Source organism: Kordiimonas sp. SCSIO 12603 (assembly GCF_024398035.1).
Classification (GTDB): domain Bacteria; phylum Pseudomonadota; class Alphaproteobacteria; order Sphingomonadales; family Kordiimonadaceae; genus Kordiimonas.
Map to the genome: position 1 here is coordinate 3,078,015 of NZ_CP073748.1, position 461,373 is coordinate 3,539,387.

The following is a 461,373-nucleotide window of genomic DNA, read 5'->3' on the forward strand; positions in this document are numbered from 1 at the left end:
GCAGGCCGCCTTCTTACCTCTGCCCTGCGTAAAGGGCTTCGCGTTAAGATTATCGACGAAGGCTTTAAGAAAGACGGTAAAGATTATCCTGCTGGTACATTGATCTTTGATGTCTCTAAAAACACAGAGACACTGGGCCCAGACCTTAAAGCAATCGCAGAAGCTACAGGAGCTGAAGTTGTTGGTGTCAATTCAAGCTGGGTTGATAACGGGCAAGATTTAGGTAGCCGTTCAGTGAACGAACTGGTTGCCCCTAAAGTTGCCATCGCATGGGATGAACCAACCAGCCAATATTCCGCAGGAAACACACGCTTTGTGGTCGAACGCCAATTTGGTTACCCAGTAACAGCTATTCGTCCTGCCCAGCTTTCTCGTGCTGATCTATCGCGTTATCAGGTTATCATTCTGCCATCCTCTTGGGGTGGTTACCAATCCGCTCTCGGAAAACGCGGTGCCTCGAATCTGAAAGACTGGGTGCGTAAAGGCGGGGTCCTCATCGGTACGGGCACTGCCGTTCGCTATCTCTCAGATAAAGATGTAGGCATGCTTTCAATTCAACGTGAAGCGCAGGTAAAAGAAAAAGACGCTGGCAAAGAAAAGAAACTTAAAAACGGCCGTGTAGAAGGAACTATTTTCAATAGCCTGGAAGAAATGCAGGCAGCAGTTGAACCGACAAACGAAAGCCCAGATAGTGTCCCTGGTGTATTGGTACGTGCATCTGTTGATAAAGACCACTGGCTGTCATCTGGCCTGCCAGATACCTTAAATGTTCTTATTCGCGGGAGTGACATCTATACGCCAGCACAACTTAATAGCGGTCGAAATGTCGCTTGGTTTGAAGGGTCCGACGCCCTTCTCGCCAGTGGACACCTTTGGGAAGAAAACCGCAAGCAATATGCCTATAAACCATTTGTTGTTAGCGAACGCATGGGGCGCGGCCATGTTATTGGATTTACACAAGATCCAACAGTACGTGCCTATCTTGATGGCCTGAACATGGTGTTCTTTAACGCCATCTTCCACGGTGCCGCACAATCAAGCCCGCTACGTTAGGAGAGTAAAATGAAAAAATTCCTTATCGGCCTCACACTCTTGGGAGGCCTTAGCCTCCCGAGTATCGCAGATGATTACTGGGTAACGCAGTTAAGGGCTGCACCGGGTAAGTTCCCTGCCCTCCTAGAGTTAATTAAAAAGACAGATTGGCAAGCTATTGACGGCTCCACCCCTCTTATGATGCGCCACAGTCAGGGCAACCACTGGGATGTTATGCTTCTTGGCAAGCACGAAGAAAACTGTGCTACAGCGTGCATTGAGGCAACTGCAACATTTGAAAAGCAGGTACGGAACCTTGCAGATTCTGAAGTGAGTTTCTTAGCAACATCTGAAACCAATTGGGATGACTTGCAAAAAGAAGCCTCAGGTAAAGGCCTCTACCATATTGAAATGTTCAATGCCGCAGCCGGTAAACATGAAGCGCTTTTGCGCCAACGCAAGATTGAAAACAAATATCTAGGCCTCACCGGTCAAGTAGAGAATGCCATCTTCCAGGTTACATTTGGGACGGACGTAGATATTTTCACCATTGGTTTCCATGATAGCCTCAGCAGTTTTGCTGCAGGTGGCCCCGAAAGCCCAAAAGCTGGCGAAAAGGCAGCCGTTGACGCAGGCTTTAAAAACCGTGCTGATATCAGTTTCCACCTCCGCGAACTTATTGTTAGCCACCACGACACATTAGCCGGGCCTGTAAAATAATGCGTATTCTGTTTTATCTTGACGATTACCCTCATGAAATCTGGCGAGATGCGTTACTTGCTGAAAACCCTGATCTGGAGTTCAGAAGCTACCCAGATTGGGGCTCACCTGAGGACGGCCCAGCCTATGCTCTTGTATGGGAACCAAAACCGGGTCTACTGAAAGATTATCCAAACATTCAGGCTATTTTTTCAATGGGAGCCGGGATTGATCATCTTACACGTGACCCTCAGCTACCTAAAGATACCCCTATCATCCGCATGGGTGATGATGGCCTTAAAGAAGGCATGGCAGAATTTATGGCAATGAGTGTACTTATGCATCACAGACAAATGCCTTATCTTCTGGAACAGCAAAAGGCGAAAAACTGGGCTCGTGTGTTTGCCCCTGCCGCCAAAGATGTTCAGGTGGGTATCATGGGATATGGCGCACTTGGCAAAGCAGCTGCAGAGAAGCTCAAGCCTTTTGGCTATAATCTGGTTTCATGGTCGAGAACGGCCAAAACACCTGAAGAAGGTATCAAACATTATTCCGGCACTGAAACCATTGATGAATTTCTTTCTGGCTCCAACATCCTTGTATGTCTACTGCCTGAAACTAAAGAAACAATCAATCTACTCAACAAAGAACGCCTTCTAAAGCTTCCGCAAGGTGCTTCCATCATCAATGGCGGTCGAGGCGGTCTCATTGACCTTGATGCTCTCGAAGAAGTGATGACTAGTGGTCATATAGAAAGTGCAACCCTAGATGTATTCCCCAAAGAACCTCTAAACACCGATCATCCACTTTGGCATCAGGAAAAACTTATTATTACACCTCATGTTGCGGCTATTACACGCCCAGATACGGCAGCTAACTATGTAGTTAGAAACATAAAAAGGCTGGAAAATGGGGAAGAACCAGAAAATAAGTTAGACCTAAATCGCGGATACTGACTTTCTTTTCTAGAAACGAATACCTATATAAACCTTTAAGACTGCATTTTTATGCAAGATATAGATTAAGGATTAGAGAGCCGTATGGCCTATATTGAAGTTGTTGCTGGTTTAGTATTGCTTGTTGTAGCCGGCGATCTTCTCGTGCGAGGTGCTGTATCAATTGCCCAAAACGCCGGGATTTCAAAACTTATAATTGGTTTGACCATCGTTGCTTTCGGCACCAGTGCGCCTGAACTCTTTGTTGGCGTAGATGCTGTGCTTGGCGGCTCGCCCTCTCTTGCTCTTGGTAATGTTGTTGGTTCCAATATCGCGAACGTGCTTCTTGTTGTTGGTCTTCCTGCAATGATTGCCCCTATGACATGTGATGCACCACGCCTTGGCCGTAACCTAAGCATTATGCTATTAGCTACAGCCTTGTTTATGGGTGTAGCCTTCACCGGTGAGATTGCATGGCCACAAGGAATTATCCTTATTGCTGGCCTTACAGCATTTCTTGTTTACTCAGGGATGCGGGCTCGCCATGGCTGCGAAGCAGAGTCTGGCTTCGACGGCATGGAAGAGTTAAACGAAGAACCAGAAAGCTACGGAAAATCCTTCCTTCTTGTAGTAGCGGGTCTGTTTGGATTGGCTTTTGGTGCCGACCTACTCGTTGCCGGATCTGTTGATATCGCTCGTGACTTTGGCGTTTCAGAAGCAGTGATTGGGCTTACACTCGTTGCTCTTGGAACTAGCTTACCTGAGCTAGTAACAGCTCTTGTAGCAGCAGTTCGTGGTCACTGCGATGTAGCTGTCGGTAATGTTATTGGGTCTAACATTTTCAACCTTCTTGGCATCATGGGTGTTACTTCACTCTTTGGTACTGTGCCTGTTCCTGATAGCTTTATGGAAGTTGATTTATGGGTGATGCTAGGTGCAAGCATGTTGCTTATCCCATTTTGCCGGATGCGTTCCCGAGTTGGAAGGTTCTCCGGTATGATCATGGTAATTATGTATATTGGGTATATGGTATATCTGGCGAATAACGGTGACAGTGCATCAGTAATGGGCCTTCACTTTGAGTAAATCACCGTACAGTGCCGCTCTTGTCACAGGTGCCAGTCATAGAATTGGTAAACATATAGCCCTGTCGCTCGCTGAACTTGGCTATGACGTTGCTGTACACTATCATGGTTCAGAAGAAGCAGCAGCTGAAGTTGCTGATGCTATCTGTGATATGGGTAGAAAAGCAGTAACCGTTAGAGCTGACCTCGCTGATGAAATAGCGACAGGGTCTTTGCTTGCACGCGCAAGTGATATGCTCGGCACACCAATCGATATTTTAGTGAATAACGCATCGCTTTTTGAAAAAGATGATATCCGTTCTTTCACCACAGAAAGCTGGAATGCACATCATGCAGTGAATTTGTTAGCCCCAGTATTACTTATACAAAAACTGGCGCAAACACTGCCAGCAAAGCAAAAAGCAGCTGTTATCAATTTAATTGATCAACGAGTTTTAAAACTGAACCCACAGTATTATTCCTATACGTCATCAAAAGCAGCGCTTTGGAACGCAACCCGCACTGGGGCACAGGCTCTGGCACCGAATATTCGTGTGAATGCCATCAGCCCGGGTCCAACACTTGCTAACACTAGGCAATCAAAAGAAGAATTCGCACAGGAAGCTGCAAAAGTGTTACTACAGCAAGGCCCTGCCCTGGATGAAATTTCAAATGCTGTGCGTTTTTTACTTGAGACTCCGTCAATGACAGGGCAGATGGTTACCCTAGATGGCGGCCAGCATTTGGCTTGGCGTACAGAAGATATTCTTGAGGACTGACCATGGCACATGATGATGTAAAACCAGCAGCATCACTTTCACATTTACCTTATGCGGATGCTACACGATCTGTTCGCCATGTTTTTGTGCGTGACTATGTAACAGATGCCGAAATTGGTGTTTGGGAACACGAAAAAGATACGCGCCAGAAAGTCCGTATTAACGTCGATCTTTCTGTTCTTGAAAATAATGATCACCATGGTGACCAATTAGATAAAGTTGTCTGCTACAACGACATCGTTCTTAATATTCAGAAGATCATTTCACAAGGGCACATTAATCTTGTTGAAACTCTAGCTGAAGAAATCGCAACAATGACGCTGGTTGATAATCGAGTTATCGGCACACGCGTACGTGTGGAAAAACTTGAAGCGGTTGAAGGCGCTGCAAGCGTAGGTGTAGAGATTGAACGCCATAGATATAGTTAACCAATTAGTAACAATTGGTTTTTTCTAAGCGTTTCCTTATTCATAGCCAGAAAAGTTGTGCACAACGAATCATTCGCTGCCACACCCCCTATATGCATACAAGATGACAAATTTATTTTTGATGCAATAATGTGTTTTTTATTTCTTGACCCCTTTAAAAACAACAACTTAGCAAAATTGCCTAAAAAATAGGCAATTTATTAGAAGCCAAGTGTTACAGCCATGTTGCATTACATACCCATATCTTTCCCACAAGGTTATCCACAGCTGAAGTGGAAATCTTTCAAGTTATTCACAAAGCTTAATTCGTTCATTGATTCTCGAGGACGATTCCGTCAAAAATGAAACCTAAATCTGTGCAAGGTAAACCAAAGTGACCCAAACCAATCTATCTGCTGGGATTTCTGTAATCCGAGAACAAGTGAAGACAGCGCCGACAGCGCCTGGGGTTTACCGGATGCTGAGTGAGCACGGTGATGTACTTTACGTGGGTAAAGCAAAAAGCATTAAAAAAAGAATTGTTTCCTACACTCAGGTTAACAGGCTTACCATCAGGTTGCAGCGTATGGTCGCTCAAACAGCGTCTATGGTGTTTGTAACCACTCGCACAGAGGGAGAAGCCCTTCTCCTTGAGGCATCTCTGATCAAACGATACAAACCGCAGTTCAATGTGCTTTTGAAAGATGATAAATCTTTCCCATACATTCTTTTGCGGGAAGACCATGAATGGCCTCAGATTTCCAAACATAGAGGTGCCAGAAAGCATAAAGGCCAATATTACGGGCCATTTGCCAATGTAAGTTCAGTAAATCGCACTCTCAATACCCTTCAAAAAGTTTTCCAGCTTCGAAGCTGTAGCGACAACACATTGGAAACCAGAAGCCGAGTATGCATGCTCTATCAGATCAAACGCTGTTCAGGCCCATGTGTTGATAAAGTTAGTAAAAAAGACTATGGCGATATGGTTGCTGAAACCCGCGCGTTTCTGGAAGGCAAATCATCCGAAATCCAAAAGAAGTTCGCCGCCTCCATGCAAGAAGCCAGCAAAGCAATGGAATATGAAGTTGCAGCTGTATACCGCGACCGCCTGAATGCTCTTACTCAAATTCAAAGCCACCAATCAATCGTCAATGCGATGGTTGAAGAAGCTGATGTTATCGCAGCTGAAGAAGTAGCAGGCCGTATCGCTATTCAGGTATTCTTTTTCCGCGCAGGGCAAAACTGGGGTCACCGGGCTTATTTCCCCAAGCATGACAAAAGCGATGATATAGAAACTGTCCTCTCCGCTTTTATCTCGCAGTTCTACGATAACAAGCCTGCCCCCAAGCTTATTCTTACCTCTCATAAGTTACCTGATACAAAACTTCTATCAGAAGCACTGTCGGAACGCATGGAACGCAAGGTAGAGATAACGGTACCAGCTAGAGGGAAAAAAGCTGAGGTGATAGCTGAAGCACGCCGTAATGCCAAAGAAGCTCTTGAGCGTCATATGGCAGAAAGTGCGAGCCAGGCCAAACTGCTCGAAGGTGTTGCCGAAGCGTTTGATATGGATGAAGCCCCTCAGCGTATTGAAGTGTATGATAACAGCCATATTCAAGGAACCAACGCAGTTGGTGGTATGATTGTCGCTGGTCCCGATGGCTTTATGAAAAACAGTTACCGCAAGTTTAACATCAAGGACGAAGATCTTACGCCTGGGGATGACTTTGGCATGATGCGGGAGGTGATGCGGCGGCGTTTCTCTCGTCTTCTCAAAGAAGATGCGACCCGGGAACGAGGTCATTGGCCAGATCTTCTATTGATTGATGGTGGTAAAGGTCAACTTTCATCCGTTATGGAGATCATCGAAGAACTTGGCGTAACCGATGTTACTATTGTTGCCATCTCCAAAGGGCCGGACAGAAATGCTGGACGTGAGCAATTCCATATGCCGGGTAAAGAAACCTTCATGATGCCACATACAGATGCAGTACTTTATTATCTTCAACGCCTGCGCGACGAAGCTCATAGATTTGCCATCGGGAGCCATAGAGCCCGTAGAAAGAGTGATATTAAAAAATCGCCACTTGATGAAATTCCAGGTGTTGGCCCAAAGCGCAAAAAGGCTCTCCTCCATCACTTTGGTTCAGCAAAAGCGGTGATTGATGCAGACGTAAAAGATTTGACGAACGTGGACGGTGTTTCAAAAGCCATGGCCCAGCAGATTTATGATCATTTTCATGATTAAGTTTGCCGGATGATTGACCTTAGCGCTTTAATCGCTATGGTGTGCGAAAGACAGTAAAGCATTAGGAATACCCGCGCTTATGTGGAATTTGCCAAACATTTTAACAATGTCACGGATCGTTGTGATCCCTGTTCTTGTGGCTTCATTTTTTATGGAGCAACCGCTAGGCAGCCACGTCGCGTTTGTTACCTTTGCCCTAGCAGGCATCACTGACTTTTTTGACGGCTATCTTGCACGCGCCACTGGCAGTGTTTCAAAGATCGGCCAATTCCTTGACCCAATCGCTGACAAACTCATGGTCGGTGCAGTCATTATCATGCTCGTTTTTGCAGGCTGGGTAGACGGCATTCATGTTGTGGCGGCTGTGATTATAATGTGCCGGGAATTACTTGTATCTGGCCTTAGGGAATTCCTCGCAGGCATTCAGGTGAGCGTACCCGTAACCATGCTCGCTAAATGGAAAACAACCGTACAAATGCTGGCCCTTGGTTCACTTACATGGTCCAAAGGTGCTATCGCATTTGGAATTCCTGCACAGGAAATTGGTATCGTTGCCCTCTGGATTGCAGCAGTTCTAACACTATATACAGGTCTTGATTATCTTCGGGTTGGCCTAAAACATATGGTGTAAGAATGCAGATCCTCTATTTCGCGAGCATCCGTGAGCAAATTGGCAAAAGTGAAGAAACTATCAGCAAGCCTGATGGCGTAGAAACGATTGCTGATCTGGTTGCACATTTGAGAAGCTTCAGCGAAGGTCACCACAACGCTCTTGAAAGCATGATGTTTGTTCGGATTGCAGTAAACCAAGTACATGCGCAGGCTGATCATCCCGTAAGCGATACTGATGAGATCGCCTTCTTTCCTCCGGTTACAGGCGGCTGATATGCAGCCCCAAATCTCAGTACAGCTAGACGATTTTGATATCGGAAATGAGATTAATCAACTAAAAGCAGATAATCACGATATCGGCGCTGTTGTCAGCTTTGTTGGTACAGTACGCGATTTAGCGGATGGTCTTACATCCATGACGCTCGAACATTATCCCGCAATGACCGAAGCCGAACTCAATCGAATTGCAAAAGAAGCTAAAGAGCGCTGGCCACTTGAAGGCTGCCGTATCATTCACAGGTTCGGCGAATTATTCCCCGGCGACAATATCGTTCTGGTGATTACAGCTTCCGCACACAGGCAAGCAGCGTTCGACGCAGCTAACTTTATTATGGACTTTCTTAAAACCAACGCACCATTTTGGAAGAAAGAAACCACATCTAAAGGTGCTAAATGGGTGGATGCCAAAGACGCAGATGATAAAGCGCTCGAGCGCTGGCAAAAATAGTTTCTTCTATAGCGAATGCCAGGTTTGCTTAAGGCCAATTAAATGTATAAGGCCAAAGACTAATACGATCAGTGAACTCCATGTCCAGAAAGCTGGGCTAGGCAACTGTTCCTCAGGCCTAAAAACTGGAATTAGAGCTAAAGCACGTAAGAGGAAAATAGCGGTAATCCCAGCGAGCGCATACTTCACCAAGGGTAACTTTATATTCACACCAGCACCCGCAAGGGCATAAAGCCCGAAGGCAGATAGCACACCCGCAATGAATAGAGTGATAAAAGTAGGATAGTTGCTCCCTTCCTCGGCGAGCTTTGCCATCTGTTCACCTGCACCAAAAAAGCGGTACCAAGGTGCACCAAAATAGATAATTAGCAAATGGGTAAAAGCCGCGCTGAAATTAAGGGCAGCCGCAATCAATAAGTATCTGTTCATATGTATCCCTCACATCACCTACACACTTTATCAGGTTCATTTGAAATGATCACTGCGGCATATGGACATAAAAAAAGCCGGATAAGAAATCCGGCTTTTCGATTAACTTTCAGCTCAGTTTAATTTTGCTGACGGCGCAAGAAACTAGGGATTTCTAGCTGATCCTTATCCGCTGTTTTAGGGGCGGAACGATCTTCTTCAGTTACCCCACCAAGAGAAGAAGTTGTTTCAACGGCTTCTGGCTCCGTATTTACACGCTCAGATGCGCTTACTTCTGTGTTTCCGCCTCTTAGACCAGCAGTCATCACCTGAAACAGGCTACGCTTCTGTGGTGTAGAAGGTTCTGGCTTAGGTTCTTCTTCAACCTTAGGCTCAGCCGTATATGCATCCACAAGAGGTGCTTCTGCCTGTCCCGCAGGCGGAGCAAGTGTCTCTTTTGGCATCATAGGTGCCTCTGCAACAAAAGCATCCGCTTGCTCAGCTTTCGCTAGCGCCTTTTCCTCCAGGTCTTCAGCTTCCCTTGGCATTTCTGGCTGCTCAGATACAGCTTGCTCAGCACGGTCATCTAAAGATGCCTGTACCTCGCCTAGAATATCAGCAACGGATTTCTCTTCTTCCATAGGAATAGCATCATGCTCTTCCACTGTTTCAGCAACCTCGGCAGCCTCTTCTGCCTCTTCAGCAGCAGTTTCTTCTACGATTGGTTCTGGCGCCGGCTCAGGCTTGCGCACGGGCACTGGAATTTCAATATTCTGTGCTCCGCCCTCAATACCTGTAGCGACAACAGAGACACGAAGTTTACCTTCAAGGTCTTGGTTAAAAGCAGAACCGAATACGATAAGCGCATCTGGGTCCACCTGCTCACGCACCATATTTACGGCTTCATCAACTTCATACAGCGTCATATCCATCCCGCCTGTAACGTTGATGATCACACCTTTAGCACCCTTTAAGGAAGCTTCCTCAAGAAGTGGATTAGAAATAGCTGCGGCGGCGGCATCCTGTGCACGGGTTTCACCTTCCGCTTCCCCCGTACCCATCATGGCTTTGCCCATTTCAGACATAACTGTACGAACGTCAGCAAAATCAAGGTTGATCAAACCGGGCATAACCATAAGGTCTGTAATACCACGAACACCGGAATGTAGCACTTCATCAGCCATATTAAAGGCATCTGCGAAAGTCGTACGCTCGTTCGCTACACGGAACAGATTTTGGTTCGGGATAATAATCAGCGTATCAACATTCTGGGCAAGTTCAGCGATACCACTGTCTGCAATCTTTGCACGGCGGCCACCTTCAAACTGGAACGGTCGTGTCACAACGCCGACTGTAAGGATACCTTTTTCACGAGCACGACGAGCAATAACCGGCGCAGCACCTGTGCCCGTACCGCCGCCCATACCGGCCGTTACAAACGCCATATGGCAACCATTTAAGGTTTCATCAATTGAATCAACTGCCTCTTCCGCCGCTGCAGCACCAATTTTAGGCTGCGCGCCAGCACCAAGACCTTGAGTGATCTCTATACCCAGCTGGATACGGTTATCAGCAGCAGATGCAGCAAGTGACTGCGCGTCTGTATTTGCAACGACAAAATCAACGCCTTGTAACTGCGCTGAAATCATATTATTTACGGCGTTACAGCCCGCACCACCAACACCCACAACCGCAATGCGCGGTGTAATTTCTGTTAGCTCTGTATTTCCAAATTCAATCGACATTGCCCGAATACCTCCGTTGATTTCTTTCTAACCTGCTACGCGTGGCAATGCCAGTGTTTGCAGCACGTATTTCATCAGAAACTTTCTTTTATCCAGCGCATTACCCGGCTAAACGCGCCGCCTTGGGGAATATCGCCTGCTTGTTTGTCTTGTTTAAAAATTTGCTGAGGTGTTTTAGCCGCATATTCCAGCAAACCAACAGCCACTGCAAAGTTAGGGGATTGCCCGGCCACAGGAAGCCCTGAAACCTTTTGAGGACGGCCAATACGCACATGACGCCCGAGGATACGGCATGCAAGATCCCGGACAGCTTCACACTGCGCTGAACCACCAGTGATAACTACCCGCCGTCCTGCAACACCCGAAAAACCTGACTGATCAAGACGATCAGCAATTGTTGTAAAAAGAAGCTCAAGTTCTTTCTCAACAACAGATGTAAGCGCGCTACGTTTCATGCGCACAACACGGTCAGATCCCACTTCACCAACTTGCGGTACTTCAATCTCAATATGCTCGTCCGTTGCGTCAACTCGCGCGCAGCCATGAAATGTTTTGAGCCGTTCCGCTTCATCAAATGGTGTTAACAGATTCCGAGCAACTTGCTCAGTAATCTGAGCGCCACCAATGGGCAGAATTTCAGAATGGACCAGAGCCCCTTGGGCATAGACAGAAATACCCGTGGTGCCCCCGCCTAGATCAATACAGGCAGCACCCATTTTCATTTCATCATCAACAAGTGAGGAAAGTCCCGCAGCATAAGGGGCAAGCACCACACTCCGAACATTCAGATGAGCCCTGCGCACACAGGCCTCCAGATTTTTAAGAGGGCCTGCTGATACAGTTACTGCCAGGACGGCCAGCCCCAGCTTTTTACCGTACATCCCAACTGGAGGCTTGGTACCATAATTACCATCCACCGCGTAAGCCGCAGGAAAGGCATGTAACAATCCATCCTCGTCAAAATCTATTTGCTCTTTAGCCTCTGCAATTGCTTGATCAACATCAGCCTGTGTCACGGCATGACCAGCAACATCTACCTCAACTTCAATTACTCTCGTTTGCGGTTCACCACCAGAGAAGCTGAGAATTACGTCGCTTACCGTCGTACCTGCCATTTTCTCTGCTTGATCAACAGAGGCACGGATCGCTTTCTCAGTAAGTTCCATATCAACTATGGCACCACCAACAACACCGCCGTTACAGGCCCGGTTACCAACGCCACGTACCACATAAGATCCATCAGGGGAAAAATCAGCAATCAGGCACGCTACTTTACTTGATCCAACATCAAGTGCAGCGATTGTTCCTTCCATTACGTCATCTAATATCTTCATAGATCCATCACTCTATACAATCAGGTTGCCCACTCTTTACCGTCCATCATACGGCGGCCCGTTGGGGTTACGCGCACTACTACACGATCAGCAACACGCATATCTAATACGCTAATCTCCCGTGCAAGGAAATTGTGAGCAGCCTCCAGCCTTACAAACTTATCCCATGCGGCATCACCGTTATAATCCGTCAGAAATTCCTCAGGGAGTTTCAAACGAATACCATTATCAAAAATAATATCCCAGCGTCGTTCACCAACGAATACAGCTGTTTTCACCCTATCCGATAAATCACCTGCTGTTTCCAACTTCGAGAACAACGTTTCGATATGCGCAGGTGCTGCTTCCCCCACAACAAGAGGTAGATGACTAAACTCGTGCAGGCCGCGAGCAGTAATAACTACGCCGTCTGGGTCAATCAACCTAACAACACCCTCTTGTTGCCACAGGGCAAACGCTTCACGTTCGGTGATAGAAACCTTAATCTCTCCTGGGAAAATACGGCTCACTTTAGCTTGTTTAACCCAAGGCAGAGTCTCAATGCGTTCTTTAATCATAACGAGATCAACTGACAGGATCGGCACACCATCATCAATATCAAGAACAGCGAGCACATCGTTGTAAGCCGTACGCTCAGCACCACTCACCGAAAGCTGAGATAATTCAAAACCTGCCTGACGGGTGGTTTCGTAGAACCAGCTTTCCGTTACAGATCTTGCAAACAGCATTACTGACGCAACCAGCAAAATAAAGGTAAAAAGCGACAATCCATAACGATGCTGTTTAACAAAAGCTGTCATTAGTTCGCCTCCCCAATTCGCTGGATTTCCCAGTGAAGATCAACGCCTGAATTGGCTTTCACACGCGTGCGCACTGTCTCCCCAAGTTCCTCAATCTCAGCAGCTGTAGCTCCGCCGTGATTAATAAGGAAGTTACAGTGTTTTTCTGAAACCTGGGCGTCGCCGATTTGAAGCCCTCGGCAGCCAGCTTCGTCAATAAGCTTCCATGCATGGGTGCCCTCTGGGTTTTTAAACGTACTACCGCCAGTACGAGTACCGATGGGCTGGCTCTCTGAGCGCGCATTTGTGATCTCGTCCATACGCTTCTGTATCTCAGCAGGATCACCATCCTTTACTTGAAACGATGCTCCTAAAAAGATCAAGTCTGCTGGCAAAGCTGTTTTGCGGTAACTGAAGTCAAAATCATCCAATTTGAACTCGTGCATATGCCCATACCGATCAACGGCATGAGAATGCAACAGAACATCCTTGATCTCACGGCCGTAAGCACCTGCATTCATTCGTAATGCACCGCCGACTGTTCCTGGTACCCCCACCATGAATTCAAGTCCTGTTTTACCCGCTTTCTGTGCTTCTCGCGCAACATGTACATCCATTGTTCCAGCAAGAGCTTTCAGTACATTTCCTTGAATAAGGGTGCCTGAAAAGCCTCTGCCCAGCCGGATAACAATCCCCCTAACACCACCATCTCGTACAAGTAAATTAGAGCCAACACCTACCACGGTAATTGGTATTTCACTGGGCACATGGCGTAGAAAGGTTTGTAAATCTGCTTCATCCGCGGGTTCAAATAAAATATCAGCCGGCCCACCGGTTCTGAACCAGCTGAGACGCGCAAGATCGGCGCCTTCCTTGAGGCGTCCTTTCAAATGCGGCATATCTTCCAAGAATGAATAAGCAGTTGTCATGATTTAGGACCCTAACTGCTCAGGCAAATCATGAGCCCATTTGGTGATAGACCCGGCACCAAGACAAATAACAGCATCACCAGCTTCGGCATATTTGCCGACCACTGCAGCCAAATCGTCAGGCCCATTTACTACGTCAACAAGCCTATGACCATGAGTACGGATGCCTTCAGCAAGGCTATCACGATTAATGCCCTCTATTGGTTGTTCACCTGCTTCATATACAGGTGCAACAAGCACTACATCTGCATCATTAAAACAGGTACAGAACTCTTCGAATAAACTTTCAAGACGCGTATATCTATGAGGCTGTGCAACTGCAATAACCTTACCTTCAAAACTCTCGCGCGCAGCTTTCAGTACAGCGCCAATCTCTACCGGGTGATGACCATAGTCATCGATCACTGTCACACCGTTCGCCTCGCCAGTTTTAGTAAACCTGCGTTTTACACCACCAAAGCTTTCAAATGCTTTGCGGAGTGTTTCATCTTCCACATACATCTCAAGGCCAACACAAATAGCCGCGAGTGCATTTTGAATATTATGATCCCCTGGCATTGGAAGCTTAATACCTTGAATAACCCGGCCATCTGCATTCGCCGTTTCTCTCAAACGCACATCGAAAGTAACAGCGCCGGAGGATGGTCTAATATTTACCGCTTGCACATCAGCTTGGGCGCTCAATCCGTAAGTGATGAACTTCCGGTCTTGGATATTTGCGATTAACCCTTGCACCTCTGGGTGATCAACACACAGTACCGCTGCACCATAAAATGGGACACGTTCGAGAAATGTTTTAAAGGCTTCCTTTTCCGCTTCAAACGTGCCGTAGAAATCTAGATGTTCAGCATCCAGATTGGTAACAACAGCAATTGTTGCAGGAAGCTTCACGAAAGTACCGTCACTTTCGTCGGCTTCTACAACCATCCAATCCCCTTCACCAAGGCGAGCATTTGTACCGTAGCTGTTGATAATACCGCCATTGATCACAGTCGGGTCGATACCAGCAGCTTCAAGAACGGTTGCGACCATGGATGTGGTTGTTGTTTTACCGTGAGTACCGGCAACTGATACACACCACTTAAGGCGCATAAGCTCGGCAAGCATTTCAGCACGACGTACGACCGGGATAGAGCGAATTCGAGCTTCAATCACTTCAGGATTGTCAGCTTTAATAGCGGTAGATACCACCAGCACCTGTGCATCTGCAACATTCTCAGCCTTCTGGCCGACCATCACCCTTATTCCCAGCTTCTGTAGACGTTCAACATTGGGATTAGCACTTATATCTGAACCTTGAACGTTATAGCCAAGGTTATGCATTACCTCTGCAATACCAGACATGCCAATACCACCAATACCCACAAAATGGACTGTGCCTATATCAAAGGGAATGCCCTTCACGCAGATACTCCTTCACCTTCACAAATATTAACTACGATATCCGCAAGTCTGTCTGCCGCGTCGAGGCGCGCTATTGAACGCATACCGTCAGACCCGTTCCTAAGGTCACCCATGTCTTCAAACATTCTATTGAGCTTTTCAGTGACAGCTTCAGGCGTAAATTCTTCTTCAGGCATCATCCAACCGCCGCCAGCTTCTTCAACAATGCGTGCATTTGCGGTTTGATGATCATCAGCAGCAATTTTAAGCGGCACCAAAATAGCCGGACGCCCCATGGCTGTAAGCTCAGAGAGTGTTGATGCGCCGGAACGGCAGATTACCAATTGTGTACGAAGCAGGATTCCACCTACATCGTCAAAATATGGTTTTACTTCCGCCGCTATATTAGCTTCTGCATATGCAATTTTTACACGGTCAACATCTTCAGGACGTGCCTGATGCACAATATCTAATCTGCTTTTATGCTCTTCCGGTAAAGCTGTTAGGGCACTAGGTATCACATCAGAAAGGATACGGGCACCTTGACTACCACCAATAACGAAAATACGGATTGCACCGAGACCGAATGGCACCGAATATGCAATATTGGCGAGCTTGGCGATTAGCCTTCGTACCGGATTACCTGTTACCATGGTTTTTACGCCGTAAGGCACACGTTCAGTATTCTCCACACTAAGTGCGATCAGCTCCGCATCTTTCGACATCATACGGTTAACACGACCAAGAACAGCATTTTGTTCATGGAGCACAAAGGGAATTCCTAAACTACGAGCCGCCATCACAGCTGGAAGCGAGGGGTACCCGCCAAAACCAACAACGATAGATGGAATGTCTTTCTTAAATTGTTTGCGTACTTTCAAAGTACTTGAAGCAAGGCTGATTGCAGATTTGATCTTCCCTAAAAAGCCGCCACCCATATGGCTAGAAGCACTCAAGATCGTTTTATCGAGATCAGCCATAATGTTGCCAAGCGCTATACCGCGCTTATCAGTAATTAATGAGACCTTATAGCCTTCCTCGGTTAATTTATCCGCCACAGCCTCCGCAGGCATCATATGCCCCCCGGTACCACCGGCCGCGAGAATTATCTTGGGTGCGCGTAATGGCATTCTCTGTTCCATCATTCTGCGGCTCTCCACCCTACAGGGTCAAAACCCGGCTGGATAAATCTGTTCCGCCGGGTGAAAGCAAGTGTCATCCCCATCCCAATGGCAAGCGCTACCATTGATGACCCACCAGAAGATACGAACGGCAATGTCATACCCTTGGAAGGCAAAATCGCGAGGTTCACCCCCACATTGATTAATGTTTGAAGCCCGAACTGCATAATTAAACCCGCCGCAGCAAGCAGGCGGAATGGATTTTCCTCATTAACCAAATGAGCCAAACCACGCACAACAATACCGGCAAATAAAAGAAGCAGCATTACCCCTGCAATTGCGCCAAACTCTTCCCCAATAACCGCAAAGATATAATCTGTGTGTGCATCAGGCAGACCAAGTTTCACAACTCCCTCACCCGGCCCTTTGCCAAACAAACCGCCGGAGCCAAAAGCTTCCATAGCCTTGTCTGTTTGGTAGGTATCGCCGCTAGCTGGATTAATGAAACGGTCAATCCGGCTAGCTACGTGAGGCAGCAATGCATATGCAAGCCCGGCCCCTAGCAAACCAAGACCACCAGCAATCATCAACCAAGTCATGGGCAGTCCAGCAAGGGCCATCTGTCCCATCCATACAGTGCTCACAAGCACGGTCTGACCAAAATCTGGTTGAGAAATCAGGAAGGCAACCACAATTAAATACAGTGCAAAACTGATCTGTTTTGCAGGAATTTTTTCACCGTTCAGGTCAGCAGATAAAATCCAAGCCGTCGTTACAATAAAAACAGGCTTCAAGAACTCACTGGGCTGCAAGGTAAAACTACCAAGCGGCAACCAGCGAGTTGCTCCCTTAATTTCCGGCGCGATCAACAGCGTAAGTGCCATTAAAGCCAAAGTGATGGGAAACCCAATTATCGCCAGCCTGCGGACCAGATCAGTACTCATCATGGAAACAATTAAGACTGCGCCCAAGGAAACACCGAGGAAAAGTCCCTGTTTTTTAACGAAATACATGCTATCGAGGCCAAGCCGCTCTGCAACCGCAGGGCTTGCAGTAAGAGCAAGCCAAAGGCCTAGCACGATAAGCGCTAAGACAAGCACGAGCATCAGGCGATCAACTGTCCACCACCAACGAGAGAGAACCGAGTTGTCATTGCGAGAAAGGGCAATCATGCCGCTGCTCCTTTCTCTTCACGAACAAGGGCTTTGAAGGCCTCACCGCGCTCTTCAAAATTCGAAAACTCATCAAAAGCTGTGCATGCCGGCGACAACAACACCACATCGCCGGGCTTCGCTGCGCTACAAGCAGCTACTACAGCCTCAGCCATAGACACGAAACATTCTGCTTCAAGACTTTCACCAAGATCTTTGTATAGAGAACTTGCAACCTCACCCGCAAAATAACCTTTTTTCACGTGTGTAATGGCGGTCTTCATATGAGTGAAATCTGTCTCTTTTGCTCTGCCGCAAGCAATCCAGTGAATATCCTCAAAAGAAGAAAGCGCTCTAATGGCGGCATCACTGTTCGTCGCTTTAGAATCGTTGATGTAAGTTACACCATCAAACATACCCACAAGCTCTTGCCTGTGCTCTAGCCCTGGGAAGGTTTCAAAGCTGGCAAGAATGTCTGCATCAGCAAACCCTAGCGCTTTGCCAATCGCAAACGCACAAGCTGCATTTTGGTGATTATGCGCACCTCGCAAACGATTGAGATCAGATAAATCTGATACTTTTTCTTCATCTGCCATCAACAAACCATTCGAAACCGAATAATCCGCCACGACACCTTTCGTAGAAACCGTCACATTGTCGGACAAACCGTCTGCGATTTCTTGCGAAGACCTATCATCAACACCTAAAATGGCCGTTTGCCCATTTGACTGCATTTCAAATAATCTGCGTTTCGCCGCAACATAGCCAGCCATGTCGCCGTGTCGGTCCAAATGGTCAGGTGACATATTCAAAAGGACAGCGACATCCGCATCAAATGCCTTTGTTAAATCCAACTGAAAAGAAGACATTTCAAATACATACACACCACCTGCAGGCAATGCATCGAGGGCCAATACACCGGTACCAATATTACCGCCCACAACGACAGGTTTTCCACATTCAGCAATCATATGTGCCACCAACATTGTTGTGGTGGACTTACCATTAGTGCCAGTGATAGCCACAACCTTATGCGCAGGCATTCCTGTTCGGGCTGCTTCAAAGACGTCAAAATCACTGATGATTTTCACATCATTCGCAGCAGCTTTCAGCGCCAACTCATGAGGTTCAGGGTGTGTAAGCGGCACTCCCGGTGCCAACAACAACTCATCAAGATATGAGAAATCCAGCTCATAAAGGTTTGATACATGCTCCGCCACTTCGTTCCTGCGGTCAGCATTATCATCGTAGGCAAAAACCTTAGCACCAGACGCAGCTAAGGCTTTGACCGCGGCAACACCTGTGCGTGCCAGACCAAAAACTCCAACTGATTTACCATCATATGCTGGTGCCGTAATCAAAGCTGTTTACCTCAACTTCAATGTTGCGAGGCCAATCATCGCGAGGATAAAGGCGATAATCCAAAACCGAATAACAATGGTCGGTTCCGCCCAACCTTTTTGTTCATAGTGGTGATGAAGCGGAGCCATGCGAAACACACGTTTACCGGTGAGCTTAAAGGAGGCTACCTGTACAATTACAGAAATTGTTTCAAGCCAGAACAAACCACCAATGATACCGAGAACAATCTCATGCTTAATCACTACAGCCATAGCGCCGATTGCGCCGCCAAGTGCTAACGACCCCGTATCGCCCATAAAGATGGCAGCCGGCGGTGCATTAAACCAAAGGAAACCCAAGCCAGCGCCAATGATCGCACCACATAGAATGGCAAGTTCACCGGCTCCTGCCACATATGGCACGCCTAAATATTCAGTATAAACTGTGCTGCCCACCACATATGCAATAAAACCAAGAGCACCTACAGCGATAATAACGGGAACCGTTGCAAGGCCATCAAGACCATCCGTTAAGTTCACAGCATTCCCGGCCCAAACCATCACAAGCATAGCAAACGGAATGTAGAACACACCGAGGTTCACCAAAAAATTCTTTGCAAATGGCAACGACAGATCTGTACCGTTCATTGTTGTGAGAAACCAAGCCACACCGCCCGCGATTGCAAACTCTAGCGCTAAACGAAGTTTTCCAGGAAACCCTGCCGATGATCGTTTCGTTACCTTCAGATAGTCATCCACAAAACCGATTGCACCAAAACCCAGAGTAACTGTCATGACGGCCCACACATATGGGTTTGAGAGGTCAGCCCACAGAAAAGTGGAGATACCAAGCCCCAACAAAATCATAAACCCACCCATGGTAGGCGTACCTTGCTTTGTCAGGATATGGCTTTCAGGGCCATCTTCCCTGATTGGCTGGCCTTTTTTCTGCTTGGACTTTAACCACCGGATAATAGCAGGGCCAAACACGAAACAAATAATCATTGCAGTAAAAATCGCACCACCGGTTCGAAACGTCAGATACCGGAACAGGTTAAATATACCGCCTTGATCTGCTAATAAATATAGCACGCGTTCACTCCTACCTAAAACCCATGAGCACGCTGCAAGCCACTTTCAGGCGCAAGCGTGTCACATTTACTTAAATCCAACATGTTATTCACAAGCGCAGATAAACCCGCACTGTTAGCTCCTTTTACCATCACAACATCGCCATCCCCCAGTCGCTGCATCAACTGCTCAGCAGATGCATCTGGATTGTGCCATCGTTCCGTTGGCAAGCCCGAAGCTTCGCCAACAGCAGCCATCTGGTCACCAAAGGCTATAACCTTCGACACACCGAATTTTTTGAGATCCGCGATAAGTGAGAAGTGAATTTCTTCACTGCGAGAGCCAAGTTCCTGCATATCAGCAAGAACAGCAATTCTCTTACCATGTTTACCTGTTTTCGCAAGGCTTAAACGCCGCAGAGCAGCGCGGATGCTAAGGATATTGGCGTTATAACTATCATCAATCAGCTTTGCCTCACCAAATCCCAACTGCAGGCTGTATTCTCGGCCTCGCCCCTGTTCTGCTTCAAGCGATGCAAGCGCTAAAGCCGCATGTCCCAGATCAGCACCAATCGCTTTCACTGCGGCGAGAATAAGTAAGCTATTCAATACCCACTCTCGACCTGGCTGTGCCACTTTATAGGTAATGAGCGTTCCCATTACATTTGCTGTAAGACAGGTACAGTTGTGGTGTTCAGTCATCCGTACTGGATAAACATCCGCGTTATCTGTCACGGAAACACTAACAGCCTTGGCACCATACTTTTCCGCGGCCTTTTGAAGATCATCTTTATAGGGATGGTCGATACCATAGATAGCAAAACCACCTTGTTTCAACGCCCCAAAAATAGAAGCCTTTTCTTCTGCAATATCAGATACATTCGCAAATGAAGCTTGATGCGCTGATCCAACTGTAGTGACAATTGCTACATCAGGCTGAACCTTGGTAGCCTCCCGAATAATTTCACCTGGCTTATTCATTCCAAGCTCAAAAACTCCAAACCTGCTTTCTCTTGGCATTCGCGCTAGGGAAAGCGGGACCCCAACGTGATTATTGAAGCTCTTTATACTTGAATGAGTGTCACCAACTAACGCCAAACACTGACGAAGAGCCTGTACCACACTGGTTTTGCCCGCACTCCCAGTGACACCTATTATACCAGCAGGCGCACGACCACGGGCATGATGTGCCATACGAACAAGCGCATAAGAAGTATCATCAACAAAGACGAGACGATTATCGCCTTCTTTTACATCCTTTGGCGTTTCTGAAACAATGGCCGCGACAGCGCCCTTTTCAAATGCTTTGGCAACAAAATCGTGGCCATTAAGCGCTTCACCTTTCAGTGCAACAAATAAGTCACCTGGTAAGATGTCCCTGCTATCAACTTGCAAGCCATCAGCGTACCAGGGCCGGGCGGTTAACGCACCACATGTGGCGTTGATTTCAGCAGCGGTCCAAAGTGGCGTACCAATCTCCATGTTACACCCTCTTCCCAAGTACAGATTTCACAGCATCAACATCTGAGAATGGCAAAACTTCATTCCCTACAATCTGTCCGGTTTCATGGCCTTTACCGGCTACAATCAACATGTCGCCACTGCCCATACTCTCTATTGCTCTCGCGATAGCTTCAGCCCGGTCGCCAATTTCCACTGCTCCCTGGGCTGCGATCATAATCTGTTCACGAATTACAGATGCATCTTCACTACGTGGGTTATCATCAGTCACATAAACCGTATCTGCGAGTTTGCTGGCAATTTCTCCCATTTGAGGGCGCTTACCTGCGTCACGGTCTCCACCACACCCGAAAACCACATGAAGCTTATTCGGCTTATGTGCACGTGCCGCCTTCAGAACTGTACGAAGGCCATCCGGTGTATGCGCATAATCAACGAACACAGCGCCACCTTTAGAGGTCAAGCCAATCAATTCCATGCGTCCAGGCACACCATTCAGCCGCTCCATAGCGCCGACACTGGCAGAAACTTTTCCACCACATGCATGTACCAAACCAAGCGCCATCAAAACGTTATGAGCCTGAAAAGCACCGATCAGAGGCAACTTCACTTCATAACGTCCACCATCAATGGTAAATTCAATGATCTGTCCATCAGCCACAACACGCTGCTCAACAAGATGGATAGAAGCACCTTCCCGTTTACCAACAGTTATACGGCTTAGATTTCGCGCCCACGCCACATCATCGAGCGTAGCGCCCCAGTGATCATCTACATTAATTACCGCACCATCACCTGGCATTAAAAGCTCTGCAAACATACGAGCTTTCGCGTAAAAATAGCCAAATTCAGTTTGGTGGTAATCTAAATGATCCCGCGTAAGGTTTGTAAAACCGGCTGCACTTAAATTCAGTCCATCTAAGCGGTTTTGATCCAAACCATGGCTCGAGGCTTCTACTGCAACATGCTGAACACCCTTTTCAGCAAGTTGAGCCATAGCACCGTACAAATCAACCGGGTCTGGTGTTGTTAAACCGCCATCTATTTGCACCGCCCCTGACTTAACACCAAGAGTTCCAATGCTTGCTGCTTCAACGCCGTTCAATTGCCAAAGCTGCCGAACAAAATCAGCTACAGATGTTTTCCCGTTAGTTCCTGTAATAGCCACCTGCACTTCTGGTTGGGTACCACAAAACCGCGCGGCTAACTCGGCATAGCGTTTACGTGGGTTTTTATCTTCAACAAAAGCGACATGATCAGGAACTACAGCGTCTGGTGTAGACAAAATAGACGTTGCACCGGACCGAATAGCATCCTCAATAAACTTGCGGCCATCCGTATGGCTACCAGGCAGAGCAACAAACATATTTCCCGGCTTCACTGCGCGGCTATCCACGGTAAGGCCAGACACAATTGTATCGCCCTTTACCCTATTTCCGCCAAGCAGCTCTGCAAGCTTATATGTCATACTAGCTTTGCCCCTATTTTTTCTTCTTGTCTTCAATCAACAACGCCACATCCTGATATAGCCCTGCATCTTCCTGTTTGGGTGACACACCAAGCAGTGGTGCCGACCTCAAGATCACATTTCGAACAACTGGCGCAGCTACCCAGCCGCCAGACCGATATCCGAATGTTTCTTTCGTCCCTTTAGGCTCATCCAACAGTGCAAAAACTGCATACTGAGGATCATCCATCGGGAACACGCCCATGAAAGAAGAAATCAACTTCTTCCGGGCGTAGCCTCCAGCAATTGCCTTCTCCGCCGTACCTGTCTTGCCACCGACACGATAACCAACAGCATCTGCACGCCCACCAGTACCTTTGGTAACTGCCATCCTTAGAAGCTGGCGAATTTTCCGGCTGGTATCTGGAGAGATTACCTGCTTGCCGCTCTGCCAGTTTTCTGGATTGTGAACGAGTGTTGGTGTCATCAAACGCCCACCATTCACCATCGCAGAAATACCTGATGCAAGCTGAAGTGGGCTAACAGCTAACCCATGCCCATATGAAATGGTCATTGTGGAAGATTTACGCCAAACTGGTGGCACAAGCGGGGCACCTACCTCTGTAAGTTCAACATTCGCTGGCTGTAGCAGGCCCAACTCGCCAAGAAACTCCTGCTGCCGTTCAGTCCCAATATCAAGAGCCATCTGTGCTGTACCGATATTTGAAGAGAATGTAAAAATCTCAGGGACCGTCAGATAACGCTCTTTAGGATGATCATCTCTAATAAGAAAACGGGAGATGCGAAGCGGCTTTGTGGCATCATAACCATCTTCCATTGATACAACACCATCATCCAGCGCATTCGCAAAAGTAAAGGTTTTAAACGTGGAACCTAGTTCATAAACGCCTTTGGTTGCTCGGTTAAACTTCTCGGTATCAGCAACACCACGTACATTGTTTGGGTCATAATCAGGAAGTGAAACCATTGCGATCACTTCACCAGTTGAAACATCCATAACAAGACCAGCGCCGCCAATTGCCTGATAAGCACGCATCGCAGCCTGCAGTTCATCTGCAAGCGCATACTGAACGCGAATATCCAGTGAAAGCTGAAGTTGTTCAGACGTACGAGACTTATCGCCAAGCTTTGCATCAAAGAAATGTTCAACACCACCTAGCCCATTACCGTCCACGTCTACATAGCCAAGCACATGCGCTGCTAAACGACCATGTGGATAAATCCGTTCTTCCTCACGCTCAAACTGAAAAGCCGGTTCGCCAATCGCGTTCACTTCCCATTTTTGGCGCGGAGTTAGTTTGCGCTTAAGCCACACAAACTTCTTGCCAGATGAAAGCTTAGCTTCAACATCAGCGTATGAGAGCTCCGGCAGTATGGAAACTAATTGACGTGCAGCTTCTTGGGGATCTTTGATATCTTTTGGTACTGCGTAAAGAGATGCTGTTTCAAGGTTTGTAGCAAGAATTTCGCCGTTACGATCAACAATATCAGCTCGAGCGACCTGAACTTCTGGTACAGTTACTACCTGACGAGCTGCCGTTACACGAGGCTTAGGCGCACTAACACCAAGCTCGATAGTACGGCCAATCATAATCAGGAATGCAAAGCAGAACAGAACAACACCAATCATCAAACGATTGCGAGCAATCTCAATCGCTGAACGACGGTGAGTTTCAGTAGTCATATTATGATATGCAGATACTGTGTTCACAGGGTTTGCCCTTCTGTTTGCTTAGTTTTCTTTCCCTTGTTTGATTTCAATTCCTTTTGCGCAGCGGGTAGAAGCACACCCTCGCCTGCCTCGACCTCCAATCCTTTCGGCCGGAATGGGATTAAAGAAGGTTCTGCAATAATTTGCTTAGCCCGCGGCGGCATTAACGCCAAAAAACGAATGGAACGGTCCTGCAACACCTGTGGTGTAGTGAGATATGCCCACTCAGCTTCAAGCACCCTAATTGCCTCACGGTCCTGCTTAATCTGCCGGGCAATCTCTTTCACATTATCTACTTTGTTCTGAACTGTGATTTTGAGCTGAAGAACAGCTGCACCTGATGCGATAGCAGTCGCAGCCGCGAAGATTGTGAGCGTTTTACGCATGCCACGCCCCCTTTGCTGATGCCCCTGTGCGCTCCGCAACACGCAACCGCGAAGACCGAGCCCTAGGGTTCACATCAAGCTCGTCGTCAGAGGGCTTAACAGCCCCCTTCTTGATTTGACGAAAAGATGGCTCTGGCCCCATATCAATGGGTCCCGGCATATGACGGGAACCACCGGATGAACGGCCAGAGCGCTCTGCCATAAACTGCTTTACAATTCGATCTTCAAGCGAGTGGAATGACACCACAACAAGACGGCCATCTTCGGCAATAATTTCTTCTGCCCCAGCAAGACCACGGCGCAATTCACCCAGCTCGTCGTTCACATGAATACGGAGTGCCTGGAACGTGCGTGTCGCAGGGTGAACTTGTTTCTGCCCTTTCTTACGCTGGCCAAACCCTAGAATTCTCTCAATAAGGCCCGCCAGCTGCCGAGTGGTGGTGAAAGGCTCTTCCTCGCGGTCTTTAACAATAGCTGCGGCAATTTTACGGGACTGACGTTCTTCACCATAGTCATAAATGATATTCGCAAGTGTATCCTGCTCATAGGTATTAACTACATCCGCCGCTGTTTCACCATCTTGCGCCATGCGCATATCAAGCGGGCCATCTTCCCTGAAAGAGAAACCACGCTCTGCTTCATCAAGCTGGAAGGAAGAAACACCTATATCCAGCATCACACCGTCTACTTTATTGATGCCCACTGCAGGCAACAGCGCAGCCATATCGCCGAAGCATCCTTCGACAATCTGGAAACGCCCGGGGAATTCTTTGGCAAACTCTTCAGCACGCCTGATTGCATCTGGATCACGGTCAATAGCAATCACTTTGCAATCTGCTGTCTCCAACACGGCGCGGCAATAGCCGCCTGCGCCGAACGTACCATCAACATACACTTCGCCGTCTACAGGTTTTAGTGCATGAACAACTTCATTCAGGAGAACTGGAATATGCTTACCGCCTTTTGCGCGTGCGTTATCCATCACTTTTGTGGCCCTCCCCCAAAAGCTGGAAGAGTCGGTGCTTTTTGCGCCGCAAGTGTCATTTGCTCTTCTCTATGAAGTTTATAGGCATCTGGCGCCCAAATCTGAAACTTACGGCCAATACCCACAAAAGTCGCTTGACCATCAATCCCTGCAAACTCCTTAAGTTCCGCAGGCAACATCACACGTCCTTCAGGGTCGAACGAAAGCTGGGAAGCGCCGGCAAGAATGGCGGTGGCGACGGACATTTGATCAGGGTCGAAAGGACCAAAGTCGCCGTAGAGCCGGTCAGAAAGTTGTTCAAGGAAAGAGATATCAGCGCCTTCGATGCAAGGCATATTAAAAGGTTGGTAAACGACAACACCAGCGAAGAGGCTCTGGGATACGGCGTTACGAAACGGTGCAGGAATGGACACACGCCCCTTCTTGTCGACCTTATTCGTAAATGTGGACAGGAAAAATGCCATTGTCCGCTCGCCCCTCTAATTCCCCCTCGCCATTCGCCGCCAAACGAAAAGCAAGCACATAGATCGTCATCTATGCCCTTATGGGATATCATGGGATTTAATAGTGGGTCAATGGGACTTTATGGGAATAAATGTATTTTTCTTGGGAAGTCTTGATTCCTCATTTTTAAGTTAATTCAGTAAAAACATATCATTACCACCACATGTTCTTTATATGTTCTCTAAATCAGAAAGTTCTATTTTTTGCAGCCGAAAATTCAGCAACGTGTAAATGCTATAAAAAAAGAGGGCGAAAACGCCCTCTTTTCCAATTTATCCCATGTTTTCCCATAGCCGAGCTTACTTGATGATCTGATTCCCATAAAAAACCAGATCATCCCAAAGCATTTGCGTTAATTAAACTCTACAGGCTCACAGTGCCAACATGCCTCAGCTTCCCCAGAACCAATTGGGCTACCCGGCGGCACATCAGGATTACCAGGGCTTTTAACAGCCGGTGTCTTAGCTCTCGCTAACGCATTCTCAATTCGCACCGCCATAGCACTGCCTGCTGAGCTATAACCGCGGCGCCAATCGATAAAGCGAAGCCTAAGATCCTTAAGCGCCTTCATTACCTCGGAACGCACCACCACTGAAGTCGCTGGGTGATCATTCAAAGCGATTAGCTGTTCCATCAGCCTTGAAGCCACAACGGCGCGAAGAGTAATTACATTTGTATCGTCAGCGCGAGCAGTACCCGTTGTAAAATCAACAGTACGAGCAAGTACAAAGGCCAAATCATTACCACGCTCCGAAAGGTTTTGTTCAGCCAAACGTGCAAGACGTGCGGGATGCAGAAGTGCATCAAATGTAAGGTCCGCGGCTACCGCAGCCGCTTCAGCTTCACTGAATACAGGCCTTGCTACCGCATCAAAGATTTCACGGTTCCATTGTGGATCACCATTTGAACGACCAACAGGTGACAGAACGGTGAGAGTTACATCACTGATATCAAGCGTTTCGGGTGCAACCGTTTTTAAAAGCCCCTCAAGCGCAGCTTGTTGCGTTTCCCAAGCAACTCGTACAGGTGCGCTCCGGCCATCACCTTCATGGCGATACTCAAATTCATATCCACCCAAAGACTTAGCCGCAGCCTGTAACTGATAACGGTGATACAGATAAAGAGGTACAAATTTAGTTTGTAGCGCCTCATATGTTTCACCTTTACGGAGGTTACGCTCACCAAAATTGTTCATGGCAATTTCGCGCACCTTTAGAACATTATCTAATTCTGCAACTAGATCAGTTCCATTATCCCAGAGGGCCCCTTTAACGTGGCCTGTTCCAATACTCCGACTATCCGGATCTGACACATAAAGAAGGCCAGCTTCATCAGCTTCTTTCACCAGCTTTGCTTGCGCTACTTTTTCTTCATCGTCATATTCAGAATAAAGGAATTTGGTCGCCCAATTATCCCAGCCACCAACACCAACGCCATAAGTACGCGAGAAATCAAGCTGATCATCACCAACTGCACGCACATCTGGCGCGGGATAATCCATTACGCTGGCACGACCCCCATATGAACTCCCAGCCATATTGTGAGAAAAGCCAAGAGAATGACCAATTTCGTGCGCTGAAAGCTGCCTGATACGCTGAAGCGCCAACTCTACCGGATCATCTTTCTCGCCCGTACCCGTTTTCGATGCCCCAGAAAGAGCTTCAAATATCTTGATATCCTGACGAACACGCAGAGAACCCAACAATACGACACCACGCAAAGTTTCACCTGTACGTGGATCATGAAGCGCAGAACCATAAGACCAACCCCGTGTAGCACGGTGCACCCAGTTCACGACATTATATCGAGCATCTAGCGGATGAACGCCTTCAGGCAGAATTTCAGCCCGATATCCACCCGGGAAACCAGCTTTTTCAAAGGCCTCTGCCCACCAATTCGCACCTTCAAGAAGAGCAGAACGAATAGGTTCCGGAGCACCATTATCAATATAGAAAACGATCGGTTTAATCACATCACCGTTTTCATCTTTTTGAAGCCGGAAACGTCTAGCCAATTGCACCACTGTGTTACCATCTAGCGGTGCTGACATATCCACATATGAAGAAGAAATAATACCAGCACGCTCATCAGAATGGCGTACTTCATAGCCATCATCCGGCATTTTCATAAAAGTAGTATGAGCAATAAGCGTTACAGAGTTCGCATCCGGCGTTGTTGCATAAATTTCATCACCAGGGTTAGTACCTGCAAAAGTGAGGTGTGCATCAAACTCCAAGTTAATTGGGAAAACATGGGCATCTTCTGTATCAACATAAGAACGCTTCCCATCAATGCGGTAATTCCCCTGATTTCTCCGCTTTAATCTGGCAGCAACGCCCACGGCATCTCGCTTAAGAAAACCGCTCAGATCAATCAGTGCTTTACCTGTTTTTTCATCAAATTCAACAATCGGCGTAGACCAGATAACAGATTCCGAAAAACTGGTTCTGACAGCCTTTTTCTCTGCAGGGTTATCTGCAGATGCCCTAAAGCTTAGGTTTTCAATAACAGCCAACATGTTTTTGCCAGCGCGGCGGAAGGTTAAAATCTCCGTTCCCCCAGGCAAACTACGGTCAAGCCCAAGAGGATTAGACCCCAAACCACCTGTTAAATAGTATGCATAAATATAGCGACCAAAGGTATTATCACTGGCTTTATCAAGCGCCAGCAGAACTTTGGCTTCGTCACGATCAACATACGTGGTGATCAATCCATCTTTCTTTTCCAGATCTTTCGTTTTTTCCGCAAAATCTGCAAAGGCAACTGAACTTAATAAAGCCGCCGCACACAAGCCTGAAATCAGGTTCCCAACCCTAAACATATATTCTCCCCAAATTGGTTTGATTTCACTCTAAATCAGAAGAAAGCAATTACAAGAGGGACAAACTTATTGTGAGCATAAGAAAAGATAGCAGCAGATGGCGTGTAAGCCGGGTTCTGTCCTGACATGCGCCAGTGATGATCATTCCTCTAGGCTTATTGTTGCCAACAAGCTCAAGCAACCTACCACAATGATAGCTCGGAAACAGAGCCTGCCCCAAAAGGGCTATCATTCAAATTGGTTTTGCTTCCGGTGGGGTTTACCCTGCCGCCTTTGTTACCAGAGGCGCGGTGCGCTCTTACCGCACCCTTTCACCCTTACCCATGCAAGCACAGGCGGTTTGCTTTCTGTGGCACTTTCCCTGAGGTCGCCCTCGCCGGCCGTTAACCGGCACCGTGTTTCCGTGAAGCCCGGACTTTCCTCCCCTCAGCATACACCAAGCGGCGATCATCCAGCCATCTGCTGCATGCACATAGCCATTTTAAGGGAATAACGTCAAGCCTGTTGCATACCGGCCTTATTTCGGGCACAGTCCGCGCTTAAGAGGTACTTGTGACACAGCAAGAGTTTTTATAATGAAAAAGTTACTAGCAATTGCAGCCCTATTCAGTCTTTCGGCATGTAGCCTTTTTGAAGGCAAGGGCGAAGAAATTATTTTTGATACAACACTGGGTCCTAAGACCGAAGACCAGATCAAGACACTGCCTTCCAACCTTCAAGGAGATGCAGGCAATGCAAATTATCTTGGTACTGAGCGTAAGGGCCCACAGTTAGAATCAGAAGACGGTTCAAAATAATTTCTGTACATATCAGATTTCAAAAGGCGCACTGATTTTCAGAGCGCCTTTTATTTTACCTTGTAAAGCCCCAAAAGCACTTCAACTGTATCATCAATGTTTTCCTGTATCATCTGCTCTGTCACTTCAGAGATCAGACCGATAGACCATTTAAACTGCAACTTGCCTTTTAAAAGAGTTGTCAACAAAGCTGCCGCCTTGTTGTAATTATCTATTTTCAGCTCACCCTTATCAGCCCAAGAACGAAGGAAATCCTTGATACCTTCCTGCATAATCTTTGGCCCTGATTCCCAGAAAATTTGCGCAAGCTCAGGCCCTTTAACAGCTTCGTCAGCCAAAAGACGCTCCATCGACATTGCTTCAGGGCTTATCAAAAGCCGTGCGTAACTGTCACAAATAATACGCAGGTCGCTTTCAAGGGAATGTGTCTCCAGATTTTCCAAAACATTGGCAGGACTATGCCGTTCAATCACCATTGAAATAGCGCGAGCGAATAAAACCTCTTTAGATTCGAAATGACTGTAAACGGTTTGTTTTGAAACACCTGCCCGTTTAGCAATCTTATCCATATTGGTGCCTTGAAAGCCCAGCTCCATGAAAAGTTCACTAGCGGCTTCGGTTATCGCAATATTCTTACCTTCATCACGCGGCCGTCCACGTGAAGGCTTAGGCTTTTTTTCGCTCAAGACACTTTTGTCAACCATCTTCAATCCAGAACAGGTTCTATAATCGTACATATTTCAGCAAACATTTAGCGCAACTGAAATAAATCTGCCACCTATAACTATTATTTTTTAGACTAATAAGTCCAGATATTACCTTAACTTTTCAAAAACCCTACGGCTTTCTTAGATTTCGAGCATATCACATTTCAAAATAATTACTAGACTAATAAGTCCAGTAATACTATATATCCGTAAAACCGTTTTTAAATATTTCGGGTTACGATGGCATGAAAAAGCAACTCCCCAGCTCCTCCCCCCGCTTGTTAAAAGCTGGAGCAATCATTATTTCTGCTGGTCTTTTGGCCAGTGCCCTTGGCTTACGTTTAACGGCCCAAGAAGATGTCTCAAAAAAAATATCTGCCCTTCCAATCAAAACTACCACTGTAAAGATTGAAGACAGTTATGTATCACGCCGCACCTTTACGGGCCGTGCTGTAGCAGGCCGCATCAGCCCTTTGGCGTTTGAGCTCGGCGGAACAGTTTCAGAGATATCTACTGATTTAGGTCAGCAGGTTACCAAAGGCGATATAATTGCCCGCCTTGACACGTCCCGCCTTGAAGCCAGCAAAAGCCAGCTGATTGCTGAGCAAGAAGAAGTAACTGCATCTCTTAAACTTGCAGAACGAACCTTAAAACGTGCTGAAGAGACATTTAAAAGCGGCCATGCATCGGCACAGCGACTTGATGAGGCCGAAGCGAATGCAATCACGTTAAAAGCCCGCCTGAAGCGCCTGGACGCTTCCTTGCGTACACTTGATGTAGATATCAGACGCTCTTCAATAAAAGCGCCGTTCAGCGGCACCATTACACAGCGCATGGTGGATGAAGGCACCGTTGTTGGTTCAGGCACATCCGTTCTAGAAATTACAGAAGATAGCCGCATGGAAGCCCATATCGGCATGCCGCCCAAGCATGCAAACAGTATCGCAATCGGTGCTTCCGTAGAACTGAGAGACGGTAAAAGACAAATTATCAAAGGAGCAACGGTTCGCTCTATTGTTCCCATCATCACCGGCCAGACCCGGACAATGATGGTAACGTTTGATCTGCCGGAAAATCGCACCACACGAGGCGAGCTAATCAACGCTGTTGTAAACGATGAACAAGATGCACACGGTGCATGGCTCCCTATTCGCGCCCTGTCATCTGATGTACGCGGTCTGTGGCGTGTTTATAAAGTACATCAGGAAGGTAGTGACCAAAGAGTACGCTTTGAGAACGTGCAGATCCTCTATACCGAGGGCAACCGCGTATTCGTAACAGGTACTATCTCAGATGGTGATATTCTGGTTGCGGACGGTATGAACAGGCTTGCGCCTGGCCAGCTCGTACGTGCAACGCAGTAAAGGGAGACTATAGATGAAAGGCTCTCTTTATAATCACCCCCGGGTCGTCTGGCTACTCCTACTCCTAATTGTCATTTCGGGTACTAACGCCTTCTTCACCATGCCTCGTCTTGAAGACCCACACATGGAAAGCCGCGTAATCCAGGTAACGACATTCTATCCTGGAGCAGACGCCGAACGCGTGGAAGCTGAGGTAACTGAAAAACTTGAACGTAAAATTCGTGAAATCCCTGAGGTGGAAAAAGTACGCAGTACATCACGTCCTGGTAATTCCCTGATCACGGTTACACTGGAAGACCGCATCACTGATGCAAAGCCTATTACTGCACGCCTCCGAGATAAAGTCGCTGAAGTAACTGATTTACCGGAAGGCGCTACGGCACCAGATTTTTCAGATACACGCATTTATGCCCACTCTGCTATTCTTTCACTCACATGGCATTCAGATAGCCCAATCAATTATGCAATATTGGGAAGGCATGCACGTGAAGTTGAAAGCCGCCTTAGAAACCTCTCCGGAACAGATTTCGTAGATGTACTCGGCCTTCCACAAGAAGAAATCCGTATCACCGTTGATGATAGCAGGCTGGCAGCACATGGTTTAACCATGGCAGAAGTCGCTAATATGATCCGAGGTTCTGATGCACGCGGTGCAGCAGGTGTTGTTGCAGGCACCGAAAACCGCATGGTGGTTCAGGTAACTGGCGCTATTGATAATATCGCCCGTATCCAGCGCATTCCAATAGGGCAAGATGCCTTTGGCGCCAGCCTGCGTATTGGTGATGTGGCAACAGTAACTCGCACCTTTGAAGACCCACCATCGCGCCTGACATATCTTGATGGTCATTACGGTGTGGTAGTTGCTGCAAGAATGTTCGAAGATTCCCGTATCGATCAGTGGTCTGACCAGATCGCCACTCTGATGGCCGATATTGAACAGACACTGCCTGCCAGTATTCATCTGGACCGTATATTTGATCAGCGTGAATATGCAGATGAACGTCTTGATGATTTGATGGGCAATCTTGCCGTTGGTGCCCTGGTAGTGCTTGGAGTTCTATTAGTATCTCTTGGCTGGAGAGCATCCCTTGTTTCGGCGTCTATTCTGCCCCTTACCCTTCTCGCCGCACTCGCCATCACCAACATGTTTGGGCTCCGCATTCAGCAGGTTCTTGTAACAGGCTTAATCGTAGCCCTTGGCATTATGGTAGATAATGCCATCGTAATTACAGATGAAATCCAACACCTGCGCCTACAAGGTGAACGACGTGCCACCGCAGTTGCTAAAACGGTACGGAAGTTATGGGTCCCCCTTCTAGGCAGTACTATGACTACGGTGATTGCCTTCATGCCACTTGTGCTCATGCCGGGCAATGCCGGAGACTTTCTTCTTGGCGTACCCGCTGCAGTGATTGCCTCCCTTGTAGCTTCATACATTATCGCCTTTACGATTATTTCCGCAGTAGCTGGCCGCATGCTTGAAGGCCGCCTCCCTGACGAAGTACTAAAGGGCCCAGTGAAACGGATATGGTGGCGTGACGGCATTGATGGCGGCATGCTCGCTCGCGCTTTTGAAGCCAGCCTTCGGTGGTCAGTAAAACGTCCACTACGATCCATTATTGTGGCGACAGCAATTCCGCTTGCAGGCTTTGCACTCGCAGGCCAGTTAACAGAACAGTTCTTTCCGGTAAGCGACCGCAACCAATTCCGCATTCAAGTTTACATGCCTGCTCAGGCTTCTATTGAAGAAACCCGTAAGGCAACAGAATTTGTGAATGGGCACTTGAACAAAATTGAAGAAATCGAAAGTGTTCACTGGTTCATAGGTACACGCCCTGCCAAATTCTATTACAGCATGATCGCGGCAAACGACGGTGTTGTAAGCATCTCTGAAGCTGCCGTAACAGTAGGTACATTTGAGCAGATAACAACACTTATCCCCCGCCTTCAGGAAGAACTGACCGAGCTCTTACCTGAAGCGATGATTCTTGTTCGGGAATTAGGCAGTGGCCCACCCATTCAGGCCCCTATCGAACTTCGTATCCTCGGGCCTGACCTTGAAGTTCTTGAAGAACTTGGTGAACAAGCCCGCAGCATTCTCGCCGAGGTACCTAACGTTACCTATACCCGAACGAGCCTGAAAGCTGGCCGGCCTATGGTTTCCGTAGAAGCTAGAGAAGATGATGTTTCCGTGACGGGGCTATCCCTCAAACAAGTGGAACAACAACTACAGGGCTTAACCAGCGGCATCATCGCGACATATGTAATTGAGCAAACCCAACAAGTACCTGTGCGCCTGATAGCTGATCGCGCCAGCCGTATGAATATTGAATCAATCGCAAACATGAGCCTGATGGGCGGCGAACGCGCTAGAGAAATTGATCAATCATTTGCTGATCTCCCTGTTTCTGCAGTAGCCGATGTAAAACTCGCTACTAAGGTAGGCGCGGTAGAACACTGGAACGGTGAGCGCATGAACAAAGTGCAAGCCTTTCTCCGGTTCGGTATTTTACCTGAAGATGCCTTCAAAGAAGTGCAAGTTGCTCTTGCGGAAGCCAATCTGCAAGCGCCTCCCGGTTATACCATACAGTTTGGTGGAGAATCTGAAGAACGCGATGAAGCTGTTGGCCAGCTTTTCGGGACGGCTGGTATGCTGGTAGTTCTTATGCTGCTTGCAATCGTACTCACCTTTAACAGCTTCCGATTAGCTTTTGTAACACTAGCCGCAGCAGTTCAGGCTGCAGGGCTTGGCCTGTTTTCCATGTGGTTCTTTAACTATCCTCTCAGCTTTGTGGTGATCTTTGGCCTCATGGGCCTTGTAGGGCTAGCTATCAATGCCGCCATTGTAATTCTCTCTGAGCTACGCGGCAGAGAAGATGCTCGTAACGGCGATGCTGAAGCTGTTGTGAAAGGCGTGATGAGCACAGGACGCCACATTCTTTCGACAACAATCACCACGGTTAGCGGGTTTATGCCCCTTATTCTTGCTGGAGGCCCATTCTGGCCACCGTTCGCAGTAGCTATTGCAGGCGGAGCATTCCTATCCATGGTTGTTAGCTTCTACTTTGCTCCAGCAGCCTTCCTGTTTCTAACCCGGCGTAGAAGAGTAAGCGCACCTGGCGAGTTGCCGAAGCCGAAAAACCCAGAACCAATCCTACCTATAACTCAATAAAAAAAGGGCTGGCAAACACCAGCCCTTTTTACATTCAAAAATATATAACGTTAATTAACGAGTGGGGCCAATAGTGCCAGAGCAAAGGCTTGGTTATCATCATCTTCAACGGCAGCAACAATCTTCTTTGCTGATACTAAATCCTGATTTGAGATAGCAGCTTCCATTAGATCAAGACGAATAACATCACGCTCATAGGCGCCATCCATTGCAGCGATCTCATCCAGTGTTGCATTGTAAGCCGTTTGCAACTCTTCTGCAGGCTGCCCTACTTTCAGATGCTTCAAGTAACGTACCTTTTCTTTCACATCATCATAATAGGCAAGTCGGCCGATAGCTCTATTTAAATGACCGCTAGCAGCCTCAACGGAACCAATTTTATCTGCAAATGTTACGTGGGGCCCTTTTGCACGCAACCGGCCAGCATATCCAATTGCCTTCGCATAACTGTCTTCTGCTTGAGTATTGAGACCCGCCTCCAACATTGCTCGCGCACGATCAGCCGCGATAAATGCTTTCATATTTTGCCCAAGAATGGTCTGGAAAAACTCATCCGCCTCAAGCAGATATTTTGCCGCCAAATCAGTTTCCCCCATCTTCTCAGCCATAATAGCGAGTATAATAAAACCACGGTACTTTAACTCAGCTGCTTCTTCTGTTCTTACAATCTCTTCAACAGTTATCCGGTCCGCGGCACCAATTGTTTCTTTATCAGCACGAGAGAATAAGCTGATCTCTCTCCAAAAAGCACGCTTAGGGTTACTCAACTGCGCCAGAGCTACTCTAGCGTCTGCGAACGTTCCAGCAGCCGCAGCCTCTTCAGCAATCCTCAGCAAGGTAATGTCTTTCACGGTCTTATGAGAAAGTTCTTGCACAAGCGCGAGTGCCCCGGCTGTATCACCTGCTTTGGCCAGCAGTGGTGCAATTTCACTGATTTTTTCTGATGTTACCAATGATAAATTTACTGACCGTGCTTCATCCAATGCCAACATAAGTGTTTGTTGCGCGTCCTGAGTATTACCCGTAGCGATCATCGACCGCGCTACACCGATGAGTATCTTTGCGCGCTGAATACCAAAATCTTCTTCAATCACTGTTTGAAGAGCAGCCTTAATTGCGCAATCTCGGTTCAATTGAGCCAAACAATTCAATGTATGAGTATTTGGTCTGTCAGAACTGCTCACTTCCTGAGCATAACCAGAATATGACGCCGACATCATCAACGCCGCTATAACAAGTTTTTTCACTTTATGTCCTCATCTCTCGCTATTTGCCCTGCTATATCCTGCAGGATAATGGCTGTACCTTGATCATAAACACCCGTCACAGCCCTTTGCCGCCAATGCATCTGAAATGCTCTTAAGGCATCTTCACTTTCTTGAGTGAAGGTTCTTATTTCTGTTATATTATAACCAACAATTTTTAGAAGACTATTCATTTTTTCAACAGCCTTTCCATTATCATCCCTCTTTAGAAGCTGAATGGTGCTTTCACCAGTTTCTTGAGAAAAAAGTCCAAAACCATTGGCGTTTAAATACCCCCAAGGGAATAATTCCCCAGGATCACTTTTCCTATCTGGTGCTATATCACTATGTCCAATGACATTCGCGGGTACTATATCATGCCGCTGATGAATATCTTTTAGAAGCTTCAGCAACATTGCAATCTGCTTTTCAGGAAAACCTCGATACCCGAATTCATGGCCTGGGTTCACTAACTCAATTCCAATGGAATTGTGATTTAGATTATTCATACCACGCCAATAAGAAATACCAGCATGCCAAGCACGTTTATCTTCCTTCACCAATTGAAAAAGACTTCCATCTTCTTCAATAAGATAATGAGCCGAAACTTGAGCATCTTCATCACACAGGCGTTCTAGTGCGGCCTTCCCACTTTTCATACCTGTATAATGAATAATCACCGTATCAATCACTGTGCTTGTGGGGCGTTCATTCCAATTTGGTGATGGATGTGCAATCAATTTATTCATCAATACTGGTAGCTATATTGGAGTGCTTTTGCTTGTTCCGGAGCGTTACGATCAACACGCCAAGTACAGTTAACATACCGCCCATGAGCATTCTCGATGTAATTTCTTCATCCAGAATTATAACTCCAGCCAAGATAGCAAAGAGTGGCATCAAGAGGAAATAAGGAGATACTACAGAGACTTCATATTTGGTAAATAAGTAATTCGCCAGACCGTGACCAACAATCGATGAACCGATCGCACTATAAATTACTCCACCCCATGCAAGCGATGTTGCTTCAGTAACTGCCGCCACCTGATTACTTTCGAAAAGTAACGACAAAACAATAGAACCAACCGTTCCAGCTAATCCCACCCACGCTTGAGTAGTCATCGCAGGAACATCTTTCAGAAAACGCATAAAAATGGCAGAAACCGCATATAAAAACGCTGATCCGATAACCACAAGCAAGCCATCAATATAACTGAAAACAGCAGGATCAAAACCAAGAACCATAACGCCACCGAAACTGATAGCAATACCCGCTATTCGTTTCCATCCTACAGCTTCCTTCAGGAAAATAATGGCTAACAGTGTGGAAAACGGCACGGCCAACTGTGAAGCAATAGCTACAGCTCCAACACCGCCGGAAAGTTTCATACCCCAAAATACAAAACCGAAATGTAGCACTCCAAGAGTAATAGCTGCAGCCAGTAATATCTTCATACGCCCTTTAACTATTTTAAAGAACGGCGCAAAAAAGCAAAACACGATAAGAAAACGAATAGCATTTGCAGTAAGTGGGGGGAAATCAACCACTGCCCATTTCACAGCAACGAAGTTAAGCCCCCAAACTAATGTTACCAGTACCGCTAGAAGAATATGCTTAAACTGCACCGGCAGGTTCCTTTTCCCGTTGCCGCACAATTTTATCGTACGCAGCATTAATTTCTGCAGCCCGGCGCGTTGCAACCGCGATCAAATCACTTGGCACACCTGCCGCAATCAATTTATCAGGATGGTTATCCCTCACTAACTGACGGTAATGTTTTTTCAATTCAGCATCCGTAGCTGTTGGTTTAATTCCTAAAACAGCGTATGGGCAATCAGGGTCAGCACCATGATAGCGATATACCAACTCATCAATTTCTTGTTGGGTATAGCCAAAAATTTTCGCAACCGCCCGGATAAAATTGAGTTCATTGGGGTGAACATGCCCGTCAGATTGTGCTATGAAGAAAAGTGCATCAAGCACATCAGAAAGCGCCCGACGGTTATCATGCATTAAATCAGCAATCTGTTTTGCATAAGCATCAAAACCAGCCGTATGCTGTCTTGCAGTATCGAATACACGACCCACATTTGCCATTTCATGCTGTGGCACTTTAAATACCTGTTTGAAGGCATCCACTTCTTCTCGAGTTACACGCCCATCCGCTTTCGCCATCTTTGCCGAAAGCGCAATTACACCAATAGTAAATGTAATATGCTTAGTCGCCTCAGAAGGTGGTTGAGATGCGTTTACACCCGCATCTACCGCCGCTCCTACAGCCAAACCTGCAAGAGCACCAATAGGCCCACCTAACGCGAAGCCTGCAGTACCGCCAATAATTTTACCCCAAATAGACATGTGTGTTTTCTAGCACAGCCCCTCTCCCTATCCTACAGGAAACTAAGGATATTTTTGTTTCCTCACAATCAGGTGAATGAACTGTTGGCGGAATGGCGAAAAGGCAGTATATCTGTGCGCCAATGTAACACGCTTGAAATATTTCGAGCCTTCGAGTTTGAGGGAATATGGAACATGGTTGATGTAGTTATTTCAGGTACAGGTGTATTTGTACCGGAAAATAAAATAACGAACGAAGAATTGGTTGCCGCTTTTAACGACCATGTTGACCAGTTTAATGCAGAAAATGCCGCAGATATTGAAGCAGGCCTCGTAACTGCCAAACAACACTCAAGCGCGGCTTTCATTGAAAAAGCATCAGGCATTAAATCCCGCCACATGATTGAAGTTGAAGGCGTGATGGATTTGAACCGTATGATGTCCAAGCTTCCTGAAGAAGCTCACGGCGATCAAGACAAACCGTGTATTCAAGCTGAAATGGGTATTGCTGCCGCTAAAATGGCTATTGAAGCTGCGGGTATTGATGCTGGTGACATTGATCATCTTATCTGTTCATCAGCTGTTATGCAGCGCGCCTTCCCGGCAATCGGCATCGAAGTGCAACACCATCTAGGCACTGGTGGTTCAGCCCTTGATATGGTTATGGGCTGTTCAAGTGCCACATATGGTCTGCTTGCTGGTGTTAATGCCATTAAATCAGGAATGGCTGACCGGGTTCTCATGGTGAACCCAGAGATTTTCTCAACCATGGTGAATTACCGGGATCGTGACAGCCATTTCATCTTTGGTGATATCGCTACTGCGGTTGTTCTGGAGCGCGCCGATCTTGCTAAAGGGAACGACCAGTGGAAAATCACTGGCACAAAAGCTGAAACACAGTTCTCCAGCAACATTCGCTCTCATTATGGCCCACTAACACGTATTGATGATAACAGCATGCTACGCAAAGACATGTTCTTTGTTCAGGAAGGCCGCAAAGTATTCAAAGAGCTTTTACCGCTTGTAACAGAATTTATCTCGACACAGTTGGAAGCCGAGGGCCTGAAGGTTTCAGACCTGAACCGCATGTGGCTACACCAAGCCAATATCAACATGAATATGTTTGCTGCTAAAAAACTGCTAGGCCGCGAACCAGAAACTGATGAAGCCCCAACCGTACTCGATGAATACGGTAATACAGCTGGCGCTGGCTCAATTGTGGCTTTCCATAAAAACCGCGCTGATCTAAAGTCTGGCGATAAAGGTATTATCTGCTCTTTCGGTGCAGGCTATTCAATCGGTAGCTTGCTCGTTGAAAAACTTTAAAAACAAGCAAGGCTAAAAAGCCAATAAAAGGGACATATTATGGGTGGGGTTGTTATTAGCGGCACCGGCGTGTTTACGCCGCCAAATGTTGTATCCAACGAACAGCTGGTTGAAAGTTATAATGCTTACGCAGAAAACTGGAACGCAGATAACGCCGAAGCGATTGCTTCTGGTGACGCGGTAGAAAAACAGCCCTCCTCAGTACCTTTCATTGAAAAAGCGTCCGGCATTAAGAGCCGTTACATGATGGAAGGTAAAGGTGCTATCGACGTTAGCCGCATGCACCCTAATCTCTCTGAACAAGCGCCTGAAAATCCGGTTGATACACCTGCCCAGGTTAAGATGGCATTCGCGGCTGCTGAAAAAGCGCTTAAGGAAGCCAAGTTAAAAGGTGAAGAGATTGATATGGTTATCATCTCTGCCTCTGTTTGGGAACGCTTCCTACCTTCCATGGCTTGTGAGCTACAATCAATGATCGGCGCAAAAGGCTTCGCTTTTGATATGGGCATGGCCTGTTCCAGCGCCACATTTGGCATCTCTACCGCATGCGATGCACTGCAATCAGGCATGGCTAATAAAGCACTTGTTGTAACAGCGGAATACCTCACGCCGGTAATGGATTATGAAGACCGTGATAGCCATTTCATTTTCGGTGATTGTGCTGTCGCGATTGTTCTTGAACGAGAAACCGAAACAAAATCAGAAACAGCTTTCCGTATTAATGATCGCAAGTTGTTTACGGAATACTCCCCAAACATTCAGGTAACGTTTGGTACTCGTAATCTTCTGGTGCCGGAAGATATTTCTGATCCAAAATACCGTTTTAAGCAGAACGGCCGCGTCGTTTTCCGGGAACTATTGCCAAAGGTAATTGACCTGGTAAATGGGTATTTAGAGAAGAACGAACGCACAGTTGAAGACTACAAGCGCTTCTGGCTCCATCAGGCGAATATCAACATGAATATCTTTGCGACCAAGAAACTACTGGGCAAAGAACCAAGCCAGGATGAAGCACCAATTATTCTCGATGAATATGCAAATACCGCTGGGGCTGGCTGCATGATTGCTTTTGATAAATACAAGAGTGATTTTAAAACAGGTGACTTGGGCTTGATTTGCTCGTTTGGTGCCAGTTATTCAATAGGCTGCTTTGAGGTGGAGCGGCTCTAATTCAGCCACCCACGCTTTCTACACTATCAAAATGTAATTGTTGGGCATGGTGCATTCTTCTATCTACCATATCCAACATACCGTCCACCTCAAGGTCATCACCACGAGCAGTAACAGTGCCAACACTTACTGTTAAACTCACTGGAATACCTTTTGGTGTAGAGAACGCTGCGGCAGCTATCTTATGGCGTATCCGTTCAGCGACCATCTTCACACCTTCTTCTTTGGTGTGTGGCATCATCAAAATGAACTCTTCACCACTGAAGCGGCAGATCACATCTTGTGCACGACGCTTTTGCATAATGAGTGAGGTCAGATCTCTCAGCAGTTGATCTCCTGCCGCGCGGCCATGTTCCAAATTAACGCGTTTGAACCGATCGATATCCAGCATTATAATAGAAACAGGTTCGCTATAACGCTTTGCTCTTGCAACGGTGGCCCGCATAACCTCCAGAAAACAACTTCTGTTTAAAGCACCTGTTAACGGGTCTATCATTTGCTGAGTGCGTAACTGCCCTTGCAACTTCTCAGCCGTGATTATTATCATTATCAAAGCATAAGAAATGGAAAAGAGAATTAGCTCTATCCGAGTGATGACGGAGAAATTATAGGCCTGCAAAAGCGCCTCTTGCCCTATAAAATTAACGACACCGACACCAAACATATAAGTACCGTGAGCAGTAAATAATAAAATAACCAGAACAGCGCCAATGGCCGTTCTTCTTATCATCCCTTTATATACCATTTTTAGGCCACCCAAGGCCCTGACTGTTACTAACACGGTTGCTAATGCAAATAGTGCTGTCAACCAATAGATGGTGTATAAATCCTCACCTGCCTTATTAGGGTCAAGGATACTTTTGGCTAAAACAGACGCACCAAGAGCAATAAAAATATAGAGAAGTCTCCTTCTGCTTCTACACCCCTTTTTCCAGAAGGCAGCAGTGCCCAGCCAGATAGCACCAAATCCAGTCATAACAAGCAGTTGGCCAGTAAAGGATAATAATTCTGATGCAGGGAGCGAAGCAAAAACAAGAAGAGGAACGCCAATAGCGGCTAACAACATACCTAAAGCAGCTCCCCCAAGCCCTTCGATATGTTTATTGACCAACCAATGCGCACACAAGATAAACGCTGACAATGCCATAACTATAGTTACAGCAAAAGATAACGTAGGTAGATCCAACGTCATTCCAGTCCCTCTCTTTTCCCCATGGGTACCTTATTGAAGAAATCAGCTATTTCAAGTATTTAATCGGTCTACAACGATGAATACCAGCGCTTCATCTCTGAATAGAAATTTTACGCTTGCCTTACTACTACACCTGTAGTATCTATTCTCCTACACATGTAGTAGTGGAGAAATAAAGTGGCAGGTAACATTAAGCTAAGCGAGCAGCAGTATCAGGTTGTACAAGCTCTCTGGAGTATGGGAGAAGGCTCAGCCCGAGATGTACAGGCGAAGTTGTCAAATCTAGGCTTGGCACACACCACGATTGGTACAATCCTGTCGAGACTAGAGAAGCGTGAAGTACTCTCCTCACGTACTGAGGGACGCCAAAGGGTATATAAAGCTCTAATCACCGATGGGGATGTAAAACGTTCAATGGTCTCTAACCTGATTTCCACACTCTTCAAAGGCGATAGCAAAGCCTTATTAGCTCATCTGGTGAGCGAAGGTGACATTCATAAATCTGAACTAGATGATATAAAATCACTGTTAGATGGGGGTAAAAAAGATGCTTGATTTCTTTATGGACTTTCCACTGTTTGATCTGCTTGTCAAATTCATGATCGCAAGCTCTACTCTTTTACTTCTAGTTTGGGTGATGGAAAAAATCAGGCTCATCAACACACCGGATCTAGCGGAGAGAGCCTGGAAAGCAGCTATTGCCGGTTCGTTTATTGCTGTTTTACCTTTTACAAATCTAATTTCTCCAGAAGTCGTTATCAACGACAGAAACATGGTGGAAATCGCGGGCGACATTGCGGAACGTCGTCCTCTTCTAGAAATTTCTACAATGCAATCTTCTGGTATTGGAGCATTAGAGGAAAAGCAGACAGCACAAGAAAAACTGGACGCTACAATCCTGGAGGAGCAGCGTAACTTGTTCCCTGCTCCTACAAAACCTATTCAAGATACACCGCCTATTCAGGAAGCAGCTCCAGAAGAAATCCGTACATCTTTTTATGAATTGAGAACGATTGATTTAGCGGCCGTGACCTGGATTGTGCTTGGCTTACTTGCTGTAATGGGCCTTCTGCTTGGGTACCGCAGTGCCATTCACAATCTGGGTAGCCGCGTTCGTGTGGGCGCTGAAGAGAATGCCAATCTTGTTCTTCGTGAAATCTGCGAAGAAGCTGACATCAAACACGTTCCTTATCTAAGCAAATCAAGTGATATTAACAGTCCGGTATGCCTACCAAAGCGTGAAATTTGCTTGCCTGACTGGGCTTTTGAAACAATGCCACGAGATGAGTTTAAAAGTCTTTTAGCACACGAAATTGGGCATATGCTGAGAAAAGATCCGCAAATGCTGATCGCCCTTCAGCTTTTAACCCGCTTCTTTTTCTTTCAACCGCTATTTTTACTGGCGCGCAAGCGGTTGACAGATATTGCAGAACTAGCCGCAGATGAATGGGCAGCAAGCCGTATTCAAAGCAGCCGTTCAGTAGCAAACGCACTATATACATGCGCCACAAAAATACATGAGACACGACACATAGAATGGGGATTAGCAATGGCTGGAAACAAGTCAATCCTGAGGCACCGAGTGGAGCGTCTTCTGAAAGCAGAAGACACTCCATTCAAAACAAGCGCTAAATCTGCAAAAGCGTTTGTAAGCGTAGGCGTAATTGGTCTGAGCTTGGGGATACCAAGCATCCAATTCGCAGGCGCAGGCAATAGTGAGTTCAATACGTTTGAACCACTAGAGCCAAACTACCTATTAACACGCGATAATCCAGAACCTAATCTGGGCGAACTGAAAACCTTTGAGATCAAGGCTCCTGAAATTGCTGTAGCAACTGCTAACGCTGGTGACATCTCAGCTATTAGCCTTGAAGGTGGCAAACGCGGCATCACCTTTGATCGCAAACGCGATTCAGGTAATATGAATTGGCATGATGGTAAAGACCGCATCAATGTACAGTGGAAAAAAGGATTTTCCATTGATCATAAAGACAACACTATTTCTGTTGTTAACGGTGGTCAATTCACCCTGAAATCGGAAGATAAAAACGGTGATGAAAGAAAAATCCGCATCAAGAACGTCGGGGGCGATCGCTCGGTAACATACTGGGTTGATGGCGACAAAACCAAGTTTGATGCAAAGGGCCAAAAATGGCTAAACACCAGCCTGGAAAAACTATATTCATATGGTTTTGAAGCAAAAGAACGCATCAAATATCTGGTGAAAGCCAAAGGCGCCAAAGCCGTTATTAAGGAAATCAATGGTTTTGAAACTGACTATGTGCGCCGTCTTTACATCTCTGGCCTTGCAGCAACAGCGAAACTGAAATCAGGTGAAGTTTCTGATCTCATTAAGGCCACTTCAAAGATAGAGAGCGATTATGAAATGCGCCTTGCTTTCTCTGGCTTACTTCGTTCCGAGAATAACATTCCATCAAGCATGCTGCCAAAAATCATTAAGGCCGCTAAGGCGATTGATAGCGACTATGAAAAACGCTTGCTAGCAGATACTTTTATCAAGCGTTTTGACATGGATGATAAAAATATCCGCAATCTCATTGATTTAGCATCTGACATCGACAGCGACTATGAACTTCGTTTGATGCTGGCACAAGTTCTGGATAGCCAAACCGTTAATAAAGATAACATTGAAAAACTTATCGAGGTTGCCGCAAAACAGATTGATAGCGACTATGAAATGCGCCTTCTTCTCTCTGAGGCTCTCAAAAACGGTAGCCTAACTTCTAAGGGTATAAACCTTACTTTGGAGGCAGCTTTTGAGACCATGGACAGTGATTACGAGAAACGCCTTCTTCTAAGCACTCTCATTCAGCATAACAAATTGGGCGTAAACGATTGGCTCAAGGTGATTGAAGCAGCTGCACTAATCGATAGTGATTACGAAAAACGTCTGATCTTAAGCAAAATCAAGCGCCAAATGCCGTCTTCGCGCCAGCTAAGTGAAGCCATGGAAGAAGCTATCGACACCATTGGTAGCGACCATGAGAGACGTTTGGTTGCAGGAAAGGCTGATAAAGAAAGAGCCGTACGCGCCGCTCGTGCCGCGAATAATGAATGGCGCACCCAACTTCGTGAATTACGTGATGTTCAACGCCAACTGGTCAGAGAACAAAGAGAAGTCGAGCGGGAAATGAACCGCGTTATGAAGGAAGCTGAACGGCTCAAGAAAGAACTCGATAAAGGGCAGTTAAATCGTTCAAAAAATGAAAAAGAACTTGAAAAGTTCTTGGCCGAACAAGAAGAAAAGTTCCTGGAATATGATCGTCTTCTTAATGAACAGTCCGGCCTAAGAGATCACATTGGCAACTTAGCAGGTGCGCTTGCTGAACTAGAAGTAAGTATGAACCAAATACAATTATCCAAGAAGCCAGTACAGGCTCCTCGTCCGGCGGTTCAACCACGCAGTTCAGTACGCCCTGCACCTGCACCAAGGACACCGGAAACCAATACTAATTAATCAGGAATTTATACTTCTGTAACCAACTTGGGGGCTTTCAGCCCCCTTTTTTCTTGCCGCGTATAAAAAGTACCATACAGTTACAGGTAACAAATCGGGGGATAGATCATGAAGCTGCTGAAAAAACTATCGATAGGTCTAGTTGTTATTTTACTGCTAGCATATGGTGCTGGTCGTATCTTTGGACCAAAAGCAATTGATAGTAAACTCAACCCCTTCCTTGAGTATAATGCACCCCCGATATCAGCAGAGGCCCAAGCATTTCATGATGGTCTTACGGTCATGGATTGGCATGCAGATAGCCTGCTCTGGAACAGAAATTTCCTGAAGCGGAATGACTATGGATTGGTAGATTTACCGCGTCTGAAAGAAGGTAACATCAGCATACAAATGCTTACGACAGTTACTAAGTCTCCGTCTGGCCAGAATGTGCATTCCAACAATGCCGATACCTTTGACAATATCACCATGTTAGCCGCTGTTCAGGGCTGGCCTCTATCAACTATCAACAGTCTTCTGGAACGCGCATTATATCAATCTGATAAGTTGACTGATTATGTTGTTGAGTCAGAGGGGCAGCTTAAGTGGATTCGCAACCAAAAAGATTTCAAAACTTACCTGAACAGTAACGGTGGCGGTGTTGCGGTATTGCTTGGTACCGAAGGTTCTCACCCCCTAGAGAACAACATCAACAATATAGACCGCATGTATAATGCTGGCTTCCGCATGTTTGGGCTTACTCATTTTTTTGATAATGCTCTGGGCGGCTCGCTCCACGGTACCAGCAAAGCGGGATTAACCGATTTTGGAAAAGCGGCCGTTAAGCGCTTTGATGAACTGGAAATTATCATTGATCTAGCCCATGCCTCAGAGCAAATGGCATATGATGTACTCTCCCTTTCCAGTAGGCCGCCCGTTGTATCTCATACTGGCCTCAAAGGCGCATGCGATACCCCTCGTAATTTTTCTGATGATCTGATGAAAGCTATTGCCGCCAAAGGAGGCTTGATCGCCATCGGTTTCTGGGAAACGGCAGTATGTGATCCAACACCCGCTGGCATTGCTAAAACCATCAAATACGGCATTGAGCTTGTAGGCGCAGATCATATTGCATTGGGTTCTGACTGGGATGGTTCTGTACAAGCGATCCCAAGTAATATGGTTCCCCATATCACCGCAGAACTTCTAAAACTTAATGTCAGCAAAGAAGATATCCGCAAGGTAATGGGAGGCAATAGTATTGCCTTCCTCCAAACATGGTTACCTAAAGACTAAGTTTATTTTTTTGTGCGAAGTGAACCTACAATTGGCCGCACATTCGCTTCAATATGATCAATAATTTTCGCTGCCACATCCTTTTTGGAAGCTTTCTCTATCCCTTCCAGACCGGGAGAACTATTCACCTCAAGAACAGCTGGACCAGAGTTCGTTCGCAACAGATCGACCCCTGCTACTTCCAATCCCATCACACGAGCTGCTTTCACAGCAATTTCCCGTTCAGCTTTAGAGATTCTCACCGATTTTGCGCTACCTCCCCGGTGTAGATTAGAACGGTAATCCCCGTCTTCACTTTTACGGATCATGCTAGCCACAACGCGCTTACCAACAACAAAACATCTCAGGTCCTGCCCCGCGGCTTCTTTCACAAACTCCTGAACCAGAAAATTGGCGTCAAGGCCTTGAAAAGCACTAATTACCGCTTCCCCTGCCTTCTTTGTTTCAGCAAGAACAACGCCACGCCCTTGTGTACTTTGTAGAAGCTTAACCACCAGAGGTGATCCACCAACCAAATCAATAAGGCTATCAGTATCTTTCGGGGAACTTGCAAAAGCTGTTGTTGGCATAGGAATTTTATGACGCGCCAAAAGTTGATGTGCTTGAAGCTTATCTCTTGATGCACCAATGGCTGCAGCACTATTCAAACAATAGGCCCCCATAGCCTCAAACTGTCTGACAACCGCCATACCGTAAAATGTAAGCGAAGCTCCAATCCTAGGGACCACCGCGTCAAATGCTGGTAGCGGCACACCGTCATAGTGCACCTCTGGCGCATGGCTCTTGATATCAAGGTAACAACGCCTTGTATCGACCAAAGCAACAGTATGCCCGCGAGCTTCCGCTTCTTCTTTCACGCGTTGGCTTGAATAATTGTTTGGCTCCCGCGTTAACACAGCGATATGCAGAGGCCGCTTGATAGGTTTCGCTTTTCTTAATCCTTTATAGAGATCATACGAAAGCTCACCTTGCAGACATGACATATCAGGCTTAACGGCAACAACACCGCCTGCTACACCCTCTTCTAACGCTTGGCGCCCCAACAACATGCGGTAAGCCATGTTTTCCCGGTTCGCGAGAGTGATTTGAATTGGAAATTCTTTATCTCCAATCCTGATAGGTGTTTCAATTACATATCGCAGTTCTGCCTGACCATTAGAAGATGTCACTTCACGACGATCAACAAGTTCAGCAGAGCAATAAACTTCAATATCCGGCCGATCTGGAATTGGATGAATACCAAAGCGAACCTTAGGTTTTTCATCGCTACCAAATGGCTGAATTGTAAACGCATGGAGTGAAGATGTTCTTGCCCCTGTATCAACCTTCGCCTTAAGCGCCGGCAAACCTAAATTAGGTAACGCCAACCATTCTTCCCAACCAACCTCAAAACCTGACATAAGCTTTCACCTAGCAATAAAAAGATTGCGCCCGTTAATCTCATTTTTTTTGCAGATCAATAGGAATTAACAACCCCAATGATTAAAACTGTGTGAACGTATTAATTTCTGCGCCCTCACATTAAAAATAATTAAATTTTTATGCAAATCTATACAGCGCACCCAACATTTGGCAAAAGAGTAAAAAATAAGAATCACATGCTTTTAGAGTAGATTATGGTAAATACTGTTTCTTCAAATGCTGGAATCCAAGCACGCCCCGCATCCATCAACCTTGATGTAACACCGCAAAGAAAACCCAAGCTAGATATCCAAACCGTGCCAGAGAGCAAAGTGCGTGTTGAACCAGCCCCAGGTGGATCGGCTGGTCAGGGAAAAGGCCTGAAAATCGATATCAGTGCTTAATGTTGTTTTCGCAGCTGTTCTTGCGCCCAACTTTCAAGGGCACTTAAAAATCTGGAACGATCTTTCCCGGTAAAGCTAGCGTTATACCCTTTATCTTCCCCCATATCACGAAGCTGAGACTTCAGCTCTCTCATGGCAATTGCCATGCCGATATTATCCTCGGTGAAAGGTTTACCACCGTGCCCGATAACAGTAGCGCCTTTTTCGAGACAGCGAGAAGCCAGTAGAATATCACCTGTTATGCAGATATCACCGTCACCAGCTTTTTCTGCAATCCAATCATCCGCTGCATCAAAACCTTCAGAAACCACCACCTTGTTGATTTTCGGACCGACAGGAAGCCTAAGCCACTGGTTGCTTACCAAATGCACAACCAGATCATGCCTATAAGCAACCTTTAAAACCTCTTCCTTCACAGGACAGGCATCCGCATCAACAAAAATTTCCAGCATTCATAGGCCTTTATTTTTTTCTAATTATTCGTCAAACTCGCTACAGATTATTAAATGGGATCGCAATGAAAAACTTTATCTTTATCAGCATTCTGGCAACTCTAATTACGATTACCACGTTAAATAGCCCTCTCGGTGCGCAAGAAGCTCCATCACAACCTGCACAGCCAGATCAGCAAGCTCAAATCAAAAAATCCATCAACCATATGCTAGCTCGAGCACAGCTCGTTCGGTCCTTAGCAGCTGAGCATCACCTTTACATTCTTGCAAATAGAGAAGATCAGATCATAAGGCTTATCGAAGATGCCTCGCAAGTAATGGCTTATAATCTTATCTGCGAAGATGAAACCATGGATAATCAGGCGCTGAATGACATCGCTACCGATGTCACATTCAAAATTGCTGTTATGGCTGGAAAATCAACCATCGCAAAACAGCTAGAGGGCATCAGTCAGCAAATTACTATGGAATCACGTATGGAACTGGTAGGCGATATGGCAACCACTGTACTAATGTTTGAGGTAGGCAGGCGTCGCGGCCTCTTTGATGCACTCCTAACAGATTTCGGTAACAAGCGCTTCTGCGCAGGCTTACAAGCGGATGTAAGAAACCGCTATAATGAACTCATTTCCGAGATGGAATAAAAAAGGCCGGAAAACCGGCCTTTTACTTAGGATGTTGCGAATTTATACTCGCTTGGCTTCACCTTCTTCATTTCTTTTCGGAAATTCACAGTCCCTCTCGGCCACAGTGTGAAGATGCGGCCGTCCTCATCTTTGTACCAGCTTTTACAGCTGCCGTGCCACACGGTACCTTTAAGGTCGTCAAGCAATTTATTGTCAAAAGCTTTTGCAGCTTCTTCTGTTGGCTCAATCGTTGTGCAGTTTTTCTTCTTCAGCTCATCAAGGCATTTCACAATGTATTTGGCCTGTGCCTCAATGATGAGAATAATACTGTTATGTCCCAGCCCACTATTGGGCCCAAGCATGGTGAAATAATTTGGAAAACCCGGCATTGTAAGTGTGCGGTGTGCACGGATACCATCCTTGAAATATTCACTTAGCTTCAAACCGTCTCGCCCAATTACTTCCTGACTATCGAACAAACTGAAAGGCTTGAAACCAGTGGCATAAATAATGGTATCCACCTTGCGGCTTTTTCCTTCTGTCGAGGTAATGCCTTTGGGTGTTATCTTAGCCACGCCTTCGGTAATCAGTTCCACATTATCTCGCTGAAGTGCTGGATAAAAAGTATTAGAAGCAAGAATACGTTTACAGCCCACTGGGAAATCTGGCGTTAGCTTCGCACGTAATTCAGGGTCTGGTACTTGCTCTTCCAGATGCTTCATTGCCATTTTCTTCGAATAATTCGCAATCCATTTATTGCCCCGGAACATCGGGAAACGCATTTCAAAAAGCGAATAGATAAACAAGCGGTGCAATTTTGCTCTGAGCGGAGATTTTTTAAACTGCTCTTTTTTCTCTTCAGGATATTCCATATCTTCCCGCGGCATCACCCAGTTTGGTGTGCGCTGGTAAACATCCAGATGTTTCACCTTATCTACGATTTTCGGGATAATCTGCAAAGCACTCGCTGCGGTACCGATAATAGCAACATTTTTGCCAGTCAGATCATGGTCATGGTTCCATGCAGCAGAATGGTAGCTTACCCCGTCAAATTTCTCATGCCCCGGGATATCCGGATAATTGGGAATATGAAGGCCACCAATACAGCTAACAACAAAATCAAATGTTTCTTTGTTGCCGTTTTTAAATTCCAGATGCCATGCGCCTTCCTTGAATTCTGAATGGACCAGTTCATGCCCCGGCACGAAATAATCATAAAGGCCATATTCTTTTGCAACACCAAGGCAATATTCTTGAATTTCACCACCTGGCGAGAAAACTTTGCTCCAGTCAGCTTTTGGGGCAAAGCTGTAACTGTATAGGTGTGAAGGAACATCACAGGCTACACCGGGATAGGTATTGTCGCGCCATGTACCACCAATTTCATCGGCTTTATCGAACATTTTAATGTTCGTGTACCCAGCTTCTTTCAGCTTGATAGCCATACACATGCCAGAAAAACCAGCACCTATAATCGCAACCCTTGGCGATGCATTTCTGTTTTGCATGTTTTACTCCCCGGAAACGCTGCAAAGCATTTTAATTGATTCCATTAAATTTATAAAGCCTATTATAAACATTAATGTCAATAAGAGATTTCCAATACTGACACTTTCCGTCAGCTGAACTGAATGCAGGTTATTTACATATGCCTGTACAGCCCCCTAAACTTCCTCTTCAAACAAACTAATGCATATTTACGTAACGTAAAGTGATTGAAGGGGGATTTTATGTTTGATCATTTAAGTACCTATGCAACTGACTATGAGAAAACCAAGGCTTTTTATGAAACTGCTTTCAAGGCACTTGGCCATAGCATCCAAACAGAAATGAAAGCTGATTGGGATCAGGATTTTCCCGGGCGCCGTATGTGTGCTTTCGGACCGGAAGGTAAACCTGCATACTGGATTATAGAGGTGAAGGAGCCTGTCTCTCCCCGTCATATCGCCTTTTCAGCCAACAATCGCTCGAGCGTATCCTCGTTTTATGAAGCTGCCTTATCTGCTGGAGGCAAAGATAACGGTGCACCTGGACCTCGTCCCATGTATCACGAGCACTATTTTGGCGCTTTCGTGTTTGACCCAGACGGCAACAATATCGAAGCGGTATGCCATATACCTGAATAAGATAATTTCAGATTAAACTACCTATACAAAAAACTTGAAGCCTATCCGATTAATCTGCACTATCAGAATCATTCTCAGGTTAATCGGATCAGAAATGTTGCTCAGTTATTTTAAAGCAATTTCTCAAATCGTGCTTATCGCCTTCCTAAGCTTCCAGTCTTATAGATTGGATGCTCAGGAAGCCACGCATGCTATCCGAGTAGTGTCCGGCGGTTATGAAGCCATAGAAGCCGATAGAACCCAGAAACCCATAGCTGGCCCAAGAACTGATGCAGTTAAAAGCTTCCTTAAATCAAAAGGGCTGGATCTGGATATTGAAACCATGCTCTGGAGCCGAGCTTATAATCTTACTGAAAACACAGAAGATGTCTTAATCTATCCCTTAACCAGAACCACTCCTCGGGAAGATCAATTTATCTGGATTAAGAAAATTGATGAACACCGCTTCAACTTACTCGGCCACGTTGGGGCCAACCCAAACCAACTCAGTAAAGCCGAGATTACTTCTGGCAAATATTTTGCGGTGTGCGAGACCAACACCAGCAATTGCCAGATGCTGCTGGAATTTGGCTTTAAAGAAGAAAACATCTTTAGAGTAAGCGGCATTGAAGTTGACCGTGTGGTTCAACTACTCGCGGAAGGACGTGCCAGTTTCATGATGGAAAACTGGGGTATCGTGAAGAGAATTATGGACCGATCACCGGAGCTGCAAGGCATGATCGTTCGAGTTCACGACATTGAAGTAGTTCAGGGTGATTATCTAGCTGCAAAGCAGCTATCTGTCGGCGCTAAGGAAAAACTGGATTTAGAATAATATCTAACCAAAAGCTGGTACATCGCGCTTCATATCAGGCTCTTCATGAATGAAGGTTATCGCAATCGTGCCTTTTATTTCTTTGCCCTTCGGTAACGGTACTTCAGCGATATGAGGTGTAAAATCACATCCTTCCAATTTAGATAGAAAACTCGTCAGGCCTTCGTAAGGGATCTCAAATGCGATTGACGCTGCAACATTAGAAAAAAGCTGGTGTCCAGAAACCCATCCATCAGAACTATTTACAGCATCCACCAGATCGCTAATTGCCTGATTTCGCTCACGCTTAGTATATATCTCTATCTTCAGAAGGCTCATACATATCCTTTAGATCAGCATAAGATAAACTCTTTAACAGCCAGCAATTTCTAGCTTCTCCAACTCTATATTGTTTGTTAACTCTTAGCTAGGGAACTTGGAGGACAAAATATATGAACGTGAAGCAGTGGCAGTTTTGGGTGGATCGCGGCGGTACTTTTACAGATGTGGTAGCACACCACCCGGAAGGTCAGCTTACAAGCCATAAATATCTTTCCGAAAATCCGGAACGCTATGAAGATGCTGCCGTGTTTGCCATGCGCGAAATTATGAAAGTTCCTGAAGAAACCCCTTTTCCTTCCGATCAGGTTGCCTGCATTAAAATGGGCACAACTGTTGCCACCAACGCACTGCTGGAGCGTGAAGGCGAGCCCACACTGCTTTTGATCACCAAGGGCTTCAAGGATGCCCTGCTGATTGGACAGCAACACCGGGCAGATTTATTCGCTCTAAACCCTACACGCCCACAGCCGCTTTATTCTCATGTCATAGAAACTGAAGAAAGAGTTGACGCACACGGTGAAATCATCACGGAGCTGGACGAGACCTCTGTTCGCGTCTCGCTACAGGCTGCATATTCAAAAGGCATACGAAGCGTCGCTATTGTTTTCATGCATGGATACCGCTTCCCCGGTCACGAAAAAGCAGCGGCAAAAATCGCATCAGATATGGGTTTCACTCAGGTGTCTACAAGCCACCAAGTAAGCCAACTGATGAAACTTGTCTCTCGTGGTGACACTACCGTGGCTGACGCTTACCTGTCCCCCATTCTCCGCCATTATGTAAGCAAAGTGAAAAAAGCTGTTGGCGATACGCCACTCTATTTCATGCAATCAAATGGTGGCCTGGCTTCTGCGGATAGTTTTGAAGGAAAAGACGCCGTTCTTTCAGGCCCAGCGGGCGGCATAGTCGGTGCCGCAAAATCTGGCGAACGTGCCAATGAAAAGCATCTGCTTGGTTTTGACATGGGCGGCACATCTACAGATGTAAGCCATTATGCTGGCGAGTATGAACGTGTTCTGGATACCGTTGTTGCCGGCGTTCGCATGACAGTTCCCATGATGGATATCCATACGGTTGCCGCAGGCGGTGGCTCTATTTGCCAATTCTCTCAAGGCCGTTTCCTTGTTGGTCCTGCTTCAGCTGGCGCTAATCCCGGTCCTGCAGCATATGGCAGAGGCGGCCCAGTAACAGTTACAGACTGTAACGTTGCTATCGGCAAACTTCAGCCAGACTTATTTCCAAATGTATTTGGTGAAGACGGTAAACAACCTTTGGATACTGCAGCCGCGCGTTCTGGCCTAAAGGCAATCGCTCAGCAGATCAAAGCTGAAACTGGCCAAGAACTGACAATAGAAAATGTAGCCGAAGGCTTCTTGGCTGTTGCCGTCGAACATATGGCACGTGCAATCAAAAAGGTATCCGTGGAACGCGGACACGATATCAAAAACCACGCCCTTCTATCCTTTGGCGGTGCTGGCGGGCAGCACGCATGCTTAGTTGCCAGCGCGCTAGGGATTGATACAGTCGTGATACCACCCTTCTCCGGCGTGCTTTCAGCACTAGGTATGGGGCTCGCTTCTCAAACCACGATCACTGAAAGAGCGCTAGAATGCCTTCTGACGGAAGAAGCCACCCTTAATTTCGCTGTAGAAGAACTAACTGAAGCCGTATCAAATAAACTAGCTGATCAAGGTGTTCTGAAGAAAACCCAAAGCCACAGGCTAACCATTCATGCCAAATATGAAGGAAGCGACAGCACGTTAGCGGTTCCTTTTGGAAACCATAGTGATATGCAAACAGCGTTTGAAACCGCTCATAAACAGCAATTTGGCTTCCTTGATAAAGACCGTGCTATTATCGCTCAAGCTCTTGAAGCTGAAGCATCCGGCGGTGAAAGCACATCTGCGCTCAACATTCGTGCTTCAGGAAATTGCACCACCGCACTCGATGAGAGGCAGGTTTACATGAGCGGAAAGGAACGTGAGACCAGCATTTTTCATAAGGAAAGCCTTCAACCGAACCATCCTGTTTCTGGGCCTGCAATCATTCTCGAAAATGGTGGCACAACTATTGTGGAACCTAACTGGACTGCTACGCTTGAGGAAAATGATACTCTGAAGCTCACTAAAACAGGGGAAAGCAAAAAACAACATCAGGTCAGCGATACGCCAGATCCAATTCTTCTGGAGATTTTCAACAACCTCTTCATGTCGGTTGCCGAAGAAATGGGTGGTGTGCTCGCAAAGACTGCTCAATCGGTAAATGTGAAAGAACGCTTGGATTTCTCCTGTGCCGTATTTGATAAAACTGGCAACTTGATCGCCAATGCACCTCATATGCCCGTGCACTTAGGCAGTATGGGAGAAAGCGTAATCGCTATTCTGAGGGCCCGTGCAGGTACCATCAAACCCGGTGATGTTTTCATGGTTAATGATCCATATGCTGGCGGCACCCATCTGCCCGACATCACAGTTATTACACCTGTGTTCCTTGATGAAACCCGTAAGCACCCATCATTCTTTGTAGCGTCTCGTGGCCACCATGCAGATATTGGCGGTATCAGCCCTGGTTCTATGCCACCAAACTCACAAACCATTCAGGAAGAAGGCATTCGGTTCACAAACTTCGAACTCGTGAAAGAAGGTGAGTTTCAAGAAGCGACTACGAAAGAAGCCCTTGCATCGGGACCCTATCCAGCACGTAATATTGAACAAAACCTTGCCGACCTGAAAGCCCAGATTGCCGCTAACACCAAAGGCATGTCGCAGGTTATAGCTCTTGTGAAAAACTTTGGTGAAGATGTAGTTGATAACTATATGGGCCACGTTCAAAATAACGCGGAAGAAGCCGTCAGACGTGTAATCGCTGACCTTAAAGACGGCAGTTACAGCTACCCAATGGATTGTGGTGGTACCATCAAGGTTTCAATTACAGCCGATAAATCCACCCGTTCCGCCATCGTTGACTTTACTGGCACCAGCAAACAGTTGGATGGCAATTTCAATGCCCCTCTTGCCGTTACCAAAGCGGCAGTACTTTATGTTTTCCGCACACTCACTGGTGCTGATATTCCGCTAAACGCAGGCTGCCTGAAGCCAATTAAACTAATCGTTCCACAAGGCTCTATGTTGAACCCTATTTACCCAGCCGCTGTTGTCGCAGGCAACGTAGAGACAAGCCAAGCAGTTACTAATGCCTTGTTCCTAGCAACAAATGCTGTCGCAGCCTCTCAAGGAACCATGAATAATTTCACCTTTGGAAATGATACCTATCAATATTATGAAACAATCGCTGGCGGCACAGGCGCTGGACAAGGCTTTGGCGGCACCGCAGCGATCCAAAGCCATATGACCAACAGCCGCTTAACTGATCCTGAAGTATTGGAATGGCGGTACCCAGTAAGACTCCTTGAATTTTCAGTAAGAGAAAACAGCGGCGGCAAAGGTAAATTCACAGGAGGGAACGGCGCCAGACGTATCATAGAATTTATGGAACCAATGGAAGCTTCCATGCTTTCAAGCCACCGCATTAAAGGAGCCCCCGGCCTAAACGGAGGTGACCCCGGCGAAATTGGCTCCACCATAGTTCACCGTAGAGATGGCACCACAGTGACATTTAATGCATCCGATAGTGCAGCACTAGAAGCCGGTGATATTATTGAAATCAATACACCTGGTGGAGGCGGTTACGGCTCTTATTGATAAAACAATCAATAAGATTGACTCCCCCAATTTGCAGCGATACTCTTTTCACTTGGAAGGGTAAAATTTCTGTTCTGGGGGAGCCTATGTCACAGACAGCTCATATAGACGACACCACAAAAACTGCACGCCTTGAAGATATTCCAGGCGATGAGGGTATGCCGTTTTTCGGCCACACCTTCTGGCTTCTCAGGGACCCTGAAGGTTTCGGGAACACCATGCGTGAAAGGTTCGGCGATACATACCGCACCAATACATTCTTCAAACGTTCAGTAAATTTCTTTGGCGCAGACGCCAACCAATTTGTTTTGATGGATAAAGGGCACAACTTTTCCAGTGAAAAAGGATGGGGGCGTTTTCTGGAAAGGCTGTTTCCACGTGGGTTGATGTTGTTGGACTTTGATGAACACAAAGCCCACAGGCATATTATGGCAGCGGCTTTTAAAACCGGCCCTATGAAAGGATATCTGGAACGCCTAAACGCAGATATGCCCGCGCGCATCGCCAAATGGGGAAAGAAAGAAAGCTTCCATTTCTACCCTGCCATCAAACAGCTTTCCCTTGATATGGCTACCACTGTTTTCTTCGGGCTTGAACCCGGCAAGCAAACAGAAAAGGTCAATAAAGCACTTACAGATATGGTTTCCGCTTCAATAGGTTTGGTCCGTGTACCTATCCCTGGCACAGCTATGTGGGCTGGCGTTCAGGGGCGGAAATATATGATCCAATTCTTGAAAGACCTCATCCCCTCCCGCAGAAACTCTGACGCGTCGGATCTGTTTACACAGCTCTGTAAAGCCGAAGACGAAAACGGGAATACCTTCACTGATCAGGAAATCATCGATCATATGATTTTTTTATGGATGGCCGCACACGATACCATCACAAGCAGCGTCACAACGATGGTCTATCAGTTGGGTAAAAACCCGGACTGGCAAGAGAAATTGAGAAACGAGATTTCTGAGCTAGGCATCAATGACGGTACTTTACCATACGCACTTATGAACAAGTTGGTTCTGAATGAATATGCCTTCAAGGAAGCATTACGGATGAATCCTCCTGTACCGGGAATACCTAGAGAAACTGTTCGAGAAGTTGAATGGCAAGGTCATAAAATCCCAGTTGGCACACCAATTGGTATAAGCCCGACAGCCACCCATAGAGACCCTGCGATATGGCCTGAACCTAACAAGTTTGACCCAATGCGCTTTTCACCAGAAGGTGGCGTAAAAGAACGGCACAAATTCGCCTGGGTACCATTTGGCGGTGGTGCTCATATGTGCGTTGGACTCCACTTTGCCTACATGCAGGCCAAAGTGATTATGACCCATCTGTTGCCAAACTATGAAATCGTATTAGCTGATGATTATACAACTGAGTTCCAAGTAATGCCGCTTATGAAACCAGTAGACGGCCTGCCAGTTAAATTAAAAGCGATTAAATAATATGAGTGAAAAGACATTTGATTATATCGTCATCGGTGCAGGTTCTGCGGGATGCGCGATGGCCTCACGCCTTACTGAAAACCCGAATATCAGTGTATTACTACTTGAAGCAGGCGAGCGTGATAACACGATGAAAATCGATATGCCTGCCATGATCATCGATGTAGTACCACCTAATAAATATAACTGGTCTTATTTCACCGAGCCTCAGCCCAAATTGAATAACCGGGAAATGTACTGGCCGCGCGGTAAAGTTCTGGGCGGATCATCAGCGATTAATGGGCTTCTTTATGTTCGAGGCCATGCTCGTGATTATGATGAATGGGCCCAACTTGGCTGTACTGGTTGGTCTTTTGATGACGTCCTACCCTACTTTAAAAAATCTGAAGGTAGCGACCGGGCTGACGATGGTTTACACAACAGTTCAGGCCCTCTTCTCACGTCTCAACATACCTCCACTAATCCACTGAACCTTGCTTTCCTGAAGGCAGCAGAGGAAATGGGCCTGCCCTATACGGATGATTTCAACGGCCCTCAGCAAGAAGGCGTGGGATGGTATGACCAAACTATCAGAGATGGCCGCAGACAATCAGCGGCACGAGCTTACATCCACCAAGCCCTTGACCGCCCCAACCTCACCGTTCTTACTGGCGCACAAGCACGTAAAATTATTCTGGAAGGCAAAAAAGCCGTTGGTGTTGAGGTAAGCCGCAAAGGTAAAATCGAAAGCTGGAAGGCAGGCAGAGAAGTAATATGCTCAGGTGGTGCCATCAACAGCCCTCAACTTTTACAACTTTCGGGTATCGGTGATCCTGCCGATATTCAAGACGTTGGCTTACCGGTACATCATGAACTCAAGGGCGTAGGTAAAAACATGCAGGATCATCTTGATCTGACTGTATATGCCAAAATCAATGAACCGATTTCCGCCATCAAATACAAAGCGCCTCATCGCGCTATTTTCGAGATGGCAAAATGGTTTATGAAAAAACCGGGTGTGCTTTCTGATTGCGTAACGCCTGTTGGCGCATTCCTGAAAACCGATAAAGCACTCGAACGCCCAGACATCCAATTCCATATCATGCTGGCCATGGCTTCAAAACCGCACGGGTTTGAACAGCCAACCGAACACGGTATGGGCATTCATGTTTGCCAGCTTCGTCCACACAGCCGAGGCACTATCAGCCTTAAATCTGATGATCCGCTCGCTCCAGCGAAGATCGACCCCAATTACCTGGAGGCAGAAGAAGATTTACGCGTGATGAGAGAAGGCGTAAAAACTGTTCGCCGCTTTATGCGCCAACCTGCACTCGCACGTTATATCACTGAAGAGCAAGCGCCCTGGAACAGTGTAGATATTGATGATGATGAAGGAACGAATGCTGTTGTTCGTGAAAAGGCAGAGACCATTTACCACCCCGTTGGCACATGCGCCATGGGCCCAACAGATAATGTAAACAGCGTTGTAGACCCCAAAACCTTGAAAGTGATTGGCATGGAAGGTTTGCGTGTGGTTGATGCGTCAATTATGCCCAGATTAATTGGTGGCAATACCAACGCACCTACTATTATGATCGCTGAGAAGTGCGCAGATATGATTAAGGCAGAGCTTGTCCCTGCCTAATAGGTAGGGAGTTAGCCCTGTGAAAACCAAATATATATTAGCTTTAGCAGGCTTAAACGGGATAACAGCGACAGCGCTTGCTGCTATTGGCTCCCATGCAATCAAGTTTGAGGGCAAGGGGCAATCGCTCTTTGATCAGGCAATCAATTTCCATTTTTGGCATGCTCTCGCAATGATCGGTGCAATTTTACTAAGCCAATGGGAACAAAAGAAAACCGCTTCTGCAGCTACTATCTGTTTCATGCTCGGCATTCTATTCTTTTCTGGCAGCCTATATTGGCGCGCTATTATGGGCCCCGGCAGTTTAGGTAGTTTCCACTGGATTACACCAATTGGTGGCCTAAGCTTTATGGCCGGATGGTTACTACTGATCATCGGAGCCCTTAAAGCAAAAACTGAATAGTTATTTACAAGGTAGTTTTAATGTTGCCTGCAAGCCGCCCATTTCTGAGTGGGCGAGCCTTGCCTGACCACCATAAAGCTCTGCAATATCCCGTACGATGGCCAGGCCCAGTCCTGTGCCCGGCACATGCTCATCAAGCCTCCTGCCCCGTTCAAATAGCGTATCAATCTGCTCATCAGGCACGCCCGGGCCATCATCTTCTACATGGATTTCCATAAAGGGCCTGCGAGGACTATCCGCTAAACGTTCAACCGAAACCATCACTCGGCCAGTTGCCCATTTACCTGCGTTATCAATGAGGTTACCGATAATCTCATCAAAATCTTCTTTTTCACCATCAAAACGCAACTCGTCTGGACAATCCAGATCGTAAAGAACACCTTTTTCCCGTGTCATGACACTTACGGCATTAATTAGCTTTTCAAGGCGTTCTTTGATTGGAAGGCCCGCGCCAGATCCTCCACCAGCGATACGTGCGCGTTTCAGATGATGATCAATATGCTCACGCATCAGCTGAACCTGCTTAGCGATACGCATAGACACTTCATCACCTTTGCCTTCCACGTCATTTTTAACGACAGAAAGCGGTGTTTTCAGCGCATGAGCCAAATTCCCAACATGGGTCCTAGCGCGGTCAACCAATTGCTCATTTTGATCAAGAAGAGCATTTGTTTCTTGCGCCACAGGCTGCAAATCAGGAGGCCAACTTCCTTCAATACGTATTTCTTTACCTGCACGAATTTCCGAAATGTTTTTACCAAGCTGCCGAAGAGGCCGCAGTCCATAACGTACCTGAAGAACAAGCGCCATGGACACCGTGAACATGATGATGGAAAGCGCAATGAACAGAAGGTAGTTAAACTGGTTGATTGCCGCAGTGATTTCTGCCGTATCTGTTGCTACCTGATAATGAAAAATCCTGTCAGCTTCAGGCAAGATAATATCTTTTTCTGCCACCCTAAGCGCTTGGCCATCTGGGCCTACCACTTTGGAAAATTTAAGAGAAAAACTGTTATGCTCAAAATTCGTAGGCAGCTCAAAATCCCACAGTGAACGAGCACGAAATGGTTCCTGTCCTTTTTCTGATATTTGCCAATACTGGCCAGAATAAGGAGTAGTAAAACGTTGATCAAACAGTGGCCGATTAAACCTCAAAACCCCTTCAGGCGAAATCTCACTGATACCCACCATAGTATCAATGAGCGATTCAAGCTTTCTGTCCACGTCATTCAATACATACGTGCGGAAAACGAAGGAAAGCGCAAAACCACCCACTGTAAGCGCTGCGATTGACCATATCACTGCCGACAGGAACAATCGTCCCGGGATCGTAACCAGAAAGAGCTTTAAGCGTGATAACACTAAGCAGCCTCATCCCATTCAAGACGGTAACCAAGACCACGTACTGTATGAATAATACTGGTATCTAGTTTCTTCCTGATACGGTTTACGAACACCTCAATAGTGTTGCTGTCTCTATCAAAGTCCTGATCATAAATATGTTCGGTAAGCTCTGTACGGGAAATCACCTTGCCTTCATGATGCATAAGATATGAAAGAAGTTTAAATTCCTGTGCTGTTAGCTTGATCGGGCGACCATCAACCGTTACCCGGCCATTTCGTGTATCAAGAAGTACAGGGCCACATTCTAACTGTGGATTAGTTTGCCCAGCAGAGCGGCGAATAAGGGCCCGCAAGCGTGCAAGAAGTTCTTCAACAATAAACGGCTTCGTCAAATAATCATCGGCGCCCGCATCAAGGCCTTCGACCTTATCAGTCCAACCATCACGGGCTGTCAGCACAAGAACAGGCATTTTCTTATCTTCAGCGCGCCAACGTTTCAGAACACTCTTACCATCAAGAATCGGCAAGCCCAGATCAAGGATAACGGCATCATAAGGTTCCGTATCTCCAAGAAAATGCCCCTCTTCTCCATCATGGGCCATATCAACTGCATAACCTGCGTCAAGCAGGCACTGCTGGATCTGCCCAGCCAAACTAAGATCATCTTCAACAACTAGTATACGCATAACAGCCTCCCAGGTTATCTGGTGCTAAGAATTTTTCCATTGCGAGCATCAACAACAGCAGCAACAACCCTGCCATTATTTTTACTTACCCGCATAAAATATTGCCATCCACGGTTTGTGCGGCGTAGCTGAATATTCACTACGCGACCTTTAAGTTTGGATTGCACAATTTTTCTGATTTGCGAGTAGGACATAATGTCCCCACGCTTAATGGCTTTTAGGGCTTCATCATGCTCATCTGCAGCAACAGCTGTACTCACAAATTGTGGCAGTGCTGAAACAACAGCTGTAGCTCCCAAAAACAGGGCACTCAGTAATACCAATTTTCGCAAAACATACATCATGGGTTATACTCTGCTATGATAACGCTGAACCGTTGATGAATTCCGTACATCTATTTGGGTTCATCATACAGTATTTCTGCCAGTTATAAGAGAGAATGACACAAATAACCAAGAAGAAATAAGGAGATATCACATGAAATCCGTCCTATTGCCGCTTACAGCCCATGTAGACTTGGCTCCTGTTTCTGAATTCACCGCACGCTTCAGCAAAAAACACAGTGCCACCATAACCGCACTTTACGTGGAACCAGACCCCCGCACAGCTATCCCCTTTGTAGGAGAAGGCCTTTCCGCCGATATCATTCAAAGCGTTCAGGAAGCCGCCGAGCAGGAAAACGATGAACACGAAAAATTCTGTAAAGAGCAATTTGCAGAAATCATGAAAAGCCACTCAATTGCAAAAAAGAACGGCGATGATATTTTGCCAAACTCACATTACCGCTGGAAAACACTGGTTGGCGAAATCTCGGATCATATTGGCAGAAAAGCTCGCACAGCTGATGTATCTATCTGCATGCAACCTTCTGATAAACATGAATGCTACAAGCATCTTTTTAATGATCTGATTTACCGTTCCGGCAGGCCAGTATTGATGATACCGACAGAGGGTAACTTTGAAGTTGGCACCAATATCCTGATTGCCTGGAATGGCAGAGCAGAAGTTGCCCGTTCTATCGCAAATGCTCTTCCTATTCTCCGGACCGCCGGGAAGATATCGATCGTTCAAGTAGATGAAATAGATGAAGACAGACCGTCGCTCTATGAAGCTGCCGAATATCTGGAAGACCATGGATTAACCGTATCCATCATTGAACAGCCACAATCAAACGCAGGCATCTCGGATACCATCCTGGCAACCGCACAAGATATTCAGGCGGATCTAATCGTCATCGGTGCTTACTCCCATGCCCGGTGGCATGAAATAATACTGGGCAGCATCACTACCCAGATTGTTGCAAATACAAAGCTTCCAGTTTTCATGAGCCATTAAAGGCCAAATACCCTCTTCGCGTTTCCGCTGAGGAAAAGTTCTTTTGCCTCGTCATCAAGGCCTAAGCTATCCAACGCTTCAAGGGCTTTACCCGGCGTTATCATCGGGTAATTGGTACCAAACAACACTTTCCTGCGCCCATGCCTGCGCATAAATTCCACAAGCTGTGCCGGATAGCGAGCGGCTGTATACGCTGATGTATCAATGAATACATTTTCGTGTTTGGTAGCAACCGCTATGGCTTCATCTGTCCAAGGATACCCAATATGGCCGCCAACAATTTTAAGCTCTGGAAAATCAAGCGCTACTTGGTCAATATAAATTGGGCGCCCCACCTCAGATGGCATTAACGGACCAGTATGCCCAATCTGCGTACAGAAAGGCACACCAAGTTCACAACAAGCGGTGTAAACGGGATAGAAACGGCGGTCTGTCGGCGGCACTTCCCAAAGCCACGGAAGAACCCGTATAGCTTTGAAGCCCAATTCATTTACACAGCGACGGATTTCCCGCACCGCTTCCATTGGTTTTGAAATATCAACAGACCCAACCCCGACAAACCTGTCTGGATATTTACTGACAAACGCCGCGACTTCATCATTGGAGATCATAATATTTCGAGGTGCATACCAAGCTGAAATCAAACTCTTGGAGACACCAACAGCGTCCATGGCTCCAACGGTAATTTCCAGCGATAGTTCTTCTGTTGGTGTTTCTGTTTTATTCCACCGCCGGAGCGATTCAAAAACCGGGTCTTGGCTATGCCGTAAAGTGGGGTGCTGTGCCCAAGCATCAATGATCATTATTTTTATTCCTTATACCGATTGCTTCTTTATTAGTATCACCTATAACGATTAACTCGTTATTCAAGAAAATAAGGCAATTTTCAGCTAAGGCTTGATTCCAATAGGATTTTCAGCCCTAATGTCAGCGAATGAAAGATGGAGTAGCCCAGTGTCCGTAAACAAACGTGTTCTACATGTTTTTTCCTCGTTTGAGGTTGGAGGATCACAGCGGCGTTTTGCTACTTATATCTCTCACACAAACACCAATTGTGAGCATATGGTGTACGCCATGGATGGCTGTTATGATGCCGCCAAGTTGGTTCAAAATTCTAAATTATCAATTGCTGACAATATCAACATCACTAAGGGCAATACCCGTCAAGCCATCAAACAAATCAAACAGTATTTGAAAACCGAAACACCCGACCTTTTGGTAACCTATAATTGGGGCGCTACTGAATGGGTCATGGCGAATGTCTTTTCAAAGATATGTCCTGTTATCCATGTTCAGGACGGTTTTGGCGAAGATGAACAAAATACCGAAAAGCTCACCCGCAGATTGATGCGAATGTTTGCTTACCGCCAATGTAATACTGTCGTTGTGCCTTCAAAAACACTGGAACGTATTGCACGCCGCAACTGGTTTTTACCCGAGGGTGAAGTGAGTTATATTCCAAACGGCATTGATATAGACCGTTTTATCTGCCCTGAAGACATCGGTTTTGCACGGTCAATTGGGATTGATCCTGATAAACCCGTGATAGGTATTGTTGCGGCCCTCAGGCCTGAGAAAAACGTTGGCCGTTTGATTGAAGCTTTTAGCAAGGTAGAAGATGAGATAGATGGAGCTCAGCTAGTTATTGTAGGCAGCGGCATTGGCACTTCCGCCATGAAAATGCTGGCTGAACGGGTGTGCAAACCGGGCCGCGTTATCTTTGCTGGCAATATGGAAAACCCGGAAAAACTGCTGCCTTCCTTTGACGTCTTCGCCCTCTCGTCTGATACAGAACAGATGCCTCTGTCCGTTATCGAAGCCATGGCCTGCGCCCTTCCAATAGTCAGCACTGATGTGGGAGATATTTCCCACATGGTTTCAGGGCAAAATGCTCCTTATATTAGCGGAAATAACGCTGAATCGCTTGCCGATAACCTTATCCAAATGCTCGGCAGCCATGAAGTATCAATTCGAATTGGCGCTGCTAACCAAGCCAAGGCAAAAGAACAATTCTCACTTAAAACAATGATTGATGCCTACGACAGCTTATTCACTCATCATGGAAAGCTGGCGCAAGACTAGTTTGTGGTTCAGGGAATTCTCTTTCCAAAAAGCCCGGCACCATCTTATGCACGAGATCGCGTATCTCACCCAGATGTGGCTGACTTAAACTACGGTCCAGCAACCTTAGAACATGAGGGATATGTTTCAGATACACATGTTTATCGTCTCGCTCTGAAAGGCGAATAAAGATACCAGCAACTTTTGCATGGCGCTGTGCACCAAGCGTTGCGATATCATTGAGGAATTGAATTCGGTCCAGTTCAGGGAAAGCCGCGAAATATTTTGCGAGTACAGCACGACGTGTTTCAGCAGATACTCCTCTACGCGCATCTTCAATCAATGAAACCAAATCATAAACGGGGCTACCTAAAAGTGCATCCTGAAAATCAAGAAGACCGCAAGCAGTAACCCCCTTGCCTTCAAGTCGCATCGCGTTATCCACATGGAAGTCCCGGTACACAAATACTGCCTGATCTTTAGCAATATTTGCCAATGCCTTTTGCCATACCAAATTCCAGGCATCCCGCTCTGCTTCAGTGATACTTTCCCCCCGTACATAAGGTACAAACCACTCAGTGAACAAGTTAACCTCACGCATCAATGCCACCATATCATATGGTTGAAGCTGGATACCTTCTGGCTTTCCTTGCTGTTTAGTATGGATTAGAACATCCGCGGCCAAGTCATAAAGCTCAGCCTCAGGCCAACCATCAGCCAACAATTTAGTGAAAGTATCGGCCCCGAAATCTTCGATGAGCGCCATACCCAGCTCAAGATCTTCCGCGTAAATTTCCGGTACGCGCAAACCGACTGAAGCCAGATAACGGTTTGTATCCAGATAGGCTTTTAAGTTTTCAGTTTCTGGTGGTGCGTCCATTAACAGACATTTACGGGAACCATCGATCAGACGTGTATAGGTGCGGTTTGAAGCATCTGCTTTTAATGGGAACAGGTCTGCCTCTTCCCATCCATTCTTTTTCACAAATGCTTCTTGTTGCTCTAACCGAGTATCCACAGCCCATATACCTCCAAACTTGTTTATCTTTGGGTGGCACAGGATTGTGGTAATAGCAATATGATTATTTAGCCAAAATTAGGCGCACGCTTTTGCATAAACGCCATGATGGCCTCCATTACCTCGGGTGATTTAAGCTGCTGGCCAAAATAGATATTCTCTTCCTGCATCTTCGCACCTAGCACTTCTTTATCACCCCTCATTAAACGCTTGGTCATGCGGATTGCCTGTGGCGCTTTTGAAGCCAGGGCAGCGGCAGCTTTTTCAGCTGTTGGCAGCAAGTCTTCTTGTGAACACTTACCATTAGCCAAACCGATAGATACCGCTTCGTCTGCACCAACCTTTTTACCCAACATGAAAATTTCAGCCGCTTTTACGTGACCTGTAAGGCGCGGTAACAGCATGGAAGACGCGGCCTCTGGCACTAATGCAAGGTCAACAAACGGCGCTTGAATAGTGGCTTCTTCAGCAACATAAACAATATCACAATGAAGAAGCATCGTAAGACCAATACCAACCGCAACGCCGTTCACCGCGGCAACATATGGTTTTTCAGCGTTTACAAACGCACGCAACACTCGAGCTACCGGTAGCTCCGACACTTCTGAACCATCATGGGAACCTGCTTGCTGGAAATCAATGAGATCATTCCCTGCCGTAAAAGCTTCAGCGCTGGATTTAAAGAGCACAGCACGAACATCATCATTTGTTTCAGCATCTTCAAGCGCATCCGCAATTTTCGCATACATCGCATGCGTCAGTGCATTCTTTTTATCAGGTCGGTTGAAAGTAATGGTTAAAATACGGTCTTTGATTTCCGTTAGCACATGATCAGTCATGCGGTTTTCCCCTTTGCATGTAGGTATGCGTTATTCGCTCGTTCAATTGTTGTTTCAAGAAATTTAGAGATCAACGCCTGCTCTTCTTCACTATAGCCATCAAGGAGTTGACTATTGGCTTCGGCAATCATGCTTTTGCTTTCTTGCACGATAGATTTGCCTGCCTCTTTCAAGCAAACAATGAAAGAACGCCTGTCCTCATCTGCTCGTTTTCGTTCAAGAAGGTCTTTCTGTTCCATGCGGTCAACCAGACCTGACGTAGCAGCTGCCTTAAGGCCAATCACTGTTGCGAGTTCACCAATAGGCAAACCATCCTTTTCATTAAGCGCCAACAGCACAACATGCTGCGTTGAAGAAATACCATATTTTTCTTCAAGCATCTTATCGGCCAGCCTGAAAATCGCCCGGTGGCTTTTATGTAGTAAATGGAACAGTCTCATATGATCAAATCGCGATCTCAAATTAATATTTCGTATACGAAGTAATTCAAAAAAGCGATTGGTCAACTAATTAATTTTTCAGCGACCGAAGATACGGTGCAAATGCTGCTCTAGCGAGGTTTGGAAATCCACACGGAACACGGCCATATCATCTCTGGCAAGTACATCGGCCATGGTTCCTCGCGGGTGCGCCATTAACCACGCACCAATCACAGCCTGCTGCGCATGAATAAGCATGGGATAAAGAACTTCTGGATCAGTTTCTTCAAACCAGATAGAGAAAACCTCTAAGAAATCCGCAGCGATATCCTTCATCTTCAGCTTAAACTCAAGTGCCTCATCATATGTAAGGTCACGTTCAAGTACTGAATGCAGAATAGCTGACAAGCGACAAAACAGTGGACGTTCTGCATACACCTCAGCCATGGCCCTGCTAAGTTCTTCAGGTTTTGCTCTATTCCTGAAATCTTCAATAATCCGAGCTATTTCCTGTTCATAAAGCGCAAGAAACAACACTTCCTTACCTCGGAAATAGCGATATAGAGCTGGCTTAGTGATACCAACGTGTCTGGCAAGCACAGAGAGCTTCACATCTTCATATTGCTCACGCGCAAACATTTCGCCAGCAGCATCCAATATCTGCTGACGCCTGAGGGCTTTTTGCTCAGGGCTGATTGCACGTTTTCTAATTGAAACCATAAAGTTCTCTACTATTTATGTGAAATACCTAGCACGCGAAATTCATATTGCAAAGTTATGAAGCTTGATGAAGAATGCGTGCAGCTCAACACGATGTTTGAGCCGTTTACGCCCAACTGGTGGAAGGAACCTTGCCAATGATCAAAGCTCTGTAACCAAAACAGTAAGCCCCAAAGCTGCTGTTCCTTATTCTGGTACTTTTTATAAAGCGAGCTTTGTTATGCAAGATTCTATTCAAATCCCAAATCCGGATACTGTTCACCCGCTTGAACATACAGACCGTGTTATCTTTCTTAAAACTGTTGTACGGGGAGATAATATCACTGTTGGTGATTATACCTATTACGACAGCCCCAATAGTCCTGAAAACTTTCAGGAAGAGAATGTGCTCTATCATTATGATTTTGTAGGGGACAAACTTACTATTGGTAAATTCTGCGCACTGGGCACCGGCACCAAATTCATTATGAACGGCGCCAATCACCGTATGGATGGGCCTTCCACGTTTCCTTTCCCTATTTTTGGCGGCAGCTGGGCAGACCATATGGATCTGCTTGGTGGCTTACCTTCGAAAGGAGATACTACAGTAGGCCATGATGTTTGGTTTGGTTACAACAGCCTCATTATGCCCGGCGTTAAAATAGGCCACGGTGCCATCATCGCATCTGGTTCTGTAGTTACAGAAGATGTGCCTGATTTTGCTATCGTCGGCGGCAATCCCGCGAAAGTCATCAAAAAACGTTTCGATGACGCAACTATTGAAAAATTACTGGGTATCGCCTGGTGGGACTGGTCAATGGAGAAAATCACGAAGAACATCAGAGCAATCATGGCGGGCGATGTTTGTGAACTTCAAAATATAGCTAACAAAATGTAAAAAACTTCGCGGGTTTGACTATCGTCAAATCCTTATCCTGCATACATGGTAATTTGATCTTGCTTCCGGCGCAGAGGCGGCAACACCTCACAGCAGCCTTTCAGATGCACTCTGCTTCCCTTGTCATCTGATTCACGGCATCGCCAAATCTTTGCCGGAGGCGCCTATCTTTGATATTTCAATCATTACAGTACCTTGGCACGCATCCTACCCGATGCGTGCTTTCTTTTACTTTTACGTGTACACTATCCTCTTTTTGGGGAGATATATTATGTTTGACACGCGTAATTCACTTGTTCTTTCTGGCGGTAATGTAAAAGGCTCTTATCAAGCGGGGGCGCTCAAAGCGCTTTTCAATCACACCTTCCCTGATGGCAGCAAATTTAAACCCGGTGCTATATACGGCGTTTCCGTTGGGGCTATGAACGGCGGTTTCATTGCTGACCGCGCTGGTCAAGCAGCCCTTAAAGGCCAAGAGCCAGATTGGCCTGAAATCGGTAATGAACTTGAAGCCTTTTGGCGAAACAACATCACCAGCTTTGCCTCTATCGGCAAAAAACGCAGTGCCTTTTCACTCGCCCTGAAAATAATTGGCGGCAAATTCAATGGCCTTACGAAAATGGATGGGGCCGCAGAACTAGCCCGTGCCAACATTCGTTATGAAAACTTAAAGGCCAGTAAAACTTATTATGCCTGCGGCGTAACCAACATGCGCACCGGTGATTATTTTGACGCGGATGTTGGCACCTTTGGGGAAGATATTTTGGATTATGTCATAGCGTCCACCCGTGAACCTGTGAACATGCCGATCATGTGGGTAAAAGACCAGCCTCTTGTGGATGGTGGTGTCAGGAACATTGCCCCTCTTGCTCCGGCGATTAAGCGCGGTGCAGAAAAAATGGCAATCATAGCCATGAAACCTGATCATATGTCTGTAGTGGAATCCAAGAAAGAATTCGGCAATATGCTGAAGCTTCTCAAACGTACACTTGGGACTCTCACCAACGAGATTATGAATAATGATCTGGAGAAAGTGCGCGATATCAACGCAGCCTGCCAAAAGGAACTGGACGCGGGCGGGCAAGTTCATACTGCTGGGAAACGGATCATTGAATTCGTTGAAGTCCGACCACAGGAGCGCCTTGCCATTGATTCAACGGATTTCACATCTGATGATATAAAGCGCCTTATCAAACAAGGTGAAGAAGAAGCAAAAGAACAACTCGCCAAAGGTTGGCTCACCGGCAACGAATAATAAAGCGATTTTTATGTTTCCAGTATCAGGCTTAACATTTACGGAGCACGGAGCAGAACTCATTGATGATTTTCTGTCTCCAGCTTCGCTCAAATCTCTACAAACGGCTACCGACACATTAACGCTCCCCACTATTAAAGGCGGCTTAAGGAATGCGGAAACAAAAATCCCATTAATTAGCAAAACAATTGAAATTGAAGCGATTCAAGAACGCCTTGAGGCTTATTTGGCACCTCCCCTATCCCTTGTGAGAGCTATCTATTTTGATAAAACTATAGATCAAAATTGGTTAGTTCCTTGGCATCAGGATTTAACTATTGCGGTTGATCGTTTTTTTGAATGCGAGGGCTGGGAAAATTGGACTCAAAAAGATGGTATCTGGCATGTCCAAGCGCCACTCGCGGTGTTGGAGAATATGATCACGCTACGCATTCATTTAGATGATACGGATCAAAGAAATGGATGTCTGAATATAGTACCTTCCAGTCACGCCTTAGGTCGTATACCACATAGAACTATCACAAGCATCACAGCACAATCAGGCCACACTGCGTGTGTGGCTAACGCTGGCTCGGCACTTATCATGAGACCTCATATTATACATTCTTCAAAAAAAGGCACAAAGCCATCAAGGCGTCGAATTATTCATCTGGAGTTCTCCAGTTTTCAATTACCTGAAGACGTTAATTGGGCTTGATGTCAGTAATTAGTCGGTAAACCTGCTGACCGCTCTCATGGTATTTTTTCTCAAAAGGTGTGAGATATTCTTCTGGTTCAAATCCCTCTAACTCTGAAACATGCCCAGCTAGTTTCAAAGCAATCTGAAACTCTTCCAGATACAGCTTCCAGTTTGACCTCATTTCAAACTGGCCACCAAGTTTCAACATATAGGGAAATACAGGTGCTCCGTGCCAACGACGCCCTAAATGGGCCGATTTCGGCCAAGGATTAGGATAAAGCACAAAATGCTTTTCCACCTGCCAACCTGCTGTCACCATCAAACGGTAAAAATCATTTAAATCTGCCCGCCGAAGGATCATGTTTTCAGGGTCGACCTGCAATCTTTCGCGGGTTACCCGGCTTGCTGATTTATCAATACCAATTACCAAATGATCAGGATGATCTCTCGCGATCAATCGCGTGCTATCCCCAACACCGCAGCAACTATCGAAAACTACCGAACCCGCATGTTTACTCACAAGCTTATTCACTTCGTCAAAAACACGCTGGGTATGATCCGCAATCGGCTTTTTAAAATCAGCCTTCAAATGCTTAAGCACAGTCGCTTCAAGCCGTTCATGCGGGCCTGTTTGGTTACTTTCAATTGTTCTGGATTTCTGCTGCATGGCAGAGGCTATAACCCAAGCGCTAATCGCAGGTCAATTAAATCACATAAAGGTAGATCGCAAAGAAATGACTAGCACTGCCCAAAAGCACAAATACATGCCAAACAGCATGGAAATAAGCGACAGATTTGATCGCATAGAAAATTGCGCCAATAGTGAAAAAAGCCCCACCAGCGAATAACCAATAGAGTGCTTCTTTAGGCAAACTTTCAGCGAGAGGCCCAACCATCAACACCCCAGCCCACCCCATGGCCAAATAAATGGCAAGCGAGATATAATTCATCTTCTTACCGCTTTTGCGAAGAAAAGCGATCAGCTTGAATAGCGTACCTGAAAGCGCTGCCCCCCAAACACCAACCATAACCCAAATACCAGTTGAAGCAGGAAGTGTAATCAGAGCAAATGGCGTGTAACTGCCAGCAATTTTAAAATAGATAGCTGAGTGATCCAGCATCTTAAAAAACGGCTGCAACTTGCTTTTAAACATGCTGTGGTAAAGCGTGGAACAGCCATACATTAAAATCATACAGCCTGCGTAAATGGAAACGGCAGTGATGGATAAAACGCCTTGATCACTGGCTTTAAGAAGTAAAAACACCATAGCAATTGCCGCCAGAACAATTCCTACCCCGTGAGTACCAGCGTGGACGATTTCTTCCATAACGCTATAGGGGCGGATGCTCTTTTCTGCAGTTGCCATTTTATGCTTCCCTTGGTTATGCCCCCGGGATATCCGTTGGCGTTGGGCGCGTAATCATATAGACGCCTATGATCAAGAGTAGCGCACCACTGGCTTTTTGCCAATTAATAGGCTGAGCTTCATTCATAATTCCGTAGTGATCAAGGAAAAGTGAAGCAACGACCTGCCCACCAATAACCAGGGCAACCATACTCGCGGCCCCTAATACCGGAGCTGTCATTGTAGCGGTCGCAACAAAATAAGCGCCAAGCAAGCCGCCAATCCAAGCCCACCAGGGCAAAGAAGCTAGTTGAGCTGTATTGAAGTTTGGCATTTTGGTAACGGCTAGAAAAATCATCAGGCCAAGAGTGCCTACAGCAAACGAAATCGCAGACGCTGAACTAGCTCCGCCAACCGCAGTTCCTAAGCGGGCATTAATCAATGCCTGAAGCGGCAAAACTGCTCCGGCAAACAATGCCGCGAACATATAAATGGACTTACCTGTCACAAACAAAACCTTTTACTCAATACTCTAAACAAGCGGCGTATGTAATGGATGAGGCTTCAGCTTTCAACAGACAATCTGTCACGCCAGCTATGCACCGAACGATTATTTAAAAATATCGCCGATTTCCGAAAAATTGAATAAATTTCAAAATCAGTAAGACCAATGTATTTATTGTTTCTAACAATACGCTCACTGAATCAGTTGGGTATGGAGAATAGAAATGCAAACGCCGCTTTTCATCGCGGAACATAGCTGTCATGCACGCGGTTTTATAGGAAGCATGATTGCTAAATGGATGGCGTTTGCAACCGCTGGGGCAAATGAAAAAGCCGTTTCACTGCTAGACATCCAGAATGGTGAAAAAGTGCTTGATTTTGGGACCGGACACGGTCGTACTCTTGGTCTTATCCATAACAGAACGCCAGACGGGCTTACGGTTGGGCTGGATAACAGCCCTATTATGATTAAAGAAGCTATCCGACGAAACAAAAGCCATATCGAAAACAACACTATGGAAATATACCAATCCCATGGTGCCTCGCTTAAATTCTCTGATGGATATTTCGACAAAGCCCTAATGGTGCACAGCTGTTACTTTCTTCATCCACTCGAAGAATATTTTGCTGAGATGAAACGTGCCTTGAAAAAAGACGGTGTTTTTGTTGTTTGCTTTCAACGCCGGAGACAACATAGACCGAATACACTGCCTGACGAAGTTTACCGACTGAGAACAGCTGAAGAAATGAAGGTTCTGCTCTGGGATGCAGGCTTTACTCTTACCGAAGAAGCAGTGCTTGAAAAAGGTAACAAGCCACTCGTCTGGCTGAAGGTGCAAGCGTAATAAATAGAAAAGCCTCGCCAACTGTGCAGGAACAGTGGCGAGGCACCTGAGATTGGCCTTTAGACAAGGAATAGGGAGCCAATCGCCAGAATAGAAAACCATGAAACTAAATAAACTGGTGTACGCAAGAATGGCACACCGAGAATGTAAACCACGGCGTGGATAACTCGTGCAAAAAAGAATACTTCAGCCCACATCGCAACTGCAGCACCCGCACCAGCGTCTAGAAGAAAACCCGCCGCCAAGACAACTGCGATAAAAGCAGGCATTGTCTCTACCATGTTAAGATGCGCGCGCTGTGCTCTAGAAGCCCACAAAGGCTGCTCTGGTGTTACCGCAGGAAAGTTTTCAGGATAGTTATTGAGGAATGTAGGAATACCCCAACCAACCATTCTTGCCACAATATAAGGTGCCCATAGAAGTACTGTTAGTACGCCACTCAGGCCTAGATAATAATATGCTGTTTCCATCGTATTTCTCCGTTTTAATCTGAAGAAAAGGTACGATTTCCTTCCATACAATCAATGCTCTGTCGTACGGTATATATGCTCATTCGTTCTACTTACCTTGATATCAACAAAAAGCCCTGATTTAGTAGGCAGTAGATTGACCCCCTAAGGATTGTGCGATGGATGTTTTTAGCGACATTTTAGATTTAGTAAAATTTCAAGGTTGTCTCTATTTCACTACCTGTTTCACCAATACTTGGGGTGTTGAAGTACCAACTTTTAAAAAGGTCGCTCGATTTCACTATATTGAAGAAGGCGAGTGCTGGGTAAGCGTCGGTGGAGCTGAACCTGTACAGTTACTCCCGGGTGACTTTATTATCATTCCAAACGGCAGCATGCACCTCCTGAGGAATCATCCTTCTTCAAAGGTTTACCCTCTCACAGAGGTCCTTGAAGACGGTAGTTTCGATGAAACAGGTAGGTTAACTTACAGTAACACCTCAAGTGCCAGCTCACCTCAACCTGCTACCCGATTAATTTGTGGTCATCTTGAATTTGATGATGGGTATGACCATCCCCTTTTTGCGCAGCTGCCATCTTTCATTCTTATAAAAGGCAAGGAAGCCAAAAACTTTTCCTGGTTTGATCAGGCACTGAAAATGATGACGCTTGAGACAAATACAAAACGCCCCGGTCATGACGCTATTGAAAAAAGGCTTTCGGAGATCTTATTTCTTCATGCTATCAGAGTTTGGATTGAAACTTCTGGCGGGCCAAAGGGATTTGCAGCAGCTGTTCTCAACCCACAGATTGGACGCAGCCTAAGCGCCGTTCATAACAACCCCGAACAGAAATGGACGGTTGAGAGCATGGCACATCAGGCAGGTATGTCACGCACTGTATTTTCATGCCGCTTTTCGGAGATTATGGGCCTCACCCCTATGCAATATTTAACACAGTGGCGGGTCTTAAAAGCACAGAGATTACTCGCAGAAAACAACGTTTCAGTTGAATGGGTTGCTGCCAAAGTCGGTTACGAGTCTGTAGCGGCCTTCAGCAGAGTGTTCAAACGCTATACAGGCAAAGGCCCAGGAGCTCATAGAAAAGCAGCCAAAGAAGTTGAAGCCGCAGCTTAATGAGATTGTGCTTCACAATACTGTTTAACGGCATCCATATCAGCACATACAGCTTTCCGAACCATACCCTTCATCAATGGGTTAAGAATTTTTGGGATTAATCGGTATGCCCGAGCTTCCATAACCATCACCAGCTTCGTGTGGTTACCCTCTTCCCGTTTTACCGTTTCAACAGTAAAAATCGTATCCCATATTGTACCATGGCTATCAGCAACCGCACGAAAATGGTCATTTTCTGAATATTCACGCACTTCAATTTCGGTAGATGCTTCACCACCATTCATTTCGCGCGTTTCAATAAACCGGGTGCCGGTTCCCACTTTTTGTTCAGTTAAAAACTCTACATTTTTGATATGCGGAATCGCCTGCGAGAAATTCCTGATATCAGAAATACAGGAAAACACAGTTTCTATTGGCGCATCAATATAGCGAACTATAGTGGTTTTTGTCATACCTTACCCCAGTCTACGGTAACAAAAACCATAATAAGGGCGTGCCCCATTGTAAAGCTTCAGAACTTCACAACAAAGACCTCTTGAAACATAAGCGACATTTCATACGTAAGTAACTCACAACAATAAACTATCTACATATAATAAACGACAGAGAGGATATCTTATGGGAAGAATTGGAAAGTTGGCTTTGCTAGCAGCAAGTAGCCTTGCATTAACTTTATCTCCCGTGGCAACTAAGGCATACTCAGCCGAAGAAGGAACGGCTATTCAGGCAACTAATCCCCCGCTCAACAAAATCATTCAAACCATCACGAATAACAACAACTTCCACGGCACAATTCTAGTCGCAGACAACGGAAAAATCACCCATAAGGCTGGATACGGCTTTGCGAACATGGAATGGGAAATCCCCAATTCTAGTGACAGCAATTTCTATATTGCTTCCCTTTCCAAAAGTATTGTCGCAGCCCTAATGGTAAAAATGGCCGAGGCAGGAGAGCTAAAACTCGATGATACTATCACAGATCATTTGCCAGGTTTCCCAGCTGATTATGCGAAAGATGTAACACTGCAGCACCTATTAACGCATACATCAGGCATACCGAATTATATCGAATTCGAGGGTTGGTTTACAGGTAAATTCAGAGGTGCAATAAGCAAAGAAGAATTCCATAAAACTATTGCCTCTTACCCACTGAAGTTTCCAATTGGTACCGATAAACACTATTCCAATTCCAACTATTATATTCTTGGCTCTATCATTGAAGAGGTTACAGGCAAGTCTTTCTCAGCGGTTATGCAAGAACGTGTCTTTGAACCACTGGACATGGTAAATAGCGGCATACACACCCAAGGCAGAGTAATACCTCGACTGGCCCTACCATACGAATCCACTGGTGAAGGCTCTTATTGCTCCTATAAAGTAGATGACTACTGCGCTAGCGGTTACACGAATATGAACCTGTTCCGAGGTGGTGCCGCAATTCACACGACCGCCGAAGACTTGTTAAAATTTGACCAAGCTTTCTATGGCACTGATTTCTTGTCTGACAGTGCTAAAGACACAATTCTTGGAGGCAAAATCCCGTTCGGCTGGAACATTCATCAAGTACCCTTTAAAGAAGGTGATGCCCCTACAAAAGTGATTAGTTATAATGGCGGTATAAACGGCTATACATCGCTGATGCTCCGCTTCCCTAATGAACACCGTACAATTATCATTCTGAACAATAGTGGCAATGGTTACAGAGGTCTGGTTAACATCGGAATGGAAATCGCGAGCCAGCTTTACAAATAACGCTGTAAGCAGAAAATAATAAAGGCCTAGCTCTCAGGAGCTAAGCCTTTGGAATTTGGTAGCCGAGGAGGGACTCGAACCCCCGACACGCGGATTATGATTCCGCTGCTCTAACCAACTGAGCTACTCGGCCATATTGTAGTGCTTCAACGCGTTTACGCCCAAGAGCATACGGCCGCTGAAAGCTGCGCTGGTATATCCCTCTGCTTCGCCCTCGTCAACCAGATTTTTTCATAAACTCGTAAAAATTTCCACCCGCAAACGGAAGTTCCGTTTTTCTCGCTTATTCGGCATATATAGCAATTTGTTTAAACCCGATTTCCGGCCTATATTGTAGAAACACAATTGGGGAATAGACATGACCGAATGGCGCGAACATAATTATAAATCCAGTATCATATGGACGGGTGCTGGCACACAAGGCACGAAAAGTTACCTAAGTTATGAGCGCGATTATGAAATTCATATAGAAGGGAAACCTTCTATAAAAGGCTCTTCTGATCCCATGTTCAGGGGAAATCCCGATGTACACAACCCGGAAGATATGTTTCTAGCATCCGTATCAGCCTGTCATATGCTTTGGTTTCTTCATATCTGTTCTACGAACCGAATTTTGGTGAGTGCTTATAACGACCATGCAGAAGGCACGATGCATGAAGGAGAAGATGGAGCGGGCCAATTCACCAGCGTCACCCTGCATCCACATGCAACAATCACACGTAAAGCTGACCTCCGCAAAGCACACGATGCGCATATCGAAGCTAATAAAAAATGCTTTATTGCCAACTCACTGAATTTTCCAGTGCATCATCATGCAACATTTGATTGCCTCGGTGATTAAGAACGCCCGTACGCTAACACCACTTGAATAGTATGATCGGTGAAACGTTCAATTTTCTCTTCCGGTTCACCGTCTAGTTTCATCAGTGCAAGTGTATGACTTGCCGAAAGCAAAATACGCGCATCATCTCGGTTTTCTTTGCTGATGCTATCCTCACAAGCCCACAAGATTTCACTTACCTTGCTTAGGATTTGTTCCTGCACCGCCATAAACCGCGACCTAAGTTCGAGATCAAATCTTGTGCTCCAGCCTAACCAGACCTTCATATAGCTTGGTTTTTCATCCAGCACGAACAACGCCCTAGCGGATAGCGCTTTTAGAATAGCAGGCGCACCTACCGTATGTGGTTCCACATCGTTAAAAAAGGTCAGGAAATAGCGCCCTACTTCATCAACTACTTCCTCAAGAAGCGCTTCACGAGTTGGGAAATACACAAAGGTCGCGGCTGTCGAAATTCCCACACGTCGGGCAATATCAGCATGCTTTGCTTCCCCGATTCCCTTTTCCGCAAACAGATCAATAGCTGCTTCAAGAAGCTGCTGTTTTCTTTTTTCAGGGCTTAGGCGCTTACGAGTAGTTGATTGAGACACATTCTATCCTATTGGCTTCACAGCTATTTTTTAGCCCTATTCCGCCTCTTAACTCAAGCTATTCCCACCTTTACTCTAAAGAATATATAGTTTTTCTTGTTATTGATAAAACTATCATTAATAATCATAAAACGCCTTAATCAATACCTTTGGGGAGAGGAACATGGCAGATACTGCGGCGACAGATTATGTGGACGGCAAAAAATGGTTTTGGCCGCTCGCTACCATTCTTGGTTTTTTGCCCGTGGCCTCCATGTGGGTTTATTTGCAAACAGGGAGCGAGGCTTGGCTCTGGTCATCACCTCTATTCTTCTATGTTCTGGTACCAATTATTGAGACCTTCTTTGGTGAAGATGAAAACAACCCTCCGCGAGAAGCTATTCCTGCCCTAAGGGATGATCCATTTTACCGGTGGGCTGCTTTTTCAGCCCTTCCTGTATCTTATCTTAACTGGATTGTTGGAGCGTGGTTTATCGCTACACAGGACCTTAGCCTTAACGGTTATATTGCCATTTTGGTTGCCAACGGTCTGATGGGTGCGGGAGCTCTCAATACAGCACACGAAGTTGGCCACCGCCGGGATAAAATGTCCCTTTTTGTAGCACGTTACCTTCTTTGCCTGTGTGGTATGGGGCACTTCAGGATTGAACATAACCTTGGCCACCATGTGCAAGTAGCAACACCCGAAGATAGCGCTACAGCCATGATGGGAGAAACATTCTATGCATTTGTTCTGCATGAACTACCAGGCGGTTACAAACGCGCATGGGGTATTGAAAAGAAACGCCTAGCTAAGAAAGGAAAATCAGCATTCTCACTGGAAAACGAAGTTCTTCAGAATACCCTTATCACTATCTTTTTCTATACAGCACTCACAGCTTATTTTGGATGGGCCATTCTCCCCTACCTGCTTGGCGGCGCGTTACTCTCTAACCTGATGTTATCCAGTGCCAACTATGTAGAACATTATGGCCTGATGCGTGCGAAACGGGATGATGGCCGTTATGAGCGCGTTCAACCACATCATAGTTGGAATGCAAACCACATCGTTTCAAACATTATGATGTTCCACCTACAACGACATTCTGATCACCATGCCCATGCAGAACGCCCATATCAATGTTTGAGGCACTTTGACACGTCTCCTCAACTACCAGCAGGATACTTCACTATGTTTATGGCTGCGTGGAATCCACCAATCTGGTTCAAAATCATGGACCCTCTGGTCGCAGAACAAATGGAAGGTGACATGACCAAGGCCTATATTAAACCTTCAAAGCGAGAGAAGATATTTGCCAAATATCACAAGCCTGAAAGTTCACTTCAGGCAGCCGAATAGCTAAAGTAAACGCTAAAGCATTATAGTATTTGGTGCTTTAGCTATTCCCATCCCCTTCTATTCCCTTATAGTAGCATACGAGATAAAGCCTAAGGCGCAGGAGATCATATGCTTACAGGGACAGGCACCAGCGAGCAGCAAAAAAACACACAGGTACTAAACCTTATTAAAGAAAGCCGCACAGCATTAGCTGGCGGAGACTTAAAAGGTGGACTTGCAAATCTCTTAACCGCTTTTGAAATAAAGCCTGAAGATGAAATCGTACAAACGGTTCTGTTCGACCTTCTTTCCTGTACACAAGGCTATGTTTTACCGAGAACCACCACCGATAAACTGGCTTACATAGCCCTTCAGGATAATCAAAACATCCAAGCTTTAGCCATGGTACTACGTAATCAGCTTGCACAAGATATAGACGCTAAAAAATTGGTTTCACGATTAACCACGGAGCCGTCTATTGATTTCTTCACGGACGAGACCTTAGACCTCATTGATACAGTTTTCTCAGATCATCTGCTGCAACTAGTTGCAGCAAAAACCACATGCATATCCGAAGTGCTAGAAGATATGATCACAGGACTAAGGAAACATTCACTAGCTCTTTACTATAGTGAAAATCCACACAAGCAGGCCATTCTGGAAAGACTACAGGTTTACCTCTCAATAACAGCGTGCCAGTGTTTCAATACAGAGTATGTCTTTTCATTTGATGACAGTGAACTCACTCTGATTTCCAGACTTCTCGAAGACTGTTCAAGCGCTCACGAACAAGCTGGTAATTTTGAGATTATTCTTCTGGCAAACTATTCCCCTATCCTTAGTACGATTTTATCCTGGGACAGCTCTCATATTGAAACGCTGATAACAGAAGCTAAATCCATTTCAAATTGGACCTTGCTTCTTTGGCAAACCATATACTCTGAACCAGTAAAAGAGCAGGTTTCCATTCAATCTATTCCTGTATTGGATGAGATATCAAATGAACATTCCGTAGGAATAGCAGATCAATATAACAGCTTTCCGTACCCCCGTTGGCAGACCACGAAAACTGTAACACCTGCAAGCCTTAAAGCGCTCATTACCGAGTTATATGGCAGTGATGCCCCCGCAGACTTTCCGGCAGCCAATCTTAGCACACTTTATGCAGGCTGCGGAACGGGTGAACAGGTTCTAAAAACAGAGAGTATGGTAACTTCTGAAAAAGCACTGGCTGTAGATTTAAGTAAGGCAAGCCTAGCATATGCTCAACGCGTCACCCAAGATCACAAACTTGAAAATGTACATTACGCCTGTGGTGATATTCTCAACGCCCCAAGCTGGGATGCTTCCTTTGATTTAATCGTCTGCACAGGAGTTCTTCACCATATGAAGGACCCATTGGCTGGCCTTCAATCTCTTAAATCAGTTAGCAAACCACACTCACTGTTCCATCTGGCATTATACAGCACCAGAGCCCGAGAAAATGTAAGAGAAATCCGAGAATATATAAACGCTCACAATATTCCCGGGAACCATGCAGGCATTCGCGCCATCCGGGAAATGATCAAAGACCTTCCAACAGACCATAAATTGAAATCCCTACAAGAAACTCGTGAATTTTATTCAATCAGTGGCTTTCATGACTATATCTTCAACATTCACGAAATTACATATACGCCGCTGGAAGTAAAAGATTTGCTAGCATCTGCCAACCTTAAACTGCTTGGTATTGATGGGGATAAATCTGGCGTAAAAAATAGATATTTAACTGCTTTCCCAGATGATCCATATATGAAAAACTTGGATAACTGGGAAGAATTTGAAAAACAAAACCCTGATTGTTTTTCTGGCATGATGCACTTTTGGGCCTGTCACGCATGACAGGCCTAAGAACTGGTTTATGCTGCCAAACGAGGATCAGCGCTTACAGTTTTTTCGATCCAACCACCACCTAGCACACGGTCACCATGGTAAAATACGGCGGCCTGCCCTGGAGAAACCCCTGCCTCGGTTTCATTGAGTTGAATACGGGCTTTACCATCCTGTTCAAGGAACAACCGCGCTGGAACACCAGGCCGGGTAGACCTGATCTTGGCGATCACGTCCAAGCCATCATCAGGAACATTTTCCCCAATCCAGCTAACTTCTTTAACACCAATTTCTCTGGTAAGAAGCGCTTCCTTCGGACCAACGATTACCTGTTTATCTAGCGGGTTAAGTTTCACCACATAGAGAGGCTCACTTACACCACCAATACCAATACCTCGACGCTGCCCAATGGTATATTTAACAATACCATCGTGCTGGCCAAGCACATTACCATCTAGATCCACAATATCACCTGGTTCCATAGCGCCCGGACGCAAACGTTCAATAACGCTTACGTATTTACCTTCAGGTACGAAGCAGATATCTTGGCTATCGGGTTTATCCGCAACAATAAGCCCAAAGCGTTCGGCCTGTTTCCGTGTTTCATCCTTGTCCATATGCCCAAGAGGAAAGCGAAGGAAATCAATCTGCTCCTGCGTCGTTGCAAACAAGAAGTAGCTTTGATCTTTGCCGCTATCCACACCACGCACAAGCTGTGCTTTTCCGTCTTCCCCCAGTAAACGCTGAACATAATGACCAGTTGCCATACAATCCGCTCCAAGATCACGAGCAGTATCCAACAAATCCTTGAACTTTACTGTCTGGTTACACTTCACACACGGGATTGGCGTTTCGCCTTTAATATAGCTATCAGCGAAATCTTCCATTACCTGTTCTTTAAAGCGGCTCTCGTAATCCAATACATAATGTGGAATACCAAGCATCTCAGATACTCTTCTAGCATCATGAATATCTTGCCCAGCACAGCAGCTACCCTTTTTCTGCACTGCCACGCCATGATCATAGAGCTGCAGTGTAATGCCAACCACATCATAGCCTTCTTCCTTAAGAAGCGCCGCTGTTACACTGCTATCCACGCCACCTGACATTGCCACCACTACCCGAGTGTCTGCCGGAGCTTTTGCAAAGCCCATACTATTAATCTGTGCGCTCGTCATTGCGTTACTCTTTATCATTACCAGTTTGGTCAGCATTCCAATTAGCCGCTGCATATAGGAATTATAGCTGAAAGAGGCAAGGGATTCCGAGCATTTTTAAAGTTTCGCCTAATTTTGCCGGGTAAAAACAACAAAACAAGCCAAGACTTTAATCCAATACAGCTAGATACAAATTGCGACTCATTGCAAAACCATCCTTTTTCGCATCCATTTAAAAACTGGCCCGCCGTTTGCTTATATCAGGCCGAATATTAACCCGCATCCTATTAAGATTGGGTGCAAACTTTGGCAAATGATATGACTGCTATAGACCAGTTATTACAATCTTTCGGCGCATCGCCTGCTCAGGCATTAGGCGCATTGTTAGGTACTAATCCGGCAGAAGGCACTGAAGGTACTGGCGAATTTGCAGCAGCACTGCAAGCGATTAAACCCAGCAATCTGACAGGACAAGTGTCAGACGTAGATTCAGAAAATAGCGCAATTTATTCCGTCACTGCGGCAGATGGTGTTAGTTCTGTAGAAGAGATTATTGCCCAGCATCAGGCAGAAGCTACCCCTTTAACTGGTGATGACCTTTCACAATCAGCTGCATCTGGCAAACCATCACTCATTGTTGCAGAGGGGCGATCAAAGGAATTTCTGGAAGGCATACCAGGCCTACAGCTAACAAAGCTCTCAACGGATCAGCTTACCAAAATCATCGAAAGTACTCAGATTGTTCAGGAAGCAACTGATGCACCAGTAGATGAACCTGAGCTTTTTGTCTTCACTGGCACACCGAACGATACCGGCGAAGAATCCTTCCATTTTCTATCGATTGCGGATCTAGAGAATCTACTGACTGACCAGCCAGTAACGGTAACACCTGAACAGGCCCAACAGGAAACAACTGCGCCCCCAAGTGAAAACAGTGCAGAAGCATTGGCTGAAGAAACAGCCACCGTAATTCAACAGAGCGTTATTGACGGTAGCGCTCAAACAGAAGCAGACACAGAAGAAGTAGCAGTTGCTATCAAACAAAGATCTGCAGCAACACCAGCCCCTTCAACACCAACTTCTCAGCCTAATCCTGAAAGCAAAACTCTAGAAGATGCGGCAATCATTGCTGCGGCTAAAGAAACTGCGCAAAAAACTGCTAAGGGAGAGGCTGTTCAAGTTAGAGCCGATGAAAAGGCTGCAGAGGGGCACGGTGTGCAATCCCAACAGGCACAGCAAACCGCTGGTGCTACAGCTCAGGCCGCCACGAATAAACAAGCGAATACAAACGGTAAAGCTGCTAGTAATGGCGCGCAAAACAAGCCATCACTAGCAACCGATTCTGCTCAAACTAAAGCCACACCTGAAACTACTGATACAATTTCTCAAAAAACAACTGAGAACCCAACTACCAGATCAGCGCCTGTAGCACAGGCACAACCTACAAATACCCAACCAAACCAACCGCCGTTAACACCTGAACGAATAGCAGGTTTCAATGGAGCCACAGCAACTGAAACTTTTGCTTCTGGCCTAAGCGGTCTCAAGGGTGAAGGCAACTTCGCATCTACATTCAGCCTGTTAGGCGGTAAACCATCGCCAGCTCTTGGAGCTCATGTTGCGAAACAAGTGAACCTTCAAGTATCGAGAGCTGTACGCTCTGGTCAAAACGAGTTCACTGTTCGCCTGGACCCTGCTGAATTGGGCCGCGTGCAAGTCAAGATGAGCTTTATAGATGGTAAAGTTACTACAAAGATCATAGCTGAACGCCCCGAGACACTTGAGTTAATGCAACGCGAAGCACGAGGTCTTGAACGTGCGATGGAAACTGGTGGGCATAAAGCCTCAACTGATGGCATTAGCTTTAGCCTAGATACAGGTGACGGACAAAGCGCTGGCAAATCATTTGCGGAAGCTGTTCAAAAAGAACGTCTGGATGATCAAATCAAAAACGGCACGACAACCGCTGAAACTAACGCCCTGGAAAACGATGACTATCTTCCAGAAACGGATTTGGCAGCCCTCGAAGAAATTTTATCTCGGGTAACCCCTGAAACTGGCCTTGATGTCAGAATTTAAGAGCCAGAGAGAAGGATAATATTATGGCATTTCTATCTAATACCGCTGGTGTAACTCAAACAGTTGCCTCTCAATTGGGAACAGCATCCCGTGACAGTGCGACCCTTGCGGGTGACTTCGATGATTTCCTGTCTCTACTAACAACACAGCTACAGAATCAGGACCCAACAGACCCTCTCGATAGCTCAGAATTTACTAATCAGTTGGTACAGTTCACTGGTGTAGAACAACAAATTCGTTTGAACCAGAATGTGGAAAGTCTTACTCAAGTTACACTACTTGGAAACATTGGCAGCGTTGCTTCTTATTTGAATAATGAAGCCCTTATTGAGGCTCCATTCGGTGATCACAGCACCGATGGTATTCAGTGGCAATATAGCCACCGGGTTGGCGTTGAAACTGCTAACCTCACGGTCGAAGATGAAGACGGCAATGTGATTTTTGAGGCCCCTGCTGAAACAGGCCAAGGAGTTCATGACTTCCGCTGGGATGGCAGAGACAACGAAGGTAATCTGGTAGAGCCTGGCAATTACGGCCTCCGGGTTACAGCTGCAAATGATGATGGTAACGAAACCGTTGTTGGGATCGCTGTAAGAGACCAAATCACGGGGGTTGACACAACGGGCCTAGAGCCAGTCTTCCAAGTTGGTCCAAACTTTGTACCACAAACACAAATTCTAAGGCTTTTCGGAGCCTAATCTCCGAAAGGTAATCTGGCTTGATAAAAATCAGGTCAAGCTTTTGGCAACAAAAGCATTTTGAGCAGAAAGCCCAAGCAAAGTGAAAAGCAAAAGAGTTTAGGAGAAGTAACAATGGCATTCACAGCTTTGGCCGCAGGCGTTTCCGGCCTGCAAGCCTTCACAGAAGGCGTTGGTGTTATTGCCGATAACATCACAAACGTTAATACAATCGGCTACAAAGAAACACGTTCACGTTTTTCTACACTAGTAACTGAAACTGCGTCACTATCATCATATTCACCAGGTGGTGTACGCGCATTCTCTGAAACACTTGTTTCTCGTCAGGGTCTGCTACAGCCTTCAGCATCTGCAACTGATCTATCGGTGGACGGTGCGGGCTTTTTCGTGGTTCGTGATGGTACTGGCGCACAAGATACAGACGGCGAAGTTCTATACACGCGAGCTGGTGCGTTTACACAGGATTCCGAAGGTTTCCTTCAGAACACAGCGGGTCTTTATCTTCTTGGTTGGCCTGTAGATTCCCAAGGGAACATTACAAACAACCAGCAGGATCCTGCTGAACTTCGTCCGATTAACCTGAGCGCGCTAAACAGCTTTGGTGCTCCAACTCAGAATGTATCTTTCCGGGCTAACTTACAGAATACAACAGCACCGACACCAACCTCTACGTATGATCCTGCGACTTCAAGCGCAACGACAGGTGTAGGCTCACTAGCGGCAGGCAACGTTACAGCGTCGTTTGAAACAAATATTCAGATTTTTGATAGTCAGGGCCGAGAACACACAGTTGTGCTTGCAGCGGTGAAAGATGCAACTACGCCAAACCAGTGGAACTACGAGCTCTATTTTGATGATGCAGCACAATTGGACAGTGCAACTCATACCGATGGTCTGATTGGTAGCGGTAGCTTACGCTTCAACCCCAATGGTTCTATCGATCTCGACAATACCACATTGAATAATGCGGGTGGTACGGCTGTAGATTTATCAAACAACGAAGCTCTTACTTTTGAATATGCTGCAGGCGGTCCGGACAACGTGGAAGTTGCAGACGGCGCTATCCGCTTTGATTTTGGTACAAACGATGGCACAGACGGTTTCTCGCAATTTGATAACGAATCTACACTGATTAGTTCTGCTGTAGATGGCGCGAACTTCCAGAACGTTAATGGTGTATCAATCGGCCAGGATGGTACGGTAACTGCACTTTTCGATAACGGTCTTGAATTGACAATCTTCCAATTGCCTGTTGCAACATTCTCCAACGCGGATGGGCTTACCCGCCGCCAAGGTAATGCATTTGGTCTTTCTGATCTTTCAGGTATTGCGACATTCCAGCAGGCTGGACAAGGTGGCGCGGGTAAAATTGCTCCGAACTCCCTTGAGCAGTCAACCGTTGATCTGGCGAATGAATTTTCAGAGCTGATTAAAGTTCAACGAGCTTTCTCAGCCTCAACTCGGATTATCACTACGTCCGATGAAATCCTTGAAGAACTGACCCGAATCTAACGTCGGTTTTTACTTCTCTCTTTTGCTTATGCCGGGTAGCCAAATGGTTACCCGGCTGTCAGCGTTTAAACACCGACCAAATTAGTTAACAGCCTATTAACCCTACCTGTTAGGCCTTTATTAAAATCAGATTGTTAGATTTCTACTTGCAAGTGGCAACGAGGTTTTCGGTAATGCAATCTGATAATCAGCAAAAGCAAAATCAGGTTATTGGACCACTGGGTCGCCCTTTGACTCTGGATGATTTGCCAAACACAAATACCAAAAGATGGGTTATCAGACGTAAGGCAGAAGTAGTTGCCGCTGTCCAAGGTGGTTTGCTCACGCTCGAAGACGCATGTAAACGTTATTCATTGTCTGTCGAAGAATTCTTATCCTGGCAACAGGCAATCAATCAAAATGGCCTCGCGGGCCTCAGAACTACCCGTATTCAGAAATACCGTAGTCAAGAAGTTGATAATCGTTAAGTCCTTACAAAGGTTGACATTTTGTAGCTTCAAAAACTTTTTTTTCCAGTTAACGAAGATTTTGCTTTACATTTATAGGCAAAAATTGCCTAGATTTAACTATCTGTTTACTATCAGATCGTAATTTGGGGTAAGTTTTTATAAGTATATCCTCTGCTAAGAGGTATGGGTAAGGCAGCAATAGCAGCCGATAGTCGAGGTAGGCGTGGACGGTTTAATTCAAACACTCAAAAACATGGGCATGACCAGATTGGCCATGATCGGTGTAGCAGGGACTTTAACAGTCGCCTTTTTTTGGGCAGTTATGAGTGGTGTATCCAGTTCACCAATGGTCATTTTATACGCTGATCTTGACCCAGCTTCTGCATCTTCTATCGCCGCACAGCTTGAAGCCGAAAACATTCCAATTTCTTCTGATCCAACTGGCCGCACAATTAAAGTACCAAGAGCTCATGTTGATAGACTACGCCTAAGGTTCGCAGGGGAAGGCTTGACTGGCGGCGTTGTTGGAAAAGAAATTTTCGATGCTGACAGCGGTTTTGGTCGCACTAGTTTTGAGCTCAACGTTAATTACGTTCGAGCCATTGAAGGCGAACTTGCCAGAACCATAAAGTATTTCCCGTCGGTTCGTGAAGCGCGTGTCCATGTTGTTATCCCAGAAAGACGCCCTTTCCAGCGTGAAGAGAGCCAGCCATCAGCATCTATTATGCTTAAAACAGCGGGTTCGGTTAGCCAATCGCAAGCACAAGCGATTCAGGCGCTCGTTGCTTCTGCAGTTCCAAGCCTTTCACCAGACTACGTAACAATTACCGACACAAGTGGTCGCCTTCTTGTTGATGGTGGTGGTTCTGATGATCTCGCAAGCTTTTCAAATCTGGATGAAAGCCGTAGAGCAAAAGAAAGAGAATATCGTAGTAAAATTGAAGAACTAATTGGTAGTGTTGTTGGCGTTGGCCGAGTAAGAGCCGAAGTGGCTATTCAAATGAACATGAGCCGCACAACAACCAGCGAAACCTCTTTTGACCCGGAAGGCCAGGTAGTCATTTCTTCTAACGTGCGAGAAGAAAGTTCTTCAGAGCCACTACCAGGTGGTCAGGTTACAGTAGGCAATAACCAGCCCAACGCTGCCAACGGTTCCCAAAACAACAATAGCGCTGATACAAACAAAACCGAAGAAGCGACTAACTTTGAAAACTCTAAAACAGAAACAGTAACAGTTAGAGAACCGGGCGAAATAACAGGCATTCAGGTATCTGTTCTTGTTGATTATAATCGCCAATTGGACGAGCTCGGTAATACAGTTGGTGATCCAACACCACGTGATCAAACGGAAATTGATCAAATTCGCAATCTCGTTATTACAGCCATTCCTGCCATTCGAGATGCGGCCACTGGTGATATCATCCCACATGATGACAACGTAACCGTGGCAGCAATGCGCTTTGTTGACCCAGAACCGTTTGAAGCAACGGCCCCATCCTTCAACTTGCTAGGCCTCAACAAATCTGACTTGCTCGAGCTTGTTACTTATGGTGGCACCATTCTGGTTGCTCTTGTTTTCCTTCTCTTGATTGTACGCCCTCTGGTTATCCGTATTATTGATTCCATTCCGGAACAACCAACTCCAGAAGAGCTAGCTCAACAGCAACAACTAGAGGATATGGCCTCAGAAACACCTGCCATTGCAGGCCCTGGAGGTATCACTGGGCCAATTTCCGCTGATTTGGTAGCGGCAGCGGCGGCTGGTGATGAAAATGCCGCAGCTGCAGTCATGGCTGCACGGCAAACAGGCCAGCTAGCACTGGATGAAATGCGAACGGATAGCCAGATTGACATGGCTCAAATTGAAAACCGTATTCAGGAGACAGCTATTCAAAAGGTTTCCGATATCATTAAAGCAAATCCAGCAGAGTCAGTCGCGATTATCCGTGGCTGGCTATATGCAGAGTAGGATGAGTTAGTTTTATGGACGAAAACGCTATTGCGCTTGAAAAAATGACTGGTTCCCAAAAAGCCGCTGCTTTTATGCTGGCTATTGGTGAGGAACACGGGAAAGACATTTGGAATCAACTCTCTGAAGATGAGGTAAAAGAGCTTTCACAGCACATGTCCTTGCTTGGGCAGGTTGAAGCTGCAGCCGTTGAAGCCCTGTTTGTCGAGTTTGCCTCAAAGGTATCAACGGTTGGCAGTTTGAATGGTTCCTTTGATAGTACCGAACGTCTTCTCGGTAAAATGCTACCATCTGACCGTGTTCAACAAATTATGGATGAAATCCGCGGCCCTGCGGGACGTACTATGTGGGATAAACTGGGCAATGTGAACGAAATGGTTCTCGCCAGTTACCTCAAAAATGAATACCCACAAACAGTGGCAGTAGTGCTGCAGAAGATTAAAGCCGAACATGCTGCCCGCGTGCTTGCTGTGCTTCCTGAAGATTTTTCTATGGAAGTTATCATGCGGATGCTCCGCATGGAATCAGTGCAAAAAGATATTCTAGACAAGGTAGAACAAACACTCCGCGTAGAGTTCATGAATAACCTTGCGCGTACAAGCCGCAAAGATAGTCACGAAACAATCGCTGAGATTTTCAACTATCTAGATCGTAGTGCCGAGGCGCGTTTCCTTGCTTCACTTGAAGATAGAAACCGCGATAGCGCAGAACGCATTAGAGCTTTGATGTTCACATTTGAGGACCTTTCAAATCTCGATCCAAGCGGTGTTCAAACTCTTCTGAGAAATGTCGACAAAGATAAGCTTGCGCTCGCTATGAAAGGTGCATCTGATACGCTGAGAGATCTCTTCTTCTCTAACATGTCCGAACGTGCTGCAAAGATCCTGCGGGAGGATATGGAAGCGATGGGCCCTGTACGCCTCAGGGATGTAGATGAAGCACAAATGGAAATGGTGAATAAAGCGAAAGAACTTGCTGAAGCTGGCGAAATTCTCCTGTCTGATAACAAAGGCGAGGATGAGCTGATCTACTAGATCACGCGAGATAAAATCATGGCAGACCCTATTAAATTCACCTTTGACCAAGCTTTCGATGGCGGCGCTAAAAGTCGGTATGATCTTGAAATCGAAAGGTTAGAACAAGAAAATCAGGCAGCGCAAGCTTCGGCACTTACACAAGGGCAAGAGCAAGGTCGTCAACAAGCACTCACAGAGATTGAAGCTGCTACACAAGAAGCAATGTCACAAGTTGCTCAAGCGGCTCATGCACTTTTCTCGCAACAAGCTCAACTTGAAGCAAGCCTTAAACAACAAATGGTACAGCTTGCTTACGCTATTGCCTCCAAACTATCCCCTGCTCTTATCCGCAACCAACCATTGGCGGAAATTGAAGCATTGATAGAAGACTGTCTGGCAACTGCAAACAAAGAACCACGGCTAATCGTAAGGGTTTCTGAAACGCTATCTGAAGCCATTAGCGAACGTCTGGAAGATATGAAAACTAAAACTAACTTTCCTGGTGATATCGTTTTGATCGGTGAACAATCCTTCGGCCCTCAAGATTGCCGCGTAGAGTGGCCTGATGGAGGGACAGAACGCCGATTTGTTGATATTCAAAGGGAAATTGAAGATGCCGTTCAACGTTTTGTGATGTCTGGTTCTGATCTCACTGAATCTGTTGCAACAAATACTGAAGAACAAACTGCGCCTCCAGCGCAGCCTGTATAGGAATAAGGGAATCACATGGCTGGAGAAGACGAAAATAATGTTGGCCTTCAGGAACTGTCTTCTGGTGAAGGTAAAGCTCCTGATCTAGCTCAAAAAGAAGATGGGCAAGTTCGTTCTGCACAAGAACTTGAACCAGTTTTTGATGTACCTGTTCAGGTACAGGCAGTACTGGGGCGTTCATCTCTTGAGGTAAATCAGCTGCTAAAACTGGGACCAGGAGCTGTTATTGAGCTAGACCGTAAAGTTGGCGAAGCCATTGATATTTATGTGAATAACAGGCTTGTTGCCCGTGGTGAGGTGGTACTTGTAGAAGACCATCTCGGTGTAACAATGACTGAAATCATTAAGCTGGACGGTAACGCTACAGCTTAAAGAAACGCACACAGGCGGGGAGACAAACATTTATGAGCACCCTTTTCGGAATGTTAACGGCATTCTTGCTGGTCATTGGTGCCATATTGATAGGTGGTTCTGCGAATGCCTTCATTAACCTTCAGGGTATCCTGATCGTTGTGATTGGCACATTTGCAGTAACAGCCATCAGTTTTCGCCTGAATGAAATGATGGCGTTGCCAAGAAATATTTGGGTTTTACTGAGGCATAGCCAGCGTGAGCCTAGCGAGGAAGCAATCAAAATTATGAAAATCGCTGTAGAAGCAAGAAAACACAATGATGTGCTTATGCTTGAGCGGTTAATTCCTCGGCTTAAAGACACACCTTTCCTTGCACAGGCTATACAGTTGGTTGTTGATGGCTCACAGCCAGATGAAATTGAACAAATGATGAGACGTGAGGCTAGTACTGCTTCTGCACGGCATATGCGTTCTGTAGATTTTCTAAGACGAGCTGGCGACGTTGCCCCTGCTATGGGCCTTATTGGTACACTAATTGGCTTAGTGCGCATGCTTGGTAACCTAGAAGACCCATCATCACTAGGCCCTGCAATGGCTGTAGCACTACTCACAACATTTTATGGTGCTGTTATGGCGCATCTGATTTTTATCCCACTTGCTGCCAAAACAGAACACTGCACAGAAGAAGAAGCCCTTGTAAACAATTTGTATGCGATGGGAGCAACATCTATCCGGCGGAACGAAAATCCTCGACGGTTGGAAATGTTGCTCAACACCATTTTGCCGCCGGCACAACGCATCACTTATTACAAGTAACAAGGCACAGAATTAGAAACCAATCCGCAGGAGCGCGGAGAGGTAAAACGGAGACTAAAAATGCGATTGCTGATTATTGGGACATTGGAAGGCCAGCTAGGAGCTGCCAGCAAAATTGCAATGGACCGAGGTGCACACGTAACACACGCACCTGATATTGAAACAGCTATGGCTTTGTTGCGTAGTAAAGGCGCCGATCTTCTTATGGTGGAAGTAAGCCACGATATCCCTGGGCTTATCCCTCAGTTAAGAGCCGAGCATTTCTCAATTCCAGTGATTGCTTGTGGAATTGGAACGGACCCTAAAGTAGCAGCAGCTGCTATCCGTGGCGGGGCAAAGGAATATATTCCACTCCCCCCAGACGCTGAACTTATCGCTGCTGTCCTGCAAGCTGTGTCTGAAGACAGCCAATCTTTCATTTACCGCGATCCGGTTATGAAAAACGTTGCAAGCCTCGCGGAACAAGTAGCACCATCTGAAGCCAGTATTATGGTAACTGGCGAAAGTGGTACTGGTAAAGAAGTGATGGCGCGTTTCGTGCACGAAAAAAGCCGTCGTGCTAACAAACCATTCGTTGCTGTAAACTGTGCCGCTATTCCTGAAAACCTTCTTGAGTCAGAATTGTTCGGGCACGAAAAAGGGGCTTTCACCGGCGCTGTCGCCCGCAGGATTGGTAAGTTTGAAGAAGCTGATGGCGGCACCTTACTTCTGGACGAGATTTCGGAGATGGACGTACGCCTGCAAGCCAAACTCTTACGTGCTATTCAAGAACGTCAAATCGACCGCGTTGGTGGTGCGAAACCAGTGAATGTGGATATCCGTATTATCGCAACATCCAACCGCAACCTTCAAGATGAAGTGAAGGAAGGAAATTTCCGTGAGGATTTATTCTTCCGCCTAAATGTTGTGAACCTGCGCGTGCCGCCACTGCGTGAGCGGCCAGCAGATATTCAGGTGCTCGCGAAGCACTTTGCGCATAAATATGCCGAAGTAAATCACGTTGATGATCGTGAGCTATCTGATTCTGCAATTAAAGTTCTAACAGCGCACAACTGGCCAGGAAACGTACGTGAACTGGAAAACACCATGCACCGTGCGATACTTCTTGCTACAGGCACTGAGATCGGCCCAGAAGCTATTATGCTACCCGATGCAAGCGGTAACCTAACACTAGGAGGCAACGCAACAGACGGTGCTGTAGCATCTGCACCTGCCGCGGCCTCATCAACACCTATTGGCCAAACAGATACCGCTGATGAAAATGCAATGGTTGCAGGCCTTGTAGGCCGTACTGTTGCAGAGGTAGAGCGTGATCTAATTATTGATACCCTCAAGCACTGCTTAGGGAACCGTACACACGCGGCTAATATTCTGGGAATTTCTATTCGGACACTCAGAAATAAGCTTAACCAGTATAATTCAGAAGGCGTTTCGGTTCCTCAGCCTGGGGATTCTGGTGCCCGGTCACCAGTTTAAGCACTTGTATTGAGTAGATGAAAAGTTGGCAGATTTAAATGAGTGATGCAGCTCCAAGTAATAGCCCAGAACCAAGCGGCGGTAATCCGCTTCTGGGCAGTCTACTGAATGGGATGAAAAGTTCCGACATCGCTTTCGCAGGCGGTGTAGTTGCTATTCTGCTCATGCTCATTATGCCAATGCCAAGTTGGCTTCTCGATATTGCCCTTGCGGCCTCCATGACTTTTTCCGTCATGGTTCTTATGACAGTATTGTTCCTTGAAAAACCGCTCCAGTTTAACAGTTTTCCAACTGTACTACTGGTAGCGACCATGCTCCGACTATCGCTGAATTTGGCTTCAACCAGACTTATTCTGTCTGAAGGTCATACCGGTACCGATGCAGCTGGTAGTGTTATTGAGGCCTTTGGCGAGTTCCTTATGGGCGGTCAAGTGGTCATCGGGATCATCGTTTTTGCCATTCTGGTCATTGTAAACTTTATTGTAATTACCAAAGGTTCTGGCCGTATTGCCGAGGTTGCAGCCCGCTTCAGTTTGGATGCGATGCCCGGTAAACAAATGGCCATTGATGCCGATCTATCCTCTGGCCTTATTGATGAAAAAGAAGCCATAACCCGCCGTAAAGAACTGGAAATGGAGAGTACCTTTTTTGGCTCCATGGATGGTGCCGCGAAATTCGTGCGTGGCGATGCCATTGCAGGCCTGTTGATCACGGTGATCAATATCGTAGGCGGGATTATCATTGGTGTAGTCATCAATGACCTCAGTTTTGCTGATGCCAGCAGCCGCTATACTATTTTGACGATCGGTGATGGCTTGGTTTCCCAAATTCCTGCGCTGATCGTATCAACAGCTGCTGGTATGCTTGTATCCAAAGCTGGTATGCAGGGCCAAACAGACAAAGCTTTATTTGGCCAGATGGCAGCAAGACCTCGCGCTCTTGGTGTTGCAAGTACTCTGCTTTTCGGTATGGGCATCATGCCAGGTATCCCATTCCTGCCATTTGCGCTATTTGGCGGTACTTTAGCCTATTTGGCATATGCCCTTGGACAGCGAAATGAAAGAGTAGCTGAAGAGGAAGCTGCGGCTATTCAAGAAGAACAGGCTGCACCACCTGCCGAAGAACCTATTTCGTCGGCGCTTGCAATTGATCAGCTTCGTCTTGAGCTTGGTTACGGTCTTCTTGCACTTATTAACGATGACAGTGGCTTCCGCCTAACGGATCAGATCAAAGCCCTACGCCGCCAAATCGCGAGCGAAATGGGCTTTGTAATGCCTTCTGTACGTATTCTTGATAACATGCAGTTACCTGCTAACAGTTATGTACTTCGTGTTAAAGAAACTGAAGTCGGCAGAGGTGATATTCGCCCGGGCATGCTTCTCGTCATGGACCCTGAAGGTCAGCCTGTTCAGATACCAGGTGAAGCTACAACCGAGCCAGCGTTTGGTCTGCCCGCAACATGGGTAGATATGTCAGCGCGAGAAGAGGCAAACTTCCGAGGCTATACTGTTGTTGATGCTGCCACCGTTATTACGACACACCTTACCGAGGTGATTAAAGATAACATGGCTGATCTTCTTTCTTACGCTGAAACACAGAAACTGATGGAAGACCTCTCAACAGAACATCAGAAACTGGTTACCGACATTGTTCCAAACCAGATCACCAACTCTGGTATTCAGCGCGTATTACAAACTCTGCTTATCGAGCGTGTCTCTATTCGGGATCTATCGACTATTTTGGAAGGTATCGCCGAGGCAACAGGCTTCACTCAGAATATTGTATCGATCACCGAACATGTTCGTACGCGACTTGGAAGGCAACTTTGCGCCGCCTACGCAACACCGGATGGCCTTGTGCCACTGATTACCCTATCGCCAGAATGGGAACAGGCATTTGCTGAAAGCTTGGTAGGCCAAGGCGAAGAAAAACAGCTAGCAATGGCTCCTACCCGTCTACAAGAGTTTATCAACGCTGTTCGAATGGTATATGATCAGCAGGCAGACCGGGGCGAGCAACCTGTACTATTGACGAGCCCGCTCGTTAGACCGTATGTACGCTCCATTATTGAGCGGTTCCGTCCGGCAACTGTGGTAATGAGCCAGAATGAAATACATCCACAGGCAAAAATCCGTACACTCGGGCAGATTTAATAAGGGGCACCGGGCTGTTAAGGCCTGATTGGGGAATAGACTAACCAATGCGTTTAAAAACCTTTCACGCAAAATCCATGTTTGAAGCGATGGAGCAAGTGCGCAATAGCTTGGGCGCTGATGCGATCATCATCCAAACAGAAGAATCCGCTTCCGGTGTTCGTATCACTGCGGCCGTTGAGGCGGGTATGACACCTCCTGCTCCGCAGGAAGCGCCTGAGCCGGTTCAAACACCGCTGGCATTTGAAGCATCTCATCCGTTCCCATCAGAACCGGAATTTGATCAAGCCGATATTCGTGCTGTTCTTAATCACCACGGCCTACCGTTTGAAACAGCTGAAAACATTAACCAGGCAGCGCTTTCCTTCAATGCTATTTCTTTATCTGAAGCAATTGGTAACGCACTTGAAGCAACAATCCGTTTCAGCCCCCTCACAGATTCGCACGCCCGCCCAATAATGCTAGTCGGCCCTCCGGGCGCTGGTAAAACCATCTGCACTGCCAAGCTGCTTGCGGATGCTTTATTACATGAACGTGCTGTTCACCTTATTTCTACAGATACAGTGAAGGCAGCGGGCATTCAGCAGCTTGATCATTTTGCTCAGCTTATGAAACAAACTGTTTCCACAGCAGATACGCCAGATGAGCTAGCTGCCGTTGTCAAACAAAAACCAAATTTCAATGGACTAACGCTCATTGACACGCCCGGCACCAACGCTTTTGATATGCAGGAACTAGAAGCCCTGCTTAAATTCATCAAAGCAATCGACGCGGAACCAGTACTGGTAATGCCAGCTGGTCTTGACCCACTGGATGGGCAAGAGATTGCAGGTGTATTCGCTCGAATGGGGTGCCAGCGTTTTATTGCAACAAGACTAGATGCAGCCCGACGCTACGCAAGTGTCGTGATGGCAGCTCGCCCAGGATACTTATCTCTTGCAGCAATCAGTAGAAGCCCTTTTGTTGCAGATGGTTTGGAAACTGCAAATCCTCGTGAATTTGCACGCGTTTTATCTGCACTACCAAAAACAAATAATAATTCTTTCAGCACGGATCAGTAACATGACCAACGAAACACAAACCCCAGATATCAAAGCACTCGAGAAACGCTTTATTACCGTTGCATCTGGTAAAGGTGGCGTTGGTAAAACATGGCTATCCGTTACCCTTGCCCACGCTCTTTCGCATCTCAATAAAAAGGTGGCTCTTTTTGATGGCGACCTTGGGCTAGCAAATGTAGATATTCAGCTTGGTATCGTACCAGAGATGGACTTGGGCCATGTTATTTCGGGGCAGTCCAATTTTGCGGGGATTGCCCAGCCTTACCGTGATAAAGATGGCAGCAGCTTTGATGTGTTACCCGGCAAATCAGGCTCTGGTTCATTGGGTGCACTTTCTCAGCAGGCGCTGAATACTATCCGCATGGGGCTGACCAAACTTACAGTTAACTATGATCATATCCTGTTAGATCTAGCCGCAGGTATCGATCCTTCTGTAACGACTCTTTCAAACCATGCTGGTAAGATTATTGTTGTAATGACTGCCGATCCTACATCGCTCACAGATGCATACGCTTTTATTAAGGTTACAGCAATGCGCAACCCAAAAGCCGATATCGCTGTTGTTGTAAACAACGTTGGATCAAAGAAAGAAGGCGAACGCGCCTTTGGAGCCATCAAAAAAGCCTGTGAAGGATTTTTGAAGATTTCCCCCCCACTTATCGGTATTATTAGAAAAGACGATAAAGTAGTGGACGCTATTCGCTCGCAGGTTCCTATCCTTGTCAGACACCCGCAATCAGATGCGGCATCTGATGTGAAGGCTCTGGCTGCGGCTCTTACCAGAAGCTGATACTACCCGGTGCAATCTTAAGCGTGGGGGACGTTTATGAGCGATATCAGCGGCCCTCCGGCCCCAAAGCCCATTCAATCCGTTACACACGGAGCCGAGAAGGCTGCCGCTACTTCTAAAGACCCTAAACACACTGGCAACCCAACAGCAGATGAAAAAGGCGAACAACGAGCCCATCAAGATAACCGCCATGCCTTAGAGGCCCGCGACCCAGCCGTTTCTATCGCGGCTACGGCAGCCCACATCAGAGTGGGTGATGAACTAAAAGCACCAGTACTTCAACAGGACCCTGAAGGTCGCCCTATCATCGAAACGCCTACGGCCACCTTTGCTCTCAAACCAAGTGCTGGTTTGAAACCCGGGGACGACGCAGTTCTAAAAATCACCGAAACTGGAAAGCAAGTTACAGCGGGCTTGTTAGCCCGTAACAACATCCCAGTTAATCCGCCCATTAATGTGCAGCTAATTGTGATTTCCGTGCATAATACGGGAGGCACTGAAGCAGTTGAAACACAGCAGCACCAAACTCAACAACTACCTGTTGATGTGAGAGTTAATAGCGTTCCATACAGACCTACGGCTGTTGTCAAAAACGCTCCCTTACCTGATACTACGAGCCTTCTTACTCAGGGACAAACCCAAAACCAAATTCGGCCAGAGATAACCGACCATACATCTTTCAAACCACCTGCTGATAATCCGGATCAAGCTATTATCAGAGCAAGCAGCCAAGATTTAGCGACGCTCCTCTCTGCGCAGCAGGAAAAAACCATAGCAGACACGCAGAAATTATCTGACCAAATAGCAGCACAAACCCAGAAGGCTACGTCGCCTGTTTCTGCGTCACCAGATGGTTTAGGGCCTATTATTACAGCAACAACGTTCTCAGGGGCTTCTGTAAATCTGCAGATACTTGACCCTGCCATTAGTCAAGTATCGCCAAAGGAAGTAGCACAGGTATTGTCCCAAACCCCCGTTACCGCAAATGATGTAAAGTCTCTACCGGTTTCGCTGTTAACCGCGTCCGCAACAAGCGAACTTGTGAAACTGGAAACTGATAAAGGTGATTTTATTGTCCCTGCGAAAGAAACAGCGAACTTCAAAGGTGAGCTCGTCAGAGTTTCCGAAGCTGCGCGAACTCAGCAAGCTCAAACACTCCAAAATAACCTTCCAACCTATGAAGCAAAACTAACAGCACCAGAAAGTGCCCATACCCGAACGGTTACCGTGCAGTTCCCGGAAGCAGGCTCCAACAATGTTTCTCAGTTAACTACTGAGGTACAGGCCGTGCACACATTACGGGCTTTTCTTGCCCCATCAGGCCCCAGAAGCGACATTAGATTAGAAACCCCTCTAGGCGATGTAAAAATCACGCTGGATAATACTATCAGGCCAAACGCAGGCGATCCCATAACCATTATTCCACAGCAACCAGCAACTGCGACCATACCAACCGAGGTAACGCAGCAACTTGCACCGCTTGTTGCCAGCACGACAGGCACATGGCCTAGTTTACAGGAAGCTTTTTCCGTACTTGCTCAATCTAATCCCGATGCGGCAAATGCACTCGCTGCAAAGACAGCATCAACAGGCGGCAAGGTAACCAATAGCCTACTTTTCCTCATGTCAGCATTAAAGGGGGGAGGACCAGATACATGGCTTGGTAACAAAGTGGAAAATGCTCTACATCAGGCAAACACAAACCTACTTGAAGCACTAAAATCAGATGTAGCTCGCCTACTCAACAGTGCCGGTGAAACTATTGGCGATTGGCGAACATTTGTAATCCCTACCGATCCGCGGGGAGATATGCCACTTATCGCACTGTTATTTGGACAACCAGTACATGTTAACCCCGACGACCATCGAGATAATTCAGGATCAGACGAACAAGACGGTAACAACGCAGAACGCTTCATTCTGGAGATATTATTTTCGGTATTAGGTACTGTCCAACTGGATGGCTATATTCGCGAACGAAAATTTGACCTTACTGTCCGTACGGAAAGAGCGCTACCTCTGACGCTTGAACACGATACCCGAACGATCTTTTCTGATGCTTTGCTTGCCAATAACTTCAGCGGTAGCCTGAGCTTCATTGCGGGTGAAGAATTTCCCGTTAGTGCGGCTGCACTACTGGCAAATAAATCATAAAGATTGCCTTGTCCGAAAGCTCAATCCTCTTTTCTTGACAGTTCTTCATAGCGTGATACCCCTCTCCTCTTAGAAGGGAAGAAGTGTATGCGTGTTGTTCTAGCTTTTGCAGCCTGTGTTCTTATTTGGGGCTCCACTTGGTATGGTATTGAGTGGCAACTCGGCTATGTGGCCAAAGAGTGGTCGCTTACCTACCGTTTTGGCTTGGCTTCAGCATTATTATTTGCTTGGTGCTACTATAAAAAACTACCGCTTTCTTTCTCGAAATCAGCACATCTTTATATGCTGGGAACGGGTTTTTTCTTATTCTCCGCTAACTATAACATGATGTACCTTGGTACTATTCATCTTACGTCAGGACTGGTAGCCGTTGCTTTCTCACTGCTATCCTTTTTGAATATAGTGAATGGGAAGTTATTCCTTAAAACTGATGTACAATTTTCAACTTTTGCGGCCGCAATGCTGGGTGTTTTTGGGTTGGTTTTAATCTTTAAACCAGAAATACAGAGCTTTGACCTAGGGGATATGACCACCTACGGACTTGCAGCTTGTGTTTTTGGGACGCTACTAGCTTCATTCGGCAACACCATTGTTGGTACAAAAAAGGTAAAATCCTTACCACTTCTCCCTTTCAATGCCTGGGGCATGGCGTATGGCACCGCCTTTAATCTGCTAGCCGCACTCATTACTGCTGGCGCTCCTACTCTTGACCCAAGGCCTGAATATTATGGCGCTCTACTTTATCTCTCCGTGATGGGGACTGTAGTTGCCTTCTCTCTATATCTCTGGCTTATCGATGAAATTGGCGTAGCTAAGGCAGCCTATATGTCGGTAATGATGCCGCTTGTCGCGCTCTTTATCTCTACCTTCCTTGAAGGCTTTACTTGGACATTATATGCGGCAGCGGGGCTTTCTCTGGTTGTCCTCGGCAATATCCTTATGATCAAAAGCAAAACGCCAGCAAAACCTGAATAGTTTGCTGGCGCTTCAAATATTAGTTTTATTACGGTCTATTACATTGCCTGTAGCTTGCCATAAATTTCAGTAAGAGCTTCCTGAAGAATTGCTATAGCAAAATCAATTTCCTGATGGTTAATGACAAGTGGCGGACACATCACCAACACATTACCTGTTGGCCGGAGAACGACCCCGCGCATCAAACATGCCTGAGAAACCGCATCACATACATTTCCTTCAAGGGGGTATTGTTCTCTTGTTTCTTTATTCTTGGTAAGCTCAATCCCCGCCATCAAGCCGCTACAACGCACTTCCCCTACAAGCGGATGAGCTTCAAGTTCTTTCAAGCGTTTGGCGAAATAAGGCCCGGTATCGCTATGGGTTCTTTCAATCAAGCCTTCTTCTTTTAGAATATCAATATTACGAAGAGCAACTGCACACATCACCGGGTGCGATGATGTCGTGAAACCGTGTTGGAAGATATCATCACCGCTTTCTAGAACTTCAGAAATGCTGTCATGAATAACAGCGGCAGAAATTGGTACGTAAGAAGAAGCCATACCTTTCGCAAGTGTCATGATATCTGCTTTGAAACCAAAGGTTTCCTGTGCAAACCAATTACCGGTACGGCCAAACCCAGTCACAACTTCATCAGCTACCAGAAGGATATCATTTTTCCTGCATACTGCTTCTACTGCTGGCATGTATCCTTCCGGGGGCACGACAGCGCCCATAGTTCCCTGAATTGGTTCAACAAACATGGCGGCTATGTTTTCAGCACCTTTTTCCTGAATGGCAGCTTCAAGAGCTTCGATCATTTCCTGACCATGTTCTTCTGGTGTTTTATCGCCACCTTTACGGTACCAATATGGCGCTGGCACCTTACAGACATTCTCACCCGGCTCCAGCCCAAACACTTCATGCATGGCTTCATTGCCATTGAGGGCCGTTGTCGCCATTGTGCTACCGTGATAGGCATAATCACGAGTAATGATAATCTTCTTCTGTGGCTGGTTTTTCTTACGCCAATACATGGCAATAATCTTAAGAATAGTCTCATTCGCTTCCGAACCAGAGTTCGCGAAGAAAACCTTGTTCATACCTGCTGGTGTGATCTCTGCAATTCTACCTGCCAGAGCAGCTGCAGTTGGATTAGAGACTGCTGAAAAGCTATGATAGTAGCTAAGTTGATCCATGGCTTTAGCACATGTTTCAGAGAGCTCCTTGCGGCCGTACCCCACATTTACTCCGCCGAGACCAGCCATCATATCCAGAAGCTGAATTCCCTGGCCACCAATCAGGCAACCTTTAGCGTTTTCAATTAGAAACGGTGGTGCTTGTTTTAAAGATGCGGGCGCTGTGAAAGGATGCATATGGTGCGCCCGATCATATTCCTGAAGTGTTTCTCTAGTCGCACCAGCTTTCGTATCAATGCTCATTCAGCTAACTCCCTGCCCTATATACTCTTTCTGTAGCAGAAACTAAGGGAGAGGTGAATTAACTTCTGTCAAACGCCTTACTGAGCGCTATCAAACATATCATCTTTCTGGAAATATCGCTGTAACCCTTGCTCATCGAGCATATCCTGCTCAAACTTAGCAAGTTTTTGTGCTTTCTTCTTTTGTTGTTGCTCCAGAGCAATCTCATACGTTTTTAATTCTCGAAAGCTTTCAGCAACCTTATCCTGCTGCTCTTCTATAACAGTATCTTTCTGCACAATCTGGTCATAGATGATTTTTTGCTGTTTCCGAGAACCTTCCATATATGCCCCCAAGGATGTCGCAAATACTTCCAATTCAGAGTTTTTAGATTGGTCTGCCATCTCGGCATCAATCGCTTCAATACGACGCACCATCTCATCGCGTTCCTCAAGCATTTCAGCGAGAACACGCCGGGCTTCATCAAGCTCCCACTTCCTTAAACGTATAAGATTTTGAAGGCTTTCAATCATCTATGAAAATATACCCTATTGTTGTCCGGAAAGCACTGCAGCAGCAGGCCCCATTTCCATAATCTGGCGTAATCTCGCATATCCATCCAACAGCGATGTTTGATCATCTTTCCACTGTCCAAGGAACTCTTCAATATGAGGATTATATCCAATGGCTGCATCTACATCTGGGTTACTACCCTGCCGGTAAGCACCAAGCCTTATCATCTCTTCCATATCCGTGTAGGTGGACATATAACGTTTGGCCTCCCGCACCAGAATATTTTCATCATCCGTATTACAGCGCGGCATGGTTCTAGATACTGACTTCAACACGTTGATGGCAGGGTATCTGCCTCGCTCGGCAATAGCTCGTTCCATCACAATATGGCCATCCAAAATACCGCGCACTGCATCTGCCACAGGCTCGTTATGGTCATCACCCTCTACAAGAACGGTGAAAAGGCCCGTTATGTTACCAGCACCACGTGGCCCAGGCCCAGCACGCTCCAACAACCTTGGTAACTCAGTAAATACAGTCGGCGTATAGCCTTTGCTGGTTGGCGGTTCACCGCCTGCAAGCCCGATTTCGCGCTGTGCCATAGCAAAACGTGTTACGCTATCCATCAAACACATTACATCAGCACCTTCGTCGCGGAAATGTTCTGCAAGCGTAAGGGTCATGTATGCTGCTTGTCGGCGCATCAGAGCGCTTTCATCAGAAGTCGCAACAACTACGACAGATTTAGCAAGCCCATCAGGTCCGAGATCATCTTCAATAAACTCCTGAACCTCTCTGCCCCGCTCACCAATCAGACCAATAACACTGATATTGGCATCAGAATGACGTGCAATCATGGAAAGGAGAACCGACTTACCAACACCTGAACCGGCAAAAATACCCATCCGCTGTCCCTGACAGCAGCTCACAAATGTGTTAAGTGCCCGGACACCAAGATCAATTTTTTGTCCTACTCTCTGGCGGTTATGAGCTGGTGGCGGCCCTGCACGCAAAAGGCGAGGTTTCGTACCGTGCACTATCGGGCCCTTACCATCAACAGGTTCTCCAAAGGCATTAACCACCCGCCCGAGCCAACCGTTGGAAGGAAAAACGACAGGGTCTGATTGAGTAAGAACGGCCTTACAGCCGACCCCAACACCTTCAAGCTGAGCATAAGGCATAGCAAGCGCGGTATCGTGGCGAAAGCCAATAATCTCAATAGGTACACGGCGAAAATCACGTGTTTCCACCTCGAGACGAGACCCAATAGAAACATGCTGGCCAATGCCAGACACTTCAACAAGCAAACCACGAACACCGGCTACACGACCGTAGCGACGTTCAGTTCTTATTCGCTCAACTTCCTGAATAAGACTGTGCAATTACCACACCCCAAAAAACGCAAGACAACGTAAAATTATTGATACCCAGAGCTCATATAATCTTACAAACGGTTTAAATAATAGTAAAAACAGTAAGGTTAATAATCAAATCAATCTCAGCAATTTAATTTTTATTGGACATATCGTTAACCTTCGTTAACAATAATAAAGCAAGCACGCGTTACTGCTGGCCAAATAAAAGCATAGGGAAGATAAAGAATAGACAACTTGAGGAACGTTTTGTCTATCTTTGTCGCAAACCTTTAGGGGAAATAATATGCGTGTTCTATTGATTGAAGACGATCCTACGATGACCCGCAGCATTGAATTGATGCTGAACTCAGAAGGTTTTAACGTATATAGCACTGATCTCGGAGAAGAAGGCCTCGATCTGGGCAAGTTATACGATTACGATATTATTTTACTGGATTTAAACCTTCCAGATATGCACGGGTATGATGTTCTTAAGAAGCTTCGCACAGCGAAGGTGAATACTCCTATTCTCATTTTGTCAGGCCTGACAGAAATGGAAAATAAGGTGAAAGGTCTTGGCTTCGGTGCCGATGACTATATGACTAAACCTTTCCATAAAGAGGAATTAGTTGCACGTATCCATGCGATTGTACGCCGCTCTAAAGGTCATTCACAGTCTATTATCAAGACAGGCAAGTTAGCTGTTAACCTTGATACTAAGACGGTGGAAATTGGCTCCCAGCGCGTCCATCTTACTGGTAAAGAATACGCGATGCTTGAGCTCCTCTCCTTGAGAAAGGGCAGCACGTTAACCAAAGAGATGTTCTTAAACCATCTTTATGGCGGCATTGACGAGCCTGAGCTGAAAATTATTGATGTATTCATCTGTAAGCTCCGTAAAAAGCTAGCGGCAGCTTCTGAAGGCGACAACTATATTGAAACCGTTTGGGGGCGTGGATATGTTCTTCGTAATCCTGAAAATGAAGTAGATGCAGCCGCTGGATAAGGCCTGCAAATACAGGTAAAAGAAAAGCGGCCTTCAAGCCGCTTTTTTTTGTATCTATTCCTAAAAAGGTTGGATTTTCTAACCCAACCCCATCAACTGTTCCGCAGTACCATCTGACGGAACATACATTCCTCGCTGGCCTTTAACAGGTTTGAAAGAATCTGTAATACCCAGAACGGTTTCTGCAGCACCAAGGAACAAGGTTCCATCACTCGCCAAAACTTTACGCATACGGTCAAGCACTTGGCCTTTAGTTTTCTGATCAAAATAAATCAATACGTTACGACAATAAATCACATCAAACGTACCCAGTGCCGCAAAGTTATCAAGCAAGTTAAATGGGCGGAATTTTACCATATTGCGAATATCATCGCTTAACTGCCAAACATCGCCTTCCTGCGTGAAATATTTGATAAGTAGCTGAATTGGCAGACCACGCTGTACTTCGAACTGGCTATATTTGCCGGCCTTAGCCTTTTCAAGAACCTGCGTACAAATATCTGTGCCAACAATTTCAATATTCCAATTGCTATACTTAATACCTGCCTCTTTCAACAAAATCGCAAGCGAATACGGCTCCTGCCCTGTTGAAGCAGCTGCACACCAAATGCGTAAACGTTTCTGTGTACCACGTGCCTTTTCCATTGCTGGCAACACATGATTTTTGAAAAGATCAAACGGTGTGTTGTCACGGAAGAAGAACGACTCATTTGTAGTCATCGCTTCCGTCACATCTTTCAACAACGTCTGATCTGTCTTCATCCGTAATTTCTGGACCAGTGCATCAAGTGTATCCAGGCCTCGTTTCCGTGCAAGTGGCGTCAGCCTACTTTCAAGGAGATACACCTTGTCCGGTGTCAGCATCAGGCCTGACCGCTCTTTCAGAGTCCCTGCGAGAAAGTCAAAATCAGCTGTATTCACTAGTGTCCTCCTTGCAACCGCTTCACAGTCGCGTCGCCCAAATCATCAATAGACAGCACCTCAGTACAAAGCCCTGCTGTCGCTACGGCGCCTGGCATACCCCACACCACGCTGGACGCTTCATCTTGTGCCAAGAGCGTACCCCCCGCTCTCACCAAATCTCTGGCCCCTTTTAGACCATCGTGCCCCATGCCGGTTAAAATAACGGCAAGTGTAGCACCACCATATAGTTTACTCGCACTTCTAAAGAGTGGATCAACCGCTGGCTTGCAGAAATTTTCTGGTGGATCATCCGTTAACCGAACAATTTTTTTACCATTTTCTTCTGCCACTTCCATGTGCTTACCGCCCGGAGCAACATAAATATTACCGCCTATCAGCTCTAAACCATCAACCGCTTCCTGCGAAGGCCATCCAGTTGTCTGCCCGAGGTGATCTGCAAGAATGGCCGTAAAAGTTGCTGGCATATGCTGGGTAATCAGGATAGGTACCTTTGGTTGCTTATCTTTAAATTGCCCAAAAAACTTCATCAGCGCCTGTGGTCCACCCGTTGAAGATCCAACAAGAAGAGCTTGTGGTTTCTTCGGAATACCCATCTGCTTACGCAGTGTAAACGCTGTGCCACCAGTTTGCGGCGCAACGGCTGCTTCAGGCTTTACAGCGCGTGTCACCACAGGAGTAGGCTTTGGTCTAGTTGGCGCTGCTACAAAGCCAGCAGGTTTTGCTTTTGCTTCAGGTTTCGCGAAAGCTACGCTTTCACGAGCTGTTGCAGGCCCTGTCGCTGCTTTTGCAGACACAGGCAATGCCTCACCACGCTTGGAACGCCTACGCCCCGCCCATGCTTTAACTTTATCCACCAATTCACGGCGAAAATCGATATTAGCATTCACTGAACGTGCTGTTTCCGGCTTTGGAACATAATCCACCGCGCCCATCTGTAAAGCACGCAAACTAATCTCAGCATTCTTACGCGTAAGCGTAGATGCCATAACAACTTTAATGTCCGGCACCTTCTCAATTAATTTTGGAAGCGCCGTCATCCCATCCATCTCAGGCATTTCAATATCAAGCACAACCGCTTCGAGATCGTGCTTTTCAATCTGCCGTAGTGCAACAGCGCCATTATTAGCTGTTGTTACCACTTCGATATCTGGGTCTTCTGATAAATACCTACAAAGAAATCCACGAATAATGGCACTATCGTCCACCACCATAACACGGTATGGACCCGGCTCTTTTAAGCTTTCAGATGCCTTGCTCACAATAGAGTGCACTCAATTATCCTGATTAAATCAAACCAACTTGCGAGAATTTAGCCTCGATGATTTCACGATCAAACGGCTTCATAATATACTCGTTGGCACCCGCCTCAATTGCTGTGCGAATGTGTGACATATCGTTCTCTGTTGTACAGAAAACAACAACTGGCTGTTCAATACCATCTTTGGCACGCAGCGTTTTTAAAAACTGCAAACCGTCCATAACCGGCATATTCCAATCAAGAAGAACCACATCAGGCAGGTTACGATCACACGCATCGAGCGCGTCCTGTCCATCAACAGCTTCTTCAATCTCGAAGTTCAGTTCTTCCAGAATGCGCCTTGCGACTTTTCTAATCACTCTGGAATCATCGACAACAAGACAGAGTTTCATATTCAGTATCTCCCAAAATATCCTTTGAAAAGGGGAAACCGCTTCACCTTAGTTTAAGCAGCTTTTCCTTGAGTTTCAAAGGCAAGAAGTTTGTCTACATCCAGAATCGGTAACAATTCCCCCTCCAAACGGTAAATACCACGGCTCACTTCTCTCCAACGAGGGTCAAGCGTCACCGGATTACGTTCGAAAAGCTGATCATCGAGAGATAATACTTCTCCCACAGAATCAATCTGCAAACTATATGGTTCTTCGTTATGCTCTACTACAACTGACATGCTTTGCTTATCGCCTTCAAGCGGATCAAGCCCCAAGCGGTTACGCAGGTCAATGGCGGTTACAATTCTACCACGCAGGTTCAACACACCAGAAACCCATTTAGGGGCCAGCGGGATCTTGGTAATTTTCTGGGCATTTAGCACATCATGCACAGCAAGAACCGGGATACCCAATGTCTGGCCAGCAAGTTTGATGGTTACAAAATCCTGACTACCAGTGCCGACAGCTACAACACTTAAATCATCACGCACTACGAGATCATTCATGCTGCATCTCCTTTGATTTTAAGTTGCTGTGCCAGACTTCTCAGCAGCGTATCCTTATCGAATTTCGCTACATAATCATCAAAGCCAGCCTCATACCCTCTGTTGATATCTTTCTCTTTCGCAAGAGACGACAAAGCAACGATTGGAGTACTCGCCCAGCGATCATCAGCCTTAGCTGCCGCAACGAATTCATATCCATTCATATCCGGCATTTCGATGTCAGAGATAATCAAATCAAACATCTGACCGTCTTCCATCATCTGAAGTGCACCAGCAGCGCTCGAAACAGTAGCAACACTATAACCCGCTACTGTTAGAACCGGTTTCACCATATTACGGAAGAAATCACTATCATCGACAAGAAGCAGTTGCAGGCCACGATTATCCAAACCTTCTTCAACCATCTCACCAGAACGCATCCAATCTGAGAATGCCAGGTTCAAATAATAAGATACATCAATAACTTCGGAAGCTTTTCCTGCAATTACCGCAGAACCAACAACACCAGCCTGATTAGAAGCCAGTTTTACATCAAGCTTCTCTTCTACAATATCTTTAATCTCATCAACCGCGAGGCCCATTGTGTATTCACGGTCAGTGAACACAAGAACTGGCTGCCTGCCTTCTTCCAACAACTCCATATCCGGGTTTGCTTTAATGAGAGGCATGAGGTTACCACGATATTGAACCATATGGCGACCGTCTGAAATCTCAACATCAGCAGTATCGATTTCCTCTAGTCGAGCAATAAGAGCTAACGGTACAGCTTTAGGATTACCACCACCAGCGGTGAACACAAGCATGCTCTCTGTTTCGTCGTATCTAGCTCGTTGCACGGCTTCTTGCTCACCATCAGCATCTTGCTGTTGATCCTGAACACCATTATTCGCAAGAGATGCAATACCGTTTGGATCAAGGATCATAATTACACTACCATCACCGAGGATAGTATTACCTGAGTAAATATCCAAATCCTTCAGGATAGGTGCAACAGGTTTCACAACGATCTCTTCGGTATCGAACACCTGATCCACAACGATACCAAAAGTGAATGGACCTACCTGTGTTACAACAATGAAATCATCAGCTTCTTCACGTGCATCAATTTCTTCGCGTGTCATAAAGCCAAGCACTTCATTTAGATACACAAGCGGCAACAAACGGTTCCTCAAACGAAGAACAGGCGCGTTGTTAATGGTCTCAATCTTATGTTCTGAATTATTGCTTGAATTCGCTGAAGCACGCACCAGCTCAAGTACGCTGATTTGAGGAATTGCATAACGCTCTTCCTGTGCCTTAACGATAAGGCCAGCAACAATTGCTAGTGTCAGTGGGATCTTGATATCAAACGTTGTGCCCTTGCCCTCAACCGAGGTCATGTCGATGGTGCCACCGATTTTCTCGATATTTGAACGCACAACGTCCATCCCTACACCACGGCCGGAAACACTTGTTACCTGCTCCGCTGTAGAGAAACCTGGGTGGAAAATGAATTTCTGGATTTGATTATCTGACATTTCAGCAAGTTCTGCTTCCGTCGCCAGACCTTTTTCCAAAATTTTCTTCGCAAGCTTAGCAACCGGAATACCTGCACCATCATCTTTAATTTCAATGATGATGTGACCGCCTTCATGGAAAGCATTCAAAGTAATCGTACCTTGCTCAGGCTTACCATTTGCCATCCGCACTGCAGGTGTCTCAATACCGTGATCGGCAGAGTTACGAACCATGTGAGTAAGCGGGTCTTTGATAAGCTCAAGAACCTGACGATCCAGTTCTGTGTCAGCACCGATCATCTCAAGTTCAATTTTCTTATCAAGTTCGACTGTCAAGTCACGTACAATACGCGGCAGTTTTGCCCAAGCGTTACCGATTGGCTGCATCCGCGTTTTCATCACGTTTTCCTGCAACTCAGTAGTACACTGGCTAAGGCGCTGAAGCGGTACTGCAAGCTCTGTATTATCCAGATTACGTGTAATCTGCAGAAGCTGGTTACGGGTCAGAACAAGTTCTGAAACCATATTCATCAAATCTTCAAGCAGTTCCACGTTCACACGAATAGACTGCGATACCTTCTTCGTCTCTTTTGCAGGACCTGAAGCACCAGCGGCCGGGCCTGCTTTCTGCTCGGTACCTGCTTTATTTGGGGTGGATTTTGCAACTTCCTTCGAAGCATTCACAACAGCTTCGCGAATAAGTTCAAATGTCATCACCGCTTCATCGGCATCATCACTTGATACCTGACATTCAACGAGAGCTTCTTTGACAAGTTTAAGCATCTTATCAAAGTGCCCATCACCAAAGCCTGTAACCGTTACCAGTTGACGACCAATGGTGTCCGCCGCATCAATATCATCCTTAAAGAGAGCCATCATCAGGCCAAGGAACTTCGATTTACGAAGATCAATCGCGACAGCTTCAAAAAACTTCTTAAGCTGATCATCATTTGCGATACGTGTCGCAATCAAATGCGCGGCCACCGCCACACTATCTTCACCACCAACACGGTCGTAAAGAGAACCACCAGATGAAGCCGGGGCTGCTGCTTCAGGTTCAGGTACCGTGTCATCCGCCGTATCTTCAGGGCCCGGTGCATTTGCAAATGCAGCTTCAAGCTCTTCCAGAGATACTTCACCAGGCTTCAGTGCACGCCCAAGTGTTGTATCAACAATCTCGCCATCAACGGTGTCAGGCTCATCTTCAACAGGCGCCGCGTCTGCACCCTCAGCAATCGCGTCCAGACGATTGATCAGATCACTATCATCACCATCAGGCTCTTCTTCCGTTGCCTCAAGGCCAGCGAGAATTTCTTTAATACGGTCCAAACTCTCGAGAATCACCGTTACCGAATGCTCGGAAACTTCAAGTTCACCATCTCGGAATTTGCCAAGTACGTTTTCAGATGCATGCGCTACTGATTCAAGCCTTGGTAGCCCAAGGAAGCCACATGTACCTTTAATTGTGTGCACTAGGCGGAAGATATTATCCAATACTTCCTTGTTGTTAGGATCTTGTTCGAGCTTCACAAGCTCAATATCAACAACATCAATGCTTTCCGCTGTTTCGGTTAGGAATTCATTTAACAGATCATCCATCTCGGTCGCCCCTGCATGGAAAAATACTAAAGTCAGGAATTATGAGGCTGGTTACCAAACAATTCACCATTGCCCCAAATTTGACGAAAAAGGTTAAGAACGTGTAAAATATTACACATTATTTCAGAATTAATTATCTGAAATTATTACGGCTTTCACTTCTAACGTCTCGCCATCAATATCATTGATTGTAATTTGCCCATCACATTCCCCTATTATTGTTGCCGCCAGAAAAGCCGGAGCTGTTCTAGGTTCTACTTCTTCTTCAGAAACTTCCCCTAATAAAGCTGCCTTAACACCTTCCTGTAGAATGATCCGGTTCCCCACCCCAGTCATCTTCAGCGTGTATTGATTACTATCCTCGGATACTTCAACACGCAAGCTTCCGCCGCGGATTAATGTTTCAAACGTAGTAAGGCCTAAATTTAACAGCAACTTTACGACGTTTTTCGACAAGCTACGCACAGAAGACTGCCATTCCAATTCTACACGGCTACCGCTGAGCAACGCACGCATAGCTTTTTCAGCCTCAGATACATCCAAGTGCTCAGAAAAACCGCCCGCAGCTCCAAAAGCGAGTCTAAAAAACTGCAGTTTATTTGCTGTTTGTTGAGTGGATTTGGAAATCAAATCAAGAACAGCATCCCGCATACTTGCATCCTGCTCTTCCTCAAGAATTTCAAGCCCATTATTAATTGCCCCCACTGGACTTACCAGATCATGGCAAAGCCGCGAGCACAATAAGGCTGCGAAATCCATTTTAGGCATAAATTATCTCCTGCAGTCGAATAGTATGCATTACTTGTGGCGTTTTAAAAATTGTGCCACTAAATCCACAAATGGCCTTATCTAATAACTCTATAGAAGGATTATTACAGGGCCAAGGGAATATGTCACATAAGAAATATTTGAAGGTCATCCTACATGGAAATGAACGCCTTAATTGAACCTATTCTAACCACTATTCTTCAAGCTGGCGATGTGGTGATGGATGTATATCACTCGGACTTCAAGGTTTACGGAAAGGCCGATCAATCTCCCGTTACTGAGGCAGACCGCAAAGGCGAAGAAATAATAACCGCGGCTCTGCAGACGATGGCTCCTGACATTCCTATTGTTGGTGAGGAAGCAAAATCTGAAGGGCAATGCCCTGACATTTCGGGCGGCACCTTCTGGTTGGTAGACCCGTTGGACGGTACAAAAGAGTTCATTAAAAAGGGATCAGATTTTACTGTTAACATCGGATTGATTAAAGACGGCACTCCCATCATGGGCTTTGTATTGGCACCTGCTATGAACAAATGTTACTGGGGCCTTGTAGGTGAAGGTGCGTGGATCGCCGATGTCGCAGATGGCAAACTTGTGAATAAACAAGTAATTTCGACCCGCGCCGCAGATAAAGACAACCTCGTTATTGTTGCCAGTAAATCCCATAGATCTCCAGAATTAGAAGCATATCTGAAACATTTCCCCGGTGCAGAAAATGTTTCCATTGGATCGAGCTTGAAATTATGCCTCCTGGCGACAGGTGAAGCGGATTTATATCCACGCCTTGGGCCAACATGCGAATGGGATACGGCGGCTGCTCATGCTGTACTTTTGGCAGCAGGCGGACATGTTGAAATTTCAGACGGATCACCCCTTACCTACGCGAAAGACCTCAAAACCTTCCTTAATCCTTGGTTTTTATGTCGTGGCGATATTAAATTTCCAGTTCCCAAACTCAAATAACGATAGCTAAAAGAAACAGGAAACTTTGTTAACCATTCTATAGAATAATATTTATGAATATTTTCACGTTTGGGTTTGAAGATGAGTTTCCTGTTATCACTCGCCAGTGCCGCTCTTTTGCAAGCGACACCTATATCGATAGATGAGCAACTTCATTTAATTACTGAAGAAAATTATCCCTTCACACATACGGATCAAACAACAGGCAAAGTAACAGGGACTGTTTCTGAAATCATTTTCTCTCTTATGAGGAAGGCTGATATCCAATACACCCTCGCTGTGATGCCCCATAAACGAGGTAAAAGAGAAGCCTTAAAGAAAAACCACTGCATCTTTGCCTTTAACGAAACGCCAGAACGGTTACCGCGTTACACATGGGTTGGCCCAATTCTTATCGGTGGCTGGGCTTTTTATAAAAGATCAGAAAGCTTGATCACGGCAAAGTCTCTTGACGATCTTCGCCAATATAAAATCGCTGCCACAGATGGTACCGCCAATACATCTAAACTAAAGGAACTGGGTGGCTTCGATATGGTACTCACACCCACCGACGATGTAGCGCTTAACATGCTGATTAAAGGACGTGTTGATATCATGTCTGGCGGCGTGATTGATGTAACCAGTACAGTGAGAAAACAGGAACTCCCTGAGCCTAAAATGATTTACTACTGGCGCAAAGCTATACTTAGCATGGGCTGCGGCAAAGAAACCGATCCCGCAATCATTAAACGGCTGAATACACTTAACTCTCAAAGAATAGATTATCAACCGAGAGACTAGTTTCCTGTTGACCAAATACACATCTAACGTCACTCTTTACCAAAGGCTTATTATATAGGGGTGAGTATGTCTTTTGTTTCCTTAATCTCAGCTGGACTAATGTTATTAACTGACAACATTCACCCTACTCTTCAGCTAGTAACAGAAGAAAATCATCCGTACAGTTATACAGATAAAGAAACAGGTGAGTTAGTTGGTGCGTCTGTCGAGATGATTCAGCTTCTCATGAAAAACGCAAATGTTAGTTACAGCCTGATGGTTCTTCCAAGAAAACGCGGCTTAAGGCTCGCGGAAGAAAACCCGAATGTTTGCATGTTTTCGGTAAATAAAACACCAGCCCGATTAAACCGTTTTGAATGGGTAGGCCCACTCGTTGAAGGTGGTTGGGGCTTCTTTTCAAAACCCGGAACCACATACAATATTAAATCCCTTCAAGATTTAAAGAATTATACAGTAACGGGGACAGACGGCACCGCCAGTATAGAAATGCTCCGCAACAATAGTGATGCCAAGATCATCACTTCGAATTCAGATGAAGGCGCCATCGCCATGCTTTACCACGGCAGAGCTGATTTTCTGCTAACGGGTGTTATTGAAATCAAACCCACCACTAAGTCTCTGGGCTATGAAGAGCCTCAATTAAGCTACCTTTGGCGTAAATCACATCTGGCTCTTGCGTGTGCCAAAGGAACAGATAAAACAATCATCAAACGGTTAAATGATGAAAACACCAAAATAGCAAAAGAGCGCTTCAATATTCTTCAAAAACATTTGCAATAAAAAACGGCGCTCAAGGCGCCGTTTCCTTTATCTACCACGCTGTGTTACTGGCAGTGGTGGAGACCATGCAGGGTCGCTAGAATCGTAAGGTGTGTTTACCCTGCGCTCATTATGCCCGGTAAGGTCTACCGACCACAAGCTCGGTTTACCGCCTTCTGGAGTACCGTCAAACGGTGTTGTACGGAAGAACATCAACACACGGCCATTTGGCGACCAAGTCGGTCCTTCATCCTGGTATGCATCTGTCAACAACCGCTCAGCATTACCGTCCGGGCGCATCACGCCAATACGAAACTTACGCTGGCCAATTTTTGTGAACGCGATCAAATCACCACGCGGCGACCACACAGGTGTAGAATAACGACCGTTACCGAACGAGATACGGTGCACATTAGAACCATCAGCATCCATTACATAAAGCTGCTGGCTACCACCACGGTCAGAGTTAAATACGATTTTGCGACCATCCGGCGAATACGAAGGCGATGTATCAATGCCAGGATTATCTGTAAGACGTGTTACTTTACGGGTACGTAAATCCATCACATAAATGTCTGAATTACCGTTCCGCGCAAGGGTCATAATCACCTTATTGCCATCCGGTGAAAAGCGAGGTGCAAATGTCATTCCAGGAAAATCACCCAGCACCTCGAACCGATTTGAGAGAATGTTAAACAGATAAACCCGTGGGTTATCATTATAGTAACTCAGGAACGTAATTTCCTGACGGTTCGGGCTAAAACGCGGTGTAAGAACCAGATAACTACCATCAGTAAGAAGCTGTTGGTTTGCACCATCTTGGTCCATGATAGCCAAACGCTTTTTACGCTCAGTAGCACCACCTTGTTCAGCGATATAAACAATACGCGTATCAAAATAACCGTCTTCTCCAGTAAGGCGCGTATATATACGGTCAGAAATCACATGTGCAATCCGGCGCCAATTAGAGACAGGTGTATTATAACCAACACCCTCCATTTGAAGTTCGGCCACAACATCCCAAAGACGGAATTCGACACGAAGATTACCATTTGGAAGGATTTCGATACGCCCAGTTACCAAACCTTGAACTGCAAGCGGGCGCCAAGATGCAAAACTGGGAAGCTCTCGCGCCGCAGTAATTCTTTCAATGAAAGCACTTTCAGGTACAGCCCTGAATAGGCCAGTAGATACAAGATTGTTCGTAATAACCTCGCTAATACTTGCACCAATTTCTGATAAACGACCAGCTGGCGTTTCAACATCAGTTACCGGAGCGAAGTCGGGTACTGCAATCGGCACAGGATCGCGAGTGGCGCCGGTTACATCAACTTGCAACTGGGCATGTGCCGCGACAGTACCGAGCACGGCAATCACGAATAAACCGATAATCTTACGAACGGCAGCAAGTGGCATGATACTTGTTATCCCCCGGCGAACTCAGCGCCATCAAAATTAAAATCAATTGTGTTTTCGCCCAAATCGAACAGTGACTTGGCAACATCCGAATATGGTGCACAGTTAAGCACAGCACGGCGAGCGCTTTCAACAAACACGCGGTAAAAACCTTGGCTCATATCGCCCGATTGAACAATCTCGGGTTGACGACGCAGATTTCCATCTTCACGAAGTGAAATACGCACCTTCACCTGAAATGTTTCAGCATTTTTAGCACCTGTTGGAAAGTTCCAGCAACCCGCCAACTTTTGGCTAAGCGCATCACGGATAGAAGCTGTTGCAAGACGCCCTGCAAGGCCCGCTAAAGCACTAGGCTTTTTCTTAGGCTCATCCGCCTTTTTCTTCTCTTCCTTCGGCTTATCAGATTTCTTCGTTACTTCATTCTGCTCTTTGGCGGCTTTATCAAGTAGCGCGCGCTGAAGTTGAGAAACCTTAAGCCTTGACGGTGGCTTAGGCTTAGACCTCGGGCGAATAGCACTGGCAAGTTTTCTGGCTTCAGAAAGCTGAGGTTTTGGTTTCGGCTTAGGCTTTGGAACAACTTTAGGGGTTTGCTTTTCTGGCAGTGGCACAGCATCTGCCAAATCTGCTTCCTGCACTGCAGACGCAGCAAACTTGCTACGTTCCTGCTCTTGTTCTTGTTCCTGCTGCTTTTCCTGTTCAGGGATTACCTGCTGCGTTTTGGCAGCAATTTTAACAAATTCGATAGCAACAGGTGGTGGAGGCGCGGGTGTAGGCCGGGTAAGATACGGCAAACCCACAAAGGCAAAAGCCACAACACCTACATGCAGCAGAACTGAGACAACCCAGCCAAAAGCCAATCCTGTTGAAGTGTTTGATTTCACGCTTTCTGCCTCGAAACCCTAGTTCTGTTCTGCCACCAATGCCACTCGGGTAAAGCCGCCAGCATTAATAGCACCGATAACCTGCATTACCTGCCCGTAATCAAGCTTGGTATCTCCACGCACATAAATGCGCGTTTCCTTGTTATTACCAGCAATCGCAGTAAGACGAGGAACCAGCTCATTCAGGCCGATTTCAGTCTCGACAAGAAATATGGCACCTTCATGATTAATGGTAATTTCAAGAGGTTTATTATCTTGTGGCAGCGGCTTGGCTTGCGCCTTCGGCAGGTCGACTTGAACACCAGCAGTAAGGAGCGGTGCCGCCACCATGAAAACAATCAGCAGAACAAGCATAACATCCACAAACGGTGTTACGTTAATCTCAGCAAGGGGCCGATAACGCCCTCTCCTGCCTCCACCATTGCGGCCTCCGCCGCCTGTAACAGTCGCGCCCATTCTAGTGCCCTCTTTCGTCTAGCTGACGCGAGAGGATTGCAGCAAACTCATCCGAGAAACCTTCAACACGGCTTGCATAACGGCCAAGGTCTGTAGAGAGCTTATTGTATGCAATAACAGAAGGGATCGCAGCCACAAGACCAAGAGCAGTCGCCAAAAGCGCTTCAGCAATACCGGGGGCCACCGTTGCGAGCGAGGTATCGGAAGCCTGCGCAATCGCTGTAAAGCTGTTCATAATACCCCAAACCGTACCAAAAAGGCCTACGAATGGTGCAGCAGAGCCAATGGTTGCCAGGTAACCAACCTGGCCTTCAAGGCGGTCCATCTCACGACCAGTAGTAACATGCATTACCTTTGAAATTCGGTCCTGCACCGTAATTTTATCCACACCACTGTGAGGCGCGCTTAAGCTGCGCTGCCATTCGCGCATCGCTGCTACAAACACCGCTGCAAGCGGATGTGTTGGTGCAGCTTTCATGCGTGCATATAGCTCATCAAGGCTACTGCCCGACCAGAAAGTTTCTTCAAAACTATCTGCTTTCGCACGAGCTTCTTTTACACGCTTCCAGGTATTGAAAATGATCGACCATCCCCAAATACTTGATGTAACAAGCAAGATCATCACAGTCTGAACGATAAAATCGGCCTGAAGAAACATACCGATAATGGAAAAATCTGGTGCATTACCACCCAGTTGAACCGCTTCGACGGCTTCATTCTGCATCATACTCTCCCTACACCAGGTTGGTGCAAACTAATCTCTTTAAACATGTCCAGCAGCTTTTGCTGCATCATACCAATCTTTCCAGCAAGCACGTGCTTCCGGGTGCCAGCGTTTGGGGCGCCCATCTTCTCCAATAACAGCAACAAGTACTTCTGCTTCCGCAATCACTTCGTCACCACGTTTGATCCACTGCTTCACTTCAATAGCAGCAGCGCGTACTTTTGTGACCATACTATGACCAATAAGCAGATCATTTAATTTTGATTGAGATTTGTAGCTTATATTGAGGTTGCTCACCACATACGTAAGAGGACCACCTTCTTCATCAGGAATACCAAAAAGGAAATCAACATCAGCCTTCGTACCGCGAATACTTTCTGAACGCACTCGCTCAAAAAAACTCACGTAACGACCATGATAAGCCATGCCGCCAACATCAGTATCTTCGTAGTAAACTCTGATTGGGAAGTGAAAAACACCTTCTTTCCACATGCCTTCTGCTGGCACTACCGCATCACTCATCACTTTCCTCCAAGCAGATCAAACTGGCTGCCGCCTTCTTTTGTCGGAGGCGGTGTTAACCCCATATGACGCCAGCCATCAGGCGAGAGCATACGGCCACGCGGTGTACGCTGCACGAGGCCAATCTGCATCAAATAAGGTTCAATAATATCTTCAATTGCATCTCGAGGTTCCGAGAGCGCTGCAGCCAGTGTTTCAACACCAACCGGTCCGCCCATATATGTCTCGCCGATACAAGAAAGATATCTTCGGTCCATTGTATCAAGGCCGATATTGTCCACTTGAAGGCGGGTAAGAGCCGCATCTGCAGCAACAGCATCCACCTCTTCTCTTTCCGCAACAAGGGCGAAGTCGCGCACTCGACGTAATAAACGCCCGGCAATACGCGGCGTACCACGAGAACGTGCGGCTACCTCACGCGCACCGTCTTTTGTCATCTTCAAATCAAGAAGCCTTGCACCGCGTGTTACCACTTCAGTCAGCTCTTCAACTTTATAGAATTCAAGCCGTGTTGGAATGCCGAAACGGTCCCGGAGCGGTTTGGTTATAAGACCAGAACGCGTTGTAGCACCCACAAGAGTGAAACGCGGCAGATCGATTTTCACGGAACGAGCAGCAGGGCCCTCACCAATAATCAGGTCAAGCTGGAAATCCTCCATCGCGGGATAGAGCACCTCTTCAACAGCAGGGTTTAATCGGTGGATCTCATCAATAAATAGAACGTCACGTTCCTGCATATTAGTAAGAAGTGCCGCCAAGTCACCTGCTTTTGAAATCACAGGTCCTGACGTGGCACGGAAATTTACACCGAGTTCGCGAGCAACAATTTGAGCCAGTGTGGTTTTACCAAGACCAGGAGGGCCAAAGAACAGCACATGATCCATGGCTTCACCACGTGCACGGGCCGCCTCAATAAATACAGAAAGGTTTTCTCGCGCTTCTTTCTGACCAATAAAATCATCAAGTGCTTGTGGGCGAAGACCAGCATCAATAACATCTCCGCCGCTCTCTGCACCGCTTACTATTCTATCCTGTTCGTCGGTCATAGAATGCTACTCAATTCTTTAAGGGCCGCAGGCACAAGCGTTCCAACATCAGCATCTTCGCCAAGTTCATTTATAACACGTGCAACGGCACCGTGAGCATCCGTTGGTTTGTAGCCAAGATTAACAAGCGCTGACACAGCATCTTCAAGCGCACCAGCATTTGCGGGGGCTGCTGGCGTACTGCCTGCAGGCATTTGAACGCCCGGTTTCTGGAACACGAGACCTGTAACTTTATCTTTCAGCTCTGTCACGATACGCGTTGCTACCTTGGGGCCAACACCTTTGGCACGTGCAACAGCAGTTTTATCCTGTGCGGCAATCGCATTCTGAAGCTCATTTGGTTGAAGAGCAGAAAGAATAGCGAGGCCTACCTTAGCGCCAACCCCTTGCACGCTTGTGAGAAGTCGGAACATATCGCGCTCGGCAACATCAACGAAGCCAAAGAGCGTAATGGCATCTTCCCGTACCACTGTTTCAATATGCAGGCCGCAAGCTTCGCCAGCGCGCGGCATTTCATTCAGGGTACGCGTACTTGCGTGCACCAAATAGCCAACGCCGTTTACATCAATGATGGCCCAATCTTCACCAGCGCTATCAACAAAGCCTTTTAATTTCGCGATCACCGACCCAATACTCCCATATTCTGCATACTTACCATATGATGCGCATGGCAGATTGCAACTGCCAAAGCATCGGCCGCATCAGGGCCATTAATGGTTATCCCGGGCAAAAGAACCTGTACCATGGCATCCACCTGCTCTTTAGCGGCATGCCCAACACCCACAACAGATTTTTTTACGTGGTTTGGTGTATATTCGGCCACGCTAATACCAGCCATGGAAGGCACGAGAAGTGCGATACCACGAGCTTGGCCCAGCTTCAGCGTACTGGTCGGGTTTTTATTAACAAAGGTTTCTTCCACCGCGCAGCTTGCTGGTTGCCACTCAGTAATCACTTCTGTGATACCGTCATGAAGTTCCACAAGTCGTTCTGCGAGGGATTTTTTTGGAGAAGATTTCACCACACCGTTCGCGATGTGCGTGAGGCGGGTACCGCGGCTTTCCACAATACCCCACCCTGTTTTTTGCAAGCCTGGATCAAGCCCTAAAAGACGCATGAATTTAGCGCTCCTCCCCAGAGCTTATTTCAAGTGATTAACCTGCGAGTTCTTCAAGAACCTCAGCTGGAATATCATAGTTACCGAACACAACCTGAACATCATCATTATCTTCTAGGTTATCAATCAGGCGCATTAGCTTCTCTGCACCGTCCTTATCCAGTGTCATTGGCTCTTTTGGTTTCCAGATAAGCTTCGCGCCTTCTGGCTCTTTGCCAAGAGCTTCGGTAAGAGCGGCTACTACTGCATGAAGATCTGATGCTTCTGTATAGATCGCGTGACCATCATCATCTGATTCGACTTCATCCGCGCCAGCTTCAAGCGCGGCTTCAAACATGTCATCCGCTTCAGCGGCATCTGCCGGGAAGTTAATTTCCCCAACACGATCAAACATAAAACCAACAGAACCACTTTCACCAAGATTACCACCAGCTTTACCAAAGATTGTACGAACATCTGATGCTGTACGGTTACGGTTATCTGTTAGTGTTTCAACGATAACACCAACACCGCCTGGTCCGTAACCTTCATAACGCATTTCTTCGTAGTTCTCAGCATCGCCACCAGCAGCTTTTTGAATAGCGCGCTCAATGTTATCTTTTGGCATAGACTGTCCGCGTGCTGTTGCAACAGCAAGACGAAGACGGGGATTACTATCCATTTCAGGGCCACCCATTTTGGCAGCCACTGTGATTTCACGGCTCAGCTTGGAGAAAACTTTTGAACGCTTTTTATCCTGAGCGCCCTTGCGGTGCATGATGTTTTTAAATTTGGAATGGCCAGCCATGGTTATCCTCTGTACCTAAATTCTGTAGAATTTCTTGCGCCGCACAGCAGAAGGCGGCGGCAGTTGGCCCTTTATTACCATTTTTTCCGCGCTTGAACAGGGCAAATATTAGCCTTGAGCATTCATGAAAGCCTGATTAAGCTGATTTCCATAAAAAACAGGTTAGGAAGTACCTTATGGCAACGATGATTGGTGGCTGTTACTGCGGTAACATTACCGTAAAGCTGGAAACAGAAACACCAGCATCTGAAATGATCCCACGCGCATGTGATTGTGATTTTTGCACAATCCACGGTGCTGAATGGATTTCAACACCAGAAGCTAACCTTGAAATTGAAGTACAAAACGAAGCGGCTATTAACCTGTTCTCCCAAGGTAGTGAAAGTGCACGCTTCTGGCTATGCCAGCGTTGTGGCGTTGTGCCGGCTGTTACCTGCGATATGGGTGACCACAGAATTGGTGCGCTCAACAAACGCACTATGCTGGACCTTAAAAAATTCCCGGCCACTGAACCCGCTAGCCCCAAAAACCTGCCACCAGAGGAAAAGAAAGCCCGCTGGGAAGGCCGGTGGATACAGAATGTGACTGTGAAAGATTGCTGGGATGTCGGTCTTTAATCCCACCTAAAATTGAGATAAGTCAAAGAAACCTCACCTATACTCCATTACCCAGATATTGGGAGTCGAGCTAGCATAGTGAGGTATGCCAGTGAAATCACGTTGGGTAGCGTTTATCATAACACTTAGCCTGTTATCCGGCGCGGTGAATAGTTCCGATAAAGCTGAAAAACTATACAGACACTGCCTGAACTGTCATGAATCAAATGATCCTCGACAATATGCAACCGCCCCTTCTCTGGAAGGTATAATCGGCCGAGATATCGCAAGTATTAAGGGGTTTGACTATAGCGAGCGTCTGTTATCCGAAGAAGGTGTATGGACAGCGGAGAAACTGAATGTATTCCTCACTCGCCCTAGTAAAGCACAGCCAGGTACGAAAATGCATTTTCGTGGTTTCAGAAACCCTCGTGACCGGGAGGTTCTTATCGCATGGCTCGCAGGAGAAGAGATTTCTGATCTGGAAAACCCAGAAGCTTTATCTGAGGTAGAACTCTTCAGGCCATGTAAAGTTTGCCATAGCTATCAACCTAACGTACCCGCCAAGATTGCGCCCAATCTATATGGCATATACGGGAGGAAAATCGCCTCCTTCCCGAACTTCCAATATAGCGAACAACTTCTAGCTTGGGATGATATTTGGAACGACAACACTCTCAACGCTTTCTTCGTAGAGTTTAAAGGGCTGCGCCAAGGTAGTCACGCAGCCTTCAGGGCTTTAACCAAAGAAGAAGACCGATTAAGACTTATCGGCTTCCTTAAAAGTATTTCGCCTCAGGTATTGGAGCAAAATCAGGAAGATTACTTACAGCCTGACATCATGGAAACTGCACCAGAAACACGCTGACCTTTATAAAGACCGCCAATGGTAAGCCAGTCATCTTGCCAGCGAACTAGACCACGGTGATCCATAGTTGGTGTAACTTTATCTTCAAGCGCCACCCAATTACCCTCGTTAAAATCCCAAGCAAATACATGTGCTTTCGGAGTAGCAGGCGTGCCGTCATATCCAATACCTGAATAATTATAGGCTGTGGGTGTACCACCAGCGAACAAGATACGGTTACCTTCTACATCGCCTTCTCCAGCCATGCGGTAATGCCCTCGGCCTGGAAGTTGCGGCAGGCGCCTATATGTAATTTTTGCTGGATTAGCAGGATCAATGGTTCCCATCCAACCTTCATTCACAGTATCAAATTTGCGACGCCCGTTTTCATCCTTGCCAACAACGGCGACACCATCCGCAATCACGAACTGATTTCCAACAATACCGCCCGCATGCCCGAACACTGGCGTACCCGGATAATCCGTTGCTTTGAACCAGCGCTTATCCAGTGTGTCATACACTTGCACATCACGGATATTGCCCACGTCGTGCCAACCAGAAACTAAGTATATATAACGGTTCTGATAAACGAAGCTTACCGCATCATCTGTTGGCACCGGCATATCTGGAATACGGGTATATGTACGGTCATAGGGATTATATTCAAAATTCTCAGGCGTGGACTTTTCACTACCATCTTCGGCGACCGTATAACCGCCAAAATAGTAGATACGCTCATTCACGAGCTCAGCAGTAGCAGCGAGACGCCCCTCTTCAACAGGTAAATCCGGCAAGCGCTCCCAGCCCTTGCGGCCTTCTACAAACATATATGCTTCTGTAGAGGTATCTTGCCAAGTTTTGCCAGATTTTAGCCCAGCAAAAGAGAACAAATGGATTTTACTGTGCATCACTCCAGCTGCTACCGCATTATTAGCGTGCGGTACCGGCATCGGTGGTAAACACTTTTGCTCTGCCTGATCTATTTCGGCAGCAGTTAACATCGCCATTCCTGTAATCAATGCAAGCATTACTGCCCTCCTACAAATCCATACCAAAAACGATCATATCTCTGCACTCAATCCCGTTTTCTATAATAATATCCGGGTAATTCAGTGTGAAGAAATTCTTGGCTATGCGCTGCATACGGAAACCAGCTTTCTGGTAAAAAGCAATTTGATCAATGCTTGAATTCCCGGTTCCCACCTCAAGATATGTACCGCCTTCGGATTTCACGGCTTCGATGGCACCTTCAATCAGTGCTTTCCCTACACCTTTGCCCTGCCATTCTTCTGAAACAGCAATGTTTTTAAGTTCCCAGTCATTCTCACCGAGCGGTACAATAACAAAGACGCCTACTACAGTTTCCTCCCATGCCGCAGCGAAGAGTTTCCCGTCTGCTAAATACTCTTCAATCATAGAACGTGATGGATCTGCGAGCAGAAGCAAATCCCAGTATGGCTCAGGGCTATTTACCGCACGAATATCAAGATCAATAATGGGAACTATCCTTCCAAAAATTAAGATCACCTTTTGGAAAGCAACCTTAATTTCAAAGCTTTGATCTTTCCAGAAAAGAATAGCTAAGCGAGCTGTTCTGATGGCTGATGTCGGTCAAGGGCTTCAATAAAGTTAGTCCAAAACTCTTTATCTCGCTGATATTGGCCCTCTGGTAACTGTCCCTTAATATGCTCGTTCCATTCAAGCCGACCAAGCGCATGCTCTCGGTAATCGTAAGCTGGGTTGCTGTAAGGATTATTCCACCCTTCATCACCTGGCCAATTGACCTGAGTTTTCCCGCTATCAATATTTACAGAAAGAACACTGATGAGAAAACGCCCTTCAGCGAGCATCTTTTCCCCATTTGACATATCTTTTGTCAAATCTTCCCAGGCATCCTTTACATGCTGAGGCGTGTGGTTACTCGGAAATCTAAAAGTATCAGCTCGACCAATTTGATATAGGCCATCACCATCCCAATCTCCTTGCACACCGGGGGGAAGAAAGAAATTTAGGGCAGCTTCTTCTGTAAACGCTTCAAGGGCTTTATCACTTACAGGATCAGCGTGCCCTTGAACGATACGCAGAAAATCCCTGTCTTCAGATGAGAGCGACTTCAGAAATGTTTTAGGGTCAGAGAACCCTCCTTCTGCTTCCGCACGTTCAATGATATTGGCGAATTTTGCCTTCATCTCGTCCACACTTAAGCCAAGCTTTTTTGCTGAATATTCAGTTCCCGTTTCAAATCTCTCCGGCCACCAATTAACCGAAAGGTTTGGCGAACCTGTGGTTCCACCTTTTCCTTTCGCATAACCTTGCAGGTTTTCGGCATTAAACTGGCGTAACATGGAAAGAAACCCTTCTTTACCTGAAGTTTCCTTCCTCTCGCCACTTACCAACAAATAGGATGAAGTAGGTGATATCTGTTCAATAGGCATATTCGTCCCCAATCAATTGCCCGGCATCAAATACCAAGCAACAGAGAGGCCAAAAATAAATAAGTACATCTAAATTAGGTTAAACTTGCGACAGGATGTTATGGTTTCACTTCAGCAAGTAAATTATTCGAGCGGAACATTGTTATGAGAAAAATTTTACTCACCTCACTCGCGCTGTGCGCAAGTATTCACTCTTTCGCAGAAGAAAAAAAGCCAGCAATTTCTGCCGAACCTCTCTTAAAGTCAGCGATCACTGGGATTGATAACCATGAAGTTTTAATGGCGAGAGTAACAGTTGCTGCAAACTCAGAAGCAGCACGTCATTACCATCCTACCGAGGAATATCTCTATGTGCTTTCTGGCAGCACAATTCTGAGGATTGATGATCAAGAGGATGTTTTACTGAAAGCAGGCATGCACGCTCGCATACCTGCAAAAATGATTCATACCGCCATTACAAAAGAAGAACCCACTGAGCTTATTGTTTTTCGAGTTCACCCAAAAGGCCAGCCGATCAGAAAGCTGGCACCAAATTAATCGCTGGCAACTTCCGATTTTCGAATAATTTCTATCAGTTCATTAGGCACATCAAGCTCTACCGTACTGTTAGCCAGCCAGTAAGCTGCAACTAGAGGCACAAACATGATTGATACATAATAGATGGAATACCCCTCAACGAGGAAATACCCACCAACAGCAAGTGCTATCACATTCAGAAAAACAACAAGGTGCAGCTTTGGGTGGCGAATTTTATGCCGCTTTACCAGCTCATCTTTCTTGCTGTGTTTATCAACACCAGGAAGGCTGCCTGTAAGGTTCACAGCATGATACATTGGAAAAACCAGGCACATCAGAAATGCGATAACACTCACTGGGATCAACACGTATAGCAGAATGCCAAAATCAAGCATGATCGAAGCACCAATCAAGGCTGCCAGCGCGAGAACCATAATTCCAAAACTCGCAAATAACTCAACAATAACATTTTGCTCAAACGTATATTTTTCAGTCATAATTCCCCCTTAAGACCGAATTAAACATACTCAAAACTAACCGTTACAATTTTCTTCCATAGGCTTTTGAATAGTAGTTAGCAAGACGCCACTGATAATCATCAATAAAAACCAGGAACCAAATTTGCTAACTGGCACCAGTTGCCACCCATCTATCTGGTTTGGGTAAAGCCATATATTGCTATAGGTTGCAATATTTTCAGCAAACCAGATAAAAAATGCCCCAAGGAAAATAGCGAGCAGTACTGGCATCCGATACCGTGTTGCCCGTACAGAAAAATAAATCCACGTACTGCGAAACATCAGCACTACTGACAGCATCAATATATGCCTAAAGTCCCAGACATAATGATGACTGAAAAAATTGACATATATCCCCATGCCCACCACCAGCGTCTGCCAGAAAGGAGGGTAATTCTTATAGCGAAAATCGAACTCGCGCCAGACGCGGGCCAAAAAACTTCCCACCGCTGAATACATAAAGCCTGAAAAAAGCGGCACACCATAGAGCCGGATATAATTTTCTTCCGGATAGCTCCATGAACCCACATGGGTTTTAAACAGTTCCATCACCGTACCAACGATGTGAAAAATAAGGATAACCTTGGCTTCTTCCCATGTTTCCAACTTCAAGAGCAGAAAACTGGCCTGAATAACGACTGCATAAATAAAGAGAAAATCATAGCGTGGAAGCAAAGCATCATCTGGCCAGAAAAAATGGCTCAGCAATATGCCAAACAACAAGAGCCCACCAAACATACATGCCCATGCCTGCTTGAGACCAAACCACCATAAATCAACAAACAGCTTCGCCATATAATCCTGTCTTTAATTATTCAGGCTATCCTTCAGTTCTTCAAGCTCAAGCCAGCGCATTTCTTTTTCATCAAGCAGTTCTCGTTTCGCTTCTAGTTCCTTGCTGATCTGGCTGAATTTTGCCGGGTCTTTCGCATAGAGATTGGGGTCCGCGAGCTGTGCTTCCATTTCGGCAATTTGGAAAGACATGCTTTCCACTTCCGCAGGTAAGTTATCCAATTCTCTTTGATCTTTATACGACAGTTTTGTGGCCTTTTTCTTTGGCGCTGCCTTGATAGAAACCACATTTGACTTCAGTTTTTGAGGTTCTTCCTTTGGCTTCTCAGTTAGCGCCTTCTGGGCTTTATAATCAGTATATCCACCTGCATATTCTGTGATGCTTCCATCACCCTCAAGCACAATGGAGCTAGTTACCACGCGGTCAAGAAAATCTCGGTCGTGCGATACAAGGATAATGGTTCCTTTATAATCCGCCAACACTTCCTGTAGCAGATCAAGGGTATCCATATCCAAATCATTTGTTGGCTCATCAAGCACCAACAGGTTTGATTGCTTCGCGAAATTGAGCGCAATTAACAGTCGGTTTCGTTCTCCGCCAGAAAGAGCAGATACCGGCATTTTGGCAACACTCGGATCAAACAGAAACTCTTTCAAGTAGGTCATTACATGACGATCTTCCTCGCCAATTTTGATCCACTCACCACGGCCACCTGTGAGCACATCCATAATGGTCATATCTTCTTTAAGGTCAGCACGTTTCTGGTCGATAATTCTAGTTTCCAGATTAGTCCCCAGTTTAACCGTTCCAGTATCAGGCTCTAACTCGCCCATCAAAATTTTTAGTAGCGTGGATTTACCAACCCCGTTCGGCCCAATAATGCCCACCCGGTCACCACGATTAATACGTACGGTAAAATCTTCAAACAGGGAACGGTCACCAAACTTTTTGGAGATGTCTTTGGCTTCGATCACACGCTTGCCAGACTGCTCACCACCAGCCATGGTAATGGTAACACTGCCTTCTGCCTTAATCATATTCTTGCGCTGATCACGGAGATCATAAAGGCGTCGAAGACGCCCTTGGTTACGAGTACGACGTGCACTGATCCCTTCTACAGACCAGCGTGTTTCCTCTTTGATAAGCTTATTCAGTTTCTTAAGGTTTTCCGCTTCTTCTTCGAAAACTTTTTCCTGCCAGCCTTCAAACTTTTCAAACTTATCATCCATCCGCCGGACTTTACCGCGATCAAGCCATAGAGTTGCGCTCGTCAGGTTATTCAGGAATGCTCGGTCGTGGCTAATAAGCATAATCGCCCCACGCCATGCCTTAAGGTATCCTTCAAGCCACTCGATAGTACCGACATCCATATGGTTGGTGGGCTCATCAAGCAGTAGCAGATCAGGTTCACTTACTAGCGTACGAGCAAGTGCAGCACGGCGCAGTTCACCACCAGAAGCGCTTGATGGGCTTGCATCGGCCTTGATATTGAGATCCTCCACCAGTACATCCACACGGTATGTTTCATGATCCTGCTCAGGATCAAGCCCACCAGCGATATAGGCATAAAGGTTATCATAACCACTGGCATCAGGTTCCTGCGGCAGATAAGCGATACGGCTACCTGGTTGTACCCAACGCTCACCATCGTCCGCCTGAATAATGCCTGCGATCAACTTCATCAGCGTTGATTTACCCGCACCATTTCGACCAACAAGGCACAGCCTGTCAGTTTCACCGATATGCATTTCTAGCTTATCCAGCACAGGATCAGCCCCCCAATGGAGATCAATATTACGCAAACTCAAAATCGGTGGTGCCATGAGGCATACTTCCTTCACATACTTGTATAACTCGAGCCTTATACCCATTTAACATTACTTGAGACAAGCGAGGAAAATATGGTTAGAAAATTAACCGCGCAGCCAACAGGCGCGTTCTAGCCAACCATATGTAGGGGGAATACATATGTCAGATACTGTTTTTGAAAATAATGTGGTACTTGAAAACACCGTACCGCCCGTAGAAGAACTTGATTTTGCACCACTGGCATCAACCTATGCCCGCACGTTAATTATTGAATCTTCTATCTTCTTCACCATTCTGGCGATTATACCAGCAGTGATAAATTGGTTCGTCGCCGATGGCTGGTTGCTCACTCAGTGGTGGTTCTATGTGCTCTGGTTATTGCTGACATTATCACCATTTATTTGGGCACCAATGGTGGCTAAATCTCGGGGCTTCAGCATGCGGGAAAAAGATATTCATTATCGTTCGGGTTTGATCTGGAAAAAAACCGTATCTCTCCCTTATAACCGCATCCAACATGTGGAAATTGAAAGTGGTCCACTCGAACGTATATTCAAATTAACCACACTGAAGTTTTTCACTGCTGGCGGTGCCATGTCCGACATGAAAATCCCTGCACTTGAATTTGAACGGTCGAGTAAGTTACGTGCCTTTGTAATGGAAAAAGCTGGTGTAAGCGAGGCAGAGGCTAAAGATGCCAACTGATACTGTGGTAACCACAAAGCTTGATGCCGGCAAATGGCAGCGCCTGTCGCCGTACGCCGTTATTTATTATATTGTAAAGTTCATTTCTGCTTTTGTGAAGCAAGGGGTGCAAAGTTTAGCGCCTTTAGCTGCCGTTATTTTTACCGCCGGTGAAAATCGCTGGCTAATTATTGGCTTTATCGCTGCAGGCGCCGTTGTCTTTCTGTTAGCAGGCGCCGTACTCAGCTATTTGAAGTTCCGTTTTCGTATTGCAAATGACACCTTCCTTATTCAGCGGGGGGTGTTTAAACGTAAACGACTAACTCTCACATTTGACCGTATTCAAAATGTGGCATTCAAAGAACCCATCTATTTTAGGCCTTTTGGTTTAGTGGTGCTTTCCATTGAAAGCGCAGGATCATCTTCCGAAGAGGTAGGATTAGGTGGCATCCCTCGTTCATTGGCCGAGGAAATACGCAAAAACGTTTTAAAGGTAAAAAGCAAAGTTCATTCGGAAACAGGTACCGTAGCTGAAGATACTTTAACTGCGGCACCAGACTCTGATGATGCACAGACCATTATTAAACAACCAGCTTCGGAGCTGGTGCGTTATGGCCTTTCCAACAATAATATTTGGGTATTCGCGGGTATCATTGGTGGTTCATTGGCACAGGTAGATTGGGACGAATATACTTTCGCACAAGAAACCGAAAATTTAATTGTCTCTCTTATCGGCACGAGCGGCGCTGCTCTCACCGCTTTTTTCATCAGCGTTCTATTTTTCATTGCTTTTATCTTATTGATGCTCTCAGCAATTGGCGCTGTGGTTTCAAACTATAACTATCACCTTACTCGCCATCATGGGCGCTTTCACCGCACGAAAGGTTTATTCGAACGACAAGAGAAAAGCCTGCTGGAAAGCAAAATTCAATGCCTGCAAATTGATCAACCGTGGGCAGCTCGGCTTTTATCTCGCTTTCACCTTTACCCAAAACAGGTTGGCTTCGCCAAACTGGGTCAGGAAGGCGGCGAGAATGACATGACGGGAGCCCCACGTTTTCTGATTCCTAGTGTTACGAAAAGCTTTGCGGTAGATTTTTCCAAGCTTCTTTATCCCGACTTCCACTGGGAAAAGGCTACGCTGAAACCGATTGACCGAATGTATACCAGAAAGATGCTGGCGTGGGTTTTTGCTCCTATTACCGTCCTACCTGCTACAAGCCTTTCTATAGTCTTTAGCCCTTGGTTCATGCTTATCTTGCTGTTTCCGGTGTTGGCAATGCCCTTCGTGATGTTAAGGCGTTCCAAGTTTGGTTACGCCTCGGACGGCATCCACGGCATTATACGCTCCGGATTCTTTGGGCAAAAGCTGACGGTATTCCCTTTCTTCAAGGTACAAACGGTACAGCTTACTCAATCCCCTGCACAGCGGAAAAAAGGGTTAGCTAATCTGGTCATTAAAATGGCTGGTACATCGCTTCAAATACCTTTCATGCCCCTGCAGGATGCCAAGTCATGGCGAGATCGCATTTTGTACGAAGTGGAAAGCAATAACTCCTCTTGGATGTAAGTACATTAAAACAGCATGCTATGCGCTGACTGCAACCCAGCTTAACACCATCCATTTTTGTTTCATAAAGGTGTGATCATTTCGCAACGATCACACCTTATAAAAGTTTCCAGACAACAACCCCACAGCACAGTCTGGAGCCCACCATGTCTATTTTGAAAAACACTGTATTCGCCACAGTAATTACAATGTCTGCCGCTCTTCCTGCAATCTCATCTGAAACAACAAAGAATTGGCAAGATGCGTTTCGCAGCAAACTTGCCAATGCCAATCAATATCCAAACAATGCGTTAAACCGCAATATTGAAGGCACTGTTAAAATCCGAGTTAAGTTTGACAAAGATGGCTCAGTAAAAGGAGCCGAAGTCTTTCAATCTTCAGGTCATAAAGTACTTGATAAAGAAGCACTTCAGTCTGTGATTGCTGTAAAATCTCTTCCTTCTCTTCCTGACAATCACAAAGAAATGTCCGTGATCGTACCTGTAGTATTCCAAATTCAGGATCGTGCAATTGCTCGGTCTACATCCAGTGTGCGCGTGTTCGCATCTGCACATCAATAGGTAAAAAGACTGTGCCTGGAACTATAGTTTATTAATAGTTCCAGGCTATCCATATTTAAGAATATCATGAAATACTTTTCTCTTTACATCGCGTTTCATAAACCTAGTTTTTAACCTTTTCTAAATAGTCACAATTAGGCCACATTTTAACTGTTGCTCATATACAACATTTATATTTTCGTTACCTCAACACCCTAAAATATGCTCAGCACAATTCTTGTGATTTACCAGGTCAATCCATACATACCGGCTCCTATTTAAAACTTTGTGTTAGGAGTTAAATTATGAAAAATACAATTATTGCAATCGCTTCTGCAGCATTTCTTTCTTCAGTAGCTGTTGCTGACGATACGAAGAAATTCGATGGTGCATTCGCTGGTGTTGAAGCTGGTTATGCAGACTTCGGCGCAGCAGATGCATTCATTTATGGTGCAGAAGCCGGTTACCGCAAGCAATTCAACAACAACGTTGTAGTTGGTATTGAAGGTACATTCACGGGCGTTGATCTAAATGGCGTTGACTTCCTTTGGTCAACAACACTGACAGCTGGTCGCACATTTGGCACAAACAATGACCATCTTCTTTTCCTTGGTGCTGGCCTTGCTCAAATCAACACGGATTTTGGTTCAAGCGAAGCGTTCAAAACAGATCTCGGTTATGAATACGCGTTAGAAAACGGTTTTAGCGTTCGCGTTAAAGCAACTACATACGATTTCGACGATTTCCAAACAACTGCGGGTATTTCTTACCGCTTCTAACGTGCCAGTTACCCACATATAAAAAAGGCGGGGTAAAACCCCGCCTTTCACTAAATCTAAAATAGTTATTACCGTTCAAACTTGCGGTATTTAATACGGTGTGGCTGTGTTGCCTCTGCACCCAAGCGGCGCTTCTTATCTTCTTCATACGCTTCGAAGTTACCTTCAAACCATTCAACATGGCTGTTACCTTCAAAAGCAAGAATATGTGTTGCGATACGGTCAAGGAAGAAGCGGTCGTGACTGATAACCACAGCACAACCAGCGAAGTTTTCAATCGCTTCCTCAAGCGCAGCTAGTGTTTCTGTATCAAGGTCATTTGTCGGTTCATCGAACAGTAGCACGTTGCCGCCTTCTTTCAGCATCTTCGCCATATGAACACGGTTACGTTCACCACCAGAAAGCAGACCTAGTTTCTTCTGCTGATCACCACCCTTAAAGTTAAAGGCACCACAGTAAGCACGGGTGCTGATCTCTGTTTTACCGAAGTAGAAGATGTCATGACCGTCAGAAATTTCTTCCCAAACGTTCTTATTGTCATCTAGTGAATCTCGGCTCTGATCCACATAACCAAGCTCAACGGTATCACCAATCTCAATTGAGCCAGCATCTGGCTGTTCCTGACCAGTAATAAGTTTAAAGAGAGTTGATTTACCAGCACCGTTTGCACCAATCACACCAACGATGCCACCCGGTGGCAGGCTGAAGGATAGATTTTCAAATAGTAGCTTATCACCAAATGCCTTTGTAAGACCTTCAGCTTCAATTACCTTACCACCGAGGCGTGCTGGTGGCTGAATTTTAATCTGTGCTGGGCCGGATACACGCTCTTGCTGCTGCTGAAGCATTTCATCATATGCCTTGATACGGGCTTTTGATTTTGCCTGGCGTGCTTTCGGGCTCTGTCTGATCCACTCAAGCTCGGCATTCATTGCTTTTTCGCGTGATTTATCAGCGCGTTCTTCCTGCGCCATACGCTTGGTCTTCATTTCAAGCCAAGCGCTATAGTTACCTTCGAACGGGATACCACGCCCACGGTCAAGCTCAAGAACCCACTCAACAACATTATCAAGGAAGTAACGGTCGTGCGTCACGAGAATTACACAGCCTTTATACTGCTGTAGATACTGCTCAAGCCACGCTACAGATTCAGCGTCAAGGTGGTTTGTTGGCTCATCGAGAAGCAGGATATTTGGCTTTTCTAGAAGCAGCTTACAAAGAGCTACACGGCGTTTCTCACCACCAGAAAGCTTATCAACAGACCAATCATTTGGTGGGCAGCAAAGTGCGTCCATCGCCACTTCCGCCTGAGACTGAAGGTCCCACGCATCAGCTGCATCAATTTGCTCCTGAAGTTCACCCATACGGTTCAGAAGATCCATATTCTCAGGATCCATACCGTAATCACCAGCAACTTGGTTAAACTCGTCTACGAGGGACTGAGTTTCAGCTAGGCCAAGCATTACGTTACCTAGAACATCAAGGTTTTCATCAAGCTGTGGTTCCTGCGGAAGGTAACCAACCTTGATACCGTCAGCCGCCCAGGCTTCACCCTGGAATTCTGTATCCATACCAGCCATGATTTTCATGAGCGTGGATTTACCGGCACCGTTCTGACCAATGATGGAAATCTTTGCATCAGGCAGGAAGTTAAGAGAGATATTGTTCAGAACCTGCTTACCACCTGGATATGTTTTCGACAGGCGGTGCATCTGATACACGTATTGATAAGAAGCCATTCTTTACTGGTCCTTGAAGTCTGAAAAATTAAATTAGTCTGCTGTTACCTTAGTTAGCACCAAAGAACAAGCGCGAACGCACGCTTTAACGTGCATTCCGAGGGAAAGTTTCAAACGTGATCAAGCCATCATCCAGATGCACCCACGGCATACGAGTACGTACATAAGCATGCCCCTCAGGCTTGAATTCCGAGGCGTTTTCAAAAAGTGCTACATGCAGATGAATTTCATCCGGCCACGCTTCACCTTCAAAAGCAATACTACTGCCGCAGGTACCACAGAAACTCCGCTTCACACTCGCACTGGATTTAAAGATTTTTGGAGTATCTCCGCTGAAACGCACATGCTCTGCCGCAAACCCCGCATATGTTGCAAAACCTGCGCTCGTCGCTTTTTGGCAACTCGGGCAATGGCAATGCCCCACCCAGCGTTCCTTACCGTACACCTCAACATGCACAGCCCCGCAAAGACATTTACCAGTATAGAGTGGTTCACACGTCATAATAATCCCCATATCTTGATAGAAAATATGGGGAAAAGGCAAAGTTATTTCAACAGCATAATAAAACGATCAGGAAAGCTGATGTTGAATAAGGGTAGCGCACACTGCCAACATGATAATGGCAATAAGGGAATCTAGAATACGCCACGTTATTTTCTTTCGGAACAAAGGAGCAGCCTTCTTTGCGCCATATGCCAAACCATAAAACCAGATGGCTGACGCCGTCCAGGCACCAATCATAAAGGCATTCCGAAGCGCATCAGTTTCATATTTAATGCTTACGCCACCGATTAGCACCATCGTGTCTACATAAACCCATGGATTCAAAAATGTGAAAGCAAGTGTGTGCAGGATAGCGATTTTCACACCCTGTCCGGCCGCATCACCAGCAGATGCATCAATATCATCCTGAGTAATAGCTTCTGGCTTTAAGGCAGACTTAGCGCTTTTTAAAGCAAACCAAAGCAGGAAAACAGCTCCTCCCCACCCCATCCAAGTGGAAAGCGCTTCATTTTCTGCGATGATTTTTCCCGTCCCGAAAACACCCAGACCAATTAGCAAGATATCAGACAAAAAGCATACGGTGGCCACAGGTAGTACATGGCGCTGCCTCAAACCTTGCCTAAGCAAATATGCATTCTGCGGGCCGATAGCGACAATCAACCCAAATGAAATCATAAAGCCTTCTATAAATATCGGCATTGTCGTCACCGCAGAATCCCTATTTCAGAACTTTCATCTGCAATATCACACTGTGCTCATATTCAATAGATCAAGCTCCTGATGCAAAGATGAAAAGAACTTAAGTACCTTACTGAAAAACTTAATCGCATATTTTCTGCTATAGTCGGGTTCTTACTCAAGTGATTGGAGGTCTATAGCCCTTAGGAACGTTAATAGGAAAAATGGCCAACAGGAGAGAAAATATGAAAGATACTTTTGAGAAATTTAGTGGCATGACCGTGGCACTACACTGGCTTGTCGGCTTGTCTATTATTGGGCTAATTGCTGTTGGTATCTATATGGAAGAAAACGAAGTTTATGCACTTTATGATATTCACAAGGCGTTTGGGGTGTCGATCTTTGCCTTCATTCTCTACAGGGTTTTCTGGCGTATTAAAAACGGCTGGCCAACACCAGTTGGTGACTACAGTAAAATCGAACATCTATCAGCAAAAGTGATCCATTATGTGCTCATAATTGGCACTCTGCTTTTCCCTATTTCCGGGATGATCTATTCCGGTTTCGGTGGTTACGGCATTGATGTGTTTGGCCTTCAGCTTGTCGCAGAAAATCTAGACCCAAATAATGCTGAGGAATTCATTGCGCACAACGAAACCATAGCAAGCCTTGGAAAAGAAATTCATGGCATACTCGGTGATGTCATGATCATTGCGATCCTGCTTCATATTGCGGGCGCCCTGAAACACCACGTGATGGATAAAGACGGTACTTTGAAACGGATGCTGGGCAAAAGTATTTAACGAACCAGCAAACAACAAACACCGCAAAGCCTCATTCATTTGATGAGGCTTTTGCATATTTAAAACATAACGCTGTAGCTTGGTTTAGAAATATTCACGTATCCATCTATGAATAGCTGTATTTACTTCTTCTGAACGTTCCTGCTGGCTCCAATGTCCACATCCTTTCAGATCATGTCTGGTATAGGGCTTACAGAGGTCTTCCATACCATCCGCCAAATTAGGCGGGCACGCGCGGTCCATTTCCGCGGTGATCATCAGGCATGGCTTTTCCACCTTTGGAAGCTGTCCCCCCACAAGGAACTGTTTCTGCGCTTCCCAGTTCTCAGCCATATTACGGTACCAGTGCAAAGGCCCAGTGAAACCACTTTCTGTATATGCCTCTACATAATATTCAAGCTCTTCCTCTGGCATCAAAAGCTCACCGCCCCAAGCATCTTCACCCGCTTGTAGAAGACTGATAAGATCAAGACTTTCCACCTCAAAAGCAAAACTGGTTTTGCCGCTGCTCTTACCGTTCCCCGGCTTACGAAGGAAAAACTTAAACGTTTCACGAAGGTCTTTTTCGAGGATCGGCTCACAAGCCCCCTCTTCCTGGAACCGAACAATATACATTTGCTCGCCAAGACGTTCTCTGAAGATAGTAATCGGATCGATAGGGAAATGGCGCAGAAGAGGCACATTTAACCCTGCACACCCCATAACACGTTCGCCGATATAAAAAGGCAATTGCCATAAAACTATAGCGCCCCAGTCGTGGCCAACAAAGATAGCTTTTTCAATACCATAGTGATCCAGTAAACCAGCCAGATCACCACTCAAGTGTTTCATGGTGTAGTTTTCTTTGCCCTGCGGCTTTGATGATCTTCCGTAACCACGTTGATCAGGCGCGATAACAGGATACCCAGCTTCAGAAAAATACTCCAACTGTGCTCGCCAACTATATGCGATTTCTGGAAAACCGTGGAGAAACACGATAGCTGGTTTATCAGTTTCACTAAAATCAGGGCCAGCGCGGTACACTGGCAGTGTTACACCATTTGTTTCCACAAACTCCGGATTAGTGAAATCAACCACGTTAGCTTCCCCTCTTTACTCTTTAGTGCCCGCCTCCAAAGATCGCTGTCAGGAACAAGGCAATGATCGCAATCGGCACCAGATATTTAAGCGCCCCATACCAAATGCTAAATAGCGCGCCATTTTCCATGGGCAAGGCAGCGCGCACATCTTCGCGCTTCAAGCCCCATCCCACCATAAGAGCAAATGCGAGGCCGCCCAGCGGCAACACTACATTGTTTACACCTTCACGGATCAGGTCAAACGGTGTCATACCCTCAAATCCAAGGAATGCGAGAGGATAAAAATCTGCCCACGAACTGAAAGATAGCGTTGTTGCGAGGCTAAGAATAAAAGCACCTAATCCCATAACCCAGGCCGATTTAGCTCTACTCCAGCCAGCTTCCTCAAGCCGTGCTGTAGGAGGTGATAAGAGGCTAATTGCGGATGTAATAGCTGCAAATGTCAGCAACAGGAAAAATACAAACGCAAGAATGGCACCGCCCGGGATACCGGAGAAAGCAAGTGGCAGCGTGATAAACACAAGTCCCGGCCCTGCCGCAGGGTCAATATTCGCAGAGAAAAGAATTGGAAAAATTGCGAGACCCGCCAGCAGCGCAACCGAGAGGTCCATCAACACAATCCAGAGGGACGCCTTAGGCAAGTTTACATCATCCCCCATATAGGAACCGTACAGCATAATACCGCCCACCCCGACAGAAAGGGTAAAGAACGCCTGTCCAACCGCTTCCATCAGGATTTTCGGTGATAGCTGCATCTCGTTGAAGCCAAACAGGAAATTAAATGCCGCGCCAAAATCAGCCCGTAGTACTGCAAAGATCACCAAGCCTATAAGCATTACAAACAAAACTGGCATCATCAGCCTGCTGGCACGTTCAAGGCCTTTACGGATATCAAGAGATACAATAGCCGCCGTTGCTACCAGAAACAGGATGGACCAGAAAATCGGTACACTTGGATCCGCCTTGAAAGCTTTATCAAGCGCAATGATCTGATCTTTTTCCCAACCTGCGAAACCACCTTGTAGTGCTTCCCAGCCATAAGCCATTACCTGCCCTGATATCACCGCATAGAAACTGAGCACCAATATAGTTGCTACAAGCCCTATCCACGCGGGCAGCGCCCAAGGCAGTTTTGAGCCTGCACTAGTTTGAAGTTTTTTTAGAGATGTTGGGGTACTTGCTTTGCCTAGTCGCCCAAGAAGCATTTCCGCCATGAAAACCGGGGTAGCAATAAAAGCAAGAGTAAGCAGGTAGATAAGAACAAATCCGCCGCCGCCATTTTTTCCGGCAACATAGGTAAAACTCCAAACGTTCCCAAGCCCAACAGCCGCACCAGCTGTAACCAGAATAAAACCAATTCTGCTTGAGAAAGACGGATGCTCCCGCTTGCTCATACATGCCTCCCCTTAATCCCACACAATGCTTTTACTTGCGCCCAATACTTTATTTTTTCATGCTGTGTAAAAGCTTTGGAAGAAACCATAGTTGGGGAAAATAGGGAGCACAACCACCTTGTGTTCACGATGCCTAGGGGAGGCCCGTCATGAAACTTAACAAACTCAAATTGTTAGCAACTATCAGTGCATTTGCATTTGGTGCCATAACACTTCAGGCACAAGATAAAACATTACCGGGTGATGAGAACGAGCTACGTGTTAAAAAAGCAGGGCTTGAGTTTCCACTTGAAGCTACCGCCCGCACAAAAGAAAACAGCCACGGCCCCTACAAACGATTAGTTATTCGGGGGGCAACCATGGTGGACGGCACTGGCGCACCACCGATTGGTCCTGTGGATATTGTAATCGAAGGCGACCGGATCACTGGTGTCCACACTGTCGGCAATCCCGGCGTTCCTATCAATGAAGCATATCGCCCGGAAAAAGGGGATTATGAAATTGATGCTCACGGCGCTTATGTATTGCCCGGTTTTGTAGATAGCCACAGCCATGTGGGGAATGCACTTTGGGGGCTAACCGGCCCTATGCCTTCAATGGATTATGTCTTCAAACTATGGATGGCCCACGGTATAACCACAAGCCGCACAGTTGCGTGCGGCCTTGGTGCTGATTATACACTTCGCCATAAAGAACGATCAGATGCGAATGAAATTGTTGCACCGCGCTTGCTTGCATACTGTTCATTCCCAACCCAGTTTTCACAGCCGAAGCAGGCAGTTGACTGGGTGAAAGGTTTTAAAAAGCGCGGCGGTGACGGCATTAAATTCTTTGGTGGCAACCCTACTGTTCTTGAAACAGCGATCAAGGAAGCGAAGAAACAAAACCTTGGCACAGCTTTCCACCATGCACAGGTTTCCGTAACTCGCGTGAATGTACTTGATAGCGCCCGTTGGGGCCTTGATAGCATGGAACACTGGTACGGTCTTCCAGAGGCTTTGTTTACAGACCGTGTGGTGCAGGATTACCCGCTTGATTATAATTACCAGAATGAACAGCACCGATTTGGGGAAGCAGGGAAGTTATGGCAGCAAGCTGCAAAACCGGGCAGCAAGAAGTGGAATGAAGTAATGGAAGAGCTTTTAGAGCTCGATTTTACTCTCAGCCCCACCTTCACAATCTATGAAGCCAACAGGGATGTGATGCGTGCCAAGAATGCAGATTGGCACCCTGATTATACCCTTCCCTCAGTCACGCGCTTTTTCACACCAAACCGTATTCTGCACGGCAGCTATCATTTTGACTGGACCACACAGGATGAGATTAACTGGAAAGAAAATTTCCGCCTATGGATGCAGTTTGTGAACGACTATAAAAATCGTGGGGGCCGCGTAACCACGGGCTCAGATAGCGGTTTTATCTATAAGCTTTTTGGCTTTGATTATATCCGAGAATTTGAACTGCTGCAGGAAGCAGGTTTTCACCCACTGGAAGTTATTAAGTCTGCGACCCTAAACGGCGCTGAGCTTATTGGACGCGAGAAGGACATCGGCAGTATCGAAGTGGGCAAACTGGCAGACCTTGTGATTGTCGAGGAAAATCCTATCCAAAACTTTAAGGTGCTATACGGCACGGGCCATATGCGCATGAATGATAATACTGGCAAAGTGGAACAAGTAGGCGGTGTTCGCTGGACCATTAAAGATGGCATTATCTATGACGCCAAACAGCTCCGGAAGGAAGTGCGAGATATGGTAAAAGCCGCAAAAGAAAATGAAGCCGAACAAGCTTCAAATTAATCTGTCACAAAGAAGTTAGTGAATGTCATGACAAGAATTTTAATACTCACCCTATCTATCTGTGTAGGAATGTTTTTCGGAAGCGCACTGAACGCTTCTTATGCACAGGATAATATTATGGATATCAAAAGCTCACACTCCTTCAGCGATACCGTTGAAAGGCTGGAGAACGCAATTACCTCTCGCGACCTAAAGGTCATCGCCAAGGTTGAACACAGTAAAGGTGCCGCAGCCACAGGCCTCGAACTTCGCCCTACTGTGCTCGTTCTATTTGGTCATCCAAAAGCTGGTACACCACTTATGCAGCAGGACCAACGTGTTGGGCTCGATCTGCCGCTTCGTATTGTTGTGTGGGAAAATGCTGAAGGCGAAACCGTGCTTACATACCGAGAGCCATCATTTGTAAGTGATGCATGGGAACTTGACCCCACACCACCACAGATTGGCGGCATGACAAAGGCTATTGAAGCCATCACAGCAGAAGCCGCTGGCAACTAAACATAAAAAAAGAGGCTGAAATCAGCCTCTTTTTTAGGATCGAAATCTTAAGTTAAAGCAGTGCTTCAATAGCTCCGCGGATGGCTTCCGGTTTTGCAGTCGGTGCAAAACGCTTCACTACTTCGCCATCCTTGTTCACAAGAAATTTCGTGAAATTCCATTTGATTTTCTGTGTACCTAGGAAGCCTTTTTTCTCAGCCTTCAAGTGCTCGTAAAGCGGTGCAGTATCAGGGCCATTCACATCAATCTTGGCAAACATTGGAAAACTTACACCGTAATTGATCTGGCAAAATTCACCAATTTCGTCAGCAGAACCCGGGTCCTGATTAGCGAACTGGTTACACGGGAACCCCAGTATAACCAGCCCTTTGTCTTTTAGATCTTTGTACAGTTTCTCAAGACCTTCAAACTGCGGTGTAAGGCCACATTTTGAAGCTGTGTTCACAATCAACATTACTTTGCCTTTAAATTCAGACAGGTCTTGTTCCTTGCCTGTAAGGCGATCCATTTTAAAATCATGAACACTTGTCATGGTCTCTGCTCCCAAAGCGGTTTAGCTGTTTTTACCCAACTTAGCGCTTAAACCAGCAATGACAAGCTCCAGACGCTTAATTTCCCGTGCAGTAAAAGCCCGGTTCATTTCCATCCAAGACCACTGCTTGAGAGCAATTTGCATCATCATCAGCCCCACTGAACAGAAACCCCAATAGATATAGGATTCTCCAGCCGTAAAAAAATTATAGATGCTCCAGACCATAAAACCGGTAACAATAAGTGTAAGCGGCCACACAAGGAACATCCAGCGACGCAAGCCCCCTTTAAAAGAGGCGGAGATCATATCCGGCAACCCGCCTTCGCTGGCAAGCAGGGCATCTATTTCCTTTGTATCCTGTTCAAGTGCGGTTTTAATACGGTCATCAATACTGGTCATTATTCTTCTCCTTCTGTTTGCTGTCGTAATCGGGCGCGAGCCGCGTGCAAGCGGGATTTTACAGTTCCCGGTTTTGTTTCCATCACTACCGCAATTTCAGCGATACTGAGTTCTTCAAGATAGAAGAGATACACGGTGTGCTTTTCCGCAGGTGGTAATCTATTGATCAGTGCATTGATCTGCCCAGATGTAGCAACTTTGCTTTCATTTTCATTATCAACTGCTGCTTCATCAGAAAGCTCCTCATGAGAATTATCTCGCTTCCTGAGCAAATCAAAAGCACGCCAGCGAACTGCACGAAAAGCGCGGGCACGAAACATGGAAGTATGCTTAAGTTCAGACAAAGTCCTTGCCAGCATTATCCATGCATCCTGCATAGCATCCTGTGCAAGATCAGCATCACCGAGTATCTTAAAAGCAAATCTGAGGAGAGAAGGTTGGTATAATTTATAAAGAAGCTCGAATGCTTCCTTTGATCCGGCTTGCGCCTTCAATACCAATAATTCTTCTTTTGTGCGTGTACCTGTCACAGGTAAGCTCCTCTTGCTTTACCTTAAAGACGCACGCACAAAAGAAAAGGTTCGAAAATATTTTCGATTTTTTTAAGCCTTAGCCCAGGCCTTGATCGTATCCTGATCTTTCGGAGCGAAGCCAAGCTGATATTCACCAGCTTTTTCCCATACTGGGCGTTTGATAATAGCATCATGGGCAACCATGAGTGCTTTAGCTTTATCGGCATCCACATCAGCTTTATCTGCATCATCCAGCTTTCGCCATGTGGTACCACGAGTATTAAGAAGCGCTTCCCAACCAAGACCAGTCTCAAAGCTCTCTACCATATCCGTCGTCAAACCATCCTTACGGAAATCATGGAAGGTATGCTCTACACCTTCCTCTTTAAGCCACTTAAGTGCTTTCTTAACTGTGTCGCAGTTTTTGATGCCATAAATAGTAAGCATAAATACCTCTTAATTTTCCGCACTTGAAGGCGGGTCAATATGAATAAGAATTTCAGCCTGAGGATATTGAGAACTTAATGCGAGTTCAACCTGCTCAGCTATTGAGTGCCCTTCCCTCACCGTAATATTACCATCAACCTCTATATGCATTTGAATAAATAGATCTCGGCCAGATGCACGCGTTTTAAGATGATGCATACCCTGAACATCCGGCACCGCTGCAACAATGGCGATGATGCGCTCTTCATCCTCAGTTCCCATCTCTTTATCCATCAACATGTCAATAGCTGGAATTGCGACATCCCATGCACCATGAAGAATATAAACAGTAATCAAAGCGGCAAAGACGGCATCTGCATATATATACCCGTATCCAGCCGCAATAGCAGAAGCAATAACACCAATATTGAGCAGAAGATCACCCGTATAATGAAGCTGGTCACCAGCAATAGCGATGGAACCAGATTTCTTCACTACATACGACTGAAACATTACCAAACCAAATGATAGCACCACGGCCAATAACGAAACGCCGATAACATAATCAGGTGCTTGATATGCTTGGGGGGTCAGGAAATGCTCGACTGCCTCTACCGCCAATAAAACTGATAGAACCACCATCACCGCCGCCTGAAATAGCCCAGCTAGAGCCTCTGCTTTGCCGTGACCAAAACGGTGATCATCATCGGCGGGGATAAGAGCTGCTTTCACAGCGAAGAGCGTAACAACTGAGGATGCCATATCTAGAAAAGAGTCAGACAGTGATCCAAGCATTGCAACAGAGCCAGACATCCACCATGCGATTGCTTTGGTCATTACCAACACCAAAGCAACTGATACAGCGGCCCATGTGGCATAGCGCATTAAGTGGCCTGTATTTTCTCTGTCCATATACTGCGTCCTTTTTCACATAATAAAAAACGCCCTACCATTTTGGTAGAGCGTTTTTAAATCATTACACGATGCTTATAGAAGCTTAGTGGAGTTTTGTTTCCACATCTTCGATTGCAGCGTTAGCAAGCTCTTTGCCAGCTTTGCCTTTAAGCGTATCAGCAAGAACAGCTGTTGCAGCATTTACCGCTACGTCCACAGCAGTAGCCTGCACTTCCTTAACAGCAGAAGCCTCAGCCTGCGCGATCTTCTCTTCAGCAGCTTTGGTGCGGCGCTCAACCATGTTAGCGATATCGCCTTTAGCAGCTTCAGTCATGATCTTCGCATCTTCTTCAGCACGGGCCAGGATTTCAGCAGCTTCTTTTTCTGCATCACGCTGTTTGCGCTGATAGTCATGAAGCATTTGCTCTGCTTCATCACGAAGGTTCTTTGCTTCTTCGATTTGCGAACGGATTTCCTCTGCACGCGCATCCAGCATTTCGCCAAGGAGTTTAGGAACACCTTTCCAAAGCAAAATACCAACGAATACAAGGAAGGAGCCTGCTACCCAGAAGGTTGGATCTGAAAAGTCCATGTTACGCCCCCTTCGCTGTATCGAGTGCAGCTTTCACCGCATCAGCAACAGTTTTCTCTTTTGCTTCAACACCAGCAAGCTTAGCAACCATCTCAGAAGCTACTTCAGCGGCAACAGTATCGATGCCTGCAAGTGCTTCATCACGTGCTTTCATAATGCGTGCTTCAGCTTCTTCTGCTTTAGCGCCAAGAGTTGCATCCAACTCTGACTGTGCTTTAGCAATATCAGCTTGAATTGTGTCTTTTGCACCCAGAACGATTTCCTGAGCTTTTTTGCGGGCATCAGCAACAGCTGCTTCATAAGCTGCTTTTACTTCTTCCGCTTCATTTTTAAGACGCTCAGCAGTATCAAGATTGTTTGCTACGTTTTCTTCACGCTCTCCGAGAACTTTGGTTACACGCGGAAGAACGATGCGTGAAACAACAAAGAACAAGAAGAGGAAAGTAAGAAGCAACCAAGCGATCTGGTTGGTATAAGTACCATCCGCAATCACGTTAAGCTGCGGCAAACCACCTTGGTCCTGAGCTACTTCTGTATTGGCGTTGGCCATCACATGCCTCTATGGCTGAATGTTCGAACTTTGGAGCTTGGCTCCACTGCTAATGATATAGCAGTTAAACAGCATAGAGCGCGACCAATAAGAACGGCCGCGCTATGCTTTAGCAGTCAAGATCTTCTTAAGTGAAGAGGATCAGGAATGCAATCACAAGTGCGAACAGACCAGTCGCCTCTGTAAGAGCGAAGCCGATAAGTAGGTTTGTGAACTGCTTAGGAGCAGCAGATGGGTTGCGAAGAGCACCTGAAAGGTAGCTACCGAAGATGTTACCCAGACCAATACCGATACCAGCAAGAGCAAGAGTAGCGATACCAGCGCCAATCATTTTTGCAGCTTCGAGTTCCATGTTAATTTCCTTTTCTCATGTATAAGGTAAATAAGTTTTAATTCAGGGCTGACTTGTTCTTAGTGTGAAGGATGCATCGCATCATTCAGGTAGATGCAAGTCAAAATAGTGAATACGTATGCCTGCAAGCAAGCTACGAGAATTTCGAGGCCTGTCAGCAACACATTAATCGCGAAAGGAGCAATCGCACCAAGCATGCCCGCAGCGCCTGCTGCAGCCATTGATACGATGAAGCCCGCGAATACTTTCATCATGATGTGACCAGCCAGCATGTTTGCGAACAAACGTACTGAAAGACTAATTGGGCGTGTGCAGTATGAGATTACCTCAATCGCAACGATAAGCGGCAATAGCCAGCCTGGAACACCAGATGGTGCAAAAAGCTTAAGGTAGCCAGCGCCGTTTTTAATGAAACCAATCAGGGTTACACCAAGGAAAATGAAGATAGCCATCGCGAAGTTTACTGCGATGTGGCTTGTAACTGTGAAGCTGTATGGCAACATACCAGCAAGGTTCAAACCAAGGATAAACACGAATAGTGTAAAGATGAATGGGAAATACTGTTTCCCTTCTTTACCTACGTTATCCTTAATCATGCCTGCGATGAAGCTGTACATTAATTCTACCATCACCTGCATGCGGCCAGGTACGGTAGCGTTTTTGCGTGTGCCCCAGATCAGGAAGAAGCTCATGAAAGCTACTACCAGCACCATCCACAAAGAACTGTTTGTAAAGGAAACATCGATTCCTGCGATCTCGAAATGAGCGATGGGTTTAACGTCAAATTGCTCAATAGGACTATGGGCCACGTCAATAATCTCTTTTTTATGCCGCGTAATCAAACGCAGCGATCAAATTCCATATCGCTTTTTAGCGGCCTTGACCTTCCTCTTCTTCAGCTTCCTGCTGCATCTGCATCGCGGTACGGATCACATTCCGAATACCGGTTACAAAGCCCAAGATTAGCAACCCAATAAAAAACAGTGGTGCAGTACCAAACCATTTATCGAACCAGTATCCCATAAAGCCACCAACAGCGACCGCAACAACCAGTTCTGTACCCATCTGAAAGGCTTTTCCTAGAGGAGAAACTTCGGGGCGATCAGGCCCTTCATCTTCCTTCACCTTCATTTGGGCTTGGTTCAAACGCTCTTCAAAGGATTTTTGCTTTGGGTTTTTTTGGTCATTACCCACTACAAATCACCTCTTTTTGTGCGTCTACACCAGGGTTGCTCTAAACTGAATCAGAGCTATGCCAAAGGCGGTTGCAACATAGGGATTAGCCCCACCTATGTCAAGGTCCAATAAACACTAGATAAGTCATTGAAAAATAACGATTTTCAAAAATAGTTTAAACTAAACAGCTTCCTTAAGCTGTTCTGCATCTTCAAGGTCTACGGAAACGAGAGTAGAGATTCCTCTTTCCGCCATCGTTACACCAAAGAGCCTGTTCATGCGTGACATAGACACTGCGTTGTGAGTTACGATCAAGAAGCGAGTATCCGTACGTTTGATCATACTATCTAGTAGATTACAGAAGCGCTCGACATTCGCATCATCAAGAGGTGCATCCACCTCATCAAGCACACAAATTGGTGCCGGATTGGTAATGAATACTGCAAAGATTAGCGAGAGGGCTGTAAGTGCTTGCTCACCACCTGACAGCAAAGAAAGAGCCTGCAACTTCTTACCCGGTGGACTTGCGTAAATCTCAAGCCCCGCATTAAGCGGATCATCGGATTCGGTAAGTTCCAAATGCGCTTCACCACCACCGAATAGTGTCTTAAACAGCTCACCAAAATGGTTATTCACAACATCAAAAGCAGCAAGTAGGCGCTCGCGTCCTTCCCGGTTCAGGTTGGCAATTGCATGCCTTAATCTGGAGATAGCTTCCTCAAGGTCGCTACGCTCTTTCACCAGATGGTCCATCTGTTCAACTATATCGTTGAGCTCTTCATCCGCTCGTAGATTGACCGCCCCTAGACGGTCTCGTTCACGTTTTAACTGCTCTAATTTGCTCTCCAGAACCATTGCTTCCGGTAGGTTTTCGCTAGATGCGACTTCTACTTTTTCAAGAAGATGTGTAGGAGCACATTCAAAACGTTCACCAATTTGAGTAGCGATAGCCTTCCGGCGGTCAGCAGCGTTTTCAACGGCGGCCTCGGCTCGAATAAGCTTTTCTCTGCGCTGGTTCAGATCACCTTCAACCTCTTTAAGAGCTCTTACTTTCTCAGCAAGCTTGGCTTCAGCAACAGCCAATGTATCGCTTGTTTTCTTTCGCTCTTCTCCAGCCTCTTCAAGCTTAGCCAGAAGTGCCAACTTCCTATTTTCCAAATCTTCAGGGCTCGCTTCTGCCGCTTCTAACTGAGCTTTAGCGGACGTTTCTCTTTCATTTAGAGATTGAACCTGTTTATCAGCACTAGATACACGCAGTTGCCATGCGCTCGATTCGGTTTCAATAGCATTCAGTCGGTCCTGACGTGTCTGAGCTTCGCGGCGCAAACTGTCGTGCGTTGCTCTGGCAGCGCTTAGTGCTGTACGCACCTGCTCTACCTGAACCCGCTTTTCCGAGAGCTCGGCTTCCAGTTTCTGATTTTCTGGAAGTTCTGCGATACGCGCTTCAATATCTTTGATACGCTCTACTACTTCACCAAATTCACGCTTCACACGTTCAAGAGTATCTTCAAGAACACGAACTCGGCTTGCACGCTTATTAGCTTCCTGTTCCGCGGCCATATGTACACGGCGAGCATCGGCAACAGCTCGTTCTGCTTGCTGACGTTCATTACGTTTGACCTGCTCGGTCTCTCTTGCTTTTTGGTGACTTTCAAACGCAGCAGTAGCTGCCGATTCAGCTTTTTCAGCGTTTACAGAAACTTCCGATAGCCTACTTAACAAATCAGCCAGTCTGTTCTTTTGTTCGAGCCGAATAGCAGCCTGTGTTGGGGCTCCTGCTTTTTGGACAAAACCATCCCATCTCCAGAAGTTACCAGTTTGGTCCACAACAATTTGCCCAGGCTTTAGATCAGCAATAACCGTATTGATATCAACTCCGCTAGATATGAGCCCCGTATAAGCAAGCCGTTTCTGAAGTACTTTCGGAACCGTAACGTAACTACTCAACCCTTCAACACCTTTAGGCCATCCCGGGGCCTCACTTGCGGGAAGCTCTTGCCAATATCGGCTGGCATCCTCATTAACTCCAGCTTCAACAGCGTCACCGAGAGCTGCCCCTACGGCAACTTCATACCCTTTTTGAGCACTGAGTTGATCTGCAACAGGATTATTCTGATTATCGTCAGCATTCAATAAACGCTCAAGGCTGGAAATTTCACCAGATAAAGCTTTTGCCTGCCCTTGCCATTCAGATTTAGCAGTGTCAGCCTCATTGCGTACAGTTCGTGCAGCCACCGTTGCCGCTTCAGCTTCTTGCAAAGCTTTTGTTGAGCCTGATAGGCTTTCTTCAGCTTCCTTGATTGCTCGCTCGGCTTCTTTCAGTGCCTTCGCAATCTCATCTTCCGCAGTTACTGATGTAATTTCCTGAGAAATTCTGTTTTCCTCAATCCCAAGCTGATCTTTCCTGCGATTGATAGCAAGCTTATCGCTCTCTAAGCTCGAACGCTGAGCACGTGCCTGTGCCGCTGTCTCACTTAGTTTATCAAACTCCGTTTCAGCAACTGTTGCAGCCTTTGCTGCGGCATCCAGCATTTCACGAGCTTCAACTTCAGCAGACTTTTCTTTTTGCTGAGCCGTCACAAGACGTTCTTTTTCGGTAAGCAACCGATCCAGGGCAGACTTGGCATCTTTAGCAATTTCTGCTTCACGCTCTCTATCAGACGCTATCTGCTCTAGCTGAGCACGTAGCGAAAGTGCAGTCTGCTTACGGCGCTCTGTTTCCGCCTCCAGATTTTCTTTTTCAATGGTTAGACGCTGCAATTTCGCTGCGGCCTCGGCGTCCCTTTCTCGAAGTGGTGGTAATAACTCTTCTGTCTCGGTTTGCTCTCCAGCGAACTTAGTTGCTTTTGCCGTTATTTCGGCAACCTCTCGCTCAATCTCGCGCTGCTTCCGCTCAAGCTCAATCACTTCCTCGGCTGCCGTCTTCCACTTTATGAACAGAAGGCTTGCTTCCGCTTGCCGAATTTCACCAGAAACAGAGCGATATCTAACAGCCTGTTTTGCCTGCCGTTTTAAGCTACCGATCTGGCCTTCCATCGCCTGCACTACGTCTTGCACACGAACGAGGTTACTTTCCGCACTACGAAGGCGGCTTTCAGCTTCTTTCCTACGAGTGTGAAGGCCAGAGATACCTGCAGCTTCTTCAAGTATCTGTCTGCGGTCCTGCGGTTTAGCGTTAATCATTGCGCCGATACGGCCTTGACTTACAAGTGCCGGAGAGTGCGCACCGGTTGCTGCGTCAGCAAAAAGAAGCTGTACATCCTTTTGCCGAACGTCCTTGCCGTTAATACGGTAGGCAGAACCACTGTCACGCTCAATACGCCGTGTTACCTCAATGGTATCTTCATCGTTATATTCTGCTGGGGCATTACGGTCGATGTTATCAATGACCAGTGTCACCTCAGCCATGTTACGTGCAGGCCTTCGGTCAGTACCTGCAAAAATCACATCGTCCATACCTGAACCACGAAGTGATTTCGCCCGGTTTTCACCCATTACCCAACGGATAGCTTCAAGTAAATTGGATTTGCCACATCCGTTAGGCCCAACAACACCAGTAAGGCCGCGTTCGATATGCAGCTCTGTTGGATCAACAAAGGATTTAAAACCAGATAGTCGTAACCGTGAAAAACGCATACCTGCGCATTTCCCCCTCTATTAGACAAAGCGGCAAAGCGCCCCTACGCACCAACCGCTTTGATAAATTTTATAAAACTCGGAACTAGGTAATCAGTTGATTAAGAAGCAGATTTAATAGCTTCTTCCATCGCAACATCAAGTTCTTCGAATGTCCGGAAATCCAGCTTTTTACCGTTTACGATAAAACTAGGCGTACCTGTAACATCATAAGACTCATTGCCGATTTTTGTCATCTGCACCAAATTTTTCTGCATATCCGAATTAGCAAGACACTTGTCAAATTTCACTCGGCTCATATTGACAGCGCGGCGAGCCAGGGATGCCAAAGCGCTTTCCGGGCTTTCTGAGCGAAGCCATTCCCCTTGACGGTTAAAAAACAGTTTAGTTAATTTTTTAGCTTCATCTTCAGTACCACAACGGGCAATCGCCGAAGCAACCATGTCAAGACGGCCAAGTAAATAGTTACGAAATACGAACTTGATCTGACCTGTTTCAATATATTCTTTAGAGAACTCAGGAAACACGTTATTTGCATAATTTGCACAGTAACCACATACAAGTGAGGCATATTCCACCACGGTGATTGGAGCATCCGGGTTACCATAGACAATATCGCCCCATGTACCCTCTTGTCCCTCACCGTAATTCACAACTTCAATCTCTGCGCTCGAAGCCGAAGAATTAGCTGACGTTGTATCACCGCTATCGCCGCACGCAGCTAAAGCTAATACACTTACAGCGACACTTGCTGAACGAAACCAAGATTGCAATGTTTTGTTATTCATAACGTCCTCACCCACTACATGTTGTGTGTAACCTGAATCTCGCAGAAATACGAGTCATTTTTCCCTAGTCGCTAAAACGCTTATTGAGCAGTAGCCATAAGCTTGAGCTTATCTTTTAGCTCTTCATAGTTAGCATATTGAACTTTTGCCCCATTCACTACGATTGTAGGAATAGATTTAATTTCATACTTTTCATGCCCGGCCTTCATGTCATCAATAATACGCTGCATCATTACTTTATCGGCCTGGCATTCATTTAATTCACTTGTTGGCACACCGCCTGTTAACGCGATTGATGTAATAGCAATCGGAGGGTTTTGAGCTGTCACCCATTCACGTTGACGCGTAAAAAAAGCTGTTTTGAGGCGCTTAGCTTGCTCTAAATCACTCGTACAGCGCGTGGCGAGAGCAACGGCCATATCCAGTCTATCCCGAACGAAGTTGCGGAAAACAAACTTTACTTTCCCTGTGGAAATCAACTCTTCCTTCAGAAACGGCAATACTTCTGCTTCAAAGGATGCACAATGCGGGCAAGTGAAAGATCCATATTCTATCACTTCAATTGGGGCATCAGCATTTCCGTACACAATATCACCAGCGATACGATTTTCAGCTACCGGAATGGGTGTTGATTTATCCTGTGCAAATACTCCCGCTGATGCCACTGCAGCAATCGCGATAGCTGTACCAACAATAAAATTTCTAACCATACCGTTTCCCAATCTTACTTCTTGTTTGAAAGAACTGTTTCGCCAAGGCTTTTGATAGCTTCCTGAAGCGGTGATAGCTCTTTATTACCAACAAGGTTATCCAGCTTTTCTTTCTGTTTAGCAGTGAGCGGCTTTTTATCAAGCGGAATTGTACGCTTTACCTTAGGCAAAGGACCTTGTTTCACCTCCACCTTAGCCACCGCACCATATCCAAAGAAGCTATTAACCATCTGGATAATACGTTCACTTTTATGAACCACCAGTGGCGCAAAGGCAGATTCGCACCGAATGACAAGCTTTGCCCCCATTTTTTCACCACGCGGGAACATAAGCTTTACCGGTACAGTAGCCACTGCAAGCTCATGGCCAACAATCTGCGACCACTTGGTTATCACCTCCGCCTGAGCGAAACCCTTACGGCGAATAGCAGGCGTAACCAACGCCGAAGCCAAGCTTGAAGCCTTTGAGGCCTTAAAGCGCCTGAATGGCTTTTTCTTAGCTTCTACTGATTTCGCAGTTTTTTTATGTGGCGGCATTGCCATTTAACTTGCCCCTTGCGGCATTCTCACTATGGTCTGTGCTACCTGATGCACCGTATAGGCACAAGTATTATTAGCTCTATTTCAAAGCGATGTGATGACTAGTTTTTCCGATAACATGCTCGAATGGTATGACCGTAACCGCCGCGACCTCCCTTGGAGAGCAGCACCAGGTATTACGCCAACCCCATATCATGTCTGGATGTCTGAAATTATGTTGCAGCAAACAACCGTTGCAACGGTAAAGGCATATTTTGAAAAATTTCTCGATCGGTGGCCTACCGTGCAAGATATGGCCGCGGTCCCACAAGAAGAAATTCTGAAAGAATGGGCCGGCCTTGGCTATTATGCACGAGCACGTAATCTCCATAAATGTGCAACTGTGGTTACAGAAGAGTTTGGTGGAATTTTCCCCAAAACAGAAGCTACCCTCAGAGCACTTCCGGGTGTGGGCGATTACACTGCCGCTGCAATAGCCTCTATCGCATTTGGTGAACCCGCGGCCGTAGTTGACGGTAACATAGAGCGTATCATCACTCGCGTGTTCCGTATTCAGGAACAAATCCCTAAAGCACGGAAGATAATCAAAGAACATGTAGCAGAAGTAACACCCGCAAAACGCCCAGGTGATTTTGCTCAGGCGATGATGGATTTGGGGGCTAGCCACTGTAGCCCAAAAAAACCAAGCTGCCTTCTTTGTCCTATCTCATCACTATGTGAGGCTCAAAAACACGGTGACATGGAAACGTATCCTCGCAAGGCACCAAAGAAGGTAAAACCAACGAGACGAGCCTATTCTTTCTGGCTGGAGCATGATGGCCACGTACTATTGCAGCGCCGGCCAGACAGTGGCCTTTTAGGCGGCATGCCTGGTTTTTATTCTACAACATGGGAAGAACGCTCAGACTTCCCAAAGAAGGAAGAATGGCTACAGCATAGGCCGTCCGAAGATTATTGGAAACCCTTTGAAGAGATTGCCAAACACACGTTTACGCACTTCCACTTGGAAACAAGGCTGCTAAAAGCCAAAGCCCATGAAAAATATAACGTGGAAGATGGATTTTGGCATCCGATAGACCAGTTGGCAGACATAGGCCTGCCAACCGTTTTTAAAAAAATAGCAGATTTAGCAGCTACTTAACTGGCAGAGGCAATATATCATCAAAGATATGACTAACCTCAACTCCCTGCTTTGCCGCAGCCTGGTTCACACTGATACTATGACACATAAAACATCCCGCATCCGCCTGTTGTGGGCTTGATGCAAATACCTGATGGTAAGTTTCCATTGTAGCATTCGCCAAACCGAGCGAACCCTTCTGTGTAAATTTACCATTATCCCCAGAATTGTAGGTAGGAATATTACCGTGCTGGGTCCAAACGGCGCCAACGAGGAAATAATTTTTACGGGTATCACCTGAAGGCAACATGCTCATCACATCGTTATTTACCGAAATGATCTGTGCATTATTGTCTGGATCCTGAATATACTTTTTACCAGCATCACTTGTTGCACTTCCCCAAGGATTCATACGCACCGTAAGGCTCGGGGAAATAACACCATCCATGTAGGCAACTATATCACCTGGATTACAAGTTTGCTGTTTACATACTGGTAATTTATCACTTGGTCCTGAATACACTCTCGCAGTTTCAGCATTCCACTGAATGCCTCTATCTGTTTTGCCAGAAAATTCCCAACCAGTAGAGTTCTGTGTCGGCAGATTAGTCGTTCCCCCAGTGTTATTGTTATAGGAAAACGCCGCATCAGGGGCATTACTGATATGTTCGTAAGTAGCCCAAACCATTTCAGGGTGATCTTGTACCGTACCAACAATATGCATACCGACAAGGGCAAGCTGCTTTGGCTCTGTTCCTGCCACAGGCCAAACCTTATTACCTCGGCGCTCATATCTTGGCACCTCGGCATTGATGACCAGATAATCCTTAGGATTAGAGACGGTTGTAACGTCAACCCACGATGTTTTCAATTCCATCGTAAGCGCATCAGCATCAGAAAGAGTTGTGCCCTGACTTTTCGCGAAATCTACCACCGCTTTCAGCTGATCAGGCGTATTCGGGAAATCATGGAATGTAATACTGCCCGATTTAACGCCCGTTAAATAATAGGCATAAACATCATTCACATGAATACCATAATATACGATGGACCCGTTCTGCGAAATTAGCACACCGCCACCACCAGCTTGGCCGGTTTCGCCGATCACTTCATCCATTTTTGTAGAACGAACGGCATAGGCACCACCTTCAGTACCCGGTGTATTTGGAATAAGTTTACGAACGGTTTGACCACCCTGTTGCATCTCGGGTGACACGTCAAAGAACTCAACAGAATCGAAAACATAGTTTTCTCCCTCTGGGGAAGTGAGCCAAAGGAACATCTGTGCAGACCATTTATAAAAATCACAGATACTATTATCTATCGGAAAATCCACGCTATCCGCCGCGTTCGCTGGCGCACCAGGCGTTGTAGGCTGTTTCCCACCGAACCAACCATTAAATGTCTGCTGATCTACAGAACATTGTGATTTATCCACATTTTGCGGGAAATATGTTTCCCCTTCAACAGCTTGCACACCATCATCCGTTGGCACACACGCTATTAACAGCGCGCTTATGGCACCTGCGCTCAGAACGCTCGACAGAAATTTCGCCATGATATCAACCCCTTTTCCTAACACGACAATATTATCGCATAGGTAATGTATCACTATTCCTATAGTTTATTTGTGACGCCCATCACGGGTATATTTCAGGCATAAAAAAAGCGCCCCTATAAGGAGCGCTTAAGATATTCAATGTATTGGAATTTTAATGCATTTCAGCACGAACCTGCTGGCGGAACACATCAATGGATGTTAGCTCCCCCTTATTTTCTACATGCCAGAATGTCCAGCCATTACAAGCTGGTGCACCTTGCACTCGAGCGCCAATTTGGTGGATAGACCCCTTGTCCGCATCAGAAACCAACGTGCCGTCTGTACGCACCTTTGCTTTGAATTTACGCTTGCTATCATAAAGAACAGTACCTGGTTCAATAAGACCGCGTTCAACAATAGAGCCAAATGCAACGCGCGGCGCGGCGCGCTTGCTTTCAGTGTAACCAAGGCTTTCATCATCAAGCTCTGTCACAGCATTGATACGCTTCTGAGCAACTTTGATATAATCTGTTTCGCGCTCGATACCAATAAAGTTACGGCCAAGCTTTTTCGCTACAGCGCCTGTTGTACCTGTACCAAAGAATGGATCAAGAACCACATCGCCTTTCTTGGTCGATGACATAAGAACACGGTAAAGCAGTGCTTCCGGCTTCTGTGTCGCATGAGCTTTCTTATCGCCTGATTTCAACCGCTCTTTGCCTGAACAAATCGGGATAGTCCAATCAGACCGCATTTGCGTATCGTCGTTCATAGCTTTCATGGCGTTATAGTTAAATGTATAACCACCTTTATCCGCTGACTTTGCAGCCCAGATAAGTGTTTCATGCGCGTTAGTGAAGCGTGTACCACGGAAGTTCGGCATAGGGTTAGATTTACGCCAAATCACATCGTTAAGTACCCAGAAATCAAGATTCTGGAGCGCGCTACCTACGCGGAAGATATTGTGATAACTGCCAATCACCCAGATCGTGCCCGTATCTTTAAGCACACGACGCGCCGCTTTCATCCAGCGATTTGTAAAATCATCATATGCCTGAAAACTTGAGAACTTATCCCAAGCATCATGAACACCATCTACCTTGCTGTTATCAGGGCGAGATAGCGTGTCTTTAAGCTGCATATTGTATGGGGGATCTGCAAAAATTACGTCTACAGACTTTTCAGGCAACGCATTCATTGCGTCGATACAATCACCTTGCACGATTTTGTTAAGCGGCAAGGTATCAAGGCCACCACACACACGTGTGGCGTTCTTTTCTTTAACCATTTCTTTTTCTCCGTCCCATTCCGTCGGAAATGGCGCCCAATTTTTTGGGTCAATTATCCGAAAATTCCGACAAATGTGACGGTAATCATGAGTCGAAAACGACTCGAGGTCAAGCGATTCTTTTAATGGATTCAATGATTTGGAGAGTTTTTTTGTTCCAATATCACTCGAATCGGCGCAAAAGATTTACGGTGAAATGGTGTAACACCCACAAGCTTTAGTGCCGCCATATGTTTGGGCACACCATATCCTGCGTTTTGCTCCCAACCATAGTCAGGATATTTTTCCGCCAGTTTTTTCATCATCCGATCACGAAAAACTTTCGCGATAATACTAGCTGCTGCAATCGACAGTGAGCGACCATCTCCTTTAACGAGTGTATTTGTCGGCATGTTAAGCCCCGGATCTTTATTGCCGTCGACCAGAGCTGACCCTGCACTAACTTCAAGCCCTTCTACCGCTCTACGCATGGCAAGAAGGCTGGCCTGAAGGATGTTAATCTCGTCAACTTCTTCTACTGTGGCTTCCGCAACAGACACAGCGATAGCCCGCTCGTAGATCGAATCAAACAGCGCTTCTCTTTTTTTCTCTGAGAGTTTTTTACTATCATTCAAACCCTTAGGGATATTTTCAGCATCCAGTATCACCGCCGCAGCAACAACAGGGCCCGCGAGTGGTCCGCGCCCTACCTCGTCAACACCACATACATACCCAGAATGTTCTTTCAGCATGGTTTCTTCCGAAGACCAATCAGGGCCTTTTTTCAGATCAACGCCTGCCGCCTTAAAAATATCCATACCAACCTCTTTTCACTCTATCCTTCTTAGCCGGAAGAGCGGTCAGCGCAATAAAAAAGCGCCTCGCTTGGGAGAACGAGACGCTAGGGTTAGGGTAGTTAGTTTGGGAAAAACAGAGCTTCTGGGAAAAGCTCTACAACTCTATACTAAAAGAGTATTTGGCCGGACCGCGTGCTGTCTTAGGGCTAATGTTCAGGGGTATTATTTAAACATCACCGGGCCGGCCTAGCCGAAGGATTAAGTTCTTTCAGGGAACAAAGGAGCAAGTAATCCAACGGCCAAATTCTTTATGCCGCCAGGAGATTACCCCCGTTAGCACGCTGAGCGCGACGCATACGGCGGCCTACACGTGTAGATGCAATTGGCCTGAAAACATCGCTGTTTAGGGGAGCCTGGCGCTGGCCAGTTTTTTGCAAGATGCTTGTAAACATTTTTCTATCCTCGTTAGCGCCCTTATGGGCATTCTTAACTTTATTGCTTTGCTGTCGTGTAGCTTGCGTAGTTCTATTTTTTTCAGTGAACTATCGTTCTCGCTACACCCTTAATTTAGGTAAGTTTATCAAAAGGTTCAATAGCACCCATCTCATTTTCTGCACGCTTTACCGCAAACGATGAAATAATTCTGAAAAAGAAAGGGCCCACATCGCTGTGAGCCCCAATCTTCAATCACCTTTAAGCAGGCCGTATATCTCATCCTTGAGCAACATCCTGCGCTTTCTTAAATCCTCCTCATCAAGGCTTGAAAGATGGTCCTCCCCAATCTCGGCTCGGTGGATTTGGCGGTTAATGGTGTGATATTCTTCTGAGATACGGTGAAAATGAGCATCCGACACTTTCAGCTCATGAATACGGTCAACCAACTCTGGGAACTCTTCTCTCAACTCGTGTGGTGTATGGCTCATATACTGTTCTCCTTGCTTGCTGAAATCAGCTTTTCACAGCAAACAGAGGCAGCAATTGATAATCATCAAAAAATTGTATGTTCTATACAAAAAAGGGAATCCTAAACTTCCCTCACTACTATGCAACTTCTACTATCTGACAAATTCGATTACGTAACCAAACGCGTTCCCGTTTCAGATCGACACTAGAAAACAAACATTCAGGATGCTCCAGCGTTTCGCCGATAGTTTCATATGCTTTAAGCAAACGTGTAATTTCATGGTTCGTAGAAGCAAGCTCTTCCAGCTTATGCTGTGCTCCAAAACACTCCTCTACAATATCCGATGGTATATGACTCATAACTACCTCCAATTCGTGCAGCTATAAACATACCCTCCTGAAGAATACCCGCATTGACATTGATCAAACTACTTTAGAGGCTTACCCCTAGCCTTCTATCAATTTATCCGCTGCTTCTTCGTCAATCTCTTCCACAGTTTTAAGTGCACGCATCATCATGTTCTTACGTGTCTCAAGCTTTTCGATATGCTTTTCCATAGCGCCAACATTCTTGCTCATTGCAGTGATCTGTTCACCATAACGGGTAAATTCTTTCTTCACTGCACCAAGTACTTTCCAAACCTCTGCGGCTTGTTCTTGCATAACAGCCTGCTGGTATCCCATCCGGAAAGTACTCAAGAGAACTTGAAAATTCGTAGGCCCAGTTACTGTCACTGAGAAATCGCGCTGCAGGCTTTCAATCAGCCCTGGCGTACGTAGCACCTCAGCATAAAGCCCCTCTGTTGGCACGAAAAGAAGCGCCTCCGATGTTGTATGAGGCGGATTGATATATTTCTGTGAGATATCTTTAGCAAAACTTTTGATCCGGCGCACAAGTGCATCGCTCGCTGTACTCATCGCTTCTTTATCGCCAGCCTCTACCGCAAGCAGCAGGCGTTCATAATCTTCTGTCGGGAACTTTGCATCAACTGGCAAATAGCGTTCTTCACCACCCGGCATGCGGATACCAAACTCCACACGTTTTGTGCCTGCCTTATGCCCACAATCATAGTTTGCGATATACTGATCAGCTGTAAGAAAATCATCGATCAACAGCTCAAGCTGCACTTCACCAAAGGTACCGCGAGATTTCACGTTAGTAAGAACCCGCTTCAGGTCCCCTACTCCAGATGCAAGGTTTTGCATCTCACCAAGGCCCTTTTGCACAGCCTCCAAACGCTCAGACACAGTTTTAAAACTTTCCGATAAACGCTTTTCTAATGTGGACTGTAGTTTCTCATCCACGGTCTTCCGCATTTCATCCAATTTTTGGCTGTTTTCGTCCCGAAGCTCTTTCATTTTTTCATCAAGCTTATCGCGGAACTGCTGCTGTTGATTTGATTGGTCAGCTCCAAGCTTACGTACTGTTTCATTCAGGTATTTAAGCGCTTCACCAATTTCATCTCTAAACTTGTTCTGCTCGGCGGTTTGATCAACCCCAATCTTACGCACTGTTTCCCCAAGTGCACCCACAGATTTTGCTGTTTCTTCCCGGTTTGCTCTGAACTCATCCCGCATTGCAGTCTCGCGCTGCAACGCCTGCTGGGCCACATCTGTCACCCGCGCGCCAATCTGGTGCAATAGCGCTTGTTCATCATCAGCGGCTACTTGGCTTTTCAAATCACCAATCTGTTTGAAAAGAAATATGACCAACAAAATAAGAAGTGCTATGCCGCCAAGGGCAATCAAACCAATAAGGTCCACAGGCTTTTCCTCCAAGAGCAAGTTCACCATTAGCCCTACAGGAGGAAAAACACCCACGCAAGGCTTGACGGCATATAGTTGCATATGATTGTCTCTCGCCTGCGGTGATGGCCTAAATTAATCTCCGTGAGACAGGTGTCTAATCGGCGGGCCAAAGCCACATAGGAGCTTAAAATGATACCTCGTTTTGAGGCACGTGAGTTTTCCGGTATTACACCACAAATGCAGGAAGCTTATGAACGCGATGGCGTTCTGGTACTTGATAACCTTATCAGCGGTGAAGACTGCGACCTTCTTAAAAAGCGTATGGAAGAAATGATCGATGGCTTCGATGTTGAAGCCCATACATCTGTTTTTTCTTCTAAGAATAAAACCCATGACCAAGATGATTATTTTATCGAATCTGGCCATGAGACGCGTTTCTTTTTTGAAGAGGAGGCGTTCGGTGAAGATGGTAAGCTAACAAAACCATTACCTCTCGCTATTAATAAGGTTGGGCATGCCATGCACGATCTGGATGATACGTTTGATACGTTCTCCAGAAGGAAAGCTTTTGAGCAAATCACCAAAGGTCTAGGGCATAAAAACCCACTCCTTCTGCAGACTATGTATATCTTCAAGCAACCCCATATTGGTGGCGAAGTTATCTGCCACCAGGATGCAACATACCTGCGCACCGAACCAGAAACCTGTATGGGCATTTGGGTTGCGCTTGAAGATGCAACAGAAGAAAATGGCTGTCTGTTCGGCATTCCAGGTGGTCATAAAACAAGTGGTCTAAAAATGGTGATGCGCCGCGACCTTGATGGTGACGGCACGGTAACAGAGACACTCGATGACACACCATTTGAAGAAGAGAAAAAGGTACCGCTTGCAGCACCTAAAGGCACAGTACTGGTTTTCGGAGGTTTGTTCCCGCATATGTCATGCGCCAACCGTTCAGATAAATCCCGGCACGCCTTCACACTACATGTAATTGATGGTGCTGCTAATTACCCGGCAGATAACTGGCTCAGACGACCTGACCACCTCCCACTTAAAGGATTTTAATATGACTCATATCGTTATCATTGGTGGCGGCCATGCGGCTGCACAAGCCGTTACCTCGCTTAGGCAGAAGAAGTTTGACGGCGAGGTCACCTTGATAACGGATGAGGGTATGATCCCTTATCAGCGCCCACCGCTTTCAAAAATGTATCTATCTGGTGAGATAACAGTAGACCGCCTGCCTATTCTCCGGGATAGCGCATATGAAGGCATGGGTGTTGATGTGAAGCTCAACACAAGAGCTATACAAGTGGACAAAAAAGCTAAAACTGTTTCCCTCGATAGCGGGGAAACAGTGCCTTATGACAAATTGGTTTTGGCAACTGGCGGACGTGCACGAAAACTGACCTGCGAGGGCTCTGATCTGGCGGGTATTCATTATGTACGCACCATTGCGGATACGGATAAACTCAAACCTGAATTTGAAGCAGCCCAGAACATACTGGTGATTGGGGGTGGATATATCGGCCTTGAAGCAGCGGCAGTTGCCCGCAAATTTGGCAAGACAGTAACAGTGCTGGAAGCTGAAGGCCGTATTCTTCAGCGCGTGGTTGCTCCTGAAGTTTCAGCTTTCTATACCCAGATACACACAGAAGAAGGCGCGCAAATTCTGACTAACCAAATGGTTACTTCTATTGAAGGTACAGATCGCGTTTCTGCCGTCCATACAAAAGATGGTAGCCGTTTTGAGTGTGATCTGATTATCGCGGGCATCGGCCTCATCGCAAATTCCGAAATTGCGGAGAAAGCAGGGCTTGAAACACATCCAGCAGGCATCTACATTAATGAATTTTGCCAAACATCTGATGAGGATATTTATGCGGTTGGCGATGTAGCTTGGTTTGAACACCCAATCTATAAGCGTGAGATGCGCATTGAATCAGTTCAAAATGCAGTTGATCAGGCGAAAACTGCTATCCTCCATATCCTCGGCGAAGAAAAACCATATGCTGAACTACCTTGGTTCTGGTCGGATCAGTATGGGCTGAAACTACAGATCGCAGGGCTATCCGAAGGCTATGATGACCTTATCACTCGCGGTGACACTTCCGAACGTTCAGCGGCCTTCTTCTATATGAAAGAAGATAAAATCATCGCAGTAGATTGTGTGGGGCGTATCGCTGAGTTCATGCAATCTAAGAAGCTAATTCCTGCTGGCATCGCAGTAGACCGTGCAGTGCTGGAAGATGACAGCAAACCTTTTAAAGAAATCGCCGCAGAACTGCTTGCGTAACACGTGAATAAAAAAGGCGGCGCAAATGGCACCGCCTTTTCCTGTCAACTATCTTAGACTTACTCAGACAGTGTTTTCTCAACCGCATCGATAAGCGTGTCAGAGTCTGGTGTTACATCACTTTTAAAGTAAGCAACCGGCTGACCTTCTGGAGAAATCAAATACTTATGGAAATTCCATTTCGGGCGGCTTTCATCACCCATTTTTGCCGCAAGCCAGTTGTATAATTCAGAATTCTTTTCCCCACCTTTAACAACCATTTTTTTGGTCATCGGGAAATCAACCTGAAAATTCACCTGACAGAATTTCTTAATATTGCCTTCATCACCAGGCTCCTGATCACCAAAATCGTTGGCCGGAACGCCGAGAACAACAAGTCCTTTATCTTTATAATCTGACCACAACTTCTGCAGGCCTTCATATTGTGGTGTATAACCGCAGAAAGATGCTGTGTTAACCAGAAGAACTGCTTTACCTTTATATTGGCTAAGCGGCATTTCTGTATAATCAATGGATTTAACTGTAAAATCATGCAGGGATTCTTTTTCACCCGCAAACGCACCAGCAGAGATAAACAACAATGCTACTGCAAAAAGTTTCTGAAACATGCCCAAGCTCCTTAATTCAGTGATCACAAACTACGCCTGCCTTCTCAGTCTCGCAACCCGCCTTACAAAAACTTGATAATTACCAAGCAGCTTGATTTCCGTTACGCCTGCACTACTTCTACTCACTAACCAATCATTTGGATGATAAAAGGCGCAGTTTCGCCGCAAAAGTAAGGATACATGATGAGCAACAGCATTTTGTTCAAACCTTTTGAAAGTGAAAATCTTTCTCTCGATAACCGTATCGTAATGGCGCCTATGACACGGTCCTTCTCCCCGGGCAACGTGCCAAATGATCTGAACGTGGAATATTACCGCAAACGTGCAGCCGGTGGTGTTGGCTTGATTATCACAGAAGGTACATGTGTTGGACATAAAGCTGCAAACGGCTACCCGAACATTCCTTTCATTCACGGCGATGAAGCGCTTGCAGGCTGGAAAAAAGTGGTTGATGCCGTGCACGCTGAAGGCGGCAAAATCATGCCTCAGCTTTGGCATGTGGGCTCTGTACGCCGCCCAGGCACAGAGCCAGATGAAACTGTGCCGGGCTACGGCCCTTCAGGCATGGTGATGCCAGGCAAACAAAAATGCCATGTAATGACAGAAGAAGACATCGCGGATGTGATCGCTGCCTTTGCTAGAGCAGCAGCAGATGCAAAAGCTATCGGTTTCGACGGCGTTGAAGTGCACGGTGCTCATGGTTACCTCGTAGATCAGTTCTTCTGGGGCGGCGTAAATGTTCGTGATGACCAGTGGGGCGGCAACCTTGTGAAACGCACACGTTTTGCTGCTGAGATTATCAAAGCTATCCGCGCTGAAGTTGGCCCAAATTATCCAGTAATCCTTCGCTGGTCTCAGTGGAAACAGCAAGATTACAGCGTAAAATTGGTAGATAACTCGTCTGAGATGGAGCAGTTCTTGGCACCACTTACTGATGCTGGTGTGGATATCTTCCACTGTTCTACCCGCCGTTTCTGGGAGCCAGAGTTTGAAGGAAGTGATCTCAATCTAGCTGGTTGGACTCGTAAAATCACGGGCAAACCAACAATCACCGTTGGCAGCGTTGGCCTTGATAGCGCCTTCACTGAAGAAGGTCAGAAAACATTCTCAGAAGGTAATATCGTAAACCTTGATAAACTCACTGAACGTATGGAACGCGATGAGTTTGATCTGGCGGCAGTTGGCCGGGCTCTTATCGCCAATCCAGATTGGGTGGAAAAAGTTCGCAGTGACGCTATGGAGGATTTGTCTCCATACACAAAAGAGATGCTGATGAAACTGGCATAAGCAATTTCAGAAGGGGTGGCGTTATGTCACCCCATTCTCTCTATTTCCCGACTCACAAAAAATCCCACCTCAAATCTACCGTTCCCCTAACGGCATTTGGCATAATCTTGTGAAAAACTGCTGTAAAAAAGCTTTTAATTTCAAAGTAAGCCAAACTTATTCATCCGAAATACGAATCTGTCTTTTCAGCCGCTATATTTAAGTTTAAGGGGGATTTAACTCTGCATAAAATAACGCAGGGAAATGGGTAACCTGAAGGGGAAGGGACAATAATGACAAACCTTCGGATTTCGCCAGCAGCTGCCCCGAATAAAGCCTCGGCTTTAGCTGCCATGCGCGAAGCATATGAGTTGGACGAAACAAAAGCCGTTCAGCGCATTTTGGAAAATTTCCCGCTTGATGATTCAAGCCGTAAAGATATTGCCGTAAGTGCTGCTGCAATTGTTGCGCAGTCACGCGCTATGAAAGAACAACAAGGCAGCTTAGATGCTTTCCTTGCTGAATTCGGCCTTTCAAATCAAGAAGGTGTAGCGCTGATGTGTTTGGCGGAGGCCCTCCTCCGCGTACCAGACACTGCAACACAGGATAAATTGATTGCTGAGAAAATTCAGTCTGGTGACTGGTCTTCTCACAAAGGGCAATCTGACAGCACCTTTGTGAACGCCTCCACTTGGGCACTTATGCTGACAGGCGGTGTGATTGATCTTGATAAATCTATCACGAAGAACCCTGGTTCATGGGTGAAATCCCTTATTGGCCGTACGGGTGAGCCAGTAATCCGTGCTGCGGTTAACCAAGCCATGAAAATCATGGGCAAACAGTTTGTATTTGGCCGTACCATTGGCGAAGGACTGACACGTCAGGGCAAACAGGCACCTGAGCATAAGATGATGAGCTTTGACATGCTGGGTGAAGGTGCCCGTACCATGGAAACAGCCCATCGTTATTATGACCTTTACAAAGCATCAATCGATGCTGTTGGTTCAGCAACAAAAGCTGATGGTGACAATCCGCATGACCGCTCTAGCGTTTCTATCAAGCTTTCAGCACTTCATCCCTGTTATAATGAAGCTAACGAAGGTCGTGTAATGGCTGAAATGCTGCCAATGGTGAAAGACCTGGCAGTAAAAGCAAAATCTTACGACATTCAGATGACAATTGACGCCGAAGAAGCGGACCGTCTGGATATCTCCTTGCGCCTGTTCGAAAAACTTGCCCAAGACCCTGACCTCGCTGGTTGGGAAGGTCTTGGCCTCGCAGTTCAAGCTTACCAGAAACGCGCGCCATATGTGATTGACTGGTTAATCCATCTTGCCCGCGAGAATGGCCGTAAGTTTGCCGTACGTCTTGTTAAAGGCGCGTACTGGGATACGGAAATCAAGCACGCGCAGGAACTTGGACTTGATGATTATCCTGTATTCACACGCAAGCCTTCAACAGATTGCTGTTATCTTTATACAGCTGCACGCATGCTTGACGCGCAGGATGCTATTTATCCGCAGTTTGCAACACATAACGCGCACACAATTGCGGCGATCTCTGCCATGGCAGAAGATAAGTATTATGAATTCCAGCGCCTTCACGGCATGGGTGAACTCCTCTACACAGCAGCAAGCAAGGTGGTTGGTCGTACCATCCGCACACGCACTTACGCGCCAGTAGGCCTTCATGAAGACCTATTGCCGTACCTTGTACGTCGCCTCCTTGAAAATGGCGCCAACTCAAGCTTCGTAAACCGCTTTATGGATGCTGAAGTACCTGTTGAAGAAGTTGCTGGTGATCCAATTGAATCACTGAAGGAAGCACCCGCACTTCGCCATACACTTATTCCTACACCGCTCGGCATATACGGCGAAGAGCGTTTAAATTCCAAAGGATGTAACCTTATGGACCGCAATCATTTTGAACCGCTTCTCAAAGCACTGGATGAGCGCAAGAGCCACACATATGCCGCGATGAATATCGTTGGCGGTATGGAAGTTGGTGGCAAAACAACTGACGTACGAAGCCCTGTAAACACTAATGAAATTGTTGGAACGTTCGCAGAAGCACGTATTGAAGATATCGAAACAGCTGCTCACCGCGCGGCAGAAGCACAACATGATTGGGACGCACTTGGCGGCAAAGCCCGTGCAGATATCCTCCGCAAAGCTGCTGATCTTCTTGAAGAAGACCGTGATATCGTTGCAGATATGCTTGTGCGTGAAGCTGGCAAAACACTGGGCGATATCATCGCTGAAGTGCGTGAAGCTGTTGATTTCTTCCGCTATTATGCTGTGCAAGCCGAAAAACAGTTTGGTGAACCTATTCGCCTACCTGGTCCAACCGGTGAGCAAAATGAACTGCACATGGGTGGCCGTGGTACATTCCTATGTATTGCACCGTGGAACTTCCCGCTTGCGATTTTTGTTGGCCAGATTGCGGCTGCTCTTGCGGCAGGTAACTCTGTTATTGCTAAACCAGCTGAACAAACACCAATTATTGCGTGGCATGCTGTAAAGCTAATGCACAAAGCAGGCGTACCTGCTGACGTACTGCACCTTCTTTTAGGTGACGGCGCAACAGTTGGTGCGAAACTCGTTGCTGATGAACGCATCGCTGGTGTTGCGTTTACTGGCTCCACTGAAACAGCAAAGATCATCAACCGCACACTAGCGGACCGTGACGGCGCCATTGTACCACTGATTGCAGAAACCGGTGGCCAAAACGCGATGATCGTTGATTCGACAGCCCTGCCTGAACAGGTTGCGGATGATGTAATCCTCTCTGCTTTCGGTTCTGCAGGCCAGCGCTGCTCAGCCCTTCGTGTTCTCTTTGTTCAGGATAGCGTTGCTGACAAGGTGATTGACATGATCAAAGGCGCTCTTAAAGAGCGCGTGATTGGTAATCCTGCTAATCTGGATACTGATATCGGCCCAATCATTGATGAAGAAGCCCGAGCTAATCTCGCTAAACATTGCGCCAAGATGGAAAAAGAAGCCACACTTGTTGCGAAAGCAGAGATGGCAGATGACACTAAGGATGGTACATTCTTCGCACCGCATATCTTCGAACTCTCTGGCCTAGACCAGCTGGAGCGTGAAGTGTTTGGCCCGGTTCTTCATATCATTCGCTTTAAATCATCAGAGATGGAGGATGTGCTGAAACAAATTCTTGATACAGGGTACGGCCTTACATTCGGTGTACATTCACGTCTCGAAGGTCGCTGGCAGGAACTGTTCGCAAAAACCCGTGTCGGTAATACCTACATTAACCGCAACATGACTGGTGCTGTTGTTGGCGTGCAGCCATTTGGCGGCGAAGGTCTATCAGGCACCGGCCCTAAAGCAGGTGGCCCGAACTATCTGATCCGTTTTGCGGCTGAGCGCACGCTTACCATCAATACCGCGGCCGTCGGCGGTAATGCTGAGCTTTTCAGCATGGATGAAGGCGCTTAAAAGCTTATCCAATAGAACCCTAGAAGGCCGGGATTTATTCTCGGCCTTTTTTTTACGTACCTGAATAATAATCCATTAAATCGATTACTAAATAAGCTATTATCAATTTAGATCGATTACAACTCTGCCATATCATTTTCTCAGTAACGTTTTGATTGCTGTCTGATCAACACTTAGGAGAATAGGGTATGTTTCGTAATACAGTTTCTGCAGTAGCCCTCGCTGCTGTTTTGAGCCTTGTCCCAAACACCACTGCATTTGCAGAGGGCCACGGCAAACCACACGCAAAATATAACAAAGAGCAAAAGGTAGAGATCAACAACGATTATTGGTGGCCAAACCGCCTTGATCTTTCAGCTCTCCGTCTGAACGCAGCTAAATCAGACCCAATGGACGCAGGTTTCAACTATGCTGCCGAGTTCGCCAAACTGGACCTTGAAGAACTTAGAAGAGATGTCGTCGAAGCCATGACAACATCACAGGATTGGTGGCCAGCAGATTACGGGCACTATGGTCCATTTTTCATCCGTATGGCATGGCACAGCGCTGGTACATACCGTACTACTGATGGCCGCGGTGGTTCTGATGGCGGCATGCAGCGTTTTGCGCCACTAAACAGCTGGCCTGATAACGTAAACCTCGATAAAGCACGCCGTCTTCTTTGGCCAATCAAACAAAAGTACGGTAAAAAAATCTCATGGGGCGATCTCATGGTATTCGCTGGTACAATCGCCATGGAAGACATGGGTTTCAAAACTCTTGGCTTTGCCGGTGGCCGTATCGATGGTTGGCAACCAGAAGAAGTTTACTGGGGCTCTGAAGGTGAATGGCTTGGCCGTGACCGCGACACACCAAATGGTCTTGAAAACCCACTTGCAGCGGTTCGTATGGGACTTATCTACGTAAATCCTGAAGGCCCGAACGGTGTTCCGGAGCCACTGCTCGCCGCAAAAGAAATCCGCGAAACTTTTGCACGCATGGCAATGAATGATGAAGAAACAGCCGCTCTTATCGCTGGTGGTCACACATTCGGTAAAGCACACGGTGCCCGCAGCCCTGAAAAGTGCGTAGGCCCAGACGCCGAAGCCGCCCCAATTGAAAACCAAGGCCTTGGCTGGAAAAACAAATGCGGTACTGGTAAAGGCGCAGACACGATCACAAGTGGCCTTGAAGGCGCTTGGACCGCTGCCCCAACACAGTGGACAACTCTCTTCCTACAAAACCTGTATCAGTATGACTGGAAGAAAACCAAAAGCCCTGCAGGTGCAACACAGTGGACACCGACAGATGAAAGCGCTTCTGAAACAGTTCCTGATGCACACATTGAAGGTAAATTCCACGCACCTATTATGTTCACAACTGATTTGGCGCTTCGTTTCGACCCTGAATACCAAAAGATCACAACACGCTGGCTTGAAAATCCGGAAGAGTTTGAGCAAGCATTCGCTCGCGCCTGGTTTAAGCTAACTCACCGTGATCTTGGTCCGCGCTCTCGCTACCTTGGTGCTTTTGCCCCGAAAGATGAGATGATCTGGCAGGATCCAATCCCCGCGGTTGATTATGATATGATCAGCGCAAGAGACGCTGCGAAACTGAAGAAACAGATTCTAGCTTCTGGCCTTTCTGTTTCCGAGCTTGTGCGTGCCGCATGGTCATCAGCTTCATCATTCCGCAACACCGACATGCGCGGTGGTGCAAATGGTGCTCGTGTTCGCCTTGCCCCTCAAAAAGACTGGGCAGCAAACACACCTGTTGAACTTGATAAAGTGATCACAAAGCTTGAAGCCATTCAAACATCATTCAATTCCAAGAACCGCAAAAAGCAAGTTTCTCTTGCTGACCTTGTGGTACTCGGCGGTGCAGCGGCACTAGAGAAAGCCGCAGCAGATGCTGGTGTTGAAGTTTCTGTACCGTTCACACCGGGCCGTGCGGATGCTACACAGGCAAAAACTGATGTTCACTCTTTCAGTTTCCTTAAACCTAAAGCAGACGGTTTCCGCAACTACTTCGCAGAAGGCAACAAACGTTCACCTGCTGAAATGCTTGTAGAGAAATCAGCAGTACTGAACCTCTCTGTTCCAGAGATGACAGTTCTTGTGGGCGGCATGCGTGCTCTTGATGCAAACACAGACGGTGCTAAGCACGGTGTGTTTACAGATAAGCCAGGTACGCTGAATAATGATTTCTTCGTAAATCTCCTCAGCATGGATACAGAGTGGAAAAAAGCCAAAGGCAAAGACGGCATCTTCAATGGTTATGATCGTGCCAGCGGCCAAATGAAATGGACAGCTACACCAGTTGACCTAATCTTCGGTTCCAATTCTGAACTACGTGCTATCGCTGAAGTATATGCGTTTGATGAAAACAAAGAAAAGTTTGTGAATGATTTCATCAAAGCATGGGTGAAAGTGATGAACAACGACCGCAGCTAACAAGCGGTTTATAAGATAAAGAAATGGCGGCCCATACGGTCGCCATTTTTATTTGAGCGCATCTAATAAACTATATTGGCTTCCCTTAAGGATAGGCCGTTGGAAAGTTTCTGTCACCAACTTGAAAGTATCTTCTCGCTTATTAAGTTTATGTTTTCTGCAAAGAGCCGCAAACCTAACCCGCATCAGATCAGCTTCCGCTCCCTTCCCCGTCATACGGTGTTTAAAACGCGGATCATTGGTTTTACCACCCCGCATTGCTTTCAAACGGTTCATTACCCGATCTTTCCGGTTTGGAAAATTGGCCTTGAGCCATTCTTCAAACAAGCTAGTTAATTCAAGTGGTAGCCGCATCAATATATACCCCACATCCTTAGCTCCTGCATGTGCGACAGCCGCAATCACTTGCTCCATCTCATGATCATTAAGGGCCGGGATAACAGGCGCAAACATAGCAATCGTTGGCACACCGGCATCTGAAAGTAACCTTATGGCATCAAGCCGACGCTGCGGCATCGAAGCACGTGGTTCCATTGTGCGAGAGAGTTTCCGGTCAAGCGTGGTGACCGATAAGCCAGCCTTCACAAGGCCTTTTTTTGCCATAGGGGCTAGAATATCCAAATCCCTCACTATAAGTCTCGATTTAGTAAGGATGGTACATGGATGGTTATATTTGTTGAGTACCTCAAGAATGCTTCGGGTAATTTCTCTTTCACGCTCAATTGGTTGGTACGGATCAGTATTCGTACCCATGGCTATGGGTTTCGGTTCATAGCCTTCCCGAGCAATCTCTTTTTCCAATAATTCGGCAGCATTTGGTTTCGCAAATAGCTTACTTTCAAAATCTAATCCAGCTGATAACCCCATATATGTATGAGTTGGTCGGGCAAAACAGTAAATGCAGCCATGCTCACACCCCCTGTATGCATTGATCGACCGGTCGAAAGGTACATCAGGCGAAGTATTTTTAGTGATGATATGACGAGCATTTTCCTCAAACACCTCTGTTCTCAGAGGTGTTTCATCCTCTGCCATATCCCATCCATCATCATGGCGTTCATAGCCATACTGTTCAAAGCGGCCTGAACCGTTTGAAGTAGCCGCGCGACCGCGGACATTTAATGCACCTTTCAAGGTCGCTGATTTCTGTCCATACTCATTCATAGACTTATCATAACAGAAGTGGAACAAATAGTGAACAAAAGAAATATTAGACAAAATTCCAATTATAGACTATTAATCCATATATAGATTCTTTGTACAAGGAGTAGACAGATGCAAATTGAAGAATTCACACTGGAACGTATTCAGTCTCTTTATGAAAACACAGTAGACTTTAATCTGTCTGACAGTGGTGTACATCCATACACCCTGAAAGAACTCCTGACACCTGAGCAAAACACCAAGCTACTTGAATTGGAAATCGGCTACGGCTGGACTAACGGCGCTACCGAACTCAGACAGTCTGTTGCAAACCTCTATAAAGACCGTACACCGGACGAAGTGATCATCACTAATGGCTCAGCTGAAGCAAACTTCCTGATGGTAATGTCTCTCCTCAACCCCGGAGATGAACTGATTGTTTTTGTACCAAACTATCTGCAAATCTGGGGGTGGGCACGTGCACTTGGCATCAAGGTAAAAGAAGTTGCTCTTAAGGAAGAGTTAGGCTGGCAGCCTGATCTGGATGATCTTAAATCACTGGTATCTGACAAAACCAAGATGATCACTATCTGCCACCCGAATAACCCGACAGGCAGCACGCTTCCTCTTGATAGCATGAACCAGCTTGTAGAATTCGCACGTGAACGCGGCTTATATCTGCATGCTGATGAAGTTTACAAGGGCTCTGAACTGAACGGAGAAGAAAGCCCGAGCTTCGCCGATCTATACGAAAAGGCAATCATCACATCTGGCCTCTCGAAAGCAATGGCGCTTCCAGGCCTCCGTATCGGTTGGCTCGTTGGCCCAGAGGCTGATATCTATAAAGCTTGGCAGCGCAAAGATTATACATCCATCACCACAAGTGCTGTAAGCGAATATGTAGCCGACATCGTAGTCCAGCCAACCAAGCGCGCTGAAATCCTTGAACGAAGTCGCCGTATTCTCAGAGAAAACGTAGCGCTTCTCTCAGGCTGGCTTGATAACAATGCCAATATTTTCTCAAGCATTCTGCCTCAAGCAGGCGGCATGGCCTTTGTGCGCTATAATATGGATATAAACTCCACTAAGCTTGTCCATAAGCTCCGCGAAGAACGCAGCATTATGCTTCTACCGGGCGATGTGTACGGCATGGACCAATATATCCGCCTGGGGATTGGAGCACCAAAACACCATATTGAAGAAGGCCTTAAACATCTGGCTGATTACGCACGAACTAATTTCTAGGTAACGAGTTTATGCTGAACAAATATCATGACATTGCAGATGGTATCGCCCTCCTGTTTCATCCGTATGTAGAAGTTGTTATCCATGATCTGGCAACGGAGCAGGTTGCCTACATCGCCAACAATTTCTCACAACGAGAGATAGGCGAACCTTCGCTTTTGCATGAGATTGATTTCAAACCCAGTGACCGCCTTATCGGCCCTTATGAAAAAACGAACTGGGATGGTAAACGTATAAAATCCATCAGCAGCGTGATCCGTGATGATAGTGAAAAAGCCATTGGAATTCTGTGTATTAACGCCGACATGTCCCACTTCCATATGGCGCAACAGGCTTTATCCGCCCTGCTCTCCATACCGCAAGAAACGGAAAAGCCTGAGGCATTGTTCAAAGAGGATTGGCACGAGAAGATCAATCAGTTTGTGACGGACTGGACCAACAAGCACGGCACCCCAGTTGCTCAACTTTCCCAGAAGCAAAAGAAAGCACTAATCTTCGACCTAGCAGAAAGCGGCGGCTTTGAAGGCAAGCAGGCGGCGGCCTATGTATGCCGCATTCTAGGTGTTGCCCGCGCTACTCTTTATAACTACCTCAAACAGCAGCGTGGTGAGTAATGCGTATTGTTAAAAAAGCTGAAATCGAAGAAGCACTGAAATCAGCAGATGTGTTTAGCGCAATCAAAAACGCCTTCATTCAGTTTTCAGCCGGAGACGTTACTACACCGCCTGTAGGGTACCTATCCTTCCCGGAAGCAAATGGTGATTTGCACATCAAGTACGGTCATACCAAAGGGGACGAAGTATTTGTTATAAAACTGTCCACAGGTTTCTACGACAACCCCTCGAAAGGCCTACCTAGCAGTAACGGATTGATGATGATCCTATCGGCAACTACCGGGGAACCACTCGCGCTCTTGGAAGATGGCGGCATACTTACAGATATTCGTACCGCGGTCGCTGGTGCCCTTGCCTCAGATTTACTAAAACCTAACTCCTCCCCAAGAGTTGGTGTTATCGGCACAGGTATTCAGGCGCGCCTGCAAGTTAAGTATCTTTCCAAACTGCTACCCGAAGCCACTTACAGTGTTTGGGGCAGAGATAAAGATAAAACAGCTACTTATATCGCTGATATGGCGAAATCCGGATTGTATGTTGAAATAATGCCTTCACCGGAAGATTTATGTCGAAGTGCAGACATCATCATTTCAACAACTCCCAGCACCTCACCTATCATCAAAGCTGAGTGGATTAAGGCAGGCACACATATCACAGCTGTGGGTGCAGATGCTCCGGGCAAACAAGAGCTGGATGACGGCATATTCGAAAAAGCCGCTTTCACACTATTCGATTCAAAAGAACAGTGCTTACATCATGGAGAAGCATCTCACAGCCCGGTAGAGTTTAAGAAACGAAACTCTGCCGAACTAGGAACAGTTTTCAAAGAACCGGATATTTTCACCAGGAAAAAAAGTGACATAACTATTGCAGATTTAACAGGAATCGCTGCCCAGGATACCGCAATTGCAAAAGCTGTCTGGAGCCGACTAGCTTCTTAATTCAGGCCTTCAATCTTCTCGACACCATCTTTATAATCTTCAATCCAGATAAGGAATTCATCTGGAGCCATCGGCTTGGCAATATGGTATCCCTGCCCCACATCAGCCTTAAGACTTTTCACCATTTCAAGCTGGGCAGCATCTTCAATCCCTTCGCAAGAACAACGAAGTTCCAGCTTATGGGAAAGATCAATCGCAGATTCGAGAATAGTACGAGCGATTTTATCTTCTGCTGCACGACCAATGAACTCACGGTCCACAACAAGTTCATCAAACGGAATAGAATGCAACCTGATAAGAGAGGCAAAGCCTGTACCGAAATCATCAAGTGTTAGGCCAAAACCTCTAAGGTGAAGCCGAGAAAGCACTTCAAGCGGCACACGTTCATCTACCTGAAACTCTGACTCAGCAAGTTCAAGGCGTACCTTCTTAGGATCAACACCAAACTGGTCCGCAAGGCCTGAAACTACATCAGCAAAATCCTCTTTACGGAGGTTTTCACTGGAAACGTTGATGGACAATTGGATGTCCTGCCCTTCTCTGGCCCACTTGCCTTGCTGTTCCATTGCAAGCTCAAGCATACGGTATGTAAGCACATCCATATACCCCTTTTCACGAGCAACACGTACAACAGCATTCGCTCCTAACAGACCTCCGCCTGGGGCACGCCAGCGAGCAAACACTTCAGCACCCTCAACCTCACCAGTGGCAAGATTAACTTTCGGCTGGAAAACAGGTGCAAGGCCGTCCGTCATCAAACCACGCATAAACTCTGTTTCAGCAAGTACTGTCTCTGTTCCCTGCCGCGCGGAGGAACGAGTCTTTGCTACATCATTCAAAGTAAGAAGGAGCTGCTCTTTATCAATTGGTTTCGTGAGCGTACCCAGAAGGTTCACGCTATACGCCATTGCAAGTTCACGCGCACTATGAAGCGTTCGCTGATCATGCTGTGTAAAGAGAATTACCGCCGGGTCCCAATCTAGTTCCGAAATAGATCGAATAAGTGCAAAACCATCAAGTTCCGGCATTTCAAGATCGGTTACGATCACATCAAATCGTTCGGTTTTAAGGATATCAAGAGCTTGTGCGCCGCTTGTTGCACAGGCGACCAGATAGTCACCCGCCTGCAAATATTGGGAAAGCATGTCCCGCATTGTAGCAGAATCATCAACGACCAATATACGTTTGCTCACAACCCCTCCTCTAGCTTGGTCTGGCCAAACTAGCACTACAGGCGTAAAGGTTAAAGTCCTCTTTACGCCTGCATAATTTTTGTTACTTCCTTAAGCGGAAGGTGGAGTGTAACGAAGTACTGGCTTACGCGCTGCCTGCGTTTCATCCAAGCGCTTACGCGGCGCATAATAAGGTGCACCTTCAAAGCGTTTCGTTTCACCTGCTTTCGCTGCTTCCGCAAGGCCGCGCATAGAGCGAATAAACTGATCAAGATTGAACTTGGATTCAGTTTCTGTCGGCTCCACAAGCATCGCGCCGTGCACCACCAGTGGGAAATACATCGTCATTGGGTGATAGCCCTCATCGATCATTGCTTTTGCAAAATCAAGAGTGGTTACACCTGTATCCTTAAGGAAACGGTCATCAAACAGCGCTTCATGCATGCACGGTCCTTCATAAGAAGCACTCATTACATCTTCAAGCGATGCCAGAATATAATTCGCATTCAGCACTGCATCTTCTGACGCCTGTTTAAGACCATCACCGCCGTGGCTAAGCATATAAGATAGCGCACGTACATACATACCCATCTGTCCGTGGAAAGCGGTAAGTCGACCAAGAGACTTATCGCCTTCACCACCTTTCCATTCATGAAGTTTCAAGCTGCCATCAGCTTCTTTCACGACATATGGAAGTGGGGCAAAATCTTTAAGTGCATCCGAAAGAACAACAGGGCCAGAACCCGGGCCACCACCGCCGTGTGGTGTAGAGAATGTTTTATGCAGGTTAAAGTGCATCGCATCTACACCAAGATCACCTGGACACGCTTTACCCATAATGGCGTTGAAGTTCGCACCATCACAGTAGAAGAAAGCCCCTGCCGCATGAACGGCATCAGCAATCTCACGTACTTCCTGTTCGAACAGGCCACATGTGTTCGGGTTTGTAATCATCACAGCAGCAACTGTATCGTCTAGCGCTTCCTTAAGCGCCTCAACGTCAACACGGCCGTTATCTTTACCCGGGATGGACTTCACTTTGTATCCACAGAAAGCAGCGGTTGCAGGGTTTGTACCGTGCGCACTTTCAGGGCACAGAATAACCTCACGAGCATCGCCACGTGCTTCAAGTGCAGCACGAATAGCCATCACACCACAAAGCTCACCATGTGCACCAGCCTTCGGGGAAAGAGCCACCGCAGGCATGTTTGTGATAGTCATAAGCCAATGCGACAGCTCTTCCATCAGCTCCAGCGCACCTTGCACGGTGGATTGAGGCTGAAGTGGATGAATATCACCAATACCTGGCAAACGTGCCATTTTTTCATTCAGACGCGGGTTATGCTTCATTGTGCATGAACCAAGCGGAAAAACGCCCATATCGATACCGTAATTCAAGCGGCTAAGGCGTGTATAGTGACGAACTACATCTGGCTCAGCCAAGCCGGCACAACCGATTTCCGTAGTACGTTCCAGCCCACCGATTTCCATATCGAAATCATCGAAATCTTCAATATCAACGCCTGTTGTCTGAGTATTGCCTAGCTCATAAATGAGCGGCTCAGCAAGACGAAGGCCCTTATGGCCCGAGAAACCTTCAAACATTTCTGCTGGCGCTTCCACGTCCGTTGCAGCAGTTGGGCGTCCTTGGTTATTCATGCTCATGCTACTGCTCCTTTAAGTGCAGAAACCAGTTCTTCGATATCACCATCAGTCACTGTTTCAGTGGCTGCAATAAGCAACACATCATCATGCCCCGCATTTGGATCAAGACGGCTGAATGGTACGCCTGCCAGAACACCATCAGACGCAAGCTTTTCAACAACATCAGCAGCATTCTTCGGAAGTCTCACGGCGAACTCGTTAAAGAAGGAAGAATTGAGCACTTCAACACCATCAATGGCAGCAATTGCGTTTTTCACATCAACTGCTTTTTTGTGGTTCAGCTTCGAAAGCTTACGTAGGCCTTTTTCACCAAGCAGTGACATGTGAATTGTAAATGCAAGTGAGCAAAGACCAGAGTTAGTACAAATGTTCGATGTCGCTTTTTCGCGGCGGATATGCTGTTCACGTGTAGAAAGCGTAAGCACAAAACCACGAGTACCATCACTATCAACCGTTTCCCCACACAAACGGCCTGGCATCTGGCGAACATACTTCTGATTGGTTGCAAACATACCAAGGTATGGGCCACCAAAATTGAGACCATTACCAATAGACTGCGCTTCACCAACAACGATATCAGCGCCCATTTCACCAGGACTTGTGATAAGACCAAGTGACATAACCTCAGTTACAACAACAATGAGAAGCGCTTTATTCGCGTGTGCCTTTTCAGCAAGCGGCGTCAAGTCAAGCACGTTGCCGCAAACACCCGGATTTTGGAAAACAACACAACTTGTTGTTTCGTCAATCGCATCAATAGCTGCCTGCAGTTCTGCCTGTGCATCAGCTGGTTGAGCATCCAGAGCCACAACCTCATCATCCGTATACTGTGTGGTTGTTTCTACCACCGCACGATAATGTGGGTGCACACAGCCAGCGATAACAGCGCGTTTCTTACGTGTTACACGGCGTGCCATCATCACAGCTTCCGCTGTTGCTGTTGAACCATCATACATGCTGGCGTTTGCCACATCCATGCCAGTCAACTGGGCAATCTGTGTCTGAAACTCAAAGATATACTGAAGCGTGCCTTGCGCGATTTCCGGCTGATACGGTGTATAAGCCGTTAAAAATTCACCACGCTGGATAATATGATCCACTGTAGATGGTACATGGTGTTTATAAGCACCTGCGCCAACGAAAAATGGAACACTGCCAGCCGCTGTGTTTTTCGATGCCATACGAGAGAGATGACGTTCCACCTCAAGCTCTGTTTTATGGCGCGGCAGGTCGATTTCAGGGTTTAGAAATTCACTAGGAATATCTTTGAAAAGATCATCAACATGACGAACACCAATTTTCCCAAGCATTGCTTGGCGATCATCACTGGTTAATGGCAAGTAGCGCATGCGCTTACTCCTCAACAAAAAGCAAAAGCTTAAAACTCAGGCCCAAATGAAAAGCGCCAGCCAAAGGCCAGCGCTCAATCGTTTTATTCTAGGCCAGCAAGAAATTCTTTGTAGGCTGCTTCATCCATCGCAGCTTCAACTTCAGACATATCAGCAGGTTTCATTTTGAAGAACCAGCCACCATCCATTGGCGCGCTGTTCACTGTACCCGGCTCGCCTTCAAGATCTTCGTTCACTGCAACGATTTCACCAGCGATTGGTGCATATACTTCACTAGCAGCTTTCACAGATTCAACAACAGCCGCATCATCGCCTTTTTCAAAGGTTGCGCCCACTTCTGGCAGCTCAACAAATACGATATCGCCAAGCGCTTCCTGAGCGTGATCTGTAATACCAACAGTTACTGTATCGCCCTCAACGAGCATCCATTCGTGGTCTTCAGTAAATTTAAGCATCTGATTTCTCCCCTACCTGACTTAGGAAACTTTTTTGCGCTTATAGCGCTGTTCGATAAATGGTGTTTGTGCAACTTTCGCCGCAAGCATCTTGCCGCGAACGATTAACTGAATATCTGTACCTGCCTCTGCAAGTTCCGAAGGAACATAGCCCATTGCAACTGGGCCGCCCACTGTTGGGCCAAAACCGCCAGAAGTAACTTTACCAATTACGTTTCCGCCCATATCAGCGATTTCTACGCCTTCACGCGCTGGTGCACGGCCTGATGGCAGGATACCTACAAGGCGCTTCGATGTACCTTCGGCAAGTTCTTTAAGAATACGTTCGCCGCCAATGAAATCACCTTCTTCACGGCGTTTTTTACCCAGTGCGAAATTAAGGCTCGCTTCAACAGGGCTAGTTTCATCATTAAAATCATGACCTGAAAGGCAGAGACCACTTTCAAGGCGCAGGCTATCACGTGCACCAAGACCAATCCATTCCACATCATCGCTCTTCAACAGGCGTGCCGCCAACGCTGGCGCTTCCTCTTTCGGAACAGAAATTTCAAAACCATCTTCACCTGTGTAGCCACAGCGTGCTACCCAGCACACAACGCCTTCAAGCGTTACCATTGTGCCTTCCATGAACACCATGTCGCGTACTCTAGGGTCAAGTTCCGCAAGAACATCTTCAGCCTTTGGTCCTTGAAGGGCAAGTAGTGCGTGATCTTCAAGCGGCTCTAGCGCAAGGCGACCTGCGAAGCGTTCTTCCAAAATGCCGTAGTCTTTTTCTTTACATGCAGCGTTTACAACAATGTAAAGTGATCCTTCCGGGTCAAACGTGCGAGTAACCATAAGATCATCTTCAATACCGCCGTTATCATTTAGAAGAAGTGTGTAACGCATCTTGCCCGGCTTCAACACAGCCAGTGCAGAAGGCATAATTTCTTCAAGTACTTTAGCAGGGTCACTACCATCCACAGAACGCACATAAGCCTGCCCCATGTGCGACACATCAAAAAGACCAGCTTTATCACGAGTATGAAGGTGTTCCTTCATAATACCCAACGGGTACTGAACAGGCATGGAATAACCAGCAAACGGTACCATTTTACCGCCTGCTTCCACATGCAAATCATACAAAGGGGTTTTTAGAAGATTTTCGTCGGCCATCTGACACTCTCCGCGCGCAAAGCAATTTCCCGGTATAACCGGATTAATGCCTCCTCTGTCACGGAACCTGAGAGATTTGACCTTGATATCAAGGCTTACCCCGTCGGTGAGGAACAAATGCTCCTGCTTTCCAGAGTGTCACTATTCGCGCGGTCCTTTTGCCTGAGAGTTTCCGAGGCGGTTGCTCCTTCGGCGTCAGCATGTTGGCTGAGCTCTCCCGCACGAACATTGTAAAAGTTACCTTTTACCTGACGTGATCGTGGGCAGGATCATAGGCAGAAACGCCTAAGAGTCAATTAAAGAAACACGTTTCCAAGCAGGTAATATTATTGCGCAAAATATATCGAATTTTTGCTTATTTTCTGAGAGCTTGTATGGGCGAGACATTCATAGCCCGCCCACTAAATTTCAAAAACAAGATTATTACACGTATTTTATTGTTTTTGCTTTATTATCCATTCAGCCATCACTGCCATTGCATCCTCAGACATATCTTCAGGCAACGTAGCATATTCGGATATTTGACCAGTAACAGCTGTCTGAAATAGGTGATTCATTTTAGGTAACACCCTAACGGCAACCTGATCATTATTTACAGCATCTGTAACTTTCTGAGCCACATCAAAGTTTAGCTCATCGGAAACCTGCATATCCAACTCTCCGTAAAGCATCAAAAAAGGGATATTTATATTCTTCAGATATTCAGCAGGATCAATTCGAAGAAAAGTATGCATCCAATTTGATGTCAACTCTCCCGCCTTTGCCATCGCCGCTGATGCTGGCATTCCCACACCTTCCAAGATTTTAGCTGCCTCTTTTTGAGCTACTAAAGGGTCATCGTGCTCAACCGCTTTGGCAACAAGCTGTTTTTGGATGGTAAGAGCAGTTTCAATTTGCGCGGGTGCAGCTCCTTGTGCGTGCATGATGGAAGTAATTTGGTCCAGAACCAGCTCACCATACCTTATCGCCGGGCTACCCAGCAGAATAGCGTGATCAATACATTGACACTCATTGACGACAATAGACGTTACAATCCCACCTTCACTATGGCCAATCATTCCAACAGACGAAAACCTGTTTAGAGTACGTGCATATTTCACAGCTCCCAATGCATCCTTGGAGAAATCAAATGTGGAGGCAGAAGCAAAATCACCTGTAGAGGAAGCGACACCACGATCATCATACCTCAGTGTGGCTATGCCGCGCCTTCCCAGATATTCCGCTAAGGCTTTGAAGGGTTTTTTACCGAGAAGCTGCTCATCCCGATCTTGTGGCCCAGAACCTGTTACCAGTATATAGAGTGGTGGCTTAATAACATTCACCGGTTTCAGCAGTGTAGCTGCAAGCTTCACTCCCGGGCTTACACTATCGAATTCAACCTCTTGGGATACAAACACTTTATCATCTGCAGCTATTAAACCATTTGTCAGCATCAGGCCTATTCCCAACACCCCCACTTTAAAAAAAGTATTCAGTCGCATCATCACTATCCGTATCTATTATTTCGTTATTTCGGAAAATACCAAAATAATAGATACGCGTTATATGAAGCCTTTGCAAGTCGAGAATCAAAAATCGCCCTTCCCTGAACAGGAAAGAGCGATTTAAATACACTCAAAATGGTGCCTAAGTTAGTGCAACGTTTAACGCACTATATTGAATACAGCATCTTTTGGATCTAGCTGAAAGCCAAGCAGAAGTTCATAGTTATAACGGCGCGCCTGCTCAATTGTAGGAACAAGCTGTGTAAGAACTTCGTTCGATACTGCATTTCCTTCGGAATCGAAACGAAGAGTTACGTCATAAATTCGCTTAGTGACAATCTGACTGTTATCTTTCAGCACGGCTGCAAAATACGGTACTGTAACAACAGAATCAGCCAACGCCGGTCCGCCTTGAGCACCAATAGTGAACGTCACTTCAGATTCTACGCTGTTCCCTTCTTCACAGCTAGACTGAACGTCGCGGATAGAAGCCGTAAATTCCACATCTTCTGTTGTACGCCCTGAACCACTAAACTTTGTAAGCGTTCCAACATCGCCAACTACAGCCACAGCCAAACAGCGGGAAATAGTTACCTCAAGCGGGTTTCTATTGCAGGCTGCTACAAAAAGCATCAAAGCCGAAGCTAACACAAGACGGATGGACATAAGTACCCTTTCACCATTCAACATATCAGCAACGCTGATTTGGCGGCGATCATAAAAAGAACACCATAAAAGCGCAACCCAAGTTGCAGCAATATTTTCAATAGGCTTTATTAGTGGACCATGACAAAAGTATGGCACCTTTCTTGTTCACCTTGACCCGCCGCCAGTCTAGGGGTAGCAAAGGGCTTATATATTCTTTGGAGGCACCCCCATGGCATCTTCTGATACACCTCAATTACGTATCTTACTCGCGAACCCTCGAGGTTTCTGCGCAGGCGTTGATAGAGCTATCAAGATTGTTGAACTTGCGATCAAAAAATTTGGCGCGCCAGTATACGTACGCCATGAGATCGTTCATAACCGCTATGTTGTTGAAGGACTGGAAGCCAAAGGCGCTGTATTTGTAGACGAACTTGATGAAGTTCCTGAAGGCGTGCCTGTCGTATTTTCTGCACACGGTGTACCTAAATCCGTACCTGCTGAAGCGGAACGCCGGGAAATGATCTATGTAGATGCTACATGTCCACTTGTATCCAAAGTTCACCGGCAGGTGGAACGCCATAAGGATCGCGGCAATCACATTCTTATGATTGGTCATGAAGGTCACCCCGAGGTGATTGGCACGATGGGCCAAGTCGATGAAGGCTCCATGACATTGATCGAAACTGTTGAGGACGTAGATAATCTATCCCCTGAAAATCCGGCTAAGCTTTCCTACGTTACACAAACCACTCTTTCAGTAGATGACACTTCAGACATCGTAGAACGTCTAGAAGAACGCTTCCCAGAACTGAAAAGCCCAAAGAAAGAAGACATTTGTTACGCGACAACCAACAGACAAATTGCCGTTAAAGCAATTGCCAAGGAAAGTGACCGCGTTGTTGTGATTGGTGCCCCCAACTCTTCCAACAGCCGAAGACTTGTTGAAGTAAGCGAAAAATCTGGTTGCCCAGCAGTTTTGGTACAGCGGGCTACTGATCTAGACTTTGAATGGCTTAAAGGTGCCAAAACCATTGGTATCTCAGCAGGTGCCAGTGCTCCAGAAATTTTGGTAGAAGAGGTTATCAGCGCTATCTTTGCACGATATGAAGGTTATCTCGAAATTTTCACCACGGCGGAAGAAGATGTAACCTTCAAAGTTCCTCCTATCCTGAAAGATATTGCTTAATGGCTGTCTACACTAAGGTTGATGATCAGACACTAAATCAGTTTCTGGATAGATATGACGCCGGGAAAGCGACAAGTTTCAAAGGCATTGCTGAAGGTGTGGAAAATTCCAACTATCTGCTTTCTACAACCAAAGCCCAGTATATTCTCACACTTTATGAAAAACGCGCAAACCCGGAAGACCTGCCGTATTTCCTAAATATGATGGAACATATCGCTGATAAAGGCCTTCCTTCACCGCGGCCAATTAGAGATAGCGAAGGTAAGGCGCTTCAAATCCTTTCAGGAAAGCCTGCCTGCCTTATCAGCTTTCTTTCAGGGGTAAGCGTTGATGAAACAAGTGATGCTCACTGTGCAGCTGTTGGAGAAGCTCTTGCGTTGATGCACAATGCGCTTGCTGACTTCAAAGAAAATCGGCCTAATGACTTGTCTCTTGATGGCTGGGAAAAACTAATCGCTGATACGGCAGATACCGCAGATAGCGTAAGCAGCGGATTATCTTCTTTCATCACAGAAGAGTTTGAATTTCTCAAAGCCCACTGGCCAACAAACTTGCCAAGCGGCACTATTCATGCCGACCTGTTCCCGGACAATGTTCTTTTTACAGGACACAAAGTAACCGGGATTATTGACTTTTATTTTGGCTGCACCGATGCACTCGCGTACGATCTGGCTATATGCATCAACGCTTGGTGTTTTGATGGAAATCATGAATTTGTACCAAGCAGGGCGAAGCGTCTTATAGAGATGTACGATACACACCGTAGTCTCGTCCCTGCTGAACTTGAAATATTTCCCGTTCTGTGTCGTGGCGCCGCTCTAAGGTTTCTACTCACGCGTCTCTATGACTGGTTAAACCCGGTTGAAGGTGCTGTTGTGAATCCCAAAAACCCGCTCGATTATAAAAAACGCATCGAATTCCACCGCACAGTGAAAGATACTGCTTCCTATGTCGTCTAACGATCAAACTGTTTTAATTTATACTGATGGCGCTTGTTCAGGGAATCCCGGCCCAGGTGGTTGGGGGGCGCTGTTAATCTACGGCGAAAATGAAAAAGAAATCACCGGTGGTGAATTCAATACAACTAACAACCGCATGGAGCTAACAGCCGCGATTGAAGCCCTGAGGTTACTGAAACGTCGCTGCAAGGTAGAACTCTACACTGATAGCACCTACGTGCGCGACGGCATTACCAAATGGATTGACGGCTGGAAGGCCAAGGGTTGGAAAACGGCTGCAAAAAAACCTGTGAAGAATGAAGACCTATGGCGTGCCCTGGATGAAACCAGTAATCAGCATGATATTGTTTGGAAATGGGTTAAAGGTCATGCAGGTCATCCAGAAAACGAACGAGCAGATGCCTTAGCTAATCAAGGAATGGCTCTTTATAAAGGTGACTAATTATATTTCTTATAAATAGCCTCCAGTTGACCACTTCTTCTCATTTCAGAGATAATATGATCAACCTCGGGCATTAAGGAAATATATGGAGACCTTTTTCCCATTAGAATATGAGCACTGATACTTTCGAGATTGACGCCCGTGTCGAAAATATCTTTTTCGATAGCTTCTGTAACCATAACATTTTTATAAACTGACGGTGCAGTAATCACCAAGTCGGTCCTGCGGTCTGATAATAACCTGAAAGAATTCCGAGGATCAGGTACCAAATTTGCGTCGACCCCTCTAGAGAGCAGTTTCTCTTTGAACCATCCATCACCAATGACTGCTGCCATTTTCAGGCGAGCATCGATAACATCCTGAACACTTCTCATTGTGAGTATTTCATCAAGGCGAGGATGACCAGGATAAGTATATAGGCGTCGTTGTAACTGATAGACTGGCAAAACACTAGGCACGACATAACGCAGCCGTTCAGTTGTTGGTACAGTCACAATGATATCGGCCCTACCCATTTTTACATCGATTTGGGCTCGCTTCCATGGGCGGTTTTCAAACTTAAGCTGTATTCCCAGTTCGTCCTCAAACACTGCACGCAAAACCTCTGCATAAACCCCTTGGGCCCGTTGGTTTTCTGGATAAATAAGAGGTTTATTGGTTGCGTAAGAGACCGTGAGACTCTTTTCCGTTTCCAGTCCGCTGATAGCGTTCGACAAAAAAAGAACACACAACAAAAAGAAACAAACAGAATGTTTAAATTTCAAAATCATGTACTCTTCAACCACACAAAAGGAATGTGGATTATATTAAAACAATTACTTATCAAAGCAATCTTTGATTTTATATTCCAGATATCTTCAGACATAAAAAAAGGGATGCAAAACTGCACCCCTTTATTACTTTATATTCTAGATATTACTTACCGAATGTTTCACCGAAGAAATCACCTTCATTCCAAGAAGGGCGCTCATCTTCATTCGCGATCGCTTTAATAATTAGATAATTTACATGTGCAAACTTAGCACCTGCATCATAATCAATATCAAGCGTGATCTGGTCTGCTGGAGAATGATACTCATGACCTAAGAAATTCCTGAAGATCTCACCACCAACTTTACCAGACGGATCCGTTTCAAAACCTGTCACAAGAAATACAGAAGGAATACCTTGCTGAACAAAACGGTAGTGGTCACTACGCGTAAACAGACCTTGTTCAGGCATCGGGTCTGGGCTTAGTTTAAGGCCAATTTCAGCCACAGCCTTTTCAGTAATTGGACCAAGTGTTGAACGTTCTGCGCCGAATGCAATCACATCCTGAAAATCATAAAGAATAAGCGGCATATCAAGGTTTACATTCGCAACCATTGTTGGCTTATCCACTGTTGGGAAGTTTGCAAAATAGCCCGCTCCAAGTAGGCCTTTTTCTTCCGCCGTTACAGCTGTGAACAGAATAGAACGACGTGGCTTCTCACCATTCGCATAGGCACGAGCTACTTCGAGCATGGTGGAAACACCAGCAGCATTATCTAGCGCACCATTATTGATCTTATCTTCGCCTTCAGCATTTTCAGAAACACCAATATGATCAAGGTGTGCAGAAATTACTACATACTCATTCTTCAGTTTCGGGTCAGACCCTTCAATAACACCAACAACGTTAGGGCTGGTGAATTCACCGGAAAGAATACTATCTTTCACAAGAGATGCAGAAGCTTTCAACTCCACAGGCTTTGCATTACCTTCGAGTGTTGCTTTTAGAGCGTCTTCAAAAGAAGTAGCAGCACCTGCAAAAAGTTCCTTAGCAACAGCGTGACTGACAGCAGCACTCGCTCCCACGGTTTTACCACCCACTTCTTTACCGTCAGGGGTTTGCCAATCCATACGATCACGGTCAATAAAGCGCTTATAGAAAGTAAATGGACGCTGCTCCTCACTCGCAAATACGCTGATCACACCAGTAGCACCAAGCTCCGCTGCGGCACGTGATTTAGTTGCAGTTGAACGGTAATGCGCTCGCACTTCTGTATTCATATCTGAAGGAGCACCGCTTACAAGAACAACGACTTTACCCTTCACATCAAGACCAGCATAGTCGTCATGACCAGCTTCTGGGGCGTGGATACCATAACCCACAAAAACAAGATCGCCAGCGGCAGTGCCTTTACTGTCACGCACACTACCAGACATCAAATATTCATCACCGAACGCCAATTCTTTGGTTTCACCATTAACTGTAACAGCAACCTTTGACACATCTTTATTGATGCGAGCGTTCTGGAAAGGAACTTCCTGGAAGTAAGTTCCGTTATCCCCCATTGGTTTCACACCCAGGCGAGCAAACTCTGCTGCTACATATTTCGCAGCGACACGGTGCCCTTCACTACCTGTATCACGACCCTTTAAAAGGTCATCCGACAGAAAAGCAATATCCGCCTTGATGCGCTCAGCACTAAATTCAGGAGCCTTATTTGTTGAACCAGCACGGTCGTTTGTTGAAACGGTCGCACATGCAGAAACAGCCAGCATCGCTGCAGCTGAAATACCAAGCTTCATAAACTTGGTAGAAATTACAGATGTTTTCCCCATGATGTCCTCAGGTTATGTTTATCTTTGTTACAGTGTACACTTAGTGATCTAGCCAACTTTACATCTTTCGTAAAGCTAAGATAAACCAAAGATATAGATCAGTTCAAAAGCTTAAGACCGCCAAACTATCATTCATTTTTTAGGATTTCTGCGATAGCCCACAAACGATCTTGTCCCCACAAGGTTTCATTCGCCACCCTGAATGTTGGCACGCCCCAACTGCCATAAACCAACATCTCGTTCATATTTTTTTCTGCCTTTTCAAACCATACTTCTTCGGGCAAGGCATGCCCTAGCGTATTGGCAGGCAGTCCTGCATTTGCAATGATCTTCAACAGGCCTTCATCTGTGGTACCATCAATACCCTCTGCCCATACACCACGGGTGAAAGCGCTGAAAAATCTCAACATGCTTTCGTCATCAGGCAATGAAAAGCCAATAGCCATTGCCCGCTTCACAGCAAGGCCAAGTGGGTCAACAATCTTACCAAACGGAATATCTTCAAGCCGAGCTTCTCTTGCAGCATCAGCAAGAATGTAACGCCCCTTGGTGGGAGGCACCTTCATTCCGCGCATCAACATAGGCATGACAGGCTTGAGTTTCAGCTTAACACCCGAAAGCTCGGCAAATTCACCAACTTGTTGCAAAGACAAATGGCTGTATGGGCTTCGAACAGAAAAGAAAAACTCTACAGTTCTTCCTGCAACAGACTTATCCAGTGTTTCCAATCTATGTCGCCAAATACGCGTCAGATCAAAATGGCATTCACCATCACCTAACCCCAATCTGTTCAAACGGCGTTCAAGGTGATCGATCCGATCCACTCCCACATAGAATTCGCCCTCATAATAAAGGGACGCACTTGAATATTGGCCAAGTTCACGTAACCGCCGCTCATTGTTAGATAGCATTTGCTCATCGATATCAGCGACAACACAGAGCTTTCTTACTGTTAAGAGATCTTCCCGCCATAGAGCGGCACCAACTTCCTGTGCGATTGAGAAAAACTTGGGATCATCCTGTATGCTGGCAAGATAACGATTAGCCATCCCCACGCTAAGACGATCTGGAACACTGGCAGCTGCAGGAAAACCCAATCCATACAGTTTGGCAAGACGAGCAGCATCAATGATACTATAGCCCTCGAACCGTGCTGGATCTGGGTACATATTAGCAGGGAGTTTTTCCACAACGAGTGGCGTGATTTTTACATCAAAACGGTAAGCAATTTCAGGCAAAACCTGAACCATCAACTGGCAATAAGGGTCATCAGCGCGGTGAAAATAGAGAATTTCATGAGGTCTACGCGCTAAACGCCGCACAAATTCTGCACGGCGTCTTTTTCCATTTAATCTGGCTTCACTTGTCAACCACGCGGCAACGCGTGATCTCAATATCGCTTTAAAGTTCATATGGCTATCTTTGCTGCTATTCGGCAGCAGGTTCAACCATTAAAACCGTTCCTTCTACAGAAATTACGCGAACTTTATCACCAACCGCAGCATCTGAGCCTTCCGCAAGCCACAAGCTGTCTCTTACAGAAACCTGGCCACGGCCGTTCTCAATCGCTTTAGCGACAGTGTAAATATTACCCACATGATCTTGACCTGCCGTGTTCACTTCCTGATCAGGCTGCTGGTCACCTGCAGAGTAAAAATACTTATTCCCAACATATATCGAAATAGCACCAACAGCTGCAAAAAACAGTCCATGCCCTTCAAACCCTATATCAGGCATCAGCCATGCAACCATGCCAGTAGCCAATCCTGCAAGACCTATCCAGAGCAGATAAACACCCGGGATTAACATCTCGCCTACCAGCAGTAACACACCCGCAGATAACCACAGCCAATAGGCATTTTCACTCATCCATGCAAAATCAAACATAGCTTACTCCACATTAGGAATACCGCTGGCGCTCGTTGGTTTGGTTTTCTTCACTTCACTGAAAAGCTCAGAAATACCACCGATAGAACCAATAACACTTGAAGCTTCCATTGGCATAAATACCAGTTTCTCGTTTGGCGAATTTGCAAAACTACCAAGCGCTTCGACATATTTCTGCGCCACAAAATAGTTGATCGCCTGCTTATCACCAGCCGCAATCGCATTAGATACCATTTCTGTAGCTTTCGCCTCAGCTTCCGCTTCACGCTCACGGGCTTCAGCATCTCTAAAGGCTGCTTCTTTACGCCCTTCTGCCTCTAGTACGGCAGCTTTCTTTTCACCTTCCGCACGAAGAATTTCGGCCTCTCTCATGCCCTGAGCTTCAAGAATAGACGCACGTTTATCACGCTCTGCCTTCATCTGGCGCGCCATAGCATCAACAATATCTCTTGGTGGTGCGATATCCTTGATTTCAATACGTGTGATTTTCACACCCCAAGGCTGCGTTGCTTCATCCACCACATTCATCAGGCGTGCATTAATATCATCTCGCTTAGAAAGCAGTTCATCAAGATCCATCGACCCCATCACTGTACGAAGATTGGTCATCGTAAGATTCAAAATGGCTAGTGTCAGATTGTTTACTTCATAGCTTGAGCGCGCAGCGTCCAGAACTTGAAAGAACACTACGCCATCAGCAGCTACCATCGCATTATCTTTGGTAATCACTTCCTGCGTAGGAATATCAAGCACCTGTTCCATCATATTCATCTTGCTACCGATACGTTCAATAAACGGCACAATGATATGAAGGCCCGGCTTCAAGGTTTTTGTATATTTACCCAATCTTTCAACGGTATATTCAAAGCCCTGCCCCACTGTAACAACCGCGGAAAAGACAAAAATAACCGCCAGCAAACCTACTAGCCCGACAACGATTTCCGACATCTCAAACATATAATTCCCCCTAATTGGAAGGTTATCCCTAAAACCTATATATGTATTTTCAAGGCAAATAAAAAGGGGCAGCCAAAGCCACCCCTTAAAAAACAATTACTTTATAACAACTTACAGCTGCCCAAGCGCATGCTCTGCACTAGATACTTGGAACGCACCCGGCTCTTCCACGTTCAACTCGGTCACCGTACCGTTTTCAACAATCATGGAGAAACGAACCGACCGAAGTCCCATACCGAAACCAGAAGCGTCCATCTCTAGACCAATAGCTTTCGTAAAATCGCCATTCCCGTCTGCGAGCATTGTCACTTTATCACCAGCGCCTGTGTTTTCGCCCCATGCATGCATTACAAATACGTCATTCACAGCATAACAGGCAATTTCATCAACACCTTTTGCTTTGATTGCATCTGCCTGCTCAATAAAGCCTGGTAGGTGCTTAGCGGAACATGTTGGTGTAAACGCGCCCGGCACAGAAAAGATTACAACCTTCTTGCCTGCAAAATATTCTTCTGTCGCGATTGGCGCTGGTCCATCTGCTGTCATTGTTGTTAGCATTGCTGCAGGAATTTTATCGCCAACTTGAATAGTCATAATCACCCCTTACCGTTTCAGGATTAAAATTTCAGGGGACAGAGTAAAAGATTATTCCCCTGATGAACATAATTAAGATGTTACAGATCAATAAACCGTTCGATGGATGCACCACGACCGTTAGTAAAACTCAAACGAACTTGCTTACCTTTGAGATCAATCTTCTTATTTCCCGTTTGAGCTGAGAGAACAAAACGAACCGTCTTTCCATCAGGCAACATACGTTTCTTCGGCTTCCCAAAGTGAGCAACAGTGCCTATTTCCGCAAGCATATCTGCGTTTGTTAGGTTACCGGAACCTGTTGCATCGACGACAACTTTTTGATGCCCCATTTTACCGACCAATTTAGCAGATAAAACTTCTAAGCCTGCACCATCATCACCTACGCGTGCTGGTACTTTATCCATCCAACTGGACACGCGAATATCATGAATAGAATCGTCTGCACCGGATGTATCAACCATATAGTCTATATTAAATGGCACACAGATATCCTTGCAGACCATAAAGTCTACCTTCACAGGTACCTCAGCAGATTGTGCATCAACATAGAACGGCATAATAACCTGTTTGCCGTATCCATATGTCTCAAGTCCAAAAAGTTCGAAGCGTTCTGGGAATGGATATAATACTTCAATCTGTTCACCACTCGAAGATATCTTCACAGGTAAGCCTGCTTCACCCGGAGAACGCCAATAAGTTTTCCAACCTGGGGCTAACTTCGCTTCCCATGCCAGCAACTTCTTACCCGCATCATCAGACATACTTGTCGCCACAACACGTGTTTGAAGCATTCCGTCATGATCATGCCATTTGGTTTCCGAGGCATAACTCTTCACTGACAGAATTGCACTCACCAATAGTACTACAAACAATCGCACATTTATTCTCCGGCAAATTTTCCTTTTATATAAGCGAGCACCCTTACATTCTCCAATCGCCTTTTATCACAAACTCGTCAGATTAAAGGAACTAAACAGAATAAACACCTCATTTGCTTCATTGCTTCACCTACCTTGAGAGAGTAAACTATGCATAAATAACAAAAGGACACGACGTTGACGTCAGCGAATTTCTTAGACAGTAAACTTCTTCTCGCAATGCCAAGCATGACGGATGAAAGGTTCGACAGAACAGTCATTTATTTATGTACCCATGACGAATCTGGCGCTATGGGACTGGTTATTAACCAACAGGCAGAAAACCTTAACTTCGAAGAACTACTCACACAGTTAAACATTGAAACGCATCCGAATACGCCAGACATTCCAGTTCATCGTGGCGGCCCTGTGGAACCGGGTAGAGGATTTGTTCTACATTCCGCAGATTTTGTTCAGGACAGCACGCTTGTTGTTAGTGAAACATTGGCACTTACTGCAACCGTCGATATCCTGAGCGCTATGGCTGAAGGCAAGGGACCAATACACAACCTGTTAGCTCTTGGTTATGCAGGCTGGGGCCCTGGTCAGTTGGAAGACGAAATCATTGCTAACAGCTGGCTTACTGCAGAGGCTGATGAAGAGATTATTTTCAACACTGATTTTGAGCAAAAATGGCCACGTGCAATGGCAAAGTTGGGCGTGAATATATCTATGCTTTCCACAGATGCAGGTCACGCCTGATTAATGATGCTGAAAACTTGTATCAATATTAGCTAAACTTAGTGATGGGATTGCAGTGTAAAGCTGATGCTGGCCTTTACGATCAATCTCAATCACTTTAGGCAAATCTATTGCCCGTAAAGTTACCTTCAGGTTATCCAGCAAATCTTTTACACGTTTAGACAAATGCTCTTCCATAAGCGCTCTAGGTGACGGCACCACAAGCAATTGTTGCAAGCTCTGTTCGAACCCTCCCCACTTATCAATAAAGCCTTGATTATTCACTTCGAATGGTCGAACCACACCAACCATAATAACACCACCCATCGCTCGTTCTTCAATGAATGGGAGTGATAGAACTTCCAAATCAAAATTGGAGTCAGCTTCAATTTGAAAGGTACCTGTTCTTAGAATACCACATCCTTGGACAAGCGCTGTTGCGTACATCTCTTCCATAACAGAGCCCTGTTCTGTTTCAGAGAAAACACTACTGTAGGTTCTGCCAGCCATACCACGGCCCATGGCACTTTCCAGTGCCGAACCAGCAAGGCGGTATCTAAGCGCACCATCAGGTGCCATTTCTAAAATAAACATCCAAGGTAAAATACTTGTAAGTTCTCGCAGGTCTAATTGCCCTCTTTGCGGAACGCTGTTACCTTTACACAAGGAATACCAATAGCCTAAAAACAGGCATATCTCAGGACACAACAATTAATTTTCTCCCCAAACGTTGTGGGGATACTACCATTTGCACCAACCCCGAGCAATCAGGGAAACCTAGTACAGTTATTAATTCAACTGATTAAATGTTCAGAAAAAGCAAATGTAAAAGAAACAATTAAAAACTAATTGTATCAAAGTTTCCGTTACCTACCACTGCAATAGAAGTTTGGTTCTGATCAATGATTGTTGTGCCAATATTTCTTACTTGCTCCACAGATACAGATTCTACGTTTGCAATCATTTCTTCAACAGGGATTACGCGATCAAAAACAAGTAATTGTCGCCCAAGTTGTTCCATTCTCGATGTTGTCGATTCGAGCGCCATCATCAAACTTGCCTTCAATTGCGCGATTGCGACATTAAATTCCTGCTCTTCAGGCCCATCAGCTAGCGCCGCCATTTCAGCCTGAATTACAGGGATCATTTCATCAACCATATCAGGGCCTGTACCTGCATAAAGGCCAAACAACCCTGTATCCTGATGACTGCTTGTAAAACTGTAAACCGAATAAGCCAGGCCTCTACGCTCTCGCACTTCCTGGAACAAACGAGAGGACATGCCCCCTCCTAGGATTGTGGAATAAACCTGTGCCGCATAATAATTTTCATCATGAAAAGAAGTGCCTGGCCAAGCCGCAGCAATGTGAACTTGTTCAAGGTCACGTTTTTCTATTTTTCGACCACCAGTATAGACCGCCTGCTCTGCACGTTGCTTTACACCAGTCGGCATATGGCCCATTCTCTCTTCAACCGCCTTAACAACCGCATCATGGTCCAAATATCCAACAGCTGAAACAACAGTGTTGGCGCCAACATAATTTGTTGAAAGATAGCTTAACAAATCATTTTGCGTGAAAGAGCGAATTGTTTGTTCAGTGCCCAGTATCGGGCGCCCAATTGCCTGATTACCGTATGAAATACCTTGGAGATGATCAAAGATTACATCATCTGGAGTATCAAGAGATTGCCCTACTTCCTGCAGGATTACTTCTTTTTCCCGATCCAGTTCTTTCTGATCGCATACACTGTTCATAACAATATCGGATAGCACATCAAGTGCCATGGAAAGATCGTCTTTCAGAACACGGGCGTAGTAGGTGGTATTATCACGAGTGGTATATGCATTAATATGGCCACCCACACTTTCGATACCCAATACAATATCTTTAGCAGACCGGGTCTTGGTGCCTTTAAACAGCATATGTTCAAGACAATGCGTAATACCATTCAGAGCCTCAGGCTCATGCCTTGCTCCAACATCTGTCCAGATACCAATAGATACGGTTTCCAAACTTGCACGGTGTTCTGTAATAACCCGAAGGCCATTTGATAAGGTGGTAACCTGAACGGTCAAGAGCCGTTTCCTTCCAAGATTCTTCGCTGCAACGTCTTTTTATCATTTGGCAGCACTTCGAAGCGTTCTTCACGCTCATAAAGATCAGCCATATGCTGAGGAAGATTTGGAACAACACCACACGCCTCCTCTACCGCAGCACCGAACTTAACAGGGTGCGCAGTGGAGAGTGTTATATTCGGAACTGCAGAAGAATCAAGGCTTGTACGCGCCACTTCAATGCCTACAGCAGTATGAGGGTCTGAAATATAACCATTTTCTTCAAAAATACGCTTCATAACCGCTTTTGTCGTGGCGTCGTCTACCCGGTCTGCAACAAAGTTATCTTTAAGAATCGCATGATGGTCAGGTGACAAACTGAAGGATTTATCCTTCACAAAGCTATCCATATAACTCTGCACCATATCGCCATCACGTCCAGTAAGGTCAAAAATCAGGCGTTCAAAATTGCTTGAAACCTGAATATCCATGCTCGGAGAAAGCGTCGCATGCGTTTCACCAGAAGCATATGTGCCGGTATTAAGTGTACGAGCAAGAATATCATTGCTGTTCGTAGCAATCGCTAATGTCTCGATTGGCAGGCCCATATTCTTTGCTATGTAACCTGCGAAAATATCCCCAAAGTTCCCCGTGGGAACACTGTAAGAAACTTTTCTATCTGGCGCACCTAGCGCTACAGCAGATGTAAAATAATATACGATCTGGGCCATCACCCGGGCCCAGTTAATCGAATTCACTGCCGTCAAACCAACCTTATCGCGGAATGCAAGATCATTAAAACACGCTTTCACAAGTGCCTGACAGTCATCAAAGGTACCCTCAACAGCAATATTCACCACATTCGGTTCAAGTACTGTTGTCATTTGCTTGCGCTGCACATCAGAAACACGATCTTTGGGATGAAGCATATATATGCGCACGTTGTCACGCCCACGACAGCCTTCAATCGCTGCAGAACCAGTATCTCCAGACGTAGCGCCAAGAATAGTCAGTTGCTCATCACGCTTTTCCGTAAAGTGGTCGAAAAAGCGCCCTAGAAGCTGTAGCGCAAAATCCTTGAACGCCAATGTTGGACCATGGAACAGCTCTAAAAGCCAATCATTGGGGGAAAGCTGCACTATCGGGGCAACAGCATTATGCCGAAATGCATCGCCGTATGTTGCATCCAGCATTTTTTTCAGGTCAACATCAGAAACGGAACCCGCAACAAATGGCTGAATGACTTTGAAAGCGACATCAGCATAAGAAAGGCCTCGCATCGACCGAATATCTTCTGCCGTAAAGCTGGGAATTTCCTCAGGTACATAGAGGCCGCCATCACGGGCAAGGCCTGTAAGTGTTACACCTTCAAAATCTAAAACATCGGCCTTGCCGCGCGTGGAAATATATTTCACGATTAATACTCTCAGCTTTACAATTATTGCGCAGAGCTAGTCATAATTTGTGATGCGTCAAAGCGCAAGCCTCAACTATTCCCACGACCTCTTTTCAGGCCAAAAAGTATATAGATGGCCAGAAGTGTAGCAGCTAAACCAAACCAAGTGATCGTATATTGAAGATGATTGTTTGGGATATCTACCCGTACCTGTCCACCAAGAGGCAAACCTCCCTTGGCACCTACCTGATCAGAAAATACCCGGAAGTGATAATATTCTTTGGTTCGCAGACCAAAAGCATCTGCCATTTCGTGTACGTTGGCTACATACCATGCATTACCAATTGGATCATTTGCAGGAGTAAAACTTGAAGCTTCGGCACTTGTCCGCAGCACGCCTGTAATACTCACATCACCCACAGGCAGTTCTGGTAGAATATCTTCGGTCATGGGTATCCAACCCCAGTTAACCAACACTGCCATTCCGAACGTAGTTTTAACAGGGCTATACAGATAGTAACCCGGCTTTCCATCAACATTGGTGCCGAATAGCTTAAGCGGTTCTGAGGAACCATGTGTGCCCGAGAAGTAAACTTTGCGGTAATTTAGTTGAGCTGGGTCATCCACATGTACGGGCAGCTTGATTGGCTCAGCAGTTAACCCTTCTTCAATCTGCGCAAGCATAGCTGTTTTCGGGCCAACTTTACGCGCCTGCCATGTACCAAGACTGCTTAGGATAATAAGCGAGATAACGGTTGCAATAGTAAGACCTGTACCCGGCTGAAAACGTTTCCTCTCTGCCATAACTCTTAACCTTCGTCTGTTAACTGGCCTTCATGAGCATCATGATGGAATTGCAACGCTACTAAAGTTGCTTTGATAACTCGAAGAAGCCAGATGGTACCACCAATGATCATAGCAATCAGAAAGATCATAATAGCCCACATGGGTAACCCGATCGCTGCATAGAGATATGCTCCGATAATAGCACAGAGCGCCCCAAGGATCATGATCACGAATATCTGAGCCCCATCACCCGCATCTGCTTTACTTAGATCAAATCCGCAATTCTCACAGACATCTCGAAGTTCCAAAAGACCGTTATAGATAGGTGCGTCACCACAGTTCGGGCATTTGCAGGAAAGCCCGGCCTTATACGGAGAAACCGACCGAGATTGCTCTCGATCGGTTTCTTCAACTTGATCTGATTGTTGGTCAGCCACGGATTATTGGCCGCCCCAGATGTATACGCAGATGAACAGGAATAGCCATACAACATCTACAAAGTGCCAGTACCAAGCAGCTGCTTCGAAACCGAAGTGATGATCAGTTTTGAAGTGGCCTTTGTATAGACGGCCCAAACATACTGCCAAGAAGATTGTACCAACGAATACGTGGAAGCCGTGGAAACCTGTCGCCATATAGAATGTAGCGCCATAAATGTTGCCAGAGAAACCAAACGCAGCGTGGCTATATTCATAACCCTGAACTACAGAGAAGATCAGGCCAAGAGCAACTGTCAGCCAAAGCGCCTGTTTCGCCGCTTCACGGTTGCCTTCAACAATAGCGTGGTGCGCCCATGTTACTGTTGTACCAGATAGTAGAAGAATGAGTGTGTTGATCAAAGGCAAGTGGAACGGATCAAATGTCTCAATACCTTTTGGTGGCCATACAGCTTCCTGACCAAGGGATGAGAATAGATCAGCCGGATCTACGGGCAGTGCTGGATATAGTGAAGCGTTAAAGAACGCCCAGAACCAAGCAACAAAGAACATTACCTCAGAAGCAATGAACAGGATCATGCCGTAGCGCAGACCAATTTGAACTACAGGTGTATGATCACCTGTTTCACCTTCGTGAATTACGTCTTTCCACCAAGCGATAGAACCGTAAACCGTACCTAGAAAGCCGATAATTAGAGCATAACTACCCCAACCGCTTGCGCCAAAAAGCTCAGCTTCTGGCTTCATTGCGAACACAGCACCCACCATCATGATCAATACAAAGAATGATACAAATGCAGGCCATGGGCTTGGGTTTACCAGATGGTAGTCGTGTTTAACTTCGCCCGCCATAAAATTTCTCCTGACAAAATACCGGAAAATCCGGCATTCCTAGTTCCCTAAATCAATCAGCGACCAGCAAGCACTTCCGCCATTTCTTCGTCATCCAGTACGAAGAATGTATATGAAAGTGTTACTTCGGTAACTTCATCCAAATTCAGATCCTCATCAATCGAAGGATCAATATAATAGACTACAGGCATCTGAACCCGTTCGCCTGGTTTCAAAATCTGCTCGGTAAAGCAGAAACAATCTACTTTCGCAAAATAACTGCCCGCTTTATGTGGTGCCACATTATATGTAGCACGCCCAACTAGTGTTTTATCAGTTGGATTATAAGCTTCATAATAAGCAAGCCCCTGCTCGCCTACCTTCAGTGTTTGCGAAATCTGCATTGGGGCAAAATCCCAAGGCATATCTCTGTGGGTATTCGCGATAAAACGAACACGCATATCCCGGTTAATAGTATTTACAGATGCCAGTTCTTCAGACCTTTGCGTCGTACCACCGTAACCTGTTACTTTACAGAACAGATCATAAAGCGGCACAGCGGCATAAGCCATACCCAGCATTGCAACCACAACACCACCAGCCATCAGAGCTACTTTTTTATTTTTGCTCTCAGCACTCATTATGGTGTCAGGCCCTTAATACGGAAATAGCTGATCACAGCAAGAGAGATAACAAAGATAAACAGGCTCGCACCGAGAACGCGGTTACGCTTTTTCATCTTGGTGTGAAGTTCTGAATATTTATCATCGCCTGACATTAGATCAGCCCCATAACAACACGTTCTGCAGCAAGTACTGCAAAAACAGTAAACAAATATAAAATCGAAAACAGGAACAGCTTCTTGTAGGCTTTTTCATTGCCGCGCCATACATAGAAGGCGAGCACAAGGAACCAAGCGCTAAGTACCGATGTAACCACACCGTATACAGGGCCAGCGAAGCCCATAAAGTAAGGCGCTATAGCACAAGGCACCATCAAAAGGCTGTATAGAAGAATTTGCTTTCTGGTTTCCTTTTCCCCAGCCACGACCGGTAACATAGGCACCCCCACCTTCTCATAATCCTTGTGGATAAAGAGAGAGAGCGCCCAGAAGTGAGGCGGTGTCCAGAGGAAAATAATACCGAAAAGCACAATGCTTTCGATTGTTACGCTATCAGTTACAGCAGCCCAACCAATCATCGGAGGGAATGCACCTGCAGCACCACCAATCACAATATTCTGTGGGGTACGGCGCTTCAGCCACATTGTGTAAATAACAGCATAAAAGAAAATCGTAAGCGCAAGAAGAATGGCGGATGTTACATTAACAAGCAGCCCCAGAAGAATTACTGAAGCCACTGAAAGTGTAAGACCAAACCCAAGGGCATCACCCGGGGTTACTCTTCCTGCAGGGATTGGGCGCTTAGCTGTCCTATCCATCACCGCATCAATATCGGCATCATACCACATATTGAGGGCGCCAGAGGCTCCCGCACCAATGGCAATCAGCACAATAGCAGCGATTGCGATAACCGGGTTCATAGAACCAGGAGCCGCAATCAATCCTACAAATGCGGTGAAGATCACAAGTGACATAACACGAGGCTTCAACAATGCGATGAAGTCCCCTGCTTCCGCTTCCTGCCCTGAGGCAGGAAGATCACTTTTAATCGTGGATGTTAGACTATCAGCCAACGTTCCAATTCCTACTCAACTTACTTGATTTTTGGTAGTTCGTTGAACTGGTGGAATGGAGGAGGTGAAGATAGTGTCCACTCAAGCGTAGTAGCACCTTCGCCCCACTGGTTATCCGCCACAGTCTTCTTACGAGACAGTGTGATACCCATAACAACCATGAACAATACAACACCAGCAAGCGTTACCAGATAACCGATAGACGAAATGTAGTTCCAGTATGCATACGCATCTGGATAATCAACATAACGGCGTGGCATACCCTGCAGACCTAGGAAGTGCTGCGGGAAGAAGATCAGGTTCACACCTACGAATGTTACCCAGAACTGAAGCTTCGCAAGGAAGTTCGGGTATTCACGACCAGACATTTTACCAACCCAGTAATAGAGGCCAGCGAAGATCGCAAACACTGCACCAAGCGATAGTACATAGTGGAAGTGAGCAACCACATAGTAAGTATCGTGAAGAACAATATCAGCACCAGCGTTTGAAAGTACAACGCCTGTCACACCACCAACTGTAAACAGAAGGATGAAGGCAATAGCGTACATCATTGGTACTTCGAAGGTGATGGAACCACCCCACATTGTTGCAATCCAAGAGAAGATTTTCACACCTGTCGGAACCGCAATAACCATTGTCGCAGCTACGAAGTAAGCTTTTGTATCTACATCAAGGCCAACTGTGTACATGTGGTGCGCCCACACTACGAAGCCGATGAAACCGATCGCTGCCATCGCATACGCCATTCCAAGGTAACCGAAAATCGGCTTACGAGAGAATGTAGAAATGATGTGGCTCACGATTCCAAATGCAGGCAGGATCATGATGTATACTTCAGGGTGACCAAAGAACCAGAACAGGTGCTGGAACAGAATTGGATCACCGCCACCAGCAGGATCAAAGAATGTTGTGCCGAAGTTACGGTCAGTCAGCAACATTGTGATCGCGCCTGCTAGTACAGGCAGAGACAGAAGAAGCAAGAATGCAGTGATCAGTACTGACCAAGCAAACAGCGGCATCTTGTGAATTGTCATGCCCGGAGCACGCATATTGAAAATAGTTGTGATGTAGTTAATCGCACCCATAATCGAAGAAGCACCAGCCACGTGAAGCGAGAAGATCGCTAAGTCCATTGAAGGACCAGGGTGACCAGTTGTTGATAGTGGTGCATATGCGGTCCAGCCGCCACCGAAACCAGCAGCACCCGGCGCACCTTCTACAACAGTAGAAAGAAGCAGCAGAATAAACGCTGGAGGCATAAGCCAGAAAGAAATGTTATTCATGCGAGGAAACGCCATATCTGGCGCACCAATCATTAGCGGTACGAAATAGTTACCAAAGCCACCAATCAGAGCAGGCATAACCATGAAGAATACCATGATAAGGCCGTGACCAGTTGTCAGCACGTTAAACATGTGACGCGCTTCTTCTTCAGAGATGCCTAGAACGCTAGGAAGGAACTGAACGCCCGGCTCCATAAGCTCCATACGCATCAGACCGGACATAGCAAAGCCGATCACGCCCGCAAAAAATGCGAACCATAGATACATCACACCGATGTCTTTGTGGTTGGTGGAAAGTACCCACCGCTTCCACCCAGTTGGGTCTGCGTGTGCCATTACTTTCTCTCCTTAGCGACCAAGCTGTGTAGTAGCAGCGTCAGCATAGTTTAGCTTCGCTAGCTCTACCCACTTGGCAAAATCTTCTTTTGAAACAACTTCTACTGCGATCGGCATGTAAGCGTGGTCTTTACCACATAGCTCTGAACACTGACCGTAGTATGTACCAACATGGTCTACTTCGAACCAAGTTTCGTTCAAACGGCCTGGTACAGCATCAAGCTTCACACCAAACGCTGGAACAGTCCAAGCGTGGATCACATCAGAACCGGTAAGCTGAACCTTGATCTTCGTATTCACAGGAACAACCAGACGGTTATCTGTATCAAGAAGACGTGCGTTCAGTTTTGCTGGACGGCCTAGGAATGCAGAAAGATCTCGTTCGTATGTTGCGCGCTCATCAGCATTTTTAAATGCACTGTCAGGCACAAGTAGAGATGTGAACTCAATATCGCCATGATCCGGGTAAGAATAAGTCCAGTTCCACTGGTTACCTGTCACCTTGATCGCAAACTCTGTCTCAGGAACAACGTCCTGATAATAAAGAAGCGGTAGTGAAGTTGCACCGATCACCGCAAGGATAATGATTGGAACGCCAGTCCAGATAATTTCAATCACTGTGTTGTGACTTACTTTAGATGGATTTGGGTTCGCTTTCGCACGGTAACGGAACATTACATAGAACATCAGCGCAAACACAAAGATTGTGATTACAGTGATGATCCAAAGAAGTTCCATGTTAAACGCACCAACCTTAGCGGCCTGCTCGTTTGCAGCTTCCTGAAGCCACAGCCCCTTCTCGTGAGGTTGACCAAGCGGCCCCTCAGCCAAGGCGCTAACCGTAAAACCGATCATAGCTGTGAATGCAGCCATCAAACCGGCGGTAAGCCTTTTAACGCTCATAGTTCTGCTTTCCTTTTATTTCCTACCCCTAACACGGGCACCCTGCAGACAACCTACCCTGAAGTCTACCGGGGACCAGCTGCTCTGACAAAACCCCTAAAGGTCCTCACAGCTGGCATAATGAACCGTCGTTATAACGACACGTTGTCGCAGGCTCAAGCCTGAGAGCACTGTTACGGACATTTTTCTGCCAAAAATGTTAAAATTTCTATTCAAACGCTTGTTTTGTATGCGCAAGAGTACCATGCTTACGTATAGATAACAGCTTGGTTTGCGTCTTTTTGTCGCACAAAAGCTTGTAAAAAGATCACGGAGTACAGCCATGACCGATGCCCCTGCATCGCTTAATTTCTTTTTTGAGCAATCAGAACTTGATGAAAAACGTACAGAATCTCTCGTTTCTGAAGCTTTATCCGGTATGGATGACGGGGAAATTTATCTCGAATCCACTCAATCAGAATCATTTTCATACGATGATGGGCGCCTGAAGGCGGCTTCTTTTGATTCGAGTCAAGGATTTGGGCTTAGGGCCGTAGCAGACGAATCAACTGGCTATGCACATTCAAATGAACTTTCGGAAGCCGCTATTAAACGTGCGGCAAACACTGTTCGTGCAGTAAAAAGCGGCCATGATGGCAGTATGAGCCTTGCTCCAGCGCGTACTAACAAACAGCTTTACACAGACGAAAACCCGCTTGGCGGCATTTCGTTTGACCGTAAAGTAAAACTTCTTGAAGAAATTGATGAATATGCTCGCGCACAAGATGACCGGATCAGACAGGTAAGTGCCTCTATTCTTGGTAGCTGGCAAGCTGTAGAAATCATCCGTGCCGATGGTCACCGCGTCAGAGATATCCGCCCACTGGTACGGTTGAACGTCTCTGTAGTGCTTGGTGAAGGCGATAGACAAGAAGCCGGTAATGAAGGTGCCGGTGGCAGACAATCTTATGATTTCCTTTTTGATGAAGCGCACTGGCAGGCACAAGTGAACGAGGCTATTCGCCAAGCTAATGTAAACCTTGAAAGCGTTGACGCACCCGCTGGTGAAATGACTGTTGTTCTTGGCCCTGGCTGGCCCGGCGTGCTTCTTCATGAAGCTGTAGGCCATGGCCTTGAAGGTGATTTCAATAGAAAGAAGACATCCGCATTCGCTGGTCTTATGGGTGAACGTGTTGCAGCCCCCGGTATCACTGTTGTTGATGACGGTACTATTGATAGCCGCAGAGGTTCACTGTCAGTTGATGATGAAGGCACACCAACGGAACGTACTGTTCTGATCGAAGACGGCATTCTAAAAGGCTACATGCAGGACCGCCTGAACGCACGCCTCATGGGCATGACCCCAACTGGTAATGGCCGCAGGCAGAGTTTCGCGCATGCGCCAATGCCTCGTATGACGAACACCTTCATGATGGCAGGCGATAAAGACCCAGCTGAAATTTTGGCTAGTGTAGATGACGGTCTTTACGCAGTGAATTTTGGTGGCGGCCAAGTTGATATCACATCAGGTAAGTTTGTATTCAGCTGTACGGAAGCATACCGTGTACGTGGCGGCAAAATTGCCGAACCTGTAAAAGGTGCCACGCTTATTGGCAGTGGCCCTGAGGTACTAAAACATGTTTCCATGATCGGTAATGATCTGAAACTGGATAATGGCGTTGGCACTTGTGGTAAGGGCGGACAAACAGTCCCTGCTGGTGTGGGGCAACCTACCCTGAAAATTGACGGCCTAACTGTAGGCGGCACTGCAGGTTAACAAAAACTAAGCCTGATGTGCTTTTCCCGCGCATCAGGCCCCTCTGCCAACTGCTTCAATCCGGTTGTGGCACCCCTGCACCGATATCCACATATTCATGTAAGTTCGCAAGCGCAACGGTGTGTTTAGGCTGCTCAAAGAAGGCAGGCCTCTGCCCCATAGCGGGGGTAACGCATATTGTCATCACTTGCATTGGCTTCGATCCATCTTCACTTGCCATGATGGGCAGTGAGATACCAATAGCATAATCCTGAAATGTATTTTGCTTGCGGTTAGTCCACAGCTGCACATCTTGAGTAGTCCATACTGCAGCACAAGGCTTATTAGCGATATTCATGAAACGTTTAGCGCGCAATTCTCTAAGCTTGGCTTCTGTTACATCAAGGTAATTTTGCCCTGTGTAATCAGCGCCCAGAAAATCCATGTATAAACTGGGGAAATATCTAATACGAACTTCTTCATAAGAAATAACGTCAAGCAATAGAAGACAATCAAGATACTGGCTGATATCTCTTAAGTTCACGTTTTTTCTCAACGGCAGCAACTCATTACCTGCCCACTTTCTCCAAGTAGACAATATATGACGAAGTTCTGTACTTTCTGCGAATGCAGGTAATCCTATCTGAAGTTCCATTGCAATACGCTCACCGCTTTTCACTTTTGTCTTTAAAGTATATAAATCAAATCTCTTTTTAAGCGTGTCTTATCTTCCATCACTCAAGATACAGTCTGGGGCACACCAGCGCCAATATCCACATACATATGATTATTTGCTACTGTAACATTTGCAATTGGCTGATCCGAAAAAGATGGTCGTTCACGACCAGCAAGAGGGAAGCATACCTGCAACATTTGCATAGGCTTCAATCCCTTTTCACAAGCGATGATTGGAACCGATAAGCCTACCGTATACTCTTGCATCTTTCCTTCATGCTTACCAAGAGTAGTCCAAACGGCAGCACATGGGTGTGACACAACATTCATCATACGCGCTGCACGCATTTCCCTTAGAGCTGGCTCGGTTACTTCCAGATAATTTCTGCCCGTATAATCGGCACCGAAATAATCCATATATAAACTGGCAAAATACCGAATATTAATCTCGGCATGGGAAATCACGTCAAACAACATGACACAATCAAGATACTTACTAATATCCCTGAGGTTCATCTGCTCCCGGTTGGGAACAGTTTTTCCGTCTGCCCACTTATACCAAATAGCGAGCAATTCTCTGATTTCATCTCGATCTGCAAATGCTGGTAGGTCTGCCTGAAACCCCATTGCCTGCACTCCCCCTGACGTAACGTCTTAAACCGTACAAAAAGCTAAGTAAGGCATCAAAGGAATTTTGCAAACTTTGCTAATAAAAAAGCAGCCCGAAGGCTGCTTTCTTCATTCAGAAGCATATTACAAAGTTAAACGATAGTCGCTTCGGTCGCGGCTTTAACTTCATCCAGCGTTACCTCTGGAGCAAGCTCAACAACTTTAAGGCCACCTTCAACCACATCAAAGACACCAAAGTTTGTAATGATACGGTCTACAACACCTGTACCTGTGAGCGGCAGTGAACATGCCTTCAGCAGTTTGGTTTCACCTTTTTTGTTGGTGTGATCCATAATCACAACAACACGCTTCACACCGGCAACAAGATCCATGGCACCACCCATGCCCTTCACCATTTTGCCTGGGATCATCCAGTTTGCGAGGTCGCCATTTTCAGCAACTTCCATCGCACCAAGGATAGAGAGGTCGATATGGCCACCGCGGATCATTGCAAAACTATCCGCAGATGAAAAATAGCTAGAAGTATCAAGCTCGGTAATTGTTTGCTTCCCTGCGTTAATCAGGTCGGCATCCACTTCATCTTCATATGGGAATGGTCCCATACCCAGCATACCGTTTTCCGATTGAAGCGTTACATTCACACCTGCAGGAATATAGTTCGCTACGAGCGTTGGAATACCAATACCCAGATTCACATAAAAGCCGTCCTGCAGTTCCTGTGCAGCCCGAGCAGCCATTTGGTTACGATCCCAAGCCATTATGCTGTCTCCCTCTCGCGAACGGTGCGCTGTTCAATACGCTTTTCGTGGTTCCCCTTGATAAGACGCTGCACGTAAATACCTGGCGTGTGGATATGATTCGGATCAAGCTCACCCGCTTCCACAATCTCTTCCACCTCAACAACAGTGATTTTACCAGCTGTTGCCATCATTGGGTTAAAGTTACGAGCCGTTTTCCGGTAAACAAGGTTACCTTCCGTATCTGCTTTCCAGGCCTTCACAATAGAAACATCGGCAACAAGACCTGTTTCCATGATGAATGTTTCACCACCAAAATCCCGGTGGTCTTTACCTTCGGCAATCACAGTACCTACACCCGTTTTTGTATAAAAACCGGGGATACCTGCACCGCCAGCACGAATACGCTCTGCAAGCGTACCCTGCGGGTTAAACTCAAGCTCAAGTTCACCTTCCAGATACTGGCGTTCAAATTCTTTGTTTTCGCCCACATACGAGCTGATCATTTTCTTGATCTGTTTGGCATCAAGCAACACGCCAAGACCAAAACCGTCCACACCACAGTTATTTGAAATAACTGTAAGATCTTTGGCACCATCTTTATGAATTGCCGTAATCAGGTTTTCCGGAATACCGCACAGGCCAAAACCACCTGCCATTATAGTCATGCCATCAAAAAGCAGACCTTCAAGTGCACTTTCTGCACTATCGTAAATCTTCCGCATTGGTGTCTCCCAATCAAATGAGCCGAAAACACACGCTCACACGCGCTGAAGGTTGAAATATCGATTAATAGTTACATGTGCAACTAATATTTCTGTGTTCGATATAGATTACCTTTTATGTTGCCCTGTTGAAGCCACAATATGTGCATACTATATATAGAAGATATCTATAATAAAATGACTGCGACAGGAGAAACCCCATGATGCGCATTATGTGCCGAATAATCGGTGGAGCGCTCTGCTTTTTCGGTGTGATTGGTATGTTAACACCAATCCCATTTGGTTTGATTTTATTTGTTATCGGCCTAATGTTCCTGATCCCGAGCACCCCCTCTGCTGCACGTGGTGTTCGCTGGGCGCGCACAAAAGTGGGCATCTTTGACCGCGCAATGACTGCGATCACTAATCGAGCGCCTATGCCGTACCGCCGGGTTCTTCGCCAAACAGAAATCAATAGCTACGATTGGTAGCCCAAATCCGGGCTACTAGAATTTACTTAAGAGCTGCCAGCTTTTCTTGCAGTTCGTTTAAGCGTTCGTCTTTTTTATCTTTGGCTAGATCAACTGCACGTTCATACATTTTCTTTGCCTGCCCTGTGCGCTCAGCCGCGGCATAGGCCTCCCCCAAGCCAGCATAAGCGCCAACTGAAGATGGGAAGCGTGCAACAAGCCTTTCATACATTTTCACAGCAGCTCTAGCTTTGCCGTGTTTCAGATAGAATTGTGCATAGGCATTGATCCAATATGCCCGTTGGCGTGCAAAATACCGATCAAAGTTCGCACGCAGGCGGTCCATCAAGGCTACATCATCATTCTGCATAGCAATACGTGCCATCCAGAAAATTCCATCCTCTGATACATCTTTTGAAACGCCGTATTTGTCACCACGAGCTCGGTAAAAACGTTTCACGCCTTCAAGACCACCAAACGCCTTAAATTCTTCCATGGTTTTGAAAATAGGGTCGCCATAATCAGCAAAGCGCTTTCTAAGGCCAGAGTATAAAAGCACATGCGGCGTTGTAATGTGCTCTTCTCCTGTCGTTTCGGTAAAGTGCCATTCAAGATTTGAAGGTGCACTCTCTTCCAAAACTCCAGCAAGAGCTTGGGTACCTTCAATCACAGGGCTTTCGGTCGTATCCGCACCAAACGAAAGGAATTTATTTTGCTCAAATGCTTCAAGTTCAGCAAGTAATTGAGCCGATGTTTTACCTGTATAAGATTCGTAATTTGCCACAGGGAACGGGCTTGAGGTAATCGCTGCCTCAAAGGTATCAGGCGCCTTAAGAAGAGCATGAATGGCAAAGCCACCTGTATATGCCCATCCTGCAAGCGTGTTACCTCCTCGAGTTCGGTAATTACTTTCCACATAGGGAACCGCCGTTTCTTTCAGAAAAGCCAATACATTTTCTGAAGTTTCCGAGCCCGCAAAATAACGGCTGTTTTGCTGATCTGAATGCGGCACGCCTACAATAATAAGCTCAGGAATAAACCCCTTTGAAGAAAGCCTGTTTACAAAACTTACGGCGTGCTGGAACTGCCACTGCCCATCAAGCACATAGAGTACAGGATAGCTTCTTTCTTCTTCCTGTTCATAACTTGCTGGTAATGCAATTTGCAAAGCCTGCTCTTTTTCAAGATACGGTGACTGAAACATATATTGCTGCCCAATCACAATATCCTGTGCTGTTACACTAGTAGCCTCTTGAGCTTGTACTCCACATGTCATTATCGCCACTGCACACACTGCGCTTTTAAGACAGAATTTCATCGGTTTCTCCCCCTAAAGAATGGGAAGGAACCTATGATATCCTCCGGAGTACCGCAATTAATCTGCGGCAAAATGAATAAACGCACGTTTCACCGCAATATATACCTATCGTTTAAGGGTATAAACCATGCCCATACTGACATTTTTTGTCATCTTCACGTTTTATGACATAGTGCATCAAGGCGAGGAGATGACAATGACTGACAAACTAACATTACTGCAATTTCGAACCACCGAAGAGGTGCCAAACTTCAGCCCTTTCTGTGTAAAAGCGGAAGTACTGCTAAAAATGGCAGGAATACCATATAATATTGAAGATATTGATGATCCGCGCGGCATGCCAAAAGGCAAAGCCCCTGTAGTACGGGATGGAAACGAGCTAATTGCAGATTCAGAATTCATTAAAAGACATATAGAGACAGCCAGAGGCTTTACTTTTGACGCGCACCTAAGTGCCGAAGAAAAAGCTCAGTGCCATGCCTTCACCAAGCTAATTGATGAACGACTTTACTGGGCGCTGGTATATGATCGCTGGATCGACGAAGATAATTGGCCTCACACCAAGGAATTCTGGTTCGGAAGCATGCCGTTCCCACTTAAATATATTATCCCCGGTGTTGCCCTTAAATCCGTAAAACAGAACTTAAATGGCCATGGGATTGGTCGCCATACCCATGATGAGATTCATACGCTCGCAAAATCCGACCTTGATGCGATAGCGGCACAACTTGGTGACAAACCTTTCCTGTTTGGAGATAAACCTTCAACAGCTGATGCTTCTGCCTATGGTGTGCTGGTAAATTTGGCTCAAACCACAGCACTGCCAGCGAAGCTAGCCGATACGATCAAGGAATATCCATCACTTCTGGAATATGTAAAGCGGTGTAACGAGCATTGGTATCCAAGCAAATACCACTAAACAAAAAAGGGCCTCAACCTGAGGCCCTTTCCGTATTCTTAATGGCAAAAGAAATTTACTTCTTCGCAGCTTCAATAGATTTTGTGATTAGTTCAGCTGCTTTTTCCGGGCCATCCCAACCAACAATCTTAACCCACTTGCCTTTTTCAAGGTCTTTATAGTGCTCAAAGAAGTGACCAATCTGGTCCAGGAAGATCTTTGGAAGTTCTTCATAGCTTTGAACATCGCTGTGGAATGGGTGTAGTTTATCAACAGGCACCATAAGAAGCTTTTCATCCATGCCAGCTTCATCTTCCATAATCAGCACACCAAGTGGGCGACAACGTACAACAGCGCCAGGCATAATTGGTGTGTGGTTCGCAAGGATTACATCTGCAGGGTCACCATCATCAGCAAGTGTGTGAGGGATAAAGCCATAGTTACAAGGGTAACGCATAGATGTGTGCATAATGCGATCTACAAACAGCGCACCGGAATCTTTATCCAGCTCATATTTCACTGGCTCTGTGCCAGCAGGTACTTCGATAATTACGTTAACGTCCCACGGAGCGTTTTCGCCAATAGAAATCTTGCTGATATCCATAAGGAAAATCCTAAGAAAAATTAATTACACCAATCACCCGAGAATTTCCTGAAAGCGCGGTAAAAACTGCCCCGCAAGCAGGCTGGCAAATACGATCCAGCCAAAAGAAATATTCGAACGAAAAACTTCAAGACAAACATCCGGGGCATTTATATCCACACGAACAATCTGCCTCCAAAGCTGCACAGCAGCAAAGGTGATGCCGATGTAATAGAATTCTCCAAGGTTTGCAAGGTATCCCGCAGCTATTAACGCAAAAATAAAAATACTGTAAAAAACCTTAAGGGCAGAACCAGTTTTCTCGCCAAGTGCCAGAGCTGTAGATTTCACACCTACAAGAGCATCATCCTCCCTGTCCTGATGCGCATAAATAGTATCGTAACCCAGCGTCCAGAAAATGGTACCTGCATACATAACTATTGGTGCGGCAGTCAGATTTCCCTGCATAGCAGCCCAACCAACAAGCGCTCCCCAATTAAAGGTCAGGCCCAGCCAAGCTTGCGGCCAATAGGTAATCCGCTTCATGAAGGGATACCCTGCCACAAGAAGAAGAGATGAAGCACCAACAACAATTGCAAAGCTGTTTAACTGCAGCAATACAAGCAAACCAAGCAAGCACTGGACCCCCAGAAAGGCTGCCGCCTGCTTCATACTTACTTCACCAGCGGGAATCGGCCGGCTCTTAGTTCGGTCAACCTGAGCATCAAAATCGCGGTCCACCATATCATTGTAGGTACACCCAGCCCCGCGCATAGCAAGCGCACCAATGGCAAACAGCACCACATAATAAAAAGGCTCAACACTCACTTCACCACCAAGTGCTAAAGCCACTGACCACCAGCAAGGCCATAATAGAAGCCATGTACCAACAGGCCGATCCATACGTGCAAGCTTAAGGTATGGCCGCATCCGCTTTGGCGCGTTTCTGTAAACCCAACTACCTTCAACAGCATCAGCAGTTACAACAACATCTGGTGTATTTTGTTTCTGTGTCATGCCCTGTCGCTACGATGGTCCTGCCATAGTGTCAAGGAATGCTTGACAGAAGTTCTACTTGTCGCGATTTTCACCACAATCGGAGATGCAGAATGCGCAACAAAATTGATATCAGATTGTTTATTGAAACAAGCCTTCCCGGTGATGGTTTTATCACGCTTGAGCAAGATCAAAGCCACTACCTTGCGAATGTTATGCGCTTAAAGGCAGGTGCGGGCCTCGCGCTATTCAACGGGAAAGACGGTGAATGGGCTGCAGAAATATCCGACATTAAAAAACGCGCCGTTACTGTGCGCATCACTGAGAGGGTGAAAGAACAAATAGAAGAGCCTGATGTATGGCTGGTATTCGCCCCTATTAAAAAAGCGCGTATCGATTTTATCGCCCAAAAAGCAACCGAACTAGGTGTAGGACATCTGTATCCTGTCTATACACGCCGTACGATTGTAGACCGTGTAAAAACTGAGCGCCTGCACGCTAACGCCGTAGAAGCTGCTGAACAGTGTGAACGCCTAACTGTACCAACGGTTGCTGAACCGGGAAAACTGGACAAACTACTTGATAATTGGCCTGAAGACCGCCGTATCATGTTCTGTGACGAAGATTTGAGCGGCAAGTCAGCACATGAGGCACTCGCAATACTCAGCAACGCTACAAATGAACCATGGGCAATTATCATCGGACCAGAAGGTGGTTTCGATGAAAACGAGCGTAATCGCATCAAATCAATGCCCCAAACAACAGTCGTTTCTCTCGGCCCTCGCGTTTTACGAGCAGACACTGCCGCAATGGCCGCACTAACCCTGTGGCAATCCGCAGTTGGTGATTGGTAATTCTGCCAACTTTAGTAGGAAAAATGCTCACTTACGCGTGAAGCTAATTTACTTTTCTTGAAACAACGCTATCCAGCACCTAAATTCTGGACTTGCTTAAGGTTTTAGGGAACCATTTATTTATGTCTTCTTCACAGAAAGTTATCACGGCGAAAGCTGATCTTGTTGAGTATCTGGAAACAGGGTCAAAGCCTGATCGGTCCACATGGCGGATTGGTTCAGAGCATGAGAAGTTTATCTTTTATCGCCCTGACAACAGCCCCCTTGCTTATGAAGCACAAGGCGATAAGCCTGGCATCAAAGATGTTATTCAAGCATTTGTTGACCACGGTTGGGCCCCCTACGAAGAAAATGGTTACTTAATTGCCGCCAAAAAAGATGGTGCATCAATCACATTAGAACCTGGTGGGCAGTTTGAGCTGTCAGGCGCCCCGCTTGAAACTATTCACCAAACCTGCAACGAAACATCTTCTCATTTGAAGTGTACACAAGAGATTGGCGAAAAGCTGAATATAGGCTTCTTGGGCCTTGGCTTTCACCCCACTCTGAAGCGTGAAGAAATCCCGGTAATGCCAAAAGCACGTTACGACATTATGCGTGCCTATATGCCAACCGTTGGCACCATGGGCCTTGATATGATGCTGCGCACATGCACGGTCCAGGTGAACCTTGATTTCGCAAGTGAAGCAGACATGGTTGAGAAATTCCGCATCAGCCTCGCTCTACAACCCCTTGCAACAGCATTGTTTGCCAACTCCCCTATGAAAGAAGGCAAACTGAACGGCTTCAAGAGTCTTCGCAGCCACGTGTGGACAGACACCGACCCTGACCGCTGCGGCATGCTGCCATTTGTTTTTGAAGACGGCATGGGCTTTGAGCGCTGGGCAGATCACCTACTTGATACGCCAATGTATTTCGTACGCCGCGGCGATAAATATATGAATGCAGCAGGCCAATCTTTCCGTGACTTCATGAAAGGTGAGCTTCCTGCTCTGCCCGGTGAACTTCCAACTATGGTAGATTTTGAAGACCATATGACTACTCTATTCCCGGAAGTGCGCCTTAAGACATTCCTTGAGATGCGCGGCGCTGATGGCGGTCCATGGTCTCGCCTGTGTGCTCTTCCTGCATTCTGGGTTGGCCTTCTGTATGATACAGAAGCGCAATCGGCCGCATGGGATCTTGTTAAAAACTGGTCTATCGAAGAAATGGCGGCTATGCGCGATAATGCGCCACAGCATGGCCTGCAAACTGAAGTAAATGGACGCACATTCCAAGATCTAGCTAAGGAAGTTTTGAAAATTTCAGACCTTGGTCTTAAGAACCGTGCTCGCTTCTCCACCAGCGGTGAAACCGAACAAGGTTTCCTCAAATCACTCTGGGATAGCGCCGATTCTGGCAAAACACCTGCCGACAGCATCAAAGATATGATGGAAAGTGACTGGCAAGGCAACACAGCTAAGCTCTTCACAGAATTGAGCTATTAATCTTTTACGATTATTTACAAACCTAAAGATTGATTCTTATCCCCGCTTCTGTTCAACTCTTCGCGCAAATAGTAGGCGCTATTTGAGCATGAAGCGGGGGAATATCATGGATTTTAAAGTCGAGACTATCGACAAGGAAACCCACATCCATCTGGAGGGGGACCTTACATTCGATTACCATCTTGGTTTTCGAAAAGTTCTGGAAGCCATTACTCCCAACACACCCCGCACCACAATCTCTCTGAAAAATTTACAGTCGATGGACTCAACAGGTGTCGGCATGCTCAAACTTGCACAAGATCAAGCCCGTAAGTTTGGAAGCGAACTACACATCACCAATATCCCGGATGACCTACAAGTGTTTGTAAAACTACTTAAAGAATAAGCTAAAGCCACCGTAGCCAATCAATAATCATATAGAGCGCAATGGAAAAGCCACCAAGCGCACCACCCCATGCAAACGCAATCGGCATACCAGAAAAACGAGAACGTTCTTCCCTGTAATGGCTATCACACTGTAAGCAGTGAAACCATTTGTCCGATTTTTTTGCTGCTATCCTAATCCCGGGAATAAAGGTTGGCACTTCCCCTTCAAAAGGGTGAACGCGCACAGAACCACAGTGTTTACATGCATACTCTTCGCCGTCATCATCACGCCTTATAGGGATGGCACAGCGGGGCATAGTGACGATCTTTTCAAGAAGCTTAGAAGCTTCAGCATGATCAGTCGATTTAACCATCACATCTACGACCGAGCGGTAACCCGCTGCACGCATACCATTATCTGATACAAAAGTCTGGATACTCTCACCTTCCAACACAGATTTCAGTAAATCTGCATCACTAGGATCAAGGCCTGATCTAAGCATTACCAACTGGTCAATGTTGCTCTGCTGCTGCACAATAAACCTTCACTCTAATCATTCAGTCCAGTATCCAAACCATCTATGGATACAACATTTTTTTCCTGTTGATAGGCGAGAACACCTTCTTCGCCCTTGCTTTCAGCCCACCGAACCATTGTCGGACGTTCAGCCTTCACCTCCATTTCAGGCACACCGTAACCACAACTGGTTTGAACGCTTTCTACTTCAATTAAAATAATCTGCCGTACACCTGGGATTTCCGGGAATTCGGAAGCATATGTCTGATATTCAGCACTACCGACCCGCGCGACCCGACCTCGCCCATATATGCGGTAGATCAAGGGATTACGAGTAAAGCTATTGAACATAATTGTGATACGCCCATCATGCTTTAGATGGGTACTGGTTTCATTACCGCTACCAGTTACATCCAGATACCCCACCAGATTAGCGTTCAGAACACGGAAACTATCCATACCCTTAGGGCTCAGGTTAATGCGCCCCTCTGAACAGGCTGTAGCAGTAAAAAACATCGGTTGCTGTGCGATGAAATCCGCATGTTTATCGAGAATATGATCAAAAAAATCGGCCATCTAAACGTTCACTTTCATTAACAGCAAATTGATAAGAAGTCTCAGGTTATACTAACCATATAAGTATAAGAATGCCCCAATAGTTTCACAAAATTGTGGCAATTGGTTTTTATATGTAGGTGCTTAACTCAAGAATATAAGGCTAAGATCTTTTTGTGACACGGCAACCAATAAAGAAATTACTTCGATGGGCCGCGCTGCCCGTAGGTGGCTTGGTTTTTATCGTCGGTGCAATTACATTCCCGCTACCACTACCAACGGGGCTGATCTTAATGGTGGTAGGCATTGCGATCGCTTGTATAAATCCGCTTGTTTTGCGCTGGGTAAAACGCAAACGTAAAAACTTTCCCGAAACCAATGAAAAACTACGTAAAGCAGAACCTCATCTTCCCGCCTTTTTAAGACGCTTCTTAAGGCGCACAGATACCCGAAACAAAAGGGATATCTAAAGTCCTAATTCTGTACGCAACTTTTTAGTAAGCTTACCCGCAATAATCTCGTGGGCCTCTTCGATATAGCTTTTTATATCATCATCAGATAGAGCGCCGTCTTCCTGCACCTGCACCCATTTAGCACGCGCCAGATACGGCGCTGGTACAACGCCCTCCAATTCACAGAGTATCTGGTAACTGAGCTCACTACATTTGAAGCTCACCTTGGTATGCGCACCCTCGCCCCAAATACCAGCAATGGCAAATATCTTACCGCCTACCTTCCAAACAGAACTATCACCCCACTGGATTACATTAGTAGTTGCTTTTAGTGATGCGCAAAAAGCATCGAATTCATCGCGTGTCATGCATTCCCCCTAATACATTTTCCGGTGGCTTTTAGCCTTCTTGGTTCGTGTTCCCGGTTTACCGCCTAAGGAACGTCCCTTTGGTTTACCGTGTGATGTACCGATGCCCAGCTCGCCAGCCTCAAGTTTTTTCACTTCATCCCGCAGACGTGCAGCTTCTTCAAACTCAAGGTTCTCAGCAGCCTCTTTCATTTTCGCCATAAGCGTTTCGATATGCTTCTTAAGGTTAGAGCCAACCAAATGCTCGGCATCATCGCCAATATCCACGGTCACGTAATCGCCCGAAGAAACATGCTCCAGAATATCGCCTACATTCTTCTTCACTGTAGTTGGTGTAATGCCGTGCTCAATATTATATTCAGTCTGTTTCTTACGCCTGCGTTCTGTCTCTGCGATCGCCTTTTCAAGCGAACCTGTAATTTTATCTGCATACAAAATAACACGACCCTCTGCGTTCCGCGCCGCGCGACCAATGGTCTGAACAAGCGATCGTTCAGAACGGAGGAATCCTTCTTTGTCTGCATCTAAGATAGCCACAAGTCCACATTCAGGAATATCCAGCCCCTCACGCAGAAGGTTAATCCCCACGAGCACATCAAAGGCACCAAGGCGAAGATCACGAATAATTTCAATCCGCTCAAGTGTATCGATATCAGAGTGCATGTAGCGCACCTTGATACCGTTTTCATGGAGATATTCTGTAAGATCTTCCGCCATGCGTTTGGTCAGTGTCGTTGCCAGTACCCTCAGGCCTTTCTCCGCCATCTTACGGGCTTCATGCATCAGGTCATCCACCTGACTTTCCACCGGACGCACGTCAATTTCAGGGTCGGTCAGACCAGTAGGCCGAATAACCTGCTCCGCGAACACGCCATCTGTGCGTTCAAGCTCCCAATCACCCGGTGTTGCAGATACATAAACCGTTTGCGGGCGCATCGCGTCCCATTCATCAAACTTGAGCGGTCGGTTATCAACACAGCTTGGCAAGCGGAAGCCAAATTCTGCAAGTGTACCTTTCCGCTTAGCATCTCCTCGGCTCATACCGTTAATTTGCCCCACAGCAACATGGCTTTCATCCACAAACAGCAGTGCATTTTCAGGAATATATTCAAACAGCGTTGGTGGTGGATCACCTGGATTACGGCCTGTTAAGTATCGGCTATAGTTCTCAATACCCGCACAGGCGCCTGTTGCTTCCATCATTTCCAGATCAAAGGTGGTGCGCTGATCAATCCGCTGGGCCTCAAGGAAACGGTCGTGGTCCTGATAATACTTCAATCGCTCTTTAAGCTCTGACTTAATTCCCTTAATAGCCTGATCAAGGGTTGGGCGCGGGGTTACATAGTGGCTGTTCGCGTATATTTTAATTGCTTCTAGCGACTGCATCTTCTCGCCAGTGAGCGGGTCAAACTCAACAATCTCCTCCACTTCATCACCAAACATCATGAGGCGCCATGCCCGGTCTTCATAGTGACTTGGGAAAATATCGATCGTGTCCCCGCGCACCCGGAAGGTACCACGCTGGAAGGCTGCATCATTGCGGGTATACTGCATGGCTACAAGACGGCGCAGCAAATCCCGGTTATCAATCTCATCACCAGCTTTGATACCAAAGGTCATCGCGGTATAGGTTTCAACCGAGCCAATACCATAAATGCAGGACACTGATGCCACGATGATCACGTCATCTCGCTCGAGGATTGCCCGCGTCGCTGAGTGGCGCATCCTGTCAATCTGCTCGTTGATGGTGGCTTCTTTTTCTACAAACGTATCGGTGCGCGGCACGTAGGCCTCCGGCTGATAATAATCATAGTAAGAAACGAAATATTCCACAGCGTTGTTTGGGAAGAAGCTTTTAAACTCGCCATAAAGCTGCGCAGCCAGTGTTTTATTGGGGGCCAAAATAAGTGCTGGGCGCTGCGTTTCTTCAATAATCTTTGCAACTGTGAAGGTCTTACCTGACCCAGTTACACCGAGCAGCACCTGATCCTGCTCCCCTTCTTTAATACCATCTACCAATTCACCGATTGCTGTGGGCTGATCACCCGCCGGTGTGAACTCAGAAACCACCTCAAACCGCCTGCCGCCTTCGGTTTTTTCGGGGCGTTCAGGACGGTGCGGAACAAAAATATTCTGGTTCACAGGCTGCGACATAGAGCTTTCCAAACAGGTACAGAGAGAATCGTTTCCATAATGTGCCTTGTTCGCTTTTTGTTTTCAAGAAAGGCGCCTGCATATCAGGTACACTTACTGACAGAAAGTGTCATTTGAAACTTTATTGCCTTGAATGCACACAATTTAATCAATGGTTATTATTTAATCATTTTTAAATTATAAAAATTACTATATTTAAACTTTATCATTTAAAATCAATTACTTATTTATTTAAAAAAACTGGCACACCCCATGCAAAGAAGGAGACAACAATAACGGAGAAACTAAATGTCCATCAGGAAACGTTCACTTAAAGGCGCAGCTTTTTTTAGCGCCAGTTTATTTATTACTACCGCACTATTTTCAGTAGAAGCCAGCGCACAAGATACCTCTTCCCCTTTTAGCTTTTCAGGCAGCGCTACTTTAACAAGTGATTACCGTTTCCGAGGCCTTTCCCTTTCCGATAAAGATTTCGCCATTCAAGGTGGCTTTAACCTCAACCACGAAAGCGGCTTTTATTTGAGCACATGGGGTTCCTCAATTGAAAGCTTCAATGGTTCTGAGCTTGAGCTAGACCTGTATGGCGGGTATGCGGGTAACATTAACAGCAATCTATCCTACAACGTTGGCTTCATCGCCTATCTGTATCCCGGCTCATCCGGTGGTACTGATTACTATGAAACATACGCCTCCATAAGCGGGTCCGCTGACAAGTTCAGCTGGACATTAGGGACCGCTTACGCGTTTGATCAGGATAATATTGGCGGCACCGATAATATCTACATATACGGTAATGCCAGTTACCCGCTCACCAATTCACTCTCCGCTTCAGCCAGCCTTGGCTTTGAAGATGGAGCATTTGGTAACGAAAAATGGGATTGGTCTTTGGGCCTTTCCTACAGTTTCAGCAAATACTCACTATCCGTAAGTTATATCGACACAGCAAATTCAGGCTCGAACTTGGGCGATGCGGGAGTGATCGCGAGCCTGTCAGCATCATTTTAAGGAGAATATATGGGCACATAAACTCTTAGTGGCTACCTGATAAATTCAGGTTTTACCTTCCTGGGTAATATCATATCAGCAACCAACCCTCCCCGGTTTTGCTGATATACAAAGGGTAGACTTCACCCTCCCGAAGCCTATCCACCTTCCTTCCAGGTATTCCGGTTGCACTGGCCACAGCAACCGGAGTGCCAATCCCACCTAAACGAACGAAATAATATTTCAAACCCACAAGATAAAATACATTTTTCTTACCAACTAAGCATTGCCTGAAAGAACCAACAGGCCTATGGTGGCGGCACAATATCCATTCTTTTTTTGGGACGCTTGAAAATGTCTTTTTTGTCTAAATCTCTAGACCGCATTAAACCTTCACCAACCATGGCTGTAACCGCTAAAGCTGCTGAGCTTCGCGCTGCCGGCAAGGATGTTATTGGCCTTGGCGCTGGTGAGCCTGATTTCGATACGCCAGACAACATCAAAGATGCTGCAATTGAGGCGATCAAGGCCGGTGATACGAAATACACGAAGGTAGACGGCACGCCAGCTGTTAAGGCTGCGATTATTGAGAAGTTCAAGCGCGAAAATGGCCTTTCATTCGAACCAAATCAAATCACTGTAAATAGCGGCGGCAAACACACAATTTACAATGCCCTTATGGCAACACTTAACCCCGATGATGAAGTTGTTATCCCAACACCATATTGGGTAAGCTACCCGGATATGACACTTCTTGCGGGCGGCGCACCAGTATTTGTAGAAACATCAATTGATACAAACTTCAAGATGACTCCAGAGGCTCTTGAAGCTGCCATTACACCGAAAACTAAATGGCTAATTTTCAACTCACCATCCAACCCATCTGGCGCTGCTTACACGGCTGAAGAAATTAAGGCTCTTGGTGAAGTTATCAAACGCCACGAACATGTCTGGGTATTTGCTGATGATATCTACGAACATATTGTTTATGAAGGCTTTGAGTTCACAACCTTTGCTGCAGCTGTACCAGAAGTGGCCCACCGCACACTAACAATGAACGGTGTTGCAAAAGCATATGCGATGACAGGCTGGCGTATCGGATACGCCGCTGGCGACCCTGCTCTTATTAAAGCGATGGCAAAAGTACAATCACAAAGCACTTCAAACCCATGTTCAATCAGCCAGGCCGCAACAGTTGAAGCCCTTATGGGCCCGCAAGGTTATCTGAAAGATAGAGCTGCTGTTTTCCAGGAACGTCGAGATCTGGTTGTTAAAATGCTCAATGAGGCAGACGGTATTGAATGCCCAACACCAGAAGGCGCCTTCTACGTATATCCATCCATCGCTGGCTGTATTGGCAAAAAAACTCCATCCGGCAAGACCATTAAAACCGACGAAGATTTCGTAACCTATATTCTTGAAGATTACGGCGTAGCTGCCGTGCACGGAGAAGCCTTCGGCCTGAGCCCACATTTCCGAGTTTCTTACGCAACATCCAATGAAGCTCTTATAGAGGCATGTACACGAATTCAAACTGCCTGTTCAAAGTTAAGTTAAAGGAAAAATAATGAGACATATTTGGGGGGTATTGTTCTCAATTATCGCAGTAACCGGTAATGCAAGAGGCGTCGATTTTGACGCCTCAATGCTTTCGCAGTGTCTGGCGCTCGCGAACGACCCAACAAATGCAGAACTTCGAGAAAAGTTTGAGACACACCCAAACAATCTATTAATGAAAGAAGGCTTACCTGACCGCTTTCAAATCTCATACGAACAAATCAGCCAGCAGCGCGAACGTTTGCAAAACTATTCTGATACACTGCCTTCTCTGAAGAAGCAGTTGGCAACACTATCTGCCGAAGCAACCGAATTTCTAGGCCCTAACGCCATACCAGAAAATTTCAGCATCCGCATTGTATGCGGCGCTCGCTACGACGGATTTGGTTTTGCAAGCGAGGGCAAACAATATTTGTTTATGAACCTTCCCGTGATTTCCGCTGACTTCTTCCCGCATCTATTACGCCACGAACTCTGGCATGTGGGATACCGCAATCAAAATGAAGAAACCGCAAACGTTTATGAAGGTTCGCCCAGTTCCCTTAAAAACCTGAGCTATATTATGCTTAATGAGGGGGTTGGGCATTATTATTCCCTACGCCGCAGGTTGGAGCCCAAAATCGTTTATGATAACTGGCCTGAACGCACAAAAGCATTATTCACTAAGTTTCACGACAAATTCGATCAACTGGTAAACGCCGAAGATACAGAAACGAAAGATGAGCTTCTTTGGACATCTACAGCCGGAGGGCGTTTTTGGGATAAGTGGGGAGCAGTTACCGGCGCCGTAATTACCTACCGCCTGAAACAGAAACTGGGCGTAGAGGTTCTACGCTCATTAATAGCGTCCGGCCCTTGTGATTTTTTAAGTAAATATCATGAAGAGGCTAAACAGATAGAAAATTGGGAGAACATTCCCGATACCCTTGTGCAAACAACCTGTTCGGTCTCAAATTAAATGGCGGCTTCAGATTTCTGGGCTGATCATTTTTCAACTATACTAATCCTGATCTCCGCCCTGTTTCATGCAGGGTGGAGTGCTGCGGTTAAATCAACATCCGACAAATTCTCCATCACATTTATGATGTGTGCCGGAGGCGGTATTCTCTGCCTCCCACTAACGTTTTTTGTACCTTTCCCAACTTCTGAACTGTGGTTTTGGTTAATCATCTCGCTCATCCTTCATGGAGGATATCAAGCAGTACTCCTTAAAACGCTTGAGGCAGGAGACCTAACACATGTTTACCCAATCGCCCGTGGTACGGGACCACTTTTTGTAGCTTTTATAAGTTTCTTCCTGCTTGCCGAAAAACTGACACTGCCAGAATATTTAGCCATCGCTATCATTGTTGGAGGGATATTTCTAACCGGCAGTTTTCGCTTCACCCCGGAAACTCGCAAAGCCACCATACTTGCACTATTCACCGGAATTTTTATCGCAGGCTATTCTGTGATTGATGCAATAGGCGTTAAAACGGCCAACAACCCATTTAGTTTCATTATTTGGTCGAATGTTATTTTTGCCCCTGTCTTCATTGCCGCAGGTCTTAAATCGAGAGGCATAAGAATATTCCAAGACACACTTGCCAACTGGCATATAGGGGTACCTGTCATGATTATCGCTTATACAGGTTATGCACTAGCCCTTCTTGCATATAGACATGGCTCTATTGCCGAAGTTGCCGCCCTTAGAGAAACAAGCATCATATTTGCAACCCTGATCGGATTGATTATCCTCAAAGAATCCTTTTCAAAAAGACGTACCCTCGCTGCAATAATTATTGCCTTTGGTGCCATCATTCTGAAAATTAATTAATAGCGTATCCTTGACATTTTGATCCACGCTCATTATTTCGTTTATTAGCGAAATAACAAATTATAGGCATACAATATGTCAGACGTATTCAATGCACTTTCCTCTCCTGTTCGCAGGGAAATACTGGAAATGCTAAAGGCCCAAGACATGACAGCGGGCGAAATTGCAGACCAATTGGATGTTGGGAAATCAACCCTATCCGGCCACTTCAATGTACTGAAAGCCGCAGATTTGGTTTCCACATCTCGTAGCGGCACCACCATCACCTACAGCCTCAACACAAGCGTGGTGGAAGATTTGCTCACATCTATCGTTGGCCTGCTTTCAAAGAACAAAGAGGGGAAAGAAAATGCTTAAATTACTTAAATGGCCATGGACAATTGCTATCATCACGCTGGCTGCAGGCCTCTATAGCTATTTCCAACTAGATCCATCAATTGAAATTCCAGTCCACTGGAATATCAACGGAGAAGTTGACCGTACAGCAAGTCCTCTTGGTGCTCTGCTCGGTGTACCAGGCACCTTCATCATTGTTTTGCTAATTCTTTCCTTCCTGAAACAGCTTGAGCCCAGACGAGAGCATCTGGAACAATCTGGCAAAGCCTTTCAGGCCATTACTATTGGTGTCTCAATCGTTATTCTTATTGCTCAAGGTATGATTATCAGTGCAGCCTTTGGATACGCGACGATCACCATCAATACACTTGTAGGCGGTATCGGCCTGATGTTTGCTGTAATGGGCAACTATCTGGGCAAATTGAAATCAACCTTCTTTGTCGGGATCAGAACACCTTGGACCCTGTCCAGTGAAACGGTGTGGAAGAAAACCCACCGCCTTGCAGGTAAGCTCTATGTAGTTATCGGGCTTATCGTTATCGCTCTATCTTTCATAGTAGCAGCCCAAGATCTAAGCTATGTACTTATTGCTTTACTTATGCCAGCGGCCTTCTTCCCACTTGGTTATAGCTGGTACATCTGGAAACAAGAGCAAAACGAATTAATCGAATAAAACGATTAATTTCACAAAAATATGTAATTTTACAAATATGTTGGTAGTGGCTATATTTATTTTCAAGGAAACAACGCCGAGGAAATTGAAATGACAAACGCTACCAACATTATCGCAGATGCACTAAAGCCAGTTCTCGCAGAATCTGTACAGCTTTATGTTTTAACTCAGAATGTGCATTGGAACGTTGTGGGCCCACTATTCCAACCAGTTCATGCCCTAACAGAAGAGCAGTATCTTGAGTTAGCGCCAGCGATTGATGAAATCGCAGAACGTATCAGAACTCTTGGCTCAAAAGCACCAGCGGGTCTCGCGGCTTTCCAGAGCCTTGGCAACATCGCTGATGGTGATGAAGACGCAGCAGCCGAAGCAATGGTAAAAACACTTTCAGCGGCGCACCACCAACTTGCAGAACGTATTCGCCCAATCATTGGTCAAGCTGCTGAAGCTGGGGATGAAGTATCTGCTGGCCTCTTAACAGACCGCCTGACAGTACACGAAAAAGCTCAGTGGATGCTGAACGCAATGGTTGCCTAAACTAATTCCCCTCCCTAACTCCCTAGCCCTAAGCCGCCTCTCTCCAAGGCGGCTTTTTCTTTGCTAAGTCTTGCGAGCGCCACATTTATCAGGTAGCGATAAAGGCAATCAAATTCAGTTCTAGGGGGAGCTTATTATGAAAGCCTTAGTAGCAGGCGTTTCAATGCTTGCACTTGCCGCATGTGGCGGAAGCGAGACATCAGAACAAAACCAAAAAACTGAAGCCAAACGGATCGCATTGGAAACTATCGTTATTGATACACATATTGATGTGCCCTATCGGCTTGATAGAAAATGGGAAGACGTATCCCATAGCACCCACGGTGGAGATTTCGACTATAACCGGGCGGTAGAAGGCGGCTTAAACGCACCTTTCATGTCAATCTATACACCCGCAGCCCATGATGGTACTCCAAAAGCCAAAGAACATGCTCTTGAAATGATTGCAATCGTGAACCGCATGGTGTCAGAAGCCCCTGGAAAATATATCGTTGCCAAAACCGTTGCAGATGTAGAGCAGGCCTTCAAAGATGGTAAAATTGCTCTACCTCTCGGCATGGAAAACGGCTCTCCGGTGTCAGGAGATCTGAATAACCTAGATTATTTCTATGAACTCGGCATTCGTTACATCACACTGGCTCATTCGAAAGCTAATCATATCTCGGATAGCTCTTATGACGTAAACCGTCCAAACGACGGCCTTTCCGACTTTGGTAAAGAGGCCGTAAAACGCATGAATGAATTAGGTATTATGGTGGATATCAGCCATGTATCTGACAAAGCCTTTTGGGATGTAATGGAGATCACAAAAACTCCTGTAATTGCTTCACATTCTTCAGCACGGAAATTCACGCCGGGCTTCGAGCGCAATATGAGCGACGAAATGATCAAAGCACTGACCACAAACGGCAGTGTTATCATGATCAATTATGGGTCCGCTTTCATCACCGAAGAGGCTAATCAGTACGGCCCTAAGCGCACTGAGGCATACACAAAATATCTAGCCGAAAACGGCATGACTGCTTCATCGGACCTTCAAGCCGAATTCAATAAAAAGTATGCCGAGGACAATCCGTATCCTTTCGCCACACTTGATGATGTACTTGATCATATCGATCATGTAGTTGAAATCGCAGGTATTGATTATGTAGGAATTGGCTCTGATTATGACGGTGTAGGTGATAGCCTGCCAGAAGGTCTCAAAGATGTTTCTACCTATCCAAACTTGGTCGAAGGCTTACTAAAGCGCGGCTACACAGAAGAAAACATCAAGAAAATCCTGTCTGGTAACCTTCTTCGTGTTTGGCGCACTGTAGAAGCATACGCTGCAGCTAACTAAAACGTATTAAGTAAGGGCGAGTAATTGTTTTTTATCTTTGACTTAGATGGCACCCTCGCCCTTATTGAACACCGCAGGCATTATGTAGAAGGTAAAAAGAAAAACTGGCCCGCCTTCTTTCGCGCCTGCATCCACGATACTCCCAATGATCCGGTTATTGCTACCTTTAAAGCCTTGGTTACTGCTGGCCACCGCGTAGAAATATGGTCGGGCAGATCAGATATAGTCCGCGCAGAAACTGAAACTTGGCTTGAAAAACACGGTATTGCAGCGTCCTTTCTCAAACATATGCGTGCTGACAGAGATTATACACCAGATGATATTCTCAAGCGCAAATGGCTGTTAGCTGAAAAGGAAAAGCCTTCCGCCATTTTTGATGATCGAGACAAGGTTGTAAATATGTGGCGCGAGGAAGGCTTACCTTGCTTTCAAGTAGCGCCTGGCAGCTTCTAAATTACTAAGCCATAGTTTAGGTACATAGTATCTAGCATCTCACCATAGAATTGATAAGGTACTCCCCTAAAATAAGGTAAGGGGATGCTATGAAAACGCATATTTCAAAGGCACTGCTAGTTGCCGGGCTTCTTGGATGTACAAGCCTCAGCGCGACAGCGGCACCAAATAACGATTGGTTTCCGCAGGCGTCAATTTCGCCAGACGGAAAAACCATTCTGTTTACGTATCAGGGGGATATCTACAAAACATCGGTAAAAGGTGGCACTGCCGTTCCTCTTACGGTGAACGAAGCTTGGGAAGGCTATCCAATCTGGTCAAACGACGGCAAAACAATTGCTTTCGCTTCTACCCGCAATGGTGGCTATGATATTTATACAATGCCAGCTTCTGGCGGCACAGCAAAACGCCTGACGTTCCATAGTTCAGGTGACGTACCAATGGATTTTGCACCTAATGATGAATCCATAACATTCCGCTCAACGCGTACAGATGCTGCAAGCAGCAGCTTGTTCCCGCGCGGTTCACTCAGTGAAGTTTATACTGTTTCAGTAAATGGTGGCACACCTGAGATGGTACTGACAACTCCTGCTTCTGAAGCTCAGTGGAACAAAGATGGCTCTAAGCTCCTGTACCGTGAAGAAAAATCACTTGAGAGCGATCTTCGTAAACATGATATATCTGCATTCGCGCGTGATATTTGGGTGTACGACGCCAAATCTGGCGCGCATACGCAGCTGACTGATTTCGTTGGCGGTGATCACAACCCAGTTTGGGGTAAAGGTGGTAAGGTTTATTTCACCTCTGAAGCTAATGACAGCACTTTCAATATCTGGAGCATGAATGAAGATGGCTCTAACAAAAAAGCTGTTACAAATTTCAAACAGCACCCTGTTCGCAGCCTAAGCATTGCCAAAGATGGTACAATGGCCTTTGTGCACCATGGTTCTGTGTACACAGTAAAAGATGGCAAAAGCCCTAAGCGAGTAAAAATTAATATCGCAACGGATGGTCATGGCCGCGATACAGAAACAATCACAGTTTCAAATCGTATCAACGGCTTTTCTCCATCTCCAAACAGTAAAGAAGTAGCTTTTGTCGCTCGCGGTGAAGTCTTTGTAACATCAACAGACTTCCGCACCACGAAACGCATTACCAACACACCGGCGCAAGAACGTTCAGTTGATTTCCATCCGGATGGCAAAAAGCTTGTGTATGCGGCTGAGCGTGACGGCAAGTGGAAACTTGTTGAAGCTTCAATTGCTTCTGAAGACGAGAAATACTTCTTCGCCAGCACAACTATAGACGAAAAAGTATTATTCGATAGCGATAATGAAGCCTTCCAACCGCAGTATTCACCTGATGGTAAGAAGGTTGCTTTCATTTCAGACCGTGATGCTGTGAAAGTTCTGGATATAGAATCTGGTGAAGCAGTTACTGTGCTTAGTGCAGAGCATAACTATAGCTACGCTGACGGTGATATCACCTTCGCATGGTCACCAGACAGTAAATGGCTAACAGTTGATTTCGCAGCCCGCAACCGCATCTTCGTAACCAACATCGCCGTGGTTCCAGCCGATGGCTCTGCAGCACCGCGTGATATCAGTCTTTCAGGTTATCAAGACGGCAGCCCTAGCTGGCACTCAGGCGGTAATGCTGTTCTTTGGTACTCTGCACGCTACGGTCAGCGCGACCATGGTAGCTGGGGCCGTGAATTTGACATTATGGCAGCTTTCCTGAACCAGGATGCTTACGACAAATTCACCATGTCCAAAGAAGAATATGAGCTGATGAAAGAGCTCGATAAAGATAAGAAGAAAAAGGAAGACAAAAAGAAGAAAGAGGAAAAAGAAAAAGCCAAATCTGAAGCGAAAGACGGCGATAAAGCTGCAGATAAGAAAGACGAGAAGAAAAAAGATAAAAAAGACGATGTTAAACCAATTGAAATCGATTGGGATGGCATCGAAGATCGCACGCTTCGCCTGACAGTGCATTCAAGCGATCTGGCAGATGCTGTTCTTACAAAAGATGGCAGCAAGCTTTATTATCTCTCTCGCTTTGAAAAAGGCTTTGATCTCTGGCTTCATGATTTCCGTGAGCGTTCAACAAAGCTGATAACCAAACTTGGTGCAGGGAACGCTTCTATTGAGCTATCGAAAGATGAAAAATCTCTCTTCGTCCTCGCGAATGGTAGTCTTGCTAAGTTCAGCCTGAATGGCGGCGGCGCAAAACGCAAAGGCATCAGCCTGAACGCGACCATGGAACTGAAAGGCGATAAAGAGCGCGAATATTTCTTCGAGCATATCTGGCGTCAGGTTAAGGGTAAATTCTATAACCCGAACATGCACGGCGTTGATTGGGATACAATGAAGGAAGAGTATGCTGCCAAGCTATCGAGCATTGGCAACAACAAAGACTTCGCTCGCATGATGGAAGAATTGCTTGGTGAGCTGAATGCATCACATACAGGTGCATATTATCGTGGTCGTACCGACAATGCAGATAACTCAGCTACACTTGGTCTACTCTTTGATATGACAGATACATCTGGCGCATTGAAGATCACTGAAGTGCTTGAAAAAGGTCCATTTGCAAAAGCATCAAGCGATGTAGAGGCAGGCATGAGCCTTTCTGCGATTAATGGTGTGGCCTTAGGTAATGGTAAAAACCTTCATGAACTACTCAACCATAAATCTGGTGAGCGCGTACGCCTAACATTTACCAAGGCTGACGGTTCAAACTTTGATGAGGTCGTTAAACCAATTCAACGCTGGCAAGAAAACGAACTGATGTATCAACGCTGGACTAAAAAGCGCGCTGCTCTTGTTGAAGAATTATCCGGCGGTCGCCTTGGCTACGTGCATGTCCGTGGCATGAATGATCCTAGCTTCCGTGAAGTATACTCCAATGTACTTGGCAAGAATTTCGACAAAGAAGCAATCATCGTTGATACCCGTTGGAATGGTGGCGGCTGGCTCCATAACGACCTGGCTAAATTCCTGTCGGGCAAGCAGTATCTGAAGATGAAACCACGCGGCAACAAAGTTTGGGAAGGCGACCCACTTGATCAGTGGTTCAAGCCATCCATTGTTGTTATGGGCGAAGGTAACTATTCTGACGCACACGCATTCCCATATACATACAAAGCTCTGGATATTGGTGAAACTGTTGGTATGCCAGTACCAGGCACTATGACAGCGGTATGGTGGGAAACACTGCATTCTGGCGATATCACCTTTGGTATCCCTCAGGTTGGCCAGCTTGATCTCAACGGTAATTACCTTGAGAACCAGCAGCTTGAGCCTGATCATAAAGTGAAGAATGACCCCGTTTCTTCAGCAAACGGTAAAGACCTACAGATTGAAAAAGCTGTAGAAGTTATGTTGAAGCAACTGGATGCCAGATAGGTATCAATTAAGGTAACGACAAAGGCGCCCGCTCATGCTGGCGCCTTTTTTATTGCCGCTACGGCTGCTTATTTCTTGCCTGCATGAAGAAAGGCCCTATCGTCACTTAAAGCCTGGGGAGGCATAGGACTGCATTTGTGCAGCTATGATGGGAGGATTTATGTCGGACACGACTGCAAGCTCACAGCCGAAGATGCTGTCGAGCCGAATGAAATATTATACGCTGGCCATTCTTACGATTGTCTATGCTTTCAATTTTATTGACCGTCAAATTCTCGTCATCTTACAGCCTCTTATTAAAGCAGACCTTGATCTGTCCGATACACAACTTGGTCTTCTTTCAGGCATCGCATTTGCCGCTTTTTACACATTTATGGGCATCCCCATTGCTCGACTGGCCGACAAGAAAAACCGCCGTAATATCATCGCGATTTCCTTAACTATCTGGAGCGGGATGACGGCTATTTCGGGCCTTGCTCAGAATTATATGCAGCTTTTGCTAGCGCGCCTTGGGGTTGGCATTGGTGAAGCTGGTGGTAGCCCACCAGCACACTCTATGATCAGTGATATGTTCAGTCCCAAGAAGCGGGCAACAGCGCTCGCAATATATTCTGCGGGGCTCTACCTCGGCGTAGTAATTGGTTACTCATTCGGTGGTGTTTTAGGTGTAACGTACGGCTGGCGCACAACTTTCATGATTGTTGGTCTGCCAGGTATTCTCTTGGCACTTATTCTTTGGATAACAGTTAAAGAACCTCCCAGAGGGCAATATGACAAAATTGGCGCAGAAGCCCCGCCTTCCTTTATCAATACTCTCCGTTTTGTATTGAAACTAAAAGCTTTTCCATATTTAGCAGTAGGAAGCGCGCTATCTGCCTTTGTCAGCTACGGTGTAAGCAACTTTATGCCAAGTTTTTTATTTCGTTACCACCTATCCGACCTAGCTGCTATGGGCTCTTCCCTTGGCTTCAGTGGTAGCTCAGAGTATGAGATAGCCTATTCCATGATAGGTATCACCCTCGGCCTCGTGGGTGGTGGCGCTGGCATTATTGGTACTTTCCTTGGTGGATACCTCACCGATAAAATCGGGCAAAACGATGCACGTTGGTATATGTGGCTTCCAGGTTTAACGGCTGTGTGCGCTATCCCATTTGCCATCTATGCATTTCACACAAGCAGTGTAGAACTCGTTCTAATCCTAATCTTCATTGTAAACGTTCTAGGTACTCTGTACCTACCACCTGCTATTGCAGTTACCCACCGGTTGGTTACACCAAGGATGCGCGCCCTAAGCTCTGCTATACTCTTCTTCATTCTAAATCTTATCGGCTTAGGCCTTGGGCCGCTGTTCATTGGTATGCTGTCTGATTTTCTTACGAAGATTAACGGTTACGAAAGCCTTCACTGGGCAATGACGATCGGTGCCTGCATCGCTCTCATCAAAGGATTATTATTCTGGATTGCCGGTAGAAATCTCAAACATGACCTACAGCGCATAGAAGGTGGAACTTAAAGGTAGCTTCGGAAATACAGGTTGACGTATTCTTCAACTAGGGGCAAAGCTTTTATAGAACAATAAATTAGCAGTTAGCCTCTGGTTTAGGATCATTATGCCGCGCGAGAAAAGACAACACAGCTACTTTGAATTTATCATCATTAGCTTGTTGATTTTCATTGCTTCAATGCAAGCTTTTGAATGGTCACTCGCGGGTATAATACCTATTCTCCACTCAGTGTTTTTATTATCAAGCTACCTGCTTGTTCGGCTTGTATTAGGCCGCCTTCATCCCTTTATAGGCTCAAGTATTTTTGCTGTCTCTGTTTTGCTTCTAATCACTGAGATATCAATCTATCAGTTCACAGGTCTGCATCTAAACAGGTTTGTTCTGTCACTCCTGTTTCAACCCGATGCCAGCAATCAAACCGGCATTTCAGGGAACTTACTCTTTTTAGGAATTTCCATCATTTTCCTGATATGCCTTTGGCTCAGCCGAAAATTACTTAAACCCTCTTTTGTTCTGAAAGGCCGACTATTAGCAATATCGACAGTCATTTCACTGGCGTCTGCTCAATTCACTTTTGGCATTTTGTTTTTCCATGGGCAATCCGACGCTATGGAGGTGAAACGGGAACTCCCCTTTTTCGCGGTCACACCTTCTTATTACACCAGAAAATTTTTTGGCCTGTTTTGGGAACAAACACCGGAAACACCGTTTGGTTATAAGCCCCAAAATTTTGCGAAACGAGATAACTCACCTGGCGTGTCAATCACCTTCAAACGCCGCAAAAACATCCTCTTAATAGTCACCGATAGCCTTCGTGCTAAAGATATTAAGCAGGACCCGACCCTAACACCAAACCTTAACCACTTCTTTGAAAATGGCTTCACTTCCTATGACCATCTAGCAACTGCAAACTGCACCCATTTCAGTTTCTACAGTATGCTATCAGGAAAACTTGCTACCAGCTTTGGCAACGCCAGACGGAGTGGTGGATCAAACAGCCTCATCAAAACTTTCGCAAACAACGGTTATAAAACCTCATCGAGTGAAGCCACTTCTCTTGATTGGTATGATGTTTCTTCCATTATATTCGCGGAGGATACCAATAGGGTAACTTGGGATGAAGATACTGATGACCTACGTAATGATACTCAGGTTACCAAGAACACGATAAAAACACTGAAGGAATATGCGAAAGACAATACACCTTTCTTTCATCTCTCCTATTACTACGGCAATCATTTTCCTTATCTTAGTGAAACAGACACTACAGATTTAACGCTCAAGGAACGTTACCTCGCAAGCATCCGGACATTTGATACTCAGATAGGTGAGATACTCTCATATATAAACACCAGCGGACTTGCAGATGACACAGTTGTCATTGTTACTTCGGACCATGGGGAAGAGTTGCGAGAAGGTGGTATTATGGGGCATTCGGGGCGTCTATCAGACGAACAGGTTTATGTACCATTTTGGCTCTCAGGCTTACCTCAAAATTACTTTCAAAATATCAAAAGTCACATTGATCTACATTCCACTATTTCAACTTTCATGGAAGGTAGAGACGCCAGAGTGAATAACAGCCCAATCATACTTACTAACTGCGATTATGATTTCCCAAGCGCTTTCGCCGTATTACGTAAAGATAGCCGCAATGATTTTCTGTATGACCACGGGTACCTAAGCCCCATGCAGAAAAGAAATACCGAAATAACAAAAAAGCAACAGATTGAAGATGCCAATCTGTTGCTTGGAATAATTAAGGGTTCAGAAAACTAGCCAGCAGTTTTCAAGCTGTTTGCCACGATAGAGATGACGGTTTTCTTGGCATCTTCAAACATATCGTCAGTAAGTGGCTCGCCATCGTTCATAGCATTAATCTGTGCTTCGAAATCCGCATAATGCTGGGTGCTACCCCAAATCATGAAGAACAAGTATCTGGCATTGATTGATGCCATTTTGCCTTCAGCAATCCAGTTTTGGATAATACTTTCTCTACTATCCAACCAAGGCTTCACTATCTTGGTAAGATAGTCCTGCAAGAATGGGGCACCACTGGCTATCTCAATAGCGAACAAACGTGAACCATGAGGCCGTTTTCTAGCCAAATCCATTTTTGATGAAATATATTTTTCAAAAGCGACTAAAGGTTCTACTTCTTCATCAAATAAATCAGCAGCATGAAGCCACATCGAGCACACTTCTTCGATGACTCTTCTATATAGATCTTCTTTTGCACCAAAATAATAGTAGATGTTTGGTTTTGGTACGCCGGCTCGTTCCGCAATCAGGCCAACACTTGCACCCTTAAATCCTTTTTCCGCAAACACCGTTTCTGCAGCGGCTAAAATTTTTGCTTCGTTTTCTCTGCGAATATTCGCTTTATGGCCTGTCCCTTGGCCTTTTTTAACACTCATATCGTCCTCTCGCCGTATCCCTTCGGCATTCGGTAACTGATGTTTCCCCAAAACAAGCGCGCCCGAGACGATAATCTCGGGCGCACATTTTTTGTAATTAACTACGAGCTCAAATTAGAACTTGTACTTAACGCCTACTTGAATGCGCCATAGTGTATCTTGTACGTCGTTAAACTGACGAGGAGCTTCAAAGTTGCTGTACACATACTGGCCTTGATCATTGATCTCAGCTGCAACAAGAGGAATACCCTCAGAACTATCAGTATTGATAAAGCGTTGAGCGCCATTACCGATAAAGTTCAGGAAGTTTTCAAAGTTAACGAACACTTCAACTTTGTCTGTGGCGAAGAAGCCCGGAAGCTCCTGAGAGATGCGTAGATCGAGATCTGTATTCCACGGCTGGCTTACTGAACTACGATCGATGATTGAACCGCCTTCAAGACCTTCAGCAGCGATGAAATTCAAGAATGCTGTTTCTGTCTCTGCATCAGCATATGTCACTAGAGGATCATCTGCACCTGTAGGGATATAAAGTAGGCTACGCGCTACATCATCAGAGTCACCAAATGCATCAGTAGATGTATCTGCATCAAACACATAAGATAGTGGGCGACCAGAATTAACACGGAAGAACGCACCAACTTTAGTCTGCAGGTCATCGAAGAACTCGTTAGAGTATGTCGCACGAACTACAAAGTTATGTCTGTTGCTGTTCACAGAACGACCAAGACCAACATTGTTAAAGTTAGATGTTGCAACTTGCTCGAAGTTAGAGCCTGCAGTCGAAGAACCACCAGCGTTACCAACAACAGAGTCGTTGTATGCGTAACCAAAGCGGAAATCTAGAGTAGAACGATCTGTCAGATCGAATGTTTTACCGAACTGAGCTGAAAGCGAGAAGCTATGTCCACCACCGTTAACAGCATTGGTAAGAACGATGTTTTGCGCGCCGCTGCTAATACGATCACTGAAGCATGCGTCGGTTGCGTTAGTGAAACCCTCACGGATACCAGCAAATGTCGCATTACAACCATCTGCAAAACCTGGGTTACTCAGGTCAAGCTGAGAGAAGATCGGACGACCATCTGGAGCTGTATCAGTTTGAACAAGAGACAGATCAACAAAATCTACGCCGTTAACAATATCGCTATAGATCGCGTCTAACTGAATTGTCCAGTCATCGAAGAAATTCGAACCAGTATTCTCAGTAATATGCGTTACACCAAGGCTGAAACGGTTTTGAGTTGGTAATTTGAAGTCTGGGTCAACAGCTGCAACTGTAGCAAGGTTGCCCTGAGCTTCTGCTTGACCAGCATCACGTACACACTGAGGAATACCAGAGAAAGTACCACCAGCAAGTACGTTCAGATCTTCAGCAGTACAAGAACTGTTTCTTGAATCGCCAAGGCCAATAGCACCACCAAAGTTCTGGAATGAGTTCGCAAACCATACGGTTGGGTCACCACCAGAGAATTTACCAAAGCCACCTGTGAATGTCGTATTACCAAGACCTTCAGGTGTCCATGTGAAACCGATACGTGGCTGAAGCACATCAAGACCAGAGAATGCTTGAGTATTTGCGAAACCAAAACGGTCCTGGAACACTGGGTTCAGGTTAGGAGCATCACCAGACTTATAGAAGTCATAACGTAGACCAACAACAAGTTCGAAGTTGCTGTTAACCTGCCATTTATCCTGAAGATAAAGAGTGTGAATGTTACGAGTAAACTCAGCAGCAGCGTCTGTTGGGTTACCAGTGAATGTCTCGTTGATACGGATAAATTGAGCCTGACCAGCTTCTAGAGCATCGATATCTTCAAAGAACACTGTACCAGTAGCGTTAATGATGAAGAGGTTGAATACGTCTAGGTTATCAAGTTCGTAACCCGCTGTGAACAGGTGATCACCAGCTACATAATCAGCTTTAAATTTGATCTGATCGATACGAACGTCAAGCTGGTTAGCGGAACGGAATACGCCAGGGCCAGATGCGAAATCTTGATCAAAGAATTCGTTAGAGAACGAACGGCCACCGATTGCGATACGCGGAGTATTTTCAGCCTGAGCTTCACCACCGAATGCAGGATCCTGAATATCGCTAATGTCGTTACGAGACATACGGAATTCAGTAGATAGGTTATCTGACCAGTCTGAGAACACGCGTAGAGCGTATGTATCAGATACAGAACCACGGTTGTGGAAGTTATCCTGGAATGTGAACTCACCACGGCCAGAACCAAAATCATCATTCGCAAGACGGTTTTCTTCTAGACGACCGTATGTTGCTTCTAGACGGTGGTCATCGTTGATGTTCCAGTCAATACGACCGAAGAAACGACGGCTTGTATTTGGAAGTGTAGAAACAATATCACCAACTGTACGACCATATTGGCTTTCAAGAATGCTGCGCACACGATTAATGTCGTCTGTGCGAAGGTCGTTAATAGTGTTAGCACCGCTTGCGTTGGCGTTAATGAAGTCACCGCTTACTGTACCGTAGTTAGGAATATCACCTTCATCTGTTTCTTCGTAAGAACCATAGAAGAAAAGCTTATCTTGGATGATTGGACCACCAAGTTCAGCACCCCAGTTATAGCGATCGAACTCAGCTCCACCAAGCGCATCTTCACCATCAATAGTTGAACCGGTAATTTTGTCGCCGTTATATAGGAAGAATGCAGAACCGTGGAATTCGTTAGAACCAGATTTTGTAACAACGTTAATGTTACAGCCAGTAAACTGACCATATTCAACGTCTACTGGAGAGAATTCTACAGAAGCAGCTGCAATTGTATCGAATGGAATTGGGAACGTGCTACGAGCAAGGTTACCTGAAGAGTTCAGGCCGAATGCATCAGCTGCGCGTACACCATCAATTGTAAAGGAGTTCACACGTGGAGAACCACCGTTACAAGAAACACCAAAACCACCACCGTTGTTTGAACGACCAATGTTTACACGTGGGTCAACACGGATGATGTCACGAACCTGACGGCTGATTGAAGGCGCTGTTTCAATATCTGTCAGTGTGAAAGAAGAGCTTGGGCCAACTGCTACTGTAGAGCTTACAATTGCAGAAGCTGTAATTACGATTTCTTCAACACCGTCTTGAGAAGCCTGAAGCTGGATGTCGAAGTTAGGTGTAGATGATAGGTTTGTGAAAACGTCAGTTACAAGTGCGTCTTCGTAGTTACCACCTTCAACACGAATAGTGTAAGGACCACCAACTTGAAGGGAGCGAACATTAAACGCACCGTTTGAGTTAGTTGTTGTACGGCTAACGCTGCCAGTACGTGTATCAGTAACAATTACTGTAACACCAGATAGTGTATCACCAGCTGGTGAGTAAATAGTACCACGGACACCCGCAGTAATTTCCTGCGATACCGCAGGAACACTTGCGGCCATGGCGGCAAGTGCAACGCTGCTACAAAGAGCAGTCTTAAATAGGCGATTCATTCCCTAAGCTCCATTAAGTACGAACACCCACATTACTTATACCCAAGGGTGTCCCTTTGGACTTCCGTCCATTCGTACAAAAAGTTTCCCACACAAAACTAGGCGTAAGAAAACCAAAAATTGACCGTTTAGTCAAATTGGTAAAAGAAACACCTACCTCATGCGTGAGGCTCTTTTATGCGCCGTTTCTTTCAGTTTTTTGACGAAAGTGTCAACAATCATGATTAGAAGATAAAATATCGGTGGATAACTTATTTTTCCGATAGTGCCTCTTTTACAACACAAGCCCTAAAAACAGCCTAAAGCCGTTGATTTACAAGCCTTACAGCTCTCAAAAAGAACACCACGGCTCCTTCACAAAGGGCGGAAAACTGCCGTGTTACAAAAAACACACAGTTAGAAAATAAGAAAAAAGGGATTCGCTCTTTCGAACGAATCCCTCCTCTAGAAGCTGTTTTAACGATTATTTTTTGAACATTTCGTTCAAATAACCAGCCAAACGAATCCCCCCCTTGGAAAGTTGGCTTTTTACTAGCGGTGTATATTTGTAGACATAGTCCCAAGAAAGAATACCATTTTCGGCGCTTTTATAAATATCGCCGCGATAAGAGATCAGCTCACGCACCCAGTCAATCGGCTCAGACCGTTGCCATTCAGTAATGTGGTTAGCTTTAATTTTAGGATCCAAGAAGTTCGTCCACTCGGTAAAAGATAGATCCTTGTGATCGATCAAATCCTCATCCCATACTTTGTGAAGATTAGACATCTCACCAAACCAAGCTACATCAATGCGGTTTCCACCACGATCTTCTGAGCGTCCAGCATGCAGCGGCTGATGTAGATCACCAACAATGTGGATAATGAACCTAAGAGCGAGCGCTTTGTCTTCTTTCGAAGCATTCTCGTCTTTCACTACCTTGGTGAAATTTTCAAGAGCTGTGAGAGCATCGCCGCCTGGGTTCTTTTCGCTTTCTTCGTAAGTCACGCCATCAGGCAAATTGATATAGTGATATACATTTGCGGTACGGCGGAAAAACTCCTCCGGGCTTGAACGCATTTCATCAGGCCATGTTGATGCCTCTGCCATCAATTCATCGCCAAGAATAGCTTCAACGGCTGCCCGTGCATCTGGCGACAAATGACGAAATGCAAGTTCAGCAATCACTCTGTGCCCTGTTGGGCCATAGGCAGTCGCCGCAGATGTCATCAACATTAGCGCTGCGAAAATTCCGGTAAATAGACGCATAATCCCCTCTCTGATTACCTTAGTAAAAAAGCGCGAACTAAATCGCGCTTTCACCATCCTCAAGTGCCGCTATGCCAAGGTGTGTTGCAATCGTTTGCCCGATATCGGCAAATGAACGGCGCACTCCTGCACTACCAGCTTTTAACTTCGGCCCATAAGCAATAAACGGCACATGCTCACGTGTATGATCTGTCCCCGGCCATGTTGGGTCACAGCCGTGGTCCGCTGTCAGGATAACAATATCATCCTCTTGCATGCGGCCAGTGAACTCTGGCAAGCGTGTATCGAAATACTCAAGCGCAGCCGCATAACCACCCACGTTACGGCGGTGCCCGTATGTCTGGTCAAAGTCCACAAAGTTCACAAATGTGAGCGAGCCATCCTTGGCTTCATCTTGCATCTTCATGGAAAGATCAAACAAGCCTTCAAGGCCGTTTGCTTTCACCTTTTTAGTCAATCCTTTATGGGCAAAGATGTCAGCGATTTTACCAACACTAATCACTTCGCGGCCTTCTGCTTCCAGTTTTTCAAGAAGTGTTGGCTTGTGTGGTGGCGTTGCATAATCGCGGCGGTTCCCTGTACGCTCAAAGCTACCCTCGTCACCAAGGAATGGACGCGCAATCACCCGGCCAATTTCATATTTATCCACAAGTTTGCGAGCAACTTCACACACCTCGTAAAGACGCTCGAGACCGAAAGTCTCTTCATGAGCAGCCACCTGGAACACGCTGTCAGCTGATGTGTAAACAATCGGCTTACCGCTCTCCATATGCTCTTTACCAAGTTCATCAAGTACTACAGTGCCAGATGCCGCTTTATTTCCGAGTACGCCTGGAAGGTTACATCGCTCGCAAAGCTCATTAATTAGCTCTTCCGGGAAACTTGGGAATTCTTGTGGGAAATAACCCCAATCAAACATCACCGGTACACCGGCCATTTCCCAGTGGCCCGACGGCGTATCTTTACCAAATGAAAGCTCTTCACACGCGGCATACATGCCAGTGATATCACCGCTAAACTCTAGCCCAGCTGGTTCTTTACCTGTAGCCAATTCCGCAGCTTTACCAAGACCAAGCTGCGCCATATTTGGAAGGTTCAGTTTACCCGCTGCCGGTCGGTCATCAGATGTATTACCAGCCGCACACCAATCAGCGATATGGCCCAGAGTGTCTGAACCTACATCCCCAAATTTATCGGCATCCGGCGCAGCACCAATACCAAAACTATCTAGAACAAGAATGAAAGCACGTGCCATGTCTCTACCCCTGAATGATTTCAGCTGTCACAGGTGTGATTGCAGGTGCTTCATCAGTAATTTTAATAGAAGCCTGAACCTGTGCAATTGCAGCATCTGCCGCTGCTTCTGTTCGAGCATACACCATCGCAAGCGGCTGGTCTTTCTCAATACGGTCGCCAAGCTGACAAATTTCAGTGAGGCCAACTGAATGATCTACCTTTGCTGCAGGGTCCGTACGGCCACCACCAAGAGCAACAACAGCCATACCAACTTCACGAGCATCCATTTTGGAAACAAAACCAGATGCTGTTGTCGGTACAGGTTTTACAACTGGTGCATAAGAAAGATATTTTCCGTGGTTTTCTACGATATCAGCTGGGCCGCCATGTGCAGCTGCCATTTTACCGAATATCTCAGCAGCTTTACCGTTATTCAGCGCTTCTTCAGATTTCGCACGTGCTGTCGCTACATCTGGCTGCGCGCCAGAAATCGCAAGCATATGAGCTGCCAGATCAAGCGTTACATCAAGTAGACGCTGGTCTGCATTCGCAGAATCTGTCAAAAACTCGATTGTTTCCAACACCTCAACGGCATTACCTGCTGTGCGGCCCAGAACCTGGTTCATATCTGTAAGCAGCGCTGTTGTTGGTGTATCAGCCGCTCCCGCTACACGCACGATGTTCTCAGCCAATACTTTCGCTTTATCAAAGCTATCCATGAAAGCGCCAGAACCAAACTTCACATCCATCACCAGCGAACCAAGGCCAGCTGACAATTTTTTGGAAAGGATAGACGCTGTAATTAATGGTACAGATTCGACAGTCGATGTTACATCACGGATACCGTAAAAACGCTTGTCAGCAGGTGCCAAATCACCTGTTTGACCAATGATGGAACAACCAACTATTTTCACAATCTCAGCAAAACGGTCAATGCTTGGGTACGGATCATACCCCGGGATCGCTTCAAACTTATCAAGCGTACCACCGGTATGACCAAGGCCACGGCCAGAAATCATCGGCACCAAGCCACCACACGCAGCCACAATTGGCGCAAGCATCAAGCTTACCTTATCGCCGACACCGCCCGTAGAGTGCTTATCTGTGATTGGGGCATCTGCATCAAAACCGAACTTCTGCCAATCAATCACATCACCGCTATCACGCATAGCAAGAGTAAGAGCTGCACCTTCTTTTGGTGTCATACCGTTAAAGAAAACAGCCATGCCAAGCGCCGCGATCTGGCCCTCCGTTACAGCACCGCTAGTGATACCCGCTACAAACGCTTTGATATCATTTTCAGAAATTTCACCACCATCGCGTTTAACGCGGATTGCTTCCTGGGGCAGGAACACGCTCTCAGTCATCTGTTAGCCTTTTACTTTATCAATATTTTCTGGACCAAACGAATGCGGCAACAAATCCGCACTGTGTGTTTCCAACAAGATGTTCCCCCGATTATCGCATATGGTTACAGGCGCCCCCGTTTGGCCTGCAAACTCACGAATTTTCTGGCGGCAACCACCACACGGCGTACACTCGTGCACGCCCGGGCCAACCACCACAACATGTTTGATGGTATTGCTACCACCCCCAAGTACCATGTTACCGATTGCTGTTGCTTCAGCGCATTGCCCAAGTGGATATGCTGCATTTTCAACATTACAGCCCGCATAAATTTTACCATCGCCAGTTAAAAGCGCAGCTCCTACTGGATGGTTTGAATATGGGGCATAAGCTTTTTGAAGCGCGCCAACAGCCGCTTCAATAAGGTCTGCTTTTACGTCAGACATTCTAGTGATCCTTCTCGTAAGGAATACCGCTTGCTCTTGGCGCCTGAATTTTTCCTACAAAACCCGCAAGGATAATAACAGTCAGCACATAAGGTAGCATAATTGTAAATTGAACAGGGATCTCACCAATGAGCGGTAAAGCAACACCTTGTAGGCGGCCCTGAAGAGCATCAACAAAACCAAAGAGTAAGCAAGCAAGAAGTGTTGGAACAGGTTTCCATTTTCCGAAGATCATCGCCGCAAGTGCTAAATAGCCCTTGCCCGCCGACATATCGCGGATGAAACCAGCACCAAGACCTGTTGAAAGCACAGTACCAGCAAGGCCACATAATACACCAGCAATCACCATCGCCTGATAGCGAAGAAGAGTTACTGAGATACCAGCCGTATCAACTGCCTCTGGGTTTTCACCCACCGCGCGAAGGCGAAGACCGAAGCGCGTTTTATAAAGCATCCACGCCACTAGCGGTACAATCACGATAGTCATATAAGTGATAATATTATGACCTGATAAAATCTCGCTATAGAGCGCACCAATTACAGGCACATCAGCCAAACTGTCTGCGAACGGGAAAGTGATGGTGCTGAAACGTGCCTCATCACCCAGAAGCGGTGTCTGCCCACCTTTCTCGAACCAGAAATTTGCAAGAGTTGGCGCAAGACCAGCCACTGCGATATTTATCGCCATGCCGGATACAATCTGATTACCGCGCTGGCTGATAGAAACATAACCATGGAGTAACGCAAGAAGAATGGAAGCACCAATGCCCGCAGCCATACCAGCCCAAGGTGAACCAGTTACTGCTGCGGACGCTGCTGCCGCGAATGCAGATGCAAGCATCTTGCCTTCAAGACCAATATCAACCACACCACCACGTTCACAAACAAGGCCAGCAAGAGCTGTCAAAACAAGAGGTGTTGCAATCCGGAAAGTAGAATCCGTGAGCAGCACTAAATCAGCGAAAAACTCCATTAGGCTGCTCCCTCTTTGGCGGTTTGAATTTTAGTGAAAATCCTAGTTACCGGATCACGGAACAGATGCTCAAGCGCGCCGGCGAACAAAATTACCAAGCCCTGGATCATGATGATCAGGTCACGTGTAATCGTCGGCATCTCAAACGCTAACTCCGCACCACCTTGATAAAGAGCACCAAATAGAAGCGCCGCAAGAATAATACCAACTGGGTGGTTACGCCCCATAAAGGCAACAGCAATACCAACAAAACCGTACCCAAGCGTGAATCCACCAAGCAGACGGTGCTGCTGACCTAGAAGTTCATTAAGCCCCATCATGCCAGCAAGTGCACCCGAGATCATCATGGCAATGATCGTCATCTTCGACACTGAAACACCTGCAAATGCAGCAGCATTCGGGTTTTGGCCAACCACACGAAGTTCATAGCCAAAGCGAGTACGCCACAGAAGGAACCAAACTCCAACCGCACATAAAAGCGCGATGATAAGTGATACGTTCATCGGCCCATCTTCAAATGTCTTACCAAACATGCCAAAGATTTCATGAAGCGGCATTAAGCTCGCACCTTCAGGAAAATCCGCACTTTCAGGCATCTGTCCACCAGGGCGCTGAAGCGGCCCAACAAGCAGATATGCCAGCAGCGAAGATGCAATAAAGTTGAACATGATTGTAGTGATCACAATGTGGCTACCACGCTTCGCTTGAAGATAAGCAGGAACGTAAGCCCATGCCGCACCAAACAGTGCTGCACCTATAATTGCCATAATCACAGCAAGGAATGGCGACAAACCAGAGAACAAGAACACCGCAAGCGTTAACCCAAGCCCGCCAAGCATCGCCTGCCCTTCACCACCAATATTAAAGTGCCCCGCATGAAACGCAATTGAGACAGCAAGGCCCGTGAAGATAAAGTTGGTCGCGTAATAGAAGGTGTAGCTGATGGCTTCTTCAAAGCCAAAAGCACCATCAATCAATAGCGATAGCGCGAGGAAGGGATCTTCACCCAGCGCCCAAATAACAATTCCAGAAACCAAAAACGCCGCCAGCAGATTCAGTGCCGGAAGCAAAATAGCATCCGCCCAAAATGGTAATTTCTTTGCGCCTGCAGCCATTATTCTTCTTCCTTTGCAGTCACATTATCCAGAGAACCACCCGCCATCAGGAGGCCGAGAGTTTTCTCGTCAGCTTCTTCCACAGGAAGCACACCCGTAATTTCACCTTCACACATCACTGCGATACGGTCAGAAATCGCTAGAAGTTCATCAAGATCAGCGGATACAACAAGCATCGCTTTACCAGCGTTTCTAAGCTCTGTGATCTGGTCGTGAATTTTCGTTACGGCGCCGATATCAACACCGCGTGTAGGCTGGCCAATAACCATCAACTGCGGATCACGTGCAATTTCACGCGCGATCACAACTTTCTGCTGGTTACCACCAGAGAAGGAACCAATTTCCAGATTAGGATTGCGCGGGCGCACATCCTGGCTTTCAAAATATTCAGCCGCCTTTTGTGCAATATGCTTTAGCTTCAGAACGCCACGAGAAACAAAATCAGGTTCACGCTGATAACCAAGGATAATGTTTTCCTTGGCTGACATGCTTTCAACCACACCTGTTTTCAGGCGATCTTCAGCTACATGCGCCATACCCATACGGCGCAGTGTGATTGGATCAGTAGTGATACTGTCCGTCGCCACAACATCACCAGAAAAACTAACGCTACCTGAGACGACACCGCGAAGCCCGGTTACCACTTCAAGAAGCTCCGTCTGGCCGTTTCCTGCTACACCAGCAATTCCCAGTACTTCACCATCATGTACATCAAGCGAAACATTCTTTAGCGCGGCATGCCCTTGGTCATTACTCGCATTCACCTGATGGAGCGAAAGGCGAGCAGCAGTTGCGCCGTGGCTTTCACGAGCCACTTCCCGCACCACTTTCGCGCCAACCATCAACTCAGCCAGTTCTTCACAGGATGTTTCTGATGTTTTACGGCGCGCGACAACTTTACCAGCCCGAATAACGGTTACATCATCCGTCGTTGCCATAATTTCGTGTAGCTTATGAGTTACGAAAAGAACGGTTTTACCCTGCTCTCTGAGAAGCTTCACAAGCTCAAACAATTGCTCACATTCTTGAGGAGTGAGTACTGCTGTTGGCTCATCTAAAATGAGTATTTCCGCGCCTTTATAAAGAGCTTTCAAAATCTCAGCGCGTTGGCGCACACCCACAGCCAAATTCTCAACAGGTTCATCCAGCGGTAGGTCAAAGCCGAATTTTTCTTCAAGCTCTAAAAGAGCCTTGCGGGCATCTTCTTTCGCTTCCTCAAGCTTGCTGGAAGTTTCAGCGCCCAGAATAATATTCTCTAGCACTGTGAAAGGCTCAACCAGCATAAAGTGCTGATGCACCATGCCTACGCCCCGTGCCATGGCGTCAGCTGGGTTTACAAAACTTACGTGCTCCCCCTGCACCAAAACATCACCAGAATCTGGCGTGTAAAATCCAAACAGCATTTTAAGCAGTGTTGATTTACCAGCACCATTTTCCCCCACAATACCGTGGACAGTGCCTTTACCAACCTGCAAGCTAATACCATCATTCGCGCGAACTGCTCCAAAACGCTTGGAAAGCTCGCGCGTTTCAATTGCTAAAACTTCAGACATACTGTTTTCAGTATCCCGCTTTCACTTCTTCTTAGTGACCAGAGTTGCTACCAGCAACATCACCTACAACGATTTCACCGCTGATGATTTTGCTTTTAGCGTCTTCAAGCTTCGTTTTCATGTCAGCTGTAATAAGGCCGTCATTATGCTCATCAAGTGCAAAATCCACACCGCCTTCTTTAAGGCCCATTACTCGGTGCCCAGATTTCCAGTTACCTTCTTTAGCTTCTTTCATCGCCTGATAAACAGCCAGATCAACACGCTTCATCATGCTTGTTAGAACGCTACCCGGCGCAACGTGGTTCTGATTACTGTCCACACCGATAGCCAATTTGCCATTATCTTTCGCGGCCTGGATAACACCAAGGCCAGAAGGGCCAGCAGCTGAGAAAATAACATCTACACCACGTGAATACTGCGAGCGCGCCATTTCAGATGCTTTAATTGGGTCATTCCATGCAGCTGGTGTTGTACCCACATAGTTTTCAACGAAGTTCAAATCATCGCGAATATATTTCGCACCTTCAACATATCCCTGTTCGAAACGACGAATCAGTGGAATATCCATACCGCCAATGAAGCCAATATTCTTTGATTCGGTTTTCATAGCAGCAATCATGCCCACCAGAAACGAACCTTCGTTTTCCTTGAATGTAATCGACTGAACATTCGGCAAATCGATGATGGCGTCAATCACTGTGAACTTCACATTCGGATATCTTTTAGCTACATTTTTTACAGCGACAGAATAACCCACACCAACAGCTACGATTACATCCGCTTTACGGCGCGCAAAACGTTTCAACGCTTGCTCATACTGGGTTTCGCTATTTGGCTCAAAGTCGCGGTACGCATCGCCAAATTCGTTTTTGAATTGCTCAGCGCCGTTATGCGCAGCTTCATTGAATGACTTATCGAATTTACCGCCAATATCGTAAAGTAGAACTGGCTTAAAATCCTGTGCTGCAGCTACAGCCGTCGCTGTTACAGTAAGGGCGAGGGCAACACCCATCTGCTTCAAAATTTTTTTCATGACTTTTAACTCCGCGGAGGCACAATATTGTATATGGTTATATATGCCCCGAAATCGATCGAAGGCGCAAGGGAACCAGAGCAGGACCGCTTGGTCAACCATTTTTGACACAACTGTCAAGATTCAGTCGACAATTGGAGGCGAAAGTCTTATGAACAGTGCAATTTCAGTTCCAACGAGGTTCACACTATGACCGAACAAGTAACAGTAGTTGACCATCCGCTTGTTCAGCACAAGCTAACATTGTTGCGCCGTAAAGAGGCCAGCACATCCGAATTCCGCAAACTCCTGCGAGAGATTGGCCTGTTCCTTGGCTATGAAGCCCTGCGCGACCTGCCACTTGGTAAAATCCAGATTGAAACGCCAGTTTGCCCAACAGAAGCACCAGTTCTTGCAGGTAAGAAACTTACCTTCATCTCTGTGCTTCGCGCCGGTGATGGCCTGCTTGGCCCTATGCTGGACCTAGTTCCTTCTGCGCGTGTTGGCCAAATTGGCTTGGCCCGCGATGAAGAAACTCTTCAGCCAACCAAATATTTCTTCAAAGTCCCAAAGGACACAAGCTCTCGCGTAAATGTAGTGCTTGATCCAATGCTGGCAACAGGCCACTCAGCGGTGCGTGCTGTGCAAGAGATGAAAGACATTGGCGCGAAAGACATTCGTTTTGTTTGCTTGCTGGCTGCTCCAGAAGGCATTAAAACTTTTGTTGAAGCGCATCCTGACGTGCCTGTAATTACTGCAAGCATTGATGAGCGTCTGGACGAAAATGCGTATATTGTGCCGGGTCTTGGCGACGCTGGCGACAGACTATTTGGAACTAAAGGGGCCTAAGCCAAATGAGTGTTGTAAAAAAATATGTAACTGCGCAGGAACTGTTGGACGATTCGTTCCAGCTTGGTCTGCAAATTCTGAAAAGTGATTTCCGCCCGAAATTTATCGTTGGTGTTTGGCGTGGTGGAACCCCAACAGGTATCGCTGTTCAAGAAATCCTCGATTACTACGGTGTGGATACAGATCATATCGCCATCCGTACTTCCAGCTACATTGGCATGCAGCAACAAAAAGAAGTAAAGGTACACGGCCTTGAATATATCATCGCCAACATCAATCATGATGACAGCCTTCTAATCGTTGATGATGTATTTGATAGCGGCCGTTCCATTGATGCCATCATCAAACACCTGCACGAAAAATGTCGCCGCAACACACCAGAGACAATCAAAATTGCCACTGTGTTCTACAAGCCAGCACGTAATGTGACTGAGCTAACACCTGATTTCTACTGTCATGAAACCGATGACTGGCTCGTGTTCCCACACGAACTGTCTGACATGTCAAAAGACGAAATCCGTGAACATAAAGGCATTGATCTTCCTGAGATTGACGTTTAACCCATTGACCATTTGTGTCTGAGATATAGCGAGAATCCCCCATGAGCTACGAAGACGTACAAACCTGTGCTTCCTTTATCCGTGAAAAACTTGATGGCCCTGTGCCAGCAGTTGCCATGGTTCTAGGTAGCGGCCTGAATGATCTGGCAGACAGCATCGAAAACCCAACCATCCTTTCGTATGCAGACCTTCCGGGCTTCCCGAAGCCGACAGTGGAAGGCCACGCTGGTCGCATGCTTATTGGCAAGCTAGGCGGAAAAGGTGTGATCTGTATGCAGGGCCGTGCCCATGCCTACGAAGGCCACGATAATTATAAGCTTGCGTTTTCAACACGTGTTCTATGGGCTCTTGGGGTGGAAATCCTTGTTCTTACAAACGCTGCCGGTAGCCTAGATGAAGAAGCAGGTCCAGGTAGCTTGATGGCGATTACTGATCACATCAACTTCTCTGGTGTTAACCCACTTGTTGGTATCAATGATGAACGCTTCGGCCCTCGTTTCAGCGACATGACTGCTGCATGGGACAAGGAGCTTACAGATGATCTGCGCAAATGTGCAGAACAACTGAGCATCAAGCTTCATGAAGGTACATACCTGATGGCAAAAGGCCCTAACTTTGAAACACCGGCAGAAATTAAAGCCTTCCGTGTTTGGGGTGCAAATGCTGTTGGCATGTCTACTGTTCCTGAATGTCTCGTTGCACGCCACTGTGGTATGCGTGTGTGCGGTGTAAGCTCTATCACCAACTATGCTGCTGGCATGACAGGTAATGAACTGACACACGATGAAACAATGGAATTCGGCGCAATTGCTGCTGTAAACTTAGGAAAACTACTGAAGGCATTTGCTGAAAAAGTAGCTTGAGCTTAATTACTGTCTATGACGGAAAAGCCCGATAGCATTATCGGGCTTTTTTTTCGCCTAGAGCTTCCATAACAAAAGTATAGATTCCTAATTCGTACCTGCGATCAAGATCAATACGGGTGATATCATCGATATTTAGATACGTACGATGTATCTCAGGATAATCGTATGTCCCAAAACTTCGCAATTCAACCACATCATCAATTATAGCTGCTACCTGTCCAACCCAACACATAGAACTATCAACATTTTCACAGTGGATAGACACCACATTGTCACTTTCCTTCAAAGACTGTAAAATGCCCCTCCAGCATGCGAAGTCGATCCTCGGCATACTAGGCAGTTTTTGGTCCGCTAAAACTTGCATTTGATTTTTCAGAGCATTTGTTTCAGCACGCACCCGAAAAACATTTGAGAGTTCAATTATTGTGCCTCCATCATACAGCCCCTCCTCTGCCACGCGCTGTAGCAAAACAAAATCGCCTGATTGTGTGACTAGTATCCCAACAAGAGTGTCATCGCCGTTGTAAGTATCAACATCTACTACTTCTTGTTTCTGGATTAGCTGTTTAATAATACCTTCCATTGGGCCCCCATTCCATCATCTCATCAACTGCTTAAACTTCTTTAACTCGAATAATTTATTTTTCAACCAAAGGAAGTCATTCTAAAAAGAATTGTTTTCGTAGATTGGTTTGGGAGGGCTTGATGAAATCAATCGTAATTGGTTCAGTGTTTTTGTTAGGTACAGCGCTACCTTCATCAGCACATGCGGATATGACAGTTGTTCTACTAGGCACTGGGACCCCGAACCCTGTTCCCGAACGCGCCGGTGCTGCAACCGCTGTGATTGTTGACGGAAAACCCTGGATCATTGATGCGGGGCCTGGTGTTGTAAGGCGCATCTCCGCTGCGGAAAGAAACGGTATAAAAGCGCTGGCGCAGCCGAATTTATCCCGAGCCCTGCTCACTCACCTGCACTCTGATCACACACTCGGTTTGCCTGATCTTATCTATTCACCATGGACATTAGAGCGTACAGAACCGCTTAAAATTTATGGCCCCAAGGGCACAGCCCAAATGGTAGATTTTATCCAAAAGGCATACAGTGAGGATGTTAACATTCGCATTGAGGGAGCTGAGCCAGCAAACACGACCGGGTGGCAAGTAGATGCTTCAGATGCCACACCCGGTATTATATATAAAGACAATGCTCTTACGGTAGAGGCCATCCCTGTTTGCCACGGTGATTGGAAGGAAGCGTACGGCTTCAAATTTACTCATGAAGGAAAATCAGTCGTTATTTCTGGCGACACTACTTATTGCCCTGCTCTTGAAGAAGCAGCAAAAGATGCAGATCTGTTGATTCATGAAGTATATGATGCTGAGGCGCTCGCCAAACGCACCGAGGACTGGCAAGTATACCACAAAGCTGCTCATACCTCTGGCCCAGACTTGGGAAAACTCGCTAGCAACGCCAACGTTAAGCATTTAGTGCTTCATCACCAGCTGGTTTGGAGTGGCAGCAAAGATGCTGTAATAAATCAGATCCGGCAGACCTATATTGGCGACCTGACATGGGGGGAGGATTTAATGGTGTTTGAACTTGGGAAAGAATAAGCGGCCAAAGCCGCTTATTATCAAGCTGCCTGATAAAATCGCCTTTCAGGGCTATAGGACAAGCAGTCATTTTTACCAAACTCAAACAGCATGAACAGATCGTCAGTCGGTTCAAAACCGTAGAAGTCTGGATCAATATTTAGGTGAAAACCACCCGTGAAGTGCAGTTCAAAACAGTCATCATGCTCATCATACTCAAACGCGGTTAGATACTCACCTTCAAGCTGGCTGAGAACTGCGCCCGCCAAAGCGTTATCACTTTCCCGGCGCCATAGGATACGTGATCCATTTTTGTGCAAGTCCCAATCACACATATATATCCAGAAGTGCCAATCGAATTGGGCTTGTTCAGTAATCGCGTCCTTACCTCGAACGTTTCCAAGATCAAGAGTAATAAAACCACCAACGCCTCTGCGAGCTTGTGCTACCTTTTGCGGCAGTACAGCTTTAAAGGCCTCATAACGGTCCAGCGCTCGAGCTGGAGTAGGTAAGTAATGGATCGCACTCATGGCTATATCCTACACTAAATCTCTTCGACTATCCACCGAGCGAGGGTAACGGTTCCCTAAGCTCATCACGGATTTTCATCAATATTTCACCAAGCCTATTACGGCCCAAACCATCAGCGCCTGCGCCCCAATAACGGCTCATAGGGGAGGCTTCGATCAGTTCCTCATCTTCGGTTTCTTTCAGTTTTTCAGCCAACTGCTTGTGCTTTGAAAACTTTGCACGATTTGCGATTTCCATGATCTCATCGCGCACATCTTCCCAATCATGCCTTAAGGCGTCAGGGCGTGTACGTGCCAGAGATTTTGCTTCGAACGCATAGTCAGCTGTTCTGATTTCCTCACGCGTTGTTTCACATTTGAATCGCTGTGCCTGAACATAATGTTCAACGCTGCGCCAATGTGTACCATCCAGTTCAACAGCATGCTCTGAAGTTGTTCTAAAACCTTCGTAACTGTCTAAACGCGTATTGAAAAAGATTGCCATTTTTTCCTCCTGTTCCTTCGGCAAATGAGAAACTCTGCTTTGCAATGATCGTGAACATAATTTTGTATTCACATTTTATATCGCCCGTAGGCATGGTAAAACTTTGTTCAGTATGTGCCCCTTTTAGGGCGGTTAAAGTGGTGAGCAGATTGAGCATGATTCCGACGTCAATATCATTCTGCTCACCACACTGGAGCCAGTAGCTCCGCCTATCCTCTTGTGTACTCGGATTGCTGTTTTTCAGAGAGCGCTGCAAGCCCGACCATCAGGCCACCAGTTCCCATGGCCGCCCGGTAGCGGGCTGAGATATCAGCGACCATACCGCCAAAATCTGCAGCCCGCTTGGGGGAGCGCACACCATTCTCGCCAAAAAATGGGTGCCTAGGGGAAAACTGATTTTCAAAAACTTGCGCGTTCATTTTTCTTCTCGCTTCTTTTGCAGGGTTCCTATTCCTGCGGTCATTAAATCTGGTTGCGTTAGAGGTTAATTTCTGGGCTCAGGTAACAAAAAACCCTCTGGGACTTATCTGGTCCGAGAGGGTTTCAATTCATTTCAGCTATTTTAACTTTTCACCAAGTTTTAGCTGCTCCCTCCTCGGACACACGTAATGACTAGTGCTGAGCGCATAAAGGCCTGCGCGCACTTTGTCAGTTGTGGTTTATATGTCCAAGTATGGGTCATTAATTCAAATCCGTTTACGGCATCTTTAGCCCGCACCATGCGAGTTCCTTTGCCGAATGATTGCTGTATAGGCTGAAGCTGATCCAGCTGTCAACACCCTTCATGAAACTTTCATAAAGTTTTTTAGTTACAAAGAAAACTTTTATTTCAAGCATAATATTGAACGGGTGCACATGCAGGCATGCGCGCGCTCACGCGGGTATTATATATACTCGCATAACACTGCATTATTCGACGGCCAGGTAAACTTCGAGTTTGGTGAAGGTCAATCGAATCAAAAAAAGAAGGAGATACCACAAGGCATCTCCTTCTTTCGAATACTCTGAGAACAAATGTTACGCACGAATGGTGGCGATAAACTCATCCGCTTTTTGCGATAATTGCTCAGTTTTTTCAGAAAGAGTATGAACAGCATTCACCGTGGTTTCAGCTACCACAGCAATGCGTCCACCAACCTCACTAAGGCGCTTCACGCTATGATTGGCCTCACTTGTTTCACCTGCTGCCGCTTGAGCTGCACGAGCGATTTCTTCCGTCGCGGCTGATTGTTCTTCGACAGCGGCTGCGATACCTGCAGAGTTTTCGCTTATCTCACCAACAACGGATACGATTTTTTGATTTACTGACACCGCTTCCTCAGTGGCATCACGAATACCTGCAAGCAAATTTCCAATTTCCTCTGTGGCATTAGCTGATTGATTTGCAAGTGATTTCACTTCACTTGCCACAACAGCAAAACCTTTACCCGCATCACCAGCACGCGCTGCCTCAATCGTAGCATTCAGAGCCAGCAAGTTGGTTTGCTCGGCGATATCGCCGATCATCTTCAATGCTTCGTTGATACGGTTTGCTCGTTCAGAGAGTGTAGAGATGGTTTTCTCACTCTGGTTAGCGTAGGTAAGCGCCTGATCAGCCACTGTTGAACTACCGCTAACCTGACGGGCAATTTCATTCACAGACGCTGACATTTCTTCAGAACTAGATGCTACAGAGTTCACATTACCAGAAACATTTTCTGTGGCACGCGATGCTGCACTCATCGACTCGCTTGTTTCAGATGATATTTGATTAAGGTTTTCAGCCTCACTTTCAAGCTGGGTCATAACCACTGACAATTCTTGCAGCATACCAGAAAGGCTTTGATCAAATTCTTCCGCTAGTTGTATTCGCGCTTCCGCAGCCTGCCTTTCCATTTGCTCACGTTGATGAGCATTTTCTTCCGCCATCTTTTCAACTTCTGCCTGCGCTTCTTTCGCAACAGCCATGTTCGCCTCTGCAGCTTCAGTTGCTTCCTCAGCTGCTACAGCCTTTTCTTTCGCAACTTCTGCTTCCTCAGAAGCTCTTTTTTCAGCTTGTTCTGCCCCCTCGAAAGCTGCAACGATCTGAACTGCAAGCCATGTTAAAACAGCAGTTTCAAAGACCACAATAACAGCATGGAGAACGACCCGCCCGAAGTCACCACCTTCTGGGAAAACCCAGCTCGGGATAACCGTGTTAAAGAGCAAATGATGTACCGCAATGACAGCGGCCGAAACGAGGATAGCCCTTGCATCACAAAGCGCAGCCAACATCGCCAGTACTGCAAAAAAGTACATGTGGATATCAATTTGCCAAGGATGTCCCCTGAAGACAAACACGAGAATAGCTGCCATCAATACAAGAGAAACAGCAACAAGTGACCGCTGCATTTCCTCCGCTATTCCCATGCGCATTGCTACCGTAGGAACGGCTGCAACAACCACGGTTAAGATAGTTGTGGTAACAAGGCTTTCCTGCCCAATCATCAGTACTGCAATCAACACCACAGGGATATGCACCCACAAAGCCATAGAGAGGTATCTGGTAACAGATAGCTGAATATTTTCGAGATGGTTCATGAATTTCCCCTATTTTTCGGAAAGCGTTGCCGCAAATGCCATATCAGCTTTGGAACGTGGTTGCTCCTTCGCTCCGCACCCATAAATGGGAGCAGCATTTAACACCAGAAACGCGCCATTCTGGTATAGCTGGCTAACCAATTTGTTGCCTGTATTTTCGATAATATATCTATGATCAGAGACCTTGGAGATAAGGCGGGCATCTGTGCCATCTAAAATCCCATAAATATTTGTGCCTGTGGATTTTGACGGCGTAATAATCATCAATTTATCAGATGACCCTGGCACCATTAGAATGGCGATCAAAGTAAGAAAAACGAATCCTACATACAGAGAAATATCTAGTATAGATTTCAAAATGCACCCACCTAATAGCGAAAGAAAATCACCAAGTCTCGGTCTAGATACGATTAAAATCTAAAATGGTTTCGAAATGTTAAAGATATATAATTTACGAACTCTTTTTACTGACAGAAGGGCTGTGTAAGATATAAAAACACAACTTCATAACGGTTACGCAATGATCCAATCTTCAAACTTTGCCAAGCGTATCATGTTACCAGACACACTTTCATCCGCCAGCTTAATACCTACTGTTTTCTGCTTCCCCTCTGCCCAGTCCCGCATATTCAACATCATGCCAAGACCTGCAGAATCTATAGACTCCAGAGCCGTAAGGTCTAAAACATACCTCGCGACATCAATCTTGAGTACTGCTTCCACTAACTTGCGCCACTCCCTGCAATCTTCAAAGGAAAGTGAACCGGAAACGATCATATTCACGACGTCTCCATCCCGCTTGGTTTCAAAACGCATCTTTTTGCCCCATTATCCCCATAAAGAGAGTAATGCGTACAAATGATGACAGGTATCATTATTGAGTGAGTTCAGGGCTTTACTTAAATCTTATATATAGAATTTATCTAAAACCTGAAATATTCACTATTCGAGCGGGTTTTTATTTTATTTATTACCATTTTTGTCACATTTATACTGTGCATTACTATGTTTCTCGCTGCGGAGACTAAGCGATGATTTCATCATATTTCAAGAAGAAAACCTTGGTTTCTTTAAGTTGTGATTAGCCACATCGCATATATATTAAACACTTTCATATTTCAACTTTATGCAATGAAGGTATCAACCATTTGTTTTCATTGGCAAAACCATGGAACTCTCCCGATTAAACCACCTAACAGCTTTAATGAAATTCATCGTCATTGAATTTCTATATTTTTACTATATAAATATTTATATAGATATTTAATAGGAGCCATATAATGATGCCTCTAATGATTGAAAGCTTAAGGTGGATACATATCCTTGCTGGTGGTGTCGGGCTTATCGCATTCTGGATACCGGTCTTTCTAAAGAAAGGTTCTATCAACCATAAAAAGATAGGTAAGGTATTTGTGAATGCAGGATATGTGGTGGTGATTGCAGGATCACTGGTTCTGCTTCTTAAACTCATCGCACTTTACGGAAATGGTAACAGTTTTCGGGAAAACAAAAACTCAATCGCCCTTGTTATGTTCCTTGGCTATCTATGCCTAACCACCGCAGCTATCCTCAGGCACGGCATGCTGGTGCTATCGCATAAAAAAGAACAAACGATACACGGTACTCTTCTCAATTACATATTCAGTTATGGTTGCCTGATAGCAAGCGCAGTATTGGTACTTTTCGGGTTAGTTGCCCAACCTGATAGCTCTATTCTACTTTACGCTATGTCACCGGTTGGCATTGTAACCTATCTGCAGATCAACGCTTATATCTCAGGCAAAAAAAGGTCTAAAAAACAGTGGTGGTATGAACATCTTTCAGCCATGCTTATTGCAGGCATTGCTTTCCATACAGCCTTTCTGGTTTTCGGATCTGCTCGATTTATTGATTTGGGTTTATCTGGCATGCTTGCTATTGTGCCTTGGCTTGCCCCAACCTTCATCGGCGTTCCAGCGATCGCCATTTGGGAACGGCACTACCGAAAGAAATTTAACGACCCTCTTCCCTCAAGGAAGTCTAAAACTGAAGCAACTGTATGAGCCTGCCACATATTTTACTTGGACTAACCGCAACGCCAACCAGTGGCTACGAACTAAAACAAAAATTCGACACTACCCTTAGGCACTTCTGGTTTGCGGAGCTTTCACAGCTCTACCCTGCCCTAAAAAAACTCGTAAATGAAGGCTTGGCGGAAGTAGAAACAATGCCTTCTGAGAAAGGGCCGGACAAAAAACTTTATCTCCGAACCGCAGCAGGCCGGGAAGAGCTTTTAAAGTGGTTGTCAACAGGCCCTGGTACAGCACCGCTACGTCATCCGTACCTTGCTCAGGTCTTTTTCCTGAATGAACATCAAAGCCCTGAACAAGCTATCAAGTTCATGGAAGATTTGCTTACCCGCATTAAAGGAACCTGCCAAACACTTCAGTCTATTGAAGATGGATGGAAAGACGAGGATGATGGTTATCCCGATCAGCTAAGTGATGATGACTTCTTCACCCAACTCACCCTCGATGCGGGACTAAGAGTAAACAAAGCATACATTGAATGGTGCGAAACATCGCTGGAGAGACTTAGAGCCAGAGCCGCGAGATAGTTATACAGCTATCTTGCGCCCTATTCTTCTAATCCGCTGTACCTGTATAACGCCTATGATGGCAGCTATTGCCCCCAAGCCATATGTGATACTAAGGCTATATGTCGCTACATAGCCCCCAAGTACACTGATTACAGCCTGAGACATACAGAAGCTGGATGTCAGGCTACCCATTACGGCGCCCTGTTCTAAATCTTGCGTCTCCCGGCTCATAAAAGCGGGAATAGCCGCATTCAAGATGCTTACAGCCACACCAATTACCGTGGCGATTACAATTGCCATCACATAGTTCTCTGACAACAAGATCACCATCATAAAGATCGCCAATACAGTGCCAGCAATGATGAGGTTATGACCAAGGGTCATCATTTTCTCGATCTTTGGCACTCCCACGAACGCAAATAAAATCATCGTTCCAGTGAAGAAGGCATTAATAAACGCAATTTCTTCAGGCCCAGCCCCCCAACGGGTATTAAGAAGCAGTGGATAGAACTGGTAAAAAGTATTGATACACATAGTAAGCATGAACTGTGCAAACAGCAGCTGTCTGAACATTGCATGAGAGGCCAGCATTTTGATCACACCCGGGCGTTTAGCTGTTTTATTTACACCAAACTGCAATACCTGCTCATTAGTTTCAGGCAACCACAGAACAGCCATAACAAAGGCAATACCGCTGGCAATACCAGCCACAAGAAATGGCATATCGTTTGAGTATGTAGCAAGCAATCCGCCGAGCACCGGACCAAATAAATAACCGCCATAGCCACCGATACTCAGGAAGGCGAAAGATGAGGCTTTAGCACCATCTTTTTCTCGGTCGATAAGCATGGCACGAGCTATACTGCTGTTGGCTTCAAAGTATCCTGTTACCATGCGGCTTATCACTAACTGCCAGAAATCTTCCTGAATAATAGCAAAGCCAGACCAAACAGTTCCAAGTGTAGTTAAGAAGAGCGACCCAAGTAAAACCGGACGCCGACCATACTTATCCGAGAGCGAACCGAGTGTACCGCCACCAAAGAAAAGCCCCAATGGGTATACGGCAAGAGCAATTCCGAGTGCAACTTCAGGAGAAAGCCCACTTTCAATATGACCATCCAAAAACAAGGGGGTAAAAACAGGATACGGTAGTGCAATTCCCAAGAATGCAAGGAAATACACAAAAAACACTACTATTCTACTACGCCTATCCATGGCTTTTCCCCACTACCAAACTATCTTTCCCACAATGTGTTCTTTGATTGTTATTTTTTCAAGTTTTTTCTTTATTTAAAAAAATCTATCACTCTGTATACTAAAATAAATCAGTCGATGGAGGGTTAGATGACCACAGAACCTGCGACACTTATGGTAAGTAATCTCGTTCAACCGGATAAAATTCCGGCCTTTGAGCAATGGCTTAAAGAGTTACACCAATTGATGCGCGGTCAACCTGATTTTATATCCGTCGATATCATCAGGCACCTACAGCAGGAAAAGCCCGAATATATATCACTGATAAAATTCCGTACAGTTGAAGCCCTGGAAGCTTGGAATACCTCACCAGCGCTTGAGCAGCAATTGGAAGTACTTAAACCACTTGTTATTCGCAAATCACTTAGAAAAGAAGCAATTGGGCTTGAACAGTGGTTTGATAGTGCCAATACTGTTGGCAACCGTGTTCCTCCGTACTGGAAACGCCTAACACTCAGTGTATCCGCGGTTTTCCCGCTACTCTACCTTATTCAAACATTGCTACCGCCGGAAATCACCAGCCTACCAAAGCCAATTTCTATGCTTATTGGGGTTATAATCCTCTCGAGTATTTTAACATGGCCAGTGATGCCCTATCTGAGCAAACTACTGAAACCTTGGCTTTATAGAGGTTTATAGGGATAATAGAGCTACCGTGTGCACCTCTTACGGGTAGAGTGCGATTGAAGAGGCACACACGGCTGTCTAACCAAGAGATCAGAAGCGGGAATGTTCCTTGGTTAGACACCTACCATATAAGCGAGATTTCAGGATTTCAAAGTAAAAACCTTACTGATCGGTACACGTTCACGCACATGTGAAACAGATCTGTCTACCTAAGGCAATTTTCCAAAAAAAAGGGCTGAGAAAACTCAGCCCTTCCATAAATTATTTCAGATAAATCTTAGTAAGATTTACCGCCTTCGTTGGCATCACCGTAAGGCACCCAGATATTCTTCACTTCAGTACCGCGTTCCATCAATGCTTTAGGGTTCATATGATCGGAGTTTGTCCAGTCATACGCTTTACCGTAATTAAGCCATGTGCGTTTCATGTTATCGGCAGCTAGCGCTTCAACATCTGCACAGCCTTCACGGCTACCAAAGTACCAAATACCGTCGATACCAAAGTGCTTGGCAAGCGGCGCAGCCATCGCATCACGCGGGCCTGTTACAATGTTCACTACGCCAGCTGGAACATCTGATGTTTCCAGAATTTGGTAGAAATCAGTTGCAAGAAGCGGATAGCGCTCAGACGGAATAATCACACTTGTATTGCCTGTCGCCATTGCAAACGCCATCAGCGTTACAAACGCAAGAAGCGGGCTTTCATCTGGGCATACAATACCAAGTGTTCCTACTGCTTCGTTCATTGCCAGTGCAACACCGCGCATTGGAGGCTCATGTACACGGCCTTCGTGCTTATCAGCATAAGCAGCAGCAGTGAACAGACGCTGGATTGATAGCTCAACCTCTTTCTCAGCAGCTTTCTGCGTAACACCTGTTAGAGACACAAGGCGCTCTTCAAACTCAGTGGCGCGAGAGCTTAGGTTCTCAGCGATATAGAAAAGGATCTGCGCACGCAGGTGACTTGTCTTACCAGCCCAACCAGAAGCTTTAGTCGCAGCTTCAACAGCATTACGGATATCTTTGTAGTTACCCGCACTCACAAGGCCAGCGTAAGCACCTTTGGACGTCGCAACGGCAACACTGTCACCGCCATCAGGACGCGCCTGCTTACCTCCGATATACATTTTCGCTGTTTGGTCGATACCGCTCAGCCCAGAACCAGCTTTTGGCTTAGCAACAGTTTCTGGCTTCGCAATCGGCTTCCACTCTTTGAGAGTTTTCTCAAAGCGGTGCTTCATATATGCAAGCATACCTTCGCGACCACCTTCACGGCCAAAGCCACTTTCACGGTAACCACCAAAGCCAACAGCTGCGTCCATCATGTTCGTGCCATTAATCCATACGATACCTGATTTCAGCGCTGGAGCCACTTCGAGAGCACGGCTAATGCTTTCAGACCAAACTGTCGCTGCAAGCCCGTATCGTGAGTTGTTAGCAAGGCCAACAGCTTCTGATTGCGTACGGAAAGTCACGGCCGTTAGAACCGGACCAAATACTTCTTCGCGGTAAAGCGTGTTATCTGTACCAACGCCTGTCACGAGTGTTGGTGGGAAGAACACACCTTCAGTTGGCATAACACACGGTGCCTGATAAACTTCCGCACCTTCTTCTTCACCTTTTTTGATGAGTGCTTCGATACGGTCTTTCTGAACGCTATCTACAACCGCACCCATATCGATACATTTATCAAGGCTGTTACCAACACGAAGGTTGCCCATACGTGTTTTCAGCTTCGCGAAGAAACGATCTGCGATACCTTCTTGCACAAGAAGACGAGAACCAGCGCAGCACACTTGCCCCTGATTGAACCAGATGGCATCAACAACACCTTCAACAGCGCCGTCGATATCTGCATCTTCAAACACGATGAATGGAGATTTACCGCCAAGCTCAAGTGTTAGTTTCTTGCCTGTACCAGCAATTGCGCGGCGAATAATCTTACCAACATCTGTTGAGCCGGTGAATGCCACTTTGTCAACGTCAGCGTCCACAATCATAGCACCAACATCGCCTTCACCGGTTACGATGTTTACAACACCTTTTGGAAGGCCAGCTTCTTCACAAAGTTCAGCAAACTTAAGTGCTGTAAGAGATGTAAACTCAGCAGGCTTCAGAACAACTGTGTTACCAGCTGCAAGCGCTGGAGCTACCTTCCAGGCAAGCATCAGGAACGGGAAGTTCCACGGAATAACCTGCCCTGCAACACCAACAGCTTCATACTCTGGAAACTCTTCGTCCATAAGCTGAGCCCAGCCAGCATGGTGATAGAAATGACGCGCAACCAGCGGCACATCAATGTCACGGCTTTCACGGATTGGCTTACCGTTATCAAGGCTTTCAAGTACCGCTAAAACACGGGAGTGTTTCTGAACAAGGCGTGCAAGCGCATACATATAGCGCGCACGGCCGTGGCCACCAAGTGCTGCCCACTTGCCTTGTGCTGTACGAGCTGCAAGAACCGCTGCATCAACATCTTCCTGGCGAGCTGCAGTAATATCAGCAAGCTTTTCACCAGTGGATGGTGCGTATGTTGCGAATGTTTTAGCGCCCTCAGGCTTTACCCATTCGCCACCAATAAACATGCCAAAGGATTTATCATTTTCCGCAAGCCAGCTATCCGCGGCAGAACGGCTTTCAAGTGCTGGAGCGTAATCCATGCTTTCAAACTTTTCTTTAACGTTCATGATGACTTTCCCTTAACCCATTGGGTGACGATAAGAAGCAGAGTAACCACCTGTTGCATGATACTCTAATTGACGTTCAAGATCACCAAGAAGGCTTGATGCACCAAAGCGGAACAGTTCTGGCTCCAGCCAGTCACGGCCAAGTTCTTCTTTAATCAGTGTAAGGTATGTCACAGCATCTTTCGCTGTTTTTATACCGCCCGCTGGCTTGTAACCAACTTTCTGGCCTGTACGCTCATAGAAATCACGGATCTGGCGGATCATCACTAGGGATACCGGAAGCGTTGCATTCACACCTTCCATACCAGTGGATGTTTTGATGAAATCAGAACCAGCCATCATCGCAACCATAGAAGCTTTACCAACCTGTGTAAGGTTGCCGTGCTCGCCTGTCGCCAGAATAGTTTTCATCAGCGCCGGGCCACATGCTTCTTTAAACGCTTTCACTTCATCATAAAGCGCCTGCCAGTTCCCTGTAAGAACGTGTGCACGTGTTACCACGATATCAATCTCGCCAGCACCTGCTTCAACAGAACGGCGAATTTCCTCTAGCCTTGTTTCCATCGGCGCAAGACCAGCTGGAAAGCCTGTAGATACAGCAGCCACCGGAACACCGGAACCTTTAAGGCCTGCAACGGCTTCTGGCACCATTTCATGGTACACACACACAGCGCCAGTTGTGATACGCATATCACCAACACCAAGTGCTTCCATAATATCATGGCGCACTGGGCTTGCTGCCTTTTGTGCCAAACGTTTCACACGGCCTAGTGTGTCATCACCGGCTAGTGTGGTCAAATCAATACAGCTGATTGCTTTCAGCATATATGCAATTTGAGAATCTTTCTTCACAGACCGGCGGGTACCGATTGTGCTCGTGCGGCGCTCAACAGCGCTTTTGTTCACACGGATACCTTCCAGCCACTCAGCGTGGAAGGCTGTTCCTCTATTTACAAGGCTCTCAGATGACATGTTACGTCCCATGTTTGGTGGCCAAATTTATACATCCGCGCAAAACGGATTGCGCGTAAAAAGCCAAATCTTGACCCGTTGGTCAAGAAATGTTTGCTTTATCGTCGTTACTTTTCACTCGGCTAAACAGTAAAAGCATAATACCAGCAATAAGATACCCTGTCGCTAACCTATGCGGCAAAACCTCAAAACCACCCATTTCCGGGATAGCCCAAGGCAAATACATGCCCGCAGATGGTAAAACCGAGTGGATGATTCCAAATTCAGTAAACAGAGCTGCAGCAAATGCAGCACCTGCAGCACGTACCAGTTTACGGTCAACGACCCAAACCAGCAGTGCCCCCCAAATCAAGCTCGTGAGAATATACCCACGTGCCATCACGCCAAGCAGCACAAAGCCAGGATACCAATCGGTCATCAAAGCTTGTTGGGCTGCTTCCCCAATACGTCCGTATAGATCATTAACCTTCGTGTGCGCATAGTTCAGGATTGCCGGAACAATCGCAAACAGCAGCCCTGGTGCATGAGCTACTGAACCGCCAGCAAAAGCAAGGCGCAAAATATCGCTGGCAACAACCACGAGAATTGGCTTCAAAACCGCAGATGGGATCATCTGTGAAGCCAGTGCAATCAAGCCAACAAAACCGATAACAGTAAGAGCAATGGAGGCACCCAGCGCATAATTGGTGCGTGCGCCCATACGCTTGTATGTAGTGTGCCCGAAATATGGTGTTGTTTGCACGATACCACCAAACAATGCGGAAATTGCTGTCGCGGCACTATCCATACGGATAACTTTGGCCGGATCATAATCATCGCCGACCACCTTCGCGCCTGTTACTACATTCACAGAACTCGCTGCGATCAAAAGAGCAAACGGGAAGATGATGCCGATATAATTGGTAACATCACCAAACACACCGCCAAAGCCTGCGAATGTAATTGAAGGTAGCGTTACAGCAAGATCAGGTGCTTGCTTGATAACGTAATCGTCCCCAGCACCTACAACCGCCAGAACATAATAAAGGAAGGTACCAGCAACAATCGCTAGAATAGCCCCGGGCATACCAAACGGCATACGATGTCCCGCGATAAGTGAGAAAATCATGATGGAAAAGGCAACAATGCCAACTTCCGGCAACTCGAAGATACCGTAGATAGCTTCTGCACCCAGCCACACTGTTGCAATACCAGCCATCGCACCAATAAGCGCCATTTGCGGCATCTGTGTTTGCATTGCGCGACTGAAGAACGAAAGGACAAACTTGATAACAGCCATCCAGATTGTGCTGGCCATACCAACGACCCAGGCTTTATCGGCTGCCGCATCCACACCCAGCGCTTCTACACTTCCAGCATATGTTGGCCCTACAATGAAGAAACACATACCAAATACGGTCGGCAGATCCATACCAAGCGGAATACTGGTCAGCTTTTCATTGCCAGTTTCTTTAGTGGTTTTCTTTGCAAGCCAGATAAACGCCAAATTACCAAGCAAAATGCCTGTGATCGTGCCCGGGATAATTTTACCAAACATATGTTCAGCAGGAAAACCAAAGACCCCCATCAACACGCCCGCGAGCACAAAAATATTCACAGATACATCTAGAAAGAATGCAACACCGGCATTCATATCACATGCAAACTGCGAGGTAGATGCTGCACTTCCCCCGAGCACATTCGTATTTTCTTCAGCCATACTAAATCCTATGTCTCACCCATTCGGGGGATATTATAATTTTTATTGAAAGCTCGTTTTTCTGCGTTTTGGAATGCGAAGAGTTTTTTCATACTCTCTAAACCGCATCTCCAGCTCCCACTGCAGTTTTGCCTTCTTATTTTTTTCTATGAATGCTGCACATACATCATTGAGGGCACTTCCTGAAAGCACATTTTCACGACACGCCTCATTTTCCCACAGGCTTTCACCGGGCAGGAAGCTGTATGTTAGTGAATTTCTGGATGCATGGCGCAGTTCAAAATACGGCACATCATAATCCCTGAAATAGCGCATATACTCGTGCGTCAGATCGATACGGGATACGCCTTCATCATCGGTACTTAGCGCATAAGGTACTTCAAGGTCGCGGTACAGCACAATCGGATGGTCATTTCCTTTTACACCAAGGATTACATCATTACTGGTGAGGTTAATCTCAACCATAATGCCCTCATCCTTCATGCGCTTAAGCAGTTCATCGCTGCCATCCTCAAACGCAATATCAATACCGTGGCCAATTCGCTTGGCATGGCCAATTTCGATTGCCTCGCGAATATGGAATTTAAGCTGATGTGGACGTACAAGCCCGAGCGTGAGCTCCCCAGCATGCAGCGTTACATTCTGCGCGCCTTTAGTACGGTATTGGTGATCAATCATTTTCATATGGTAGCTATAGTCGCGAAGAGCCAGATAGCCATCTTCCGGTGCAACAAGATTGATACCCACAACCTGAGGAACAGCCTTCATGACTTCCCAACCCAGGATAATCTGCGCGAACACCATGCTTGGCTCAAATTCGCGGATTACCTGGTGAATAAACTGGACCTCAACATCACAGCCAACGCTCTCAGAGTTTTCACCGCAACCAAGTAGCCTGTCTTTCTTAGCGTACGCCGCATCAAGCTGAGTTTGAACCGATTGAACCAGTTCAGGGATTTTTGCCCCAAACGGACTGTCCATCAAGGTTTTATAATCCTGTTCAACATCACCAGAAAGCTCAAGCCCGGCAACGAGTGGAAACAATTCAGGGAATACGATTGTTTCCATAAGCTCCAGATAAAGAATGTTCTGACTGCCTGCACGCTCTGCCACTTCGGCGATTTGGTCACCAAGCCTGTGCGGTGCTGCGGCTATATTAGCGAAAGTTTGGAAGAAATCATTATGGCCAGACCAATTATGTGTCGGCACATAGCTGCGCGTGCTCATAGCATTAATAAGTTCACGGCGGCTTTTTTCATTACCACGAGCTGCTTCAGCGGTAATCCAGCCACTGGCCTCACATGTTTCCTTTTCTTTAAACTTTAGGGATGGACCATAAAATTCATCACTCATATCGGCACAAAGCCCATCTTCCGCTGCCCAATCAATCCACGATTCGGCATAAACCGCGCCGCGAAGATGGCTATGAAGATCAGCGCCTTTTGGAAAAGCTTCCATAAACTGGCGTAACCTACCGTGGCTGTCAGACCATGCGAGAGCCTCCCCTGCCATCCGTGCTTTAAGGTTATTATCCTGCGCTTCAGCGGTGCTAAACGGCGCTAACATCAAGGCTGCCAGTGTAAGCGATTTTAGATTACGCATGTTTTCTTCCTCCAAAGCTTGCCCCAACAGCGACAAGCGCCTAATCTCTGCCCACACCACAATAACAGGCTGATAATCAGCGACAAGTATAAGGCTTGGGGTATATGGCTAAACTTTACTTTTATTATTCCGCGATGAACGCGGGTAAAACCACAACCCTTCTTCAATCAAGTTTCAACTATCAAGAACGCGGGATGAACACAATGTTGTTCACTGCTGCAATTGATGACCGCTATGAGAAGGCAGTAATTTCATCCAGAATTGGCTTGAAAGCTGATGCACACATATTTGACGCTGATCTTGACCTATTTGTCAAGATTGCTGACGAACTGAAGAACAGGCCTGTTCACTGTATTCTGATTGATGAGGCACAGTTCCTTACCAGAGAACATGTAGAGCAATTGGGCGCTGTGGCAGATTCCTTAAAAATTCCCGTGCTTTGTTATGGCCTAAGAACAGACTTTCAAGCCAATTTGTTCGAGGGCAGTAAATGGCTTCTCGCACTTGCTGATGAACTTAATGAGTTAAAAACCATCTGCACTTGCGGCGCTAAAGCTACTATGAACCTTCGGATTGATGCCAAAGGCAACGCGGTGAAAGAAGGCGACTCTATCGAAATTGGCGGAAATGACCGTTACATCGCTTTGTGCCGCAAGCACTTTAATGAAAAGCTGAAAGCAAGCGGGGTTTAATACCCCGTTTTCACCTAATTTACTTTCTTGCGTTTCAGGCCGAAATCGCGCCTGTGAAAACGGTAATAGATCATAAACAAGCCTGTCACACTGAAAAGCGCAGCGGTTAACGCAAAAACCATCAAAAATGGGTTATTAAAATCGTCCCGCTCATCATAATCCATAATATGCAGCATCCAGAAGAAATCATAGAAACGCCAATAAGCGTTCCTATGTGACATTACACGACCACTTTTTGGATTAACATAGATACGGGTACCATCCGCATCATCCATCGTGACTTGCCAAACCGGAAGTCCTCTGCGGTAATCTCCCGGCTCTTCTGTTAGCAAAGCGGCCATTATATCACCTGTTTCAGCGGTAAAATCTGCCTTGGCAATTTCCACCGCCATCTTCTCATCCACAGAGACCGGAGAGAAATCATTCAACCATAAAACCTCGGTAGATTTCCCTTTAAATTTCACATCCACAACGGGTTTATCGGCAACGGTACGGGTTCTAAGCGATGCGAGTTCCAAACCCGGATACCTACCAAGCAATTCAACAGCTTTCTCTGTACTGAGATACTGGGAAGAATGGGACCAGCGATTATGTTCACCGCGAACAGTTTCTATGGGAATCCAGCTCATCACCACACCGCCAACTGTCCAGAACAACATCTGTATCACAATAAGCAGGCCAACCCATTTGTGGATTTTACTGATTAAAACATGTTTGCTGCTGGCCATAATATACCCTTTGCACCGTCCCCATAAGAAAACCCGCTTCTAATCTAGAAACGGGTTTCGCTCAATCTGTTAAATTCGATCAGGCATTATAACCAAGCACTGATTTCACCTCCAGGAAATCATGGAATGCATGATCCCCCCATTCACGGCCATTGCCCGATTGCTTATACCCTCCAAACGGCGCTGAGATATCCCCAGGCGCACCATTGATATAAACCATACCTGTACGCAATTTACTGGCAATACGGCGGGCACGGTCAGCATCGGCAGACTGCACAGCACCAGACAGGCCGTACGGACTATCGTTCGCAATACGAATGGCTTCTTCTTCACTATCATAGCCAATGATAGACAGGACTGGGCCAAACACTTCTTCACGAGCGATCGTCATATCCGGTGTTACGTCCGCGAACACTGTTGGCTTTACAAAATACCCTTCAGACAAGCCTTCAGGGCGGCCGCTGCCACCCGTTACAACACGCGCGCCTTCTTTAGCAGCCACATCCATCAGTTCACCAACCTTGCGGAACTGGTCACCGTGAGCGATTGGGCCCATATAGGTGCCCTCATCGTTCGGATCACCAACTGTCACTGTTTCAGCTGCTTTCTTTGCGATTTCTGCTGCTTCATCCATTCGCTCAGCAGGCACAAGCATACGGCTCAAGAGCGTACAGGTTTGGCCCGTGTTACGCATTGCAGCCAAGGTTTCACGAGTAATGGCAGCTTCAAAATCAGCATCGTCGAGCAGAATGTTAGCTGATTTACCGCCCAGTTCCTGCGTTACGCGCTTGATAGTTTTTGCCGCATTTGCCTGCACGGCCGCGCCCATACGGGTTGAACCAGTAACCGAAACCATATCGATATCTGGATGGCCGGAGATGGCTTCACCCACAGTTGGCCCTTCACCATACACCACATTATAAACACCTGCTGGTACACCAGCCGCATGCATAATTTCATTGAACAGTTCGCAGCTATATGGCGCTACTTCACTAGGCTTCAATACCATCGTACAACCGGTCGCGATCGCAGGTGCCACTTTACAGGTAATCTGATTAATCGGCCAGTTCCAAGGTGTGATCATTCCCACCACACCGATTGGTTCCTTCAGAATACGTGTTGGGCCTCGGTCTTCATAGAAAGAAAAGTTTTTCAGCACTTCAACAGCCGTCATCAAATGCCCAAGGCCGGACGGTGCCTGCGCTGTGTTCGCAAGCTTTACAGGCGCACCCATTTCCTCAGTAATAACAGCTGCCATTTCTGGTAGGCGCTTTTTATATTCAGCAATAATATTACCAAGCAGTTCAAGCCGTTCTTCGCGGGTAGAGAAAGCAAATGTTTCAAAAGCTTTTTGGGCAGCAGCCACCGCCATATCTACCTCAACGGAGGTACCCAAAATCATCTCGCCTGATTTTTTTTCGGTCGCCGGGTTAATGATATCGCGCATATTCGCGCCATCAACTGATACCCATTCACCACCGATATAGTGCTTATGCAGCTGCCGCATTGCTCTCTCCTTGAAACAAAACCTTTTCCCTTAAGTGGGGCAAACACGCCCCCGAGGCAAGGGCTTTAAAAAGCTGTGCTCTTTTTATCCATTTCCTTTTTGAAACGGTTAATCCACAAGTTCGGGAACCAGCGCTGGAAACGGTCAATAAAGCGCGCATCTTTACCCACCAGAATACGGTAATCACCTCGGTCCATACCTTTCAGGATAATCTCCGCGGCTTGATCAGGTGTGGTAATCGCCAGTGTTTTAAAATTCTTTTGAAGAGCATCCGCGTCCACTTCACCATCCACATTGTGGCGGTGCCTGCCGCCGGAGACGATCCCCGTATCAACACCACCCGGGTGCACAGAATGCACCTGCACATTTGTATCCTTCAGCTCATACATGAGGGACTCGTTAAAACCCTTCACCGCATGCTTTGCCGCGCAATATGCAGACTGGCTTGGAATACCGACATGCCCAAAGATACTGGATACATTCACAATATGCCCGCTATTACGCTCCAACATTTTTGGAAGGAATGCCTTGGTTCCGTGCACAACGCCCCAGAACACAATATCCATCAGCCATTCAAAATCGTCATAGCTCATTTTCTCAACTGTATCTGACAGCGAAACACCTGCATTATTGAAAGTAGCATCAATGGGGCCGAGGGTTTTCTCTGCTTCATCAGCGGCCGCAAAAACAGCATCTTTATCGGCCACATCAAGCTTGCGGGCTTGCACGTTCACCTGTTTCTGTTTCAGCTCTTCCTCAACCTTCTTGAGGTTATCTTCATTAATATCAGTAATGAAAACACCGTAACCCCGATCCGCTAGAGCATGTGCGAGTGCACGCCCAATACCTGAACCTGCGCCTGTAATGAAAGCGTTTTTCATAAATCCCCCTTAACCCCAATGTGGTTCAAAAAAATTGCCAATATCTTTAATAGCGCGCTTGCCTTCCGGAATGATCCGCGCGCTGAAATGCCAGACATGATGCACCTTTGGCCACACATCCAGTTGTACCATGCCACCTTCCTTTTCCACCATTTCAGCAAGACGCACAGCGTCATCCCGGAGGATTTCATCCTGCCCCACCTGAAGGATCATAGGAGGCAGCTTTGCCTGGCTACCAAAATGCGGCGAACAGCGCGGGTCGTCCACCGCACAGTCACCACGGAACTGGTCTGCCGCAAAACTGATCCCACGCGGATCAAGCATGCTGTCTTTTTCAGCATTCTCTGTTGTGCTTTTCCCGGAACCTGTCAGGTCTGTCCAAGGTGCAATCATTGCAAGAGCTACAAGCTGCTTGCGGCCACTGTCCCTAATGGCGTGCGCCATGGAAAGTGTTAATCCGCCGCCCGCAGAATCGCCACCCATGGTGATAGAAGCATCAGGTTTTTGCGCTACAACATAATCGTAAGCTGCGAGGCCTTCTTCTAGCTGCTGCGGGCATTTCGCTTCAGGGGAAAGACCATAATCAAGAAGGAATACGATTGATTTGGACGCGGCAGAAAAACGGTAAGCCATTTCTCGGTACGCCTTAGGGCTACCCCACGCATAACCACCGCCATGATTATAAAAGAAGATGCGATCTTCGCGAGCACCGGGTGCGCTTACCCATTCGCCTTTAACACCATTTTCATCCACCTTTTCGATTTTCACATCTTTGGGTGGCGGTGGCAGGAGCTTTTCCATCCCGCCAAGAACTTCAATAAAATGATTACCAAGCATTTCAGGCGACGCATCTTTATGCTCCTTCGGCCTGAAAGCCTTCCTAATCTGGCGTCTTACTAACCACGCACGAAGTGACATATGGCTCCCCTTCCAAATCACAACTTCTTCAGGTGCCTTGACACCTTCACAGCGAGCCATATTAATGACAATCATTATATAGTCAATGACCGGAGCTACATATGACCAATTCATCTGCCTACATTATGTATGGCTGCCCTGTTTCGCTTTATACCGGCAAAGCCCGCAGCTATATGCGAAAGAAGGGCATCTCCTATACCGAACGGCTCCAGAGCCATCCTGACTATTTTGAAAAAATTGTTCCGAAGGTTGGCCGTATTGTTATCCCGGTTATTGAAGCAGAAAACGGGGATACGGTTCAGGACACTACAGAAATCATTGATTATCTTGAAAACAAGCACGATAGCGGTAGCGCCTATCCTACCGGCCCAAAACAAAAAATCCTGTCCCTGATTTTTGAACTATTCGGCGATGAAGGCCTTCTTAAACCAGCCATGCATTACCGCTGGAACTTTGATGACGACAATGATGATTTTATCTCGCTAGAGTTCGGGCGTTTTATGAACCCGGTGGCAGAAGACGATGATGCAAAGCAGCTAGCCGCTATGCCAAAAGCCAAAATGAGCGGCCTGCTTCCCGCTCTTGGCATTACCGAGGAAACAAAAGAGGCTATTGAAGCGGGCTACCATGATCTACTGGACGCACTGAACGCCCATTTCCTGAAACATCCCTACCTGTTTGGTGGCGTGCCATCTATTGGTGACTTTGGCCTTTATGCGCCACTGTATGCACACCTGGGCAGAGACCCTGCCCCTAGCTTGATCATGAAGAAAAAAGCCAACCGGGTATGGCGCTGGGTGGAACGCATGACAGCATCTGATGCCGACATGCCTGAATTCCCTGAGCTCTCACCAGCATTCTATGATGATGATCAGATCCCAGAGACAATTACCCCCATCCTAGAAGTAATCGCGAAGGATTATCTGCCGGAACTTAAGGGGCTTGTTGGTTTTATCAACCAGCACCTTGCCGATAACCCAGAAATTGGCGAAGGCGATGCTGTTATTAAAGATGCCAATGCTCGTTCGCTTGGCTTCTTTAAAGCAACCATCAGAGATACGGAATTCAGCTTGGTCGCGCGCCACTACAGCATTTGGATGCTGCAGCGTGCGCAAGATGCATTTGCTACGCTTTCGAGCGCTGATGCTGAAGAAATTCGCTCTTACCTATCAGAGATTGGCCTTGAGGAAATACTTGATCTAAAAACGAAGCGCAGAATTGAGCGCGATACCTTCAAAGAGGTTTGGGGCAAAACCCAATAAAACTAAAAGGGCGCCCACGGCGCCCTTTTCTTAGAATTTCAGAACCATGTCTACATGGTCAATGTTATCGAGATCATAAACCTCTGAACAAGTTACAAAACCCAGATCGCTATAAAACTTCTGAAGGTGCGCTTGTGCGGCGATGAATATCTCTGAAGCATCAGTTTGCTTGATCACATCAATTGCATCAGCGATTAAAACGGCGCCCAGTTTCTTGCCTCGGTATTTCTCAGCCACAATCACACGACCAAGTTTCATTACAGAACTATCATCAGGGCTCATAAAATACCGGAGATAAGCGGCTAAATCCTCACCTTCAACAATCGAACAGTGAACCGATATTTGGTCAAGGCCATCGATATCTTGATAAGCACAGTCCTGCTCAACCACAAAGACCTCAGACCTTAGCTGGAGTATACGGTAAAGCTCCTCATTAGTCAGTTCCGTAAACCTCTGATATCTGATTTCACTATTCATAACTTAATACATCTTTCTTATTCTGAAGTGCTCGGGTTGATCTTTGCCCTCAGGACATGATCTTCCCACTTACCCGCAATTTTCAGATAGGCTTTTGCTAGACCTTCTTCTTCAAAGCCAAGCTTTTCGAGAAGTGCTGCCGAACGCCTGTTAGCGGGCATATGATTTGCCATCACCCTATGTAAATGCAGTTTTTCAAAAGCAAAGGTAACTACTTCACTTACTGCTTCCAGCATAATGCCTTTACCTTCATGCTTTTGAGAGATGGAAAAACCAAGATTACAGGCATTGAAAGGGCCCAACACAATGTTTGAAAGCTCACACATGCCAAGCATTTCTTCTTCCGCATCATCCATGACGCAGAAGAAAACACCCTTGCCTTCAGCGATATCATCAAGCTTATTCTGAATGCGTATTTCCCATGCATCCACGGAGTGAAAACCTTCAGGCCTAAGCGGTTCCCAAGACGCAAGATGCGCTTCATTATTCTGATAATAATCAGAAATCATCTGCGCCATTCCGTGCCTTGGGGTAATGAGTTTCAACGCAGCATCATCCCAGATAAACACGTTCTGCGAACCAGAACATTCCAACCATCACAAGGCCCACGCTTGTCGCTAATTCCAAAACAGGTCTCGCTTCTTTAACCAGTTTATCCAACATCCACACTACAGCGAGCACGGCACCAAGGAAGATCAACTGCCCAATTTCAACGCCAACATTAAACCCAAGAAGCGCCCAGATGGTATCTGTTTGCGGCAAACCAATTTCTGATAGAACACCATAGAAACCAAATCCGTGTAGCAGGCCAAAACCGAGGGTTACAATAGGGAGCATATAGCGCGGCTGTTTTTCTTCGGCTTCCATTGCGGCACCCCAAACACAGTATGACAAAAGCCCAATCCCAGCCCATACGAGCAACGGCAAAGTTTGTAGAAGCAGATAATCAGCAATAGCGAGAGCACCAACAAACATAAGTGCTCCAGCAAACACTTTACCCGGCTTCTCCGCCACATGAAGTGCTCGCTCAATCACTGTGAAAGCAATGGTGAAGGCAATAAGCGGTTCCACCACTTCAGGGATCGGATCAAGTACCCCGAGTGAGCCAAGGATAAGAGTAAGGCTGTGCCCAAGTGTAAAACCAGTCACACACCAGAACAGTGCCTTCACCGTACGCACGGCAATAAGAAGCGCTAAAAGAAACGCCAAATGATCAAACCCTTCAAGGATATGGAAAACACCTAAACCACCATATTCAACAGGAGAGGCGCTTATAGTACCTTCACCGAATTCAAGAACTGGCTTTCGAACAGAAAGTAAGCTCTCACCATTTTCCATATGAGCCAAATGCACGTGGCTTGGCGCACTTTCAAACAAATGCGAAAGTGAAGCAGAACTAGCGGCACAGTTAGGAGCAATCAGTGAAACGACATAATCGCCATTGGCTTTTACACGCACTTGTTCCACTTCCACCGAACACTGCCCCTCACCGGTGATATTCATCACTTTGGAGGCATACTGAGAAAGTGCAGCATTTAAGCTCATGCCACCCGCAAGCTTGTCAGCGACTAAAGCCTCTGCTTCAGCTCCAGACAGATTCCAATCAACTTTCACACCGCCATCAGACAAATGCCAATAAGATGAAGACCGACCAATTGAATGAGCATTTGCCGCAACGCTGGCAAACAGCATCAAACATAATAGAAATATCTGACGCATTATCTTAGCGCCTCATTCAATTCGATATCGGCTTCTGCTCTCAGTTTTTCGACATACTCTGCAAACAGCTTCTCACCTTCAACCCGGGTATAATCCGCCTGAACAAGCGCCTTCACATCACCAAAACTACGCGGGGATTGCTGTTCAATCTCATCAACAACCATATAAAGATAATCACCTAGCCGCTTATACGGACCCGATACCTCACCAACCTGTACTTGTGTGATTTGAGCAGAAGCTTCTTTTCCTAAATAACGACGAAGCAACCCAGCAGGTAGCGGTCGATCAGGCATTTCAATAGTTTCAGCATCCGTATTTAGAACATCAGCATTCACATTATCCCCAAAATCAGACTTCGCCAGATAAGCCGAGATCAGATATTTAGGAGACGGTGTATAACGCTGGATATTTTCAGCATAAAAAGACTGAAGTTCATCTTCTCCAACTTCTGCGCCTTCTTTTTCACTGATAATAAATTCTTTAAAGGCATCAATAATCGTGGCTTTAACCGTCGCATCACTCTCTGCAAGCCCCAATTCAGCGGCGCGCTCCAAGAGCAACTGCTCATTCACTAAGTTAGTAAGAAGTACAGACTTTTCGTTTTCACTTAGCCCCGCTTCGCGCGCTTTTTCGATTTGGTCAATCTTCGCGTTCAATTGATTTTGGGAAATCACGGCACCATTCACGACAGCAAGCGCATCTTGCGGAAACACATCATTTTCGCTATTAACGGATCCTACTGCGGCCAAGGCAATACCAGCCACTGCCCCAAAAAACAGTAAAACTTCTTTGTTTTTCATCCTGTTATCACCTTTTTAAATACACACTTGCGTTCATTAATGGCCATCATTAAAATAGTCAGTCACGCACAAAACAATCCATAAGGGGACACACGTGACCAATCAATCTGATGGCAAGACCAGACGCGCAGACGCTACACGAACCGCTCTTATTGAAGCCGCAGAAAGATTGATTGCTCAAAATGGTCTCGCTGATGTTTCAACGCGCGAAATCCTACAAGAAGCAGGGCAAAGAAATCAATCCGCTCTTCAATATCATTTTGGTTCAAAGGAAGGATTGATCAGCGCTACCATCAATGAACGCACAGGTCAGATGGATAAACGCCGGCAGGAAATGATTGAAAAACTGGGTGATGATCCCAGCATGCGTGAAATCCTGGAAGTAATGGTCCTCCCGCTCTGCGAGCTTATTGAAAATGATGCCGCTGGTAAAAATTACCTGATTTTCCTCGCGCAAGCTATTACTCAACCAAGCTGGGACCTGCGTGCTATCATCAAAGAATATGATATTAAGGGCCTCGATCTAGCGTATCAGTTTTATGATAAAAAACTCGCACACCTAAGCAATGAGGAACGCAAACTTCGTCAGGCGGTTGGATACGACCTTACAATATTGTCCCTCACCCGCTGGTGCCTTTCAGACGATGAAAACAAGCGATCGCTTGAAGATATGATTGAGTTTGTCATCAACAGTACCATTGCTGTGGTTGAAGGCTGATATAAGTCTCCCACTAAATTACAGAAGCGTGATTAGTCAGGTAGGCTTTTCGCGCTAGCTTACCATTAAACTACTATCAAAATTCAGCTCAAGGGGAGTTCATATGGGGTTGACAGTATGTGGTCTGGCAGGATCACCATTCTTTAGAAAAGTCTGTACGGTACTTAATGAAAAAGGCGTTGCTTACGATATTGAAAATCTAAGCCCGTTTGGTGCTGGGGATGAGTTCACAAAAATGAACCCTGCCCGCAGAATTCCGGTTTTGAAGGATTCTGATGTCGGCGATGATTTCGTACTGCCAGATTCCAGCGCTATCGTTCATTACATCGAACGCAAATACTCTAAAAACTCTTTGATGCCATCTGATCCAGTTGAATATGGCCGCGCCATGTGGTTCGAAGAATATGCTGATAGTGAGATGGCCAGTAAAATCGGCCTTGGTGTATTCCGCAAAGTTGTTTTCCCTCAAATGGCAAAACAAGCACCTGACCTTGAAGGCGCTATCGAAGTAATCCGCAACACTCTACCTGCCATTCATGATTATATTGAAGGCGAACTTGAAGACAAAGAGTGGTTAGCTGGGGACATGTTCTCTATTGCTGATATTTCAGTTGCTGTTCAGTATGGCAACCTTGCATTCACTGGATACGCACCCTCTGCTGAACGCTGGCCTAACCTTGCCGCCTTCATGCGCCGTGTTGGCCAGAAAGAAAGCTTTGCAGGGCTTCACATGCGGGCTGCAACATACTTTGCAGAAATGAAGAAGGTTGAACTAGATCCTACCGAAGGTCTCTAGGCAATATCGTTAAAGTCCACTGAAGAGGAACTACCCATGTCAGATAACTGGATGATCTATGGTGCTACAGGCTACACAGGCCGTCTTATCGCAGAAGAAGCCAAAGCCAGAGGCTTAAAACCCACATTGGCCGGTAGAAATGCTGAGAAGGTGAAAGCTATAGCTGATGAGCTGGAGTTACCATGGGCCGCTTTCTCTGTGGACGACAAGCATGCAGTTGAGGCCGCGTTACAGGATAAAGCACTGGTGCTTTCCGTGGCAGGCCCCTTCTCTGCTACAGCGGATCAGATGACAGATGCCTGCATTGCAACAGGCACGCATTACCTTGATGTAACCGGCGAGATTGCCGTTTTTGAACTCGCTGCAAGTAAATCCTCCAATGCAGAAAAAGCAGGTGTCACCCTTCTTCCAGGTGTTGGGTTTGATGTTGTTCCAAGTGACTGTATTGCAGCTCACACCGCAAAACGTGCATCTGGCCCAACAGATCTCACTCTCGCTATCTTTGGCTTGGGTGGCGCTTCTCGCGGCACTGCAAAAACGGGCGTGGAATCGCTTGGCACCGGCACTAGTATTCGCCGGGGTGGCCAAATCAGTAAAACATCAAAACCAATGTTCCGTAGTTTTGAATTTGATGGCGAGAGCCATGAATTCATCGGCGTATCATGGGGGGATGTATCAACGGCTTACCACAGCACAGGTATTGATAATATCGAAGTATATTTCCCAAATGCCGGCCCTATTAAAAGCATGGCAAAGATGAGCAAGAATTTCGGTTGGCTGATGCGCCGAAAGTTTGTGCAAAACTTCCTCAAAAAGAAAATTGATGAAATGCCTGCTGGCCCAACAGCGGAGCAGCGTGCCAAAGCTGGAACGCAAATTCTAGCGGAAGTAACTGATAAAGACGGAACAATTTACCGTTCCATACTTAGCTGCCCTAACGGATATTCACTCACCGCTGACTCAGCCGTAACTTGTGCAGAAAAGATACTCGCAACCAACGGAAAGCTTGGCTTTCAAACACCATCCAGAGCTTTTGGAGTGGAACTGCTAAAAGACTTAAAAGATTGCTCTATAAAGGATTTATAAAATAAGGGGCTATAAGCCCCTTTTTCTTTAACTTGCTTTAGCCTTTGGCATTACCAGTCCAGCATTAGGTTTACCAAAATAATATCCTTGGCCAAAATCCACCCCCATGCTGCGCAACAGCTCAGCATGCTCTTTTGTCTCAACCCACTCACCTACAGTTACAATGCCCAAATCTCGACATAAGGTAACCATTGATCTTAAGAAAGCTCTGTCTTCTTTGCTTTCTGTGGCATTGCGCACATAATCCCCATCAATTTTCAGCGCATCAATCTGTAGTTTCTTGAGATACTGAAAACCTGAAGCTCCCGCGCCAAAATCATCCAAATATACCCGGAAGCCTTCATTGCGAATTTCACTTAGAACCTCACCAAGAGAATCCAGGTCTGAAATTTTTGCAGACTCTGTGATCTCAATTGATAGGTAACGTTTCAGGTCTTTATTACCTTTAAGAGTAGCAACCAAATCAAGCTTAAACTCTGTATCAGATAAAGACCGCCCGGAGATATTGACGGCGATTGAAGGCGTTTCACCAACATTACCAAGCTCTCTGATTTTCCTGATGGTACGGTAAAGAACTGCTTTATCAAACTCGAGGATCAATCCAACGTCTTCAGCAAATCGGATCATTTCCCACTGGCTACTGATCATCTCAGGTAAATCAAAACGCGCAAGCGCTTCATAGTGATGAACATCGTTAGATTTCAAATTCACAATTGGTTGGTAGACAAGCGAAAAAGCACCTTCATCAAGAACCTTGCGGAAGGCCCTCACACGTTCAGCAGTGCCACCTATTAGTTCATCGCTTTTCGCCGCGATTTCGGAAACATCAAAACCATCCGAACCATCTGCAAACTGCTGCAAGCTGAAAGCAAGTGCCCGCATGCTATCCTTTTCGCTTAAGTTCGCATCAGCAGCGTTAATTGTTGCAGCTTCAAGAGCAACACCCGTTGCTTTCTTGATTGTCTCAACATAATCAACCTTTTCACTGCCCTCTTTACGTTCATGGACAAAGGCGAACTTGTCGTTAGCTAGCATAGCTGCATGACTGCCGCCCACGGAAAAGCTTTTCAAATAGTTTTCCAGATCACGCTGCTGCCCAGTATCCAGTCTTTCGCCCTCACCAGCTTCAATAACAGTTACCTGCATATTGTCTTCAGCTTCAGGATTACCTTCAAACAAATCTTCCAGTCGCTCGAAGAACTCAGCTTTATTCTCTTCTAGTTGAGCAGGGGAAACCGTGGATGAAACGTTGCTACTTTCTTTTTGGCCCAAGCGATAAGGCTTAGATAATACAATATAGAGTTCATCCGGCGCATGCGGCAGTTTGGACATAAAAATGGAATAGCGTTCTCGAACTGCTCCTTCACCACCAACTGAAACCATAAAAGGCCCAAGCCGATTGGCACCCGTTAAGGTTTTAGCTGCTGAGGTAATAATCCCAGCGCCTTTTTCCGTAAGTAGATCAAGAAAACAAAAAGACTGGTCGGGCGTGATACCAAGTGTGCTTTTCACAGCCCCATCTGCGTTCAATACCTTATAATCTTTATCCAGTTCCAACAGCAAATCGCCTACGCAAAACGCGTAGCCCAAAAACCTTCCTGGGACTTTGCCTGCAATATTAGCCACCGAAAAGAATACCCCCACAAAAAAACAAATGAACTCTAATGCCCATATTCATCATGTCTCCTAAAACTATTTGGCATAGATTCAGTTAGGAAAAAGTAAATTTCCTAATCAAACAGTCAAAAACGAGAACACGAATAACTAAACTCTAATGTGTAACGTTAACCAAAATGTAAAATCATAAGTGTTGATTTCCAGTTTTGGGCACGCCATTGTCTCCTCTAATCACTGTCATTAAGAGAGATATATTTATGTTTAAGAAGCCAGTTTCAGGGCCGAACAGGCGACATATTCTTACAGGTATCGGTGCAACTACAGCTCTGTTGGCAACAGCAGGCACCACAGCAAGAGCTGCTACAAAAGCGGGCTTTCATCATGGGGTTGCGAGCGGTGACCCTCTTCAGGATGCTGTTATCATCTGGACCCGCTATTACGGCGAAGATATTGCTAACAAAAACATCTCTGGCGCATGGCAAATATCTGAAACCCCTTCGTTTGAGAATGTAATTAAAGAAGGTAGTTTCAAAACGGGACCATCCAGAGATTTCACCGTCAAGGTAGATGTTCAAGGCCTAAAATCTGGTACCCAATATTATTATCGCTTCTCAGTTGGGAATACTGTTAGCCCAACAGGTTCTACCAAAACATTACCGGCTGACGCAAAGGAAGCAAAATTGGCAGTGGTATCATGCTCTAATTACCCACAAGGGTATTTCAATGTTTACCGCAAAGTAGCTGCCCGGCCTTTTGATGCTGTACTTCACCTTGGTGACTATATCTACGAATATGGTGACGGCACATATGATAACCCGGAAGCTAAGGAAAAAGGGCGCACAGTAAAACCTAAAACTGAAATCATCTCGCTGGATGATTACCGTACGCGTTACGCCCTTTACCGCAGCGATGATGATCTGCAGGCGGTTCATGCTGCTCATCCTTTCATCTGTGTTTGGGATGATCACGAAGTAGCAAATGATACCTGGAAAGATGGTGCACAAAACCATAATGAAGGGGAAGGTCCGTTTGCCGCACGCCGAAAAGCCGCCATGAAAGCCTATTATGAATGGATGCCAATTCGTGAAACAGCCGCAGTAAACGGTGATGCCATATACCGTACCTTTGAATTCGGTGACCTCGCATCACTCATCATGCTGGATACAAGAAATATCGGGCGTGACCGGGGTTACGACTATCAGAAAGACCTACCTTACCGCTCTATTCCGTTTAATTTCTCAGATCAGGCAAATCCAGTCGCGGTGCTGGACCCTGCAGCGTTGAAGAATATTCCTACGGCTGCCATTAAATTTATTCCAGTACCTTTTGATCTTCGCGGCAAACGCCCTGTTCCAATGACAAACCTCGCGGAAATTCAAAAGCTGGATCCTAAGAAACTTCCAAAAGGTTTCAGTTACCTGCCAGATGTGGAAAAATTCAACAAAGAGATGCTGCACCACGAAGAACGCACACTTTTAGGCAGCACTCAGGAAAACTGGTTATCTGAAGAGCTTCAAAAATCAAAAGCTGCAGGCAAACCATGGCAAATCCTTGGACAACAGGTTCTCGCTGGTAAGCTGGGGATGCCATCTATCGCCGATGAGCATATTGATATTGGTAAATCCAAATATGTTTCCAAAGAGATCATCGCGTTTATGCGTATGTTGGGCCAAATGGGCATGCCCCTCAATCTCGATGCATGGGACGGTTATCCAGCTGCCAGAGAACGCGCTTTTAAAGCCATTAAAGAACATGCGAACAATGCTGTATTCCTCGCGGGTGATACTCACAATGCTTGGGCCTTCAACCTCACGGATCAAGCGGGCGATAATGTTGCAGTTGAGCTCGGCACACCAAGTGTCAGCTCACCAGGCTTAGAATCTTATCTACCTGCCCCAACCAATATTGTTGAAAAGGCACTCATGGATGCCAGCCCAGAACTGGTGCATATAAACGGTAAAGACCGTGGCTGGCTAGAACTTACTATTAGGCCAGAGGAAATCTCTGCTGAATGGTTCTATGTTTCCTCGGTTCTTGAAAAAGAATGCTCTGTTGAAAGCGGGAAAAAGCTAGTTTCAAAAGCCGGCAAACACACGCTTACATAACACGCCAATCCAAAAGGGGTGGGCGAAAATCCTACCCCTACTGCCATTTACTGACATACCAATCCAATAAAACTAACTCCCGTAAAACTCATAACCACTTTTTTTTAAAATTAAGAGTGACTCTTAAAAAGACATCTGAAACAGTATGGATGTTGCACCTGAGTTTTGAGTTACTATATATATATTTATATAGTTATCCTCTGCTGATCTAATGTGATACCATATTCATATGGGCCAGCAGTGAGGCACTTTGTTTGGGGAGTTAACAATGTCAGACAAAAGCGAGCTGCTAAACCAGCTCAAGATTGAACGGGAAGAGGAAACACCCTCCGACGGCGTATCAATTGTAACCGTTATTATCGTTGCGCTTCTATCGCTTGGCGGGGGTGGGCTTGGTGCCTATGCTCTATTGGGCAATCAAACAATCAACACAGAAGCAGCCGCCCCACCACAAACTGCATTACATGCTGAAGCGCAAACAACCGAAGACAGTGGTAAGATTACTGAAGCTGCTCCAAACAAGCCGGCACCTTCTGTAACAGCAAGAAATAATAAAGTATTGGATGCCGCTGGCTATATTACGGCCCGCCGTATTGCAACTGTTTCTGCCCAAACACTTGGCCTTATCACCGAGGTATATGTTGAAGAAGGTATGGTGGTAGAAAAAGGGCAAGTTCTGGCAGAGCTGGATAGTGCGATACCGCAAGCAAACCTCAGATTTGCTCAAGCGCAAGTCAGGGCTTCCGAAACACGCGTTGCCAGTATTCGAGCTAACCTTGAGGAAGCAAAACGTGTTCTCGCACGCAGAGAAGACCTAGTAAAAAATGAATTCTCCAGTGTCGCTCAAGTAACCAGCGCGCAAGCGAGCGTTGCCAGCCTGGAAGCAAACCTTGCCACCGCCATAGCTGATATCGAAGTTTCACGTGTTGAAGCACAGCGCCAACAGGAACTTCTGGACGATCACACAATCCGAGCACCATTTGCAGGCGTGGTAACTGTGAAAAACGCACAAACCGGTGAAATCGTCGCACCAAGTTCCGCAGGTGGAGGCTTCACACGAACAGGTATCTGTACCATCGTTGATATGGCTTCACTTGAAATCGAAGTAGATGTGCAAGAATCTTTTATTGGCCGAGTAAAGCCAAACCAACGAGTAGAAGCAAAGCTTGATGCTTATCCTGACTGGACAATTCCAGCTTCCGTAATTGCCATTATTCCAACAGCTGACAGGGCAAAAGCCACAGTACGCGTACGCATAAGGCTAGAATCAAATGATCCACGCATCCTGCCAGATATGGGCGTGAAAGTAGCCTTTCTAAAAGCATAACTGACGTTGATCAGAGGGGACCAACATGACAGACGAAACACTTTACAGCCTTCAGAAAGTGTCAAAAGGCTTTGTTAAGGGTAAGGAAAAAATCACCATCTTTGATGGCCTGGATATGAGCATAGAAAAAGGCGATTTTCTTGCCATCATGGGCCCTTCAGGCTCAGGTAAAACCACACTTCTCAATATGCTTGGGGGCGTAGATCAGCCAACAGGTGGTGAAGTTTGGTTTGATGGTAGCCGCGTTGACAAACTTTCTGAGGGTAATCTTGCCAAATGGCGCGCTAATAATATCGGTTTCATTTTCCAGTTCTATAACTTGATGCCAATGCTTAATGCAGCCAAGAATGTTGAACTCCCTCTCTTACTTACAAACCTAAATAGTAAGCAGCGCAAAAAAAGCGTTGAAGCTGCTCTGGAACTTGTTGGCCTGTCAGACCGTGCTAAACATATGACCAATGAGATGTCTGGGGGTCAGCAACAACGTGTCGCTATTGCCCGGGCTATTGTTTCTGATCCGAAACTACTTCTCTGTGACGAACCAACAGGTGATCTGGACCGCGCAACCGCAGATGAAATTCTTGAAATGCTTCAACTTCTGAACCGAGAGTTTGGTAAAACCATTGTTATGGTAACTCATGATCCAGCTGCCGCCAAATATGCCAAACGTACCCTTCACCTGGATAAAGGTGAATTCGTTGAGAAGGACTTGGTGGCATGAACGGCGTCCTCACATTATTTAAGTGGGTATTCAGGATAATAACGGCACCCGTCTGGGTACCTTTTTGGATACTTTGGAAACTTGGGGAAGTAACAGGCTTAAATGCTGTTATTGAAGCCATTGCAATGTCTACAGGCTTTTATGTCGTCTATAAAAACCTGACAAGAAAACCGCTAAGGTTATCCCTTACTATGCTGGCTATTTTTGTAGCCTTTACCATTTACGGTACGCTTACAGCGTTCCAGAACGCATTTGATGCTGGTGTTGAACTATCTGCTGATGATCGTCTGGTGTCCGTGAACAAGATCAACTTCACACAGCCTCTACCAATCAGCTACGTAAACCGCGTACGCCCAATGGAAGGTGTAGCCAGCGTTACCCATCTCAATTGGTTTGGCGGCTACTATCAAGACCCGCAGAATGTAATAGTTACATTTGCTGTTGATGAAGGCAGCTTTTTCGATGTCTACGGTGAAGATCTCGTCATGAGTGAGGAGGCAAAAGCAGCATGGCTTGGCAATCGCCAAGGCCTAATTGTTGGAGAATCTATAGCCCGCCTGAACGGCTGGGAAGTAGGCCAACGTATTCCTTTAAATTCAAACATATTCTCACAGCAAGATGGCTCTTCTGACTGGGACTTTGACATCGTCGGTATTTATACTGGGTCTGATCCCCAGATTGATACAAATTCAATATACTTCCACTATAAGTATTTTAATGAAACACAATCTTTTGGCGGTAATTTCATTGGGTTCATGGCGATTAAAACCGAAGACCCTGATCTAAATGAAGCTGTTATCAAACAGGTGGATGACTTGTTCGCCAATTCACCATTCGAAACTGAAACAGTACCCGAAAAGGTATTCAATAAAGGTTTCATTGAGCAAATTGGTAATATCCGCCTGATCCTTTCTTCAGTTGTCTTGGCGGCATTCTTCATCATTCTAGTTATCGTTGGGAACTCAATGGTACTGGCTGTACGAGAACGCACCAGCGAGATCGGCGTACTTAAAACACTGGGTTTTACATCCCCCCGTATCTTCCGAATGGTTCTAGGGGAAAGCTTCCTGCTATCTATCATGAGCGGCAGCCTGGGTATGCTTGCAGCCATGGTAATGATAGGCGTGGTAAACAATGCGCCAATCCAGCTACCAACGCTTGTCATGACATCTGACCTAGCTATTGAAGCATTTACTTACATGGCGCTACTCGGTTTCATTACAGGCATTATTCCTGCGGTGAATGCCCTCCGCCTCAACATTATCACTGCGCTCAGCCGTAACTAGAAAGGAACAAGACATGACGAAAATCCTTTCACAAATCTGGGTCGTTATCGTGATGAATATCACCAGTATCGGCCAGCGTATCTGGATGTCACTCGCAGCTATCTTTGCTGTAGCTGTTGTGGTTGCCGTACTTCTGTCCTTCCTTGCGATGACAGAAGGCTTTTCAAAAACACTTGAAGGTTCAGGTTCAAACACTGTGGCTATCGTAACCCGCAGTGGTTCTCAATCTGAGCTAAACAGCGTATTAAGCCGAGAAACGATCAATATCGTAACAACCGCCCCCGGCATTGCAAAAGATGCAAACGGTGATCCGATATATTCTCCGGAACTTTATGTAATCGTGGACGGGATCAAAAAAACAAGCGGCACTGAAGTTAACCTGCCAATGCGCGGTATTTCATCAGTTGGTTTTGAACTCAGGGATCAGGTTTCTATTACCTCTGGTCGCATGTTTGAAACTGGTAAAAATGAGATTATTGTTGGTGAAGGTGTACTCCGTGAGTTCGCTGGATTTGAACTTGGCACCACTGTACGCTTTGGTAAAACCGAATGGGAAGTAGTTGGAACCTTCTCAACAGGTGGTAACGCGTTCGAAAGTGAACTTTGGGCTGATGCACCAACACTTCAAAGTCAATTCCAAAGAGGCAGTTCCTTCCAAACCATACGGGTACTACTTGAGACACCAGACGACGTCTCCGGCATGGCTGAGATGGTTGAAAATGACCCTCGCCTGTTCCTTGATGTAGTAACAGAGGCCGATTATTTTGCGCAGCAGGGAGAGGCACTGAACGGCATTGTTATCTTTGGTTGGGTAATTAGTATTTTCATGTCGGTTGGCGCCCTCGCCGGCGCTCTTAATACCATGTACACATCCGTTGCCAACCGTGCAGGCGAGATTGCCACGCTAAGAGCCATTGGTTTTAGTAACACCTCTGCTTTCTTTGGCACGCTGGCAGAATCTATAGTGCTGTCGGTAATAGGCGGCTTTGTTGGCGCAATGGCATCCTACCTATTTATGGACGGTTTATCTGCATCAACTCTTGGCGCAAGCTTTACGCAAGTGGTGTTTAAGTTTGAACTAACAACAGACCTATTTATCAACGGTGCTTTCCTTGCTTTAGGTATTGGTCTCATTGGCGGCATTTTCCCAGCTGCGAGAGCTGCTCGCTTGCCAGTGATTGTTGCCTTCCGAGGTGCTAACTAGTTAAGCGTACAAGCCAAAACAAAAGGCAGAGCTTTGTCTCTGTCTTTTTCATATTTACCATTGATGACGCTACGGAAACTGCTAATAATTTCGCTTCCCTGACTAATTACTGATTAAGCGGATTTCATTATGCAAAAAGAACTTCAGGATTATCTTTTCAGCCATATCCCAATTTCAAAAGCAATGGGTGCTGAAGTTATAGAGGCATCAAATGAAACGGTAGCTGTAAAAGCCCCCCTCAGTACCAACATCAATCACAAAAGCACAGCCTTTGGCGGCAGCCTGCAGGCCATCGCCACCCTATCATGCTGGAGCCTTCTGCATATCAACCTGCGCGGGATGACCAATACTGGTGAGATCGTTATCACCAACAGTAATATTGATTACATTAAACCAGTAACTGCTGATTTCACGGCCTATGCCAGCTTGCCAGACGAGCGCCGCTGGCAGCAGTTTATTCGCACATTTGAACGCCGAGGCAAGGCCCGTATTCAACTTACAGCTCACATCTATCAGGATGATGAATTAGCGCTGGATTACACAGGTACTTTCGCCGCCATCGCGCCAGAATGATTGCCAATAAAGCTGCTCGGCCTACATCATCTTCAAGATGATTATTGAGGGAGTTTTTTTTATGGCAGACACAGCAGTATTTTTAGAAAAATGGCACAAGGCCGTTCATGATCAAGACCTTGAGTTACTATCCTCTATTATCGCAGATGATGCCTCTCTACTATCTCCAGCTTTCTGGCGACCCAGAGAAGGTAAAGCAAAGGTGGTCGCTGTACTCAAAGCGGTAACCGAAACCTTTGTGGGACTGACCTACACAAAAGAATGGATCAGTGGGAACGAAATTATCCTTGAATTCAATACTGAAGTTGAGGGTAAAAACTTAAAGGGTATCGACCGCATTACACTCAATGATGATGGTCAACTCGCTGAGATTGAAGTCCTTATCCGCCCAATGAACGGCCTTATGGCACTTGCACAAGCACTAGGGCCCAAGCTCGACGGTGTTGCATAGGCCTTAAATGAAAAGCCCCGCTGATCACGGGGCTTTTTTCTTACTTCAGGTTACCTTCTACAGGCTGGCCATCCTTCTTATAAACAGTACCGCCCTTCATAACAAAATCCACCTTTGAAAGCAGGTTGATATAGCGAAGCACATCACCTTCAACGGCGATAATATCAGCGTACTTACCAGCTGATACAGTACCAAGGTCTTTATCAACACCCATCATCACCGCAGGCCAATATGTAGCGGAACGGATAGTATCCATAACCGGGATATCAAATTCGTGAACCCATGCCGCCATTTCATTCCAAGTGCTTTGGCAGTGGAATTTCATTGGAATACCACTATCTGTTCCCACAAGGAACACAAGCCCTGCTTCCCTAAGCTGACTTATTTTTTTCTTCAGCGTTGGTTTTCTAAGCGGCGTTAAAGCAGAATATCCAAGCTGCCCCGGGTTTGAAATTGATGCTTTGATATCCGCAATCGTTTCTGGCTCTAACCCACGGTGCCAACATGTGCTATCCAGTTTCTCTGGGTTGTCTACTGTCAGGTCATAGTTAAAAAGTCCCTCGACGGTTGGTGTCCAGTAAAGCGGGCCACCAGCAACACGGCCTTTTGCGGTGCGTTCCTTGAGCTTTTCCATAATATCGGCAGGATACTCAGGTGCTGTGGTTAATCCTGTATGTTCAAAATTATCTACACCGATCTCAAGACCGCGTCTAATTTCGTCTGGCCTGTGAGAATGAGCAACAACCTTCATACCGCGTTTATGCGCTTCATCAACAATAGTCTGCGCTACATTTAAGTCCATCTTATCTTGATCAATCAGCTTGATGATCTCCATCCCTCTATCAGCCAGCTGTTTAACGCGGGCTTTCGCTTCCTTCACCGTTTTAACAGACCAACGGAAAGCCTCGGTGCCAGCGGGCACCTCATATTGAAGGAAAGGGCCAGACGCAAAAACACGCGGCCCCGAAATCGTGCCATCATCAAGACGCTTTTTCAGAGATACTGTATCCTCAAGCGGCGCACCCAGATCGCGCGTAGAAGTAACACCCGCAAGCAATAGGTGCTGAGCCGTGGCAGGCATAATCTCACTGGATAATTTATGAATATATGCTTTATCCCAATAAGGATAATCACTATGCCCACTAAGCATAAGATGGGCATGGCTTTCCCAAAGCCCTGGCAGCACATCCATGCCTTCGGTTGAAATCACTTCATAACCGTCAGGCACCTGGAGTGTCTTAATCGTACCGACCTTCTCGATACGGTCGCCATCAATTAAAATAACACTGTTGGCGATTGGTCTGTGACCAAAACCATCAATAAGCCGTCCGCCAACCAGCGCTTTTTTATCGCCAGCTAACAAATCGTCGGTAAGCATGCTGGTGGCAAGCGCACACGCAAGTATCAATTTTTTCATGAAACTCTCCCCTTTTCCGAGCAAAGCTGAACAAAAATATTCAACTCAGTCAACAAGGGGAGCAAACACCTTCCTGTGAGGCATAAAAAAGGCCCGCAATAATGCGAGCCTCAAAACTTTATAATAAACCATCTATTCAGCAGGTTTCACCTTCACTTCACGCTGCGCCTCTTTGGCTTCTTTCCACAACCGAGCAAGAGCAACGAACAGGTTCTTACGAGTCGCGTAAAGATACGGACGGTTATCCTCAAGTTCTGCAATCAAACGGCGGCGCGCTTCACCAAGATGGTGATAAGGCATACTTGGGAACAAATGGTGTGTTGCATGGAACCGCAGCCCAACAGGTGCCCAAAGCGGTGTGATAAGTGGGTTGCCCGGCACATCAATAGAATCGTAAAACTCTTCTGTACGAGACATACGTTCATCACCTGGGTTTTTGTATGCATGCGCTACAAAGGTGCGCACAGTGTTCAGGATGAAAATCACCACTTCCACCGCATACCAAACACCTAAAAGTTCAAGTGGTAATACACCTGTATAAAATCCAGCGATTGCTGCAAGCCCGAACAAACACGCACCCCATTCCTGTAGTGCCCATGTGCGGTCATTCTGCTTAGTGCTTTCAGGACGCTCGTACATTAGGTCAACAGTAAGCGAAGATACATGACGCCATAGAAGTTCACGGAATTTCGGGTGCAAATATGAAATCGGCGTAAGCACGATAAAGCGGAACGCAAATACAATAGGCACCACGCCAGCCACAACAATATAAAGCGGCAGCTTCCAAGGTGTTTCAATACCGATTGGCAGATATTCACCATCTTCTTTTGTACCGTAAATCTGCGGCTTATGATGATCAATATGTACACCTGCATAGGTGAATGAAGGCACCATAAGCGGCACGCCACATGTAGCATTCCACACAAAGCGGAAAAGCTTAAAGGTATTACGTTTCAGGTGAGAAAGCTCGTGAATGAAAATAACAGCACGGTAAAGCGCAACGGCAGCAACAAGTACGCCAGCAACCTGCATACCTGACATAAACGGACTGATCGTTGCCATCCAGATGGCTGCCCAGCCAATAATATTGCTCACCATAAAATCTACCCAGTAGATTGTAGGATTAGGTGTTTGCAGCTCTTTAACAATTTTTCGTGCTTCTCTCAGAGGAAATTCCATCTGAGTTACATCCGTAGACATTTCTTTCTCCGAACTCAACTAATGTGCACCTCACCATCGAGGCTGGGCGCTCTGATATCATAGTTTTCACTAGCTTACATCAAAAGCTTTGGGTTTGACCGTGGTCAAAATTGACGCACTAAACCTCTGTGCCTCTATCAGCCATGAAATAAGGATTAAATTATGGCAAACAAGCCCTCCCCTATTCCGTTGGCACAATCTTAATGATAAAGGCTTTCTCTGGTTGAAGATATTTAGCGGCCAATTCCTGCATATCTTCGCTGGTAGTTTCCTTCCAACCTGCTTCTACAATCTTGATACGCTGAACGCTCTCAGGTTCGCTTTGCGCCCGACTGATGCGGCTAAGCCAATGATTGTTAGATTTCATACTGGCTTGAACACCTTCCAGAAGCGGCTTGCGTGCTCGCTCAATCTCATCGTCCGTGAAGCCTTTAGTCACCGCCTCAGAAATTTCAGCATTCACCACATCAATAATCTGGCTGATATCTTTTGGATCAAGATCTGCTCCAACAGCAATATAGCCGAAATCAGGGAATACATTTGATTCAAGATTACTCACGCTCGGTGCATAAGCAGCACCAACACGTTCACGCACCGCGTCACGCACCTTCTGGTTTAAAGCCGACGTCAGAATATCCAGTTTCGCACTGCGCGTAATGTCGGAATAATCTACAGTTGGCCAGTACATCTGAAGGATTGCCTGCTCTTTACCACCTTGGTGAGTAAGTACTTCCGTACCCGCCGATGGGAAATGAACTTCACGTCCCATGTCATAGGGGCGAGGCATCGCTTCACGGAGCGGTAAAGCACCAAGTGTTTGTGCGAAAGCGTCTATGGTTTCTTCCACATCAATATCACCCACGATTGTTACCTCCAAAGCACTGGCAATAAGAGGTTCCTTCAAAAGGGTGCGAACATTTTGTTCATCAATCGCCAGCAGTTCATTTTTCTCAGGCAGGAAGAAGCGGTTGTCACCGCTATAAATCAAACGGCCGACCTGATTACCTGCTACAGCTCCCGGCGAGCTATCAAGGGATTGATATATTGTTTCCACTGATTTTCGGAACTGCACTAACGGTTCTTTACGGTAGGCGGGATCAAGCAAGTATGCGCCCCAAAGCTGCAACTGTAGAAGTACGTCTTTTGGTGTAACCGCCGAACGGAAGCTGTAGTTATCAAGCCCCGCTGCAATATTCGCAGAAGCCGTTCTGCCTGCCAAGACCTTTCTCAGGTCTGTCGCACTATGTGCGCCAAGTCCACCGCCCGTGAATACTGTCCCCATCAGAATATTAATGCCTGGCTTATCTTTCGGTGTGGCAATAACACCACCACCAAACCTTGCTCGCATCTGAACCGTATCATCCTGATAATCGGTCTTCATAATATTCAGCATGACATTGTTTTCAAAAAGAACTGCTTCTCCCTCGGTACCTTCAATTGGTGTACGAGAAACAATTTTTCCTGCTGGGCCAAACTCGGTATAGGCGAAAGCTTTAACCTCACCATCTTCATGCGGTGTCACTGCAATCTGCCCGGCCGCTGCTACTGCAGCCATTATTCTGGCTTCCGCGTTTTCCACCTGTTCATTGCTTACAAAGAAGAATTTTGGATGAGCTTTTGACCAAATCTCACGCATCGCATTAAGCATAGCATCTGCCGTAACCTGTTGCAGATACCGTTCGAACACTTCCATGTTTGTATCCGGCGCAGTGGCAACGCTATTGCTGTGAAAACTACCGAGAATGTAATTCGCCAAACCGCCATTAGGGCGTTTATCCGCGGCATTCACACCATACTCATAGCTGGTGCGCCAGTTGGCGTGCAGCTCTTTAATTTCAGCCTGCGTAAAACCAAATTCCAGTGCGCGGCGAAGCTCCACGATGGCTTCAACAAAAGATTGTTCCCATTTTTCAGGTTCAGAAGAGGCTGATAGTGTGGCGCTCTGTGCAACTTCATAAACACTGCCAAAGTTTGCACCAGCCCCCAGGAAGGTAGCTTTTCCTTCACGCACTAAATCTGTCATCCGGTTTGCGACAATCGAATGTGCTGCGCGCTTCACGAGGTTCTCAACCCGAGTTTCGATAGTATCTTCCGTTTTTTCATAAGGGGAATAAAGAGACATACTGATACTTGGCGTATCTTTTTCACCGTAATGAAATTTAGCCTTTGGGGTATCATTCTTTAGGTTCGCTGTATCCTTTGCATAGTCAAGATTACGCACATCGCCTACCGGCTGCCAATCACCGAACACCGCTTTAATTTTTTCCTCTATAGCTGCTTCGTCAATATCGCCAACAATTACAAAAAACGCATTATCCGGGCGGTAAAAAGCATTATAGAAATCCACCATAGTTTCTCTTGGCACAGTTGAGATTACCTCTTCAGTACCAATCGGGCGGCGCTTCATAAGACGAGAGTCAGGTAAAAGAAAATCAATACGTGCTTCATATGTCGCAAGAGCATGTGGATTAATACCGCGTTTCTCAGCAAGCACGACACCACGTTCACGTTCAATTGCATCAGCATCAAAGGTTATATTTCCTGCCACCTCACGCATGAGCATAAAAGATGCATCCAGCGTCTCCTGTTTTACATTGGGCAGATCAAGCTGGTAAATCGTTTGATCGTAAGAAGTGGATGCATTCACGTCAGCACCAAACGCCAAACCGTGACGCTGAAGGATTTTTACCATTTCACCTTCAGGAACATTCTTTGAACCATTGAAAGCCATGTGTTCAACAAAATGTGCGATACCGCGTTCATTATCATATTCATAGCGCGAACCAACACCTATCAAAAATCTGATAGCCGCCTGTTCCGCAGGGCCTTCATTTGCCATCACGGCATAACGCATGCCGTTTGCAAGTTGGCCGTATTTGATTTTCGGATCTGGTTTCAGATTACTGGTTGTATGAGGCCACTGAACAGTGCCTGCGGCGTAAGCTTGCTGGAAGGAAACAAAAAACAGTAACGCTATAAAAACAAACTTACGCATAAGAAAATCAGCCTTCAATATATACCCAAAATAACATTGCCGCAGCTTTGCACAAAAACTACGGCAATATGGAGGCTATTTCCTAATAATTACTTTAACCTGCGCTGCGCCGTTGCAAGAAGTGCGACATATTTTTCTTTATAAGTTGTCTCAACATCTTGGCAGAATGTCATCTTACTCTCACCACTATCACGGATTTTTGTATCTTGCTGAGCGATACGGTTACCGTATTCAAAAGACATAACATCACCAGCCATATCTTCAAAAAATGCAGTTTGAGCATCATCTTTCAAGCTATTAACAATATCAATTTCAGGTTCAGTAAAATGTGCAGGAATAACCTGTTTCACATATTGTTTGGAAAGCAGAGTTAAAGGCTCAATATCAATATTCAACTGATGACGTTTGCACACATATTGATATGCTCGAAAGTCCGCGGCTTCATTAATATAATTATAAGCCGCCTGATTGGTTCTTCTAAACTTCAGCCAAAAATCTAGTGTAAGATTTTTCAAATCTTCCACCGTTTCAGGCACAGGCAACCCGCCTCTATCATCAAAAGGGCTTGGTGCTGCTCTATCTTGCGCACTCGCCGCTACCGACATCCCCAACAGTAACCCTACTACTAAAAACCGCATAAAGTTTCCCCATCCTAATCAATGCTTGAATGGTGTATTTTTTACCATAAACTCCGCAGAGTTCAATTTTGAAAACTAACGATGCATAAAGATCAGGTATTACATGATTGCTGTTCTCTTTTCTGCCGCACTCCTTTTAAGCGACACGTCTTGTGAAATAACAACGTCATCCGTTACCGGGAATTCCATGCAGGGCATCCTATGGGATAAGCAAGCCATCAGCATCAGAAGCATGGGATGTGAAGGCTTTAAGCGCTATGACCACCTGGTTTTTACGCATGAAGAAACCCCAAACGCCATCATTAAACAATTATGGGGTTTCCCTGGCGACACAGTAACAGTGCATAAAGATGGCAGTTTTTCTGTGAACGGCGAAAAAGCTGTTACCCCCTTCAAACGCACATACAAGCTTCTTGGCGCCTACAAAACTCGCCTGAAAAAAATGGAAACTGAAGGCCCGCTAAAAGGGTATCTAGTCCTAGGTCATCCCGGGAGTTTAGATTCAGCCCGTGTTGGCCTTATCAGCGAAGGACAAATTCTAGGTTGGGTATCAAACACAGAGCCACTTAAAGAATAGCATCCAAAGTTATTCCAGCCCCCACAACGAAAAGCGCCCCAATTGCGATATTACGGTATGCCGCCGTGCCGTAATTTTCAAATAACCAAAACCCCACTCTGTCACCAATCATCATTGCGGGGTATGCAGTAGCAAACAAAACAAGCTCCTTCAGGGTCATAATACCATTCAGGCTATATGTAATTGCTGCAAAAACAGCCGAAAACAGGAAAAACATCATCAAGAAAGCCCGGCTATCTTTCGCTTCAGCGAATACTGCCATTGCATAAACAATAATAGGCGGTCCAGGAATTGCTACAGCACCGTTCATAAGGCCTGAAGTTAATCCCGCGACCCACGCTTTCACACCACCTATTTCTGTATACTCAGGTTTAAAGCGCGTAAGCAAGAAGCACGCAACCATAACTGTCACACCGATAGTTATGGTAAACATTTCAGGGTCAATAAACAAAAGAATTTGCGTACCGAGTATGGTCCCAATTGCTGAAAGCACAACAACCAACGCCATTGGCTTTACTTCAACATCCCTAGCATAAGACCGAAAAGTCTGAAGCGAAACGCCTAGTGTTAACAGCACAACGATGCTAGCCGCTGTACCCGGCGCTAAGAATAAACTGAGCACAGGAAGAGCCGCGAGTGCAAACCCAAACCCGGTGAACGCACGCAAAACAGCAGCCGCAAATATTGCGCCTGCCATTCCTAAAATCTGGAGCCAGCCAAGCTCTGAAAATACATCAAGCATAAAGTTATGCAGCCTGTTTTCCTTTATTACCAAGCCGTACTAAACGCCCCGGCAACGCCCCTGTCAATTGATCATTCTCCACCACAACGTCACCTGCAACAATGGTAGCTTTATACCCCTTCGCATCTTGCAACAGTCGTTGACCGCCAGCAGGAAGATCCTGCACCATTTTTGGCGGATATAGGCGAATATTCGCATGATCAATCACATTGATATTTGCTTTCTTGCCTACCTCTAAACGACCCCTATCATCAAACCCTGCGTAGTCCGCCACATCTGCTGTAAGCATTTGTATGGCACGCGGCAGCTCGATCTGAGGTCCTTGCTGGCGGTCACGTGTCCAGTGACACAGGAGATATGTTGGGAAGCTCGCGTCGCATACCGTGCCTACATGTGCACCACCATCAGTAAGGCCAAGCAATGCCTTTGGGTGGCTCATCATCTGGTGAACCGCCTTATAGTTTAAATCCGTATAGTTATAGATAGGGAAATAAATGAATTCCCTGCCGTCATTCTTCAGCAGTAAATCATAGATTTTGCTGAGCACAGGCACGCCATCATTATGAGCCATCTTGTAGATAGAGTTTTCGATAGACTGCTCGTAATCCGGGTTTTCGCCAAGAAGGAACATCTTACAGGCAATGAGTTCAATCTGCGCAAGGAGAGTATCAGTAAGTGGCGGAATTGGGGTACCGTCACCTGCCATCTTTTCTGATTTTTCGTTAAGGAGCTGCGCTTTAAACTCAGGGTCCCGCATAATAGCCACACGTTCCTCTAGAGAGAGGTGACTGATTTTCTTGTAGCTTGGAAACCCAATAAACGGGTGGAAAGTACACTGCAAACCAAGGATTACGCCAATACCGCGCGGTGCCACCTGCATGCGCATATTCATGCCTTTATCATTGGCTTTTTCCACACGGTCGATGATCTGGTGCCATTGTTGTGGTGCGAAATCCCGCTGCATTAATGAAATTGAAAATGGCCGGCCACCTGAGGCGTCTACAAACTCTTCCAACAGATCAAATTCCCGGTCAAACGCGCCCGCATCTTCACGTTCCAGATCAAAGTCATTCACCGCCTGCAGCACACCGTGATCAAGACCATCAAAGGCTGAAGCAATCCCCATAAGCTCTTTTGCACTGGCTTCCGACGCTGGTGTCCACTGGCCATCTGCACTGCGGTGTACATCTGAACGCCCTGTTGAAAAACCAACTGCCCCTGCTTCAAGAGCTTCGCGAGTAAGATCACGCATCCGAGCGATATCTTCATCTGTTGCGTTTTGGTCGAACACAGCGCGGTCACCCATTACGTAAACACGGAGCGGGTCATGCACCACTTGGGCAGCAAAATCGATGGTATGCGGGAAATCAATCGCGTTCATATATTCAGGGAAGCTCTCCCATTCCCAGGTAAGGCCTTCAAAAAGCGCAGTGCCGGGAATATCTTCCACACCCTCCATCAAGCGTACCAGTTTCTCGTGATCCGTTTCCAGAACTGGTGCAAAACCTACTCCACAACTTCCCATCACAGCAGTTGTCACACCGTGGTTCACACTTGGTTCGAAGTTCGCATCCCAGGAAACCTGCCCATCGTAGTGGGTGTGAATATCAATGAACCCAGGTGTTACAATATGGCCCGAAGCATCAATCTCTTTCGTAGCACTGCCGGAAACATCGCCAATTTCGGCAATAATACCGTCTTTAACGGCAATATCTGCTTTATAGGCTTCACCACCGTTACCGTCATAAATAGTACCGTTTTTGATAAGTAGATCGAATGCCATGTCGCTCTCCTGATGTTATTCCGCAGCTTGATGCTTTGCCGCATTAATTCTGTCTGAAAGTCTGAAACTACTGGCGAGCAAAAAGCCCGCAAAGAGATGCCATATGCTCCATGTACCAACGATTAGCGCAGTACTGCCAACACCACCCATCTGGGTAAGTACAATGAGCAAACCCAAACCCGTGTTTTGAATACCTACTTCAAACGTAAGCGCCCTTACCTTGCGAACGGATTTAAGTGTGAATTTACCAATCGAAAAACCAACCAGGAAAGCCAGCGCATTATGCCCGATAACTATTGGGTATATGGTGCTTCCATATTTCAAGATCAGGTCAGAGTTATTGACAAGACCGGACACGATCAAAAATACTAAAATGCCAATCGCAACCGGTAAGAAATAACGGTTCATCTTTGCTGCTAAAGCAGGTTTGTGATGCGAGATCGTGAGCCCAAGCGCAAGTGGGATAAGTAGCGTTATGCTTGTCCCGATGATAAATTCCACTCGGTCTATGTTGATTGTATCAAGAAGGGTAGAGGTTGGGCCATATAGGCCCGTCCAGAACAAAATGGCGAAGGGAAGTGCAGCTGTTGAGAAAATACTGGAAACCATAGTGAGTGAAACAGAATATGCCGCATCTCCACCCGCTATTCGTGTTAACAGGTTGGAAATAGTTCCCCCCGGACAGGCCGCCGCAATGAGCATTCCCAAGGCAATTCCAGCTTCTGGTGTTATCAAATAAATCAACCCAAGCGTTACGACCGGCAGCGCCAGCAACTGTGCCAGCGAACCAATCACCACTGATTGAGGATGTTCTTTGATAAATCTAAAATCTTCAGGTTTCAGTCCAAGCGCCACCGTCAGCATCGTAAAAGCAAGCGATACTGATAAGAGCTTTTGAACAGATGGGTCCATCTTTATAACCGCATCCTGAATAGCATCCGCATTTTCTAACATAGTCCTCCACTTCCCACTTTGTTTGTACTTGACGAACTACACAAAAAGAATGACAGTGAGCGCCGAATAATTGATATTTTACGCCAATACTAATTTATGTCAGGAATGGGCCCACATGAATGAAGGAGTGCTGGTTCGGTATTTGTCAACCATAGAGGAGGTTTTACTCCTCGATTATGGTATCGATACCGCGCGCCTTTATGAAGAAGCGGGTGTAAAACCTCTTTCTGATTATAAGCTCTCTGACCGTGTACCAATGAGTTACTCAGATCAGCTATGGGAAGCAGCTTTCAAGCTCTCAGATCATATGCTGGGCATGCATGTGGGCAAACGGGTTCGCTATACGTCATTTGCCAGTCTTGGCCATATGTTAATCACCAGCAAAACGGTTGGCGACGCGATCAAGGCATCCTGCGAGAATACAGCGTATGTTGGATCGGGCAGCTTTCAAGTAGAAGAAACTTCTGAACAGTTACAAGTTACCTATTTCCCTTATCAGGAAAAAATCCCTGCCCAAACGTGCCGTATTGAAGCATCCCTCCTGCCCTTCAGCCAGCTTGGACGGCTTGCAGCACAAACTGCTATTCCTTCTCAGGTCTGGCTCAAGCGAGAAAAGCCAGAAAACGCAACAGAATATGAGCGTATGTTTAATGCTCCCGTTCAATTTAGTGCCCCGAGCAACAGCATCTTCTGGCTACAAAAAAGTCTGAAGCTTCAAATGATTGAGGCAAACCCTGCCCTCCACCAAACACTGCTTAAGCATGTTAGGAAGGAACTGGAGAACCCTTTCACCATCAAAGCACAACTGAAGGAACTGCTGGAAAACTGGTTTGCCGCCCGCCTACCAAGTGACCTATCCGTTCAAACTGCTGCCAAAGAACTTGGTTTGTCTACGCGATCTCTCCAGCGAAAATTGGAGGCAGAAAATACAACTTTCCGCTCTGAACTACTCGCATGCCGTATGCAAAAAGCCCATTCTTTGCTGGAAGAAACCAAGCTTTCAGTCTCCGAAATAGCAACACGCCTCGGCTACTCGGAACCTGCACCGTTTGTACGTTCTTTCAAGAAGCATAAGGGCTTATCACCAGCTCAATTTCGCTCTGCAACGTAAAAATGCATTGCAGAGATCTTGTTTCCTCACGTATCACAATGCTTAATATTATTTGGTCTGGGTTAAAGGAAGTGACCATGAAGATGTTTAAATATGTTGCCTGTGCAGCCTTTTCGTTGCTTGCATTATCGGCAGCAGAAGCTGGAGAAAAAAAGAAAATGGATAAGCTCTCCGCAGATATGATTGTGGCTGGCAGCTATGTTGTGACCATGGATGAAAAACAGCCACTTATTGAAAATGGCGCTGTTGCCGTGAAAAACGGTGAAATCATCTATGTTGGCAGCAAAGATGATGTACTTTCGAAATACACCTCCGCCAAGATGATAGACGGTGAAGGCAAAGCCTTAATGCCGGGCTTTGTAAACGGTCACACTCATTCATCTATGGTGCTGTTTCGCGGTATGGCAGATGATCTTGAACTGATGACATGGCTTCAAAAGTACATCTTCCCGATGGAAGGTCGCTATGTTGATCCCGAGCTGATTGAAGCAGGCACCTCTCTTGCTTGTTACGAGATGATCCAGAGCGGTACCACAAGTTTTGTGGATATGTATTTTTATCCAGATGTGATCGCGAATGTTGTTGATCGGTGTGGCATGCGCGCAACCATTTCTGCCCCAATGATTGATTTCCCAAGCCCTGGCTTTAAAGGTTGGGATGACAGTTATGCAGCAGGCGTTGAATATGTGAAGCGCTGGAAAGAAAAAGCGCACCCGCGCATCAAACCTGCTCTTGCCCCTCACGCGCCCTATACAGTTTCAAAAGAACATTTAGAAGTTGCTTTCAAAACGGCACAAGAACTTGATGTTCCGGTATCCATCCATGTGGCTGAAGATCAAGCCGAAACCAAAACCATTGGCGACAAATACGGTAAATCATCCATCCAGCTTCTTTCAGAAATTGGCATGCTTGATCAACATACAATTGCGGCTCATGTAGTATGGCCAACAGAAGAAGATATTAAGACCGTAGCTGGCAAAAGCTTTGGTGCTATCCATAACCCAACATCTAATATGAAAACAGGCGCTGGTGTAGCCCCAGTTCCAGCTCTTCTTGAAGCTGGTGTTCATGTTGGCCTCGGCACAGATGGTGCCGCTTCCAATAATGATCTGGATATGTGGGAAGAAATGCGTCTTGCAGCCCTTATCCACAAAGGCGTGGCAACCAACCCAACAGTTGTGCCGGCTTATGAAGCACTTAAGATAGCAACACGTGGCGGCGCTATTGCTGCAGGCATGGAAGAAACAGGTGCACTTATACCGGGCCTGAAAGCTGACATGATCCAAATTTCGCTCGATAGCCCGCGCCTAACACCGCTTTATGACATCATGTCTCAGCTGGTTTACGCGGCTAATTCAAGTGATGTAGTCACATCTATCGTTGAAGGTAAAGTTCTGATGAAAGATCGTAAAATCCTCACACTGGATGAAACAAAAATCAAAGCCGATGTAGAAAAAATTGCATCTCAGATTAGAGCAGACCTGAAAGCTCAAAAATAACCTACACACCAAGAAGGCCTCGCATCAGCGGGGCCTTTTTCAATCAATTTGAATCCAATTTGAATTGTTACTTTACCAAGCCTTAAAAGCAGCTGTGATACCACAATACCCTCAGGCAACTTATCATTCGAGGCAACCGTGGGCGCAGTTGAGTTCAGTTTATTCCTTGTAAAAAACAGCCTTATTAGCGAGGCTGATGACCGCTTTAAATCCATCATGCGCTGGTCTGATACCGACCTATTTCGCCGCCCTTTAAGTTTCCTTTTCCCGGCTGATGCTTCTGACCGTTTAGGCAAGCTTCTTGAAAAAGATAGCAGTACGCTCTCTGATGTTTTGTTTCCGCGAGTACCGCTCAGGGTAAAAACAGGTGGCTACATTAACTTCGATATGAAAATGGAACAAACAGGGCCGGAAGAACGCCGGTTGGATTTCTATAAGCCAAGCAATGTCAAACACACTGATGAGCCAAAGCAACCAGCGGCAGATATGCATAGCTTCTTCAATTTTGTAGAAGAACTACTAGCATCCCCTTACGAAGGCGATATGGAGCTCACGATGGTGAGCGTTGATGCACTTAAAGATACGTCCAAGCTCACCCAAACGGATAAAAAAGCAGCCCGCGAACAAATTGAACAAGAACTGCAAACCAAAGCGATCGGCGGTAAAGTTGGTAAGCTCGACGAAGCTAGTTATGGCTTAATCACTTCGAGTGATTGGAGCGAAACAGCTTTCCATAAGGAAATGCTAACCGTCGCAGAAAAATTAAATCTGCCACCTGATACCTTTGTACCCAAAACATCAAACATTGAGCTTGATGATCGGGATATCCCTGCTGACAAACTTCATAAGGCTCTAAACCACTCCCGCAGTGTCTTTCTGGGAGAAATTGAACCATCTGAGACTTCAGAAAAACTTTCAGGCGTTGTTGACGGCATTGAGCATAACAGAAACCTGATCCTGAATGCTCTTAACCGCTACAAATACCAGCTTACTCCACGAGACATAATGGATACAAACGCTTCATCAATGGTTGGGCTTCTGCAACAGGGCAAAGTCAATCTTGAAGGTCAGATCAGGCTGCCTGAAGAAATCCTAGTGATGGCTGATCATCCAGATATATCCCTTCAGCATGATTTAGCACAACTCGAAGACTTAATACGAATACGTTCAAAGAAACCTGAAAACGATAAGCGTACGCCAGAATTTTATGAACTTTGTCGTTCCACCCTTATTCAGGAACGGTTCCATCTTGAACTCGCCTTCATCATGGAAAAGTATGAAGAACCAACCAACAGTATCGGTTTCCGGGTGAAGGGTATTCCTCCAGTTAAAATGGGCGGCCCTCACTGGGACGCTTTACGGCACCTTAGAAACCTTGGCCACCCAATCTGGATTGACCGCTTCAGTGACGCGGTAATGGCACAAGATGCACTTGGATGTTTGCGTTACGGTTTTGTAGAAGTTCCCACTGCGTTAATCCGACGGCTTTCAGATCACCCTGAAGGTAATGACCTGTTAACGCAGTTAGTAAACACCTGGAGCAGCCTTCAGGTGGGCGTGGTTTCAGCAGACATTGAAGATCAGTTAAAACCAACCGCAAGGGATCTCGGCATTCGTATTATGGTTACTGACTAGCCAACAAATCTTTGTTGGGATCAAGGCTTACATTCATATAATGCTCAAACCCGTGTTGAATGAAATCATCTGAAGCGCGCTTGATAAGCTGCCTGAACCACGTATGAGCCGGATGGTTTGTTAATCTATTATGCCAAATCATAACACCACCTGTTAATTCCTTCGGTGGCTGAATTGGGCTAGGCATAATATGAAGATCAAAGAACTGAGCACACTTCCCTGCCATACGGCTCGGGATAGTAAGAATCAGATCACTGGACATAACAATCATTGGGCCTGGACCAAAGCTGTTTATGGTCATTGATATCTGGCGTTTCAAACCACGTTTCTCAAGCTGCTCATCCATAAAACCGCGTGCATCACCACGGGGTGTAACCAATAGGTGCCTTGCCGCAGAATATTCTTCGAGCGGGATAGAATTTTTATGCCTCGCGAGTGGGTGATCAGGGCGCATCATCACAACAAACTCATCTGAGTGCATATCCATTCGGCCGAACCGCTCAGGTGTTTCACTGAGCGCTGTTATGCCAAAATCTGCTTCCTGCGAGTCCAGTTTTTCGTAAAGCCTTCCCTGAATGGGTATCGTGTGAATATTCACTTTCGGTGCTTCATCCGAAATATAGGAAGCAAGATAAGGCATAAGGGTCATGGAAGCATAATCTGTTGTGGCAATCACAAAAGTGCGCTCTGCATTTGCCGGATCAAATGACGCAGGATTAAGTGCTTCCTCGATTTCAGCTAAAGCATGCCTGATAGGGTTCGCAAGTTCCTGCGCTCTTGATGTAGGACGCATACCGTCAGGCCCACGAACAAAAAGATCATCTTTCATAATATGGCGAAGGCGATTTAAGGCATTGGAAACAGCTGGTTGCGACATACCAATTGCCATCCCTGCACGCGTTGCATTGCGTTCTTTCATCACAGCGTCAAAAACAAGAAGTAGGTTCAGATCAATACCAGCCAAATTCATGATGTGAATTTCCAATGTTACGAATATCAATTTCAATTATGTACATTGGATGTCCATATAGAGGCAAGAGAAAAGGAAAATAGGCTGCGGCGTATTATCCTATTTCAAAAACACCAATAGTTTAGTGAAAATAATTCTGAGTTTGTCCGTTCTGCTGGTTTTTCGCCTCTTCCCCCCTAGAAAGGCCAGCAGAGCGGGCATGGCATTTGATGGAGCAGGCTATGCCGAAAACCATGACCGCAATGGACAAGTTTGCAGTTAGACTTGCAAACGGTGTTGTAAAAAAACGGTGGCTGGTAATTCTCGCCACTATTCTTCTTACCTTTGGTATTGCATCGGGCATGCAGTATCTGGGGTTCTCAAATAATTATCGCGATTTCTTTTCTGAAGCTAACCCTGAACTTCAGGCGTTTGAAGAGTTTCAAGGCACTTATACCAAGAACGATAATTTCTTTTTTACCATTGTTCCCAACTCTGGCGATGTGTTTAATAATGAAACCCTCGCCCTTGTTGAAGAAATGACAGAAAAAGCGTGGCAAATTCCTTATTCACTACGCGTAGATTCTATCAGCAACTTCCAGCATACTTGGTCAGAGGAAGACGATCTGATCGTTGAAAACCTTGTCGAAGGCGCTGTTGATCTGTCAAAGGAAGATCTTGAGAAAAAACGTGCAATTGCTATTGCCGAACCTCTTCTACGGGACCAGTTGGTTACAGAAGATAGCCGTGCTATCGCGATTAACGTTGTCGTTCAATACCCTGAAAAATCCATGAATGAAGTCCCAGAAGCCGTTGCACATGTGCGTCAGCTTCGCAGTGAAATCATGGCAAAATACCCTGAGCATAAAATCGCCATCACAGGTGTTTCAATGCTCAACACTTCCTTCCAGGAAGCCGGTTTTGGTGATGTATCAACCATTATTCCAATCATGTATCTTATTCTGATTGTTCTGATGGCTGTTACAGTGAGAAGCATTTCTGGCACAGTTGTAACCGTTGCCATGATCCTGTTCGCCTCCCTGATCGGGATGGGCGTTGCAGGCTTTGGCGGTGTTGCGCTAACCCCTATTTCCCTATCAGCGCCGACCATTATCCTGACGCTCGCGATCGCAGATGCAGTGCATATTCTGCTTACAATGCGCCAACATATGCGTGAAGGCGAAAGCAAACATGACGCTCTTGTTGAAGCACTTCGTGTAAACTTCATGCCTGTGATGGTTACATCGCTTACTACCGCAATTGGCTTCCTGGCTCTTAATTTCTCTGATGCGCCTCCGTTCTGGCACTTGGGTAATATTTCAGCTGTTGGTGTTGTGGCAGCATGGTTGATGTCAGTAACATTCCTCCCAGCAATGATGAGCTTCCTGCCTGTAAAAGTTGCTGCGAAGAAGGAAACATCTGACAGTAACTTTATGGGTAACCTCGCAGAATTTGTTGTGGCACATAACAAAAAGCTGTTTTACGGCATCGGCGCTTTTGCCATCGCGATGATCGCAATGATCCCACAGATTGAATTTAATGATCAGTGGACTGAATATTTCGATCAGCGCATCGAATTTCGCCGCGATGCTGATTACGCAAATGAGTTTTTCGGTTTCTATCCAATCGAATTCTCAGTGCTGGCTGAAGGCGAGCAAGGTGTGAATGACCCGGCATACCTGGCAAAACTCGACGCGTTTAATCAGTGGGCTAAAAAGCAACCAAATGTAACACACGTATATTCCATTTCAGACATTATGAAGCGCCTGAACAAGAATATGCATAGTGACGATGCAAGTTGGTATAAACTGCCTGAAAACCGTGAACTGGCAAGCCAATACCTGCTGCTTTATGAAATCTCGCTCCCGTACGGACTTGATCTCAATGATCGCATCAATATCGATAAATCTGCCTCACGAATGACAGTAACTCTAAGCAATGTTTCAACCATTGAAACAAAAGAGTTCCTTGATAACGCACGCGCATGGATTGCTGAAAATGCTGAAGGCACCATGAAAGCAACAGTGCCAACAAGTGCGCAGGTGATGTTTACCTATGTTGCAGAGCGTAATGTGGAAAGCATGATTGCCGGTAACGTTATTGCAATCCTCGCAATTGCTGTTGTTATGATCTTTGCACTTAAATCGTTCAAGATTGGTACGCTCTCGATCATTCCGAACGGTCTGCCGATTCTTGTAGCATTCGGTACATGGGCTTTGCTTGTAGGCACAGTAGGCTTCTCTGTAGCTTCTGTTGCCAGTGTATCTCTTGGTATTGTGGTGGATGATACGGTGCATTTCCTTTCCAAATATATCCGCGGTATTCGCGAAAAAGGATATGACCGCGCTGGCGCCATTAAATATGCGTTTGAAATGGTTGGTAATGCCCTTGTCATCAACACAGTTATTCTGGTGATTGGTTTTGCGTATCTTGCAACATCAAACTTTAAAATCAATGCGGATATGGGCCTACTGACAGCACTAGCGATTGCCTTCGCCCTTATCTTTGACTTCCTGTTCCTGCCAGCTCTTTTGATGCGCGGTTCAGGCAAACTAATTGCAGTAAAGCCTGCTGAAACTAACGACAGTAATGTGGAGAAAAAAAATGCAGCTTAACCTCCTGAATAAAACAATTTCCGCTTCCATTCTGGGAGCGGTTCTTGCCACAAGCGTTGCTTTTGCGCCCGTACAAGCTGATGAAGCCGCCGATAAGCAAAAAGGCTTTGATATCGCCGCACGGTCAGACCGTTCAGATAATGGTTTCACGAGCTCTGAAGTTGAAGCGATTATGACACTTGTGAACGCTGCTGGTCGTGAGACAACGCGTGAACTTTCTTTCAAAACCCTTGAAAGGGAAAATGAAGACGTAGGCGATAAAGGCCTTACGGTCTTTTCCACACCACGTGATGTGAAAGGTACAGCCCTTCTTTCTCATGCCAAAATTCTTGAGCCTGATAACCAGTGGCTATACCTGCCAGCACTAAAGCGGGTGAAGCGTATTTCCTCTGCTAATAAATCCGGCCCGTTTGTAGGTTCTGAGTTTGCATTTGAGGATTTCACCTCCACAGAACTTAACAAATATGAATATAAGTATATCGGTGAAGAAACACTGGACGGTATGAAAGTAGATGTCGTTGAGCGCTTCCCACGCTATAAAAATTCCGGCTACACACGCCAAGTATCCTATATCGATCAGGATGTTTATCAGGTACGTAAAATTGATTTTTACGACCGCAAAAACGCGCTTCTTAAAACCCTGAACTTCTCTGATTACAAAGAATATGATAATGGTATATGGCGCGCCCATACCCTTGCGATGACAAATCATCAAACAAATAAATCCACTACACTTACTTATGGTGAGTACAAGTTCAAAACTGGCCTCGCTGACAAAGATTTTGTCAAAGGTGTCCTCAAGCGCGTGCGTTAAGAAAACCTTATGAAAAAGCTGGTATCCAGTATAGCTCTGCTCGTTGCTACAATGCCTGTAGCAGCGGGTGATTTTGAACTGACAGGCTCCGTCGGATTTGAGAACCGTTTGTTCTTCGAAAAAGGCGCGCTACCCGGCCAAATATCAACTTACCAACCCTCGCTTGAGCTTGAAGCAGATCTTCGCTGGCAAAGTAGCGATCAGGCATGGGATGTTGTTGTTATTCCTTACACCCGACTGGACGCAAAAGATGGGGAAAGAACCCATTTTGATTTGCGAGAAGCTTATGTGCGTTGGACCGGAGATGAATGGACCGTTCGCGCGGGGCTTGGAAAAGTTTTCTGGGGTGTAGCTGAAAGTGTTCACCTGGTCGATATCATCAACCAATCTGATAGTGTTGAAGACATTGATAATGAGGACAAGCTTGGCCAACCAATGCTTGAGGTTTCCACCCAGCGGGATTGGGGCCAAATCACAGCCTATATTATGCCCGGCTTCAGGAAGCGCACCTTTCCAGGGGCTGACGGTCGCCTGAGGCCTGCCTTGTTGGTAGATAATGATTTAGCTTTGTTTGATGAAGGAACCGACGATGACAATGACGTTGATTTTGCTCTCCGCTACAGTCACTATTTTGGCGACTGGGATGTTGGTTTATCTTTCTTCCACGGCGCGAACCGTGAAGCCCGCTTTATCCCGAATTCAGAAGCAACAGCGCTAATACCGCATTATGATGACATCACTCAGTTTGGTGTAGATATTCAGTATACCAAAGATGCATGGCTGTGGAAATTTGAAGCCCTTGTCAGAGACAGCGCTTTCGAAACATATGCAGCTGCTGTCGGTGGCTTTGAATATACTTTTTATGGCATTTCAGAAGCAGGCGCAGACTTAGGTCTTCTTCTAGAATTCCAGTATGATGGTCGGTCAGATGATCCGGCGATCGCCCCCTTCACCGTCGCAGATAACGATGTATTCGTAGGTGCCCGGTATGCCCTTAATGATGCGGATGACACCTCTATCCTTGCAGGTATAGTAACGGATGTTAACGATGCTTCCATGTCAGGGGTTATTGAAGCTACTAAACGTTTTGGAGACAACTGGGTCGCAGAAATAGAAGGCCGCTTCTTTATGAATGTTGACCCAGATAATGTAGCTTTTGCCTTCAAAGACGATAGCCATGTCATGTTCCGGTTAACTCGCTATTTCTAGTGCAATAAGGGGCTTCGGCCCCTTCTTTTTTGTCTTTTTCTATATTTTTATTCCAAAATCTGGCACGCTCTTCGTCATATAGGTCGAGGAGTGAGGTATGAAGTTTCCAAAATACCTCCGAAAAAGGGAGGAAACCAGCAGCATAAAAGAACAAGCTGCTGGTGATAAAGCATTGGCAAAGGAAGAGATTCAACAACTTTTCCAAAGCCATAATGAAGAGTTAGTGCGCTACCTGACTGGCCGTCTGAAAAACCATGACGAAGCCATTGAAGTAGCGCAGGAAGCGTATGTACGGCTATTGCGGCTGGATGATGCGAACACTATTGGCTTTTTAAGGGCTTTTCTCTTTAGAACAGCTACCAACATTGCCATAGATCGCATTCGCCGCAAAGGCAGATCTCAGGCCTACACAGAAGAGGAAACTGCAACTTCCTCCGCCCAGGTTTTTGATTTCACGCCCGAACGTGAAGTCGCAGGCAAGCAAGCTTTAGAGCAGGTTATTTGCTGTATTGAAAGCCTGCCCGAGAAATGCAAATACGCTTTCGTTGAATATAAATTTAAACACCGTGATTATGATGAAATCGCACTCGACATGGGCATTTCATCAAGCATGGTACGTAAATATGTTGTCAGAGCGATGGTTCACTGCACCGATGTTTTGGGTGATGAACTTGATGCCTGGCAAAACTAGCGGGACAGTTCTGTATGAGTAACGATACTGTTGAAAATAAGCTGGATAAAAAAATCCTGGAAGAAGCGGCAGATTATTATCTGACCCTGCAAGACGGTACAATGTCTAACACTGAACTTCGTGCCTGGCAAAACTGGTTCCTGAATTCGAGAGAACACCGCGTTGCCTTCAGAAGGCTTGAAACTCTGTGGGGCAAACTTGATCAGCTAGATATAAGTGATTTGGAAGCTCACGGCCCAACCGAATGCATAGAAACCACCTCAGAACGCCCCGCAAACTTTGCTGGTGGTTCTGTACTCAGCCTTGTAACAGAAAATAATACAGAGCAGCCCCCTCAAAACACTTGGCACAGTAAATATGCTGCCATTGCGGCTTGTTTTGTTTCTCTGTTTATGGCGGGGTACTTGCTTTACTCCCCGTCTACTGATTTACCTAGCCCCCCAGCTATCCAAGCCTACGCGACTGTCACTGAAGATCAGCAACTTGTTAAACTTTCTGACAGTTCCATTGTAGAACTTGGTCCTGACAGTAAAATCGAGGTTCAATACAGTAACAGTTCAAGAACGGTACGCCTTCTGGAAGGGCAAGCCATTTTCACAGTCGCCAAAAATCCTCATCGCCCTTTCATTGTTGAAGCAGGCGACGGCACTGTCACTGCCATTGGAACTGTCTTTAATGTTATAAAAGCACCAGAAGGTGTTGTTGTTAAAGTCCTTGAAGGTACAGTCGCTGTTCGTTCTGAAGAAGAAAACACAGAAACAACTTCTTCACCAGTGGCACTCGTAACAGCTGGTAATGAAACATCCTATTCCAAAACAGAGGGGCTGGCCGAAGTACGCACAGTCGATGTACACGAAGGCCTCGAATGGCGTGTTGGGGTCCTCAGGATGTTAGAGAAACCTCTTGATGAAGTAATCGAAGAATTGAACCGCTATGTGGAAAAGGAAATCCGTATCGGCGACAAGGAAATCGGTGACTACAGCTTCACTGGCACTGTATACCCTGATCAAGTAGATAACTGGCTGGAAGGGCTTCAGCAAGGCTATCCGCTTAAGGTCGTTCGTGTTGGCTCCAGCATTGTTTTGATGAAGGCTGATGAGCAGCAATAATTGCCATTATTGACAGAATATTGCGTGAAATCAGATTTATTTTAAAAAAAATTCCAATTTATCCGTACTTCAGCGTCTTAGGAAATAACTGGCTCAAAATATACATGCCAGTACATAGTGGAGGAATAAACGGTGAAGACTATAAAAAAGAAAAGTGTTAAGCGGATTGTCGGCTCTATGCTCGGCGCCACTGCACTTGCACTTTCCATGAGCACTGCTGCTCTCTCTGATGATGCAGCGCGTGACATTGATTTTAAAATTAAACCGCAAAAAATGCAGTCTGCCTTGCTGGCATTTTCAGAGCAAGCGGGCGTTCAGCTTATTCTAGCAGCAAATACACGTGACCTACCTTCAAGCAGAGGCTTGACTGGTAAAATGGAATCACGTGAAGCACTTGATATGCTCATTAAAGGCACTGACTTAGAATATACGTTTACCAGCGCCAATACAGTTACTGTTAGAAAAAAGCCAGAACCTCAGCCGAGCATAGCCGTAGCGCAGCCAAGCAGCCAAAGCCAGAATAGCGATAGCGGATCTACAGGCGCGATTGAGGAGATTATTTCTGTAGGTACGCGCGCAAAAGGTAGAACAGCAATAGCAACTCCAGTACCTGTGGATGTTGTAAACGCTCAAGCACTCGCAGACACAGGCCAAACAGAAGTAGGCCGCATGCTGCAAACTCTTGCGCCCAGCTTCAATTTCTCAAGTTCATCTATCTCTGATGGTACAGACGCTTTACGCCCTGCTACACTTCGCGGCCTTGGTCCCGATCAAACCCTAGTGCTCGTTAACGGCAAACGTCGTCATACAAGTGCACTTCTACATGTAAATACTTCCGTTGGTCGCGGTGCATCTGGTGTTGATATGAACGCAATCCCTGGCGCAGCACTAGGCCGCATTGAAGTTCTTCGTGATGGTGCTGCCGCGCAGTATGGCTCAGACGCAATTGCCGGCGTAATTAACCTTGTGCTCAAGCAAGGTTCTGAAGGCGGCGAAGTGAATGTTTCTTATGGCCAAACTTATGAAGGCGATGGCGAAACATTTGTAGCAAACGCAAATGCAGGCTTCGGCCTTGGTGACGATGGCTTCATTAACCTGACAGCTGAATACCGTGATCGCGGTAATACAAACCGCGCTGGCCTTTCTGGCGCAGTTCAATACCCGCTCCTTGATAACGGCGGTGCTTGTAACGCTTCAGATAACAGCGGCTGTGATCCTCGTGAGTTTGATTTTGACCGCCAGAATTTCCGTATTGGTGATGGTGATAGTGAACAAAAAGCGCTGGTTCTAAACGCTGAACTACCTATTGATGACAACAAGCGTTTTTATCTATTCGGTACCTATTCTGACCGTGAAAACCAAACCGCTGGTTTCTATCGTCGTGCGAACCAGTTTAACCGCACAGTAATTGAGCTTTACCCGGATGGCTTCCTACCACTAATCAATACAACGATTGAAGATTACTCCCTATCTGGCGGTATCGAGTGGTCACTTGATAGTGGTTGGGATTTAGATTTCAGTATCAACCACGGCTCGAATTCATTCTCTTACCTGATCTCAAATTCGTTGAACGCTTCTTTCGGCGTAAACAGCCCAACATCAGCCGAAGCTGGTACACTTGGCATCAGCCAAACCACCTTTAATGCTGATGCTGTGAAAACATTTGATCTCAATGGTGTGGAAACAACCATCGCCTTCGGTGCTGAATACAGAGATGAGAACTTCACAATCGAAGCTGGAGAACCAGTTTCCTATCAGGATGGTGGCGCTCTTAACACCAACTGCCCAGGCTGTGATGTAAATCCTGTTCCGTATTCAAGTGGTTTTCAGGTATTCAGAGGTTTCTCACCAGCAAATGAAGTAGATGAAGGCAGAAACAACTTCTCGCTTTACGCCGATGTGGAAGCGCAAATCACAGATTCATGGATGATCGCTGTTGCTGGTCGCTATGAAGATTACAGCGACTTCGGTAGCACCTTGAATGGTAAGTTCTCTACTCGTCTTGAAGTTACTGAAAACTTTGCCCTACGCGGTTCTATTTCAACAGGTTTCCGTGCACCATCCCTGCAACAGAAATTCTCAAACAGTGTTTCTACACAGTTTGTAACTGTTGATGGTCAAACGGTGGCGCAAGAACGCGGTACATTCAGAAATGATAGCGAAATTGCCCGCCTGGCTGGCGTGCCTGAACTGCAGGAAGAAACATCTATCAGCTTCAGTGGTGGTTTTGTGGCTACTATGGGTGCCCTCACCATTACGAGTGATTATTACCATATTGAAATTGATGATCGCATCGGTATTTCAGCAGGTATTGATCTAACCCAACCAGGCTTTGAAGCCGTTGCGGGGGCTGCCTCTTCAGGCCAATTCCTGCTTAACATCGCAGATACCACAACGGACGGCGTAGATGTTGTTTTAACTTATGATGTGGAACTTCCAGGTGATCAAAGTCTCAGACTTTCAGCATCCGGCAACTACACGAACACCTCTGTAAAAGATGGTTCCATCGTGAACTCAATCGGCGGTGTTAATGTTGGCCCACTGTTCACCCCACAGGATATTTCCATTGTAGAAGAATGGCAGCCTAAAACACGTATAAACCTATCTGCCAACTACCAGACAGGCCCTTGGGCGATCATTGCTCGCCTTAACCAGTTTGGTTCCTACACAGTTTGCGAAGGCGCGTGTGATACACCAACAGGTGCTGGCCAAAACGTTCAGGACTTCGGTTCAAAATGGCTGACCGACCTTCAGGTAAGCTACACCTTCGGTGATAGCGGCCTGAAACTGACAGTAGGCGCGAATAACCTGTTTGATGTAACACCAGACCGTAACCTTATTGGTCAGTCTCGTGGTGGCACCATTGCAGGTATCGTCGATTCCCCGGGTGTATTCCAATTCTCACGTCGTTCGGCGCCATTCGGTTTCAATGGTGGCTACTGGTACGCGAGAGCAACGTACGCGTTCTAAGAATTACAAAGTTTCCCAGACTGGCTGGCCTCAAGAGGCCGGCCTTTTTTATGCCTCAAGCTTCACTAGCTTTTCTTTAGCTTCTTTCACCTCAAGTTGGCGTTGCCACATATCTGCATACATACCTTGCATATCAAGCAGTTCGCTGTGGGTACCCCGTTCAACAATCTCTCCGGCATCCATAACAAGGATTTCATCTGAGTCCACGATGGTTGAAAGCCTGTGGGCGATAACAATGGTTGTCCGGTCTTTAGAGATTTGCTCAAGAGATGCCTGAATATCTCGTTCAGTCTGGCTGTCCAACGCTGATGTCGCCTCGTCGAGCAACAGAATAGCAGGGTTTTTCAGGATCGTTCGTGCAATAGCCACACGCTGCTTCTCGCCGCCCGATAGCTTGAGACCTCGTTCACCAACTTCGGTGTCATAGCCCTCGGGAAGGGCTTCAATGAAATTATGGATTTGAGCTAACCTTGCTGCCTCAATAACTTCTTCATCTGTCGCGCCCGGGCGCCCATAACGAATATTGTAGAGGATTGTATCGTTGAAGAGCACCGTATCCTGCGGCACTACTCCAATCTGTTCGCGCAAGCTTTTCTGGGTAATGGTTCGTATGTCCTGTCCGTCTACAGAAACACCACCTTCCGCGATATCATAAAACCGGAAGAGGATACGAGAGATGGTGGACTTGCCAGCACCACTAGCCCCAACGATTGCCGTCGTCGTGCCCGCAGGCACCATAAAATTAATACCTTTAAGGATCGGGCGGTTTTCCGCGTAATGGAATTTCACATCACGGAACAGTACACCACCACCGTTTATTTCAAGATCTTTGGCATCGACATTATCGGTCACATCAGAATGAGTGCTGATAACTTCAAACATTTTTTCCATATCGGTAAGGGACTGTTTGATTTCGCGGTACACAAATCCGAGGAAATTTAGCGGCATATAAATCTGGATAAGAAGAGAGTTAATCAGCACATATTCACCAATAGTGAACTTGCCTTGCACCACACCCTGTGCCCCCATCCACAAGACAAACACCAAACCCAAAGAAATGATCAACCCCTGCCCTACATTCAGTAATGTAAGCGAAAACTGGCTGCGAACAGCCGCGCTTTCAAAACGTTCAAGCGCCTTGTCATAACGGCGACTTTCATGTTCTTCGTTTGTGAAATATTTCACTGTTTCAAAGTTGATCAAGCTATCAATCGCCTTGGTATTAGCCTTGGTATCCTGATCATTCATTTCCCGACGGAACTTAAGGCGCCACTCGGTTACTGCGATGGTGAAATAGATATAACTCGCGAGTGCCGCAAACGTTACAGCAGCATAAAGGAAGCCAAACTTCACCCAGAAAATACTACTGATCAGCACGATCTCAAGCAGGGTCGGTAAGATATTGAACAGCATAAAACGAAGTAGAAAATCAATACCTTTGGTACCGCGTTCGATAATGCGGCTCAAGCCACCTGTTTTACGTTCAAGATGAAAAGAAAGAGACAGGTTATGCAAATGGCGAAAGGTTTTAAGAGCCACCTGCCTCAGTGCATGTTGACCTACTTTTACAAATACAGCATCCCGCAACTCACCAAAGAGAAGGCTAAGCACACGGGCAATGCCGTAGCCAATAATCAGGCCGGTTGGTATCGCGATTGCGATAGCCTCGGCTGTCGCTTTTGGACTGAGGGCATCAACCGTGTCTTTAAACAGAAACGGCACATAAACCCCGATAAATTTCGCAGCTACAAGAAAAGAAAGTGCAAGGATAACACGCCAACGTAAATCCCAGCGGCCTTTCACCCACAGATACGGCAGTAAACTTTTCGCTGTTGTCCAGTGTGACACTGTTTTAGCATCCTCACTAGCATTCTGCCCTGTCTGCGAAGCCATAAGAAAATCCTGTTTAAAAAATTAAAGGCACACCGATTATGGAGTGCCTTACGTAATATATAAATAATTTTCTTTATTTTAAGAGATTAAGAGCAAATTACATTAAAATAATTGAGAGCCCACACAACGCGAAAAGCGCTAACCCAATTGTTTGCAGGCTAAGCGCCATAAGCGGCCTTGGGCCAACCCCTAAAATTTCTTTCACATTGGTTTTCACACCAAGTGCAGCCACCGCAGTTACCAAACACCAACGAGAAAAACTACTGATCTCAGCCGCAGCAAATTCTGGAATAAGACCTGCGCTGTTAATACCAACGAGAAGCAAAAAGCCAATCAGGAAAAGTGGCAATAAAGGACCAGTTGTGGTCTTGCCGTCGCACTCGCTACCTTTTTCCCGGTAAACAAGGCCAATCATGAAAACGGCTGGTACAAGACACGCCACGCGCATCAGTTTTACCACCGCACCAGTCTCCCCTGCGGTATCGGAGATAGCATAACCAGCACCAATGACCTGAGCTACATCATGGATTGTAGCGCCAAGGAACATGCCTGCAGCTTTATCATCCATCCCCAAAGATTGAGTGAGAACTGGATACAGAATCATTGCAATGGTGCTAAGGGCGGTAACACCCGCCACAACAAGGATGGTGTGGCGCTCTTTGTTTTCATACTTGGGTAATACAGCGGAGATAGCCAGCGCAGCAGATGCACCGCATATTGCCACGGCCCCAGCCGTCAAAACAGCAAACCTGGAAGACAACCCAAGTGCTCTGGCAATAGCAGCCCCCCCAATAATTGTAACGGCAACCCCCATAGTAACCAGTACAACGATTGGCGCCCCGAGCGCGCTTAATTCTCCGACGGTGAGCTGTACCCCAAGGAGCGCCACACCAATTCTTAAGATCGTTTTTGATGCAAACTGAATACCCGGCGCATATTTGGTATCTTTACCTAAATGATTGAAGGCAATACCAAATAGAAGCGCAAACAGCATCGTTGGCCCACCGTAGCTTCTGGCAACAAAGGTCGCCGCCATAGCAAGTGTGAGTGTCAGGAAAACTCCCGGTATATTATTTTTTGCTGTTCCCCAGTTCAATGTGGGCAGGTCGGCCCGGCCGGGTAAGGCGTTTGATAAAAACGACATGAAAAACCAGCCCGTCGCTATGCTAATTCTTCAGTATTTGAAACTCTTGGCTTGCGGCGATCACGGTTTAAAACCATACGATCATGCAACTTCGTAATCGCTTCGCTGCCTGTTTTAACGAATAGGAATGGAAAAAAGCCATGTAGCAAACAAGCGATACCGTTCAGAAGCATACTTGAACCAAATGAGAATGCTTGCCCCATATGCTCAAAATAACTTTCGCCAACTGTTTCCGGATGTTCAGTGAATAATTTTTTCAACACAGCCTCTTCCTCATAGATTACTAGCAGTTACTTCCCTATGAGGATATTATGGCCCAAAATCGTAAGAAAAATCAGTTTTAATTTAATATTTATTTCAAATTTTTTAGCATAATTACACTAATTAATAGCGATTTATTGGAAAAAATTAAATTAATAAAAGTTTATATGCGCAATTATTTACCCTTTCACCACACCTTTGGCTTCGGGAATTTAATTGCGCATTTTTTCTTATTTTGACAGTACATTGTTGACGTCAATCACTAACGCCTTTTGCAGATATTTCTGTAAGCGCACGCTGGTTTCTTGTTGAAAACGCCCCCCAACATGATCATGGAGCGCTTTCTCTAACATATAAAAATACGCCTCTCGATGAAGTTGTTTTCTAGGGGAATGGCCTGCACGTGGCTCCACCATTAAACTAATCGGCTTACCAGCTTCCTGTTGTTTAAGGGCATAATCTCGAACATTCAGAATATTCACCCGATCATCTTTTTCACCGGCCCAAAGGTATAGCGGCTTAATTACTTTACCAGCATGAGCGGCCGGTGATTTAGCGTAAAGCTCCTCTGTTTGTCCTTCAATATCAGGATCAGCAGAAAGATATTCCAGCCTTGCAAGGCGCCTTAATTCACGATCCGATTTAGCGCGCTTACTTAAAAAACGGACGGCAGCAACTAGATCAACGGGCGGAGCGCCCGCAAATCCAACTTTGAACGTCTCAGGCTCATAAGCCAAAGCACCTACTGTTGAAAAGCCACCAAAAGAATGCCCTGCGATAGCTAGTCTATCTCTATCCCCAATACCTCGAGAGAGCACATATTCCATGCCGTCCATAATATCTTGGTGTACACGGCCTTTGCCAAAATCCCGATTAGCTGAAATCAGATAATTGAAACCATACCCACTTGAAGCACGAAACGCCGGCTCAAAAACTGCATAACCGCGATTTGCTAAAAATGCTGCCTGACTTTTAAAAGCACCATAATCTCTGGCCCACGGGCCACCATGAGGAAACACAACAAGTGGCACTTTAGAAGGATCCAGCCCTTTTGGTAACGTTACATAGCCATATTGTTGCATACCATCACTCACAGTGTAGCTAATGGCAACCCTTGCACCAATATCTGCCTCTTCCATTCTTGGATCTTCGGCATAGATCTCTTCAATATGATCTTTTAGCGGCCTTGTAACAGCCTGTGTTTCTTTATTGTAAAAGTGAAACTTGGGAGCTGAGTGGGTAGCGCTGATCCCCATAAGCATCCAATTATTCTGAGCACGATCCGTGACGATTTCGTAAAATTTCTCATCAATGCGGGAGGTTAGATGAGTTACTACACGCTGAATTTCTGGTTTTAAACCGTAGGTACTTGAGTATTCATCCCGGTACGAAACCATAAGCGGTTCGAATGTACGATTATCAAGTATGGTTTCATCCAGGTCATACCGACTTTTAGGGTCAGTATGCACCAATGTCTTATTGCCGTTCTCCAGATCAAATTTATAGAGCGAGGTTAAATCCCCATCAAAGCGTGCCTGAATAAAGAAGAAACTCCCCTCTTCTGGAGCACTGACAAACTGACACGGATCTCTGAATTCACAGGTATAAAAAGGCACTTCTTTATCATCTATTATCTTTGAAATTTGGCTTGTTAACCCTGCCGAATTTCGTTTGATAAGCGATATATCCATACTCGGAATAAAGAGAAAATCATCCACTCGCTTTTCCGAACGGAAAAACTCTTCCTTACTTCCATCAGGAAACACACGAAACAAACCGTACGTATTATCTTCATCGCGTCTCAATGAAACAAAGAAGGCATGAGGATGCTTTTCATCAACTCCGTAATAGAATTCCTCTTTTTCAGAATCCAAGTTGATGACAATCTGTGGCAGCGTGCCTTCCTCAAGTTTTATTACATTTACATTTTGTCGCGTCCTTACGAAAAGATGCTGTCCATCGCCAGACCAGGAAATCCGGTTCACTTCTTTTGAAGTTAGCAGCTTCCTGCGTTCCGATGTTTTAACATCATGCAACCACACCTCATCATGGCGGCCCTTTGCAACCTGATAAGCTATCATCGCACCGTTCGGGGAAAGTTTTACCCCACGCACTGGCTGTCGTTTAAAGATTATGTTTCGGTCAATGATCGGTGCTTCAGCAGAAGCTTTCATTTGTGCAATTGCATCGTCCAGATCATCAGCCTTAGCTTCAATAGATGTGAAAACCAGTGTTCCAGCAGCTGCAAGTAAGGCATAGCTCACCTGTTGCCGCACTTTATAGGTAAAGTGCTTCATCATGTTTTCCTCTGTCGTGTAGTTATTTGGTTTTATTTAGGTGCGGCTACTCATAACCGCACCTCTACAGAGTTTACGCTTTTGCTTCGCGCTTCCATGGGCTCATCAAAACAAGAGCTATAAAACCAGGAAGGCCATAAATTGCTCCCATCACAGTCCAAGTGAAGGTTTGAGCTTTCCCTAGCTTTCTGCTCCTGCTCCACAGGAACGCAAGCAACGCTGTAAGTACTTGTAAGAACCCTGCAAAAATCCAGACATGGGTGTCATACCGATTACCTGTAATATCCTTGAATGGGATATTTCTGGTCTCGCTTGGCTCGATATAGTGCAAATATACATTCTTCAGGATGTAATTTGCTGGTGACGCAATGAACTCTAGATGCTGGATCCAAAACGGATGCCTCTTGTAAGCATACTGCTCTTCGTGGATAAGTTCTGATGAACCGCCAAGTTTCGCATGAACAATCGATGCACCCGGCTTGTTATTCGCGAAGTAATCATTGCCTGAGAAAAGCATCATATACCCATCAGCTAAGCGGTATGTGGCTACCCATGCCATCGCTTCTGGCCTTGTTGGATGTTCAACAACATATTCAGCTTCAGCCGCTTCAAACTCATCAATAAAAGCCACTTTATCAAACAGGTAACTCTTCTTGTCAGAAACGATTACAATGTAATCTTCGTTAATCTGGAGACGACCAATATATTCTTCACCTGCGTCAGGTTGGTGTTTAACCAACATCTCACGATCAGCAAAGTTCACATGATAAAGATGCGATGTTGTCTCAAGGAATGTTTCACCGATCATAAATGGTACTTCCTTGAAGCGGTCAGCTTCAGTCACAGCATCCATATTATCCAGAAACCCGTTCTGCCCAATAACACCAATGATTTCATCAGTTTTATTGTTTCGCCCAATCAGTAACATTGCATCATGAGAGAATTGCCATATCTGGTTCAACCCGCGAGGTTGAAGCGCATACTGCTTATCCTTCACATACATTTGCCCCTGACGAGGGAAAGTCCACTGATTAAGGCTAAAGAATTCCTGATCAGCAAGTTCGGCCTGCTTCGCATAAATATCAGCCGACGGGTGTGTGCTGTTGCGTAATACATATGCCGGACGTTCACCCATTTCATATTCATACATATAGCTGAAGCTACCATCATATGGGTTATCGTCAGGATGTTGGCCTGTAATGAAAAGCGGTAGATGGTAAAAGACTGTCGATGACGCCATTATTGCCATTACAATACCAAGTGCCATACCGCTAACCTGTAGGAAAATCGCCCACGGCTCTTTTGTATGTGCTGTCAGATCCGCCTTAAAGCTGTTGAAATTCAACAAAAACAAGCCGGCAAGAATAATGATCGCTGGAAAAAATTGCTTAAAATCAGTTTCGGGATTAGGCATCAAATAAGCTGCAATCATCAGAATGATCAGAAATGCCCCCTTACTGGCATTAAGCACAGAGAAGGTGCCAACAGCATAAGCCGCAAAACATGTAAGCAGAAGCTGAAGGATATAAGCATAGTGACGCATATCCACTGTTTCCGCGGTAAAGGCATCAAATCCACTCGTCATAATCAAAAGCGGCACAACCACCACAATGGAAATAATGGTCAACGCTGCGCCAGCCAAAGCAATAAATATCTTATGAACTTCGAGCGGACGGTGGATCAGATAAGTCCAATGGTTAATGCGCTTATGCAAAATCATTTGCACAATACCAAAGCCAAAACTACCGCCCACAAGGCCAATATTCATTGCAGATATTTGCAATGCATCAGCCTCGAAAAACGGCTTTAACTTTGCCAGAAAACCGTAGAATGCCAACACAGCAACTACAGCACACAATGCCCAAACTCTATAACGGGCAAATTCAGCTTTATATAATTCAAACATGTTTGCCCCCTATCCGATTTTGCTGTCGGGAGAATTATGGTTTTTGGAAAGGAATGCGTTTACCGCACGTTCAAGGTTCACTGGCATAGACTGTAAATCTGTCAGCCCCAGATGCTTAACCTTTTCCGGGAAATCATCCCCTTGATCTGTCACCATAATATGGTGTTGATCGTCAATGCGTTTGATATTGAGCAGCCCTGGTATTTGTGAACGGTCAATAGGTTTACCGTTTACTTCCGCCGCCCAAACAGAAACCCGCTCGACAAATTCATGCGGAGCACTGTTATTCTTCAAATGCCCTTTTTCCATAATAATGAGCTGATCAGCGACCCGCTCAATTTCTTCCATCTGGTGGGAACAATAAATGATCGTCGCTGCACGTTCTGTTTCTGTGAACATCAGTGCTTCCAGAAATGACTGTTTAGCGACAACATCAAGGCCCAAGGTTGGCTCATCCAGAATAAGTATTTCCGGGCTTTGCGCCAGCGCCATGGACAAATTCAGCCCCGCGCGTTCACCGCGCGAAAGACCCGAAATCTTCTGATTTGGATCAACATCAAAATAACCAATCACATGGTCATAAATTTTTTGATCCCATAGAGGATAAAAGCTCCTCTGCATATGGGTTGCAGCCTTCGCTGTCATCCATACTGGTAAGGTATGTTCTTCGTTCACATACCCAACCTTACCCCGTACATCGGTTGTTAGGTTTTGGCTATCCACACCCAGAACCTTTGCCGATCCACTCGTGGGAGCAATCATCCCCAGGAGCAAACGGAACAAAGTGGATTTACCCGCGCCATTACTGCCAACAATGGCATGAATGCCGCCCTTTTGGACTTTCAGAGAAAAGTCGTTCAGGGCGGTCTTCTTGCCATAGCATTTGGTCAGTGCATCTGTTTCTATGCAATAGTCTGTCATGCTATCCTCGCTAGACCTCATGAGTTTTCTTTTTTGCAGACAGTTTGCTAAGGCTCGCGGCTACATGACCAATGATTTCCGCTTCACTGAAATCCAGATAAGCAACATCACCAACAAATGTTTCAACGGCCTCTTTCAACTGTTTTTCCTGCTCTTCTTTGCTTAAAAGCTGTCGTGGCTCGGACACAAATAAGCCCAGTCCTTGCCTTGCTTCTACCAAGCCTTGCGATGTTAGTTCCGCATAAGCTTTGGCCACAGTATTGGCGTTGATCATCAACTGGAGAGCTAACCCTCGAACGCTTGGTAACTTGGCGCCCGGTATCAAATTACCACAAGCTATCTCCATTCGAATACCATCGACAATTTGCCGAAATATTGGTCGGGCATCACCTGTTACAATTTGAATATTTACCGAACTCATAGCGCTCATTTCAGTATCAAACCCACTGTACTGCGTGTAGTAGTACAGTGGGTACGGTTATAACTTTTGTCAACAGTAATATTTTGCACATGCTTTCACCAAACACGGTTAAAACATAATAAATTATTGATTTTAAAAGATTTATTATCTCAGCAAAAAATTACATGTCATTCACACGGTGTACTATATTTCACTAGTACACCGTAGTACAGCTAAGAATCAGGCAAGAAAATTAATTGATGCAGTCACGCACCTGAGTTTGAAGTTCTGGAACCACTTCAGCCTCAAACCACTGGTTTTTACTAAGCCAGATATTATTGCGCGGACTTGGATGCGGCATCGGGAAATAACCGTCTGCTTGAAAATCTCTCCAAGCCTTCACAGTTTCAGTCAGATTCTTTCTGACTTGTCCTTTCATATGCCAGTTAAGTGCATATTGCCCCACCAGCAGTTTAACCTTCAAATTCGGTAGGAACGCCATCAAATCACTACGCCACGCTTTCGCGCACTCTGGCCTTGGTGGCAGATCACCCGATTTACCAGTACCTGGAAAGCAAAAGCCCATAGGCAGGATGGCCACCAGTTCAGGATTATAAAATTCGTCTTTACTAAGACCAAGCCATAATCTCAGCCTATCACCGCTCGCATCATCAAACGGTACACCGGTTTCGTGCACTTTTCTGCCAGGAGCTTGCCCAGCAATCAGAATGGAAGCGTTAGGGTGCACCTGCAGGACGGGCCGTGGCTCATGTTCAAAACAAGATGCACATAGACGGCACCCTTTAACTTGTTCTACTAATGTTTCTAAAGCCTGCACACAACTCTCCCTAAAACAAAGGCAATTTAACAAGCGACAGTTCACCTTGCCACACTCTGGGATTATTTATCAAAAACTTGGGACAAACTGCATAGTTTCCACCAATTTGACTCGTATTGCACAGTCATGATAGCGTTTTTAAGGGTCAGCTTTGAAAGGATATCTGCCTTGCTAGAGGCACGGGATATTGAGCTTATATCATCGATTTCTGGCATGTCTGGTGAATGCCAGTCCATCACCGAATTTGTCGATGCTGTACTTGTGCCAATGACTGAGCTTTTCAAATCGAATTCCAGCCTGTTTTACACGAATTCAAACCAGACACCGGGACTGTCTCTGCAGGATTGCTTCGCCAATAACCTGGATACTCTTTACTGTGATATATACCAAAGCAACTATCACCAACAGGACCCTTGTTACGCACTACTTGGGCAAAATTCCCACGAAAGTAAGTGCGTGTCTGTCTCTACCGATCAAGCAATAGGTCGCGAACACCATTATATTAACAGCGCTTACTATGAAGATTTTCTGCAACCTCAGAACATCCATCAGAGCCTGATTTTCACTATTGCGGATCGGAAAAACTATTATGGTCTCTTTGGCTTACATCGCCCTTTACATAAAGGTGCATATGAACAAAGCGATCACTTAAAGGCAAAATTACTCGCGTCGCACTTTTCCACTAGCCTGAAAGCACTACAGGCCACTATGGCCCGCAACGATGAACAGCAAGCTCTCGCCGCTATGATGGCACGTTCTTCTATGCTAGGGTTCATCACTGTAAATACACAAGGTAACATTACGGCTAAATCAGCAGACCTCACTAATAAAATTCAGGGTTTAGTAGCTATTCCAGATCATCAACTTTGGCCTATGCTTCTAGATAGTTTTACACCGGAAACACGTCAATTCTGCATCAATGCCCTGAGGGGTGATACTCTACAGGTAACGGATAGTATTGAAGTGCCGTCGTGTGCTGAAAAACAATTGCCCGCTCTCTTTATATCTGTGCCGGAAATGGGAAAGCTCACAGTCTTTTTCCTTAATGAAGGTGCGCGAAATAATATCTCACAAGGTAAATTAAAGCACTTCAACCTCACACGCAGGCAGCAAGATGTAATTCATCTGATCAGCGAAGGACTTACTAACACACAAATCGCTGATAAAATGGGTGTTAGCCCGAAAACACTGGAAAGCCACCTCACCGCTATTTACAGGAAAACTGCCTGCCACAACAAAACCGGGCTTCTATCGGCACTGCGCCCCTGATTCATAGGGGGTATCCCCGATTTCCATGACGAATACTGGAATTTAAAATACTTCCAACCATCGAATTATGGAGAGTGTTGGGAGAAAAACATGACCAGAAGATCAACCATACAGACATTATCAAAAACACTTATAAAAGCTTCAGCATCAGCTTCCATTGTCGCGCTGGTGGCAGGAACTCCGGCAGTCGCACAGGAAGACGAAAAAGAAAACGCGCTCGAAGAAATTATCATTACAGCTACGAAACGAGCTGAATCCATTCAAACTGTTGGCCTGAGCGTTACCGCCCTTCAAGGTGAAGACCTGCAAGCTCGCGGTGTCAGTGAATTTGCTGATTATGCAATTTCAATCCCAAACCTTTCGTTCGGAGCAACCGATGATGGTGTTCTGGCAAACCGCACGATTTCCATCCGCGGTATTGAAGGCCTGAATACCACCAGTTTTTATATCGATGATATTCCGCTCGATGAATCTATTGATCCTCTCGTGTTAGACGTTGAGCGTGTAGAAGTACTGCGAGGGCCACAGGGGACGCTATTTGGCGCGCGGGGTCTTGGCGGTACAATTCGCGTGATCACCAAAAAACCGGAATTTGATGAAGCAACCATCCGTTTCCATGGCGGCCTGTCGAACACCAAAGAAGGTGGCCTGAATTATCTATTTGATGCAGCTGCCAATATCCCAATATCTGATCGTTTCGCAGCACGCGCAACGGCTTACTATCAATATGAAGAAGGTATCTTTGATAAAATCGTAGGCCCATCCACAGCACCCGGAGTTGTTGTACCGACGGGCACTGCTGGTGCACTGGTGGGTGATGCTCCATCCACACAAGAAGACATTGATGACCGTGAAATATATGGAGGGCAATTAGCACTCAGACTTGACGCTTCAGACGCACTTACCTTTAACGGGCGCGTGATGTACCAGCGCACTGAGCTTTCAGGCTTTCCGCTTGCTGATTTTGTCACCAATCAAACAACAGGGGAACTTACCCTTGTTGGGGATGATTTCACGCAAGAGCGCCTCTTTAATGTGGATGAAGGCGGTACAGACGAATGGGTGCAAGTTAGCCTGAACATAAACTATGAAACTGATTTTGGTACTTTCACCTCCGCCACAGGATACTTTGATCGCACCACCAATGAATTTGAAGATTCGAGCGAATTTATTTCTTTCACTCTTCTTGGCCCAATCCTGCAAGGCGCAGGGTTACCAACCCAGCCAACCGCAGTATCTTCACCAATTTTCCAGTCCCTCGAATTTAAGACATTCGCTGAGGAAATCCGGTTTGTTTCTGATTTTGCTGGCGATTTCCAGATGACAGTTGGTGCCTTCTACCAAAACACTGACGATAATGAAGCCTTTGACCCGCCAAATATCGCACCCGGATTTGATGCTGTTTTCTCAGGCTTCCTGGGGGCGCCCGGCGGATTAACAGGTACTGGTGACCTAATCTTCACATCTGACACGCATATGCAAATTGAAGAACTCGGCCTGTTTGGGGAGTTCACCTATAATTTCACAGACAAACTAAGTGCCACCCTTGGCGTTCGTTATTTTGATACTGAAGTAACAACAGACGATGTGATTGGCGGATTTGCGGCTGGCGGCCTCAATATAGTGTCACCAGAAACGGTACAATCAGAAGATGGCTTCAATTTCAAAGGTCTTATCGAATATGAAGCCAACGAAAATGTGTTTGTTTATGCATCTGTTGCTGAAGGTTTCCGTATTGGTGGCACCAATGGTGAACTACCCGCGACACTCGGTTGCCCTGCCCAGGCAGAAGCGCTTGGCTTTGGCACTGGTGACGACACCCGAACCTTCGGCTCTGATAGCCTGGTCAGCTATGAACTAGGCACCAAAACCACATGGAACGGAGGCAAGCTCACCGTGAACGCCGCTGCTTTCCACGTGAATTTCGATAACATTCAGCAGCGCATTCTGCTTGGTTGTGGCTTTGATTTTGTTGGAAACATTGGTGCCGCGAAAAGCACAGGGTTCGAGTTTGAAATTGCGGGCCGACCAAATGAACATTGGTTCCTTCAGGCTGCCGCCGGATACACCAACGCTCGTTTCACGGAAACTGTACCGGGCATTGCAACAGATGGTGACCCGCTTCAACAGGTACCTGAGTGGACTTTCTCCGCGACAGTTGATTATGAAACTCCGGCATCTTTCGGTGATTTCCAGTGGTTCAGCAGATCGGATTTCGCGTATGTGGATAGCAGTATCAGTACCGTAGTGGATAGCAATTCTCCACGTATTCGTCCGTCTTACGCGCAGGTTAATACGCGCTTTGGCCTGAGAAACGACCGGTATGCAATCACACTCTTTGTGGATAACCTGTTTAATGAAGATGCCGTTTATTCAGATAACCGCACATTAGCCGCAGAAGCTGGCGGACGTCCGCGTATCGTACGCAATCGTCCCCGTACTATAGGAATTGATTTCCGGGCAAACTTTTAAGGGCTGGCTATATGTTTTTGCCTGATCTTAAAAAGGAGATGCTTGAAATAGCATCAGGTATCTCCCTTGCCTATGTTGAACGCAAACCAACACCAGTGCTCGCTGATGCCCCCACTTTACTATTTGTACCGGGCTTCACGTTTTCCGCGGAAGTGTTTCATCATCAACTGGAAGAATTTTCCAAAACCCACCATGTGATCGCGCTTGACCCCAGGAGCCACGGCGCTTCTACAATCGCCGGTGAGGGGAACGATTACACAACAATTGCCCATGATCTGGAGCTTTTCATCGGTGCAAAAGGGCTAACAAATATCACACTCATAGGCTGGTCATTCGGTGCATTTGCCACATGGCAATATGCAGCCAAATATCCAAGAAACCTCCATGCGCATATCTGTATTGATATGCCGCCTATTGGTATGTCTGAAGATCCTGATATCTGGACAGAGGGCAAAATAGGCGACCTTGGCGGCGCCTATCATGCCCTGACCTCAAAGGAAGGGCATGCAGCGATGATACGGGAATATGCTGAACATGTGATGTTTAGTGGCACCTTAAGCGATAAGGAATTAAGCCGTGTCCTAGAGATATCCCAGCAAACACCGCATGTAGTTGCATCACAGCTTTTTGCATCTGGCCTTTTCAGTAACAGGGAAGAAGAAGCGAAAGCCATTAATGGCGTCGTCCCTACTCACTTTTACCTCGCTGAACATTGGAGCGCTGAAGCAGAAGCATACCTGATGAGAACTTTACCTGACGCAAGCATATCCAGCTTTGGCGGTCACATGATGTTTCAGGAATTTAGTGATCACTTCAACAGAGATTTAAGCGCCTACCTTCAGTCTCTGTAACTAAAGAGCTTTATGCTCTTCACACTAAAAAAGGGGCCCAAAAGCCCCTTTTCTTTTGCCTATTCCAACCTGTTATTTAGGGCCTTGATCATGGAACCAAAGTTTTGGCAACGCCCGCTTACGTGGCCATTCTTCGTTCATGGTATCATCATCATAAAGACGGCCATTCATCATCACCCTGTGGATATCTACGGTGTTTTTCAGATCAGCACGTGGGTCTTTATTCAGAACAACAAGGTCTGCGAACTTGCCCGGTTCAATAGAGCCCACTTCATCGGCGTGACCAATGATATGCGCACCATCAATGGTCGCTGCCTTGAGCGCTTCCATCGGTGTGGCTTTACCTGAACCAAGGGACCAAAGCTCCCAGTGATAACCAAGCCCCTGGAACTGACCATGGCTACCAACACCGACCTTGCCGCCTGCGCGCTGGATATCAATGGCACTGTCCGCCACCCGCGTGAAGGCATATTCTTCATCACGGAACCAAGGAGCACGCTTGGTGCGGCCATCCACAATATTATGCGGCATAAAGCGGTTTACCTTCTCATCATCGTGCGGGTTCTGATTGGTGAAATAATAGTTTTCACCCCATGGGCCGCCGTATGTCACGAGAAGGGTTGGCGTATAACCAATGCCAGTTTGCGCAGCTAACTGCACCACATCCTTATAGAGCGGCACAATCGGGATATTATGCTCATTACCCGCAAAACCATCAATCATGTGTGTAAGATCAAGCTTCGCATCAAGGCCGCCCTCGGTTGTTGGCATGATGCCCACTTCCTTAGAAGCATCCACAATATACTGGCGCTGTTTCCGGTTGCCGGTAATGTAAGCTTTGATGTTCTTGGTACGGTAATGATCTTTATAGCGGGTCAGCACATCCACAGCATGCTCTTTGGATTTAATATTGGTATCGGAGAATACACCCGGCCCGGTTGACCATGCACGCAGGCCAATCATCCGGCCTGCTTCCACCATATCCTGAGCTACAAAGATATCTGTCGTGCTTGTTTGCACATCAAGGCCGCTGGTAACACCGTAAGCAACGTTTGCAAGGAACGGCCAGAAGTTCTCTTCCACAACCCCATTCCGGCTCCAGTTACGCCAGTGACCATGGCTATCCACAAAGCCTGGTGTGATAAACTTACCGCTCACATCACGAACTTCAGCGCCGCGTGGGATATCCACAGAACCTAGAGGACCAACAGCTGCGAACTTGCCGTTTGTTACCACAACATCCGCATTTTCAATGGTGCCTTGCTCTCCCATCGTAAGCACAGTTGCACCGCGCAGAACAATTGTACCTTCTGGGTTATCACGCGGCACTTCCACACGGGCTACGTAGGTTTGATATTTCTTAGGTTCTTCGGCTTTTTCTTCTTTCTTTTCAGCATCCGTATTTTCTGCTGCTTCAGAAGCTGTTTCCTCCGCCTTTTCCTCTTCCTTACTTTCTTCTTTCTCTGGCTTCACCCACTCAACGTCAGAAAGTTTCTGGGTGTAGAGTGTACTCCCCACAGACCACAGGATAGTTTCACCGTCGTCAGACCATTCGAAATAATCAACACCAATATCAGAAAGCGTTTTAAGCGGTACGCTTGGGCCTGCAACATTCACAGTTACAGCTTTTCGGCCAGTTGGCGGCACATTAATGAGCTGCAATTGTTCCTGCGAACGTGCTAGCGCAAATCGGCCGTTCGGGCTAAGGCGCATATCACGTGCAGGCACGGGTTTTGCTGCAAAATAAAGGCCTTTACCCGTTACCTTCAGGTGATCTCGGCGGTCAGTACCATCAAGACGTACAGAGAAAAGCTTATCGCCATCATAAAGGTTCACGCGGTCAGCCTGATCACCAAAATGAATGCTGCCAAAACCTGAACCCGGCATAATCACTCGTGTTGCACCGGTTTTAACATTCACTGCAATCAAATCACGCTGAGCGCCAGCATTCCCGAGATTGAACTGGTGGTTAGAGGAACGGATCGCAACAATTTCATCACCTGCTGGTGTGAAATGTGGTTCGCTATAATAACCAGAGATTTTTGTTATCTGCTCAGGCTTGCCCCTACCATTCGCACGCATACGGTATATCTGTCCACCATCTGTATCCCAACTGATGTAAGTGATATAGCGCCCGTCTTTTGACCATGACGGCTGGTGTACATTGTTACCTGCTCTGCCGATTTTCTTTGGCGTACCACCCTCTGCTAACTGCATTGAATAAAGTTCACCAAGTGCTGAGAACACAACTGTATCACCGCTTGGCGACATCGCTGGTGTTTGCGCCATACGCGCTACCACTGGGCCTTCCGGGTCTTTTTCCTGATGAACAAGATCAGCGCCAATATCCAGCTTCACTTTCGCAGTGAACGGAATAACTGTGCGCTTGCCGTCTGCAATATCAATACGTTCGATCTTACCGCCACTTGTGGTGATAATCGCACTGCCATCAGGCGTGAAGCTATAAGCAGGCATAAGATCACGTGTCGCACGGGATTCTTGATCATCCCGTGTCACAGGGTAAGCAAGCCAACGGTCTTCACCTGTCGCGAGATTGCGCACACGGAAGCCAGTATCTGTTTCATGGCGTGTACCATAAACAAGCATCGTACCGTCTGGCGAAATAGCCGGCCGCATCGCGCCGCCATATGCGGTTACGATAGTATCTGTCGTGCCTTCCTGAAGGTCACGGCGGACCACCCGCCAAGGAAAGTTAGACATATTGTATGAAAAACCGCCCTGCTTGGTGCTGTAATATAGATACCGTCCATCTTTTGAAACGGAAACACCCTGTGCATTTGGCTGGCGGTTCCTAGGTGTATTCGCACCTTGCGGGCGAGAGTTGGTTACCTGAATACCTTTACCGCCATGCTTGTGGTACATCCAGATCTCATTAGCACCGATACCGTTCGGCAGTTGAGATACATATACGTAGTTACCGTCAGCTGACCATTCAGGGCTCATAAGCTCACCCGATGCCAGTGATGAAAGCTTCTTTGGCTTGGAACCATCGGCATTTGCAATATAAAGATTTTCCGAACCATCCTGATCAGAAATAAAAGCAATCTCTGTACCATCAGGTGAATATGATGGCTGAGACTGGAAACCCATGCCAGTTAGAACAGCTGTCGCTTCACCTCCTGCCATTGGCATAGTGTAGATATCACCAAGAATTTCGAACATGATGGTGCTGCCATCAGGCGATACATCAAGCGCAATCCATGTTGCTTCATCAGTTTCAAACTCAACAGTACGTGACGGCTCAAGTGGCAGGCCTTTTTTCTTGTCTCCGCCTTCACCTGGCTTTTCAGTTACCACACTTGTCATTCGCATATGAACAGGTGGTTCTGTCCATTTTTCATGAACTGATGGTGGTGGTGCCTCCGCAGATAAAACTGCTGGCGCATAAAATAAACTTGTTGCAAACAGCGCTGCAGACAGCGCCTTCGTTGAAGTGCGTGACATAGTTGCCCCCTCGCCCAATTTCCCAATTCCAAATTTATATATTCAGACTGCTACACCGTAACATTGGTGAAAAGAGGCATTAAATAAAGAATCTGTCAGAGCACACGGTAACTCCACAAATAGTATCAAAAATACAACATCAACACCTCATTATGTACTAAATCGAACAAAAACTAATAAGTTGTATTGATACACTAAATAAAAGATGCATGATTATTTTTGCACGAAAAATACAACTTGGGGAGACATATCATGTCTATTGAAGCATTATCATTCGAGCAAACCACTCAGGTATTTGGCGGTAGCGGCCGCACTGCTGAGGACCCACTATTCAGCAGCCCTCCGGCTGGCTTCGTAGCAACTGGTTTATTCGACTGTAACGGTAGTACCCGTTTTCAGATTTACATCAATCTAGACACTTTTGAGACGGTTTGTGTTTTTGAAGGCACCGGTTGTTCCGGCGGTCCGCACATAGGCCTCTAATAATCAAACGGGGGAAAACCAATACAGTTTCCTGCGTTTCATCACGAAAATAGGGTCAACTATTCTTCAACCACAATCAAGGGGACACGCTATGTCTATTGAAACACTATCGTTCGAACAAACTGATCTGGTATTTGGCGGTGATGGCACCTCAGCCGATAATCCGCTATACAGCACCGCACCTTCTGGTTTTATTGCTACAGGCGCTTTCCAATGCCTCAATGGCCAAAGATCACAATTCTTTTTCAATCCTACAACACAGGAAGTTATCTGTGTCGCGGCAGGTGGCTGTGATGGTAGCCACGGGCCAATCCTCGAAGGTGGGTTTTAACCTGTAAAAAAGGCGGGGACCATATCATAGGTTCCCGCCTCCTGAATTCAGCTATGACTACTTATTCATCAAGCACAACTCTAGCAGCTTCAAGTGCTGCGATACCGTCAACCGGATACTGATGCGCTTTAAGTGCATCTGCGATTGCAGTGATACATAGCTCCACATTCTCTTCAGATGCGCTTGAACCCATCAAACCAATGCGCCAAACCTTACCAGCCATAGGCCCAAGTCCAGCACCAATTTCAAGATTATGCTTTTCAAGCAGGTAGGCACGAACGGACGCTTCATCCACTCCGTCAGGTACGACCATAGCATTCAACTGAGGTAAACGGATTTCCTCATCGACAAGGAATTTAAGGCCAAGCTTCTCAAGACCTGCGGCCAACGCTTCATGCATTACCGCATGGCGTACCCATACATTTTCAAGACCTTCTTCTGAAACCATAACCAAAGCTTCATGAAGTCCGTAAAGTGCATTCACAGGGGCTGTATGATGATAACTGCGACCACCTTCACCATCCCAGTAACTCATCACCAATGATAAATCGAGGAACCAGCTACGAACCGGTGTTTTTCTAGCTTTAACCTTTTTGATGGCTTTATCGGAAAATGAAACTGGTGAAAGCCCTGGCGTACAGGAAAGACATTTTTGAGAACCAGAATATACCGCGTCAATCTGCCAGCCATCTATTTCCACAGGAATACCACCAAGACTTGTCACCGCATCCATAATGGTTAGACAATCATATTTGCGTGCAAGCTCAGCAAGCGCCTCAGCATCAGCCCAAACACCAGTTGATGTTTCCGCGTGCACAAAGGCCAGAATTTTAGCATCCGGATTTGCTTCAAGTGCAGCTTCAACATCCTCAAGCTTTGGAGTAGTGCCCCATTCTGCATCGACCATAACGGCGTTACCACCTGCACGGACAACATTTTCGCGCATGCGTTCACCAAACACGCCATTGCGAATAACTACAACCGTATCACCTTCATCAACAAGGTTGGCAAAACACGTTTCCATACCTGCGGACCCTGGTGCCGATACCGGGAAAGTGAGTTTATTCTCTGTTCTAAACAGCGCTTTCAAACCCTCTTTCACTTCTTCCATCATTCGCTGAAAATCGGGATCAAGATGACCAAGTGTAGGACGCGCCATCGCTTCCAGAATACGGTCCGAAACATCCGATGGTCCCGGGCCCATCAAAGTGCGTTTTGGCGGTATAAATGATTTCATTTCTAACTCCGAATATTGAAAACGTGGTGCAGAACTTTAAAAGCCATATAGGCCAATTAAATCACGATTAAATAGTGAACTGCGCACAAAATGTCAGAAATCCAGCACTTCTTCCAGCAGGAAATGTTGAAACATGGCAGTTTGCAGCCAAAGCAGATCGACACATTCCAAAATCAAGCCAGTAAGAATGATCAGGTGTTTGACACATTTTTAAAAATGAACTAAATTCGAATTCAAATTTATATCTCAGGGCCATTTATGAGTATTCAGGAAAAACGCCAGCAGCGCGAACAATTGATATTGGATCATGCTATTTCACTTATTGAAGAAGCAGGCTTCTTCAGTATGAAAATGTCTGATCTGGCGAAACGCGCCAAGCTTTCGGTGGGCACACTATACAGTCATTATCCTTGTAAGGAAGATTTATTGATTGCGCTCGCTATCAAGTTTTCTGAGCAACACCTAGAATGGTTTAGAAATTCTCAAAAATTTGGGAATACGCCAGCGGAAAAGCTGATAGCAGCCTGCCTGAATGATATGGTAGAGACCTCTGATCAGGTTGCCATGAGTGAGCTTGCCCATCTATCCATGGCTCCTTCAATCTGGAAACGCGCCTCTCCTCTCTTGACAGACCGCCTGCACAGTTTTTTTAACGAGGCGTGGCAGCTATTTTCAAATCTCGTAGCTGAAGCTGCCCCTGAATTTGGCAGAGACGCTTTTACGGAAAAAGAGAACAGGTCACTTAACTTGGGTTGCTGGTCTTTGGCCGTAGGTATTGATGCTCTTACCTTTTCTTCCATTATCGAATCTGAAACAGCAAATGTAACTCAAACCGATTTTGCCAGAGAAGATTGGGGTGCAATCTTCATTGAAAATTTAGCAAAGCATCTCACTGGTTGGGGCTGGACTGAGCCTAACCCTATTGAAAAAGTGACTGAAATTTTCGACACTATTCAAAACAGTCAAACAACTTCCGAATAAGATTCATTTTTTCCTTGAAATTAACGAAATAATAGCTATTTATGCCCAAAATGAATTTAATTCGATTTTTTTACGAATTAAAATCTTAAGTAGATAGCCTGAGTAACGGCAGCGGGGTCTGTAATGAAAAAAATAGCAAAAAATATCGTATTAACTGCTTTGGTTGGTTCGTCAATCATAGCACTATCAACTGTCAGTTTCGGTCAGGATGATGAAGGTGGCTTTCAACTGCCGCCTATGCCTGTAGCTACCACAGAGGTGGCACCACAAGCTCTTCCGCAATACCTTTCAGGCATTGGGCGTCTTGAAGCTGTGAACCAAGTGAATCTGGCTTCGGAAACAACGGGCCGGATCTCAGGGCTTCATTTTGTCTCTGGTCAAACTGTGGAAGCCGGTCAAGTTATCCTGCAGATTGATGACACCGTAGATAGAGCCCAACTCTCACAACTGAACGCAAGAAAAACACTGGCAGAAAAGCAGCTTGAACGTGCGAAAGACCTTAAAGGCTTAGCTTCTTCTGAAGCACGGGTTGATGAGGCCCAAGCTACACTTGATGAAGTTAAAGGCCGCATTGCTGAAGTACAGGCTGAAATTCGCAAGAAGCGCGTTGTTGCACCCTTCTCCGGCATTCTTGGTATTCGTCAAGTAAATCTGGGCCAATACCTTGATCCAGGTACAGTGCTTGTAACGCTAACCGATACATCAAAATTTACGGCTATCATTCAACTACCAGAACAAGCCCTTGGTAATATCACGACCGGCCAGGATGCTGATATCAAAATAGCGGCTTTCCCTAATGAGGTTTTCAAGGGTAAATTGATCGCTATTGAACCGCAAGTGGACCGAAACAACCACACCATCAGTGTTCAAGCTTATATCCCTGAGGACAGTGGAAAGCTTCGTTCAGGCCTTTTTGCTGAAGCACGCGTTACCCTACCAAGCGCCGAACAGGTTCTAATGGTACCAGAAACAGCTGTTGAGCGTTCTACATACGGGGATACTCTTTTTATAGTTGATACAGCGAACGGCACAGCTCAGCGCCGCTCAGTGAAATTAGGCCAGCGCCGTGACGGTTATGTGGTGATCAAGGAAGGCCTGAAGGAAGGTGATACCGTTATCGTATCAGGTACCAACCGCGTGTTTGAAGGCTCCCCTGTAACGATTAAAGCAGCAAGTGCTTCCACTTCTGTTGTGCCAAGCGCGAACTAGAGGAGCACATCATGCCCTTTACTGATTTATTCATAAAAAAGCCTGCGCTCGCCATTGTCGTAAACATCATGATTTTGATGGCAGGCATCATCGCAGTGATGAAGCTTCCTATCAGGCAGTATCCTGAAATTGAAGCAGCCACTATTTCTGTAACAACAGCGTACCCGGGTGCAACGCCAGAGCTGATGCAAGGGTTTGTGACAACACCTATCGCGCAGTCTATCGCTACCGCAACTGGCGTTGAGTACCTAAGCAGTGAAACAGTTCAAGGCATGAGCACTATTAGCGCTCGCTTGAAGCTAAATGCTGATAGTAATCAAGCCATGACCGAGATCATGGCCAAGATTAATGAGGTGCGTTTCCGTATCCCGTCTGAGGCAACAGACCCTGTTATCCGCAAAACTGCTGGTCAAGGCACCGCGATTATGTATGTGGGCTTCTCGTCTGAAACGCTCACAATCCCGCAAGTTACAGATTATCTGAACCGAGCTATTCTGCCACGTCTCGCTTCAATTGAAGGTGTGGGCAGTACTGAGCTTATCGGTGCGCAGGAGCTATCCATCCGCCTGTGGCTTGATCCGCGCAAGATGGCAGCACTTGATCTTACAGCAAGCGATGTATCAAGCGCCTTACGCGAAAACAACGTACAAGCGGCACCAGGTAACATCGAAGGCAGCTATATCACTACCAACCTGAAAGCAGACACAGATATTGTCAGCATTTCAGATTTTGAAAATATGGTGCTGCGGAACGATGGTAACAACCTCATCCGCGTGCGCGATGTAGCAACCGTTGAATTCGGTGCAAAATCTGATGACCAAACAGGTTATGAAAACGGTGTACCGGTTGTATTTGTTGGCGTGAACGCATCGCCGACGGGCAACCCGCTTACTATCGTGGAAGATACCAAAGCCCTGTTCGAAGACATGAAGCAAGATTTCCCTCCGGGGCTTACTTCAAACGTAAGCTACGATGTAACCCGCTTTATCAATGCTTCCATTGATCAGGTGACATCTACTCTTATAGAAGCTGTGGGTATCGTAATCATTGTCATGTATTTGTTCCTTGGTTCCTTCAGAACCATTCTGGTGCCAATTGTTACCATCCCGCTATCGCTTGTTGGTGCTGCTGCGATCATGACCATGTTTGGGTTCAGTATTAACCTACTGACCCTGCTGGCGATGGTACTAGCCATTGGTCTCGTGGTGGATGATGCCATCGTGGTGGTGGAAAATGTATTCCGCCATATGGAAAAAGGCGAAAGCCCTCTTCAAGCATCCCTTAAGGGAGCACGAGAGATTGTACGCCCCGTTATCGCCATGACAGCTACACTGGCCATCGTATATGCCCCAATCGGCTTTGTGGGTGGGCTTACAGGCAGCTTATTCCGTGAGTTCGCCTTTGCACTTGCCGCGGCGGTTGTTATCTCTGGCGTAGTGGCGTTAACACTGTCCCCGATGATGGCGGCCTATACAATTGACGCCAAAACTACTGAAGGCAAATTCACCAAAGCGATTGAGCGTTTCTTTGGCAAGCTTACAAACCTTTACCAAGGCTTACTTAGCTGGACATTGAAGTTCCGCTATTTCACTGTGCTTTTCGCCCTCGTTGTAATGAGCGGCACGGCATATATGTATATGTCATCCGCACAAGAACTAGCACCTGAAGAAGATCAAGGTAACGTCTTCCTCTTTATGCGCGGCCCTCAGAATGCAAACATTGATTATACAAACAAGTTTGCACTCAAGCTTGAGGAAATCCTGCGTTCAACACCAGAATATGATCAAACCTTTATCGTAAACGGTCCAACAACCAACGAAGGCTTCGGTGGTGTGGTTCTAAAGCGCTGGGAAAACCGCGACCGGAGCCAACAGGAAGTACAGCAGGAAGTACAAGGCCGCGTGATGGACGTAGAAGGTCTTGCTGTCTTTGCCTTCCCAGAGCCAGCGTTACCGGGTTCCACCGGCGGTATGCCGGTGCAGATGATCATCAGTTCATCTAAATCACCAAAAGATGTGTTTGATACGGTTGAAAACCTGAAAATGGCCGCCAACCAAAGTGGGCTGTTTATGGTGACAGATAGTAACCTCAATCTGAACACACCTGTTACCCGTGTGAAGATTGATAGAAACCGCGCCAACGCGCTCGGTATTCGCATGGCAGATATCAGTGATACACTGGCGATCTTTGTGAACGAGAACTACGTAAACCGCATTAATGTTGATGGCCGGGCTTATGAAGTGATCCCACAGGTTTCCCCGGAATTCCGCTTAACACCTGACACTATTAATCAATATTACGTACGCACAGGTTCGGGCACACAGGTTCCACTTTCTTCAGTAATCACACTTGAAGAAGATGTTGAACCGAACAAGCTATTCCAGTTCAATCAGCTTAACTCAGCTACATTCCAAGGCATTCCGGCCCCGGGTGTAACGATGGATGCTGTTGTTGAATTTCTTGAAAATTATGCCGCAACAAGCTTCCCATCCGGCTTCAGTTACGACTGGCAGGGTGATGTGCGCCAGTTTGTTTATGAAGGTAATCAGCTAGCCACTGCCTTTGCACTTGCAATGCTGGTAATTTATCTGGCGCTTGTTGCCCAGTTCAACAGCTTCCGTGACCCGTTCATCATTCTGGTAAGCGTACCACTTAGCCTGTTTGGTGCTTTGCTACCGATATATCTCGGTTACACCACAATCAATATCTACACCCAAATCGGGCTTGTAACGTTGATTGGCCTTATCAGTAAACACGGCATCTTGATGGTAGAATTTGCCAACCAACTGCAGCAGTCAGACGGTCTGAACCGCAGACAAGCGATCTTGAAAGCCTCTGCAATTCGTTTGCGACCTATTTTGATGACGACCGCAGCCATGGTTGTTGGCCTTATCCCGCTGGCGACCTCTACCGGCGCTGGCGCTGCCAGCCGCTTTGCTCTCGGCATTGTGATTGTGGTGGGCATGCTGGTTGGAACCTTTTTCACCTTATTCATCCTTCCTGCGGTCTATTCACTGCTGGCCGCACACCACAACAAGCAGGAAAAACATGAGGATAGAGAGATACCTGAACCTAAGCTCACAGTAGCGGCAGAATGAAACCCCTATGACATTCAGCCGCAGGTTTAGGCTAAAGGCGGCAGAAAACCTCGCTCTGCTGCCTTTTTTAATGTGTTCGCCAAGCAAAACTCTCTTGAAATTTTTCAGATTCTCACTTACATAGCCAACAAGTAGAGTCGCCCCTGATAATAATTCTCAATAACCTTGAGTTTTCGGCGAATAGGATTTTTTTTCATATATCGGCTTTTAATAGAAAAATTTGCCGATTTATAGGTACGGAGTGATCTCCAATGAATTTGAATTTCGACCCTAAAGCTAAAAAAGCTTCTGCGACTGGTCCAACGTCAGAAAAAGTACTTTCTGTTCATCACTGGACAGACCGTCTTTTCTCTTTCCGTATTACGCGCCCATCAGGCTTCCGTTTCCGCTCTGGTGAATTTGTAATGATCGGTCTTCAGGGCGAAAAAAAGCCGCTTATGCGCGCTTATTCAATTGCGAGCCCTAACTGGGATGAAGAGCTAGAATTCTTCTCAATTAAGGTTCCTGATGGCCCACTAACAAGCCGCCTGCAGAAAATTCAGCCTGGCGATGAAGTTATGTTGAACCGCAAATCAGTTGGTACCCTGGTTCATGATGCCTTAACACCTGGCCGTAACCTATACCTATTCTCAACAGGTACTGGCTTCGCGCCGTTCGCAAGCATCATCCGTGATCCTGAAACATACGAAAAGTTCGAACGCGTTGTTGTAACGCACACATGCCGCGACGTTGCTGAGCTTGGTTACAGCAAGCAAATTGTAGACGAAACATTGAACCATGAGTTCCTTGGTGAGCTGGTTGAAGGTAAACTGTTTTACTATGACAGCGTAACCCGTGAAGATTATCACCGTACCGGCCGCATCACGACGCTGATTGAAAATGGTGACTTGGCTGAATTCATTGGCGACAAAACCTTTGATCCAGAAGTTGACCGCGGCATGATCTGTGGTTCCACTGAAATGATCAACGATACAAAAGAGATTCTGGAAAAAGCAGGCCTTACCGAAGGTTCAAATGCTAAACCAGCTGAGTTTGTGATCGAAAAAGCTTTTGTTGGTTAACAAACCAACACATTTTAATACTGAAAAAGCCGTGCATGCTGCGCGGCTTTTTTATTGTTTAAACAATTATCCCTCGAAGACAGACGGTGCATAGTATAAAAAACCAACAAAATTCGCCGTATATAGAGTGGGATAACTTTTAACGCTAGACTCCTTATCGTTTCCCCCTAAAATCATTTTTAATTTTACGACTGTTTTGAGGGGATCTGTCGTGGCTTTTAATATTATTAAATCAGGCGCTATTGCAGCCGCTCTTTTCAGTTTCACAGCAACACACAATGTATATGCTACTGTGGATAGCGGTGAAGAACACGCCTCCAAGCTTTCCTATAAACCATCCCAAAACGCGATGGCTGATGTGGAAGCGACACTTGCGAAGGCCAAAGCAAACGGCAAACTGGCGATGGTGATTATGGGTGCCAACTGGTGCCACGATAGCATGGCTTTTCTTCGCAGGCTTGAAAGCCCTGAAATGCAGGAGCTTGTTGCCAATCGGTATGAATACGCCATTGTTGATGTGGGATATCTCGAAAACGGCAGTGAAATCATTCAGCGCTTTGGCAAACCCGTTATTTACGGCACACCTACTGTTCTCATCATCAATCCAGAGAATAATAAGCTTCTGAATAACCAAAACACACACCGTTGGCGTGATGCAGACAGCATCAGTGTATCAGACACAGTAAGTTATTTTGCTAAACTACCAGTAACAGGCGAAGCGGCCGAAGTATCAAATCCTAAACTGAAAGCACTTTTGGCTGAAATTAATACTTTTGAAAAAGAACAGTCCCTGCGTGTTTACAGGGGCTTCAATCTTATTGGCCCAATGATGGAACTCGGCAAATCAGAACGCCCGAAAGGCTTTTATAATTACTGGGGTCAACTACGTGATTTTCGCTATCAGATCACCAAAGATCTCGATGCTCTGAAAACAGAAGCGGCAGAACGCGTTGCTGCTGGTGAAGAAAATATAACTCTTTCCTATCCAACCTATGAACCGTTTGACTGGGAAAAAGAAGGCTTTTCTATCTCTGCTTCAGAATAACATGTTATTGGCAGGCAATCGCGCCTGCCACAGGCAGCACAGCTGACCAACCCTTTGAATCCTTCAAAGAAATAGTCGCAGCTGGGATTTTCATTCCCTGCCTCAAGCTCTGGCTTCTGTCCGCTTTCATTTTTAGCTCTAGAGTAACATCGCCGACAGTGAACTGTTGCTGTTCATAATAGGACAGCGCAATCAGATTGCTGCGTGAGGTACGAGTAAGCTGCTTAGGCATACCGTCAATCACCATTTCAGCATGCGCATCAAGATCAGATCTGCTTGCTCGCTGGAAATATACAAGAGGTGTATCTGAACGCTTCAACCATAAAAACAACCCACACTCCTGCGGGTTAAGCTTTTTAGGTGCCAGCTCATAGATGCGAGAAAGAATTTCATCTGAACCAAGTGCTCTGCCGGACACCTGAGCTTGCGGCGCTTCTGATGTGGAAGTTTGCCCGCTACAAGCACCTAAGGCTATCGTCATAGAGATAATAGAAACCAACTTCTTCACACGTATTCCCCGTTCTTCAGAACTGCATCGTAAGCTGTTTTTGCCACGCATTTCCGCGTTTCACAAGCCCCGCAAGTTGCATCATAGCCTCAAGTTGTGCTTCAGCACCTAACGTCGGTACAACCTGCATGGTGGCATTCACCAAAGGTCCACCGCGCCAGAAAACATCGACACTAATTTGTGCCACTTCATTTTCACCAACAAGGTTAGCTTTCAACACACCAGCATCACAAACCGCTGTTCCTTTGAGAAGAGGTGTATTCCAAGGAGTATTTTCAAAAACCGGGTTGAGCATATTACTTCGAAGATAAAGCTCTCCGCCCACGCAACCACTGCTTAAATCATAAGAAAAATCAGAAGCCTGAGCGCTCAAAATACCAGTAATAGGAAGAGGAACATCTACCACCTTAATAGGAACCCCAATAGACGCGTTCCTTAGATGGATAACCTTATTCTGCTCAAGTTCAAAATCGAATGTCGCGGTACGGCCTGCACCTTGATAGGAAACGGCTCCAGCAAGCTCACCGGAAGCAACACTGAAGCTTGGTTTATAATCAATATCACCGAGATAAAACCCGCGCACGGAAGCGCCTGTGATTTGCATATGCCACAGGTTCCCTTCTGCCACACGGTACTTGAAAATATTACCAACACCGGCCCAAGAAAGCACCACCGATGCTGGCAAGCAAAGAAAGAAAAAACTTATGAAAGCTACCGTAAAAACCGCTGTTAGTTTTTTCCAGGAAAGCATCATCGAGAAGGCCCTTCAAACTGAACCTGAACACGCACACTGCCTGTATTTCCTGTTTTTTGCATCGAAACCTTTATCGGACTAATGTCGTGATCATTACCCAGTTGTGCCGTCCAGGCATAAAAATGCTGTGGGCTAACACTATCAATCCACAATGTCACCGATCCGCTTTCTGCAGGTTGGATACGGGTAATATTCACACCGTTTGCGCGAGCTGTAACCGCCACAATCACGCGTACCGGGCGATCGTCTTTTTCCCTATTCTGCCCTTGAGCACTACTTCCTACAGCTTTCGCTAGCTGGGCTGCTTTCTGTACAGTTTCAAATACACGCTCTGCCGCTGCAATAGAACGTTCAGCAGAAGCGTTCCCCGCCTGAAGCGGTCGGTAGAGCGCGAAATAAAGAAGAAACAGCACGATGACAGCGGCCATCAACACCAACGAGTTCCGCTCGCGATCGGTCAGGTTATTTAGATATTCCCTCACTGGCCGCTCCTTAAGGTGATGTCCGTATAAATACGGTTATTTTCCTGCCTGCTGCTGCCTTCATTCAAACGTATATTTTCCTGTGTAAGAGCAGTTTTCAGTTTCTCTCCTTCCGCAAACGAAGGAAATGATAGCGTCGCAACTAATTCACCACGATCTGCATCAAATCGAATAGCTTCCAGGAGAGTAGTTTCAGATTGTTCTACCGCCTTAAACAACGCACTGGAAAGCTGAAGAAACTCCGAAGCCGAGCCCGTTTGCAAACGGTTAATCTGCTGCCTTGCCTGCACTTCTACGTTCACAACACGGCGTACCTCAGGAAATGCCTGACTGAATAAATTCTCAGCTTCTGCATACAGCTGATCAGCCGTTGCTTCCTTATTGGAGATTTCACTATAGAGCGTACCTCCCCAAACGGCACACATCGCAATGAACAAAAACATTGCTCGCTTGAACAACAAAAACATTGCTGAAAAGCCTGCACTAGCAGCATATGAGCCTTGAAACAGATTTTCCTGAGAATGAACGACGGATGCATACATTGCCTGTTCTTCCTCAATGGAAAGCTCACGCGCCTTCAGGTCGCCAAGCATGGTTGGAGCAATACCAGCCTCCACGGTAAACCCTGTACCGTCGAGCATTTTGACGCGGCAATAACCATCGCTACAAAACACTGCTTGCGTATTTTCATCTGCTTTTAAAAGGCAGTAATCGGGAACAAGGGCGGTAAGGGTAACTCCAACACCGGCCAGTGTTGTTTGCACGGTGCGCATATATTCATCAGAAGCAACAGCAACAAGCTTTTCGGTCTCAGCACCACCCCAGAATGCAAAATGCTGTTCACTTGCTCCTTGACCTAACTGGTCCGCCATTACGCTAGGAATAATTTTGCGAATTTTTCCTTCTGGCAGCGCGGGCAATTCCTGTCTAAACAGCGATACGTCTACGCCATTTGCAACAGCCCATACACCTGCATAACTACTGCTATCCAATGATTTAATATCAGCTGATCGGAGCCACTTACCATCCGCAGAAGCTATAAAGGCAGCTTCAACATCTGTGCCTCTCGAGGCTAATTTTATGACTAAATGCTCAATCAAAATAATGCTCCATAACGGCGGCTGATAATTTTACTGGAGCCATCGTTTTCCATTTGCATAAGCGATGTGAGTTTTACATCTGCATCTATATATTTCACCGAAATTTCAGCAAAAAACAACCGTGGCCACACGTCTGCCTTTGATCTGACAGTTTGAGGAATAGTTATGCCTTCAAATGCGGTTTCCGCCCAGAAACTGCCAATATCACTGTATCCGCGCCCCGGGCGTTCAGCAATTAACCGGGCAGCATCGTTCACGGCAAGACCTTCACCAACGAGTGCCGCAAGAATAGGTGCCTGATCCACAGTAAGTGTATTCACATTCAAACGGTTTTCGGCAGCTTCTGGCACAGCACAAACATATGGTTCTAAGACACTAAGCACTTCTGGCGTAAACCCTTGTACAAGGCGCAGCTCGGTAATATCTGCCATCAAGCTGTTTGCTGCGCGGTAAGGTATCTTCAGTCCGCTATAATCATAATCTTCCGCACCACCGCGCGATGGGCGGCTATCACTATCTAGCCAATCAACCAACGCACTTGAAAGCGATGCTCCTTGCCCAGCAGACATGCCAAGGTTCACAAGCAACCGCTGAAAATAAAGAATATTCTCTTCATTACTAATATACAAACCTCGTTCCGGCGCTGTAACAAGGCTATTTATATTGAAGCAGTTACTGGCATCGCGGAGGTACCCTTTGATATACCCCCCTTGATCAAGTGGGAAGGATACAGCGGCTTCATCACCAGTACCAAGTACGGCTTTGATAGCCTGATCGGTATTATAAAGTTGTTCAGCTGCTTCCTGCGCCATTTGCTCACCACCCCGAGCGTATAGCTTGGCTTGGCTGTATACCTGAACTGCAACGGACCGCCTGATGGTATAAGTAAGTGTATCAAGGGTAAGCATTACCCCTGCACTCATCACCATAATGATCAACAGCACTGTAACCAGCGCGGCGCCTCGGTCATCTTTAAACCACGCACCCATCACACACCACCTCCAACGGAGAAGATATTTTTCATGGTGCCGCGCCCTCGCAGTTCGATACTTAATTCAACAAGGTAAGGGAACCGTGCGGCACCACCCGCAAGTGTACCCCAATCTTCCACCCAGCGATCTCCAGCATGGAAACGAGCTGTAAAAGCCTCTACATCATCAAATAATATTTGCTCAGAAACCGGCGTTTCCTCTGTCGCATCAGGCAATCGGTAACTTTTCCGGATCAACTTTCCATCACCGAACACATAATCAATGCGTTGGATGGCGGGTTGCTCATCGGAAAGAAATGCTCCCATGTGGCCGCCACGTACAAACGTGAAAACCACTCCAGGGCGACTTGGCGGGTATCCCTGAAACACTGCAGTTGAATTGGAGCCAAATAAATCACGTACCGGGCGTTTTACCGCGCTCTCTAGATCTGCCTGCATAAGCGCTCTGGCTTGCTGTACATTTGATAGAAACTTTTCAGACTGATCGAGCTGGGTTTGGGATGCTGAATAGCTGGTAAGCAGCGTAACTCCCATTACGCCCACAAGGGCAAAAAGGCTCACCGCAATCAGTGTTTCAAGAAGTGTGAAACCCGCTTCATTTCTTAGGGACTGCATCATTCAGCCCTCCGGAAACCAACAAGTTCCGCAAGCTTTACACCGTCTTCACGGAATACACTAACTTCCATAGCCAGCAGTTTACCGCCCGGTGCCAGCCGTACATTTTCTTGCCATTGAAACTTCACACCAAGCTGATCTTCTTCACCTGATCGGTTACCTATATTGGGAATAAGAGCACCACCAGTTAACCTCGCGATCTGGTTCTCGGCCACCATCAAAGCCAATGCTTTTTCCTGCAAAATGGCGGTATTTTTAGTTGCCCCAGATTGGCTTTGCAGCAAGGTAACAGCAACAAGCGATAAGAGCGCAACAGCGACAAGAAGCTCAATCAGGGAAAAACCATCTTCTGCCATTATAAGGTGCTTAGCTTTCATGCTGCACCTCAATCCCATATGGGTTGGTTACGATAGATGCCTGTGTTCCGTCAAAATTAAAGCGGATTTGAAAGTCCGCACGCTCACCGGTTGGTAAAAACCAAATATGGGGCCTCAGCACTTCACCAGTATCCGACGTTAAATCGATATCTGCGCCTTCAACAGACACAGCTATCAGCTCACCGGAACGCCAACTACCTAAACGCTGATCAACAACCTGCTCCCATTTTCCCTCACGTACAGTGAGCACACTATACCCACGAGGATTAAACCGAATACCACGAACCTGCCCGCTGATTACGCTATCTCTGGAAACCGCCGTTAACGCGTTCCGTAATTCAGTAAGTCGTGCAACTTTCTCATTTGAAGCAGAAGGCAATACAAGAACGACAACGCTCGTCATCAAACCAATGATCACAAGCACCACCATCATTTCCACTAGGGAAAAGCCGCTGTCATTCTTGCCAAACCGTTTCATGTCTGGAGCTTATTCCGGCTGTGCCCGGTTACTGATATCAGCATTTAAGCCTTCACCACCAGGGCGACCATCTGCCCCATAAGACATGATATCAAACGCGCCATTTTCGCCTGGGATCAGATAAACATAATCGTTACCCCATGGGTCTTTTTTCAGGTTCTTGATAAAGGGCTCCTGACGAAGAGAATTCCCCCCCGGTGCCTTTGTAAGTGCTTCAAGTCCGTCCTCAAGGCTTGGGTATCTAAGTGTTTCAAGCCGGTACATTTCCAATGCTTTTTCAAGCTCTGTAATATCAACCTGTGCCTTGGTAACCAAACCACGGTCTTGTGCTGGCAACACATTCACAACAATAACTGTTGTAAGTAGCCCGATGATCACAATCACCACCATTAGTTCGATGAGAGAAAAGCCATCGTCCTTATGGCTGTTTTTCTTCAACGCTTTCAGCATCGTCATCATTTTGTTTTTCATCACTCTTCTCCGCTATGCCAATACAAGGCTGTTGAGCCTCAAGATCGGCAGCATGATGGACAGAACAATTGAACCCACAATTCCGCCCATAAAAATAACAATCATTGGCTCCAGCAACCCCAGAGCCGTTTTGGTGAAACCATCAAATTCCCGTTCCAGATAACTGGCCACGCTTGTAAGCATTTCCGGCAGGTTTCCGCTCTTCTCACCTGCGGCCACCATATAAGCAAGCATCGCAGGAAAAGCGCCACACTGCCGCAGTGCTGAAGACGTTGCTGTTCCTTCTTTAACCTGTGAAACAGCTGCTTCCACCGCTTTTTTCATCGTTGCATTCTGGATTGTTTCCTTGGCAGCAATAAGCCCTTCAAGTACCGGGCTGCCGCCATCAATTAGTGTACCCAGAGAACGCGCGAAACGTGCGGCATTTACGGTGCGCACCAATCTTCCAATGAGCGGCAATTTCAGTATCATACCGTGTACTGCAAACCGAAAAGCATCACGGCGCATCATGAACATAAAAGCCCCAATAGCAGCTACAATAACAAGAGCAAACACAAGCCCATAATTCACAAGGAAATTGGAAGTGCCTACTACCACCTGTGTAAGAGCCGGCAAATCAGCACCAAAGCTTTCAAACTGCTTCACCACCTTTGGCACAACAAACACCATCAAGGCCGTAATTACACCAATTGCCACCACCAGAAGAACAATAGGATAAATAAGAGCAGACTGGATTTTCTGCTGTGTCTCAAGCGCCTTTTCTCTGTGATCTGCAATATTGGAAAGTACTCGCGCCAAATCACCTGATGCCTCGCCAGCTGCCACCATCGCGATATAGAGCGCATCAAAGCTTGTTCGTTCCTGTTCCATTGCTTGGCTGAGACGTTTACCTTCCATCACATTACTGCGGAGACGGGTCATCACACGGCGGATATTATCTTTTTCAGATTGCGATGCGATCGCCCCTAACGCTTCTTCTACATTCGTTGCCGCCATCAGCATAGTTGCTAACTGCCGGGTAATCTGAGCCAGGTCTTTAGGTGCAATAGCATCTGATTTAGAAAACCATTTCCGTTCTGTTCGCTTCTTTTCTGAAGCAAGCGTGATAGATGTGGCAAAAAGCGAACTGGCTTGTAAGCGTTTGCGGGCGTCGCGCTCACTTTCAGCAGAAATAATACCGCTCTTTGCCTTTCCTGCTGCATCAAACGCATCATATTCATAGGCTTGCATCAGCCATTATCCCGCAACTTGGAAACCCGCATAATTTCTTCAATGGTTGTTTCACCGTTTGCCACCAAGCGTGCACCGCTTGATGCCAGTGTATCACCATACTGGAAAGCATGCGCTTCCATTTCCTGCTCTGACGCACCTTCCTGTATCATCCGACGAAGTGTTTCATCCACTTTCACCAGTTCATAGATACCAATACGGCCCATGTATCCTGTGTTACTACAGGCAGCACATGATCCCGGCTTATAGAAGCTCGCATCATGATTATGCTCAAGCTGCAGCTGTTCACGGATAGAATTGTCATCCTCCACTTCAATCTTACATGCTCCACAAAGCCTGCGCACAAGACGCTGCGCAAGAATTGCTTTAACGGTTGATGAAAGAAGGAATGCTTCAACCCCCATATCCCGAAGGCGGGTAACAGCAGCAATCGCGCTATTTGTATGTACGGTAGAAAGCACAAGGTGGCCAGTTAAGCTTGCCTGAATTGCCATTTCTGCGGTTTCAGTATCACGGATTTCACCAACCATAACCACATCAGGATCTTGCCTCAGGATAGCACGAAGACCGTTAGCGAATGTCATCCCGACCTTCGAGTTCACCTGTGTCTGACTAATACCCTCAAGTGCATATTCCACAGGATCTTCCACGGTCATAATATTCCGGGATTGATCATTAAGAAGTGACAGTCCCGCATATAGTGTTGTGGTTTTACCAGAACCTGTTGGCCCCGTTACCAGGATAATACCATTCGGTTCTTCAAGAGCTGATAGAATACCCCCATGCACACTTGCCTGCATACCTAGATCTTCCAAGCTCAACTGCGCCTGACTGGTATCAAGAAGCCTAAGCACCACGCGCTCACCATGGCGCGATGGTAGAGTAGAAACCCGCACATCAAACACTCTGTCTCCGAGTGTGAGCGATAAACGCCCATCCTGCGGGATACGTTTTTCAGCAATATCAAGGCGGGACATCACCTTAATGCGCGACACAATATAAGGCGCCATACGAGCCGATAGGCTAGCTATTTCAGTAAGTACACCATCTACACGAAGACGAACCGAAAGTGCATTTTCAAAGGGTTCAAGATGCACATCTGAAGCTTTAGCTTTCACCGCTTCAGCCATAAGGCTATTGATCAACCGGATCACTGGCGCATCATCATCATTCGCCAACAAATCGGCGGCTTTTGGCATGCCCTCAAGCACACTATCAAGACTATCGTCTGGCAGCTCTTCTTCAACGGATTCAGCCAATCCACTCGATGCATAGAGATTTGAAAGCAGCGCATCAAAATCCTTCGCAGATCTCTCCTCTACCGCAATCGGCATACCAAAACTACGCCGTACCTCACGGAGCATTAAGGCATCACTGCCTTCTCTCATTGCTATAACAGCCTGCGCATCATCTTGTTCGATCAACGCGAAGCCATATTCGCGGGCAAAGCCATACTTGAGTACAGGGTCTAATCTCTCAGCCATGGACAGATCACTCCTGCCCTGAGGTATCGGAAGCCCCTGAAGGTGACGTGCCCAGCACTTCTTTCACCAATTGGTCTAGCGGTGTTTGCGATTCAATCGCTGCCTGCTTACCTTTAATGTAATTGAACTTCTGATCCGTTACGGCTCGAGCATCTTCAGCACTGCGCATAATCGTAGGACGCAGGAAGATCATTAAATTTGTTTTCTGAACACTTTTACTATCAGAACGGAAAGCACGGCCCAAAAGCGGGATATCACCAAGAAGCGGAACTTTATCAACGCGGGTTGTTTCATTCTGCTGGATAAGCCCACCAAGCACGACAATTTCTCCATCACTCACCCGCACTGTAGTGGTGATTTCACGGAGGTTAGTGATAAGCTCTGTTGAACCAGTCGCAATAGGGCCAGCCACAGATGAAATTTCCTGACGGATGGCAAGACGGATGTCTTCACCCTCATTAATTTGCGGCGTTACTTCAAGAATGATACCTACATTTTTCCGCTCAACTGTACGGAATGGATTTACGTTGGCACTACCGAGCGCTTCACCAGTCGTAATCGGGATTTCCTGTCCGCTCTGGAACTTTGCAGGCTCGTTATCAAGCGTTACAATCGAAGGTGTAGAAAGGATATTACTGCCTGTGTCCTGTGCTAGTGCGTTAAGAATAACACCAAATACAGTACCGCCGCTTGTTCTACCCGCTGCGCCTACAGAAAAACCGTTTAAGCCAACAAGGGAATTCACAGCTGTTTCCTGAAGCGTGTTGGAAACATCTTCGCTCAGATCATCATTATCAAGAAGCAGTGCACCTGTAGCCGCCAAAACATTTGGTGCAGTTTGGGCATAGTTGGTCATGGTGAAAGGAATACCACTTCCTTCACTGCCTGAAAGAATATACTGAAGTCCAAGCTCTTTCGCCGCCCCCTCTGAAACCTCAACAACAATTGCTTCCACAAGTACCTGTGGGCGCGGCACATCAAGGCTTCGGATCAAACTAACAATTCGCTGCTGCATTTCAGGCGTTGCGTTAATTACAAGCGCATTTGCTCCCGCATAAACAGAAAGTGCAACATTACTATCCGGGTTAACAACTTTACCGCTGGAATCCTTTTGCGTTACAGATTTCACAACGCTTTCCAACATCGGCAGCATAGCTTCTGCATTTGCATGCTTAAGGTTTACAACCAGCAAATCACCGCGTGAGGCATTGTTTTTATCCAGTTCAAGCAGCACTGGCTCAAACGTGGAAACTACCTTTTCAGGCCCTTTAAGAATAAGTGTATTACTGCTCTCAAGCGGGATAACAGAGATAGTCGAATTACTCTCATCACCAGCCTGACGTGAAGCTAATCTCAAGGCAACATCCGCCATTTCAAAAGCTGATGTATTTTGCAGGGCGATGGTTTTGATAACCGACGTATCAACATCCATACTTTCAACAAGCTGGGTAATACGCTTCAGGTTTTCAGCATAATCTGTGACAATTACATATGGCGAACCACGGCGGGCAAAAGCGCGGCCATTCTTGTGAATAAACGGTTTCGCAGCAGCCTGTACGGACAAACTATCTACATAGGAAAGTGTGTAAACACGGGTTACCAGCTGATCACCCGCCAGATCGCCAGATACAGGAACACTATCCTGCACTGCCACTTCATCAGGTACAATTTTGTAGGCACCACTTGCTGTCGGTACAATTGTAAAACCGTTCACGCGCAATGCAGAAAGGAAGGTCTGGAAAGCGCCTTCTTCAGAAACTGGCTTGCTGGAAACCACATTCACGCGGCCGTTCACACGAGGATCAACAATGAAAGTGTGCCCAGTAATACCGGCAATATCGTTAATAAACTCGCGGATATCTGCATCGCGGTAATTTAGCACCTGATCTTGCGCAAACAGCGGCAGAGTTAGCGCCGAAGCTCCCAACAAAGTGGCAAGAGCTAATTTTTTCAAAGTTCCCTGAAGCATAATCTTTGCATTCTTCCCCAAAGGCTATCCCACTTTAGCCTATTGTTTCCGTGCGGCGCTCACCACGCCTTAACAACTCTATCGTAAATTTCGATGCACCAGAAAGTTCATCTGGTAGTTCCTTCAAGTTCTCAAAGGAATTAAGCTTAAATCCGTTAACGGATTGTATTATGTCACCCTTTTCAAGCCCAACATAAAGCCCGCTTACATCAGACGTTAACCTGAAACCAATGATGCGGTTATTTTCACGCACCGGCTCCCACTTCATAGCGGTGAGGGTTGTGATAATAGGAGAATTTGAAGAAGCAGTGTTTGGTTCGGCAACCTGCTTTCGCGGAGCAGGAGTTCCGGAACGCGTTTTATTGGTTTTAAACATATAAACCGCTTCTCTAGCACCTCGGCGTGCGATTTCGATACGGTCCGAGTAAACACCAACTAATTGGATGCCATTTGAAATGCTCTCGCCAGTACGTACCAGTTTTTGCTGGGCCCCTTCCATCTGCACGATAGCATTACCTTCACCTTCGCCCTCGGCACGGAGGCCATAAAGTTTGATTTTCAAACTACTTTCACGAACAGCGATAGCTTGCGCTGTCGGCGCTGACGCCAACTGTCGAAAGAAAGGATCAAATCTCGTAAGGGCACTATAATCTGTCGCCCGATTGGCTGGCTGAGTAATCACCGGCGGCAAAGCCGATCCAACATTCGTGTTCGTATCAGAAAGCAATTTTGTAAAAAGCTGTGAAGCAAAATACCCAAGGAAGATAACCAACAAAATTTCAACAAAAGTAGCCGTGACACGCAGCCACTTGGGAGCAGCTGCAGAAAGTGCCGCTATGTTAGTTTCTTCTGCCATACCAGAAGATGATACGTTTTCAATAATCTTAGGCATTCGGTACTTAATCTAAATTCAAAGGGCCTGCCGCCAAAGCAGCAGGCCGAAACTTTTGCACATTAGAACTTGTATTTAAAGCCCAGAGAAACTGAACGTCCAAGATCATATGCCTCTGTAATACGGCGATCATCACCAAGAGATTGAGAGAATTGGATACCATCATCAAGAAGGTTCGAAGCCTCAAAGCTGAATTCAAGAATGTTAGAACCCAGTTCAAACTCACGGCTGTAGACAAAATCAAGAGTTACAGGTGGCTGTTCAAATTCATCCGGAGCACCGAATGTACCAACAAGGCTAAGACGCTCACTTGTATAGTTGAATACAAGTGCGAGAGATTCGCCCTTATCGTGATTGTTCCAACCAACCTGCACGTTCGCAAGCCAGTTTGAAAGCCCCTGGAACGGACGTACCAAGTTTGTCACATTACCTTGGTTCGCAGCTGCTGTTGTCGTTTCACCATCAACATAAGAAGCGTTAGCTTTAAGGAAAAATTCCTTATTGAGGCCGAGCCAATCCCAACCAAACCACTCTTGAAGGAATAAGAACTTTTCAAGTTCAACCTCAATACCCGCGTTATCAGCGCTTTCACCATTGATGTAAGTGTAAGTAACACTTTCACCTGTAAGGAATACCGAAACCTCAATCGGGTTCGTGAAGTCTTTATAGAAAGCACCGATTGTCAGGCTGTCACCGGCACCAAAATACCACTCGAAACGTGCATCATAGTTTTTGATCTCGGTCGTAGAAAGGTTTGGATTACCAACAACAAGAATGCCGCGGTTATCATCAAGGAAAGGTGCGCTTGAAAGTTCACGCAAATCCGGACGAGTGATTGTTTCACTATAACCAAGACGAAGCTGCATGTTATCCACAAACTCATATGTGATGGTTGCAGAAGGAAGCAGACGCTCAAGGTCCTGATTAACATTCACAGGTGATAGAAGTACCCGGTCAACTGTATTCACTGTTTGCAGGCTATCTTCGTAGCGTGCACCAAGTGCGACACGAACACGGTCGGTTACCTGCGCATCAAAACCAAGATAACCCTGATAGTTCTTAAGAGATGCTGTGTATGCATCAGATGCATCAAACTGCTCAACAAGCCTTACACCACCTGGGCGAATGTTTGCTGGACCGAAGATAATCTCTGGCACAAGGAAACGAAGATCAGAACCTGCTGATGACGGGATCTGGAAGTTATAGCGCACAAGACCGAAACTTCTGTCTTTTTCCAGATACGTAAAGCCTGCCTTCACATCAACGGCAACATTACCAATATTCATTGGCTGAACGAGATCAAAACCAAATTCCTTAGTTTCCTCATCAAGCGCGTTATATTCAGTTGTGTTACCTGTTGTATTCGCTACAAGCTGGAAACGATCACTATCGTCTTCAAAGCGGTAAATCGTACTACGACGAAGTGGTACATCACGGTCCGAACGTGAATAGTTTACACGCCATGTTAGCTGCGTATCCAGGAATACATCACTATCATCAAAAAGGATAAAGTTGTGGTCACCGGTAATCTGGTTCGTCCAAACCTGACTTTCGATCCAGTCGATTGTTGAAGATGTACGAAGCTCATCAGGCTCAGCAGTAAACTGACCAGTTTCGATAAGTGAGCGCTTGCGAGACTGGCGAAGTACCGTACCTGTGTAGTTCAGTGAGTGGTTCGCGTTGATTTCATATCCAAGCGATAGAATACCATTCAAGCTAACATTGATATTTGTCTGACGAAGGCCACACTCTGTATCAGCATCCTGAAACTCTGTCTGATCACAAACCTCAGAGCCATAGCTGAAACGAGTTTCAAGCCCCTGGTTGTTGACTGTGAAGTTACGGCGAACACCTTCACGGTGCACTGTTTCCACATCATAGTTCACCGCAGTGAAGAAACCGAATGCACTTTCAGAACCAACTTCATAGCGGTTACCAAGCGCAAAGTTCAGCCCTGCACCAGGGAGGCCATTTTCACTATCAATCGACCAGATGTTTGGAATAGCACGACCAGCAGCCGCTAGCTCTTCTTCTGACAGGCTTGCAAGAGTGATGTCCTGAAGAAGTTCATCTGGAATATTGCGCTGAGAACCACCAAAGCCGAGAATTTCAATACCCGGACCATCGTAGCTAAGCACATCTTTACCAGTAGATTCTGAGTTATACTTACCTGAAATACCAACTTCGAGGATGAACTCATCCGGAATTGTTTTCGTACGGATATCAACCACACCGCCTGCGAATTCCAGTGGGTATTCAGGAGAGTATGTTTTTTGGACCAGAACAGATTCCACAATACTTGTTGGGAAAATATCCAGCGGCACAACTTTTCTAAGTGGTTCAAGGCTTGGAATAGATGAACCATTCAAAAGCGACGCCGAGTAGCGATCACCAAGGCCACGAACATATACATATTTACCGCCAACCAGCGAAAGACCTGGCAAACGCTGCAAAGCAATAGCAATATCGCCATCACCTGCTTGCGAAAAAGCCTCCGCATCAAGCACATTAGCGATTTCAGAAGTCGCGCGCTTTTCATCAGGTACATACTGCCCCAGAACTGTAATTTCCTCTACATCCTGAGCAAGATCAATTTCCTGAGCGAAAGCCTCGGCAGGTACAAGAAGTACTGTCGAGGCGAGTAGAGCGCTTTTTAATTTAGAGTGGGTGAAATTCATTTTAGCCACCGTCAGGTTTCCATTATGTGCGCAAAACCGCAGCAAGGGAGCTCCTTGCTGCGGTTATTGTCTAAAGGCTTATTCGTTGATCCAAACTGTCCAACCAGCGGCCCAGTTATTTGCAGCATTCTGTACAGCACCGATATGGCTTACTGCATCGAAGAAGTTGTTAACTGTCGCAACATTTGTTGCAGTTGCACCGTTCTCTGTTGCGCCGTTGATGTATGTTTTGAAAGCATCACCACCAGCCGCGATTACGAGAGTATCTGCAGCAACAATGTTGTTTGACTGGTTAATATACCAAGCTTCAAGATCGAACGCGTTGTCGCTATCCGTGTTGAATACTTCCGAACAGGTCGTGCTTAGCAGAGAAGAAACCATAGTCAGGTTACCAGTCAGATTAGTTGCACTTGAACCAGCATTTGTGAATGTTGCAGCATCATCGATATCAAGACATGCATCACCAAAATCAGCCACTACAGTGTTGTAAAGGTTTGCACCTGTACCTTCGCGGAGAAGGATACCGATATCACTTTCACCACCAGCTTCACCAGCACCGATAATTGTTGAGTTAGCAATCATTGGCTGTGCACGTGGTAGGAAGTCGTTGTTGTTACCAAGGTTATCAGCTTCGAAACCTTGATCAGTAGCAGCCTGGTTAGGGTTCTGAATGATCACAACATGCTGAACCTTACCGCGCCAGCCCTGTGTCCAATCAAGACTATCATCGTCTGAACCAGTGATTACAAGGTGTTTTGCGTTCACTGTACCGCCGAAGAATTCGATACCGTCATCCGCACCATTGTGTGTTTGAACATAATCAACAGTTGTTCCTGAACCTACGCCCTGGAATGCGATGCTGTTGAACTCATCATCACCTGTGATTGGGTTACCTGCGTAAACTACACGTGTGTAGAACATCTGACCTGAGCTATCGTTATCATCTGTACCACCGTACAAACCACTATCACCCTCGCCTTCAGCCTCACAAGGAAGACCAACACCGTTACATGTGTTGATTGTCGCACGGCCGTTAATCACGATGCCGCTCCATAGAGACGTATCAGTATCAAGGTTACGTGTATCAGGGTCTAGCGCTGTAAATGTAACAGGCGCATCAACTGTACCGTTTGAATTTAGCTGTGAACCGCGGGAGATAATCAATACTGAAGTCAGGTTCTGACCCATGATTGTTACACCAGGCTCAATTGTCAGTGTCGCAGCGTCACCGTCAGCGGCAGGGCTTGCTGGATCTGGGCCCATATCAACACCAAACTGTACACGACCGCCAAGAATGTAATCCAGACCAGATACAAGGCGCATATCTTCTGTGTATGTGCCTTCTGGAATTGTACAGGTATTATCACCGTTATCTGTCGTGCCAGTAGGACACTCAGGAGCTGGGTTCAAACCGTAAGTCCAGTTCAATGTCCAGTTATCAGCAGCATCTGTTGAACGAACTGCGCCAGCGAAGTTTGCTGTATCAAAGAATGCATCTGTTGCCGCAACATTTGTCGCTGTTACAGCATTTTCAGCAGAACCATTCACAAACAAGTTGGAAAGTGTTGTTGCACCAACTTCGTTGTTTGATTGATTTGTAAAGTAAGCTTCAAGATCAAATGCGTTATCACTATCAGTATTGAACACTTCATTACAGTTTGTGCTTAGAAGCGTTGACTGAATTGTAAGCGTGCCGGTCAGGTTAGTCGCGCTTGAACCAGCAGCTGCAAATGTTGCTGAATCGTCAATATCCATACAAGCGTCGCCAAAATCGGAAACAACAGTGTTAAAGATATTCGCACCAGTACCTTCACGAAGAAGCATACCGATATCGCTTTCACCACCGCGGCTAGCTGAACCAACAATTGTCATGTTGGAAAGCTGTGGCTGCGCACGTGGTGTGAAATCATTGTTGTTACCAAGGTTATCAGCTTCAATACCTTGGTCAGAAGCTGCCTGAGCTGGATTCTGAATGATAACAACGTGCTGTGCTTTACCACGCCAGCCTTGTGTCCAGTCAAGGCTATCATCATCAGAGCCAGTTAGAACAAGATATTTAACCTGCGCTGTACCACCGAAGAACTCGATACCATCATCCGCACCGTTATGAATGTGGATAAATTCTAGCTCTGTACCGGAACCAACACCCTGAAGTGCCAAGCTGTTAAGCTCGTCATCACCAGTGATTGGGTTACCTGCATATTTAATCTGTGCATAGCGAATTCTACCGCTGCTGTCTGTATCGTCTGAACCACCGTAAAGACCACTATCGCCTTCGCCTTCAGCTTCACAAGGAAGACCAACACCATTACATGTGTTGATTGTTGCCTGGCCATTCAGGATCAAGCCACCCCACTCTGAAGTGAATGGCTCATCAAGCAGTGCGCCGCTGAAAGCTGCAGGAGCATTCAAACCAAGCTCAGAAGCCAAACCGAGATCAAGGCCAGATGTGAAAACAATTGGGCTATTCGCTGTACCGTTCGCCTGAATTTCGGAACCGCGAGAAATGATCAGCACATCCGTGTTCGTCGGACCATATAGTGTTGTACCAGCTTCAATCGTTAGCGTTGCTGGATCACCAGCTGCTGCAGAACCATCTGCGCCAACATCAACACCGATCGCTACTCGTCCAGAAATCTGATAGATGTTGTCTGAAGACAGAGTTACGTCCTGTGTAATTGTACCTGAAAGACGACAATGTGTTGCATCACCAACCGAAACAGATTCTGTACCAGTAGGACAGTTACCTGCTGATGAAACCTCACGGCCAGCACGATCAGTCACAGAACTACCTGTGTTACCGCCGCCGTTGCCACCATTACCGCCGTCGCCGCCATTTCCACCGTTACCGCCGTTACCGCCAGTACCTGGATTTGGTGCAACCGTGCCCGGAGACTGAAGCTCCGTGCTATCGTCGCCACATGCAACAAGAGCTACTGATGCAACAGCTGCCAGCAGCGTATTCCTAATGATCTTATGGTTCTTCATCGTTTTCCCCGTACGAAGCTCATCGGCTCGGTATTTTTAAAGAAACAAGCGAAATTACCGACACAACACGTACCGGTTCCCGAGGAAGGACCTAGATTAGAAATGTTTCAGTTTGGTTTCAGTGAATTTTCTATAGTGTTACAATCTGTAACAATTATTTAAGTAATTGATTTATATGTATATTTTATCAAGGTTTATATCAAGGAATGCAATTTCTAAATTAAAATATCAACCACACGATCCAGATTCCCCCACAGATGAAGGGGCCAAATGGTATTCGACTCTGTAATGTTACATCCGCCTTAAGCATAATTTGAGTACCGGCATAGAAAAGCGCAACCACGGATGCAATCAGCAGAACAAATGGAAGATTATACCAGCCCAGCCACATGCCTGCGGCAGCCAATAGCTTTGCATCCCCCATACCGATACCGCTCTTTCCTCTTATCGCTTCGTAGGCAACATTAAGAAGCACGGGAAACATTAAACCGACCAACGCTCCAATTAAGCGGGGCTCGATCAACCACGGCTCAAGAAACCAGGTAAACAACAAGCCTGACAGAAAAAGCGTACCATTCAACAAATTCGGCAACCGCATTGTATGTAGATCAAATATTGTCAGCACATAAAGATGCAAGAACAGTGCAAGCCCGACAAGGGGTGGTTTTGCTACAAATAAGAGTGCCAATCCGGGCAGCAGCAATAAATAGCTAGAGATATATTTATAAGGAAATGTCACGCCAGCCCCATTCGCTCTCATGTCAGCACGCAATAAAAAAGGCGCGCAACCAATGCGCACCTTCTTTAGCAAACTTCCTTGAAATGAGGAAACTGGTTTTAATACTAGCCTTGCTCACCTAGACGACGAAGTGCTCTTTTTGCAATTGTTTTCACACGGTTTGTTTTACCGCTACGAAGAAGCGCATAAGGATTTTCCTTTCCGTTAAGGATTTCCTTGTACATTGCTACTGCTTCCGTCTGACGGCCTGTTGTGCTGTATACGAAAGCCAGGTTAAGTTTTGCGAAGACATCGTCTTCTTTAGCAAAACTTTTACCAAGAAGAGCTGTTTCAGCGCTAGACCAGTCCTGCGCTTTCAGTTCTTTGGCGGCATAATCATTTGTGTCTGCTTTATTATCTTGTACGAATCCTGCGTCAGAAGCCATTGCAGTAGCTGACAGAATTGTAACACTTAGGATGGTACCGATCGTTTTCATTTTCATTATATTCCCTTTCGGCAATCTTACTATTATCAACACTTTTGTTACAGTTATATGTAACAGAAAAGATTTATATGTACCATGCAATATTTAAGGGATTGAAAGGAAAGGATAAATTTTTTTTCAGTTTTTGTTACAAATCGAAGCTAGTGAAATCAATAACTTAATCAAAATTGAACTGATTCGGATATTCCCATGTGAATTTTTTATGACAGTAGCAAAAAAAAGCTGAAATGCATAATTTTTCGGTCTAGCTAGTGCTCAGAGCATTAAATTACTTATTTTGTAGACCGTAATATGACACTTGATTTTACAGTTAGAATTAAACGCATTGCGATAAGCATGTTGGCTATTTCTGCAGTATCAGTTTCTGCCTTCGCAGCACCTGCAAGTGGTGCTTTGTTTGCAGCTGCACCGAAAAGTGTTAAACGCCCTGCTGAAACTGTTTCACCATATTCCTTCGGTCTTGAACGGTCACAACAAGAAACAGCAATTCGCTTTATCGAATATGCCGGCATTGATAAAAATCTCTCACTCCTGCTTCTAAATGACGTGAAAACATCTGCACAAGTGACTGACGCTATCGATCGTATCGGATTTGAAGCTGTAAAAGCCAAAGTCGTTACAGCTATCAAGCGCGCTCAGCTTTCCAACAAAGCTGAATGGACAGAAATGCTTGCAACTGTGTACCTTAATTATTTTGAAGGCACAGAACTTAGCAGTATCCTAACAGACCGTGAAAGCTCACCCTTCTTTGCAAAGATGGTTGAACTACAAACAGCAATTTCTCATGATGTGGATACGCAAGGTAAATCAATTTACAAGCGTGCGCGCCAACAGGTTCTGGATCTGCTCACTAAAGAATTCGCAGCTTAAAGCTTTAATCCTTTTGAAGTATACCTGCTTTCCAGCACATCAAAACCATATTGAATAATGAGCGCCATAAGTGCCGCTGGTACGGCGCCACTTAAAATCAATTCAGTATCCGCTAAACGAATCCCCGAAATAATGGGCTGCCCATATCCCCCTGCGCCGATAAGTGCGCCGAGTGTAGCTGTGCCTACATTAATAACAGCAGATGTTTTAATCCCAGCTAATATGGAAGGCAGCGCAATAGGTAGTTCAACCAGCCGAAGCCTTGCCTTAGCTGGCAACCCTAAAGCATCAGCAGATTGAATTATATCCCTCGGAATAGCTGAAAGGCCCGCGTGAGTATTTCTTACAATTGGCAGCAGACTATATATAAACAGGGCGAAGAACGCGGGGGCAAAGCCAATACCCAACAAGGGGATTAGGAAAACAAAAAGTGCTAAGGATGGTATTGTTTGCACAATAGAAACCGCTGGCACGATAATATACGCAAGCTTAGGGGATTTTGCAGCCCATATACCAAGTGGTAAAGCCACTATAATAGCTGACAGAAGAGACAGCCCCACTAAAGTAAGATGATCGCCCGTATGACGTATGATCTCGGACCAGATTGTTTTTTTCTCCACCTGAACAGAAACATTCAGAGCTTCCTTAAGAAAACTTGCTGAGACCTCTGCAGTTGATATCTGATCTATTTTCGCAGCTTTATTGAGCGCCTGCATCTGTTCGGCAGTAATTTTATCTTCAAGAGCTAACATTGCCCGAAGCGCATTTGGGGCTTCCTGCTCAAGGCTTTTACGGTAAAGGATAACGGCAGAATAATCGGGAAAGAATTCCAAATCATCTTCCAGTACCGTTAATCCATAAAAAGCAATCTCTGCATCAGTGGTATAGATATCTGTTGCATCAATCTGACCACTATCTAGTGCAGCAAGAGCCAGATCATGATCTAAGCCCGTTGGTTCCTGGTTTAGACCATAACGTCGGCGCAACTCCTGCCATCCATCATTGCGTTTCATGAAGGGGGGGCTATAGCCCATTTTCATATCTGGCACTTTTTTTAGATCAGAAATCTTGGACAGGCTATGCTCTAGGGCATATGCCTTTCTAATGCCGATACCATAGGAATTAGAAAAACCGAGCGGAGCCGAGAGCCCTACCCCGTATTTATCTGCAAGGATGGTTTGCAATTCTGAGAAAGAAACCGGCTCCTCCAGCGCCAGTATTTCCTTAGTAAGAGTGCCTGTATAATCAACATATACATCCACCTCACCTGCCAGCAGAGCTTCCCATATAACGCGCGTTCCGCCCAGCTCCGCCCAATGTCTGGTTTCCTGTCCACTCGTTGCTGCAACTTGCGCCAACATTTCGCCGAGGATCGCACTTTCGGTAAAAGTCTTTGAAGCCGTTACCAATTCATCTTTTCCGTAAACTGCACTAAATGACGAAAGAAACAGCACTATACTGAGCCAAAATCTAATCATTTCGCCTGCTCCAGCATATCGTTGACATGACGTTGAGCCGTCAAAAACCGCGTTACAAATGGATCAGCGGGCCTGTGTACCATATCAGCAAGTTCTCCCTGCTGAACGATACCCCCGTCAGATATAAGAACAAGATGATCTGCAAGATATACGGCCTCCGCCATATCATGGGTTACCAGCACAACGGTCATGTTCAGTTTAGAAAATATCTGCTTCAAATCTGTCTGTAGATCATGCCGAATGATCGTATCAAGAGCACCGAGAGGCTCATCAAGGAACAGAACATCGGGTTTAAGCATAAGCGCTCTCATAAGCGCTACCCGTTGCCTCTGCCCTCCAGAAAGCTCACCGGGGAATTTATCCAATCCGCCCACAGGAAAACTGGTCAGGTTAATTAACTCTTCAAGACGCATATCAATCTCGTTGATCCGCCAACCGAGATATTGAGCCATTAAGATGATATTTTCCCGTGCTGTATAATGTGGGAACAAACCGCCAGTCTGGATCACATACCCTATTTTTTGTCGAAACTTTTCAAGGTCAAGATCACAAACCTCACTGCCGCGAAATCTCACACAGCCTTGATCCGCTTGTTCAAGCCCCAACATCAATTTTAAGAGCGTTGACTTCCCACACCCCGAAGGCCCGATAAGACTGGTCACTTTACCCTCAGGCAGGTCTAGCGACACATCTTTGATCGCGGCAAATTTACCGAAGGATTTTGTTACAGACTGGATTTCAAAAATTGATGCCACAAATTCTCGGGAACAAATGTTCACCGCCTTCGATTATTACTCTTACAGGAAACTTAGGCTGTAAACGATGGGCTTACCACTGTTTTCCTGCCTTTGAGGAAACAGCAACAAAAAAGGGAGCTAAAGCTCCCTTTTCAAATCCTATATAGCAGTGATTAATTCATACTGCGGTACATATCAATGCCCTGCTTGGCATAGCGGTTCGCGGTTTCCACATTGTTTGAAAGAATATTCAAACTCTGATTAATCTCCGCCACAGCGCCCGCGGCTGTTTGCATGCTTGTGGAGATTTCACGGGTTACACTGTTTTGTTCATCAACAGCACCAGAAATACCTGTCACACTTTCCTGCACTTCACTTACCGCACCTTTAATGGCAGTTAGACGCCCCACAACATCAGAAGAAACCGTCTGCATACGCTCGATTTCATCAGAAATCTGGTTGGTTGCATCCCCCACCTGGTTCGCCAGATTTTTCACTTCGGATGCTACAACAGCAAAGCCTTTACCTGCTTCACCGGCCCGAGCAGACTCGATCGTAGCATTCAAAGCAAGAAGGTTAATCTGAGCGGCGATATCTTCAATGAGCGTTACAATCTTATTCATCGCTTCAGCTGCATCACTAAGCTGCGTGGTGGAAGCACCAACAGATTCCGCCTCACCAAACGTTTTATCAACGGCAACCCGCGCGTAAGAAACACTTTCAGCAATCGCCTGGAAGGAAGAACTCAATTCTTCAGCAGCTGAAGCCACTGTCTGTACAGTCGTTTCGGTTTGCTGGGACGCTGCGACCGCTGAACCTGCCTGTGTATTAGCGTCAGAAACAGATCCTAAAATTTGCTCCATGTTTTCATCAACCATGGCACTGATTTGTGCGCGCTCTGTCCGCGTTTTTATCATATCGGTAATATCAGTGGCAAACTTCACCACTTTGAACGGCTTACCATCAGGGTCAAAAATCGGGTTATAAATTGCCTGCAACCACAACTCCTGCCCAGCTTTGTTAACCCGGCGGTATTCACCAGCCTGATATTCGCCACTACCTAAAGCTTGCCAGAAATTCTTATAAGCCTCAGATTCTCGTTCTGACGCCTCAACAAAAATACGGTGATGCTGACCAATGATCTCATCAAGCGAATACCCAACAGCATTGGTGAAATTTTCATTGGCCGTAATGATGGTGCCGTCTAATTCAAACTCAATAATCGCTTGTGCTTTATCAAGAGCTGCGAGCTTGCCTTCATAATCTGCATTTTTCAGCTTCTGCGCTGTAATATCAGAAGCAAACTTCACCACTTTTACCGGCTTGCCACTTTCATCAAGAATGGGGTTATAGGTTGCCTGCAGCCATATTTCTCTCCCACCCTTTGCATAGCGTTTGAACTCACCACTTTTGAATTCACCGCTACCCAGTGCACGCCAGAAATCAGCATATTCAGCAGTATGCTTATATTCTTCGCCTACAAACATGCTGTGATGCTGACCTTGAATTTCAGCAAGGCTGTAACCAGTCGCAGCCTGAAAGTTGTTATTGGCAGTTATGATGGTTCCATCAAGGGTAAACTCAATAACAGCCTGTGCTTTATTAAGAGCATCAATTTTCCCAGAGGAATCGATGTTGCCAGTATAATATTCAGTAACATCCGTCGCGCACTTCACAACCTTTTCCACGCGCCCCGTAGCTGTGAATACAGGAACATAAATTGCACGAAGCCAAATCTCTCTGCCACCCTTTGCATAGCGCTTAAAAATAGCAGAATGATCTTTGCCCGAGGCAAGGTGTTTCCAGAAGTCTTTATATTCCTGAGAAGCTTTATAATCCGCATCCACAAACATACTGTGATGCTGGCCTTTAATCTCAGCAAGGCTATAGCCCATAGCTTTTTCGAACAAAGCATTTGCAGTGAGAATTCTGCCATCCGGCGTAAATTCGATCATTGCCTGAGAAAGAGAAATCGCTTTGAGAACGGCTTCAGCTTCATTAGTTGCTGCGCCAGAACGTTTTTTCAAAATATCGAACACAGTCCGACTCCACACGAGTTAATACCAAAACTGAATACAGCTCCGTTTACTCGCCCCCACGTTGCTATCTATATCGCATTATTTCGTAAACAATAGATTAACTAACCCGTGATTTCTCCTTTGCAATCAAACAATTGGTTGCAACAGAAATGATTTTGGGGACACATATAATTTGTACAGCATTGGCTTTTTTCCAATGGCCGATACGCCGCCCCGAGCGAAAAAGCGTTGTCAATTAATCGTTTAATAACATGCCACACACGCAAATGTTTCTGTTATGTCATCCATCTAAAGATTAGTTTACTAAGCGAACATGATCTAATTTGCGGGAAAATCAGATATGAAAAAAATACTTACATTAGTGGCTGTATTATTCAGTTTTTCACTTGCAGCTTATGCAGATGGTGAAATCAACCTATCTAAACCAGGCCTGTTTGGTGGTTCATGGAAACATGCCTTAAACGGTTATGATACAGTTGCTTACTTTACAGTGGGCAAAGCCACTAAAGGTAAAAAAGAATTCGTGGCAGAATATAAAGGCGCAAAATGGCTTTTCGTTTCTGCTGAAAACAGAGATCTTTTTAAAGCCGACCCTGAAAAATACGCTCCTCAGTATGGTGGTTATTGCGCATGGGCAGTGGCACACGGCAGCCCTGCACCTGGCAGTCCGAAAGTTTGGAAGATTGTCGATAACAAGCTTTATGTAAACTACGATAAATCAATTGGTAAAAAATGGGAGAAAGATATCCCGGGCCTTATCAAACGCGGTGATGAAAACTGGCCGGAAGTTCAAGAAAGACTTGAATAACAGATTTAGAGAAAAGCGGCTTAATCAGCCGCTTTTTTTATTACCTTCTCTTTTCAACATGCTATAAATCTCAGCATGGAAGCCTTTATTGAAAAGATATTGAGTATCCCTTCAAAGCCTTCCTACTGGCTAGATTGGAAAACTGTAGATGAAGCCCCTCAAGAAAAGGGGAGTTACATACTTCTACTTACTTTACAGAGATCATTTGAGCTCAATCACAAAACTCTTGGCAATCACCTGTTGGAAAAAGGCCGTTATATATATGCAGGCAGTGCAAATGGTTCTGGCGGTATAAAAGCACGTGTGACACGCCACCTTTCAAAAGACAAAAAAATCCATTGGCATATTGATCACCTGACAACTCAAGCAGAAACTGTTAAATGCCTTTGCCTTCCTGGCGGCAGTGAATGCAGCCTTACTTCAACACTCTTAACTTCAGAAGCTTTCAGGGTTCCAATTAAGGGGTTTGGTAGTTCAGATTGCCGTGAGTGCCCAAGCCACCTTCTTGAAGTTGTTAACACTCAATAATTTCAGAAATAGGTTTTCTCATATCCTGCCGAACATCAATTCAACAAACTAAACAGCTGCGCCCTACCTTTACCACATTCCCTATATTTTATGCTTTCTGCAAGAACCTCAGAAAGCCCGCTTTATGAAACGATTAGTTATATTTTTTATCCTGTCGCTTTTTTACATACCCGCAGCTGCAGAACCAACAGAGCACAAAGGCATTCTTTATACGAAATTGGCAGAAAATATATGGATGCATACCACATACCATAAGACAAAAAATTGGGGTAAAGTTCGATCAAACGGCCTGATAGTTCTGACTAAAGAAGGCGCCCTTCTTATAGATACTGGCTGGAATAATACTCAGACCCAACATATTCTAAATTGGGTACATGAAGAACTTGAGACTACCGTGACCGCAGCCGTTTTCACTCATGCCCATGATGACAAAATGGGAGGTGTACAAGCCGTTATTGACTGGGGTGCTAAAACTTTTGCACACCCACTTTCAAATCAGTTCGCTCCGAACGAAGATTTAACGCCTGCAGAATATAATCTCCAAATTCTCTCAAATGGTGATGCTGTTGCAGCACATCCGGCCTTCGATGGCATTAAAATATTTTATCCTGGCGGAGGGCATACTCGTGATAACATCGTAGTAGCCTTGCCAACAGCCAATATACTCTTCGGCGGCTGTCTGATAAGGCCCGAGAATTCTCATTCTCTCGGCAACACCGCAACTGCCGATATCAAAGCCTGGTCGACTTCAGTTGAAACTATTGCAAACCGCTTTCCAAATGCTCGTCTTATAGTTCCAAGTCATGGGGATCCTTCTGATCGAAAATTACTAGATCATACAATAAAGTTAGCGCAACATACTGTTTCCAAATAACAATCAGCCCGATTAATGCTTCACAAAAAAAAGGGCTCCAATTCACAATTTTTGTGACATGGAGCCCTATGTTGAGTGGCTTTCTAATGGTAAACAGCCTTAGCAGCTGGGCTATTTATACCGCGTTAAAATAGCATTTATCCAATTAGAATTTGTACCAATTTGTACTTACGCCAAGACAACTACGATAAATAATAGTGCGCTGGTGCAATACGCGGTTTGTAATTTACGCGTACCCATTCCACGTAAAGCACCAGCTATGCGATCTGAGTTTTTGGGGTATCACTCAGTTACATTGATAATGCATTCACCGGAGTATCCTCAATGAACGCATAACGGTCTTTCAGAAAACCATGCTATGGGGGCACGAATAATCGTCATGACTGTCGGGTGCTAAATTGCGGCGAATTGGGTTTAAATCTCAAGCGATTAAATGTATTAAAATGTCTCAGTTTTTCTACAAATTTCGTAAAATTTGAATATTCGTGCCACGAACCATGGGCTTGCCGATGTTGAACTCTAACATCCCATATTTTCGTAATACAAATTAATACAATATTTGAGTTTTGGTTACAGTTTCGTAGAGATAATGTGCAACTGATTATCAAAAATACGCAGATGATAATTGGGTACACACGGGGGATAGAGTTTAGCGTGGAGTATGAATTAAATGGCTGACAGCATAACAATCCTTATATCGACACTGATTATAACGAGCCTTCTGTTTTCCATTTTATTTTATGCTGCATGGCGTACCTTTAATAAACCTCCTCATGCTCTGGTTTGGGCTGTTACGTTTCTAATTGGTTTCATTCAGTGGGGAATAACACTCGCAGCCTCAATACAATGGTTTAATCCGGGAGCTTATTATTGGCTCATTGTTAATTTCCTAACACTTTCCATGACCAGCAGCGGGCTATGGGGGTATTTTCTCCGAGGCAAATTTAACATTAACCCCCTCTACCTCGTTGGTATGACAGTGGTCCTGGAGTTTGGGGTTTATGTGAGTTGGTCGATTTTCCCGCATATCGGCGTGAGTCAAGCCATTGTTCCGTTCTATGCATCTGCCGCCGCACTCCTTACTGCCTTTGTCCTCTGTCGATCTTCAGAGAACAAAACAGCCCTTGAATGGGGTGCTATCATTCTCTCGCTGATTATGATGATAACCGAAGCGTCTCTCGGTGTCGTTGCTGCCCTTCAGGGCGGCACGCCAGATCCAAAGCTTTCTGCGTTGTTCCAAACGCTCCTCTTTACCACCCTGCCCGTTGTATACATAGGCATGGGCGTCTTTATGGTTGGCGTCATTGCATCTGACTTGGCAAAGCAAGTGAAAGGGCATGCTAAAAAAGAAGCGGATGCATTCCAGGCGGAGGCGGAAAAAGGTTGGCATGTTCTTCAAGATGCAATTGAGGCCGTTCCTGATTTAATTGCCATTGATAATGGCCATTTCCAGCTTATGACCTGTAACCAAGCCTTCGTAGATGTACTCGATATGCCTAAAAACCAATTGGTTGGTCGAAGCATTGCAGAAATCATGGACCAATTGCAGCCCCGCCTTGTCTACGGTGTGAACGGCAAGAAGATTGAAGAAGGTAAAGAAATCATAAAAGCCCTTTGGGAAGGCTTACAAAATAAGACAACTATTGAATTTGAATTGAATGATGGCCGCGCCTTTCTAATGGATTGCGGTCTCCTTCGTTCAGGCGTTCACATTCTCACGGCCCGTGATGTTACAGCTCTTAATCGTTCCACAAAAACACTGAAAAGCATTCTGCACGGCCAACCTTTCCCGGTTCTTGTGTTTGATAAGAAAAAAGAAACTGTGTTGTTCGCCAGTGAAGCTGCTGAAAAGCTTCTAGGCAGCAATATAAAAGGGACCGGGTCGGCGTTTTCCAACTTCATACAAAAACATCATTTGTTATCCAGAGAAGCAGCTTCCAAACAAGTGCTGCAAGAAACAGAATTCATGAATGCTGACAATCAAACATTCCCTGTGCTCTTTTCCACGCAGGAAAGTGTGTTTGATGGTAAAGCCGCTATTGTGATGAGCTTCATCGACTTATCGGATCAGAAACGTCTGGAAAGTCAGTTAAAGGAACAGCGTGAAGCTTTGTTCCAAAGTGAAAAAGTCAATGCTTTGGGTACACTCGTGGCGGGCGTGGCCCACGAACTTAATAACCCTCTTACAGTCATTATGACCAACACCCACATCGTGGCTGATGCAGTAAACGACCCAGCTGTTACAGAGCGTATGCAAAAGATTGAAGATGCAGTGGAACGCTGTTCTAAAATTGTCCGATCTTTCTTGAACGTAGCCCGCAAAGATTACGGTGATTCTGCACCATTCGATCTTGAAAAATGTATGAAGGAAGCAATTGATATTTCCGGTTATAGTTTCCGGCAAAATGACGTTGATATATCTCTTCATATCGCACCAGATTTACCGGCAATTAAAGGGAACTATAACCAGTTCTATCAGGTATTCTTTAACTTACTCCTGAATGCGCTACACGCTATGTCCTCTCAGGTGCGGCAGAAGCTTCTATCCATCACCTGCTCATATGATGAGGTAAACAATATTATCAAAGTGGATATCGTTGATAGTGGCCCCGGTGTACCTGCAAACATACGCAGTAAAGTGTTTGACCCCTTCTTTACTACAAAGGAAGTTGGCACAGGCACGGGGCTTGGGTTATTCATCGTCCGCAGCATTGTGGAGGCACATGATGGCAAGATTGACCTTATGCCATCTCCGAAAGGGGCGCACTTCAGGCTCTATCTCCCTGCCTGGACCAAAAACTACGCTGATGCCGCGGAAACAGAGACCGAGGTAGATTGTGCTGATTGCCGCATTCTTATCGTTGATGATGAAGAAGAGATTCTGGATGCTTTAGGCCAGATACTCAAAAGCCAAAATCATGATGTAAGCTCCGCACCCAATGGTCAAAAAGCTTTAGAAGTCTTGGCAAACGAACATATCGACTTGATCATCAGTGATTTAAGAATGCCTGAAATGGACGGCCCTCAACTTTATGAAAAAGTGTGCTCTGATTATCCGCATCTTAGCGACAAAACAGTCTTTATGACCGGTGATGAATTATCTCAATTTGCACAGCGTTTTCTATCAACCGCGAACTGCCCTGTACTCAGCAAACCTTTCTCACCAAAGAAAGTAAAAGAACTGCTGGATACCTTTATGCAGGCGGAAGCCTCTTAAAGCGGTGAAACCGCACAATTGAGCAAATAGCCACCACCCCAATAAGTCTTCAAAATTTGAGGCTTCTTGGGGTTTTCCTCAATCTTCTTTCGAAGCCGTGCCACATAGTTATCGATGCTTCGTTCAAACATATTTGCCATACGCCCTTGAGTGGCTTCTAGGAGGAAATCCCTGCTCAAGACTGTTTGTGGATTTTCCATAAACACAAGAAGCAGTCTCGTCTCTCCAGAGCTTAACTGAATGGCATCACCTGCCTCCGTTGAGATTTGCTGATCAATAGCATCCAGCACAAAATCACCAAAACGATATTTCTTGGAATTCTGCTTTGGTGTTTCAACAGATATTTGCTGAGTACGACGTAATATTGCCTTCACTCTAGCAAGCAGCTCTCTAGGGTTAAATGGCTTGATCATATAGTCGTCTGCACCGACCTCAAGACCAACAACCTTTTCTGTATCTTCAGCTTTGCCAGACAAGAACATAATCGGCAGAGAGTGGCTTTGCCTGAGCGTACGGCAAATGCTAATGCCGTCATCTTGCCCCAGAACAATATCCAAAATGACCAAATCAATATGCTCTTGTGCGATCACGTCCAGCGCCTGCTTTTCATCTGCAGCGCTCGAGACCTTAAAGCCATTGTTTCCTAAATAATAAGATAGGGATTCTCTGATCTCAGGTTCGTCATCAACGATCAGAATATGCGACACACTTGACATTCAAGCTCCATCAAAATTCAGTAGTATACTCAATACAATAAGTTAATAATTTTTCTCGAACTTAATAGTTCATATGCCCAATCAAAATGCCTGCCTGATAACAAATTATAGGTGTAGACGATTTGGTTGCACAGGGGTGCAGTACAAATTGATACATCTTAGTACATTCTTAAATTGATATTTTACCTATAGTTTGTCAGTCCCCTGGGACAATCCTGATTAAGCAGTATTAGACGAACATGCACAAATCAATATTCTTTAACGAAATTGATAGCAGCAATTTATTTGAATGGTTATGAGGCAACAATCTATCAAATTACGGCACTGCCCATATTGTGGTGGTTGTATGGAGAGAAAGGGATACAGTGCAAGCCTTAAAGCTGTCAAAGAAATATACAGCTGTAAGGACTGCTGGAAATCTACCAAACTACTTTCCACTGCATCGCAAGGCTTTATTATCGGCAACAAGCTGTTCCTATTAGGCCTACTCGCTATTCTTTGTTCAACCTCCCATGAACTTATCTCGCTCTGCGGAACTTTAGCCCTCTTCATATCAATATGGCTGACCTATGATATTTTTAAAATGCTTAGGTATAAGTTTACGATGCCGCTACTGAAATATTTGCCAGAAGCCTCATCACCTCCAAAAGAAAACGGATACAAACGTCAGTGTAAAAACATCTTGCGAGGAGAAAATTGGTTAAAGGGGTTGGCGCTAGGGATAAGCACCGCTTCTTTGTTTCTCTCCCCTGTCATCATATTCGCTTCCCTATAAACTTGATACATTCTGACACAAATTGAAACACGACACCTAAGCACTCGCACTCTACCCTTACCTGCATTGATCGAAGGTTGGGGACATAAATATGTTAAAGATCACAAAACAGCGCATTATCAAAACATGCGCAGACTGGTGCCAACAGGAAAGGCGCGGTCCATACCAGATAGATTTTTCTCAGGCTTCAACTATCTGCAAGTGCACAGTAAATGACATTAGAAAGCTCTTCACATCCTGTGAAACGCTTCAACGGTCAATTATTGCTCACGCAAATCAATCCAAGCATCATCCGCTGGTACTCGCACACGGTTTAATAGCCCGAGACCCGCAACTGCATGCTCTCAGCAAATCAGAAGTTATCAACGTGTTTCAAGATGCTATTGGTTCATGCGCACGTTCGTTTGGTACATCAAAGGCTAACAGGCAGGCCGCAGATGCTACTTCTTCCCATTTCTAACCCACGAGTTACGACATGTTATATGAAAGCGTCGATGCCTATCAGAAGAAATACAGTCCACAAAGCCTGTCAATTGAGCACCAAAAAACCAGTTTTCTGGAAGCATGTGCAATTTGGGCGGAGTCCAATGGCTTTTACAATTTAGCGGAAAAAAATGGCGCTCTTATCTGTCACGACTTTCCCGTCAGATTAAAGCTGACATTCAATAACATAACGCGTTTAAGACGTTCCGTTCTCATGAAAGCCATGAAAGAACACAAACGTTTTCCTCGCCTAATCTTTACAGCCTATGCAGAGACAATGCTCGATCAACCAACTGGTGATCAACTGCCGCTATCCCTTGTTGTAGAAGATATTGAAAAAGATCGGCTACTCAAGCTCTCCGCAACTGCAATCTTGCGAGCAATACCTCAGCTTTAGCCTGTTACAACATTATTCATTTATCAGTTTTTAGGTTAATCAAATGATTCCTGATCATTTACAGTTTATGTTGTCATCCTGGGATTTATCAGAATTTACCGAGTGGAAATTCTTGATGCTTTCTCTCGAAGACAATACACCTCACGCAACACCTATCAGTGTTATCAAAAACAGCGCTTATTTTTATTTACACACATGTTCCGGGGAACTTTGTTACCGCTTATGCACCGAACGCGACTATAAGGCGGTTTACCTGATCACCAATAAAGTGGGGCAAAACGAACTGGAATTTATCCTTAAGGTACGTGCTGTTGGTGAACCACACTGCAATATCCCAATAATCCTTATCAGTCCGCCTGTATCAAAAACCATTCGGCACGAGCTAGAGGATTGCGGCATCAACGCGGTACTTGAAGCACCTTTTTCAGATAAACAGCTTATTAAACAAACCCTGTCTCTCTGCTCTTAAAAGCAAAAAAGCCCAGTGAATATTCACTGGGCTTAATCGTCTAATAGTTAACCGGCGAGTAAGTCTCGGACAGAAACTTTCAAGCTCTGCCGACAGGCCAGATAACCAATCAAGCAAACGGTGCTCACCATCAGGCTGATAGTGCCAATTACCCAAATCGGATCAGGGTTATAGAAAAGCCCAAACTGATCCTCATAAATCAGAATACCAGCCATCCATGTACCAACAATGGCACCAGCCGCTGCGATAAGGGCTGTTACACCCCAATCATAGAAATTCAGCCACAGGCAATCTTTTTCCTTCAAACCCATACTCATAAGAAGGCCATTTTTCTGCTGATCATCTGCCTTAAAACCGCTCACAGAAGCTGCAACAACAAACAGTGAAAGCACCAGCACCATAGCCGCATAACCTGATGTTACTTTGGTCACGATACCCAGTGTTTTCTCAAGACGTTGCATCATTTCCTTAAGCGGAAGAAGAGCAAGTGTTGGGTTTGCTTCCCAAAGGCTTGCAAGTTGACCCCATGCCTGTTCCGGCAGGTTCATACTTCCCATATAATAAGTATCTGCCTTGATCTGTTCTCTTGCTGAAATTGGTACCTGGAACCAAAAGGTGATGAAGCTACCACCTGGTTTATAAGCATGGCTTGCCACTAGAGTGAAAGTATATGTTTCACCACCAATCTGGTACGTCAACTTATCACCAAATTTGAAACCCATATCGGTCATCACTTCAGGTTCAGCGGAAATTTGTTGCCAATCTTCTGTGCCAACTTCCCAGCGATTACCATCAATATGGCGATTATTTTCAGGAATTTCATCGGCCCAGCTCAGTCGAATAGGTTCCTGCAGTGTCGCCAGTGAATCGCTCGGCTTCTTCATGTAATCATTGAGAAGCACACCGTTCACCTGCACAAGTTTGGCTGACAAAAACGGTCTAAGTTGTTTGACCGTACTGCCGGTTTTTTCAGACCAATCGTGAATAGCCCCCACATGCTTTTCCTGCGCTTCTGAGATAATCAAATTACCTTCTTCCACACGGCTATTGGTTTCGATCATTGCACTGAAATCACGCATAAGCATTAAGGAAAACAGTAACAGCAAACCACATAGGCCAAGCCCCAGAATCTGTGCAGACTTGGAGAAAATACGCTGCCTCATCATGAAGAAAGCAAATGGCAACAAACCTGCTCTCCGGCTTCCCCAATAATCACCCAGACGAAGAACAAGCCAACTTAGGAATGTCATGAATATGAGCGCAACAGCCACCGCCCCCAGTGTCATGGCAGTTAGAAGCATATTATCTGAATATACCGCAGCCAAAAGTGTGGCAGACGCCAAACCCCAGAAAAGCCGCTGTAACAGATACCGGTTTTCTGGTGCTTTCCTAATCAACGAAAGCACAGAAGAACCACGTAACTGATTAAATGTGGGTATTTGAAGGGCCAGCAACAGGATAAAGACAAGCGCCACCGTTTTAATAATTGCCGCAGGGTAAAGACCACCTGACAATCCCGGGAAATAAGCTTGCAGTTCGGCAACAATCAAATCCTGAGCCACAGCTGCGAAAACACATGCGCCTACAGTAGAAAGAGCAAATCCTGTAAACCACTGCCCGCCTGCCATAGCCATGCTTTTTCCAAGCGGCGTACCAAAACTGGTATAAACTGCAATACGGTACCGCATGTTTGCAAGCCACCTGCGGTTCGTCATGTCAATAGCGACAGCCGCCATGAAAAAAAGAATAACTGAAGCAAGCCCAAGGAAATTTTCCGTGCGGCGCCAAAACCCTGAGAGCGGGTGTTGGCCACCATACTTCTTTAAAACAGTTGCCCCCGGCAATGCATCCTTAGCCCACGTTTCAATAGTTTCTGCCTGTGCCTCATCTGCCATCATCATATAGCGAAACCGCTGACCACTACTGGCAAGAGCACCCGATGCCAGGCTATCCATATGCACCATAGCCCGAAGGTCCACGCTGTGCCCCTCCATAAGCCGATCAGGTTCATGGAATAAAATCTGCGCTACCTGAAGATTTTCGCCACCAATCTTAATCTGATCACCAACACCAGCACCAAGTTTTGTTGCCAACCGTGACCCGAGCCAAATATCCCCAATATCGGGACCACGCTTTGCAGGCATCTGATCAGCACCCGGTGATACACCGATCATCAATTGCCCCTGAATTGGATAGGCACTATCCACAAGTTTCAACTGAACACGTTCCCACCGCTTTTCAAAACTCAGCGTAATTTTCAGTAGCTCAGACTTCGCAAGCCCCTGCGTTTCACTTCGCAACGTTTGAAGTGCTCTATCTTCCAGTGGCACATGGCTTTCTACAACCACATCAGAGCCCAGCATCTGATCCAAGTTCGCCTTCAGATAATTTTGGATAGAGGCACTCACAAGTGTAAGAGTCAGAAGGAAAAACAAAAGCGCAGTTTGCGTCAGCACCGTAATCCTGCCGTCCGCAGCCTTTAGGTCATGCCGGGCGTTATCCCATATCAATTTCACCGTGCTCATGCCGCCATCTCCAGCGCACCATTCTCTAGCCTCAGGCTTTTATCCGCGAGGCCCGCTAAGCGGTTACTGTGTGTTACCACCACAAGGCCACACTCGGTTTCCCGGGCGAAACCGAACATCAGATCAATCACAGTTTCTGATGTACGGGCATCAAGGTTGCCGGTTGGCTCATCTGCAAAAATAAAACGCGGGCGACTAACGAAAGCGCGCGCCATTGCTATACGCTGCTGTTCGCCACCACTTAGCTGATGGGGTTTATGGCCCGCTCGGTTTTCAAGACCAATTTTACCAAGCCAGTCCGCCGCAATATCAAACGCATCCTTGTTACCTTTCAGACGAAGGGGCAGTGCAAGGTTTCCAATTGCATCTAGCTCGGGCATCAGATGAAACTGTTGGAAAATAAAGCCCGAGTTCGCGCGCATAGCCATTTTATCAATAGGTGTTCCACCCACATTGAAAACCACTTCACCCTCTTCCGGGTCTTCAAGTCCTGCTGCAATGGAAAGAAGGCTGGATTTTCCGGCTCCTGATGGCCCAACAATGGCTAAAATTTCCCCTGTACCAATGGTTTGGGACAGATTATCGAATAACTCAATACGCTCCGCGGCCGTATCAAAATAATGACTGATGTTGTTCAGTTCTATTGTATCTCGCATCACTGCTATCTCCTCTGCTGTCAGAGGAAAACTAACAAGATGAATGTCAAATAAAGGTGAAATGAAAACAAGGTGTCAGTTGACATCCAATTGACATACCAACTGCTATGCTGCTTTGTTCAAAGTAACGAAAGGGTGGTTCATGCGTATATTGATTGTTGAAGACAATCTGGATCTTCAAGCCAACATTGCCGAATATCTGGAAAACGACTTCGACCTCGATTTCGCCTATAGTGGTCCACAAGGATTAGAGCTTGCTCTTGGTGGTGAATATGATGTGATCGTCCTTGATCTAATGTTGCCTGGCTGTGATGGCCTTGAAGTATGTGCCACCTACCGAAATGAAGCCGAGGTTCAGGCCTCTATATTAATGCTCACTGCCCGTGATACTCTTGATGACAAAGAAGCCGGCTTCACGGTGGGTGCCGATGATTATCTGGTAAAACCTTTTTCGCTCAGAGAGCTTAAAATGCGGCTTGAAGCACTTGGTCGCCGACCCAAAGTACGTGCGAAACGTGATCTATCTTTCGCGGGCATAAGTCTTAATCAAGAAGGGCTTTTTCTTATTGAAGAAAACCGTACAGTTTCTATCGTTGAAAAAGAGCGCACTATTATGAAACTGCTTTTAAATGCTGCACCTGAAATTGTCTCCACCGAAAGTATAAGTTATGCGCTCTGGAAAGATGAACCACCGGAATCCGGTGCCTTAAGAACTCACATATATAACCTCCGAAAAGCGCTAAATGATATCGGCAAAGATGGGATGTTAAAAACGATCCGCGGCAAAGGCTATGCCCTTCAGGCAGAGAAATAATATGGTGAAGAACAAACGAAAAGTTCGTAGTTTAGTGCTCAGAAGCTATATCAGCTCTGCCCTCTTCAGCTTTGCAGTTTTCACCTATATGGCTGTTATGTTTGGCTTTGACCTTGAAGATCAGATTTTTGACGTTCAGCTTAACAATGCCGCTGATGCACTTATTGGAAACATTGATACTGCTGATGCTAAGTTCGGCAAAACAGCTGCCTATGAGCTGGACTACTACCGTGGATGGGAAAACCTGCCGCCTTGGCTTAAAAGCCAGATAAACCCGGAATGGACAACTCGAAACCTTGAGATTTTCGGTGAAGAAAGAGGTCATTTTCATGCAGCCGTAAGAACTCTGGAAAATGGTGACAGGCTTTATCTGGTTTTTAATGCAAGGCCTTTTGTTCGCTCAACACCATATATTAAATCATATTTAGTAATCATCGGGGTAATGGGCGGTGTTATTCTGCTTATATCCTTGTTCTTTATGGTTCGGGTTACAAAGAAGGTATCCAAGCCACTCGAAACAATGGCAGAAGCACTTTTGGGCAGTGAAAGTCTTTCCACACAATTTGATATTTCAAATGCAGCGCCCAAAGAACTCCATACACTGGTCGATGCAATTACTAACAGAAATGCGAGAATTGAGGAACTTCTTAAACGTGAACAGCAGTTCAACCGAGACGCCAGCCACGAACTACGCACACCTCTTGCCGTAGCACTTGGCGCCCTTGAAATTCTCGAAGAAACTTCTGAAAAGACCAAGGCCTTTATCCGTTTGAAAGCCGCGGTACAGGATATGCAAATGCTCACTGAGGGTATTCTATGGTTAGGTAGAGATGCTTCAACAGAAGAAATTTGTAATATTTATTCCGCATGTGAAACATTAACAACCAGCTATTCTTACCTAACAGGAAATCGCCCTGTTACGCTAAACCTGGAAGGTGAAAAAGGCAGCATAATCCCTGCACCTGAACCGGTCGCGCTTGTAATGGTAGGAAATCTTCTTAGAAACGCTCTTTCCTATACAGAAAAAGGCAGCGTGCAAGTTACCGTAAACCATAACTCAATGACAATAATCGATACAGGAATTGGTTTTGGCCGTGTAGATAAACGTGTGGAAGGGTTCGGTGTTGGCCTTAGTCTCGTGAAAAGATTAAGCGATCATTTCAGCCTTGATTTCAATATTCAAGCCGGTGAAACAAACGGAACCATCGCCACGTTAAGATGGAAAGAAAAAGCTAACGGCATTTGACAGTGGTTTGACATAGCGCTTGTTAAACAGTCTCCATAAGGAGACAAAAAAATGACGACAGCACTTTTCAAAACTTTCGTGGCAGCTACCGCTATTCTGGTCGGCAGTTTAACTGCTTCAGCACAAACCTATGTGCAGCAACTGGGGTATGATGCGCCTGATGGAAACCGCATTACCGGCTTTATCTACCAATCTAAAGACACCAAAAGAGATGCCCCGCTTGCAGTGCTTATGCACGGCTTGATGGGTTCAAGCCTCTATTGGCTTGCTGAAGATAATATGATGTACGGTGACGATGTCACTGAAATGCTTATTGACCGAGGGTACCGTGTGCTTGCTCTTGATGCCCGCAGGCACGGCGCTCGCCGCAGTGGCGACAAACCAATGGCATTGGTGAAAGCAGCTCGCCAAGGCAACAGTCAAGCTTACCAAAACATGATCAACAACACAGTGAAGGATTACCAGTATCTGCTGGATAAGATGCTGAAGAACTTCAAAGGCACAGAAAAGGTCGTGGTTATGGGCTATAGTATGGGCGCACAAATGGGCACACTGTTGGCCTCTCAGGATAAAAGAGTCACACATTTGGTCACAATGGTACCGCCAGCGGTAAGAAATGTGCCTGAAGTATCTCCCATCAATTTTGCTGCTGATGTGAAAGCACCCTGGCTTCTTATTACCGCAGAAAATGATGAGTATTCCACCGACAAACAAAACGCTGAGCTAATCGCAGCGGGTTCAACAATCACCAACAAAAGTTTCGACAGCGGGCATGTGTTGCCGCAAGCCTATGTAAAAACAATAGAAACATGGCTCAACACTCAGCAGTAAACCTCGCGGTATATTGCACCTTCTTGGGCTGGCACTTAGTGTCAGCTCTTTTTTTACTGAATTTATAATGATGCGCTTGGTCGAATTCATTTGAAGTGAATGGCGGAGACGAAGGGATTCGAACCCTCGATACCGTTGCCAGTATACTCCCTTAGCAGGGGAGCGCTTTCGACCACTCAGCCACGTCTCCGCCGCCGTATCTATGGCAATGCGCCCTCTCTGTCAACGATCAGTTTGAAAAAAATTCGTCATATCTCGCAATCCCCCTATATCCCTAAGGATACGGAGAAAAATTTCTTTCAAGGGGAGCATAAAATGAAGGCACTTCGCACGAACGATGACAGATTCGAGAATCTAAAAGACTGGCCTTATTCCCCCAATTATCTTGATGATCTAAAAGGTTATGAAACTCTCCGCGCTCACTATGTAGATGAAGGCCCGAAAGATGCAAAACATACTTTCCTTTGCCTCCACGGCGAACCAAGTTGGTCGTATCTATACCGAAAAATGATCCCTGAATTTCTAGATAGTGGTGCTCGGGTAGTTGCCCCAGATTTCTTCGGCTTTGGCCGATCAGATAAACCTGTTGATGACGCAGACTACACTTTTCATTTTCACCGCAATTATCTGCTAGCATTCATTGAAAAACTGGACCTAAAAAACATAACTCTCGTATGCCAAGACTGGGGCGGCCTGCTTGGGCTTACACTTCCCTTTGAAATGCCGGATCGCTTTAATCGTTTGATTGTTATGAATACAACAATTGCTGTCGGAAGGCCTGCTGGTGATGGTTTCAATGCGTGGCGGGATTATGTAGCCAACACCCCAGATTTCCCTGTCGGCGGCCTTATGAAACGTTCAACCCCCATCCTTACAGATGAAGAAGTTTCCGCTTATGATGCACCTTTCCCTGATGGTAGTTACAAAGCAGGTGTTAGACGTTTTCCTCAGTTAGTAATGACAGACCCAGCTATGGAAGGTGTGAATACTTCAAAAAAAGCACTCAAGTTCTGGCAGGAAAAATGGAAAGGTAAGAGTTTCATGGCTATCGGCATGCAAGATCCGGTTCTTGGGCCACTCGCCATGCAGTGGCTAAATGAACAAATCAAGGGCTGTCCATCACCAATGGAAATTGCTGATGGTGGGCATTTCGTGCAAGAATGGGGGGCAGAAATAGCCCGCTCCGCTCTAAAACATTTTGGAGATATCTAAAGAGTAAGCGCTATCGGTTTGGGTGCCGCTATCAAGTTGTGGCACTCCCCTTCCTAAATCCATCCACTGTACAGGACCGCTCCAATCAGCTGCTACTGGAGCACCTCTAACACCACCTTGCATATCCCTGCTACCGTCAATAGGAACAGAAAGGGCCATTACATAAACATCGGGAAATTGTAATCCAGCAAGCGGCAGAATAGTTACTTCTACAGTTTGATCATACCCTCTGTGATAGGAACTACGTATCTGAAGGCAAGCGCCTACGGGCATGCCACACACCAGCTGCAATGTTGTTAAAACATCCTGACGCTGTGCCGCGGATACAAATTGCATATAATCTTTGCCCGCGGTTTCTGCTTCCAACCGCGCAGTTACGTTTGTTCCAGCCATGATAACTTGCACACTATCATCGAGAAGTTTCGCCACAGACAGATCTGGGATCAGGTCTGGAATACGGTTCGCCTTTAACGCATTACGAAATGGCATATCACGCCTGTTCTCTCTAGGGAGATCACGCCAGATACGTTCAAGGAACATACTTTTTGGTGTGCGTTTAAACACGTTAGTCACCCCAATCGTAACTTACAGATAACGCTCTACATCTAACGCATAATACCACCTGAACGTTAACAAAATATACCCTAATATATAAAACTCTGGATAAACTCAGTGTTCAAAGCCAATATTCACATATTGGAATTTCTTCACTCTGGAAACCGAGGCCTTACTTCATGTCTAATTTCAAAAACCGAGATACACGCCTACTACCACCCCATATTTTTTTGGGGTCGGCTATATCCATTGTAGTTCTTGGTTATTTAGAAACAGGTAGCGCAGCCACTTTCAATCTGGGGGGATATTTAGTTGGGGTTGCCGCACTTATAATATTTAGGTCTGCAACTGAGTTTAAGAAAGCTAAAACGACTATACATCCAAATGGCGAAGCCAGCGCCCTTATAAAAAGCGGACCATTCGCCTACAGCCGAAATCCGATATACTTGGCTATGTTTTGTGCTTTATGCGGATTTTGGCTAGCAACCAACGCCTATAGCCCTGCTATTTTCATACTGGCCTTCCCAATAATCATTCGCACACTTTTTATTGAGAAAGAGGAAGCCGCTTTAGAACAGCTTTTTGGCGATGAATACCTAAAATATAAAACGCAAGTAAGACGATGGATATAATCTAGGGCTTAAACCTGAGCATAGTTTTTATAAGATCTTCAATACAAGGTTGCACAGCAAAAGCTTTATCGTTCAGATAAGAAAATGGATACTGTTCATCCATATAGGTGATCTGCGAAAGCTCCAACTGCACAGCATGAATTCCCTTTTCAGGTTGACCATACTTCCTAGTGATAAAACCACCCTTAAACCTGCCATTTAAGACCGCAGTATAGTTTTCAAACCGCTCCGCAATCTTCAGAAGTTCTTCACCAAGCTGGGCGTCACAGCTCGCACCACTGTTGGTCCCTAGATTAAAGTCTGGCAGCTTACCTTCAAAGAAACGAGGCACTTCAGAAGCGATAGAATGCGCATCCCATAACAGCGCATAACCATGCTTAGCCTTCAGGCGAGCCAGTTCTTCTTCAATTTGGCTATGATAGGGATTCCAATATGTCTCCACTCGCTCAGCACATTCTTCATCAGATGGTTTTTCCCCATCCAGATAAATCTGTTCTTCAGGAAACGTAGTTGTCGGGCAAAGCTCAGTGACATTCTGGCCCGGATACAGACTTTTCCCAGATGGGTCTCTGTTCAAGTCAATCACATAACGGGAATGGTTAGCAGCAATAACTGTTACATCCATGTCAGCGAGGAATGCATAGAGTTTCGGCAAATGCCAATCCGTATCTGTAAGCTTATGTGCAGCATCTGTCATACGCTCCGTATACGGACCAAGACTTTCACCACTATGCGGCATGGAAACAAGGAGGGGGCTATTCCCCCTCACAAGATTAAAGATGTCGCTCACAGAGCTTCGCTCCCCATATGCGTTGAAGGCAATAAGCTCTCAACATAGGAGTTCAAGGAGCCAGCAGCAACCATTTCACGGATTGCTTCAATATCGGGCGCGAAATAACGATCACGCTCATAAACATCCACAGATTTGCGGATATTCGCATGCACCTCTTCAAGTACATCGCTTGATGTGTGAGGCCTGTGAAAATCAATGCCTTGTGCCGCACCGATCAGCTCAATCGCAATCACCGTACCACTGTTGAAAGCAATGTCATGCAATCTGCGACCAGCAAATGTAGCCATGGAAACATGGTCTTCCTGCCCCGCCGATGTCGGGATACTGTCCACACTCGCAGGATGTGCCAGTGTTTTATTCTCACTCACAAGCGCTGCTGTCGTTACCTGGGCAATCATGAAACCACTGTTCAACCCACCATCTTCCACAAGGAACGCTGGCAAGCCAGACATATTCGGGTCTACAAGCAAGCTGGTGCGGCGTTCAGAAATAGAAGCGATTTCGCACGCTACAAGTGCAAGCATATCTGCTGCCATCGCAACAGGTTCCGCATGAAAATTACCACCAGAAAGAATATCACCTTCATCCGGGAAAATAAGCGGGTTATCCGTTACAGCATTTGCTTCGGTAAACAGAGTATCAGCCGCCTGACGCATTACACCTAGTGCTGCGCCCATAACCTGTGGTTGGCAACGGAGGCTATATGGGTCCTGCACCTTTTCACAGTCGTGGTGGGATTGGTTAATCTCACTGCCTGAAATCAAGCTGCGATACATAGCTGCCGTATCAATCTGCCCCTGCTGCCTGCGCACTGCATGAATACGCGGATCAAAAGGTACCATCGAACCTTTCATGGCATCTACAGACATAGCACCAGCTACCATCGCCGCCGCAAACACATTCTCAATCTCAAACAAGCCTGAAAGCGCGAGCGCTGTTGAAACCTGTGTACCATTGAGAAGCGCCAAGCCCTCTTTAGCCGCGAGCGACATAGGCTTTAGTCCAATACGAGATAGCGCTTCCTTGGCGGGGATTACTTCACCACCAGATCGGACCTTACCAACACCCAGCAGAACCGCTGACATATGAGCAAGTGGTGCCAAATCACCAGATGCTCCAACAGAGCCTTTTGCAGGAATAATCGGGTAAAGTTCTGCATTCAGAAGGGCGATCAGCGCATCAATTACACTCTGGCGAATACCGGAATAGCCTTGTGCAAGGCTGGTTGCTTTCATCGCAAGGATCAGGCGTACAACACCATCAGCGAGTGGTTCACCCACACCTGTTGCGTGTGAGAGTACAAGATTTTCCTGAAGTTGCTCTACATCTTCAGAAGCAATGCGCGTATTTGCCAGCAAACCAAAACCTGTGTTGATACCATATGCTGTATCACCGCGATCAACCAAATCAGTTACCGTTTGGCGGGCCCGGTCAATATTTTCAAAATCACTACGGTCCAGCTCAAACTCAATCGGGTTTTCATAGATATGCCGAAGATCTTTAAGGCTAAGGCTACCCGCTTTTCTAATCATTTTATGGTCAGACACTTAGAGAACTCCTTACTTATCAAGCATTGGCAGGTTGAGGCCTTTATCGCGTGCACAATCTTTCGCGATATCATAGCCCGCATCTGCATGTCGCATTACACCCGTTGCCGGATCATTCCACAGCACACGCTCTACACGCTTGGCTGCTTCCTCTGTACCGTCACACAGGATCACGACACCTGAATGCTGACTGTAACCCATGCCAACACCACCACCATGGTGAAGACTTACCCATGTTGCGCCTGATGCTGTGTTAAGAAGCGCATTAAGAAGCGGCCAATCTGATACGGCGTCGGAGCCGTCCATCATTGCTTCAGTTTCACGGTTTGGGCTAGCAACAGAACCACTATCCAAATGGTCACGACCAATCACCACAGGGGCCTTTAGTTCTCCGTTTTTCACCATTTCATTGAACGCAAGCGCGAGGCGGTGCCTGTCACCGAGGCCAACCCAACAAATACGCGCTGGCAAACCTTGGAACTGAATACGTTCACGCGCCATATCAAGCCAATTATGAAGGTGTGGATTATCAGGGATAAGTTCTTTCACCTTCTGGTCGGTTTTATAAATATCTTCCGGGTCCCCAGAAAGTGCGGCCCAGCGGAATGGACCAATACCTTGGCAGAAAAGCGGACGAATATACGCTGGCACAAACCCCGGGAAATCAAACGCGTTTTCAACACCTTCATCAAAGGCAACCTGGCGGATATTATTACCGTAATCCACTGTTGGGATGCCCATATCATGGAATGCAAGCATTGCCTCAACATGCTTTGCCATAGACGGTTTTGAAGCTGCTGATACTTCCTCAGGGGCTGTTTCGCGCTTTGAAATCCATTCGTCCACTGTCCAGCCAATTGGTAGATAACCATTTACCGGATCATGGGCTGAGGTTTGGTCTGTTACAGCATCTGGACGAATGCCTTTTTCAACCATCTGCGGCAGAATTTCAGCTGCATTTCCAAGCACACCAACGGAGATCGCCTTACCATCTGCGTGAGACTTTTCAATCATCTCAAGTGCTTCTTCAACAGTATCTGCACGTGCATCCAGATAGCCAGTATTCAAGCGGAAATCGATCCGGCTTTCCTGACACTCAATCGCCATACATGACGCGCCCGCCATAGTAGCTGCAAGTGTTTGTGCCCCGCCCATACCACCAAGGCCAGCAGTGAGAATCCACTTACCTGTAAGATCACCACCAAAGTGCTGACGACCCATTTCAACAAATGTCTCATAAGTGCCCTGAACAATGCCTTGTGAGCCAATGTAAATCCATGAACCCGCAGTCATCTGGCCGTACATCATCAGACCTTGTTTATCGAGCTCATTAAAATGTTCCCAGTTCGCCCAAGCCGGCACAAGGTTTGAGTTGGCGATAAGAACGCGCGGCGCATCTTCATGGGTGCGAAACACACCTACCGGTTTGCCTGACTGAACAAGCAGAGTTTCATATTCTTCCATGCCCTTCAGTGTTTCAACGATGGTATCAAAACACTCCCAGTTACGGGCCGCACGACCAATACCACCATAAACAACAAGCTCATCCGGGTTTTCCGCAACCGCAGGATCGAGGTTGTTCATCATCATCCGCATTGGTGCTTCTGTGGCCCAGCTTTTACATGTGAGCTCAGCACCCGTTGGCGCATGAATATCAGGACGATTTTTCATCTTTGTATCCCTTTTATTTTTATGTATTTGCAGATGCGCCAACGTTTGAAAAACGCGCGCTTAATTCGTATCGATCACCGGGGTAAAGAAGGCGTGCAAAGCTTGCTACACGCTCACCAGTCCATGTCCGGCGGTTAATTTCAAGGCACGGAGTACCTTCATCAATTTCTAGGAGTTCAGCTTCCCTCGCCGTGGGGGCAACGGCCCGCACCACATGTTCGGCCCGCAAAAGCGGTGCGACGGAAAGCAAATAATCTGTCGGTGTCGTCTCAGAAAAATCTTCAAGCAATAAATCTGGCGCGATATCGGGGTTCACCCAGCGTTCTTCAAGTTCAATAGGTTGTCCGTCACCTTTATGAACAATCAACAAATGGAACAATTCAGTACCGCTATCTGCGCCAAATTCTCCAGCAAATGCCTCAGACGCTTTCACACTATTCTGGCTCAAAACTGTTGCAGACCAAACTTCACCACGAGAAGCAAGTTCATCACGGATGCTTTCAATATCCGCGGCCTGTCCGCGCATGCGTCGGCCTGCCACAAAACTGCCCATACCGGCCCTGCGGATAATATGCCCTTCGTCAGTTAGTTCACGGAGCGCACGGTTCACTGTCATCCTTGAAACGCTAAGTTCCCGAACCAATTCATTTTCGCTTGGTAGTTTATCACCAGCTTCATAATCACCGCTTTCAATAGCGGAAAGCACATGATGTTTTACAACTTCATAGCGGGTAAGAGGTGCATTCATGATTACGCCTCCATCGCCATAGCAATTTCGCGCACAGTTTCTTTGTAAGCACCGAAGATGTCTTCTTCATATTTATGCTTACCACCGCGTACGACCCATTCACCTGCCACCATCACATCGGAAATCGGGTTTGGCTGGCCCGAGAAGATAAAGCTATCCATGACCTGCCCATAAAAAGAGCCTGTCATCATCGGATTATCCCGGTTGATCACCAAGAGATCAGCACGCTTACCAACTGCGATTTCACCAATAGGCTGCGCTAGCGCCTGAGCGCCACCTTTTGCTGCTTCACGCCACAGATATTCACCTGTATGGCCACCCCCTTCATAGGTCAGCACAGTACGTTTTTGCCGCGCGAGACGTTGCCCATATTCAAGCAAACGTAGTTCTTCTCGAGCATCTACGCTGATATGACTATCTGACCCGATACCAAAGCCGCCCCCCATTTGGATGTATTCAGGTACGGGGAATAATCCGTCCCCAAGGTTTGCTTCGGTTGCAGGGCACAAGCCAACTACAGCACCGCTTTTGGCAATCGCTTTCCACTCATGCTCCTGCACGTGAGTAGCGTGTACCAGACACCAGCGTTCATCTACATTCTGGTTTTCCAAAAGCCACTCAACTGGCCGTTTACCAGAATGTGCGACAGATGCTTCCACTTCTTTCATTTGCTCAGCAATATGGATATGGATAGGTGCCTTCAGGTTAATGTTTTCAATAGCATCTACCGCACCCGCGAAATTTTCCTCAGGCACTGCACGAAGGCTGTGGAAAGCCATACCAAGCTGATGCCTACCGTTGATGCGTGGCTTCAGCACCTGAAGGAGACGTTCAAATTCTTTGTTGCAGTGGAGGAAGGGTTTCTGCCCATCGCTCGCTGGCTTACCGCCAAAATCAGAAGCCTGGTAAAGAACGGGAAGGTGGGTGAGTGCAATCCCGCTATCTTCTGCAGCTGAAAGTATAGTCTCACTCATCGCCAATGCTTGATCTGTATGACTGTTATGGAGGTAATGAAATTCACCAACAGCGGTATAACCAGCTTTCAGCATTTCAACATAAAGAGCACTGGCGATAACTTTAAGCGCATCAGGGTTCATCTGTGCAGCGAAATGATACATGGCATTACGCCAGCTCCAGAAATCTGATTGCCCTGCTTCTCTATATTCCGCAAGGCCTGCGAACGCACGCTGGAAAGCATGACTGTGCAGATTTGGCATAGATGGCAGAACCGTATCGTGCACTTCGACTTGTACTGGGATATCCACACCAGAGTGTATCGCAGCGATCACACCATCACTTGCCACTTCCACGCAGATATTAAGCGCCCAATCACCGCCTAAAAGGCCTTCTTTGAAATAGAGTTTTTGCATCTTCATCTCCACTTGTATATACAAGTTCATACAAGTTAGATTATGTGTCAACAAAAAGCTGTGGTATAAAAAGCGAAATAACTGGGGAGGAAGGCAATATGGCTGGTTTTGAAACACTTTACCGGAATGTTCGCATTGCAACCATGGTAAAGGGAAACATGCCCTACGGCATGATTGAACACGGCGCTATCGGCGTGAAAGATGGACGACTCGCCTATATAGGCCCAGAATCTGAATTACCTTCCGCCGACACAGACGAAACCAAAGATTGTGGCAATATGCTTGCCCTGCCCGGCTTTATTGATCCTCACACCCATATCGTTTTTGGCGGTAACCGCGCCATTGAGTTTGAAAAACGCCTGAACGGTGCATCCTATGAAGAAATCGCACGCGCGGGTGGTGGCATTCTGTCCACGGTGAATGCAACACGTTCGGCAAGCTTGGATGAACTAACAGAAAGTGCCACAAAACGTCTGCTAAAGCTGAAAGCTGAAGGCGTTACGACAGCCGAGATTAAATCCGGTTATGGCCTTACCTATGATGATGAAAAGAAAATGCTGCGAGCAGCTAAGGCCGCGGGCAAAGAAGCTGGCATAGATGTAAAAACTACCTTCCTTGGTGCCCACGCCCTGCCGCCAGAATTTGCTGGCGATAAAGAAGGCTATATCGACCACATCTGTGAAATGATGCTGCCCGCCCTTGCAAAAGTGGGAATCGTCGATGCGGTTGATGCTTTCTGCGAAGGCATTGGTTTTTCATATGAGCAAACCAAGCGCGTATTTGAAACAGCTGAACGGTTCGGCATTCCCGTCAAACTCCACGCTGACCAGCTCTCCGACCTATCCGGTGGTAAACTGGCTGCAGAATTCAATGCGCTATCAGCTGACCATCTGGAGTACGCAAGCGCTGAAAGTGTTACTGCCATGGCGGAAGCAGGTACCGTGGCAGTTCTACTTCCCGGCGCGTATTATACACTTTCAGAAACTAAACGTCCGCCTGTTGAGATGATGCGACAAGCAGGCGTTGATATGGCGCTGGCAACAGATGCCAATCCTGGCAGTTCCCCCGTACAGTCGCTTCAACTTATGCTTCATATGGGGTGCACACTCTTCGGCTTAACGCCTGAAGAGGCAATTGCAGGCGTTACCAGAAATGCAGCTAAAGCACTGGGCCTGCAGGATGATCGAGGCACGCTGGAAGCAGGCAAACGGGCAGATATCCTTCTATTTGATATCGAAACGCCGGCTGAGCTTTGCTACTGGGTTGGCGGCCAAATACCATCTGAGATTATCAGTGCTTTATGACTTGGAGCTAGCGAAGTGAATTGGCCCAAACTTAAGCACAAACAACCCAAATGCCAGAAGCCACATACCACCAGATGCCCTGATCAACATATCGTAATGATCATACATAAAAGCTGCCATAATGCGGAGGGCAGCCGCTAAATTGACCGCTGTGTAAATAGCCGTCAAAACAGCGCTATCCGTAAGCGGTAAATTTGCATGTCCAAGTGTTGCTCGTGTCATCACCGCAAGGGTCGTACTTCCCATTGCACCAATGGTCCAGGCGTGAAGGGCTGTTGTTTCATCAATCAGACCCACCCCTGAAAGCACCAGCAGGGCAAAACCAATAGGCACCCACAAATAGGATATGTGAAGTACAAGTACGATAGGACTACTGAAGGTTTTCATACCCTTCCAGCGCATAAGCCTAATCACATGCAACACCATCGCGGCGACCGAAGCAAATAAGGTAAAATCGCTATAACCTGCGATAAATAAAACAAAGGTAAGGACCGTAAACAGGATCACTACCACATCGAACTTATCGAACATAATTGGCAGCTGGTCGTCCATGTTTGTTATACCATCCTCAACCAGCTTTTTCTTAAGCCAATTAGCGGTAAAAGCCGGAATAATCCGGCCACCGATAATGCAGATAAGCAGCAATAGAATTGCAAGCCCGGTTTGCCACGGCAGGAAAGGTACTTCCAGCAATTCCAATCTATTCAGGTTGGCAACCAACGCAGATAGAAAAAACAAAACAAACACAGCGATGATTTTGAAATTCCGTTTATTACCACCAGCGATCACCTCACGCGCCGCAAGCCCAACAAACATGGTGAAAAACAGGATCTCAGAAAGAGACGCTATATTCATAGTTTGAATATCAAATAACATTAGTGCAGCTGCAAGCCGGGCAACAGCCCAAAAACCAAACATCAGTGCTAAAGTTCCGCCGCGAAGAGGTGTTCGCCCTGTCCAATTAGGAATAGCCGTGAAAGCAAACCCGGCAACCACAGCTCCACCATAACCATAGATAAGTTCATGAGCATGCCAGCTGGTTACATCACCAACCAGTTCCATCCCTGCAGCCAGATACATTATCCACAACCCAAGTGATACAATCGCCCAGAGCGCCGCGGAGAAAAAGAAAACTCGGAATGAACCCGCAAAAATAGCCGGGCCGTTATAGGATACTGTCATAGCATCACCTTTCAGCTAATTAGCCTAAGGTTAGGACATTTGATCACATTCCACCATGTGACATGGTGTCTAGGTCTGTCGCGGCATCACCGGATCTAGCTGAAGGAAACTATCCACCCATCTAACAAAGGCTACAGGTGCTGTGATTTCAACCGCGCCATAGTGAATAGCGAGAAATCCCCGGGCTTTATAATCCTTCAATTCTTTCCCGATGGCTACTCTGCTTACTCCCAGCATGTCTGCCAGTTCGTGCTGGTTGATGTTGAGATAAGAGTTTTCATGGTGTTTCATCATTTGGAGAAGCGCTTTCCCCAGCCGATATTTAAGGGGATAGCGGCGGAGATCATCAATCCATTCCAGAGCATTATGGAGCTGTTCGGTTACAGATTTTAACATCAGAACCGAAAGTTCAGGTTCTTCATTCAGAAGGCCTTCAAAAGCTGTTCGAGAGATATGGCGAATAGATGTTTCACCAACCGTGATACCATCATGTGTACGCGGCAGGCCTGCAAGTAGAGGAAACTCCCCATAGCACTGCCCCGCTTTAAGGACGGCACTTACAAGGAACTTACCTTCCACATCCATTTTTCCAAAGCAAACACTGCCTTTCGTAATAACGGAAAAAGCTTCAGTTTCATCGCCCCTGCTCTGAATATGTTGATCCGGCACATAATGGGTAACACTTCCAAGCATATCCAGCTTCTGCCGCAACAAATTCGGTAGAGAACTGTAAAGGCTTGGAACACCCAGGCTCGGGATATAACTCATCTCTTCCACCAAATGATAACTAGTTTGCATTTCAAACTATCAGCTTTTGATAAGCTTGTCATTCACCGTGGGAGGGATGAATGGACTACAAACTGATTATACCGTTGATATTCTTGGGCTTCGCCTTGGCAGAAATTATATCTTCACGTTTTTTCAGCCAACCACATGAAGACAAAGGCGATAAATGGGTGGAAATCATCAGCACTTTGATGCTGACAGGTGTAACCCAGCCTTTCATTCTCATATCCGCTATGTATCTGGCAGAACAAGTTGCTCCAACCTATGCTGGTTCGCTGGCTGAACTAACCATCGGCTTCAAAATACTAATTCTGCTGATCGGCGATGATATGATGCAATATTGGTGGCACCGCGCTTCCCACACTTTTCCGTTCCTTTATGGGCTGCATCGCGCGCACCACAACGGCAACTATATGAGTATACGTATCGTCTACCGAAACAACATTCTTTACTACAGCCTAATGCCATCTTTGTGGATTTCTGGCGTGCTCATCTATCTGGGGCTCGGAGATATTTATATCTATTATGTAGTGCTGAAAATGTCGGTCATCTTCGGCGCACATTCAAACGTACGCTGGGATAAGCCTTTCATTGAACATGCTTGGCTTTCACCAATTTACTGGGTTCTTGAACGCACTATATCCACACCCGCTACACATGCTGCCCATCACGGAAAATATGCAGATGACCCCGCAACCAACTATAAAGGTAATTTTGGGAACCTGCTGTTTTTCTGGGATATTCTTTTCGGCACCGCGAAAATCACACGAACATATCCAATAGAATATGGTGTTGAAAACCTTGCCCCCATGAGTGCCAAAGCGCAGCTTCTTTGGCCGATATTGCAGGACGAAACATCCCCTGCGGAAGAAATAACTCCAGCAGAACCTATGAAAACATCGAATGCTGCTGCGAAATAGCATCTACAACCGATTGTTTTTAAAGGGATTAACTGTCCGGGCATTCTTTTTAAAGAACCACGCCATGCCCGGACAGTTAATTGCTGGCTCTCACCGGGAAATTTGAATTTCTTTCTGTCGGACATGACAGGAGGAAACCATGATTTTCAAAACAACATTTATCTCACTTCTAGCACTCACAACCTCGGCCTACGCTGAACCGCCTAAAGTCTGCGACGACACATACAAATGCTCATATTCAGACTCAGGTTTGGTGGCAAGCAAAGAAGACGGCGCAGAAACTTATCTGCCCATCATGCAAAATGCCGCGAAGATTTTTGAGAAACACTTTGGAAAAAAACCGGGTTTAACTGCGTTGACACTCGGTGGTTCTGCGCCGGATACCTTTAAAGGCGCACTTAAAGAAAATGGTTACACAACCATTATGCCTTGGCTCACACCAGATCAAAAATCAAAATTGGTAGCTGGTAATATTAGGAAACAAATAAAAGCCCAACAACCTTCACTACCTGATGCCACAGTGGATACCATCGTTGCAGAACAAGTTGAAAAGCTGCAAAAGCAAGGTGCCGTTCAGTCTGGTGAACTGGAAAAAGGTGTACTCGCTCATGAACTGGCTCATATGTGGTTTCATCATGCCTATTATCCAGATTCGGAACCAGATGGTGAACCACAATACGGCAGTGATGCTCCCGACTGGCTAGACGAGCTTTCAGCCGTTCTCGCAGAAAATGAAGCTGTTACAAAAGGCCGCTTAAAAGCTCTTAAGAAACTTGCCGCATCGGGGAACTTTGATGCCTTCTGGCCACTTGAAGAATACCTCCAGATGGAACACCCTCTTTTCAGACAGGTAACCAAAATACGGGAGCAAGCATCAGAACCAAAGGGAAGTTCCACCATTATGATTAAAAACCTAGATGATTTTGATTTAGGCGAAAACGCCAGAAACCCAGCTGATTTTTATGCACAATCAAGAGGATTTGCGGATTACCTTATAGATAAATCTGGCAATCCTGCGATTTTCCATGAGATTGCCAGCCATATTTCTAGTGGTCATTCGATGGTAAGCTGGCTCGCAAAAAATGGAAAACAGCATAACATTCCAACAAGCGTTACCGAATTGGAAGCCGATTGGCACACATGGATGAAAGACTATTACGCGAGTTAATCCTCAGCAACCATAGCCACTAATTTTCGGGACAGGGTTTCACGAGCTTTCTCAGGCATACCTGCTTTGGCAAGCTCTTCTACAATCCTGTCCTCAGAGAAGTCCTTCCTCTCTAAATTCAGGAATACAGGTTTCATCTCACCAGAACTATCTTCCAAACGGATGCTCTTGAGATTGAGTGTATCAAGCTCCTGTGCGGTTACTCGCCCATTCACGTTTTGATCAGCATTTTCAAGGAGCATAAAGAGCGCCTTACGGCTTTCATCTCTGGCATCTGTTGCAGTGAGATACGCATCAGCATTGGTATCAAGTGCAGAAAGAAGCATCTGCGCTGGTTCACTTGCAGGCTGTTCATAAAACGCTGCTAAAGAAATCCCAGCAGCCAGTAGCGCTGCAATACTCAGAGATTTTGTAGAAACTGGAAAACGGTTCTCAGGGCCAGTGATATATTCCTCAATTGAACCGCGCAGCACATCACTTGCTGTTTGGCCGCGTGCCTTACACGCTTCCATAAAGCTGGTTTTCTTCGAGTATTCCAGCCTTATTTCAAGGCTTTCGCTTTTCTTCTCTCGCCGAGGCATCACTGAATCACCACGCTGTTTTAACTTTCAGTCTTCTTTCTTATCCGCTTTATGGAAAAAATGGTAGTAACCATATTCTGCTGTACTCAACATCAAGATCAAAGCAATAAACAAACTCTGACTATCAAAACCTGAATCCCAAAAAATGTATAAATTCATAAATGATAGGAACAAAAATATCCAAAAAGACCATTTAACTGGCCAGTAACGATGCGTATTCTCATACCTACGCTGTATAAAAGGTACACCCTCGTCCACTGTTTTCATTTTCCGAACAAACACACCTTCAAAATACCAGTTTATGTTAAACAACACATAGCCAGCAAAAAGTACAATCACCACCATCAACCCAGCCTGAAAAACGGCATTTAATGAAGAATAAAATGCCATGGGTATGAATCCCTTGGAGAACATAATTACCAGTATGATTGAAACAAATAGAAACGCCTGTATAAGCCGCAACGCCTCAAATTTCTTATAAGTTTCTTCATCTACACGGTAGCCTTTAGCCTTACGGCCTGCCCGGATAAAATAGCCACCTTCCCTTATAATTGGTGTGCCCACAGTAACTTCCCCTCTAATCCATGCACTTATTAAGGGAATTACGCCAGAAATACACTTATTGCAATTATCCCATAGCATCCTCACGCAAGCTTTATTATAAGCGTGGTCATGGCTTATGATTCACTTCGCGATTTTATCGATCGGCTAGAGGCCGAAGGCAGACTTGTTCGGGTCACTGAGCAAGTATCCACTCACCTTGAAATGACTGAAATTCAAACCCGTGTCCTGCATGCTGGCGGGCCCGCGATCCTGTTTGAAAATGTGGTAAATGAGAACGGCGAAAAATCAGATATGCCCGTGCTCGTAAACCTGTTCGGAACAGTGGAGCGCGTGGCATGGGGCATGAACCGTGAACCACACGAACTGCGTGAAGTGGGGGAAACACTAGCGTTCCTCAGGCAGCCGGAGCCACCACGCGGTGTGAAGGATGCGCTTGAGCTCTTGCCGCTTGCCAAACAAGTGCTGGCTATGAAGCCAAAGAAGGTTAAAAAAGCCCCGGTACAGGAAGTAGTGCTGACAGGGGATGATATTGATCTGTTCAAACTACCGATCCAGACCTGTTGGCCGGATGAACCGGCACCTCTTATCACTTGGCCGCTGGTTGTAACCAAAGGGCCTTCTGATAAAGCGGAAGATAAATATAACCTGGGCATCTACCGGATGCAGCGTTTGGGTAAAGATAAAACTCTGATGCGCTGGTTGAAGCACCGTGGCGGTGCACAGCAATATGCCCGCTGGAAAGAACAGAAGCGCGAACCTGTTCCTGCAGCTGCCGTTATTGGTGCTGATCCTGGTACTATTCTAGCCGCAGTAACGCCAGTGCCCGATACGCTTTCAGAATACCAGTTTGCCGGCCTGCTGCGCGGGAAGAAGGTACCGCTCGTAGACTGTAAAACTGTGCCACTGCAAGTGCCTGCCACCGCTGAGATCGTGATTGAAGGGTATGTAAGCCTTGATGATTATGGTGATGAAGGACCATACGGGGACCACACAGGGTATTATAACAGTGTGGAGAAATTCCCAGAATTCCACATCACCGCCATTACTATGCGGAAAGACCCAATTTACCTGAGCACCTACACTGGCCGCCCACCTGATGAGCCTGCAATCTTAGGCGAAGCACTTAATGAGGTGTTTATTCCCCTGCTGCAGCAGCAGTTCCCAGAGATTGTTGATTTCTGGCTTCCTCCAGAAGGCTGTAGCTACCGTGTGGCTGTTGTCAGTATCAAAAAAGCTTATGCAGGCCACGCCAAACGGGTGATGACAGGCGTTTGGTCATACTTGCGCCAGTTCGTTTACACCAAATTCGTAATCGTTGTGGATGATGATATCGATTGTCGTGATTGGAAAGATGTAATCTGGGCTATGAGTACCCGGATGGACCCGGTCCGGGATATTGTCACCATTGAAAACACACCTATCGACTATCTTGATTTCGCAAGCCCTGAAAGCGGGCTTGGCGGTAAGCTCGGCATGGATGCCACCAACAAGGTAGGCAATGAAACCCACCGCGAATGGGGCACCGAGATTTATATGGAAGACGATGTAGTGAACAAAGTTGACGCTATGTGGGACAGCCTTGGCATCCCCGGCGAATATTCAAAAATATGGAAAAAATAACTGAATGAAAAATACGTTAAAAACACTAACGGCAGCACTAGCAATAACACTATCAGCACAAGCTGAAGAAACAGACACAATCAAATTATATGCGCTTGATTGCGGCACCATCGAAATGTTCGATATTGGTGCCTTTTCAAGCGAAGGTCACTTTAACGGACAAAGCGTTACGCTCGCAGACCCATGCTTTCTGATCCGTCATCCTAAAGGGGATTTCCTTTGGGACACTGGTCTTGAACAGTCACTGAGTGAACATCAAGATGGTATGAACGCTGGCTACGGTATTCTCCGTATGGAACGCAGCCTTACAGACCAGCTTGCTGATCTTGGCATGAGCACAGACGATGTAGAATATCTGGGTCTTAGCCACTGGCATCCGGACCATTCAGGGAATGCCGCACTTTTCACCAGTTCAACACTTGTGATCAACAACCGCGAACATGCTTTTATGTTCTCCGACGAGATGAAAGCCCAGCCTGAAGCTTATAAAGTGTGGGGTGCACTTGAGAATACAAAGACCATCCAATTTGATACTGAACATGACGTGTTTGGCGACGGCACTGTGGTGGTAAAATATATGCCCGGTCACACAGTCGGACACTCTGTGCTTTACGTAAACCTTCAGGAAACTGGTGGTTATCTCTTCTCCGGTGATCTTTACACCCATGCAGAAGGCCGAGAGAAAAAAGCTGTTCCCTCTTTCAATTTTAATAAAGAAGCGACCTCTATTTCACAGAGCGCTTTTGAGGCATACGCCAGGGAAAAAGGTGCACGCATCATCATCCAGCATGAGATGAAGCATTTTAACAGCCTGCCTGCATTCCCTGCTTATGAGCAGTAATATCAAAAATGTGATGAGATAACAGCCATCAAAAGTTGTACTTCATCACGTAATACGTATACATTCTTCTCAGGAAATTGGGGAATACATATGCTTTTAAAAACACTACTAGGCCTTCAACTCATCGTTTCAGCTTCATCACTCGCATATACTGAAAAAGGCAACCCTCTACCAGTTCAGCCCGATGAAGAAATCGAAATCAACGCGAAACAGCTTGAGAAAACACTACGCGGCTCACTTCGGGAAGCTTTCAGCGCTTATCATGAAGGCGATTATCCCAAAGCGGAAAAACAGTTTTCTATACTGGCGACACAGCAATTTATAGCGTTTGAAAAACAAATCCAGGGTCGCCAAGCCTTTGAAGCATTAGGAAATGGTGGGCAAATAACACGCGCCACATTGAATCTTCCAGATGACTGGGAAGGCGAAAATCAGGCCTATACTGCTGGATCACGTGCAAAAGCTCTGAGTGTATTTTCGCAGGCTCCGGCGGGCGCTCTACGCGTAACCTCCTCGCAGCTCTATTTTGTTCAAGGTGTAACAGAACTTCAGCAGAATAAACTTGAAGAGGCACGTAAATCTTTCCAAAAATCCCTTCGTTTGAACCGAACGAACATTGATTCCCGTATCGAGCTAGCGCTTCTCGATTTACGGAGCGGTGACCTTGAAGCACTACCTGAACAGTTTAAAAACATAGAAACTATCATTGAGAGGCTCTGTAGACGCGAAACCAAATGCGTGCAAATAGCAAGCAGCAAGAAGCGTTTTGAACAGGTTCAACTGGCGTATAATAACCACAGCTAATCTTATTCATAGAACAAGCGCAGGGGAACAAGTTCCTCTGCCAAACTGTCACATGTGACAGTCTGTCTAATGAAAATTTAATCAATCCCACCCAATATAGAACCTGTAGCCCACACCTATGTGAGGAGGTTCTTATGGCTCATTCACAAGCTCCACAAGGAGCCGAAATCCTTCATCATGAACCTAAAGGGTTCACAGATCATTTTGCTTACGGCTTTGTTAAAGCCCTGCGCTTTGTAGCGGATAGTTTTTTCGCGAAACGATATGGCCACCGTGCTGTGGTACTGGAAACTGTAGCAGCTGTTCCCGGTATGGTCGCTGGCCTGTTGCAGCACCTTAAGTGCCTAAGGCACATTCGAGATGATCAGGGCTGGATTCGTGAACTGCTTGATGAGGCAGAGAATGAGCGCATGCATTTGATGACATTTATCGAAGTAGCCAAACCTACATGGTTTGAACGTGCCGTAATTATGATCACTCAACTTATTTTCTATAATGTCTATTTCTTTCTCTATCTGTTCTCTGCAAAAACAGCGCACCGGGTTGTTGGCTACTTCGAAGAAGAAGCGGTTGTAAGCTATAGCCAATATCTTGAAGAAATTGATGCCGGACGCCACGCAAACACCGAAGCACCCCAAATCGCTATCGATTACTGGAACCTTGCAGAAGATGCCACACTGCGTGATGTGGTAATCGCCGTTCGTGATGATGAAGCAGGACATAGAGACCGAAATCATTATTTTGCAAACAGTTTAGAAGCTGGCGATCGGCCAAAAGGAAACAGCACGCTAGCTCATTCCTAGTTAAAACTACTACTCTCGCTGCTTCTTCCTACCCACCTCTCTTCCCAATGGGGAGAAGCAGCTCCTGTTCTCACGATCCTTTGAATAGACAGTTATTCCTATGCTGGTCATACAATTATGGGCCGGTAAACAGGATGATCTGCAATGGATGTATTAGACGATATTTTAAATACGCTGGATTTAAGAGGCGCACTTTATTTCAGGACGGACTTTTCTGGCCCTTGGGCTGTGACAGTCCCTGATTACGAGCAAGCGGCACGTTTCCATCTGGTTATCCAAGGGTCATGCAACATCACATTTTCTGACGGCAAAGATGTTACCCTCACTCCCGGCGATATTGTTCTTATTCCCCGTGGCCGTAAGCATATCCTTTCAGACAGAGCTGGAAGAAATGCCCCGCCTCTAGAGCAGGTTCTTGAAAACGTTGGCTATAAAAACGAAGGTGTTTTAGTTGTAGGAAACAAAGATGAATTCGCCTCGACCCAAATGGTATGTGGCCATTTCACCTTCCGGGAAAAAGCAGACCACCCCATTATCAAAGCCCTGCCTGACTATCTGGTAACAACAATGGTAGAACGGCTCAAAGAACCTTGGCTTGATGAAATGCTCAGGCTTGTCGCACAGCGCATGTTCTCAAACCAACTAGGTGCCGAAGCATCTGTTACCCGATTATCAGAAATCGTATTTATTGAACTTCTCCGATCAGCCATTAATAAACAGGGTGATCTGCAGAACATTCTAATCGCACTCAATGACAAACACATTGGCCGCGCCCTACAGCTTATCCACACGACACCAGAAGCCGCATGGAGCGTGGAAAAGCTTGCGCAAGAAGCTGGCATGTCTCGCAGTCGTTTCTCTGAACGGTTCAGTGAGATGGTTGGAACAGGCCCGATGGGCTATCTTAGTGACTGGCGTTTACAGAAGGCACTTGCCATGCTGGAAAGCAGCCGCACTAGCGTGCAGGCCATTGCAGAAAAAACCGGATATCAATCACCGGCAGCCTTTACTCGTGCCTTTAGCGGGCGCTTTGGGGTATCTCCTACAGAATACCGAAAACATGCATAAATATGCAAATCGTCCCATTGATTTTGCATTAAATCCGGAATAACTGCATATATATTGATCAATCATCTACATTTTCCTATTTCCGAAATCAGACATGGCAACACATATTTCGGAAAGGAAAAACAATGTCTAAATTCGTGAAGATTGGTTCTATTCTTATCGCTGCTTCTATTGCTGCAACGCCTGCGGTTCTAGCTGATGATGAGCACAACACTGTTCCCGGCCTAACAGCAGCAGGCGCACCACTTGGCGCACACGGTGTTGATACAGTAGCCTTCATTGGCCTTGGTAACCGTATTGACGGCGTGGCTAAATACACATCTGTTCATGATGGCGTGGCATATTACTTCGCTTCTGAAGACAATAAGAAAACATTTGAAGCAAACCCTGATCGCTTTGTACCGCAAAATGGTGGTTTCTGCACATTTGGTGTTTCTGTTGGTAAGAAATTTGACGGCAACCCACGTTACGCAGCTGTTCGCGACGGTAAACTATACCTATTCCTGAGCGACGATATCCTACAAGCTTTCCTACAAGACGAAAAAGGTACGCTTCGTAAAGCGAAAGCTAACTGGAAAAAGATCAAGCACACAGCTGCCACTGATCTTTAAGCCCAGTTCACCCGGGCAGAGCCTGCTCTGCCCATCTCCCTTGAAATCTTAGGAAAGCTATTAAGTATGATTGATCACCTCAGCCTCGGCGTAGATAATGTCGAAAACGCTATGTCATTTTATAATGGTCTGCTTGAAACACTTGGTTACACATGCATGGTCAGCAATGAAGCGCTAGCCGCCTATGGCCGTAACCGTATAGAATTTATTCTAATCCGCCCCAACGATGGTGGTGCAGCTTCCGTTGGCAATGGTACCCATATTTGCTTTAAAGCAGACACCAAAGAGGCGGTAGATGCTTTCCACAAGTTCGCCATGGAAAATGGTGGCACCTGTGCAGGGGAACCAGGCCCGCGCCCCGCTTATCCAATTCCAGATGTGTATACAACATTCATTCTAGATCCATTCGGACACAAACTCGAAGCTATTAATGGCGGCTTTGCTGCATAAAAGTCCTCAACTCTCAGTTCAATTCTGCTAACTGAGAGCCCTCTGCTGGAAGAGTCTGCCCCACACATGAGGCCCCCCTCTCTCAGGCCTCATCGGATTCTTCCAGCATTTCCATGTAAAAGTGTCGCACTCTTTCTATTGTCGGTGATCTTCATGGGCATGCGTGCTACATAACCGCCCATATGCGGTACACTGCACATAAAATACTACTGGCCGTCCTGTTTGTATCTTTCTCTGCACGAGCTTCAGTTACAGATGGTATGATGCTTGATATCGGTTCTTTCCTGAACGGCGAGAGCCTTGTACGTATTTGTGCCTCCGCTGGCGAACTGCCATGGTTACCTGTTCATTTTGATCATGACGATGAAACCATGGATCAAATGGACAGGATGAAATGTCCATATTCTGCTCTAGACGCCCCTATCCAGCTTGCTGATCTAGAGTTTCTACCCTCGGATTTTGGTCCCGCTTCCAATGCGGCAGAGCATGCAGCTACCCTCAGTATGCTCCGCATTCTTCGTGCCACTGCGCGCGGACCGCCAAGCCTGTAGCTCCTCTTCCCTAAACAAACCATACTACTACCATTTATCCGCAGAGGAATTACCGGATGAAACGCACCTTATTGGCGGCGTCTGCACTTATATGCAGTATGCCTGTTTTCGCACACGACACTCACCAAGCACCACGCGCTTATGATCATGCACCTATTGGCGTAATGGGGGATCATTTGCACAAGAAAGGGGAGTTTATGCTCAGCGCCCGCTATATGTATATGGATATGAGCGGCAACCGTATTGGCACCAACAGCGTAACACCAGAACAGATTGTAACCACCGTTCCGAACAGCTTTGCTGGTGCCCCTGGGCAGCCACCCACCCTTCGTATTGTACCCACCCAGATGGATATGCATATGGTCATGATTGGTGCCATGTACGCGCCGACCGACAACATAACCCTGATGGCAATGGGCATGTACAATGCCAACACCATGGATCATGTAACATTTCAGGGTGGTATGGGTACCAACAGACTTGGTGAGTTCAACACAAAATCCTCAGGCTTTGGCGATACAAAGTTAGGTGCACTTATTCGCCTTCACGACAGCGGTACACATAAGCTTTATTTGAATGCCGGTATCAGCTTACCAACGGGCTCAAATACAGAAACAGATGATATTCTAACCCCAATGGGCGGAACGCCTACTGTGCGCCTTCCTTATCCAATGCAATTGGGATCCGGCACTTGGGATCTGGAACCGGGTATCACTTATGTAGGCCATCAAGGCGATATTAACTGGGGTGCGCAGGCGCGAGCTACTATTCGCCTGGATGATAATGCAGAAGGCTACACACTTGGAGACAAATTTGAAGCCACCTCATGGCTCGCATATGGCTTTAGTGATAATATTTCGGTATCCGGCCGCGCCAAATTCACGACGCAAGGCGATATTAATGGCCGTGATCCTTCCATTGCAGGGCCTGTACAAACAGCCCAGACAGCTTTCCACGGTGGTGAGAAAATTGAGTTATTTGCAGGCATCAACTATCTCTTCACCGAAGGTGGCCTGAAAGGTAATCGCCTTGCACTTGAAGTTGGCACTCCAATTTTGCAAGACCTTAATGGCCCGCAGATGGAAACCGACTTAACTATCACATTGGGTTGGCAACTTGCTTTCTAACGATGTAAGCCGGGCAATGCCCGGCTTTTACTTCAGTATATAAAGGGTCTCAGAAACTTCACCTTGTCGAGCTTCAGAAAAGAATTGCTCTTCTCTCAAACCTCTGAAGCCTGTTTTCTCAAGAACTTTAGCGGAGCCAATATTGCCTTCAACCACACGTGCATAAATGGATTGATCAGGAAATATTTCTTTCACTTGGAGCAAAAAATCTTTTAGAGCATGAGTAGCGATCCCTTTGCCCCAAAACTGCCTTCCCAGCCAGTAACTTATCTCTCTTGCATTCTCGCGCACGAAAGTTGCGATATATCCAGCAACTTCACCATCCACAATGATAGTCCGCAGTAATAACGCACCGCTTTCATCATCTAAAAGCCGAGCAAAGCGGGCAACGTGAGTTGCTGTATCACTAGAGATAGCACCGCCACCCGAGAGCCAAGCAGCTTCTTCATCTGTATGGAATTTTGCAAGTGGTTCAATATCAGCCCCAACCATATTTCTGATAGAAACATTCATATAAAATCAGGGCGCCAATTCGTATTTATTATGTTTTGTTATTTCACCCGGGCGAGCAGCGCTTGTTCCGCTTCCTTCACCCACTTGGATAAAACCTAGTTTTTCAAGCACACGCATCGAAGCTGGATTATCCTTGGCTACAGTACCGTAGATGATCCCTGCATGCCCTTGTTCTCGTACGAGGTTGATTAGCGCCTTACCAGCTTCTGTTGCATATCCTTTGCCCCAAAAATCTCGGCCAATAAAATAACCAATTTCCCGACCACCGCTTTCATGTGGAAAATGCCCGGCATTCCCAATAAGCTCTCCCTGATCATTGTATATTCCGCGTTCTACGATAGAGCCATCTTTAGCTTCTAATTCACGTCGATCATCAAGGCGTTTTTCAACAAATTCATAAGTTACTGGAAACGGAATGGTCGCTGTCATACGTGCGACATCAAAGTCATTTACCAGTTCATGGAATCTCGCATAATCTTCTTTGGGAATTGGTTTAAGCACCAATTTCATAACGTTCCCCTCACCTGCATTTTGTTTTTTTCAATTTCTATGGAACTATTCATCAGCTAGGGGAAAATACAAGGGTCAAATTTATGCTTAAAAGATTTCAAGGGAAACATCTGTTACTGATCACTGCATTACTGCTTGTGGTTTTCACAGTTTTCAGTATCCAAATGGCTGGCAGTTACATCGAGGCGCTTGATCTAGTTATGAAGCCCACTGCCCATCTGGCGTTTATCTTTTTCTTTCTCGCATTCACAACATCAGCCCTACACGTTATGCGACCAAGTGCCTATTCCAGATGGGCTATGAAAAACCGTCGGTACCTGGGGCTTAACTTCGCGCTTATCCACTTTGTACATTTAGGATTTGTACTATCGAATTTGGCCTTCACCGAAGAAACAAGAGAAGCTTCTACTCTCAGCATCGGAGCGCTTGCTTATCTATTCCTGTTTTTGATGACCATTACCTCGAACAATACAGCTGTAAGAAAATTGGGTGCACGCAAATGGAAAATGCTCCATAAAATCGGCAGCTACTATATTTGGTTCATTTTCCTCGCAACATCAAGCAAAGGGCCAGAGGCGTTCACAAGTTTTAGTACAAGCTGGTTGCCTCTGATGTGCATTCTAGCAATCTTAATACGCTATCAAGGTTGGAAAATGCTGCAAGCAAAAGCGAAAAATCGCTAGTCATATTTCACTGGGAATATAGGGCACAATAAACCTTGTGCCCTAAACAGTAGCTTTTATTTTGCCATCATCAGCGTGATACGATTTACCTTATCGGCATTGCCGTTCAGACGGTTAAAATAAAAGGCGAGATCATCTTTACCATCTTCATTGAGATCCAAAGCATCCACAAATTCACCATTTTTCGGCAGCGGCACTTTGACCTTAACAGCCTTACGCGCAAACATGTTTTTGCTGTCAGGGGTTGCCATAAAGAACTGTAGTTCTTTTTCCTTCTTACTTACCACCAGATCCTTAGAACCGTCGCCATTAAAGTCCCCCATCTCTACAACAGGGATGCTGGATTGGCCGCTTGAAAGGTTAAAGGCAACACTTACCTTCTTTTTGTATGTGGGCTTCTCGGTATATCTTCCGTTATCACCTTGCTCATAGAAATTTACATCTACGCTGGTCGATCCAGACAAGAAAATACCAATTATCTTCCCAATCCCCAGATTGGCTGCACCCGCCACAAAATCTTTTTTACCGTCAGTCCCGAAATCAATATGTTCGTTCCGGGTAGAAAATCCTTTCATCACGATGTCAGTATCAGCTTCACCACTGAATGTAAGCTTTCCACCTTCATCTTTGCCGTAATAATAATGAAATTCCAATGTACGGTTAAACACGCCCTTCGCTATATCTGTCGTGGTCACAATATCAATAATACCGTCACCATTAATATCATCTATTTCCCGGAACGTACTGTTTTCCAGATTAGTCTGATCAGCGTAGCGCTCGTCAGCACGCACCTGTTCTTTGTATGAATTTCCCGTCACTGGTAGTTCAAACGGTATGATCACCGGCTCGCTTTCAAAGCTACCGTCTGCCTCTTGAGGAAAAACAATAAAGCTGTGATCCTGATGGAACACTATGTCATCTCTATCATCGAAATTCGCATCAAACTGATAGTAGGGAAAGGTACTATAGCGAGGTGTGCCGGCGCCCAAACGCATTTCAACCTGCATATTCAAAAGCTGTTCAGGCTCAAAACCACCACCTTCTTTCCCAAGGAGTAAACGATATCCATCAAAATCAGGCAATAAAACATCTGCCAAACCGTCGCCGTTCAAATCTTTCGAGAAATCAGCCTTATTAAGTCTTGGATTAAACGATTGCCTAAAAATACTTTGTACTGGCACCAAAAGCTCTATTTGGCCGCTTTCAGTATTAAAATGCGAAACACCTTCACTTGATAGAAACATCACACTTGTGGCTTTGCCGTCCAGTTTGGCAGTATCAAAAAACAACATATCTTCAGGCATAGTGAAATGCAGTATAGCTTCATTACCGCCTGCCACATCAAATATCGAGAAATGCTTAGCACCATCTTGATCTCGGCCTGCTGCAAGAAGAGCAGCTTTCCCTTGGCTACCAAAATGGATTTTTTCCATAGTTTCAACCGGATGCCCAGCATCTAGTTGTTTTATTTCAAACAGGTCTTGAGCACCCGCATTGCCCCCAAAACACAATACGCCAAAAAGCGCAGCTCCCACTGCTTTGTACATAATCCAACCCTTATAAATTCCACTTCCCCATTGTCGCTAAGGCGACAAAATGGCATCAATTAGGCACGCTAATCCAATGTTAGCCTATTCCCCAAGTACCTCACATTATTGTTAGCCTTATAAACAAAACACGCTACTGTTTTATTTGGGAGCAATAATAATTTCCGTTCAGGGGAGTAAGAAATGGAAAAAGAAATACTATTACCAATCCTCGCCTTGGTATCATGGTCACTCGTAATGTGGGGATGGATGTACGCTACACGCCTGCCTGCAATGGCAAAGGCTGAAATTGACCCACAGGCTGCTGCACATCCAGGTTCGTTAAATACATTACCAGCGGACGTACGCCGTATCGCAGATAATTATAACCACCTACATGAACAGCCAACCATGTTCTTCGCACTGGTTTTCTACACCTATCTGGCAGGCAACGTAACTGATTTCATGGTGCAACTGGCATGGGCTTATGTCGGCTTGCGTGTTGTACATTCCTTTATGCAAACGTTGGTGAACAAAGTAACCCTGAGGTTTCTTACTTTCATGCTCTCCAGCGTTGTGCTGATGGTTTTAGCAGCACTAAACATTCTTACACTTCTTTAAATTTAAAAGAAGAAAGCCGAGGGAACCCTCGGCTTTCTTATCGTTCCTTCCAGAATACCTTAGTTTAAACCAGGTGCCCTTGGAATATTCAGGTAACGGTCCCGAAGCTTGGTTTGGCGTGATACGAGTGGAATTTGCTCACCCGCGATAAAGACAGCGTCCGGGCTTGTCATCAATTCAAGTGGGTCACCATTCCATACCACAACATCAGCATCTTTGCCTGTTGCCATCGTACCGTATGTACCGCTAACACCAAAGATCTCAGCTGGGTTTACAGTCATCGCATCAACGGCAGCTTCCCAAGGAAGCCCCATAGCCACAGCATTACCCGCAGCCTGCGGCAGCAGGCGTGTGTTTGATGTATCAACTGGTGAGAAGGCAATTTTCACACCCGCAGCATTCAAGCGAGCAGCATTAGCCCCCGTTGAAGCCAGCATATCAAAACGAGATGGCAAGTTATCATGCGGATTAAGAACTACAGGGATACTGGCTGCAGCAAGTTTATCAGCTACCATCCAAGCTTCGCGAGCACCCATTACAATCACCTTGAAACCAAACATTTCCTTAAGCGCAATTGCCTGTTCAATGTCAGTTACCCGGTGTGCATAAACAACAAGGGATGTATCACCAGCAAAGAGAGCTGCAAGATTCTTTTCAGCTACGCTTTTCTCTTTGGGCTTTTTATCCTTCTTGTCATCGCCTTCCTTATCTTCTTTTTCTGCTTCATCCTTTGGCTTGGCATCTTTCAATTTCTTGATAATTGCCGGCCAGAGAACAGAACGACTGCCACCATTTGAACGGGCAGAGCCTTCATCAGCATCCAAATAAATCATCGCCTGGTTTTTGATGATCATTTCACCTGGTGTATCACCAGCTAGACGAACAACAGCACCTGTGCCAACCCACTGGTCTTTCGCACTGCTGAAGTGAGAAAGTGCGTGGGTGACCCCTTCAATACGTGTAATTTCAACACGTGTGTTGCGAGGGTTCAGGCCGTACTTGACATCAAGAGCGATACCGTCTTTCGCCTTCGCGGCAGACGCATCACTGTTATCAGCCCAAGAGCCAACTTCACCCAATCCGATAGAGCCTGATGCAGCCATAAAGCCAGTGGTTACCCATTTACCTGAAGCATCAACTGTACGGTAACCTGATGGTACATCACCACCAGAAGCCACTGAAACAATCTTTCCGTCAGACATAAGGATGGTTGCGTTTTCCACTTTGCCTTTACCGCCATTTGTATAAGCTGTACCGCCTGTGATAGCGATATCTTCAGCGGAAACTGCGGTGAGAGCCGTGCCGGAGAGCGCAATCGCTGCTGCAGCACCAATGAGAGATTTCATCATCTTCATTTCACGTCTCCTTCACCAGGCATACCCAGTTCAAAATCAGATACTCGGCGTTTGGAAGCATCGCTGCGATCATGCACAACAGCACCATCTACAAATGTGATATCTGCCTTCGCATAAACGCTGAATGGATCAGCAGACCAAAGAACAACATCTGCGTTTTTACCAACTTCAAGCGTACCAGTAACATTATCAATACCAAGCGACTTAGCAGGGTTTAAAGACAGCCACTGCCATGCATCAGCTTTCGAAATATTCAGACCAACCTTATTACCATCAGCCAGCGCCTTTGCAGCTTCTTGGTTCAGGCGCTGAATACCGCCAGCATCATCAGAGTGAACAATAGCGCAAGCGCCTGCTTTGTGCATGAAAGGAATATTTTCCCTGATACCATCGTATGCTTCCATTTTGAAGCCGTACCAATCAGCCCACAAGGCACCGCAAACATTGTTTTCTGCTAAACGGTCTGCAATTTTATAAGCTTCAACACCATGCTGGAAACTGGCGATCTGATAATTAAACTCTTTCATCAGATCAAGCATTGTGCCCATGTCGTCAGCGCGGTAGCAGTGCATATGCACTTTAATTTCACCGTCGAGTACACCTACAAGTGTTTCCATACGGTGATTACGCTTCGGTGGCAGTACATCTTTACCAGCTTTATAATCACGCTCATACTTATCCCATTCGCGCTTATAAGCTTCAGCGTCAGACCATGCCTGACGGTAACCGTGCACGTTACCCATCCGAGTTGACGGGCGTTTGCTTACAGGGTTATTGCCGCGGCCATAAACACGCTTCGGGTTTTCACCACATGCCATCTTCAGGCCATACGGAGCACCCGGGAATTTCATGTCCTGTGCAACACGGCCCGGTACATTCTTGAGGGTTACTGAGCGACCACCAATAAGGTTTGCCGACCCCGGTAGAATTTGAAGCGCTGTTACACCACCTGCTGCTGCCCGGCCAAAGCCCGGGTCCTGCGGCCAAACACTATGCTCGGCCCAAACCCCTGCGGTTACTGGCTCACCGATTTCATTTCCATCAGAATGCGAACCTGTACCCGGGCTTGGATACACACCAAGGTGGCTGTGTACATCGATAATACCCGGTGTTACCCAGCGGCCATTCGCTTCAATAACACGTGCACCAGCTGGCGCTTCCACAGAGGCACCAATAGCCTTAACCTTACCATTTTCCAGCAGGATTGAGCCCCCCTCAATCATGCCGCCTTTACCGTCAAGAATATTCGCGCCAGTAATTAGCGTGGTTTCAGATGGAAGCGGTGTATAACTGGATGGATATGGATCTTTGTTGATTTCAACGAAAGCACCTTGTTCGGTGGTGCCTTCCGGGCCGCACGCTGCAAGCACTGTCCCAAGCACAAGCACGCTAGCCGCAGAACGAGCAATAGCGCCCATTCGAACTTTATAATTTTTCATGTTGGTCTCCCTATGTCTGCCATGTGTCTGACAGATCAGGCGAAACCCTAACAAGCAAAACAGTATGTGTCACTATAGCACTGGTACAACTTACGTTTAATAGTTTGCGAGCAATTCTATACTTATACGTTTACTAATCAATCGATAATTGATAATACTATGTCATCAACAATTAATAGGTGTAAAAATGAAAAAAACATCCACTGATAAACGTCAATCAATTGAGAAACTTACTTCCAATGAAATTGATTCTGTAAATGGAGGACTTCTCTGGTGCCCGCTCATATGGGCAGATTCATTAGGCCCCAATGGTAGTTTCTACGGCACAGCGGTAGAGCGACATAGAGCAGCTGGCGGTACATACGCCTCATGGAAAAATGGCTAAAAAAACGGCGAGGGAAACCTCGCCGTTTTTTCTTTCGTAAACACTTACACTAGTGAACGCCGTGCATTCTTTTCCGCATGATTGGTGTTAGTACAAGGATAAATATACCAACCCCAACGCTGAGAAGACCAATATCGGTATAAACGCTGATTACAGCCCCAATATCCAACGTGCCTGAATCACCGCCGTGTTCACCGCTGCCTGTCAACGAGCTAATCCAACCTGCAACGTAATTACCAAGAGCTGTAAACAGGAACCATGTACCCATCATCATACCAACGATACTTGGTACACTCAGTTTTGTAACCATTGATAACCCAACCGGACTCAAACAAAGCTCAGCAAGTGTTAGCGATAGATAGATAAATACAAGCCATAGGAAACTCTTATCAGTGCCACTTTCCATGCCTAGGCCCCATGCAAATACGATATAACCAAGCCCGATAAGCAACATTGAAATACCGAATTTACCAGGCGTTGATGGCTCAACAGATTTACGTGCTAATGCAACCCATAGCCATGCCATTACCGGTGCTAAAAGCACGATAAAGAGCGGGTTCAGAAGCTGTACTTGAGAGGCACGGAAACTAAAACCAATAACATCCAAATTAAACTGCTGGTCAGCAAGAAGTGTTAGCGAAGCAGCCTGCTGTTCAAATAGAGCCCAAAATACTGACTGAATAGCAATCAAGAATGCTGCTACAAAGAGGCGATCTCGTGCTTCTGCCTCACATTTCATAAAGGCATAAGCAACGATGATAGCTATCATCACAAAACCAGAAGCACCAAGTAGAGTACCTACAAAACTTTGATACTGAATAAGCAGCCAGCTAAGTACAACAAGACCAAGGCCAAATACATAAATTGCCCATTCTTTGTTCAAACCAATCGGCGAACGTTCCTTAAGCACCTCTGGGCGCGGTGGTTCAGCACGGCCATCAAGAAGTTTCTGTCCCCATAGGAATACAAACAGGCCAAACAGCATACCAATACCTGCCAGACCAAAACCATAGTTCCAGCCATATACTTCACCAACATAGCCGACGAGCGCAGTAGAGAAAAGCGAACCTAGGTTAATACCCATGTAGAAGATAGAAAACCCACCATCACGTCGTGGATCGTTCGGGCCGTATAATGCACCAACGATTGTTGAAATATTTGCTTTCAGAAAGCCAACACCAGTAATGATAAGTGCTAAAGAAAAGAAGAAAATATTCAGATATTCATTGTGCTGAACGATACGAGTATCAAAGCTACCGTTTGCATACTCCTTCATTGTACCTTGCGCAGCATCGAGGCCAACGAGCTTCACGCCAGTTGTCTGGCCCTCAGTATTCTTGACTTTCTCAACTTTAAAATTCGATCCATTAATAGCGACAACTTCAAATTCCGAGCTATTATCGCCTGCAATTGCTTGCTGATAGGAAACCTGATATTCCGCGCCATCAAATGCATAATACCGCTCGGCACGTGGGCCGTGCAGCGCCATCAAACTATGGCCCGCCACCAGTAATATCGCGCCATATGTAACGGCCTTACGGCTACCCAGATAACGGTCAGCAAAATAGCCACCAAGGATCGGCATCATATAAACAAGGCCCGCATAAGCCCCGTAGATTAGGCTAGATTTCTCAGTGCTGAAAAGGTGATACTTCACTAGATAAAGAACAAGAATTGTCCGCATACCGTAGTATGAAAAACGTTCCCACATTTCTGTCAGGAAACAAATACTTAGCCCTATAGGATGTCCTAGCAGCTCTCGTTGCTGCGACCCTTCGGTCGAAACGTCAACTGTGCTCACAAACTTACCCCTTGATTATTAATCTGTATTTCTGCGTCTTTCTGCGCAGATAACTCCCATGGCTCTTTGCCTTTAAAAAGAGCGCCCGCCACATTTAAGAACATAAAACTGTAAGATTCAGAAGGAAAAAACGATTAATTTTCAGAAAAAATGGCTCAAAGCCTTGAAAAAGCACTCGTTTACTCCACTGCCCTTCATTCTGATTTCACTCCAATAAGATTTACAACTGTTCAGAAAACCACATGAATCAGCCTACCTAATGCCTACATTTACTTTCTTTTCATTCGTGCCTTGACTCTATGTGACACTTGTCACATATTTGCGACAAATGAATGTGAGGTCATTATGAAAATTTCCCCAAGTGAGCTTCCGCTCCTTAAAGCGCTTTGGAGTAAGGGCGAATTGAGTGCTCGTGAAATTCATGAGCAAGTTAGTGTTTCAAAGAGCTGGAGTTTTTCAACAACCCGCAAAACACTGGAACGTATGGTTGGCAAAGATATGGTCGCTATGAGGGAACTCCATGGTGTGCGGGTTTACACAGCACAAGTAGAAAAAGTATCCACACTCGCCAGCATGACCCGTGATTTCATCAGCAGAGTACTGGAAGTAAAAGGCCCCCTACCTGGTTCCATGTTCACTGGCAGTGAAATCCTCGAACCAGATGAAATCAAAGAACTTGAAAAACTTATGAAAGACTTTGACGAAAGCGAACAATCATAATGCCTGCTCTTCTGCTTCATATTGTATGGGCGGCAGCATTACTTTTGATGCACCGGATTCTGCGCAAACATATTCAAAGCCTTCATGATGACCCCAATGTGGTTTTGGTTCTTATCGCGCTAACGTTTGCCCCGTATTTAGGGATTTTATTCCCGGAAACGATGCCCATGTTACCAACCAACATTTGGTTGCCAAACCTAGATTACATTGCAAGCACTACAAACTTCAATACGGTTGTAAGCCTGCCTACATCTGAAAATAATATGGTAGACGCCCTTCAACTTTTGCTTGCCGCAGGGTGCAGTATCAGCCTTCTACGATTTAGCATTAGTTACTTCAAGCTAGCGCGCATTGCCCACTTTGCAAAAACATCTGATACAGCAGAAGACATCCGCATTTCTGAAAAAAACATACCGCCATATGCTTTTGGCTGGCCAACACGAGCCGTAATTTTTCCGAAGGATCTTTTAGAAACAACAACGAAAGAGCAACAAGCTCTTATTATCCGCCATGAACAAATGCATATCCGGAAAAAAGATCCCGAGATCGCGACAGCCCTTGCATTATTATCAGCCCTCTTCTGGTTCAATCCATTCTTAAAGAAGTTGATCGTAGCATGGCATAACGCCTGTGAAATCAGAGCGGATAACTTCGCCCTGAAACGGGCCACGAAAAAAATGCGCAAAGCTTATGCAGAAGCACTGCTTTCAGCTTTGCGCAAGCCAGCAGGAATGGCACTGCAATGCCCGCCTGCTTCCTTCTCAAATCACAACTTGTGGAGTAACAAAATGAGAATTGAGACTATTATGAAAGGGATAGGCCCATCTCGCAAGCCAAAACGCGATAAAGCCATCCTTCTAGCTTTCCTCTTGGGAGTTCTAGGGGGGTCAGTAACACTGGCAAGTACAGCGCATGCTATTGGACAAATCAATCTTCCCTTCAGAAATGAACTGGCACCTATTGTAGATGGTTGCAAATCCCAAGCCTATGAAGCAATGCGTGAAGGCAGGGTTCATAAGGGAATTGATATGGCAGCCCCAATTGGCACGCCTATCTTTGCCCCAGCCAATTCCTACGTTGTGGCAGCAACAGATGTTTACCAAAACAATCCGAAATGGGGCAAAGTAGTAGTGCTTCAATCAACCAGCGGCATCACAACACTTTTTGCGCACCTAGATAGCTATGCTGTATCTGTTGGCGACAGAATAGAAGAAGGTGATGTCGTTGCCTTCGTAGGCAATACCGGCCAATCAACAGGGCCACATGTCCATATTGAAACCTATAAGAACGAAAAACGGGAAGACCCCGGAAAAATATGGCCCAGCCTGAAATAACATAAGAATTTCCGGCGACAATTAAGGTTATCGCACTCCCTTATATGGTCTGCCGCCGGAATAGATGCCATCTCTCACCCTACTGGGAGGTGGCATTGTTCAGTCGCGCACATGGTCCTCAAGAAATTCTTGCAAATACTTCAAATACACAGACCATGCTTGCGGTGCATTCAGCACATGACCAACATCATTAAGAGCGACAAACTCAACCTCTTTCCGTAAAGACAGAAGCCGACGCGCCATCTTTTGGCTGTGAAGAAACGGCACAACACTATCACTGGTTCCGTGCAGTAATAGCAGCGGATCTCTTATTAAATTGGCCTTATGGAGTGGTGATTTCTGGAACAGTGCTTTCTCACTGCTATCACCAACAATAGCAGAAAGGCTAAGGTAACCAAACCGACTTCCCCGGAAATTTTCTACATAATCATTGAGGGAGGCAATACCATTAAGGCTAATGCCGCAAGCCAGTTTATGACTATCAAACGCTAGCGCCATCATGGCGGCATATCCGCCATAAGACCCCCCCATTATACAAAGCCTATCACTAGTCGCATAACCACTTGAGATTACCCAATCAATTGCTGCGGATATATCGCGCTGCATGGTGCCTCCCCATTCTCCATACCCTGCTTTCCTCCAGGCTTCACCATATCCTTTAGAACCTCTGAAATTCGGTTGTACCACCGTGAAGCCCATGGCAACCAATAGAGACACTTGCGGATCAAATGCGCGCACTGCCCGGCTTTGAGGACCCCCGTGTAGATATAGAATTGCTTTCCCTTTGTCGCCGCCTTTGGGCGAGGATATCAATGTATGCATAAGCTTTCTTTTCGCTACCGGAATGAAAGCACTTTCCGTTTGAACCATCGGCAGCAAGCTATACTTATGCTCAGGTAGCAGCACTGCTTCTTTCTTCGCTGTTTTATAAAGCACATAAGACGGGGGGCGGTGACTATAGTCCACCATAAAAAGTTTCACCCTGCCGTCCCTACTACTGGAAAGGAAAGAAACATTGTCCTCTCCAATCTTATTCGCAACAAATTGAAGTTCCTCTTTAAAGCCTTTTTGCCATACAAAAGCCTCCCGCCCTTCTGCATAGAAAACTGCCCCAAAAACAACGTCAGCGCCGGGATGTATGAGAGCAGAAGCAATATCATATCCTCGATGCCCAGCCAGCCGATCTATAAAATCACCGCTATTAATATCCAGCCGCCAAAGAGCTTTCTTATCACTGGCATGCGCTGAAAGTGTAAGTGCTGTCGCACCACCTGTTTCAACAGAAAGAACCGCAGGCGGCGTGCCCGTAATGTAATCGTGCTTTGAGATAACCTTCCAACTACCAGCCACGTCAGGCCCTAAGAGGATATGGTTATTGCCCTGAAAACCTTCTCCAAGTTTCACTTCCCCTTCAGGAGAAGCCCACCAGCGGATAACCGGCGCCCACGCGCTGATAATCTTCGTCGAAACACCTCTCACTGCATCCACTCGGTACACAGCTGGGTAACCCTTAACTTTTGGGTCTTCCCACTGCATTAAAATATTGGTCGGATCATCCGGAATTGCGCTCAATAACACCGGACGTAACTCATCAGGCCTTGGCCCTCCGTTTTCTATAAGCGGTTTCAAACGCTTAATATGAGCATCATAAAGAACAAGACCACTTTCTTTAAGCGACAATAAAAGACGGCCATCACCGACCCAAGCGGTCCAAAGAACTTGTGATCGTTGGTACGGAAGTTTCTCCCTATTCGAGAACCCCTTTTCCCAACGCCAAACAGAAAGCTGAGCTTCCTTCGTTTCTCGTGTATAAGCAGAAATGAAATGGCCATCTTCTGACAGCATAGGTTCCGCTATTAGCGGATTATCCGACAGTTGCTGGATAAGTGCTTCGTCAGCTACTGCATAGTGTGACGGCACAAACAAAGCTATAACCAAAATAAACAGCAAATTTCTCATGAATATTCCTATGCAGTATTCATGCAAGTATCTGTGCAAAAGGTCAATTTCCACTTAATGCCGCTACGGCCTTCTATAACATCCCGGATAGGTATCAGATTTACTTGCCATAAAACCTAATTGCGCCAAATAATAACTCAAGGATAACGGGACAATATCATGGCAAAACATTCTTCGACGCAGTGGCAGGTAATCAAGCCATCTGATATATTAACCAAGGAAGAAAGCCACCGGATCAGGCAACGGTCTGACGCGTGGGGTTTCTGGCTGGTCTTTCACTGCTGGGCAATGATTGCCGCAGCCTGGGCACTGTATCTACTACTCCCTAATCCAGTTACATTTTTGGTAATGCTTATCGTTGTAGGCGGTCGTCAGTTAGGGCTTTCAATCCTTATGCATGAAGGCAGCCACGGCATGCTTTTTAGAACCCGGAACCTAAATGAACGAGTTACCCAGTGGTTTACAGCCTGGCCCGTGCTGTTAAACGTGCATGGATACCGTATTCGCCATATGGCCCATCACCGTTTTACCCGCACGGAGAAAGACCCTGAGAACTTCCTATACACTCCCTTTCCAGTGACTAAACCAAGTATGGCACGGAAATTCCTACGTGACCTTACAGGTATTGCATTTGTCCGTACCAATGTCGGTCTGTTCCGTTATTTCTGGGGAGAAAAGGAAGGCCGCGGAAAACGCCTGTTTGATTTCTATGCAGGTCCAATTTTCATGAATGCAGTAATGTTCGCTGGCTTCTTCCTCGCAGGCATGCCTGAGCTTTATTTCTTAATGTGGCTATTACCTCTAGCCACCACATATATGCTGGTGCTTCGGATCAGAAATATAGCCGAACATTGCACCATGCCTGACCTTGAAGACCCACTTAAAAACAGCCGCACCACGCTCGCAAACATCTTTGAACGCGCAACAGTAGCTCCATACTGGGTTAACTATCATATCGAGCACCATGTGCTGCCATTTGTACCCTGCTATCGCCTCAAGGAAGTTCATAAATTGATGCTTGAAAAAGGATATGGGGAACGCATGGAGATAAAAAAGGGATATTGGGATGTGCTTAAGCTGAACGCAGCCTTATAGCCTTCTCACATTTTTTCTGTGACTTTTTCCCATTCTGATTTAGGTCATAAAGACAGGGGTTAATCGGAATGGGGAGGATATCCGTGGCTTTTTCTTGGAAAACAGGCGTTAAGGTAGCTATCGCTGGCGCAGTGCTTTATGGCGGCTATGTAGCTGTGAACTTCGGTTTGGGCTTTTATGAGCTTGCGACTTTTTACGATACGGAAAAGATCACAGAAAACTTCCGGACAAGTTCCGCCAAATTCCCTCATTCTGTGATTAAAACCAGCACGCCATGGGAGTTCAAACGCGCTGAGCAGACTATCCCACAACAGTATGAATATGACGGGAAGACTAAGGATTTAGACGAATTCCTCGAGCTCACAGGGACAACAGGTCTGCTTGTTGTAAAAGACGACACCATTTTGTTTGAGGAATATTATCAGGGCGAGAAAGATACTGACCGCCATAACATGTTCTCAGTCACCAAATCTTTTGTTTCCGCACTTATTGGGATTGCGATCGAAGACGGTCTTATTGAAAGTATCGATGATCCAATCACCAAGTATGTACCGAAACTCAAAGGTAGTGGTTATGATGGCGTGATCATCAGGGATATTCTAACGATGTCATCCGGTATTCGCTTTACAGAAGATTATGGTGATCTCTCCTCCGACGTAAACCGTATGTCTATGGCCATCGCAACCGGCGGGTCACTTGATGATTTTGCAACGAGCCTCATAAGTGAACGCGAACCCGGCACTTTCAATAACTATGTTAGTGTAGACACCCATGTTCTCGGCATGATGCTTGTAAATGTCACTGGCAAAACCCTTACAGACTATCTTCAGGAGAAAATCTGGCAGCCAATTGGTATGGAGCATGAAGGTATTTGGGCTATTGATGGTGAAGGCATGGAAGTGGCTATGGGCGGCATGTCTGTAAGCCTAAGGGATATGGCGCGTTTGGGGAGGCTCTATCTTCATGAAGGAAATTGGAACGGGGAACGCATTGTTCCAGCACAGTGGGTGAAAGACAGCGTAACTCCAAGCGCTCCTCACTTGATGGCTGGCTTTAACAATCCGGGATCAGATACACCTTACGGTTACGGTTTCCAGTGGTGGACACCGTCCAAACCACGAGGTGACTATATGGCCTCGGGTATTTACCACCAGTTTATATATGTAGACCCAAGCACAAACATTATCATTGCAAAAACCAGTGCAAACAAAGGCTTCACCAACCCGGAAAACAAAATGCAGAAGGACGAAACTATCTCTGCCTTCCAGCAAATTGCCAAGAGGCTGGCAGCCGACGAGTAATCATTCAGACATAGCACACTAAAAAAGCAGGCTCAGAGCCTGCTTTTTATTTTCCCAATAGGTTTGGAAAATTCCCGTTTTTAGAGTATGGTTCAAATCAAGAGTAAATCAGTAATATTTTAAACGGGGGCTTATTATCCTTTTTAGGGAGACAAAAACGTATGCCGGCTCTTTTCTCCAGATTTTCTCTAGCGCCCTGGCAACTCCTCATTATCTCCATATTTCTGTTAATCTACGCTGTTTCCTATAGCCTGTTCAGACCAGAAATTATTCCACCCGCATTAGGTGAATTCGCCCTTATTGGTGTGGTACTTTGCTCGGTAAACTTCACCAGCACAAATGTCCCGTATATGACCGTGGTCGTCCTCACTGCTCTCAATATATCAGGTGTCTTTTATCGTTACGGGCAGGATGTTTCGGTTTCCATGTTGCTCACAAACCTCCTTAGCACCATCCCCATGTGGGCCGCAGCTTATCTCGCGCAACAATATAAACGGCTGCAAACAGACGCTCGGTCCTCAAGCAGCCGCCTTCAAGCCGTTTGGGATACTGTCGTAGACGGCATGATCCTGATTGATAATCGAGGTATCATTAATGCGGCCAACCCAGCATCAGAGGAACTATTTGGCTATCAATCATCAGAAATGATTGGACAGAATGTTAAAATGCTGATGCCTACTCCCTACAAAAAAGAACATGACGGTTACATTCAGTCTTATGTTGAAACATCCAAGGCCAAAATCATCGGCATAGGCAGGGAAGTACAAGGGCAGCGAAAAGACGGTTCAATATTTCCCCTTTATCTAGCGGTAAGCGAGACAAAGTTGGGCGGTGAGCTATATTTCACCGGGATTGTACGAGACCTGACAGAACAAACCGAAGCCCAAAACAATCTGTTGGAAGCTAAGGAAGAAGCCGAACGCGCTAATAAAGCAAAAACCGAATTCTTATCTTCCATGAGCCACGAACTGCGCACCCCCCTCAATGCTGTGCTTGGTTTTGCCCAGCTCTTACAGATGGATAACAACAACCCTCTGAATAAGCAGCAGCAAGAATCTTTGAGGCTTATTCTTAGAAGCGGTGACCATCTGCTCGCCCTTATCAACGATGTGCTGGATTTATCCAAAATTGAAAACGGCGCCATTGATATTGTGCTAGGAGATACAAATAGCTCCGAAGTTATCGCTTCCTGCAAAGAGCTTATTGCGCCTCTTGCCGAAAAGTATGAAATTGATGTCAAAATAGATTTCACCGCCCACGAAGATTACATCATTACAGCAGACAAAATGCGACTTCGGCAGGTTTTGTTAAACCTCATCAGCAATGCTGTTAAATACAACAAACCGAATGGTTCAGTGCGTATCCGATGCGAGGAAGCCGACACAAATCTAAGGATACTTGTGGAAGATACAGGCATTGGTATACCTGCTGACAAATCAGATACTATCTTCACACCATTTGCCAGGTTAGGACATGAAAACACTATTGTTGAAGGAACTGGTATTGGTCTTTCTATTTCACAGACCTTAATCCAAATGATGAATGGTTCCATCGACTTTAAAAGCTCACCTGCTGGCACAAGTTTCTGGATCGAAATCCCCTTCAGTGAGACGCAATCAAGCTACAAATATACGTATGATGAAAAACAGCATAATCGCCCAATTTCCAGAAATACGCGGGCAAAATTACTGTACATCGAAGACAATCCTTCCAATATCCTGCTTCTGGAACATTTACTTAAGAATGTCGATAGCGTCGAAATGGAAAGTTGCCCTACAGCAGAACTCGGTATCGAGCTAGCAAAAAGAAAGGGGTACGATCTGATCCTGATGGACCTGAACTTGCCCGGGATGAGTGGTCTTGAAGCTTTCTCCGTTCTACAAAAAGACCCTCGCACCATAGACGTACCTATTGTCGCGATTACAGCGGATGTGACAACCACAACACAGGACAAAGTGCGCGAGCTGGGCTTCAGAGACTATCTTTCCAAGCCACTGGATGTTCTTGTTGCTCTTGATACTATTCAAACACACCTAAACAGTAGTATTGAAGAACGTTCACAACCACCGCACTAAGGCTTCTTTACTTTATTTTGGAACTCCGCAATTACTGTCAGGAAGTTGCGGCCATACGCTTGCATCTTAGCCTCACCAAAGAAAAGGAAGCATGATGCAAACAGAAACACAAAAACGGCTTGAACGAGTAATCGATCATATAGACGCTCATTTGGATACATCGCTATCCGTTACCCAATTGAGCCAGATAGCCTGTTTTTCAATGTATCATTTTCACCGTGCTTTTGCTGAACATGCCAACGTAAATATCGGCAACTATGTTCAACTTCTAAAGCTTAAACGAGCTTCCTACCAGTTAGCTTTCCGTAAAGAACTCCAAATAACAGAAATCGCTTTTGATGCGGGCTATGAAAATTCTGAATCCTTTTCACGGGCTTTCAAGAAAGTATTTCAACAGTCTCCTTCTCTTTTTCGGAAAACACCTGACTGGTGCTTTTGGTACGAACAACTTAAACCCATTAGCGAGGCTAGAAGTTTAATTATGTCCCAATCACCCTCAACAACCGATCTCACTTTCATTGATTTCCCTGAAACAAAAATTGCAGTGCTGGAACACAGAGGCAATCCCAATACAATTCTCAGTTCTGTACAGACATTCATCGCATGGCGCAAAGAAGTCGGACTATCTCCACAAATTAGCGAAACCTACAACATCGTTTATGATGACCCTTTCCTAACCACACCCACCGACTTCCGGTTTGACATATGCGCATCCACCACGCATGACGTAGCAGAAAATTCATATGGGGTCGTAACCAAAACCATCCCCGCAAACCGCTGTGCCGTGCTCAGGCATATTGGACGCGATGAAACTATCGGGGAAACTTGTTCCAATCTTTTTGAGAACCTGTTGATAGATGCTGATGAAACCCCGGGAGATTTCCCGATGTTTTTCCACAGGGTTACTCTATTCCCGGATGTGTCCGAACGCGAAATGATCACCGACATATATGTACCGCTGAAATAACCTGCCCACGACAGCAGGAAGGCCTGTGCGAAACATTCATAGCGCAGGCCTATAAAAAACACCTTGATTCTGTAGTTGCTACAGATTTTATTATCCGTAGCGTTTCAATTATACTGCTACCGGAGACGCATATGTTCACTGCAGAATTCATCGTATTATGGGGCCCAGTTGCCCTGATCAACATTGCCCTTATTTGGGGGTTTTCTCGTATCCTGTTCCTTTCCAGAAAAGAGAGCGTGTCCGTGCTCTCCGTCCTTTCAAAAAAGAAAACACGTTCTGAAAGCATGGCATCAATCGTCGCAATTGTGTTGGATGGCTATCTGCTCGTACGGCCGTTCATTCCGAAGCTGGATCAGCTGGTTTATAGTTTCACCCATCCATTTTCTGTATTTGGAGTTACGCTTATGGCACTCGGTATTGGCATCGCCATCTTGAGCCAAATTGATATGGGTAAGAGCTGGCGTATCGGCATTCCTGAAAATAAAGAAGATAGCCAGAACCTTATCACAAGCGGCCTATACAATTACAGCCGCAACCCGATTTATGTGGGCATTATGATTTTCGTGATCGGCGCAGCGCTAGCTGTATCAGGGCCTATTACGATTTTCTCCATGTTAGCTACCGCTATCCTCATTGGAAAAATCATCGAAGATGAAGAGGCCTTCATGCGCCAATCATTCGGTGAAGAATATGATTGTTACTGCAAGCGTGTACGTCGCTGGCTTTAAGTATAAAAATAGCCGGCTCTATTAAATAGGCCGGCTACATTTGTTTAGCTTATTGAGGGTCTAGCCTTCTTCAGCATCAACCGAACGGCAACCATATGTAAGGCCGCCACCTTGTGCACGGTTATCTTCCACAAAGATTTGCATCTCTGTCGGGCAGCTGAACTCATCACGATCACCAGATGGTAGCGTTACAGTCAGGTAATTGTTGTGATGATCATCATAGCGGCCGTTACCGCCTTCGATAGATACAGCACAAGCGCCAAGCGAAAGCGCAGCAATAGTTACAAATGTAGCGTTAAGTAGTTTCATGGGTCGTCTCCTGTCGCATATGTTTTATTGATGCTTATGCACCTTAGTTATAAAGCGATCAGTAACCCGATTTCCCACTTAACGCAAGTAGCTAAAACGTTACCTCAAGACCCACCTGCCAGAAGCGGCGCTGAGCGATGGTTTCAAGGCCTGTTGCTGAAAGTGCTGAAATCACCTCAGCATCAAACAGGTTCTCAATATTAGCAAAAGCGGTAATCCCTTCTTTCACTTCAAACCTTGCTGCAGCATTCACTGTGAAGATATCATCAAGCCTGCGTTCATTCAGATCATCGTCGAACTGACCAGAACGATAAAGGCCTTCAACCTTCAACCAAGCCCCTTGCCAGCGCTTTTCCGCACTTAGTGTGAAACTATGTTTTGGTGTTTGAACTGGCCGTAAGCCTTCAAGTTCTGGCCGCGCATCAAAATCACTAATCCGGCTATCAGCAAACAGATAAGCTACCCCAAAACTTAAGCCATTCTGAAGTCCAAGAGACGCATCAAATTCAATGCCGTCTGTGATGCTTTCATCAATGTTTGCCCGTTGGCGCAGCACACCACCATTCGGTACAAACCCGCCCAGAGGGAAGAAACCAGGGCCAAAGCCTACGGTGATATTCCCTACACCATCCTTCAGCCAATTGCGGAAGAAAGTGATGTTGGCCTCCACGTTATTAAGCGGCTGATATTCAATGCCAACCTCAACGCCGTAAAGTGTTTCTGCCTCAAGGTTTGGGTTAGCTTCTGTGATATCATTGCCCACTCGGAACGGACGGTAATATTCATTCAGTGTCGGCAAGCGCCAGCTTTTATAGGCTGCACCTTTAATATCAATAGCGCCAGTGATACGGCGTTCAGCCCCGATGCGGCCAGACCATATCCAATCGCTCTGGTTTTCAATCTGATCATTTCTAACCTCAGAGCTATCTTCAAGGTTGGTTTCAACCCGTTCACCGTTATAGGTTTTGTAGCGGTCAACCCTCAGAGAGCCACTGAATGATCCCCAAGTTTCATCTGCCTGATAATCTGCGTATGCACCAACAATCCACTGATCCCCACCTGCACGGCGAACACGGGTAAAGCCTGCTCCAAGATTGCGGAAACGTTCATTGGTTTCACCACTGTTCCTGCGGCCATCAACACCCGCCTCAAAACCATGCCACTGAACACGGGCAAGGAAGCCTGCTCCCCATCCTGGGATATCAAATTGGTCTAGTACCGGGCGTGCTACTGTACGTTCATCTCGTGCTGCTACGAATACATTATTAAACTGACGGTCACGGTAATAACTGGTCACCTCATAGACTGCGCCAGAACTCGTTTCATGAAGCACCCGCAGCGATGCATCAATGGCTTCGGTTTCATTCAAACCTTCTTCAAAACCATTTTCCCGCTCTTCACGGTAGTAGCGCAGAGTTGGGAAAATCGTCGTACTGTCGCTAAGCGCGTAACGAGCCTTGATGGAAGCAGATGTTGCTTCACTGGCTGCCTTTGTATCAATGGGGCCACGCTGATCTTCGTTCAAAAGGAAAAAGCCATCGCTTTCAAAGTGTCCTGCTGTGACACTTACATAGCCCTTTTCACCAACAAGAGACAATCCGCCATTAAGGTCATAGCTATCAAAGGCACCAAGAGATGCAGAGGCAAAACCGCCGCTTTCCTCAGGCACGTCAGAAATAATATCAACCCGGCCTACAAGCGCCTGTGCACCACCTGAACCAGCCGAACCACCTTTTTGAACACGGAGTTCCTTGATCGCCTGTTTAGGCAAACCACTCCAATATACCCAACCGCCGAACGGATCAGTGATAGGCACGCCATCATACGTTACAAGCACGCGGCCAGCCCCGTTTGCACCAACACCTCGCATATTGAGGCCCTGAATAGTTGGGTGAGCACTTAAGCTGTTCGCGCGCCTGAACAGGCCAACTCCCGGCACTTCAGACAGGAGGCTATCAATTCTAAGCGCAACACTAACCTCTACATCAATTGTTGTAACGCTCTGTCCTATGGCTTTGGTTTTAAGGCGTTCGGCGGTTACATCAATTTCTTCAGGAAGACTATCAGCGCTGTTTGCGGCGAGACTGAACGTCAGTAGAGCTAACGGAGCCGCCATCGTTTTCAAAGTTGGTACGTACATAGGATGCGATTAATGCAATTTCTTCATCAGTTAAAAAATCAAAACCCGGCATTTCATTGCCGTAGTCGCTGGTGCCTGGCTCAACAGCTGCGCTACCCAAAAGGATCATATCGATTACGCCGCCCTTGGGGCCATTTGCGCGCTCGCTACCAATCAGTTCTGGTTGCAGGAACATAACGCCGCTACCGTCAATTTGATGGCATGTGCCGCAATTAGCTTCGTAAAGCGATTTACCAGTTACCTTCACGTCAGCCTCTTGAGCTGCCGCCATAGAGAAAGCCCCCACCAAAATGATGAGGGCTGATAGAATACTAATTTGCTTCATAACTCACTTTCCAAACACGCCCACCAGACATCAGACTGGAGATATAGAGCGAGCCATCCTGATCTTCTGCAAGGCCCATCGGACGGTGTTTTGCATCACGAGGAGAACGGATCTCCTGCGTACCTGCAAAACCATCTGCAAAGGTCACCCACTTACCTGTAACCTTGCCTGCAACATCCATTGGAACAAACGCCACTCGGTACCCCTGCTGAGGCATAGGTGCCCGATTCCAGCTACCATGGAATGCAATGAAGGCACCATGTTTGTATGGCTCAGGTGCTTTTGAACTTGTCATAAAGAGCAGGTCGTTTGGTGCCCAGTGCCCCGGGAAACCAGCAAGCGGCATCTGACCAATATCAGATTCGGTAGTGCCATCACCGCCATACTCAGGCATCTTCATACGCTTGCCTTGAATATGGTCATAGTAGCTATAAGGCCAGCCAATGTCAGAGCCCTTGTCTACGCGGTGGAATTCTTCCGCTGGCAATTCAGCACTTTCTTCGACAGTGAAATGCTCCGGGAAAAACTCAGCAAGTTGATCACGACCATGCTGCGCGAGATATAAGCCATCAGCATGTGGATTCCAATCAAGCGCTACAGCGTTTCTCACGCCTGTTGCGTATTTTTCCGCATCTTTCTGATGTTGGTTTTGCTCGGTCGCACTAAAGCGCCAGATACCACCAAAGTCTTCTAGAATCGGGCATGGGTTCATGCCAGGGGAGCCTTTAGTACGGGCTTTTTCCATACAAGCATTAGACGGCGCCCCAACATTTACAAACAAGTTGCCTTTACCATCAAGCGCAAAGCTTTTCGCTGCATGTTGGCGTTTTTCAATAAAACCATGTGCAATAAGCTCAGGCTTTTCTGTTGGAACGCCGCCTTCTTCCGGCAGCTTCCAGCGCATAATGCTTACATCAGTACCGAAATATAGGTACCCGTCATAAATACCGATTCCGGTACCACGTAGTTTATTACCAAAATAAAGTGTTTCATCTGCATCACCGTCGCCGTCTGTATCGCGCATAGCGACCAGACCCATACGGTTCTTCGGGCGCATCAAAGCGCCATAAAGCCAACCATTATCCGCCTTAACAATATGACGAACAAAACCAACTTCATCTGCAAATACTGTAGCTTTAAAACCTTCCGGCAGGCGAATACCTGTTTCAGGATTAACTGTGGCGCTTTCATCAACACCAAGTGGTGCCGGCCCTGCGCTCACTACCGCTGTTCCCCCAAAAACTACGGTTGCCGCTAAAATATTTTTAATCATGTCTTCCCTCTCAGCATCGGAGTGATTAGCTATAACGTAGAAAAGGGCCAGCCACTAGTTAACTGAAGGTAAAATTACCGTGCATAACGAAAATACATCCAAAGGTGTATTCAATACACCAAATCCGAAAACCTTGGACCTACTGTTAAATCGCCGTAGTGTAAAAGCCCGTGATATGGTTGGTAGCGGCCCTGATAAAGAAACTATCTCACAGATATTACAAGCTGCCATGCGCGTGCCCGACCACGGCAAACTTGCGCCCTGGCGTTTCATTGTACTTGAAGGTAATGAAAAGGAAAAGCTTGGTGATTTGATTGCTGAAGCCCTGCAGGCAGAAAATAATGCCAGCGAAACCGTTGCCGAGAAAATGAAAGGGTATGCCACACAAGGCCCTGTGCTTATTATCGCAGTATTCAGCCCATCAAGCGCACGTCCAATCCCGATCTGGGAACAGTGGCTTTCCGCAGGGGCCGCATGCCAGAACATGCTAGTTGCTGCCACCGCCCTTGGTTATGCAAGCCAGTGGCTTACCGGTTGGGCATCAACCTCCCGTCATGTGGCAAAAGGATTAGGCTTGTGTGAACATGAGCAAATAGCTGGTTTTATGTTTCTTGGCGATCACCCTGAAGAACAACCAACTGAACGCCCACGACCAGAATTTGACAAACAAGTATATTTTGGTTTCCCTGAAGCATGATTATTAGCCCAAATTACAAGCCTGAACCCACTTTTCTTACCCTTGGACAAGGATTTGGCGATGAAGTGGAAGCAGCCGACTTCCCAAAAACAATCATCCGGTACAGAAACGACCGAGCTGCCAACGAAATTGGGCTTGATGGGCTAACAGATGAAGAATGGGCAAACCATTTTGGGCGGTTTAATCCACTACCTGGCAATTTAATGGAGCCAATAGCCCAGCGGTATCATGGGCATCAGTTCAGGCATTATAATCCTGATATTGGGGATGGTCGCGGCTTTTTGTTTGCACAGATGCGAGACCAAAATAACCGTTTGATGGACTTAGGCACTAAGGGAAGCGGACGCACTCCCTACAGCAGGTCTGGTGACGGCCGCCTGACTCTTAAAGGTGGTTACCGGGAAATATTGGCAACAGAACTCTTGGAAGCACTTGGCGTTTATACAAGTCGTACACTTTCTATTATTGAAACAGGTGAAAGCCTGCACCGGGGTGATGAACCATCCCCAACCCGCTCGGCTGTTATGGTAAGGCTTAACCACGGCCATATCCGCATTGGTACTTTCCAGCGACTTGCTTATTTCACGGAAACTGAATTGATCAGTAAGCTGGTAGATTATTGCCTAACTCATTATTACAGTGAGACACCGTCTGGCTCAGCGCAAGATCGTGCGCTCAAGTTCCTCTCGTTGGTAACTGAGAAAGTTGCCATACAAGCTGCTGAACTGATGGCAGCCGGATTTGTACACGGTGTTCTCAACACAGATAATATCAATATCACAGGTGAGGTGTTTGATTTTGGTCCGTGGCGCTTCCTGCCTACAATGGACCTTGCTTTCACCGCCGCCTATTTTGACGAACACGGCCTATATTCCTTTGGTCGTCAGCCAGATGCACTGCACTGGAACATATACCAACTTGGCGGAGCACTTGCAGATATTTGCGAAGAACAGGCTTTGAAGGATGTGCTTGCCGTATATCCTGAGGTTTATCTGCGCACCATTCGGGAAAAGCTATTGCGGCGCTTGGGCATCAGGCCAAAGGGTGACAAGATTGATGATGAATTGCTCACCCATTTAAATAAATTCATGACCACAGAGAATTTCCCATACGAACGCTTTTTCTTTGATTGGTATGGCGGTAGTGCAAGCGAAGATCGTGCGATGACAGGCCCAGAGGCTCACCGCTATAGTAAGCCAAGCTATGGTGAATTTATTGCAGCGCTAAAATCTTATAATCCGGTAAATGAAGCTGCTCTAAGCAACGCGTATTTCCTGAACGGTAAACCGTGCACCATGCTGATCGAAGAGGTGGAAGAGTTGTGGTCCCACATCGCAGAGCATGACGACTGGAAACCCTTCCACCAAAAACTTGAAGCGATCAGAGAAATGGGTCAGGCACTCGCGTGATTTTCATTCAGCGCCAACCCAACGCCCTTTAGTTTACGGATGGTCATATAAATCAACAGCCCTACCGGCCCGAATACAAAGGTAAATAACTGGCTTGGTATGCGAATATACCAAGCGAAACCGTGCCGCTCAGCATCCCGACCAATCCATGCGCCCACAAACAGATCAAACACAAGATAATGCACCCAACCTACAAGAACACCGTTGGGATGACTAAAGAAAGCAGCAACACTCGCGGCATCCGACATACCAGCACCTTCAGCCGCAGCCCCAAAGAAGATACCGCGCACTAGGAATATAGTATAAACTGTACCAAATAGCAGCGGATAGAAACCGCTGTGTACGATAACCTCAGTTACTCGTGACTTAGGTAAAAACCATAAAAGTAGCCAAGCTGGTAAAACACCTAAATTGATAAATTTATAAGCCAGTTCGTATTCCATTTATCCCTCACATTTGTCATTGAGTTTGGTCACCGTCGTTTTGGAAACGGATTTCCAGCTCTCAAGCTTCGTTTTCACAACTAGTACGCTTTCTTGATCAAAACGGACTACATACCGCTTAAGTGTTTCATCAAGCTTGGCTTCACGGCAATCATCCATAATCAAGGTAATCAGGCGGGATCGTTCCTTCGCCCCTTTATAATACCCAACGGTTTCAGCTACATTGAAACCTATAAATGCCTTTGCAAACTCAGCTTCATAGGCTTGCCACTCCGCAAGAGAAACAGCGCCGCCATCAGGTTTGGACAGACCAAAGTAGATTTTATATTCGAAATCTTTGGAAAAAGCCGATGATGAAACGGCAGATAAAAGCATCAGAACAAGCAGAATTTTACGCATAAAAATACCCCCGAACTTTCATTCGGGGGCACTCTATCACTAAACTTGGTGATTGAACATTAAAGCTTGATAACGGCCATTTTGTCCTGGGTCATATCATGCATCGTATACCCAATACCACCCGTATTATAGCCAGATTGCCTGCGCCCAGCGAACGGCATCCAGTCAACCCTGAACGCAGTATGATCATTCACCATTACAGCCGTTGCATCAAAATTCTGCACAGCTTTCATGGCTACATCCAGATTCTTGGTGAACACAGATGCCTGGAAAGCAAACGGCAAACCATTAGCCTGCTTGATAGCATCATCCATATCATCATAGCTGTAAACACACACTACAGGGCCAAAGATTTCCATATTAGAAACCCGAACGTCTGCTGGCGGATCAAGAAGTACAGTGGGTGCATAAGTGGTATCACCAAGACGTTTTCCGCCAGCTAATACCTTCGCGCCAGCTTCCACCGCTTCATTCACCCATTCTTCCACCCGGTCAACTTCCTGCGGACGAATAAGCGGGCCGCAATCAACTGTCTCGTCTGTTGCGTCGCCCACCTTCAGTTTCGACGCTTCAGCTGCCAGTTTTTCAGCTACAGACTGGGCCATTGATCGCGGTGCAAACACGCGCTGTACAGATACACACACTTGTCCTGAATGATAGAAACCGCCTTTAGCAAGAAGTGGGATCATTGCATCCACATCGGCGCTCTCTTCAATTAGCACAGGAGCAACCCCGCCATGTTCAAGCGCACAGCGCGTACCCGGTGCCAGCTTGGAACGAAGCATCCAGCCCACACGCGCTGACCCGATGAAAGAAAAGAAAGCCACGCGGCCATCTGTTACCATTTGCTCGGCAACCTGATTATTACAGAGTGCAAAATGGCACCACTCCTTAGGCAGGCCTGCTTCATACAGCATATCCACAAACGCTTTACAGCTAAGCGGTGTATCACCCGCAGGCTTTACAATTACTGGACAACCCGTGGCAATAGCTGGTGCCACTTGGTGCACAATCAGATTAAGCGGGTGATTAAACGCTGACGCTGCAATCACAACACCGATTGGCTCACGCTGAGTGAAAGCAATGCGACCAGAGCCAGCAGCGGTGAGATCCATCGGGATTTCTTTGCCCGTCATCAACCCAATTTCATGGATTGCTAGACCAACACCATCAATGGCACGGTCCACTTCCACACGAGCATCAACAAGCGGCTTACCACCTTCATTTGCGATCAGGTAAGCAAGCTCATCAAAACGCGCACGCATCAGCTCGGCGAGTTTTTTGAGCACTTCTATCCGCTTATAAGCAGGTAACCACTTGCTACGGTCTGTTGCCAGACCATGGCACACATCAAGCATACCGTTAACTTCATCCCAGCCTGACATTGGTACTGAACCAATAACCTCTAGGCTATATGGATTTACTACTTCGCGCATTTCAGTGCTCATATCAGACATACCTTTTCTGCAAGCTCGTCAATAAGAACGCGCTTGTTCTCTGAATAATCCACAGGCACATCAACAAGATGCACACCGCCAGCCTGAAAGGCTTTTTCAAAGGTAGGCACCAAGTCTTCGGTGCGTTCAACCCGGTGTCCGGTTGCACCGTAGCTGTTGGCGTACTGCACAAAATCAGGGTTATTGAACTCAAGACCAAAATCTTCAAACCCGGCCTGGTTCTGCTTCCAGCGGATCATGCCGTATGAGCTATCATTAAGCACTGTCACCACAAGGTTAAGCCCTAGGCGCACGGCTGTTTCAATCTCTTGGCTGTTCATCATAAAGCCACCATCGCCGCAAATCGCCATCACCCGGCGGTCTGGATACTGGAGCGCCGCCATCATGGCAGACGGCAAACCCGCCCCCATTGTTGCAAGCGCATTATCCAAAAGCACTGTGTTTGGCTCGTAAGCTTTATAGTTTCGCGCATACCAGATTTTATAAATACCGTTATCAAGCGCGATAATATCCTTCGGGCCCATAACCTTGCGGGTATCGCCCACAAACCGCTGCGGGATAATCGGGAAACGGCCATCATCTACAAGCTCGCTTGTGTGGCTTTCAATTTCCGTACGCACTTTATTGAAGTAAGCGTCATCACAAGAAACAGCACCACCCAGCTTTTCTTCCAGACGCTCAATCGAACGCGCGAGATCACCAACAACCTCTACCTGCGGGAAATAAACTTGATCCACCTGAGCGGCTTTATAGTTCACGTGGATAACCTTCTTACCGCCTTCTTCCATGAAGAACGGTGGTTTTTCCACAACGTCGTGGCCGACATTGATAATGAGGTCAGCACGGTCAATTGCACAGTGGAGATAATCACCGTCTGAGAGTGCCGCTGTACCAAGGAATAGTTCCGAACGCTCATCAATCACACCTTTACCCATCTGAGTATTGAAGAATGGAATACGAGTAGTTTCTACAAACTTGCTAAGTGCCTCGCGTGCATCTTTGCGGTTTGCGCCTGCACCCAACAGAAGAAGCGGCATTTTTGCTTCTTTAATAAGGCTTGCAGCTTCCTCAAGCACGGTATGATCAGCCACCGCATAGTGACGTGGGTGCGGCTGCAATACTGCTTCATCCGTTTCCTCTTCAGCAATATCTTCAGGGAGTTCCAGAAGCACAGCGCCCGGGCGCTCTTCTTCAGAAACACGGAACGCTTCACGAACCAGCGCAGGGATTGTATTACCATGCACAATCTGTTTTGCCATCTTACAGATTGGATCAAAAAGGCTCACTACATCGACAATCTGGAACTGGCCCTGTTTTGACTTTTTAATCGGCTTCTGGCCTGTGATCATAATAAGAGGCATACCACCAAGGTGGGCATAGGCAGCAGGCGTTGCAAAGTTTGTGGCACCTGGCCCCAGTGTTGCCATACACACACCAGCTTTACCAGTAAGTCGGCCATATGTTGCCGCCATAAAGGCTGCACCCTGCTCGTGGCGGGTAAGTACTAACTTGATAGTTGAGGAACGAAGAGATTCCAAAAGATCGAGGTTTTCTTCACCGGGGACAGCGAAGATATATTCCACCCCTTCTGCCTCTAGGGCTCTTACAAATAGGTCAGAAGCTTTCATTGTTTTAGCCGAACTCATACTGTCCTCCTGGGGTAATAAATTGAAATAAGTGTTTGATATGGGGGTTAGCATCATCATTTAAACGGCAGGTATGGTTTCTAACTCTGCAACCTGCCGTTCGATTTTTAGATATACTGGATATTATTCAGCCGCTTTCTGAGTTTCTGGTTCTGGGTAGAGCTCATCCATAGAAACGCTTCTGCCGTTATCAAGTACGACACGTGCATGATAACGCTTTAGCTGTCTTGGTTCAGGCACGCCGCAACTGTGAGCAAGGATACCCACCTCTTTTTTCATATTCTTCGCGTAGCTTGCCACCCGCTCAGATTTCGAAGCTGGATCAAGACCGTATTGAAGTTTTTCATTGTGCGTAGTGATACCTGTCGGGCATGTATTTTTATTACACTGAAGTGCCTGAATACAGCCAAGTGCAAACATAAAGCCTCGTGCTGAATTCACGAAATCAGCACCTGCGCAATAAGCCCATGCAACTTCTGACGGATTGATCATCTTACCGCTTGCGCACACTTTAATGCGTTCACGAAGGCCATATTTTTTCAAAATATCAACAACCAGCGGAAGACTTTCACGGATTGGCATTCCCATGTTATCGATCAGGCTCATCGGAGCTGCACCTGTACCACCATCAGCACTATCAATCGTGATAAAATCAGGCGCACTTTCAATACCGCGTTCATTAATCAGTTTACACATAGTTTCAAAGAAACCATAAGCGCCAACCACCGCCTTGAAGCCCACTGGCTTCCCAGTTGTTTCGCGTACGTAATGGAGCATATCCAAAAGATCATCCACGCTGTCAATCTCGGGATGACGGTTCGGGCTGATTGCATCTTCACCCACGTTGATACCGCGGATGTTCGCAATCTCCTCATTTACCTTGGCACCCGGCAAAATGCCGCCCTTACCCGGTTTTGCGCCCTGGCTAAGCTTCAATTCGAACATTTTCACCTGTTCATGCTCCGCCACCGCTTTCAACTTTGCTTCGTCAAAACCACCTTCTGGCTTACGCACACCAAACTTGGCCGTACCAATCTGGAATACGATATCTGCACCACCTTCAAGGTGATACGGAGATAAACCACCTTCGCCTGTATTCATCCACATCCCGGCCTTTTTCGCGCCTTTTGAAAGAGCCAAAACAGCAGGAATAGAGATCGCACCATAGCTCATACCGGAAATATTGAAGGTACTATCTGTCTCATACGGATACTTACAATATGGCCCGATTTGAACCTTTGAAGGTTCTTCCGCATCTTTCTCAAGCGTTGGGAAAGGGCAGTTCACGAAATATACGGTGCCCGCAGGGCGTAAATCTCTGGACGAACCAAAAGCTACTGTTGAATCAACATTTTTAGCAGCGCGGTAAACCCAGGAACGTTCTGCGCGGTTGAAAGGCATTTCTTCTCGGTCGAGCGCGAAGAAGTACTGACGGAAAAACTCGCCAAGATGTTCAAACAGATACCGAAAACGTGCAATTACCGGATAATTGCGCCTAAGTGTACTTTCTGTCTGTGTTTTATCCCGCACGTAGGTAAAGGCAAACCACAGCACACCCAAACCGACAACGGTGATAAAAAGAAAAGATAACAGCTCAAGAAATGCTACAACAAACTCAGGAATTTGGCCCATACTCATCGTTTGTTCTCCTAATAATGAGGGAGTATCATACAACGATACCACTAAACTTTCCGCAAATAACGGACGGTAAAGAATAGTTGAGCAGTATGTTAGTTTATTTGTCCCTATATTGTTTGGGCGCACCCTACCAAAAGCGACGCAACATGTGGTGTATTGGAACTATTCGGAAATTGCATAGAAGGAAAATAAACCATGCCTGCACAGAAAATTACCTTCAAGGGAAGCCAGGGTTTCGAGCTTGCTGCTAAACTGGATACACCGGAAGGTGAACCAAAAGCTTATGCTCTTTTCGCTCACTGCTTTACCTGCGGCAAAGACCTGAATGCCATTAACCGAATTGCAAAAGCTTTAAATCAAGATGGTATTGCCCTGTTCCGTTTTGATTTCACAGGCCTTGGCCTTTCAAACGGGGATTTCGCGAACACTAACTTTTCTTCGAACGTGCAAGATTTAATCGCGGCTGCCGATTACATGAGAGAAAATCTAGACGCCCCCAGCATCATGATGGGCCACAGCCTTGGTGGTGCTGCAACACTAGTGGCAGCGCACAGCGTGCCTGAGGTAAAGGCCGTTACAACGATTGGCGCACCATTTGATAGTGTGAACGTACTGAAACAGTTCAAAAACGATCTGGATAGAATCGAAGTGGATGGTGAGGCTGAAGTAAAACTGGCTGGCCGTCCATTTAAAATGAAAAAGCAGTTTATTGATGACGCCCGCAGCCAGAATGTGGAAGAGCATATCCGCAATCTGAAAAAACCACTGATGGTGATGCACTCACCTATTGATGACACTGTAGATATTGACCACGCCCGCCGCATTTACGAAGCAGCACGACATCCGAAAAGCTTTGTATCTCTGGATAAAGCAGATCATCTACTGCTGAAAAACGCTTCAGACGGGATTTTCGCCGCCCGTATTATTAGCGCGTGGGCAAGCCAATATATCGCTTAAAGCTGCAGACTGAAAATTGGGGAATTAGAAATATTCCCCAAACAACTGGTAATCTTCTTCATATAAAGATCGAAGTGCATTTTCCGCTTCTGTCAGTTCAAATGTTTCACCATCTGATTTCATTTCATGAAGCGGTTCTATATCGATCCCCATAGATGCGGCTAATTTATTTTGAAGTTCTGAAACTCCAGCCACATTCACAACAACATCAAAGTTATTAATGTTTTCACCTGCAAAGGCCACAAGTGCATCCGTATGGTTCCGAACCGTAATGAAGGTTCTGCGGTAGGCATCAAAGTTAGCTAAAAACTCTTCATAACACGGTCGAGTTTTAAGGCCATAAAAGCTTTCTTTACCATTTGTATCTCGCACCAAATGTTCACGTTTTTCAATGTTGCCTTTATAAAAGGAGCGAACACGAGCAATTGGGTCGCGCACCACCAGCGCCGTTTTGTAACTAACATAATCCTGCCGTAAGGTATCGAAGGTGACTAACTCATGATCTTGTTCATCATGAATTTCTTCACCTTGCCTCTTTTGCCCATCAATTGACGCCATAAAATTATACATGCTGGTACAGGCACATTTGCGTACTGGAAAATAAAGCAGTTTATGTTGCTCAGATTTAACAGCATACCCTTGGCGGCTACCCACCTGTGCAAGTTCCCAAAAACCAGGCTTCCAACATATAGGAAGAACTTGCTTCAAAATCTCTGTCGCCCCGGCCTCATCACCAAAGAAAACACGCAAACGAGCAAGAAGTCGGAAAAGCCTTACATGACTATGTTCATCCACACCTTTCTGCAAAAGCTCAAAAGCTTCTTCCGCGCGCTCGTTGGCGTATAGATCGATGGCACGGCGGGCAATCTTCTGGATCTCAGGTGTAATAGGGCGCTTTTCAATAGCTTTCATCAGGCCTGCTCCGCTGCCATAAACACACCTTCCAGCACTTCGAAAGGCAGCATGACACTGCCGTGGCGTCCAGGGTGATCTTTCACAGGTGCAAGCAGCGCCAGATCACACCATTTTTCAGGGAAATTAACCTCACCTGTTTGAACCATATGGCGAAATTTTTCCGCAATACTCGATAGCTCGTCTTCCTCAAGACCAATTACATGCTGCCCCACAATTGCTGCGGCCGCCTGCCCAAGCGCACAAGCTTTAACTTCCTGACCGAATTCTTTAATCACGCCATTTTCAATCACGGCATCAGCATTAATACGGCTTCCGCAGATTCTGCTGGTTTTAGTTACATGCAAGCATTCACCCTCAAGCCGTTCGGTGTGGGGAATTCTGGTGGTCCAGCGCAGGATATCTGTGTTGTATAATTCGGTCATGATACTCGGTATTTGATCCAGATAACTGATGCTTACGTAAGACTGCATACATAAAAAACCAAGAAAAAAGAACTCTTCTTAGTTAATTGTTTTCTTCCCAAAGCACAGAAAACCTTGATTGCTTCGTTATTCTGACCATATTACTCTGTGTTTGGAGCATGCAACACCAAGAAGGAGCAGCTACAAAACCCTGGTTTCTGGATGCAGAAACCACCATACAATTTAGAAAGGAAATCCGAATGGATGCCGTACTTGAAAGAGCTGATGACAGCTCGGAACTGAAGGTAATCCCGCAGGACGCTGATGAAAGCCCAAGCCGGGCCGAGGCCGAAGCCGCGGTTCGCACACTGATTAGGTGGGCTGGCGATGATCCAACCCGCGAAGGGTTGCTCGACACTCCAAAACGTGTCGTGAAAGCATATGAAGAGTTTTTCGAAGGGTATAAAAAAGACCCTGCCGAGATTCTGTCCCGCACATTTGAAGAAGTAAACGGTTACGATGATATGGTCGTACTACGTGGTATCAAAGTGGAAAGTCACTGTGAGCACCATATGGTACCTGTGTCAGGCACCGCACATGTTGGCTATATGCCTAATGGCAGCGTAGTAGGCATTTCGAAACTTGCCCGTATTGTCGAAGCTTTTGGTAAACGCCTGCAAACACAGGAAACCATGACAGCTCAAATCGCCGATGCACTCGAAGAGCACCTTCAACCGAAAGGCGTAGCTGTAATAATTGATGCAACACACCAATGCATGACATGCCGGGGCGTGAAGCATGATGGTGTTTACACAATTACACGCCAGTTCCGTGGTTGCTTCAAGGAAGCCGATGAGGAGCGCCGTTTTTGGGATTTAATCCGCGGCTAAATTAGCTAAAGAAATCAAAACAAAAGGCAGCATTTCTAACGATATGCTGCCTTTTTTATATGTTCACTGCACTCGTTGAGCAGTTCACGGTAATCAGCCTGCATATAATGTTTTCTCTTCCTATCTCTCTACGTAACGACAGCGAGAATAGGATAACAACGATGACAGACCTTCAGTACAGCTGGAAATTTTATGCCCATGGTATGCTTTTTAATCCTCGGTATACTGGGGATATTAAAGGAAATGCAGACCAGATTACACTGGATACAAGCCTGAGAGCTAACGCAGGCTCTCCACTCGGCACGGGCATAACAATTCGCTATAGTTTCGAAAACGGTGCCCCTGATGGTTATGATCCCTCAGACTTTCTAAACTCATCAATTACAGCGGAAAACAAGGCATTATTCGAAAAGGTTTTTGAAGAATACAGCGCCATTGCGAACATCACCTTCATTGAAGTAGGCCGAGGGCAAAATGCTGATCTGGAAATATACCGCCGAAACACAGCTGGTGGCGGCGAAGCTGGTAGGCTGGACGGCCCCCAAGATAGCACTGCAATGATTGTTGGCGTAGCGGATGGCTTTGATCTCACTCAACTTTCGGAAGACTTTTATAAAGATGATATTCTTCTGGCCATCAGGCATGAACTTGGCCACGTGCTGGGGCTCGATCATCCACGCGGACAGGAAGGTTCATTCCTAACTGCCCATGATGTTTATGACCCTAGTTCCAATGATATCCCGTTCGAAGAAGCTACCGACAGGTTCACAATTATGAGTTATGTGAACAATGAAGATTTCTATGAAAGAGGTGGGCTGAAAGGACAATATTTTGAGACAGTTCACAACACATGGGGACTTACTACCAATCAGTCACTTGGCTTGTTTGATATCAAAACCCTGCAGTATCTATACGGAGCCAACACTTCTACTAATGTCGAAGATAACACATACAGTTTCAGGCCTGAAGATGCTTCAGTGCTGACCATTTACGATGCTGGTGGCATTGATACTTTTGATTTCTCCAACCAGCTTACAGGTGTGAAAGCTAACCTTGGTGAAGCAACATTCTCTTCGGTTGGATATTATTACACCAATGCCCGCTTGAGCAGTTTTTCCGCGGAACCCGCTGATCTGGAAACACGCCCTGTAGTATTGGTTACAGCGAATAACAACATCTCTATCGCATGGGATACGGTTATAGAAAACGCTATCGGCTCAGATCATAAGGATACCCTGCGCGGGAATAGCGCCGACAATAACCTACAAGGTAAGGACGGTGATGATCTTCTTATAGCTTATGAAGGGTCTGACACTGTCACAGGCGGAAATGGGAACGATACAATATGGGCTGGTGCCGGGGATAAAGGTGCAGACTATGTTGATGGCGGCAGCGGGCGCGACATTATCGCTGGAGGTGCTGGCGACGATACACTATTCGGCGGCGGCGATGCTGACACACTATATGGCGGCACAGGCGATGATCTCATCATTGTAACCACGCAAGGTGAAACCGATACACTCTCAAATGCCAATGAAATTGCCTATGGCGGCAGTGGAGCCGATATCATTCAAGCTGCGGCAGGTGATGATATTCTTGGTGGCGGGGTTGGTGACGATTCTATTCACGGCAACAATGGAAACGACACCATTTTCGGCGGCAAGGGTGATGGCAATGATGAGCTTCACGGTGGAGAAGGCAACGACACCCTTTATGGCGGCAAAGGAGATGACAAGGTCGTCGGCGATGAAGGAAATGATTTGCTCTTTGGTGGCAGCGGCAATGACCTCATAATGAGTATGGCTGGTGATGATACAATCTGGGGCGGAACCGGCGACGACACACTTATTGGCGGCGACGGAACTGATATGTTCCTTTTCAAAGAAAATCAGGGAAATAACCTTATCCAACACTTTGATGCGGGTGAAGATATTCTGAACCTTTCAGCTTTCGGTGTTTCCAACATCAGAGATATTGCAAGTGATGTAGATAATGGTTCTGGAAGTACTGCCCTTACCTTCACGCTTGATGAAAGCACGTCGGTAACCCTGAGCTCCTATACGCTGGCAGACTTGGATAGCCTGAATATCATAATTTAGACTGGTTAAGAGGCGATCTGTAACAACACATTCACTTGATCATGCCAATGAAGCCAGATAGGGTTTCTCTACCCTAAAAAAGGTATCATTGGCATGAAGAAATTTATTTATTTACTTATACTTACAACACTATCCTTCTCTTATAACGCGAACGCAGATGACCAAAAACAAACAGTAATTATGATTGGTATTGATGGCCTGCGGAACGATAGTATTGACCGCATTGAAGCCCCCAATCTTCGCAAGCTTGCAAAAAGTGGCGTGCGTGCTGATGGAATGCGCCCAGCCATGCCTTCAAAAACATTTGTAAATTTCTATTCACTCGCCACTGGCCTACATCCCAAACATCACGGTATGACATCCAACTACCCTTACGATCACAAGCTACGCCGCGCTTTCAGTCGAGCAACCGATACTCGGGACCCCGCATGGTGGGGCGGCGAACCGATTTGGATTACTGCTGAGAAACAAGGAGTGAAAGCTGGCACCTATTTCTGGGTTGGATCAGAGGTAGCAATAGGCGGTATTCAACCTACATACTGGAAACCTTTTGATCAGAATAAAGATTATGGAGAGCGCGTTGATGAAGTGCTTTCATGGCTCGCAAAACCAGAAGCCGATCGCCCTCGCCTTATCACTCTGTATTTCTCAGCTGTTGATACTGCTGCGCACAATTTTAGTGTTGGCAGCAAGGAAGAAGAGGAAGCCGTAAAACTGGTAGATAGCCACGTAGGTGACCTTATCAATGGTTTGCGACAGCAAGGTACACTTGAAAACACGAACATCATTGTGGTGGCAGATCACGGCATGGCTAATCTGTCTGACGACCGAATGATCAACCTGGATAATTATGCAGATATCTCTGGTTATATCGTGCCAGACTGGAACAAGAGTTACGGCCCGGCTTATTCTCCATTCCTTTATGTTTATGGAGACAATGATGACATTGACACACTTGCCACTAAGCTAAAGGGCAAACACCCCAATATGAAAGTGTGGAAAAAAGGCGAGTTTCCAGAGGAATACCACTTTGATCACCCAACCCGCGGGCCAGATCTAATGATCCTAGCTGATACAGGCTGGACCCTCTTCGCTTCAGAAAACAAGGCCGATCCGACTCCGCTTTCCAAACTGCCCTTTCCACTTGCGGCCACTCATGGGTACGATAACCATAATCCACTCATGTATGCGACATTCATTGGCAACGGCCCTTCTTTCAAAAAAGGGATCATCACACCAGTTTTCGATAACGTTGAAATATATGGCCTCATTGCCTGTCTGCTTGATATTAAACCCGCCAACACTGAAGGAAACATTACCAACGTGGCAGGGTTTCTTAATAAAAGTTGTTCGCCTCACTAAGCTGTGCTGAGCGCACACTTGCTAATCCCCCCTTGGTAAGGCATTTTATCAGGGGGTTTTCTTTAGGATATCGCTTGTGAATAGTTTGAAACTTCTGTCGTCATTCATATTGGTTACCTTATTGGGGCCATCTTTCGAAGTTTCCTCACAAGACAAACCACGCGTGCGTATTCCGCCAGCTAACCAGTTACCACTGAACAACCCTACCAGTTTTCACCGCCGAGCCGTTGATAGCACTGAAGCCCCATGGAAAGCTGTGGGCCGCGTTAACATCGCAGGGCGGGCACATTGTAGTGGCAGCCTGATTGCCGAAGATATTGTGCTTACTGCCGCACACTGTCTCTATGCTAAATGGTCTCAGGAAATGGTGATACCAACCACGGTACATTTTCTCGCAGGGTATGCTCGCGGTGAATACGCAGCTCATACGCTAGTACAATCCTATGTAGTCAGCCCTTCCTTTGATGGCAGTGCTGGAGCAGCCAGAAGAAACCTTCCAAACGACTGGGCCTTACTTAAACTCGCAGACCCTATCGGTAAGGAGCATGGTTTTCTGGAACTACATGATAAAATGAAGCTCAGCAGCGAAGAGCAAGACGTAGCAGCAATTTCAAAAGCTCTGGAAAAAATTGAGCTCTCAACCTCCAAAATCACCACTGCAGGCTATCCCGGAGACAGATCACATCTACTGTCTCTGGAAGAAAACTGTAAAATCACAGGTTCTCTCGCACGAGGCCATGTAATGCTGACCAACTGTATCTCTATCCGCGGTGATAGCGGCGGACCTGTCCTTCAATTCATCGATAATGAATGGGTAATCATCGGTATTCAGGTGGCTTCCACAAAGCTCGGGAACCGCAATGCTAGCATCGGAGTTTCGGCGCTTGCATTCCGCAGAGAGTTTTACAAACTTCTAAACGCCACAAAGAATTAAAATTTTGCTCACATAAAGTTAATCTGGCTTGAAGAAAATCTGGCTCTCTCTAAACTCCGGGCAAAATTAAAGCAGGATAGACCCATGGCAGATATTGAGTTTGGTGATCGCTCAGATAAAAAAGAGCTTGAAGAAGGCAACGTTTTCAGCCCGAAGTTTGATGACAGAGGACTTATCCCTGTAGTTACCACCTGCCATGAAACCGGAACAGTTTTGATGCAGGCATGGATGAATGCTGAAGCTATTAAATGCACCATCAAAACGGGTGAAGCGCACTATTACAGCCGTTCCAGAAATGAACTATGGCACAAGGGCAAAACATCCGGCGAATATCAGGTGGTAAAAGATTTCCGGACTGACTGTGACCAAGACGCCCTTTGGCTAGTGGTAGAACAGAAAGGCGGCAAATGCTGTCACGTCGGATATCCCGCCTGTTTTTATCGTTCACTACCTGTCGGTAAAACAGTGGATGGGCAAGTTTCACTTACCATTAAACAATAGTTATATTATAACAATTCAACGCACATTTTAATCTACTGAACGCAATTTTCTGTTCACGGAGCAAGCTGCCTCTATCCTTCCCCCATGCATTCGTTCAGGGAGAAATTTATGATGCGCCCATCCAGATGGAAAATTCCAGCCATTCTTCTACTGATCTTTTCCTGTGCGCTTACTGCCACTGCAAGTGATGATGAAGCACAAATCAGAGCCGTGGTAATGAAGTATTTTGAAGGTATTGGGGAAGGAAGCTTTGAGAAGCTATCAAGCGCTTTCCACTCTAAATCCCGCATGCTGACGGCAGAAAAAGATGATGCAGGCAATGCTTACCTCAAGATATGGGAAATGGAACCAACCATCAAAAGATGGAGCAAAAGCACGCCGCCGAAGCGAGAGCGTACACATGAAATCCTCAATATGCATATCATGGATGGCCGCCTTGCCTCTGTATCATTTGATTTAGATGGCCGGTACTATGATTTGCTGACGTTAGCCAAGATGGATGGTGAGTGGAAAATCATCAACAAAGCTTTCATTAGACAGAAGAAGTAATTCCAAGACGACAGCGAGAAAGCCTCCTTAAAGGCTTCGCATATGTGGGAGTGGTTCCGGCCTCGCACCGGAACCACTTTTATCCCTTTAAGCACCAATTCACGAAACTGTTGATGCTCATTACTTACCCACGACTGGATAAGATAATCGCCCGAGCCTATATTAGAAAAAACTAATCAACAGGGTTACATCATGGCGTCTCTTGAAATTATTCAAATCCCGGTAATGCAGGATAATTATCTCTATCTCATTCATGAACCGAACAGCGGAGAAACAGCAATCGTTGATCCAGCAGTCGAAGAACCTGTGATTGAAGCACTAGAAAAACGCGGATGGCAATTAACTCATATTATCAATACCCATCACCACTGGGATCACACAGGCGCCAACCTTGTTCTAAAAGAAAAATACAATGCAACTGTTGTTGGCGCTGCAATTGATAGAGAACGTATCCCGGGTATTGATATAGCAGTCGGCGAAGGCGATATTTTTCAGCTAGGCTCAGAAAAAGCAGATATTTATTTTGTGCCTGGTCACACAAGCGGTCATATCGCTTACCACTTCCCAACAGCCAAGGCACTGTTCTGTGGAGATACGATGTTTTCCATGGGATGTGGGCGCCTGTTCGAGGGTACAGCGGAAGAAATGTGGCATTCACTCAGCAAATTAATGAGCTTACCAGATGACACTCAAATTTGCTGTGCACATGAATATACAACGGCAAACGGTATGTTTGCACTTGCTATTGAACCAAACAATCAATCTCTGCAGGCCCGCATGGCAGAGGTAGAAGCTTTAAGATCGCAAGATAAACCAACAGTTCCGACGGTTCTATCTCTGGAAAAAGCAACAAACCCGTTTCTTCGTCCAGACAGTTTGGAAATACAGGAAACTCTCGAAATGGTCGGAGCTCCCATCACTAAGGTTTTTGCTGAAATCCGCAGTAGAAAAGATAACTTCTAGTTTTCTACACGATAAAGCGTTTCATGGGCGCGATAAGCTGAGTGATTTTTTCCAGTCTCGGCTTGCGCTTTACGGTGTTTTCATAAACACTTGCCCACGAACTAAACGTAAGTCCGATAACCTCGGAGGGGGACCAATGAAAAATAAAACAATAGGAGCATTGATGGCTGCATCACTTACAGCCAGCGCTGCGATTGCTGAAGATGATAAATTCCTTTGGCTTGAAGACGTTCAAGGCAAAAAGGCCCTTGAATGGGTTGCTGAAAAGAACAAACATTCTCTAGGCATTCTTGAGAATGACAGCCGTTTCAAAGGCCTGATGGAACGGTCGCTCAAAGATTATAACGCCACAGATAAAATTGCCTACAGCGGCCTTTATGGCGGTGCTGTACATAACTTCTGGCAGGATAGCAATCATGTTCGCGGTATCTGGCGCCGGACAAGCATGAAATCCTATGCAACAGATGATACCAAATGGGTTGATATCCTTGACTTTGATCAGCTGGCAAAAGACGAAGGCGAGAACTGGGTATATAAAGGCCGTGATTGCCTTGCACCTGATTTTGGCCGTTGCCTGATCCGCCTATCACGTGGCGGCGGTGATGCTGTTGTGGTGCGTGAATTTGATGCTGTAACAAAACGCTTTGTGGATGGTGGCTTTTCAACCCCAGAAGCCAAACAGAATGTAGCCTGGGTTGATGCGGATCATATCATGATCGCCACAGACTTCGGTGAAGGTACAATGAACACAAGCGGTTACGCTCGTCAGGTTCGCCTTTGGAAACGCGGCACCCCCCTTTCAAGTGCCAAGATGCTGATCAACGCACCAGAAGATGTTACCTTTAACTTCCCGATGACAAGCCACCGCCCAGACGGCACATACACAGGCGTGATCCAGGGTCCTGATTTCTTCACACAAGTTATCCATATTATGGAAGGTACACTTGAAGAACCAGAACTCACCGAGCTTGATCTGCCTAAAGGTATCGATTTTCAAGGCTTCTTTGCCGATATGATGCTTATCCTGATGAGGAAAGACTGGACTGTCGGTGGTAAAACCGTGAAAGCAGGCAGCCTTGTTTCCATCAAGGTTGAAGATGCTATGCGTGGCCGTCCTGAAATGAGCCTCACCACTGTTTATGCACCAGCTGCAAGTGGTGCGATTGAGGGCGTAAATATCGGTAAAAACCGTGTATTTGTAAGCGTGCTTGATGATGTAACTGGCCAGCTAATGGAAGCAATGCCGTCTAACACTGGTTGGAACACAAAGAATCTTGGCATGCCTGCTAATGGTTCTCTGAATGTAATCAGCGCTGACGAATGGTCTGACAACGCATATGTAAATTTCGAAAGCTACCTCCAGCCAGATACGCTTTACACTATCTCCCGCGGCGGCAAACCAGAAGAAACAAAATCCCTACCTGCTCGTTTTGATGCAAAGAATTTGGTAACGGAACAGAAGTTTGCAACAAGCGCAGACGGCACCAAAGTTCCTTACTTCCTTGTGCGCCACAAGAATACCAAACTTGATAACACAACACCTACAATTCTATATGGCTATGGCGGTTTTGAAATCGCGCTAACACCGGGATATCTCTCTGGCGTTGGTAAGCTTTGGCTTCAGGAAGGCGGCGCTTACGTTGTTGCCAACATCCGTGGTGGTGGCGAGTATGGCCCGGCATGGCACCAGGCAGCTCTTAAGGAAAACCGCCAGCGTGCCTATGATGATTTCATCGCGGTTGCGGAAGATTTGATTTCAAGCGGGGTTACATCCCCACAGCATTTAGGTATTCGTGGCGGTTCAAACGGCGGTCTGTTGATGGGTGTTATGACAACACAGCGCCCTGATCTATTCAACGCAGTTATCTGTGCGGTACCTCTTCTTGATATGATGCGCTACCACACCCTTCTTGCTGGTGCATCATGGATGGGTGAATACGGTAACCCTGACATTGCTGAAGAACGCGATTTCATTGCAAAATATTCGCCGTACCAAAATCTGAAAGCTGATGAAACTTACCCAGAAGTGTTCTTCTATACATCCACGAAAGATGACCGCGTACACCCAGGTCACGCTCGTAAGATGGCTGCCAAGATGCTCGATATGGGTAAACCAGTTCTTTACTATGAGAACACAGAAGGTGGTCACTCAGCTGCAGCAAACCTGAAACAGCGTGCTTACACAGATGCCCTGCAGGTTGTTTATGCCCTCAAAAAGTTGAGCGACAAATAAAACAAAACTGGATCACTTAATGTGATCCAGTGCCCAAGCTTTACTAGCTTTTAAATAGCCACCCGAAATCCTATATATCCGCAAATACGGTGTAGGAGAGTAATGTGGCTATTATCATTAGAGAAGCAGCGGAAGCTGATTTCGGTGCAATTTGGAATATATTTCATCCTATTGTCAAAGCTGGCACCACATATGCGTTCAATCCTGACACCACAAAAGATGAAGCTTTTAATCTCTGGATGAATCAACCTCGCCGTACGTTCGTGGCCGAAGAAAATGGTGAAATTCTAGGGACCTACTATATCAAAGCCAATCAGGCTGGCCCCGGAGATCATATTTCAAATTGTGGTTATATGGTTGGGAAAAATGCTCAAGGTAAAGGCATTGCCACGAAGATGTGTGAGCACTCTCAGGAAGTAGCGCTATTGCTCGGCTTCAAAGGCATGCAGTTCAACTCTGTGGTTTCAACCAACACACGCGCTGTAGCATTATGGAAATCACTCGGTTTTGAAATTGTTGGCACATTGCCAAAAGCATTTGAGCACCCACAAGATGGTTATGTGGATGCTCATGTTATGTTCAAATGGCTGGCAACCTAGCTTTTCGATGAAAACATCCGTTTAACTGCTCTACATTCTGCACGTGCCTGTTCACGCATATCGCCAAACAGCATACTGCTGCCGAACCAGCCTACAACCAACAGCATTAACATGGTTGATGCTGCTTTATCATCATCAATAACAAGCGCCGATGCCAACATCATTGCAGCCCATAAAATTGCATTTGCAATCGCTTGTTTCTTCATTGGTGCATTTGCCATTTTCTATCCTTTCTATCGTAACGTTATTCTTTTGGTTCAATTGGTTTTTCATGTGTAGGTTCATAGCGCTGTTCGGTCGGCTTCTCTTTATCTGAGACCCCTACAAAAAATGCTATAATGAGTGCAACGAGTAACCCCAACATCATTCCCCCCTATTCGTTCAGCGAAAAAATCTCTTCTACGGGCACATCAAAATGCCGTGCAATTTTCAGTGCTATCACCGTTGATGGAATGAACTTTCCTACTTCAATGGTGCTGATAGTTTTCCTCGAAACACCTATTCTCTCTGCCAATTCACCTTGGCTGATCCGGTGCTCTGCCCGGTAAACACGGATGCGGTTATTCAGTTCGCTGCTCATGCCTCAGGCTCCACACCAAAGTCATCGTCTTCTTCATCGCTATCGTCACGGATTGCAAAAAAGAACGATACACTTGCCGTACCTAGCAACATCGCAAGCACGAAATGAATAGCTACTTCACCAGTTATTTCTAATAGCAACTCTTCAGCAAACATCTGACCGTATACGAGCACAAGGAAGGTAAATGAGAACGCCTTCAATGTTGCTTTTTTAAAACCCTCAACAATAAACCCTTCAGGCTCCCTGCATGCAGACTTGTTATTATATCTACGACGCATGAGCGGGATAAATGACGGCAATATAAGAAGCAGCACAGCAATGGCTGAAGCCTTGCTTGCATACCCAAGTATCTGATCCACTTCTTCCGAGCTATAAACCCGCACGATATCTGCCACATAATTCAGCGACAGTACAAAGAAAGCCACCGCAACACGCTGCATGAAGCGATCATAAAGTTGAGGCGTCGATATTTCTTTTTTCGTCATAACAGCACCTTTCATACAGGAACCTAAATGTATCTTTTTGATACCTATAGGTTACAATATGGTAATTAAAGGTACTTTGTCTAGAGGAGGGGGATGAAAAAAAGCCCCTTAGCACCGAAATAGGTAATAAGAGGCTGATTCCACATAAAACTTTTTTAGCTTTTTCGGCTTGATATCCAGTTATCCACAGTCAAAAACACTATTGATGAGGGTAACATCAATAGGAAAATCACCAACACAAAACGCGTAAATGTATGCCCATCAATATCAAAAAGTGGCTGCTGAAGTGCATGCCCGTATGTGGTGAGCAATAAAAGCAGCCCCACACTTGTTAAGGTCAATTTACGCCAAAGCCCAGCTAGCAACGCGAGGCCCGCGGCCAGTTCCAACACAGGAATAGAAACCCCAAGCGCCCATAAAAGCCATTCAGGTATCCAGTGCCCTTCAAACCCTTTGATAAAGAAGTTTTCTGCATGCTTGGCTGGTGTCAGAACAAACACTTTCCAGTACCCAGCCATAGTGAACAGAATACCCAGCATCCAACGCGCCAAAAACTCTGCGATTATAGTGCTGGATACTTCTTCGAATTTTTTAATCATGCCCTGCCCTCCCTATAAGCAAGAGAGTATTTTTATGGTAGAGATTACATCAATCAATAAACAGCTTCGTGACCAGTATCACTCGCTTAGCTCCGGCACCTGCCAGTTAATTGGTTCCTTACCGAGGCTTTGAAGATAATCATTTGCCTTGGAGAAATGTTTGCACCCGAAGAAACCACGGTATGCACTAAGCGGGCTTGGATGCGGACCAGCAAGTACCAGATGCTTGTTACGGTCAATTTTCTTGCCTTTTTTTTGGGCATAACTCCCCCAAAGAATAAAGACCAAACCTTCATGAGCCTGATTAAGTTCCGAGATAATCGCATCCGTAAATATCTCCCATCCCCTACCCTGATGGGATGCAGCATTATGGGCTTGCACTGTCAGTACTGCATTTAGCATCAACACGCCTTGTTCAGCCCAGGAAGCAAGATAACCGTGCCCTGGTTGCTTGATGCCTAGGTCTTCTTCCTGTTCTTTATAGATGTTCACTAGTGATGGCGGAATTTTTACGCCCGGTTTCACAGAAAAGCTAAGCCCATGTGCCTGCTCCGGCCCGTGATATGGATCTTGCCCAATAATCACCACCTTCACTTTATCCACGGGAGTAAGATCAAGCGCTGAAAAATATTCGGAGCCCTTCGGAAAGATAGTTTTACCTGCCTGAAGTTCAGCCTGCAGAAAAGCTTTAAGGGATTTCATATAATCCTTTTCAAACTCTGGCGCGAGCGCCGCTTTCCAGCTTTCTTCCAGTTTTATAGCATTATCAGACATATATACCTCCCTCAGTACCGCATATTTTGCACAGACAGAGCCGTCACACCAGTATCATCAGAAAAATTCATCTACGACGCATCATTTTCAAATTTTCCAGCATAGATCAAAATCAAAGGAACATTTTTCCAAGCAATCACCTGATCAAGGTGCACATTGCACAATATAGGCATAAATTAGGATTATTTTATAAATAAATTCCTATATTTCATTTTTAATAAAAAATTTTTCTACTCTATGACATAATTTCTTCTCGTTTGTTGCTCTAGAAGTGAATCCCTATTTTTTAGAGCATCGGGAACAGGCCCTTGATCTGTTCCCTTCTTGTTTAGGAGAGTGACCATGGCTAGCATTCCTGTTTTTCTAACAGCTGAAAAACACCACATACTTATTGTGGGTGCAAACGCTGCTGCTATGGCCAAAGCAGCCTTGTTTCTTGAAACAGGTGCGCGCATTAGTGTGATTTCACCAAATGCGCATGACGCCATTCAGGAAGCGGGCCTCGATAGCAACGTGACAGGCAGTGAGAAGCTAACGGCTTTTAATCGTGCCTTCACTGAAGACGACCTAAACGGAAAAACGCTGGTTTATATCGCAACCAATGATGAACTGACAGAAGAACGAGCACTGCGCCTTGCAAGCGCCAGAAACCTTCCGGTGAATGTCGTTGATAAACCAGCCAAGAGTAATTTCACCACGCCGGCACAGTTCAGTCGTGGTCCCCTTAAAGTGGCTTTTTCTTCTGGTGGCGACGCTCCTGTTTTTGTTCGCCGTCTGAGAAGCAGCCTTGAGCGCCTCCTGCCCCCTTCACTGGGGGTCCTCGCTGAGGCGGCGGGCAATGTTCGCGGGCGAATTAAAAGTCTGATCCCTGACGCGACCCGCCGCCGCCTTTTTTGGGATCGCCTTTATGACAATGCCGGTACATATGCAGACCTGCCAAAAGATCAGGTTGCGGAATTAATCGTAGATGCAGCGCGCAACCACCGTACTGGTAGTACAACAGGCCAAGTTCAGCTTGTCGGTGCAGGCCCCGGAGACCCTGATCTTCTCACCATCAAAGCACACCGTGCGCTTCAGCAGGCAGATATTATTATTTATGATCGCCTTGTAAGCCGCGATGTTCTCTCGCTCGCTCGCCGTGATGCAGAACTTATCTTTGTCGGTAAGCGCGAAGGTGATCACGGCATTGGCCAAGACGGTATCAACAAACTGATTGTGGAAGAAGCGCTTAAAGGCAAGCGCGTAGTGCGCCTGAAGGGTGGAGATCCTCTTCTATTTGCCCGCGCTGGCGAAGAAATGGATGCCCTGCGCGATCAAGATATTCATGTGGAAGTAGTACCCGGTATCAGTGCCTTTCAAGGCATCGCAGCCAGCACACAAATCCCAATGACAGACCGGGAGTATTCTAATTCCCTTACGCTTGTCACCGGCCACCTGAAAGATGGTGCTTTTAAAGATTGGGCTCGCCTGTCTGGTGAAGGCCAGACCCTAGTAATTTATATGGGCGTACGTGGTGCTCCCCGTATTTCAGCTGGCCTGATGGCAGAAGGTACACAGGGATCAACCCCTGTGGCTGTTGTTGAAAACGGCACCCGCGCTAATGAACGCCGCTTTTACGGCACACTTGAAACATTGCCTGCGCTTGTTGCTGAAAATTCAGTGAAAAGCCCAGCACTTCTTATCATTGGTGACGTTGTCAGGAACGCCGCCGATTTAAACCAAAAACAGTTCGACACCCTGCTTCAGCAGGCAACGGCATAGAGAGTAAATCATGGCTAAGAAAATCAAAGGGCCACAAATGTTAATTGCCAATCGGTTGGATGACGGCCGTGTTGTGTTTTTCACACGCACTGGCGGCTGGAGTTCAAACACTGATGATGCAGCTTACGGCGAAGATGAAGTGCTGGAGAGCCTGCTTGAGCGCGCGCAAGTTTTTGTTGCCAATAATACGGTGATTGACCTGCAAGCCATCGGTGCCGTTATAGACGGCGACAAGGCTTTCCCCTCTCATATCAAACACGCAATGCAGGCCAAAGGCCCGAGCGTTCGTGCCGATCTTGGCTATCAAACATCACTGGATTGGGAGCAAGCATAATGTATGCATACGACCAGTTTGACCATGCAATGGTCGCGAGCCGCAACGCTGAGTTTCGCGATCAAGTAGAACGTCGCCTGAAAGGTGAGCTTACAGAAGACGAGTTCAAGCCACTTCGCCTTATGAATGGCCTTTATCTGCAGCTTCATGCCTATATGCTTCGCGCGGCTATTCCGTACGGTACGTTATCAGCAGATCAGATGCGCCGCCTGGCTCATATCGCACGCAGATATGACAAAGGTTACGGCCATTTCACAACACGTCAGAACGTACAGTTTAACTGGCCAAAACTTTCTGATACGCCAGATATTCTGGATGAGCTTGCAGAAGTTGAAATGCACGCGATCCAAACATCCGGCAACTGTATCCGCAACGTGACAACAGATCAGTTTGCTGGTGCTACCGCCGATGAAGTGGCTGATCCACGCCCATACGCGGAACTACTGCGTCAGTGGTCTACTTTCCATCCAGAATTCAGCTTCCTGCCGCGTAAATTCAAAATTGCTATCACTGGAGCGAGTGCTGACCGTGCTGCCGTGAAATGGCATGATATTGGCCTTGTTCTGAAGCAGAATGACGCTGGTGAGGTTGGTTTTGAAGTAAGCGTTGGCGGCGGCATGGGCCGTACGCCTGTAATCGGCAAAGTGATCCGCGATTTCCTTCCTGAGAAAGATCTACTTTCATACATGGAAGCAATCTTGCGCGTTTATAATGAAAACGGCCGCCGGGATAACAAATATAAAGCACGTATCAAAATTCTTGTGGAAGCAATGGGTGCTGATGAATATGCGCGCCAGACAGAAGCAGAATGGGAACGCATCAAAGATGCACCTATTGATGTACCTGAAGAAGAGGCAGCACGTATTAAAGCCTTCTTTGCTCCTCCACCGCTTGAAGTGCTTGAGGAAACCAATGCTTCGGTGGACGAATTCGCAAGCAAGAACTTCCTGTTTGCAAGCTGGTTGAATAACAACACCAACAAGCACAAAGTGCCAGGGTATGTGAATGTAACAGTTTCACTGAAGCCACACGGTGGTATTGCGGGTGATGCAACAGCCGAACAGATGGAACTGGTTGCTGCGCTTGCTGATGCCTACAGCCAATCTGAAATTCGTGTAAGCCACGAGCAAAACCTTATCTTGCCGCATGTACCAGTAAAAGACCTTGCCACTATCTGGGCAGATCTCGATGAAGCAGGTCTCGGTACAGCAAATGTTGGCTTGATTACAGACATGATTGTCTGCCCTGGTCTTGATTACTGTGCGCTTGCAAATGCCCGCTCTATTCCAATCGGACAGGCAATCTCAAACCGCTTCGACGATATGAAACGCATTCAGGATATCGGCCCGCTCAAGATTAAGATGTCCGGCTGTATCAATGCATGTGGTCACCACCATGCGGGCCATATTGGCATTCTTGGTGTCGACCGTAAAGGCGAAGAAAGCTACCAGATTCTACTTGGCGGCTCAGGCGCTGAGGACGCATCAAAGGGCACAATTTTGGGCCCTGGTTTTGACGAACACGGAATCGTAGATGCTGTTGAAAAAGTAGTAGCGGTTTATTTAGGTGAACGAGAAGAAGGCGAAGAGTTCCTAGGCACTTACCGCCGTATTGGCGCACAGCCATTTAAGGAGGCGCTTTATGGCACTCATTAATTTCACAGGTATTGAAGCTGGCAACTGGACAGTTCTAGCTGAAGATGAACAGCCAACTGAAGGCGCCAAGGTTGCTGCCTCGGTTGCTCGTATTACCGAGGAAAACGAAGGCTTCTTCGCCGCTGTTGGCGAACTGGGCGCTGTGGTTTCTACAGAGACTGCCTATGCCGATTTAACACCACTTCTCAACAAGCTTTCTTTTGTAGCGATTGAGTTCCCAGCGTTTACTGATGGCCGTGGTTTCTCACTAGCTGTACGCCTACGTAAAGACCTTGGTTTTAAAGGTGAAATCCGCGCTGTTGGCCCAGTGATGCCTGATCAGGCCATGCACCTTATGCGCTCTGGCTTTGATACAGTTGATGTAGCAGACGAACGCAAAGAAGCGTTTGAAGCCTGCGCTGCTCGCTTCAAGCAGTTTTACCAAAGCGATTACCGTGGTGCGGTTTCCATCGCACACGCTCGCCATTCATCAGATGAAAGCAGGAAAGCATCATGACGGCGCTACCAGCCATAAAAGATGCCAGCTATTTTGATGCACTTGATGCTGCCTCATACCTGGATAGCAGGTATGGGGAAGGCGCACCTCAGAAGGTGATTGATGGTGCGCTGAAATATTTTGGCCGCAGATTTGCGCTGGTTTCTTCTTTCGGCTCAGAATCTGCTGTGCTTCTGCACTTAGCAGCTGAAGTTTCAAAAGATATCCCTGTCCTGTTTTTGGATACAGGGAAACTGTTTGGCGAAACACGCCGCTTTCGTGATGAGCTGACGGACAAGCTTGGCCTTACAGATGTTCGTACCATCAAACCTGATGAGAATGATCTACATACCAATGATCCAAAAGGGAACCTATGGGTAAGTGACACTAATAAATGCTGTTACTTCCGCAAGGTAGTACCTCTGGATTCAGCACTTCAAGGTTTTGAGGGTTGGGCATCTGGCCGCAAACGTTTTCAAGGTGGTGTACGCTCGCTTTTGCCGCATTTCGAAGCATCTGATGGACGTGTAAAAGTGAACCCAATGGCTTTCTGGAACAAAGAAGATGTAACGGCTTACATTGAAAAACACAGACTGCCACGACATCCTCTCGTAGAGCAAGGGTTTGCCTCCATTGGCTGTATGCCGTGTACTGAGCCAGTGAGCGAAGGCGAAAGTGACCGTGCGGGCCGTTGGAAAGGCCAGAACAAAACCGAATGCGGCATACACTTAAGCTTAGCTGAAAACTCACGAGTACTCTCAGGGAATTAAGTTTTCCTCAGTGTAATTAATTACAAGTTTTGTGCGGCTCTTGATAAAAAATTACAGGAGCATGCAGCAAAAGCTTGGTCTATTTCTGAAACCTATATATGATGCCCGCGAATAAGTTTTTCTTATGTATTTGACGGATGTAAAATAGATCAATCGGCAGGAGTTATTATGAAACGGTCTTTATTGCCACTAAACGCCCTACGTGCTTTTGATGCTGCTGCCCGACATATGAGCTTCAAGCTTGCCGCCGATGATCTTTCTGTAACACCTGCGGCTATCAGCCAGCAGATTCGGTCGTTAGAAGATTTTCTGGGTGTAGAATTATTCCGCCGCACTAATCGTTCACTAGTACTGACAGAAGCTGCACAGTTATCACTTGCGCCGCTAAAGCAGGCGTTTGAACACATGGAAGAAGCTGTTGATATCCTTACAGACAGCAAAACATCTAATGTGCTGAAAGTAAGCGTATCGCCGTCTTTTGCCAGCAAATGGTTGGTACCACGAATTGCCAGGTTTTATGCGCGCCGCCCTGATGCAGTGGTAAAAATTTCAGCGACCATGATCCTCACAGACTTCAAAGTGGAAGATACTGATATTGCGATCCGTTATGGCCTTGGCAAATATGACGGGCTGTTCGTGGAAGAAATTCTCCGGGAAACGATCTTCCCTGTTTGCTCCCCAGAACTTCTGGAAAAGAGTAACCTCACCTCACCTGAAGGTATTCTGGAACACACACTGATCCATGATGATAGTACCGTTGAGGATGAAAGCGCCCCGAACTGGAGCATGTGGCTCAAAGCTGCGGGTGTTGATATCCCAGACGGAACCCCTGCTCTGCACTTTAACAACAACGCGCTTGCTATTGAGGCTGCTGTTGCAGGCCGCGGTGTAGCGCTCGCTCGTTCCGCCATTGCGGAAGAAGACCTTAAAGCCGGCCGTCTCGTAAAACCATTCGGCGAAGCTGTACCGATTGATTTCGCACATCATGTAGTGTGTCCGGAAGACAAGCTCAAAAACGAACGAGTTATGGAATTTATCGATTGGCTTCGGGATGAAACAGGCAACGGCCCTAGCATTGAAGATGCGGAACTCGCTGAAGAAGTTTAGCAGTCCGGACACACTGAAACAATCAAACCGCTTACATAATTGTAGGCGGTTTTTTTATTTTTAAATCAGCGCCTTACCTGTAATCACATCTACTTAAATTCGTCTCGCTCTTGAAAAATGATATCAAAATGATATCTATTATATATAGCGAGAGGAGAAAAGAATGCTAAAAGAACGTTCCGTGGGCACCCTTAACGGCATTATGATGCTTAGTGTATTTGCCCTGACCTTGGTCGCGACAGCACTTATTTTTGCTAACAGTATCCATGTAGGCGCCAAACCACTAGCGGTGATCACACTGGTAATATCCCTCATATTTCACCTTATCTTCGCCATTGGATTCTTTATGGTACAGCCAAATCAAGCAGTGGCCTTAACGCTGTTTGGTAAATACAAAGGCTCTACCAAAACATCTGGCCTTAGGTGGGCAAATCCATTTTTCTCAAAACACAAAGTTTCCCTGCGTGTTCGTAACTTTGACAGTGACAAACTTAAGGTAAATGAACTAGGCGGTAGTCCAATTGAAATTGGCGCAGTTGTTGTGTGGCGTGTGGTGGATAGCGCCGAAGCTCTTTTTGCTGTTGATGACTATACAAGCTTTGTCCGTACGCAGTCAGAAGCGGCACTCCGTCAGGCAGCAACAAGCTACCCTTATGACGGCAAAGATGAAGATGAAATCGCCCTGCGTTCTCATTCTTCTGAAATATCCAAACATCTCATGGAAGAAATTCAAGCTCGGCTTGCAGATGCTGGTGTTGAAGTACTTGAAGCCCGTATCAGCCACTTAGCTTACGCACCAGAAATTGCCAGCGCTATGCTACAGCGCCAGCAGGCTGGTGCCATTATCGCCGCCCGATCACTCATCGTGGAAGGTGCAGTTGGCATGGTGGAAACTGCGCTCGCAAAACTGAAAGAAGATGAAATTGTAGATCTGGATGAAGAACGCAAAGCTCAGATGGTTTCCAACCTTCTCACAGTTCTTTGTAGTGATAAAAGTACACAGCCTGTTGTGAATGCTGGCTCCATCTATTAACACTCTCCGCCCACAGCATCATGCTGTGGGCAAACGCATAAGTGAGAAAGGCAACAATGCCTGATAAAAAGAAGCCCAGCAAAAAAGCTTACGCACTCCGTATTAACGGAGACATTCTGGATGCCGTTCACCGCTGGGCCGATGATGAACTCCGCAGCGTAAATGCACAGATAGAATTTATCTTAAGAGATGCTCTTCGCCGCGAGGGTCGCATCAAAAACCCTGAAGCACCAAATCCAGTTGTTCTGGATGATGAGTAAACATCTAGCCGCTAATAAAAAGGGGCCCTAAAGGCCCCTTGATTTCAACATTACTTTCCAAACGCCATTACTAGTGCGAGTGGGCTTCCATTGCGGCTTCTTCATCATCGGCGAACGAACGGTTAAAGGCGCTTGAGAAGAAGATTGCATTCAGGAACAATTTCTCTGAACCATAATAAGTGGCACGGAAATTCGGATTATCCGCAAACAATACAATTGTACCGCGTCCAAAGCGTTCTGCCGTCATCATCGGTGAGCCTTTCAGCTCTTTAATCCGTTTGTCAGAAGCATAACCAGATACAAGCGGGGCATCTGTATACACAGCAACTTGAGCGTACGGATCATTTGGTACACGCAGTTTAATCGATGTGTTACGATTTGTTGCCACATGATCACGCACAAAGCCAAATGCCATTGGATGTGTGATATCCAGTTCACTCTTGAACACAGCACCACCAATTACATGCTCAGCATCTTTTTGGCCTTTCTGTGAATACTTCAAACGCTGCACCGGCGCTGATGGACTTGCTTTCTCCGCTTTTTTCTTTGGCAGGATATTATTCATCACCCAACTTGCGCCTTGGCGGTGCGCAATCAAAGTACCACCAGAACGAACCCAATCTTTCACACGGTCTTTCATATTCGCAGGCACCATACGGCTGTTACCACCAACAAGAATAACATGTGTGTAATCATCAAGGTTCACGCGGCTAAGGCGCTCATTACGCACAAGTGTTACAGGCATGTTCATGCGGTGATCAAGCAAGTGCCAAACCTCACCGGCATCATAAGGATTTACACCCGGCCCAGTAACTAACAACGGCTTTGGAGCCTTCAGATCAGATACCGTGTTCCTACCGCCCAGATCAGCACCTGCATCCAGCGTACGGCCACTTGTTACCGCATGTACCTGAATATTATTTTCAGCAGCCAGCATTTGCACCAGACGATCAATCCGGCCCGCAGATACAGTTTGTAAATGCTTCTGTACGATAATGGCACCGCGCTCAAACGCCACAACACCTTTTGTGGTTTTCACGCGAACTGGTTCTTTATTTACGCGTGCCATAATGCCTTCCTGCAGAAGCGCATTCACCACTTTCGGCGCATAATAATCTGACCAACGGAACATATAGGCATAATCAGAAGTATCAGGTGTTTTAGCAACGAAGCCTGTTGATGTTACAGCATCACCCAGCTTGCCTTTAATGCTGCCTGTTACCTCTGCATAATCAAGACCGAAAGCAGCAGGCATGGTCCAGCCAGATACATCATAGAAAACCTTATCAGGGAATTCGGTGATCTTGTTAAAGAGCGCTTTAGCCATACGGTAGTTAGCTTGATCCATCGGCACGATGTAGCTATCGCCGCCATATGAACCGCCACCTGCTTTCACACTACCGTTCACACGGTATGCTTTCACCTTATGACGGCTTAGGAAATCAAGGAAGATATCCATACGAGTATGATCTTCCGGCGCACGGAATACATAGCCCTTCACCTTATCGCTTTTCGCTAGGTCAGCACCTGATTTGAAAAACTCACGCTGGTAATCATGCAGTTTTTCACGCATTGCCACCGCACCCTGGATAGTGCTGTAGCTTGTACCAACATGGTTTTGAACATTCTCTGAGTAGGTTTTAAGCCCTTGATCACTTTCGCGAGCAATACCCATCTGGGCACCAGCTTCAAACAGAATACCAAGCGAACCGTTCACCTGCGGGTAAGTTGATCCTTTACCGATATAATAGTTATCAAAGCCTTCTTCAGAGAAATAAAGCTTTCCTTCATCATCCAGCCAATTCACATGATAGCCAGCAATCTCATAAAGAAGCTCACGACCTTTTGCCGGAATCATCGGATATTTCCGTGTTGGAACACCGGGATGGAAATAATAAGTACTGTTCGGTCCCATTTCATGGAAATCGCCAGAAACCTGCGGTTTCCACTCATGCCATTTTGCAAGCCAAGCTTGGCTTTCAGGCTGAGTTTGCAGCAGCCACTGGCGGTTTAGGTCAAACCAATAATGGTTGGTACGCGCCCCCGGCCAGAACTGATTATGTACCTCGTGGTTTGGATCTGTCGCAAGCACATCAGAACCGTACTGAGTTACCCACGCTGCACGGCGACTGTGGCCATCAGGGTTAAAAATGGCCGTGATCAGGATAACGCTATTATCCAGTTCGTTTTCCACGCGTTCGCCCTGCGCTGCAGCAAGGTGATAAAGTGTTGGCACAGCAGCATCCATACCGCTGGCTTCAGCACCGTGCACACCGTAGTTGAGCCATGTTACAACTGGCATATCATCATTTGCCTGATCCGCTGTTTTCGGATCAGTACGCAACAAATGGTTTGCTTTAATTTCATCAAGGCGGGCATGGTTCTCTGGGCTGGTGATGGTGATAAAGAGGATCGGGCGACCTTCGTGGCTATAGCCAATTGTCTCCGCTTTCATCCTGTCACTATTTGCAGCCAGCTCTTCAATATAGCGCAGCATAAGATCATGACGGATTGGCTGATCACCAATATCATGTCCAATAATCTCACCCGGTTTCAGAACCGATTGGTCGTAGTTAACGCCTTTCTGCAGATAATAATCCAGCGGTTTAGCTTGTACGGCTTCCGCTTGCCACATGGCAGCACCCAGCATCAGGCCCGCCATTAGTCCCTTTAAATTATACATTATGAAAACCCTCTTTTTCATGAAAGGCGCTAAGCCTTTCACCCCAAATCCGTTGAACTTATGAAACGCCAATAAGCTTGCCGTAGTCAATTGCTTTATGCCGGTCGATAGCATCTGCCTGTTCAGGCATCGGGTATTTCAGCCCGTTCCCACAATTGAAAAGAACAACTCGATCTTCTTTAGAAACCTTACCCTCCTTCAGTGCTTTTTTATAAGCTGCAAAGGTTGCAGCGCCTTCAGGGCAAACAAGTACACCTTCCGTGCGGCCGATTTGCTGGCGTGCTTCTTCAATAGCGTCATCGTCAACGGCAGAAGCAAAGCCGCCGCTTTCACGTACTGCATCAAGAATAAGGAAATCACCGACAGCCACTGGCACTCGAATACCTGCCGCATAAGTATGTGCGTTTTCCCAAAGCTCCGCATGACGTGCGCCTTCATCAAATGCCTTCACGATTGGGGCGCAACCAGTTGCTTGTACAGCCACCATTTTAGGGCGCTTCGAGCCAATCCACCCCAATGCTTCCATTTCATTGAAGGCTTTCCACATACCAATAAGGCCGGTGCCGCCACCTGTAGGATAGAAAATTACATCAGGTACTTCCCAGCCAAGTTGAGCTGCAAGCTCCAGACCCATAGTTTTCTTACCTTCGATACGGTAAGGCTCCTTGAGTGTTGAAACATCAAACCACCCGGCACTTTCTTTGCCTTCGCCTACGATTTTCCCACAATCGTTAATCAGGCCATTCACACGCCAGACTTTGCCGCCCATCAAGCTGATTTCGCGAATATTGGCATCTGGAGTATCATCAGGCGCAAAAATATAACTTTCCATACCCCCAGCCGTTGCATATGCGGCCATAGCAGCTCCAGCATTGCCATTTGTCGGCATAGCTAACTGATTGATACCAAGTTCTTTCGCCATCGCAACTGCAAGTGCCAAGCCGCGAGCTTTGAAACTGCCCGTTGGCAAGCGTCCTTCATCCTTGATGATAATCTCACCCGTCACGCCCATATCTGACGCTAGCTTTGGGCAAGATAACAGTGGTGTATCATCTTCACCTAGGGTGATAACATTTTCAGTATCCACAATAGGCAAAAGCTCTCGCCATTTCCAGAAACCACCGCCACGAGCCCATATTTCGTGCTTGTTAACCTTGCCCTTCATCGCCTCTAGATCATAACGCACAAGAAGCGGACGCCCTGCCCGAGACAACCCGTGAATTTGCGCTTTTTCATAATCTGCTTCACCTGTAATACCGCATTCCAGATGACTAACGTAATTTTCAAATTGCATCACTGACACACCCCGATTTTTATAGAAACAACCCTGCTTCTGGCTTAGATTATTCTGTATGGAAAAAAAAGACACATGCCCGTTATGTGATCGTCCGTTCGGAAAAGACGTGCAAATGCATCACCTTATCCCGAAGTCACAAGGCGGTAAGGAAACAATTCCTCTACATCCGATTTGCCATCGTAAGCTTCACGCTCTATTTAACGAAAAAGAGCTGGCGCGGAATTACGCTGCGGTGGAAGCATTAAGGGACCAGATAGAAATCAAACGCTTTACAGCATGGCTTAGGGGTAAGCCACCTGATTTCTATAGGAAAACAGCTCCACAAGGTGGCAAGCGCCGGAGAAAATAATAAAAACTGTGGGCTAACTAACTTTATGAAACCAGCGCCAATTTCCTTCGAGAAATGGAGCCAATGCGGCAAATATTTCGAATGGCATAACCATAATGTGTTTTATCAGCGGGGTGGTCAGGGACCCGTGATGCTGACAATACACGGATTTCCAACAAACAGCTGGGACTGGGGCTGGGTTTGTAAAAACCTTGTCTCTCGCTTCCATATGGTGGTGCCTGATCTGCTTGATTATGGCTTATCTTTGAACGCCAAATCAGCTGTCTGCACTGTGCGTGATCAGGCAGATATGCTTGAAGCTTTGATGAAGCATAAAGGCATTTCGGATGTGCATATACTAGCCCATGATCTAGGAAACACAGTAGTGCAGGAATTGCTTGCGCGTCAAAATGAAAGCAATCTTTCCTTCCGGATTGAAAGCGCTATTTTCCTTAATGGCGGCATGATCCCTGAACTCCATAGACCAAGGCTTGCTCAGCGCCTGCTTGCAAGCCCCATTGGCCCTTGGTTTGCAAGCTTCATTAAACGTGAAAAATTCTTACAAGGTCTTGCCGAGGTATTCGGGAAACATACGCGCCCCGAAGGCGAATTTCTGAAAGAATTCTGGCCAGCGATTAAAGGTATCAACGGCCGCGCCTCTTTTAGCCGCCGTATCCGCTATATGAAAGAGCGCAAGGAAAACGCTGATCGCTGGGTGCCTGCACTGCCGGAAGCCTCTACCAAAATACCAATGTTTCTGATTAACGGCACTGATGACCCTGTATCCGGCGCACATGCAGCAGACGGTTTTGAAAAACTGGTACCTCGTGCCAAAGTCGCGCGTCTACCGGGTATCGGGCATTTCCCGCAGATAGAAGACCCCGAAGCCGTGTGTGAACTGGTACATAAGTTCCATGACTGTATTGTGGAAAAAAGCGTGCAAAGCTGACTATTTCACAATTTGATGGTTTTCAATAAAGCGCTGCTCGCATAGGGTAGCGCTTTATTTGTGAATATCGAGATACTCCATGACTACCCAAGCAGAACAGCCAACAAAATTTGCAGCACTCCTCGCCTGCGCAACTATCATTATAGGTTCAGTGCTTGGCCTTGCGGGCATTGATCTCGTGTTACCGTCAGTGCCTGAATTCCCTGAGGTGTTCGGCACTACAATTGCGCGCTCCCAGCTTGTACTCGCGGCATTTGTGGCAGGCTCTACATTTGGCTTCCTGCTTTTCGGTAGTCTTGGGTCTTACGTAGGCCGACGCAAACTGTTTATTGGCTCCCTGTTCTTTTACGGCATACTCTCGGTTGCCGGAGCATATGCACCTAATATTGAAACTTTGATCGCTAATCGCCTTCTACAGGGTGCAGCTGCATCTGGCTCTGCGGTGCTCGCACCGGGCCTTATAAGAGAGCTTTTCGGAGAGCTTGGCGCTATTCGGGCTGTAAGCGCTATGGGCAGTATTGAATCGCTTGTACCCGGTCTTGCCCCTATAGCTGGCGCATGGCTGCATACCCAATACGGCTGGAAGACATCTTTTTTGCTCACAGGTATTCTGGTATTCGCCATTTGTCTTTTTGTGATTGTACGCCCGAAACTACTCCCCAGCATCGGCACCAAGAAAAACAGGAACAACGGCAGCTATATGAAGCTGCTGAAAAACACCACTTACCTTCGGTATGCACTTAGTCATGCGCTTGTGCTTGGTGGTTTGCTAACTTTCGTGTTCGCAGCACCCGCGGTCATCAAGGAAACTATGGGCGGCAGTATTGATGATTTCATCTATATGCAAATGGTCGGTGTAGCCACTTTCATCTTGTTCGCAAACTTATCGGGTAACTTTGTGAAAAGGTTCGGTATCGAAGTAGTTATCACTTTAGGGACCTATATCTCATTCCTGGGTACATTAGCATTATTGGCATATGCTTACTTCGGGCAAAACAACCCCGACCATCTAAAGTATATTTTCTGGATTCTAAATTCGGGCCTGGGCCTCAGGGGTGGAACAGGTTTTGTACGTGCACTTTCCGCGGCAAAAGAAGATGACGACAGAGCATCTGCGCTTATCATTTTGTCTGTCACTAGCCTCGCTTCAATTGCCACCGCCTTATTTGCGCCTTTTATCAAAGTAGGATTAACCGCACTGACGGGCACAACATGCTTAATCGTTCTACCGGCAGTGCTTCTTATTGCTTTCATCAAACCACTTCAGGATAAGCCTGAGTAATTATAGGAATAACTTATGTCTCGTACCGCTTATGTTAATGGCGCTTATGTGCCGAATGATATGGCTTTTGTTCATATTGATGACCGCGGTTACCAGTTTGCGGATGGTGTTTATGAAGTGGTATCGGTTATTGACGGCAAAATGATTGACGAAGAACCCCATCTTGACCGCCTCTGGCGCTCTATGGGCGAGTTACGGATGACAGAACCCGTTACACGGTCTGCACTCAAACTTATCAGCAAACAACTGTTACAAAAAAACCGTTTGAAGAATGCACTTCTCTATATTCAGGTTTCACGCGGTGTAGCAAAGCGGGACCACGCTTTCCCACAAGGTGACCTCCGGTCATCTCTTGTTATGACCTGCCGCCGTTTTGATTTTGGCGCTGTTCGGGAACGCGCTAAAACGGGTATCAAGGTTTCAAGCCAACCGGATATTCGGTGGGGCCGCTGCGATATTAAAGCTACAGCTCTTCTCCCTAATGTTCTGGCCAAACAGGCTGCAAAAGAAGCTGGCGCTTTTGAGGCAATACTTGTAGATGCCGACGGCAATGTTACAGAAGGCAGCAGCACTAGTGTCTGGATGGTAGACAAAAACGGAACTCTGGTTACCCGCCCACTCAAAGATAACATTTTACCGGGGATCACGCGAGCAACCCTCATTGAACTGGCCGAAAAGCATCAGATCAGGATTGAAGAACGAGCCTTTTCTATTGAAGAAGCAAAAGCCGCAAAAGAGATGTTCCTCACAAGTGCAACCAGCTGTGCTATGCCAATTGTTGAACTGGATGGAAGTGCAATTTCTGACGGGAAACCCGGCTCCGTTGCCACTAAACTTGTTGAGCTATACTGGGACTTTGCAGGAAAATAATGCAAAACCGAGACACAATTCTTACCGCCGTTGAAAACAGCGAAATTATATTCGGGCAAGAGATCACTGAATATGATTTCGCTGAAGAAAACCTAAGTGGCGCAGAATTTGAGAATTGCACATTCTCAGGAGTAGATTTTTCAAACGCTGAAATACAAGAAGCTTTGTTCAGAGACTGTGTTTTCAAAAGCTGTAATTTCAGCAGTATTGAAGGTAGAAGCTCCCAGTTTATCAATTGCAACTTCTTAGACAGCGAGACCGGTAAAGGCGGCATGTTCAAGTATGCCGCGCTGAGAGACACATGTTTTGAAAACTGCAACCTTTCTGCTGCATCTTTTAAAGGTTCGCTCCTCTTTGAAGCCCGGTTTAACAACTGTAGCGCCCAAGGCAGCAATTTTGAGGATGCTACCTTTTCCTATGCACTGGGTGGTAAAGTGACCACAACAAGCATCACTATTCATGCATCAAACTTTGATTATGCCCAGTTCGAAGGCCTTTCCTTTGAAGGATGTATGCTCACGGAAAACAGTTTTCGGGAAGTTGACTTCAGCGGTTGTGATTTCGCAGATGCAGACCTTGGCGGTTCTAATCTGGCGGACGCTGATACAATACGGGCAATCTTTGATGGGGCTAATCTGACAGGAACTAATCTGCAAGGGATGCAACTTGGAGCCTTAGCGAGTTTTGAGAACATGAAAATAGACCAAGCCCAGCAAAAAGACCTTCTTACTGGGCTTGGGATTATTGTTTTTGACTAACCTTCTTCAGCCTCTGAAGCATCCGTGGGTGCAGATGATGCTCCCCAGCCTTTGCTTTCCATAAACGCCAGTAGCAAGCCAATAATAGCACCATTGACCAGATGCATAATTGTAAGCGGCAACCGTGCATCACCTGAAAGGCTAACCATATTCACAAACCAGATGGAATCTGTAGCTGTAAGGTACAAACCAAACATCACACCAAACATGGCGCCAGCTTTCATATCACCAGATCCTACGGCCTTACCAAACATCCAAACTACCACGATGGTTTGCACAAAATGATACCCTAGATTCTGAACAAAAGTCTCTTCCTGCGGATGCATGGCAGGTGCCATCGTTGCCATAGCATCCTTGAAAACTACATCACCACCAACCGTATACAAAACGGCATAAGCTATAAACGCGACAACTACATTGAGTACAAACTTACCAATATTCATTGGCCTCTCCCCTTACTCGGATGTTGTTATGCTGTCGTAATCCCTCATATCAAAAGCCGGGTTGCCCCCAGTCTCATGTTTTACATGTACCACACGTTGCGGGAATGGGAACTCCACCCCCTCTTCATTGAATTTATCCCAGATACGCCCCATCACATTGCTGGCAACGTTTGAAACGCCATTTTGTGGATCATCGATCCACATACGTAGTTCCAGATCAACACCGCTTTCGCCAAAGCCCCGGATGAGCGTTCTTGGTGCTGGTTGTTTTAAAATACGTTTTTCTTCATTGGCGGCATCTACCATGAGCGCCATAGCCTGTTTCACATCACTATTATAGCTTACCTGCACAGGGATACGTCTGCGCACAAGTCTATGGCTATGAGACCAGTTCACAACAGGCTGCGTGATCATATCTTCGTTTGGGATCAAAAACTCTGTGCCGTCTCGAGTGATAACGCTGGTATAGCGAGCTGCCAAGCGGTTAATGGTGCCGTAAGTGCCGCCCGTTTCAATCACATCACCCGGCTTAATCGAACGGTCTACCAGCAGAATAATGCCGGAAATAAAGTTACCCACAACCTTCTGCAAACCAAAACCAATACCAACACCAAGCGCACCACCGAATACCGCAAGCGCGGTGAGATCAATCCCCGTCGCATTAAGAGAAATAAGGAACGCCAAAGATACCAAAAGGATTTTCGAGACTTTGGTCATCAAAGCCCGCGCCGAAGGTGGTACAGCCTCAAAACCCTTGATTTGTTTTTCAATAAGCGAAGAAAGCGCAAAAGCACCCCAAATCATAAACCCGAAGGTTATCAATCCTTTGATCAGGGAAAGAACGCTTAACTCCACTTCGCCAAGTGGCAGTTTTGCGCCTTCAAGAACAATAAGAATAGGGTCAAGAAGCCCCATAATATTTAAGGCAGCTACCGACCATGCTGTATAAGCAATAAGTCTGGCCAGCTCTCGGTTCGCCAGCATCCCCACCGCAAGCCGGATTACAAACCACGCTGTAAACAAGCTCGTCGCGATAGAGAGTAAATAGGTTTGCATAAAGGGCTGCAGGATCAGTATCGCTGTCCAGGTCAGCATGATAGAGAAAGCCGCTACCAAAACAGGATTGAGGAATCTCCGATCAGCCTTTTGTACCATAGGATGGTCGCCAAAGGCTTTCATAATGCCTTTATAGATAAGAGCACATACAAAACGGGAGACAAGAACAATAACTGCCAGAATAGCAAGTTCGATGAGGCGTTCAGGTTCCAGAAAGTTATTTTGAACCCAAGCCCATGCTTGCTGCAACTTATTGAGGATATCTTCGTAAAAGTCTTTTTCGCCCATTTAGCGAGTTTAACGCCGAGACTGGAAAAAGTCTCTTAATAATTTCGCGGCTTCTTTTTCAAGAATGCCGCCATAAACTTCAGGTTTGTGGTGTGTGGTTTTATGACTGTAGATACGAGCACCTACAGTAACACCCCCACCCTTAGGATCATCTGCACCGAAATAAACCCGCCTGATACGCGCAAAAGCAATCGCCTGCGCACACATGGCGCACGGCTCCAGCGTTACATAAAGGCTACACCCTTCAAGTCGCTCTGACCCAAAGGCCTTCGCAGCAGCGCGAATAGCTATAAGCTCAGCGTGTCCGGTCGGGTCTTTCGCCCCCACCACATCATTTCCGGCCTGCGCGAGCACTGCACCATCTGGCCCTACGACAACGGCACCAATCGGCACCTCACCACGCTCGGCAGCTTTTTCAGCTTCCCTAAGGGCTGTGTGCATATGCGGAAATGTATCAATCATAGGAATGCATGTATCAGTGTGATAGGTATGAAGCAAGATATTGCGCTTTTCTGCGCTCAAGCCTATGGTGCGCCGCATGACAGATAAAGATACAGATATGACTGAAAACGAAGCGCCTAAAGGCGAACGTATTGCCAAAGTCCTCGCTCGTGCTGGCGTGGCTTCACGCCGTGAAGTAGAACGCATGATTGAAGATGGCCGTGTTTGGTTACACGGCAAGAAACTGGAAACGCCAGCCACGCTCGTGACCAGCCTTGAAGGCATCCATGTAGACGGTG

General features: G+C 46.2%; 439 protein-coding genes, 2 tRNA genes, 1 other RNA gene and 1 riboswitch (2 of these 443 running past the window's edge). Of the genes, 199 read left to right on the top strand and 243 right to left on the bottom strand.

What is annotated here, in order from left to right:
* From KFE96_RS14370 to moaE, 10 genes are all read left to right on the top strand, one after another.
* A protein-coding gene (locus tag KFE96_RS14370; RefSeq protein ID WP_255833248.1) for a M14 family metallopeptidase crosses the window boundary here: on the top strand, nucleotides 1–1,053 show its end. Its footprint begins 1,641 nt before the window's first position; the window shows 1,053 of its 2,694 coding nt (coding positions 1,642–2,694); its start codon lies beyond the left edge, outside the window; the stop codon is at nucleotides 1,051–1,053.
* A 9-nt stretch (nucleotides 1,054–1,062) separates the two neighbouring features.
* Nucleotides 1,063–1,752, top strand: coding sequence for a hypothetical protein (locus tag KFE96_RS14375; protein WP_255833249.1), 690 nt, complete (start codon nucleotides 1,063–1,065; stop codon nucleotides 1,750–1,752).
* Nucleotides 1,752–2,687 (top strand): glyoxylate/hydroxypyruvate reductase A, encoded by a 936-nt coding sequence (locus KFE96_RS14380; protein WP_255833250.1) that lies wholly within the window; start codon nucleotides 1,752–1,754, stop codon nucleotides 2,685–2,687. Before KFE96_RS14375 ends, KFE96_RS14380 begins: the two co-directional genes overlap by 1 nt.
* A gap of 84 nt (nucleotides 2,688–2,771) precedes the next feature.
* Complete coding sequence (locus tag KFE96_RS14385; RefSeq protein ID WP_247016288.1) at nucleotides 2,772–3,752, top strand: calcium/sodium antiporter; 981 nt, start codon at nucleotides 2,772–2,774, stop codon at nucleotides 3,750–3,752.
* Complete coding sequence (locus KFE96_RS14390) at nucleotides 3,745–4,509, top strand: SDR family oxidoreductase (RefSeq protein ID WP_255833251.1); 765 nt, start codon at nucleotides 3,745–3,747, stop codon at nucleotides 4,507–4,509. Before KFE96_RS14385 ends, KFE96_RS14390 begins: the two co-directional genes overlap by 8 nt.
* Before the next feature lie 2 nt (nucleotides 4,510–4,511).
* Nucleotides 4,512–4,937 (top strand): dihydroneopterin aldolase, encoded by a 426-nt coding sequence (locus KFE96_RS14395; protein WP_255833252.1) that lies wholly within the window; start codon nucleotides 4,512–4,514, stop codon nucleotides 4,935–4,937.
* Between the two features lie 373 nt (nucleotides 4,938–5,310).
* Nucleotides 5,311–7,164 (top strand): excinuclease ABC subunit UvrC, encoded by a 1,854-nt coding sequence (gene uvrC / locus KFE96_RS14400; RefSeq protein ID WP_255833253.1) that lies wholly within the window; start codon nucleotides 5,311–5,313, stop codon nucleotides 7,162–7,164.
* 79 nt (nucleotides 7,165–7,243) lie between these two features.
* Nucleotides 7,244–7,795 (top strand): CDP-diacylglycerol--glycerol-3-phosphate 3-phosphatidyltransferase, encoded by a 552-nt coding sequence (pgsA, locus tag KFE96_RS14405; RefSeq protein ID WP_255833254.1) that lies wholly within the window; start codon nucleotides 7,244–7,246, stop codon nucleotides 7,793–7,795.
* Between the two features lie 2 nt (nucleotides 7,796–7,797).
* Nucleotides 7,798–8,049, top strand: a complete 252-nt coding sequence (moaD, locus tag KFE96_RS14410) for a molybdopterin converting factor subunit 1 (RefSeq protein WP_255833255.1) — start codon at nucleotides 7,798–7,800, stop codon at nucleotides 8,047–8,049.
* Nucleotide 8,050: 1 nt separating this feature from the next.
* Nucleotides 8,051–8,503, top strand: a complete 453-nt coding sequence (gene moaE, locus KFE96_RS14415) for a molybdopterin synthase catalytic subunit MoaE (RefSeq protein WP_255833256.1) — start codon at nucleotides 8,051–8,053, stop codon at nucleotides 8,501–8,503.
* A gap of 6 nt (nucleotides 8,504–8,509) precedes the next feature.
* Here moaE and KFE96_RS14420 read toward each other — a convergent pair whose 3' ends face one another.
* The 18 genes from KFE96_RS14420 to rnpB form a co-directional block, all read right to left on the bottom strand.
* Nucleotides 8,510–8,932: a hypothetical protein gene (locus KFE96_RS14420; protein WP_255833257.1), complete on the bottom strand. Its 423-nt coding sequence runs from the start codon at nucleotides 8,930–8,932 to the stop codon at nucleotides 8,510–8,512.
* Between the two features lie 119 nt (nucleotides 8,933–9,051).
* Nucleotides 9,052–10,656: a cell division protein FtsZ gene (gene ftsZ, locus KFE96_RS14425; RefSeq protein WP_255833258.1), complete on the bottom strand. Its 1,605-nt coding sequence runs from the start codon at nucleotides 10,654–10,656 to the stop codon at nucleotides 9,052–9,054.
* A 74-nt stretch (nucleotides 10,657–10,730) separates the two neighbouring features.
* Nucleotides 10,731–11,990 (bottom strand): cell division protein FtsA, encoded by a 1,260-nt coding sequence (ftsA, locus tag KFE96_RS14430; protein WP_255833259.1) that lies wholly within the window; start codon nucleotides 11,988–11,990, stop codon nucleotides 10,731–10,733.
* Nucleotides 11,991–12,010: 20 nt separating this feature from the next.
* Nucleotides 12,011–12,790, bottom strand: a complete 780-nt coding sequence (locus KFE96_RS14435) for a cell division protein FtsQ/DivIB (RefSeq protein WP_255833260.1) — start codon at nucleotides 12,788–12,790, stop codon at nucleotides 12,011–12,013.
* Nucleotides 12,790–13,698 (bottom strand): UDP-N-acetylmuramate dehydrogenase, encoded by a 909-nt coding sequence (gene murB / locus KFE96_RS14440; protein WP_255833261.1) that lies wholly within the window; start codon nucleotides 13,696–13,698, stop codon nucleotides 12,790–12,792. The genes KFE96_RS14435 and murB overlap by 1 nt, the downstream gene beginning before the upstream one ends.
* A 3-nt stretch (nucleotides 13,699–13,701) precedes the next feature.
* Complete coding sequence (gene murC / locus KFE96_RS14445) at nucleotides 13,702–15,102, bottom strand: UDP-N-acetylmuramate--L-alanine ligase (protein WP_255833262.1); 1,401 nt, start codon at nucleotides 15,100–15,102, stop codon at nucleotides 13,702–13,704.
* Complete coding sequence (gene murG, locus KFE96_RS14450; RefSeq protein ID WP_255833263.1) at nucleotides 15,099–16,226, bottom strand: undecaprenyldiphospho-muramoylpentapeptide beta-N-acetylglucosaminyltransferase; 1,128 nt, start codon at nucleotides 16,224–16,226, stop codon at nucleotides 15,099–15,101. Before murG ends, murC begins: the two co-directional genes overlap by 4 nt.
* Nucleotides 16,223–17,374, bottom strand: a complete 1,152-nt coding sequence (locus tag KFE96_RS14455; RefSeq protein WP_255833264.1) for a putative peptidoglycan glycosyltransferase FtsW — start codon at nucleotides 17,372–17,374, stop codon at nucleotides 16,223–16,225. Before KFE96_RS14455 ends, murG begins: the two co-directional genes overlap by 4 nt.
* Nucleotides 17,371–18,714, bottom strand: a complete 1,344-nt coding sequence (murD, locus tag KFE96_RS14460; RefSeq protein WP_255833265.1) for a UDP-N-acetylmuramoyl-L-alanine--D-glutamate ligase — start codon at nucleotides 18,712–18,714, stop codon at nucleotides 17,371–17,373. Before murD ends, KFE96_RS14455 begins: the two co-directional genes overlap by 4 nt.
* A 6-nt stretch (nucleotides 18,715–18,720) precedes the next feature.
* The gene (gene mraY / locus KFE96_RS14465) at nucleotides 18,721–19,785 is read right to left on the bottom strand and encodes a phospho-N-acetylmuramoyl-pentapeptide-transferase (protein WP_247016320.1); all 1,065 of its coding nucleotides are present in this window, start codon (nucleotides 19,783–19,785) and stop codon (nucleotides 18,721–18,723) included.
* A 14-nt stretch (nucleotides 19,786–19,799) separates the two neighbouring features.
* Nucleotides 19,800–21,245, bottom strand: coding sequence for a UDP-N-acetylmuramoyl-tripeptide--D-alanyl-D-alanine ligase (murF, locus tag KFE96_RS14470; protein ID WP_255833266.1), 1,446 nt, complete (start codon nucleotides 21,243–21,245; stop codon nucleotides 19,800–19,802).
* Between the two features lies 1 nt (nucleotide 21,246).
* Nucleotides 21,247–22,692 (bottom strand): UDP-N-acetylmuramoyl-L-alanyl-D-glutamate--2,6-diaminopimelate ligase, encoded by a 1,446-nt coding sequence (locus KFE96_RS14475; RefSeq protein ID WP_255833267.1) that lies wholly within the window; start codon nucleotides 22,690–22,692, stop codon nucleotides 21,247–21,249.
* Nucleotides 22,693–22,705: 13 nt separating this feature from the next.
* The gene (locus tag KFE96_RS14480) at nucleotides 22,706–24,376 is read right to left on the bottom strand and encodes a penicillin-binding protein 2 (protein WP_255833268.1); all 1,671 of its coding nucleotides are present in this window, start codon (nucleotides 24,374–24,376) and stop codon (nucleotides 22,706–22,708) included.
* A gap of 23 nt (nucleotides 24,377–24,399) precedes the next feature.
* Complete coding sequence (locus tag KFE96_RS14485; RefSeq protein ID WP_255833269.1) at nucleotides 24,400–24,789, bottom strand: hypothetical protein; 390 nt, start codon at nucleotides 24,787–24,789, stop codon at nucleotides 24,400–24,402.
* Nucleotides 24,782–25,771, bottom strand: a complete 990-nt coding sequence (gene rsmH / locus KFE96_RS14490; protein ID WP_255835605.1) for a 16S rRNA (cytosine(1402)-N(4))-methyltransferase RsmH — start codon at nucleotides 25,769–25,771, stop codon at nucleotides 24,782–24,784. The genes KFE96_RS14485 and rsmH overlap by 8 nt, the downstream gene beginning before the upstream one ends.
* Nucleotides 25,771–26,238 carry a division/cell wall cluster transcriptional repressor MraZ gene (locus tag KFE96_RS14495; protein WP_255833272.1) on the bottom strand — a complete coding sequence of 156 codons (468 nt, stop codon included), beginning with the start codon at nucleotides 26,236–26,238 and terminating at the stop codon, nucleotides 25,771–25,773. The genes rsmH and KFE96_RS14495 overlap by 1 nt, the downstream gene beginning before the upstream one ends.
* Before the next feature lie 392 nt (nucleotides 26,239–26,630).
* Nucleotides 26,631–29,099 (bottom strand): zinc-dependent metalloprotease, encoded by a 2,469-nt coding sequence (locus KFE96_RS14500; RefSeq protein ID WP_255833274.1) that lies wholly within the window; start codon nucleotides 29,097–29,099, stop codon nucleotides 26,631–26,633.
* A gap of 89 nt (nucleotides 29,100–29,188) precedes the next feature.
* An RNA gene (gene rnpB, locus KFE96_RS14505) (RNase P RNA component class A) lies at nucleotides 29,189–29,562 on the bottom strand.
* Between the two features lie 112 nt (nucleotides 29,563–29,674).
* On the opposite strand from rnpB, the gene KFE96_RS14510 reads away from it, so the two are divergent.
* A complete protein-coding gene (locus KFE96_RS14510) occupies nucleotides 29,675–29,896 on the top strand; it encodes a hypothetical protein (RefSeq protein WP_247016334.1) in 222 nt (73 codons plus the stop codon).
* A 50-nt stretch (nucleotides 29,897–29,946) separates the two neighbouring features.
* Here KFE96_RS14510 and KFE96_RS14515 read toward each other — a convergent pair whose 3' ends face one another.
* Nucleotides 29,947–30,600: a TetR/AcrR family transcriptional regulator gene (locus KFE96_RS14515; RefSeq protein ID WP_255833277.1), complete on the bottom strand. Its 654-nt coding sequence runs from the start codon at nucleotides 30,598–30,600 to the stop codon at nucleotides 29,947–29,949.
* Between the two features lie 248 nt (nucleotides 30,601–30,848).
* On the opposite strand from KFE96_RS14515, the gene KFE96_RS14520 reads away from it, so the two are divergent.
* On the top strand, nucleotides 30,849–31,967 hold the full coding sequence (locus KFE96_RS14520; RefSeq protein WP_255833279.1) for an efflux RND transporter periplasmic adaptor subunit: 1,119 nt from the start codon (nucleotides 30,849–30,851) through the stop codon (nucleotides 31,965–31,967).
* 13 nt (nucleotides 31,968–31,980) lie between these two features.
* Complete coding sequence (locus KFE96_RS14525; protein WP_255833280.1) at nucleotides 31,981–35,139, top strand: efflux RND transporter permease subunit; 3,159 nt, start codon at nucleotides 31,981–31,983, stop codon at nucleotides 35,137–35,139.
* Nucleotides 35,140–35,189: 50 nt separating this feature from the next.
* Here the strand turns inward: KFE96_RS14525 and KFE96_RS14530 are convergent, their stop codons facing one another.
* The 4 genes from KFE96_RS14530 to KFE96_RS14545 are packed head-to-tail and all read right to left on the bottom strand — an operon-like array spanning nucleotide 35,190 to nucleotide 38,742.
* Nucleotides 35,190–36,386 carry a hypothetical protein gene (locus tag KFE96_RS14530; RefSeq protein WP_255833281.1) on the bottom strand — a complete coding sequence of 399 codons (1,197 nt, stop codon included), beginning with the start codon at nucleotides 36,384–36,386 and terminating at the stop codon, nucleotides 35,190–35,192.
* Nucleotides 36,383–37,132: an N-acetylmuramoyl-L-alanine amidase gene (locus KFE96_RS14535; RefSeq protein ID WP_255833282.1), complete on the bottom strand. Its 750-nt coding sequence runs from the start codon at nucleotides 37,130–37,132 to the stop codon at nucleotides 36,383–36,385. Before KFE96_RS14535 ends, KFE96_RS14530 begins: the two co-directional genes overlap by 4 nt.
* Nucleotides 37,125–38,009 carry a DMT family transporter gene (locus KFE96_RS14540; protein ID WP_255833283.1) on the bottom strand — a complete coding sequence of 295 codons (885 nt, stop codon included), beginning with the start codon at nucleotides 38,007–38,009 and terminating at the stop codon, nucleotides 37,125–37,127. Before KFE96_RS14540 ends, KFE96_RS14535 begins: the two co-directional genes overlap by 8 nt.
* Nucleotides 37,999–38,742, bottom strand: a complete 744-nt coding sequence (locus KFE96_RS14545) for a TerB family tellurite resistance protein (protein WP_255833284.1) — start codon at nucleotides 38,740–38,742, stop codon at nucleotides 37,999–38,001. Before KFE96_RS14545 ends, KFE96_RS14540 begins: the two co-directional genes overlap by 11 nt.
* A 174-nt stretch (nucleotides 38,743–38,916) precedes the next feature.
* Between KFE96_RS14545 and KFE96_RS14550 the strand changes: the two genes are divergently transcribed.
* Complete coding sequence (locus KFE96_RS14550) at nucleotides 38,917–40,047, top strand: beta-ketoacyl-ACP synthase III (RefSeq protein ID WP_247016350.1); 1,131 nt, start codon at nucleotides 38,917–38,919, stop codon at nucleotides 40,045–40,047.
* Nucleotides 40,048–40,086: 39 nt separating this feature from the next.
* Complete coding sequence (locus KFE96_RS14555) at nucleotides 40,087–41,217, top strand: beta-ketoacyl-ACP synthase III (RefSeq protein ID WP_255833285.1); 1,131 nt, start codon at nucleotides 40,087–40,089, stop codon at nucleotides 41,215–41,217.
* Nucleotide 41,218: 1 nt separating this feature from the next.
* Here KFE96_RS14555 and KFE96_RS14560 read toward each other — a convergent pair whose 3' ends face one another.
* Nucleotides 41,219–42,409, bottom strand: a complete 1,191-nt coding sequence (locus KFE96_RS14560; protein WP_255833286.1) for a GGDEF domain-containing protein — start codon at nucleotides 42,407–42,409, stop codon at nucleotides 41,219–41,221.
* A gap of 177 nt (nucleotides 42,410–42,586) precedes the next feature.
* On the opposite strand from KFE96_RS14560, the gene KFE96_RS14565 reads away from it, so the two are divergent.
* The 3 genes from KFE96_RS14565 (at nucleotide 42,587) to KFE96_RS14575 (ending at nucleotide 47,162) form a co-directional block, all read left to right on the top strand.
* Nucleotides 42,587–42,964, top strand: a complete 378-nt coding sequence (locus tag KFE96_RS14565; protein WP_247016356.1) for a BlaI/MecI/CopY family transcriptional regulator — start codon at nucleotides 42,587–42,589, stop codon at nucleotides 42,962–42,964.
* Nucleotides 42,957–45,887, top strand: coding sequence for a M56 family metallopeptidase (locus KFE96_RS14570; protein WP_255833287.1), 2,931 nt, complete (start codon nucleotides 42,957–42,959; stop codon nucleotides 45,885–45,887). The genes KFE96_RS14565 and KFE96_RS14570 overlap by 8 nt, the downstream gene beginning before the upstream one ends.
* Nucleotides 45,888–45,995: 108 nt before the next feature.
* Nucleotides 45,996–47,162, top strand: a complete 1,167-nt coding sequence (locus KFE96_RS14575) for a dipeptidase (RefSeq protein ID WP_255833288.1) — start codon at nucleotides 45,996–45,998, stop codon at nucleotides 47,160–47,162.
* A gap of 2 nt (nucleotides 47,163–47,164) precedes the next feature.
* Here KFE96_RS14575 and rimK read toward each other — a convergent pair whose 3' ends face one another.
* Nucleotides 47,165–48,562, bottom strand: coding sequence for a 30S ribosomal protein S6--L-glutamate ligase (rimK, locus tag KFE96_RS14580; RefSeq protein ID WP_247016362.1), 1,398 nt, complete (start codon nucleotides 48,560–48,562; stop codon nucleotides 47,165–47,167).
* A gap of 216 nt (nucleotides 48,563–48,778) precedes the next feature.
* On the opposite strand from rimK, the gene KFE96_RS14585 reads away from it, so the two are divergent.
* Entirely contained in the window at nucleotides 48,779–48,967 is a 189-nt protein-coding gene (locus tag KFE96_RS14585) for a hypothetical protein (protein ID WP_247016364.1), read from the top strand.
* Here the strand turns inward: KFE96_RS14585 and KFE96_RS14590 are convergent.
* Nucleotides 48,964–49,419, bottom strand: coding sequence for a YaiI/YqxD family protein (locus tag KFE96_RS14590; protein ID WP_255833289.1), 456 nt, complete (start codon nucleotides 49,417–49,419; stop codon nucleotides 48,964–48,966). The genes KFE96_RS14585 and KFE96_RS14590 overlap by 4 nt on opposite strands.
* Before the next feature lie 65 nt (nucleotides 49,420–49,484).
* Here KFE96_RS14590 and KFE96_RS14595 point away from each other — a divergent pair, with 65 nt between their 5' ends.
* Nucleotides 49,485–50,063, top strand: coding sequence for a hypothetical protein (locus tag KFE96_RS14595; protein ID WP_255833290.1), 579 nt, complete (start codon nucleotides 49,485–49,487; stop codon nucleotides 50,061–50,063).
* A gap of 26 nt (nucleotides 50,064–50,089) precedes the next feature.
* Here the strand turns inward: KFE96_RS14595 and KFE96_RS14600 are convergent, their stop codons facing one another.
* A complete protein-coding gene (locus KFE96_RS14600; RefSeq protein ID WP_255833291.1) occupies nucleotides 50,090–51,553 on the bottom strand; it encodes an NAD(P)/FAD-dependent oxidoreductase in 1,464 nt (487 codons plus the stop codon).
* Nucleotides 51,554–51,775: 222 nt separating this feature from the next.
* Between KFE96_RS14600 and KFE96_RS14605 the strand changes: the two genes are divergently transcribed.
* Entirely contained in the window at nucleotides 51,776–52,171 is a 396-nt protein-coding gene (locus KFE96_RS14605; protein WP_255833292.1) for a VOC family protein, read from the top strand.
* Nucleotides 52,172–52,265: 94 nt separating this feature from the next.
* Entirely contained in the window at nucleotides 52,266–52,985 is a 720-nt protein-coding gene (locus KFE96_RS14610; protein WP_255833294.1) for a hypothetical protein, read from the top strand.
* Nucleotides 52,986–52,988: 3 nt separating this feature from the next.
* Here the strand turns inward: KFE96_RS14610 and KFE96_RS14615 are convergent, their stop codons facing one another.
* Complete coding sequence (locus KFE96_RS14615) at nucleotides 52,989–53,303, bottom strand: hypothetical protein (RefSeq protein ID WP_255833295.1); 315 nt, start codon at nucleotides 53,301–53,303, stop codon at nucleotides 52,989–52,991.
* Between the two features lie 113 nt (nucleotides 53,304–53,416).
* Between KFE96_RS14615 and KFE96_RS14620 the strand changes: the two genes are divergently transcribed.
* From KFE96_RS14620 to KFE96_RS14635, 4 genes are all read left to right on the top strand, one after another.
* Nucleotides 53,417–57,007, top strand: a complete 3,591-nt coding sequence (locus tag KFE96_RS14620; RefSeq protein ID WP_255833296.1) for a hydantoinase B/oxoprolinase family protein — start codon at nucleotides 53,417–53,419, stop codon at nucleotides 57,005–57,007.
* Between the two features lie 86 nt (nucleotides 57,008–57,093).
* Entirely contained in the window at nucleotides 57,094–58,452 is a 1,359-nt protein-coding gene (locus KFE96_RS14625) for a cytochrome P450 (RefSeq protein ID WP_255833297.1), read from the top strand.
* 1 nt (nucleotide 58,453) lies between these two features.
* Nucleotides 58,454–60,076: a GMC family oxidoreductase gene (locus KFE96_RS14630; protein ID WP_255833298.1), complete on the top strand. Its 1,623-nt coding sequence runs from the start codon at nucleotides 58,454–58,456 to the stop codon at nucleotides 60,074–60,076.
* A 19-nt stretch (nucleotides 60,077–60,095) separates the two neighbouring features.
* Complete coding sequence (locus KFE96_RS14635) at nucleotides 60,096–60,479, top strand: DUF423 domain-containing protein (protein WP_255833300.1); 384 nt, start codon at nucleotides 60,096–60,098, stop codon at nucleotides 60,477–60,479.
* Here KFE96_RS14635 and KFE96_RS14640 read toward each other — a convergent pair whose 3' ends face one another.
* The 3 genes from KFE96_RS14640 to KFE96_RS14650 are packed head-to-tail and all read right to left on the bottom strand — an operon-like array spanning nucleotide 60,480 to nucleotide 62,853.
* A complete protein-coding gene (locus tag KFE96_RS14640; RefSeq protein ID WP_255833301.1) occupies nucleotides 60,480–61,841 on the bottom strand; it encodes a sensor histidine kinase in 1,362 nt (453 codons plus the stop codon). It abuts the gene before it with no gap.
* Entirely contained in the window at nucleotides 61,841–62,509 is a 669-nt protein-coding gene (locus KFE96_RS14645; RefSeq protein ID WP_247016385.1) for a response regulator transcription factor, read from the bottom strand. The genes KFE96_RS14640 and KFE96_RS14645 overlap by 1 nt, the downstream gene beginning before the upstream one ends.
* Nucleotides 62,510–62,523: 14 nt before the next feature.
* Entirely contained in the window at nucleotides 62,524–62,853 is a 330-nt protein-coding gene (locus tag KFE96_RS14650; protein ID WP_255833302.1) for a PepSY domain-containing protein, read from the bottom strand.
* Nucleotides 62,854–62,986: 133 nt separating this feature from the next.
* Between KFE96_RS14650 and KFE96_RS14655 the strand changes: the two genes are divergently transcribed.
* A complete protein-coding gene (locus tag KFE96_RS14655) occupies nucleotides 62,987–63,844 on the top strand; it encodes a universal stress protein (RefSeq protein ID WP_255833303.1) in 858 nt (285 codons plus the stop codon).
* Here KFE96_RS14655 and KFE96_RS14660 read toward each other — a convergent pair.
* Nucleotides 63,841–64,650 (bottom strand): amidohydrolase family protein, encoded by an 810-nt coding sequence (locus KFE96_RS14660; RefSeq protein WP_370650597.1) that lies wholly within the window; start codon nucleotides 64,648–64,650, stop codon nucleotides 63,841–63,843. The two genes, KFE96_RS14655 and KFE96_RS14660, sit on opposite strands and share 4 nt — an antisense overlap.
* A gap of 148 nt (nucleotides 64,651–64,798) precedes the next feature.
* On the opposite strand from KFE96_RS14660, the gene KFE96_RS14665 reads away from it, so the two are divergent.
* Nucleotides 64,799–65,926, top strand: coding sequence for a glycosyltransferase family 4 protein (locus KFE96_RS14665; protein WP_255833305.1), 1,128 nt, complete (start codon nucleotides 64,799–64,801; stop codon nucleotides 65,924–65,926).
* On the opposite strand, the gene KFE96_RS14670 is transcribed toward KFE96_RS14665, so the two are convergent.
* From KFE96_RS14670 to KFE96_RS14685, 4 genes are all read right to left on the bottom strand, one after another.
* A complete protein-coding gene (locus KFE96_RS14670) occupies nucleotides 65,895–66,923 on the bottom strand; it encodes an aminoglycoside phosphotransferase family protein (protein WP_255833306.1) in 1,029 nt (342 codons plus the stop codon). The two genes, KFE96_RS14665 and KFE96_RS14670, sit on opposite strands and share 32 nt — an antisense overlap.
* Before the next feature lie 68 nt (nucleotides 66,924–66,991).
* Complete coding sequence (locus tag KFE96_RS14675) at nucleotides 66,992–67,762, bottom strand: enoyl-CoA hydratase (RefSeq protein ID WP_255833307.1); 771 nt, start codon at nucleotides 67,760–67,762, stop codon at nucleotides 66,992–66,994.
* Nucleotides 67,759–68,202: a MarR family winged helix-turn-helix transcriptional regulator gene (locus KFE96_RS14680; protein ID WP_255833308.1), complete on the bottom strand. Its 444-nt coding sequence runs from the start codon at nucleotides 68,200–68,202 to the stop codon at nucleotides 67,759–67,761. The genes KFE96_RS14675 and KFE96_RS14680 overlap by 4 nt, the downstream gene beginning before the upstream one ends.
* A 78-nt stretch (nucleotides 68,203–68,280) precedes the next feature.
* Complete coding sequence (locus KFE96_RS14685; protein WP_255833309.1) at nucleotides 68,281–68,901, bottom strand: TetR family transcriptional regulator; 621 nt, start codon at nucleotides 68,899–68,901, stop codon at nucleotides 68,281–68,283.
* Between the two features lie 220 nt (nucleotides 68,902–69,121).
* Between KFE96_RS14685 and KFE96_RS18205 the strand changes: the two genes are divergently transcribed.
* From KFE96_RS18205 to KFE96_RS14700, 3 genes are all read left to right on the top strand, one after another.
* Complete coding sequence (locus KFE96_RS18205; RefSeq protein WP_304665231.1) at nucleotides 69,122–69,778, top strand: CatB-related O-acetyltransferase; 657 nt, start codon at nucleotides 69,122–69,124, stop codon at nucleotides 69,776–69,778.
* Nucleotides 69,779–70,049: 271 nt separating this feature from the next.
* On the top strand, nucleotides 70,050–71,033 hold the full coding sequence (locus KFE96_RS14695) for a patatin-like phospholipase family protein (RefSeq protein ID WP_255833310.1): 984 nt from the start codon (nucleotides 70,050–70,052) through the stop codon (nucleotides 71,031–71,033).
* A 13-nt stretch (nucleotides 71,034–71,046) separates the two neighbouring features.
* Nucleotides 71,047–71,730: a phytanoyl-CoA dioxygenase family protein gene (locus KFE96_RS14700; protein ID WP_255833311.1), complete on the top strand. Its 684-nt coding sequence runs from the start codon at nucleotides 71,047–71,049 to the stop codon at nucleotides 71,728–71,730.
* Here KFE96_RS14700 and KFE96_RS14705 read toward each other — a convergent pair.
* The 3 genes from KFE96_RS14705 to KFE96_RS14715 are packed head-to-tail and all read right to left on the bottom strand — an operon-like array spanning nucleotide 71,717 to nucleotide 73,566.
* Nucleotides 71,717–72,379: a tRNA (guanosine(46)-N(7))-methyltransferase TrmB gene (locus KFE96_RS14705; RefSeq protein WP_255833312.1), complete on the bottom strand. Its 663-nt coding sequence runs from the start codon at nucleotides 72,377–72,379 to the stop codon at nucleotides 71,717–71,719. The two genes, KFE96_RS14700 and KFE96_RS14705, sit on opposite strands and share 14 nt — an antisense overlap.
* Nucleotides 72,380–72,416: 37 nt before the next feature.
* Nucleotides 72,417–73,079 carry a hemolysin III family protein gene (locus KFE96_RS14710; protein ID WP_255833313.1) on the bottom strand — a complete coding sequence of 221 codons (663 nt, stop codon included), beginning with the start codon at nucleotides 73,077–73,079 and terminating at the stop codon, nucleotides 72,417–72,419.
* 16 nt (nucleotides 73,080–73,095) lie between these two features.
* Nucleotides 73,096–73,566 (bottom strand): DMT family transporter, encoded by a 471-nt coding sequence (locus tag KFE96_RS14715; protein ID WP_255833314.1) that lies wholly within the window; start codon nucleotides 73,564–73,566, stop codon nucleotides 73,096–73,098.
* Nucleotides 73,567–73,786: 220 nt separating this feature from the next.
* Between KFE96_RS14715 and KFE96_RS14720 the strand changes: the two genes are divergently transcribed.
* Nucleotides 73,787–74,407 carry a class I SAM-dependent methyltransferase gene (locus tag KFE96_RS14720; RefSeq protein ID WP_255833315.1) on the top strand — a complete coding sequence of 207 codons (621 nt, stop codon included), beginning with the start codon at nucleotides 73,787–73,789 and terminating at the stop codon, nucleotides 74,405–74,407.
* A 59-nt stretch (nucleotides 74,408–74,466) separates the two neighbouring features.
* Here KFE96_RS14720 and KFE96_RS14725 read toward each other — a convergent pair whose 3' ends face one another.
* Nucleotides 74,467–74,877, bottom strand: coding sequence for an MAPEG family protein (locus tag KFE96_RS14725; protein WP_255833316.1), 411 nt, complete (start codon nucleotides 74,875–74,877; stop codon nucleotides 74,467–74,469).
* 158 nt (nucleotides 74,878–75,035) lie between these two features.
* Here KFE96_RS14725 and KFE96_RS14730 point away from each other — a divergent pair, with 158 nt between their 5' ends.
* Entirely contained in the window at nucleotides 75,036–75,992 is a 957-nt protein-coding gene (locus tag KFE96_RS14730; RefSeq protein ID WP_255833317.1) for an AraC family transcriptional regulator, read from the top strand.
* Here KFE96_RS14730 and KFE96_RS14735 read toward each other — a convergent pair.
* Nucleotides 75,989–76,444 (bottom strand): SRPBCC family protein, encoded by a 456-nt coding sequence (locus tag KFE96_RS14735; protein WP_255833318.1) that lies wholly within the window; start codon nucleotides 76,442–76,444, stop codon nucleotides 75,989–75,991. The two genes, KFE96_RS14730 and KFE96_RS14735, sit on opposite strands and share 4 nt — an antisense overlap.
* Before the next feature lie 166 nt (nucleotides 76,445–76,610).
* Here KFE96_RS14735 and KFE96_RS14740 point away from each other — a divergent pair, with 166 nt between their 5' ends.
* Nucleotides 76,611–77,744, top strand: coding sequence for a serine hydrolase (locus KFE96_RS14740; RefSeq protein WP_255833319.1), 1,134 nt, complete (start codon nucleotides 76,611–76,613; stop codon nucleotides 77,742–77,744).
* Between the two features lie 56 nt (nucleotides 77,745–77,800).
* On the opposite strand, the gene KFE96_RS14745 is transcribed toward KFE96_RS14740, so the two are convergent.
* A tRNA-Met gene (locus KFE96_RS14745) sits at nucleotides 77,801–77,877 on the bottom strand.
* 225 nt (nucleotides 77,878–78,102) lie between these two features.
* On the opposite strand from KFE96_RS14745, the gene KFE96_RS14750 reads away from it, so the two are divergent.
* Nucleotides 78,103–78,585, top strand: coding sequence for an OsmC family protein (locus KFE96_RS14750; protein WP_255833320.1), 483 nt, complete (start codon nucleotides 78,103–78,105; stop codon nucleotides 78,583–78,585).
* Here the strand turns inward: KFE96_RS14750 and KFE96_RS14755 are convergent.
* Nucleotides 78,582–79,175: a TetR/AcrR family transcriptional regulator gene (locus KFE96_RS14755; protein ID WP_255833321.1), complete on the bottom strand. Its 594-nt coding sequence runs from the start codon at nucleotides 79,173–79,175 to the stop codon at nucleotides 78,582–78,584. The two genes, KFE96_RS14750 and KFE96_RS14755, sit on opposite strands and share 4 nt — an antisense overlap.
* Before the next feature lie 163 nt (nucleotides 79,176–79,338).
* Here KFE96_RS14755 and KFE96_RS14760 point away from each other — a divergent pair, with 163 nt between their 5' ends.
* Together KFE96_RS14760 and KFE96_RS14765 are read left to right on the top strand one after the other, a co-directional pair.
* Nucleotides 79,339–80,514 carry an alkane 1-monooxygenase gene (locus KFE96_RS14760; protein WP_255833322.1) on the top strand — a complete coding sequence of 392 codons (1,176 nt, stop codon included), beginning with the start codon at nucleotides 79,339–79,341 and terminating at the stop codon, nucleotides 80,512–80,514.
* A 108-nt stretch (nucleotides 80,515–80,622) separates the two neighbouring features.
* The gene (locus KFE96_RS14765; protein WP_255833323.1) at nucleotides 80,623–82,374 is read left to right on the top strand and encodes a bifunctional 2-polyprenyl-6-hydroxyphenol methylase/3-demethylubiquinol 3-O-methyltransferase UbiG; all 1,752 of its coding nucleotides are present in this window, start codon (nucleotides 80,623–80,625) and stop codon (nucleotides 82,372–82,374) included.
* Between the two features lie 17 nt (nucleotides 82,375–82,391).
* Here the strand turns inward: KFE96_RS14765 and mnmA are convergent, their stop codons facing one another.
* Nucleotides 82,392–83,540, bottom strand: coding sequence for a tRNA 2-thiouridine(34) synthase MnmA (gene mnmA, locus KFE96_RS14770; protein WP_255833324.1), 1,149 nt, complete (start codon nucleotides 83,538–83,540; stop codon nucleotides 82,392–82,394).
* A gap of 297 nt (nucleotides 83,541–83,837) precedes the next feature.
* Here mnmA and KFE96_RS14775 point away from each other — a divergent pair, with 297 nt between their 5' ends.
* The 15 genes from KFE96_RS14775 to KFE96_RS14845 all read left to right on the top strand — a co-directional run bounded on the left by KFE96_RS14775 (nucleotide 83,838) and on the right by KFE96_RS14845 (nucleotide 101,731).
* Nucleotides 83,838–85,598, top strand: coding sequence for a flagellar hook-length control protein FliK (locus tag KFE96_RS14775; protein ID WP_255833325.1), 1,761 nt, complete (start codon nucleotides 83,838–83,840; stop codon nucleotides 85,596–85,598).
* Nucleotides 85,599–85,621: 23 nt separating this feature from the next.
* On the top strand, nucleotides 85,622–86,296 hold the full coding sequence (locus KFE96_RS14780; protein ID WP_255833326.1) for a flagellar hook assembly protein FlgD: 675 nt from the start codon (nucleotides 85,622–85,624) through the stop codon (nucleotides 86,294–86,296).
* A gap of 114 nt (nucleotides 86,297–86,410) precedes the next feature.
* Nucleotides 86,411–87,808, top strand: a complete 1,398-nt coding sequence (locus KFE96_RS14785; protein WP_255833327.1) for a flagellar hook protein FlgE — start codon at nucleotides 86,411–86,413, stop codon at nucleotides 87,806–87,808.
* Between the two features lie 173 nt (nucleotides 87,809–87,981).
* Nucleotides 87,982–88,275 (top strand): DUF1153 domain-containing protein, encoded by a 294-nt coding sequence (locus KFE96_RS14790; RefSeq protein ID WP_255833328.1) that lies wholly within the window; start codon nucleotides 87,982–87,984, stop codon nucleotides 88,273–88,275.
* Between the two features lie 205 nt (nucleotides 88,276–88,480).
* A complete protein-coding gene (fliF, locus tag KFE96_RS14795) occupies nucleotides 88,481–90,226 on the top strand; it encodes a flagellar basal-body MS-ring/collar protein FliF (protein WP_255833329.1) in 1,746 nt (581 codons plus the stop codon).
* Nucleotides 90,227–90,240: 14 nt separating this feature from the next.
* Nucleotides 90,241–91,260, top strand: a complete 1,020-nt coding sequence (gene fliG, locus KFE96_RS14800) for a flagellar motor switch protein FliG (RefSeq protein WP_255833330.1) — start codon at nucleotides 90,241–90,243, stop codon at nucleotides 91,258–91,260.
* 18 nt (nucleotides 91,261–91,278) lie between these two features.
* A complete protein-coding gene (locus KFE96_RS14805; protein ID WP_255833331.1) occupies nucleotides 91,279–91,953 on the top strand; it encodes a FliH/SctL family protein in 675 nt (224 codons plus the stop codon).
* Between the two features lie 15 nt (nucleotides 91,954–91,968).
* A complete protein-coding gene (fliN, locus tag KFE96_RS14810) occupies nucleotides 91,969–92,325 on the top strand; it encodes a flagellar motor switch protein FliN (protein ID WP_247016442.1) in 357 nt (118 codons plus the stop codon).
* 32 nt (nucleotides 92,326–92,357) lie between these two features.
* Nucleotides 92,358–93,122: a motility protein A gene (locus KFE96_RS14815; protein ID WP_255833332.1), complete on the top strand. Its 765-nt coding sequence runs from the start codon at nucleotides 92,358–92,360 to the stop codon at nucleotides 93,120–93,122.
* A gap of 60 nt (nucleotides 93,123–93,182) precedes the next feature.
* Nucleotides 93,183–94,598: a sigma-54 dependent transcriptional regulator gene (locus KFE96_RS14820; RefSeq protein WP_255833333.1), complete on the top strand. Its 1,416-nt coding sequence runs from the start codon at nucleotides 93,183–93,185 to the stop codon at nucleotides 94,596–94,598.
* A gap of 38 nt (nucleotides 94,599–94,636) precedes the next feature.
* Complete coding sequence (gene flhA / locus KFE96_RS14825; protein WP_247016448.1) at nucleotides 94,637–96,751, top strand: flagellar biosynthesis protein FlhA; 2,115 nt, start codon at nucleotides 94,637–94,639, stop codon at nucleotides 96,749–96,751.
* A gap of 47 nt (nucleotides 96,752–96,798) precedes the next feature.
* On the top strand, nucleotides 96,799–97,812 hold the full coding sequence (locus tag KFE96_RS14830) for a hypothetical protein (RefSeq protein WP_255833334.1): 1,014 nt from the start codon (nucleotides 96,799–96,801) through the stop codon (nucleotides 97,810–97,812).
* Between the two features lies 1 nt (nucleotide 97,813).
* Nucleotides 97,814–98,602, top strand: a complete 789-nt coding sequence (locus KFE96_RS14835) for a MinD/ParA family protein (protein ID WP_304665232.1) — start codon at nucleotides 97,814–97,816, stop codon at nucleotides 98,600–98,602.
* A gap of 36 nt (nucleotides 98,603–98,638) precedes the next feature.
* On the top strand, nucleotides 98,639–100,756 hold the full coding sequence (locus KFE96_RS14840; RefSeq protein ID WP_255833335.1) for a hypothetical protein: 2,118 nt from the start codon (nucleotides 98,639–98,641) through the stop codon (nucleotides 100,754–100,756).
* Nucleotides 100,757–100,843: 87 nt separating this feature from the next.
* On the top strand, nucleotides 100,844–101,731 hold the full coding sequence (locus KFE96_RS14845; protein ID WP_255833336.1) for a DMT family transporter: 888 nt from the start codon (nucleotides 100,844–100,846) through the stop codon (nucleotides 101,729–101,731).
* Between the two features lie 38 nt (nucleotides 101,732–101,769).
* Here KFE96_RS14845 and KFE96_RS14850 read toward each other — a convergent pair whose 3' ends face one another.
* From KFE96_RS14850 to fliI, 3 genes are all read right to left on the bottom strand, one after another.
* Nucleotides 101,770–103,152 (bottom strand): aminotransferase, encoded by a 1,383-nt coding sequence (locus KFE96_RS14850; RefSeq protein ID WP_255833337.1) that lies wholly within the window; start codon nucleotides 103,150–103,152, stop codon nucleotides 101,770–101,772.
* Between the two features lie 77 nt (nucleotides 103,153–103,229).
* Entirely contained in the window at nucleotides 103,230–103,664 is a 435-nt protein-coding gene (locus KFE96_RS14855) for a hypothetical protein (RefSeq protein WP_255833338.1), read from the bottom strand.
* A gap of 15 nt (nucleotides 103,665–103,679) precedes the next feature.
* Nucleotides 103,680–105,026: a flagellar protein export ATPase FliI gene (fliI, locus tag KFE96_RS14860; protein WP_255833339.1), complete on the bottom strand. Its 1,347-nt coding sequence runs from the start codon at nucleotides 105,024–105,026 to the stop codon at nucleotides 103,680–103,682.
* A 277-nt stretch (nucleotides 105,027–105,303) separates the two neighbouring features.
* Here fliI and ctrA point away from each other — a divergent pair, with 277 nt between their 5' ends.
* Entirely contained in the window at nucleotides 105,304–106,005 is a 702-nt protein-coding gene (gene ctrA, locus KFE96_RS14865) for a response regulator transcription factor CtrA (RefSeq protein WP_247016461.1), read from the top strand.
* Nucleotides 106,006–106,083: 78 nt separating this feature from the next.
* Here ctrA and KFE96_RS14870 read toward each other — a convergent pair whose 3' ends face one another.
* From KFE96_RS14870 to KFE96_RS14895, 6 genes are all read right to left on the bottom strand, one after another.
* Nucleotides 106,084–106,926 (bottom strand): protein-glutamate O-methyltransferase CheR, encoded by an 843-nt coding sequence (locus KFE96_RS14870; RefSeq protein WP_247016463.1) that lies wholly within the window; start codon nucleotides 106,924–106,926, stop codon nucleotides 106,084–106,086.
* A complete protein-coding gene (locus KFE96_RS14875; RefSeq protein WP_370650598.1) occupies nucleotides 106,926–108,140 on the bottom strand; it encodes a chemotaxis response regulator protein-glutamate methylesterase in 1,215 nt (404 codons plus the stop codon). Before KFE96_RS14875 ends, KFE96_RS14870 begins: the two co-directional genes overlap by 1 nt.
* A gap of 73 nt (nucleotides 108,141–108,213) precedes the next feature.
* Complete coding sequence (locus tag KFE96_RS14880) at nucleotides 108,214–108,579, bottom strand: PleD family two-component system response regulator (protein WP_247016466.1); 366 nt, start codon at nucleotides 108,577–108,579, stop codon at nucleotides 108,214–108,216.
* Between the two features lie 53 nt (nucleotides 108,580–108,632).
* The gene (locus KFE96_RS14885) at nucleotides 108,633–109,124 is read right to left on the bottom strand and encodes a chemotaxis protein CheW (protein ID WP_247016468.1); all 492 of its coding nucleotides are present in this window, start codon (nucleotides 109,122–109,124) and stop codon (nucleotides 108,633–108,635) included.
* Complete coding sequence (locus KFE96_RS14890; protein WP_255833342.1) at nucleotides 109,121–112,219, bottom strand: hybrid sensor histidine kinase/response regulator; 3,099 nt, start codon at nucleotides 112,217–112,219, stop codon at nucleotides 109,121–109,123. Before KFE96_RS14890 ends, KFE96_RS14885 begins: the two co-directional genes overlap by 4 nt.
* A gap of 129 nt (nucleotides 112,220–112,348) precedes the next feature.
* Nucleotides 112,349–112,987, bottom strand: a complete 639-nt coding sequence (locus KFE96_RS14895; protein WP_255833343.1) for a histidine phosphotransferase family protein — start codon at nucleotides 112,985–112,987, stop codon at nucleotides 112,349–112,351.
* Between the two features lie 156 nt (nucleotides 112,988–113,143).
* Between KFE96_RS14895 and cysQ the strand changes: the two genes are divergently transcribed.
* From cysQ to KFE96_RS14910, 3 genes are all read left to right on the top strand, one after another.
* Nucleotides 113,144–113,950, top strand: a complete 807-nt coding sequence (cysQ, locus tag KFE96_RS14900) for a 3'(2'),5'-bisphosphate nucleotidase CysQ (RefSeq protein ID WP_255833344.1) — start codon at nucleotides 113,144–113,146, stop codon at nucleotides 113,948–113,950.
* A gap of 81 nt (nucleotides 113,951–114,031) precedes the next feature.
* The gene (locus KFE96_RS14905) at nucleotides 114,032–114,730 is read left to right on the top strand and encodes an ABC transporter substrate-binding protein (RefSeq protein WP_255833345.1); all 699 of its coding nucleotides are present in this window, start codon (nucleotides 114,032–114,034) and stop codon (nucleotides 114,728–114,730) included.
* Nucleotides 114,731–114,796: 66 nt separating this feature from the next.
* A complete protein-coding gene (locus KFE96_RS14910) occupies nucleotides 114,797–115,510 on the top strand; it encodes an ABC transporter substrate-binding protein (RefSeq protein WP_255833346.1) in 714 nt (237 codons plus the stop codon).
* Between the two features lie 27 nt (nucleotides 115,511–115,537).
* Here KFE96_RS14910 and tolB read toward each other — a convergent pair whose 3' ends face one another.
* Genes tolB through KFE96_RS14955 form a run of 9 tightly spaced genes read right to left on the bottom strand, consistent with a single transcriptional unit; the run spans nucleotide 115,538 to nucleotide 122,441 of the window.
* Complete coding sequence (gene tolB, locus KFE96_RS14915) at nucleotides 115,538–116,905, bottom strand: Tol-Pal system beta propeller repeat protein TolB (protein ID WP_255833347.1); 1,368 nt, start codon at nucleotides 116,903–116,905, stop codon at nucleotides 115,538–115,540.
* A gap of 8 nt (nucleotides 116,906–116,913) precedes the next feature.
* A complete protein-coding gene (locus KFE96_RS14920; protein ID WP_255833348.1) occupies nucleotides 116,914–117,789 on the bottom strand; it encodes a hypothetical protein in 876 nt (291 codons plus the stop codon).
* 18 nt (nucleotides 117,790–117,807) lie between these two features.
* A complete protein-coding gene (gene tolR / locus KFE96_RS14925) occupies nucleotides 117,808–118,245 on the bottom strand; it encodes a protein TolR (RefSeq protein ID WP_255833349.1) in 438 nt (145 codons plus the stop codon).
* Nucleotide 118,246: 1 nt separating this feature from the next.
* The gene (tolQ, locus tag KFE96_RS14930) at nucleotides 118,247–118,969 is read right to left on the bottom strand and encodes a protein TolQ (RefSeq protein WP_247016486.1); all 723 of its coding nucleotides are present in this window, start codon (nucleotides 118,967–118,969) and stop codon (nucleotides 118,247–118,249) included.
* Between the two features lie 39 nt (nucleotides 118,970–119,008).
* Nucleotides 119,009–119,491, bottom strand: coding sequence for a hotdog domain-containing protein (locus KFE96_RS14935; RefSeq protein ID WP_370650520.1), 483 nt, complete (start codon nucleotides 119,489–119,491; stop codon nucleotides 119,009–119,011).
* On the bottom strand, nucleotides 119,491–120,537 hold the full coding sequence (gene ruvB / locus KFE96_RS14940) for a Holliday junction branch migration DNA helicase RuvB (RefSeq protein WP_255833351.1): 1,047 nt from the start codon (nucleotides 120,535–120,537) through the stop codon (nucleotides 119,491–119,493). The genes KFE96_RS14935 and ruvB overlap by 1 nt, the downstream gene beginning before the upstream one ends.
* On the bottom strand, nucleotides 120,534–121,160 hold the full coding sequence (gene ruvA / locus KFE96_RS14945; RefSeq protein WP_255833352.1) for a Holliday junction branch migration protein RuvA: 627 nt from the start codon (nucleotides 121,158–121,160) through the stop codon (nucleotides 120,534–120,536). The genes ruvB and ruvA overlap by 4 nt, the downstream gene beginning before the upstream one ends.
* Entirely contained in the window at nucleotides 121,157–121,654 is a 498-nt protein-coding gene (gene ruvC, locus KFE96_RS14950; RefSeq protein ID WP_255833353.1) for a crossover junction endodeoxyribonuclease RuvC, read from the bottom strand. The genes ruvA and ruvC overlap by 4 nt, the downstream gene beginning before the upstream one ends.
* Nucleotides 121,655–121,691: 37 nt before the next feature.
* The gene (locus tag KFE96_RS14955) at nucleotides 121,692–122,441 is read right to left on the bottom strand and encodes a YebC/PmpR family DNA-binding transcriptional regulator (RefSeq protein ID WP_247016494.1); all 750 of its coding nucleotides are present in this window, start codon (nucleotides 122,439–122,441) and stop codon (nucleotides 121,692–121,694) included.
* Between the two features lie 176 nt (nucleotides 122,442–122,617).
* Here KFE96_RS14955 and KFE96_RS14960 point away from each other — a divergent pair, with 176 nt between their 5' ends.
* Both KFE96_RS14960 and KFE96_RS14965 read left to right on the top strand, forming a co-directional pair.
* Complete coding sequence (locus KFE96_RS14960) at nucleotides 122,618–123,058, top strand: hypothetical protein (RefSeq protein ID WP_255833354.1); 441 nt, start codon at nucleotides 122,618–122,620, stop codon at nucleotides 123,056–123,058.
* Between the two features lie 91 nt (nucleotides 123,059–123,149).
* Nucleotides 123,150–123,905, top strand: a complete 756-nt coding sequence (locus tag KFE96_RS14965; protein ID WP_255833355.1) for a cytochrome c family protein — start codon at nucleotides 123,150–123,152, stop codon at nucleotides 123,903–123,905.
* On the opposite strand, the gene KFE96_RS14970 is transcribed toward KFE96_RS14965, so the two are convergent.
* Genes KFE96_RS14970 through KFE96_RS14980 form a run of 3 tightly spaced genes read right to left on the bottom strand, consistent with a single transcriptional unit; the run spans nucleotide 123,860 to nucleotide 126,319 of the window.
* Nucleotides 123,860–124,912, bottom strand: a complete 1,053-nt coding sequence (locus KFE96_RS14970; protein WP_255833356.1) for a hypothetical protein — start codon at nucleotides 124,910–124,912, stop codon at nucleotides 123,860–123,862. The genes KFE96_RS14965 and KFE96_RS14970 overlap by 46 nt on opposite strands.
* Nucleotides 124,913–124,922: 10 nt before the next feature.
* On the bottom strand, nucleotides 124,923–125,411 hold the full coding sequence (locus tag KFE96_RS14975; RefSeq protein WP_255833357.1) for an N-acetyltransferase: 489 nt from the start codon (nucleotides 125,409–125,411) through the stop codon (nucleotides 124,923–124,925).
* 53 nt (nucleotides 125,412–125,464) lie between these two features.
* The gene (locus KFE96_RS14980; protein ID WP_255833358.1) at nucleotides 125,465–126,319 is read right to left on the bottom strand and encodes a hypothetical protein; all 855 of its coding nucleotides are present in this window, start codon (nucleotides 126,317–126,319) and stop codon (nucleotides 125,465–125,467) included.
* A 144-nt stretch (nucleotides 126,320–126,463) separates the two neighbouring features.
* Between KFE96_RS14980 and KFE96_RS14985 the strand changes: the two genes are divergently transcribed.
* The gene (locus KFE96_RS14985; RefSeq protein ID WP_255833359.1) at nucleotides 126,464–126,856 is read left to right on the top strand and encodes a cupin domain-containing protein; all 393 of its coding nucleotides are present in this window, start codon (nucleotides 126,464–126,466) and stop codon (nucleotides 126,854–126,856) included.
* Here the strand turns inward: KFE96_RS14985 and KFE96_RS14990 are convergent.
* The 3 genes from KFE96_RS14990 to KFE96_RS15000 are packed head-to-tail and all read right to left on the bottom strand — an operon-like array spanning nucleotide 126,853 to nucleotide 129,969.
* Entirely contained in the window at nucleotides 126,853–127,332 is a 480-nt protein-coding gene (locus tag KFE96_RS14990) for a hypothetical protein (protein ID WP_255833360.1), read from the bottom strand. The two genes, KFE96_RS14985 and KFE96_RS14990, sit on opposite strands and share 4 nt — an antisense overlap.
* Nucleotides 127,333–127,368: 36 nt before the next feature.
* Nucleotides 127,369–128,148, bottom strand: a complete 780-nt coding sequence (locus tag KFE96_RS14995; RefSeq protein WP_255833361.1) for a DUF817 domain-containing protein — start codon at nucleotides 128,146–128,148, stop codon at nucleotides 127,369–127,371.
* Nucleotides 128,149–128,160: 12 nt separating this feature from the next.
* Nucleotides 128,161–129,969, bottom strand: a complete 1,809-nt coding sequence (locus KFE96_RS15000) for an ATP-binding cassette domain-containing protein (protein ID WP_255833362.1) — start codon at nucleotides 129,967–129,969, stop codon at nucleotides 128,161–128,163.
* A 145-nt stretch (nucleotides 129,970–130,114) separates the two neighbouring features.
* Here KFE96_RS15000 and KFE96_RS15005 point away from each other — a divergent pair, with 145 nt between their 5' ends.
* The 4 genes from KFE96_RS15005 to KFE96_RS15020 all read left to right on the top strand — a co-directional run bounded on the left by KFE96_RS15005 (nucleotide 130,115) and on the right by KFE96_RS15020 (nucleotide 133,527).
* On the top strand, nucleotides 130,115–130,660 hold the full coding sequence (locus tag KFE96_RS15005) for a PH domain-containing protein (protein ID WP_255833363.1): 546 nt from the start codon (nucleotides 130,115–130,117) through the stop codon (nucleotides 130,658–130,660).
* A gap of 4 nt (nucleotides 130,661–130,664) precedes the next feature.
* Complete coding sequence (locus KFE96_RS15010) at nucleotides 130,665–132,209, top strand: PH domain-containing protein (RefSeq protein ID WP_255833364.1); 1,545 nt, start codon at nucleotides 130,665–130,667, stop codon at nucleotides 132,207–132,209.
* A 146-nt stretch (nucleotides 132,210–132,355) separates the two neighbouring features.
* Entirely contained in the window at nucleotides 132,356–132,769 is a 414-nt protein-coding gene (locus tag KFE96_RS15015) for an energy transducer TonB (RefSeq protein ID WP_255833365.1), read from the top strand.
* A gap of 284 nt (nucleotides 132,770–133,053) precedes the next feature.
* A complete protein-coding gene (locus KFE96_RS15020) occupies nucleotides 133,054–133,527 on the top strand; it encodes an outer membrane protein (protein ID WP_255833366.1) in 474 nt (157 codons plus the stop codon).
* 68 nt (nucleotides 133,528–133,595) lie between these two features.
* On the opposite strand, the gene ettA is transcribed toward KFE96_RS15020, so the two are convergent.
* The 3 genes from ettA to KFE96_RS15035 all read right to left on the bottom strand — a co-directional run bounded on the left by ettA (nucleotide 133,596) and on the right by KFE96_RS15035 (nucleotide 136,470).
* Nucleotides 133,596–135,266, bottom strand: coding sequence for an energy-dependent translational throttle protein EttA (gene ettA, locus KFE96_RS15025; protein ID WP_255833367.1), 1,671 nt, complete (start codon nucleotides 135,264–135,266; stop codon nucleotides 133,596–133,598).
* A gap of 85 nt (nucleotides 135,267–135,351) precedes the next feature.
* Nucleotides 135,352–135,768 carry a GFA family protein gene (locus KFE96_RS15030; protein WP_247016528.1) on the bottom strand — a complete coding sequence of 139 codons (417 nt, stop codon included), beginning with the start codon at nucleotides 135,766–135,768 and terminating at the stop codon, nucleotides 135,352–135,354.
* A gap of 69 nt (nucleotides 135,769–135,837) precedes the next feature.
* Entirely contained in the window at nucleotides 135,838–136,470 is a 633-nt protein-coding gene (locus KFE96_RS15035) for a LysE/ArgO family amino acid transporter (protein ID WP_255833370.1), read from the bottom strand.
* Between the two features lie 224 nt (nucleotides 136,471–136,694).
* On the opposite strand from KFE96_RS15035, the gene KFE96_RS15040 reads away from it, so the two are divergent.
* Nucleotides 136,695–137,252, top strand: a complete 558-nt coding sequence (locus KFE96_RS15040) for a cytochrome b (RefSeq protein ID WP_255833371.1) — start codon at nucleotides 136,695–136,697, stop codon at nucleotides 137,250–137,252.
* An 84-nt stretch (nucleotides 137,253–137,336) separates the two neighbouring features.
* Here the strand turns inward: KFE96_RS15040 and KFE96_RS15045 are convergent, their stop codons facing one another.
* Together KFE96_RS15045 and KFE96_RS15050 are read right to left on the bottom strand one after the other, a co-directional pair.
* On the bottom strand, nucleotides 137,337–138,329 hold the full coding sequence (locus KFE96_RS15045; RefSeq protein ID WP_255833372.1) for an alpha/beta fold hydrolase: 993 nt from the start codon (nucleotides 138,327–138,329) through the stop codon (nucleotides 137,337–137,339).
* 22 nt (nucleotides 138,330–138,351) lie between these two features.
* On the bottom strand, nucleotides 138,352–139,725 hold the full coding sequence (locus KFE96_RS15050) for a sodium-dependent transporter (RefSeq protein WP_255833373.1): 1,374 nt from the start codon (nucleotides 139,723–139,725) through the stop codon (nucleotides 138,352–138,354).
* A 149-nt stretch (nucleotides 139,726–139,874) separates the two neighbouring features.
* Here KFE96_RS15050 and KFE96_RS15055 point away from each other — a divergent pair, with 149 nt between their 5' ends.
* Together KFE96_RS15055 and KFE96_RS15060 are read left to right on the top strand one after the other, a co-directional pair.
* Nucleotides 139,875–141,524, top strand: a complete 1,650-nt coding sequence (locus KFE96_RS15055) for an amidohydrolase family protein (protein ID WP_255833374.1) — start codon at nucleotides 139,875–139,877, stop codon at nucleotides 141,522–141,524.
* 117 nt (nucleotides 141,525–141,641) lie between these two features.
* Nucleotides 141,642–142,022, top strand: coding sequence for a DUF302 domain-containing protein (locus tag KFE96_RS15060; protein WP_255833375.1), 381 nt, complete (start codon nucleotides 141,642–141,644; stop codon nucleotides 142,020–142,022).
* 52 nt (nucleotides 142,023–142,074) lie between these two features.
* Here KFE96_RS15060 and KFE96_RS15065 read toward each other — a convergent pair whose 3' ends face one another.
* The 14 genes from KFE96_RS15065 to KFE96_RS15130 form a co-directional block, all read right to left on the bottom strand.
* Nucleotides 142,075–142,554, bottom strand: a complete 480-nt coding sequence (locus KFE96_RS15065) for a glutathione peroxidase (protein ID WP_255833376.1) — start codon at nucleotides 142,552–142,554, stop codon at nucleotides 142,075–142,077.
* A 21-nt stretch (nucleotides 142,555–142,575) separates the two neighbouring features.
* Nucleotides 142,576–142,953 (bottom strand): DUF6768 family protein, encoded by a 378-nt coding sequence (locus KFE96_RS15070; RefSeq protein WP_255833377.1) that lies wholly within the window; start codon nucleotides 142,951–142,953, stop codon nucleotides 142,576–142,578.
* Nucleotides 142,953–143,483, bottom strand: coding sequence for an RNA polymerase sigma factor (locus tag KFE96_RS15075; protein WP_255833379.1), 531 nt, complete (start codon nucleotides 143,481–143,483; stop codon nucleotides 142,953–142,955). Before KFE96_RS15075 ends, KFE96_RS15070 begins: the two co-directional genes overlap by 1 nt.
* A gap of 72 nt (nucleotides 143,484–143,555) precedes the next feature.
* Nucleotides 143,556–143,912 carry an ArsC family reductase gene (locus KFE96_RS15080; RefSeq protein WP_255833380.1) on the bottom strand — a complete coding sequence of 119 codons (357 nt, stop codon included), beginning with the start codon at nucleotides 143,910–143,912 and terminating at the stop codon, nucleotides 143,556–143,558.
* A 9-nt stretch (nucleotides 143,913–143,921) separates the two neighbouring features.
* Nucleotides 143,922–144,803 carry a cation diffusion facilitator family transporter gene (locus tag KFE96_RS15085; RefSeq protein WP_255833382.1) on the bottom strand — a complete coding sequence of 294 codons (882 nt, stop codon included), beginning with the start codon at nucleotides 144,801–144,803 and terminating at the stop codon, nucleotides 143,922–143,924.
* Between the two features lie 85 nt (nucleotides 144,804–144,888).
* Entirely contained in the window at nucleotides 144,889–145,377 is a 489-nt protein-coding gene (locus KFE96_RS15090; RefSeq protein WP_247016552.1) for an ATP F0F1 synthase subunit B, read from the bottom strand.
* Between the two features lies 1 nt (nucleotide 145,378).
* A complete protein-coding gene (locus KFE96_RS15095) occupies nucleotides 145,379–145,927 on the bottom strand; it encodes a hypothetical protein (protein ID WP_247016554.1) in 549 nt (182 codons plus the stop codon).
* Nucleotides 145,928–146,054: 127 nt separating this feature from the next.
* A complete protein-coding gene (locus tag KFE96_RS15100; RefSeq protein WP_247016556.1) occupies nucleotides 146,055–146,279 on the bottom strand; it encodes a F0F1 ATP synthase subunit C in 225 nt (74 codons plus the stop codon).
* A 59-nt stretch (nucleotides 146,280–146,338) separates the two neighbouring features.
* Nucleotides 146,339–147,088, bottom strand: a complete 750-nt coding sequence (locus KFE96_RS15105; protein ID WP_247016558.1) for a F0F1 ATP synthase subunit A — start codon at nucleotides 147,086–147,088, stop codon at nucleotides 146,339–146,341.
* Between the two features lie 61 nt (nucleotides 147,089–147,149).
* The gene (locus KFE96_RS15110) at nucleotides 147,150–147,473 is read right to left on the bottom strand and encodes an AtpZ/AtpI family protein (protein ID WP_255833385.1); all 324 of its coding nucleotides are present in this window, start codon (nucleotides 147,471–147,473) and stop codon (nucleotides 147,150–147,152) included.
* A 162-nt stretch (nucleotides 147,474–147,635) separates the two neighbouring features.
* Nucleotides 147,636–151,091, bottom strand: a complete 3,456-nt coding sequence (gene smc / locus KFE96_RS15115; RefSeq protein WP_255833386.1) for a chromosome segregation protein SMC — start codon at nucleotides 151,089–151,091, stop codon at nucleotides 147,636–147,638.
* Between the two features lie 101 nt (nucleotides 151,092–151,192).
* Nucleotides 151,193–151,879, bottom strand: coding sequence for a thioredoxin domain-containing protein (locus KFE96_RS15120; RefSeq protein ID WP_255833387.1), 687 nt, complete (start codon nucleotides 151,877–151,879; stop codon nucleotides 151,193–151,195).
* 80 nt (nucleotides 151,880–151,959) lie between these two features.
* The gene (locus KFE96_RS15125) at nucleotides 151,960–152,589 is read right to left on the bottom strand and encodes a thioredoxin domain-containing protein (RefSeq protein ID WP_255833388.1); all 630 of its coding nucleotides are present in this window, start codon (nucleotides 152,587–152,589) and stop codon (nucleotides 151,960–151,962) included.
* Nucleotides 152,590–152,603: 14 nt separating this feature from the next.
* The gene (locus KFE96_RS15130; protein WP_255833389.1) at nucleotides 152,604–153,131 is read right to left on the bottom strand and encodes a DUF721 domain-containing protein; all 528 of its coding nucleotides are present in this window, start codon (nucleotides 153,129–153,131) and stop codon (nucleotides 152,604–152,606) included.
* 94 nt (nucleotides 153,132–153,225) lie between these two features.
* On the opposite strand from KFE96_RS15130, the gene mutY reads away from it, so the two are divergent.
* Complete coding sequence (mutY, locus tag KFE96_RS15135) at nucleotides 153,226–154,269, top strand: A/G-specific adenine glycosylase (RefSeq protein ID WP_255833390.1); 1,044 nt, start codon at nucleotides 153,226–153,228, stop codon at nucleotides 154,267–154,269.
* Here the strand turns inward: mutY and KFE96_RS15140 are convergent.
* The 7 genes from KFE96_RS15140 to KFE96_RS15170 form a co-directional block, all read right to left on the bottom strand.
* On the bottom strand, nucleotides 154,262–155,806 hold the full coding sequence (locus KFE96_RS15140; protein WP_255833391.1) for a hypothetical protein: 1,545 nt from the start codon (nucleotides 155,804–155,806) through the stop codon (nucleotides 154,262–154,264). The two genes, mutY and KFE96_RS15140, sit on opposite strands and share 8 nt — an antisense overlap.
* Nucleotides 155,807–155,960: 154 nt before the next feature.
* Nucleotides 155,961–157,076, bottom strand: a complete 1,116-nt coding sequence (locus KFE96_RS15145; protein WP_304665233.1) for a site-specific DNA-methyltransferase — start codon at nucleotides 157,074–157,076, stop codon at nucleotides 155,961–155,963.
* Between the two features lie 131 nt (nucleotides 157,077–157,207).
* Nucleotides 157,208–157,873, bottom strand: coding sequence for a ribonuclease HII (locus KFE96_RS15150; RefSeq protein ID WP_255833392.1), 666 nt, complete (start codon nucleotides 157,871–157,873; stop codon nucleotides 157,208–157,210).
* 287 nt (nucleotides 157,874–158,160) lie between these two features.
* Nucleotides 158,161–158,304 (bottom strand): hypothetical protein, encoded by a 144-nt coding sequence (locus tag KFE96_RS15155; protein ID WP_247016576.1) that lies wholly within the window; start codon nucleotides 158,302–158,304, stop codon nucleotides 158,161–158,163.
* A gap of 231 nt (nucleotides 158,305–158,535) precedes the next feature.
* Nucleotides 158,536–158,775 carry a YdcH family protein gene (locus tag KFE96_RS15160; protein WP_255833393.1) on the bottom strand — a complete coding sequence of 80 codons (240 nt, stop codon included), beginning with the start codon at nucleotides 158,773–158,775 and terminating at the stop codon, nucleotides 158,536–158,538.
* Between the two features lie 118 nt (nucleotides 158,776–158,893).
* Nucleotides 158,894–159,115: a hypothetical protein gene (locus KFE96_RS15165; protein WP_255833394.1), complete on the bottom strand. Its 222-nt coding sequence runs from the start codon at nucleotides 159,113–159,115 to the stop codon at nucleotides 158,894–158,896.
* A gap of 87 nt (nucleotides 159,116–159,202) precedes the next feature.
* Nucleotides 159,203–160,603, bottom strand: a complete 1,401-nt coding sequence (locus KFE96_RS15170) for a DNA recombination protein RmuC (protein ID WP_255833395.1) — start codon at nucleotides 160,601–160,603, stop codon at nucleotides 159,203–159,205.
* Between the two features lie 90 nt (nucleotides 160,604–160,693).
* Between KFE96_RS15170 and KFE96_RS15175 the strand changes: the two genes are divergently transcribed.
* The gene (locus KFE96_RS15175) at nucleotides 160,694–161,569 is read left to right on the top strand and encodes a phytanoyl-CoA dioxygenase family protein (RefSeq protein ID WP_255833396.1); all 876 of its coding nucleotides are present in this window, start codon (nucleotides 160,694–160,696) and stop codon (nucleotides 161,567–161,569) included.
* A gap of 1 nt (nucleotide 161,570) precedes the next feature.
* Nucleotides 161,571–162,800: an NAD(P)/FAD-dependent oxidoreductase gene (locus KFE96_RS15180; protein WP_255833397.1), complete on the top strand. Its 1,230-nt coding sequence runs from the start codon at nucleotides 161,571–161,573 to the stop codon at nucleotides 162,798–162,800.
* 59 nt (nucleotides 162,801–162,859) lie between these two features.
* Here KFE96_RS15180 and KFE96_RS15185 read toward each other — a convergent pair whose 3' ends face one another.
* The gene (locus KFE96_RS15185) at nucleotides 162,860–163,408 is read right to left on the bottom strand and encodes a glutathione peroxidase (RefSeq protein WP_255833398.1); all 549 of its coding nucleotides are present in this window, start codon (nucleotides 163,406–163,408) and stop codon (nucleotides 162,860–162,862) included.
* A gap of 183 nt (nucleotides 163,409–163,591) precedes the next feature.
* Here KFE96_RS15185 and KFE96_RS15190 point away from each other — a divergent pair, with 183 nt between their 5' ends.
* The 3 genes from KFE96_RS15190 to katG all read left to right on the top strand — a co-directional run bounded on the left by KFE96_RS15190 (nucleotide 163,592) and on the right by katG (nucleotide 170,564).
* Nucleotides 163,592–164,695 carry an NADH:flavin oxidoreductase gene (locus KFE96_RS15190; RefSeq protein WP_255833399.1) on the top strand — a complete coding sequence of 368 codons (1,104 nt, stop codon included), beginning with the start codon at nucleotides 163,592–163,594 and terminating at the stop codon, nucleotides 164,693–164,695.
* A gap of 272 nt (nucleotides 164,696–164,967) precedes the next feature.
* A complete protein-coding gene (gene putA / locus KFE96_RS15195) occupies nucleotides 164,968–168,132 on the top strand; it encodes a bifunctional proline dehydrogenase/L-glutamate gamma-semialdehyde dehydrogenase PutA (RefSeq protein ID WP_255833400.1) in 3,165 nt (1,054 codons plus the stop codon).
* A gap of 188 nt (nucleotides 168,133–168,320) precedes the next feature.
* The gene (gene katG, locus KFE96_RS15200) at nucleotides 168,321–170,564 is read left to right on the top strand and encodes a catalase/peroxidase HPI (RefSeq protein ID WP_255833401.1); all 2,244 of its coding nucleotides are present in this window, start codon (nucleotides 168,321–168,323) and stop codon (nucleotides 170,562–170,564) included.
* Nucleotides 170,565–170,612: 48 nt separating this feature from the next.
* Here katG and KFE96_RS15205 read toward each other — a convergent pair whose 3' ends face one another.
* On the bottom strand, nucleotides 170,613–171,728 hold the full coding sequence (locus KFE96_RS15205) for a PA0069 family radical SAM protein (RefSeq protein WP_255833402.1): 1,116 nt from the start codon (nucleotides 171,726–171,728) through the stop codon (nucleotides 170,613–170,615).
* A 111-nt stretch (nucleotides 171,729–171,839) separates the two neighbouring features.
* Between KFE96_RS15205 and KFE96_RS15210 the strand changes: the two genes are divergently transcribed.
* The 3 genes from KFE96_RS15210 to KFE96_RS15220 are packed head-to-tail and all read left to right on the top strand — an operon-like array spanning nucleotide 171,840 to nucleotide 174,507.
* Nucleotides 171,840–172,952, top strand: coding sequence for an aminotransferase class I/II-fold pyridoxal phosphate-dependent enzyme (locus KFE96_RS15210; RefSeq protein WP_255833403.1), 1,113 nt, complete (start codon nucleotides 171,840–171,842; stop codon nucleotides 172,950–172,952).
* A gap of 11 nt (nucleotides 172,953–172,963) precedes the next feature.
* Nucleotides 172,964–173,566, top strand: coding sequence for a transcriptional regulator (locus tag KFE96_RS15215; RefSeq protein ID WP_247016598.1), 603 nt, complete (start codon nucleotides 172,964–172,966; stop codon nucleotides 173,564–173,566).
* Nucleotides 173,566–174,507, top strand: coding sequence for a hypothetical protein (locus tag KFE96_RS15220; RefSeq protein WP_255833405.1), 942 nt, complete (start codon nucleotides 173,566–173,568; stop codon nucleotides 174,505–174,507). The genes KFE96_RS15215 and KFE96_RS15220 overlap by 1 nt, the downstream gene beginning before the upstream one ends.
* On the opposite strand, the gene KFE96_RS15225 is transcribed toward KFE96_RS15220, so the two are convergent.
* The 7 genes from KFE96_RS15225 to KFE96_RS15255 all read right to left on the bottom strand — a co-directional run bounded on the left by KFE96_RS15225 (nucleotide 174,504) and on the right by KFE96_RS15255 (nucleotide 182,453).
* On the bottom strand, nucleotides 174,504–175,700 hold the full coding sequence (locus tag KFE96_RS15225) for an EAL domain-containing protein (RefSeq protein WP_255833406.1): 1,197 nt from the start codon (nucleotides 175,698–175,700) through the stop codon (nucleotides 174,504–174,506). The two genes, KFE96_RS15220 and KFE96_RS15225, sit on opposite strands and share 4 nt — an antisense overlap.
* Nucleotides 175,701–175,790: 90 nt before the next feature.
* The gene (gene gcvPB / locus KFE96_RS15230; protein ID WP_255833407.1) at nucleotides 175,791–177,344 is read right to left on the bottom strand and encodes an aminomethyl-transferring glycine dehydrogenase subunit GcvPB; all 1,554 of its coding nucleotides are present in this window, start codon (nucleotides 177,342–177,344) and stop codon (nucleotides 175,791–175,793) included.
* A complete protein-coding gene (gcvPA, locus tag KFE96_RS15235; RefSeq protein ID WP_255833408.1) occupies nucleotides 177,341–178,693 on the bottom strand; it encodes an aminomethyl-transferring glycine dehydrogenase subunit GcvPA in 1,353 nt (450 codons plus the stop codon). Before gcvPA ends, gcvPB begins: the two co-directional genes overlap by 4 nt.
* 83 nt (nucleotides 178,694–178,776) lie before the next feature.
* Entirely contained in the window at nucleotides 178,777–179,148 is a 372-nt protein-coding gene (gene gcvH, locus KFE96_RS15240) for a glycine cleavage system protein GcvH (RefSeq protein ID WP_247016607.1), read from the bottom strand.
* A 21-nt stretch (nucleotides 179,149–179,169) separates the two neighbouring features.
* Nucleotides 179,170–180,303, bottom strand: coding sequence for a glycine cleavage system aminomethyltransferase GcvT (gcvT, locus tag KFE96_RS15245; RefSeq protein ID WP_255833409.1), 1,134 nt, complete (start codon nucleotides 180,301–180,303; stop codon nucleotides 179,170–179,172).
* A 140-nt stretch (nucleotides 180,304–180,443) separates the two neighbouring features.
* Nucleotides 180,444–180,533: riboswitch (glycine riboswitch) on the bottom strand.
* Nucleotides 180,534–180,737: 204 nt separating this feature from the next.
* On the bottom strand, nucleotides 180,738–181,736 hold the full coding sequence (locus KFE96_RS15250; RefSeq protein WP_255833410.1) for an alpha/beta hydrolase: 999 nt from the start codon (nucleotides 181,734–181,736) through the stop codon (nucleotides 180,738–180,740).
* Nucleotides 181,737–181,946: 210 nt separating this feature from the next.
* A complete protein-coding gene (locus KFE96_RS15255; protein ID WP_255833411.1) occupies nucleotides 181,947–182,453 on the bottom strand; it encodes a hypothetical protein in 507 nt (168 codons plus the stop codon).
* Nucleotides 182,454–182,664: 211 nt separating this feature from the next.
* Between KFE96_RS15255 and ispH the strand changes: the two genes are divergently transcribed.
* From ispH to rnhA, 3 genes are read left to right on the top strand one after another with little or no spacing between them, the layout of a single operon-like run.
* Nucleotides 182,665–183,621 carry a 4-hydroxy-3-methylbut-2-enyl diphosphate reductase gene (ispH, locus tag KFE96_RS15260; RefSeq protein WP_255833412.1) on the top strand — a complete coding sequence of 319 codons (957 nt, stop codon included), beginning with the start codon at nucleotides 182,665–182,667 and terminating at the stop codon, nucleotides 183,619–183,621.
* Nucleotides 183,621–184,580, top strand: a complete 960-nt coding sequence (gene thrB / locus KFE96_RS15265; protein ID WP_255833413.1) for a homoserine kinase — start codon at nucleotides 183,621–183,623, stop codon at nucleotides 184,578–184,580. The genes ispH and thrB overlap by 1 nt, the downstream gene beginning before the upstream one ends.
* Nucleotides 184,570–185,022 carry a ribonuclease HI gene (gene rnhA, locus KFE96_RS15270; RefSeq protein WP_255833414.1) on the top strand — a complete coding sequence of 151 codons (453 nt, stop codon included), beginning with the start codon at nucleotides 184,570–184,572 and terminating at the stop codon, nucleotides 185,020–185,022. Before thrB ends, rnhA begins: the two co-directional genes overlap by 11 nt.
* On the opposite strand, the gene KFE96_RS15275 is transcribed toward rnhA, so the two are convergent.
* The 7 genes from KFE96_RS15275 to KFE96_RS15305 form a co-directional block, all read right to left on the bottom strand.
* Entirely contained in the window at nucleotides 185,019–185,792 is a 774-nt protein-coding gene (locus KFE96_RS15275) for an ABC transporter substrate-binding protein (RefSeq protein WP_255833415.1), read from the bottom strand. The two genes, rnhA and KFE96_RS15275, sit on opposite strands and share 4 nt — an antisense overlap.
* A 145-nt stretch (nucleotides 185,793–185,937) precedes the next feature.
* Entirely contained in the window at nucleotides 185,938–187,608 is a 1,671-nt protein-coding gene (locus tag KFE96_RS15280; RefSeq protein ID WP_255833416.1) for a M28 family metallopeptidase, read from the bottom strand.
* A 128-nt stretch (nucleotides 187,609–187,736) separates the two neighbouring features.
* Nucleotides 187,737–189,020 (bottom strand): DsbA family protein, encoded by a 1,284-nt coding sequence (locus KFE96_RS15285; protein ID WP_255833417.1) that lies wholly within the window; start codon nucleotides 189,018–189,020, stop codon nucleotides 187,737–187,739.
* Nucleotides 189,021–189,036: 16 nt separating this feature from the next.
* Nucleotides 189,037–189,495 (bottom strand): NfeD family protein, encoded by a 459-nt coding sequence (locus tag KFE96_RS15290; RefSeq protein WP_255833418.1) that lies wholly within the window; start codon nucleotides 189,493–189,495, stop codon nucleotides 189,037–189,039.
* A 3-nt stretch (nucleotides 189,496–189,498) separates the two neighbouring features.
* Complete coding sequence (locus KFE96_RS15295) at nucleotides 189,499–190,452, bottom strand: SPFH domain-containing protein (RefSeq protein WP_255833419.1); 954 nt, start codon at nucleotides 190,450–190,452, stop codon at nucleotides 189,499–189,501.
* 111 nt (nucleotides 190,453–190,563) lie between these two features.
* The gene (locus KFE96_RS15300) at nucleotides 190,564–191,046 is read right to left on the bottom strand and encodes a peroxiredoxin (protein WP_247016632.1); all 483 of its coding nucleotides are present in this window, start codon (nucleotides 191,044–191,046) and stop codon (nucleotides 190,564–190,566) included.
* Nucleotides 191,047–191,126: 80 nt separating this feature from the next.
* A complete protein-coding gene (locus tag KFE96_RS15305) occupies nucleotides 191,127–191,927 on the bottom strand; it encodes a protein-disulfide reductase DsbD domain-containing protein (protein WP_255833420.1) in 801 nt (266 codons plus the stop codon).
* Between the two features lie 177 nt (nucleotides 191,928–192,104).
* Here KFE96_RS15305 and KFE96_RS15310 point away from each other — a divergent pair, with 177 nt between their 5' ends.
* Nucleotides 192,105–192,668 carry a YqgE/AlgH family protein gene (locus tag KFE96_RS15310; protein ID WP_247016636.1) on the top strand — a complete coding sequence of 188 codons (564 nt, stop codon included), beginning with the start codon at nucleotides 192,105–192,107 and terminating at the stop codon, nucleotides 192,666–192,668.
* Here the strand turns inward: KFE96_RS15310 and KFE96_RS15315 are convergent, their stop codons facing one another.
* From KFE96_RS15315 to coxB, 11 genes are all read right to left on the bottom strand, one after another.
* Nucleotides 192,669–193,358: a PAS domain-containing protein gene (locus KFE96_RS15315; RefSeq protein WP_370650521.1), complete on the bottom strand. Its 690-nt coding sequence runs from the start codon at nucleotides 193,356–193,358 to the stop codon at nucleotides 192,669–192,671.
* Nucleotides 193,359–193,485: 127 nt separating this feature from the next.
* Entirely contained in the window at nucleotides 193,486–194,724 is a 1,239-nt protein-coding gene (locus KFE96_RS15320) for a pitrilysin family protein (RefSeq protein ID WP_255833422.1), read from the bottom strand.
* Nucleotides 194,721–196,118: a threonine synthase gene (gene thrC / locus KFE96_RS15325; RefSeq protein WP_255833423.1), complete on the bottom strand. Its 1,398-nt coding sequence runs from the start codon at nucleotides 196,116–196,118 to the stop codon at nucleotides 194,721–194,723. Before thrC ends, KFE96_RS15320 begins: the two co-directional genes overlap by 4 nt.
* A 71-nt stretch (nucleotides 196,119–196,189) precedes the next feature.
* Nucleotides 196,190–196,903, bottom strand: a complete 714-nt coding sequence (locus KFE96_RS15330) for an SURF1 family protein (RefSeq protein WP_255833424.1) — start codon at nucleotides 196,901–196,903, stop codon at nucleotides 196,190–196,192.
* Between the two features lie 5 nt (nucleotides 196,904–196,908).
* On the bottom strand, nucleotides 196,909–197,322 hold the full coding sequence (locus tag KFE96_RS15335) for a DUF983 domain-containing protein (RefSeq protein ID WP_255833425.1): 414 nt from the start codon (nucleotides 197,320–197,322) through the stop codon (nucleotides 196,909–196,911).
* 3 nt (nucleotides 197,323–197,325) lie between these two features.
* Complete coding sequence (locus tag KFE96_RS15340; protein ID WP_247016648.1) at nucleotides 197,326–198,174, bottom strand: cytochrome c oxidase subunit 3; 849 nt, start codon at nucleotides 198,172–198,174, stop codon at nucleotides 197,326–197,328.
* Nucleotides 198,175–198,230: 56 nt separating this feature from the next.
* A complete protein-coding gene (locus KFE96_RS15345; RefSeq protein ID WP_247016650.1) occupies nucleotides 198,231–198,794 on the bottom strand; it encodes a cytochrome c oxidase assembly protein in 564 nt (187 codons plus the stop codon).
* Nucleotides 198,794–198,931 carry a hypothetical protein gene (locus tag KFE96_RS15350; RefSeq protein ID WP_247016652.1) on the bottom strand — a complete coding sequence of 46 codons (138 nt, stop codon included), beginning with the start codon at nucleotides 198,929–198,931 and terminating at the stop codon, nucleotides 198,794–198,796. The genes KFE96_RS15345 and KFE96_RS15350 overlap by 1 nt, the downstream gene beginning before the upstream one ends.
* The gene (locus KFE96_RS15355; RefSeq protein WP_255833426.1) at nucleotides 198,931–199,848 is read right to left on the bottom strand and encodes a heme o synthase; all 918 of its coding nucleotides are present in this window, start codon (nucleotides 199,846–199,848) and stop codon (nucleotides 198,931–198,933) included. The genes KFE96_RS15350 and KFE96_RS15355 overlap by 1 nt, the downstream gene beginning before the upstream one ends.
* Before the next feature lie 20 nt (nucleotides 199,849–199,868).
* Nucleotides 199,869–201,470: a cytochrome c oxidase subunit I gene (ctaD, locus tag KFE96_RS15360; RefSeq protein ID WP_255833427.1), complete on the bottom strand. Its 1,602-nt coding sequence runs from the start codon at nucleotides 201,468–201,470 to the stop codon at nucleotides 199,869–199,871.
* A 12-nt stretch (nucleotides 201,471–201,482) separates the two neighbouring features.
* Entirely contained in the window at nucleotides 201,483–202,373 is an 891-nt protein-coding gene (gene coxB / locus KFE96_RS15365) for a cytochrome c oxidase subunit II (protein WP_247016658.1), read from the bottom strand.
* Between the two features lie 322 nt (nucleotides 202,374–202,695).
* Between coxB and tldD the strand changes: the two genes are divergently transcribed.
* A complete protein-coding gene (tldD, locus tag KFE96_RS15370) occupies nucleotides 202,696–204,129 on the top strand; it encodes a metalloprotease TldD (RefSeq protein ID WP_255833428.1) in 1,434 nt (477 codons plus the stop codon).
* 55 nt (nucleotides 204,130–204,184) lie between these two features.
* On the opposite strand, the gene KFE96_RS15375 is transcribed toward tldD, so the two are convergent.
* From KFE96_RS15375 to KFE96_RS15390, 4 genes are all read right to left on the bottom strand, one after another.
* Nucleotides 204,185–204,787: a PAS domain-containing protein gene (locus tag KFE96_RS15375; protein ID WP_255833429.1), complete on the bottom strand. Its 603-nt coding sequence runs from the start codon at nucleotides 204,785–204,787 to the stop codon at nucleotides 204,185–204,187.
* A gap of 59 nt (nucleotides 204,788–204,846) precedes the next feature.
* Nucleotides 204,847–205,410 carry a PAS domain-containing protein gene (locus KFE96_RS15380; RefSeq protein WP_247016664.1) on the bottom strand — a complete coding sequence of 188 codons (564 nt, stop codon included), beginning with the start codon at nucleotides 205,408–205,410 and terminating at the stop codon, nucleotides 204,847–204,849.
* 134 nt (nucleotides 205,411–205,544) lie between these two features.
* The gene (locus KFE96_RS15385; protein WP_255833430.1) at nucleotides 205,545–206,171 is read right to left on the bottom strand and encodes a CoA transferase subunit B; all 627 of its coding nucleotides are present in this window, start codon (nucleotides 206,169–206,171) and stop codon (nucleotides 205,545–205,547) included.
* Nucleotides 206,171–206,875: a CoA transferase subunit A gene (locus KFE96_RS15390; RefSeq protein ID WP_255833431.1), complete on the bottom strand. Its 705-nt coding sequence runs from the start codon at nucleotides 206,873–206,875 to the stop codon at nucleotides 206,171–206,173. Before KFE96_RS15390 ends, KFE96_RS15385 begins: the two co-directional genes overlap by 1 nt.
* Before the next feature lie 200 nt (nucleotides 206,876–207,075).
* Here KFE96_RS15390 and KFE96_RS15395 point away from each other — a divergent pair, with 200 nt between their 5' ends.
* Nucleotides 207,076–207,345 carry a hypothetical protein gene (locus KFE96_RS15395; protein WP_255833432.1) on the top strand — a complete coding sequence of 90 codons (270 nt, stop codon included), beginning with the start codon at nucleotides 207,076–207,078 and terminating at the stop codon, nucleotides 207,343–207,345.
* A gap of 22 nt (nucleotides 207,346–207,367) precedes the next feature.
* Here the strand turns inward: KFE96_RS15395 and KFE96_RS15400 are convergent, their stop codons facing one another.
* A complete protein-coding gene (locus tag KFE96_RS15400; protein WP_255833433.1) occupies nucleotides 207,368–208,642 on the bottom strand; it encodes an alpha/beta hydrolase-fold protein in 1,275 nt (424 codons plus the stop codon).
* A gap of 196 nt (nucleotides 208,643–208,838) precedes the next feature.
* Here KFE96_RS15400 and KFE96_RS15405 point away from each other — a divergent pair, with 196 nt between their 5' ends.
* Complete coding sequence (locus KFE96_RS15405; RefSeq protein WP_255833434.1) at nucleotides 208,839–209,561, top strand: glutathione S-transferase family protein; 723 nt, start codon at nucleotides 208,839–208,841, stop codon at nucleotides 209,559–209,561.
* A 55-nt stretch (nucleotides 209,562–209,616) separates the two neighbouring features.
* On the opposite strand, the gene ppa is transcribed toward KFE96_RS15405, so the two are convergent.
* Nucleotides 209,617–210,144, bottom strand: coding sequence for an inorganic diphosphatase (gene ppa, locus KFE96_RS15410; RefSeq protein ID WP_247016678.1), 528 nt, complete (start codon nucleotides 210,142–210,144; stop codon nucleotides 209,617–209,619).
* A 33-nt stretch (nucleotides 210,145–210,177) separates the two neighbouring features.
* Complete coding sequence (ubiA, locus tag KFE96_RS15415; RefSeq protein WP_255833435.1) at nucleotides 210,178–211,140, bottom strand: 4-hydroxybenzoate octaprenyltransferase; 963 nt, start codon at nucleotides 211,138–211,140, stop codon at nucleotides 210,178–210,180.
* A 92-nt stretch (nucleotides 211,141–211,232) separates the two neighbouring features.
* Between ubiA and KFE96_RS15420 the strand changes: the two genes are divergently transcribed.
* From KFE96_RS15420 to KFE96_RS15430, 3 genes are all read left to right on the top strand, one after another.
* Nucleotides 211,233–211,973, top strand: coding sequence for a 16S rRNA (uracil(1498)-N(3))-methyltransferase (locus KFE96_RS15420; RefSeq protein ID WP_255833436.1), 741 nt, complete (start codon nucleotides 211,233–211,235; stop codon nucleotides 211,971–211,973).
* Nucleotides 211,974–212,095: 122 nt separating this feature from the next.
* A complete protein-coding gene (locus tag KFE96_RS15425; RefSeq protein WP_255833437.1) occupies nucleotides 212,096–213,460 on the top strand; it encodes a glutamate--cysteine ligase in 1,365 nt (454 codons plus the stop codon).
* 106 nt (nucleotides 213,461–213,566) lie between these two features.
* Nucleotides 213,567–213,845 (top strand): lipid asymmetry maintenance protein MlaB, encoded by a 279-nt coding sequence (locus tag KFE96_RS15430; protein ID WP_255833438.1) that lies wholly within the window; start codon nucleotides 213,567–213,569, stop codon nucleotides 213,843–213,845.
* A gap of 1 nt (nucleotide 213,846) precedes the next feature.
* Here KFE96_RS15430 and KFE96_RS15435 read toward each other — a convergent pair whose 3' ends face one another.
* Nucleotides 213,847–214,362 carry a putative signal transducing protein gene (locus KFE96_RS15435; protein ID WP_255833439.1) on the bottom strand — a complete coding sequence of 172 codons (516 nt, stop codon included), beginning with the start codon at nucleotides 214,360–214,362 and terminating at the stop codon, nucleotides 213,847–213,849.
* Nucleotides 214,363–214,376: 14 nt separating this feature from the next.
* Nucleotides 214,377–214,919, bottom strand: a complete 543-nt coding sequence (locus KFE96_RS15440; protein ID WP_255833440.1) for a pyridoxamine 5'-phosphate oxidase family protein — start codon at nucleotides 214,917–214,919, stop codon at nucleotides 214,377–214,379.
* A 155-nt stretch (nucleotides 214,920–215,074) separates the two neighbouring features.
* Between KFE96_RS15440 and KFE96_RS15445 the strand changes: the two genes are divergently transcribed.
* Nucleotides 215,075–215,368 carry a hypothetical protein gene (locus tag KFE96_RS15445; protein WP_255833441.1) on the top strand — a complete coding sequence of 98 codons (294 nt, stop codon included), beginning with the start codon at nucleotides 215,075–215,077 and terminating at the stop codon, nucleotides 215,366–215,368.
* Here KFE96_RS15445 and KFE96_RS15450 read toward each other — a convergent pair.
* Nucleotides 215,365–215,718, bottom strand: a complete 354-nt coding sequence (locus KFE96_RS15450; protein ID WP_255833442.1) for an MmcQ/YjbR family DNA-binding protein — start codon at nucleotides 215,716–215,718, stop codon at nucleotides 215,365–215,367. The two genes, KFE96_RS15445 and KFE96_RS15450, sit on opposite strands and share 4 nt — an antisense overlap.
* Before the next feature lie 9 nt (nucleotides 215,719–215,727).
* Nucleotides 215,728–217,872, bottom strand: coding sequence for an excinuclease ABC subunit UvrB (uvrB, locus tag KFE96_RS15455; RefSeq protein ID WP_247016698.1), 2,145 nt, complete (start codon nucleotides 217,870–217,872; stop codon nucleotides 215,728–215,730).
* Nucleotides 217,873–218,160: 288 nt separating this feature from the next.
* On the opposite strand from uvrB, the gene KFE96_RS15460 reads away from it, so the two are divergent.
* The 12 genes from KFE96_RS15460 to KFE96_RS15515 all read left to right on the top strand — a co-directional run bounded on the left by KFE96_RS15460 (nucleotide 218,161) and on the right by KFE96_RS15515 (nucleotide 232,258).
* Nucleotides 218,161–218,877, top strand: a complete 717-nt coding sequence (locus tag KFE96_RS15460) for a TorF family putative porin (RefSeq protein ID WP_255833443.1) — start codon at nucleotides 218,161–218,163, stop codon at nucleotides 218,875–218,877.
* 333 nt (nucleotides 218,878–219,210) lie between these two features.
* Nucleotides 219,211–220,413: a pyridoxal phosphate-dependent aminotransferase gene (locus tag KFE96_RS15465; RefSeq protein WP_255833445.1), complete on the top strand. Its 1,203-nt coding sequence runs from the start codon at nucleotides 219,211–219,213 to the stop codon at nucleotides 220,411–220,413.
* A gap of 10 nt (nucleotides 220,414–220,423) precedes the next feature.
* Nucleotides 220,424–221,371 (top strand): DUF5700 domain-containing putative Zn-dependent protease, encoded by a 948-nt coding sequence (locus KFE96_RS15470; protein WP_255833446.1) that lies wholly within the window; start codon nucleotides 220,424–220,426, stop codon nucleotides 221,369–221,371.
* Nucleotides 221,372–222,229: a DMT family transporter gene (locus KFE96_RS15475; RefSeq protein ID WP_255833447.1), complete on the top strand. Its 858-nt coding sequence runs from the start codon at nucleotides 221,372–221,374 to the stop codon at nucleotides 222,227–222,229. It abuts the gene before it with no gap.
* Between the two features lie 75 nt (nucleotides 222,230–222,304).
* Complete coding sequence (locus tag KFE96_RS15480) at nucleotides 222,305–222,586, top strand: autorepressor SdpR family transcription factor (RefSeq protein WP_247016707.1); 282 nt, start codon at nucleotides 222,305–222,307, stop codon at nucleotides 222,584–222,586.
* Nucleotides 222,579–223,238 (top strand): SdpI family protein, encoded by a 660-nt coding sequence (locus KFE96_RS15485; RefSeq protein WP_255833448.1) that lies wholly within the window; start codon nucleotides 222,579–222,581, stop codon nucleotides 223,236–223,238. The genes KFE96_RS15480 and KFE96_RS15485 overlap by 8 nt, the downstream gene beginning before the upstream one ends.
* A gap of 90 nt (nucleotides 223,239–223,328) precedes the next feature.
* Nucleotides 223,329–223,775: a Dps family protein gene (locus KFE96_RS15490; RefSeq protein WP_255833449.1), complete on the top strand. Its 447-nt coding sequence runs from the start codon at nucleotides 223,329–223,331 to the stop codon at nucleotides 223,773–223,775.
* A gap of 136 nt (nucleotides 223,776–223,911) precedes the next feature.
* Nucleotides 223,912–225,114, top strand: a complete 1,203-nt coding sequence (locus tag KFE96_RS15495) for a dipeptidase (protein ID WP_255833451.1) — start codon at nucleotides 223,912–223,914, stop codon at nucleotides 225,112–225,114.
* A gap of 24 nt (nucleotides 225,115–225,138) precedes the next feature.
* Nucleotides 225,139–225,567 (top strand): hypothetical protein, encoded by a 429-nt coding sequence (locus KFE96_RS15500; RefSeq protein WP_255833453.1) that lies wholly within the window; start codon nucleotides 225,139–225,141, stop codon nucleotides 225,565–225,567.
* An 89-nt stretch (nucleotides 225,568–225,656) separates the two neighbouring features.
* Nucleotides 225,657–228,974, top strand: a complete 3,318-nt coding sequence (locus KFE96_RS15505) for a S41 family peptidase (protein ID WP_255833454.1) — start codon at nucleotides 225,657–225,659, stop codon at nucleotides 228,972–228,974.
* Between the two features lie 160 nt (nucleotides 228,975–229,134).
* Complete coding sequence (locus KFE96_RS15510) at nucleotides 229,135–230,487, top strand: MFS transporter (protein ID WP_255833455.1); 1,353 nt, start codon at nucleotides 229,135–229,137, stop codon at nucleotides 230,485–230,487.
* Nucleotides 230,488–231,088: 601 nt separating this feature from the next.
* On the top strand, nucleotides 231,089–232,258 hold the full coding sequence (locus KFE96_RS15515) for a sulfatase-like hydrolase/transferase (protein ID WP_255833456.1): 1,170 nt from the start codon (nucleotides 231,089–231,091) through the stop codon (nucleotides 232,256–232,258).
* Here KFE96_RS15515 and KFE96_RS15520 read toward each other — a convergent pair.
* From KFE96_RS15520 to KFE96_RS15565, 10 genes are all read right to left on the bottom strand, one after another.
* The gene (locus tag KFE96_RS15520) at nucleotides 232,255–232,896 is read right to left on the bottom strand and encodes a TetR family transcriptional regulator C-terminal domain-containing protein (RefSeq protein ID WP_255833457.1); all 642 of its coding nucleotides are present in this window, start codon (nucleotides 232,894–232,896) and stop codon (nucleotides 232,255–232,257) included. The two genes, KFE96_RS15515 and KFE96_RS15520, sit on opposite strands and share 4 nt — an antisense overlap.
* Nucleotides 232,897–233,010: 114 nt before the next feature.
* A complete protein-coding gene (locus KFE96_RS15525; protein WP_255833458.1) occupies nucleotides 233,011–236,355 on the bottom strand; it encodes a TonB-dependent receptor in 3,345 nt (1,114 codons plus the stop codon).
* Between the two features lie 463 nt (nucleotides 236,356–236,818).
* Complete coding sequence (locus tag KFE96_RS15530; RefSeq protein ID WP_255833459.1) at nucleotides 236,819–237,601, bottom strand: S1/P1 nuclease; 783 nt, start codon at nucleotides 237,599–237,601, stop codon at nucleotides 236,819–236,821.
* Between the two features lie 37 nt (nucleotides 237,602–237,638).
* Entirely contained in the window at nucleotides 237,639–238,856 is a 1,218-nt protein-coding gene (locus KFE96_RS15535) for a phosphopentomutase (protein WP_255833460.1), read from the bottom strand.
* A 4-nt stretch (nucleotides 238,857–238,860) separates the two neighbouring features.
* Nucleotides 238,861–240,192 carry a thymidine phosphorylase gene (deoA, locus tag KFE96_RS15540; RefSeq protein WP_370650599.1) on the bottom strand — a complete coding sequence of 444 codons (1,332 nt, stop codon included), beginning with the start codon at nucleotides 240,190–240,192 and terminating at the stop codon, nucleotides 238,861–238,863.
* Between the two features lie 15 nt (nucleotides 240,193–240,207).
* Nucleotides 240,208–240,630 carry a cytidine deaminase gene (locus tag KFE96_RS15545; protein ID WP_247016733.1) on the bottom strand — a complete coding sequence of 141 codons (423 nt, stop codon included), beginning with the start codon at nucleotides 240,628–240,630 and terminating at the stop codon, nucleotides 240,208–240,210.
* A gap of 1 nt (nucleotide 240,631) precedes the next feature.
* Entirely contained in the window at nucleotides 240,632–241,603 is a 972-nt protein-coding gene (locus tag KFE96_RS15550) for an ABC transporter permease (RefSeq protein ID WP_255833462.1), read from the bottom strand.
* Nucleotides 241,603–242,718, bottom strand: coding sequence for an ABC transporter permease (locus KFE96_RS15555; protein ID WP_255833463.1), 1,116 nt, complete (start codon nucleotides 242,716–242,718; stop codon nucleotides 241,603–241,605). Before KFE96_RS15555 ends, KFE96_RS15550 begins: the two co-directional genes overlap by 1 nt.
* Complete coding sequence (locus KFE96_RS15560) at nucleotides 242,718–244,271, bottom strand: ABC transporter ATP-binding protein (protein WP_255833464.1); 1,554 nt, start codon at nucleotides 244,269–244,271, stop codon at nucleotides 242,718–242,720. Before KFE96_RS15560 ends, KFE96_RS15555 begins: the two co-directional genes overlap by 1 nt.
* Before the next feature lie 31 nt (nucleotides 244,272–244,302).
* Entirely contained in the window at nucleotides 244,303–245,304 is a 1,002-nt protein-coding gene (locus KFE96_RS15565; protein WP_247016741.1) for a BMP family protein, read from the bottom strand.
* Nucleotides 245,305–245,493: 189 nt separating this feature from the next.
* Here KFE96_RS15565 and upp point away from each other — a divergent pair, with 189 nt between their 5' ends.
* From upp to KFE96_RS15580, 3 genes are read left to right on the top strand one after another with little or no spacing between them, the layout of a single operon-like run.
* Nucleotides 245,494–246,132: a uracil phosphoribosyltransferase gene (upp, locus tag KFE96_RS15570; RefSeq protein WP_247016743.1), complete on the top strand. Its 639-nt coding sequence runs from the start codon at nucleotides 245,494–245,496 to the stop codon at nucleotides 246,130–246,132.
* A gap of 5 nt (nucleotides 246,133–246,137) precedes the next feature.
* On the top strand, nucleotides 246,138–246,692 hold the full coding sequence (locus KFE96_RS15575; protein ID WP_247016752.1) for a phosphoribosyltransferase: 555 nt from the start codon (nucleotides 246,138–246,140) through the stop codon (nucleotides 246,690–246,692).
* A gap of 41 nt (nucleotides 246,693–246,733) precedes the next feature.
* On the top strand, nucleotides 246,734–247,555 hold the full coding sequence (locus KFE96_RS15580) for a purine-nucleoside phosphorylase (protein ID WP_255833465.1): 822 nt from the start codon (nucleotides 246,734–246,736) through the stop codon (nucleotides 247,553–247,555).
* Nucleotides 247,556–247,592: 37 nt separating this feature from the next.
* Here KFE96_RS15580 and KFE96_RS15585 read toward each other — a convergent pair whose 3' ends face one another.
* Nucleotides 247,593–248,141, bottom strand: coding sequence for a hypothetical protein (locus KFE96_RS15585; protein ID WP_255833466.1), 549 nt, complete (start codon nucleotides 248,139–248,141; stop codon nucleotides 247,593–247,595).
* A 122-nt stretch (nucleotides 248,142–248,263) separates the two neighbouring features.
* Here KFE96_RS15585 and KFE96_RS15590 point away from each other — a divergent pair, with 122 nt between their 5' ends.
* Nucleotides 248,264–249,175: an MBL fold metallo-hydrolase gene (locus tag KFE96_RS15590; RefSeq protein WP_255833467.1), complete on the top strand. Its 912-nt coding sequence runs from the start codon at nucleotides 248,264–248,266 to the stop codon at nucleotides 249,173–249,175.
* A 20-nt stretch (nucleotides 249,176–249,195) separates the two neighbouring features.
* Here KFE96_RS15590 and KFE96_RS15595 read toward each other — a convergent pair whose 3' ends face one another.
* The 6 genes from KFE96_RS15595 to KFE96_RS15620 all read right to left on the bottom strand — a co-directional run bounded on the left by KFE96_RS15595 (nucleotide 249,196) and on the right by KFE96_RS15620 (nucleotide 253,543).
* Nucleotides 249,196–249,684 carry a hypothetical protein gene (locus tag KFE96_RS15595; protein ID WP_255833468.1) on the bottom strand — a complete coding sequence of 163 codons (489 nt, stop codon included), beginning with the start codon at nucleotides 249,682–249,684 and terminating at the stop codon, nucleotides 249,196–249,198.
* A 28-nt stretch (nucleotides 249,685–249,712) separates the two neighbouring features.
* Nucleotides 249,713–250,168, bottom strand: a complete 456-nt coding sequence (locus tag KFE96_RS15600; protein WP_255833469.1) for an NADAR family protein — start codon at nucleotides 250,166–250,168, stop codon at nucleotides 249,713–249,715.
* Between the two features lie 209 nt (nucleotides 250,169–250,377).
* The gene (locus KFE96_RS15605) at nucleotides 250,378–250,587 is read right to left on the bottom strand and encodes a hypothetical protein (RefSeq protein ID WP_255833470.1); all 210 of its coding nucleotides are present in this window, start codon (nucleotides 250,585–250,587) and stop codon (nucleotides 250,378–250,380) included.
* Between the two features lie 598 nt (nucleotides 250,588–251,185).
* Nucleotides 251,186–252,727: a methyl-accepting chemotaxis protein gene (locus tag KFE96_RS15610; RefSeq protein ID WP_255833471.1), complete on the bottom strand. Its 1,542-nt coding sequence runs from the start codon at nucleotides 252,725–252,727 to the stop codon at nucleotides 251,186–251,188.
* Nucleotides 252,728–252,736: 9 nt separating this feature from the next.
* On the bottom strand, nucleotides 252,737–253,084 hold the full coding sequence (locus KFE96_RS15615; RefSeq protein ID WP_255833472.1) for a hypothetical protein: 348 nt from the start codon (nucleotides 253,082–253,084) through the stop codon (nucleotides 252,737–252,739).
* Between the two features lie 156 nt (nucleotides 253,085–253,240).
* Complete coding sequence (locus KFE96_RS15620) at nucleotides 253,241–253,543, bottom strand: STAS domain-containing protein (RefSeq protein ID WP_370650522.1); 303 nt, start codon at nucleotides 253,541–253,543, stop codon at nucleotides 253,241–253,243.
* A gap of 464 nt (nucleotides 253,544–254,007) precedes the next feature.
* Here KFE96_RS15620 and KFE96_RS15625 point away from each other — a divergent pair, with 464 nt between their 5' ends.
* Nucleotides 254,008–254,769 carry a hypothetical protein gene (locus KFE96_RS15625; RefSeq protein ID WP_255833473.1) on the top strand — a complete coding sequence of 254 codons (762 nt, stop codon included), beginning with the start codon at nucleotides 254,008–254,010 and terminating at the stop codon, nucleotides 254,767–254,769.
* Nucleotides 254,766–255,323 (top strand): PadR family transcriptional regulator, encoded by a 558-nt coding sequence (locus KFE96_RS15630; protein WP_255833474.1) that lies wholly within the window; start codon nucleotides 254,766–254,768, stop codon nucleotides 255,321–255,323. Before KFE96_RS15625 ends, KFE96_RS15630 begins: the two co-directional genes overlap by 4 nt.
* Here the strand turns inward: KFE96_RS15630 and KFE96_RS15635 are convergent, their stop codons facing one another.
* A complete protein-coding gene (locus KFE96_RS15635; protein WP_255833475.1) occupies nucleotides 255,324–256,520 on the bottom strand; it encodes an MFS transporter in 1,197 nt (398 codons plus the stop codon). It abuts the gene before it with no gap.
* A 129-nt stretch (nucleotides 256,521–256,649) separates the two neighbouring features.
* Between KFE96_RS15635 and KFE96_RS15640 the strand changes: the two genes are divergently transcribed.
* Complete coding sequence (locus KFE96_RS15640) at nucleotides 256,650–257,198, top strand: antibiotic biosynthesis monooxygenase (protein ID WP_255833477.1); 549 nt, start codon at nucleotides 256,650–256,652, stop codon at nucleotides 257,196–257,198.
* A gap of 265 nt (nucleotides 257,199–257,463) precedes the next feature.
* Here KFE96_RS15640 and KFE96_RS15645 read toward each other — a convergent pair whose 3' ends face one another.
* From KFE96_RS15645 to KFE96_RS15660, 4 genes are all read right to left on the bottom strand, one after another.
* Nucleotides 257,464–259,872: an aldehyde dehydrogenase family protein gene (locus KFE96_RS15645; protein WP_255833479.1), complete on the bottom strand. Its 2,409-nt coding sequence runs from the start codon at nucleotides 259,870–259,872 to the stop codon at nucleotides 257,464–257,466.
* A gap of 12 nt (nucleotides 259,873–259,884) precedes the next feature.
* Nucleotides 259,885–260,844 (bottom strand): deoxyribose-phosphate aldolase, encoded by a 960-nt coding sequence (gene deoC / locus KFE96_RS15650; protein WP_255833481.1) that lies wholly within the window; start codon nucleotides 260,842–260,844, stop codon nucleotides 259,885–259,887.
* 82 nt (nucleotides 260,845–260,926) lie between these two features.
* Nucleotides 260,927–262,543 (bottom strand): hypothetical protein, encoded by a 1,617-nt coding sequence (locus KFE96_RS15655; protein WP_247016783.1) that lies wholly within the window; start codon nucleotides 262,541–262,543, stop codon nucleotides 260,927–260,929.
* A gap of 42 nt (nucleotides 262,544–262,585) precedes the next feature.
* Nucleotides 262,586–264,145: a hypothetical protein gene (locus KFE96_RS15660; RefSeq protein ID WP_255833483.1), complete on the bottom strand. Its 1,560-nt coding sequence runs from the start codon at nucleotides 264,143–264,145 to the stop codon at nucleotides 262,586–262,588.
* A 104-nt stretch (nucleotides 264,146–264,249) separates the two neighbouring features.
* Here KFE96_RS15660 and KFE96_RS15665 point away from each other — a divergent pair, with 104 nt between their 5' ends.
* The gene (locus KFE96_RS15665) at nucleotides 264,250–264,837 is read left to right on the top strand and encodes a thymidine kinase (RefSeq protein ID WP_255833484.1); all 588 of its coding nucleotides are present in this window, start codon (nucleotides 264,250–264,252) and stop codon (nucleotides 264,835–264,837) included.
* A 14-nt stretch (nucleotides 264,838–264,851) separates the two neighbouring features.
* Here KFE96_RS15665 and KFE96_RS15670 read toward each other — a convergent pair whose 3' ends face one another.
* The 4 genes from KFE96_RS15670 to KFE96_RS15685 form a co-directional block, all read right to left on the bottom strand.
* Entirely contained in the window at nucleotides 264,852–265,565 is a 714-nt protein-coding gene (locus tag KFE96_RS15670; RefSeq protein ID WP_255833485.1) for a PepSY domain-containing protein, read from the bottom strand.
* 79 nt (nucleotides 265,566–265,644) lie between these two features.
* Nucleotides 265,645–267,072 carry an aldehyde dehydrogenase family protein gene (locus tag KFE96_RS15675; RefSeq protein ID WP_255833486.1) on the bottom strand — a complete coding sequence of 476 codons (1,428 nt, stop codon included), beginning with the start codon at nucleotides 267,070–267,072 and terminating at the stop codon, nucleotides 265,645–265,647.
* Between the two features lie 65 nt (nucleotides 267,073–267,137).
* The gene (locus KFE96_RS15680; protein ID WP_247016794.1) at nucleotides 267,138–267,953 is read right to left on the bottom strand and encodes an SDR family oxidoreductase; all 816 of its coding nucleotides are present in this window, start codon (nucleotides 267,951–267,953) and stop codon (nucleotides 267,138–267,140) included.
* A 9-nt stretch (nucleotides 267,954–267,962) separates the two neighbouring features.
* A complete protein-coding gene (locus tag KFE96_RS15685) occupies nucleotides 267,963–268,871 on the bottom strand; it encodes an alpha/beta hydrolase (RefSeq protein ID WP_255833487.1) in 909 nt (302 codons plus the stop codon).
* Between the two features lie 101 nt (nucleotides 268,872–268,972).
* Between KFE96_RS15685 and KFE96_RS15690 the strand changes: the two genes are divergently transcribed.
* Nucleotides 268,973–270,133 carry a glutathione S-transferase family protein gene (locus KFE96_RS15690; protein ID WP_255833488.1) on the top strand — a complete coding sequence of 387 codons (1,161 nt, stop codon included), beginning with the start codon at nucleotides 268,973–268,975 and terminating at the stop codon, nucleotides 270,131–270,133.
* 30 nt (nucleotides 270,134–270,163) lie between these two features.
* On the opposite strand, the gene KFE96_RS15695 is transcribed toward KFE96_RS15690, so the two are convergent.
* Genes KFE96_RS15695 through KFE96_RS15710 form a run of 4 tightly spaced genes read right to left on the bottom strand, consistent with a single transcriptional unit; the run spans nucleotide 270,164 to nucleotide 273,129 of the window.
* Nucleotides 270,164–270,610 carry a GNAT family N-acetyltransferase gene (locus KFE96_RS15695; protein WP_255833489.1) on the bottom strand — a complete coding sequence of 149 codons (447 nt, stop codon included), beginning with the start codon at nucleotides 270,608–270,610 and terminating at the stop codon, nucleotides 270,164–270,166.
* A 17-nt stretch (nucleotides 270,611–270,627) separates the two neighbouring features.
* Complete coding sequence (locus tag KFE96_RS15700) at nucleotides 270,628–271,179, bottom strand: GNAT family N-acetyltransferase (RefSeq protein ID WP_255833490.1); 552 nt, start codon at nucleotides 271,177–271,179, stop codon at nucleotides 270,628–270,630.
* Nucleotides 271,163–272,329, bottom strand: a complete 1,167-nt coding sequence (locus KFE96_RS15705; protein WP_255833491.1) for a HupE/UreJ family protein — start codon at nucleotides 272,327–272,329, stop codon at nucleotides 271,163–271,165. The genes KFE96_RS15700 and KFE96_RS15705 overlap by 17 nt, the downstream gene beginning before the upstream one ends.
* Entirely contained in the window at nucleotides 272,329–273,129 is an 801-nt protein-coding gene (locus KFE96_RS15710) for a SurA N-terminal domain-containing protein (RefSeq protein WP_255833492.1), read from the bottom strand. Before KFE96_RS15710 ends, KFE96_RS15705 begins: the two co-directional genes overlap by 1 nt.
* Before the next feature lie 94 nt (nucleotides 273,130–273,223).
* Between KFE96_RS15710 and KFE96_RS15715 the strand changes: the two genes are divergently transcribed.
* The 3 genes from KFE96_RS15715 (at nucleotide 273,224) to KFE96_RS15725 (ending at nucleotide 275,729) form a co-directional block, all read left to right on the top strand.
* A complete protein-coding gene (locus KFE96_RS15715) occupies nucleotides 273,224–273,847 on the top strand; it encodes a TetR/AcrR family transcriptional regulator (RefSeq protein WP_255833493.1) in 624 nt (207 codons plus the stop codon).
* Nucleotides 273,848–273,950: 103 nt separating this feature from the next.
* Complete coding sequence (locus tag KFE96_RS15720) at nucleotides 273,951–274,643, top strand: glutathione S-transferase family protein (RefSeq protein WP_255833494.1); 693 nt, start codon at nucleotides 273,951–273,953, stop codon at nucleotides 274,641–274,643.
* Between the two features lie 36 nt (nucleotides 274,644–274,679).
* The gene (locus tag KFE96_RS15725; RefSeq protein WP_255833495.1) at nucleotides 274,680–275,729 is read left to right on the top strand and encodes a trans-acting enoyl reductase family protein; all 1,050 of its coding nucleotides are present in this window, start codon (nucleotides 274,680–274,682) and stop codon (nucleotides 275,727–275,729) included.
* 27 nt (nucleotides 275,730–275,756) lie between these two features.
* Here the strand turns inward: KFE96_RS15725 and KFE96_RS15730 are convergent, their stop codons facing one another.
* Nucleotides 275,757–277,355 carry an EAL domain-containing protein gene (locus tag KFE96_RS15730; protein WP_255833496.1) on the bottom strand — a complete coding sequence of 533 codons (1,599 nt, stop codon included), beginning with the start codon at nucleotides 277,353–277,355 and terminating at the stop codon, nucleotides 275,757–275,759.
* Between the two features lie 248 nt (nucleotides 277,356–277,603).
* Between KFE96_RS15730 and KFE96_RS15735 the strand changes: the two genes are divergently transcribed.
* The 7 genes from KFE96_RS15735 to KFE96_RS15765 all read left to right on the top strand — a co-directional run bounded on the left by KFE96_RS15735 (nucleotide 277,604) and on the right by KFE96_RS15765 (nucleotide 285,013).
* Nucleotides 277,604–279,451, top strand: a complete 1,848-nt coding sequence (locus KFE96_RS15735) for an alkaline phosphatase (RefSeq protein ID WP_255833497.1) — start codon at nucleotides 277,604–277,606, stop codon at nucleotides 279,449–279,451.
* Between the two features lie 268 nt (nucleotides 279,452–279,719).
* The gene (locus tag KFE96_RS15740) at nucleotides 279,720–280,778 is read left to right on the top strand and encodes an efflux RND transporter periplasmic adaptor subunit (RefSeq protein ID WP_255833498.1); all 1,059 of its coding nucleotides are present in this window, start codon (nucleotides 279,720–279,722) and stop codon (nucleotides 280,776–280,778) included.
* Nucleotides 280,779–280,803: 25 nt separating this feature from the next.
* Nucleotides 280,804–281,499: an ABC transporter ATP-binding protein gene (locus KFE96_RS15745; RefSeq protein WP_247016819.1), complete on the top strand. Its 696-nt coding sequence runs from the start codon at nucleotides 280,804–280,806 to the stop codon at nucleotides 281,497–281,499.
* Entirely contained in the window at nucleotides 281,496–282,785 is a 1,290-nt protein-coding gene (locus KFE96_RS15750) for an ABC transporter permease (RefSeq protein WP_255833499.1), read from the top strand. The genes KFE96_RS15745 and KFE96_RS15750 overlap by 4 nt, the downstream gene beginning before the upstream one ends.
* Nucleotides 282,786–282,798: 13 nt before the next feature.
* Nucleotides 282,799–283,989 carry an ABC transporter permease gene (locus KFE96_RS15755; protein ID WP_255833500.1) on the top strand — a complete coding sequence of 397 codons (1,191 nt, stop codon included), beginning with the start codon at nucleotides 282,799–282,801 and terminating at the stop codon, nucleotides 283,987–283,989.
* A 129-nt stretch (nucleotides 283,990–284,118) separates the two neighbouring features.
* Nucleotides 284,119–284,562, top strand: coding sequence for a YiiD C-terminal domain-containing protein (locus KFE96_RS15760; protein ID WP_255833502.1), 444 nt, complete (start codon nucleotides 284,119–284,121; stop codon nucleotides 284,560–284,562).
* 61 nt (nucleotides 284,563–284,623) lie between these two features.
* The gene (locus KFE96_RS15765) at nucleotides 284,624–285,013 is read left to right on the top strand and encodes a nuclear transport factor 2 family protein (protein ID WP_255833503.1); all 390 of its coding nucleotides are present in this window, start codon (nucleotides 284,624–284,626) and stop codon (nucleotides 285,011–285,013) included.
* Between the two features lie 40 nt (nucleotides 285,014–285,053).
* Here the strand turns inward: KFE96_RS15765 and KFE96_RS15770 are convergent, their stop codons facing one another.
* From KFE96_RS15770 to KFE96_RS15785, 4 genes are all read right to left on the bottom strand, one after another.
* Nucleotides 285,054–286,430, bottom strand: coding sequence for an amidohydrolase family protein (locus KFE96_RS15770; protein ID WP_255833504.1), 1,377 nt, complete (start codon nucleotides 286,428–286,430; stop codon nucleotides 285,054–285,056).
* 132 nt (nucleotides 286,431–286,562) lie between these two features.
* Nucleotides 286,563–287,630 carry a fatty acid desaturase gene (locus KFE96_RS15775; RefSeq protein WP_255833505.1) on the bottom strand — a complete coding sequence of 356 codons (1,068 nt, stop codon included), beginning with the start codon at nucleotides 287,628–287,630 and terminating at the stop codon, nucleotides 286,563–286,565.
* 181 nt (nucleotides 287,631–287,811) lie between these two features.
* Nucleotides 287,812–290,625, bottom strand: coding sequence for a pitrilysin family protein (locus KFE96_RS15780; protein ID WP_255833506.1), 2,814 nt, complete (start codon nucleotides 290,623–290,625; stop codon nucleotides 287,812–287,814).
* Between the two features lie 89 nt (nucleotides 290,626–290,714).
* Nucleotides 290,715–291,263 carry a hypothetical protein gene (locus KFE96_RS15785; RefSeq protein WP_255833507.1) on the bottom strand — a complete coding sequence of 183 codons (549 nt, stop codon included), beginning with the start codon at nucleotides 291,261–291,263 and terminating at the stop codon, nucleotides 290,715–290,717.
* A gap of 103 nt (nucleotides 291,264–291,366) precedes the next feature.
* On the opposite strand from KFE96_RS15785, the gene lepB reads away from it, so the two are divergent.
* Nucleotides 291,367–291,840 carry a signal peptidase I gene (lepB, locus tag KFE96_RS15790; RefSeq protein WP_255833508.1) on the top strand — a complete coding sequence of 158 codons (474 nt, stop codon included), beginning with the start codon at nucleotides 291,367–291,369 and terminating at the stop codon, nucleotides 291,838–291,840.
* Here lepB and KFE96_RS15795 read toward each other — a convergent pair.
* From KFE96_RS15795 to KFE96_RS15805, 3 genes are read right to left on the bottom strand one after another with little or no spacing between them, the layout of a single operon-like run.
* Entirely contained in the window at nucleotides 291,830–292,582 is a 753-nt protein-coding gene (locus KFE96_RS15795; RefSeq protein ID WP_255833509.1) for a sulfite exporter TauE/SafE family protein, read from the bottom strand. The genes lepB and KFE96_RS15795 overlap by 11 nt on opposite strands.
* Before the next feature lie 4 nt (nucleotides 292,583–292,586).
* Nucleotides 292,587–294,365, bottom strand: a complete 1,779-nt coding sequence (locus KFE96_RS15800) for an amidohydrolase family protein (protein ID WP_255833510.1) — start codon at nucleotides 294,363–294,365, stop codon at nucleotides 292,587–292,589.
* Nucleotides 294,366–294,380: 15 nt separating this feature from the next.
* Nucleotides 294,381–295,319: a bile acid:sodium symporter family protein gene (locus tag KFE96_RS15805; protein WP_255833511.1), complete on the bottom strand. Its 939-nt coding sequence runs from the start codon at nucleotides 295,317–295,319 to the stop codon at nucleotides 294,381–294,383.
* Between the two features lie 115 nt (nucleotides 295,320–295,434).
* Between KFE96_RS15805 and KFE96_RS15810 the strand changes: the two genes are divergently transcribed.
* The 3 genes from KFE96_RS15810 to KFE96_RS15820 all read left to right on the top strand — a co-directional run bounded on the left by KFE96_RS15810 (nucleotide 295,435) and on the right by KFE96_RS15820 (nucleotide 299,564).
* Nucleotides 295,435–296,430, top strand: coding sequence for an AraC family transcriptional regulator (locus KFE96_RS15810; protein ID WP_255833512.1), 996 nt, complete (start codon nucleotides 295,435–295,437; stop codon nucleotides 296,428–296,430).
* 77 nt (nucleotides 296,431–296,507) lie between these two features.
* Nucleotides 296,508–297,929 carry an amidohydrolase gene (locus tag KFE96_RS15815; RefSeq protein ID WP_255833513.1) on the top strand — a complete coding sequence of 474 codons (1,422 nt, stop codon included), beginning with the start codon at nucleotides 296,508–296,510 and terminating at the stop codon, nucleotides 297,927–297,929.
* Between the two features lie 138 nt (nucleotides 297,930–298,067).
* Complete coding sequence (locus KFE96_RS15820) at nucleotides 298,068–299,564, top strand: hypothetical protein (protein WP_255833514.1); 1,497 nt, start codon at nucleotides 298,068–298,070, stop codon at nucleotides 299,562–299,564.
* On the opposite strand, the gene KFE96_RS15825 is transcribed toward KFE96_RS15820, so the two are convergent.
* Entirely contained in the window at nucleotides 299,554–300,534 is a 981-nt protein-coding gene (locus KFE96_RS15825) for a LysR family transcriptional regulator (protein WP_247016851.1), read from the bottom strand. The genes KFE96_RS15820 and KFE96_RS15825 overlap by 11 nt on opposite strands.
* Before the next feature lie 221 nt (nucleotides 300,535–300,755).
* On the opposite strand from KFE96_RS15825, the gene KFE96_RS15830 reads away from it, so the two are divergent.
* From KFE96_RS15830 to KFE96_RS15855, 6 genes are all read left to right on the top strand, one after another.
* Nucleotides 300,756–303,128 (top strand): RND family transporter, encoded by a 2,373-nt coding sequence (locus KFE96_RS15830; RefSeq protein ID WP_255833515.1) that lies wholly within the window; start codon nucleotides 300,756–300,758, stop codon nucleotides 303,126–303,128.
* Nucleotides 303,118–303,942: an outer membrane lipoprotein-sorting protein gene (locus tag KFE96_RS15835; RefSeq protein WP_255833516.1), complete on the top strand. Its 825-nt coding sequence runs from the start codon at nucleotides 303,118–303,120 to the stop codon at nucleotides 303,940–303,942. The genes KFE96_RS15830 and KFE96_RS15835 overlap by 11 nt, the downstream gene beginning before the upstream one ends.
* A gap of 9 nt (nucleotides 303,943–303,951) precedes the next feature.
* Complete coding sequence (locus tag KFE96_RS15840; protein ID WP_255833517.1) at nucleotides 303,952–305,151, top strand: hypothetical protein; 1,200 nt, start codon at nucleotides 303,952–303,954, stop codon at nucleotides 305,149–305,151.
* A gap of 97 nt (nucleotides 305,152–305,248) precedes the next feature.
* The gene (locus KFE96_RS15845) at nucleotides 305,249–305,842 is read left to right on the top strand and encodes an RNA polymerase sigma factor (RefSeq protein ID WP_255833518.1); all 594 of its coding nucleotides are present in this window, start codon (nucleotides 305,249–305,251) and stop codon (nucleotides 305,840–305,842) included.
* 14 nt (nucleotides 305,843–305,856) lie between these two features.
* Nucleotides 305,857–306,951 carry a FecR family protein gene (locus KFE96_RS15850; RefSeq protein WP_255833519.1) on the top strand — a complete coding sequence of 365 codons (1,095 nt, stop codon included), beginning with the start codon at nucleotides 305,857–305,859 and terminating at the stop codon, nucleotides 306,949–306,951.
* Nucleotides 306,952–307,083: 132 nt separating this feature from the next.
* Nucleotides 307,084–309,921: a TonB-dependent receptor gene (locus KFE96_RS15855; protein WP_255833520.1), complete on the top strand. Its 2,838-nt coding sequence runs from the start codon at nucleotides 307,084–307,086 to the stop codon at nucleotides 309,919–309,921.
* 48 nt (nucleotides 309,922–309,969) lie between these two features.
* Here the strand turns inward: KFE96_RS15855 and KFE96_RS15860 are convergent, their stop codons facing one another.
* From KFE96_RS15860 to KFE96_RS15895, 8 genes are all read right to left on the bottom strand, one after another.
* On the bottom strand, nucleotides 309,970–311,814 hold the full coding sequence (locus KFE96_RS15860; protein ID WP_255833521.1) for an ABC transporter ATP-binding protein/permease: 1,845 nt from the start codon (nucleotides 311,812–311,814) through the stop codon (nucleotides 309,970–309,972).
* 97 nt (nucleotides 311,815–311,911) lie between these two features.
* Nucleotides 311,912–312,958 (bottom strand): YeiH family protein, encoded by a 1,047-nt coding sequence (locus KFE96_RS15865; RefSeq protein WP_255833522.1) that lies wholly within the window; start codon nucleotides 312,956–312,958, stop codon nucleotides 311,912–311,914.
* A 17-nt stretch (nucleotides 312,959–312,975) separates the two neighbouring features.
* A complete protein-coding gene (locus KFE96_RS15870) occupies nucleotides 312,976–313,221 on the bottom strand; it encodes a DUF6356 family protein (protein ID WP_247016870.1) in 246 nt (81 codons plus the stop codon).
* 228 nt (nucleotides 313,222–313,449) lie between these two features.
* On the bottom strand, nucleotides 313,450–315,519 hold the full coding sequence (locus KFE96_RS15875; RefSeq protein WP_255833523.1) for an alpha/beta fold hydrolase: 2,070 nt from the start codon (nucleotides 315,517–315,519) through the stop codon (nucleotides 313,450–313,452).
* Between the two features lie 70 nt (nucleotides 315,520–315,589).
* Nucleotides 315,590–317,422, bottom strand: coding sequence for a hypothetical protein (locus KFE96_RS15880; RefSeq protein ID WP_255833524.1), 1,833 nt, complete (start codon nucleotides 317,420–317,422; stop codon nucleotides 315,590–315,592).
* A gap of 9 nt (nucleotides 317,423–317,431) precedes the next feature.
* Nucleotides 317,432–318,343: an ABC transporter ATP-binding protein gene (locus KFE96_RS15885; RefSeq protein ID WP_247016876.1), complete on the bottom strand. Its 912-nt coding sequence runs from the start codon at nucleotides 318,341–318,343 to the stop codon at nucleotides 317,432–317,434.
* 10 nt (nucleotides 318,344–318,353) lie between these two features.
* The gene (locus KFE96_RS15890) at nucleotides 318,354–318,773 is read right to left on the bottom strand and encodes a GntR family transcriptional regulator (RefSeq protein WP_247016878.1); all 420 of its coding nucleotides are present in this window, start codon (nucleotides 318,771–318,773) and stop codon (nucleotides 318,354–318,356) included.
* A 223-nt stretch (nucleotides 318,774–318,996) separates the two neighbouring features.
* Nucleotides 318,997–319,581, bottom strand: coding sequence for a uracil-DNA glycosylase family protein (locus KFE96_RS15895; RefSeq protein ID WP_255833525.1), 585 nt, complete (start codon nucleotides 319,579–319,581; stop codon nucleotides 318,997–318,999).
* 168 nt (nucleotides 319,582–319,749) lie between these two features.
* Between KFE96_RS15895 and KFE96_RS15900 the strand changes: the two genes are divergently transcribed.
* From KFE96_RS15900 to KFE96_RS15910, 3 genes are all read left to right on the top strand, one after another.
* Entirely contained in the window at nucleotides 319,750–320,850 is a 1,101-nt protein-coding gene (locus tag KFE96_RS15900) for a response regulator transcription factor (RefSeq protein ID WP_255833526.1), read from the top strand.
* 90 nt (nucleotides 320,851–320,940) lie between these two features.
* Nucleotides 320,941–323,322: a TonB-dependent receptor gene (locus KFE96_RS15905; protein WP_255833527.1), complete on the top strand. Its 2,382-nt coding sequence runs from the start codon at nucleotides 320,941–320,943 to the stop codon at nucleotides 323,320–323,322.
* An 11-nt stretch (nucleotides 323,323–323,333) separates the two neighbouring features.
* Nucleotides 323,334–324,173 (top strand): alpha/beta fold hydrolase, encoded by an 840-nt coding sequence (locus tag KFE96_RS15910; RefSeq protein WP_255833528.1) that lies wholly within the window; start codon nucleotides 323,334–323,336, stop codon nucleotides 324,171–324,173.
* 72 nt (nucleotides 324,174–324,245) lie between these two features.
* Here the strand turns inward: KFE96_RS15910 and KFE96_RS15915 are convergent, their stop codons facing one another.
* Nucleotides 324,246–327,638 (bottom strand): amidohydrolase family protein, encoded by a 3,393-nt coding sequence (locus KFE96_RS15915; RefSeq protein ID WP_255833529.1) that lies wholly within the window; start codon nucleotides 327,636–327,638, stop codon nucleotides 324,246–324,248.
* Between the two features lie 252 nt (nucleotides 327,639–327,890).
* Between KFE96_RS15915 and KFE96_RS15920 the strand changes: the two genes are divergently transcribed.
* Together KFE96_RS15920 and KFE96_RS15925 are read left to right on the top strand one after the other, a co-directional pair.
* Nucleotides 327,891–328,121 (top strand): hypothetical protein, encoded by a 231-nt coding sequence (locus tag KFE96_RS15920; RefSeq protein ID WP_247016890.1) that lies wholly within the window; start codon nucleotides 327,891–327,893, stop codon nucleotides 328,119–328,121.
* Between the two features lie 91 nt (nucleotides 328,122–328,212).
* Nucleotides 328,213–328,452, top strand: coding sequence for a hypothetical protein (locus KFE96_RS15925; protein WP_247016893.1), 240 nt, complete (start codon nucleotides 328,213–328,215; stop codon nucleotides 328,450–328,452).
* Nucleotides 328,453–328,513: 61 nt separating this feature from the next.
* Here the strand turns inward: KFE96_RS15925 and KFE96_RS15930 are convergent, their stop codons facing one another.
* Entirely contained in the window at nucleotides 328,514–329,689 is a 1,176-nt protein-coding gene (locus KFE96_RS15930; protein WP_255833530.1) for an alanine--glyoxylate aminotransferase family protein, read from the bottom strand.
* 258 nt (nucleotides 329,690–329,947) lie between these two features.
* Between KFE96_RS15930 and KFE96_RS15935 the strand changes: the two genes are divergently transcribed.
* The 5 genes from KFE96_RS15935 (at nucleotide 329,948) to KFE96_RS15955 (ending at nucleotide 337,083) form a co-directional block, all read left to right on the top strand.
* Nucleotides 329,948–330,670, top strand: coding sequence for a TetR/AcrR family transcriptional regulator (locus tag KFE96_RS15935; RefSeq protein WP_255833531.1), 723 nt, complete (start codon nucleotides 329,948–329,950; stop codon nucleotides 330,668–330,670).
* A 123-nt stretch (nucleotides 330,671–330,793) separates the two neighbouring features.
* Nucleotides 330,794–331,879: an efflux RND transporter periplasmic adaptor subunit gene (locus KFE96_RS15940; protein WP_255833532.1), complete on the top strand. Its 1,086-nt coding sequence runs from the start codon at nucleotides 330,794–330,796 to the stop codon at nucleotides 331,877–331,879.
* A gap of 11 nt (nucleotides 331,880–331,890) precedes the next feature.
* Nucleotides 331,891–334,977, top strand: coding sequence for an efflux RND transporter permease subunit (locus tag KFE96_RS15945; protein ID WP_255833533.1), 3,087 nt, complete (start codon nucleotides 331,891–331,893; stop codon nucleotides 334,975–334,977).
* 251 nt (nucleotides 334,978–335,228) lie between these two features.
* On the top strand, nucleotides 335,229–336,038 hold the full coding sequence (locus KFE96_RS15950; protein ID WP_255833534.1) for a ferredoxin--NADP reductase: 810 nt from the start codon (nucleotides 335,229–335,231) through the stop codon (nucleotides 336,036–336,038).
* Nucleotides 336,039–336,249: 211 nt separating this feature from the next.
* Nucleotides 336,250–337,083, top strand: a complete 834-nt coding sequence (locus KFE96_RS15955) for a thioredoxin family protein (RefSeq protein ID WP_255833535.1) — start codon at nucleotides 336,250–336,252, stop codon at nucleotides 337,081–337,083.
* Nucleotides 337,084–337,087: 4 nt separating this feature from the next.
* On the opposite strand, the gene KFE96_RS15960 is transcribed toward KFE96_RS15955, so the two are convergent.
* The 17 genes from KFE96_RS15960 to KFE96_RS16040 form a co-directional block, all read right to left on the bottom strand.
* Nucleotides 337,088–337,591, bottom strand: a complete 504-nt coding sequence (locus KFE96_RS15960) for a hypothetical protein (RefSeq protein ID WP_255833536.1) — start codon at nucleotides 337,589–337,591, stop codon at nucleotides 337,088–337,090.
* 16 nt (nucleotides 337,592–337,607) lie between these two features.
* Nucleotides 337,608–338,345, bottom strand: a complete 738-nt coding sequence (gene gspN, locus KFE96_RS15965; protein WP_255833537.1) for a type II secretion system protein N — start codon at nucleotides 338,343–338,345, stop codon at nucleotides 337,608–337,610.
* A complete protein-coding gene (gene gspM / locus KFE96_RS15970; protein WP_255833538.1) occupies nucleotides 338,342–338,827 on the bottom strand; it encodes a type II secretion system protein GspM in 486 nt (161 codons plus the stop codon). Before gspM ends, gspN begins: the two co-directional genes overlap by 4 nt.
* Nucleotides 338,824–339,927 (bottom strand): type II secretion system protein GspL, encoded by a 1,104-nt coding sequence (gene gspL, locus KFE96_RS15975; protein WP_255833539.1) that lies wholly within the window; start codon nucleotides 339,925–339,927, stop codon nucleotides 338,824–338,826. Before gspL ends, gspM begins: the two co-directional genes overlap by 4 nt.
* Nucleotides 339,924–340,916 carry a type II secretion system minor pseudopilin GspK gene (gspK, locus tag KFE96_RS15980; protein WP_255835609.1) on the bottom strand — a complete coding sequence of 331 codons (993 nt, stop codon included), beginning with the start codon at nucleotides 340,914–340,916 and terminating at the stop codon, nucleotides 339,924–339,926. The genes gspL and gspK overlap by 4 nt, the downstream gene beginning before the upstream one ends.
* A complete protein-coding gene (gene gspJ, locus KFE96_RS15985) occupies nucleotides 340,916–341,536 on the bottom strand; it encodes a type II secretion system minor pseudopilin GspJ (protein ID WP_255833540.1) in 621 nt (206 codons plus the stop codon). The genes gspK and gspJ overlap by 1 nt, the downstream gene beginning before the upstream one ends.
* A complete protein-coding gene (gene gspI / locus KFE96_RS15990; RefSeq protein ID WP_255833541.1) occupies nucleotides 341,533–341,910 on the bottom strand; it encodes a type II secretion system minor pseudopilin GspI in 378 nt (125 codons plus the stop codon). Before gspI ends, gspJ begins: the two co-directional genes overlap by 4 nt.
* Nucleotides 341,900–342,388 (bottom strand): prepilin-type N-terminal cleavage/methylation domain-containing protein, encoded by a 489-nt coding sequence (locus KFE96_RS15995; RefSeq protein WP_255833542.1) that lies wholly within the window; start codon nucleotides 342,386–342,388, stop codon nucleotides 341,900–341,902. Before KFE96_RS15995 ends, gspI begins: the two co-directional genes overlap by 11 nt.
* 9 nt (nucleotides 342,389–342,397) lie before the next feature.
* Nucleotides 342,398–342,859, bottom strand: coding sequence for a type II secretion system major pseudopilin GspG (gspG, locus tag KFE96_RS16000; protein WP_247016923.1), 462 nt, complete (start codon nucleotides 342,857–342,859; stop codon nucleotides 342,398–342,400).
* 12 nt (nucleotides 342,860–342,871) lie between these two features.
* Nucleotides 342,872–344,089 (bottom strand): type II secretion system inner membrane protein GspF, encoded by a 1,218-nt coding sequence (gene gspF / locus KFE96_RS16005; RefSeq protein WP_255833543.1) that lies wholly within the window; start codon nucleotides 344,087–344,089, stop codon nucleotides 342,872–342,874.
* Nucleotides 344,089–345,573, bottom strand: coding sequence for a type II secretion system ATPase GspE (gspE, locus tag KFE96_RS16010; RefSeq protein WP_255833544.1), 1,485 nt, complete (start codon nucleotides 345,571–345,573; stop codon nucleotides 344,089–344,091). Before gspE ends, gspF begins: the two co-directional genes overlap by 1 nt.
* A 7-nt stretch (nucleotides 345,574–345,580) precedes the next feature.
* Nucleotides 345,581–347,527 carry a type II secretion system secretin GspD gene (gspD, locus tag KFE96_RS16015; protein ID WP_255833545.1) on the bottom strand — a complete coding sequence of 649 codons (1,947 nt, stop codon included), beginning with the start codon at nucleotides 347,525–347,527 and terminating at the stop codon, nucleotides 345,581–345,583.
* A gap of 49 nt (nucleotides 347,528–347,576) precedes the next feature.
* Nucleotides 347,577–348,434: a type II secretion system protein N gene (locus tag KFE96_RS16020; protein WP_255833546.1), complete on the bottom strand. Its 858-nt coding sequence runs from the start codon at nucleotides 348,432–348,434 to the stop codon at nucleotides 347,577–347,579.
* Nucleotides 348,435–348,496: 62 nt separating this feature from the next.
* Nucleotides 348,497–351,112, bottom strand: coding sequence for a TonB-dependent receptor domain-containing protein (locus KFE96_RS16025; RefSeq protein ID WP_255835610.1), 2,616 nt, complete (start codon nucleotides 351,110–351,112; stop codon nucleotides 348,497–348,499).
* 78 nt (nucleotides 351,113–351,190) lie between these two features.
* Nucleotides 351,191–354,100, bottom strand: a complete 2,910-nt coding sequence (locus KFE96_RS16030) for a hypothetical protein (RefSeq protein WP_255833547.1) — start codon at nucleotides 354,098–354,100, stop codon at nucleotides 351,191–351,193.
* Between the two features lie 220 nt (nucleotides 354,101–354,320).
* Nucleotides 354,321–354,839 (bottom strand): A24 family peptidase, encoded by a 519-nt coding sequence (locus tag KFE96_RS16035; protein WP_255833548.1) that lies wholly within the window; start codon nucleotides 354,837–354,839, stop codon nucleotides 354,321–354,323.
* Nucleotides 354,840–354,943: 104 nt separating this feature from the next.
* Complete coding sequence (locus KFE96_RS16040) at nucleotides 354,944–355,321, bottom strand: hypothetical protein (protein WP_255833549.1); 378 nt, start codon at nucleotides 355,319–355,321, stop codon at nucleotides 354,944–354,946.
* A gap of 294 nt (nucleotides 355,322–355,615) precedes the next feature.
* Between KFE96_RS16040 and KFE96_RS16045 the strand changes: the two genes are divergently transcribed.
* Nucleotides 355,616–356,194: a hypothetical protein gene (locus KFE96_RS16045; protein ID WP_255833550.1), complete on the top strand. Its 579-nt coding sequence runs from the start codon at nucleotides 355,616–355,618 to the stop codon at nucleotides 356,192–356,194.
* Here KFE96_RS16045 and KFE96_RS16050 read toward each other — a convergent pair.
* From KFE96_RS16050 to KFE96_RS16060, 3 genes are all read right to left on the bottom strand, one after another.
* Entirely contained in the window at nucleotides 356,191–357,672 is a 1,482-nt protein-coding gene (locus KFE96_RS16050; RefSeq protein WP_255833552.1) for a glycine betaine ABC transporter substrate-binding protein, read from the bottom strand. The two genes, KFE96_RS16045 and KFE96_RS16050, sit on opposite strands and share 4 nt — an antisense overlap.
* Entirely contained in the window at nucleotides 357,669–358,418 is a 750-nt protein-coding gene (locus KFE96_RS16055) for an ATP-binding cassette domain-containing protein (RefSeq protein WP_370650600.1), read from the bottom strand. Before KFE96_RS16055 ends, KFE96_RS16050 begins: the two co-directional genes overlap by 4 nt.
* A 164-nt stretch (nucleotides 358,419–358,582) precedes the next feature.
* A complete protein-coding gene (locus KFE96_RS16060) occupies nucleotides 358,583–360,448 on the bottom strand; it encodes a PAS domain-containing methyl-accepting chemotaxis protein (RefSeq protein WP_255833555.1) in 1,866 nt (621 codons plus the stop codon).
* A gap of 340 nt (nucleotides 360,449–360,788) precedes the next feature.
* Between KFE96_RS16060 and KFE96_RS16065 the strand changes: the two genes are divergently transcribed.
* The 4 genes from KFE96_RS16065 to KFE96_RS16080 all read left to right on the top strand — a co-directional run bounded on the left by KFE96_RS16065 (nucleotide 360,789) and on the right by KFE96_RS16080 (nucleotide 365,875).
* Nucleotides 360,789–361,256 (top strand): YHS domain-containing (seleno)protein, encoded by a 468-nt coding sequence (locus KFE96_RS16065; RefSeq protein WP_247016947.1) that lies wholly within the window; start codon nucleotides 360,789–360,791, stop codon nucleotides 361,254–361,256.
* 75 nt (nucleotides 361,257–361,331) lie between these two features.
* On the top strand, nucleotides 361,332–361,784 hold the full coding sequence (locus KFE96_RS16070) for a DUF123 domain-containing protein (protein ID WP_255833556.1): 453 nt from the start codon (nucleotides 361,332–361,334) through the stop codon (nucleotides 361,782–361,784).
* Between the two features lie 124 nt (nucleotides 361,785–361,908).
* A complete protein-coding gene (gene bla, locus KFE96_RS16075; protein ID WP_255833557.1) occupies nucleotides 361,909–362,658 on the top strand; it encodes a subclass B1 metallo-beta-lactamase in 750 nt (249 codons plus the stop codon).
* A 670-nt stretch (nucleotides 362,659–363,328) separates the two neighbouring features.
* Nucleotides 363,329–365,875 carry a response regulator gene (locus KFE96_RS16080; protein ID WP_255833558.1) on the top strand — a complete coding sequence of 849 codons (2,547 nt, stop codon included), beginning with the start codon at nucleotides 363,329–363,331 and terminating at the stop codon, nucleotides 365,873–365,875.
* On the opposite strand, the gene KFE96_RS16085 is transcribed toward KFE96_RS16080, so the two are convergent.
* Nucleotides 365,872–366,591, bottom strand: coding sequence for a response regulator (locus tag KFE96_RS16085; RefSeq protein ID WP_255833559.1), 720 nt, complete (start codon nucleotides 366,589–366,591; stop codon nucleotides 365,872–365,874). The genes KFE96_RS16080 and KFE96_RS16085 overlap by 4 nt on opposite strands.
* Before the next feature lie 346 nt (nucleotides 366,592–366,937).
* Here KFE96_RS16085 and KFE96_RS16090 point away from each other — a divergent pair, with 346 nt between their 5' ends.
* From KFE96_RS16090 to KFE96_RS16105, 4 genes are all read left to right on the top strand, one after another.
* Nucleotides 366,938–367,366, top strand: coding sequence for a hypothetical protein (locus KFE96_RS16090; RefSeq protein WP_255833560.1), 429 nt, complete (start codon nucleotides 366,938–366,940; stop codon nucleotides 367,364–367,366).
* A gap of 91 nt (nucleotides 367,367–367,457) precedes the next feature.
* The gene (locus tag KFE96_RS16095; protein ID WP_255833561.1) at nucleotides 367,458–367,826 is read left to right on the top strand and encodes a hypothetical protein; all 369 of its coding nucleotides are present in this window, start codon (nucleotides 367,458–367,460) and stop codon (nucleotides 367,824–367,826) included.
* Between the two features lie 15 nt (nucleotides 367,827–367,841).
* Nucleotides 367,842–368,246 (top strand): hypothetical protein, encoded by a 405-nt coding sequence (locus tag KFE96_RS16100; RefSeq protein WP_255833562.1) that lies wholly within the window; start codon nucleotides 367,842–367,844, stop codon nucleotides 368,244–368,246.
* A gap of 43 nt (nucleotides 368,247–368,289) precedes the next feature.
* Nucleotides 368,290–368,715 (top strand): hypothetical protein, encoded by a 426-nt coding sequence (locus KFE96_RS16105; protein ID WP_255833563.1) that lies wholly within the window; start codon nucleotides 368,290–368,292, stop codon nucleotides 368,713–368,715.
* A gap of 47 nt (nucleotides 368,716–368,762) precedes the next feature.
* On the opposite strand, the gene KFE96_RS16110 is transcribed toward KFE96_RS16105, so the two are convergent.
* Both KFE96_RS16110 and KFE96_RS16115 read right to left on the bottom strand, forming a co-directional pair.
* A complete protein-coding gene (locus KFE96_RS16110; protein ID WP_255833564.1) occupies nucleotides 368,763–371,240 on the bottom strand; it encodes an ABC transporter permease in 2,478 nt (825 codons plus the stop codon).
* Nucleotides 371,237–371,896: an ABC transporter ATP-binding protein gene (locus KFE96_RS16115; RefSeq protein WP_255835611.1), complete on the bottom strand. Its 660-nt coding sequence runs from the start codon at nucleotides 371,894–371,896 to the stop codon at nucleotides 371,237–371,239. Before KFE96_RS16115 ends, KFE96_RS16110 begins: the two co-directional genes overlap by 4 nt.
* Nucleotides 371,897–372,038: 142 nt before the next feature.
* Here KFE96_RS16115 and KFE96_RS16120 point away from each other — a divergent pair, with 142 nt between their 5' ends.
* Genes KFE96_RS16120 through KFE96_RS16130 form a run of 3 tightly spaced genes read left to right on the top strand, consistent with a single transcriptional unit; the run spans nucleotide 372,039 to nucleotide 374,787 of the window.
* Nucleotides 372,039–372,710: a response regulator transcription factor gene (locus KFE96_RS16120; protein WP_255833565.1), complete on the top strand. Its 672-nt coding sequence runs from the start codon at nucleotides 372,039–372,041 to the stop codon at nucleotides 372,708–372,710.
* A gap of 1 nt (nucleotide 372,711) precedes the next feature.
* Entirely contained in the window at nucleotides 372,712–373,956 is a 1,245-nt protein-coding gene (locus KFE96_RS16125) for a HAMP domain-containing sensor histidine kinase (protein WP_255833566.1), read from the top strand.
* A 51-nt stretch (nucleotides 373,957–374,007) separates the two neighbouring features.
* The gene (locus KFE96_RS16130) at nucleotides 374,008–374,787 is read left to right on the top strand and encodes a S9 family peptidase (protein ID WP_255833567.1); all 780 of its coding nucleotides are present in this window, start codon (nucleotides 374,008–374,010) and stop codon (nucleotides 374,785–374,787) included.
* A gap of 100 nt (nucleotides 374,788–374,887) precedes the next feature.
* Here KFE96_RS16130 and KFE96_RS16135 read toward each other — a convergent pair.
* A tRNA-Ser gene (locus KFE96_RS16135) sits at nucleotides 374,888–374,977 on the bottom strand.
* Nucleotides 374,978–375,102: 125 nt separating this feature from the next.
* Between KFE96_RS16135 and KFE96_RS16140 the strand changes: the two genes are divergently transcribed.
* A complete protein-coding gene (locus KFE96_RS16140; protein WP_255833569.1) occupies nucleotides 375,103–375,999 on the top strand; it encodes a haloalkane dehalogenase in 897 nt (298 codons plus the stop codon).
* On the opposite strand, the gene KFE96_RS16145 is transcribed toward KFE96_RS16140, so the two are convergent.
* Nucleotides 375,976–376,563, bottom strand: a complete 588-nt coding sequence (locus tag KFE96_RS16145) for a PAS domain-containing protein (protein WP_255833570.1) — start codon at nucleotides 376,561–376,563, stop codon at nucleotides 375,976–375,978. The two genes, KFE96_RS16140 and KFE96_RS16145, sit on opposite strands and share 24 nt — an antisense overlap.
* Before the next feature lie 170 nt (nucleotides 376,564–376,733).
* Between KFE96_RS16145 and KFE96_RS16150 the strand changes: the two genes are divergently transcribed.
* Complete coding sequence (locus tag KFE96_RS16150; RefSeq protein WP_255833571.1) at nucleotides 376,734–377,186, top strand: isoprenylcysteine carboxylmethyltransferase family protein; 453 nt, start codon at nucleotides 376,734–376,736, stop codon at nucleotides 377,184–377,186.
* A gap of 1 nt (nucleotide 377,187) precedes the next feature.
* On the opposite strand, the gene hutG is transcribed toward KFE96_RS16150, so the two are convergent.
* The 5 genes from hutG to KFE96_RS16175 are packed head-to-tail and all read right to left on the bottom strand — an operon-like array spanning nucleotide 377,188 to nucleotide 383,315.
* A complete protein-coding gene (gene hutG, locus KFE96_RS16155) occupies nucleotides 377,188–377,976 on the bottom strand; it encodes an N-formylglutamate deformylase (protein WP_255833572.1) in 789 nt (262 codons plus the stop codon).
* On the bottom strand, nucleotides 377,973–379,511 hold the full coding sequence (gene hutH, locus KFE96_RS16160) for a histidine ammonia-lyase (protein ID WP_370650601.1): 1,539 nt from the start codon (nucleotides 379,509–379,511) through the stop codon (nucleotides 377,973–377,975). The genes hutG and hutH overlap by 4 nt, the downstream gene beginning before the upstream one ends.
* Before the next feature lie 27 nt (nucleotides 379,512–379,538).
* Nucleotides 379,539–381,197 carry a urocanate hydratase gene (gene hutU, locus KFE96_RS16165; RefSeq protein WP_370650523.1) on the bottom strand — a complete coding sequence of 553 codons (1,659 nt, stop codon included), beginning with the start codon at nucleotides 381,195–381,197 and terminating at the stop codon, nucleotides 379,539–379,541.
* A 19-nt stretch (nucleotides 381,198–381,216) separates the two neighbouring features.
* Nucleotides 381,217–381,945, bottom strand: a complete 729-nt coding sequence (hutC, locus tag KFE96_RS16170) for a histidine utilization repressor (protein WP_255833575.1) — start codon at nucleotides 381,943–381,945, stop codon at nucleotides 381,217–381,219.
* Between the two features lie 2 nt (nucleotides 381,946–381,947).
* Nucleotides 381,948–383,315, bottom strand: a complete 1,368-nt coding sequence (locus tag KFE96_RS16175; protein ID WP_255833576.1) for a formimidoylglutamate deiminase — start codon at nucleotides 383,313–383,315, stop codon at nucleotides 381,948–381,950.
* 98 nt (nucleotides 383,316–383,413) lie between these two features.
* On the opposite strand from KFE96_RS16175, the gene hutI reads away from it, so the two are divergent.
* Nucleotides 383,414–384,619, top strand: coding sequence for an imidazolonepropionase (gene hutI, locus KFE96_RS16180; RefSeq protein ID WP_255833577.1), 1,206 nt, complete (start codon nucleotides 383,414–383,416; stop codon nucleotides 384,617–384,619).
* On the opposite strand, the gene KFE96_RS16185 is transcribed toward hutI, so the two are convergent.
* Together KFE96_RS16185 and KFE96_RS16190 are read right to left on the bottom strand one after the other, a co-directional pair.
* Nucleotides 384,614–385,801 carry an NnrS family protein gene (locus tag KFE96_RS16185; RefSeq protein ID WP_255833578.1) on the bottom strand — a complete coding sequence of 396 codons (1,188 nt, stop codon included), beginning with the start codon at nucleotides 385,799–385,801 and terminating at the stop codon, nucleotides 384,614–384,616. The two genes, hutI and KFE96_RS16185, sit on opposite strands and share 6 nt — an antisense overlap.
* Nucleotides 385,802–385,870: 69 nt before the next feature.
* Nucleotides 385,871–386,569, bottom strand: a complete 699-nt coding sequence (locus tag KFE96_RS16190) for a Crp/Fnr family transcriptional regulator (protein WP_255833579.1) — start codon at nucleotides 386,567–386,569, stop codon at nucleotides 385,871–385,873.
* 80 nt (nucleotides 386,570–386,649) lie between these two features.
* Between KFE96_RS16190 and KFE96_RS16195 the strand changes: the two genes are divergently transcribed.
* A complete protein-coding gene (locus KFE96_RS16195; protein WP_255833580.1) occupies nucleotides 386,650–387,507 on the top strand; it encodes a sterol desaturase family protein in 858 nt (285 codons plus the stop codon).
* A gap of 139 nt (nucleotides 387,508–387,646) precedes the next feature.
* Nucleotides 387,647–388,675 carry a hypothetical protein gene (locus KFE96_RS16200; protein WP_255833581.1) on the top strand — a complete coding sequence of 343 codons (1,029 nt, stop codon included), beginning with the start codon at nucleotides 387,647–387,649 and terminating at the stop codon, nucleotides 388,673–388,675.
* On the opposite strand, the gene KFE96_RS16205 is transcribed toward KFE96_RS16200, so the two are convergent.
* The gene (locus KFE96_RS16205) at nucleotides 388,672–389,256 is read right to left on the bottom strand and encodes a hypothetical protein (RefSeq protein ID WP_255833582.1); all 585 of its coding nucleotides are present in this window, start codon (nucleotides 389,254–389,256) and stop codon (nucleotides 388,672–388,674) included. The two genes, KFE96_RS16200 and KFE96_RS16205, sit on opposite strands and share 4 nt — an antisense overlap.
* Before the next feature lie 27 nt (nucleotides 389,257–389,283).
* Nucleotides 389,284–389,820, bottom strand: a complete 537-nt coding sequence (locus tag KFE96_RS16210) for a hypothetical protein (protein WP_255833583.1) — start codon at nucleotides 389,818–389,820, stop codon at nucleotides 389,284–389,286.
* A 108-nt stretch (nucleotides 389,821–389,928) separates the two neighbouring features.
* On the opposite strand from KFE96_RS16210, the gene KFE96_RS16215 reads away from it, so the two are divergent.
* The 9 genes from KFE96_RS16215 to KFE96_RS16255 all read left to right on the top strand — a co-directional run bounded on the left by KFE96_RS16215 (nucleotide 389,929) and on the right by KFE96_RS16255 (nucleotide 397,695).
* Nucleotides 389,929–391,440 carry a UbiD family decarboxylase gene (locus tag KFE96_RS16215; protein ID WP_247017020.1) on the top strand — a complete coding sequence of 504 codons (1,512 nt, stop codon included), beginning with the start codon at nucleotides 389,929–389,931 and terminating at the stop codon, nucleotides 391,438–391,440.
* 4 nt (nucleotides 391,441–391,444) lie between these two features.
* Entirely contained in the window at nucleotides 391,445–392,281 is an 837-nt protein-coding gene (locus KFE96_RS16220) for an N-acyl homoserine lactonase family protein (protein ID WP_255833584.1), read from the top strand.
* Between the two features lie 90 nt (nucleotides 392,282–392,371).
* Nucleotides 392,372–393,085, top strand: coding sequence for a tetratricopeptide repeat protein (locus tag KFE96_RS16225; protein WP_255833585.1), 714 nt, complete (start codon nucleotides 392,372–392,374; stop codon nucleotides 393,083–393,085).
* 134 nt (nucleotides 393,086–393,219) lie between these two features.
* Entirely contained in the window at nucleotides 393,220–393,888 is a 669-nt protein-coding gene (locus KFE96_RS16230) for an alternative oxidase (protein WP_255833586.1), read from the top strand.
* A gap of 144 nt (nucleotides 393,889–394,032) precedes the next feature.
* On the top strand, nucleotides 394,033–394,956 hold the full coding sequence (locus tag KFE96_RS16235; RefSeq protein WP_247017028.1) for an AraC family transcriptional regulator: 924 nt from the start codon (nucleotides 394,033–394,035) through the stop codon (nucleotides 394,954–394,956).
* Nucleotides 394,957–395,081: 125 nt separating this feature from the next.
* Nucleotides 395,082–395,567, top strand: coding sequence for a YHS domain-containing (seleno)protein (locus KFE96_RS16240; protein ID WP_247017030.1), 486 nt, complete (start codon nucleotides 395,082–395,084; stop codon nucleotides 395,565–395,567).
* Between the two features lie 66 nt (nucleotides 395,568–395,633).
* Nucleotides 395,634–396,017, top strand: coding sequence for a VOC family protein (locus KFE96_RS16245; protein WP_255833588.1), 384 nt, complete (start codon nucleotides 395,634–395,636; stop codon nucleotides 396,015–396,017).
* A 182-nt stretch (nucleotides 396,018–396,199) separates the two neighbouring features.
* A complete protein-coding gene (locus KFE96_RS16250; protein ID WP_255833589.1) occupies nucleotides 396,200–396,568 on the top strand; it encodes a hypothetical protein in 369 nt (122 codons plus the stop codon).
* Nucleotides 396,569–396,624: 56 nt separating this feature from the next.
* Entirely contained in the window at nucleotides 396,625–397,695 is a 1,071-nt protein-coding gene (locus tag KFE96_RS16255) for a transporter (RefSeq protein ID WP_255833590.1), read from the top strand.
* 27 nt (nucleotides 397,696–397,722) lie between these two features.
* On the opposite strand, the gene KFE96_RS16260 is transcribed toward KFE96_RS16255, so the two are convergent.
* Nucleotides 397,723–398,208 carry a GNAT family N-acetyltransferase gene (locus KFE96_RS16260; RefSeq protein ID WP_255833592.1) on the bottom strand — a complete coding sequence of 162 codons (486 nt, stop codon included), beginning with the start codon at nucleotides 398,206–398,208 and terminating at the stop codon, nucleotides 397,723–397,725.
* Nucleotides 398,209–398,214: 6 nt separating this feature from the next.
* Entirely contained in the window at nucleotides 398,215–398,718 is a 504-nt protein-coding gene (locus KFE96_RS16265; protein WP_255833593.1) for a GNAT family N-acetyltransferase, read from the bottom strand.
* Nucleotides 398,719–398,801: 83 nt separating this feature from the next.
* Here KFE96_RS16265 and KFE96_RS16270 point away from each other — a divergent pair, with 83 nt between their 5' ends.
* The gene (locus KFE96_RS16270; protein ID WP_255833594.1) at nucleotides 398,802–399,401 is read left to right on the top strand and encodes a hypothetical protein; all 600 of its coding nucleotides are present in this window, start codon (nucleotides 398,802–398,804) and stop codon (nucleotides 399,399–399,401) included.
* A gap of 56 nt (nucleotides 399,402–399,457) precedes the next feature.
* Here KFE96_RS16270 and KFE96_RS16275 read toward each other — a convergent pair whose 3' ends face one another.
* Complete coding sequence (locus tag KFE96_RS16275) at nucleotides 399,458–400,948, bottom strand: hypothetical protein (RefSeq protein WP_255833595.1); 1,491 nt, start codon at nucleotides 400,946–400,948, stop codon at nucleotides 399,458–399,460.
* Nucleotides 400,949–401,131: 183 nt separating this feature from the next.
* Between KFE96_RS16275 and KFE96_RS16280 the strand changes: the two genes are divergently transcribed.
* A complete protein-coding gene (locus tag KFE96_RS16280; RefSeq protein WP_255833596.1) occupies nucleotides 401,132–401,548 on the top strand; it encodes an MAPEG family protein in 417 nt (138 codons plus the stop codon).
* Nucleotides 401,549–401,607: 59 nt separating this feature from the next.
* Here KFE96_RS16280 and KFE96_RS16285 read toward each other — a convergent pair whose 3' ends face one another.
* Nucleotides 401,608–402,903, bottom strand: a complete 1,296-nt coding sequence (locus KFE96_RS16285; protein ID WP_255833597.1) for an amidohydrolase family protein — start codon at nucleotides 402,901–402,903, stop codon at nucleotides 401,608–401,610.
* On the bottom strand, nucleotides 402,900–404,342 hold the full coding sequence (locus KFE96_RS16290) for an amidohydrolase (protein ID WP_255833598.1): 1,443 nt from the start codon (nucleotides 404,340–404,342) through the stop codon (nucleotides 402,900–402,902). The genes KFE96_RS16285 and KFE96_RS16290 overlap by 4 nt, the downstream gene beginning before the upstream one ends.
* Nucleotides 404,343–404,529: 187 nt before the next feature.
* Here KFE96_RS16290 and KFE96_RS16295 point away from each other — a divergent pair, with 187 nt between their 5' ends.
* Nucleotides 404,530–404,727, top strand: a complete 198-nt coding sequence (locus KFE96_RS16295; protein ID WP_255833599.1) for a hypothetical protein — start codon at nucleotides 404,530–404,532, stop codon at nucleotides 404,725–404,727.
* A gap of 49 nt (nucleotides 404,728–404,776) precedes the next feature.
* Here KFE96_RS16295 and KFE96_RS16300 read toward each other — a convergent pair whose 3' ends face one another.
* Nucleotides 404,777–406,528 carry a peptide MFS transporter gene (locus tag KFE96_RS16300; RefSeq protein WP_255833600.1) on the bottom strand — a complete coding sequence of 584 codons (1,752 nt, stop codon included), beginning with the start codon at nucleotides 406,526–406,528 and terminating at the stop codon, nucleotides 404,777–404,779.
* A gap of 345 nt (nucleotides 406,529–406,873) precedes the next feature.
* On the opposite strand from KFE96_RS16300, the gene KFE96_RS16305 reads away from it, so the two are divergent.
* Both KFE96_RS16305 and KFE96_RS16310 read left to right on the top strand, forming a co-directional pair.
* Complete coding sequence (locus KFE96_RS16305) at nucleotides 406,874–407,248, top strand: BlaI/MecI/CopY family transcriptional regulator (RefSeq protein ID WP_255833601.1); 375 nt, start codon at nucleotides 406,874–406,876, stop codon at nucleotides 407,246–407,248.
* A complete protein-coding gene (locus KFE96_RS16310) occupies nucleotides 407,248–408,582 on the top strand; it encodes a M23/M56 family metallopeptidase (RefSeq protein ID WP_255833602.1) in 1,335 nt (444 codons plus the stop codon). Before KFE96_RS16305 ends, KFE96_RS16310 begins: the two co-directional genes overlap by 1 nt.
* A 99-nt stretch (nucleotides 408,583–408,681) precedes the next feature.
* Here the strand turns inward: KFE96_RS16310 and KFE96_RS16315 are convergent, their stop codons facing one another.
* On the bottom strand, nucleotides 408,682–410,541 hold the full coding sequence (locus tag KFE96_RS16315; protein ID WP_255833603.1) for a S9 family peptidase: 1,860 nt from the start codon (nucleotides 410,539–410,541) through the stop codon (nucleotides 408,682–408,684).
* A 159-nt stretch (nucleotides 410,542–410,700) separates the two neighbouring features.
* Here KFE96_RS16315 and KFE96_RS16320 point away from each other — a divergent pair, with 159 nt between their 5' ends.
* The 5 genes from KFE96_RS16320 (at nucleotide 410,701) to KFE96_RS16340 (ending at nucleotide 416,707) form a co-directional block, all read left to right on the top strand.
* Nucleotides 410,701–411,636: a fatty acid desaturase family protein gene (locus KFE96_RS16320; RefSeq protein WP_255833604.1), complete on the top strand. Its 936-nt coding sequence runs from the start codon at nucleotides 410,701–410,703 to the stop codon at nucleotides 411,634–411,636.
* A gap of 83 nt (nucleotides 411,637–411,719) precedes the next feature.
* Nucleotides 411,720–412,937: a serine hydrolase gene (locus tag KFE96_RS16325; protein WP_255833605.1), complete on the top strand. Its 1,218-nt coding sequence runs from the start codon at nucleotides 411,720–411,722 to the stop codon at nucleotides 412,935–412,937.
* Nucleotides 412,938–413,098: 161 nt separating this feature from the next.
* A complete protein-coding gene (locus KFE96_RS16330; protein ID WP_255833606.1) occupies nucleotides 413,099–415,012 on the top strand; it encodes a PAS domain-containing hybrid sensor histidine kinase/response regulator in 1,914 nt (637 codons plus the stop codon).
* A gap of 91 nt (nucleotides 415,013–415,103) precedes the next feature.
* The gene (locus KFE96_RS16335) at nucleotides 415,104–415,979 is read left to right on the top strand and encodes a GyrI-like domain-containing protein (protein WP_255833607.1); all 876 of its coding nucleotides are present in this window, start codon (nucleotides 415,104–415,106) and stop codon (nucleotides 415,977–415,979) included.
* A 131-nt stretch (nucleotides 415,980–416,110) separates the two neighbouring features.
* The gene (locus KFE96_RS16340) at nucleotides 416,111–416,707 is read left to right on the top strand and encodes an isoprenylcysteine carboxylmethyltransferase family protein (RefSeq protein ID WP_255833608.1); all 597 of its coding nucleotides are present in this window, start codon (nucleotides 416,111–416,113) and stop codon (nucleotides 416,705–416,707) included.
* A 60-nt stretch (nucleotides 416,708–416,767) separates the two neighbouring features.
* Here KFE96_RS16340 and KFE96_RS16345 read toward each other — a convergent pair whose 3' ends face one another.
* The 4 genes from KFE96_RS16345 to KFE96_RS16360 form a co-directional block, all read right to left on the bottom strand.
* Complete coding sequence (locus KFE96_RS16345) at nucleotides 416,768–417,016, bottom strand: hypothetical protein (RefSeq protein ID WP_255833609.1); 249 nt, start codon at nucleotides 417,014–417,016, stop codon at nucleotides 416,768–416,770.
* 91 nt (nucleotides 417,017–417,107) lie between these two features.
* Nucleotides 417,108–419,132, bottom strand: coding sequence for a TonB-dependent receptor (locus tag KFE96_RS16350; RefSeq protein ID WP_255833610.1), 2,025 nt, complete (start codon nucleotides 419,130–419,132; stop codon nucleotides 417,108–417,110).
* Entirely contained in the window at nucleotides 419,080–419,481 is a 402-nt protein-coding gene (locus tag KFE96_RS16355) for a cytochrome c (RefSeq protein WP_247017074.1), read from the bottom strand. Before KFE96_RS16355 ends, KFE96_RS16350 begins: the two co-directional genes overlap by 53 nt.
* Nucleotides 419,468–420,754, bottom strand: a complete 1,287-nt coding sequence (locus tag KFE96_RS16360) for a sorbosone dehydrogenase family protein (RefSeq protein WP_255833611.1) — start codon at nucleotides 420,752–420,754, stop codon at nucleotides 419,468–419,470. Before KFE96_RS16360 ends, KFE96_RS16355 begins: the two co-directional genes overlap by 14 nt.
* A 79-nt stretch (nucleotides 420,755–420,833) precedes the next feature.
* On the opposite strand from KFE96_RS16360, the gene KFE96_RS16365 reads away from it, so the two are divergent.
* The gene (locus tag KFE96_RS16365) at nucleotides 420,834–421,451 is read left to right on the top strand and encodes a nitroreductase (RefSeq protein ID WP_255833612.1); all 618 of its coding nucleotides are present in this window, start codon (nucleotides 420,834–420,836) and stop codon (nucleotides 421,449–421,451) included.
* A complete protein-coding gene (locus tag KFE96_RS16370) occupies nucleotides 421,448–422,860 on the top strand; it encodes a protein adenylyltransferase SelO family protein (protein WP_255833613.1) in 1,413 nt (470 codons plus the stop codon). Before KFE96_RS16365 ends, KFE96_RS16370 begins: the two co-directional genes overlap by 4 nt.
* Here KFE96_RS16370 and KFE96_RS16375 read toward each other — a convergent pair.
* From KFE96_RS16375 to KFE96_RS16395, 5 genes are all read right to left on the bottom strand, one after another.
* The gene (locus tag KFE96_RS16375) at nucleotides 422,845–423,303 is read right to left on the bottom strand and encodes an ABA4-like family protein (protein ID WP_255833614.1); all 459 of its coding nucleotides are present in this window, start codon (nucleotides 423,301–423,303) and stop codon (nucleotides 422,845–422,847) included. The genes KFE96_RS16370 and KFE96_RS16375 overlap by 16 nt on opposite strands.
* Nucleotides 423,304–423,702 (bottom strand): DUF3574 domain-containing protein, encoded by a 399-nt coding sequence (locus KFE96_RS16380; protein ID WP_255833615.1) that lies wholly within the window; start codon nucleotides 423,700–423,702, stop codon nucleotides 423,304–423,306.
* Between the two features lie 59 nt (nucleotides 423,703–423,761).
* Nucleotides 423,762–425,159 (bottom strand): aldehyde dehydrogenase family protein, encoded by a 1,398-nt coding sequence (locus KFE96_RS16385; protein WP_255833616.1) that lies wholly within the window; start codon nucleotides 425,157–425,159, stop codon nucleotides 423,762–423,764.
* Nucleotides 425,147–426,805, bottom strand: a complete 1,659-nt coding sequence (locus KFE96_RS16390) for an acetolactate synthase large subunit (protein WP_255833617.1) — start codon at nucleotides 426,803–426,805, stop codon at nucleotides 425,147–425,149. The genes KFE96_RS16385 and KFE96_RS16390 overlap by 13 nt, the downstream gene beginning before the upstream one ends.
* Before the next feature lie 123 nt (nucleotides 426,806–426,928).
* Nucleotides 426,929–428,437: an FMN-binding glutamate synthase family protein gene (locus tag KFE96_RS16395; protein WP_370650602.1), complete on the bottom strand. Its 1,509-nt coding sequence runs from the start codon at nucleotides 428,435–428,437 to the stop codon at nucleotides 426,929–426,931.
* 201 nt (nucleotides 428,438–428,638) lie between these two features.
* Between KFE96_RS16395 and KFE96_RS16400 the strand changes: the two genes are divergently transcribed.
* Nucleotides 428,639–429,400, top strand: coding sequence for a S9 family peptidase (locus KFE96_RS16400; RefSeq protein ID WP_255833619.1), 762 nt, complete (start codon nucleotides 428,639–428,641; stop codon nucleotides 429,398–429,400).
* Nucleotides 429,401–429,424: 24 nt separating this feature from the next.
* Here KFE96_RS16400 and KFE96_RS16405 read toward each other — a convergent pair whose 3' ends face one another.
* Together KFE96_RS16405 and KFE96_RS16410 are read right to left on the bottom strand one after the other, a co-directional pair.
* Nucleotides 429,425–430,312, bottom strand: a complete 888-nt coding sequence (locus KFE96_RS16405; RefSeq protein ID WP_255833620.1) for a sulfotransferase family 2 domain-containing protein — start codon at nucleotides 430,310–430,312, stop codon at nucleotides 429,425–429,427.
* The gene (locus tag KFE96_RS16410; protein ID WP_255833621.1) at nucleotides 430,312–430,785 is read right to left on the bottom strand and encodes an iron-sulfur cluster assembly scaffold protein; all 474 of its coding nucleotides are present in this window, start codon (nucleotides 430,783–430,785) and stop codon (nucleotides 430,312–430,314) included. The genes KFE96_RS16405 and KFE96_RS16410 overlap by 1 nt, the downstream gene beginning before the upstream one ends.
* A gap of 191 nt (nucleotides 430,786–430,976) precedes the next feature.
* Between KFE96_RS16410 and folE the strand changes: the two genes are divergently transcribed.
* The 9 genes from folE to KFE96_RS16455 all read left to right on the top strand — a co-directional run bounded on the left by folE (nucleotide 430,977) and on the right by KFE96_RS16455 (nucleotide 440,846).
* The gene (gene folE / locus KFE96_RS16415) at nucleotides 430,977–431,606 is read left to right on the top strand and encodes a GTP cyclohydrolase I FolE (RefSeq protein ID WP_255833622.1); all 630 of its coding nucleotides are present in this window, start codon (nucleotides 430,977–430,979) and stop codon (nucleotides 431,604–431,606) included.
* A gap of 161 nt (nucleotides 431,607–431,767) precedes the next feature.
* Nucleotides 431,768–433,705 carry a M10 family metallopeptidase C-terminal domain-containing protein gene (locus KFE96_RS16420; protein ID WP_255833623.1) on the top strand — a complete coding sequence of 646 codons (1,938 nt, stop codon included), beginning with the start codon at nucleotides 431,768–431,770 and terminating at the stop codon, nucleotides 433,703–433,705.
* Nucleotides 433,706–433,798: 93 nt separating this feature from the next.
* Nucleotides 433,799–435,067, top strand: coding sequence for an alkaline phosphatase family protein (locus KFE96_RS16425; RefSeq protein ID WP_255833624.1), 1,269 nt, complete (start codon nucleotides 433,799–433,801; stop codon nucleotides 435,065–435,067).
* A gap of 76 nt (nucleotides 435,068–435,143) precedes the next feature.
* Nucleotides 435,144–436,001 carry a serine protease gene (locus tag KFE96_RS16430; RefSeq protein ID WP_255833625.1) on the top strand — a complete coding sequence of 286 codons (858 nt, stop codon included), beginning with the start codon at nucleotides 435,144–435,146 and terminating at the stop codon, nucleotides 435,999–436,001.
* An 84-nt stretch (nucleotides 436,002–436,085) separates the two neighbouring features.
* Nucleotides 436,086–436,502: a phosphoribosyl-AMP cyclohydrolase gene (gene hisI / locus KFE96_RS16435; protein ID WP_255833626.1), complete on the top strand. Its 417-nt coding sequence runs from the start codon at nucleotides 436,086–436,088 to the stop codon at nucleotides 436,500–436,502.
* A gap of 108 nt (nucleotides 436,503–436,610) precedes the next feature.
* Nucleotides 436,611–437,051, top strand: coding sequence for a nuclear transport factor 2 family protein (locus KFE96_RS16440; protein WP_255833627.1), 441 nt, complete (start codon nucleotides 436,611–436,613; stop codon nucleotides 437,049–437,051).
* Nucleotides 437,052–437,243: 192 nt separating this feature from the next.
* Complete coding sequence (gene gloB, locus KFE96_RS16445; protein WP_255833628.1) at nucleotides 437,244–438,014, top strand: hydroxyacylglutathione hydrolase; 771 nt, start codon at nucleotides 437,244–437,246, stop codon at nucleotides 438,012–438,014.
* Between the two features lie 136 nt (nucleotides 438,015–438,150).
* Nucleotides 438,151–440,247, top strand: coding sequence for a prolyl oligopeptidase family protein (locus tag KFE96_RS16450; RefSeq protein WP_255833629.1), 2,097 nt, complete (start codon nucleotides 438,151–438,153; stop codon nucleotides 440,245–440,247).
* A 110-nt stretch (nucleotides 440,248–440,357) separates the two neighbouring features.
* Nucleotides 440,358–440,846, top strand: coding sequence for an N-acetyltransferase family protein (locus KFE96_RS16455; protein ID WP_370650603.1), 489 nt, complete (start codon nucleotides 440,358–440,360; stop codon nucleotides 440,844–440,846).
* Here KFE96_RS16455 and KFE96_RS16460 read toward each other — a convergent pair.
* From KFE96_RS16460 to ung, 5 genes are all read right to left on the bottom strand, one after another.
* Nucleotides 440,843–441,067, bottom strand: coding sequence for a hypothetical protein (locus KFE96_RS16460; RefSeq protein WP_247017112.1), 225 nt, complete (start codon nucleotides 441,065–441,067; stop codon nucleotides 440,843–440,845). The genes KFE96_RS16455 and KFE96_RS16460 overlap by 4 nt on opposite strands.
* Before the next feature lie 152 nt (nucleotides 441,068–441,219).
* Nucleotides 441,220–441,426, bottom strand: a complete 207-nt coding sequence (locus KFE96_RS16465) for a helix-turn-helix transcriptional regulator (RefSeq protein ID WP_247017114.1) — start codon at nucleotides 441,424–441,426, stop codon at nucleotides 441,220–441,222.
* Nucleotides 441,423–441,911: a hypothetical protein gene (locus tag KFE96_RS16470; protein WP_247017116.1), complete on the bottom strand. Its 489-nt coding sequence runs from the start codon at nucleotides 441,909–441,911 to the stop codon at nucleotides 441,423–441,425. The genes KFE96_RS16465 and KFE96_RS16470 overlap by 4 nt, the downstream gene beginning before the upstream one ends.
* 155 nt (nucleotides 441,912–442,066) lie before the next feature.
* Nucleotides 442,067–442,510: a MauE/DoxX family redox-associated membrane protein gene (locus tag KFE96_RS16475; RefSeq protein WP_255833633.1), complete on the bottom strand. Its 444-nt coding sequence runs from the start codon at nucleotides 442,508–442,510 to the stop codon at nucleotides 442,067–442,069.
* A 78-nt stretch (nucleotides 442,511–442,588) separates the two neighbouring features.
* Nucleotides 442,589–443,284, bottom strand: a complete 696-nt coding sequence (gene ung, locus KFE96_RS16480) for a uracil-DNA glycosylase (protein ID WP_255833634.1) — start codon at nucleotides 443,282–443,284, stop codon at nucleotides 442,589–442,591.
* 342 nt (nucleotides 443,285–443,626) lie between these two features.
* Here ung and cysG point away from each other — a divergent pair, with 342 nt between their 5' ends.
* The 8 genes from cysG to KFE96_RS16520 all read left to right on the top strand — a co-directional run bounded on the left by cysG (nucleotide 443,627) and on the right by KFE96_RS16520 (nucleotide 450,679).
* Nucleotides 443,627–445,045: a siroheme synthase CysG gene (cysG, locus tag KFE96_RS16485; RefSeq protein ID WP_255833635.1), complete on the top strand. Its 1,419-nt coding sequence runs from the start codon at nucleotides 443,627–443,629 to the stop codon at nucleotides 445,043–445,045.
* A gap of 10 nt (nucleotides 445,046–445,055) precedes the next feature.
* The gene (locus tag KFE96_RS16490; RefSeq protein ID WP_247017124.1) at nucleotides 445,056–445,379 is read left to right on the top strand and encodes a DUF2849 domain-containing protein; all 324 of its coding nucleotides are present in this window, start codon (nucleotides 445,056–445,058) and stop codon (nucleotides 445,377–445,379) included.
* Entirely contained in the window at nucleotides 445,379–447,034 is a 1,656-nt protein-coding gene (locus tag KFE96_RS16495; protein ID WP_255833636.1) for a nitrite/sulfite reductase, read from the top strand. Before KFE96_RS16490 ends, KFE96_RS16495 begins: the two co-directional genes overlap by 1 nt.
* The gene (locus KFE96_RS16500) at nucleotides 447,021–447,530 is read left to right on the top strand and encodes a DUF934 domain-containing protein (protein WP_255833637.1); all 510 of its coding nucleotides are present in this window, start codon (nucleotides 447,021–447,023) and stop codon (nucleotides 447,528–447,530) included. The genes KFE96_RS16495 and KFE96_RS16500 overlap by 14 nt, the downstream gene beginning before the upstream one ends.
* On the top strand, nucleotides 447,527–448,279 hold the full coding sequence (locus KFE96_RS16505; protein ID WP_255833638.1) for a phosphoadenylyl-sulfate reductase: 753 nt from the start codon (nucleotides 447,527–447,529) through the stop codon (nucleotides 448,277–448,279). The genes KFE96_RS16500 and KFE96_RS16505 overlap by 4 nt, the downstream gene beginning before the upstream one ends.
* A 168-nt stretch (nucleotides 448,280–448,447) precedes the next feature.
* Entirely contained in the window at nucleotides 448,448–449,386 is a 939-nt protein-coding gene (gene gcvA, locus KFE96_RS16510) for a transcriptional regulator GcvA (protein WP_247017132.1), read from the top strand.
* Nucleotides 449,387–449,549: 163 nt separating this feature from the next.
* Nucleotides 449,550–450,419 (top strand): SPFH domain-containing protein, encoded by an 870-nt coding sequence (locus tag KFE96_RS16515; RefSeq protein ID WP_247017134.1) that lies wholly within the window; start codon nucleotides 449,550–449,552, stop codon nucleotides 450,417–450,419.
* A gap of 56 nt (nucleotides 450,420–450,475) precedes the next feature.
* Nucleotides 450,476–450,679 (top strand): Arc family DNA-binding protein, encoded by a 204-nt coding sequence (locus tag KFE96_RS16520; protein WP_255833639.1) that lies wholly within the window; start codon nucleotides 450,476–450,478, stop codon nucleotides 450,677–450,679.
* 70 nt (nucleotides 450,680–450,749) lie between these two features.
* On the opposite strand, the gene KFE96_RS16525 is transcribed toward KFE96_RS16520, so the two are convergent.
* A complete protein-coding gene (locus KFE96_RS16525; protein ID WP_255833640.1) occupies nucleotides 450,750–453,362 on the bottom strand; it encodes a M14 family zinc carboxypeptidase in 2,613 nt (870 codons plus the stop codon).
* 58 nt (nucleotides 453,363–453,420) lie between these two features.
* The gene (locus KFE96_RS16530; RefSeq protein ID WP_255835612.1) at nucleotides 453,421–454,656 is read right to left on the bottom strand and encodes a threonine synthase; all 1,236 of its coding nucleotides are present in this window, start codon (nucleotides 454,654–454,656) and stop codon (nucleotides 453,421–453,423) included.
* A 58-nt stretch (nucleotides 454,657–454,714) separates the two neighbouring features.
* On the opposite strand from KFE96_RS16530, the gene KFE96_RS16535 reads away from it, so the two are divergent.
* From KFE96_RS16535 to KFE96_RS16555, 5 genes are all read left to right on the top strand, one after another.
* A complete protein-coding gene (locus KFE96_RS16535) occupies nucleotides 454,715–455,008 on the top strand; it encodes an HNH endonuclease signature motif containing protein (protein ID WP_255833641.1) in 294 nt (97 codons plus the stop codon).
* 130 nt (nucleotides 455,009–455,138) lie between these two features.
* The gene (locus KFE96_RS16540) at nucleotides 455,139–455,936 is read left to right on the top strand and encodes an alpha/beta fold hydrolase (protein WP_255833642.1); all 798 of its coding nucleotides are present in this window, start codon (nucleotides 455,139–455,141) and stop codon (nucleotides 455,934–455,936) included.
* Between the two features lie 79 nt (nucleotides 455,937–456,015).
* A complete protein-coding gene (locus KFE96_RS16545) occupies nucleotides 456,016–457,218 on the top strand; it encodes an MFS transporter (RefSeq protein WP_255833643.1) in 1,203 nt (400 codons plus the stop codon).
* A gap of 15 nt (nucleotides 457,219–457,233) precedes the next feature.
* Nucleotides 457,234–458,088 (top strand): D-amino-acid transaminase, encoded by an 855-nt coding sequence (locus KFE96_RS16550; protein WP_255833645.1) that lies wholly within the window; start codon nucleotides 457,234–457,236, stop codon nucleotides 458,086–458,088.
* Nucleotides 458,088–458,846: a pentapeptide repeat-containing protein gene (locus tag KFE96_RS16555; protein WP_255833646.1), complete on the top strand. Its 759-nt coding sequence runs from the start codon at nucleotides 458,088–458,090 to the stop codon at nucleotides 458,844–458,846. Before KFE96_RS16550 ends, KFE96_RS16555 begins: the two co-directional genes overlap by 1 nt.
* Here the strand turns inward: KFE96_RS16555 and KFE96_RS16560 are convergent.
* Genes KFE96_RS16560 through KFE96_RS16570 form a run of 3 tightly spaced genes read right to left on the bottom strand, consistent with a single transcriptional unit; the run spans nucleotide 458,843 to nucleotide 461,095 of the window.
* Nucleotides 458,843–459,289 carry a hypothetical protein gene (locus KFE96_RS16560; protein ID WP_255833647.1) on the bottom strand — a complete coding sequence of 149 codons (447 nt, stop codon included), beginning with the start codon at nucleotides 459,287–459,289 and terminating at the stop codon, nucleotides 458,843–458,845. The genes KFE96_RS16555 and KFE96_RS16560 overlap by 4 nt on opposite strands.
* Before the next feature lie 12 nt (nucleotides 459,290–459,301).
* Nucleotides 459,302–460,633 carry a mechanosensitive ion channel family protein gene (locus tag KFE96_RS16565; protein WP_247017154.1) on the bottom strand — a complete coding sequence of 444 codons (1,332 nt, stop codon included), beginning with the start codon at nucleotides 460,631–460,633 and terminating at the stop codon, nucleotides 459,302–459,304.
* Nucleotides 460,634–460,642: 9 nt separating this feature from the next.
* Nucleotides 460,643–461,095 (bottom strand): nucleoside deaminase, encoded by a 453-nt coding sequence (locus KFE96_RS16570; RefSeq protein WP_255833648.1) that lies wholly within the window; start codon nucleotides 461,093–461,095, stop codon nucleotides 460,643–460,645.
* A 76-nt stretch (nucleotides 461,096–461,171) separates the two neighbouring features.
* Here KFE96_RS16570 and KFE96_RS16575 point away from each other — a divergent pair, with 76 nt between their 5' ends.
* Nucleotides 461,172–461,373 carry the 5' portion of a pseudouridine synthase gene (locus KFE96_RS16575; RefSeq protein WP_255833649.1) on the top strand. The gene runs 821 nt beyond the window's last position, so the window shows 202 of its 1,023 coding nt (coding positions 1–202); it begins with the start codon at nucleotides 461,172–461,174; its stop codon lies off the right edge, out of view.

What these genes read in the sequence shown, in the direction of transcription:
- KFE96_RS14375 (WP_255833249.1), top strand. Translation starts at nt 1,063, where the DNA reads ATGAAAAAATTCCTTATCGGCCTCACACTCTTGGGAGGCCTTAGCCTC.
- KFE96_RS14380 (WP_255833250.1), top strand. Translation starts at nt 1,752, where the DNA reads ATGCGTATTCTGTTTTATCTTGACGATTACCCTCATGAAATCTGGCGA.
- KFE96_RS14385 (WP_247016288.1), top strand. Translation starts at nt 2,772, where the DNA reads ATGGCCTATATTGAAGTTGTTGCTGGTTTAGTATTGCTTGTTGTAGCC.
- KFE96_RS14395 (WP_255833252.1), top strand. Translation starts at nt 4,512, where the DNA reads ATGGCACATGATGATGTAAAACCAGCAGCATCACTTTCACATTTACCT.
- pgsA (WP_255833254.1), top strand. Translation starts at nt 7,244, where the DNA reads ATGTGGAATTTGCCAAACATTTTAACAATGTCACGGATCGTTGTGATC.
- moaD (WP_255833255.1), top strand. Translation starts at nt 7,798, where the DNA reads ATGCAGATCCTCTATTTCGCGAGCATCCGTGAGCAAATTGGCAAAAGT.
- moaE (WP_255833256.1), top strand. Translation starts at nt 8,051, where the DNA reads ATGCAGCCCCAAATCTCAGTACAGCTAGACGATTTTGATATCGGAAAT.
- KFE96_RS14420 (WP_255833257.1), bottom strand. Translation starts at nt 8,932, where the DNA reads ATGAACAGATACTTATTGATTGCGGCTGCCCTTAATTTCAGCGCGGCT.
- ftsZ (WP_255833258.1), bottom strand. Translation starts at nt 10,656, where the DNA reads ATGTCGATTGAATTTGGAAATACAGAGCTAACAGAAATTACACCGCGC.
- ftsA (WP_255833259.1), bottom strand. Translation starts at nt 11,990, where the DNA reads ATGAAGATATTAGATGACGTAATGGAAGGAACAATCGCTGCACTTGAT.
- KFE96_RS14435 (WP_255833260.1), bottom strand. Translation starts at nt 12,790, where the DNA reads ATGACAGCTTTTGTTAAACAGCATCGTTATGGATTGTCGCTTTTTACC.
- murB (WP_255833261.1), bottom strand. Translation starts at nt 13,698, where the DNA reads ATGACAACTGCTTATTCATTCTTGGAAGATATGCCGCATTTGAAAGGA.
- murG (WP_255833263.1), bottom strand. Translation starts at nt 16,226, where the DNA reads ATGATGGAACAGAGAATGCCATTACGCGCACCCAAGATAATTCTCGCG.
- KFE96_RS14455 (WP_255833264.1), bottom strand. Translation starts at nt 17,374, where the DNA reads ATGATTGCCCTTTCTCGCAATGACAACTCGGTTCTCTCTCGTTGGTGG.
- murF (WP_255833266.1), bottom strand. Translation starts at nt 21,245, where the DNA reads ATGGAGATTGGTACGCCACTTTGGACCGCTGCTGAAATCAACGCCACA.
- KFE96_RS14475 (WP_255833267.1), bottom strand. Translation starts at nt 22,692, where the DNA reads ATGACATATAAGCTTGCAGAGCTGCTTGGCGGAAATAGGGTAAAGGGC.
- KFE96_RS14480 (WP_255833268.1), bottom strand. Translation starts at nt 24,376, where the DNA reads ATGACTACTGAAACTCACCGTCGTTCAGCGATTGAGATTGCTCGCAAT.
- KFE96_RS14485 (WP_255833269.1), bottom strand. Translation starts at nt 24,789, where the DNA reads ATGCGTAAAACGCTCACAATCTTCGCGGCTGCGACTGCTATCGCATCA.
- rsmH (WP_255835605.1), bottom strand. Translation starts at nt 25,771, where the DNA reads ATGGATAACGCACGCGCAAAAGGCGGTAAGCATATTCCAGTTCTCCTG.
- KFE96_RS14495 (WP_255833272.1), bottom strand. Translation starts at nt 26,238, where the DNA reads ATGGCATTTTTCCTGTCCACATTTACGAATAAGGTCGACAAGAAGGGG.
- KFE96_RS14500 (WP_255833274.1), bottom strand. Translation starts at nt 29,099, where the DNA reads ATGTTTAGGGTTGGGAACCTGATTTCAGGCTTGTGTGCGGCGGCTTTA.
- KFE96_RS14510 (WP_247016334.1), top strand. Translation starts at nt 29,675, where the DNA reads ATGAAAAAGTTACTAGCAATTGCAGCCCTATTCAGTCTTTCGGCATGT.
- KFE96_RS14515 (WP_255833277.1), bottom strand. Translation starts at nt 30,600, where the DNA reads ATGGTTGACAAAAGTGTCTTGAGCGAAAAAAAGCCTAAGCCTTCACGT.
- KFE96_RS14520 (WP_255833279.1), top strand. Translation starts at nt 30,849, where the DNA reads ATGAAAAAGCAACTCCCCAGCTCCTCCCCCCGCTTGTTAAAAGCTGGA.
- KFE96_RS14525 (WP_255833280.1), top strand. Translation starts at nt 31,981, where the DNA reads ATGAAAGGCTCTCTTTATAATCACCCCCGGGTCGTCTGGCTACTCCTA.
- KFE96_RS14535 (WP_255833282.1), bottom strand. Translation starts at nt 37,132, where the DNA reads ATGAATAAATTGATTGCACATCCATCACCAAATTGGAATGAACGCCCC.
- KFE96_RS14545 (WP_255833284.1), bottom strand. Translation starts at nt 38,742, where the DNA reads ATGTCTATTTGGGGTAAAATTATTGGCGGTACTGCAGGCTTCGCGTTA.
- KFE96_RS14550 (WP_247016350.1), top strand. Translation starts at nt 38,917, where the DNA reads ATGGTTGATGTAGTTATTTCAGGTACAGGTGTATTTGTACCGGAAAAT.
- KFE96_RS14555 (WP_255833285.1), top strand. Translation starts at nt 40,087, where the DNA reads ATGGGTGGGGTTGTTATTAGCGGCACCGGCGTGTTTACGCCGCCAAAT.
- KFE96_RS14560 (WP_255833286.1), bottom strand. Translation starts at nt 42,409, where the DNA reads ATGACGTTGGATCTACCTACGTTATCTTTTGCTGTAACTATAGTTATG.
- KFE96_RS14570 (WP_255833287.1), top strand. Translation starts at nt 42,957, where the DNA reads ATGCTTGATTTCTTTATGGACTTTCCACTGTTTGATCTGCTTGTCAAA.
- KFE96_RS14575 (WP_255833288.1), top strand. Translation starts at nt 45,996, where the DNA reads ATGAAGCTGCTGAAAAAACTATCGATAGGTCTAGTTGTTATTTTACTG.
- rimK (WP_247016362.1), bottom strand. Translation starts at nt 48,562, where the DNA reads ATGTCAGGTTTTGAGGTTGGTTGGGAAGAATGGTTGGCGTTACCTAAT.
- KFE96_RS14585 (WP_247016364.1), top strand. Translation starts at nt 48,779, where the DNA reads ATGGTAAATACTGTTTCTTCAAATGCTGGAATCCAAGCACGCCCCGCA.
- KFE96_RS14590 (WP_255833289.1), bottom strand. Translation starts at nt 49,419, where the DNA reads ATGCTGGAAATTTTTGTTGATGCGGATGCCTGTCCTGTGAAGGAAGAG.
- KFE96_RS14595 (WP_255833290.1), top strand. Translation starts at nt 49,485, where the DNA reads ATGAAAAACTTTATCTTTATCAGCATTCTGGCAACTCTAATTACGATT.
- KFE96_RS14600 (WP_255833291.1), bottom strand. Translation starts at nt 51,553, where the DNA reads ATGCAAAACAGAAATGCATCGCCAAGGGTTGCGATTATAGGTGCTGGT.
- KFE96_RS14605 (WP_255833292.1), top strand. Translation starts at nt 51,776, where the DNA reads ATGTTTGATCATTTAAGTACCTATGCAACTGACTATGAGAAAACCAAG.
- KFE96_RS14610 (WP_255833294.1), top strand. Translation starts at nt 52,266, where the DNA reads ATGTTGCTCAGTTATTTTAAAGCAATTTCTCAAATCGTGCTTATCGCC.
- KFE96_RS14615 (WP_255833295.1), bottom strand. Translation starts at nt 53,303, where the DNA reads ATGAGCCTTCTGAAGATAGAGATATATACTAAGCGTGAGCGAAATCAG.
- KFE96_RS14620 (WP_255833296.1), top strand. Translation starts at nt 53,417, where the DNA reads ATGAACGTGAAGCAGTGGCAGTTTTGGGTGGATCGCGGCGGTACTTTT.
- KFE96_RS14625 (WP_255833297.1), top strand. Translation starts at nt 57,094, where the DNA reads ATGTCACAGACAGCTCATATAGACGACACCACAAAAACTGCACGCCTT.
- KFE96_RS14630 (WP_255833298.1), top strand. Translation starts at nt 58,454, where the DNA reads ATGAGTGAAAAGACATTTGATTATATCGTCATCGGTGCAGGTTCTGCG.
- KFE96_RS14645 (WP_247016385.1), bottom strand. Translation starts at nt 62,509, where the DNA reads ATGCGTATACTAGTTGTTGAAGATGATCTTAGTTTGGCTGGGCAGATC.
- KFE96_RS14650 (WP_255833302.1), bottom strand. Translation starts at nt 62,853, where the DNA reads ATGATGTATGTTTTGCGAAAATTGGTATTACTGAGTGCCCTGTTTTTG.
- KFE96_RS14655 (WP_255833303.1), top strand. Translation starts at nt 62,987, where the DNA reads ATGAAATCCGTCCTATTGCCGCTTACAGCCCATGTAGACTTGGCTCCT.
- KFE96_RS14675 (WP_255833307.1), bottom strand. Translation starts at nt 67,762, where the DNA reads ATGACTGATCATGTGCTAACGGAAATCAAAGACCGTATTTTAACCATT.
- KFE96_RS14680 (WP_255833308.1), bottom strand. Translation starts at nt 68,202, where the DNA reads ATGAGACTGTTCCATTTACTACATAAAAGCCACCGGGCGATTTTCAGG.
- KFE96_RS14685 (WP_255833309.1), bottom strand. Translation starts at nt 68,901, where the DNA reads ATGGTTTCAATTAGAAAACGTGCAATCAGCCCTGAGCAAAAAGCCCTC.
- KFE96_RS18205 (WP_304665231.1), top strand. Translation starts at nt 69,122, where the DNA reads ATGCAAGATTCTATTCAAATCCCAAATCCGGATACTGTTCACCCGCTT.
- KFE96_RS14695 (WP_255833310.1), top strand. Translation starts at nt 70,050, where the DNA reads ATGTTTGACACGCGTAATTCACTTGTTCTTTCTGGCGGTAATGTAAAA.
- KFE96_RS14700 (WP_255833311.1), top strand. Translation starts at nt 71,047, where the DNA reads ATGTTTCCAGTATCAGGCTTAACATTTACGGAGCACGGAGCAGAACTC.
- KFE96_RS14705 (WP_255833312.1), bottom strand. Translation starts at nt 72,379, where the DNA reads ATGCAGCAGAAATCCAGAACAATTGAAAGTAACCAAACAGGCCCGCAT.
- KFE96_RS14710 (WP_255833313.1), bottom strand. Translation starts at nt 73,079, where the DNA reads ATGGCAACTGCAGAAAAGAGCATCCGCCCCTATAGCGTTATGGAAGAA.
- KFE96_RS14720 (WP_255833315.1), top strand. Translation starts at nt 73,787, where the DNA reads ATGCAAACGCCGCTTTTCATCGCGGAACATAGCTGTCATGCACGCGGT.
- KFE96_RS14725 (WP_255833316.1), bottom strand. Translation starts at nt 74,877, where the DNA reads ATGGAAACAGCATATTATTATCTAGGCCTGAGTGGCGTACTAACAGTA.
- KFE96_RS14730 (WP_255833317.1), top strand. Translation starts at nt 75,036, where the DNA reads ATGGATGTTTTTAGCGACATTTTAGATTTAGTAAAATTTCAAGGTTGT.
- KFE96_RS14735 (WP_255833318.1), bottom strand. Translation starts at nt 76,444, where the DNA reads ATGACAAAAACCACTATAGTTCGCTATATTGATGCGCCAATAGAAACT.
- KFE96_RS14740 (WP_255833319.1), top strand. Translation starts at nt 76,611, where the DNA reads ATGGGAAGAATTGGAAAGTTGGCTTTGCTAGCAGCAAGTAGCCTTGCA.
- KFE96_RS14750 (WP_255833320.1), top strand. Translation starts at nt 78,103, where the DNA reads ATGACCGAATGGCGCGAACATAATTATAAATCCAGTATCATATGGACG.
- KFE96_RS14760 (WP_255833322.1), top strand. Translation starts at nt 79,339, where the DNA reads ATGGCAGATACTGCGGCGACAGATTATGTGGACGGCAAAAAATGGTTT.
- KFE96_RS14765 (WP_255833323.1), top strand. Translation starts at nt 80,623, where the DNA reads ATGCTTACAGGGACAGGCACCAGCGAGCAGCAAAAAAACACACAGGTA.
- mnmA (WP_255833324.1), bottom strand. Translation starts at nt 83,540, where the DNA reads ATGACGAGCGCACAGATTAATAGTATGGGCTTTGCAAAAGCTCCGGCA.
- KFE96_RS14775 (WP_255833325.1), top strand. Translation starts at nt 83,838, where the DNA reads ATGACTGCTATAGACCAGTTATTACAATCTTTCGGCGCATCGCCTGCT.
- KFE96_RS14780 (WP_255833326.1), top strand. Translation starts at nt 85,622, where the DNA reads ATGGCATTTCTATCTAATACCGCTGGTGTAACTCAAACAGTTGCCTCT.
- KFE96_RS14785 (WP_255833327.1), top strand. Translation starts at nt 86,411, where the DNA reads ATGGCATTCACAGCTTTGGCCGCAGGCGTTTCCGGCCTGCAAGCCTTC.
- KFE96_RS14790 (WP_255833328.1), top strand. Translation starts at nt 87,982, where the DNA reads ATGCAATCTGATAATCAGCAAAAGCAAAATCAGGTTATTGGACCACTG.
- fliG (WP_255833330.1), top strand. Translation starts at nt 90,241, where the DNA reads ATGGACGAAAACGCTATTGCGCTTGAAAAAATGACTGGTTCCCAAAAA.
- KFE96_RS14805 (WP_255833331.1), top strand. Translation starts at nt 91,279, where the DNA reads ATGGCAGACCCTATTAAATTCACCTTTGACCAAGCTTTCGATGGCGGC.
- fliN (WP_247016442.1), top strand. Translation starts at nt 91,969, where the DNA reads ATGGCTGGAGAAGACGAAAATAATGTTGGCCTTCAGGAACTGTCTTCT.
- KFE96_RS14815 (WP_255833332.1), top strand. Translation starts at nt 92,358, where the DNA reads ATGAGCACCCTTTTCGGAATGTTAACGGCATTCTTGCTGGTCATTGGT.
- KFE96_RS14820 (WP_255833333.1), top strand. Translation starts at nt 93,183, where the DNA reads ATGCGATTGCTGATTATTGGGACATTGGAAGGCCAGCTAGGAGCTGCC.
- flhA (WP_247016448.1), top strand. Translation starts at nt 94,637, where the DNA reads ATGAGTGATGCAGCTCCAAGTAATAGCCCAGAACCAAGCGGCGGTAAT.
- KFE96_RS14830 (WP_255833334.1), top strand. Translation starts at nt 96,799, where the DNA reads ATGCGTTTAAAAACCTTTCACGCAAAATCCATGTTTGAAGCGATGGAG.
- KFE96_RS14835 (WP_304665232.1), top strand. Translation starts at nt 97,814, where the DNA reads ATGACCAACGAAACACAAACCCCAGATATCAAAGCACTCGAGAAACGC.
- KFE96_RS14840 (WP_255833335.1), top strand. Translation starts at nt 98,639, where the DNA reads ATGAGCGATATCAGCGGCCCTCCGGCCCCAAAGCCCATTCAATCCGTT.
- KFE96_RS14845 (WP_255833336.1), top strand. Translation starts at nt 100,844, where the DNA reads ATGCGTGTTGTTCTAGCTTTTGCAGCCTGTGTTCTTATTTGGGGCTCC.
- KFE96_RS14850 (WP_255833337.1), bottom strand. Translation starts at nt 103,152, where the DNA reads ATGAGCATTGATACGAAAGCTGGTGCGACTAGAGAAACACTTCAGGAA.
- KFE96_RS14855 (WP_255833338.1), bottom strand. Translation starts at nt 103,664, where the DNA reads ATGATTGAAAGCCTTCAAAATCTTATACGTTTAAGGAAGTGGGAGCTT.
- ctrA (WP_247016461.1), top strand. Translation starts at nt 105,304, where the DNA reads ATGCGTGTTCTATTGATTGAAGACGATCCTACGATGACCCGCAGCATT.
- KFE96_RS14875 (WP_370650598.1), bottom strand. Translation starts at nt 108,140, where the DNA reads ATGGTGGTGGACGATAGTGCCATTATTCGTGGATTTCTTTGTAGGTAT.
- KFE96_RS14880 (WP_247016466.1), bottom strand. Translation starts at nt 108,579, where the DNA reads ATGAAACTCTGTCTTGTTGTCGATGATTCCAGAGTGATTAGAAAAGTC.
- KFE96_RS14885 (WP_247016468.1), bottom strand. Translation starts at nt 109,124, where the DNA reads ATGAATGATCTCGTAGTGCGTGATGATTTAAGTGTTGTAGCTGTCGGC.
- KFE96_RS14890 (WP_255833342.1), bottom strand. Translation starts at nt 112,219, where the DNA reads ATGGATGATCTGTTAAATGAATTCCTAACCGAAACAGCGGAAAGCATT.
- KFE96_RS14895 (WP_255833343.1), bottom strand. Translation starts at nt 112,987, where the DNA reads ATGCCTAAAATGGATTTCGCAGCCTTATTGTGCTCGCGGCTTTGCCAT.
- cysQ (WP_255833344.1), top strand. Translation starts at nt 113,144, where the DNA reads ATGGAAATGAACGCCTTAATTGAACCTATTCTAACCACTATTCTTCAA.
- KFE96_RS14905 (WP_255833345.1), top strand. Translation starts at nt 114,032, where the DNA reads ATGAGTTTCCTGTTATCACTCGCCAGTGCCGCTCTTTTGCAAGCGACA.
- KFE96_RS14910 (WP_255833346.1), top strand. Translation starts at nt 114,797, where the DNA reads ATGTCTTTTGTTTCCTTAATCTCAGCTGGACTAATGTTATTAACTGAC.
- tolB (WP_255833347.1), bottom strand. Translation starts at nt 116,905, where the DNA reads ATGCCACTTGCTGCCGTTCGTAAGATTATCGGTTTATTCGTGATTGCC.
- tolR (WP_255833349.1), bottom strand. Translation starts at nt 118,245, where the DNA reads ATGGGCGCGACTGTTACAGGCGGCGGAGGCCGCAATGGTGGAGGCAGG.
- tolQ (WP_247016486.1), bottom strand. Translation starts at nt 118,969, where the DNA reads ATGCAGAATGAAGCCGTCGAAGCGGTTCAACTGGGTGGTAATGCACCA.
- KFE96_RS14935 (WP_370650520.1), bottom strand. Translation starts at nt 119,491, where the DNA reads ATGAGTGATGCGGTAGTGCCAGCAGAAGGCATGTGGAAAGAAGGTGTT.
- ruvB (WP_255833351.1), bottom strand. Translation starts at nt 120,537, where the DNA reads ATGACCGACGAACAGGATAGAATAGTAAGCGGTGCAGAGAGCGGCGGA.
- ruvC (WP_255833353.1), bottom strand. Translation starts at nt 121,654, where the DNA reads ATGCGTCTTTTAGGGCTTGATCCAGGCTTGCAAAAAACAGGGTGGGGT.
- KFE96_RS14955 (WP_247016494.1), bottom strand. Translation starts at nt 122,441, where the DNA reads ATGGCTGGCCATTCCAAATTTAAAAACATCATGCACCGCAAGGGCGCT.
- KFE96_RS14960 (WP_255833354.1), top strand. Translation starts at nt 122,618, where the DNA reads ATGGCAACGATGATTGGTGGCTGTTACTGCGGTAACATTACCGTAAAG.
- KFE96_RS14970 (WP_255833356.1), bottom strand. Translation starts at nt 124,912, where the DNA reads ATGCTTGCATTGATTACAGGAATGGCGATGTTAACTGCTGCCGAAATA.
- KFE96_RS14980 (WP_255833358.1), bottom strand. Translation starts at nt 126,319, where the DNA reads ATGCCTATTGAACAGATATCACCTACTTCATCCTATTTGTTGGTAAGT.
- KFE96_RS14985 (WP_255833359.1), top strand. Translation starts at nt 126,464, where the DNA reads ATGAGAAAAATTTTACTCACCTCACTCGCGCTGTGCGCAAGTATTCAC.
- KFE96_RS14990 (WP_255833360.1), bottom strand. Translation starts at nt 127,332, where the DNA reads ATGACTGAAAAATATACGTTTGAGCAAAATGTTATTGTTGAGTTATTT.
- KFE96_RS14995 (WP_255833361.1), bottom strand. Translation starts at nt 128,148, where the DNA reads ATGGCGAAGCTGTTTGTTGATTTATGGTGGTTTGGTCTCAAGCAGGCA.
- KFE96_RS15000 (WP_255833362.1), bottom strand. Translation starts at nt 129,969, where the DNA reads ATGGCACCACCGATTTTGAGTTTGCGTAATATTGATCTCCATTGGGGG.
- KFE96_RS15005 (WP_255833363.1), top strand. Translation starts at nt 130,115, where the DNA reads ATGTCAGATACTGTTTTTGAAAATAATGTGGTACTTGAAAACACCGTA.
- KFE96_RS15015 (WP_255833365.1), top strand. Translation starts at nt 132,356, where the DNA reads ATGTCTATTTTGAAAAACACTGTATTCGCCACAGTAATTACAATGTCT.
- KFE96_RS15020 (WP_255833366.1), top strand. Translation starts at nt 133,054, where the DNA reads ATGAAAAATACAATTATTGCAATCGCTTCTGCAGCATTTCTTTCTTCA.
- ettA (WP_255833367.1), bottom strand. Translation starts at nt 135,266, where the DNA reads ATGGCTTCTTATCAATACGTGTATCAGATGCACCGCCTGTCGAAAACA.
- KFE96_RS15030 (WP_247016528.1), bottom strand. Translation starts at nt 135,768, where the DNA reads ATGACGTGTGAACCACTCTATACTGGTAAATGTCTTTGCGGGGCTGTG.
- KFE96_RS15035 (WP_255833370.1), bottom strand. Translation starts at nt 136,470, where the DNA reads ATGCCGATATTTATAGAAGGCTTTATGATTTCATTTGGGTTGATTGTC.
- KFE96_RS15040 (WP_255833371.1), top strand. Translation starts at nt 136,695, where the DNA reads ATGAAAGATACTTTTGAGAAATTTAGTGGCATGACCGTGGCACTACAC.
- KFE96_RS15050 (WP_255833373.1), bottom strand. Translation starts at nt 139,725, where the DNA reads ATGAGCAAGCGGGAGCATCCGTCTTTCTCAAGCAGAATTGGTTTTATT.
- KFE96_RS15055 (WP_255833374.1), top strand. Translation starts at nt 139,875, where the DNA reads ATGAAACTTAACAAACTCAAATTGTTAGCAACTATCAGTGCATTTGCA.
- KFE96_RS15060 (WP_255833375.1), top strand. Translation starts at nt 141,642, where the DNA reads ATGGATATCAAAAGCTCACACTCCTTCAGCGATACCGTTGAAAGGCTG.
- KFE96_RS15065 (WP_255833376.1), bottom strand. Translation starts at nt 142,554, where the DNA reads ATGACAAGTGTTCATGATTTTAAAATGGATCGCCTTACAGGCAAGGAA.
- KFE96_RS15070 (WP_255833377.1), bottom strand. Translation starts at nt 142,953, where the DNA reads ATGACCAGTATTGATGACCGTATTAAAACCGCACTTGAACAGGATACA.
- KFE96_RS15080 (WP_255833380.1), bottom strand. Translation starts at nt 143,912, where the DNA reads ATGCTTACTATTTATGGCATCAAAAACTGCGACACAGTTAAGAAAGCA.
- KFE96_RS15085 (WP_255833382.1), bottom strand. Translation starts at nt 144,803, where the DNA reads ATGGACAGAGAAAATACAGGCCACTTAATGCGCTATGCCACATGGGCC.
- KFE96_RS15090 (WP_247016552.1), bottom strand. Translation starts at nt 145,377, where the DNA reads ATGGACTTTTCAGATCCAACCTTCTGGGTAGCAGGCTCCTTCCTTGTA.
- KFE96_RS15095 (WP_247016554.1), bottom strand. Translation starts at nt 145,927, where the DNA reads ATGGCCAACGCCAATACAGAAGTAGCTCAGGACCAAGGTGGTTTGCCG.
- KFE96_RS15100 (WP_247016556.1), bottom strand. Translation starts at nt 146,279, where the DNA reads ATGGAACTCGAAGCTGCAAAAATGATTGGCGCTGGTATCGCTACTCTT.
- smc (WP_255833386.1), bottom strand. Translation starts at nt 151,091, where the DNA reads ATGCGTTTTTCACGGTTACGACTATCTGGTTTTAAATCCTTTGTTGAT.
- KFE96_RS15120 (WP_255833387.1), bottom strand. Translation starts at nt 151,879, where the DNA reads ATGAATAACAAAACATTGCAATCTTGGTTTCGTTCAGCAAGTGTCGCT.
- KFE96_RS15125 (WP_255833388.1), bottom strand. Translation starts at nt 152,589, where the DNA reads ATGGTTAGAAATTTTATTGTTGGTACAGCTATCGCGATTGCTGCAGTG.
- KFE96_RS15130 (WP_255833389.1), bottom strand. Translation starts at nt 153,131, where the DNA reads ATGGCAATGCCGCCACATAAAAAAACTGCGAAATCAGTAGAAGCTAAG.
- mutY (WP_255833390.1), top strand. Translation starts at nt 153,226, where the DNA reads ATGACTAGTTTTTCCGATAACATGCTCGAATGGTATGACCGTAACCGC.
- KFE96_RS15140 (WP_255833391.1), bottom strand. Translation starts at nt 155,806, where the DNA reads ATGGCGAAATTTCTGTCGAGCGTTCTGAGCGCAGGTGCCATAAGCGCG.
- KFE96_RS15145 (WP_304665233.1), bottom strand. Translation starts at nt 157,076, where the DNA reads ATGGTTAAAGAAAAGAACGCCACACGTGTGTGTGGTGGCCTTGATACC.
- KFE96_RS15150 (WP_255833392.1), bottom strand. Translation starts at nt 157,873, where the DNA reads ATGGATATTTTTAAGGCGGCAGGCGTTGATCTGAAAAAAGGCCCTGAT.
- KFE96_RS15155 (WP_247016576.1), bottom strand. Translation starts at nt 158,304, where the DNA reads ATGTTTACAAGCATCTTGCAAAAAACTGGCCAGCGCCAGGCTCCCCTA.
- KFE96_RS15160 (WP_255833393.1), bottom strand. Translation starts at nt 158,775, where the DNA reads ATGAGCCATACACCACACGAGTTGAGAGAAGAGTTCCCAGAGTTGGTT.
- KFE96_RS15165 (WP_255833394.1), bottom strand. Translation starts at nt 159,115, where the DNA reads ATGAGTCATATACCATCGGATATTGTAGAGGAGTGTTTTGGAGCACAG.
- KFE96_RS15170 (WP_255833395.1), bottom strand. Translation starts at nt 160,603, where the DNA reads ATGCAACTATATGCCGTCAAGCCTTGCGTGGGTGTTTTTCCTCCTGTA.
- KFE96_RS15175 (WP_255833396.1), top strand. Translation starts at nt 160,694, where the DNA reads ATGATACCTCGTTTTGAGGCACGTGAGTTTTCCGGTATTACACCACAA.
- KFE96_RS15180 (WP_255833397.1), top strand. Translation starts at nt 161,571, where the DNA reads ATGACTCATATCGTTATCATTGGTGGCGGCCATGCGGCTGCACAAGCC.
- KFE96_RS15185 (WP_255833398.1), bottom strand. Translation starts at nt 163,408, where the DNA reads ATGTTTCAGAAACTTTTTGCAGTAGCATTGTTGTTTATCTCTGCTGGT.
- KFE96_RS15190 (WP_255833399.1), top strand. Translation starts at nt 163,592, where the DNA reads ATGAGCAACAGCATTTTGTTCAAACCTTTTGAAAGTGAAAATCTTTCT.
- putA (WP_255833400.1), top strand. Translation starts at nt 164,968, where the DNA reads ATGACAAACCTTCGGATTTCGCCAGCAGCTGCCCCGAATAAAGCCTCG.
- katG (WP_255833401.1), top strand. Translation starts at nt 168,321, where the DNA reads ATGTTTCGTAATACAGTTTCTGCAGTAGCCCTCGCTGCTGTTTTGAGC.
- KFE96_RS15205 (WP_255833402.1), bottom strand. Translation starts at nt 171,728, where the DNA reads ATGAATGAGTATGGACAGAAATCAGCGACCTTGAAAGGTGCATTAAAT.
- KFE96_RS15210 (WP_255833403.1), top strand. Translation starts at nt 171,840, where the DNA reads ATGCAAATTGAAGAATTCACACTGGAACGTATTCAGTCTCTTTATGAA.
- KFE96_RS15215 (WP_247016598.1), top strand. Translation starts at nt 172,964, where the DNA reads ATGCTGAACAAATATCATGACATTGCAGATGGTATCGCCCTCCTGTTT.
- KFE96_RS15220 (WP_255833405.1), top strand. Translation starts at nt 173,566, where the DNA reads ATGCGTATTGTTAAAAAAGCTGAAATCGAAGAAGCACTGAAATCAGCA.
- gcvPB (WP_255833407.1), bottom strand. Translation starts at nt 177,344, where the DNA reads ATGAGCATGAATAACCAAGGACGCCCAACTGCTGCAACGGACGTGGAA.
- gcvPA (WP_255833408.1), bottom strand. Translation starts at nt 178,693, where the DNA reads ATGCGCTACTTGCCATTAACCAGTGATGATCGCCAAGCAATGCTTGGG.
- gcvH (WP_247016607.1), bottom strand. Translation starts at nt 179,148, where the DNA reads ATGCTTAAATTTACTGAAGACCACGAATGGATGCTCGTTGAGGGCGAT.
- gcvT (WP_255833409.1), bottom strand. Translation starts at nt 180,303, where the DNA reads ATGGCCGACGAAAATCTTCTAAAAACCCCTTTGTATGATTTGCATGTG.
- KFE96_RS15250 (WP_255833410.1), bottom strand. Translation starts at nt 181,736, where the DNA reads ATGCTGACAAATGGTTTAATAGCTGCAGATGATAAAGTGTTTGTATCC.
- KFE96_RS15255 (WP_255833411.1), bottom strand. Translation starts at nt 182,453, where the DNA reads ATGTCCATCCGTCTTGTGTTAGCTTCGGCTTTGATGCTTTTTGTAGCA.
- ispH (WP_255833412.1), top strand. Translation starts at nt 182,665, where the DNA reads ATGGCATCTTCTGATACACCTCAATTACGTATCTTACTCGCGAACCCT.
- thrB (WP_255833413.1), top strand. Translation starts at nt 183,621, where the DNA reads ATGGCTGTCTACACTAAGGTTGATGATCAGACACTAAATCAGTTTCTG.
- rnhA (WP_255833414.1), top strand. Translation starts at nt 184,570, where the DNA reads ATGTCGTCTAACGATCAAACTGTTTTAATTTATACTGATGGCGCTTGT.
- KFE96_RS15275 (WP_255833415.1), bottom strand. Translation starts at nt 185,792, where the DNA reads ATGATTTTGAAATTTAAACATTCTGTTTGTTTCTTTTTGTTGTGTGTT.
- KFE96_RS15280 (WP_255833416.1), bottom strand. Translation starts at nt 187,608, where the DNA reads ATGGGGAAAACATCTGTAATTTCTACCAAGTTTATGAAGCTTGGTATT.
- KFE96_RS15285 (WP_255833417.1), bottom strand. Translation starts at nt 189,020, where the DNA reads ATGAACTTTAAAGCGATATTGAGATCACGCGTTGCCGCGTGGTTGACA.
- KFE96_RS15290 (WP_255833418.1), bottom strand. Translation starts at nt 189,495, where the DNA reads ATGTTTGATTTTGCATGGATGAGTGAAAATGCCTATTGGCTGTGGTTA.
- KFE96_RS15295 (WP_255833419.1), bottom strand. Translation starts at nt 190,452, where the DNA reads ATGTTTGAGATGTCGGAAATCGTTGTCGGGCTAGTAGGTTTGCTGGCG.
- KFE96_RS15300 (WP_247016632.1), bottom strand. Translation starts at nt 191,046, where the DNA reads ATGACTATTCAAGTTGGCGATAAAATTCCTGCAGCAATGCTAACAACA.
- KFE96_RS15330 (WP_255833424.1), bottom strand. Translation starts at nt 196,903, where the DNA reads ATGGCAGAGAGGAAACGTTTTCAGCCGGGTACAGGTCTTACTATTGCA.
- KFE96_RS15340 (WP_247016648.1), bottom strand. Translation starts at nt 198,174, where the DNA reads ATGGCGGGCGAAGTTAAACACGACTACCATCTGGTAAACCCAAGCCCA.
- KFE96_RS15345 (WP_247016650.1), bottom strand. Translation starts at nt 198,794, where the DNA reads ATGAGTGCTGAGAGCAAAAATAAAAAAGTAGCTCTGATGGCTGGTGGT.
- KFE96_RS15350 (WP_247016652.1), bottom strand. Translation starts at nt 198,931, where the DNA reads ATGTCAGGCGATGATAAATATTCAGAACTTCACACCAAGATGAAAAAG.
- ctaD (WP_255833427.1), bottom strand. Translation starts at nt 201,470, where the DNA reads ATGGCACACGCAGACCCAACTGGGTGGAAGCGGTGGGTACTTTCCACC.
- coxB (WP_247016658.1), bottom strand. Translation starts at nt 202,373, where the DNA reads ATGAGCGTTAAAAGGCTTACCGCCGGTTTGATGGCTGCATTCACAGCT.
- tldD (WP_255833428.1), top strand. Translation starts at nt 202,696, where the DNA reads ATGACCGATGCCCCTGCATCGCTTAATTTCTTTTTTGAGCAATCAGAA.
- KFE96_RS15380 (WP_247016664.1), bottom strand. Translation starts at nt 205,410, where the DNA reads ATGGGGTTTCAGGCAGACCTACCAGCATTTGCAGATCGAGATGAAATC.
- KFE96_RS15385 (WP_255833430.1), bottom strand. Translation starts at nt 206,171, where the DNA reads ATGGCTTGGGATCGTAACCAAATGGCTGCTCGGGCTGCACAGGAACTG.
- KFE96_RS15390 (WP_255833431.1), bottom strand. Translation starts at nt 206,875, where the DNA reads ATGCGGAAGATTTACGATAGTGCAGAAAGTGCACTTGAAGGTCTGCTT.
- KFE96_RS15395 (WP_255833432.1), top strand. Translation starts at nt 207,076, where the DNA reads ATGATGCGCATTATGTGCCGAATAATCGGTGGAGCGCTCTGCTTTTTC.
- KFE96_RS15400 (WP_255833433.1), bottom strand. Translation starts at nt 208,642, where the DNA reads ATGAAATTCTGTCTTAAAAGCGCAGTGTGTGCAGTGGCGATAATGACA.
- KFE96_RS15405 (WP_255833434.1), top strand. Translation starts at nt 208,839, where the DNA reads ATGACTGACAAACTAACATTACTGCAATTTCGAACCACCGAAGAGGTG.
- ppa (WP_247016678.1), bottom strand. Translation starts at nt 210,144, where the DNA reads ATGGATATCAGCAAGATTTCTATTGGCGAAAACGCTCCGTGGGACGTT.
- ubiA (WP_255833435.1), bottom strand. Translation starts at nt 211,140, where the DNA reads ATGACACAGAAACAAAATACACCAGATGTTGTTGTAACTGCTGATGCT.
- KFE96_RS15420 (WP_255833436.1), top strand. Translation starts at nt 211,233, where the DNA reads ATGCGCAACAAAATTGATATCAGATTGTTTATTGAAACAAGCCTTCCC.
- KFE96_RS15425 (WP_255833437.1), top strand. Translation starts at nt 212,096, where the DNA reads ATGTCTTCTTCACAGAAAGTTATCACGGCGAAAGCTGATCTTGTTGAG.
- KFE96_RS15430 (WP_255833438.1), top strand. Translation starts at nt 213,567, where the DNA reads ATGGATTTTAAAGTCGAGACTATCGACAAGGAAACCCACATCCATCTG.
- KFE96_RS15440 (WP_255833440.1), bottom strand. Translation starts at nt 214,919, where the DNA reads ATGGCCGATTTTTTTGATCATATTCTCGATAAACATGCGGATTTCATC.
- KFE96_RS15450 (WP_255833442.1), bottom strand. Translation starts at nt 215,718, where the DNA reads ATGACACGCGATGAATTCGATGCTTTTTGCGCATCACTAAAAGCAACT.
- uvrB (WP_247016698.1), bottom strand. Translation starts at nt 217,872, where the DNA reads ATGTCGCAGCCTGTGAACCAGAATATTTTTGTTCCGCACCGTCCTGAA.
- KFE96_RS15460 (WP_255833443.1), top strand. Translation starts at nt 218,161, where the DNA reads ATGTCCATCAGGAAACGTTCACTTAAAGGCGCAGCTTTTTTTAGCGCC.
- KFE96_RS15465 (WP_255833445.1), top strand. Translation starts at nt 219,211, where the DNA reads ATGTCTTTTTTGTCTAAATCTCTAGACCGCATTAAACCTTCACCAACC.
- KFE96_RS15470 (WP_255833446.1), top strand. Translation starts at nt 220,424, where the DNA reads ATGAGACATATTTGGGGGGTATTGTTCTCAATTATCGCAGTAACCGGT.
- KFE96_RS15475 (WP_255833447.1), top strand. Translation starts at nt 221,372, where the DNA reads ATGGCGGCTTCAGATTTCTGGGCTGATCATTTTTCAACTATACTAATC.
- KFE96_RS15480 (WP_247016707.1), top strand. Translation starts at nt 222,305, where the DNA reads ATGTCAGACGTATTCAATGCACTTTCCTCTCCTGTTCGCAGGGAAATA.
- KFE96_RS15485 (WP_255833448.1), top strand. Translation starts at nt 222,579, where the DNA reads ATGCTTAAATTACTTAAATGGCCATGGACAATTGCTATCATCACGCTG.
- KFE96_RS15490 (WP_255833449.1), top strand. Translation starts at nt 223,329, where the DNA reads ATGACAAACGCTACCAACATTATCGCAGATGCACTAAAGCCAGTTCTC.
- KFE96_RS15495 (WP_255833451.1), top strand. Translation starts at nt 223,912, where the DNA reads ATGAAAGCCTTAGTAGCAGGCGTTTCAATGCTTGCACTTGCCGCATGT.
- KFE96_RS15505 (WP_255833454.1), top strand. Translation starts at nt 225,657, where the DNA reads ATGAAAACGCATATTTCAAAGGCACTGCTAGTTGCCGGGCTTCTTGGA.
- KFE96_RS15510 (WP_255833455.1), top strand. Translation starts at nt 229,135, where the DNA reads ATGTCGGACACGACTGCAAGCTCACAGCCGAAGATGCTGTCGAGCCGA.
- KFE96_RS15515 (WP_255833456.1), top strand. Translation starts at nt 231,089, where the DNA reads ATGGAGGTGAAACGGGAACTCCCCTTTTTCGCGGTCACACCTTCTTAT.
- KFE96_RS15520 (WP_255833457.1), bottom strand. Translation starts at nt 232,896, where the DNA reads ATGAGTGTTAAAAAAGGCCAAGGGACAGGCCATAAAGCGAATATTCGC.
- KFE96_RS15525 (WP_255833458.1), bottom strand. Translation starts at nt 236,355, where the DNA reads ATGAATCGCCTATTTAAGACTGCTCTTTGTAGCAGCGTTGCACTTGCC.
- KFE96_RS15530 (WP_255833459.1), bottom strand. Translation starts at nt 237,601, where the DNA reads ATGCGTCTATTTACCGGAATTTTCGCAGCGCTAATGTTGATGACATCT.
- KFE96_RS15535 (WP_255833460.1), bottom strand. Translation starts at nt 238,856, where the DNA reads ATGGCACGTGCTTTCATTCTTGTTCTAGATAGTTTTGGTATTGGTGCT.
- KFE96_RS15545 (WP_247016733.1), bottom strand. Translation starts at nt 240,630, where the DNA reads ATGTCTGACGTAAAAGCAGACCTTATTGAAGCGGCTGTTGGCGCGCTT.
- KFE96_RS15550 (WP_255833462.1), bottom strand. Translation starts at nt 241,603, where the DNA reads ATGGAGTTTTTCGCTGATTTAGTGCTGCTCACGGATTCTACTTTCCGG.
- KFE96_RS15555 (WP_255833463.1), bottom strand. Translation starts at nt 242,718, where the DNA reads ATGGCTGCAGGCGCAAAGAAATTACCATTTTGGGCGGATGCTATTTTG.
- KFE96_RS15560 (WP_255833464.1), bottom strand. Translation starts at nt 244,271, where the DNA reads ATGTCTGAAGTTTTAGCAATTGAAACGCGCGAGCTTTCCAAGCGTTTT.
- KFE96_RS15565 (WP_247016741.1), bottom strand. Translation starts at nt 245,304, where the DNA reads ATGAAAAAAATTTTGAAGCAGATGGGTGTTGCCCTCGCCCTTACTGTA.
- upp (WP_247016743.1), top strand. Translation starts at nt 245,494, where the DNA reads ATGACCGAACAAGTAACAGTAGTTGACCATCCGCTTGTTCAGCACAAG.
- KFE96_RS15575 (WP_247016752.1), top strand. Translation starts at nt 246,138, where the DNA reads ATGAGTGTTGTAAAAAAATATGTAACTGCGCAGGAACTGTTGGACGAT.
- KFE96_RS15580 (WP_255833465.1), top strand. Translation starts at nt 246,734, where the DNA reads ATGAGCTACGAAGACGTACAAACCTGTGCTTCCTTTATCCGTGAAAAA.
- KFE96_RS15585 (WP_255833466.1), bottom strand. Translation starts at nt 248,141, where the DNA reads ATGGAAGGTATTATTAAACAGCTAATCCAGAAACAAGAAGTAGTAGAT.
- KFE96_RS15590 (WP_255833467.1), top strand. Translation starts at nt 248,264, where the DNA reads ATGAAATCAATCGTAATTGGTTCAGTGTTTTTGTTAGGTACAGCGCTA.
- KFE96_RS15595 (WP_255833468.1), bottom strand. Translation starts at nt 249,684, where the DNA reads ATGAGTGCGATCCATTACTTACCTACTCCAGCTCGAGCGCTGGACCGT.
- KFE96_RS15600 (WP_255833469.1), bottom strand. Translation starts at nt 250,168, where the DNA reads ATGGCAATCTTTTTCAATACGCGTTTAGACAGTTACGAAGGTTTTAGA.
- KFE96_RS15605 (WP_255833470.1), bottom strand. Translation starts at nt 250,587, where the DNA reads ATGAACGCGCAAGTTTTTGAAAATCAGTTTTCCCCTAGGCACCCATTT.
- KFE96_RS15610 (WP_255833471.1), bottom strand. Translation starts at nt 252,727, where the DNA reads ATGAACCATCTCGAAAATATTCAGCTATCTGTTACCAGATACCTCTCT.
- KFE96_RS15620 (WP_370650522.1), bottom strand. Translation starts at nt 253,543, where the DNA reads ATGCGTTTTGAAACCAAGCGGGATGGAGACGTCGTGAATATGATCGTT.
- KFE96_RS15625 (WP_255833473.1), top strand. Translation starts at nt 254,008, where the DNA reads ATGATGCCTCTAATGATTGAAAGCTTAAGGTGGATACATATCCTTGCT.
- KFE96_RS15630 (WP_255833474.1), top strand. Translation starts at nt 254,766, where the DNA reads ATGAGCCTGCCACATATTTTACTTGGACTAACCGCAACGCCAACCAGT.
- KFE96_RS15635 (WP_255833475.1), bottom strand. Translation starts at nt 256,520, where the DNA reads ATGGATAGGCGTAGTAGAATAGTAGTGTTTTTTGTGTATTTCCTTGCA.
- KFE96_RS15640 (WP_255833477.1), top strand. Translation starts at nt 256,650, where the DNA reads ATGACCACAGAACCTGCGACACTTATGGTAAGTAATCTCGTTCAACCG.
- KFE96_RS15645 (WP_255833479.1), bottom strand. Translation starts at nt 259,872, where the DNA reads ATGAACGTTAAAGAAAAGTTTGAAAGCATGGATTACGCTCCAGCACTT.
- deoC (WP_255833481.1), bottom strand. Translation starts at nt 260,844, where the DNA reads ATGTCATCTGAGAGCCTTGTAAATAGAGGAACAGCCTTCCACGCTGAG.
- KFE96_RS15655 (WP_247016783.1), bottom strand. Translation starts at nt 262,543, where the DNA reads ATGGCTGAAGAAAATACGAATGTGCTCGGGGGAAGTGCAGCATCTACC.
- KFE96_RS15660 (WP_255833483.1), bottom strand. Translation starts at nt 264,145, where the DNA reads ATGCGTAATCTAAAATCGCTTACACTGGCAGCCTTGATGTTAGCGCCG.
- KFE96_RS15665 (WP_255833484.1), top strand. Translation starts at nt 264,250, where the DNA reads ATGGCTAAACTTTACTTTTATTATTCCGCGATGAACGCGGGTAAAACC.
- KFE96_RS15670 (WP_255833485.1), bottom strand. Translation starts at nt 265,565, where the DNA reads ATGGCCAGCAGCAAACATGTTTTAATCAGTAAAATCCACAAATGGGTT.
- KFE96_RS15675 (WP_255833486.1), bottom strand. Translation starts at nt 267,072, where the DNA reads ATGCGGCAGCTGCATAAGCACTATATCGGTGGTGAATGGGTATCAGTT.
- KFE96_RS15680 (WP_247016794.1), bottom strand. Translation starts at nt 267,953, where the DNA reads ATGAAAAACGCTTTCATTACAGGCGCAGGTTCAGGTATTGGGCGTGCA.
- KFE96_RS15685 (WP_255833487.1), bottom strand. Translation starts at nt 268,871, where the DNA reads ATGTCACTTCGTGCGTGGTTAGTAAGACGCCAGATTAGGAAGGCTTTC.
- KFE96_RS15690 (WP_255833488.1), top strand. Translation starts at nt 268,973, where the DNA reads ATGACCAATTCATCTGCCTACATTATGTATGGCTGCCCTGTTTCGCTT.
- KFE96_RS15695 (WP_255833489.1), bottom strand. Translation starts at nt 270,610, where the DNA reads ATGAATAGTGAAATCAGATATCAGAGGTTTACGGAACTGACTAATGAG.
- KFE96_RS15705 (WP_255833491.1), bottom strand. Translation starts at nt 272,329, where the DNA reads ATGCGTCAGATATTTCTATTATGTTTGATGCTGTTTGCCAGCGTTGCG.
- KFE96_RS15710 (WP_255833492.1), bottom strand. Translation starts at nt 273,129, where the DNA reads ATGAAAAACAAAGAAGTTTTACTGTTTTTTGGGGCAGTGGCTGGTATT.
- KFE96_RS15720 (WP_255833494.1), top strand. Translation starts at nt 273,951, where the DNA reads ATGGGGTTGACAGTATGTGGTCTGGCAGGATCACCATTCTTTAGAAAA.
- KFE96_RS15725 (WP_255833495.1), top strand. Translation starts at nt 274,680, where the DNA reads ATGTCAGATAACTGGATGATCTATGGTGCTACAGGCTACACAGGCCGT.
- KFE96_RS15735 (WP_255833497.1), top strand. Translation starts at nt 277,604, where the DNA reads ATGTTTAAGAAGCCAGTTTCAGGGCCGAACAGGCGACATATTCTTACA.
- KFE96_RS15740 (WP_255833498.1), top strand. Translation starts at nt 279,720, where the DNA reads ATGTCAGACAAAAGCGAGCTGCTAAACCAGCTCAAGATTGAACGGGAA.
- KFE96_RS15745 (WP_247016819.1), top strand. Translation starts at nt 280,804, where the DNA reads ATGACAGACGAAACACTTTACAGCCTTCAGAAAGTGTCAAAAGGCTTT.
- KFE96_RS15750 (WP_255833499.1), top strand. Translation starts at nt 281,496, where the DNA reads ATGAACGGCGTCCTCACATTATTTAAGTGGGTATTCAGGATAATAACG.
- KFE96_RS15755 (WP_255833500.1), top strand. Translation starts at nt 282,799, where the DNA reads ATGACGAAAATCCTTTCACAAATCTGGGTCGTTATCGTGATGAATATC.
- KFE96_RS15760 (WP_255833502.1), top strand. Translation starts at nt 284,119, where the DNA reads ATGCAAAAAGAACTTCAGGATTATCTTTTCAGCCATATCCCAATTTCA.
- KFE96_RS15765 (WP_255833503.1), top strand. Translation starts at nt 284,624, where the DNA reads ATGGCAGACACAGCAGTATTTTTAGAAAAATGGCACAAGGCCGTTCAT.
- KFE96_RS15770 (WP_255833504.1), bottom strand. Translation starts at nt 286,430, where the DNA reads ATGAAAAAATTGATACTTGCGTGTGCGCTTGCCACCAGCATGCTTACC.
- KFE96_RS15775 (WP_255833505.1), bottom strand. Translation starts at nt 287,630, where the DNA reads ATGTCTACGGATGTAACTCAGATGGAATTTCCTCTGAGAGAAGCACGA.
- KFE96_RS15780 (WP_255833506.1), bottom strand. Translation starts at nt 290,625, where the DNA reads ATGCGTAAGTTTGTTTTTATAGCGTTACTGTTTTTTGTTTCCTTCCAG.
- KFE96_RS15785 (WP_255833507.1), bottom strand. Translation starts at nt 291,263, where the DNA reads ATGCGGTTTTTAGTAGTAGGGTTACTGTTGGGGATGTCGGTAGCGGCG.
- lepB (WP_255833508.1), top strand. Translation starts at nt 291,367, where the DNA reads ATGATTGCTGTTCTCTTTTCTGCCGCACTCCTTTTAAGCGACACGTCT.
- KFE96_RS15795 (WP_255833509.1), bottom strand. Translation starts at nt 292,582, where the DNA reads ATGCTTGATGTATTTTCAGAGCTTGGCTGGCTCCAGATTTTAGGAATG.
- KFE96_RS15800 (WP_255833510.1), bottom strand. Translation starts at nt 294,365, where the DNA reads ATGGCATTCGATCTACTTATCAAAAACGGTACTATTTATGACGGTAAC.
- KFE96_RS15805 (WP_255833511.1), bottom strand. Translation starts at nt 295,319, where the DNA reads ATGTTAGAAAATGCGGATGCTATTCAGGATGCGGTTATAAAGATGGAC.
- KFE96_RS15810 (WP_255833512.1), top strand. Translation starts at nt 295,435, where the DNA reads ATGAATGAAGGAGTGCTGGTTCGGTATTTGTCAACCATAGAGGAGGTT.
- KFE96_RS15815 (WP_255833513.1), top strand. Translation starts at nt 296,508, where the DNA reads ATGAAGATGTTTAAATATGTTGCCTGTGCAGCCTTTTCGTTGCTTGCA.
- KFE96_RS15825 (WP_247016851.1), bottom strand. Translation starts at nt 300,534, where the DNA reads ATGAATTTGGCTGGTATTGATCTGAACCTACTTCTTGTTTTTGACGCT.
- KFE96_RS15830 (WP_255833515.1), top strand. Translation starts at nt 300,756, where the DNA reads ATGCCGAAAACCATGACCGCAATGGACAAGTTTGCAGTTAGACTTGCA.
- KFE96_RS15835 (WP_255833516.1), top strand. Translation starts at nt 303,118, where the DNA reads ATGCAGCTTAACCTCCTGAATAAAACAATTTCCGCTTCCATTCTGGGA.
- KFE96_RS15840 (WP_255833517.1), top strand. Translation starts at nt 303,952, where the DNA reads ATGAAAAAGCTGGTATCCAGTATAGCTCTGCTCGTTGCTACAATGCCT.
- KFE96_RS15845 (WP_255833518.1), top strand. Translation starts at nt 305,249, where the DNA reads ATGAAGTTTCCAAAATACCTCCGAAAAAGGGAGGAAACCAGCAGCATA.
- KFE96_RS15850 (WP_255833519.1), top strand. Translation starts at nt 305,857, where the DNA reads ATGAGTAACGATACTGTTGAAAATAAGCTGGATAAAAAAATCCTGGAA.
- KFE96_RS15860 (WP_255833521.1), bottom strand. Translation starts at nt 311,814, where the DNA reads ATGGCTTCGCAGACAGGGCAGAATGCTAGTGAGGATGCTAAAACAGTG.
- KFE96_RS15865 (WP_255833522.1), bottom strand. Translation starts at nt 312,958, where the DNA reads ATGTCGTTTTTATCAAACGCCTTACCCGGCCGGGCCGACCTGCCCACA.
- KFE96_RS15875 (WP_255833523.1), bottom strand. Translation starts at nt 315,519, where the DNA reads ATGATGAAGCACTTTACCTATAAAGTGCGGCAACAGGTGAGCTATGCC.
- KFE96_RS15880 (WP_255833524.1), bottom strand. Translation starts at nt 317,422, where the DNA reads ATGTTTGAATTATATAAAGCTGAATTTGCCCGTTATAGAGTTTGGGCA.
- KFE96_RS15885 (WP_247016876.1), bottom strand. Translation starts at nt 318,343, where the DNA reads ATGACAGACTATTGCATAGAAACAGATGCACTGACCAAATGCTATGGC.
- KFE96_RS15890 (WP_247016878.1), bottom strand. Translation starts at nt 318,773, where the DNA reads ATGAGCGCTATGAGTTCGGTAAATATTCAAATTGTAACAGGTGATGCC.
- KFE96_RS15905 (WP_255833527.1), top strand. Translation starts at nt 320,941, where the DNA reads ATGACCAGAAGATCAACCATACAGACATTATCAAAAACACTTATAAAA.
- KFE96_RS15910 (WP_255833528.1), top strand. Translation starts at nt 323,334, where the DNA reads ATGTTTTTGCCTGATCTTAAAAAGGAGATGCTTGAAATAGCATCAGGT.
- KFE96_RS15915 (WP_255833529.1), bottom strand. Translation starts at nt 327,638, where the DNA reads ATGTCACGCACTTCAACGAAGGCGCTGTCTGCAGCGCTGTTTGCAACA.
- KFE96_RS15920 (WP_247016890.1), top strand. Translation starts at nt 327,891, where the DNA reads ATGTCTATTGAAGCATTATCATTCGAGCAAACCACTCAGGTATTTGGC.
- KFE96_RS15925 (WP_247016893.1), top strand. Translation starts at nt 328,213, where the DNA reads ATGTCTATTGAAACACTATCGTTCGAACAAACTGATCTGGTATTTGGC.
- KFE96_RS15930 (WP_255833530.1), bottom strand. Translation starts at nt 329,689, where the DNA reads ATGAAATCATTTATACCGCCAAAACGCACTTTGATGGGCCCGGGACCA.
- KFE96_RS15935 (WP_255833531.1), top strand. Translation starts at nt 329,948, where the DNA reads ATGAGTATTCAGGAAAAACGCCAGCAGCGCGAACAATTGATATTGGAT.
- KFE96_RS15940 (WP_255833532.1), top strand. Translation starts at nt 330,794, where the DNA reads ATGAAAAAAATAGCAAAAAATATCGTATTAACTGCTTTGGTTGGTTCG.
- KFE96_RS15945 (WP_255833533.1), top strand. Translation starts at nt 331,891, where the DNA reads ATGCCCTTTACTGATTTATTCATAAAAAAGCCTGCGCTCGCCATTGTC.
- KFE96_RS15950 (WP_255833534.1), top strand. Translation starts at nt 335,229, where the DNA reads ATGAATTTGAATTTCGACCCTAAAGCTAAAAAAGCTTCTGCGACTGGT.
- gspN (WP_255833537.1), bottom strand. Translation starts at nt 338,345, where the DNA reads ATGATGCTTTCCTGGAAAAAACTAACAGCGGTTTTTACGGTAGCTTTC.
- gspK (WP_255835609.1), bottom strand. Translation starts at nt 340,916, where the DNA reads ATGGGTGCGTGGTTTAAAGATGACCGAGGCGCCGCGCTGGTTACAGTG.
- gspJ (WP_255833540.1), bottom strand. Translation starts at nt 341,536, where the DNA reads ATGATGCAGTCCCTAAGAAATGAAGCGGGTTTCACACTTCTTGAAACA.
- gspI (WP_255833541.1), bottom strand. Translation starts at nt 341,910, where the DNA reads ATGAAAGCTAAGCACCTTATAATGGCAGAAGATGGTTTTTCCCTGATT.
- KFE96_RS15995 (WP_255833542.1), bottom strand. Translation starts at nt 342,388, where the DNA reads ATGAAACGGTTTGGCAAGAATGACAGCGGCTTTTCCCTAGTGGAAATG.
- gspG (WP_247016923.1), bottom strand. Translation starts at nt 342,859, where the DNA reads ATGAAAAACAAAATGATGACGATGCTGAAAGCGTTGAAGAAAAACAGC.
- gspF (WP_255833543.1), bottom strand. Translation starts at nt 344,089, where the DNA reads ATGCAAGCCTATGAATATGATGCGTTTGATGCAGCAGGAAAGGCAAAG.
- gspE (WP_255833544.1), bottom strand. Translation starts at nt 345,573, where the DNA reads ATGGCTGAGAGATTAGACCCTGTACTCAAGTATGGCTTTGCCCGCGAA.
- KFE96_RS16020 (WP_255833546.1), bottom strand. Translation starts at nt 348,434, where the DNA reads ATGCCTAAGATTATTGAAAACGTATCATCTTCTGGTATGGCAGAAGAA.
- KFE96_RS16025 (WP_255835610.1), bottom strand. Translation starts at nt 351,112, where the DNA reads ATGAATTTCACCCACTCTAAATTAAAAAGCGCTCTACTCGCCTCGACA.
- KFE96_RS16030 (WP_255833547.1), bottom strand. Translation starts at nt 354,100, where the DNA reads ATGAAGAACCATAAGATCATTAGGAATACGCTGCTGGCAGCTGTTGCA.
- KFE96_RS16040 (WP_255833549.1), bottom strand. Translation starts at nt 355,321, where the DNA reads ATGAAAATGAAAACGATCGGTACCATCCTAAGTGTTACAATTCTGTCA.
- KFE96_RS16045 (WP_255833550.1), top strand. Translation starts at nt 355,616, where the DNA reads ATGACACTTGATTTTACAGTTAGAATTAAACGCATTGCGATAAGCATG.
- KFE96_RS16050 (WP_255833552.1), bottom strand. Translation starts at nt 357,672, where the DNA reads ATGATTAGATTTTGGCTCAGTATAGTGCTGTTTCTTTCGTCATTTAGT.
- KFE96_RS16065 (WP_247016947.1), top strand. Translation starts at nt 360,789, where the DNA reads ATGAAAAAAATACTTACATTAGTGGCTGTATTATTCAGTTTTTCACTT.
- KFE96_RS16070 (WP_255833556.1), top strand. Translation starts at nt 361,332, where the DNA reads ATGGAAGCCTTTATTGAAAAGATATTGAGTATCCCTTCAAAGCCTTCC.
- bla (WP_255833557.1), top strand. Translation starts at nt 361,909, where the DNA reads ATGAAACGATTAGTTATATTTTTTATCCTGTCGCTTTTTTACATACCC.
- KFE96_RS16080 (WP_255833558.1), top strand. Translation starts at nt 363,329, where the DNA reads ATGGCTGACAGCATAACAATCCTTATATCGACACTGATTATAACGAGC.
- KFE96_RS16085 (WP_255833559.1), bottom strand. Translation starts at nt 366,591, where the DNA reads ATGTCAAGTGTGTCGCATATTCTGATCGTTGATGACGAACCTGAGATC.
- KFE96_RS16090 (WP_255833560.1), top strand. Translation starts at nt 366,938, where the DNA reads ATGGAGAGAAAGGGATACAGTGCAAGCCTTAAAGCTGTCAAAGAAATA.
- KFE96_RS16095 (WP_255833561.1), top strand. Translation starts at nt 367,458, where the DNA reads ATGTTAAAGATCACAAAACAGCGCATTATCAAAACATGCGCAGACTGG.
- KFE96_RS16100 (WP_255833562.1), top strand. Translation starts at nt 367,842, where the DNA reads ATGTTATATGAAAGCGTCGATGCCTATCAGAAGAAATACAGTCCACAA.
- KFE96_RS16105 (WP_255833563.1), top strand. Translation starts at nt 368,290, where the DNA reads ATGATTCCTGATCATTTACAGTTTATGTTGTCATCCTGGGATTTATCA.
- KFE96_RS16110 (WP_255833564.1), bottom strand. Translation starts at nt 371,240, where the DNA reads ATGAGCACGGTGAAATTGATATGGGATAACGCCCGGCATGACCTAAAG.
- KFE96_RS16115 (WP_255835611.1), bottom strand. Translation starts at nt 371,896, where the DNA reads ATGCGAGATACAATAGAACTGAACAACATCAGTCATTATTTTGATACG.
- KFE96_RS16120 (WP_255833565.1), top strand. Translation starts at nt 372,039, where the DNA reads ATGCGTATATTGATTGTTGAAGACAATCTGGATCTTCAAGCCAACATT.
- KFE96_RS16125 (WP_255833566.1), top strand. Translation starts at nt 372,712, where the DNA reads ATGGTGAAGAACAAACGAAAAGTTCGTAGTTTAGTGCTCAGAAGCTAT.
- KFE96_RS16130 (WP_255833567.1), top strand. Translation starts at nt 374,008, where the DNA reads ATGACGACAGCACTTTTCAAAACTTTCGTGGCAGCTACCGCTATTCTG.
- KFE96_RS16140 (WP_255833569.1), top strand. Translation starts at nt 375,103, where the DNA reads ATGAAGGCACTTCGCACGAACGATGACAGATTCGAGAATCTAAAAGAC.
- KFE96_RS16150 (WP_255833571.1), top strand. Translation starts at nt 376,734, where the DNA reads ATGTCTAATTTCAAAAACCGAGATACACGCCTACTACCACCCCATATT.
- hutH (WP_370650601.1), bottom strand. Translation starts at nt 379,511, where the DNA reads ATGATTAGAAAAGCGGGTAGCCTTAGCCTTAAAGATCTTCGGCATATC.
- hutU (WP_370650523.1), bottom strand. Translation starts at nt 381,197, where the DNA reads ATGAAAAATCGTCCTGATATTCATGCGCCAACGGGTGCTGAGCTCACA.
- hutC (WP_255833575.1), bottom strand. Translation starts at nt 381,945, where the DNA reads ATGAATGCACCTCTTACCCGCTATGAAGTTGTAAAACATCATGTGCTT.
- KFE96_RS16175 (WP_255833576.1), bottom strand. Translation starts at nt 383,315, where the DNA reads ATGCAAAAACTCTATTTCAAAGAAGGCCTTTTAGGCGGTGATTGGGCG.
- hutI (WP_255833577.1), top strand. Translation starts at nt 383,414, where the DNA reads ATGGCTGGTTTTGAAACACTTTACCGGAATGTTCGCATTGCAACCATG.
- KFE96_RS16185 (WP_255833578.1), bottom strand. Translation starts at nt 385,801, where the DNA reads ATGACAGTATCCTATAACGGCCCGGCTATTTTTGCGGGTTCATTCCGA.
- KFE96_RS16190 (WP_255833579.1), bottom strand. Translation starts at nt 386,569, where the DNA reads ATGAGTTATATCCCGAGCCTGGGTGTTCCAAGCCTTTACAGTTCTCTA.
- KFE96_RS16195 (WP_255833580.1), top strand. Translation starts at nt 386,650, where the DNA reads ATGGACTACAAACTGATTATACCGTTGATATTCTTGGGCTTCGCCTTG.
- KFE96_RS16200 (WP_255833581.1), top strand. Translation starts at nt 387,647, where the DNA reads ATGATTTTCAAAACAACATTTATCTCACTTCTAGCACTCACAACCTCG.
- KFE96_RS16205 (WP_255833582.1), bottom strand. Translation starts at nt 389,256, where the DNA reads ATGCCTCGGCGAGAGAAGAAAAGCGAAAGCCTTGAAATAAGGCTGGAA.
- KFE96_RS16215 (WP_247017020.1), top strand. Translation starts at nt 389,929, where the DNA reads ATGGCTTATGATTCACTTCGCGATTTTATCGATCGGCTAGAGGCCGAA.
- KFE96_RS16220 (WP_255833584.1), top strand. Translation starts at nt 391,445, where the DNA reads ATGAAAAATACGTTAAAAACACTAACGGCAGCACTAGCAATAACACTA.
- KFE96_RS16225 (WP_255833585.1), top strand. Translation starts at nt 392,372, where the DNA reads ATGCTTTTAAAAACACTACTAGGCCTTCAACTCATCGTTTCAGCTTCA.
- KFE96_RS16230 (WP_255833586.1), top strand. Translation starts at nt 393,220, where the DNA reads ATGGCTCATTCACAAGCTCCACAAGGAGCCGAAATCCTTCATCATGAA.
- KFE96_RS16235 (WP_247017028.1), top strand. Translation starts at nt 394,033, where the DNA reads ATGGATGTATTAGACGATATTTTAAATACGCTGGATTTAAGAGGCGCA.
- KFE96_RS16240 (WP_247017030.1), top strand. Translation starts at nt 395,082, where the DNA reads ATGTCTAAATTCGTGAAGATTGGTTCTATTCTTATCGCTGCTTCTATT.
- KFE96_RS16245 (WP_255833588.1), top strand. Translation starts at nt 395,634, where the DNA reads ATGATTGATCACCTCAGCCTCGGCGTAGATAATGTCGAAAACGCTATG.
- KFE96_RS16250 (WP_255833589.1), top strand. Translation starts at nt 396,200, where the DNA reads ATGCGGTACACTGCACATAAAATACTACTGGCCGTCCTGTTTGTATCT.
- KFE96_RS16255 (WP_255833590.1), top strand. Translation starts at nt 396,625, where the DNA reads ATGAAACGCACCTTATTGGCGGCGTCTGCACTTATATGCAGTATGCCT.
- KFE96_RS16260 (WP_255833592.1), bottom strand. Translation starts at nt 398,208, where the DNA reads ATGAATGTTTCTATCAGAAATATGGTTGGGGCTGATATTGAACCACTT.
- KFE96_RS16265 (WP_255833593.1), bottom strand. Translation starts at nt 398,718, where the DNA reads ATGAAATTGGTGCTTAAACCAATTCCCAAAGAAGATTATGCGAGATTC.
- KFE96_RS16270 (WP_255833594.1), top strand. Translation starts at nt 398,802, where the DNA reads ATGCTTAAAAGATTTCAAGGGAAACATCTGTTACTGATCACTGCATTA.
- KFE96_RS16275 (WP_255833595.1), bottom strand. Translation starts at nt 400,948, where the DNA reads ATGTACAAAGCAGTGGGAGCTGCGCTTTTTGGCGTATTGTGTTTTGGG.
- KFE96_RS16280 (WP_255833596.1), top strand. Translation starts at nt 401,132, where the DNA reads ATGGAAAAAGAAATACTATTACCAATCCTCGCCTTGGTATCATGGTCA.
- KFE96_RS16285 (WP_255833597.1), bottom strand. Translation starts at nt 402,903, where the DNA reads ATGAAGATGATGAAATCTCTCATTGGTGCTGCAGCAGCGATTGCGCTC.
- KFE96_RS16290 (WP_255833598.1), bottom strand. Translation starts at nt 404,342, where the DNA reads ATGAAAAATTATAAAGTTCGAATGGGCGCTATTGCTCGTTCTGCGGCT.
- KFE96_RS16295 (WP_255833599.1), top strand. Translation starts at nt 404,530, where the DNA reads ATGAAAAAAACATCCACTGATAAACGTCAATCAATTGAGAAACTTACT.
- KFE96_RS16305 (WP_255833601.1), top strand. Translation starts at nt 406,874, where the DNA reads ATGAAAATTTCCCCAAGTGAGCTTCCGCTCCTTAAAGCGCTTTGGAGT.
- KFE96_RS16310 (WP_255833602.1), top strand. Translation starts at nt 407,248, where the DNA reads ATGCCTGCTCTTCTGCTTCATATTGTATGGGCGGCAGCATTACTTTTG.
- KFE96_RS16315 (WP_255833603.1), bottom strand. Translation starts at nt 410,541, where the DNA reads ATGAGAAATTTGCTGTTTATTTTGGTTATAGCTTTGTTTGTGCCGTCA.
- KFE96_RS16320 (WP_255833604.1), top strand. Translation starts at nt 410,701, where the DNA reads ATGGCAAAACATTCTTCGACGCAGTGGCAGGTAATCAAGCCATCTGAT.
- KFE96_RS16330 (WP_255833606.1), top strand. Translation starts at nt 413,099, where the DNA reads ATGCCGGCTCTTTTCTCCAGATTTTCTCTAGCGCCCTGGCAACTCCTC.
- KFE96_RS16335 (WP_255833607.1), top strand. Translation starts at nt 415,104, where the DNA reads ATGATGCAAACAGAAACACAAAAACGGCTTGAACGAGTAATCGATCAT.
- KFE96_RS16340 (WP_255833608.1), top strand. Translation starts at nt 416,111, where the DNA reads ATGTTCACTGCAGAATTCATCGTATTATGGGGCCCAGTTGCCCTGATC.
- KFE96_RS16345 (WP_255833609.1), bottom strand. Translation starts at nt 417,016, where the DNA reads ATGAAACTACTTAACGCTACATTTGTAACTATTGCTGCGCTTTCGCTT.
- KFE96_RS16350 (WP_255833610.1), bottom strand. Translation starts at nt 419,132, where the DNA reads ATGGCGGCTCCGTTAGCTCTACTGACGTTCAGTCTCGCCGCAAACAGC.
- KFE96_RS16355 (WP_247017074.1), bottom strand. Translation starts at nt 419,481, where the DNA reads ATGAAGCAAATTAGTATTCTATCAGCCCTCATCATTTTGGTGGGGGCT.
- KFE96_RS16360 (WP_255833611.1), bottom strand. Translation starts at nt 420,754, where the DNA reads ATGATTAAAAATATTTTAGCGGCAACCGTAGTTTTTGGGGGAACAGCG.
- KFE96_RS16370 (WP_255833613.1), top strand. Translation starts at nt 421,448, where the DNA reads ATGATTATTAGCCCAAATTACAAGCCTGAACCCACTTTTCTTACCCTT.
- KFE96_RS16375 (WP_255833614.1), bottom strand. Translation starts at nt 423,303, where the DNA reads ATGGAATACGAACTGGCTTATAAATTTATCAATTTAGGTGTTTTACCA.
- KFE96_RS16380 (WP_255833615.1), bottom strand. Translation starts at nt 423,702, where the DNA reads ATGCGTAAAATTCTGCTTGTTCTGATGCTTTTATCTGCCGTTTCATCA.
- KFE96_RS16385 (WP_255833616.1), bottom strand. Translation starts at nt 425,159, where the DNA reads ATGTCTGATATGAGCACTGAAATGCGCGAAGTAGTAAATCCATATAGC.
- KFE96_RS16390 (WP_255833617.1), bottom strand. Translation starts at nt 426,805, where the DNA reads ATGAGTTCGGCTAAAACAATGAAAGCTTCTGACCTATTTGTAAGAGCC.
- KFE96_RS16395 (WP_370650602.1), bottom strand. Translation starts at nt 428,437, where the DNA reads ATGGGCCAAATTCCTGAGTTTGTTGTAGCATTTCTTGAGCTGTTATCT.
- KFE96_RS16400 (WP_255833619.1), top strand. Translation starts at nt 428,639, where the DNA reads ATGCCTGCACAGAAAATTACCTTCAAGGGAAGCCAGGGTTTCGAGCTT.
- KFE96_RS16405 (WP_255833620.1), bottom strand. Translation starts at nt 430,312, where the DNA reads ATGAAAGCTATTGAAAAGCGCCCTATTACACCTGAGATCCAGAAGATT.
- KFE96_RS16410 (WP_255833621.1), bottom strand. Translation starts at nt 430,785, where the DNA reads ATGCAGTCTTACGTAAGCATCAGTTATCTGGATCAAATACCGAGTATC.
- folE (WP_255833622.1), top strand. Translation starts at nt 430,977, where the DNA reads ATGGATGCCGTACTTGAAAGAGCTGATGACAGCTCGGAACTGAAGGTA.
- KFE96_RS16420 (WP_255833623.1), top strand. Translation starts at nt 431,768, where the DNA reads ATGACAGACCTTCAGTACAGCTGGAAATTTTATGCCCATGGTATGCTT.
- KFE96_RS16425 (WP_255833624.1), top strand. Translation starts at nt 433,799, where the DNA reads ATGAAGAAATTTATTTATTTACTTATACTTACAACACTATCCTTCTCT.
- hisI (WP_255833626.1), top strand. Translation starts at nt 436,086, where the DNA reads ATGGCAGATATTGAGTTTGGTGATCGCTCAGATAAAAAAGAGCTTGAA.
- KFE96_RS16440 (WP_255833627.1), top strand. Translation starts at nt 436,611, where the DNA reads ATGATGCGCCCATCCAGATGGAAAATTCCAGCCATTCTTCTACTGATC.
- gloB (WP_255833628.1), top strand. Translation starts at nt 437,244, where the DNA reads ATGGCGTCTCTTGAAATTATTCAAATCCCGGTAATGCAGGATAATTAT.
- KFE96_RS16450 (WP_255833629.1), top strand. Translation starts at nt 438,151, where the DNA reads ATGAAAAATAAAACAATAGGAGCATTGATGGCTGCATCACTTACAGCC.
- KFE96_RS16460 (WP_247017112.1), bottom strand. Translation starts at nt 441,067, where the DNA reads ATGGCAAATGCACCAATGAAGAAACAAGCGATTGCAAATGCAATTTTA.
- KFE96_RS16465 (WP_247017114.1), bottom strand. Translation starts at nt 441,426, where the DNA reads ATGAGCAGCGAACTGAATAACCGCATCCGTGTTTACCGGGCAGAGCAC.
- KFE96_RS16470 (WP_247017116.1), bottom strand. Translation starts at nt 441,911, where the DNA reads ATGACGAAAAAAGAAATATCGACGCCTCAACTTTATGATCGCTTCATG.
- KFE96_RS16475 (WP_255833633.1), bottom strand. Translation starts at nt 442,510, where the DNA reads ATGATTAAAAAATTCGAAGAAGTATCCAGCACTATAATCGCAGAGTTT.
- ung (WP_255833634.1), bottom strand. Translation starts at nt 443,284, where the DNA reads ATGTCTGATAATGCTATAAAACTGGAAGAAAGCTGGAAAGCGGCGCTC.
- cysG (WP_255833635.1), top strand. Translation starts at nt 443,627, where the DNA reads ATGGCTAGCATTCCTGTTTTTCTAACAGCTGAAAAACACCACATACTT.
- KFE96_RS16490 (WP_247017124.1), top strand. Translation starts at nt 445,056, where the DNA reads ATGGCTAAGAAAATCAAAGGGCCACAAATGTTAATTGCCAATCGGTTG.
- KFE96_RS16495 (WP_255833636.1), top strand. Translation starts at nt 445,379, where the DNA reads ATGTATGCATACGACCAGTTTGACCATGCAATGGTCGCGAGCCGCAAC.
- KFE96_RS16500 (WP_255833637.1), top strand. Translation starts at nt 447,021, where the DNA reads ATGGCACTCATTAATTTCACAGGTATTGAAGCTGGCAACTGGACAGTT.
- KFE96_RS16505 (WP_255833638.1), top strand. Translation starts at nt 447,527, where the DNA reads ATGACGGCGCTACCAGCCATAAAAGATGCCAGCTATTTTGATGCACTT.
- gcvA (WP_247017132.1), top strand. Translation starts at nt 448,448, where the DNA reads ATGAAACGGTCTTTATTGCCACTAAACGCCCTACGTGCTTTTGATGCT.
- KFE96_RS16515 (WP_247017134.1), top strand. Translation starts at nt 449,550, where the DNA reads ATGCTAAAAGAACGTTCCGTGGGCACCCTTAACGGCATTATGATGCTT.
- KFE96_RS16520 (WP_255833639.1), top strand. Translation starts at nt 450,476, where the DNA reads ATGCCTGATAAAAAGAAGCCCAGCAAAAAAGCTTACGCACTCCGTATT.
- KFE96_RS16525 (WP_255833640.1), bottom strand. Translation starts at nt 453,362, where the DNA reads ATGTATAATTTAAAGGGACTAATGGCGGGCCTGATGCTGGGTGCTGCC.
- KFE96_RS16530 (WP_255835612.1), bottom strand. Translation starts at nt 454,656, where the DNA reads ATGCAATTTGAAAATTACGTTAGTCATCTGGAATGCGGTATTACAGGT.
- KFE96_RS16535 (WP_255833641.1), top strand. Translation starts at nt 454,715, where the DNA reads ATGGAAAAAAAAGACACATGCCCGTTATGTGATCGTCCGTTCGGAAAA.
- KFE96_RS16540 (WP_255833642.1), top strand. Translation starts at nt 455,139, where the DNA reads ATGCTGACAATACACGGATTTCCAACAAACAGCTGGGACTGGGGCTGG.
- KFE96_RS16545 (WP_255833643.1), top strand. Translation starts at nt 456,016, where the DNA reads ATGACTACCCAAGCAGAACAGCCAACAAAATTTGCAGCACTCCTCGCC.
- KFE96_RS16550 (WP_255833645.1), top strand. Translation starts at nt 457,234, where the DNA reads ATGTCTCGTACCGCTTATGTTAATGGCGCTTATGTGCCGAATGATATG.
- KFE96_RS16555 (WP_255833646.1), top strand. Translation starts at nt 458,088, where the DNA reads ATGCAAAACCGAGACACAATTCTTACCGCCGTTGAAAACAGCGAAATT.
- KFE96_RS16560 (WP_255833647.1), bottom strand. Translation starts at nt 459,289, where the DNA reads ATGAATATTGGTAAGTTTGTACTCAATGTAGTTGTCGCGTTTATAGCT.
- KFE96_RS16565 (WP_247017154.1), bottom strand. Translation starts at nt 460,633, where the DNA reads ATGGGCGAAAAAGACTTTTACGAAGATATCCTCAATAAGTTGCAGCAA.
- KFE96_RS16570 (WP_255833648.1), bottom strand. Translation starts at nt 461,095, where the DNA reads ATGATTGATACATTTCCGCATATGCACACAGCCCTTAGGGAAGCTGAA.